Here is a 461,373-nt window from a genome sequence, read left to right on the forward strand (position 1 = left end):
GCTGCCACTTCTTCTTTAGGTTCATCTCGATAATAGCGATGGATCGTACGAACAATATCATCTTTAGCAGCAATGGCTGGATGAATTTTATACCCTGTTGTTAATCGAAGATCATCAATTGTATAGTAATCTAGTGGGTCCGCCATCGCCACGAGGAGATGGTCACCCTCAAGCTTTAAAGGAATGACAAGATTTCTCTTCGCCACTTCCATTGAGATAAATTGCAAAATTGAGGGATTGATTGGATAAGCCGTTAAGTCCACATGAGGAATGCCCAATTGCCATTCGAGCGCTTGAATGAGTTGTTTCTCCGTTATTAATTCGCTTTGTAGTAAGGCATCCCCGAGCTTTTGACTCTTGTTCTTTTCCCGTAATACCTTCTCTAATGCTTCATGGGTGATAACACCGGCATCTATTAATAATTCACCTAATTTTTTGCGCAAGAGATTTCCTCCTTTATTTCTCCATTTTTTCGCCCTCTATCCCCCATAAATCATCCCGCGGTTCACTTTCTTCATTAGAATCCTTTGTTACTTTTTTGTTCTCTTCATCTTCCCTACCGTCACCTCTCCATTCAATTGTAGATATGGGGGGATAATAATCTTTCAATCTAGCAAATGTCTCTATAAACATACCTTTTCGCTTCTGGCGCTCAATGACAACCCGTATACCTACGGCACCCTCTTCAATCATTTTCACACCGTCTTCTAACCCTTCTTGGTTATATACCTTTGTCAGTGGCTCAATTTGCTCCGTCTCTTTTATTACGGCTTCATAATCATAAATAAATGGTGGCCCCATTAAAGTAAAATACATCCTCCCCCTGTTCTCTTCTATTTTGATTGTATAATTGACAGTATTAGGGTTGTAGAATTTGAAATCATGTTGTCTTTTTTTGTCCACGTAAGCCTCATATCCTGCCTCAGTAAAGCTTGGCTGCTTATTTTGAATGTATCTTTCTTCAATGGAAAAATTCGTATGTAAGGTAAGTTGATAAATGCCTGTTGCTATTATATGTAGATCATTTTCCTCACCGAATTGATCTAACACAGAGAAAAGGGAACGATTATCGATAGCAATGGATTGGGTATAGCCACTCCAATCAGCATCTACTTGTAGTACAACTTGAGCGAGTGGTTCTTGTACAAGTGTTACAGGTAAGTATTCCTCTATTTGCACATTATAGGATGTTTCTAATCTACTAACTTTATCTACAATGTCCTCATAGATTTTATTCATTTCTTCTTCATTCAACGTCAATTGTGAAAATAATTCTTCTACACGCTCATAAAACAATTGCTTATCATATTCAACAAAAAGTGGATGATTTGTTCCTTCTGTTATTTCTTTAACAGTACCCTCCACGTTAAAGCGAAATAATTGCGGGTCAAGTATCCATTCTTCATCTAGATAGGTAACCTTTATTTGTGCTTTATTTCGCCATTGTTCAACTTTTTGCAGTAACTTACTTTTTATTTCTCCTTCACTTAAACCTTTAATGACCACATCTGCCACTTTCGTTTTACTTGAATGAATAGAAGGTGGAGTGGCATGAGCAACATACTGCCAAACGATGATGAGCAAAAGAATTAGTACAATACTTGTTAGAATTATTCTTGGTTTCATTTTTCTTCACCTTCATGTACGAACGCCATTGCAGCTCCGCACTTATTTTTATAAATAGGGATGATACCTAACCCTTCTATATCCAATGCATTGTCACAGGTACAAGCACTCGTCTCATCTCCTATCTCAACCCAAGATGTATCTGTAGCGAAAACCACACAGTGATGGTCAGATAGCGCGATCGCCTTGTTCCCTTCTTGGGTAGAAAATAGGGTTACTCCTACTTCAATCAAACGATGATGTTGGATATCAAATTGACTTTGTGTGATTTGTTTGGTTGATTGAAGGACACCTAACAAAAGCGGTGGGATGATAATAAATATCAACAATATAATCAAGAGAACAGTAACAAGTGCATACCCCTTTTCGCCATTTTCCTTTACTCGCACCTTGAACCCTCACCTTCAAGTTGTGATATACCATAGAGTTCCTCTAAAGGCTCATCTCCTTCCTTTCCAGTAGAGACAGTAACCTTCAAAATAGCTTTTTCTTCCACCATCTTTTGAATCACTTTAATAACATATTCTTGTTCGTTTATATCAACAGTTTCTTGACCGCACGTTCCCTCTATTAATGCTTTCTCTGCTAGTTGTATTGCAGTAAAATCAGCCTCCGTTCTTGTTATTTGTCCGTTTGCATTGATAAAGACAGAAATAAACACAGTAAGTACAATTGTAATTAACGAAAGAGAAACAATGACTTCAATTAGCGTTAACCCCTTTTGTTTTTTTAATAGTTTAAAAATTTCTCATTCACCTCCAAATAATTATTATGTAAAATAAAGGTATAAAGGGGGTATAAAGAAATGGGTAAATATAACTATAAAAATAACATAGGTATGACATTAATTGAAGTACTAGCGACCATTGCTATCCTTTCAATTATTAGTTCTGTGATTTATGGTACTTTTATTTCAATAGAGAAAACAAAAAGTAAGACTTTTACTTCTGTCAATTTAAGGCAAGAATCTAACCTCATTATGGCTTATTTAAGAGACTTACATCAAGTAAAATATGCAACAACGCCACAATATTCTTTATCGCTACCTTCTTTACTATTAAGAAATGATATTCACTTCAAAGACATCTCGATTAAACCTGCTAATCAAAGCAGAGCAGATCCTTATTGTAGTTATCATGAAGATGATGTGAAACCTCTTGAGGATTGCCTCATTTCTAGTGATGTAATTGATGTTCAATTCACTCTTGCAGGCGGAGAAGATACTTTCAGTGTTCATACTAAAATAAACAAACTGCTGTTAGGAGATAAAGAGGACGATTCTGGAAACGAGGAGAATCCCGGCGACGGAGGAGGGGGCGATGATAATGGCGAGGACCCTAATGAAGGAGAAAATTCTACTTGCTCTGACAGCTTCTATCAATGTATGATTGAAAGTCAACTATTTATCCATGGTTCCTCATTTGCCTTTCATGGTAACCGAATCAATGGTAGCGATGCAACCATATATATTGGGGATTCATTAAAAACTACCCACATTAATGGCGGGGCCTTAAGTAGTGTTTCTAATCTATTTATAGATGGAGATGTAAATTTACAAGGAGGTAGTGCAGGATTAGGATCAGCCTCAAAGCCAGGGCAAGTTTGTATTAACGGCGACTTTTCAGCCACAGGTGGACGTTCTATATATGGTCATACCGTTGTGAATGGAAGGGCCAATATTAAGGATACGACTTTTTATCAACCTCTAACCATAATGAAGGATGCAGTGTTACCTGGAGGAACATATAAAGATATCGTACATATTGGTGGTGACACTTACATCAAAGATGCTTACTTTGAGAAGGCGCTTTTTTCTCATCAAGACTTGACGGTTGATTGGACTCCATCCTTTTCTCCTTCCGCTTTAGCAACATATGTTGGAGAATTGTATCATCCGAATAATATAAATTTATCCGCTTATCAAAAAGGAACATCTTTAGAAAAGTTAACGAGTTGTAGCATCCCTTCTTACCCTCTTCATAAAACCAAACCAGCAGGATGGTATGAAGCAAATGGCTATGGTTCCTCAGTAAAAAGTGAAAATATGAAATTATTTGGAGGAGATATTACCATTTCTCCATATCTTGACGAAAAATACCGTTATATAAACTCCTTTTCAAAAGCAGTAATTATTGCTACCGGTGATGTATATATCGGTTCACAAAGTCAATGGATTGAACGATTTAGCGGAGTTGTATTTGCTCCATATGGAAGTGTAACCTTTTATGGAGGAGAATTTAATGGTAGTATCATTGCTAAAAATGGCGTTTACCTTATGAGTGGGGGAACAACAGTGAACTATATCCCGATTAGTGATTTTTTTGCTCAAGAAAAGGATTTCCCTCTTGAATAAGACACATAATGATAAAACGCCAATTGCTCTATTCATGTTGGTCAACTAAAAAGTAAAGGGCGATTCTAAAAGCTATTTGACGCCCTTTACTTATACGGCTACGAGCAATATCCATCGTAACCAATCATTATTGATGAGCGAAAAAACGCTTTACTTCAGAAATAAAGTATAGGGAACCTGTAATCACTAAAACATCATTTTCACGCATCATTTCTTTCGTTTCTTTTATTGCTTCTTGCCAATCAGCTGTAACTAAATGATGATTCTTTTGACTGATTGCAGACAGTTCCTCAGCTTTTGCCGCACGAGGGAAATCAAAACCTACAAAAGTAATCGCTTTCGCACAATCCTCCATTCTTTGAATCATGCCTTGCAGTGGTTTGTCCTTTAATGCTGCAAAAATAAAATAAATATCACGATCGTGATAGCGCTTTTCTAATTCGTCACAAACAGCAGCCATTCCTTCTTCATTATGTGCTCCGTCTAAAATCGTTAGTGGACCTGTTGCCACGCGCTCAAAACGACCGGGCCAATACGTTTTCTTCAAGCCTCTCCCTATGCTTTCTTCTGAAATCACAAAGGAAAAATATTGATTCAGAAAATCAATCGCCATCAACGCCAAGCTGGCATTTTCTACTTGATGAACACCTGGCATCGATATTTCTAAATAGTCTCTTTGACTAAATGTATTCTGAAAAGAAAAGGCCTCACCTACTTCTGTCGATACGATATGCTCCGCTTGGAATTGCTTATTTGCTTGATAAAGTTTTGCATGTTTTTCTTTTGCTGTCTTTTCGATAACAGCCACTGCCTCATCTTGCTTAACACCAGTAATAATTGGTGTTCCAGGCTTTATAATCCCAGCTTTTTCAGAGGCAATCTTCTCAATCGTATCACCTAATATCGCTGTGTGATCAAGACCGATATTTGTAATGATAGATAATAGGGGATGAAGGACATTTGTTGAATCTAGTCTGCCACCTAATCCTACTTCAAACAAAGCAATATCAACCGGTTCAATATGGGCAAAATAATGAATCGCCATTGTTGTTATAATTTCAAATTCAGATGGCTCTCCTAGTTCTGATCCTTCGAGCTCTACTGCAAGCGGATAAATATCATTCACTAGCTGGACAATATCTTTATCAGAAATCGGCTTGCCGCCTAATGTAATCCGTTCATTGAATTGCTCTATATATGGAGAAGTAAATGTACCTACCATAATCCCTTCTGCTTCAAGGATTGAGTGGATATAAGCTAGTGTCGAACCTTTACCATTCGTTCCCCCTATATGTATAACCTTCAGTCTTCTTTCTGGATGATTCAACTTTTCCATCATCCATTCCATCCTTTGTAATCCTGGTTTGATCCCAAGACGAAGACGAGAATGAATCCAACCAATTGCTTCTTCATATGTTGTAAACATTTCTATCTGCCACCTTTATTAATATAACCATTATAAGAGGAGACGATATTTCGCCTCCTCTCCTATTATACCTTATTCACCTTTTAATTCGTTCATTCTTGCTTCAACTGCTGAACGTTTTTCGCTATAATCTTGTTCTTTCGCTTTTTCTTCAGCGATCACTTTTTCAGGTGCTTTCTTAATAAAACCTTCATTGCTTAATTTTTTCTGAACACGTTCTACTTCTTTATTTAACTTATCCCATTCTTTTTGTAAACGAGCAATTTCTTCATCAATATTAATTAAACCTGCTAATGGCAGAATAATTTCTGCTCCAGTAACAATCGCTGTCATCGCTTTATCAGGTGCTTTTGCATCAATCGCAATGGTTAATTGCTCAGGGTTACAGAAGCGTTCAATATAACCAACATTTTTACTTAAAACCTTCTGTACTTTTTCATCTTTTGTTTTGATGAGCATATCAATCTTCTTACTCAATGGTGTGTTTACCTCTGCACGAATATTACGTACAGAACGAATAATTTCTACAAGCAGTTTCATTTCTTCTGCTGCTGCCTTATCGGAAAGCTCTTCATTCACAGTCGGCCAAGAGGCAACTGTAATCGATTCTCCTTTATGAGGAAGGTTTTGCCAGATTTCCTCTGTAATAAACGGCATGAATGGATGCAATAATCTCATTGTTTGGTCTAGTACATAAGCGAGAACAGATCTTGTTGTCTGTTTAGCTGCTTCATCTTCACCGTATAATGGCAGTTTTGCCATTTCAATATACCAGTCACAGAAATCATCCCAAATGAAGTTATAGAGGATTCTGCCCACTTCACCAAACTCATAACGATCGGACAACCTTGTTACCGTTTCAATTGTTTCATTTAAGCGAGTTAAAATCCATTTATCTGCAACCGATTTTTCACCGGTTAAATCAATTTCATCATAAGTTAATCCATTCATGTTCATTAAGGCAAATCGAGAAGCGTTCCATATTTTATTGGCAAAATTCCACGTAGATTCTACTTTTTCAAAGCTGAAACGCAGATCCTGGCCTGGTGAGCTTCCTGTTGATAAGAAATAGCGCAAGGAGTCTGCACCGTATTTCTCAATTACATCCATTGGATCAACGCCATTACCTAGTGACTTACTCATCTTACGACCTTCCGCATCGCGAACCAATCCATGAATAAGTACATCTTTAAATGGACGACCACCAGTAAATTCAATACCTTGGAAAATCATTCTAGATACCCAGAAGAAAATGATATCATAGCCGGTTACTAACGCATCAGTCGGATAATAGCGTTTAAAATCAGCACTTTCTTCATTCGGCCAACCTAATGTGGAGAATGGCCATAACGCGGATGAAAACCATGTATCAAGCACATCTTCATCTTGTTTCCAGTTCTCACTATCACTCGGTGCTTCTGTTCCTACATATACTTCACCTGTTTCCTTATGATACCAAGCTGGGATGCGATGACCCCACCATAGTTGACGAGAAATACACCAATCACGAATATTTTCCATCCAGCGTAAATACGTATTTTCAAAACGATCTGGAACGAAGTTGACTTTATCTTCACCCTTTTGCAAATCAACCGACGCATCCGCAAGTGGTTGCATTTTTACAAACCATTGTGTAGATAAATAAGGTTCTACAACCGCCCCACTACGTTCTGAATGACCCACAGAATGAAGATGCTCTTCAATTTCAAAAAGAATACCTTCTTCTTGCAAATCTTTAACGATTTGTTTACGGCATTCAAAACGATCTAACCCTTGATATTTGCCAGCATTCTCATTCATTGACCCGTCTTCATTCATTACTAGAATTCTTGTTAAGTTATGACGATTACCAATTTCAAAGTCATTCGGGTCATGAGCTGGTGTAATTTTCACTGCTCCTGAACCAAATTCCATGTCAACATAATCATCTGCAACAATCGGAATTTCTCTTCCAGTAATAGGCAGTTTCACCGTTTTACCGATCAAATGTTGATAACGCTCATCTTTAGGGTGAACGGCAACCGCTGTATCACCTAACATCGTTTCAGGTCTTGTTGTCGCAATTTCAATATGGCCGCTACCATCTGTTAATGGATAGCGCATATGATAGAACGCACCTTGCACATCTTTATGGATAACTTCTATATCAGATAAAGCTGTTTTAGTAGAAGGGTCCCAGTTAATAATATACTCGCCTCTATAAATCAAGCCTTTATTATATAAAGCAACGAAGACTTCTTGTACAGCATCTGATAACCCTTCATCTAATGTAAAGCGTTCACGGTTATAATCTAGACCGAGACCAAGCTTAGACCATTGTTGTCTAATATGTCCTTTATATTCATTCGTCCATTTCCACGTTTCTTCTACAAACGCTTCTCGACCTAAATCATAACGGCTTTTTCCTTCTTCACGAAGTTTTTGCTCAACCTTTGCTTGAGTAGCAATACCTGCATGGTCCATACCAGGTAACCACAGAACATCATAGCCTTGCATGCGCTTCATTCTCGTCAAAATATCTTGAAGCGTTGTATCCCATGCATGACCAAGATGCAATCTTCCCGTTACATTTGGTGGCGGTATCACAATAGTATAAGGTTTTTTCTCCGGATCATCTTTTGCCTCAAAATATTTTCCTTTTAACCACCAATCATAACGACCTTGTTCAATAGACTGAGGGTCATATTTTGTTGGCATCGTGATATTATTCTCTTCCATCGCCTATTCATCCTTTCTCACATTCGCTTATCGTTAACAATCAAACAAAAGCAAAATAAAAAACTCCACTCGTCACAAAAAGGACGAATGGAGTTGCTTCCGCGGTACCACCTTTTTTTCAATTACCATAAACTTTAGTAATTGACTCTCGAATGGATAACGGCGTTCCCGTCTTTCGCTAATAATAGAACCTACGTTCACGAAAGAAGCTCCAGGGCGACCTTCCAATGGGTTCGCTTAGAAAATCTCACAGCAATTGATTTTCCTCTCTTAAAGCAAAGCGCCAATGTACTCTTCCCTATCAAAGCTTTTCATTTGTTTGAATATAAAGTAATACTACCTAAAAACAGTCACTATAGTCAATAAGGATGACCAATTTTTTTTATTATATACATGATAATGAAAAAAGGGAACAAACCTGTAAAAAAATTGCTCCTATTTTGAGCCTGCCTATGTATGAGGCAATTATGCGCGGGATGAGGATGCAAGAGAAATCCACAACCTAAATGTAAACTTTCGAGGAGAGGTAGAAAGGTATACTCTAAGATATAGACCTTGCTTTTACAGAGGGCGTTTAATTTTCATTTGGATTCTCTTAAAATGAATATAGGAGCCCAGTTTTTATCCATTTTGGGCTCCTTCTTGTTCTGCATTCGCTTTCTCAGCTGCTTCTTGTGCTTGTTTTTTCTGACGCTCAATTTCATCAATTCTCATGGCCACATATTCCGTATTTTTTAATAACCAAAATTGCCTTTGTATATGCTCTACATGCTTTCTTTCATTCTTTTTTGACTTACCATTATGATATTTTTCTGCTGCGCGAATGACAGGCCCTGGATGAGCAAAATAACTTTGAAATAACAGCATTTCATCTTCTCTAAACGGATAATGCTTAAAATAAGTGTAAATCCAATCGACAGCATCGTCGGCACGCTTTGGAAAGGTTTTTAAAGACCTTGATAAGAACGGAAGAAGATCATGCAAAGGTGAACTTCTCTTTGCTTCTTCAAAATTCAAAAAATAGCCATATCCGCGCTCATCATACAAGAAATGTTCGGTAGAAATTTTTCCATGTATAACAGCTGTACGAACTTTTTCCTCTTCCTTCGTTTTTTCGTACCAATCCTTTAACTTCTTGGTTGAGAAAGTTAACGCTTGAGCGATATCATTATAATATTGTGTAAACATCAATTCATAAGGAGATAAATATTCCCTAGATTCACATGTTTCAATAAAACCATCCAAAAATTCACTCTGCTTTTCCCATTCTAGTAACGTATTTTCATAATGCTCTTCACGTTCTTCCTTAGAAACTTCCACTTCTTTCGTACTTAAGACATGCAAGCGAGCAAGTTCTCTAAACATTTGTTGATGCCGTTCAAATTGATCTTCTTTAATCTCATTAGGTAGCCAAGGCATTAAATAATACAGCTTTTGGTTGTGTAAAACGGCATACCTACCATCAACCGTCGGATAAATCGGGACGATCCGGTTGTACCCCATTTGGTATAATTGTTGAATATAACGTATGAAGTCCGCACCATGATTTGCTTTTATTTTTTTCAAAGAAAAAACACCTTTGCTAGAGTAAACTTTTTGAACGCTACCAAAACTTTCGATGAAATTAGGCTCAAGTGCATAGTGTTTTAAGATTGGACCATATTTTTTTAATCTATTTTCCTTTGCCACTTAGACCACTCTCTTTCCTCGCTTACCTAAACTGTGTAAGTAAACAAGTGACACTGATAAAAATGCGAGCAGACCGATGGAGATCTGCTCATAATGTGCCCCCTTACCCGCTAGTTTGTAACAGCTACAGGGATATATAAAACTTGGCCTTCATGCACTTCTTGATTCAATTCTAGTTGATTGGCTCTCATTAATGTTTGTGGTGTCACATCATATCTTTCTGAAATAAGATCAATCGTATCATTAGGCTGGACAATACATACCTTAACCTTCGTCAATTGTTCTTCATCTTCTTTACGAGCAAAAAATTCCGTCAAACTCATGCTTTTCTTGCCTTTTACTTTTTTCTTTTGTGGTTTCACTTCTTCTGAAGAGGATTCAAGCTCATCTGTCACTTCTTCAAGCTCTTGAACTGGTTTTGTTTCTTCTACTTGCTTAACCTCAAAAATCTCTTCTGCTTCCTGCTTTTTCTCTTCATATCGATTAGCTATAAAAGAAACCTCTGGCATATCAATGGGTTCTTCTTCTTGAGGCTCAAGAATAGGTAAGGATCGATTTAATACCGGTTCTTCTTCAACCACTTCTGGCTCCTGCTTCGCTTCAGCAACAAACACATCTTCATCTTTTTCATTCTCCTCTGGTAGGGAGAAGTTAATTTCTGTTTGTTCTTCTTCACGACTGGTGTCTTCTTCTTCTTCTTGATCCTGAACCGTTGAACGTTCTACCGTATCAAGCTCAAGCACGTTATTCTCATCCTCAGTATATGCCACATGCTGTTGGTCACCATACAAACCAGATATCGTCAAATTAGCATGGAGCTTCATGCAACTTCTTTCAGGAAACATATAATCAAATGACTCTACTTGGACATCAATATCATCCAATCTCTCAATACGGTTATTCGGGATCGTAATATCTACAGGAAAGTAGTGTGTAAACTCACATACCCCCTCTTCCCTTTCTTCCACAGATTGGATAAACCTTAATGTAGATGGCGGTTCATTCATACTGTCCTCGGTTGATTCATCACGATGATATTCGCCTGTTAGTTCTAGTGCACCTTGAATCGTTACATACTGCTCACTATCCTGAATCGTTATATTCGGATCAAGTGAAATCGAAAGTAATTGTGATACTTCCTGTCCTTTTTGAAACCAAACGGATTCCTCTAATGAAAACCGCAAGTTCGACGGATTTCCTTGAGACATATTCGACTCCTCCTCCCATATCATCAAAACAATAACATCTTTTCTCTTACACTTTATGAGGAGGAAAAGTGAATTATGATTACTTTACTTAGAAAGGAGCGCGTCTTCGATAGAATAACTATATTGTTAAAGAGAAATAGATTAATTTAGGGGTTGTGAATTTAAAATCTCACATCTTTCCCACTCTCCACTTTGACTATTTTTCGATGTGAGCCATTTCAATGCACCAAACTCTCTTTTTCTCATTCTGTCTACCGTTGCTCTTCTCTTTGCCCTACTCTCTAAAAGATTGACATCTTTCGATTGAGAATAAAAAAGCGAACAATTCCATTCCGGAATTTGTTCGCTAAAAACTTATTTCAATTTCGCAAATGCCTTTTCAGCTGCGGCAATTGTTTGATCAATATCTTTATCCGTTAATGCTGTAGACAGGAATAAACCTTCAAATTGTGATGGTGGAAGGAATACGCCTTGAAGCGCCATTTCACGATAATAAGAGGCAAAGAAGTCAAGATTAGACGTTCTCGCTTGATCATAATTAATGACATCTTCATTTGTAAAAAATAGTCCAATCATCGATCCTGCCCGGTTAATTGTATGTGGAATCTCATATTTTTCTGCTGCTGTTCTCAAGCCTAATTCGAGTTTATCAGCTTTCTTAATAAAGTTAGCATACGTATCCGGTGTTAATTGACTTAATGTTGCATAACCGGCAGCCATCGCAAGCGGGTTCCCTGATAATGTACCTGCCTGATAAATGGGGCCACTTGGTGCAACCTGCTCCATAATTTCTCGTTTACCACCGTAAGCACCAACAGGCAGTCCACCACCTATTACTTTTCCTAAGCAAGTTAAATCAGGTGTAACGCCGAAGAAACCTTGGGCACAGTTATAATCAACACGGAAACCTGTCATTACCTCATCAAAAATAAGAATGGCACCGTATTCAGTTGTCACATCACGTAACCCTTGTAAAAATCCTTCTACTGGTGGGACAACTCCCATATTACCAGCAACAGGTTCAACAATGATGGCAGCGATATCTTCACCAAATTGTTCAAAAGCGTATTTAACACCTTCAAGATCATTGTATGGAACTGTAATCGTATTCTTTGCAATACCTTCAGGCACACCAGGACTATCAGGCAATCCAAGTGTAGCTACACCAGAACCGGCTTTAATTAAGAGAGAATCTCCATGACCGTGATAACAGCCTTCAAATTTAACTATTTTATTGCGTCCTGTGAAACCTCTAGCTAATCTTAATGCACTCATCGTTGCTTCTGTACCTGATGAAACCATACGAATCACATCAATTGAAGGAACACGATCGATGACGAGCTGTGCTAATTCATTTTCAATCAACGTTGGCGCCCCGAAGCTTGTGCCATTTTCGGCAACTTCCTTCACCGCAGAAACAACTTTTTCATTAGCATGTCCTAAAATCAGTGGTCCCCATGAAAGGACATAATCAATATATTCATTACCATCAATATCATAGATTTTTGACCCTTGGCCCTTCTCCATAAAAATCGGATCCATATCAACCGATTTAAAAGCGCGCACTGGGGAGTTTACTCCACCAGGCATCAATTTAACTGCTTCTTTAAATGCGGCTTGTGACTTTTCATATGAACGCATAAACATCCCTCTTTTCTTATTTGTGTGAGTTCATCCATTTGGCAGCATCTTTTGCATGATAAGTAATAATTAAATCACTACCAGCTCTTTTCATCCCTGTTAACATCTCAAGCACGATTCTTTCTTCGTCAATCCAGCCATTTTGTGCAGCGGCCTTTACCATCGAGTATTCGCCACTTACATTATAAGTAACAAGTGGTAAATTAATATTGTTTTTCACATCGCGAACAATATCAAGATAAGGCATCCCAGGCTTTACAATGAGGAAGTCTGCACCTTCCATTAAATCTGATTCTGCCTCTCTCATTGCTTCTAAGCGGTTTGCAGGGTCCATTTGGTATGATTTCCGATCACCAAATTGTGGTGTACTGCCAGCAGCATCCCTAAATGGTCCGTAAAAAGCAGACGCATATTTAACTGCATAAGACATAACAGGTATATGTTCAAAGCCTGCCTCATCAAGGCCCTCACGAATAGCGATTGTAAATCCATCCATCATATTAGAAGGAGCAATAATATCTGCGCCTGCTTTTGCTTGACTAATTGCTGTTTGCACAAGTAATTCTAATGAAGCGTCATTTAATATTTCGCCATTTTCAATCAAACCACAATGACCATGGTCAGTATACTCACAAAGACAAGTATCTGCAACGACCAAAATTTCTGGATACTTTTCCTTGATTAATCTTGTTGCTTCTTGGACAATTCCATGTTCATGATACGCCTGCGTACCACAAGCATCCTTTTCAAGAGGAACACCAAATAATAAAACAGATTGGATACCTAGAGATACAACCTCATCCATCTCTTCAGTTAAATGGTCTAATGATAAATTATAAATGCCTGGCATAGAAGGAATTTCTTTTTTTATGTCTTGTCCTTCTGCAACAAAAATTGGATAAATAAAATCCTCCACATGTAGATGTGTTTCTCTTACCAAATTGCGCATATTAGCTGTCCGACGTAAACGGCGATGACGATTAAATTGACTATCCATTGTACTACCTCCAACTTGATTAAGAAATGACTTTTACTACTTCCTTAATTAAATGTTTAAATGTATATATAGTTGGTACAGCATGTACCTTCAAACCGTAAAATTCTGCTCTTTTTGCAGCTATTGGTCCTATACAACCGATGATACTCTTACTTATTTGATTCTTCAAATCATGACCCTCTACGATTTCCATAAAGTGATCAATCGTTGATGGGCTGGTAAATAATAGTATATCAATGCCATCATTCAATAAGCGACCCGTTAATAATTGTTTACTCTCATCAGGAAAAAAATTTTCATAAACGATTCGTTCAGTCACTCTATGCTTTGCTTCCATAAGCTTTTGCTTAATATAATCTCGGGCCAAGTTGCCCTTAGGCAAGAATATATTTTGTTCATCCCCTAAAATTGCTAAAAATTCAAGGGTAAAAGTTTCAGCCACAAATTCCGTTGGTATGAAATCAGCTTTCAAGTCATATTTTGATAACTTTTCAGCTGTTTTCTTTCCTATAACGGCCAACTTCGGTAAGTTTGTCTTCTGTGACACATATGTAAAAAACACCTCAACTGACACACTGCTTGTGAAAATAATCCATTGGTATTGTGTGAAATCATGGGTTTTTAAAGAATGGGCTTCTGTTGTTTCTCTAAACGAAATTAATGGGATAATTACTGGATGTCCACCAAGGGATCTGACCAAATCACCACTAGCCTCCGATTGATCTTTACTTCGGGGAATAAGGACAGACATTCCATGTAAGGCACTGTCCTCATGAATCATCCTTCGTCTAACTCCTCTTTGACAGCATCAATTAATGCTTTTGCACCTAATTCCGATAAGTTTTCTGCTACTTGATACCCTATTGTCTCAGGATCATCACCAACAACCATATCTTTATAAATCGTACGACCATCTGGAGAACCAACTAAACCAGTCAAACTTACTTCACCATTCTCAGTTAAACGTGCAAAGCCTGCAATCGGCACTTGGCAACCGCCCTCCATTTTATGAAGAAATGCACGCTCGGCAAGCACTGTTCTTTTCGTTTCCTCACAAGTGAATGCATCTAAAAGCCTTCTTAGTTCATGATCATCTTCTCTACATTCAATAGAGAGTGCACCTTGACCAACAGCTGGTAAACAAATATCTGGATCAATAAATTCTGTAACGATCTCCTTCGTCCATCCCATTCTTGATAGGCCGGCAGCAGCAAGAATAATGGCATCATATTCTTCTGTTTCTAGTTTAGCAAGACGTGTATCAATATTCCCTCGTATCCATTTAATTTCCAAATCTGGTCTTTTAGCTAAAATTTGTGAACCTCTTCTTAAACTACTTGTCCCGACAATTGCACCTGGTTTTAAGTCAGCTAATTTCACATGGCCTTTGGAAATAAGTGCATCTCGATAGTCTTCTCTTTCCGGAATACAACCAATGGTCAATCCTTCAGGTAAGACAGCTGGCATGTCCTTCATACTATGTACAGCCATGTCAATTTCCTTATCTAACATCGCTTGTTCTATTTCTTTAACGAATAGGCCTTTTCCTCCTACCTTTGAAAGGGTAACATCCAGGATTTTATCTCCTTTTGTCACAATTTCTTTTACTTCAAAATCAACTGCAGGATTCAAACGGCGTAACTGATCAATCACCCAATTCGTTTGTGTTAACGCAAGCTTACTTCTTCTTGAACCGACAATTATTTTTCTCATGACAGCCTCCCTATTCTTTAAAAACATATTCCTTTTCTTATTCATACCAGAAATGGAAAGACGATAACCTTCCAAATAAGAAAAAATTAATTAATACAACAAGGAAAGCAGCCACATTCCAAGTAGCAAGTGATTTACCACTCATTCCTCTGCCAACCTTTAAATATAAGTAAATACTATACAAAATGAGTACCAATAAGGAACCAAGCACTTTTGAATCCAACCATACCATATTTGGTAATTTCATATAAGCCCATTGTATCCCTAATATTAAACTAATCACTAACATAGGCACCCCTATACTAGCAAATAGATAAGACATTTTTTCTAGTTGTGATAAATTCGCAATTCGAATAAGCCTTGAACCCCACTTTTTCCTCTTCAACAAATCATATTGAATCAAATATAAAAGAGCAAATACAAATGACAATGAAAAAGCACCATATGAGAGAATCGCACCAATAATATGAAAAAAGAGGAGCTCAGACATCAATTGATTCGCCAGCACATCTGATTCAATCTCAATAGGAGCAAATGTATGTAAAGCCATAATAAAAAAACCAAGTACATTTGTGAAGAAAACGATAAAATCGACTTTCATAATGCGATTAATAATTAAAGAAAATGTAATAAGTACCCATGCGTAGAAGTATAAACCTTCAAATATCGTTAATACAGGGAATCTACCCGTATTCCACATATAGAGTAATAAGAATACCGTCTGTAATCCCCATACAAATGCAAGTAACCAGAAGGCGACACGATTGGCCTTCCGGTTACTTGCTAAAAAGTCAATAAAGTAGAGAAGTACACTCGCTGCATAAAGAACGACAGTAAATTCATGCAGGCGTGCCATATAGATATCAAACATGGACAGTACCCCTTTTTATGATTGAAAGGATGTCTGTTGCACCTTTACACGATCTGATTTTGGTTGTTCTTGTTTTTCGATTTGCTGGACAACAAGATCTTCTATATTAAATATTTTCACGAACAATTCTAATGCTTTATCAGCATTTTTATGTCCTGCCAATTCTTTTGCTTGTAATACAGGGTCTTTCAACATTTGGTTCACAATACTCTTCGTGTGCTTGCTAACCACTTTTCTTTCACGTTCTGTTAGGTTAGGAAGCTTTCTTTCCAAACTTTTCATTGTGTCAGCCTGAATAGCAAGAGCTTTCTCTCTTAAAGCAGAGATGACAGGTACAACACCTAGAAGTTTAAGCCATTGTTTAAATTCAACGATTTCTCCTTCGATTAATAATTGAATTTTCGCCGCTGCTTTTTTACGTTCTTGCAAATTCGCTTCAACAATACCTTCTAGATCATCAATATCATATAAGAAAACGCTATCTAAATCAGCGAGTGCTGGATCTAAATCACGTGGGACAGCAATATCGACCATAAATAATGGCTTACCTTTCCGCAATCTTTCTACATCTGCCATCATCTCTTTTGTAATCATATAACTGTTTGCACCTGTAGAAGAAATCACGATATCGGCTTCCACTAATGCACATTGTAATTCTTGCATTAATTTCGCTTGCCCTTCATAGCGGTGTGCTAAATTTTTCGCTTTCTCAAAAGTACGATTAATAACCGTAACATTCGCACCATTTGCATGAAGATGTTGTATCGCTAATTCGCCCATTTTACCTGCTCCAAGAATAAGTACTTGCTTATTCGTAATTAGACCGAATATTTTCTTAGCAAGCTCAACTGCAGCATAACTGACAGATACAGCATTTGCACCAATATCTGTTTCGGAATGTGCTTTTTTAGCAAATGTAATGGACTGCTTAAATAATTGATTGAAAATTGTTCCAGTTGTATGTTCAACTTGCGCTTGCAAAAAGCTAGAGCGAACTTGGCCCAAAATTTGAGTTTCTCCTAGAACCATTGAGTTTAATCCACTACCGACTTTAAATAAATGCTCTATCGCACCATCATGTTCATAAATAAAAAGAAAGGGCGAAAATTCATTTTGATCTATTTGAAACCAATCGGCTAAAAATTCTTTAATATAATATCTTCCTGTATGCAGTTGATCAACAACCGCATAAATTTCGGTCCGATTACATGTGGATAGAATTACATTTTCCAAGATGCTTTTCTTTTGTTGCAATGCTTGCATTGCTTCACCCAATTGAGAAGGATCGAATGTTAATCTCTCTCTAATTTCCACAGGGGCTGTTTTATAATTTAGACCAACGACCACGATATGCATTTTTAGTAGACCCCCCAAAAAAATTGCATAATTACATACATATATTATAACATTATCTTTACAAGCTTTTTCGAAAAAATGTGAACAGAGTATGAACACATATGATATGATATTTGAGTAGTAAATGATTACTTTAGAACTATTATAATTTGATATTTATTATCATAAACACTCCACTATGTACAATACCAAAAATCTGCCTAATATTCAAGTGTACCTAACTGAAAGTGGTGAATAAATGAAAAGTCAACGACTATTTGCCGGTATTATCTTAGTAGGCTACGGCTGTTTCTTTCTCATCCAGCAATTACAGGTTGAGAGTTTACAATCGTTATTGACCTGGCCAGTATTACTAGCTATTACAGGTTTGGCCTTTTTAATCCAAGCATATAGCGGTAAAGAATATAATGCTATATTTCCCGGTGTGATTCTCTTTGGGTTTGGTTTACATTTCATCATTGTTGATCGTTTAAGCATATGGCCTAATCATATTGGTGCCTTTGTCCTTATTATTGCCCTTGCCTTTTTATTATATTACTTAAAAACAGGCAACGGCCTCTTGCAAGGGTTTCTTATGTTAGTATTAGCCATTACTTTATTATTTTATGAAAAAATTTCGCAATATGCAGGTAGCTACGGTGAGATCATTTCATACATAACGAAATTCTGGCCTGCTATTTTTATTATCATTGGCCTCTTTTTCCTCATTAAAAGAAAATAATCTATTAGAAACTTCCATTGAAAAAACGAACATATCTGCAAAGAAAATGTTCGTTTTTTCGTTTTAATTATTAACTCTTTTTAAAGAACAGAATCTAGGAAGCTTTTCGTTCTTTCTTCCTTTGGATGATTAAATAACTCTTCAGGATGACCGACTTCAACGATTTTACCATCATGCATATACACTGCCCAATCTGCTACTTCCCGCGCAAATCCCATTTCATGCGTGACGACAATCATCGTCATTCCTTCTTCAGCAAGTTCTTTCATTGTTGCTAACACTTCACCAACTAATTCTGGGTCTAGTGCAGAAGTTGGTTCATCAAACAGCATTACATCCGGCTTCATCGCTAATGCCCTCGCAATGGCAACACGCTGCTTTTGACCACCCGATAGTTTAGATGGATAAACATCTTTCTTATCCGATAAGCCAACTTTATCTAAGAGTACTAACGCTTGTTCCTCTGCTTCCTTTTTCGATAATTTTTTCACTTGCATCGGTGCTTCCATTATATTTTGTATGACTGTTTTATGAGGGAAAAGATGAAAGTGCTGAAACACCATTCCAACTCTCTGTCTAATTTCATTTAAGTCATGAGAGTCCTTTTCTATTACTTCACCCTCTAATGTAATTGTTCCACTATCTTTTAATTCTAGAAAGTTAAGACATCTTAGTAATGTGCTTTTACCAGAACCACTGGCACCTATTAGACAAACAACATCGCTTTCTTTTACTGTAAAATCAATATCTTTTAATACATGAAGATCACCAAAAGACTTATTTAATTTCTCTATACTAATCATAACTGATTCACTCATCTACATTCATCCCTTTCTATCGCTCACTATTAGACATTTTCTTCTCAACAAGGTTCACAATAACTGTAAATAGAAGAACAAGCACTAAATAATAGACGGCAACAATCAATAAGTAAGTCATATAATCATAATTGATTGATCCTTGTGTTGTGGCAATATTAAAGAGCTCATAGACACCTACAAACGAAGCTAGTGAAGAATCCTTTAACGCGATAATAAATTGGTTCCCGAGTGGTGGCAAAGCACGTCTGCTTGCTTGTGGTAAAATAATTCTTCGCATTGTTAAGCCTGCACTCATCCCTAGGGATCGACCTGCCTCCATTTGACCACTTTCAATAGATTGAATGGCTCCTCTAAAAATCTCTGCAATATAGGCACCATTATGAAAGGCTAAACCTAAAACAACGGACCAAAAACCGGAAATATTTAATGAAGTTAAACCGAAATAAAAGATAAAAATTTGCACAACGAGAGGTGTTCCTCTGACTAAGAAGATATAGAGGTCCGCAACCCACTCTAATACTTTCACTTTAGATATCTTTAACATTGCAAAAAAGAGACCGATAAAAATAGCAATAAAAATTGAGACTATTGTTAATTGAAAAGTTAGGAGCATTCCCTCAAAAAACATTGGGAAGGTGTCAACAAACGTTGTTAGTATGTCCATATTTCCTCCTTAAGGTAAAATGTATTTTCTCTTTAGATAGAAGAGGCGAATGCACACGCAATAAACGGAGATGCATTCGCCAACAGAAAATTATTCTTCTGATTCTACAGTAATATCTTCGCCGATATATTCCTTGCTAATTTCAGTCAAGGTTCCATCTTCATGAAGCTTCTCTAATGCATCGTTAATTTTTTCAAGTAGCTCGTCATTGTCTTTGGCTACAGCAATCGCTTGCTCACTTTTTTCTAAAAGCTGTTTTCCCTCAATATTCATACCCGCACCGATCGCTTCTTTACCTGTAACAAAATCGGTAATTACAGCATCATGCTTTCCACTAGATAAAGCCTCGAGTGCTACGACATCGCTATCATAAAACTTAATATTATCTGTAACTTCTGATACTGTTTTTTGATACGTTGTTCCTTTAGCTACAGCTACTTCAAGACCCTCTAAATCTTCTAATGTTTCTACATCACTATCCGGTCTCACATAAATTTGTGGGCCTGAATAGTAGTAAGGAATCGAGAAATCAACAGCTTGTAATCTTTCCTCTGTTATTGTATGACTAGCAACAGCGGCATCAAAACGTCCTGATTTTACACCTTCAACAATTCCACCGAATTTAAATTTTTGCTGCACTGGTTCTAGTCCTAGCTCTTTTGCAACTGCTTCTGCTACTTCAATGTCGAAACCTGTCATTGAACCATCATCTTGCGTTACACTAAATGGATTAAATTCTCCCGATGAAGCATAAGTGAATTTCCCTTCCTCTGCTAAATCCATTCCTCCACTACTCGCTTCTTCATTTGAGCCACATGCAGCTAATACAGCTACAGATGCAGCAACAATCATTCCTTTAAGTATCTTTTTCACTAGTAAAATATCCCCCTTGTATGTTCTTTTTTCATATACGCTATCAACCTTACCACTCTTACAAATTATTCTCAAAATTCATATTTTATGATATTTTGAGATATAAAACTGTAAGAAAGTCTCACACATCCCTCTTATACTCTATCCTCCTTATTAAACATGTATCCTCCTATATCATCTCTATTACTAAGTATAGCGGGAAAAGGGCTCACTTGATTCACAAGTGAAATTATGTAAACCGAAATTCACGTACATAGTCTAATTTCCCTAAATTCAGAAAAATAAACGTAAACTTCTCAAAAAATGATTAACTTTTAACTTATTTTGATAACCATTAATACTACCAAGATGAAAGATATAGCGAATTAAATCTTTAACAAAAAAAGCGAACAAATCCGGCTTTGTCCGGTTTGTTCGCCTTTTTAAATGTTTGTTTGATTTTAACCTTGAACCCGATTACATCAATCCTTTAATAACAGCCCATGCTTCCTCTTTCCCTTTTCCTGTTTCTGAAGAGAATAAGATAAGGGAGTCACTAGAGTCAACATCAAGGGTTTCTCTCGTCACTTTAATATGTTTCTGCCATTTTGATTTTGGCACTTTATCGGCTTTTGTGGCAATAATGATACAAGGAATCTCATAATGTTTAAGGAATTCATACATCATAACATCATCTTTAGTAGGCTGATGTCTTAAATCCACAATCAGAACAACCGCTCGTAATTGATCTCGAGAAGTGAGGTATGTCTCAATCATTTTCCCCCATGCTTCCCTTTCTTTTTTTGACACTTTTGCATAGCCATATCCTGGTACATCAACAAAATGTAAGATTTCATTAATAAGATAAAAGTTTAATGTTTGCGTTTTACCAGGCTTAGAAGATATTCTTGCTAATCCTTTACGATTCAACATTTTATTAATAAAAGAAGATTTCCCTACATTCGATCGACCTGCTAATGCGAATTCTGGTAATTCTACATCTGGATATTGCTCAGGCTTTACGGCACTGATGACAATATCTGAACTTACAACCTTCATTGTTCCACCCCGTCTACTAACGCTGCTTTAAGCACTTCATCTACATGGGATACAAGCACAAATGAAAGTTCCTCACGAATCGATTCTGGAATATCATCTATATCCTTTTCATTATCTTTCGGTAAGATAATTTTCGTTAATCCCGCCCGATGAGCACTTAGTGATTTCTCCTTTAATCCCCCGATAGGTAAGACACGACCACGCAACGTTACTTCACCTGTCATTCCTACTTCTCTTCTAATTGGTACACCGGTTAATGCTGAAACAAGTGCAGTAGTCATTGTGATTCCTGCAGATGGACCATCTTTAGGGACAGCCCCTTCTGGAACATGAATATGAATATCGAATTTCTCATGAAAATTCTCATCAATCCCTAATTCCTTCGCATTTGAACGCACATAACTAAAAGCTGCTTGAGCGGATTCTTTCATCACATCACCAAGTTTACCAGTTAAGACTAACTTGCCTTTACCTTTTGATAAAGAGACTTCGATTTGAAGTGTATCTCCGCCTACAGTTGTATAAGCAAGTCCTGTAGCGATACCGACTTGATCCTCTAATTCCGCTTGGCCGTATCTAAAACGTTTCTTACCTAAGAAATCTTCAAGGGATTTCGCCGTAACTACAACTCTTTTTTTCGTCTCTGATACAATAATCTTTGCCGTTTTTCTACAAATACCAGCCAGTTGACGTTCTAAACTCCTAACACCAGCTTCTCTTGTATAATAACGGACAACACCTTGAACAGCATCATCTCTCACTTGCAATTGAGATTTCGAAAGACCATGCTCTTTAATTTGTTTTGGCAGAAGATGGTCCTTGGCAATATGAAGCTTCTCATGTTCTGTATAACCAGCAATTGAAATAACTTCCATGCGATCTAATAATGGTCCTGGAATTGTACTTAAATTGTTAGCCGTAGCAATGAACATAACCTTCGATAAATCATACGTCTCTTCAATATAGTGATCACTGAAGTTATGATTTTGCTCAGGATCTAATACTTCAAGCATTGCTGATGAAGGGTCTCCACGAAAATCATTAGACATTTTATCAATCTCATCTAATAAAAATACTGGATTGACTGTTCCTGCTTTTTTCATTCCCTGGATCACTCTACCAGGCATTGCACCAACATATGTTCTTCGATGGCCGCGAATTTCTGATTCATCACGGACACCGCCTAAAGATACCCGGACAAAATTACGGTTGAGTGAGGAGGCGATTGATTTCGCGAGACTTGTTTTCCCTACACCCGGAGGTCCAACGAGACAGAGGATAGGGCCTTTTAAAGAGTTCGTTAACTGTTGCACCGCCAAATACTCAAGCACTCTCTCTTTTACTTTCTCTAAACCATAATGATCTCGATCAAGGATTTTCTCTGCTTTGTTGATGTTTAAATCATCGACCGTTTCTTTAGACCAAGGTATAGCTAATAACCAATCGATATAATTACGAATAACAGAGCTCTCTGCCGAACTAGAAGGAACCTTTTCGTAACGATTTAACTCTTTTAATGCAGTATTTTCTACATTACTAGGCATATTTGCTTCTGTGATTTTCGCTTTTAAATCTGCAATTTCTCCTGTTTTACCTTCTTTATCGCCTAATTCGGTTTGAATGGCTTTCATCTGTTCACGCAAATAATATTCTTTCTGCGTTCTTTCCATCGATTTCTTTACCCGATTACCGATTTTCTTTTCTAAATTAAGCACTTCTTTTTCGTTATGAATAATGCTGATCACACGATTCAAACGATCTTTTATATTAATCGTCTCCAAGATTTCCTGTTTCTCTTTAAGTTTTAAAGGAAGATGAGAAGCAATAATATCAGCTAAACGACCGGGTTCTTCAATATCTGTAACAGATGTAAATGTTTCTGTTGATATTTTTTTAGATACTTTTATGTATTGTTCAAAATGACTTAAAAGAGTACGCATTAATGCTTGGTCTTCTACATCGCGAGATTCAGGCTCTTCGAATGCTTCCACTTTTACTGAAAAATAGTCTTCATCATCTAAAACCTCTGCTATTTTTGCACGTTTAAGTCCTTCTACTAGTACACGAATCGTACCATTTGGCAATTTGAGCATTTGTTTTACCCGAGTAAGAGTACCTAAATGATATAATTCATTGCTGTCAGGCTCATCTATAGAAATGTCCTTTTGTGTTGTTAAAAAGATTAAATGGTCATCTACCATTGCTTTTTCAAGTGCTTGTACTGATTTATCACGACCTACATCTAAGTGCAGGACCATTGTAGGATAAACGAGCAAACCTCGAAGCGGCAGGAGGGGGACGATGATCTCTTTCTTATTCGTCATATACTTGCACCTCCAAAATGCATATGTATCAAGATTTCAATTCATTTTCTTTGTACAATTTTATCTTATTTACTTCACAGTGTCGACTTTTTTAATCTAGTTCCTTTGCTAAAAGAGTTAAAAAGTACAACCGTTTTGTTTGTTTTCTTCATTTCTCGCTTGACAATTACTTATTTCATTCCCTATTTATAGGACTTTAAAACGAAAGGAATAAAAACTCCGGCAGTTGTTGCCGAAGTTATTACCTTACATACTTTCCTTTTTAGCAAGATCAATCGTTGACGCATCTAGTGGTGAAATTAACGGCTTTTCATGTTGATATTCTTTGTGGAGGGCGCACTCGAACACCTCATTCAACGTTTTAACGGTAACAATATGAATTCCTTCCACTTCATTTAATATCGATTGCATATTCTCTTCAGGGATAATAACGGTTTTTGCTCCAGCTTTTTTAGCAGCTTTTACTTTTGGATATACGCCGCCAATAGGCTTAACGGCACCATGAATACTAATTTCTCCTGTCATTGCCACTGTATTGTCTATCGGATGTTTATAAATAGCTGAATATATACCTGTAGCCATTGCAATCCCAGCAGATGGGCCATCAATCGGTACACCACCAGGGAAGTTCACATGAATATCATAATCATCTGCAGGTACGCCCATTGAGCGAAGAACTGTAATCACATTCTCAATTGAGCCACGTGCCATACTCTTTCTTCGAATCGATTTTCCTTGTCCGCCAATACTTTCTTCTTCTACAATTCCTGTAATATTAATTGATCCTTTTTCTTTAGCAGGAATCACAGTAACTTCAATCTCTAATAAAGCACCAGAATTAGGTCCATGAACAGCCAAGCCATTAACTAAACCAACCTTTGCTGTTTCTCCGATTTTTCTTTCCATTCTCGGCACTAACTGACTTGATTGAATCACCCACTCGACATCTTCGTCCTTAATATAATCGCGCTCTTCTTGTATTGCTAGACTCGCTGTCGTTTGTACTAAGTTGACTGATTCACGACCGTTTCTTGCATAAGATGCTAATGTTTTTAAAGCTTGTTCACTTATTTTTAAGTTCACTTTATCGGCTGCTTTTTTAGCAACTTCTGCGATTTCTTCTTCTGTTAATTCCCGGAAAAACACTTCCATACAACGTGAACGAATAGCTGGAGGCAATTCGTTAGGTGTTCTTGTAGTGGCACCCACTAACCGAAAATCTGCCGGTAAACCATTTTTAAAGATATCATGTATATGAGAAGGAATTTGCATATTTTCCTCATTATAATATGCGCTTTCGAGGTATACTTTGCGATCTTCCAACACTTTTAACAACTTATTCATCTGAATAGAATGTAACTCTCCAATTTCATCTATAAACAAGACCCCACCATGGGCATTTGTGACTGCTCCTTGTTTTGGTTGTGGGATTCCTGCCTGCCCCATCGCTCCTGCCCCTTGATAAATGGGATCATGTACAGATCCAATAAGTGGATCTGCAATTCCTCTCTCATCAAAACGAGCGGTTGTCGCATCTAGTTCAATAAAGACGGAGGATGGTTTAAATGGTGATTTTTGATTTTTCTTTGCTTCTTCTAATACTAATCTGGCTGCAGCTGTTTTACCTACTCCAGGAGGCCCATAAATGATGACATGCTGGGGATTTGGTCCACAAAGTGCCGCTTTAAGTGATTTTATGCCATCTTCTTGACCTACAATATCATCAAAGGTCGCTGGCCTAACTTTCTCTGACAGAGGTTCTGACAGTTTAATTGACCTCATCTTCTTTAATTGATCCATTTCTTTACGAGACTCTCTATCAATAGAGACTTTTTGAGTACGTTGGTTTTTAAGTAAGTTCCAAAAATAAAGCCCAATAACAATCCCAAAAAATAGCTGTACAAACAATGCAATTCCCGTCCAACTCATCCTATTCCCTCCTGAACATTTTCTTGCTGTTAATGGATAGTATCTCCTGCGCAAAGTTGGAATAAACAAGAATTTTAAATTCAATAAGAGGAAGCTTATGGTTGTTTTAGCATTTATTATAGACGAATTATTTAGTAAAAAAGGAAATCAATGAAAATAAGTTTTACTTTTTGTTAAGCTGTGATTGAGCTACACAAAAAAGTGGTTGTTTTCATCTTCTACTTTACCTAGAGTAATAAACCTCAATCGTACGATAATTAACAAGTTTTACTATTTTTGATGAATTCCTATTTTACGTTAAAAGAACACACAGCTTATCTTGACTGAAAGGTATTTTTGGGGTCCTCTTTTTCGAGTGAGTTGTTTTTGCTCTGCTAGCTTTGTGGTTTTCACGTTGGATGTACGAGGAAATCGGCTTTGTTCTGCTATCTTTGGTATTTTCTTTTTGGATGTACGAGCTAATTGACTTTGTTTTGCTATCTTTGAACATTTCTACACGAGCTAATCGACTTACCCCTGCTATCTTTGCGATTTCCACTCTACAACTACGAGCAACTACCGTTTACTCCATAATGGGGCGAAATCACTTATCTTTTTTCTCTATCCCTTCAACCTTTTTGCTGGAGGTAATAGAAAAGGAACTAAACCGTAGTTTAGTTCCTTTCAAACTTATGCAGACGTTTTTCTTTCTTCTTTCACAATTGTACCGTCTTCAAGTAATAACTTTGGTGAACCATTCTCAAGGACTGTATCTTTTGTAATGATACATTTTTTAATGTCTTCACGAGAAGGTAAATCAAACATGACATCAAGCATAATTCCTTCAATAATTGAACGTAATCCACGGGCACCTGTTTTTCTTTCAATTGCTTTCTTAGCAATTTCAATTAGTGCTTCATCCTCGAATTCTAACTCAACATCATCTAATTCAAGCATTTTTTGGAATTGTTTTACTAAAGCATTTTTCGGCTTTGTTAAAATTTCAATTAATGCTTCTTCATCTAATGGTGTTAAGCTTGCAATAACCGGTAGACGACCAATAAATTCAGGAATTAAACCGAAACGCAATAAGTCCTCTGGTAAAACCTTAGATAGTAACTCATGTTGTTCAAGTTCTTTCTGCTTATTATCCGAACCGAAACCGATCACTTTTTGACCTAAACGGCGTTTAATGATTTGTTCGATACCGTCGAAGGCACCACCACAAATAAATAAAATGTTCGTCGTATCAATTTGAATAAATTCTTGATGCGGATGTTTTCTTCCACCTTGTGGAGGTACGCTGGCAACAGTGCCTTCAAGAATTTTCAATAATGCTTGTTGCACACCTTCACCAGATACATCTCTTGTAATCGACGGATTTTCTGACTTACGGGCCACTTTATCAATCTCATCGATATAAATAATTCCTTTTTCAGCTTTTTCCACGTCATAGTCAGCAGATTGGATAAGCTTTAGGAGAATGTTCTCAACATCTTCACCAACATAACCTGCTTCTGTTAACGAAGTCGCATCTGCAATTGCGAATGGTACATTTAGAATTCTTGCTAATGTTTGGGCTAGTAATGTTTTACCACTTCCTGTTGGCCCAATCATTGCAATATTACTTTTTGCCAGTTCTACATCATCTACTTTACTGTTCGAATTAATTCGTTTGTAATGATTGTAAACTGCCACAGCTAGGTTTTTCTTTGCTTGGTCTTGACCAATTACATATTCATCGAGAATGTCGCGAATCTCGGACGGCTTTGGCACATCCTTAAATTCAACTTCTTCCTCTGTTCCAAGTTCTTCTTCCACAATCTCGGTGCATAATTCAATACATTCGTCACAAATGTAAACACCAGGACCAGCTACTAGCTTACGAACTTGATCTTGTGTTTTCCCACAGAAGGAACACTTTAATTGACCTTTTTCATCATTAAATTTAAACAAATCCTTCACCCCTTGATCAAACTTCTAAGCGATATATCTTCTGCGAACTTTTGTTTATCATTAGCTAAATATTTGAGCCAATTCACTCGCCAGTTCTTATTAAAAACGCTTGATAAAAACTAACCTATAAGTTATGTATTGCATTGTAACACACTTCAGCAAAAGACAGGAAATAATAACACTTACCTCTAAGTTATGTACGTAATACGTTATTCATGATTCGCAGAAGGAAATCACTCAATAAAACTTGTACTTCCATAAGCATGTCCATTTTTATGCCCATCCATAAGTGGAATTTTTTTCAGGCAGTTATGTATGTGATAAGGTATCCTGCTTTTGCCGTACTGCTATTATGTAATATCTTAAATTGTAGAAAACAAGGCACGATGTGATCGCGCCTTGTTATGTGTAAGTTCCGGGTTGCTACCGTTACTTTGTTATATTCATTTTAAACAGTTTTACTATTTTCTACAAGTAAATCGATTGCTTTTTTCGCTTTAATATCAGATTGTAAACCATCAAGGCTACCACCCAGCGCCATTTGAATATTTTCAGCTGTCATATTATACATTTCAGCCATTTTATTTACTTCTTCGTTTATTTCATCTTCAGAAACTTCGATGTTTTCTGCAGCAGCAATTGCTTCAAGAGTTAAGTTAATGCGCACGCGCTTCTCTGCGTCAACTTTCATTTGCTCACGTAATGCAGACTCATCTTGTCCAGAGAATTGATAATAAAGCTCAAGGTTCATACCTTGCATTTGTAAACGTTGTTCGAATTCTTGCATCATGCGATCTAATTCAGTATCAACCATTGCAGCTGGAATATCAATTGTTGTGTTTTCTGCTGCTTTTTCTACTACAGAATCACGCACATGGTGCTCTGCTTCATGGTTTTTACTATCAACTAGTTGTTTCTTCGTTTTTTCTTTTAGTGCATCTAATGTTTCAACTTCTTCATCTACATCTTTAGCGAATTCATCATCTAATGCAGGAAGTTCTTTTGTTTTGATTTCATGTACAGTCGTTTTGAATACTGCTTTTTTACCCGCAAGCTCAGCAGCATGGTATTCTTCTGGGAACGTAACATTTACTTCTTTAGATTCACCAGCAGAAACACCAATTAATTCTTCTTCAAAACCTGGAATGAATTGTCCAGAACCAAGTTCTAATGAGAAGTTGTCACCTTTTCCACCTTCGAATGCTTCTCCATCAACGAAACCTTCAAAGTCGATAACAACTGTATCACCTTGTTCTGCTGTACCTTCTTCTTTAACAACAAGCTCAGCTTGTTTTTCTTGTAGGCCTTTTAATTCGTTTTCTACATCTTCATCCGTTACTTCTGTATCGAATTTTTCTACTTCAAGGCCTTTATATTCGCCAAGTTCTACTTCAGGTTTTACAGTTACTTTCGCAGTGAAAATAAGCGCTTTACCTTTTTCGATTTGTTCTACATCGATTTCAGGACGATCAACTGGCTCAATGCCTGTTTCATCAATTGCATTTGCATACGCTTCTGGTAAAAGAAAATCTACTGCATCTTGGTATAAAGACTCAACACCAAAGCGTTTTTCAAATAGGCTGCGAGGCATTTTACCTTTTCTGAAGCCAGGAACATTTACTTGTTTAACTACTTTTTTAAATGCAGCGTCTAAACCTTCGTTTAACTTCTCTGCATCTACTTCAATTGTAAGAACCCCTTGGTTCCCTTCTAACTTTTCAAATTTAGCAGACATACTATTATTTCCCTCCAAAATCTATGATCATTTCATTCACAGCAAATAGAATGAATATGTCTAATCGATTATTCATTTATATAAGGTGAATCAGCTTTCTATCCACATAATACAACCATTATATTATAACATAACGTCTCTAGCTTTCAACAATGAGACTATATTTTAGGATAAGAAAATTCTTCTATTGCTTCAATATAAGTAATAGCTGCATGATAATCCTCTTCTTCGACACAATATTTCTCAAGCATCTCATCCACAGCAAGGTCCATCCCTAGGTAATCAATCGCAAGAGTATGATAAGCTGCAGACCATGTTTCAATAGAAAAAGGTTCTAATTCTATCGGATACATGAGAAATAAATGACGGTTCACAAGAGATGCAGCATGTTCAAGTAAAATGGGGTCATCTTGCTCCATTTTCTCTTCTAACACTTTGAGCATTTCAATCCTTTGTTGGAAATGCTCAAAGTCAGGCAAGTGTGCAGGAACAAAACTTTTTATATTACCCATTTTTTCAACAATAACTTCCTTATTATATAGATGCTGTTTTAACACATCGAGAAGTAATGTCTTAAAAAAGGGATGTCCCTCCTCAGATCGTAAATAGGAAAGGATTTCTTTTACATTGTGCACAATATTCTTTTCTGCCAATTCTTTAGCGAGCATCATCTGCTCTTGTTGATCTTTTATTTCAAAAAGCTGTAGGTGATTTTCCGAGCCGTCCTCTACCTCACTGGATTTTATGTCTGCTTCAGCCATTCTACGGCTGAATTCTAATAACCGACTAAAATGTTCAAATTTTTCATGAGGTACTTTGTTCTCTTCAAATAAGTATTCAATAGTGGTCACAATTTCATCGTAGCGATGTAATTGTACTAAAATCATCAAATACATATCTACCACTTGAAGGTAGTCACCTATCCCATTATGGAGCATGTATTCCGCTTGTTTTTGCGCATGTTGTAATTGACCTGATTCAAAAAAGGCAAGCACAAGACCCGTTTGAATATCTTCATCCTTATCATTTAGCTCTGAAGCTTCTGTTAAGAAATCTACTGCCTCTTGAAACTCCCTACGGTGTAAAGCCTCTAACCCTTTCTCTAATAAACGTCTATCTAAAAAGGGAAAGGGAATCACTTTATTTTTTTTGTCATCACGATTATGTTTTGTCATTTTGCCTACGTCCCTTTAATTCCTTATTTAGAGGTAAGTGTAGCATGAAAAGAGAAAAATGCAAAAGGATTGTGCGATTGAGAGGTTCAGCGGAAAAACTTCATAAAAAATGAGCCCTATATACAATGCATACGGGCTCACAAGTAATGATTTATTTACTATCTTAATGCTTGTTCATATGCAGTGATGTGATCATCTAATTGCAAGGTAATTTCAATCTCATCCCACCCATTCATTAGCATCGTTTTCCAATAAGCATCAATTTCAAATGATACTTGGAACCCTGCTTCATCACCAATCGTTTGCTTCTCTAGATTCACTTCTAATTGATAAGGCTGTTGTTTGCCTTTTTCAAGTAATTGCACAATTTGCTCCTTTGGTAACGCAATCGGTAACACACCATTTTTCAGGCAATTTTGATGAAATATATCTGCGAAGGATGGTGCTAATATCACTTTGAACCCATAATCTAGGAGGGCCCATGGTGCATGCTCCCTAGATGACCCACAACCAAAATTCTCATTTGCAATTAAAATCGATGCATGTTGATTTTCATCTTGATTCAATTCAAATGTTGGGTTTAAACTACCATCTGCCATATAACGCCAGTCATAGAACAAAAATTGACCAAAGCCCGTTTTTTCAATTCGTTTTAGAAATTGCTTAGGAATAATCTGATCTGTATCTACATTGGCACGGTCAAAAGCAATCGCTTTATCCTTTAAAGTTTTAAATCCAGTCATCTACTCCGCTCCCTATCTTACTGGTTGTCTTTCAACCATTTTTCTAACATCGACAAAATGACCATGAATAGCTGCTGCTGCAGCCATAATTGGACTGACTAAATGAGTTCTCGCTCCAGATCCTTGCCGACCCTCAAAATTCCGATTAGATGTGGAAGCACAATGTTCACCGCTAGGGACAATATCATTATTCATACTCAAACACATACTGCAACCCGAATCTCTCCATTCAAACCCAGCTTCTCTAAAAATTTCATCCAGACCTTCTTCTTCTGCAAGCGACTTGACCGTTTGTGAACCTGGCACAACTAGTGCACGCACATCAGGATGAACTTTATTGCCTTTGATTACAGAAGCAGCCTCACGTAGATCTTCTAGTCGTGAATTGGTACAAGAACCGATAAATACATGTTGAATCTGAATATCTTCTATTTTCTGTCCTTCCTTTAGTCCCATGTATTTAAGCGCACTCTCAAGTGATTTCTTTTCCACGGCTGTTTCATAATCACTTGATGTAGGAATTGAATCAGTAACTTTAGATGTCATCGCTGGGTTTGTCCCCCAGCTAACCATTGGGGCAATATTAGCTGCATCAATAGTAATCACACGATCATAAGTTGCATCTTCATCCGACACTAATGATCTCCATTTTGTCACTAGCTCTTCAAAGGCATCCCCTGTTGGGACATACTTACGTCCTCTTAAGTAAGAAAATGTTGTTTCATCAGGGTTCACTAATCCCGCCCTCGCGCCACCTTCTATCGACATATTACAAATCGTCATCCGCTCTTCCATTGACATATGAGCAATAACTTCTCCCGTATATTCAATGACATGTCCTGTTCCAAAATCAAACCCATACTGAGAAAGGACATAAAGGATAACATCTTTTGCTGATACACCTTGTTGCCTTTTTCCATTGATTTCGATTTTTAACGTTTTCGGTTTTTGGCGCCAGATGGTTTGTGTGGCTAACACATGCTCCACCTCACTTGTACCGATACCGAATGCAATCGAGCCGAATGCACCGTGTGTGGATGTATGACTATCGCCACATACAATTGTCATCCCTGGTTGCGTTAGGCCTAATTCCGGACCAATGACATGAACAATTCCTTGGTCTGGATGATCAATTCCTGCTAGTGGTACTTGGAACTCTTCACAGTTTTTTTCTAGTGTTGTCATCTGGTTTAATGCAATCTTATCATTGATGACTTTACGATTATCTGTTGGGATATTATGATCCATCGTAGCGAAGGTTTTATCTGGTCTTCTAACCGTTCTTCCTTTCATTCTTAGGCCAGAAAACGCTTGAGGCGATGTCACTTCATGCACTAAATGCAGATCTATATACAATAAGTCCGGTTTTCCCTCTTCTTGATGAACAATATGTTGTTTCCATATTTTCTCTATAATTGATTGCCCCATTAATATTCACACCTTTCTAAAAGAAACACGGACCCACAATAGGGCCGTGTCCCTTCTTCATTATTTAAGCGTACGCACCCATAATATGCATAATGGCTTCATTATCAAGTAGCATCGCTTTTACTTCCGCAATCATTTCTGTTGTCGATGTCACTTGTTGGCCGAACTCCGCAATATCACTCGTTCTAAAGCCTGCATCTAACACTTGCTTTACAGCACGTTCTACTTCATTCGCTTCTGTTTCTAACCCGAACGATTCACGAAGCATCATTGCAGCAGATAAAATCATTGCTAACGGATTGGCCACGTTTTTCCCAGCGATATCAGGTGCCGAACCATGAATCGGTTCAAATAAATATGGACCATTCTCAGATAAACTAGCAGATGGTAGCATACCTAATGAACCGGTTAAAACGGAAGCCTCATCACTTAAAATATCACCAAACATATTCTCGGTTACGACAACATCAAACTGTTTAGGATTTGTCACCATCTGCATCGCCGCATTGTCAACTAACATATGCTCAAGATACACATGGGGATAATCTTTTGCCACTTCCTCTGCTGTTTCCCTCCACATCCTACTTGATTCAAGAACGTTTGCTTTATCAATAGATGTGACTTTTTTTCTTCTCTTATCTGCTAAAATAAACGCTTTTTCGATTACTCGCTTCATTTCTGCTTTTTTATAAAATAATGTATCGACTACCGCAGACTCCCCGTTAGCATCCATGCGTTCACTCGGTTGACCAAAATATAATCCGCCAGTTAATTCGCGTACCATCAATAAGTCTACACCTTGGATTACTTCATCTTTTAGAGGAGAAGATTTCGCCAAACTTTCAAAATAAGTTGTTGGACGAAGATTGGCATATAGATTAAGCTCTTTACGGATTTGTAATAACCCTCTCTCCGGACGGATATCAGGATTTACTTGATCCCATTTAGGACCACCCACTGCTCCTAAAAGAATCGCATCGCTTTCTTTGCAAAGTTGAATGGTTTCTTCCGGAAGTGGTTTGCCTTTTTCATCAATCGCATGGCCGCCAATCATACCATAAGCAAATTCAAATTGGTGATTATAGCGCTCTCCGACTGCTTGGAGAATTTCAACTGCTCCCTTTGCAACTTCTTTCCCGATCCCGTCTCCTGGTAGTACAGCGATACGTTTTTTCATCTTTTATCCCTCCGATTAAAGTGTAAGTTAACTATTCTGCATAGCTGGTTCCGTTTTTTCCTTCATATATATGACTCGGTTAACTGCATTTAAATAGGCTTTTGCTGATGCTTCTAGCACATCTTGAGCGAGCCCTCTACCACTCGTTTCTACCCCTTGGTAAGCTAACTTAACGAACACTTGCGCAAGTGCATCTCTACCGGCACCAACTGATTGAATGCGATAATCGAGTAAATTAATCTCACCATTCACACTTGCTTCTAATGTGTTATATAGTGCCTCAATACTACCTGCACCCGTACCTGCTTCTTGTATCACTTGATTATCGCTACCGGATAATGTAACCGTTGCTGTCGGCACTTGATTCGTACCGTACTGAATTTGGATTTGAATTAATTCATAGAATCTTTGTTCCTTCGACAATTTTTCTTCTAGCACAAGGGCGACTAAGTCTTCATCTGTCATCTCTTTTTTGCGATCGGCTAAATCTTTGAATACGGTAAATAGTGGTTTGATATCTTCATCTGCCACATCTAAACCTAATTCGTCTAAACGATTTTTAAATGCATGTCGTCCTGAATGTTTACCAAGAACAAGAGAGTTAGATTGCACACCGACTAATTGCGGTGAAATAATTTCATAAGTGGTTACTTCTTTTAATACGCCATCTTGATGTATACCAGATTCATGAGCATAAGCGTTTGCTCCAATAACGGCTTTATTTGCTGGGACCGGCATTCCGGAAAGTTTGCTTACAAGGCTACTTGTTCGGCTAATCTCCCCTAGGTTTAACGTTGTTTGGGCATTATAGAAATCTTTTCTGATGTGAAGGGCGACAGCTATTTCCTCAAGCGCTGCATTGCCCGCTCGCTCACCAATTCCGTTAATCGTTCCCTCTATTTGTGTCGCACCATTTTCGATCGCAGCTAAAGAATTCGCTGTCGCCATCCCTAGATCATCATGGCAATGAGCAGATAATGCTACTTTATCGATAGATGGGACATTATTTTTTAAATATTTAAAAATCTCTCCGTATTCCTTCGGTGTTGCATATCCGACTGTGTCCGGGATGTTGATCACCCTCGCTCCTGCTTGGATGACTTTCTCCACGATTTCTGCCAAGAAGGGCAATTCCGTCCTTGAAGCATCCTCTGCTGACCATTGCACAATGGAGAAGCGTTCCGCCGCATACTTAACGGTGTTAACTGCCGTTTCCACTACTTGCTCTTTTGTCATTTTAAGTTTGTAATCACGATGGATAGGGCTAGTTGCTAAGAAGGTATGGAGCCTTGGTTCGGCTCCTCCCTTCAATGAGTCCCATGCTGCATCTATATCCGATAAAACCGTTCTCGCTAAACCTGTTACAGAAGCGTTCTTTACTGTTTCTGCAATAGATTTTACCGATCCAAAGTCTCCTTTAGACGCGGCTGGAAAACCTGCTTCGATGATGTTTACACTCAGTCTTTCTAGCTGTCTAGCAATCTCTAATTTCTCAGAGAAGTTCAAGTTGACTCCTGCTGATTGTTCTCCATCTCTAAGCGTTGTATCGAATATATTAATTTGTTGCACTGCTCACCACTTCTTTCTTTTTATTGTTTTGGACGAATGGCATCATTTTGCGAAGCTCTCTACCAACTCTTTCAATTTCATGTTCACTTTCTTTTGCATTAATAGCTGTAAACACCGGACGATTCACCTGGTTTTCCATAATCCAGCCTTTAGCAAATTTGCCTTCTTGAATATCTTTTAATACTTCTTTCATTTCTGCTTTTACCCGTTCATCTACAACCCGTGGGCCACTGACGAAATCTCCCCATTGTGCTGTATCAGAAATAGAATATCTCATTCCTTCTAATCCACCTTCATACATAAGGTCAACAATTAATTTGAGTTCATGGAGACATTCAAAGTAAGCGAGTTCCGGCTGATAACCTGCTTCCGTTAACGTTTCAAATCCTGCTTTAACAAGAGAAGTCAGTCCGCCACATAATACTGCCTGTTCTCCAAATAAATCTGTTTCTGTCTCTTCTTTAAATGTCGTTTCTAAGCCCCCAGCTCTTAGTGCCCCAATTGCTCTTGCATAAGCTAGTGCTAATTCTCTTGCTTCACCTGATACATCTTGGTGAACGGCGAATAACGCTGGTACACCTGCTCCCTCTTCATATGTTCTTCTTACTAAATGACCTGGTCCTTTTGGTGCGACTAATAAAACATCACTTTCTTTCGGTGGAACGATTTGATTAAAATGGATATTAAATCCGTGAGCAAACATTAATGCTTGATTGGTTAAATTTGGTTCGATTTCTTCTTTATATACTTTCGTTTGCAATTCATCTGGTAATAAAATCATTACGATATCTGCTTTAGCAGTCGCTTCTCCTACTGAGTAAACTTGAAAGCCATCTTCAACTGCTGTCTGCCATGATTTTCCCTGCCTTAAGCCGATTACTACCTCTACACCGCTATCTCTCATATTTTGCGCATGCGCATGACCTTGTGATCCGTATCCAATTACTGCTACTGTTTTCCCGTTTAAGTAGTTCTCATTTGCATCTCCGTTATAGTACATTTTAGCCATTATTCATTCTCCTCTTTTCATCATTTATTTTTTTATACAATTGAAAAATTATGTTTTTGTTGCGGCTGTCTTTGTGTCCCTCTTGGGAATGCTGTTGTACCCGTTCTAGCAATCTCTTTAATACCATAAGGCTTAATTAACTCTAGGAAAGCTTCGATTTTTTCAGATTCTCCTGTGATTTGGATGACTAAACTATCTTTGCTTACGTCAATGACAGAAGCTCTGAAAGGTTCAATTAAAGAATAAATCTCATTTCTTGAGTGCGGATTAGACTGTACCTTTATCAAAGCTAGTTCTCTAGCAACCACTGCTTGATTTGTAATATCCGTCACTTTCAGTATGTCTATCTGTTTATTGAGCTGTTTCGTAATTTGCTCACTTTGTTGGTCGGACTCTACATAAATTACACATGTGATTCTTGACATCCCCTCCTGTTCAGATAAACCCACTGAAATACTTTCGATATTATAATTACGTTTAGAAAATAAATTAGTAATTCGATTAAGTACACCAGGTTTATTTAAAACAAGGAGCGATATGATTCTCTTCATTCTTTCACACCTACCATCTCATGAATCCCTTTACCCGGAGCGATCATTGGAAAGACATTTTCGTCAGCATCGACACGGAAATCTAGCAATACAGGCTCTCTTGTGTGTAATACTTCAGCTAACACTCTCTCTGCTTCTTCTTCTGTCGTTATGGTATAACCTTTAATATCGTAAGCTTCAGCTAGCTTCACAAAATCAGGTTGAACCGGAATCTTGCTATGTGAAAAACGTGATTCATAGAAAAACTCCTGCCATTGTCTAACCATCCCTAAGGATTGATTATTGAATATTGCGATTTTTATCGGTAAGTTCATTTCTTGTATAACTGCTAATTCCTGTGTTGACATTTGAAAGCCTGCATCACCGACAATGGCAAGCACACAACTATCTGGATCAGCAATTTGAGCGCCAATACTAGAAGGTAAACCAAATCCCATCGTTCCAAGCCCACCAGATGTAACCCACCTATCCGCATGTTTAAAGCGATAGTATTGCGCAGCCCACATTTGGTGTTGACCGACATCTGTCGTTACAATCGCTTCGCCCTTCGTGTTTTCATACAAGAGCTCCATTACTCTTTGCGGCTTTAACTTTGGTGATGCTTTATCATAATGGAAAGGATGTGCAACACTCCACTGTTTTAATGTCTCCATCCATTCGCTATGAGCTGGTTCATTACATTCTTCTTGAAGAAGTGCGAGAAGCGCAGCCTTTGCGTCTGCTACAACCGGAATAACTGTCGGTACATTTTTACCAATTTCTGCAGGGTCAATATCGATATGAGCAACCTTAGCATTCGGAGCAAAGTGTTCCAAATTACCTGTTAAACGGTCATCGAACCTTGCACCAATATTAATCAATAAGTCACATTGAGAAAGAGCCATATTTGCTGTGTAACAGCCGTGCATGCCAGCCATGCCTATGAATAATGGATGATCACTTGGAAAACCACCAAGACCAAGTAATGTATGGACAACGGGTATTTTTGTTTTTTTTACATACTGTAAGAGTTCGTTTGCCCCCTTCGAATGAAGAATGCCTGCCCCCGCTAAAATAACTGGTTTCTGTGCTGCTCCTATCGCATCTGAGAGCTTACGAATCTGAAGGCGATTAGGCTTTAATGTCGGTTGATAACCCGGTAACTCCATTTCTACTTCTTCGGGCCTTTCGGTAATCGTCGAAGCTATATCTTTAGGAATATCAATGAGCACTGGACCGGGTCTGCCTGTCTTTGCAATATAGAACGCTTCTTTAATGACTCTTGGAATATCCTCCAATTGGCGAATTTGAAAATTATATTTTGTAATCGGTGTGGTAATTCCTAATATATCTGCTTCTTGGAAAGCATCTGAACCAATCACACTTGTTGCTACTTGACCTGTAAAAGCTACAATTGGTAATGAGTCCATCATCGCATCAGCCAAACCTGTTACGATATTCGTTGCTCCAGGCCCGGATGTTGCAATGACGACACCAGGCTTACCTGAAATTCTTGCGTAACCTTCTGCAGCATGTATGCCGCCTTGTTCATGTCTAGGGAGAACATGAAGGAATTTCGCATCATAAATCTTATCGTAAATCGGCAAAACCGCTCCGCCAGGGTAGCCAAAGACGACTTCTACATTTTCCCTTTCTAACGCATCCATTAATAAGTCTGCGCCTGTAATCGTCTCAAGCTTTGTTTTCACTTCTTCTGTTAAGGCAGCTTCCCGCACCATCGCTCTTTAACCTCCTTAATAAAATTAAATTAAATATAAAAAAGCCTCTCCATCCCTCATTGACCAATCATTGGTCAAGGGATGAAAAGGCTTTGATCACCATTCCACGGTACCACCCTTGTTCGCGTTTTAAATCTCCACGCGCACTCAGTAACAGCATAATAACTGCTAAGCTTAGATAACGGGTTCCTTCGACCCGGAAGACTCTACTTATCATTGTTCAAGTCTCCACTCCGAGGTGAGTTCATTTTAAGACTGGTTTACCGGTTTCCAGCTTGCCCGGCTCTCTGCAAAACCTACATCAAAAAACTACTTATCCTCATCAACGCTTTTAGTTTCTCACTTTAAACCACTAAAATTTCGTTTGTAAAAATAAAAGGAAAATAACGCTGCTTCCAATTTCATTTTCGATTTATTTTATTGTGCTTTGCTTTGTTGAGGACTATCTTACGCCCATTTTTAAAAGTCGTCAACACCTTTTCGAAAAATTATTTGATAATTTAGATTAATCTGTTTTCGTGTATCCGCTTACATCATTGATCTATTAACCTTTTAATTGGACAAAATTTTTTATTGATTTATTCATTCTGTGGCATGCGAGAATAGCAAGTGAAGTACTTTTAGGATGGGGGTATTTGAACAGCTCATGAGCAAAAGAACGCGACTAATTGAAGGCTATTACAAGATAAATCATGTGCGTTCATTTACGATAAATACTATACAAAGAAACTACAACCTTCAGAGACCATTTCATGTTAATCCATTTTTTTAATATTTAATCACATACAAACGTGATAACTTCTACCATATGCTGACTCATCGTTACATCATTCGATAAAAATCACCAGTATTTGAGGATGTTTTTATTCAGTGCATCTTATCACTATTATTTCAATATAGTATTTTTATAGTTGTTTCTTTGGGTTTTTAATTGAGGATGAAAAACAACAAAGGAAGATTACTTATGGAGAAGTCTAATATGAAATCGATCTCTAGCTGAAATAAAAAAAGCGCTAATCCAAGTTTTCACAGGAATCAACGCTAGTGTTGGTAGATAAATATGTAGCTAATGGCGTCCCAGGAGAGATTCGAACTCCCGTTCCGTCATAGTCACGTCATTTCACTCGTTATATAGAACGATTGTTGACACGGACATTGAACGTTCAACTGACCGATTGACTAAATATTAGCATTTTCTTCTATTATATACAAGCATTAGACGGATAATTATGCGCAAAATTAAAAATAATTTCGTCACAGACGCAATCTCAAGCATATGTATCGACCGCCCGAAGGCAGTCCTTGCATTAATTAAGCATCTTATCTAAGTTCGCCAAGTCTTTACTGATATCTTCGCGTGTCACACGTAATCTTGAAGTATTCTCCTCCGACTTTACAATTTCCTTCTTATCAACTAGGCGCCCAGTCAGCTTCAGATAGAGTTCTAAAGCCTTCATACTCGGAATGCCGTTACTTGACCGCCCTTCAATTGATTCCTTCAATTTCGCGACGGCCGTCGGCATAAAGTTATCGAGCTCATGATCCGCTAGATAAGACTGATATAGCGTAAAGTACCTATCTCGGCGCCAATTATAGAGAGTTCGCGTTGAAACTCCGAGCGATTCGGCTAAATCCTCGTAGCTCAGCTTCTTTTTCCCTAAAAACTCGTTCTCAACGATGCCCTGCGCAACTTTCATCTGTTCCGGCGTTAAATTTGCTTTAATTTCGTTCAGTGTAATCATTTATTCATCCTCCTTAATTTTCGCATAATGTCCGCGCCACTTGGCTACCTCCGCCTTGTAAAGCGCTTCATCATCGCGATACATCTGACATTCCTTCTCGATTGTTGCGTCGCTAGTAGGCGGTTTTCCTATCTTCGCTAGTCGGATGCACTTATAAATCGATTGTAGCGCCTGCTCTGGCGATAACTCTTCCTGTCCCTTGCTGAACTTCGCGATTTCCCTTAAGGCGCCGTATATACTCCTCGCCCATATAGACGTTTTGCTTGAATCAGCGCAATCCGTGTAGGCTAATAAATCAAAGTCGCCATAATGACGCTCAAACTTCGCACAATCGACTCCCACAGGGATTACGTTGGTTTCGTCGATGATTTGCGCATATTTCACTATAAAAGCAAAGTAGTCCGGCATTCTTTCGGATGTCACAACCGCTAACGGAAGTGGAAAGAAAGGCGCAGGCGGATCGGCTGGCTTGCCTGCAGCTACGCGGTCACGGCGCATCTGTTCGATTCTTGCTTTCAGTTCTGCGATTGTTGCTTGATGATTACTCATGTTATTCCTCCTTAATAATTCCAACAATTGATGCGTTTTTACTTACGCGTATATCATCTTCCGATACTTTCGCGACAATTCTTTTAATCATCTGCGCCACCTCTTGCGGATTGCATTCTGATAACTTCGCAAACTCTTCCTCGATCATGTCGTTAGGATTCACGTAGGCATAGCTTGATAACCAACGCACTTCTCCCTTGGGAAGGTCCGTTATATGCTGCGCGAAATTATCTCTATGCCCCATTTCTACGATCCGCATATTTCCGTCCTTATCTACGCCGCTCAGTATCATCGTCAGATAAGCGTCCTTTGGCACTAGCTCCTTCAACCTTTGCGCAACATGTTCGATAGTCGCGTCCTTCTCAATATCCGGGATATGTTTGACGAGGTTCATCGTGGCATCTACGTCGCCGGTAAAGCCCGTAATCACTTTACTATTAACGTTATATACCTTGATTGCCGCATCATAATAAACATTATCATCGCGAATGTGCGTACAGCGGTGATCTCCCACCATTAAGGTGAAATCCGTAGTTGCGAAAGCTATTACAAGGCTCATCAGTAGCTTCCCCCTCCGCGTGATTGCATAAAGAATTGCGTTGTTACTTGCGCGTTAATTCGTCCAAGTCCGTTTGGCGTTATCTCTATTTCATGCCAGCCTCGCATAACCTTACCGCTAGTGTCCTTTTTCAAGTAATCTATTAAATCGATGTTAGTTCCGCTTATAGCAGTATGAGGCACCGTGTTACCATCAACTACAATTTTGCAAGCAGTTGGTAGTCGGTCCAGCGTGTATATGGCGTGCTCAATCTCGTGTGTATGATCGGGTAGTTCAATTTCGTGAGAATGATTTGGGATAGTTACGTCATGATGGTGGTTAGGTACATCGAAATTGTGCGTATGTGATGGAATGTTTACAGTGTGTGTGTGGCTCCCTATCGTAATATCATGCGAATGATTAAACCTGTCCCCCGGTATTTGTACCTCATGCACGTGATAACTGCCGCTAACTGTCTCAGGTCCTAACGTCATCAAGTTTAGCTGGGCGAAGCTTCGTGTGCTTGTTGTCGACCGCGTGCCTCCGCCCCCACTCGAAGTCTGAGAACTGCCTCCGCCACTTGCGGTTGATGTACTAACGCCACCGCCTGCTGAACTTGTTGCCGTTGTTCCTCCGCCACTTTTAGTTGTTTTCACGAGTGCGCCGCCGCCTTTTGTTGCGCGACTATACATAAAATAAATCATTTAATCTCCCCCGTATATAAAATTAAAAAGACGCCCAAAATTAGGCGCCTTATTTGTTCCGTATTTTTCCCGCTTGTTTTAATCGTTGGTATAAGCTTCTGCCCGTTTGCTCGTTATCTACTGGCCGAGGCTTGCTTCTAGTTGGATTAGATGGGCTAGGATCAACGCCCTTAACTTCCTTTTGCTTCATTCTTTCTGCTACTTTCTTTTCGAAGTCGCTCATTCTGCTTCCTCCCTTAGTTTTTCAACCGCAAGCATATTCGTATATGCTACCGCAGGATTCTGCGTCTCCTTAATCGTTCCAAGTATCTTAAATTGCAATGCGGCTTCGTCTAGTCCAGTAGATTTTTTTAAGTCGGCCTCAATATCTTGAATTGTTATGCTATTAACGCCGTTTTCTTCGAGCTTCTGCGATAACTTAGACCACTGCGTCAACAAGCCAACCTTTTCAGCATCAGTAGCGCTTGCGATAGCCACTTTCAACATTTCCGCAACATCCTGACCGATGCCAAGGTCGAGCTGCAACGATACTGCTTCGGCAAACTTCACGCCCTCCTCGCTTGTCTCAAACGAAAATGCTTTCGTTGCTGCTTCGCGATAAGTAGCTTCTAACTCGACCGCGTAGTCCTCCCGTTGCGTCGCAACTTCCTCGTCTAACTTTCGTCTTAACTCCTTCAATTGAAACTCGCGCTCAGACTCGTTATCTGCATAACGCGGATTCCCCTTCAATGCATCGCATTGCTCTTTATAGCGCTTCATTAGACTATTTATTTCCGTTTCATAGGACTTCAACTTCGGAAAGTCTACTTTAACGGCTTTCCCTTTTTCGAGTAAAATCTTCGCATCTTGATCGCTATATTCGTAGATATTACCGGCTGCGTTGCCGCCATCTGCGCTGAGCAAATAAAGTTGTTGTTTTTCCATTACGCATCATCTCCTTTGTGTAGGTGTGGTTGATTAGCATAGTCGGCAACTTCATGACCGAACGTATCGTGTAAAGTATCCATTACCAGTCCTCGCGTAAATAGGTCGCGGCTATACTCGTTGTCTATCGTCTGCAATACTTGTTCTGCATGCTTTTGCTCGTCTGTTTTTGCTTTGTCTCGTAGCGATTCCAAAAGTAGGCTTAATTCCGGTTTTATTTCCGCCAAGCCGTCGAACAAGCCGATAATATCGCCATAGTCATCGACTATCCTCTGCGCAAAGTATGGTTGGTCAATTGTAGCCACAAAAGACTTTAGCTTTCCTAAAGAAATCGAATCCGATCGACCCAACTTTATGTCTAACTTCAAACTCGCGAGAATACGTTCGAATGTCTTAAGTGAGGAATCTGACGGAGCTTTCGGGACTTGATTAAGAATGTCTTCGGCGGCAACCTTCGCGGAGATTGATTCCTTTTGATAATCATCCTTTAACTTACGCGCGAAATCCATAAACCCTTCTCCTAGCGCTTTCTTTGCTTCAGTTACCTTTTTAATACGTCCAGTCGGGCTTAGGTCGACGTCGTTCTCTATTGGCATTGTTTGTTCTTCTACTAACTTGCTGTAATCTAATACCGTCTGTGTGATACCGCCTCTAATTTCCTGCATTCTCTCAAGTGATTTAGTCATCTTTTCATATTTACTCATTATTATTTTTCCTCCTTTAGTCTTTTCGCTAGTTCACCGATCGCGTCCGCATCATGATTCGCGACCTTAGTAAATAAATTGATAATATCTGCGTCAATCATTGCGTTGGTTAGTTCGTTTTTTAGCGTTTCTACATATACCTCTTTCTTCGCGTGTGCTACTGCTTCTAGCGTCTCTTTAAATTCCTCCGCTTTAATCATTAAAATCTCTCCTTTATATTCGTTTTCCTTATTAACGCATCGCACGCCAACTCTTTCGCCGGCATCAAATGCCCTTTTGCAACAAACTTCATTAGATTACGCGGATACTTGAGCCTTCGCCTACTCCTAGCGCTGATATCATTCGTTCTAACCAGCGTATGCTCACCGGAGTCTAGTTCGTTGATAACCGCAATATTCCAAGCGTCAAATATCTCCGAACGACTGAGCTTTTTGTCATAGAATAGACTAGCGATAAATAACTGCTTGCTATCATTGCTCCATTCAATAATTCCGATAGCTGACGCGTTTTCTGTTCGTTGTATATTTACCTCGAATACCCTGCGCTTCATTAGCCCACCGCCTTTCTACGACTTGCCTTCGCATCCATAACCAAACGAGGCAGCATATCGGCGATAGCTTGCTCGCTCAAATAATGGCCGAAAAGGTAATCAACGCTAGTGCCGTCGTCAAAGGTTACTCTTGCAAGCTGCGGTTTTCGCGTATCTTTACCGCGAATAATCTCATAAGTAAATGCCATCCAAACCCTCCTCGGAACTACGTGTAATTGACAGATTTTCGAGCCAAACAGCCGATTCTAGCCACGAAAAAAACGTTTGAATAGTACGCCTAGGGTATTCGCCTTAGACGCCTCAAACGGCTTGATTATCTTCATTATATGTCACGTTAAACATTCGCTCTGCTGCACGCCTTTGCTCGATCGGTATGCGAAATTGAACCGCTTCAAGTCGACCAGCGCGAAAGTAGTCGGCCATGATCGTCCAGTCCTTCTTGTAGCGTTTGATACGTCGGATTAGGTCGCGGTCAGTGGTCCAACCGGCGAGCCAACCCGTTTCTAACTTCCATAATTCGTTTGATTCCACATGTTGACATCCTCCCTGTTTTAGTGTAATGTTAAATTAGGAAATACTACGCATTCTTTCATAAAAATCAATAAAACCATCATCGATGTTAATATGAGCAAGCTTCGCCTTTACTCGCGGTGTAATATCCAAGCTTCCCGTCTCAACCCTTCCGACAGTGGCCGAAGATACACCTATTAAATTAGCAAACTCCTGTTGCGTCATACCTAAATAAAACCGTAGAGCTCTGAACTTCTCTGCATTCATAACCTTTATCCTCCTTTTCTTTACTTTTTGCCCTAAAAAATATCAGGGCTAACCGCACCTTTTCCCTAACTATGCACTTTTTTACTACACTTAAATTGTTGCGCCCGCCATCTTTCCATCGCCAAGTGTCTCTCGCCGTATAATTCTTCAAAGTAGCCCGGCTCAAGCTTTGATATAACAACTTCTTCGTATGAGTGTCCGTGTCTCAAACCTCTGACCTCGAACTTATCACTTCCATCAGTCGGCGTGTTTTTCGACTTTGTTTTGTAATTGCGCGACATGAGCTGATGAATAACTTCTAAACTAGCAGGAGCCATTTGTACCTCGTGTCTGGCTGCGCGGCTGAGCATGTATTTTTCATTTGCGTAATAAGGATACTCTAAATGATCCGCATAATAGGTATATGTGTTAACTTTTTTAGTCGGATTGAGCAAAGCTTCGTCAGCTTTCTTCTTTGCCTTGGCTGCGTTACTTTTGCTATATTTACATTGACGGCAGCAAACCTTAGCCGTATTAGGCTTTGTCTTATCGCGAAAATAGTAACCGCACCAATCGCATTTCTTTATACGTTTATCATCGCTATCATGCAAGTTCCCTGCGACTAACTTATCGATAATCGGTCGCGCCAAATCCTCAGACAGTCCATCTACATATTGCAAAGCAAATTCAATCGCGCCACTCCCTGGATTAATTGGTTTTCTCCCCATTTTAAAATGCCCCCATTTTATACGTCTAATTTTTAGCTGTAGTCTTGTATCTCTTATCTATTAGTCTCTAATACCTTTCGCGAAAAGTAATTAATTATATAACCCTCGACGTTACATATGAGCGTTAGCGAATATGTGGCGTAATGTATATCTTTATCGGTAAATCTTAATAAGTAAATCTTAATAACGTCTAATAATTAACTGTATATACGTCTAATTTTTGACTGTATATACGTCTAATTTTTAGCTGTATGAGCAATAATAGCGTCATTCTTTCTTTGCTGCCCACCTTCCTTTGCTCAATTTTTCACTCTTTTTTAACGTATCCCGGTGCTTATCGTAGGCTGCTTTCGCTTCCGGAAACTTTCGCCAAAATTCCTGCTCATCACTTATGGGCGCGAGAGGCACGTAAGTATTATTTCGCGCAACTTCCGACTTTCTAACGACAAGCAGACCGACTTTTTTTAATATGCGCAGCTGTCTTTTTACGCCTGACTCACTCTGCGCGGATTCGAGAGCGATTTGCCATATCGTCGGCCACGCATAGCCCATTTGCGAATTGTAGCGTGCCAACAGTATTTCATAAACAACGATCGTGTTACCGGTAAACTCAGGGTAATACGAGTACAACTTACGTAAACAGTTTGGACTTTTCGTAAAATCATTCGCAATTTCAAACGGATAATTGTCGCTCATTTAAATCCCCCCATTTTTGTTTTGTTCGATAAAAATTCGGCATGTTCTTATATACTCTGCGCCGAAATAGTCGTTAACTGATCGCCTTACCTTATCGCTTATATTCTTTTTGTTTTTCTCTATCTGGCATATTAGCGCAGCACTGACACCAGTAATGCGTGCTAGTTCAGCTTGAGATATGCCCTTTGATTGTCGGATGAATTTCAATAGTATCGCGTCCACATAAACCACTCCCGCATGTTAATTTTCTTAACTCCCATTTAAATAAAAACCTAGTACGCCGCAATGGGGGAGCGACGCACCAGAAACTATTCCCTACTTATACATCTTTTTACTACACTTAAAATAACCCTCATTTACTATAGGCGCGAGGTTTTGGTTCTGCTCAAAAAATTCCACCCTTAGTTAGTATGACGCGATAACTTTCTACTCAGCGCGCCCTTACTTACTAAGAAATAACGGATAACCTCCGCAAAGTGGATAAAATATTTTTTTATAAATACGCTTGACATAATAAACGATAGGTAATATACTAATATCAAGAAATAAAAATAGGATAATTTCGCATATTTATAGGTACACTCCTTTCTTTATTATCGGTTATTTCTATTAAACTTTCAATAGTTTTTTGATATTTTTTTTATTTTTTTTGGCGGCAGATTGTGCGGTCTTTTTTTTATGCGCACAACGTCTATATATAGTTGGAAACCCTCAACAAAATACTACATATTGACAAAACACGCGCATTCTCCGCCTCTTTCAGCGCCTTCTTAACCTCACGTAGCTCACGGACGGTCATTTCATCTGCCGTTTTTGTTTCGCCTGTTGACGGGACTGTGTGCGGTTGGTCTCGTTGGTCGGGTGGAAGTTGAGCGATTTCATATAGAGCTTTTATTCCGTTATTTCGTCCCGTGACGAATTTACTTTCACCTAATTCAACGTATAACTTTATGAGTATAGGCGCCTGCTTCTCATCAATGCTCGCTTCCCGTAAAAAATCGCCCCAAGCACCTCGCGCCACAATCTCGCGCCCTTCCTTGTCTCTTCCGACCGGCAATCTGTATTTTTGGGGGTTATATTTAACATCATGCAACCGTCGCCCAATTTCGAATATTGCCTCGCCAGCTACGCGTTGACTTTTCCGACTCTCCGATTGTTTCTGCGATGTCCGCCGTTGTTTTAGAAACCTGCCCATTATGTCCAAGTTTTTCGGGCCGTCCGTTCTTAACGCCCCAATACTCCTTTAGAAACTGAGCTATCCTCGCCTTTTTAATCGGGTCAGATTCGGCTTGACCTCGTCGCTCTACATTTTCCGCAATAAGGAGATATTCCGCTTGCCATTCGTCAACGTCGAGTATTTCGACTGGAACTTCCTCAACTACTTCCGGAGCTTCGTCCGCCTTCATCTGCGTGTACGCCTTATTAATGGAATACTTTCCGTCTTTTACGAGTTGAAATAAGTCAAGGCGCGATTTGTAGACGGCTAGTAGTTGATACATGTAACGAGATGTGATTCCGACCTTTTTTGATAGAATCTTTGCTGTCTCCCCACTCAGATCACCCTCCTGAAGTTTTTCAGTAGGGTCTATAGCCTTCCCCAAAAGCATCCGCTCCCTCGCTTTCCTCCTCTCTTCTTCGTAATGAAGCAAGATAACTAATGCGGCTTTCTGATTCCTACTTAACTCCGGCAATCCGAGCTTCGAATTTATGATGCGCGATGGAATATCATCCTCGGCAATATCAGATTGCGATTTTTAATTCGGCATTATGCCGATTGCGATTTTAAATGCTCATTATGGGCATTTCTCGTGGTTTTTCGAGTTCTTCGTTTGAGTATACTGTCAACAGACGCAATGCGGATATTGTACCAGGTAACGGGGAACCGTGGTTCTCGAACCTGTCAAATACCTTGATGAAGTCATTAGCGTGCCTCCTCGTTATATTCAAGGACTTATTGCACCACTCTCCCCAATCGCGGAAACCATCGAATCCATATTTTTGCGGATTATCGCGCACACTTTTTAACCGTTTACCAATTTCGAATATTGCTTCGCCAGCTACGCGTTGGTATAGCTTCGGAAAGCGTAAGCGGCAGTCTTTCAAAAACATCACGAGTTTGGTCGTTCAACCGTTGAACTAGCAAAAAACTATTGATATAGTTGCCGACATCGGCAATTCTTCGAACGTCTCTTTCTCTGGTTTTTCGGTATCCCATAGACCGGTACCACTTCTCGAATATCGCTTCGCCAGTTTGACAAAATGTCAAAGCGGTGTACCTGTCGATTAATACCGACCCCCCCTTAAACGAAAATAGGCCGACAACTTGTGACGACCCAGCACACAACTTACTATATTTGCCGCTATAATAAACTCCATTCCGGGTCGCGTGTCATTCAAGCCGCTTGCCGATGCACCCTTGCCATCGATGCACCGACATCACGGATCACCTTTTCGCAAATTTAAACTGCAGACAATAAGTCGATTAGGACTGCTGGATTCTCGCGCATAAACTCTTCTGTATCATTATCCAAATCCACTGTCACAACGTCTTGATTTTCCGTTTCAATTGCGTTGTATAATCCCAGCTCACCGTTACCTGCCACGAATACTTTTCCGTTTGGAAACAAGATGCCAACCTCGTTGTCCATTTCATTTATTACGCCACCAAATAAATACTGCACTGTAACCTTTTTCATCGTTCATTTTCCTCCTAAAATTAGATTAATCAGTAAATCGCGACCATAATCAACCGCTTTGCTTTCCTCAACAACCGCCAGACTGTCGACGTTTACTCCTTGCGCTATAGATTCCTTTGCCACTGTAAAGCTTACGGACCCAGCACCTTCGTTCTCTGCAATGACTCTTTCGCTAATGACGGCGACATTTTGAATTACTGGTTCACTAAGTGAATCAATGAACGTCACATCCTCACGCCTAATCATTGTCGCTCACCACCCATCCGATAAATGCTGCAGATACAATTCCAGCCCATGCAAACCAAAATGTTGCAAAAATTATACCCATTTGAACAACCTCCATAATTACGTTATTTAGTAATTTATATCCTAATTATAATTACGTTATTTAGTAATGTCAATGATAATAATTACGAAATTGCGAAATTCTTATTTTTATCTTATAATACAGGTAGTATTGAAGGGAGGGGCTTAATATTGAGAGTTAAATTGCAAATAAAACTGGACAAGGTATTAAAAGATAGAGGTATGACGCAACTGGATTTAGCTAGGCTTATTGATGAAGATAGGGAAAAGCGAGGTATAGAGAAGCGCGTTAGAACCGCATCAATCAGTGAGTTATATAACAATCAACGCAAATCCCTCAACAAAGAACTAATAGAAGAAATCGCTAGTGTATTAGATATCGCTGATATTGACAAACTTATCGATTTTAAAGATGTAAAAGCCTCCGAATAATCGGGGCTATTTTTGTATTGACAATAAGTATCGGGAGGTTTTATTGTATATACAATAGGATCACGTAATTATTATGTATACACAAAAAGGAGGCTCTTTCATGTCTAAATTCAAAGAGGAAGCAGGCGTTATAAAAAAATTTTTAGATGGCGCTTCTTTAACTACTATTATTCGTTCAACAGAATTATCGCAAAAAGAAGTTATAGATATATTAACCAAAAATAGCACAACACACGAGGTACTTAAAGAGTATATAACCCAACATCGAGCAGGAAAATTTGTGAACTTTTTTTATAAGAGTGAACTTGGAAGGCCTAAATTACCGGAAAACAAGAAAAGAAAAATCAGACAAGTCCGTATATCCGATGAGGAAATGAATTTATTAAACAACCCTTCCACAACAGAAATTAGAAACAGGCTTTTTAAGCTAAAAGATATAGAGGATTTTTGTAAGTTCTTAGATGAAAGTGGAATTCAACTAATTCCTGATGAATGGCTAGAAAAGCACTATAATAAAAACGATCCTTTTTGGCAACGCGTATATTCTAACAATTTTAGTAAATTTAAAATTATTGTTTCTGATAAATCCTGTCGTAATGAAATTAAAGCCCCCGAATAATCGGAGGCTATTTTTATATTGTCGCGCACCTTTTGTATATAATACAGTTCCGCCTAAACGGAAGAGTTGGCGCCTTGTTTGCGCCTTGCTGCGTCGACATTTCGCCTATTCTTTTCGTAATTCTGCGTAGGAATTTTAATTGGTATAGTAAAAGGTATGGCGAACGGAAGCGCGATAGTAAGTGATAAAACCTTGCATCCTTTCAGTCTGCCGAGATTACTAGTGCATATTATTTTCGCGAAAGGTAATAATTAGAAAGAATATTGGCGCCGAGTGAGGGGTGTCTTTTACCCGAATGAAGGCGCAGGGGTTAAAAACTCCCTTATTTTCTTTTAAGGAATAAACGCTGAAACCCTTGGGAGAGTAAGTCTCGTTAAAAATTTTACGCAATTAAAAGCGTAAAAGCGATGTCGGGTAGCAGGAAGCGCCATTACAAATTAATCGACTCGAACACACCATTAACTTGCTCCTGCGTAACTCCGATATAACGCAACGTCTCGCGCTGGCTACTATGATTCAGCACGTTCATCAGTAACGAAATATCTACGCCTGATTTATAAGCGTGATACGCCATTGTTTTGCGTAGCGTATGTGTACCTATTTCAATATCTAGACCTACTCGTTTGGCCGCGTCATTAAGAATCCGCCAAGCCTGAACGCGACTAATCGCTTTTGTTCCCCTGCGCGAAGGAAATAGGGGCGCATTGTCGTCTGCATCATCCGGCACTAGCTCACGTATAGCCTTCTGTATCGCGGGGTTTAATTTGAATCGCTTAGACTTGCGCGTCTTGGTCTCCTTGATTGCAAGCGTATCCTTGCCGCGCACATCGCCTACCGTTAGCGCAAGAATGTCCGATATGCGCAGCGCTGAATTAATGCCGAAGATAAATAGTAGCTTATCGCGTGGATTGCCTAGCGCTTTTTTCATGCGTGCGATGTCCGCCTTGCTGCGGATTGGTTCGACCGTGTTCATACGTAACACACCTCCGATTATTCTCGTTTTGTTACGTAAATTATATAACGGTCGCATTGCATAAATCAACCCTCGAAATTCAAAAATTTTCTAGCGCATTTTTTACCCCCGAGGTTAAAATTTGAATCGTATAAGGTTAATATGCCTGGTGGGAGCGCTGATTCACCGAGTACCCCCGCCCATCAAACGCGTTGCATATAATATTCAACAAAGCGCATATATTATGTAACACAAACGCATTTTGTTACGTTCATTCATACGAATAAATGGCTTTATATCAACGTTTATAGACGTATATCTTACGTATAATATTCGCGTTCATTTATGCAGTATAATAAAGCGCGCTATATCAACGTTTGTAAATTATATCCATCGCTATCACCTTGCATAGAAAGCTGCATAAACGATCAGCCTTGCGCAGCTCAACCCCGATGATTTCGGACCCCTCGTGCGCTAGCGCCTTTCGCCTGATAAATAGCGCAATGCCCTACGGATATTCTTACTATTCGGCAATGCTCGGCAAAACTGCGTACATCAGACCGTCTAGCACGCGGTCTAATACGCCATGATAGTAGCCGGCAATGTTACGTATAGCCTTCCGTTTGGTCGCCTTAAAGGTCGTTATAACAGCCTCAATTCCGCAGTTTAATAGATCGATAGATTCGTGACAATTCCGCAGGAATGAAGTATGTGCGAGATAGATGCCGTATAGCTTATTCGTTAGCTTCGCATCCTTAACGTAGTATTCAACGGATTGCTTGAACGCCCTATACGTATTATTTATAACAGTATTTTGTTTAAAAGAATTAAAAGGTTTATTCTCGCTAGTTGCCGTCTTATCGCTTGCTACGACTGGCTTAACGGCTTCTTCACGGTTGGACGGTTTCGGGTGGTCACTGGCGCGCAGCTCATTGCGAGTAAAACGCAGCTCATCAAACGGCAGTATCTGTATAATATTCGCACCATTACCTCCGGACACTGGGCGCATCATAACTACCTTGCGAATGATTCGTAGCTCACATAGGCGGTTAATTGAACGTCGGACCGTCTTATCGCTTTTACCAACGAGCTTCGCCAATGTAGCCGCCTTCAAATGTGAGGCTCCAGCATATTTGACTGAATAGCAGGCGATGGTATTAAGAACGGTGCGATCAGTTTCGGACAACTCGTAACGGTGCTCTGAAAGGTGCTCAGCTACGGCGTCATTCATTTCGTGCTTTGATTGGAACGTTTTATATTCGATTAAATAGTGCATTGGGTTTCCCTTTCCGCGTAAGCCACACCGTACATATGTTCGATTCCAAAGACATAGTTAACCAACCTTGACTAACTACGTTTTTTTCGATAATATGTAACTAACTGTTTATGTGTGGGCGTTCGACTATTTGGCGTAGTCGGCGCTATTTTTTTTTGTCTATAAAAACTTTCGTAAACTCTCGGCTACTTCGTCTTTGTCTAAATGAAGGTAACGAGTTGTAATCGATAAATCGCTATGACCTAACGCCTTTGAAATCAAAGCCACGTTAGCCCCTTTTTTCAGCAAATTCTTCGCAAAACCCCGGCGGAGCGCGTGCGGATTAATATTTTTCAGTCCGTACTCTTTTGCGTAAGTAGACAACCTTTTCGTTATATTGTTATTACTCGGACTCGTCTGGATGGCACCGCCGTTCTTCGATAAAAACAAGTAGTCATTATTTGTACGTTGGGCTTCTCTAACAAGCGCATTCTGCTCGATCAATGCGGACAATAGACGGGCCAGCGTATCGTCAATTGGCAAATAAATAGACTCGTGGTTTTTAACGATGCCACCGTCCACCATGAGCAGACGACTAGCGACTTTTACGTGGTCTTCTCGTAGTTGTGCAAGTGTACCGACGCGGATTCCCGTCTGATACATTAGTAAAATCGCAGCCGCATCGCGAAGCTCGACGAATTTTGTTAGGTCTAACATCGCAAGCAGTATCTTAACTTCTCGGTCGGTTGCGCCCTCTTTAACTGGCGTGTCCACACGAATTTTAATGTTGTGCCAAAAATTATGCGTAAGCCACCCGTTAATGAAGCACTTAGACAAAAACGCCTTTAGACACTTTAGACGCGTGAGTTTCGTTTGGTTACTGACTTTCATAGACGATAACCAAGCGTAAATTTTCTCGGCGTTTAATTCTTCCATAACGCTAACGCCGGTAATTTGTATAAAATGATTAACGTGAAGTTCATAGTCACTGATTGTTCGTTCACGAAGGCCAGACGCCTCCATTTGGCGAATAACTACGGCTAATGCGTTTTGAATCGGAAAGCCTTCCGGTCGTTGAGGTGTTGTAATTTGAGGCGGCGCGTCAAAAATATCAGATAAATCCTGACGAACCGTTAGCGATGGTTTTCGTTTTGTCATAAAAAATAAGCCTCCTAGTGCGTCCGTTGATCGAATCATTGACCGTATCAACTGACGCCCTAGAAGGCTTATATAACGGGGCTTGCGCCCATTTAGTGGTAGATAAATATGTAGCTAATGGCGTCCCAGGAGAGATTCGAACTCCCGACCGACAGCTTAGAAGGCTGTTGCTCTATCCTGCTGAGCTACTGGGACTTAATATCAAGACAATATTTATTATACGCAGGATAAACTGAAGTGTCAATTAATTTTTAAATAAATTTATAATTGGCAGAGAACTGCTGTAATAATAGCAGTTCTCTGGCTACGCAAACGAAAAGGATTGCTGCCATTCCTCGAGCTCGACACCGTCTCTTGTCCAAATGGAAACGACCACTTTTTCCACTGTCCAATTTACCATCATATATGTTTTTTCTTTCGGCTGCCTTGGAAGCGAGATACTATTTGGATTAAGATAAAGGATTTGATCTACCATTTCAGCCCCCAGTTGATGCGAATGACCAAAGCACACAATACGTGCAGCTACTTCTTTTGCTCTTAAGCTTAAACCTAATAAAGACGATTTTACGCCATATAGATGACCATGTGTAATCCATACTTTGCCGTTATCCGTATCTATTAATTCTTCGTTTTTAAAGCGAGCATCGGCATCGCAATTCCCTCTCACAGCGACATATCCAGTGATTTCAGCTTGGTCACTACTTAATTCAGAGTCCCCACAATGAATCATATAGTCGACATTTTGACTGTGACGTACTTTTAGTTCTTGCAGGATGTCACCATCACCGTGGCTGTCACTAACGATGAGTAACTTCATGTTATCCTCCTCCTTAAAGAATAGTTGGAAGATCTTTTTCTAATTGCTTTAATGCTTGTCCTCTATGGCTAATGGCTGCTTTTTCTTCTGATGTTAACTCTGCCATCGCCTTATTCTTTGCATTCGCCCAAAAGATGGGATCATAACCAAAGCCATTTGTTCCTTTTCGTGCATAAAGAATTTTACCTTCACATGTCCCCGAAACGGTGTATGTTTTCTTTCCAGGGATAGCTACCGCAAGTGCACAATAAAACCGAGCATCCCGCTTCTCTTCCGGTACATGTTTCATTTCTTCAAGTACTTTATCTATATTCGCTTCATCATTTTTATCTTCCCCTGCATAACGAGCGGAAAATATTCCTGGGCGTCCTTCAAGTGCATCAATTGATAATCCGGAATCATCAGCAATCACCGGTCGATTCATTAAGCGCGAAATCTCTTCTGCTTTTAAAACGGCATTTGCTTCAAAAGTCGTACCCGTTTCTTCCACATCTGGCATATCAGGATAATCATGTAATGTTTTCACTTCATAACCGAGTGATGCAAACATTTTTTTAAATTCTTCTGCTTTGCCTTTATTCTTTGTCGCAATAATAATCTCAGACATATAGCGTTTCCTTCCTTTTATGTTCGTCATAAAAAATAAAGAGAAGAGGAGGCCCCTTTCCTCACTCTTCTCATTTTACTATAAAAGGATGGTGATACCAATTAATAGCTACCTGTATTCACACTTTCAGGTCTTGAAACAGGCTCTAGCTTTTCGCCATCTTCATCAAGTAAATCAGCCTCGCCATTCACTGTAACAGCAACAGATTCCACTTCTGCTTGTTCTGTAAGTGATAACGCTAAAACTTTTAATACATTCTCGTTAATGACATTTTCTCCCCCACTAGAGAAAATCGATTCATCGAAATCGAGGGTAATCGTTCCATCCTCTACTTTAGGTTCACCTAATAAAGCGACTTCACTTGGTAAGACGGCAGAAAGTTTAGATCCTAAAGAAGGGTTCCCTAACTCATCAATGATTGCCGTCACGTTATTGTCGACATTATTAGACACTCTTTTTGTTACTGGAACAAAGTATTTAGCATCTTCTTCGCCACCCATGTAATAAACGGTAACTGGTTTTGTATTTGTAATATCTGTGACAACAGAGTTATCATAATTGATACCGATAGAACGACTTACTTCTTCGCCAATCGGTGTACCATTGACTGGCATTTCTTTAATCGCATTCCCATTTATACTCAATTTCACTTGTTCTATTTCATCGAATTGGGTCAATGTCCATGTGACTGATTGCAGGATTCTTGCTTCATCTTCTGGATTATACTCAGCAAATTCCTTAGAAAAATCAACATGAGCCACTTTATCTTTCACATCAACCGTCATTTTTGTATCTGCTGGTAAGACTGCACGGAAATTATTTGGTAAGAGTTCAGTTACTTTTCCATCTACCACTAAATATTCTAACGCTTGTTTAGCAACAGAATTCGTACTTGGTAAATCTAATGTTTGTGATACAACATAACCATTATTGTCAATTAAGTATAATTCTGTTGGAATCGTTGTTGTTTCTGCCGCTTCATCAGCAGCTCCACTTTCCTCACCAGTCGTCTCTTCTGTCTCTACATTGGCATCTTCGTTATTAATGGACATTTCACTCGGTGGGTCAATTTTCTCTTTCTCCTCTCCACCAAATAATCCACAACCTGATAACAAAGCAGATGAAACTAATACAGCGGACACTGCGATGGTCGCTTTTTTATTTAAAGACATAACCTTTCCCTCCTAAGACAGTTTGTACTACATGTATACGAGCCTATTTACAAAATAGACCGCCTTTAGGAAAGAAAGTCTTCTATTCTTTTAGACAAATTTGGACAAAGCGTATTCAAACAAAACGATGTTTCGTTAGAACAGCCTTAATTTGAAAGTAATCAATTGTATCATCATTGATTTCATCTTTAATCGGTCTTAACTTTTCTACACCGACTTTATCTGCAGCTACAAGTACTTCCTCTTCTACCTGCTCATTGAAAACTTGATCCCAGTCAATCGGATGGCCCTCTGCTACCGCTCTAAAAATATGATTTTGAATCGTTATCGGTGAAAAAGAACGCTCTCTAGCAATCTCCGAAATCGTTTTACCTAATAGAAAGGCTTCATATGAATGGATATGACTTCCTGTCCCTTCAGCCGCTTTTTTATTTACTGGTGGTGTCTTCACATAGTGTTGCTCTTTGACCTCGATGTTATTTTTTTCAGTAAAAACTTTTATCTCTTCTAGAAATGCTTCCCCATATTTACTATACTTCATTTCACCAACACCTTTAATCGATAACATCGCTTCTTTAGTAGTAGGGAAATAAGTGCACATTTCTTTTAACGCTGTATCAGCAAAAACGACATAGGGCGGTACACCTTGTTCTTGCGCTAAGTTTTTTCTTAACTCTCTTAAGATAGCAAATAACTCGCTATTTTCTTCACCAGCTGGACGTTCTTCTAGCTCTTTATCATCAGAGATTTTCATAGATACTTGGGCTTCTCTTTTTAAAACCGGGATAGCTTCATCAGCTAAAGTAACGGTCGGATATTGTCCATCTGTCATAGAAAGATAGCCTTCAGCAAGTAAATAATTAATCATATCAACAATTTGCTTTTCCGTTTTTTCTTTCATAAGCCCATAAGTCGTAAGTGTATGAAAAGACAATTGCTTAATCCGCTTATTCGCGGACCCTTTTAACACTTGAGCTGTTAGCTTAACGCCAAAACGCTCTCCCATTCGTTTAATACACGAGAAAATCATCATCGCTTCATTCGTAATGTCAACAGATTGTCTTTCATCTAAACAGTTCGAACATTTATTACATGACGATACATCTTGATTGGCAAAATAAGCGACAATATAGGATTGCAAGCAACTTTCCGTATGACAATAATTCGTCATCTGCCTTAGTTTTTCATATTCTTGCTCGCGAAGGCTTGTTGACAGCTCGCTCTTTTCTATTAAAAATTTTTGTAGGAGAATATCTTGAGGTGAGTAAAGTAAAATACATTCACTTTCTTCCCCATCTCGCCCTGCTCTTCCGGCTTCTTGATAATAAGCTTCGATGTTTCGTGGCATATTATAGTGCACCACATAACGCACATCCGGTTTATCTATCCCCATCCCAAACGCATTGGTAGCAATCATCAACGTCACTTGATCATGGACAAATTTTTCTTGAGAGTGTTTACGATTATCCTCAGAAAGACCAGCATGGTATCTTTCAACTTTATAACCTTTCTTTAGAAAATGTTCATATAATTGATCGGTTTGTTTTCTGCTAGAAGTATAGATAATACCTGATTCTTCTTTTCTACTGGAAACATAGGTTTCTAAATACTTGCGCTTATCTCTTCCTTTTAACACTTGAAAAGAAAGGTTTGTTCGGGCAAAGCCTGTAACAAAAATATGTTCTTTTTCTATATGCAATAAGCGACTTATATCTTCTTCTACATTTTTCGTCGCTGTCGCTGTTAATGCAGCAATTACAGGCGTTTCAGTAAGAGAGAAAATCCTGTCCACTACCGATCGATAACTCGGTCTAAAATCATGCCCCCATTGAGAAATACAATGCGCCTCATCAAAGACAATCATTGATAAATGAATCTTCTCCATAATCGTTAGAAACTCCATTGACTCCAGACGTTCCGGAGCTATGTAGACAAGCTTATATTCCCCTGCCAACAGTCGCTCTTCTGTTTCCGAATATTCCTTGTAAGAAAGACTACTATTCATATAGGCTGCAGGAATTCCTGCTTCAAGAAGGGCATCTACTTGGTCTTTCATTAGTGAAATTAAAGGGGAGATAACGATCGTCACACCGTCATTCATAAGTGCGGGAATTTGGAAGGAGAGTGATTTACCACCGCCAGTTGGTAGAATGCCAAGTACGTTGTGGCCATGATTTAAATTGTAAATAATATCTTTTTGACCTGGTCGAAAACTTGTATAACCGAAATACTTCTGCAAATGCTCCTCTGCTGTTTGCATATCCATCCTCACCTCATTCTTATTGATATATATTTAAAAGCATAACGCATATCGTTTCTTTCTCGCAATCTATTCATTTAAAAAACACCAAATACAACCAATGATTGTTCATTGATTATATTTGGTGCCTCCATATTATCCGAGTTGTATGCGCTCCACATCGTTTATCTCTCTATGCAACCATTTTGTTGCAATGTCTTTGAACATCGCTTCAGAACCTGTTGTGAAAAAACGGTGCTGAGGATCTTCTTCACTCGTGTTTAAAAAGCCGCGATCATAAAGAATCGTGCTTGCTTCTCGAGCGGTTTCATCTCCGGAACTAATCACGTTAACACCTTCACCCATCACTTGCTTAACAAGATTCTCCAACAGCGGATAATGTGTACAGCCTAATATCAATGTGTCTAAACCTTTATTTGTTAATGGCCCTAACGTTTCTAGAACGATTTTTTTCGCAAATACACTCTCGTACTCCCCACTTTCTACTAGTGGGACAAATTTAGGACAAGCTAGGCTATGAACTACCGTACGATTATTGATCCCTTTTAATGCGAGTTCATAAGCACGACTCTTCACCGTTCCCGCTGTACCAATGATGCCAATGATATGATTTTCTGTTACTTTTAGCGCCGTTCTTGCTCCAGGAAAAATAACGCCAATGACCGGAATTGGTAACTCATTCTTAATATCATCTAATGCAACAGCAGTCGCAGTATTACAGGCAATAATGAGCATCTTCACTTCTTTTTCTAATAAAAACTTCGTCATTTGCCATGTGAATTCTTTTACTTCTTCTCCAGACCTCGGACCATATGGACATCGAGCTGTATCTCCTAAGTAAATAATATTTTCATTAGGTAACTGACGCATCACTTCCTTTGCAACAGTTAACCCGCCAACCCCTGAATCAATAATACCTATCGGTTGTTTCACTTTCTTCTCGCCTCAATCTCTTTTCATATCTTGATGCAATTTTCTTAGATTCTCCCTTAAATGAACGACCTCTTCACCGGAAAAATCCTTTAATACTTCTTGCAAATAATCTTGCCTTTTGTCGATCACTTCTTCTATAATTCTTTCGCCTTCCTCCAATAAGTGGATTCTTACAACGCGACGATCATTAGGATCTTTCACTCTTTTTACTAATTCACTCTTTTCCATACGATCGACTAAATCTGTCGTTGTACTAAAGGCTAAGTACATTTTATTCGATAATTCTCCAATTGTCATGTCCCCGTCCTCTAATAACCACTGTAAGGCAATAAATTGCGGGGGAGTAATGGTATAATTGCTTAAAATTTCACGGCCATGTTGCTTAATAATTCCAGAAATATATCGTAAATCCTTTTCTATATCTGCTACAACTTCATTAACATGTTCATTTCTATGTTCTCTTACGTTCATTCACTACACTCCTATATATATCATCGAAATATTCGGTTATTCCGTTACTTTTAATCCTAATTTTATTGTCACCTTTTTCGAAGGAAAATTCAAGCGAGAACTGTAAGCAAACTAAAAAAATATGTCAAGAAAAGAAAAACGAGCATTGCGCCCGCCTAAAATAATAAAATTCTATTACATTGATAACCGGCAATCCAGACGGACTGCCGGTCTAAAATTATAACTCTAGCTCTCCCATACGAAGGAGCTCTACAACAGCTTGTGAACGCCCCTTTACACCAAGCTTTTGCATGGCATTAGATATGTGGTTCCGAACTGTCTTTTCGCTTATAAATAATTCACCAGCGATTTCCCTAGTTGTTTTATCTTGTACTAGCAGCTCGAATACTTCCCTTTCTCGTTTTGTGAGTAACGGCTTGTGAGTATAATCATTCTCCTTCAAGTATTGTAACCCTCCTTGCCTTTCGCCAGCCATGAATCGCGGGGTGGGTGTGTATTAGTCATCATATCATATGTATGTTAAACAATGAGAGTGACTGAAATTCTTGAAGTAGAGAATGTTTATTTTCTAAATGTACGCCTGTCCCTATCTAAGATTGAGGTACATTTATTTTCTCATGAAAAGCAAGCTTCATATCATCAGTCCACTGCGCACCTTTACCAGTTAATTTAGATACCTGAACAATCGTTCCTCTTCCTGTAAAGCAAATGTCACCATTCTCTCTTTTACCCATGTAATGAATATCTACCGATGATTGTCCGATTCTGCCTGCTTTTACATAAATTAAGAGGTTCTCATCGAAGTAAACTTGCTTCATATAGTCACATTGAAGATCTGCAACGACAATAAATGTTTCGTTTTCTTCCTTCACCCAATCGTCCATAAGATTTAAACTTTTAAAATACTCAATGCGAGCCTCTTCAAAGTAAACAAATGGAACCGTATTATTTAAATGACCAAACATATCTGTTTCAGAAAAACGCACCTTAACAGGGTGAGCAAATATAAATTCTTCTTCCCATGTCACGAAATTTTCTATATAATCAGTTTTTTTTACTTTTAGATCCTCCTCGAAAATGAATGAGCATTCAGTCGTTCTTTTTCTTATTATAGCTTTTTTCACACAAATACTAAAGGAGAAATTCATACATAATCTTATGTTACTTTTTCTGATTTTGTAACTATAATTGCTTAATTGAGTCATTCATGTGAAAAAATGTTTAAGGCAGACCGTGTAAAACGTGTTTTTGGGTCATTTGAAAGGATTTCCTTTTCAAATGTAAAAAGCAGATAAAATGACTCAACAAATAATTTACCAACACTTTCTTATAAAAAACGAGAAATCTCAAAGATATGGAGTTAACACTACAATAAAAAACCCCAGCACAAACTTTTTTACGAAGTGTGTGCTAGGGCTTACTTTAAATAGGTTTTATCCTAAAATCCAAACCATTTTTTAATCATTTCCCAAATCCATCTTGTGAATTCTCTTACCTTATCCTTCAAGTGATCAATGATTTCTTGTTTACACTCAGACCAGCTAGTATCAGGGCCAGGAATACAAGCGCTCGGCTCTTCAGGGTTTTCAGGTTCACCTGGCTCTTCCGGATCTGTTGATTTGACTTCTGCAATAATTCTTCCTTCAACTTCCGGAGCTACCGGATTATTGTTTTCCAAATAGGTGGAAAACACATCATAATCCACTTCAAATAGTTCAGTAATTCTGCCCTCATCCTTGGCTTTTTTGAACATATCATATCCATCTCCACCATCGGCCGTGAAAGCGTTGGTCGCAACCGTATAGGTTTCGTCTTCATTGATTGCTATATATTCACCGTCTACTTTCACGTCAACGCCATGGACACGTTCACCCACTGGCTGTGCTTGGTCAAATTTAAAGCGAAGACCTGCCACTTGCATAAACTGGCCAGCACCTTCTTCAATATTTGCTACACTATGTTCTAAAGCTTGTTTTATTTCTTCTCCTGTTAAATCAAGGGTGACTAACATATTACCGAAAGGCAACACAGTAAGAACATCGCCAAGCGTAATTTCACCTTGAGCAATGGATGCACGAATACCGCCACCATTCTGCATCGCAATTTGTGTTGGCACAGATTCATTAGCTTTAGAGAGCATACCATCTGCAATCAAGTTTCCTAAATTGGTCTCTTTCGTACGAACATCAGTACGTTCACCATTCAAGGCAACTTCACTGTACCCGACTACTTCTTGTTTTAATTCCTCCAGCGGTTCACTTAACTCATCAAGTTTATTACGCGCCCATTCATCTTCTTCATAAACATATTCACCGTTCTCATCTTGACTAACGAGATCAAGTAATTCACCATTCCACTCTGACAGTACGCCTTCATCATCGAAAACAATGTCTAAAGAGCCTAAATATTTATGATATTCATTGGCTTGAACGATTAAAGTTGGTTCTCCATCTTCATTTTTTACAACTGGCTCTTCTAATGTCGTATGAGAATGTCCTCCAACAATCACATCGATACCTTGAACAGCTTCAGCTAATTCCTGATCTGGCGTATAACCTAAATGTGAAAGTGCAATAATTTTATTAATCCCTTCTTCTTCAAGCGCTGCTACTGTATTGCTAGCCATTTCAACTGCATCTTCAAAAACAATGGCTTCATCTGGGTTCGCCAAAAATGAAGTGTCCTCTGTTGTTAAGCCAAATAATGCTACTTTTTCGCCATCTACTTCTTTAATAATGGCAGGATAAATCTTACCGTTTTCTCCAGGATATCCAAACTCATTTACTTTTAATTGGCTTAAAATCTCATCATTCTCAACATTCACATTTGCACTAACAAATGGAAAATCCGCATTGGATACAAAGTCAGCCAACACTTGCGAATCTTTGTCAAACTCATGATTTCCAAATGTCATAGCATCATAACCTAAACGATTCATAAATTGTAAGTCCGCTTGTCCTAGGTACATATTGAAAAATAATGTACCTGAGAATACATCCCCAGCATCAACTAATAGTGTATTTTCTTTTTCATCTCTTAGTTGATTCACTGCAGTAAACAATCTTGGAACATTTTCTAAATGAGCATGGGTATCATTTGTATGAAGGATACTCATTGAGAATGGCCCCTCATTTTCCTCTTCTACCGCGATGTCTAACTCAACTAATAACGGATCATGATCACTAGCTCTACCATGCTCCTCCATGTATAGAGAATTGATATTTAAAATATCTACTTTGGCAGCTTCTGCTAAATGATTCGATACTAAAATATGATCAAGTACTTGCATATTTCCTTGGTAATTATACGTATACTGTTCGTTTTCCGGTAAAGTATCAACCATATTCGTTAACTCTTCACCTTTTAATGTTTCTAATGTGGGAGTGAATTGAAAATCATTCATATCCCCTAATACAACAACATTCGCATCTGGGTTTTTAGACTCTATATCTTTCACAAACCCATTTACAGCTTCTGCTAACTGTATTCTTTGTGCTTCACTCACTAATTCCGGAGGTTGATTCTTCCCAAATAGTGGTTCATCACCTGACTTAGAATTAAAGTGATTAGCAACGACAATCACATCTTCTCCATTAAATTCAAACTGTGCTGCTAGCGATTTTCTTGTATCTTGGAAAATTTCATTCGTCGGATCGATGCGACCTGGGTTCAATGTTAATTGACCGTCTTCATACGTAACTGCGTCGTTAGCCCCGCCTTTGGGTGCCTCTTTTAAAGTAACTCTTTCTGGATTATAGAGATATCCTACTCGGATATTCCCACCCGGCTGACCACCATCTTGCTTGTCTTCTGGTGCAATATCTGCCCAGTCATACGTCGGACCACCATTTGCGGCAATGGCTGCAATTAATTTCTCATAACTAGCTTTTGCCGTTGTTATACCATCATCAGTCGGGCCATTATCATCTTGTACCTCTACAAGACCAATAATATCCGGTGAATTTAACTCATTAACCATTGACTGCGCTATTCTATTTGTCTTTTCTTGGCTTGTACCTTCATAATAATTTTCAATATTATAAGAGGCAACTGTTAATTTTCCTTCATCCTTGCCAAGTTCTGTCGTTACTTCTTCTTTTTCCGATTCAATAAGATCTGGTAAAGAATCCATATCCACTAACACTTTAAAGTTGCTATAACCATAACTAATTACACCGGTGACTGTACCATCAAAACGATCACCCGTTTTAGCTACATAATTATCCTCTTCTAATAAAAGATGCAGTCTTTCTGGATTTGCATTATCTTCCGTTAATAAAACCCCACCTTGATCCGTATAGAGTTTATCCTCTTCTTGATTCGCAATGACAGGTATTTCACCATATTTTTGAGGTGCAACAACTTGAGGATTCTCCACTGCGACGCGCATACCCTCTAGACTCTCATAAAAATCGATACCATCTTCCTCAGGGTCAAAAGATTGCATTTCATCATTATCAATAATATCATGAGGTAAAGGAAGATCTTTGCCTAAAACAATTGCTTCTGGCAGGTCATTTCCTGATGATTCAATGCTTACCCTCCCATTTTGGGCATTGATTTCAGTCATGGCTAAATCTGTTTCTAACTTTTCACTATATCCGTCAAGAACCCATTCTTTCACAAGCCCATCCACTGTAACCTTATCTCCAACTTTTACTTGATGCGTAGGCTTGTAGACGAGAATCCCTTCTGATGTATGGGGATTATCATCGGGTGTATCATCTTGCATATAAAAATTACTGTTATCTACTACTTTTGTTACAATACCTTGTACAGCTGTTACGTTCTGATTTACATAAGGAGACTCATGCCCCGCTCCTTGTATATCACCAATGCGCAGACCTTCAACACCATCAGATGGCTCTTCCTCTTCCCCATCATCAGGGTTTCCATCAGCAAATGTAAATGCAGTTGGATTTTTCAAGCCAGGTACGGTAAAATATGCTTCAAGATTGCCTGTTATTTGTACTTTTTCACCTATAATATCAGGGTTAGTCTGTAAGCCAAATGTCGCACGAAAGCTGCTAGACACTTGCACAGGTAAAATTTTTGACGAATCTTGTTCATTCGCATCATCAGCTATCGCAATATTATAGTCATTACTAAAAGGTGGATTAAAATTGTAATTATTCGTCGAAACTGTATGACCTACTATGTAACCTTCTACTGTTGCATTTCCTTCGTTATTTTCAATCGCTTCATTCACCGTCAATACATCTTCTTGTGCTGCTTGTCCCGCTAGAGGGCTGAAGCTAGAAAATATTAACATAAAAATCATCAATAAGGCCAACCATCGATTACTAGCTAATTTCATTCTGTTCCTCCTTCAAATTATTATTAATCTTTCAACAACTGAAATATACCAGTTTTTCTATGATTCGTGTTTATTTATAACAAAAATTCTACATTTTTTGCCAAAAATAAGCTGAAAGTACTTTCTTCATTCATCAATTAATAGGTATTTTGTTTTATTATTATGAATTTTCAGTACGAATTGCTTAATAACTATTAAAATATTGCTCCTTCAAACGAAGATCACACTCTTACCCTTTTACTGGATAAAAAAAACACTGAGGCTATAAGCCTCAGTGTTCTATAAAATCTATTACACACGGTCACTTCCAAAGAAGTTTTTGAAAGATTGTAATGTTGTATCACGGTTAAGCGCGGCAATTGATGTTGTTAAAGGAATACCTTTAGGGCAAGATTGCACACAGTTTTGTGAGTTACCACAGTTAGCAAGACCACCGTCACCCATAATTTCCTCTAAACGATCTGCCTTATTCATTTCACCCGTTGGATGAGAGTTGAATAAACGCACTTGAGAAAGTGGTGCCGGTCCGATAAAATCAGATTTGCTGTTTACATTTGGACACGCTTCTAAACATACACCACAAGTCATACATTTTGATAATTCATAAGCCCATTGGCGTTTTTTCTCTGGCATACGAGGCCCTGGACCTAAATCATATGTTCCATCAATCGGAATCCATGCTTTTACTTTTTTCAATGAATCAAACATGCGGCTACGATCAACTTGTAAATCACGTACTACCGGGAATGTTTTCATTGGTGCTAAACGAATTGGTTGTTCTAATTGGTCGATCAGAGCTGTACAAGATTGACGCGGTTTGCCATTAATGACCATAGAACAAGCTCCACAAACTTCTTCCAAACAGTTCATGTCCCAAGTAATTGGTGTTGTATGCTCCCCTTTTGTATTTACCGGGTTTCTTCGAATTTCCATTAGAGCAGAGATCACATTCATATTTGGACGATAATCAAGTTCAAATTCTTCTACATAAGAATCTGAATCAGGACCATCTTGTCTTGTAATTTGAAATAATACGGTTTTAGACTTTACTGCTGCTTCTGACACGATTAATTACTCCCCTTTCATCGAGTTTTCTCTTAATGTTTCGTTGTATAGTCACGTTTACGTGGCTTAATCAAGCTGATATCCACTTCATCGTAATGGAATTGTGGCGCTGATTTGCCATCAACGAATTTAGCCATAGTTGTTTTTAAGAATTCATCATCATTTCGATCAGGGAATTCTGGTTTATAATGGGCACCGCGGCTTTCGTTACGGTTATATGCACCAATTGTAATAACACGAGCTAATTGAAGCATATTTTGTAATTGACGAGTAAACGCCGCCCCTTGGTTACTCCATTTTGCTGTATCGTTAATGTTGATATTTTCATATCTCTCTAACAATTCAACAATTTTAGCATCTGTTTTTAATAAACGATCGTTATGACGAACAACTGTTACATTATCAGTCATCCATTCACCAAGTTCTTTGTGAAGGATATATGCATTTTCTGTTCCATCAAGAGACATGATTTTATTCCATTTCTCTTGTTCTTGTTGAACTGCACCTTCGAATAATGAAGAAGATAAATCTTCACTTGATTTCTCTAATCCTTCAATATATTCAAGCGCTTTTGGTCCAGCAACCATACCACCATAAATGGCAGAAAGCAATGAGTTAGCTCCAAGACGGTTACCACCATGTTGTGAATAATCACACTCACCTGCAGCAAACAATCCAGGGATATTTGTCATTTGATCATAATCTACCCATAAACCACCCATTGAATAGTGAACAGCTGGGAAGATTTTCATTGGTACTTTACGAGGGTCATCACCTTGGAATTTCTCGTAAATTTCAATAATACCACCCAATTTAATATCTAATTCTTTCGGGTCTTTATGTGAAAGATCAAGGTAAACCATGTTTTCACCATTGATACCTAGTTTTTGGTTTACACAAACATCAAAGATTTCTCGTGTAGCAATATCACGAGGAACTAAGTTACCGTATGCCGGATATTTTTCCTCTAAGAAATACCAAGGTTTCCCGTCTTTATATGTCCAAACACGACCACCTTCACCACGTGCAGATTCACTCATTAGACGTAGTTTGTCATCTCCTGGTATAGCAGTTGGATGGATTTGAATGAACTCACCATTTGCATAATACGCGCCTTGTTGATAAACGATTGATGCAGCAGAGCCTGTATTAATAATAGAGTTAGTTGATTTACCAAAAATAATTCCCGGTCCACCAGAAGCCATAATGACAGCATCTGCTGCGAATGATTGGATTTCCATTGTTTGTAGGTTTTGCGCTACTACCCCGCGACAAACTCCGTCATCATCAATGACAGTTCCCAAGAACTCCCAACCCTCATATTTTGTTACTAACCCTGCTACTTCGTGACGACGCACTTGCTCATCCAATGCATAAAGCAATTGTTGACCTGTTGTCGCACCAGCAAAAGCAGTACGGTGATGCTGTGTTCCGCCAAAGCGTCTAAAATCTAATAACCCTTCAGGTGTACGGTTGAACATAACACCCATACGGTCGAATAAGTGAATAATTCCAGGTGCTGCTTCTGCCATTGCCTTAACTGGAGGTTGGTTAGCTAAGAAGTCACCACCATAAATTGTATCATCAAAGTGAATCCAAGGAGAATCCCCTTCACCTTTTGTATTTACTGCTCCGTTAATACCACCTTGGGCACAAACAGAGTGAGAACGTTTAACCGGCACTAAAGAAAATAATTCTACTTGTCCGCCAGCTTCAGCAATTTTAACAGTTGCCATCAATCCGGCTAATCCGCCACCGACAACAATAACCTTTCCTTTACCCATATCTGACTCACTCCCTTAATACTAATACCTCTAAAAAAAACCGAACAAATTATAGAAAAATGTATGTATTCATTACACGAAAGCAAAAATAGCACGAATACCTACAATTGATAATGCGATAAAAATGACTAAAGTTACATAAGTTGAAATCAATTGTGATCTAGGAGATACGGTAATTCCCCAGCTTACCATGAAGGACCATAAACCATTTGCAAAGTGGAAAATTGCAGATAATACACCAACGATGTAAAATGCTAACATGAATGGGCTAGACAAAATATCAGCCATCATATCATAATTTACTTCGGCACCGAACATTGCTGCAATACGAGTCTCCCAAACATGCCAAACGATGAAAATCAATGTAATTACACCGGTTACACGTTGAACTAAGAACATCCAGTTTCGGAAAAATCCGAATCTTGAAGTGTTATTTTTTGCTGTAAACGCAATGTAAAGACCGTAAATTGCATGATATAACAAAGGTAAGAAAATAATAAATATTTCTAGGAAATATCTAAAAGGAAGACTTTCCATGAAATGTGATGCGCTATTAAATGCCTCTTCTCCCCTAGTTGCAAAATGGTTCACTACTAAGTGTTGGATCAGAAAGACCCCAACAGGTATAACTCCAAGTAATGAATGCAATCTGCGATTTAAAAACTCTCGATTACCCGCCATAAGTTTACCCCCTTGAATTTGTAGCATGACACGCTGAATATGTACATAACAAATCCTTCGCATCACTAAGAAAATGCAAATCATTTTCAAAACATTTATATGACATGTCCATTTTACTCCCATCGCCCATTAGCGTCAAGAAAACGGATACAGATTTTGTCGATATTACGAAAATTTTTTCTATTCTAGTTTCACTCAAAAAACCAATGATATAGTTTTTTCAACCCTATTTGGCGGTATATTAAAATAGCTTAAATCACGCAATAATATTCATATTTTACGCATAAAAATGCATTTACATTAGATTATTATTAGTGTTAAGATTATTCCCATAATTTACACCAGTTTTACAAACTAAAAATTTTTCCCTTTTCACTGTACGTATTCGTTTTTTCCAAGTAAATTGTATATATTAGACTTTATGAAAGAGGGGAGATTTAGCATAATATGCCATCTCAAGAAGCCCAAATAGAACAAACCGAAAACATGGCAGAATCAATTGAACCAAACAAAGAAATGATTTCATCCTTTGGCTATGAATTAATTAGAGAAGAACTTTTACATGATTTACTAGGTAAAGACGCACCAGATATCTTATACTGGGCAGGCAAGAGACTAGCACGTAAATATCCTCTTCAAACAGAAGAAGACTTATTCAGCTTCTTTGTCGAGGCTGGTTGGGGAAAATTAACGAAAAACCTCGAAAACAAAAAAGAAATCGAATACGAGTTAACAAGTGAAGTCATTCAAAAGCGCTGTAAAGAAAATACTCACGCAACATTCCAATTAGAAGCTGGTTTTATTGCTCAACAAATCGAACAGAAAAAAGAAGTGATTTGCGAAACATTCGAGCACCCACGTAAAAAAGGTGGAAAGGTCCTCTTCACAGTCAAATGGGATAAAAAGGACTTTATCCACACCTAATAAATATACCCAACAGTAAAAAAAATCCAAACATCATTCTTTTTAAGGCGTTTAAATGGTGTTTGGATTTTCCTATCTTATACTACTGCTAGCTCATTTAATTTTTTATTAAATCCCCAGCTAAATTAAACGTTTGATGTAAAGCTTGAGCAGCATTTAACATATGCGCTTGGTCGATCACAGCCGAGACCTTTATTTCAGATGTACTGACCATCTTTACAACGATGTTATTAGCAGCTAATACATTAAACATCTCAGCTGCTACTCCAGGATTTGAAATCATTCCTGAACCGACAATCGAGATTTTCGCCAATTGTGATTCCCATTCAATCTGATCATAACTTAATGCTTCTCGATTTTTTTCTAGTATTTTTACAGTCTCTGTAAGATCTTGGTTTTTAATTGAAAAAGATAAGCCTGATGATTTATCATCTGTAATACTTTGTATAATAATATCAACATTTATATGTTCTTTCGCCAAGAGTGAAAAGATGGATGAAAGGCTTATTAAAGGGTCTTTAATCCCTAGTACAGATACCCTTGTAATATCATCTTCAAAAGCAACCCCTCTAACAACTAAGTTCTCTTCCATTTCCGCAACCTCCTCTATAATTGTACCTTCTTCTCGTTCCATACTAGAACGTACTTCAAGCTTTACATTGTAATTTTTTGCAAACTCAACTGCTCTTGGATGTAGAACGCCTGCACCAAGATTAGCTAATTCAAGCATTTCATCGTATGAGATAGATGGAAGCTTTCTTGCATTTTTTATATAGCGTGGATCAGTTGTGAATACACCTGTTACATCGGTGTATATATCACATTTGTCCGCTTTTAATACTGCTGCAAGAGCTACGGCTGTTGTATCAGAGCCACCCCGACCTAATGTCGTTATTTGGCCAGTCTCACTTAAACCTTGAAAACCCGCTACGATAACAATTCTCCCTTTCTTTAACTCTTGTGAAACAGGTTTTGTGTCAATATCAGTGATTCTTGCGTCACCATGTACTGATTCCGTTTTAATCCCTGCTTGCCAGCCCGTATAGGAAGTTGCCTCATAACCTTTTGAATTTAGTGCAATTGTTAATAAAGAGATCGTAACTTGCTCACCTGTAGATAACAACATATCCATTTCTCTCTTACTCGGAGCGGGTGATAATTCTTTTGCCATACCAACTAATTGATCAGTCGTTTTGCCCATAGCCGACACAACAACAACGATATCATTACCATTATTTTTTTCTTCAATGACACGGTTGGCTACATTTTGAATATGATCAACCGAGCCTACGGAGGTTCCACCAAATTTTTGTACAATTAAGCCCACTTTTCTCCCCTACTTTCAAGTCATTCGTTTTTATTCCCTGCCGCCTGTATGTACAACCAACACATTTCTACCCATATTCGGCATAAAAAAAAGCAATGAGATGAAACCCATCCCATTGCTGTGTAGTCAAACGTATGAACAATCTACGTACACACAGTGAGATAGCCCTCCAAGACAGATAGTCTTGACAATCCTGCATTTATTCAATGCAGAACCAGCGAAGAAAATATTGAGTCTTTCTTCACTTCGGCGAATATTCCCTTTCAAAGTCCTTCAAACGAAGCTCAATCTTCTAAGGAACTTTTACTAATGAAACTCGCACCTCTACCTTCACTTTCAAGTTAAAAAGTGATTTGATATAAAGTTAAAAACACTATACCATATTTGTTTTTTTCAGACAATGTCTATTCATGTAACTTTTCATAAAGTTCTTGTGCAACTTTTAATGGTAAGCCAGATTCCCTAAGGTCTTCTACACTAGCTGATTTCATTTTTTTTACAGAACCAAAATCTTTTAATAACTGCTTTTTTCTTTTTTCCCCAATACCATCAATTTCATCAAGAAGTGACTGAAATGCACTCTTTCCACGAACTTGTCTATGAAATGTAATCGCAAATCGATGCACTTCATCTTGAATACGTTGTAATAAATAAAATTCCTGGCTATTTCGAGCGAGGGGAATGATCATTAATGGATTTCCATAAAGAAGTTGAGATGTTTTATGCTTATCATCTTTGACTAATCCTGCTAGTGGAATATCTAAACCGAGTTCATTCTCAAGCACATCTCGAACGACTTCAACATGTCCTTTTCCACCATCAATGATAATTAAATCAGGTAGGGGTAGCCCTTCTTTTAAAACCCGGCTATATCTCCGTCTCGTCACTTCCCTCATAGATTCATAATCATCTGGTCCTTTAACTGACTTAATCTTATATTTCCGATACTCCCTTTTTGCAGGCTTACCATCGATAAAGACAATCATTGCTGAGACAGCATCGGTACCCTGGATATTGGAGTTATCAAAAGCTTCAATGCGATAGGGTGTGTAAATTCCTAGCTCCTCACCTAAGCTTTCTATTGCATTCACCGTTCTTTTCTCATCACGTTCAATAAGCGAGAATTTTTCTTTTAAAGCAATCTTTGCATTTTTATAGGCAAGTTTCACTAGTTCTTTTTTTCTCCCTCTTTGAGGAATAAATATTTTTACATCCAAAAGCTGCTCAGCCATCGTCACATCAACAGAGTCTGGCAAGTAAATTTCCTTTGGTTTAAAATGATTAGCTTGTTCATAAAAACGGCCGAGATAGGTGAGCATCTCTTCTTCAGGCTCATTATAGATTGGAAACATAGATACATCTCTTTCAATAAGTTTCCCTTGCCTAATAAAAAATACTTGTACACACATCCAACCCTTATCAACCGCATAAGCAAACACATCTCGGTCAGTAAAATCCGTCATTGTAATCTTTTGTTTTTCCATCGTCGTTTCTATATGGATAATTTTATCTCTGAAATCTTTTGCTTTCTCAAACTCTAGCGCTGCGGACGCTTCTTCCATTTTCGTTGAGAGTTCTTTTTTGATCTCTTTATAACCACCATTTAAGAAGCGAGTAATCTCATCTGTCATTTGTTTGTATGTGTCAGATTTTACTTCATTTACACAAGGAGCTAGACATTGTCCGATATGGTAGTAGAGACAAACTCTATCTGGTAAGGTGTTACATTTTCTTAAAGGATAAAGGCGATCTAATAATCTCTTTGTTTCATTGGCCGCCTGCACATTTGGATATGGACCAAAATATTTACCTTTGTCTTTTTTTACTTTTCTCGTGGTAATTAATCTCGGATGTCTTTCATTTGTTAATTTAATAAAAGGATAACTCTTATCATCCTTTAACATGACATTATATTTGGGGTCATGCTTTTTAATTAAATTTAACTCTAATAATAATGCTTCCATATCGGAAGAGGTCACGATGTATTCAAAATCTTCAATTTCATTTACCAGCCTTAATGTCTTTCCATCATGCGAACCGGTAAAATAGGACTTAACCCGATTACGAAGCACTTTCGCCTTACCGACATAAATAATTGTCCCTTGGCGATCTTTCATTAAATAACAACCAGGTTGAGCAGGTAATAAAGGTAATTTATTTTTTATATTATCATTCATAATTAGCTGTCACATCCATACCTAAAAAGAATATCATTGCAGGAGGAAACCATACCCTTCTTACTGATTTTGCCATACTTGTACTGTAAAAAAACCCCGATCTTCTAAAAGTAGAAGCCGGGGTTTGTTTTTATGGTACTTCTTATGCACCATGTTTTTGAAGCAATTCAACTAATGCTTCTTTCGGTTGGAAACCAACCACTTTATCTACTTCTGCACCATCTTTAAATACGATGAGAGTCGGGATGCTCATAACACCAAATTTACCAGCAGTTTCTTGGTTATCGTCAACATCAAGTTTAACGATTTTTACTTTTTCTCCCATTTCTCCATCAATTTCCTCAAGAACTGGTCCAATCATTTTACAAGGTCCGCACCATGGTGCCCAGAAGTCTGCAAGTACAAGACCTGAACCAGTTTCAGCAGTAAAGTTTTGATCTGTTGCATGTGTGATAGCCATAATATTTATATCCTCCTAATAAATAACTAAAAAATCTTATCGAAAGTATATCATCGATTAATAATGGATGCTATTATTTTGCTCGTATAGATTACCCATTTTTTTATTGTATCATACTGAACCTTTAAAAAGGATTCAATGTCTATTTTATTCAACATTAATCTTTTTGCCAACATAGTAAAGAAGCGGATAGTATAAGTCTACCCGCTCATATCAGATGTAAACGAAAATTATGCATTTACAAGTAATTCTTTAAACTCTTTTGTTAGTAATGGAAGGACTTCGAATAAGTCGCCCACAATACCATAATCCGCTACTTTAAAGATATTCGCTTCAGGATCTTTGTTGATGGCAACAATAATCTTTGAATTGGACATCCCAGCTAAATGTTGAATCGCACCAGATATACCACAAGCGATATAAAGGTCCGGTGTAACTACTTTACCTGTTTGACCAATTTGAAGTGAGTAATCACAGTAGTCTGCATCGCATGCGCCACGTGAAGCTCCAACAGCACCACCAAGGACATCTGCCAATTCTTTTAACGGCTCAAAACCTTCTTCACTTTTCACACCGCGTCCACCAGCAACAATAACTTTTGCTTCAGAAAGGTCTACACCTTCTGTTGCTTTTCGTACAACTTCCTTGATGACTTGACGCAAGTTTTTAATTTCTACAGATAAAGATGAAACATCTCCATTTCTACTTTCATCTTTTTCAAGTGGTGCAATGTTATTAGGACGAATAGTAGCGAAAAGAAGTCCATCTGTTACAATCTTCTTTTCAAATGCTTTTCCTGAGTAAATCGGACGAGTAAAGACTAAGTTACCACCCTCAACTTCTAGATCTGTTACATCAGAGATAAGACCGGATTCTAACTTTGCCGCAATCTTCGGTGCAAGATCTTTACCTTGGGCAGTATGTCCGAAAATAATTCCTTCAGGATCTTCTTGATCAATAACGGCAAGTAAGGCTTGGGAATAACCGTCAGATGTATATTGTTTTAACAGTTCATCCTCAACTGTTACCACTCGGTCAGCTCCATACTGAATGAATTCAGCTCCTAAAGCGCTTACAGAATCACCAAACAAAACACCTACAACTTCTCCACCTTCAGCAGATGTTTTTGCTGCAGCAACTGCTTCAAAAGAAACATTTCGCAATGAACCTTCTCTTACTTCACCTAATACTAAAACTTTTCTAGCCATTATTATACCCCCAACGTTTTTATTCTTTTATGCTCACTATTAGACAACTTTTGCTTCGTTATGAAGTAGACTGACTAATTCTTTTACTTGACCCTCTAATTCACCTTCAAGCACTTTTCCAGCTTCTTTTTTCGGTGGTAGGGAGATTTCGATTGTCTTTGTTTTCGCTTCTACATCATCTTCGTCTAAATCAAGATCGTCTAATTCAATTTCGTCTAAAGGTTTTTTCTTTGCTTTCATAATCCCTGGTAAAGAAGGGTAGCGCGGTTCATTTAAACCTTGTTGTGCAGTGACAAGTAATGGTAGAGAAGTCTCGATTACTTCAGAATCACCTTCTACATCACGAACAACTGTAGCTGTTGTACCTTCAATATCTAACTTAGTGATGGTTGTGATATAAGGAATAGCTAATAGCTCCGCTACGCGTGGGCCAACTTGACCTGATCCACCATCGATCGCTACATTCCCACCAATAATCAAATCAACCTCTTTATCTTTAAGGAATTCAGCTAAAATTTTAGAAGTCGTAAACTGATCTCCTTCTTCAACGTCATCTTCTGTATTAATCAGTACTGCTTTATCAGCACCCATCGCTAATGCTGTACGAAGTTGCTTCTCAGCTTCTTCTGTCCCTACCGAAACAACCGTTACTTCACCACCATGTTCATCACGAACTTGGATTGCTTCCTCGATTGCATATTCATCGTAAGGGTTGATGATGAATTCTGCTCCATCTTCATTAATTTTACCGCCTGAAATCGTGATCTTTTCTTCTGTATCAAATGTTCTTTTCATTAGTACATAGATGTTCATGGTTTCGCCTCCTAATTTTACAAACATTCCATTGCTTCATAAGATTTTGACAAATAAAACTAAATTGTTGACTGAGCGTATGCTCAGTCTTACAATAACCTATTCCTAAAAATACTTTTCAAATCGATTATTATTTAACAATTTAAATTATTAAATCTATTATAATAGATTATGAACAAAATTGGTAATGAAAACGTTTATATTTAAAAAATTATTTTCCTGAGAAAACTGGATTTCGCTTTTCAACAAATGCAGAAATACCTTCCTTTGCATCCTCACTTATGAAAACTTGACCAAAAAGTTCTGCTTCCTTTTTCACCCCATCATAATAACGGTTGGATTTACTATAATTCAGTAATTCTAATGTTGCACCGACAGATACTGGGCTCTTTTTGGCGATTTTTTGTGCCATTGAATAGGCATTTTCTAACAGCTTTTCTTCAGGGTAAGCATGATTGGCTAAACCGAGTTGTACAGCTTCTAGCCCTGTAATTGGATCACTCGTTAAAATCATTTCAGCTGCTTTTGCCGTTCCAACAAAACGAGGTAATCGTTGTGTACCAGCAAATCCAGGAATTAATCCAAGCTGCAATTCTGGTAGTCCCATTTTTGTATTCTCAGCAACTAAGCGAATATGACAACTCATTGCAAGTTCCAGACCTCCACCTAAAGCTGCACCATGAATGGCTGCAATAATAGGCTTCTTGAAGGTTTCTATTCTCTCAAAGAGCGCTTGTCCATTTTCTGCTAGATGTGAGAAACCTTCACCACTTTCGATTGAAGTAAACTCCTTAATATCTGCTCCAGCAGAGAAGAAGCGGCCTTCTCCATGAATGAGGATCACCCTAATATCTTGGTTTGGCTCAATCTGATCCAGTACTTCACCTAATTCCTCAATCAACCCAGATGATAGTGCATTGGCAGGAGGGCGATTAATGGTAATTGTTGCAACTTCATTATCAATCTTCCAATTTAAGTATTCCACTTTTGCTTACCTCCATTACTTTTAATTACTGGCTTTTGCACCCACTGATTAAAAGGCGATGAACTTCGGGCGCTAACGCAGTTAAATCATATTTTTGATCATTCATCACCCATGTTGTGGCAGTTTCATCCATTGTCCCAAAGATCATCTGTCTAGCTAATCGGACATCGAGATTACTAGCAAACTCACCCGTTTTTTTTCCTTCGAGTAAGATTGAATCGATTAAGCCTAAATAACCTTTTAAGATGGCATTAATTTTTTGCCGTAAATCGATATTCGATTGCCTTAGTTCTAATTGTGTCACGATAGCTAAATGTTTGTCTTGAGATAAAATATGAAAGTGGGTTTCGACCATCATTAATAACTTCTCTGCTGCTCTTACTTTTCCTGCTATTTTCTCCTCAATCATTTCAACAAAGTGACCCATTTTGTTTTCAAAGAGGGAAATTAAGATATCTTCTTTGTTCTTAAAATATAAATAAATCGTCCCATCAGCCACGCCTGCCTGTTTGGCAATCTTTGAAACTTGTGATTGATGGTAGCCATTCTCAGCAATGACTATCACTGCCGCATCAATAATCTGTCTGTATTTTGGTTTGTTCTTCTTCAAAATCATTCTCCCCCTATATTACTCTTGCTCCTATCAAAGAGTATACCGGAATGGAGATACTCGTTTCCACCTAATCAACAGAACAACCATTCCGAATGATAAAAATGAATGAATAGTCATTCATAAAATTATATTATTATCTAATGATTGTTCTGTCAAGAAACTTTGCATAATTATTATGTTTTTAAGGTGGACAAGCTCTAGGTTTCAAAAAGAATGAGCCACTTGGCCCGATTATTTGATCGCCTCATTTTGCTCTTCAGCAAATTTCTTTTTATCTTCCTCAATTAAAGCTCTTCTCAGTATTTTTCCTACTGCTGTTTTAGGTAGTTCCTCACGAAATTCATAAATTCTCGGTACCTTATAAGCAGCTAAGTGTTTTCTAGCAAACTCATTTAATTCATCTTCTGTAATATGGACACCCTCTTTTTTAACAATATAAGCTTTAACTGTTTCTCCTCGGTAAGGGTGGGGCACGCCAGCTGCTACTACTTCCTGGACTGCTTCATGCTCATATAACACTTCTTCTATCTCTCTTGGATAAATATTAAATCCACCGGCGATAATCATATCTTTCTTGCGGTCAACCACATAAAAATAGCCATTTTCATCCATATACCCTAAATCCCCTGTTAATAACCAGCCGTCTTTTAATGTTTGTTCCGTATCATCTGGACGGTTCCAATAGCCTTTCATGACTTGTGGACCTTTTACACAAATCTCTCCAATTTCACCAACAGGTAAAAATTCGCCATTTTCAGTAGACATAATCTTTGCATCAGTGTCTGGCCAAGGAATCCCAATACTTCCCTTTACTCTCGGTTCATCCCAAAGGAAATTAGCATGTGTCACAGGTGAAGACTCTGTTAGCCCATATCCTTCTACTAATTTACCGCCAGTGATTTCTTCAAATTTTTGTTGGACCTCAACAGGTAGTGCCGCTGATCCACTGATACAGGAATCGATGGAAGAAAGGTCAAATTCTTTAATTTTAGGGTGATTCAATAATCCAATATAAATGGTCGGAGCACCTGGGAAAAGTGTTGGCTTTTGCTTCTGAATGGTCTTCAAGGTTGTTTCAACATCAAACTTTGGTAGTAAAACCATTTTGTTAGCTTCCATAATTGTTAAGATCATAACAGTTGTCATACCATATACATGGAAAAATGGCAATATCCCTAGAATAACCTCTTCGCCCTTTTTCGTTTGATATAACCATGCTTTACACATTGCAGCATTGGATACTAAATTTTTGTGGGTAAGCATAACTCCTTTCGGAAATCCAGTCGTCCCACCTGTATATTGTAATAGTGCTAAATCTTCATTGAATTCTATATCATATGTTTGAACTGGTCTTGCTTCACCTTTTAATATTTCTGTTAATAAGTGATAATTGCCTTCATGTCTGACATTGACTGATAAGCCATATTGCTTTTTCTGAATAAATGGATACACAATATTTTTTGGAAATGGTAAAAAGTCCTTGATAGCGGTTACAATTACATGTTTCAATTCTGTTTGAGGTAGTATTTTAGTCACTCTTGGAAAAAGTATATCCATTGTGATAATCGCAATCGCTCCTGAATCCTTCATTTGGAATTCAAGTTCTCTTTCCATATAAAGTGGATTTGTTTGGACCACCACTCCTCCTGCGAATAGAACACCATAATAACTTATGACTGACTGCGGGGTATTAGGTAACATGATAGCGACTCGATCGCCTTTCGTTATTCCGATACTTTGCAGGTAGCCTGCAACTTTTAGAGCGGATTCATAGACATAACGATACGTAAATTCTTTCCCCATAAAGTGAATGGCTTTTTTTTCAGGGAACTCATTTGCGGCAGCAACTAAAAACTCCTGAACAGGCTGTTCTGGATAGGCAAGTGTTGATGGGATTTCATTAGGGTACAGCTTCAGCCACGGTTTTTCTTCAGACATTTACGACCCTCCCCAAATATTATATTTTTAGAACATTTAAAATTGTTCACTTTTTATTATAATATACACTTGTAAGCAAGACAAATGAAATTATATAAATCTGTGCCTTATTTCCTAAAGATGCCTCTTTATCTTATGCTAAATAGCACAAACCATAGCCACCATGAGGGAAGGAGAAAAGTTGTATGAGTAAATAAAGTATGGCGCTCTTTGACTTAAAAAAAACTAGACAACCATTCGTTGTATTCCACATACGAATAATTGTCTAAATCTAATTAATGAATCAATTCCTTTATATCATAAAGATGACGCCCGCTAAGATAAATAATACGCATAATACAAGTAATATTTTTGCTAATCTCTCCATTCAATTACGCTCCCTAAGATATGCTCGCACCAATAATATAAGAAATTCCGATAGATAATATCATAGATATCAGTCCAACAGCAATATTATTATTTTGTATTTCATCATCTACTTTTATTTTCGGACTCATGAATTCAAAAACAAAATAAGCGACTAACAATAAAATAAAACCGAACACACCCCAACCAATCATGACAAGTAAATGATCATTATGCATAATCGAATGACGAAACACATTTGCTATCCCAAAAATCTTACCACCTGTAGCCATTGCCACAGCAACATTTCCTTTTTTAATCTCTTCCCAATTCTTATATTTCGTTACAAGCTCAAATACTGCTAAAAAGACAATCATACATAGAATAACCACACTAAAGTAGGCAGCGGTATGAACAAATTCATTTTCCCAAAACTGATTCATTTTATGTTCTCCCCAAAAATTTTTAATGAATTCTTTTTGTGCTTACATGTTTTTTCATCCATGTGTAAGATAATCGCTATTTAAATTCTACCACAGTCACACCAGTTCCACCTTCACCAGCTTCCCCAAAACGAATAGATTTGACCGAACGGTGATTTCGTAAATACTCTTGCACACCTTGCCTTAGAGCACCCGTGCCTTTTCCGTGAATGATAGACACGCGCGGATAACCTGCTAGAAGAGCATCATCAATATATTTCTCGACTCTCAAAAGAGCGTTTTCATATCTTTCGCCTCTGAGGTCAAGCTCCAAACTAACATGATAATCTTTTCCTTTTACAGTTGCCATTGGTTTTGTTTCCACCGGCTTAGTTGTTTTAATAAACTCTAAATCTTTTTCTTCCACCTTCATTTTTAAAATGCCGATTTGGACACTCCATTCCTTTTCAGCTAGTTTTTCTAATAGCTGGCCTTTTTGACCGAAACTTAATACCTTTACTTCATCTCCAGGCTGGAATTGATGAGTTTGATTTGCACTTTTTTTCTTTTGCTTCTTCACTATTTCAGGTGCGGCGTCAGATAGACGTTTTCTTGCTTCAATCAGTTCATGCTCTTTAACTTCTGCATGCTTTTCTATGCGCATTTGTCTAAGTTCGCTAATAATGCTTTCTGCTTCTTCTTTCGCTTTCTCTACAATAGATGCGGCTTCTTCCTTTGCTTTTTGTTCTAGCACATCTTTTTCTTCATAGTAGGAAACCATTTGTTTTTGCAAATCTTTATGAAGCTTCTCAGCGTTTTTTAATAATGCATATGCTTCTTCACGCTCTGCCTCCGCTTGCTTTTTACTACTTTCCAATGAGGCAATCATATTTTCTACTTTGTTACTATCAGCACTTATATATTCCTTGGCATTGGTAATTACACTTTCATTTAAACCAAGTCGTCCTGAAATTTCAAAAGCATTACTGCGACCAGGAACGCCAATCAATAATTTATAAGTAGGACTCAACGTTTCTACATTAAATTCAACACTGGCATTTACAACCCCCTCACGATTGTAACCATAGGCTTTTAACTCGGGATAATGGGTTGTTGCAATGACTTTAGCTCCTCTGTTATACACTTCATCTAAAATAGAAATGGCTAAAGCTGCCCCTTCTTGCGGGTCTGTTCCTGCACCTAATTCATCAAAAAGGACTAAACTATTACCGTCCACTTTTTCTAAAATATCAACTATATTGACCATATGTGACGAGAAAGTACTTAAACTCTGTTCAATTGACTGTTCATCACCGATATCAGCATAAACAGCGCCAAATACCGCTACTTCTGACCCGTCTAAAGCAGGAATTTGTAGTCCTGCCTGTGCCATCAATGTAGAAAGACCAACTGTTTTTAATGTGACTGTCTTACCACCTGTATTCGGTCCCGTAATAACGATGGAAGAATAGGCTTCTCCCATCGTTATATCGTTCGCTACGACTTCATTGGCTGGAATCAATGGATGACGAGCTTTGAAAAGCCTAATATGACCTTTGTCGTTTACAGATGGTTTACTTGCCTTTATGCTCTTTCCATATCTTGCTTTTGTGAACATAAAATCCATTTCACCTAAAACATAAACAATAGTTTGTAGTTCATTATTATACTCATTCGTTAATAATGATAGCTGAATCAGGATCTTCTCAATTTCTTGCTGCTCTTTTACCCTGATATTTTGTAATTCATTATTTAGTTGGACAATAGACTGTGGTTCTATAAATAATGTCTGCCCAGAAGAACTTTGATCATGAATAATACCACCATAATGACCACGATATTCTTGTTTAACAGGAATAACGAAACGATCATTACGAATAGTAATAATCGCATCAGAAAGCATTTTCTGTGCGCTGGACGAACGAATCATTGATTCTAATTTATTTCGTACCCGACTCTCTCTCGTTCTTAATTGTGTCCTTAATTGGCGTAAGTTTTCACTCGCACTATCAAGTACATCTCCATTTTCGTCAATGCTATTTCTAATCGCCGTTTCTAGCTCAGCTAGAACAATGATTTTTTCGCTATAGCTGAACAAGATTGGTATTTCATTTTCTTCTTCATCAGCAAAATCTTCAATGAAACGCTTCATTTGTCGACTTACATGAATCGTACTGGCTATTTGCATCAGTTCATGGGGACTCAACATTGCACCAATCTTTGTTCGTTTTAAGTGAGGAGTAATGTCAAAAATCCCCCCTAAAGGTACACTACCTCTCATACGTAACACTTGAGCTGCTTCATCCGTTTCGTTTTGCAACTTAATCACTTCGGAAAAATCTGTTGACGGTACTAAATCTTCCGCTTTTTTCTTCCCAAGGCTTGAGGACACATAGGTTAAAAGCTGTTCTTTCACTTTATGAAATTCGAGCATTTTCAAAATTCTATCTTGCATGAAGTAATCCCCCTTCATTTTCCGTATCTATCCGCTCTCTTTACTTACGATTCTTTAAAAACTGTAATAAATCATCGGCTTCAAATGTATTAAGCACCGTATCTTTTAATAACCATGCTTTTTTTGCTGCTGATACACCCACTTCCATATGATCGAGTGTTTCTGTTTTATGAGCATCCGTATTAATGACAATCTTCACATTAGATTCTTGTGCTAATTTTAATGCTTCTGTTGCAAGGTCTAACCGATTCGGGTTAGCATTTAATTCAAGTACCGTATTGGTTTCTTTTGCTAATGCAATTAATTTCTCAATGTTGACTGCATAACCATCCCGTCTCCCAATCAACCGCCCTGTCGGATGAGCAATAATATCAACATGTGGGTTTCTCATCGCATTTTCTAAACGGTGCATGATTTGCTCTTCTGATTGTGAAAAAGCTGAATGAATAGAAGCAATAACAATATCCATCTCTTTCAACACATCATCTTCATAATCTAGGGAACCATCCGGTAAAATATCCATTTCTATCCCCGACAAAACTTGAAAATCATCATATTTTTCATTGATTTCGTGAATGATTTCTTTTTGTTTTAATAACCGTTCTTTTGTTAATCCATTCGCTACTTTTAAATATTGCGAATGATCCGTAATAGCCATATAACGATAACCCTTTGTGCGACAGGCAGCAATCATCTCTTCAATGGAATTAGCACCATCACTCCATGTTGTATGCATATGAAGATCGCCCTTGATATCTTCGTTTTTTATAAGTGGCGTGTTTGCAGTATATGTCTCAACTTCCTTACCATCTTCACGAATTTCAGGAGGAAACAAAGGTAATTTAAAATGAGCATAAAAATCTTCTTCTGTTTGGAACGTTTTAATCGTTCCTTTTTCTATATCTTCTACACCATACTCACTGATTTTTTCTCCCCGTTCCTTCGCCAATTGACGCATACGAACATTATGGTCTTTAGAACCGGTAAAATGGTGAAGTGTAGAAGCAAACTCTTCAGGAGTTACAATTCTAAAATCAACAGAGACATCATATTTTTCTGCAAGCACTACAGAAACTTTTGTTTCTCCTGCCGCAATCACTTCTTTAATCTCACCTATTTGTAAAAGCTGTTCTTTCACTGAAGCAGGAACCGTTGTTGAAATAATAAAGTCCAAATCTTTAATCGTTTCTCTCATTCTTCTAATACTACCTGCTCGAGAAAAACGGTCGATATCTATAAATGAAGATAGAAATCCTTCAATTTTCTCAGCAATCGGTAGCATAAAAGCAAGAGGCAAGCGTTCCGGTCTAGTACCCACATTAGCTAATGCTTCGAGAATTTTTTCTTCTGTTTTCTTTCCAAATCCGGCTAAAGCTTGTACTTGATGATCATTACAAGCTGTCCTTAAATCTTCAGCATTCTTAACCCCAAGCTCTTTATACAATTTAGCAATTTTTTTACCACCTAAACCCGGCAATTGCAAAAGTGGAATCAAACCTGCTGGTACTTCCTTCTTTAATTCATCAAGTGCACTAGTTGTGCCTTCTTCTACAAACTCTGTGATAACTGCAGAAGTACCCTTACCAATACCAGGTAACTTCGTATAATCCTCTATTTCATCCAACGTTAAATCACTTGTCTCTAACGCCGTTGCTGCTTTACGAAAGGCAGCCGTTTTAAAAGGGTTCTCGCCCTTTAACTCCATATAAATAGCAATCGTTTCTAATAAATGAACAACATCCTTTTTATTAATTGTCATAAGTGTATCGCCTCATTTACATTCATATTTTCTTAGTCTTTCCCGTTTTCTTACTACCTATAAAATCATACAATATTTCCACCGTTCCAGACAGTCCGCCTCTTATTGGTGACCTATCAAAAAAAAAAGATTGGCTTTAAATAAAGAAAACTTCTCTTCCTAAGGTAGAGAAGTTAAGAAGCTACATAATCAATCCATAACTCTTTTATCTGCTGGGATAACACTGGTGTGTGCTCAATAATAAAGTTTGCCATAAACGAGCCGTCTAGAGTTGACTGCACACTATCTATTGGTAATAATGCTGCTATGTATAATAAGATAAACATGATAAGATAAACTTCTATAAATCCTAAAATACTTCCAGCCCAACTGTTTAATTGTTTTAATATCGGAAAACTTGCGAGAAAATCTAGCATACTGCCGATAATTTGTAATACAATCTTAACTGCAAAGAAAATGATTGCAAATGCAATTGCGCGATAATAAGCTGTCTCTAAGTCTGTGTTACCTAAAATCGTTTCAAGCTGTGAATTCCCGAAGTTCGGATATGGAATCCATAAGGTTAATTTAGGAGCTAAAGGCTCATAGTATAGTCTTGCCACAACGAAGGCGACAATAAAGCCTAATAGATGGATAGCTTGAAGAATTAATCCTCTTCGTAGACCTATGAAAAACCCGAAGATTAACATGATAATAATGGCAAGATCAAGCATAATTCGTGTCAGTCCTTTACTCTATTTAATTCTTCTTTAAGACGTTCTACTTCGTCTTTAAGTTTCAAATAATCGTTCATTGTGTTCACAGCTGTTAAAACAGCAAGTTTACTAATATCGAGCGAAGGATTCTTTGCACTAATATCTCTCATTGTTTCATCCACCATGGATGCAACTAAACGGATGTGGCTGGAGCTCTCCGTGCCGACAATTGTATACGGGATACCATATATATCAACCCTTGTCCGGTTTTTATCAGTATTTGACAACATACAAGCCCCCATTCTGAAGAATCCTAAACATTATCATAACACGAACCATTTTTTGAGGGAAGTCAAAGCTTGTCAAAAAGACAGAGGAATTGTCAAAATAGGAGGAATCAATTATGAGTCAAATAGTATTAAAAAAATCTACAGCAGAACTTCAACTAATGAAAACACATTACCAAGCTCTACTATCACCGAAACAGCCTCCCGGTAGTATTTTCACTGCCAAAACAAACAATTGTACAATTACTGCCTACAAATCAGGTAAAGTATTATTTCAAGGAGCAGGCTGTCAATCAGAAGCTGATAAATGGGGGGGCTCTAATAGCGAAGTCGCACCGAAAAAGAAAGCCAGCTCGCCAAAAGGATCCAAATTACCGGATCATTTTGCATCCCTATCAGTTGTGGGCTCAGATGAAGTTGGGACAGGAGATTACTTTGGACCAATGACTGTAGTAGCAGCTTATGTAAGTGCAACAAACATCCCACTATTAAAAGAGCTTGGCGTGCAAGACTCTAAGAATTTAAATGATCAGAGAATTATCCAAATCGCTAAACAAATTAAAGATGTCATTCCCTTTAGTTTACTTACACTACATAATGAAAAATATAACAACATGCAACAAAAAGGAATGTCTCAAGGAAAACTAAAAGCTCTCCTTCATAACCAAGCTATTAATAGTGTGCTTGAAAAAATGTCTCCAGAGAAGCCAGACGCCGTCTTAATCGATCAATTTGCTCAAGAAGGAGTATATTATAATTATTTAAAATCTCAAGCCAATATACAAAGAGAAAATGTATATTTCAGTACGAAAGGTGAATCTGTACATATCGCTGTCGCAGCTGCATCAATCCTTGCACGCTATGCGTTTCTCCTTCGTTTCGAGGAATTAAGTAAAAAGGCTGGCTTTCCACTAACAAAAGGTGCCGGCCCTAAGGTTGACGAATGCGGTGCGAAATTAATACATATCCATGGTGAAGATTCTCTAACGCGCTTTGTGAAACTGCATTTTGCTAACACCGATAAAGCAAAAGCTCTTTATATAAAGAAGTATAAAGCATAAAGCAATAGGGCTCCGCTCTTTTATGAAGAGCGGATTTCTACTTTTACTAGCGCCTCTCAAGCTCTCAGCTTGTGTTCTACTTCTAATACAGGGCGCTTCTTCTGGGACCAGTGATTCCTCATCTTACCACTATCTTACTCTTATTTCTTCCTATATTTATAGTCTCTTAAATAGTAATTTTTCTTTTCAACTACACTGTACAAAAAAAGTGATACTACCGAAAAATAACAGTAAGTATCACTTTGATGATTATTTATCCACGAAGGACAGCACCAGTTTTTTCTTCTAATGCTTTTAACACTTTGTCATGGGCTTTTACAACATCTTCATCTGTAAGAGTCCGTTCTGGATCAAAATATTTCAGTGAATAGGCAATTGATTTTTTACCTTCTTCCATTCGATCTCCTTCATATAAATCAAATACATGAACGTCTTTTAGTAATTTGCCGCCTGCTTCACGAATGACAGTACTTAATGCTTGAGCTGTCGTTGTTTGATCGACCACTAAAGCAATATCTCTCGTAATAGATGGGTAACGAGGAATAGCTTCATAGCGTAAAGGTTTAATTTCAGCATGTAATAATTTCTCTAATGATAATTCAAAAACATACGTTTCTTTTAAGTCTAATTCTTTTTCAACATTCGGATGAACTTGACCAATAAACCCTATACTCGTTTCATTTAGAAATACTTCTGCTGAGCGACCTGGATGTAGTCCGTCTTTCTCAAATTTGGCAAACGTGATTTGTTCTAACAAACCAAGTTTACTAAATAATCCTTCTAGAATTCCTTTCAGAACAAAGAAATCAACTGGCTTTTTCTCCCCTTGCCATTGATGTAACTCCCATAAACCTGTAATGGCCGCAGCTAAATGTTCTTTTTCCTCAGGCAACTCATTCTCAGCTGTACGTAAGAAAACAGAGCCTGTTTCGTAAATAGCAGTAGCGTCAATTTGTCTTGCACTATTATATTTAAGGACTTCTAGTAAATGCGGAGTTAAGCTAAGCCGTAACACACTACGCTCTTCACTCATCGGCATCGCAAGCTTAATTGGGTCTCTAGCTTCTAAGGAATAGTTTTGCGCTTTATCTTCACTCGTTAATGAGTAAGTGATGGCTTGATATAATCCCGCCCCTTCCAAGTATTGACGAACGATACGTCGTTTCTTTTGATAAGGCGTTAAACTACCTGCTGAAGCCGTTCCACCGGGCAATGTTGAAGCAAGATTATCGTATCCGTATAGGCGACCCACTTCTTCTACAAGATCCTCTTCTATTGTAATATCACCACGTCTTGTTGGCACTGTTACTGTAATTTCATTCTCTTCAACCACTGTCGTGAATTGCAGTCTTTCTAAAATATCTTTTGCTTCACTCACTAGTAACGATGTTCCAAGGACACGATTGATTTTATCAATGGTAATGGTGATAACAGCAGGTTCTACTTTTAACGTGTCAACCTCTACTGATCCCTCTAATACTTCTCCGCCTGCGTATTGCGTGAGTAATTGCGCTGCTCTTTCTGCTGCTGGACGAACACGCTGTGGATCAACACCTTTTTCATAACGCGCACTCGCTTCACTCCTTAATCCGTGATCTTTCGAGGACTTTCTAATCGCACCTCCAGTGAAATAAGCTGATTCAAGTAGTACGGTCGTTGTTTCATTACCAACTTCTGAATTCGCTCCACCCATTACACCAGCTAAAGCAACTGGTACTTCCCCATTTGTGATAACTAGGTGATCTGTTGTTAATTCTCTCTCAGCATCATCAAGCGTAGTGATTTTTTCACCTTGGTTGGCACGGCGAACAAGAATCTCTTTCGAACCTAGGCGATCATAATCAAACGCGTGTAAAGGCTGACCGTATTCAAGCAAAATATAGTTCGTAATATCAACAACATTATTATGTGGACGAATACCAGCTGCTGTTAAACGAACTTGTAACCATAGTGGTGACGGAGCGATTTTTACATTTTTAATTACTTTAGCGACATATAATGGGTTATCATCTGCTGCTTCTACATTTACAGTGATGTAATCAGCGGCCCTCTCAGAAACAGTCTCTACCTTTGTCTGCGGTAACTTCACATCTTTTTCTAAAATAGCAGCGACTTCATAGGCAACACCAAGCATACTTTGGCAATCTGCACGGTTCGGTGTTAACCCTAGTTCTAATACTTGATCATCTCTGTGCAATTGCTCTAATGCATTGGTTCCAAGCTCTGTATCTGCTGGAAACACATAGATACCTTCACTATAATCTTTAGCGACTAGCTTACTTTCAAAGCCTAGTTCTTGAAGAGAACAAATCATACCATTCGAAGCTTCACCACGTAATTTTGCTTTTTTAATTTTAAAATTCCCCGGTAATACTGCACCTACAGTTGCAACTGCTACCTTTTGTCCTTTATCAACATTAGGAGCCCCACAAATGATTTGCACAAGTTCGCCATCGCCAAGGTCTACTTGACAAATATTTAATTTATCAGCACTTGGATGTTTCTGTTTTTCAGATACATAGCCGACGACGACACCCTTAATTCCTTCATCAAGTGTCTCTACACCTTCAACTTCGATTCCGCTCTTTGTGATCTTCTCTGCTAATTCTTCTGGTGTAATCCCAGATAAGTCAACATATTCTTGTAACCATTTATATGAAACGTACATATCGTTGTCCTCCCCCTTTATTCATGAATTGAGAATTGCTTTAAGAATCTACTATCATTTGTATAGAAATGACGAATATCATCGACACCGTATTTTAACATGGCAATACGCTCAGCTCCCATGCCAAAGGCAAAACCTGTATATTTTTTAGAATCAAATCCTGCCATTTCAAGGACATTTGGGTGTACCATTCCTGCACCTAAGATCTCAATCCAACCGGTTTTTTTACATACATTACAGCCTTTTCCAGAGCAAATCATACAAGAAATATCCATTTCTACAGATGGCTCAGTAAATGGGAAGAAACTTGGACGAAGGCGAATTTCTCTCTCTTCACCAAACATTTTTTTCGCAAATACTTCTAGCGTACCCTTTAAGTCTGTCATTCGAATATTTTCATCTATCACAAGTCCTTCAATTTGCATAAATTGATGAGAGTGAGTCGCATCATCATTATCACGACGGAATACTTTTCCTGGACAAATGATTTTCACTGGACCTTTCCCCTCATGCTTTTCCATCGTTCTAGCTTGCACAGGCGAAGTATGTGTGCGTAATAAAATATCCTCTGTAATATAGAATGAATCTTGCATATCACGTGCAGGGTGACCTTTTGGTAAGTTCAATGCTTCAAAATTATAATAATCCTTCTCCACTTCTGGTCCTTCCGCTACGGTATAGCCCATTCCAATGAATAAGTCCTCAATTTCTTCAACAACCCTTGTTAATGAATGATGATTACCGGTATGTACAGGACGACCTGGTAATGTCACATCAATCGTTTCTGCAGCAAGCTTAGCTTGAATTTGCGCTTCTTCTAACTGCACTTGTTTTGCCGTTATTCCTTGCGTAATTTGATCACGCACTTCATTTGCTAATGCACCCATTTTCGGACGTTCTTCTGCAGAAAGTTTCCCCATTCCTTTTAGTACTTCTGTGATCGGGCCTTTCTTACCTAAATAAGCAACGCGGATATCATTTAATTCTTTTAAATCCATTGCCGCAGAAACCTTCTCTAACGCTTCTGCTTGCAATTCTTTTAAACGCTCTTGCATCTTGAAACTCCTCCTTTTAATACTTTTTTGACAAAATAAAAAACCTTATCCCATGAAAGGGACGAGGTTTGGAATCGCGGTACCACCCTTTTTAATACAACAATAAAAAACATGCTATATTCGCTTCATTTCGATAACGGCAAAAAGCCGGTGCATCTTTACATCGAAAATATTCGATGGTCCCGATGTCTGCTCAAGAGCTGAAATTTCGAGTAAGTCGCTCATAAAAATGCTTTCAGTCTCAGGCATTTTCTCCCTATTATGAACAAAACATACTTTACTTTGTCTCTATCATAGCTTTTAATTATTTCATTTTGCTATTTATTATATTACATTATGAGTCGACATTCAAATTGTTCTCACGATTTTTTTACTCATTATTCGTTTCTCAAATAATATAGCAATATACCTGCTGCTACAGCTACATTTAAGGACTCACTCTTACCGTATAAAGGAATATACAGATTGGCTGTAGTTTGTGTAAGTAACTCTTTATTTACACCGTTCCCTTCATTACCAACGAGCAATGCAAATTCATCCAGTGGAGCAAAGCTTTGATATTCTTTGCCTCCTTCTAATGCTGTACCGTATACAGGAATATTATTTTCCTTTAACTCCTTCATCCATACATCCAACTTGCCATGGATAATTGGTAGATGGAAGTGACTACCTTGAGCAGAACGTAAAACCTTTGGATTATAAGGGTCCACTGTGCCGTGACCGATGATAACCGCATCCATGCCAGCCGCATCAGCTGTACGAATCATTGTTCCTAAGTTTCCGGGATCTTGCACTTCATCTAATAGTAATAATTTCTTCAAACCAAGCGAATCGAAAGACCTCTCTTCTTCTTGATAACATACGGCCACAATTCCTTGCGGTGTTTGTGTATCAGTTAAGTCTCCAATCACATGTGGCGGTAGGATATAAACGGAACAGTTTCCTACATTCCAGCTTTTTGGTATATCCTTTTCCTCACTAATCATTAACTCTTTTACACGATTTTCTTTTAATGCTTCTTCAACAAGATGAAATCCTTCAACAAGAAAAGTACCTGTTATATCTCTTTCTTTCCTTTTGAGAAGCTTTTTCCACTGCTTCACCTGTGGATTTTTTGCTGATTGTATGTACTTCATTTTTTCGCTCCTTCAATAAAACACGTGCCATTAATATTTCATTATACCGAAAAACACATACATAATAAATCTTAAATGAGAAACCCTATAATCGTAACGAATTCTAACGAAGGATGTGTTTACTTTTATGAACTTAAATTTACGTAATGCCATCTTACACAATGTTTCAGGTAATTCACAAGATGAATTAAAAGATACTATTGTTGATGCTATACAAACAGGCGAAGAGAAAATGCTCCCTGGCCTTGGCGTATTATTTGAAGTCATTTGGCAAAATTCATCTGAAACTGAAAAGAAAGAAATGCTAGAGACGTTAGAAAACGGCTTACAATAAGAAAAAAAACAGCCTTTCATCAGGCTGTTTTTTTCTATTCAAAAGTTATTTTTGCAACTGTATCGTTATCTAGTCTTTTAATAACAGCTGTAATCAGTTTTACTGCGTTTTCAAAATCATCACGATGAAGAATACCCGCATGTGAATGAATATATCTTGTTGCAATTGTAATTGAAAGCGCTGGCACACCTTTATATGTTAAATGTATGGAACCTGCATCCGTTCCACCACCTGGTACAGAATCAAACTGATATGGAATATTGAGCTCATCTGCTGTATTTGTTACAAAATCTCTTAAACCTTTATGTGACACCATAGAAGCGTCATAGAGAATAATTTGAGGACCATCACCTAATTTACTTAACGCATCCTTTTCTGTTACACCTGGTGTATCTCCTGGTATCCCAACATCAACAGCGATACCGATATCAGGCTTAATCATTTGTGCAGCTGTTTTTGCCCCACGCAAGCCAACTTCTTCTTGTACCGTTCCAACCGCATATACTGTATTTGGATGGTTCTCATTTTTCAAACCTTCTAGCACTTTAATTGCAATCGCCAAACCGATTCTGTTGTCCCAAGCTTTCGCAAGTAACATTTTCTCATTGTTCATCACAGTGAATTCAAAATATGGAACAACCATATCCCCTGGTTTTACGCCCCAACCTAATGCCTCTTCACGGCTAGAAGCACCGATATCAATGAACATATCCTTGATTTCAATTGTTTTCTTACGCGCTTCTGCTGGCAAAATATGTGGTGGCTTCGAACCAATTACCCCAGTCACATCTCCTTTAGATGTTACAATCGTCACACGTTGGGCTAACATCACTTGAGACCACCAGCCTCCAACTGTTTGAAACCGCAAAAACCCTTTATTATCAATACTTGTCACCATAAAACCTACTTCATCTAAATGACCAGCAACCATAATCTTTGGCCCATCTGCTTGACCAATTTTTTTAGCGATTAAACTACCAAGTCCGTCAGTTGATAATTCATCAGCTAAGGGTTCTATGTATTTTTTCATCACTTCACGCACTTCTCGTTCGTTACCTGGAACCCCTCTTGCATCAGTTAGTTCTTTTAGCATCGTTAATGTTTCATCAAGCTTAGACATATTTCGACTCCCTTAATATTATTTAAGCCCATTATACATGGTTAGTCCTTCTTTTGTAAAAACTTAAACTACTTCTTACTGTACTTCATTTCTATAGAACTTATACATATGTGTTAACAAGCGGGAAGACTTAAAGGTACTTTGAGGTTTAGACGCTCACTTATTTTCCGGATGAACCAAACCCTCCACTGTTTCTTTCTGATTGTGTTAAATCACTTACTTGGGCAAGCTCAACTTGAAAAACTGGTGCGATTACCATTTGGGCAATTCTCATATGTTTTTCTACACGGAATTCTTCTTTTCCATGATTAATCAAGATAATCTTCACTTCGCCTCTATAGCCCTCATCAATCGTCCCTGGACTATTTAAAACCGTTACACTATGTTTAAGAGCTAAACCACTTCTTGGCCTTACTTGTGCTTCCGTTCCTTTTGGTAACTCCATCTGAATACCTGTGCTAATTAAAGCTGACTGTCCTGATGGTATGATTACATCTTCAACTGAAAATAAATCTAGCCCAGCGTCCCCCTCATTTGCACGGTAAGGCATTTTAGCATCATTGCGAATCAATTTAATGTTTAATATATTCGTCATTGTTTATCCCTCATCTTATTATAGAATGATGTTATTATCATGTTGCATAAAATTACTTACTAATGGGTATATAAACCGTAAATGTCCCTCAGTTTTTTCGATTAAAGAGCCAATTATTTTTTACATAACAAAAAAATTATAACAAATTTAAACAAAGTTGAAACCTTTTTCGTTTTTATTCGTAAACACTTAAAAAATGTACAAAGGGGTATTCTTAATGTTATTGATCATTCGCCTATTACTAATCATTTTGATTATTTTGCTCATATATAGTGCTGTTAAGTATGTTACAAATCCGATGCGTAAATTAGAAAAAGCTCATAAACAAAAAAAATATTTTTTTTATGACGACGCAAATAACGCTCAGAAAAATTTCTTCATTACTTATAAAGGGGTTATGTTTGAAGGTGAAAAATATCTAGGTACAACAGATAACTCCTTTGATGTGGTTTCAATTTTCATTTGGCCTCATCAGCCATCAGAGTTACAAGGACTTGTTGGCGAGGACTTTATGTTTATCGAAAGCAAATTAAAAAACCATTATATGAATGCAAAAATCGACTGGAAGAGCCCTGTGAAAGAGCTAATGGATAAAAAGCGTAACCAGTGAAAGATGAGCCCAAACTTTAAGCCCCAACAAACTTTTACAAAGTTTGTTGGGGCTATATTTATATCTCTAAGTAGCATTTGCTAGATTTTTATTACATCAGTATTTTCCTCTTTTTCTGCAATCAAATAATTCCCCTCTCAAAGTCAATAAACAAAAAAAAGCCAGGATACACGACCCTAACCTTTCATTTATGAAACTTTTTTCACCTTTGTTGTTTTAAAAAATTCTTGCCATTTTATCACAGTCACTTTCTCTCTAATGAGATAGAGAAGAATGGACAAAGACAGTAGAATCATAACAATCATTGTTGGTGTAAATCTACTGATAAATTCACCAAAAACAGTATAAAAGATTGCTAATGGTATATTTGTTAACAAAGCACCTTTGCAGAAATCACGAAATTTCGGGTTTTTTTCTAGCAAGCAAAAGTTAAGTAAATGAAAATGAATAAATGGAATCAAACGAAGAATGGAAATTTGACCAATGGTTAAATTACGATATTCTCCAAACCATTTCTTTTTTAAATGAGACAGTTTTTCATGAAAGGTAGGAAGTTGATAAATTAATACATAAAAAAATAAACAAGATAACATTAACCCTACTAGAGATAAAATACTACCAAATAAACTGCCAAACAATACACCACCAGCAATACAAACAAGTGGCACAGGGATAAAAAGGAACTGCCGCAAAATATGAAATAAAATAAATGCGAATGGAGCGAGAATACCTGCTGTCTCAATAATCCCCTTTGCAAGAGCAAGATGTTCATTCACCTGATAAACGCCCACCTTCCATGAACTATAAGATTCTTGGATGTTAGTACATCATATGGCAAGGGCACTAAAATTATGCCCACTCCATGATGAGGTAAACGAGGAATATCAACTGTAACACAGATAAGATAGGAAGACCAAATTTAAAAGAAAAATGCTTTGTCTTATGTCTATAACTCCTCATTCCCCAAGTCATTCCTATAGCTCCAAACAAAAGAGCAACCAGCCACAGATTTTGCTCACTAATGCGGTATTCTCCCTTTTGCGCTTTTCTTTTATCTATTTTCATCATAATTGCCGCAATGCCATTCATTATAAAAAAGACGATTATGATAGCAAAAATCATTCATTACACCCCTATTCTCATTTCGTTATCGAAATTATAGCTGATAAAGTAAATTAATCGAATTTATAAGTTCGTACTCGTGCCAAAGGTCTTTAGTTTAATACGCTTGAGATGCTCACTAACATATACTTGAACTTTGCAGGAGTATATTTCGTTTTCTTCCACTTCAATAGACTAAAATCATAACAAAAAAAGCCACCCCCGAAAGAGCGACTCTTAAACTTTCTTATTTAGAAAGGTTTTGTTTTGCAACATTTGCTAATTCTGCGAATGCATTTGCATCAGAAACAGCTAATTCTGCAAGCATTTTGCGGTTTACTTCGATACCAGCTAGTTTTAATCCGTGCATTAAACGGCTATAAGAAAGACCGTTCATACGAGCAGCTGCGTTAATACGAGTAACCCATAACTTACGGAAGTCGCGTTTTTTCTGACGACGATCACGATAAGCATAGTTGTAAGATTTCATTACTTGTTGGTTAGCAACTTTATATAATGTATGTTTAGAACCGTAATAACCTTTAGCTAATTTTAATACCTTTTTACGACGTTTGCGAGTAACTGTACCGCCTTTTACACGTGGCATAATATTTCCCTCCTATTTTGCGAGTTTACTTAAGACCTACTAACATATTGCGGATACGCTTGAAATCACCAGTAGATACAAGAGTACCTTTACGAAGCTTACGTTTTTGTTTTTGAGATTTATTCGCGAACATATGGCTTCTGTAAGCGTGAGAACGTTTTAATTTTCCAGATCCTGTTCTTTTAAAACGCTTAGCAGAACCACGGTGAGTTTTCATTTTTGGCATGTGGAATTCCTCCTCTTACTTTTCGTTTTTAGGTGCAAGTATCATAAACATGCTTCGGCCATCCATTTTCGGATGAGATTCAACTGTTGCGACTTCAGAGCAAGCCTCTGCAAATCGAACAAGAACACGCTGTCCAATTTCCTTATGCGTAATCGCACGACCTTTAAAACGAATGGAAGCTTTTACTTTATCGCCTTTTTCAAGGAATTTGATTGCGTTACGAAGCTTTGTATTAAAGTCATGTTCCTCTATCGTTGGACTAAGGCGAACTTCTTTAACACTGATAATTTTTTGATTTTTACGTGCTTCTTTGTCTTTCTTCTGTTGCTCGAACTTAAACTTACCGTAGTCCATGATACGGCCTACAGGAGGCTTTGCATTCGGTGCTACAAGAACAAGATCAAGATTTACACGTGCTGCTATTTCTAGCGCTTCATTTTTAGATTTGATTCCTAGTTGCTCGCCATTCTGGTCAATAAGACGAACTTCACGGGCACGGATACCCTCGTTTAACAACATATCTTTGCTAATAGTTAGACACCTCCATGGTTTTATATGAACACAATGTTTGGGTCACTTTTCTAAAAGAAGCTTCCAGCTGCACCGAGTGATACAATTGAGGCAAATAAAAAAGTGCGGGTGAAGACACCCACACATTACGTACAATGTTAAAATTCACGTAAACCTGCTAACTGCCTAAAAGCGTCAATCAGGTGAGAAGCGGGCGCTTCTTCTTTACTCAAACTGTATTCAAATTACCTTAGAAAATATATCACAAAGCATAATATTTGTCAAATGGTATTGTTTTTTCACAACATAGAAAATGATATCAAAAGTTGCGGTGTTTGGCAACAACTTTTGAAATTTTTTTGTACCCACCTTTATCCAGCTTAACAACATGCATAAAGTGACGTTTTGAGTTAAGCATGGATAAAGACTCTGGGATACGATCATACACGTTGTTTGTAATATTTTTATCCTCTTTGAACTTCCTTCTCAATCAATTGTTTAAATTCATTAAAGGAGATGGTTTCTGATTTTTGTTCCCCATATTTACGTACATTAACCGCCTGTTCACTTACTTCATTATCGCCGACAACGAGCATATATGGGATTTTCTGCATTTGTGCTTCACGAATTTTATAACCCATTTTTTCATTACGATCATCGATTTCAACGCGAATTCCTGCAAGCTGTAAATCTTCTTTTACTTTTTTCGCATAATCAAAATGGATATCATTTGAAACTGGAATAACCTGGACTTGAACAGGAGCTAGCCATGTTGGGAATGCACCTTTGTATTCTTCGATAAGGAAAGCAACAAAACGTTCCATCGTTGAAACAACACCACGGTGAATAACAACAGGGCGATGCGGCTTGCCATCTTCCCCAACATAAGATAAGTCAAAACGTTCAGGAAGCAAGAAGTCTAACTGAACAGTTGATAACGTTTCTTCTTTACCTAGAGCTGTTTTTACTTGTACATCAAGCTTAGGACCGTAGAATGCGGCCTCCCCTTCGGCTTCATAGTATGGCAAGCCAATCTCATCCATTGCTTCTTTTAACATCGATTGTGCCTTTTCCCACATTTGATTATCATCAAAATACTTTTCAGTATCCTCAGGATCGCGATAAGATAGGCGGAACGAATAATCATTAATGTCAAAGTCTTTGTATACTTCGAGAATTAAATTAACAACGCGTATAAATTCTTCTTTAATTTGGTCTGGACGAACGAATAGATGGGCATCATTTAATGTCATACCACGTACACGTTGCAATCCTGATAATGCTCCAGACATCTCATAGCGATGCATTGTACCTAATTCAGCGATACGGATTGGTAATTCTCTATAGCTATGGATTCCTTGTTTATAAATCATCATATGATGAGGACAGTTCATTGGACGAAGAACAAGCTCCTCATTATCCATTTTCATTACAGGGAACATATCTTCTTGATAGTGATCCCAGTGTCCTGAAGTTTTGTAAAGTTCCACATTTGCCATAATTGGTGTATATACATGGTCATAGCCTAAACGCACTTCTTTATCCACGATATAACGTTCAATATTACGGCGAATTGTTGCGCCTTTTGGTAACCATAGCGGTAACCCTTGTCCAACCTTTTGGGAGTTCGTAAAGAGGCTTAATTCCTTACCAATTTTACGGTGATCACGCTCTTTTGCTTCTTCAAGCAAACGCAAGTGTTCGTTTAAGTCATCTTTTGTAAAGAATGCAGTACCATATATCCGTTGTAGCATCTTATTGTCGCTATCTCCACGCCAATATGCGCCAGCAATACTTAAAAGCTTAAATTCTTTAATTTTCCCTGTAGAAGGAACATGAACCCCTCGACAAAGATCAAAGAATTCGCCTTGTTCATAAAGGGTAACTGTTTCACCTTCTGGAATGGCGCCAATCAGTTCAACCTTATATTCGTCGCCAATCTCCTCATAGATTTTTAAAGCTTCGTCTCTACTCACTTCTTTACGAACAATCTCAATATTTTCATTGATGATTTTCTTCATTTCTTTCTCGATTTTCGGTAGATCTTCAGGTGTTAATGACTCCTCCATATCGATATCGTAGTAGAAGCCACTCTCAATAACAGGACCTACACCTAATTTAACGTTTTTATATAAACGTTTAATCGCTTGCGCCATTAAATGAGCGGAACTGTGACGCATAATTTCAAGCGCCTCATCACTGCCTTGGGTAATGATCTCCACAGCCGCATCCTCTTCAATTGGACGACGAAGGTCGAATAATTCATTATTCACTTTACCTGCTATGGCTTTCTTTTTTAAGCCAGGGCTGATTGATGATGCGATTTCTTCCGTTGTTGTTCCTTTGGAGAACTCCTTTACTGCTCCATCTGGAAACGAAACTTTAATCATTTCTGACATCATAACTTCCTCCTTGTTTTTGAAAAATAAAAAACTCGCCCCTAATAAAAGGGACGAGTATCATATACACGTGGTTCCACCCTACTTCTCACTTTAAAAAAGTGACTCGTAGCAAGTTAACGGTCTTGTTGCCGCCAATACTTAATCGACGCCTTAGACATCTTTATGTATTGGAGTTCAAAGGTGGTAAGCATTCCATTCGTGTTAGGAAGATTGCAGCCTTGTCTTCCCTCTCTATAAACCGTAAAAGAATACCCATATCCTTATCATTACTGTTCATTGATAATTTCAATATGTAAGTATTATAGTTTTTAATTTACGGAAAATCAAGAGGGTTCACTTATATTTTTACATGCATGCTGTTTACGCATATTAAATTCACTTATATGAAGGATTTCCAATCTCTCTTCAAAAATATTTTTAATTGTACGAACTAAAGGTTGTTCCTCACTTTCACTATATAAACATATTTCCTGAGGAGCGATTGAGAGTAATGGTGCGATTGTAACTGAATCTACATAGACAGGGTGATTAATTAATAATCTTCTATCTATCATCGCCGTTAGGTCCATTCGAGAAAGCTCTTCGAAATGCTGATTAAAAAAGCGAACTTCTTCACCTAAATATAAATGAATCGTGGGTAACTTACTTTCTCTATCCTTAATAAAGTCTCTTAAGGTTTGAATAAACATTTGATATTCCTGTTCCATTTTATATTCATCAATAGACAACTCAACATACTTTGTCATATCGTCTAAAAGCGGTTTAAGACGAAACTTTATAAAAGCATCATAGGAAAAAGAGATATCATCATGCACTAGGCGATCTATAGCCGATCGTAATTGCTCGTGTATATCCACTCTATGTAAAAAAGTAGATAAATCTTCTCTTTGCCCTTCCAATATGGAATGAATGATTTCAAGAATTTGTTGTTGTTCTTCTGAATCTTGATAATAAAACTTTTCGGCCATTATCTTTCTAAACCAACTATCGCATTTACTCTCCATTAAAAAAGCAGAAAATGTTCGTTTTACTTCTTCAATAGATCGTCCACTGCATTGTTCAGGATACATTCTTACTATATATTGACCTTCATTATGAAGAATTGTCGTTTCGCCTTCCGTATAGTTCTGAATCCGGATTGCGTGCTGAAACAGCTCCTCGGCTTCATGCTTATTCCGGAAAATGATCTCTATCAACCAAATCCCCCCTTAACATCTATCTGATTCATATATATGGGAGACTTGGCCAAAATAGAAGTCATGAAGAAAAACTATTGAAAATTATCTTGCCTAAACCCTTCGATTCGGTCCTTCGACAAGCACAGGATCGGTTAAATACTTAATTCTCTCCATTACTCTTCTTGCCTTCATCCGCTCCTCTTCCCCTCGTTGACTATAGGTAAGATGATGTTCAAGTCCTTTATAATCAAAGTTTGAGGTGAAAAAGGTCGGTAACTTTTCAAGCATACGATATTGTAGAATCGGCGACAAAATTTCATCTCTTGTCCAACTTGACATCGTTTCTGCACCCATATCATCAAACATAAGTACAGAAGCTGATCGAATAGCTTCAAGTTTATCATTTAAAGTCGAATCACTAATTGAGCTTTTCAATTCCCTAAATAATTCAGGCACATAGACAATCATTGATGAAACTTGCTTCAGTGCAAGTTCATTGGCAATCGCACCTAATAAATATGATTTACCGACACCAAATTGGCCGTATAAATATAACGCCTTCTGACCATCACCCTTTTTAAAATTCATACAATAGCTAAGAGCTTTATTGACTGCTTCCATTCTTTTTCCATCATCATTGTACACCGTATCAAAGGTTGCATTTAGTATGTCTTTAGGGACATATAAACTTTGAATCAACTTCTCATTTTTTCTTTTTTCATCATGGATTTGCTTTCGTGGGCATTTATCATATTTAATATCAATCAGTCCACGTTCAATGACGAGCTCTGGGTGGTAGCCTTGCATAAAATTGATACAACTATCTAGGCTCGGACAGCGATTACATTCCTTACTTAGCTTGCTATATTCATACAATTTAATTAAGCTTCTTTCAACCATATCTGCTGACAGTTCATCCTTATGTGCCGTCAAAAAGGCACGGACATCTGGATCATTTAAAGTCTCTGCTCGTTGCTTTTCATATCTCGTTTTAAAATCTTGATTTCCAGCAAGTTTTTTAAGCGTATCATTGATTCTTTCCATCTATTGTCCACCCCCGTTTCTTCTCTTCATTAGTTCTTGAAATTCTTTCATATTAAGATCTACATGATCATCTTTCTTATCCTGCTTCTGTTGGACGACAGTCTCATTTTTACTTGTTTCCTCGTCAAACCAATCAGGTAAAAGCTCTGTCCTCGTGACAGCTTTTTTCGTATTAGATTTGGATGAACGTTTCCCTACTTTTTTATTCTCTGCCCATTTCAAATATTGTTGGTGTTCTTTCTTCGCCAAAGCCATGGCATTAGCCGTAGTTTGAATGCTCTTTCTCGCCCAATGACTTGCGATTGTTTCCACATATGCCTTTGTCAGCTTTTTATCTGTTTTACGCATCACATAATCAATCAAAACATTCATCACACCGGGAGGCAACTTTTGGTGAAACATCACATCTTCAAGTATTTTCAATTCCGCTTTTGAAGGTTCCGCCCCCCCAGATAAATCTTTCAAAAATTGAATAGGCGAAGTTGTATCAAAGTATTGAATAAGCTCTTCTTCTTTACTTTTTGGCTTTTCAGTTATTGAGAGACTATGAACAGGCTGAGTTTGCGTAATTAATGATGGCAATTCGTCACGATGATTTATTTGATACCAATCCCTTGCCGATTTCCGCAATTCATCCATCTCAACTTCATCATCTTCGTTCATCGCGCTTATAAGAATATTCTTCATTTCCATAACATCAATATCATATAAAAACGCCAAATTACTAATGGCATCCTTTACTGTTTGCGTAAGTGCTTTTCGGGGAACAAGTGATTCACTAAGGCCAGCTTCCAATAACGAGAAATTAAATGTTTGCCATGGAATTTGAATTTTATCCGCTTCCATTCTATCTACCCATTCACCTTTAGGAGAAACAGATAAGTCATCATTATACTCTTTAGCAAGCTGGTGACCAGATGTATAAACCTCATGAAAGGCTGTTGTTACATCCTTATAATCAAGATGGAGGTTTGAATACTCCTCATCACTAAAAAAACGCTTTAGTCTCGTATATTGAGTTTTACCGATTTTTTTATAAAGAAAGATATTGAGCATACCATCTAAGAAAAATGTACTTGGAGAGAGGGGTGGCTGTAATTGATAAATAAATTCACGATTTTCCCCTTCTTTCACATAAACTTTTAGCAAGCCAATTCCTTCAAGTTTTTTTCTTGCTTCATAAATTTCTTTTAAACTTAAGTCCATCATACTCATCAGACCATGATGGTTACGCGAAGATGAAGACCAAATACGGTTTTCCTCCACTTCCATCCATAAGGTCATATATAAACTGTACGCAATTGTCCCAATAAGTGGCTGATAAAGAAATACTAAGATTTTTCGATCATAGTCATGTAACAGCCCATTTAAAGCCACTGTATAATGATCACTAGGGATGACTTCAGTCCAATGCTGGGCCATGAAAAATACCTTCTTTCTTTCATATCTTGAAAAAAATGAGCAAAGAAGCTAAATTCACTTTAGCCTATTTGCTCACCTTTACGCTTGTTCCTTCTTCATTAACTCTTTTAGCTCTTCTATAAATACATTAATATCTTTGAATTGACGATAAACAGAAGCAAAGCGAACATAGGCGACATCGTCAACTTTCACTAGCCTGTCCATAACCATTTCGCCAACATCATCACTTTTCACTTCTGATACTCCGTTGCTTCTTAATTCCTTTTCAACTTGAAAAGTGATATCCTCTAGTTCTTTTAATGCAACCGGTCGTTTTTCACAAGCTTTTATTAGTCCACGCAATATTTTCTCTCTGCTAAACTCTTCTCTTGTTCCTTCTTTTTTCACAACAATCAAAGGAATTTCCTCTACCTTTTCAAAAGTTGTAAACCGATAACCACATTTTTCACACTCTCTTCGTCTTCGTATCGATTTACCTTCATCAACAGGACGAGAGTCTAGCACACGAGTATTATTATGTTGGCATGAAGGGCATTTCATACAATCAACTCCGTCTCATCTTTACGTTCCTAAAATGTATCTTTACTTACTATCATATAAAAAAGGAGTTGTTAGTACAAGTAGATATGTTTTTTTCATAATAAAAAGAGTGCAATTATTCGCTTGCACTCTTGAAGACTTCTTCTTTATTATAACACATTGGCTTTTGTTGCGTTCTTAACTTGAACAGGACCCATTCCACGAGGAATTTCTATATTCTCACGTGTATCAGCACCTAAAGCTTCTGCTATATAGTCAGCCGCGATGTGAGGATTAAGATCACCGCAAGTATAAACATCGATGCTTGCATAGCCATGCTCCGGAAAACTGTGTATAGTTAAATGCGACTCTGAAATAATGACAACCCCACTTACACCTTGTGGTGCAAATTTATGGAATGCCACCTCTCGCACTTCTGCCCCTGATTTTAGTGCAGCTGCTACAAATGTTTGCTCAATAAATGACATATCATTCAATTTTTCAAAATCGCATCCCCAAAGCTCTGAGATGACGTGACGACCCATTGTTTCCATATTCAAATTTCCCCCTTTACTAATTGACATGAATTTCTACTGGGCAAAGCATATAACTACCACGGGGGAAAGTTAGTCCAAAGAGGTCCTAACCCTTTAAGTAGCCATTTAGCGCCTTACTCGTTGAGAAGTTCACGATTTTTAGTATACTTTGTTTAATGTTCTTTTGCAATAAATCCTAGAAAATTTATTTAAGTGAATTTCAATAATAATTACATTTTCACATAAAGAAAGGGGACTAAACATTGTTATCATCAGTGTTCATCCCCTCCATTAACCAAGGGAAATGTCACAATTTATTCAAATTTTCCAGAGACATCATTCAGAAATACGCAACGAAAAGACAAACAAAAAGCTTTTTTTATTTAAAAGATTGCCCCAACCTGTGATCATCTATGTAGTAATCAGTTTAACATTTCATTTTACCTACATAGTAAAAATGCAAAAAAGGCAATCCCATTAAAGGATTGCCTACATAAAATTATGCGTTCACTGCAGATTTATTTAGTTCTTCAGCTACATATTTCACCAAGTCAACTACACGACAAGAATAACCCCACTCGTTATCATACCAAGCTAAAACTTTTACTTTATTCTCACCAATCATCATTGTGGAAAGCCCATCAATAATAGCAGAGTGTGGATTTGTTGTGAAATCGATTGAAACAAGTGGTTCTTCTGTTATATCTAATATACCTTTTAATTCATTTTGTGCCGCATCTTCAAACGCAGCATTTACCTCATCAATTGTTACATCCCTCTTTAAATCAACAACTAAATCAACAAGTGATACATCTGGCGTCGGCACACGAAGAGCCATCCCATGTAACTTGCCTTTTAATTGTGGTAACACAAGAGACAATGCTTTCGCTGCTCCTGTTGAAGTAGGAATAATTGACTGCGCGCAAGCTCTAGCACGGCGAAGATCCTTATGTGGATTATCAAGGTTCTTTTGGTCATTTGTATACGCATGTACAGTCGTCATTAAACCGTTTTCAATGCCGAACTTATCTTCTAATACTTTTGCAACTGGCGCTAAGCAGTTTGTTGTACAAGAAGCATTAGAAATCACATCATGTTCAGCAATGTTAAGCGCTTCATCATTCACACCCATCACAATGGTTACATCTTCATTTTTCCCTGGAGCCGTTAAAACAACTTTCTTGGCACCTGCATTTAAATGAAGCATCGCTTTATCTTTTGAGTTGAACTTACCTGTAGCTTCAACAACGATATCAATCTCCATTTGTTTCCAAGGAAGTTCCTCAGGGTTACGATTGCTTAGTAATTGAACTCTTTTTCCGTTCACTACAAGCGCATCATCTTCGGGAATCACTTCACCTTGGAATGCACCATGAGTAGAATCATATTTAATTAAATGTGCTAACGTTTCTGGAGGATAACTAGCATTTATTGCTACTACTTCCAATGTATCATCAAGAATGGCCTTTCTAAACACCATTCGTCCTATTCTCCCAAACCCATTAATCGCTATTTTCGCCTTCATCTTACGGCCCCTTCCGTATAAATGTTATACTTTTTTAACCATTTTCATGCTAATAGTATAACATATTAACCACAAAATGTGATGAGCAAATTGCGGATATTTTAAAGTTCCACTATTCAGAAATATTGTGGATGTAAAGAGAGCATAAAACGCGTGACATTACGTGAAAAATGCATCTTTACGCCCTATTTCTTAAGTGAAAAAAAATAATCCACTTATTATTGTGGACGAAAAGGGTTGAAATATTACTAATGAAACGTAGAAGTCTAAGTAGTAATTGTGTTTTACTGTTTATCTTTTAATTGTAACAGTAAATCATCTAGTTGCTTCTCTGTACTAGCGAGATCGCCATTATTATCAATTAAAAAATCCGCTAGCTGTACTTTTTCTTCCAATAGCATTTGTGATCGAATACGCGCATTCGCTTCTTCTGCATCAAAACCATTTCTCTCCATCAACCGCTGAAGCTGATTTTCTTTATTAACATACACTAAAACGGTGTAATCCACCATATATGTGAGTTTACTTTCAAATAAGAGCGGGATATCTAGAACGACCATTTTTTCACCATTAGCAACTGCCTCGTCCTTTTGCTCGTTCATTCTCTTCCTAACAGCCGGGTGGACAATACTGTTGAGCTTCATTCTTTCTTCTTCACTATAAAAAACAATGGAACCCAATCTTTGACGGTTAATCTCCCCATTTTCTAGAAGAATCTCTTGGCCAAAATGAGAGACAATTTCATCATAAGCAGCCGCACCTTTTTCAACTGCTCGTTTCGCTTCAACATCTGCATCTATTACTGTAATTGCTCTTTCTTTAAACATGGTGGAAACTGTGCTTTTACCGCTTGCAATTCCACCAGTGAGTCCGATAATAACTGTCATTCTTACTCTCACACCTTTTTATCAAATTAAATTTTCCAGATTCCAAGTATAATTAAAATTAATCCTGGTATAAACGAACATCGTTGCATCCATTGAGATTTAGAAAATATCGAGCCAATACTCATCCCACCAAAAACAAATAATGAACTCATAACCGCAACACATATAGCTAAATAATATGGTGAAAACCCAAGCATAGCCGCTCCAATACCTGCACCAAACGCATCCAGTGACAAAGCAAACCCTAATAAAAAGGCTTCAATACCAGTAATTGTACCTGACTTATCAATATCGGCTACCATCGGTTTTCTTAAAATGTTAATAACTACACCCAAAGACTTGATTTCAAAATTCAAAAGAATTTTCTCATGTGGAAGAGCATCTTTATCCTTTTCCTTTTCAGGGCGGAAAAACTGATACAGTACCCAAGCACCTAATACAATAAGGATAATACCCCCAATACTGTTTGCAAAAGCAGGTGAAATAAACTTTGCTATTGTATGACCAATCCCCATTGAAATGAGAAGAGTAAAAGCTGAACAACAAGCAATAATTAAAATCGATTTAATTGGAATCTTCATTTTTCTTAATCCATACGTTAAACCTACACTAAAACTATCTAAGCTAACAGCTATAGCTAGTATTATAAGTGTCATCATCTGCGTCATTTAAAAGAGCTCCTTCCATGAAATGGCTAACATATTATATGGAAGAAGCCCATCCAATGTTATCTATAATCTAGGCTAAGATGACAAAAGAAAAATGTGGTTATTTTATTTCGGCTGACATTGTGGACAATAAACAGTCCCACGTCCTCCAGCAATGATTCTCTCAAGCGGTGTAGCACAAACTTTACATTCCTCTCCACGCCGCCCATACACAAATAGCTCTAACTGAAATAATCCTATTTGGCCTTGGGAGTTCACATAAGAACGTATCGTACTGCCTCCTCGTTCCACAGCTTCGGACAATGTTGCTTTAATTTCCGAATAAAGCTTTTCTACTTCCTCTTTTGTTAATGTTTTAGCAGAGCGCTCTGGGTGAATACCTGCTTTAAACAAAGATTCATCGACATATATATTGCCTAAGCCTACAATTAGTTTTTGATCCAAGAGAGCCGCCTTAATGGGCCGTGCTGTCTTATTCAATAAATTTTGTAATATCTTTGGCGAAAAGGCATCTGATAAAGGTTCTACACCTAATTGTGAAAGTGGTAGTTGACCAAGCTCATCTCCACGCTTAAATAAATGCATGGTGCCAAATTTGCGCACATCTTTATACCTTAACTCTGTTCCATCCGTAAAGGAGAAAATCACATGTGTATGTTTATCAATCGTTTCTGATTTCGGATAAACCCCGTATCTCCCTTCCATTCGTAAATGAGAAACAAGGGCAAGATCATCCGTATAAAGAATCAAAAATTTTCCGCGACGGGCAACCGCTTTAAATGTTTCCCCTTCTAGCGCCTTTGTAAATCGAACGACATCGTCCGGTTCTTTCACCATTTTCGGCCAGTGTACCAACACTTGGTCAATCGTCTTTCCGATAATCAACTCTTCTAAAGTTCTTCTTACTGTTTCTACCTCAGGTAATTCAGGCATCCATAATGACTCCTTTTTTCAATCCGATTGTGAACTCACTTACTTCGCATCAAACCATGTTGGGCCGTATGAATAATCTACTTTTAACGGTACTTTTAACTCTACGGCATGCTCCATTACATCTGGAACAATTTCTTTCAGTTTTTCTATTTCTTCTACCGGTGCTTCAAATATCAGTTCATCATGCACTTGTAATAAAAGCTTGGATTGTAATTGTTCATTCTCTAAGCGATCAGCCATGTCTATCATCGCTTTTTTAATAATATCTGCGGCACTTCCTTGAATGGGTGTATTCATAGCCGTTCTTTCCGCAAAGCTGCGAAGATTAAAATTCCGACTTGTGATTTCCGGTAAATATCTACGACGGTGAAGTAAAGTTTCTACGAACCCTTTTTGTTTTGCTTCTTGCACAATATCTTCCATATATTGTTTAACTGCAGGGTAGCTTGTTAAATAGCGATCAATAAATTCTCCAGCTTCTTTTCTTGTGATAGATAGACTTTGTGAAAGGCCGTAATCACTTATCCCGTAAACAATCCCAAAGTTAACTGCCTTTGCATGACGCCGCATATTTGCCGTCACTTCTTCTTTTGAAACATGAAAAACTTCCATAGCTGTCTTCGTATGGATATCTAAATCTTCCTTGAATGCGGAGATTAGCTTTTCGTCACCTGCAATATGAGCGAGAACCCTTAATTCAATCTGTGAATAATCTGCTGCAAAAATAACCCAATCTTTCTTTGAAGGAATAAATGCTTGTCTAATCTTTCTACCTTCTTCTAAGCGAATCGGGATATTTTGTAAGTTAGGGTCTGTAGAACTTAATCTCCCCGTTTGCGTTAACGCTTGATTAAAACGGGTATGCACTTTATCCGTTTCTTTATTGACCACCTTTAGTAAACCTTCAATATAGGTGGATTGTAGTTTCGCTAATTGACGATATTCAAGGATTTCTTTGATAATCTCATGTTTGGATTCTAATTTTTCTAATACATCTGCTGAAGTAGAATAGCCCGTTTTTGTTTTCTTCATAACTGGTAAACGCAGCTTATCAAATAAGATTACCCCTAATTGTTTCGGAGAATTAATATTAAATGCTTCTCCAGCATACGCGTGAATTCGATTCTCAATGGCCGCAAGTTTCTCTAATAGCTCTGTTCCCATTGAACGCAGGCGTTTCAAATCCACTTTAATACCTGCCGATTCCATATCAGCAAGAATCAATGATAAGGGTAATTCTAATTCGTAAAAAAGAGCAGACTGCTGGTTCGTTTGTAGCGACGTATCCAATTTTTCATAAAGCGAATCCATTGCCACTGCTTTCCTTACAATATGAGGAGCAAGCTCTTCTTCCTTTGGAATACTCCTTTTTGCTCCTTTCCCATAAAAAGCTTGATCGGATTGAACTGCAGAGTATCCGTGATTACGCGCAATAGAAGCTAAATCTTCAATTGTTTCAGAAGGGTTGATAATATAAGCTGCTAAAAGGATATCAAAGTGGATACCTTTTAAATGAATACCATGATGTCTTAGCGAGACTTCAGACCTTTTCGCATCATATACGACCTTTGGAGAGGCATCATCTTCTGCCCATTTTTTAAACACATTCGATTGACAAGCGTTTTTTGTTGAAATAAAGAAGTTTCCATTTTTGTTTGTGACTGCAATTCCAAGAATATCTGCGTAATGATAATTATCCTCTAACACCTCGATATATAATGCACTATCTCCATCCAATTGTTCCTCGGTAAAATCAGTAACAATCTCAAAATTAATTTCTTCAAGCTCGGCTGTTCCGTCTTCTGCTAAATCAAAGCTTATCTTTTCTAATAAAGAATTAAAACCGAGGTCTTTAAATAAATGATATAGTTTATCTTCATTCCATCCTTCATAAGCTATTTTATCTAGCTCTACTTCAATCGGCGCTTCTCTTAAAATTGTTGCTAATTCTTTACTCATTAAAGCTTGGTCTTGAAATTCCTCTAACTTCTCTTTTAATTTGTTACCACTCACTTGATCTATCGATTGAACTAATTGTTCTAATGTCCCAAACTCCTTTAATAATTTTAGTGCAGTTTTCTCCCCGACACCTGGCACACCCGGGATATTATCGGAGCTATCTCCCATTAGCCCTTTCATATCAATGATACGTTCAGGTGAGATACCATACTTTTCCTCGATATGCTGAGGGGTGTACTCTTCTATATCAGTAATCCCCTTTTTCGTAATTCCTACTGTTGTCTTTTCCGAACTTAGCTGTGTTAAGTCTTTGTCCCCTGAAATGACCTTTACTTCAAAATCATCTTGTTCAGCTATTAAAGATAACGTGCCAATAATATCATCTGCTTCATAATTCTCTAGCTCATACCGAGCAATTTGATAAGCATCTAGTAACTCTCTAATCACCGGGAACTGTTCTGAAAGTTCTGGCGGCGTTTTTTGCCTTCCACCTTTATATTCAGTAAACGTTTTATGTCTAAACGTAGTTTTACCGGCATCAAATGCAACAAGAATATGAGTAGGTTTTTCATCTTCCAAAATGCGCATAAGCATCATCGTAAATCCATAGACTGCATTCGTATGTATGCCTTTATCGTTATTTAATAATGGAAGAGCAAAAAAAGCTCGATAAGCAATACTATTTCCATCTATTAATACGAGTTTTTTCTTTGTCATCTCGCCACCAACCTCCTTCGCTTCTTACAAAGTCATTTCATTGAATACACTTCGAAAAAGCCATTATCTATTCTATATTTTATCATGTCTAAAAGAATAAAGAAAAATTAGGAATAGAAATTCATAGGGCTATCGTTCTTTAACGAAGAGATTTACAGAATTTGATGAAGTATATGGTATTTGTGGAGGTGGGAACTGTAGAAATTTTTAGGTGATGGCCACTTCTTTAGCGCATAGCAGCACCACTTACAATATTATAAATTGGAGTTGTTTAATATCATTCATTTGATTTAATGTTTATCACAGACTAGAACTTCTTTCTAAAAAAAGAGAGAGCGGGGTAGCTCTCTCTTCTTCACATCATGTGATGAAGGGGTTTTACAATACTAATTGTAACCCCCTATTGTTAATAGCATAAAAAAACAATGTAAACTTTTTGTAAAACTCTTTATTCGCTATCAGGTAACTTCTTATAAAACGTAAGTAAAAAGGCCGTGCCCTTTCCACTCTTGCTTTCAACAGAAATCAATCCTTTATGTGCTTCTAGTAAATGCTTCACAATTGCCAGACCAAGACCTGTACCACCTGAATTTCTACTCCTTGCTTTATCTACTCGATAAAACCTTTCAAAAATTCGCGGAATCTCACTTTCTTTAATGCCTATCCCCGTATCAATTATTTTTATATACACTTTTTGTTGATCTTCTGTTACACGAATAGACACTTTACCTTCATTTGGTGTGTAAGAAATAGCATTGGAAACAATATTAAGGAATATTTGTTTGATTCTGTTAACATCAGCTTCCATTTCGATTATTTCATCTTCACATTTATAATCTATGGTAATTTCTTTTTCCTCCGCACGTCTTTTAACCATCATTACTACTTCATTTAAGACACCAATAATATTCACCTCTTGTATAGAAAGGTGAAATCCTTGTTGCTCAATTTTTGATAAATCAAGCAAATCTTGAATGAGTGTTTGCAATCGTTCACTTTCTTGGAGGATAATCGTTAAAAATTGTTTAAGGGCATCTTGATCATCCATTGCCCCGTCTAAAAGCGTTTCTGAGAACCCTTTTATAGAAGTTATAGGTGTTTTTAATTCATGTGAAACATTCGCAACGAAATCTCTCCGCACCTGCTCCAATTTCTTTATCTCAGTAATATCATGGAAAACCAAAAGTACACCTTTCCATACATCATTCGTGCCGATAATCGGAACACCGTAGACTTCGAAATGTTTTCGATGAATACCAATAAGGATTTGTATTTGCTTTCTTACCTTTTGTTCTGTCATAAATAATTCTTCAATAAGCTCAGTGATTTCTTTATATTCAATGACATTATAATACAGCTCGTCCATGTATTCTGTCACATCAGCATGAAAAACTTCTCTATATGTACGATTCACAAGGTTAATATAACCCTTACTATCTATTAAAATTAATCCACTACCCATGTTTTCAATGAGTGTACTGAGTCTATCTTGATGCATCTCTCTCGATTTCTCCATATCTTGCAAATTACGTGCAAGAATATTAATTGAGCTATTTAACTTACCTGCTTCACCGACATCATTATCATACGTTCTTGCCCGATAATTCCCTTTCGCTAACTCAATAGCGACTCTCGTTGCAGAATCAATCGGTCTTGTATATCTATTCGTAATAGCGGCCCCTAAGAATATAATCAAAATTAATGCTAGGCTAAGACAGATAATTAGGATCCACCAGATTTGCGAGTAACCACTTTTTACTTCATCTATTTCGGCACTTAAAAATAAATAATACGAATTCGTACCTTCATTTAATTCCTTCCAAAAGTAATGATAATCGTCGCCTACGACTTTACCAGCCTGCCCATCAGAGTCAGGTGCACCTAATATTTCACTTATTGTCTTACGGTTTTTCAATTGAATATCTTTATTCACGCTATCAAATATCACTTGATCATTTGCATCGGCAATAGTAACATTAACACCTAACCAGCTAGCAAACTGGTCGACCTTCTCTTGAGTAAGTTGTTCAATTCCACCTATTTCCTCAATCTGGCCTGCTACTAGCTGAATCTCTTTAGATAAGCGTTCATCTATAACATTTATATAATAGGATTTAAATAGCTGACCTAATAACAAGCCTAAACAAAGTAAAACAGCGATAATCAACGTAATGATAGCAAAAAATAGTTTTGAACGAAAAGTTTTCATTCAGGCTTAGGCTCCTCTAGCTTATAACCAAGCCCACGAATCGTTTTAATATATGTTGGTTTTTTTGAATTTTGCTCAATTTTATCTCTTAAGTGACTAATATGAACATCTACAATCCTTGTATCACCCGCAAAATCATAATTCCAAACAGCACTCAGCAATTGATCGCGTGTTAATACTCTACCTTTATTTTTAGCAAGATATAATAGTAGTTCAAACTCTTTTGGTGTCAGCTCAAGTAATTCGTCTAGATAATAGACCTCATATCTATCTGGATAGATTTTCACTCCAGCTATACGTATACTATCATCCTCATCTTCTGAAACAGGTTCGTCAAATTGGGCTTGTGACCTTCTTAAAATGGCCTTTACCCGCGCAACGACTTCTCTCGGACTAAATGGCTTTGTCATATAATCATCTGCACCTAACTCTAGGCCAAGAACTTTATCGAACTCATCGTCTTTTGCAGTTAACATGAGTATTGGTGTATTCACTTTCTTTTGTCTAATTTGTTTACACACTTCAATTCCATCCAGCTTAGGTAACATCAGATCTAACACAATCAAATCTAGCTGTTCACTTAAAGCAAGATTTTTGCCTTCTTCTCCATCAGATGCTGTTAGTACTTCATAACCTGCTTGTTGCAAATTATATTGTAGTAACGTTACAATTGACTGCTCATCATCAACCACTAGAACTTTTTTATCCATAAAAGCCTCCGATAAATAGATTCCCCATTAGTATAAACCAATTACTTTAGTAAAACCCCTTATATAAATGTATTATAATATAAAAAAGAAAAAAAAGCGTGCCCACGACAAAAAACTAAGCAGTATAAATTACTTTTGCTTAGTTTTTTGGTCAACTATCCTTACAATTCATGATTAGAAGTTTTCTAGCACTTTACTGTTGAGACTCTCAAGTGGATAGGGTGGACATACTTTCATTCGGCCATATAATACTGTTTCATTTTCTTCATTCGTTGCTTGTACCTTCATTTCAATACTATGCTTCTCTTCATCCACATGAATTACTTCCATCAAGAATTCAATTGTAGAATAGTGATAAACAGGTTTAACATATTCTAACTCTTGCTTAAGTATGTGGCTACCCGGTCCAGGGAGATATTTTGAAACACTAGATGAGACCATACCATTCAGCATAATATTGGGTACAATTGGTTTTTTATAAGGCGTTTGTGAAGCATAGTCATGCTGTAAGTATATGGGATTGGCATCATCTGTTAACCCTAGATATAATAATAAATCCCTATCTTCTATTTTTTCCGTAAAGGTCAGCTTCTCTCCAACCGAAATTTCCTCAAGTCTTCTACCTATTTTTCTCTTCTTCCCTAACATGGATGCACCTCCGATTTTTGTAACCGCTTGCAAAAGATTAAAATATAAACTAATTTTTCTGTTTATTTATAATTATATTAACATTTTATTTTAATAAGTAAAAGAAAAATAGTAATAATAATTTTCTTTCTATTGTAAAGTTAACAAAAAATAAGCGAAGCTCAGGTAAAAGACGGAACTTCGCCAACAAGTACTTTCTTTATAGATTAGTTTTGTGACAATATCGATATCACCTGACGCACCGACTCAGCTGACTGATCTAATGCAACCTTTTCTTCTTTTGTTAAATCTAATTCGATGACTTTTTCAATCCCATTTGCACCAAGGATTGTTGGCACACCTAAATAAATGCCCTGATAACCAAACTCTCCTTCTAAATAAGCGATTGCAGGAAGTATTCTTTTTTGGTCCTTGATCATAGCCTCTACCATTTCTACTAAGGCTGCTGCAGGTGCATAGTATGCACTACCATTCCCTAATAAACTAACAATTTCTCCTCCACCCTTTCGCGTTCGATCGACAATTTGTTCTAAACGATCTTTGGAGATTAATTTTTCTAAAGGGACACCGCCTGCATATGAATACCTAACAAGTGGAACCATATCATCACCATGACCTCCGAGCACAAACCCTGTTATATCTTTTATGGAGATCTGTAACTCTTGAGCTACAAACGTACGGAACCTGGCACTATCGAGCACACCCGACTGGCCAATAACTCGGTTTTTAGGAAAGCCTGTTTCTTTAAATATTGTATAAGTCATCGCATCCACAGGATTTGATAACACAATAATAAGCGAATCGGGAGAATACTGTGCAATTTCCTTCGCTACATTCTTCATAATCGTTTCATTTGTTTGAACTAGATCTTCCCGGCTCATCCCTGGCTTTCGTGCAATTCCAGCAGTAACCACGACGATATCTGAATCTTTCGTATCTTCATAGTTTGCTGTACCTAAGATATTTGCATCAAATCCTTGAACTGGACTTGCTTCTAACATGTCTAAAGCTTTTCCCTTTGTCGGATTTTCCATTTGGGGAATATCAACTAATACAACATCTGCTAATTCCTTTTGTGCCAATAAAAATGCAGTCGTCGCTCCAGTAAAACCGGCTCCGATAACAGAAACTTTCTTACGCTTGAGTGTAGACACTTGCAACATCTCCTTATGTATTCATTTACAACTATTCAATTTATAACCGCTTCTTGTGAGATTAAAACATGAGGAAACAACTTAATTTCATATATGATGGAATTTATCTTCCACTGAATTTTACATCACAATCAATAAGGATGAGGTTTTTAAATAAAAAGAAAGCAGGCTCAATTTTTAAATTGAACCTGCTAGATCAAGTTAATTAGTCCATGTTTTTGATTAGGACGTCACCGAATTCAGAACATTTCACTTCAGTAGCTCCGTCCATTAGACGAGCAAAGTCATAAGTTACAACTTTAGAAGCAATAGATTTTTCCATAGATTTTTCAATTAAATCAGCCGCTTCATTCCAGCCTAAATGTTTAAGTAAAAGCACACCTGAAAGAATAACAGATGAAGGGTTTACTTTGTCTAAACCTGCATATTTAGGAGCTGTTCCGTGTGTAGCTTCGAAAATCGCATGTCCAGTTTCGTAGTTGATGTTTGCTCCTGGAGCAATACCGATTCCACCAACTTGTGCTGCTAACGCATCAGAAATGTAGTCACCGTTAAGGTTCATTGTTGCTACTACATCAAATTCCGCTGGACGAGTTAAGATTTGTTGTAAGAAGATATCAGCAATTGCATCTTTAACGATGATTTTACCAGCAGCTTCAGCATCAGCTTGCGCTTTGTTTGCTGCATCTACGCCACTTTCATCTTTAATGCGGTCATATTCAGCCCATGTGAATACTTTATCGCCGTATTCTTTTTCAGCTAGTTCGTAACCCCAATTTTTAAATGCACCTTCAGTAAATTTCATGATATTACCTTTGTGTACAAGTGTTACTGATTTACGACCTTCGTTGATTGCATAGTCAATTGCAGAGCGAACTAGACGAGTTGTTCCCTCTTGAGAAACAGGTTTAATACCGATTCCAGATGTTTCTGGGAAACGAATTTTATTGACACCCATTTCATCTTTTAAGAAAGAGATTAATTTGTTTACTTCATCTGTACCTTTAGCATATTCAATACCTGCATAGATATCTTCAGTATTTTCACGGAAAATGACCATGTCAGTATCTTGTGGGCGCTTAACTGGTGAAGGAACACCTTCAAACCAGCGTACTGGACGCAAGCATACGAAAAGATCTAATTCTTGACGCAATGCAACATTTAAAGAACGAATTCCTCCACCAATTGGTGTTGTAAGTGGTCCTTTAATGGCGATTAAGTATTCATTAATTACATCTAAAGTTTCTTTTGGTAACCATTCGCCTGTTTGGTTAAATGCTTTTTCACCAGCTAAAACTTCTTTCCAAGCAATTTTACGCTCACCTTTATATGCTTTTTCAACCGCTGCATCTAAAACACGAGAAGCAGATGCCCAAATATCCGGCCCAGTTCCGTCACCTTCGATAAAAGGAACGATTGGTTCATTTGGTACATTTAAAACACCATTATTTACTGTAATTTTTTCTGCTGCCATAATAATTTCTCCCTCCAATTTCCTTGTGTTAAAAGTAACACATCACAAACTTACCAGAATCAAAGGCTAGAAGGCAAACCCTCTAACCTTTCAGTAGCTTGCTTATCTTTATTTATTATTATCATCTGTTTTGAAAAAACTCAATAAAAAGTTTACCCTCTTTGTTCAACAGGAACGTAAGCTTGCATTCCTGGACCTGTATAATCAGCACGTGGACGGATTAAACGATTATTAGAGTATTGTTCTAAAATATGAGCTAACCAACCAGAAACACGGCTAACTGCAAAGATTGGTGTAAAGAGATCGTGATCGATACCTAAGCTGTGGTATACAGATGCCGAATAAAAATCAACATTAGGAGGAAGATCTTTTTCTCCAGTCACAATTCCTTCAATTTTTGTAGACATTTCATACCAATGTGGTTCGCCTGTCAATTCTGTTAATCTCTTAGACATTTCTCTTAAATGTTTCGCTCTTGGGTCGCCTTTTCTATATACACGATGACCGAAGCCCATTATTTTATCTTTATTCGCTAATTTTTCACGAATAGCAGGTTCAACATTATCTAATGTACCGATTTCTTTAAGCATTTTCATTACAGCTTCGTTAGCACCACCGTGTAGAGGTCCTTTTAATGCACCAATAGCTGCTGTAATACCTGAGTACATATCAGATAATGTCGCAACACAAACGCGAGCTGTAAAAGTAGACGCATTTAATTCATGATCAGCATGTAGGACAAGTGCTTTATTCATTGCTTCAACTGCTACATCTTCTGGTTCTTCCCCATTTAACATAAACAAGAAGTTAGCAGCAAAACTTAATTCCTTTTTAGGAGCAATTGGCTCTAAGCCTTTTCTCACACGCGCAAACGCAGCAACAATAGCTGGCACTTTTGCTTGTAAACGGATGGCTTTTCTATAGTTCGCATCCTCTTCCATTACATCTGCTTCTTCATCATAGAGACCAAGAAGAGATACAGCGGAGCGAAGAGCTGCCATCGGATGAACTTGATCAATTGGATAAGTCTTAAAATGAGCAAGAACCTCTTGTGGCAAATTCATATTTTCTGCCAATTGTGCTTTTAATTCATCTAGTTGTGATTGTGTAGGTAATTTACCATGCCATAATAAATAGATGACTTCCTCAAAACTAGCATTTTCTGCCAAATCATCAATGTTATAGCCTACATATGTTAAAGTATCATCAATGATTGAACTGATAGCAGATGTAGTAGCCACTACACCCTCTAGACCGCGTGTCGCTGTCATAACAAACCATCTCCTTCTTTGAAATATTTTCCCCAAACCCTCTGTCTGCATGAATCTTATTCATTAAGTTGTTATCAGATAAACCTGATAGCTCTATTGGCTATTGTAGCCGATTTAATCCAGCTAATATGTATTAAGCTGGGAGACAGACTAAATGACATTCTTAGTCAGATTTCCATCTGACTGAACAATCTCTGAACGTATGCTCAGTACAAACATGTACAAACATTAATGAAAGAAAATGCTTACATTTTCTTTTTGGTATAAAGTATCTACTATTTTCATAGACTCAACTATCAAACCTATTTGTACATGTATATTATAAACAATTATCTGACTTTTGTGAAACGAAAAATTCATAAAAATACAAGTGATTGATAGCTTTCTACCAATTATTGAATATACTCAAATATCTTCATGAATAAATAGGCGATACCCGCTCCGATTAGCGGACCGACTGCTACTCCTTTAAATAATGTAATAGCTAGAATTGTTCCTAGAACAAGAGCAGTCGTAATATGTGGATCTTCTGATAGGAGGGTAAGCCCACCCTTTGCTAATAATGCAACGATAATGCCTGATATACAAGCAACCCAAGCATAAGGTGATTTAAATGCATCTGCTAGATCTTTGAACCCGATTGCTCCACTTGCAATAGGGGCTAAGACAGCAATCGTAATAATCGTTACACCCCAATTAATACCCTTACTTTGGATAAATGAAAACACTTTTAACTCTGTTCCGACTAATTTTAACAATAGGAGGACAGCAATCGCAAATATAAGAGATTGATTTTTAGCCACAATACTGATAGCTAAAAGCAGTAGTAAAAACAGGAATGACTCCATATTCTATCTCACCTTCCTGTTAATGATGTTATTTTAACATAATTTCGAAAAAAGATAAAATTAATTTCTAATTCGCTCATTTCGCCAGTAAAGATAATGAGGACAAAAGAGCATATTTTAGGTTAAAAGATTAAAATTAGCGTCTAGAAAACAATGTCAGATTATTCAACCTTTTTCACTTAAAATACATTAAGGAGGAGCGCCAAACAATGACAAGTGCCCTACATTACCAAATCATGAGATTCTTTTTTGTCTTAGTCATCATATTTACTTTATTATTTGCTAGTTTTTACTTGTCATCCATTGCTTATCCTTTTCTAATTGGGTTAGGTATTGCATACATCATTAATAGGACAGTCAATTTTTTTCAATATACATGTAAAATACCACGATCTTTTTCTGTTTTCATTTCTTTATCATTACTAATAGGCGTCATTCTGGGCGGCGCAGTTATTTTAATCACTGAATTGGTCTCTGGGGCAGCTCACCTATCAAAAGTTGTGCCAGCACATGTACAAGTGTTTATTACACATATAGAACACTGGATCGCCAATCAATTTATGCCTGTGTTAAATAAACTAACCAGTTTATTTAACCATCTAGGAACAGAACAACAAGCAAGCGTTATGGCCAATATAGAAGAAATAGGTAAGAATATAGGACAATCATTAGGACTTTTTCTACAATCTTTTTTTGAAAAGCTGCCTGCGTTATTCTCATGGATACCTAATGCAGCAACTGTCATTATTTTTTCTCTTTTGGCTTCATTCTTCATTAGTAAAGATTGGGAAAGAATAAAACTATTTTTTCTTAATCTGGCACCTGAATATGTAAGACGCAGTAGCATTACCGTCTTCACTGACCTGAAATCTGCCCTTTTTGGCTTTATAAAGGCACAAGCAACTTTAATTTCAATAACTACTCTTATCATCTTGTTGGGCTTATTAATATTAAACATAGATTATGCGATGACAATCGCCATTATCGCCGGTATGGTTGATATTCTTCCTTATTTAGGAACAGGTATCATCTTTATTCCATGGATTATTTATTCCTTTTTTATTGGTGAAACGACCATTGCAGTTGGACTTTCTATCCTGTACGTGATTATTATCGTTCAAAGACAAGTGATGGAACCAAAGATTTTATCTTCCAATATTGGTTTAGATCCATTGGCGACTTTAATCGCTTTATTTATTGGCTTTAAACTATTTGGATTCCTCGGGCTGATTATTGGTCCAATTATTCTTGTCATCCTTTCTACTTTGTACAGAGCAAAAGTATTCACAGATATTTGGTTTTATATAAAAAATGGAAGAGAGGAGAAATAGAAGTCAGCCATTATAATAGATGCTAAATTTGAGGTACTCCTTTTTGAATCTCGACTACAAACCTACTTCTCGCCAATGTAAAAATCCGAACATAAACGAATTGGAATATGTTCGGATCTCTTTTTGTCTATTCTTTTTTTAATATATGGGATCACCTTTGTCTAAATGCTCACCATTTTATCACTTTGATGTTACCATGGTTAATACGTCTTCTAAGGAAGTGATACAAAATAATTTTTAATTTATTTCTTATAAAAGGAATTAATAAAAGAACACCTATGAAATCTGAAATAAATCCTGGTAACACAAGGAAAATACCTGCTATGAATATACAAAGACCGTCTAGCATGGAATCACCCGGCATTTCCCCACGGCGCGTTTCCATCTGTACCTTTTTCATTACTTCCATCCCTTGCCTTTTTGCTATATAAACGCCAAAAACGCCAGTCAATATAATTAGAAGAAATGTCACGGCCACACCTAAAGCCTTACCGGCAAGAAGCAGTACAACAATTTCAATCGCCGGGATTAAAATTAGCGGTAATAATATATAGCGCATTTAGCCACCTCATTATATTTTATATATATAATGATATCAAAATTATGGGCTCGCGAGAAACATAACACATTTCCATCATTGGAAATTCCCACTTTATAAATTTAAGAACAAATGCTACTTAAACGAATTCGGGAAAGTACCTATATCGATACCCCATGCAATTGGCATATAGAAATAAATCATTACACCAACAAAGATAATTGTAAAAATACTTAACCAAAAACCGGATTTAGCCATATCACCTATCTTTAAATAGCCAGATCCAAAGACAATTGCATTAGGCGGTGTGGCAACAGGGAGCATAAACGCACATGAAGCAGCAATTGCAGCAGCTACCATAAGCGCATACGGATGAAGGTCTAACGCTAATGCTAAAGATGCCATGATAGGGAACATCATTGTAGCTGTTGCCGTATTTGATGTAATCTCAGTTAAAAATGTCACAAGTGCTGTTACGCATAGAATGACAATAACAAGATGCACACCCTCAAGAACGGTTAATTGCTCTCCAATCCATGTGGCTAAACCTGAATCCTTAAAGCCTTTGGCGATTGCTAATCCCCCACCAAATAGTAATAATATCCCCCAAGGAATATTCAATGCATCTTTCCAATTTAAGAGCTGAGCATCCTTACTACTTTTCGATGGTAAAAGAAATAGAATAATCGCTGCAGCAATCGCTATAATCGTGTCGTCGATTCGGCTCATAAAATCAAAAGGAATGAACGATCTTGTAATCCACGCAACCGCAGTAGCAAGAAACACTACTAATACTAATTTTTCCTCAAAAGATATATTTCCTAATCGTTTTCTTTCAGAAGAAATGATTTCTTTACCGCCTGGAAGCTCCTTGATTCTCATAGGAAAAGCCATTTTAACTAAGTAAAACCAGGCTACAAGTAATAAAATAGCCGCAAAAGGAACCCCAAATAGCATCCATGTAGCAAAAGAAATATCAATCCCATAAATTTCTTTTACAACACCTGCAAAAATCATATTTGGAGGTGTCCCAATTAAAGTACCTAAACCACCAATTGAAGCTGCATAGGCAATCCCTAGCATTAGTGACTTACCAAACCGGTTAGCAGATTCTCTTTCCGACTTCATGGAATCGTTTACATGCGTAATAACAGCAATGGCAATCGGCATCATCATCATGGCAGTTGCAGTATTCGATATCCACATTGAAAGGAAACCTGTAGCCACCATAAACCCAAGAACAAGCCTAGATGTACTAGTACCAACCACAGTAATGATACCAAGTGCAATTCTTAAATGGAGATTCCACTTTTCCATCGCAATGGCGATAATAAAGCCACCTAAAAATAAGAAAATGGTATTATCCGCATATGAACTCGTAATTCCTTCTGTCACTGCACCAGTAACGGGAAAGAGAATGATTGGCAATAGTGAAGTTACTGGTATAGGTATGGCCTCTGTAATCCACCAGACAGCAACCCATAGAGTACTTGCTAGCACAGCTTGGGCTTCTCTTGACATTCCTTCAGGTGAAACAAATAGGAGCGTTAAAGCAAAAAGAATGGGCCCTAATAATAATCCTATATTCTGTTTATTCGTTCTTTTTCTCTGTTTCGGATTCTCTCCATTATTTTCACCTGATTGCTTCAATTCATTTGAATGGTTCTTATCAGACTGGTTCTTCACTGAGAATAACCGTAATAAGTCCTTTATTTGATCATGCAACCTCCACATTTCCATCCAAAACCCTTGCATATAATTCAGCATATCCTCACCACTCCCTTTAATTATGTATTTATTTTTTTATTTCAATATTTCTATTCAAAATAATTTAAGAGATATGTTATCATTATAAATGTGATATATTATATTTAATATTATGTTATACTAATATAACGATATTGGCAACAATTATATTCTATTTTGAGTTAAAAATTTAATTAGGTTATCTAAATATCTTTTCAACCTTATTTTTCAATCTTATATAAAAAAAAGAACTGCCGATTAATAATATCCGACAGTTCTTCTATATTTATAAGACACTCGCATGGCCGTTATAAATGACACCTCTTTGTGAGTCTACTGTAATGTCTTGACCGTCCTTAATTAATTTTGTAGCCATATCTAAACCGACAATAACCGGAATACCAAGGTTTAAACCAATTACAGCACCATGGCTCGTTAGACCACCTTCTTCAGTAATTAGAGCACTACATTTTTCAATAGCTGGGACCATTTCACGATCAGACCCAATTGTTACGAGTATTGAGCCTTCTGTAACCTTTTCCATTGCTTCTTTCGCATTGCGGGCAATAACTGCTTTACCAAATGCTGACTTTCTGCCAATACCTTGAGCTTTTGCAATGATATCGCCAACTACATGAATTTTCATTAAGTTTGTTGTTCCTGCTTCTCCAACAGGAACTCCAGCTGTTATAACAACAAGATCCCCCGAATGAACGATTCCTGTTTGTAGACTTTCTTCTACAGCTATATCTAGCATATCATCGGTTGTCTTAGCTTTTTGGCCAACTTGCGAATATACTCCCCATACAAGTGATAAGCGACGAGAAACGTATTCATGTGAAGTGACAGCTACGATTGGATTCACCGGTCTGAACTTAGCAATCATTCTAGCTGTATGTCCACTCTCTGTAGGTGTGATAATGGCGCTGACTCCCAAGTTTAGTGCTGTATGTGCAACAGATTGGCCAATGGCATCGGTCACATTATGTTTATTATTTTTACTTCTTTGAGATAAAATTTCTCTATGATTTAAGGCTGTTTCTGCACGAGAAGCGATATTATGCATCGTTTTAACTGCTTCTACTGGGTAAGAACCCGCTGCTGTTTCCCCTGATAACATGATTGCATCCGTGCCATCAAAAATGGCATTAGCAACATCACTTGCTTCCGCACGAGTTGGGCGAGGGTTTCTTTGCATGGAATCTAACATTTGTGTTGCTGTAATAACCGGCTTTCCAAGCTCGTTGCATTTTTTAATTAATTGCTTTTGTACAAGCGGTACTTCCTCCGCTGGAATTTCAACACCTAAATCTCCACGCGCTACCATTAAACCATCTGACACTTCTAGAATACCTTCAATATTATCAACGCCTTCTTGGTTTTCAATTTTGGGGATAATATGAATATATTCTGCATTATTTTCTTCAAGTAATTGACGAATTTCTAAAACGTCTGATGGTCGTCTAACAAAGGAAGCGGCAATAAAGTCAACTTCTTGCTCAATTCCAAAAAGAATATCCTTGGCATCCTTTTCTGTGATGCCAGGGAGGTTAACTGAAACACCTGGTACATTCACACCTTTTTTATTCTTTAACGTACCGCTATTTAAGATTTTCGCATGAATTTCTTTTTTCTCTTTATTGATAGCATTGACTTCCAAAGCAATCAACCCATCATCTAAAAGAATACTAGAGCCGATGTGAACATCATCAATGAGGCCACTATATGTAACAGAGAATATGTCTGTTGTCCCTTCCACTTCATTCATACTCACAATGATATTGTTACCCGCTTCTAATTCAATCGCACCGTCTTTCATATCATTCGTACGTATTTCTGGACCTTTTGTATCTAATAGGATTGCAACTGTCTTTCCAGTTTGCTTAGATGCTTCACGGATATTAGCAATTCGCTCACCATGTTCTGCAAAATTTCCGTGTGAAAAATTTAATCTTGCTACATTCATGCCAGCATTTATTAATTCAATAATTTTTTCAATACTTTCACTAGCTGGTCCAATTGTACAAACAATTTTCGTTTTACGCATATTAATATATACCTCCTAATTATGTACGCTTAAATTGAAAGCTCTCTTGATAACTCGTATAGGTCTAAATCTAACCTATTATGTTGACTTAAAACATCACGCAAGCTATTAGCTACGACTTGGTTATTATTCAAACCAACTGCTTGTCCACCTTTTTCTTTGGCAAGTAATTCCACTGCATGAGCACCTAAACGACTAGCTAAAACACGATCAAATGCCGTTGGAGATCCGCCTCGTTGGATATGACCAAGAACAGACACTCTCGTTTCAAGTGAGGTTGCACTCTCAACTTGTTTTGCGAATTCTATACCACTACAAACACCTTCAGCCACAATGATAATACTATGCCTTTTTCCTCTATCAAGTCCACTTTTGAGTTTTGTTGCAATTTCATCTATATCGTAATTTACTTCAGGAATAAGGATTGTTTCTGCTCCACCAGCTAAGCCTGCCCATAAGGCAATATCGCCTGCATCTCTACCCATTACTTCTATAATAAAGGTCCTTTCGTGTGAACTCGCTGTATCCCTGATTTTATCTATGGCATCAATGACTGTATTTAATGCTGTATCAAATCCAATAGTATATTGTGTACCTGCAATGTCATTATCAATCGTTCCTGGTACACCTACACATGGAAAACCTGCTTCAGTGAGGGCAAGCGCTCCTCGATAAGATCCGTCTCCACCAATCACAACTAGACCTTCTATTTGATGTGCCTTTAAGTTCTCTATTCCCTTTTGTCTTCCTTCTTCTGTTTTAAACTCTTCACATCTTGCAGAATAAAGAATCGTACCGCCACGATGAATAATATCACCAACAGATCCTAATTCTAGCTTTTCTATATTACCATGAATTAGACCAGTATAACCGCCATAAATACCATATACCTCGATACCATCATGAATGGCTTTTCTAACAACTGCGCGAACGGCCGCATTCATTCCAGGTGAATCTCCTCCACTTGTTAATACACCAATTCTTTTCATTTTCTCTATCACCTCTATTATGGGAAAACAATTTGTATTCTATTAATATGAACGAACCTAGGGGAAAGGAAAAAAGAGGACCTACAAAAGGTTAATAAGCTTCTTCTACTGTTAAAATAGCACGAAAAAATAAACATCACAATTATAATTTATTAAGTTTCGTTAAAGAATTATTACTAAAAGCACATTCAAGCCAAATATGAACAAAGGTATACATTGTATTTTGAAGCATATCAGAGTTTATATAAATTACTTTATAGCTGCTCTCGTTTGGTACAGATTATTATAATCTTTTTTAAAATAACGTGGATAATAGGAAAAACGTGCAATTCGCACGTTTTTATTTTACCCCAATATAATCTCTTAAAAACGAATATTTCCCAATTGATTTATATTTCTCATAACGATGGTCTACTAATTGTTTTTCATCTAGTTGAGATAAATCCTTTAATGACTGATAAAGAATATCTTCAATTGCTAGTGCTTGCTGCTCAACATCCTTATGAGCTCCACCTTTTACTTCAGGTATGATTTCATCGATAACTCCAAGCTCCTTTAAATCTGGAGCAGTAATGCGCATCGACTCAGCTGCTGTTTGAGCTTTCGCCGCATCTTTCCAAAGGATAGAGGCAGCTCCCTCTGGTGAAATAACAGAGTAAGTAGCATTTTCTAACATATGAATATAGTTACCAATGCCCAACGCCAAAGCGCCGCCACTTCCGCCTTCTCCAATTACTATGCATACAACCGGTACTTTCAAACTAGCCATTTCAAAAAGGTTTTTAGCTATCGCTTCACTTTGACCTCTTTCTTCAGCTGCCTTGCCTGGATAAGCACCTTTCGTATCTATAAAACAAACAATTGGACGGCGAAACTTCTCCGCTTGCTTCATTAAACGCAACGCTTTTCGATAACCTTCTGGATGTGGCATACCGAAGTTTCTACGGATATTTTCTTTTGTATCTTTTCCACGTTGATGACCGATCACTGTAACAGGATGTCCTCTAAACTTAGCTATCCCACTAACAATCGCTTCATCATCTCCGAATACACGATCGCCATGACATTCAAAAAAGTCATCAAACAAATACTCTATATAATCTAATGTAGTAGGACGATTAGGATGACGAGCAATTTGCACTCGATCCCATGGTCCTAGATTTTCATATATATCTTTTTCTAACTTGGCTAATCTTGTCTCGAGCTTATTAATTTCAGCTCCTAAATCAACATCTGCTGTCTTCGTAAATTCTTTTAACTCAGCTATTCTTTTTCTTAGTTCAATAATCGGTCTTTCAAACGTTAATTCAGTTACCATTTAAGCTCACCTCCTGGCTGATGAATAGAAAGAATGTTAGCAATCTCCTCTCGCAGCTTAGAACGATGAATAACGGCATCAAGCTGCCCATGTTTCAATAAGAATTCTGCTGTTTGGAAGTCCTCTGGCAACTCTTCACGAATTGTCTGTTCAATAATACGACGACCCGCAAAACCAATTAACGCTTTAGGCTCAGCAAAATTAAAATCTCCTAATGAAGCGAAACTAGCAGAAACACCACCAGTAGTAGGGTGTGTCATTATCGAGATAATTAAGCCACCATTATCACTGAATCGCTTCAGCGCCACACTCGTCTTCGCCATTTGCATCAAACTCAATACACCTTCTTGCATTCTTGCACCACCAGAAGCAGTAAAGATAATGAATGGCACTTTCAATTCATCCGCCTTTTCAATTGCCCTTGTGATTTTCTCTCCGACCACAGAGCCCATGCTTCCCATTCTAAAAGTCGAATCCATTACGGCCAGAACAATTTGAAAACCATCCAATTCTCCAATTCCTGTCATTACCGCTTCATTCATGCCTGTTTTCTTACGGTCTTTTTCAACTTTTTCAAGGTAATCTGGAAAAGCAAGCGGGTTTTCTGATATCATTTCACGATCTAGCTCTTGAAATGTTTCCTTATCTAGAAAGCTCTCAAAACGTTCTGCTGCATTCATTGGGTGATGATGACCACAATTAATACATACCTTCATGTTTTTCATTAGTTCTTTCGTATACATTATCTTCTTACATTCAGGGCATTTAGTCATGATTCCTTCTGGGACATCTTGCTTCGCTGCCTCAGAAGGAATAGTTGCATATTTTTTCTTCTTTGATTTTGTAAAGATGTCTTTTAGCAAGGTGAAACCTCCTTGTAATTACAAAGTAAATAACAAAAGTGAAATTTACCTTTCCTACTTTAGTAATCATTACCATTTCCCTAGGTGGCCAGACCACTGAGAAAAAAACAATTGCCTATCGACGCAAGTGCGAGAATATAGCTTGTCTCATCACTATACAATAATAGGCTTAAAAAAGATGGAAAACATTGTCGTTAAATGCTCGACAAATTTCTTATTAAACAATATTGAATTTTTGCTGCTTGTTCATCTTTCTCTATCATCGCATCTATTAATGACAGATAGGTTTTTTGATCAACAATAGCTGAACCAAAGTCTAACGAATTATAATAATCGGTTAAAATCGTCCATAGACGCTTAAATAAATGGTTATCTGCTATGAGAACGATGCGATAAAAATATTCATTCTCTTGAAACACCTCAGAAGTGACCCAATTTCTAAAAGCTTCAAGTTCTTTTGGAGTTGCTTTTCTCATCGCTAACCATATACAATCCCATTCTACCAAATATTTCGTTTCTTTAATATCAGTTTTTGCTTGTTTGTCTTGCAGAATAAATGTACTCAGTAATTGTACCAGATTATGACCGCGAAAATCTTTAATAAAGGTTCCTTCGCCTCTTCTCGTCTCTATTAAACCTAGTAGCTCTAACGCACGAAAAGCTTCACGAACGGAAGAACGCCCAACATTTAGGCGTTCTGACATTTCACGTTCTGAAGGTAGTTTGTCACCTGTTTGATAACCTTCTTCTTGAATAATATTTCGCAGCTGTTTCACGATTTCTATATATAATTTCGTTGAATTGTCCAGCGAACTCACCGCCAATCGTTATTTATCTTTTCCGATAGCTGCAAGTTGTGCTGTTCTTTGCTTCACTTCTTCTGGGTCAACTTTAATTCTAGCTACGCCAGTTTCCATAGCTGATTTAGCTACTGCAGATGCTACTGCTGGTGCCACTCGTGGATCAAATGGAGCTGGAATGACATAATCAGAATGTAAGTCTTCTTCAGCAATCAATTCAGCAATTGCTTCAACCGCAGCAATTTTCATATGCTCATTAATATGAGTTGCACGAACATCTAAAGCACCCCTAAAGATTCCTGGGAATGCAAGAACATTATTTACTTGGTTAGGGAAATCTGAACGACCTGTACCAACAACAAGCGCTCCAGCAGCTTTTGCCTCTTCTGGCATGATTTCTGGTGTTGGATTAGCCATAGCAAAAATGATTGCCTTGTCGTTCATTGATTGTACCATATCAGCTGTCAAAGCACCCGCCACTGATACACCAATAAATACATCTGCATCTTTAATTGCATCTGTTAAACTACCTTTAACTTGGTTACGGTTTGTGAACCGGGCAACTTCACTCTTAATATCATTCATCCCGTTTGGACGCCCTTCATAGATAGCACCCTTTGTATCACACATAATAATATCTCTTACACCATAACGGTATAGTAATTTAATAATAGCAATACCGGCTGCACCAGCACCGTTTGCAACCACCTTTATTTCGCTCATCTTTTTACCAGCAAGTTTAAGGGCATTGACAAGTCCAGCAACAGTTACAATGGCTGTCCCGTGTTGATCATCATGGAACACTGGAATATTTGTCTCTTTTTTCAAACGTTCTTCAATATAGAAGCAATTCGGTGCTGCAATATCCTCTAAGTTCACACCGCCAAAAGTCGGCTCCATTAACTTCACCGTATCAACGATTTTATCAATATCATTGGTATTCAAGCAAATTGGAAAAGCATCAACACCTGCAAAGCTTTTAAATAACACAGCTTTCCCTTCCATTACTGGTAAGGCTGCTTCTGGTCCGATATTACCAAGTCCAAGAACAGCCGTTCCATCAGAAACAACCGCTACCATATTGCCTTTCATTGTATAATCATAAACCGTTTCTGGTTTATCATAAATTTCTTTACATGGCTCTGCAACGCCGGGAGAATAAGCTAAGCTTAACTCTTTCGCATTTGTAACAGCTACTTTTGATTTAGATTCTAATTTACCTTTATGAACCTTATGCATATTTAATGCTTCATCTCTTAATGACATGACCTACACCCCTTAGTGCTTTTCTTATAATTCTTCACAAACCCAACATACTAGCTGTCTCTTCTTTTCTTAATATGTAAATTTTCTCTCTCTTATTCTTCAATACATATATCAAGAATGTGGCAAAAACAACCAAATACCTAGGACGTTACAAAATAGCAGTCGACCTCACAATAAACATATACTAGAAAAATGATTCAGTATTCATTAATAAGAATTGCTTCAGTACTAGAGAACAATTTACCTATAAATAAGGAAATGAAAGCAGCACTTAATGCAAATTCTTTAAAAATCAACTTCATGGTGGTCTGACCAGTTTATGATAACAATATAACATATCTGAAAAACTTGTAAAGGCTAACGCTTAAAAACAATATTCTCTCCTCCAAATAATTCTTTTAAGCGTTCAGTCAATTTTTCGCTGTATGATACATATTCATCTTGACTAAGTTTGATGGATCTACGATCATTTTCATAGAATAAAACGACAGGTGATTGCCCTACTTCATATTGTAAAATTTCTTTTAACAATGTTAATTTCTCATCTGATTCATTCTCTTTCGTAATCTTAATGTAAAGGGTAGGTGGCTTAGATTCCTCCTTTTCAATCACTTCTTCTACTTTTTCAACACTTCTAATAATCCATTGTTTCTTTCCATTCCTTACCTCTATTTCACCTTTCATAAAGACAATATCGCCAGCTTGCATGATAGAAGAATACTTATTATAGATTTTCGGAAAAGCGACTGCTTCCATATCTCCAGTTTGATCACTAAGAAGTAAAAATGCCATCGCTTCTCCTTTTTTGGTCCTAATCTTCTTCATTTCTGAGATATACACGACTGATTGAACAATTACTTTTCTCTCTTGACTCTCAATGTATTGTAGCGTTTGAGATTTTAACAGTGAAAAAAATGATTCATAGGTTGTTACCGGATGCGCAGAAAGATATAACCCCAAAGCCGCCTTTTCGTTAGCAAGTTTATCTAACAAGGGAATCTCTTCAACAGTTGCGTATTTTGGTTTAGGGAAAAATTCCTCTTCACTAAACATATCAAATTGATCATCATCTGGCTGAACTAACTCGGCATGCTCTAAGGCAATATCTAAGCTAGCAAGTAGTGTCGCTCGGTCCTCACCAAACTCATCAAAACTCCCGGAATGAACAAGCATTTCAAGCATTCGCCTATTGAATACTTTCCCTGACATACGGATACAAAAATCAAATAAATCTTGGAATGATCTACCTGCTCTCACTCGAACAATTTCCTTCCAAGCATTTACCCCAATCGTCTTCACTGCTGCTAAACTATAGCGGATTCCTTGATTTTCCACCTGAAAAGAAAAGATACTTTTATTAATGGAAGGAGGTAAGATCTCAATCCCCAATTGCTTCGCCTCATTTACATATTGGGCTACTTTCGCATCATTACCAATAGCTGATGTTAACAATGCCGCCATGAAATGTAGCGGATAATGGGCTTTTAAATAGGCAAGTTGATAAGAAATCATACTATACGCTACTGCATGACTTCTATTAAATCCGTAATTAGCAAACTTGACGATGTAATTATATATTTGATTGGCAGTTTCTTCTGTATATCCTTGGTTAATCGCACCATGCACAAAATGTGCTCTTTCTTTATTCAGAACTTCTTCTTGCTTTTTACTTACAGCCCTTCTTAATAAGTCAGCTTCCCCTAGTGAAAATCCTGCCATCTTTGCTGCAATCTGCATAATTTGTTCTTGGTAAACAATGACACCATAAGTCGGCTTCAATATATCTTCTAAATCTTGATGAGGATAGGTAATTTCCTCCTCACCATGCTTTCTCGCAATAAATAACGGAATATTTTCCATCGGGCCTGGGCGATATAATGCATTGACTGCAACAATATCCTCAAATGTAGTCGGTTGCAGTTTCTTTAATACATTTCTCATCCCACTTGATTCTAACTGAAAAATTCCTGTTGTTTCTCCCCTAGATAGTAATTCATAAGCTTTTTGGTCTTGAAGTGGCACTTCTTTTATTGGAATAAGTTTTCCTGTTTTCTTTTTAATAGACTGTAAAATATTTTCAATAAGTGACAAATTACGTAAGCCAAGAAAATCCATTTTTAATAGGCCACGATCTTCCAAGTGCTCCATTGAAAATTGTGTTAGAAAAACATCTCCATGTCCCCCGGTAATTGGTACCACTTGAACAAGTGGGCGCTCACTTATGATAACGCCAGCAGCATGTGTAGAAGTATGTCTTGGCAATCCTTCTAACTTTAGTGCTGTATTAAATAATCTTTTATATAACGATGATTGATTAATCAATGTTTGCAAAGAATGTGACTCTTGCCAAGCTGATTTTAAGGTAATACCTAGTCGACTAGGTACCGCACGAGATAGCTGATCTAGTTCCTTTGAGTTTAAGCCAAAGGCCCTACCAACATCTCTAAGTGCCGCCTTAGCTGCTAATGTTCCAAACGTAATAATTTGCGCGACATGTTGCTGACCATACTTGCTTGCCACATATTGGATTACCTCATCTCTGCGATGGTCAGGAAAATCAATATCAATATCAGGCATAGAAATCCGCTCAGGGTTTAAAAACCGTTCAAAAAGCAAATTGTAACGAATCGGATCAACATCTGTTATATAAAGCACATATGCTACAATTGAGCCGGCTGCCGAACCACGTCCAGGTCCAGTGAAAATTTTTTCCCTTCTACAAAACTGCATAAAATCCGCAACAATTAAAAAATAATCACTAAAATTCATTTTCTTCAAAATAGAAAGCTCATACATAAGGCGATTCCTAGCTTTCTCATTTCCATCAGGATATCTCTCACCCCACCCTTTCATACAGAGCTGCTCTAATTGCTGATCGGCTGTCAGATGGCCATCAGTGGGGAATTTCGGCAAGCTTTTTATTCCAAGGTCCATCTCCACATCACATTCACTGGCAATCATATTCGTCTTTATAATCGCCTCTTCCTCTTCTACAAAAAGGTCAACCATTTCTTTCACACATTTTAAAGAATATTGATCAGATTGTAATCTTTCCCAACTCTCGTCTTCTAATTTTTCTCCATTGCGTATAGCAAGTGCACATTGTTGAGCAAAGGCATCTTCTTTATTTAAATAATGAACAGCATTTGTCACAACTAGTGATATATCACTTTGCTCTGATAAATCCTTAAGCAACGGCAATACTTTCTCTTCCTCTGTTAGCCCATGTCTTTGCATAGAAAGATAAAAATCACCAGAAAAAATCTCTTTATACATACGAGCATATTTTTCAGCATCCATAAACCGGTCTTCTAGCAAGTAATTCTCAATTACGCCTTCTAAACCAGGTGTTAAAGCAATTAATCCATTTGAGTAAGCCCTCAACCACTTGAGCGGGAGTCCGCCTTCTGCTGCCGTTTGCAGGCTACTCGTTATTTTGAGTAAGTTTTGATAACCTTGGTTATTTTTTGCTAGTAATACTATTGGGTTCGTCCCTTCTTCTTGTTCCTTTTCAATATCGACAGTCAACCCAATAATAGGTTTAATATTATTTTTTTTACATTCATTATAAAACTGTGCTGTCCCGTACATTACATTTCTATCTGTAAGGGCAATTGCTGGATACCCTTTTACTTTGGCATCTGCTACGAGTTGTTCAACACTAGCTGTGCTCATTAATAAACTATAGGCACTATATACTTGCAAGTGAATAAAAGACAACTTTCTCACACCCTCATTTTTCTTCTTCTTTTATTATAGAACGTTTGTTTCTTAATGAAAACTCTCATTGTACAATCCCATATGAATTCATTGAAGAATAAACATAATTTATGATGTTCGTCCATATGATGGAATAGAGAGAATTCATCACTAAAAGGCGGTTATGTAAATGAATGAGCAACCCTTCTTTTCTTCTCTTTTAGAAAGTTACTTTATTGCTCTTGGTGTTTTGATTGGCGGTTCAATCATCGGTGGCATTGCCGCGTTTTTCACAGGAAAACCTCCCTTAACAGAAATTTTCAATCTATCGAATTCTATTAGAATTTGGGCAATTATCGCTGCTATTGGAGGTACTTTTGATACGGTTTATAGTTTTGAGCGTGGAGTCCTTGATGGGCAAACGAAAGATATTATCAAACAATGTCTCTTAATTCTCTCAGCTTTTGGTGGGGCTCAAACAGGCGCTCAAATCATCATCTGGCTAACTCAGGAGCATTTACCTAAATGAGAATCCCCCCTTATTATCGCAGACCTTCTTGGCAGCGTTTTTTTGCTGGAATGGCTATCGGAGGCGTATTAAGTTGGTGTGTTTTCGTTTACATTTTTGGTGAATGGCAAGAGCGTTATAGTTTAGAAATCCACACACAGGAAGCTGAAATTAAGGAATTAGAAAATGAAAAGGAGATATGGCAGAAGGAATTTAAAAAATTGAATAAAGAAAACGAAGAATTATTAACTGTCCAAGAGATCGTTGTTAAAATCGACCAATCTGCACTCAAGAAATATAATTTAGACGAATACAGCCTCTATCAAACGGAGGATGCGATCAAAGAAGATATCAGTATTTTAATGGCGCGAGATATAAAAAGCGTCGGACAAAGTATCGAACTCGTAAAACGCATAATTGTGAATAAAACCCACCCCATTAATGGGAAGCGCTACCGAGCTGATATTCAATCCATTATTATAGATACAACACTTGTATTAGAGGTTGAGCTGTTATTAAATTAATTGCTCAACCTCTATTAATTATTAAATGGTCCACGATTCACATAAATCATTTAAGTCGGAAATCACTTTTTCAGCTTCATCCCAGCTATATATAGATGCACCTGCTGCAAATGGATGTCCCCCACCTTTATAGCACCGAGCTAGTTGATTAATGATCGGACCTTTCGACCTGAAGCGCACTCTTATTTGATCTTCTTCTTCTATAAAAAACACCCATGCCTTCAATTCTTTAACATGGCCGAGCTCTCCGACTAAAACCGACGCCTCAGCAGGTGTAGCCTCGTATTTTTGCAATAAACTACTGTCCATTTTCACCACTGCCGCTCCGCTATCAAGCATATGAAAATGTTGTAAAATATATCCCTGGAGCTTAATTAGATTGGGTGCTAATTCATACATTCTATCGAAAAGCTCTGTCCTTGAGAACTGATATTTAATTAGTTCTCCTGCATAAGCAAAGGTTTTATTCGTTGTACTTGGATAGATAAACCGCCCTGTATCACCGACAATGCCAGCGAAAATCAGCCTTGCTGCCTCATCTGTCATTATTAAACCATCCTTTTGACCACTTAGAAAAAACTCATAAATCATTTCACTTACAGAGCTCGCCTCAGTATCTACCCAAAGCAAATCTCCATACGGATCCATATTAGGATGGTGGTCAATCTTTATTAATAGATCACCCTTTGTGTACCGTTGATCACTAATGCGCTCCGTATTGGCAGTATCACAAACAATCACTAAAGCTCCTTCGTAGACTTCATTACTTATCTTGTCCATTTTACGCAAATAGAGCAGGGTTTCGTCCTCTTGCCCCACTGTATATACTTGTTTCTGCGGAAAAGAAGCTTTTATTATTTCTGCCAACCCTCCTTGCGACCCGTAGGCATCTGGATCTGGACGAATATGACGATGGATAATGATTTTGTCATACTTTTTGATCGCGGACAGAATTTTACTCTTCATTGTATACTCCTCTCAAATAACACACAAGAAAGAAAAGCATCTTGCAATTATAATAATTATTCTCTCTCTTCTAGCAATTTCCTCTTATAGAAGTTAAAATAAAGACATATGTTCATTTATGGAGGTTTGTACATGCTTGTACTTGCAGTTTTTATTGCACTATCTTTTGCTTTGTACGTATTCTATAAAGTGAAATACGTACGTTCTAGACGTCCTGCAGAAAAAGAATGGATTTCAGCTAAATCACGTATGGCGCTAGGTGCCTTTATATTCTTTTTCGGTGTCAACCAACTATTTCTTTATAGCGGTACGATCACGTATGTTATCTCTGCTCTTTTTATCATTATTGGCGGAATCAGTATTTGGGCTGGTATGAAAGCCTATAAATATTTTCTCCCTCGTGCGATTGAAGAATCCGAATGGATTAAATCGAACCAAAACTAAAACCTTACAATTTCACCTGTGGTGGCTCCAATTGTAAGGTAGTAAGTAAATTCGGTCTAGTTGATGTTTTACTAGCTATTAGAAGATGTATCCATCAACTAGCCGATTTATGCTTATCTTTCTGTTAATTGACACATCATCATCGCTTTTCCAACCAATACCCCGCCATTGAAGACTTCTACATCTACTTTCCCAAACTTTCTTCCAACATCAAGCACTCTTGGAAAAATATCAAGCATACTCTCAATTTGAACTGGTTTTAAAAAGTATATGGTCATATTTTCAACTACAAGGTCACCTTTTTTGTACATTCGTAAAACGCGATTAGCAGCTTCTGTCACTATCGTCGTGAAAACACCGTACGAGATGGAACCAATATGGTTCGTCATTTGCGGTGTAACTTCACAGCGATACATCGCTTCATTCTTCGTTTTTCCATTCGCTAATACCAACTGATTTGTCACCGTATCATCAATTGTTTCACCAACTTGTGGTTGCCGCTGAATGACTTGAAGCGCTTTTAACACATCCTGTCGACTAATGATTCCCTCTAACTTATGCGATTGATCAACAACTGGGAGGAGTTCAATCCCTTCCCAAACCATCATATGTGAAGAAGAAGCCACACTTGTTTTACCACCAACTGTCATCGGGTTTTTCGTCATGACCTTTTCAATAGGTGTATCTGTTTTATGGCCCATAATATCTTTGGAAGTAACCATCCCTTGAACCTTCATATGTTGATCAACAACCGGGAAGCGACTATGACTCGTCTCTCGATTATGTTTTAAATATTCCTCAATCGTATCTGTTGTTTGCAAGCTAATCGTTTGAGTAACAGGTGTAAGTACGTCTTCTACTAAAACAATTTCTTTCTTAATTAACTGATCATATATTGCTCGGTTAATCATCGTTGCTACTGTAAAAGTATCGTAGCTTGTTGAAATCACCGGTAACTCTAATTCGTCAGCAATCCGCTTCACATCTTCTTCCGTATCAAAACCACCCGTAATAAGAACGGCTGCTCCAGCTTTTAACGCTAGTTCATGGGCATTCGTACGGTTTCCGACGATTAATAAGTTTCCAGCCCCAGTATATCTCATCATTGCTTCTAACTTCATCGCACCGATCACAAACTTATTCAATGTTTTATGGAGTCCTGCTCGTCCTCCTAGCACTTGTCCATCAACAATATTGACAACTTCTGCGTAAGTAAGCTTTTCAAAGTTTTCTTTCTTCTTTCTTTCTATTCTAATTGTACCGACTCTTTCAATCGTACTCACATACCCTTTATTTTCAGCATCTTTAATGGCACGGTAAGCTGTTCCTTCACTCACCGATAGTGCCTTTGCAATTTGTCTAACGGAAATTTTTTCTCCGACTGGTAACTCATCAATATAATGTAAAATCTGCTCATGCTTTGTAGCCAAGACATCACCCTCTATTTTCATCCTTCATAGCCTTATTATAGAATGAAAAGTTGTGATGTTCAACGAACGAGCAATATTATTAATGAGACCTCATTCGTTTGCGGTTAGATGTAACCACTTTTCGCCTTGTCCTTACATTTACCTTTGATTTCGGCTCATATAATAAGGCTGTCAAATTTCCGGCAATAACAATCAATGCAAATGCTAACCAAGTAATGGTAAAAACACCCTCAAGACCACTGCTATAAACATCTAATCGAGGAACTGCGTAAAAGAGCATAGCACCTGCAAGCAATAAACAAATAATATAACGATATCTCCTCATCTCATCCTCTCCTCTCATAATCTATATTTATGCAGAGAAGAAAGCGGACATGACCAGTAATCGTCTTCAATACTAGTGTATTTATTATGTGAAAAAGTATTGATATGTACCCAGTTGCCTTTTCAAATCTAATCTCACTATATTAAAGAGGTTTGAGGTTTAATCAATTGTATTAGCTTACGCACTTTTCCATGAAAAAGTGTAACTAGTTGGTTCACAAATTGAAATCAAAAATGCCACAGACAGTCATCTGTGGCATTATCTCAGTTTCTCTCAACAATATTTATTATAATTCAACAACTTCTCCAGCTTCCATTACTTTTACATCAGATCCTTTTACTAATTTAGCGAAAGCGTGTGGATCTTGTTTAATTGGTGGAAATGTATTGTAATGAACGGGAACGACTTGTTTCGGTTGCAGCAACTCTACAGCATAAGCAGCGTCCTCTGGTCCCATTGTAAAGTTATCACCAATCGGGATAAATGCTAAATCAATCGGATGTCTCTCTCCAATTAATTTCATATCCGAAAACAAACCTGTGTCTCCTGCATGATAGATTGTCTTACCATCAATTGTTAGTAAGACACCAGCCGGCATACCTAAATAAACAATTTGGTTATCCTCAGTTACGAGCCCTGTTCCGTGTAAAGCTGGAGTTAATTTCACTTTCCCAAAATCAAAATCATACGCACCACCAATACTCATGCCGTGTGCTTCAATACCATGGAAACCTAGATAATATGAAAGTTCTGCATTACATATCACTAGAGATTGATTCTTCTTAGCCAGTTCAATTGTGTCTCCTAAATGATCACCATGTCCGTGCGTCACGATAATAACATCCGGTTTTTCTTCTTCAACCTTAAGGTCTGTTAATTCATTCCCAGTAATAAATGGATCAAATAAAATTGTTTTATCCTCTGTTTTTACTTTTACGATAGAATGGCCATGAAATGATACTTTCACAAATGATTCTCCTTTCTGTTTTTCCTATGTAATTTTTTCAACATAAATATGAAGTTATCCTGTCTCTTCCCTTATTTCTTTCAATTTAAACAGTTCAAAAAGTTTACTTTTTCATATATAGTTGATACGCTTGCTTATAGCTTACTACATAAAGACCAGGAGGGACTACCATGAAGCAAAGAATGGATATTTTATCATCATGGATGAAAGAAAACAAAATTGATGTATCTTTTATTACATCAACAGAAAATGTATTTTACTTGAGCTCTTTTCATAGTGATCCTAATGAGCGTTTACTAGGATTAGCCGTTTTCCAAGATGCTGACCCTTTCCTTGTCTGTCCAAAAATGGAAATAGAGGATGCCAAAAACGCTGGTTGGAATGGTGATATTATTGGATATACAGATATTGAAAATCCATGGACAATGATTAATGATGCCATTGTTACACGTCTTTCAACAGTTAATAAAATAGCCATCGAAAAAGAACATATGAATGTTGAACGTTATGAAGCGGTGAAAGAACTTTACCCTCATGCAAGTATGGTATCTGCTGAAGAAAAGCTTCGTACATTACGAATGGTAAAAAGTGAAGAAGAGCTTGCGATTATTAAAGAAGCTACTGCTCTTGCAGATTTCGCTATTGAAACAGGCTGTGCTGCCATAGCAGAAGGAAAGACAGAACTGGAAGTTTTAGCTACAATCGAATATGAATTAAAGAAAAAAGGCGTTAATGAAATGTCCTTTTCAACAATGGTTCTAACTGGTAAAAACGGAGCATCTCCGCATGGTACACCAGGTATGACAAAAATTAAAAAAGGCGACCTTGTTCTATTTGACCTTGGCGTTGTTTGGAAAGGCTATTGTTCAGACATTACGAGAACGGTTGCTTATGGTGAAATAAATGAGAAACAAAAAGAAATTTATGACACCGTGCTCAAAGCGCAATTAGCAGCAATAGCAGCATGTAAACCTGGTGCAAAAGCATCAGAAGTTGACTTAGCAGCAAGAAAAATTATTGCAGATGCCGGATATGGCGATTACTTCCCACATCGCCTCGGTCACGGACTTGGTATTTCCGTCCATGAATATCCTTCATTAACAGAAACAAATGATTTGCTTCTACAAGAAGGCATGGTGTATACAATTGAACCAGGTATTTACGTACCAGGAGTAGCCGGTGTTCGTATCGAAGATGATCTTGTTCTAACAAAAGACGGTGCTATACCATTAACACAATTCCCAAAAGAGTTACAAACCATTAAATAACATAGAGAAGACCCCGTCATTATACTGTAGTGACCCCTAAAAGTTAGACACAGTTATTTCATGAGGCAACTTGTTCAAAATGAGTTCGGTATTGTACCGGACTCATTTTCAATTTTCCCTTTAACCGTTTCCTATTATAGTATTCTATATATTTTTCTAATTCTAGTTTAAAGTGGTTCACACTTTCAAATTCCTTAAAATAAAGCAATTCTGACTTCAGTATCCCAAAGAAGTTTTCCATTACAGAGTTATCGTAACAGTTACCTTTACGTGACATACTCTGTTTAACCCCTTTTGCTTGAAGCAAGTTGCGATATTGGTTCATTTGATAATGCCATCCTTGGTCGGAATGCATGAGTAATTGATGCCTTTCTGGTAAGGATTCTAATGCTTTTTCTAACATGTCCGAAACTAATGAATACGTTGGTCGAGAACCGATGGTATACGTAATAATTTCACCATTAAATAAATCTAATACAGGCGATAGATATAGCTTTTCACCAAATAGCTTGAATTCTGTAATATCTGTTACCCATTTTTCATTCGGTGCGTCCGCACTAAATTGACGGTCTAAATGATTTGGCGCTATTTTACCGACTGTGCCTTTATAAGATTTATACCTTTTCATCCGCACTAGGCATCTTAAACCCAGCTCTTTCATGATTCGTTGAACCTTCTTATGATTTACTTTTTTCCCACGATTCACTAGCTCATCCCGAATACGACGGTAACCGTAACGACCTTCATGTTCTTCATAAATGGCTTGGATTTCTCCTTTTATATCGGTGTCTGGATCAAGTCGATTCATTCGTTTTACTAAATTATAATAGGTGCTGCGTGGAATGCCAGCGAGTTTTACGAGTGACTTCACCGAATACTTATGCCTTAACTCATAGACTACTTGTGCTTTGTCTTGTTTGGTGATTTTTCCTTGTTTTGAACTAAGGCATTCAACTTTTTTAAATACTCATTTTCCATTTCCAGTTGTTTTATTCGATTTTCTAGTGCTTCAAAAGAACGGTCAGTAGAACTTTGTTTATTTGAATCTTTTTTCATGGATAGACGCCCCTGTTCCTGTGACTGAAGGGCATCTATCCCTTGTGTTTCAAACTTTCTTTTCCATACAGCTAGAGTGGAATGCGCTGGGATATTAAAAATAGCTGCCGTTTCACATAGAGAAGTACCATTTTCAGTCATATATTGTAGTACTTCTAGTTTAAACATTTGTGTATAACTTGTACAACGTTTCACCAATGCCTCTGCACCATTGTAGTTGTATTGTCTTACCCATTTAACAATCGATTTGTGATCTATTCCAATAGATTCTCCAATTTCTCTGTAACTTTCTTTTCCGCTTAAATAGCGAGTCACGGCTTGTAGCTTCATTTCCGCAGTAAATTTGGACAAAAAAACTGCACCTCCAATAGTTGTAGATAGTGTCTAACAATTGGGGTGCAGTTCATACTCGGGGTCTTCTTTTTATATCGTAATACCAAAGACGATTGGCATCCAGTAATAAACCGCTAATGTAATCACGATTACACTAACTGCGTTTAGCCAAACACCCGCTTTAGCCATATCGGCTACTTCCAGTTCACCCGCACTAAAAACAGCGGTATTCGGTGGAGTTGCAACAGGAAGCATATAACATGATCCCGCTGCTAAGGCAACAGCTGCCATCATAATTAAAGGATCGATCCCAATAGCAACACCTAAACCTGCTGAAATTGGTAAGACGAGGTTGGCAACAGCAGTATTTGACAGTATTTCTGTCATACCTAATACAATGACAACAAGTAGAAGAATAATGATAAACGGTGTATATGCTTCTAATCCTTGTAATGCTACGGCAATAAAGTCATTCACACCCGAATGCTCAAGACTTGACGCTAACGCTAAGCCACCACCGAACAAAATTAATACACCCCATGGTAGTTTCGCTAAATCTCCCCACTCTAAAATTCTCTCACCTTTTGTACTTGGTAAGAAGAATAAGAGGATAGCACCCATCATAGAAATGCTTGCGTCAGGCAATGAACCCAACCTTTCTAAGAATGATAGAAAACTTACTTGATCTGCAATCCAAGAAATAGCCGGCTTGCCGACCCATAAAGAAACCGTTAATAAGAAGACAGCAATAACAACCCACTCTTCGGTTTTTATCTTCCCAAGATTTCTTTTCTCTTCCTTAATAAAAGACACTTCTGTTTGGTTCTCAGCATTTACCTTAAATTTCATTTTTGTTAAATAGAAATATAAGAAAACAAACATGATAATCGCAACCGGACCTGCAAAGATTAACCATTGCAAAAAGGTGACCTCTACATCAAATTGAATCTTAGCAATACCTGCGAGTGCAGCATTTGGAACAGCCGCAACAAGCGTAGCTAAACCGCCAATTGTTGCTGTATAGGCAACAGCAAGTAAGATAGACTTAGCAAAAAAGTCAATATTTTGACCTTCTAAAATTTTCTTATCTCGCATTTCTGAAATTAAAGCTAATGCAACTGGTAACATCATTAATGCCGTCGCAGCATTCGAAATAAACATTGTTAACAATCCTGTGGCAAGCATAATACCGAGAATAATTTTATGGCTTGACGTTCCAATCATGTCAATAATATTGAGTGCAATCCTTCTGTGTAAATTCCATTTTTCAATGGCAATTGCCAAAATAAATCCACCCATATACATAAAAATAACGGATTCTCCGTAAGATCTTGAAACCACATCAATCGGGGCACCGCCAAATAACGGAATAAGAACTAACGGTAATAACGATGCAACCGCCATCGGTACCGCCTCTGTCACCCAATACGTACCAATCATCATAATACTAGCAATAACTACCCTTCCTTCATAACCAATCATATCACTTGGTAATAAAAAGAATACAATTAATGCAAGTATTGGACCGAGAAATAACCCAATCAATTTTCCTTTTGTATACCCTTGTTTTTTCACCTCATTCGCCAACTCATCTCACCTTCATTCCCAAAAAATAAATATTTTAAAATACTTTAACATATATATATTTAGAAAATATAGATATGTAAACGCATTCATATAAATACTATCACACTTTATTGCACCAACGTAATAATAAGATAATTCTAATAATAATTATTTTAGAAAACATTTTTCCTCTTGTGTTTTCATTTAGAATAAAAACACCGCAATGTATACCTTCACTTTTTTATTAAACTTGCTAAGAAAGAAAAAACCTGAACATACACAATTGGTTGTGTTTGTTCAGGTTTTATTTTACTTTGTTTCATTTAGAAAATAACTACTTTGAAACATACCAAAATTTTTCGATAATCTCCTGTTGTTGAGTTGGTTTTTTATATTGTGTGAACAAACTAACAAGGACATAAAGTATAAAAGATAAAAACACTGGGACAACGACCGGGTGCACGCCTAATAAGTCCGGAAATAAACGGTCAATAATAATATAACTACTTACCCCTGTAATCATAGAAGCAAGAGCCCCATAGGCATTTCCTTTTTTCCAATAAAGCCCCATAATAATTGGCCAGATAAACGCTGCTTCTAATCCACCAAAAGCAAATAAATTAAGCCAGATAAGAAGATCAGGTGGCTCTATACTTACAATATACACTAGAATACCAATGATTGCTGTTACAGATAACGTCAACTTTTTAATAAACTGATCTGTTGCTTTACTGTTAATATAATTTATGTAAATATCTTTCACCAACGATGAACTGACAAGAAGTAACAATGCATTGACTGTTGAGATGACCGCTGCAATCGGAGCTGCCAACACAATCCCTGCTAACCATGAAGGTAAAATGGTTAGTGTCAATTGCGGCATCACCGTATCCCCGACTTCAATTCCAGGAATCACCACTCGTGCAAATACACCTGTAAGATGCATACCTAGCATAATAGCGCCTGTAACAAGTGTACCGATAATCATCGCCGTATGCATTGCCTTTGCGTTTTTGTAAGACATTGCTCTGACAGCAATTTGGGGCAAACCAACCACACCAACACCAACCAGAAGCCAAAAACTGGATACGTATAAAGGCGTTAATGAACCGTCCGCACCGAAGGGTGTAATCAAGTTAGGATTTTCTGCTGTTAATTTCTCGATAATATTCGGTACCCCACCACCAGCAATGATTGTTCCTACTAAAATAATAATTGTACCAATTAACATGATCATACCGAGAACTGTATCAGTGATGGCAACTGCACGAAAACCACCAATCACAACAAAAATAAGAACAGATAATGTAAAAATTAAAAGTGCTGATTGATACGACAATCCCATAAACGATTCTAATAATCGGCCACCACCAATCCACTGCGCAGACATAGAAGCGAATAAGAAAACAACTATACAAATTGACGATAAGATGACTACCCATTTACTTTGATAGCGTTCTCTTAAGAAATCATTTAAAGTAACCGCTTTTGTCTTCCTAGAGATAATGGCAAACTTTTTACCTAAGATAGCGAGTGTAAAGTAGCCTGTTACCACTTGTGACATCGACAATAACACCCAGCCAAGACCCATATTATAAGCAATTCCAGGTCCACCGATGAAGCTTGACGCACTCCCATATGTAGCCACCATCGTCATCGCCAATAATAAGCCACCAAGATTTCTTCCACCTAGAAAATATTCTTGTAAAAAATCAGGTCCATGCTTTAAATATTTTGTTGCATAAATCCCAAAAAAGAATAGTGAACATAAAAAAATAATTAATGGTATAGCTACTCCCCAATTCATTGTTCTTCCTCCTCAAAAGGTACATCAGAGAACAAGAACTTAACAACCAACCAAACGATGACTGTAATAATTAGAAACCCTAACACACAGCTATAGAAAAACCACGAAGGTAATCCAAAGATATATTGATACTCTTCAACAGGCTTACTACCTAAGCCGTAGGCAAAAGAATACCATATGAAAAAGTTGATCATCGCAATACCGACACCGATAAGCGCTTCTCGATTAGCAACTTTATATCTTGGATCAAGCTTTTTTTGCTCCATCTTCTTCTCCCCCTTAATAAACCTTTCCCCTATCGTTCTATTCTAATATAAATGGCTATCAATGGACATGACCTAAATTGCTTCCTGTAATCAACCGTTTTTTTACATCTTTTAACATAGTGGGGTAACTACAATATATCCATCACAAAATTATTTTAACAGTAAAGGTGTTTTTGTCTACTCTTATGAAGTTTTTTGAATACAAGCTCAAAAGGCGTTTTGTCATATGACAAAACGCCTTTTATATTACTTTAGCTTAATTCATCTTCATTGGTTTCGTTCGTCAATTGTTGGCGACTGACTGCACCACCGTTATATGCCTCCATTATTGAATCGCTAATAGATTGTTCTGCTTCATTTTCATCATACAATTGATTCCATTCATTTCTTTCTTCTTTTTTCAAGATTGTTCACTCCTTTGTCATTATTTTTTCCTCATTATTGTTTGAAAAATGGCTACATTTATTCATAAAAAGGGTATGTATAATAATAGGTAAAGGAGGAGATTTAAATGAGTAAACATTATGAAAACATTTTAGTCGCAGTAGATGGTTCAGTAGAAGCAGATGAGGCATTTAATCAAGCAATTGAAATGGTGAAGGATAGTGGTGCCAATCTCATTTTAGCTCATGTTGTCGATACTCGTACCAATGCTATTGAAGCTTATGATCACTCTACTTCTGTTAGAGCTACAGAATTTGCTGAGAACTTAATGGCACGTTATAAGGAAGTTTGTACTCAAGCAAACGTTACTAAAGTAGAGTATATAATCGAATATGGATCTCCCAAAATAATCATAACCAAAGATATCGCGAAAACAAAGCCAATCGACCTTATTATATGTGGAGCAACGGGGCTGAATGCTGTCGAACGCTTCTTAATTGGTAGTGTATCAGAATATATTACACGCCACGCACCTTGTGATGTACTTGTGGTCAGACCGAATAAATCCGCAAAGCAACAAAGTGGGGAGGCAAACGTGGCAGAGAAGCACTCCTAAAAAAAAGCGAAGAAGAGCATGCGCATCTAGGCATGCTCTTCTTTATTTAACTTAGCTTTCGCTTTATCTATAGCGATTCTCACCTGGTCGAAGCCTGTTCCACCCGCGCTATTTCTTCTTTCAACAGCGGTATATGGATCAAGCACCTTATAAATATCGGCTTCAAATAAATCATTAACAGCTCTGTATTCCTCAAGTGATAAATCCATTAAGAAACAACCTTTTTGTACGCAAGTAAGCACGAGCTTACCAACGATTTCATGCGCTTCACGGAATGGTACACCTTTACTTGAAAGATAATCAGCTAGTTCAGTCGCATTAGAGAAATCATTCTTTGTCGCCTTCTCCATTTGTGTTGTCTTCACCTTCATTGTTTCAATCATTCCAACAAAGATTTTTAGAGAACCAACGACCGTTTTGACAGTATCAAACATGCCTTCCTTATCTTCTTGCATATCTTTGTTATAAGCAAGTGGTAAGCCTTTTAAAACAGTCAACATCCCCATAAGATTTCCATATACTCGTCCCGTTTTACCGCGTATTAACTCAGCCATATCCGGGTTCTTCTTTTGCGGCATAATACTGCTTCCTGTTGCGAAACTATCATCTAATTCAATGAATTGAAATTCTTGACTTGACCAGAGAATCAATTCTTCACTTAATCGAGATAGATGCATCATCAGTGTTGAACTTGAAGATAAGAATTCCAAAATAAAATCACGATCACTCACAGCATCTAAGCTGTTTTCATAAATCCCTTCAAAACCAAGCAATTCGGCTGTTTGATAGCGATCAATCGGAAAAGTTGTTCCAGCCAATGCACCAGCTCCAAGTGGAGAAATGTTAATGCGTTTGAGGCTTTCTTGATAACGTTGTTTATCACGATCAAGCATCCAGAAGTATGCCATTAGGTGATGCGCGAATGAAATCGGTTGTGCTCTCTGTAAATGGGTATATCCTGGCATCACCGTTTCAACGTTCGCTTCCGCTTGTGTAAGTAATGCATTTTGCAGTTCTTCAACAAGCATAATAATGGTTTGAACCTGCTTCTTTAAATATAAATGCATATCAGTAGCAACTTGATCATTTCGGCTACGAGCTGTATGTAGCTTTCCGCCTACAGGACCGACAAGTTCAGTTAATGCACTTTCTAAGTTAAGGTGAATATCTTCAAGTTTAACTGAATACTCAATTTCTTCATTAGCAGCTTTTTCTTGTAATGTTTGCAAGCCAGATTTAATTTTTTCAGCATCCTCTTCGCTAATAATACCATTTGCAGAAAGCATTGTTACATGAGCAATGCTTCCTTGCAAATCTTCTTGTACTAGCTCCTGATCAAAGGAGATGGATGCGCCAAATTCATCGACCCATTCTTCAGCAGATTTGGTGAATCTGCCTCCCCAAAGCTTTTTCACACTGTCACCTTCTTGTTACCTTGCACCGCACTTTGTACTTTTGTTGGTAGACCCCATAATTTAATGAAACCGATCGCTGCGTTATGATCAAATTCATCATCAGAAGTGTATGTGGCAAGTTTTTCATCATATAGAGTATAAGGAGACTTTCTTCCTTCAACAATCGCATGGCCTTTAAATAATTTCACTCTTACTGTCCCTGTTACGTATTTTTGCGACTCTTTTAAGAATGCTTGGAGTGCTGTTCTTAATTGAGAGAACCAAAGTCCGTTATAGATTAATTCAGCAACCTGCTTCTCAATAATTGGTTTAAAATGCGCTAATTCTTTCACAAGTGTTAAATCTTCCAGCTCTTTATGTGCTTTCATTAAAGTAGTAGCACCTGGCACTTCATAAATTTCACGAGATTTAATCCCTACTAAACGGTTCTCAACATGGTCAATACGTCCCACACCATGTTTTCCAGCAATGTAATTTAACTCTGTAATTAGCTGAGAAAGCATATATGATTTCCCATTTAATGTCACAGGTACGCCTTCCTCAAAACCGATTTCAATGATTTCTGGTGTATCTGGCGTATTTTCGAGACTATTTGTTAAATCATATGCATCTTCTGGTGGTGCAGCCCAAGGATCTTCTAGAATTCCGCACTCATTACTTCTTCCCCATAAGTTCTGGTCAATAGAGTATGGAGAATCTAATTGAATCGGTACAGGAATACCATTTTCTTTTGCATAAGCAATTTCTTCTTCACGAGACCATTTCCAATCACGCACTGGTGCTAATACTTCTAAGTCAGGATTTAATCCCGCAATAGCCACTTCAAAACGGACCTGATCATTCCCTTTACCCGTACATCCGTGTGCAACTGCAACCGCACCTTCTTTTTCAGCTACTTCCACTAATTTTTTTGCAATCAACGGACGAGAAAGCGCTGATACTAATGGATATTTATTTTCATATAATGCATGTGCTTGTAAGGCTACAAGAGCAAATTCTTGCGCGAATTCCTCTCTTGCATCAATCACGTAAGAAGCAACCGCACCAACCTGAAGTGCTTTTTCTTTTACGAAATCAAGGTCTTTTCCTTCACCAACATCTAAACAACAAGCAACAACAGCGTAACCTTGATCTCCTAACCATTTAATTGCAACTGAAGTATCTAAACCGCCTGAATAGGCAAGAACAACTTTTGGATTTGACATTTTTATTTCCTCCTTGAAGTGGATACGTATAAATATTCAATAACTTATATTTTTATTCAACTGATTATGTTAATACTTTAACAACCTTTCCCTAAAATTGCAATAGGTTATCTACAATTTCTATAAAATATCCACAAATGCATAAATCCACATAAATATCCGTCCAACCGAAACAAGTGAAAGTGTAGAAAAGAGCAAAATTTCCAGCATATATTGCAAACCATTATAAAAAAAGATAAAAGCCTTATTGGCTTTTATCTTAGTTTCCTTACTCTTGTTTTTATTTATTTATAGCAATGATTGCTAAGAGATTATCGCCTTATAAATAAGGTCTATCACTTTCCCATAATTACTAATAACTGACTGATCGCCGGCAAAAACATTGGGATTCTTATAAGGGTCGATTACATGTGAGTGTCTTTTATTTGTTAGTAAACATATGCCAAGTTGATTTTCCTTATCAATAACAGTCATCGTTCCTGTCCAGCCTGTATGACCAATGGCAGCGCTCGGTGCACTTTCACTAAAAAATTGATGCATATGATCGTCACTATTTATCCTCCAACCTAATGCAAAAGAAGAGTCAGGCGACGAAGGGGTTGTAAACTGATTGATGGTTGACTGATTAAAAAGTTCAAGATTCCCGTAGCCACCTCCATTTAACATCACTTGTAATAATACAGCCATTTCCCTCCCAGTAGAAAATAGGCCCGCGTGTCCTGATACACCTGCCATGCTATAAAACGCCTTTTCATCATGGACTTCTCCTTGTAATGTATGCTTCCTTATATGGGGAAAGGAAATAGCACCATCTCTTGTATTACCAAATAACTCAGTTGCGGCAAATTCATTTTGACTTTCTCCTTTTTGTAGAGGGTTATACTTAGTATGAATAAGGCCAAGGGGTTTATATATTTCCTTTTCAACATAATCGTCTAATGATACACCTGTCACTTCTTCAATAATTATCCCTAATAACATATAATCAATATCACTATATATTTGTGCTGTATGGGGCGGATGCTTCAGTGGTGTAGCTATGACCATCTTTTTAGTTAACTCTCTATCTTGAGAATATAACACGCCCGCTTTTTTTGGATCGTGATAGTGAATACTGCTCGGTAGTCCAGCAGTATGCTGCAACAGATCGGTTACTGTTATCTTTGCTTTTCCTTTTATCTCGTCGTTATCACGATCTTTAAATGCTGGTAAATAATATTGGACAGATTGCTTCAAGTCAACCTTCCCTTGGGAAACTAACTGTTGCATAGCAAAATTTGTACTGAACATTTTTGTATTTGATGCGAGGTCAAAAATCGTTGTTGTTTTCATTTTTATTGGTTGCGACAATACGGAATGCCCATCATATCGTTTGGCGAATCCATACGCTGAATCCTTAATGATTTTTCCATCCTTAATGATTACTAAAACAGTACCAGGAAAACCACGGGATATTTCCGTTGTTATACATTCATCAACGACTTTTAAACGCTCACTACTGATACCCACATCTTCTGGCAGCCCAATTTGTAATTTTGTATAATAGTTTTTTTTTGCTTGCATGGTGTTTGTATTCGATTTAGCATTAGAGGGGGATGGAGAAAGGCAAAGCAGAATAAATAGAAGAATCCAAACGATATTTTTCAACACTTGCCATTCCTTTCTCATTATAATTACTTTACTATATTCACTTGGCCAAGCAAACGGAAGGGTATATAGCTATGATTTAAAAAAGAAGATACACTTATAAATAATATAAATATTAGCAGGGGGGGCAAACAATGCATCAGCATTTTACGTTTAACCAAAGATTATCTATCGATTTACCGACTATAAAAAAGGATTGGGAGGCATTTTCATCTATTGAGCAACAACAAATTTTAGTTCATTGGGAAACCATTCGTGGGAAAATTCCAGACCGTATAAAAAGTATAGAAGTCTTGATTAATAGCAAACAAGAAGAGCTCTCTAATGAAAGCGACTTTGAAACTTCTTGTAAACTCAATCACGAAATCGCCGAATTAGCCTCACAAATTAATGAATTATGGCTTTGGTTCCGAACAGGTCAAGATGTAACACTTAAAGGTCACTATTAATGAATAGGCCCGAACGTAAATGGTTCGGACTCATTCTCATTAAAATAAATCTTTACGCAATTCTTTCACGACATGACTGATCTCAGGTAATATCAATTTATTCATCGCTAATTTGACAGCACCAGAGGATCCAGGTGTACAAAACACCGCTTTATGCTTAATCACACCTGCTATTGCTCTGGACATAATGGCACTAGAACCGATATCCTCTGTATAACTCAGCATACGAAATAACTCACCGAAGCCATCAATCTCTTTATCAAACAAACGTTGCACCGTTTCAATGGTGACATCACGTAGAGCAATGCCAGTACCACCATTCGTTAATATAATATCAACATCCTCTTGGTTATATCCAGCTCGTACACTTTGTTCAATTGCGACACTTTCGTCTTTGACAATTTCATAGGCATTGACTTTATGACCCGCTCGTTCAAGTAATGCGATCATTAATTGCCCACTTTTATCTGTTTCCTCATCTCTTGTATCACTTACTGTGATAACTTTACAGCCAACAGTTAACGAATCTTTCTTATGTTCCGTTACGCTCATCGTTTACAATCACCCTGACTTATTTAATAGATAGCGATACTGATAATACTTATGAGCAAAGTCCGTTACATTTCTCGTTAATTGGTAATTAGTACCCGCTCCTATTGCCATACTAATGACTGGTATTCCTTGTAACGTTTTTTTTCTAAGTAAAACAATCGCTACTGCTTTAAACATTTGTTTCATCGGTTGTTCTAACCATGTAATATCTGTTAATTCTTCTTTTCCCTCATAAAAATATAAATCGTCATGCTGCTCTAGGTCATTCATTAAGTCCTCCCAAGCTTCTCCTTGGATTCTCCTTGGTAAGGTAGCTGCATGAAAGACTTTTAATGAACTCATCATTTCAAATGGTGTATTGACTTCGACGCCATAAGTCATGGCAATTAACTGCACGACTCTTAAATTAATGACAGCCATTGCCGGAATATCACTCCCTAGCATCATAAGCCCGCCAGTTCCTGTTGCACCACCTTGTGCTAAAGAATACATTCGATGCCTAGCAATTTGCTGTTTAGCTATGTATGATAATTGATCAATCGTCAAAGCATTCATATCATGTAATGTATCAATATCTTTTTGAAAAATCCTCCCTGAAGACAGAATTCTTTCTTTTGCATCAAGCTGTAATTGTGATCCTTGAATGAGTGCATGTAAATGAAACATCCAACTATCCATCATAGAAAACACTTGCTTTTGAACATTCTCTGGTAATAATGCAAAAGAGTATTCTAAATAATGTTCATATGAACGCTCGATATCATTCGCTTCGTAGCTATATAATTGATTTTCCCATTCACGGATTTCGTTAAGTACCATTTGTTCACGTGCAGATAATGGCATCTCCTTATCCTCCATTCGCTACTATATTTTGTTAATAGTATAGCAAATTAACTGATAATAAGCACGTTGCTCTTATGATCAAAACTTACTATTCTTTTTACTAATACCATTATTTGTTTATGACTATAAGATTCTTTAGTGAATGATCGCTGTTAGTCAGACGAATAAGATTTTCTAGGCTAACAAGGCGATTTTCTAATGGTAAATAGAGAATCATCCTGTGCAATCTTTCATCGTTTACTCTCTGTTTATATAAAATGATATTTCCTTACCCATTTGCTTATAAAAAAATAAAAACCGACTCCACCAAAAAGGCGAGTCGGAGCAAATGTTAATTCCATTATGATATTAATTCAATCGTATCTCTTGCAATCATTACTTCTTCGTTTGTAGGAATGATGATGACTTTTACCGGACTATGCGGATAATTTATAAACGCCTCACGACCCCGGACTTTATTAAGAGCAGGGTCCCAATAAACACCCATAAACTCTAGTCCCCTTAATACTCTTTCTCTTACAACGTCACTGTTTTCACCGATACCTGCAGTAAAGATTATAGCATCGACACCATACATTTTCGCTGCATATGAACCGATATATTTGTGAATATGGTTTGCGAATATTTCTAATGCTAATTCAGCTCGATCATTGCCCTCTTCCGCTGCCATCTCAATATCTCTTAAATCACTTGAAAAACCAGTAACACCAAGCATGCCACTTTGTTTATTTAATACATCTAACACTTCATCTGCTGACTTTTCGGTTTTTTGCATGATAAAGGGAATGAGGGCAGGGTCAATATCTCCTGATCTTGTTCCCATAGTTACGCCAGCTAATGGCGTAAAGCCCATGGATGTATCGATAGATTTTCCACCTTCAATCGCTGCAATACTCGCACCATTACCTAAGTGGCAAGAAATTAATCGTAATTGCTCAAGTGGTCTTCCTAACAATTCAGCTGCCCGTTCCGATACATATTTATGTGAAGTTCCGTGGAATCCATACTTTCTTATACCATACTCAGTATAATAACTATACGGCAGACTGTATAAATAAGAGCTTTCCGGCATTGATTGATGGAAGGCTGTATCAAAAACCGCTACTGCTGGAACATCTGGTAAGACACGTTTGAATGCTAAAATCCCCGTTAAATTTGCAGGATTATGTAGCGGAGCTAAATCCGATAGTTTACTGATTTTATCCATCACTTCATCTGTAATCAACACAGATTGCGAAAAATCTTCTCCACCGTGGACCACACGATGACCTACACCAACGATTTCATCAAGTTCAGCAATAATTTCATGTGCTGTTAACTCATTTAAAAGCAATTGCACAGCTACTTCATGATTGGGAATCTCTAGTTCTTTTGTTCTTTTTTCACCTTTCACTACTATTGTAAAAACCGCATGTGCTAATCCAATTCTTTCTACTATTCCTTTTGTAATTACTTTTTCTTCTGGCATATCGAATAATTGAAATTTCAAAGAAGAACTACCTGCATTAATGGCAATAATTTTTGTCAAATGATTCACTTCCTTATATCTAATATCTCCTACCCTATTTATAAAATCATCGTTTATTGATTGAATTATATCTCATCAAAAATTCATTTAAACATGAGATTCATCATATTTCAAGAAATAATAACAGGAAATAGAAAATAGTTAAATTCGGAATATTGTATTACATAAAAATAAGACTTCATTATTACATGTCTGAATAATTATAATCGTATACTAATGAAGTTTATAATCTGCAAAAATGAAAAAGGACCTCGGTATTTTTTACCGAAATCCTTTCATCATCATTAGGAACCTTTGTTTTCTCTAATCCAATTACTCACTTTTGTTAAGACACGATCAACGTCATCTGCTTTTGACAAGGATGGCAAATTAACAAGTAATGATTCTTTTGGAGGTTTGACAGCTTCACCTTTTTTCTGAAGGATAAATATACTTTTAGCTGCTTGTTCATTTTTGAATAAATTCAATGGTAAATGTAATAAACCTTGAATAATTGCGTACTTCTTCAAAAAGTCATGTAACTTTGGTGCTTGTGGACTTTCAAACAGACCGTTAGGAATTAATAAGAACAGAAATCCGCCCTCTTTTACATGTTTAAAGCTTTGTTCTATAAATAAGTGATGGGCATAAGCATGACCTTCATCAGCTTTAAGCTCATAATCTTGCGCGCGTAAATCGTTTGGATAATAGCCAACTGGTAAATCACTTACAACCACATCTACTTCATTAATGAATAATGGCTCTAAGCTATCTTGATTGTAGAAGCGGATAGGATGCTCCTGCCAGTTCGCATTCACATAAGCAAGTTTAATTAAGAGATCATCAATTTCCACACCTGTTGCTTCTACCATTTTACCAGATTGTGCATTCATCACTGTTGTGATGAGGTTACCGGTTCCAACCGCTGGATCTAATAAGGAGAAAGAAGATTGATCAATAAACTTATTAACTAAATAACCCATTAACAATCCAATAGAATCTGGTGTCATTTGATGGTTAGGTTGAACATTTTCTTTCATGCCTTTAAGAATAGCCAGTTGAAATCCCTTTCTTAAATCTTCTTTTTCAAATTTACTTATATGAAAGGATTCATAACTTTTCTCAAGACGCTTAGTTGTCAGTTCGCTTAGTTCCTCTTGAAGTATTGCTCCTTGAAATACATTTTCTCCCGTTTCTGCTAATGCCTCAAGATATGTAACATTTAATTCTTCCTTCAATAACTCAGCCGTTTCATTTAATAATGTAAACACTTCTTCCACCGGCAAAACTTTCATTGTTCATCATCGCTCCCGTTCCTATACTCTATCTCCTTATTGTACCTAGCTTTATAACCATTCACAAGTAATGAAGTTTATTTCATATTTTCTAACAAATTGATTTCAATAAAAAACGAAGTAAAACATATCATGTATAGCTTTTTACTGGGGGAGAGGTGCAAAGAGACAACTGATAGGACAACGAATTGGTGAGAGAAGGATTGTACTAAAAAGCACAAGCGACTTCTGAAAATGATTCAGAAACTGCTCGTGCTTATTATTTATCCTACTTACTTTGCTGATTTTGCTGCTTCAATTGCCGCTTCATAGTTTGGATGATCTGTTCCTTCTCCAACATATTCTACATAAACCACTTGGTCATTAGAATCTACAACAAATACCGAACGAGCTAACAAACGAAGCTCTTGCATTACAACACCATACGCTTCACCAAAAGATAAATCTCTATGATCTGAAAGAGTTTGCACATTTTCTAATCCGGAAGCAGCACACCAGCGTTTTTGAGCAAATGGAAGGTCCACACTAACGGTTAATACCTCTACATTATCTAGTCCAGATGCTTCTTCATTAAACTTTCTTGTTTGTGCATCACAAACGCCTGTATCAACTGAAGGAACCACACTAATTAAACGGATCTTCCCTTTTGTATTAGCTAGAGTAACTTCAGATAAATCATTGGCTAAGACAGAGAACTGAGGCGCCTGATCCCCAACTTTCACTTCACTTCCTAGCAGTGTAACAGGATTCCCTTTAAATGTAACTGATGCCATCATTACTTCCTCCTTTATTTATAAGTATGTACGTTTAAATGATAGCTTTTCAGAATCTTTTTTGCAATTGAAATGAATCCAATGAAAAAAAAGACAGGCACAAAGAAAAATCCGAACGATTCAAACCTCCTACAGTCGAATTTGAATATTGTTCAGATTTTTAATTGAGAAACATATTTGTTTAAAAGTCTAGATTATTTTTCTCATGATGCTCTTTCTCATTAGATGATTCTTCTTTATGGTCCTTTTTATTAAATAAATGTTGGATTTTATCTACTGCTTGAGGTGCTAAATCTAAGATCTTTTCATATAGATGAGTGCTCTCATCTAAGTGAACCATTTTTACTTCATGAGAGTTAACGATAAGAAATGCGATTGGTGTGATAGAAACACCTCCACCGCTACCTCCACCAAAAGGATGACCCTTGGATTCACCATTATTGCTATCTTTTTTGCTTGCATCCATCATAAACTCCGAGCCTCCAGCAGCAAAACCAAAGCCCACTTTTGAAACTGTAATAATCACACTGCCATCGGGTGTTTCTACTGGGTCACCAATTATCGTATTTACATCTACCATTTCTTTCAGGTTTTCCATTGCAGTTGTCATCAAGCCTTGTATTGGATGATCAGACATTCTCAATCGCCCCTTCTCATCTAGTATGTTTTAGGTTTATCACCTGATAAAACAGAAAGCTGACTCGTCTTAAAATGAGCTTTGCCACCTTTCCAAAATTTAATCAGTTTAAATCCTGCAAGCATAGCATGCCCGATACGAAATTGAATCATACATATAAAAGAGGTTTGGGCAACCGCAAATTGAAACTGTGGAGAAATAGCAATATCCGGTCTTGTCTTTAATTTCATATAATGGCTTAACACACCAATTATACTTCCTTTCACAGACCAAAACCCACCAGTTAAGACACCCGTTACCGCTGCATTACCTACACCAATAACTGTATGCCAACGCAGCTGACGAACAATGACCTTACTCATGAAATGACGAATAATATGATACAGAGAAACAACATGCTTTAAGAGCTCATCCATATCCTTAAAACTATTTAACAAATCTTCTGCAGTTATATTCTTCGAGTCCTCTTTCGTCTCTCCTCCTGATGCTGTTTTTTCTTCCTTTATTTTAATTTCAGCATTTTGCGGGTCAACTTCCATCAAAGGTATATCAATTGTATACTTAAGCCATTTCCAAAATTTTAACTTTATACTGAGGTGACTTTGTTTATCATAATGATAAAAGTGAACAGTAATGGAGAGTTTTGAAAATAATATAACTAAAATAAGAAGTAAAAATAAAAGAATAAGACCAGCAATTATGATGAACCAAAACATATAAGCACCCCTGCCTTTCAAGCAATTAGTATGGTCATTTTTACCTTTTGTTAAACTTTAAAACCAATTAATATGGGGTATCATATAAAATTTTTCAAAATAGCATTCCTTAACTTTTAAGCTTGGATAAGAAAATATGATTCTGCATCAATCTCATACACTGATTATTTCACATAACAAAAAAGCCATCCCTTAAAGGAATGACTTTTATATGCCTAGCTATTCAATTATCTCTCATGGACAACTGTTGTATCAGCAAACAGGTCATGTATGCCCTTCTTTTTTGGATGAAAGGCAACGACAAGGTAAGGAAGCATCATCACTGTACCTGAAATGAAGCGACCAATCCACTCTCTAAAAAGAATCGTTCCCCAGGAAAGCTTGCCTCCGTCTATTTGAATGACTCTTAAACCGAATACCATTTTTCCTAAAGTTTGCCCGAGGTATTTCGTCATAAGAACAAAATACAAATAGAAGGTCAACGCGGTTGCAATGGCGACAGCAGAAAAGTAAGATGAGTTATTTAAAGAAACATCTAACGCTCTAAAAACAGGGTAAATAAGGATACCATTAATGCTACCAATAATGATCCAATCTAATAAATACGCCCAAAACCTCATCCAAAACCCCGCTAACCGATATTCTTCAGTCATTGTTATCAATTGCCCAGGTTGTTCGGAAAGCACCGCTTCTTCAGAACCTTCTTGTTGGAACAATTCCTTATTTTTTGGTTCGTCTTGATTATGCATCCTAAAGCGCCTCCTTTCTATTCAGCATATAAATACATTAGGCGTGGGGAATTCGGCTGTGTAAGAAGCTTCATTACACCTTCCATTTGCAGATCATTCCCAGCAACTTTATTTGCTGCTACACTAAGAAATGAGCCAAAACCAACATTATCGCTATATTGAATAACAGCAGCGTCTTCTAAGCCCACATCGTTTTTCATCTCATTAATAACATCTTCTGCATAGCCTAACCCGTCAATCAATTGATTATCTAATGCTTGGCGACCATCATAGATACGACCATCTGCTAGTTCACGGACTTGATTTTCTGACATCTCTCGCCCAGAAGCAATCACTTCTACGAATCCTTGATAAGCATTATCTATCATATCTTGTAAAATATTTTGTTCTTCTTTAGTCATTTCTCTCGTTTGACTCATAATATCTTTAAATTCGCCACTTTTAATTGTATTAAATTCAATGCCTATCTTATCTGCAAGCTCAGTAATATTCACCCCTTGCATGATGACACCTAATGATCCTGTCATTGTATCTGCACTAGCGAAGATTTTTTCCGCCGGAGCTGAAATATAATACCCACCAGACGCAGCCATAGAACCCATAGAAATATACACAGGTTTATTCGCCTCTTCTTGAATTTCAACAATTTTATCGTGAATTTGCGCACTCTCAACAACGCCCCCACCTGGTGTATTCACTTTTATTACAACACCTTTAACAGTGGAATCATCTTTCACATGGTTTAATAATTTCATAAAACGATTGTGGTTATATGTAGAAGTTGCTAATAATGAGCCACTCTCACCCGTATCCTGAATCGTCCCATTTAAATTTAATACAGCAATTTTATTTAAAGAGTCTCCTGTTTCGATCATTTCTTCAGTAAAAGAATCTTCGCCTGTGGCCATCAAGTTTGAAAAGGTATCTTCAAAATTCGTTGACGCCAAGTTAGACATGAAATTAATTCCTACCGAAAAAACAAATAAAACAGCAGCAATTCCCAAAGCAGCCCATCTCTTTGCTGTCATTCCATCATTCCTCCTTTGAATTATACATCATCTTCCCATAGAATAAGAATGGAGAAGAGTAGGTTATCTCTTCTTATGATAGCAAAAAATGTCACTTCTTCAAATCATAAGCACCTTTATTCATTCTATCTTTCCAACACATTTTTTATGAAACATTAAAGGAGGTTTTTTCATGCATCAACGACTTTTATATTTCTACCATAAACAAGACGCCGAAACACTTGTAATTGTTGAAAATTTAAAACAACAAGCAACCCATCATGGATTCACTATAGTAACAGATCCGAGAGAAGCGACCATTATTGTTAGTATTGGAGAAGATGGGGCTTTCTTACAAGCAGTAAGAAAAACGGGATTCCGTGATGATTGTCTATACGCTGGAATTTCGACACATGGGCCATTAGGTATTTACTGTGACTTCCAATTAAATGAGCCTTCGAAAATGCTAGAAGCAGCACAAAACGAAAATATAGAAGTCCGTAAATATCCCACAATCCAAGTTACAGTTGATGGTGAAACCTCATTTCAGTGTTTAAATGAATTCTCCATCCGTTCTAGTATTATCAAAACATTAGTGATGGAAATCTATATTGATGGTCAATTATTTGAAACATTCCGTGGAGATGGAATGATTGTTTCCACTCCTACTGGTAGTACCGCTTATAATAAATCTGTCAACGGTGCAATTGTAGACCCCATGCTACCTTGTCTACAAGTAAGCGAGCTTGCCTCTTTAAATAATAATAAATATCGCACACTAGGTTCTTCATTTATTTTAGGAGAGCAAAGAACCTTAACATTAAAGATTACACACGAGGGAAATGATCACCCTATCATGGGGATGGATAATGAAGCGTTAAGTATCCAGCATGTAGATGAAATAAAAATCACCTTAAGTCCACACAGTATAAAAACCGTTAAGCTAAAAAACAACTCCTTTTGGGAAAAAGTGAAGAGAACCTTTTTATAAGAATTGTCAGGACAACAAATAAACGCTATGTAATAAGTGTTTGAATCGAATGGTAATATCGAAATGAAAAGCCGTTGAAATTTTATAATCTTAAAATTTCAACGGCTTTATTCAAAATGGTATACACAATAGTTAAGTTTGCATCCACCAACTTAAGTGACCTTTATTTAAGAAAATTGCCGATATCTAAGGAAAAGATATTAGACAAAGGTGATATCAGCCGAATCTTCACATTCCTATTTGTTTTCCTCTGGCTATTTTACTTTCCCATAATAAAACCCACTTTGTACGGGATAAAGAATAGATAGTCAGCGAAATCCATATAAACAAAAAGGATAAGAAATGTGCTTTGGAGAAATATTCACCATATACAAACACACCTAAAATAAGCATGATTGTTGGCGCAATGTATTGTAAAAACCCTACCATTGAAAGGGGTATTCTTTGGACCCCGTTAGCAAAAAGGAGTAATGGTACGGCTGTTGCTACTCCAGCACCTATTAACAATAAATCTAAACCTACATTTTCATTAAACAGCATCTGTCGTTGCTGCACAAACAAACTACCCATATATAGTAAAGCAATGGGTGTAATGACCATCGTTTCAAGTGTAAGACCAATGGCTGCATCTACTTTTACCATTTTTTTCGCTAACCCATACAGTGCGAAGGTTAAAGCAAGTAAAAAGGAAATCCAAGGAAATGAACCATACGAAACTGTTAAGATAATCACACCAATGGCTGCTAGGGCAAAAGAAACATATTGAGAAACAGATAACCGCTCTTTGAATACGACCATCCCTAGTAGTACACTAATCAACGGATTAATATAGTATCCCATACTTGTTTCAATAATTTGTCCATTATTTACAGCCCATATAAAGATAAACCAATTCGCACTTACTAATAGAGAAGCTATAATTAATCCGTACAACTGCTTCTTTGTTTGCCATAGTCCTTTTACAACAATCATAAAAGCACGCAACTTACCTAATAATAGCAATAGAATCAGCATGAAAACAAAGCTCCAAATGACCCGGTTAGCAAGTGTTTCTAAAGCACTAACCCCACCTATCAACTTCCAATAAATCGGCAGTATTCCCCATAACACATACGACAAACCTGCATAAATTACACCTTGCTTAACATCTTGCGCCATTTCCCATCCTCAATTCTTTCTATTATCGAAATAAAATGTATTATACGCCTAAAAGAATGGAATAGACAATAGTTTTTCAACTTTTTGTATAAACAATTCCCTCTGCCACCACAGTCATTTCTATAGAGATGTTGGGAATTTCTTGCACAGGAATGTTAAAGATATCTTCTTTTAAAATCGTAAAATCCGCTACAAACCCCTCTACAATCATCCCACGTTCATGCTCATGACTACATGCATAAGCACTTCCTCTCGTGTATAACCATACCGCCTCATAAGATGAAAGTGTTTGGTTGATATCATAAACGGTTTCATTCGGATCATTCACATTTGTTCTGGTAACTGCTGCATGTATACCTAGCAGAGGGCTTAGTGGTTCAATAGGTGCATCCGATCCACCTGCACATATTACACCCTCTTCTATAAGAGTACGCCAAGCATAGCACCATTTCATATACTCTTCTCCTATTCGATCAATTACCCAAGGAAAGTCAGATGAAACAAAACTCGGTTGAATATCAAGAACTAATGGTTGTTTTTTCGCTCGCTCAATCAGCTCTTCCGTTAATATTTGCGCATGGATGATTCGATCTCTATCTTTAGTATGTTGTGGATGTGCCTCTATTGCAGTTAAGGCCATTTCGAATGCTTGATCGCCAATCGCATGTATGGCAACAGGCATAGAATACGAACGAGCTTTCTCTACTAAGTTATTTAACTCCTCTTGTGTAAATATTGCTACTCCACTTGTTTCCTTATCATCTGCATATGGGTGACTTAATAAAGCAGTTCTTCCGCCAAGTGCTCCATCTGCAAATATTTTCATCGCACCAAATTCAATAAATGGATGTGGAGAAACCGCCTTCGCTTGCTGTTCATCGACCACCTCGTGATGAACGAGTAAGTGCGCTCTAAACGGAAGATTGCCCTCTTTTATCACCTTATTAAAAGTTTGATAGGTCTGTTCAAATCCACCGTAATAATTCAGGTCTTCTGTATGTCCCCCTGTAAGACCTAATCGGTGTGCATCACGAATAGCGGCTTTCATAGCCTTCAGCATATAAGCATCAGTTACTGACGGTATGACAGTTGTAATCAGCTCTTGTGCTTGATCCTTTAATAACCCATTCGGTTGTCCACCCTCATCTTTTTCAATTACACCACCTGAGGGACAGACTGTCGTTTTTGAAATGCCTGCAAGCGCCATTGCCATTGTGTTCACACTAATTGCATGCCTACATACTCGTTTAAGCATAACAGGGTGATCATTTACCCATTTGTCTATATCACTAGCAACGATAGGTTCTGCTTCATCCCAGAGATTCTCATTCCAACCCTCTCCAATAATCCACTCCCCAGGGTTGGCATCTTTACTATATTCTTTTAGAGCTTGTAAGCTCGCTTCTTTTGACGTGAATTGCGATAAATCAAGGCGAATAAGTTTTTCCCCATGACCAATTAAGTGCATATGACTATCAACAAAGCCTGGGAGCATTACACTACCTTTTAAATCCACTAATTTTGTCAACTCATGCTGATAGAGATGTCTCAACTCAGCTTCATTCCCTGTTGCAATAATTCGCCCTTCTCTTGTAAAAACAGCTTCAACATAATCATTTACTGCTTGCATTGTATACACTTTTCCGCCAAACCAAAGTGTTCCCATTCCATTTGACTCCTTTTATTATTTTTCTTCAGTATAACAAAAAAAGCACATTCTTCTATATCACTCAATATAAAAAAGACAGAAGATTTTTATTTTCTTCTGTCTCTTTATATTTAGTTTGCGGTCGTTTTTGAAGCCTCTTGTTTTCGTAACTCTCTTCTCATAATTTTTCCTGAAGTTGTTTTTGGTAAATCGCTGACAAATTCAATTTTTCGTGGATATTTATAAGGAGCCGTGAGCTCTTTTACATGATGTTGTAAACTTGGAATTAGATTAGCATCATTTTCATCGACGTCGTCTTTTAAAACGATAAAGGCTTTAACTATCAAACCTCTTACTTCATCTGGACTACCTACAACTGCACACTCTTTGACGGATGGATGCTTCACGAGGGCATCTTCAACTTCAAATGGTCCAATAGTATAACCAGAGCTAATGATAATATCATCACCGCGTCCTTCAAACCAAAAATAACCATCTTTATCCATCTTGGCTTTATCCCCTGTTATATAATAATCTCCACGGAATTGCATGGCCGTTCTTTCAGGGTCTTTATAATAATTTTTAAATAGTGCTGGCGTATCAACATGGACAGCGATATCCCCTACTTCACCTACTGAACATGGCCTGCCGTCTTCATTAATGATCTCTACTCTGTTCCCTGGTGTTGGTTTACCCATTGAACCTGGTCTTAACCCCATACCTTTCGTGACACCTACAAGCAATGTATTTTCCGTCTGTCCATATCCGTCTCTTACTTCAAGCCCGAAATGTTTTTCAAAAATATCAATGACTTCTCGGTTCAAAGGTTCTCCTGCTGAAACAGCACTATGAAGCTTTGATAAATTATATTGACCAATACGATCTACTTTTGCCATTAAACGATATTCTGTCGGTGTACAGCAAAGCACATTCACTTCATAATCCTGCAAGAGCTGTAAATATTTTTCCGGTTCAAATTTTCCGTTATAAACAAAGCCTGTTGCGCCTGATCCTAATACGGAAAGAAATGGGCTCCATATCCATTTTTGCCAACCTGGACCTGCAGTTGCCCATACAGTATCCCCTTCCTCAATACCAAGCCAATGTGTAGCTGCAGTTCTTAAATGAGCAAATGCCCACCCATGGGTATGAACGACACCCTTTGGGTTGCCAGTTGTTCCCGAAGTATAGGAAAGAAAAGCCATATCGTCTTTCTTCGTTTCTACTATTTTAAACGACTCATTCGCTCTTTCCATTTCTTCATCTAAAGAAATCCACCCTTGCGCATTTCCTCCAATAATGAATTTTGGCAGATTTTCCGCTTCTTTTATCTCGTTGAATTCAGATACATAAGGTGCATAACTAATAATTGCTTTGACATCACCATGGTTAATACGATATTTTAAGTCTTTAGTTTTTAACATTTCTGAGCTAGGGATGACAACCATTCCTGCTTTAAGCGCAGCTAAGTATGTTTGGTAAGCTTCTACAAGACGAGGAATGATTACTAGAACAACATCGCCTTTTTCTAAGCCTTTATCCACGAAAACGTTTCCAATTCTGTTCGCTTTGTTCATTAATTGCTTATATGTAATTTCCTTTTTCTCACCCTGCTCATCTTCCCATTGAATCGCCAGTTTATCACTATTTTGCGCATAGTGCTCAACCTCTGAGACTAAGTTATAAACCTCGGGTGCTAATAAATCCTCTCGTTTCATCCAAAAATCTCTCCTTTTTCTCAAGATCTATGCGGAATTCAAGATGTCACTAATAATTATACTAAATTATTTAAATTATTTAAATAATTTATCTTTCTCTATCTCAATAGTTAGTTGATAAACACCAACTTCCCCTCTCTGAAATATGGGTAAATATCCCCCTTAACACTATCTTTTCTTTTTCACTTTAAATTCTCTTAATTACCAATATCTGAGTCCAAATTAAATTTATCAAAAAAAAACCGAGCTATATTCTCATCCCCTGAATGGAATAATTGCTCGGATTCTTCGTACAGTATGTTTGTTTAAGATAATAAATTGATGCTCGTTATGATAATCGGCATAGCAAAGACATCTATGAGAAAAGCCCCTACAATTGGTACAATTAAAAACGCTTTTGGGGATGGTCCATATTTCTCAGTAATGGCAGACATATTCGCCATCGCGTTGGGTGTTGCCCCAAGACCGTGACCCGTAAAACCACCGACCATTACAGCAGCATCGTAATCTTTTCCAAATAGCTTAAATAGAACAAAGATAGAGAACAATACGATAAAGACCACTTGAATAAATACAATGAATAGCATCGGAAGAGCAAGATCAGCAATTTCCCATAGTTTAATGCTCATCAGCGCCATTGAGAGGAATATACCTAATGTAATATCACCAATGAAATTGATTGATTTCATATCAATGATGCGTCCATTTACTTTATCGACAATATTTCTTACGATTACAGCAACAAACATTGCTCCAACATAGCTTGGTAATACAAAACCTGTTGCATTGGAGAATAACTCTCCTAATAATGATCCAACCGTCATACAAAAAGTAATAATGAGAACTTGTACCATAAAATGATTAGTAGAAGTTGGTGAATGATCTTTTTCCTCTTCTAATGTTGGAGCAATTTCACTGGCTGAATCACTTGATTGTTTAGGTGTTAATTTGTATTTATTGATTAAATACTTAACTGTCGGCCCCCCAACTAAACCACCAGCTATTAAACCAAACGTAGCAGCAGCTAATCCAGTGGATAGTGCAGACTCTATTCCTAATTCCTCAATGGTTCCGCCAAATGCCGTTGCAGCACCATGTCCACCTTCCATAGAAACAGCCCCCATCATGACACCTAGTAACGGTTCCAGACCAAGAGCGGTTGCTAGAGAAATACCAATTGCACTCTGACACAAGGCAAGTACGCCACAGGCAATCCAGTAGAAGATAAGTAGCTTGCCACCTAGCTTCACTAATTTAAAACTAGCCCCTAAACCAACCGTCGTAAAAAAGGTAAGCATAAAAATGCTTTGTAGTGATGTATCTAATTCAATGTTCATTAGCCCTGTTTGTTTTAAAATTAAAATAAGTAGAGCAAATAATAATCCGCCCACTACTGGTGCAGGTATACAATAACGATTTAACCATGTCACCTTTTTTATTAATACGCTACCGATTAACAAAAGGGCGACAGCAAGAAACAATGTTGAAATTGAATCTAAAGTGATGTTCATCTCTTTGTCCTCCTGTGAAATGCGCTGATTGCTTCACTCACCAATTGAGCTGCAACTGCTGCTGTTTGTCCATCTCTGTCTAATGAAGGATTAACTTCGGATATATCAAACGAAACCGTCTTATCATTATTTGTAACCAATCGAACAATTTCCCTTACCTCAAATGGAGTTAAGCCAAATGGAGATGGTGCACTTACACCTGGTGCGTAGGCAGAATTAACTGCATCCATGCACAGAGTTAACAGGCACACATCACATTCTTTAATAAAATTATTTATTACTTGTTTTGTTTCTTTTAAACCTTCCGCATGAATGGTTTCTTCTAGAATATAGGTTACACCTAGTTTGGAGGCAGTCTCGAAAAGAGAAGCAGTATTTCCTTGTTTTTGTATACCAAGGCATAAATAATTTGCATTTTCGTCTTGATCTAATATTTGTTTAAACATCGTACCCGATGACGGCGCTTCATCATATGATCGTAAATCAAAATGTGCGTCAATATTAATGATACCTAATTTCTTTTGTTTACCTATCGACTTCCTAACACCTAAATAATGACCGTAAAGTGTCTCATGACCACCACCTAATATGATAGGTGTAGATTTTTTATCGAGAATTAAGCGAACAAAATCCCCTAATTCTACTTGTGCTTCTTCCAACTGCTGACTATCACAAACCACATTACCAAAATCATAAATATTGGTATCAACATCATATGGAAAAGGTAATTTAGCAACTGCTTGTTTTATAGCATTTGGTCCCTCTTTCGCTCCTAGTCTACCGTTGTTTCTTCTTACTCCTTCTTCACATTCGAATCCGATAAGTCCATAGCTAGATATTTGCGTTTTATCACTCGGTGTGAGAAGATTTTCCGTTTTAATAACCTGATGGTATCTAAAACTCTTTCGATCTTCTAAAGAGTCAATTCTGCCTATCCATTGATCTTTCCTTCCTTGACTGTACATTGCGAACTCCCTCATTTTTATTAAATTTCTGAACTTTCTGTGTAGATACATTTAGAAACGTTTCGTATAAAAAAAGTATATAAAGAGTTATGCTATAATGACCAATACCAAATATATATATATCTATAGCTTTTAACTATAAGCAGGTGAAAAAATGGAAATAAGGAAATTAAAGTATTTTATTACAGTAGCTGATGAGCAGAGTTTTTCTAAGGCAGCACAAATTTTACATATATCACAGCCATCATTAAGTAATGCCATTATAAAATTGGAAAATGATTTAAAGATGGCGCTATTTAAACGAGATACAAGAAGCATTTATTTGACAGATATCGGAAAGGTTTTTTATCAAAGAGCTCTACATATAGTAAGACAATTCGAACATTTTCAACTAGAAGTTGCAGAAATGGCCGAAACAGGTGACGGTCATATTAATATTGGCATTATTGAATCTGCCAAGTTTTGGCTATTCAAAGTCATAAAGGAATTTAAAAATACCTATCCTGATATACACTTTCAATTTAATGAAGTACTTGGCCAAAAAGAAGTTATTTCTTCCATATTAGAAGGGGATGTTCATTTTACGATTACCAATCAGCCTATGCATAATCAATTAATAACTTCACACCCGCTTTATCATGAGCCTTTTATGTTAGCAGTTTACGAAACACACCCACTTGCTCGTAAAAATTCTGTAGAGCTCACCGATATTGCTAATCAGGCATTTATTATTAGTCGTGAGGGTTTCCAAACGAGAGGAGATGTGCTGCAAGCTTTTATGAAGGAACAGCTTTATCCAAAAATTGAATATGAAATCGAGCGCTTAGAAACTGCTTGTAAAATGGTTGAAGAAGGTTTAGGCGTGACTATTTTGCCTAAAAGCTATTTAGATTATAATCCTACACCTCATATTATTGGCTTGCCAATCACTTCTATTTTTCTTAATAGAACTGTTTACCTTGCTTATTTGAAAGACAGATCAATGACGCCTGCCATTCAAAAACTTTTAAACAAAATACGTCAATTTGAAGTTTTTTAAATATAAAAAAGGGCGAAGTGAGTACTCCGCCCTTTTGTAGCCATCATATTAAATTATTTTTGGTAACCACCTAATTGTTGTTCAGCCATTTGAACTAAACGTTTAGTGATTTCTCCACCAACTGAACCGTTAGCACGAGAAGTAGTTTCTCCACCAAGGTTTACACCAAATTCAGTTGCGATTTCGTATTTCATTTGATCAAGAGCTTGTTGTACACCAGGTACTACAAGGTTATTTGAGCTGTTGTTTGCCATGTGATTTCACCTCCTTGTGAGTATAGAATGTGTAGAATCACATGGCACTATGCAATAAATATTTGGTAATTGTTTCATTTAAATTTCTTTTTGTAATCTTTTTGTAATAAAGGTCGTTTAAAAAAGATCTTCCATCTCTTTTTCTATGTTTGAATTCGGCATAATAACAAGTTTTTCGGTATTTTCAACTGCTTTTTGAATATACGGCTCGAAGTCTGTATAGCTTTCAAAGTGTTGAACTTTTTCAAGCTTCGGCTTCGTTTTAGGTGATGAAGGTACAAATACGGTACAACAATCCTCAAATGGACGAATAGAAATATCATGCGTATCAATAGTTTGAGCTATGTCGATTATATCCGCTTTATCCATCATAATCAGAGGTCTTAAAATGGGTGTGCTAACCACCTCATTAATAGCATACATACTTTCCATCGTCTGACTGGCAACTTGCCCAAGACTCTCACCAGTAATAATGGATAATCCTTGATATTTTTCTCGTAGCGCGTCTGTTATTCTAAGCATTAACCTTCTTGTCGTTGTCATTGTATAGTTATCAGGAATTTGTTTTTGTATCAGCTGTTGTATTTCAGTAAAAGGAACAATATGAAGCGCCACGCCACCATTAATTCGAGAGAGCTTTTCCGCTAGATCAATGACTTTTTGTTTTGATCTTTCACTTGTAAATGGAGGGCTATAAAAATGAACAGCCTCGACTTCAATTCCTCTTTTCATGGATAAATACCCTGCAACAGGGCTATCAATCCCACCAGATAACATGAGCATACCTTTCCCACTTGAACCAGCTGGTAAGCCAACAGCTCCTTTAATATTCTCACATGAAATATAACTTGCTTCTTTTCTCATTTCAATAACTAAGTTTATACTTGGTTTTTTCACATCAACTGAGATAGAAGGCATATTTGTTAGTATATGTGCACCAAATGCTTGGTTAATACCAAACGTATCTAATGCAAAACTTTTATCTGCTCTTTTCGCAGTGATTTTAAACGTATCGCCTTCTTGATAAACCTTTTGAATTAATTGTAATGCCTTTTCCTTCATTGTATCTAAATCTTTTTCAACCTTCAAAACCGGACTAAAAGACTGGATACCAAAGACACCCTTTAATCTCTCAATAATCTCTTCATGTGGTTGGTCATTAAGCAGAACAAACATGCGATCTCTTTGCCCCTCGACCTTGATTTCAGGAAAATCATGTAGTACTCTCTTTACGCTTTTTCTTAATTTATCTATAAAATTTTTACGATTTCTTCCTTTAGTTGAAATTTCTCCATAACGAATTAATATTCTATCGTATTTCATTACGCTTTCATTACCTTTCTCAGTTGAAATATAGTGTGTTTCACTTCATGAATAAACTTTTCTACCTCATCAGCCGTTGTATGATAACTTAAACTCACTCTAACAGCACTCAAGGCAATTTCTTCTTTTACACCCATAGCAAGTAATGTACTACTCGCTTGAGCATGTTTAGATGAACACGCACTCGTGGTAGAAATATAAATATCATTCTCTTCCAAGGCATGAACAAAAACCTCTGACTTAAAGCCTTTAACAGAGAAATTAAGAATATGTGGGGCTGTCGCCTTTATTGGCGTATGGATAATGACATCTTCTATTTCACTCAATGCTATTCTAATTTCATTCATTAAATGAGAAAGTTTAGAGCTAGAGTTGAAATAATCATTAGTCATCCTCAACGCTTTAGCCATCGCGACAATTCCACCAGTATTTTCTGTGCCGCTCCTTAATTCACTTTCTTGGTTACCACCTGCAAGGAGGGGCATTAGGGTTACTCCTTGTCGTAAATATAAAATACCCGAACCCTTTAGGCCATGAAATTTATGGCTTGACATTGTACATGCATCAATACCAAATTCATATAACTCCAGTGGGACTTTGCCTACTGATTGAACAGCATCGACATGAAAGAAAACCTTAGGATATTCTTTTAATAAAGTTCCAATAGCTTTAATTGGTTGAATGGTCCCTATTTCATTATTGACATGCATAACAGAGACAAGAATCGTTTCTTCCTTTATAGCTACTTGTAAATCATCTAGAGAAATTCTCCCATCCCCATCTACAGGTAGATAAGTCACTTCAAATCCTTCTTTTTCTAACTGCTTCATTGTCTCAATTACAGAAGGGTGTTCAATGGTTGTTGTAATTAAATGATTGCCACGATGCTGATATTGTTTAGCAATTCCTTTAATTGCCATATTATTACCTTCCGTACCACCTGAAGTAAACAGCAATTCTTTTTCTTTTACTTTAAGCAATTGTGCTATCTGTCTCCTCGCTTGTTGCAATAGTTTTTCAGCTTTCTCACCAACTCCATGGAGGGATGATGGATTACCAAAAAAGGTAGAAGAAACTTTTACAAACGCATCAATTACTTCTTTATATGGTTGAGTTGTTGCACTATTATCTAGATAAATCATTACGGCTCCTCCTTGAAGAACACTTATGCAATTTTTAATCATAGCATAATTTTCGCTTAGATAGAAATGTTATTTGTATAAAGACGAAATGTAATTTCACTATTTTGTAAAAACAAATTATTACGATACACAACCGAAAAAAAATTTGTGTATTAATACAGGTTTTGCTTTATAATTTTGGGTTTTTAATTTATAATGAAAATAATTGGTTTAAAAAAACTCCGAAAATCTATTCCTTTCAAAGTTTGCCACCGTTATTTTAATATACCCAAAATTACAACATTTTTATAATTCGACACATTTCGTCAAAACCATGGTACTATAGTTTCTGTTGAAAATTTTATAGTGACTATTGACGAGCGACTTAGGGGGTAAATTGTATGAATAATAACACACTTTCGTTCAAACAAATCTTTTCAATAGGTTTAATGCTCTTTGCTCTATTCTTCGGAGCAGGGAATATGATATTTCCACCATTTTTGGGACAAGAAGCTGGTACTTCTGTATGGGTAGCAATTATTGGTTTCCTAATTACTGGTGTTGGACTACCACTCATTGCTGTTATTGCCATTGCAAAATCTGGTGATGTACAGACAATGGCAAATCGAGTTCATCCATTGTATGGATTAATTTTTACTGTGGCAATGTATTTAGTCATTGGTCCACTATTTGCCATTCCTCGTACAGGAACAGTTTCTTATGAGATTGGAGTATTGCCGTTTTTATCTGAAAACGCTGCCAATTCAATTTGGCCACTTTTAATATTCTCAATTGTTTTCTTCGTGCTTACGACTTTATTAGCTATGAATCCAGGTAAGCTTGTAGATGTAATCGGTAACATTCTAACGCCACTACTATTAATTATTCTAGCTGTAATTGTAATAAAAGCGATTATTTCACCAATAGGAGACCCTCAAGCTCCAACAGGCGCTTATGTAGACAGTGCCTTCTTTAAAGGGTTTATTGAAGGGTACTTGACAATGGATACGATTGCCGCTCTTGTATTTGGTATTATCGTGATCAGTTCAATCAAAGGCTTTGGTGTTACGAAAAAAGCTTCAATTACAAAGATTTGTATTGCCGCTGGACTTATTGCCGCAGCTGGTCTAGCCATTATTTATGTATCACTTGCTTATATTGGTTCTACATCTCCAAATACATTAGGTGTACAACCAAATGGCGGTGCGTTATTATCAGTAGCCGCACAATTTTTATTTGGTTCTGCAGGTGGTTATATTCTCGGATTTGCGATCATTTTCGCTTGTTTAACAACATCTGTGGGATTAATCTCCTCTTGCGCAGCTTACTTTAATAAACTTGTACCAAGTATTTCATATAAAAAGTTCGTTATTATTTTCTCAATTTTTAGTATGGCCATTGCAAACGTCGGCTTGACACAATTAATTAATTTCTCAGTACCAGTGCTAACATTCCTTTATCCATTAGCTATTGTGCTTATCCTTCTCACACTAATAAACAATGTATTTAAAGGAGCATCTATTGTATATATTTGCGCACTCATTCCAACAGGAATCATTAGCATAATTGATGGATTAAATGCAGCTGGTCTTGGGAGCGAAGGACTAAATAACACACTTTCTATCTTGCCGTTATTTAGTGTAGGTATTGGATGGCTTGTACCTGCTATCATTGGTGCAATTGTTGGTTTTATTATCGCTTTCAATACAAACCCGAAAGAACAGTTACAAACTCAAGAAGATTAAAAAAAAAGAAATAGTCACTAAGAAAAGCGAAGGAAAAGGGGCCTTCGCTTTTTTCTTATTGTTATTCATTTCTTTTGAGTTTTGTTCAGACAGTCAGTGCACTAAATTAAGTTCGTAATCACTTATAAACGAATGAAACAACTATAGCAAGCGAATTCAAACTAAAAAAACTGATGTAGCCACATCAGTTTTTTTCCTCTTCATTTATCCAATCTTTAATCTTCTCTAACGCTCCTGGTTCTACTTCTTCAATCGCGGTTGCTGCCAGTTCAAGTGCTGCTTTGTATTCATAATTCCTAAAGGCAAGCTCGGCATTCGTAAATTTTTCCTTTAACTCTAGGTGACGACTGCGATATCTATTACCATATTGAATGACCTTTTCAGTTAACGAAAATGTCTCTATCATATCCTCCGTGTATTCAACTGCTTTCTCTACTGATATTAAGGCTATTTCCATATAATCGTTAACAGAAGCAATATTTAGTGGCTTTTCTTCGAGTCGTAAGATGACCTCTTTAATCTGATCGTTTGCTTCTTTCATTACAAATTTATATTCTTCTGGTAAACCCGGAATATTACTTTTTGATACTAAGCGAGCTACGTCACTAACCTGCTTTTTTAAATCATTAATTTTTTCCCTAGCTACCATTTCGTCTTTACGTAATGCTTCTAATTTTTCACTAAAACGAGTTTGTTCCTCATTTATCATATCTAATTCTTCTTTTACAGTTGTCAATTCTTCTTTTAAAACTGTATGGGGGACTTTTTGTTCCTTGATTTTATCTTCCAATACTTCATATCTTTTGATGGCATTAGTGAGTAGCTTCTGAAGTCTGTCCTGTGTATCACTTTCCGTGTCTGGTACATGATATGTATCGGAAATAACTCGCATTTCTTCTATTAAATCCATATGTCTTTCACTACTATCAATCAAGAGATCTTTCGCCTTGCTTTCTTCTTTAGAAACGAAGTGTTTCGCCATAACTTCCTTTTCTAGCTGTTCATATAAACTATCAATTCGTTCCTTAATTTCATCTTGGAGTTCAGAAGCAGCTTTCACGTTTATCTCTTCAACTAACTCAATTATTTTTTTAACTTCTTCTTCGATTTCAGTTATATTCTTTTCTACTTGGAGGTGTTCGAGTAGGTACCCTTGCTCTTTCATCTCCTCAAACCCATCCTTTAATTCTGCTAACTGATTAGGCAATTTATTATTGACTTCAACTAGTAATACAGGAATTTGATCTATATGATCATTCATTTCTTCCATCTTTTGATTTAAAGCAAGAACTAATTCTCGTGCCTCAAGATAGTTTCCTTCATTTGTTTTTTGAGTATATAACTCGAATTCATTATGCATTTCACCTAGCCTATTTTCGAGTTGTTCCCCCGGCTTGCCATAGGCATGACGTTGTGTTAGTAATCGCTTTTTATAATTGCGGTATGTATCTTTTAACGCTTCCATTTCGAGGCGGTTCTTTTCTTCACTTCCTACTAACTCTTTTAGCTCTATTAAAATCTGGTCGATTTGTTCCTCTACTAGGTTCAATTCCGCTTCAATTTTATTTAAGCTTTCCTTTGCTTTATTGAACCGATATTTATCTATGTATTCTTCCGCATCAAATAATGTCGTTTCAACCTCAGGAAGCTGTGATGTGACGATTTCGTCCCAAGCACTACGCCATTTTTCAAATAATTTTTCTGTTTGACCTGTCATATTTAGTGCCTTCACCTTCGATAATTCATCCAAAACAGGGCGATCTATAATTTCAAGCTTCCATGTCTCTAGTCGATCCACTTCCTTGAAGTATTTCTTCTTAAAAAAATACCCTGTAAAATAAATGCATATGAAAACTATGAGTACACCAATTACATATCCCATCTGTAAAGCCCCCTGTTCTGTTACCGAACCAAATATATATACTTAAATTAATCATTTTCTTGTTCATTTCAATGCTTTTATGATACCATGTAAACGACATTTTTTGACTATTATTTTAAGATTTTATTGAAATAATTGGACAAAATTCGTATAATCAATCTTTTTACATCTTAAATTGACCAGAAAAACTTCTATTTCCCCGTAAAAATAACTGAATAAAGTTAAATCTGCACGTATAAATGATTATTTTTATTTATCTCATATATCGCACGAAATAACAATTATTTCGCTATAAAAAGGAGCTTTCACGTGAAAAAAGATGGTCATATTCATACGCCTTATTGCCCTCATGGAACAAAGGATCATATGAAACATTATATTAATAGAGCGATAGAGCAAGGCTTTACTGATATCACTTTTACTGAGCATGCCCCTTTACCTATTGATTTTATTGACCCGGCGCCAGCCAAAGATAGTGCTATGAAAAATAGTGATATTGCCAATTATTTAGACGAAGTTGAGCAGTTAAAACAACAATATAAAAAGGAACTCAATATCCATATCGGACTAGAAGTGGATTATATTGAAGGGTATGAAGACGAAATAACGGCATTTTTGAATAAAATCGGCCCAAGTATCGATGACGCCATCTTGTCTGTTCATTTCCTAAAAGGGGAAAATGGTTATCATTGTTTAGATTATAGCCCTGATGTCTTCCAAGATATGATTAATGAATACGGGTCTATCGATGCCGTATATCAACATTATTTTCGTACAGTTCAAAAGTCCATCTTAAGCGACCTTGGTCAGTATAAACCAACGAGAATTGGACATATTACTTTAGTTAAAAAATTCCAAAAAAAATTTCCCGTTGAACAGGAATTTGAAAAGGAACTTAGTGATATTTTGAATGCTGTTAAAGACAAGCACTACGAACTGGACTATAATGCCGCTGGGCTCATTAAGCCGCTATGTCTTGAAAGTTATCCTCCTGCATCAGTCGCACAAAAAGCAATGAGTATGGGCATTCCACTTGTATACGGCTCCGACGCTCATCAAGCAAAACTTGTGGGATACGGTTGGAGTAAGTTAAATTCCCAGTTACAAAACATTTAGCAATGTCACCTGCTGCTCTTTTGGCTCTTTTCTACAAACAAAATGATCAATCCAAGCATGAGTCTCACGTACATACTTCTCCACAAAATAACTTTCATGGGGAACAAGGTAAAGCACTTCTGTTAAGTAATGACTATTAAGAAACGGCATAGTAAGCAGACTCTTCCATTGTAGGATTAAATACGCCGTCGTGTTTAAGTAGAATTCTTTCGTCTTGAATCCTTGTTCAAAGATTCTATTTAGATAATACTTTTCCTTTGTTAAATAAGTGGACATAATTTCTCGGACCATTTGCGAATCGATCGACATTTCTCTAATAATCAGTCTCGTTAATTGCACATTTTCAAATTGGAAATAAAGGATATTTTCAGCAACGGCCTTTAGGGAATGTGTCGGTCCTCGGTCTAAGAGATTAAACCCTTTCTCAATTTCTTGAATATATGCTTCATAATATTCCGTTAAACATTGCTCTAACAAACCATTTTTATTACCAAAATAATAGGATATATTAGCAACATTTGTTTTTGCTTTACTGGCGATATCCCTGACAGATGTTCCATTAAACCCTTTATGGTTGAAGAGATAGATAGCTGCATCAATTATTGCCACTTTAGCATTTTCTTTCATGCGCTCTTTCGCCTCCCTATAACAAGATTTTTGTTCAAATATCCTCTGTTCTTGTTATAATAAATCTATTCTTGCATAAAAGAGATTTTCCTTTTATTAATTGTCGACAAAGTCTCCCCTTTTAACCTATTTTATGGCATAATACCTTAAATACTTAAAGAAAGCATGGTGATGTATGATGTTTAACGTCGAAAATTATCAAGGAAATAAAGAAGAAAATTATCAACTAGTAATTAAGCAACTTGCTGCATTATTAGAAGGTGAAAAAAATACAATCGCCAACTTAAGTAATGCTTCTGCCTTATTAAATCAATTTTTAGACCGTACAAATTGGGTTGGCTTTTATTTAATGGAAGACGGAGAACTTGTTCTCGGACCATTTCAAGGATTGCCCGCATGTGTAAGAATCCCAGTTGGTAGAGGTGTTTGCGGCACTGCTGCTTCTAGACAAGAGACGCAAAGAATTGCAGATGTCCATGCTTTTCCTGGCCATATCGCATGTGATGCGGCTTCTCAATCGGAAATTGTCATTCCTATCGTAAAAGATGGAACATTATTAGGTGTCTTAGATATTGATTCTCCTGAAAAAGACCGCTTTGATGAAATAGATGAAAAGATGCTAGAAGCATTTGTAAAAGAATTAGTGAAGTTCTTATAATTTCAAGAAATGCGAACAAATAAGGATATATACATTTGTTCGCATTTTGATTAGATGATGTTATTTGAATTGATTTAACGCTTCAGAGAGATCTGCTTTAATATCTTCGATTGCTTCTAATCCCACTGAAAGCCGTAATAAATTATCTCCAATCCCCATTTTTTCTCTCTCTTCTTTAGGAACGACAGCATGTGTCATCGTTGCCGGATGTTGAATTAAAGTTTCTGCATCACCTAAACTCACAGCCACTTTAATTAGACTTAGATGATTCATCAATGCCTGCGCTTCTTTTTGTCCTCCTTTAATTTTAAAAGAAATAAGCCCCCCGGGTTGCTTCATTTGTTTTGCGATAATCTTAGCTTGTGGGTGATCAGCAAAACCTGGGTAATAAACCTGCTCAATTTTTTCATGATTTCGTAAAAATTCGGCAAGAATAGTAGCTTGTTGACTGTGTCGGTCTAATCGAATAGCTAATGTCTTAATACCTCTTAATAATAACCAAGCATCAAAGGGAGATATAATACCACCTATATCCTTTCTTGTATGTCTCGCAATGTCGTCCATCCACACTTTTTTACCTGCCACAATGCCAGCAATGACGTCTCCATGGCCACATAAATACTTTGTTGCACTATGGATAACAATATCACATCCAAATGAAATTGGATTTTGCAAATAAGGGGAACAAAAGGTGTTATCTACTACAACAGGGATTTGTTTTTCTTTACCTATTGCTGCGACCATTTCAAGATCAACAATATCAAGCGTTGGATTAATCGGTGTTTCAATGTAAATACAAGTGGTTTCTGGTGTAATACAACTCATTAACTCTTCTCTAGAGCTCATAGTAGAAAACTGATGTGAAATCTGGTACTTTTCTTCTAATAAATGCAATAGACCATATGTGCATCCATATACTCCTTGTGAGCATAAAATATGGTCTCCCGCTTTCGTTAATGTCATTAACACAGATGAAACAGCTGCCATTCCAGATCCAAATGCTAATGCCGCTTCTGCCCCTTCTAATTCTGCCATTCGTTTTTCTAAGATCTCAACAGTCGGGTTCCCTAAACGTGAATAGACATACCCTGCTTCTTCAGAGGCAAACCTGCGAGCACCTTCCTCTGCACTTGAAAATGTAAATGTAGCTGTTTGAAATAAAGGTGGTATTAAACTGCCGTTATATAATTGACTATCATAACCAGAATGAATACATTTGGTCTCTATTCTTTTCTCGTTACCTTCCAAGGATATCTCCTCCAGGATTATGATTGAAAACGCTTACAATAATAAAAGTACAAAACATTACCGTTTAAATATAAAAAAAAAGATTCTTATAATTCAGAATATGCTACCACACAAGAATTTTCAACGATTATTATTATTAATCGGTGTCTAATTAAACAAAGAGGCTGGTATAAGTGGCGTTAACTAAATAGGATTGGGCGTTTGTGAACTAAGTGTCCAGTTTGGACATTAAAAGTTCTCATTCTAAACCCCATCTATTTAATTTCTATCCAACTAAACTAATCAACCTCTTAGTCTCTATCTTTTTCTAAAAAAACAACTTTATTTTTCCCTGCATTTTTCGCTTCATATAATGCTACATCAGCACGGTGAAATAAGGTTGCATAGCTCTCCTCTTCATTAGCTTTCCAATGTGACACTCCACAGGAAATACTCACATTTGGACTCGTTAATCGACTCACTTTTTCCTTTAACCTTCTAGCGATAGAAACACCGATCTTCGCATCTACATTTGGAAGATAAATCGCCAGTTCTTCTCCTCCCCATCTCGCGCCCACATCACTCGCTCTAATATGATGAATGATGATATCTGCTACTTGAATAAGAATATCGTCGCCGACTTGATGACCATATTCATCATTAATCATTTTAAAATCATCAATATCGATTAATATTAAAACACCTTTTTCATCACTTTTTAGTGAGTGTTCCACTTGATTATCCAAATAACTTCGTGAAAAAAGTTGCGTTAAGTGATCGGTTACGACTAACTTTTCTAATTCCTCTCTTAATAACGAATTCTTAAATGCAAGTGTTGTATGATGAATTAATGCTTGGAGTAATTTAAATGAATCAAACGGAAAGTAATAAGGCATAGGGTGCAAAATCACGACAAACCCCCACATATCCCCTAAGTTTCCCATTGGTACGGCCATAAGAGAACGGTAACTAGCTTTCATATAGGGAATCGTTAAATCGCCAATAAAGAGCGCATCTTTCTTCTCTAACATCAGTTTTTGCACATATGTTACAAAAGCTTTCGATTTCTTTGCAAAGAAGAAACTTGTGCTACCACTTAATGGAGTCCATTTTTCACCATCTTGAGACAAGAAAAAACCCACTTCTTCTGCATGAAATGATTTCTTTATTTGTTCTGTCATAAAATGAATCGTCTCTGTAAAACGCAAATCAGCATTTAATTGCTGTGATGTTTCATTTATAAATTGCAAATCACCAATTAATTGTTGTGACTGTTGATGTAATTGAATATTTTCAATGATTGCTCCTGTCATTTTCGCAATTAAACCAAAATACTTTTGATCTGCTTTAGGAATGGCATATATCCCTTTAGTAATCACTTGGAGAACACCATACACCCCCTGGCTTCCTAAAAAAGGAGCATATAGGACAATGTCAGTTGATGTTTGTTCTATTGTTACTTCGCCTGATACATACGCTTCAAGTGCGAGACTGTTTTCCTCCTGATAATCTAGATCCCTCACTGGTAATTGATTGATTTCTTCATAATCATGTGTCAACAATAAATAATATTGAAAAGAAGGATATAGCCTATCCAGAATTTTTAACATTTCACTTAATAATACGTCCAATTTTAATATTCTATGAAAACTAAAACGTTCGACAAATGCGAACAATTCCGTGTAATGCAGTTTTTCATCGTATAGCTCATTTATTTTACCTTTAAATAACACATAGGAACTCAAGACTTCTGTAAGCTCATTCATAAATGGTTGGCTCAACATAAATTGCTGATCCTCCCTTAGCAAAACCAAATACTCTGGTAAACCATCTAACCGCTGAAGGAAGAAGATGAGTAAGCATCCATCTTTACTCGAATAAGTTCCCTGTTTTTTATTAATATAGAATGGATGATCTTCACGATAAACCTCATCGATAGGAATAATAGCAGGTAAAGACAATAACTCAGCATGGTATTCTCCTTCAATGAGATATGCCCTTTTCCACTCATTTACGAAATAAAATCCCGCTGCTATACATCCTAAACTAGTAGCAACCTCTTTAACAAAATCATCAAATTGATTCTTAGAAATGTTCCCTTTATATATAAGGTCCAATATTTTACTTTTTATTTCTAGTAACGCTTTTACTTCATTTTCCTTATCCATAGTTATATCACCTATATTCAAAAGTGGTTTGTTTATCACCCACATTTTAGATAGAATATGTACTAAATCCAGATGTATAAAACAGACATAATTAATCGTCTCTTAAATGGTATGAAGATTGTCATTTTTATGACTTAACAAATGACAAAAAAAGATAATCACACTTAAATATATTTATTATTACACTTAGCTATTTTTTTCTATACTATAGTTCTTTTAACCTACTCCAAAACAGATACTTTAGAACTATATTATATCATATATTTTACAATATCAATCATTCTTTATTATAGTTTTTACTATGTTCATAAGGAATTGACTCATTTTCATTAATTGTTTTCAACTTACAACCTCGACATTGAAGATTACTGATTGACTACATATTACACTCAGCAAAACATTGACTTCTAATGAATAAAGATTGTATAATAGTCTTTGTGTAAAATATCGCAGCTTTTGTGTGTACTTTAATGTTTCATTTTGTTCCTCTAACAATCTTTGTTGATGGGGTATTGTGTAACCCTCTGCTGCGAGGGCGAAGATACTTGAAAACAAAATGTGCGTAAAGATGACCACAACTGTTTTTATTTTACCCAAATAAAAACAAAAAGGAGGAGTCATATTATGGCTCGTTATACTGGCCCAAGCTGGAAATTATCTCGTCGTCTTGGTATTTCTCTAAGCGGCACTGGTAAAGAATTAGAAAAGCGTCCTTACGCTCCTGGACAACATGGTCCTAACCAACGTAAAAAATTATCTGAGTACGGATTACAATTACAAGAGAAGCAAAAGCTTCGTCACATGTATGGTGTAAATGAACGCCAATTCCGTAACTTATTCGATAAAGCTGGTAAAATGACTGGTAAACACGGTGAAAACTTCATGATTCTTTTAGAATCTCGTTTAGACAACGTTGTTTATCGTCTAGGTTTATCTCGTACTCGTCGTCAAGCACGTCAACTTGTGAACCACGGTCACATCTTAGTTGATGGCAAGCGTGTAGATATCCCTTCTTACCGCATGCAACCAGGTCAAACAATTACTCTTCGCGAAAAATCTCGTAACCTAGATATCGTGAAAGAAGCAGTTGAAGTTAGCAACTTTGTTCCTGATTTCGTATCTTTCGATGCAGATAAACTTGAAGGTTCTTTCACTCGTTTACCAGAGCGTTCTGAACTTCCAGCAGAAATTAACGAATCTCTTATCGTTGAGTTCTACTCTCGTTAATATTAGCATTAAGCATTTTAATGCTAATAAACCCCTTGAAATGTTGTTAGATCAACATTTCAGGGGTTTTTTCGTTTTTATTTACTTTGCAAAACAGGGTAAGATAATGCTTTTTGGGACCAAGTTGGGGCCAATAAATAATAGGAAGAGTGCCCGTTTGCTTCATATTATTACTCATTCTTCAAATCCCGAACATCGTACTTGACGGTTCACAAGGAATAAAAGAACTTACAGAATGACTTTGTCTTAGAACTATATTTAGTTAAAAGGAATTTCTATTTTATTATTTTTATGAATATCTTCAGTTCCGGAATCCAAAGCTGTTCTGTAATACCAACATTTATGCTTGATGAGTTCCATTGTCTTGTTTAATTCCTCTAGTTGTGATTCCACTATAGCTTTTCGTTCCATGAACATATCAAATCTTTGTTGCAAGGTGGAATCTCCTTCAGAACACCAATCAATAAAATTTTTTATTTCTTTAATAGGCATTCCGGTGGCTTTTAAACATTCAATTATTTTTAAAGCTTCGATATCGGATTCTTTAAACTGTCTTGTTCCCCTAGCAGTACGTTCTATAAATGGCATAAGTCCTTCTTTGTCGTAGTAGCGCAAGGTATATACGGTAAGATTCAATTCTTTAGCAACCTCGCTGATAGAATATGTCTTCATTATTACTCTCCGTTTCTTTATTTACGATATAGATTTCGAGTTAACTCTAGAAATGAAAGAAATTATATCATGGTATTTGTTGATTGGCAAAGGCATCTGTTCATTAGAAATTGGGTAAAAAGAATAAATGGGTCATTTTAGCTAGAGTTAACTGTAATATATAAGAGAAAAAAAGCAAGATTTGATATGAACAGAGGCTATTTTAAGATGAGTTCTTAGTTTAATCTGGTATAAGTGTTATAAAAAATGGATTAGGAATGATAGAGCGTCAGATTCAGAAAAGGTATATTTTGAAGAATACAGTAAATTGATGAAAAGCAAAAATTGGGATTTGTAAAGAAAAATTCAGAACATAGGTCTTAACGAACAAATAAAGACGTCTTTTTAGTTACTAATATTTAATTTTTATAGGGGTACCGCCATTGGCTGTACCCCATAAATATCGGTTACGTCATTCACATTGTACTGATGTCAATTACAAATCTATACTTCACATCGGAAGCTACTACTCGTTCATAAGCTTCGTCAATTTGATCAGCTGAAATCACTTCAATTTCAGGAGTAATATTATGTTTAGCACAAAAATCCAACATTTCCTGTGTCTCCCGGATGCCTCCAATCATAGACCCAGCAAATGAACGACGATGACCGATTAGATTGAACACGTTTAGTGACAGTGGTTCTGCAGGAGCGCCTACGTTTACTAGCGCGCCATCAAGATTGAGTAGTCCTAAATAGGCATCCAGATTAATCTTTGCACTTACCGTATTAATAATTAAGTCATAGCATCCAGCAAGTTTCTCGAATGTTTCTGGGTCACTTGTTGCATAGTAATGATCTGCACCTAACTTCAGACCATCGTCCATTTTCTTCAATGTTCGAGACAGAACAGTGACTTCAGCACCCATTGCATGTGCAATTTGAACAGCCATATGTCCAAGCCCCCCCATACCAACAATTGCTACTTTCTTGTTAGGACCTGCTCCCCAATGATTTAACGGAGAATATGTTGTAATACCCGCACAAAGTAATGGTGCTGCTACGTCAAATTCAATATTATCAGGTATTCTGAGTACGAAATCTTCCGATACGACAATGTGGGTTGAATAGCCACCTTGAGTGGGCTCCCCGTATTTATCAACACCTGCATAAGTATCGACTTTTCCTTTTAAACAATATTGCTCTTCTCCTTTACGGCAGTTCTCACACTCACCACAAGAATCAACCATACATCCGACTCCTACTCGGTCCCCAACCTTATACTTTGTCACCTCGGCTCCAACATCTGTGACGATTCCCGCAATCTCGTGTCCGGGTACAAGTGGATAGTTCACTGGACCCCATTCACCATGAGCAGTATGAATATCAGAATGACATATGCCCGCATATTTAATTTCTATCAGAACATCTTGTGAATCAAGATCACGTCTTTTAATTTCTGCAACTCTAAATGGTTTGTCTGGACCGTCTACTGCCCTTGCTTTAGCTGTTATCATTTGTTTAAACCTCCAATAATTTGATTTTAAAGAGAATTGACCTGTTTGTTTCTTACAAAACTAGAATAACCCCTCTAGTTAACTCTAAGTCAAGGTATAAGTTTATATGCAGAATCAAGCCAGCAAAATTATATAATAGTGATACTCCTTATGTGGAGTGTTTTGTAGGAATATACCTTTCCATTGTGTGAACAAACTAAAAATGTAAATACTTGTAAAAAGAAAGATGAGATGTATTTGATAAACAGAGTTGATGAATTTAGAAAAGGAGCGAGGTTTGAACCAAAGAGATTTCGCTAAAGCAATTCGTTAAGACAAACTGGCTAGAAGCGAATTTACTTAATTAGTAATTAATTTGTGAAAAGATGTTCTTTAAAACAAACAGCTGTTCAGGTAAAAAGCCCCTCTCGATTGAGAAGGGGCTTTTTACTAAAACTCGTCATAACTTACTAAGGAAAAGTCATCCTTATTTAATTTCCTTTTACAAATATCCATATAATCACAAACATTGTTCTTGAAGTTTTTTATAATGTCTACTAAGGCATCCTCAATTTTTAAGCCATATCCTACTGCTCCTTCAAAACCACCTAAAGGATCTTTTAGTTTTAGATTTGTATAACCAATAAAGGTATTAGATTCTTTTTGTTCATAGATTCTCACTTTAAAGGAACCAAAAGGAATTTGGTCACCTTTATATACTTCTTCAAAAAAAGATAAAGCAGATACTTCAAACTCAGCCACTAACTTTTCAATTGTATTAATTTTCTCTATATCTAAATCCTTCCAACTCATTCAATCCCCCCATTTTTTTTGGAGCTTAACATTTTACTTTCATTCTTTTTATATCTAACCATGCCGTAAACTTCACCTAATACATGAGTTCCAGAGTATTTCCCCCAAAGGAAACTGCTTAGGCAATTCACATATGGAGAACTTTTTTGGATTACTATATCAGGTAATGTATTTCAGAAAAGCACGCTACTCATTTGAGAAAATTAAAGGAGAGTAGATCATTCATTATATAAATAAACGCATAAAGAAAAAATGGCAGACATGAGTGGTTCTATACCATGTTCATGCCAGCCAAATCGTTGCTTAATATAAAGCTCTAACTTTTAGGAGTCACTACTATATGTTGGTTTTTCTTTATTTAATAATGATATACCTCCTTGCTTAATACTTAAACAACATGGCAACCATCTCATGCCCCGCACCAATAGTCCAAAATAACACCGTATCGCCTCTTTTAATCCTTCCTGTTTCAATACCTTCATATAAACAAATAAAAGGACTACTTGTAGTGGTATAACCATACTTATCACCTATGTAGATGATCTTTTCCTGTGTGATTTCAAAATGTGATTGTATTTTCTTAATGTTTGATAAAGCAAATTGAGAGAAACAGTAAGCATCTACATCTCCTATTGTTAGGTTATTTCTTTCAAGCAACTCTTCAATCATTTCACAAGCAACTGGAATGGCCATTGCTCCATCAAAAGGTAGGAAAACAATATTTTCTGCTTGTCCTCTCGTTTGAGAAAAACCTGCCTGCGGATAGACAATATTATCTTTATTCGCAGAATCCACTTCGAATATGGCATCAATAAAACCTGTTTCTTCTGTTGTTTTTTCTAAAATAAGAGCTGCTGCTCCATCAGCAAAGTTGGCAAAGGTAATCTCTTGCTGAGGGTGAGATATGATGCTATTCGCATCCGATCCAATCACCAATGCTTTTTGCACACGTGGATTGGCCATCATGTAACGTGACACATTTTCCACTGTTAAAGTCATACCTGCGCAATTTGCATTACTATCATATATCATTGTATGATTCTTGGCACCAATGGCCTCATGTACATACATCGCATGACTTGGAAACGTCCTTTCAGGTACCTGTGTGGAAAAGACGATTAGATCTATATCCCCTCCAGCCATTTCAGCCTTAGTTAATACCCTTTTCGCTGCTTCTATTCCCATTGATAAGCTATTCTCCTTACTGTTATCAATGATGTATCGCTCTTTTCTACCCATGATTTCAAGGAAATGTGTAATATCCCTCCCTTGTTTCTTAAAATGTTCAATATAAAAATCATTTGTCACAACATTCTCAGGATGATAAATAGCTATTGCACGCATTTTAATATTCTGTTCTGTCACTTTCAATTCTCCTCTTGATATGATTTATTTTCCATATAAATAAGTATGAAGAGCTACCCAAATAGAATAGCTCTTCATACTTATTTAAGCCTCTTCAACACTCGCTTGTAAAAGACCCGCGTTTCTCGCCACTCTTGCCAATTGCATTTTGAGGACTACATTTTCCTTAATCGTATAGATGACTTTCTTGAAGCCTGTCTCTTTATACATTTTCATCACTTCTGTCAAATTATCAGACAGCTCTTGAGATAAAAGCTTCATTTCCGTACAATCAACAAAAAGGTCATAATCCGGACCATTGATCGGACCGATTTTTGCCACATATTCCTCAACAAAAAGCTTTGCATCCTCCATCGTCATCTGCCCTGCTACAGACATATTTACTATTTTACTTGCTTCATTCACATGAATCGTTGCTTTTTTCATTTTCCTATAACTCCTTATTATTTTTTACTCGCATATAGGTCTTTACACCCACAAACGAGTTATAAGACTATATAAAACTATTAGTCTACTATAATAATATCGGATGATTAATAAAATTTTTACTAGAATATAGGAAAATAGGCACAAAAAAAAACACCCTATTAGGGTGCAAAATACTTTTATCACTCATATGCTAGCAAAATCTTCTTTGAAAAAATTTCTTGCTACATTCGTAAACAAATGAATGGTTACATTGTTTTTGAACTAGATATATCTTTGCTACTCTTCATATAAGTTTCCCGTTTAAGATAGATTAATAGACCACCTATAACCCACCAGCCTGCAAAGATGACCCATTCATATGGCCAGATTAATGCAGCAGGCATTCCTGGGAAAAAGAGGATAATAAAGCCAATACTTAATAGAACCGCTAACCATCCGACAATATTAGAATTCCCTGCTTTGAATGGTCGAAGCATATCTGGCTCATTTTTACGTAATTGCAAAAAGGCAATAGAGACGATTAAATAGGCAAAGAGAACGGCCAACCCACCAGCGTCTACTAACCATACAAGCATTGGACGACCTAAGAGTGGCGCTAACATTGATAGTCCACCAATAAACAGAATCGCATTCGTTGGCGTTTTATTTTTCGGATGTAAGCGACCAAACCAAGCGGGAATCATTTCCTTCTCTGCCATTGAGCAAAGAATACGACTACCTCCAATAATAAAGGCATTCCAACTCGTCAATATCCCAGCAATTCCTCCAAGAATCAAAATGGTGGCAAAATGATCAGAACCATATATGATTGCCATCGCATCCGCGGTTGGTAAAACCGATGTCGAAAGAGTTGTTTTATCTACTGCTATTCCTACTGCTATGACTACTCCAATATAGAATATAACAGCAAAGGCAACTGACATTATTAAAAGGCGTCCAATCGATTTTGGAGGTATATTCATTTCCTCAGCCGTTTGTGGGATAACGTCAAAACCGACAAACATAAATGGAGTCATCACTAGAACAACAATAATACCTGAAACGCCCCCTACAAAAAGTGGTTCAGCATCTGCTAAGCTTCCAGTCACACCGGCACCTGCAATGAGCATGACACCAATTAAAGCAATCACGATCGTCAATACCATCTGTAAAAAGGCAGCTGATTTCACACCAAAGAAGTTAAAAATGGTAACAAATAGGGCACCTGCGACTCCTACTAAAACCCAGGATAGATAGACATCATAATCATTGATGGTGTACATATAACCAACTTTATAATTAGGAAACAAATATTCTACAACGGTCGGCAGGGCAACTGCTTCAAAAGCGACGACTGATATATAGCAAAGTGCTAACCCCCAGGCAGCAATAAAAGCAGACTTACGTCCAATACCTCTTTCTGCAAAAATCATCGTTCCCCCATTTGTCGGCATTGCTGATGATAATTCTGCATAAGCAAGTCCGACAAAAGAAACTAAAATACCGCCAACAATAAAGGCAATCGTTGCTCCAACAGAACCAGCAGTATGAACCCAGTTGCCTGAAAGCACAACCCACCCCCAGCCAATCATTGCACCAAAAGACAAAAACAACACATCGAATCGAGACAGGACTTTATTCTTGTTAATAAAATTCAACCCTTTCAGATTTAATTGCCATCTAATGTTTCAAAAGTTTGTATAGATACTGTTTTTATCTCTGTAAAAAACTCAATTGCTGCTTGTCCCTGTTCTCTGCTACCTGAGCTTGATGCCTTCATTCCCCCAAATGGTGCTTGGGGTTCTGCACCTCCAGTCTCTCCATTGACTTGAACCATACCTGCTTCAGCATGTTGAATAAAATGAAATGCTTGGTGAAGATTATTCGTGAAAATAGAAGCGCTTAGGCCATATTTAGAGGAATTCGTTGCTTCTAATGCCTCCTTGTAATTCGCTACTTTCCTTAAACAAAGAACTGGGCCAAAGATTTCTTCCTTAACAATCCTCATGTTTTCTTTCACATTTTCAAAAATTGTCGGTTGAATATAGTAACCATTTTGCCAATATGTATCAGCAAGCGACTTCCTACCGCAAACAAGCTCTGCACCTTCTCCCAATCCTTTTTGGATATAGGATTGTACTTTTTCATATTGTCTCTTTGATACCACCGGACCAATATCTGTCATCTCTGATAATGGATCTCCTATTTTCAATTCATTGATTGTATCCTCCAATATCGTTTTAAAAGAATCATAGACTGCCTCCTCAACATAAACGATGCCCGTTGCTGTACAGCGTTGCCCTGATTGTTTCATTGCACCGTCTATACATGATTGCGCAGCAAAAGATAAATCACAATCAGCCATTACAATCGCAGGGTTTTTCCCGCCTAACTCAAGTTGGTACTTCTTTTGCTGAGATGCAGCAGTAACAGCAATTTGATTGCCTACTTGGTTTGACCCTGTAAATGTAACTGCAGTTATTTCTTTATGACGAACTAATGCCTCTCCAATCGTTGCTCCTGAACCATTAACCATTTGTAGCACATCTTTAGGTAACCCTGCTTGCCACAGAATTTCTGCTAGTTTTATTGCTGTTAATGTAGATTCCTCTGATGGTTTCCAAACAACTGTATTTCCGAAAACTAATGCTGGGGCCATTTTCCAGATTGGGATGGCGATTGGAAAATTCCATGGAGAAATAACAGCTATCGGTCCAATCGGCACTCTAGAAGAGTAGAGAGTTTTTCCAATAAACGCAGAAGGAATATGCTCTCCAATTTGTCTCCATCCTTCTTGCCCATAATATCGGAGAATCGCTGCTGCTCTTCCTATTTCACCTCTCGTCTCTCTTATAACCTTTCCTGTTTCTTTTGTCGCAAGTATAGCCAGTTCTTCCATATTTGCTTCTAATAGATCTGCAGCTACTCGTAAAATTTCCCCACGTTCAATTGAAGGCTTGTTTTTCCATTTTAAAAAGGCTTGCCTAGCAGAAGTAGCCGCTAAGTCTACCTCCGCTAGGGATGATTCTTCTACTTCTCCTATTAATTCATCAGTATTAGCAGGGTTGTAGCGCATATACTTTTTTTTATTTGTATCAATCTTCAACCTTTTAACACCTCTCTCTTTACATTCGAAATCGCCTGGTCAAGGATATTAACCATCTGCTCTACTTCTGCTTTGTTTATGATGAGCGGCGGTGAAAAAACAATCGAGTCATGATCATACGTAACTGTTCGCAAAATCAACCCTAGCTTCGCAGCTTCCTTCACAATGAGTGGACTTAAATATTCAGCAAAACGCTCACCAGATTGACTATCTTTGACAATGTCAATGCCACCAAGTAAACCAAACCCTCTTGCATTTGTCACGATTTCATGTTTTTCTTCTAAGTACTTTAGCCCTTTATACAATTCCTCTCCCATTTTTTTCGCGTTCTCAATAAGACCATTTCTCTCAATGATTTCAATATTTTTCAAAGCAACATTACAAGCCACTGGATGACCGCTATACGTATAACCATGCAACAGAGTGCCCTTTGAGAGAGTCTTAAAATCATTGTGTAGGCGATCATTAAATGCAACTCCACCTAATTGGGCATATCCACTTGTTACACCTTTGGCAAAACAAAGCATATCTGGTTGAATCTCTTCATGTTCAATGGCAAAATATTTTCCTGTTCTTCCAAAGCCAGTAATGACTTCATCGATAATCATTAAGATGCCATATTCATCACATATTTTTCTTATCTCTTTAAAGTAGCCTTCTGGTGGGAGGTTGACTCCGCCTGCACCTTGAACAATCTCAGCAATAAAAGCGGCTATTGTCTCAGGTCCTTCCTTCTCTACTAATGTACGGAATTCTTCTACGCTCGAATTTACATAGTGAAAATGGGGCGCATTAGCATTTGTAAAATCACGAAACGGTTTTAACCCTGTAGCACTTGTAGCCCCCATTGCAACACCATGATACGACATTTTCCGGGAAATAATTTTTTGGCGCTCTGGTTGATCCTTTAATATCCAATAATGTCTTGCTAATTTAAATGCCGTATCGTTTGATTCGGAACCCCCTGATGTAAAAAAGACAGCATTCAGATCTCCTGGTAGTATTTTTGACAACTTTTCTGCTAAGCGGATCGCTGGCTCATTACTAAAAGTGCTAAAATTAGATGTAAAGGCGAGTTTAGACATTTGTTCATAAGCTGCTTCAGCCATTTCCTTCACACCATGGCCTATATTGACATTCCAAAGCGAGGACATACCATCAATAACTTTATGTCCGTTTGTATCTGTCAAATATACGCCCTTACCCTCTGTAAATATATGGCTCGGACCTTCCGCCTGTTGCTGGGCAATTGAGCTAGTTGGATGGATAAAATGCTTCTTGTCTAATTCAGATAACTCTGTGGTTAATAATGTCGTCATGTCAATTCCTCCATTATGTGATTATTTAGAATATTACTATTTATAATGCAATTCTTATGCCAAATTTATAAAACTTATTAAATGAAGAAACTTCTTTATCATTAATGAATTTAATAATTCATTTTTGACTTTTTTAATCAATAAATTAATTATTAATTATATTTTGAATTATTGTATAATTAAAGAGAGGTTTATATGCAAAGGAGTTTTTATATGGAAAATTCATCACTTCATCATTTAATAGAAACAATCGTTCTCACATCCAATAATAATATTACAATTACAAATGGCGTAGGCGAAATCTTATATTTCAATCCAAAACATTGGTCTGTTTATGGTGTAAGGCAAGAAGATTGCTTAGGTAAAACAGTTTATGAATTAGAGGCAAAAGGCGTATTTAACCCTTCAATTACAGCACTAGTAATAAAAAAGAAACAACAAGTAGAACTGATGCAGCAAACGCTAACAGGAAAAATCATTATGACTACCGCCTACCCAATATTTGATAATAACAATCAAATACAATTCGTAGTGAGCTATGCTCAAGATCAAACAGAAATAAATAAACTTCATTTACAATATAAAGAGCTAGAGCGACAAATCCAAAATTATCAGCAGGTCGTAAAAGCACTTAGAGAACAAGAAAATGCCCAATATCGTAACAAAAAAATGGAAGAAATCAAACGAACGATTCATCGGGTAGCCAATACAAACGCAACCGTCTTATTATTAGGTGAATCTGGTGTTGGAAAAAGTATGTGGGCAAGAAAAATCCATCAACTAAGTAAAGAAAAAAAAGAACCATTCATTGAGGTTAACTGCAGTACCATTCCAGAAAGTTTATTCGAAACAGAGTTTTTTGGCTATGAACCAGGGAGCTTCACTGGGGCCCATAAGCATGGAAAAAAAGGGTTAATTGAACAAGCACATCATGGCACATTATTTTTAGATGAGATTGGAGAATTGTCGTTATCCTTACAGGTCAAATTATTAAAAGTACTTGTAGAAAAGAAGTTTAAAAGAGTTGGCAGTAATACAGAGCGAACGAGTCACTTCAGACTGATTACAGCCACGAATCGCCCATTAGAGGAAATGGTCAATAAAGGTGATTTCCGCCTTGACCTTTATTATCGTATCAATGTAATTCCCATTGAAATTCCCCCTTTAAAAAAACGGAAAGAAGACATCATCTTTTTAGTAAGTCATTATCTGTCCATCATGAACAATAAATATCATATGGAGAAAGAGATTCATAATGAGACTTACGAATACTTAACAGAGTATCATTGGCCAGGAAATGTGCGCGAGCTTGAGAATTTAATAGAAAGACTTGTCTTAACAGTTGATTCTGTCATTATTTACCCAAGTCACCTACCCCAAGCACTCTTTAAGAACAAGCAAATCGAACCAGACCTTATTGACTTACCACTACAAAAGAATAATGAAAGCTTAAAAGAGAGAATAGAAAGAATTGAAAAACATATTCTCTTACATACGTATAAACAATATCCCTCAAGCTATAAAGTAGCTGAATTACTAGGAATTAGCCAAGCATCTGCTGCTAGGAAGCTAAAGAAATATCGCGCAAATAGAGAGCTATAGCTTCTATTTGCTTTTTTACTATACAAAACAGGTCCACTCAATTTCTTCTACTATTTTTTTATTCAGCAACATATATAGATAAAGAGATAAATATTAAAAATGATATGAGATAAAAGGGAAAAAATCTTAGAATAAATAAATTTTTAAAAAAAGGTTTGAAATAAGACTATTAAGGATATTTATCTATTGTAAAAGGAAAGGTTTTTTTTAACTTAAGTGACATATGTGTCACTTAAATTCTAGACTTTCTCCTTTTCATTAGGTACAGAAAAAAAAGGAGCGAAGCAATGGAAAAGACAAAAAGTGTGGTAGTCATCGGAGCAGGTGTTGCAGGATTAGCTAGTGCGATACGATTACAAAAAGCAGGCTATGATGTAGAAATTTATGAAAGAGATAGTAATCCTGGAGGTAAAATGAATCGTATCGAAAAAGATGGCTTCACATTTGACCTCGGGCCGACTATCGTGATGATGCCCGAACTATACAGAGAGATATTTGAACTTGCCGGAAGAGATCCTGATGATTATATTCCTATGCAAAAACTCGATCCGATGTACGCTGTTTTCTTCAGTGAACAGTCTCAAGATCATTATGAAATATCCTCAAACTTAGTTGAATTAATGAAAACACTTGAAGATATTGATGAGAAAGATGCCCAAGGATTCCTCACCTATTTAGAAAAAATATACAAACGGTTTTTAGTTGCCAAAGAACACTTTCTACAAAAACCTTTTAGGAATGGAAAAGATTTTTACAACCCCAAAGTATTGAGGCAAGCTCTCAAATTAAGAACATTAGATAGTGCAGATTCATTTATTGGAAAGTACATCAAAAATGACAAAATAAAAAGTATGCTGAGCTTCCAAACATTATATATTGGGGTTTCTCCTTATACTGGACCATCTTTATATACGATTATCCCAATGATTGAAATACTTTATGGGGTCTGGTTTATAAAAGGTGGAATGCATACGATGGCAAAATCAATGGAAAAACTTTTCTTAGAACTAGGAGGTAAAATTAATTACAACTGCGACGTGCAACAGATCTTAATAAAAAATGGCAAAGCATATGGTATACAGGCAAACAACCAAGTTGTCCATTCTGATTATGTTATGTGCAACGCAGACTTTCCTCATGCCATGAAACACCTCATTCAAGATCAGCGCACTAAAGGAAAGAAATATACAGATAAAAAGATTGATCAAATGAAATATTCATGTTCCTGCTTTCTCATGTATATAGGGTTGGATAAAAAAGTGGAGCAACTAGACACTGTCCATAATTTTTATATTAGTCAATCTTTAAAGAGAAACATTGACGATATATTCGAAGGTAATCAATTAAATGACCCCTCTTTTTATGTTTATATCGGCTCAAAACTTGATGAAACAATGGCACCTAAAGATAAAGATGGTCTCTATATACTTGTTCCTGTTTCTGAGCTCTCTACAGCTAAGGATGAATGGACGCATGAAACCTCGCAACACTACCGCGAGCAAGTCATGAAAAAATTATCAACCATGCCTGGATTCGAAGATATTGAAGAACACATTATTTCTGAAACACATATCACTCCAATGGATTTCAAACATCGATTTAACGCTTATAATGGAGCGTGTTTTGGATTAAGACCAAATTTGACCCAAAGCAATCACTTACGCCCGCAAAGTAAAGCTACTTATTGTGAAAATCTTTACTTTACCGGTAGTAGTACACATCCTGGCGCAGGCGTACCGATTGTATTATTATCAGCAAAAATTGCCTCAGAGGAGCTTATATTAGATGACGAGAAAGCATACGAGAAAATTTAAGGGGGGCATGTAATGAATCAGCAGCTATTAGCCGATTATTATTATTGTGAAAAAATCATTCAAAACTATTCAAATAGTTTTTACTATACCTTTTCTCATCTACCGAAGGAAAAAGCGAATGCAGTGTATGCCATTTATGCTTTTTGTAGAATGGCAGATAATGCAGTCGACCTTCATGACAGTACGGCGGAAAAAGTTAACCGTCTGGAGCAACTACACGATGAACTTGTCCTGTTTCAACATAATAAGGAGCTAGATTTACCTTTATGGAGAGCATTACGAGATGTATTTAACCGCTATGAAATGAATATTCAACCTTTTTTTGAACAATTAGAAGGACAAGCAATGGATATTTCCTTCAAAGCCCCTCGTACAATAGATGAGTTGTTGAAGTATAGTTATCATGTAGCCGGAACTGTCGGCCTTATGCTGCTACCTATTATCGCTAAGACGCATTACCAACAACTAAGACCAATAGCTATTAAATTAGGAAATGCTATGCAATTAACAAATATTTTACGAGACATTGGTGAAGATTATCGCAATCATCAACGTATATATATCCCAGAAAATTTGCTAGTAAAATATCAATATTCAACTGGAGAACTTTCAAGAGGTGTGATTAACCCTTCATTTATTTCAATATGGGAGGAACTTGCCCAAAAGGCTGAAAGCGAATATGACAGCTTTGAAACGAGCTATCATCTATTTGATCGTGACTCTCAATTCCAAGTATTATCCGCTGCAAGAGTTTATAGAAGCTACTTAGCACAAATTAGAAACAAACAATATAACTGTTTTAAAGAAAAGCATGCGATGATCTATGATGATGTGGCGGATATATTAAATAATACAAGAATGGATTTAGCTAATTAAGGGGGATAATTAATGAAGCGAACAGCCATTGTCATCGGCGGTGGACTCGGCGGACTGTCCACTAGTATTTCCTTAGCACAGAGCGGTTTTCAAGTTTCATTATATGAAAAAAATGCTCACCTCGGTGGAAAATTAAATAGGCTTGAGCAAGATGGGTTTGGTTTTGATCTTGGACCAAGTATTTTAACCATGCCGCATATTTTTGAAAGATTGTTTAACGGCAGTGGCAAACAGATGTCTGAATATATTCCAATAAAGGAAGTAGCACACCAATGGCGTGCTTTCTTTCCAGATGGAAAAATGCTTGATCTCTTCTCAAATTTAGAACAAATGCTCACTGAAAATGATGATTTAACATCCAAGGATATAGAAGAATATGAGCAGTTCCTTCATTATTGTAAAGGGTTATATGAAATGACTAATGAAGGTTACTATAAGCATGGGCTTGATTCAACATTAGAAGTAATCAAACATCACGGAATCATCCGCTCACTTAGAGGGTTTGATTTATTTTCCACGATGTATGATGCCATCGAGCATCATATTAGTCATCATCATCTCAAGAGAATGCTCTCTTATTTTATCAAATATGTTGGCTCTTCACCTTATGATGCACCAGCTATACTTAATATGATGATTTATATGCAGCATAAGCAAGGGGTATGGTATGTGCCTGGTGGTATGCACAAAATTGCAGAAGGTTTAACAAAACTTGCTCAAGAAATTGGTGTTCATATTTACCACGGTCAAGAGGTAACAAAATTATCTACTAGCAAAAATAAAGTCACAGAAGCCATTCTAGCAGATGGTACCACCCTAAAGGCTGATTATTATATTTCCAATATGGAAGTCATTCCAACCTATCAATTTTTATTGAATGAAAACATAGGCTACATTAATAAACTTGAAAAAAAGTTTGAGCCCTCTAGCTCAGGTTTAGTGATTCATCTTGGTGTTAAAAATCAATACCCACAATTACGTCATCATAATTTCTTTTTCTCAAGAGATTTAAAGACGCAGATGAATAAAATATTTCATAAAAAACAACTACCAGATGATCCAACGATCTATTTAGTCAATGTCAATAAAACAGACCCAAGTCAGGCTCCAGTTGGCCATGAAAATCTTAAAGTGCTGCCACATATCCCGTATATCCAAGATCAGCCCTTCACAAAAGAGGATTATTTGCACTTAAGGACGACTGTACTCATTAAATTAGAAGAAATGGGATTGACTAATTTACGCCAATCCATTGTTACAGAGGATTTTTGGACGCCTGAAGATATCAAAGAAAAATACAACTCTCATCGTGGTTCTATCTATGGAACCGTTTCTGATAAGAGCAAAAACAAAGGCTTTAAACACCCTAAACAAAGTGAAAAGTATAAGAATTTATTTTTCACAGGCGGAACCGTAAACCCAGGTGGCGGTATGCCGATGGTCACACTTAGCGGTATGCAAGTGCGTGATAAAATAATGACTGCTGAAAAAGAAAGGGCGTAACATTCATGGTTCTGACCGGTATTCTCACCGTACTTGTCTTGTTCATTATATTTGGCCTCCTTTCTGGGAAGCTAATGTTATGGGAAATTCCCACTGCTGAAAAAAAAAGTACAAAACTGGTTTCACCGCTTATAGAACAGGTATCTATCATTATACCCGCACGAAATGAAGCGAAACGATTGCCGAACTTACTCACTTCATTACAGCAACAAATTATGCAGCCAAGAGAAATTATTGTCATCGATGATGGTTCGGTAGATAGCACAGCTTCTATTGCTATGCATTACGGTGCAAAGGTTTTAAATACCAACACATTAAGAGAAAATTGGAAAGGAAAGTCAGCGGCCTGCTGGCTTGGCGCGAACGAAGCGAATGGTGATTTCTTATTATTCCTTGATGCTGATACATTCTTTGAACATCCTGATAGCTTGCAGAATTTAATGCAAACATATGAACGATACGGAAAAACCGGTATTCTCTCTGTACAGCCTTTTCATCGTATTAAAAAATCCTATGAAAACTTATCCTTACTATTTAATATGATTGTTTTTGCAGGCATGAATGTCTTTACCATTTTTCGTCAAAAAATACCACCTGCAGGTGCATTCGGTCCGTGTATCTTATGTAATACACATGAATATCTACAGACAGGCGGGCATCAAAAAGTCGGGGAAGCGATTATGGATGATCTTGTGTTAGGAGGAATTTTTAGTAAAGAGGGATTCCCAGTCCATTGTATTAGCGGTAAAGACCTTATCAGCTTTCGTATGTACCCAGAGGGGATCAAAGGTTTGATTGAAGGTTGGACTAAAAGCTTTGCTACAGCTTCAAAGGCTACTCATTCTTTTATTACCATACTAATAAGTTTATGGATTGCCGGTGCCTTTTCTTCCGTTGCATTCATCTTATTGTCACTATGGCAAAGCAGTCTTAGCTTATTACTTATTTCATTAGGATTTTATCTTCTTTACATCTATCATCTTATTTTGCAGTCTCAAAAAATCGGTCGTTTTCATATAGCGAGTATTGTCCTTTATCCATTTTTATTTTGTTTCTTTACACTAACATTTGTATATTCTCTTTATTTAACGCGAATTAAAAAAAGGGTGAACTGGCGTGGTAGGAAGGTAAAAGTATGAATATTTTTCCGATTTTCACCCTTACACCACTCGCTCTTTTGACAGTTAATATTCTTGCATGGGGTTTCATTCACATCAGTTTATCTCTTTTACTAGCTTCTCTACCACTCCGTTGGTTTAAAAATGATTCTCATCTTTATCAATCAAAAAAATGGGAGAAAAACGGAGAGCTTTGGCAATGGCTGGTTAAGGTAAGACAGTGGAAACATAAAATTCCAGATGGTAAGCATATTATTTCTAAAGGATACGAAAAACAAAACTTACAGGGTGTTTCTCTGTCAGACCTTGAAGTTTTCTTATATGAATCTAGAAGAGCAGAGCTCACCCACTGGCTATCCATACCACCTGCATGTTTATTTTTCATTTGGAACCCCATTTGGGCAGGTTGGGTAATGATTGCCTATGCATTAATATTTAATTTACCTATTATTATCGTACAACGCTATAATCGGCCACGCTTAATACGCTTAATAGCATTAAAAAAATGCAGAAAAACTGTTTACTAAAGATAAGTAGCCTATCTCTAATTTTTAGAAATAGGCTACTTCATTTTAATATTGAATTAATGTATATTTCTTCTTCCCGCGACGAATAACTGTAAATTGACCCTCTATTTTATCTTGCTCACTCAACTGATAATCAACCTGTTGCATACGATCACCGTTAATGTAGATTGCACCGTTCGTTACGTCTTCTCTCGCTTGTCTTTTAGAAGGCGAAATTTTAGCCTCTACAAGTAAGTCAACAATATTGCCCTCTCCAGTATGTTGATAAGAAGGAACATCCTTAAACCCTTCCTTTACTTCCGCAGCGGTTAACTCTTTAATTTGTCCACTGAATAAGGCTTCAGTAATTTTCAGCGCTTGGTTCAATGCTGCTTCACCATGTATTTGTCTCGTCATTTCTTCTGCTAATGCCTTTTGTGCTTTACGTAAATGAGGCTCTTCTTGGACAGCTACTTCCAAAGCTTCGATGTCTTCACGTGATAGGAATGTGAAGTATTTCAAGTATTTAATGACATCTGCATCTGCTGTATTAATCCAGAACTGATAAAACTCATAAGGTGATGTTTTTTCGGCATCTAACCAAATGGCTCCACCTTCTGTTTTTCCAAACTTCGTACCGTCAGCTTTTGTCACAAGCGGAATGGTCATACCGTATGCTTTTGCACCTTCTCCAACCATTTTACGGATAAGCTCAAGCCCAGTTGTAATATTACCCCACTGATCACTGCCGCCAATTTGAATTTTACATTGATGATTTTCATAAAGATGCTTAAAGTCCATCCCTTGTAAAATCGTATAAGTGAATTCCGTAAAAGAAATACCTGATTCTAATCTTTTAGCAATCGTATCTTTAGCTAACATATAGTTAACCCCAATATGTTTACCGTAATCCCTGAGGAAAGTGACAATATTCATACTCGATGTCCAGTCGTAATTATTGACTAATGTCGCTCCATTATCTCCTTCAAAATCAAAAATACGTTCTAATTGCTGTGATAAAGAAGCAACATTTTCTTGTACTTTCTCAATCGTTTGTAGTGTTCTTTCTTCTGTCGCCTTTGGATCACCAATTAACCCAGTTGCCCCCCCTACTAACACAATCGGACGATGCCCAGCATTTTGAAACCTTCTCAATGTTAAGAAGGGTAATAAATGACCAATATGCATACTATCACCAGTCGGATCCATCCCACAATATAAGGAAATCTTTTCTTTTTCTAAAAGATCCTTCATCCCCTCTTCATCTGTTTGTTGATAAATAATGCCTCTCCACTGTAAATCTTCTAATAAATTCATCCACTTTTCCTCCTTTATTTCATAAAAGATAAATTTTTATCCAAAAAAAATACGCCCCTGCTCATTGCAGGGACGCATTTCTTTGCGCGGTACCACCCAGTTTGAGAACACTATTATTCTCCACTCTTCACTGATAACGGAAATACCGTTTACTACTACTAGATATATTCATTCGCAGTAAAAGCTCCGGGAGGTATTTCGCACTTCTATTTGTATCGACTCACAGCAAACCGTCGACTTTCTGAAAACAGGGATAGAATGACTACTTATGACCCATCAACGCTAATATTAAATTGAATCGTAATAATGCATTTTTATCATAAAAGAATAACCAATGTCAATATGACGTTTTTTTAACTTTTTTTCATCCCAATAGGAAAAATATGAATTTTGTACTTTATGACGAACCTTGTCATATTACCTGTTAGGTTATGCTATAATGTATTTGATTTTAGGAGGGATGAACGAATGAATGAGACCTTCAGCAAGATAAAAGAAAAAGCAAAAGCCGCGTTCGGTTTTTTAACTCATAATAAAACCAAAAAAGGCGCACGTATTACATATCAAGTTATATGGAACTTATTATTAATACTTGCAATTACCGTTATCTTAGGTGGGGCATTTGCAGGTGCCACAGGTATTGGCTATTTTGCTTCTCTTGTTAAAGATGAACCCCTTCGTTCTTATGAAAATATGCAAAAAGATATCTATAATTATGAGGAAACCTCAAAATTATATTTCGCTGGTGATGTATATTTAGGAAATGTAAGAACGGACCTTGAAAGAGAAGAAGTGAAGCTAGAAAATGTTTCACCATATTTGAGAGATGCTGTTATTGCCACAGAGGATGAGTACTTTTATGAGCACGAAGGTGTAGTGCCAAAAGCTATCCTACGTGCACTGTTTCAAGAAGTAACTAACGCCTCTACTCAATCTGGAGGAAGTACATTAACTCAGCAACTGATAAAAAACCAGATCTTAACAAACGAAGTTTCTTTTGATCGAAAAGCAAAAGAAATCTTACTCGCATTAAGGTTAGAGAATTATTTTGATAAAGAGGAGATTCTTGAAGCTTATTTAAATGTCTCTACTTTTGGCCGAAATGCGGAAGGTAGAAATATCGCTGGCGTTCAGGCTGCTGCTCAAGGTTTATTTGGTGTTGATGCTAAAGATGTATCTATTCCGCAAGCAGCTTTTATTGCTGGTATGCCTCAGTCACCTTTTGGTTATACACCATTCCAACAAGGTGGTGGCTTAAAGGATGAAGAGTCTCTACAACCAGGCATTGATCGTATGAAAGTCGTACTTAAGAGAATGTACGATGATGAAAGGATTACTGAAAAAGAATATAAAGAAGCTAGTGAGTATGATATTGTTGCTGACTTTAGAAAACCGAAAAATGATGATGCAATTGAAAAATACCCTTATTTAACTTATGAAATTCAAGACCGCGCCAAGGAGCTTTTAGCATCCATCTTAGCAGAACAAGATGGCTATGAAGAAGCTGATTTAACTGGTGACCTTAAAAACGAATATCTTATTTTAGCTGATCGAGCATTAAGACAGAATGGTTATCATGTTCACTCAACTATTGATAAAGATATTTATGAAGCTTGGCAAAAAGTTGTTAAAGATTATCCTAACTACGGCCCAGCCAAAAGTGCAACCTATGTAATCGATGGTGAAGAAAAAGAAGTAATGGAACCAGTGGAGGTTGGTGGACAACTTATTGAAAACAGTACAGGGAAAATTCTGAGCTTTGTTGGTGGTCGTGGCAAGGGTGTATCCTTAAATGAAGACCTTAACCATGCAACCGATACGTTAAGACCAAACGGCTCAACCATGAAACCATTACTTGTTTATGGTCCTGCATTCGAACTTGGTGCAGCACAACCAGGAAGTATTCTTCCCGATGTGCCACTGCGCTTAAATCCAGGTTCAAGTGACTATTGGCCAAAAAACTATTCTTTTACCTACCATGGTTTAGTTTCAGCAAGGTATGCCGTTGAACAATCTTATAACGTCCCAGCGGTTAAACTTTATACCGATATTTTGAGCCAAAATCCGGCACAATATCTTGAAAAGATGGGTATAACCACATTAACCGCAGAAGATAAAACGAATAGATCAGCTGCATTAGGTTCATTAACAAATGGTGTTTCCGTTGAGGAAAATACGAATGCATTTACTACATTTGCTAATAACGGTAAATTCGTAGATGCTTATATGATTGATAAGATTACTGATAAAGAAGGCAATGTCATCTACGAGCATGAAACGAAGGAAGTAGAAGTCTTTACTCCGCAAACAGCTTACTTAACAATAGATGTGATGCGTGGGGTTATTAATAGTGGGACAGCCACTGCTGTTAAAAACCGTTTAAAATTTAGTGCCGATTGGGCAGGAAAAACAGGGACAGGTAATAACTTTGAAGATGCATGGTTCGTCGCGTCTAACCCAAATGTAACCGCTGGTCTATGGAGTGGCTACGATACGCCTAAGTCTCTAAAAGCAAGTGGTAGTTTATCTTATAGCGCACGTAATAATTACTTATGGGCTGATTTGATGAACGCTGCTTATGATGTAAATCCTGAACTCATGAAGCCAGATAAAACCTTTAAACGACCTGATGGTATAGTCAGTCGCTCATTCTGTGCAATTAGTGGTTTAATCCCTTCTCAAGCTTGCTCTGAAGCAGGACTTGTTGATACTGACATCTTTAATGCAAAATATGTTCCGTCTAAATCAGATGATAGTCTTGGAACAGGTAGAATTGTCTATATAGGGGATAAAAAGTATTTGGCACTTGAATCCACACCAGCGGAATTTTCTGAGCCTGGTATGGTCATAGATGCCGATTATATTGAAAAACTATTTGGCATTAGAGCGAACCCAAGTGATTTATTGCCGAAAAGGGATAAATGGGCTAAAGTACTCGTTGCAGCCGATAAAATGAGTGAAAATGGCAAAAAGCCAGCTGCACCAAATGCTAAAGCATCAGGTAACTCCATCACTTGGGGGCAACATCCTGAAAATGACGTCATTGGTTATCGTGTATATAAAGACGGTAAAAAAGTAGCCAGTATAAAAGCCGGTGACTCCTTAGGCTATAAAGGTGGCAATGGTGAGTACCATGTTACAGCAGTTGATATTGCCGGTAATGAATCTTCACCTTCAAGCAAAGTCCAAGTTGGCAAAGTGAAGGAAGAAGAGAAGCCAAAACAAGAGGACAAAGTAAAAGAAAACGAGCCTAAAGAGGAACAAACAGATAAGGAAACAGAAACGGATAGCAAACCAGAAGAAAAACTGGAAGAGGAAAAGCCTCAAGGTGAAACAGAAAATCCTCCTGCGGAAGAAGATCAACCGGATACGAGTGATGAAGAATAGAATGAATCTGGCCATTTCATTTTCAACTCAAATCAAAAGAGATGTCATTCGCACAAAATTAAACACCTGGTGTAAATTCCGTTTGATTAGTATTAATTGGCGATAGTCTAAAATCAAAGCTGAAGAATACGAAAAGAGACAGATAATCGGGCATGTAAGAAAGAGTTTTTTTATAGAAAAAAACACAATGACATTTGTTACTACCCTAAAATAACTAAACAAAGTAAATCATTCTTGAAGTGGTACTATTAAAGTTTACCAGTTGATTAATGTCCCCTTAAAGTAGATATTCAAAAAAGCCTTCATCTTACCATGAAGGAAGAATGCTACTTGGAGGGGATTTTTTTATTGCAAAGAAAGGATAAAGTTTTAATAGATATTCATAGGAGAGTTTTCACATAACACCGGGTAAAGGATATATGAATAGATGAATTAGGGATTCGTCACTGCAGCCATCAAAAATGTGTGTTATGAAATGGAAAGAGTGAGTATCTTTTGATGTACGGAAGGATTCTCAATATCTTTTAAGAGGAGTGTAATAGCAATTAAGTAGAGTTTTTCTTCTTCATATCAATTAAAAATCAAACTACATTACATCTTATCTTTTCTAAAAAAATTTCTACTTATTCAATTTTTTGTATAAAATATTTAACGAAAATAGTCTAGAAAACGGGCACCATAAATCAATTTATGATCCATTATATAGCGAAAAAAACTTAGTAAGAATATTTCCGAAGTGTTAGGAGAAAATACTGAAAGAATTAATCTTAGGAGGAATAATATGACGAATGCCAAACCAGACAACCGTTCAGATAATGTGAGAAAAATTCAAAATAACATTGACAATACACTTCAGAATATTAATGAAGCTGAGGACTACACTAAAGCTCACTCAGAAGAGTTGAGTACCCAAGAAAAAAATGAAATATTGGATAAAAATGAAAGACGGAGAAAAAGTATCGACGGTTTACGCTCAGAAATTAAAGATGAAGCTTCGCATAATGAATATAATAATGATTTAAATTAATTTCTAAATATGTACTAAATAAAATTGTGAAGCAATTGACTGCCGACCTTGAAAATAACATAAATTTTAAGCGGCCATTGCTCTATATTCTATAGGGCTGTGGCCATTTTGTTTTGCATTCTATTGTGGTTATAAAAAAGAGGTTAGATTAATTTATCAAATATTTACGTATATGTAAATAATAATTCCCACTTTAAACATCTATTAAAACAAGGAGAACATTCATTATAGCTATTAACCACACTTTTATGTGTAGATAGCATAAAATGTTGCTTTCCTAAAAAACTTTCCTCAAATACTAAAAAACGAGTCAATAAGAGAGGAATCCCCTATCATTGACCCGCAATTTCAAAAAACCCAAAAATCTTTCTCACTACTCTATCTATATGACTTGTGTGTGGTTGTTAGATCAGTCTTCCATTGTAGATAAGTCGCCCGTAGGTAAATCTAATTCCCAAGCCTTTAATACACGGCGCATGATTTTACCACTACGTGTTTTTGGCAGTTTGTCGCGGAATTCGATTTCACGAGGTGCAGCGTGTGCAGCTAACCCCTTTTTAACGAATTGACGAATATCTTCTTTCAGTTCATCTGTTGCTTCATAACCATCGATTAGCGCAATAAAGGCTTTTATAATCTCGCCACGAACCGGGTCCGGTTTTCCTATGACACCAGCTTCAGCAACAGCTGGATGTTCGATGAGCTTACTTTCTACCTCAAATGGTCCTACCCGTTCGCCGGACGTCATAATTACATCATCGACTCTCCCTTGGAACCAAAAATATCCATCTTCATCCATATAAGCGGAATCACCTGAAACATACCAGTCACCTGGCATAAAGTAAGAATCATATTTCTCTTTATTATTCCAAATGGTATGCATCATAGATGGCCACCCTTTTTTTATGGCCAGATTACCCATGCGATTTGGTGGTAGTTCATTCCCTTGGTCATCGACAATGGCTGCTTTTACCCCTGGAATTGGTTTACCCATGGAGCCAGGTTTAATTTCTAGGCTTGGGTAGTTACAAATGAGTTGAGCACCCGTTTCAGTCATCCACCACGTATCATGAATACGCTTATTGAATACTTTCACTCCCCATCTCACCACTTCAGGATTCAATGGTTCACCTACACTTAACACATGTCGTAGAGTGCTTAAGTTGAATTTCTTCACTACTTCATCCCCAGCGCCCATTAACATACGAAAAGCTGTTGGTGCACTATACCAAACCGTAACACCATAATCTTCAATCGCCTGATACCATGTTTCTGGGCTAAATCTGCCTCCGACAATAAGGTTTGATGTTCCTGTCAACCAAGGTCCGAAAATACCATAAGAAGTTCCTGTTACCCAACCTGGGTCAGCCGTGCACCAATAAACATCATCTTCTTTTAAGTCCAATACCCATTTCGCCGTTTGATAATGTTGAATCATCGCATTGTGAACGTGCAGCACACCTTTTGGTTTACCAGTGGAACCAGAAGTATAATGTAAAATTAGACCGTCTGTCGGTTCTACCCATTCAATTTCTAATTCTTTACTAGCCTTTTGCATATATTTACGGAAATCTAATAATTTTCCATTTTCTTCTACATTCTCACCAACAACAAAAATATGTTTTAAGTTTGGTAATTTATCAGCGGGTACACGATCTAATAGTTCAGGAGTCGTAATAAGGACTTTTGCTTCGCTATCCTCTAAACGGTCTGTTACTGCTCCCTCCATAAAGGCTTCAAATAGTGGTCCGACTATGGCACCTAGCTTGATTGCGCCAAGAACTGAGAAGTAAAGTTCTGGTGAACGTCCCATAAAAACAAATACGCGATCACCTTTTTCAACGTCTCCATGTGCTTTTAGTACATTAGCCGCTTGGTTTGAAAAGTCCTTCATCTCTTTAAAGGTATACTTCTCTTTATTCTCACCTTCACGATAATAGAGCGCTACCTTGTTTTTCTTATCACTTTCAGCATGGCGGTCAATTGCTTCGTACGCCAAATTCATTTTCCCTGTTTCGTACCAAGAAAATTGCTTTTTCGCTTCTGTCCAATCAAAACTATTATACGCTTCCTCATAATTTTTCAAATTATGGTTACCTTGTATTGCTGGCAGCGCTTCCAATTTCATGTTCATTTATCCCCCTTTAAACTTGTTTAAACTATTATAATATAAATACTTTTTTTTCACAATTTTTTAAATTATAAGGCAGTAAATTATCTATAAAGACTTATTAAATTGTATGTTAAGAAGGGATAACGATTAAAAGCTGATTCCTTCTGTGTTATTGATACGATTTTTTTATAATCAGGGATAGCTCAGGAAAAGGGATTTGCGCGTACATCTGAAGGTAAACGGGCAAGGATAGTTGAGGAAAAAAGGATTTGCTTGTGTAGCCACTTTTTTCAAAAATGTCAACAGTTCGATCAGCTAGCTGTTTTTTTATACTTACCTACTGTGAAGTAAGATTTTACATTCTCCCTTACTTCATCTGGTGTTGAAGCTACTCTGGGTTTTTAATTTTATACTGATAGCTTTAACAAACGTTCTTACTTCTTTTATTGCTATGATTTTCTTCACGGCTACATTGCCTGTTAAGAGTAATCTAAAAAGGCTGACGTAAATATTATGTTAAATCCTCCCTTTCCATTGATCAAATATAGGGCAATTAAAATAAAAAGGTTTCAATTCCCACTAAAATTTTTATATAATCTACATATTATTTTAAATTGTCATTAAATTTATATTTTTTATATGAAAGCGCTTCAGCAGTTTATGTATAATAGATAGTAAGATTACTTGTTTTAGGCGGTGAATGAATTGCAGCATCTGAAAACGTATAATGCGATGAAACTGAATACGGCAAACGGAGAATTAATCATTGAAGGACCGATATCTGCCGACGTTCTAAAAACCTATGACTTTCATCATGATCTTGTTGCTTTCAGACCTCCAGAGCAACAGAGGAAGGCCTTAATTGAGATTGCTGGTTTACCTGAAGGAAGAATCATTATTGCTAGATTTAGAGATACGATCGTAGGCTATGCGACTTATTTATATCCAGATCCGTTAGAAAGATGGTCAGAAGGGAAAATGAATAATCTCATAGAACTAGGGGCAATAGAAGTGATTCCTGCCTTTCGAGGAACGGGAACAGGAAAAAGTATCTTACGCGTATCGATGATGGATGATGCGATGGAAGATTATATTGTTATTACTACCGAATATTATTGGCATTGGGACTTAAAAGGAACTGGTTTAAACGTATGGGAGTATCGCAAAATCATGGAAAAGATGATGAATGCAGGGGGACTTGTTTGGTTTGCTACCGATGATCCAGAAATCAGCTCCCATCCCGCTAATTGTCTAATGGCCCGGATTGGTAATCGGGTAAGCACAGATTCCATTCAACAGTTCGATAAACTTCGATTTATGAATCGCTTTATGTATTAGTTTTTCTTAAAAAGGGGGATTTTAAATGATTGTTGAAGAAATGATGAAGAAGGAAATCTTTACACTTACAGAAAATCACCTCATTGCTGATGCACTCCAACTCATGCGTGATCAAAAAATCCGCCATTTGCCCATTATCGATGAAGCCAATCACCTGATCGGCTTAGTAACAGATCGAGATATACGGGATGCGACGCCTTCTATACTAGATACAGTTCAATTAAAAGAAGGCCTCTCACAACCAATTAAACGAATTATGAAAACGGACATTATTTCTGGACACCCATTAGACTTTGTAGAGGATATCGCTGCGACCCTTTACGAGCACCGCATCGGTTGTATGCCCATTCTCAACGATAACCAATTAGTCGGCATTGTGACTCAGACAGACCTCCTTCATACTTATGTAGAATTAACAGGTGCCCATCAGCCAGGGTCACAAATCGAAGTAAGAGTGCCTAATCGTACAGGTAAGCTATTTGAGGTTACCTCCGTATTTCGTAATTTAAAAGCCAATATTCTTAGTGTCCTCGTCTATCCAGATAAAGAGGATAGTAATTATAAAATTATAGTCCTTAGAGTCCAAACAATGAATCCGCTTTCTCTTGTAGACAAATTACGTGAGGAAGGACATTCTGTACTCTGGCCTATAGATCCAAGGAAGTGAACATCATGGACCGTTCTGTTTTTTTATATTCTGATGCATTACTTAACTATCGCTTTAATGCTGAGCACCCTTTTAATCAGCAACGCTTAAAATTAACTTTAGATTTACTACAATCTATCCATGCGATAAAAGACACGCAAATGATTGCACCTAGAATAGCAACAGAAGAAGAATTATTACTCATTCATGATCCAGGTTATGTTCGTGCTGTAAAGTTAGCAGGTAATGATGAGCTTCCCCAAGAGCAGGCAGAGAGTTACGGGCTTGGAACCGAGGATACACCTATTTTCCCTCAAATGCACGAGGCCAGTAGCTTACTTGTTGGAGGCGCATTGACTGCCGCTGATTATGTCATGCAAGGGAAGGCAGAACACGCCCTTCATTTAGGCGGGGGACTTCATCATGGCTTTAGAGGTAAGGCATCTGGATTTTGTATCTATAATGACAGCTCAGTGGCAATCAAATATTTACGAGAAAAGTACAATGCCCGTGTCCTTTATATTGATACGGATGCTCATCATGGTGATGGTGTACAATGGGCGTTTTATGATGACCCAAATGTATGTACATTATCTATCCATGAAACCGGTAGATACTTATTTCCCGGAACAGGGAATATTAACGAAAGAGGTCATAGTCATGGATATGGCTATTCTTTTAATATACCTTTAGACGCTTTTACAGAGGATGATTCGTGGCTACATGCATACGAAACGTCCTTTAAAGAAGTAGCAGCGTTTTTTAAACCAGATATTATTTTCACCCAAAATGGTGCTGATGCGCATTACTTTGATCCGTTAACACATCTTTCGGCAACAATGAGAATATATAAAGAAATACCAAGGCTCGCTCACCAACTCGCTCATCAATATTGTGAAGGAAGATGGATAGCCGTTGGTGGGGGTGGATATGATATCTGGCGGGTAGTTCCGAGAGCTTGGTCACTTATTTGGTTAGAAATGATTGAAAATTCAAACGGAACAGGACCATTACCTTCTGATTGGATTGAAAAGTGGGAAAAGGAATCTCCATTTAAGTTGCCACAAACTTGGGAAGATTCATCGGATATATATAATCCCATTCCAAGAAAAAATGAAATCACTGAAAAAAACGCTAAAACGGTGGAAAAAGCGCTTTATCCCTTAAGAGGAAAAAATGAATGAAAAATGAAGTAAGGCGCAAAGTTTTGGGACAGAAGTTATTAAGTAATGATAAAGGTTAGGAAACATAACTAACATCACCTATTGATCTATGAGCTAAATTATCAATATAGAAAGCTGAACTATTGTAGCATGTTCCCGATGTGTGAGCTTGTCTAATCATAGTTCGGCCTTTTTAGTTGAGTTGCTGCAAACCTTTTGTCCTAACCTCTTCTCTTTTATGAAGAAGTAGCTAAACATTGTAACAGAGTGTAAGCAGCTTGCTGGGCGCTGACAGTAAGAAACACATATTATGATTCGTATTCTTTTATATTTACTGTTATATTCTTATTTTTCCGGCAGAAAAAAATCCTGCGAAGCATTCAGATCTTGTTTTCCTTTTGAGTAACTTGCTAATCCTTTTTGCGAAGCGCTCAGCTCTGGTTTTGTTCCTGAGTGACTTGCTAACATCTTTTGCGAAGCGCTCAGCTCTGGTTTTTCTTCTGAGTGACTTGCTATTCCCTTTTGCGAAGCGCTCAGCTCTGGTTTTCTTTCTGAGTGACTTGCTAACATCTTTTGCGAAGCGCTCAGCTCTGGTTTTTCTTCTGAGTGACTTGCTATTCCCTTTTGCGAAGCGCTCAACTCTGGTTTTGTTCCTGAGTAATTTGCTATTCCCTTTTCCCAAGCGCTCAACTCTGGTTTTTCTTCTGAGTGACTTGCTAACATCTTTTGCGAAGCGCTCAACTCTGGTTTTGTTCCTGAGTAATTTGCTATTCCCTTTTGCCAAGCGCTCAACTCTGGTTTTCTTTCTGAGTGACTTGCTATTCCCTTTTGCGAAGCGCTCAGCTCTGGTTTCCCTTCTGAGTGACTTGCTAATCCTTTTTGCGAAGCGCTCAGCTCTGGTTTTTCTTCTGAGTGACTTGCTATTCCCTTTTGCGAAGCGCTCAGCTCTGGTTTTCCTTGTGAGTGACTTGCTAATCCTTTTTGCGAAGCGCTCAACTCTGGTTTTGTTCCTGAGTAATTTGCTATTCCCTTTTGCGAAGCGCTCAACTCTGGTTTTCTTTCTGAGTGACTTGCTAATCCCTTTTGCGAAGCGCTCAGCTCTGGTTTTGTTCCTGAGTGACTTGCTATTCCCTTTTGCGAAGCGCTCAGCTCCGGTTTCCCTTCTGAGTGACTTGCTATTCCCTTTTGCGAAGCGCTCAACTCTGTTTTGTCCCAGTCTCTGCTTGTTTTAACTTAATAGGATCACGGGAGTCTATTCTCCAAGATTCTCAATTTCATTGTAAATAGATGTGATGTCATTAATTGTTTGCATAAATTCTTGGTCCTCGATGAATGCCTCAGATAATGTCCCTTTCTCCAAACCTTCCTCAAGCTTAACTAAATGCGTAGATAATGCTTCATTTTGTTGCACCAACTCAGCATGCAGACTATCAATTAATTCTGGTGCTTCAGTGTTTTCAATTGTATCGATGGCATTTTGTAAATCCTCTACATTTTTTTCCAGTGATGCTGCAACATTCTCATCCGTTATCGCTTGCTCTGCTTGTTCCGGAAATTCGTTGGCAAACTGTGTAATCTCATTCATATAATCTTCCACATCATTTACGTAAGCCAACGTATTTTTTGTATCTTCAATTGGCGAACACGCAGACAAGCTTAACAACATACCAAAAGCTGCAAGGTAAACTTTTGTTTTCATCCCTTATCTACCCTTTCTTTTCTTTAACTGTTCTTTTATGATTGGCACTGCTTTTTTCTTCAAAAACTTCACGCCTTCTTTTTGAATGAGTCTCTTTAGTAATTTTTTCACAGCCATTAGTCTTCACTCCTTCATAAATGAGTTAGTGTTTCTTTTTTAAAAGCACGACAAAAACCCTTACCAAAGAAACTTGGTAAAGGTCTCGCAAACAACGAATGTTGCCAATAAAGCCGAGGGAGAGCCCCTGTATTGACGACTTTACTGTAACTGCTACTCCCCTTTAGACAAAAGGTAGTTGTATATTTAAGTTTCACCAATTATACCATGCCCATATTTAACCTGCAACTGATTGCAACCTTCATCTGAAAGAACAAGTCGATGACAGTAGCCCAATCAAGCTTAGCCTTCCACTCCTTGGGATGCATCCCACTTTCCTTGTAATTTGCGCAACAAGATGATTTGACCCGTATGATACGCCGTATGCAAATAAAGATGACTCAATGCCTCACTGGCATTATTCATCACTAAATCATCCGCTGCTTCTAGGTTTTTTTTCCAATCATTATATAATTGATGAATCCTCTCTCTCGTGTGAGAAAAAGTTACCCCTTCAGCCAACTGAAAAGTATTTTCTTTAGCTTCATCAACTGGCTCTTCTTTGAAGCGATGCAAGTATCTTTCATTATAATAAAGAAGATGTGTCGTGATTTCATGGATACTATGAACGTCTTCGTTCGGTTTCCAATTTGCTTCTTCATCACTCAAGTTTGTTATGCTATTCAGCAAACTAACAAACCACCCATTTTCATGATGTGATGCATTTAATTGCTCGTTTAATACCTCCCTTAATTCCATCACTTTGCCCCCTTTTGCATCTTATATCCAAACATCATTTTCAGCCGTCAATGATGATTTCACCTCTCCTGTATTAATCACTCCTTTCGGTTCAATTAATATGACATGGCACTCTTCTTTTGCATATGGACAATGTTCTACTCCCTGAGGGACAACGAATAAATCACCATTCTTTAATACCACATCTTCTTCTCTCATGCGAATCGTTAATTCACCTTTAACTACCAAAAATACTTCGTCTGTATCATCATGCTTGTGCCACACGAACTCCCCTGAGAATTTAGCGACCTTCAATTGATAATTATTCATTTCTGCAACAACTTTTGGAGACCAAAACGTATGAAATTTTGTTAGTTTTTCTTGAATGTTAATGGGTTGATTGTTCATTTTTATGCCTCATTTCCTTGTGAAATAACTTTATTCATTTCTTTTGCTGCACTGATTGCCTTCGTATCTTTTTCGATATCTCTCGGTTTATTTCCTTCACCCAATATATATCCTAAAAACTTCATTCCCATAAAATCAAAGATGTACAGAAATTGTTGAATCATTGGTAATCCCTTGATCGTTGGCTGATCTCCACCAACAGCTATGACATAAGCTTGTTTATTTTCCATGCACTTCTTAAAGTGTTTCATTTCGGGATCCCTGAGTGTTTGGGACCAACGATCGATAAAATTCTTCATCATACCGGACATACTATACCAGTAAATAGGTGTAGCAAATATTAACGTTTCATATGTCATTATTTCTTGAATTAATTGTTGATAATCATCATCCACTAGAGGAAAACCGCCTTCACTATGTCGATGATCCTTTATAGCATCTATTTGATAGTTAGATAAATGAAATTCCTTAACTTTCACCCCATTTATCACTTGTTTCGTCAACCATTCAGTATTCCCGCTTTTACGTGTTCCACCATATATAACTGCTATTTTCATTACGATTCACTCCTCTAGTTTCCTATCATATTAAGTTTAATCTGTTTCTATTAATAGTTACAGATGATAATATAGATATCATCAATCGAAAAATACGATCAATGCAGAAGGTGAAAAAATGGATATGAAGCAATTAAAGACCTTTCAAACAGCGGCCACTACTTTGAATTTTACAAAAACTGCAAAAATGCTTAATTTTGCACAATCAAGTGTAACCGCTCAAATTAAAGCATTAGAAGCAGAACTGCAACACCCACTTTTTGAAAGGTTGGGAAAAAAGCTTGTCTTGACCGCTACCGGTAAAGAATACAAGAAGTATGTTGACCAAATGTTAAGGTTAAATGATGAGGCACTACAAAAAATAAGTGACAAACAGTTTAGAACAGCCTCCTTAACAATTGGCGCACAAGAAAGTCAATGTACTTACCGACTTCCACGAGTTTTACAATTATTTAAATCACAGTTTCCTCATGTAAAATTGACGTTTAAACCTGCCCATTCTGATGATTCAGCAAGAGCACTTATAGATGATGGTACACTCGACCTTGCCTTTATCATGGATGTGAGAAAAACCCCTGAGACCTTACTGACAGAGACATTAATAATTGAAGAGTTAAAAATGGTGGCAGCGCCAGAGTATGCAATTAAATCAAGCGTTACCCTAAAAGATTTACAAAATGAATCATTTCTCTTAACCGAAATCGGATGTGCCTATCGCACTTTATTGGAGCAGACTTTAGCGGGGGAAAATGTCTTTTTGCATAACAGTATTGAGTTTGTGAGTATAGAGGCCCTTAAACAATGTGTAATAGCTGGACTAGGTGTGGCTTTTCTTCCCGCCATGGTCGTCAATAAAGAGCTTCACAACGGTCAATTAAAAGAAGTTATTTGGCCAAACGAACACATTCAACTCTATACACAAATAGCTTGGCATAAAAACAAACAAATGACACCACCACTACAAGCATTTATTGATTTAACTAGAAACGTATTTAAAGAGGAGAGAAAAAAAGCTGTTAGTTCTTATTAATAAGAGTTAATTCTATTATCGATAGCTTGGCAGTTACTATTTAATGATCGTCTCCACTATGTGAAATAATGTCGTAACAAGTTGTAACGCAAACAATCTAAATTTGCGCAAGGAAACAAAATTTACTAATGAAAAGGCTAACACCACCATCGCTCGGCTTTCACTTCTGCTTTTCCACTCTTGTCCATCATTTCCTTATATGAAAAAACCCAATCCGATTTGATCAGATTGGGTTTTTACTATCGCCTATTACTCTCATAAAAATTTTGATTGAGCGCTCAATCATCAATCATTTTTATTTATAAGAATGCCACTGTTGTTTCAACACTACATGGTTTTTTTGCATATATTGTAGACTTGCAACAAGCGCAAATCCTATCATAAGAAAAATGACAACCATGCCGATGACTCCATGCCATTCGTAGCGCGACCAAAAGAAACCAGCAACTGTGCCACCGACACTAGAGCCGAAATAATAAAGAAATAAATAGAGCGAAGAGGCTTGTGCTTTGTCATGTGTTGCTCGTTGGCCAACCCAACTTGAAGCAATGGCGTGTGCCCCGAAAAAGCCAAATATAAAGATAGATAAACCTAAAAGAATGCCGATGATATGAGGTATAGCCGTACAAACTGTACCCACTATGGCCAAGGTGAAATAACTAACTAACATCTTCTCTTTACCGTAAGAACGAACAAGTTTTGCGTTAATTGTAGAACTAACTACACCGATTAAATAAATAAGAAATAACCAGCCAATCGTTGCATGACTATATGAAAATGGCTCGCTCATTAATAAATAACCAACATAGTTAAACAATGCCACATTGCTGCCTAATAGTAAAAAACCGATAAAAAACAAAGCTAACAACATTGGATCTTTAAGATGGTCAATTAAAGAATTGGATAATGAACGAAGGTTTAATAATCTCGGTTTAAAGAATTTTGAATCAGGTAAACTTCGTTGAAAATACATTGTGGCAATAAAGCCAATCAGTCCCACGCCAAGGATAGCAATTTGCCAGCTGAAGTAATCTGTAATAACACCAGTAAACACACGCCCAAAGACAGCGCCTGTGGCATTCCCACTAATATAAAGGCCCATTGCCTTTCCTAAACTTTTCGGATCCATTTCCTCAGATAAATAAGCCATTGCAATAGAAGGCAAGCCTGCAAGTGTCACACCAATGAGCACACGATAAATAAGTAATATCTCAAAAGAAGGACTAAATGCTGTCAAAATACACAGAAATGAGGAAATGAACATGGAATAAACCATAATCGGTTTTCTTCCCCACACCTCTGATATAGACCCAAAAAATAACATACTAATCGCTAAAACTACTGTTGTCAGGGAGAGGGAGAGACTTGCTTCTGCTGGGGTAATAGAAAAAATCTTCGAAAACTCCGGTAGTAATGGTTGCATGCAATAGAGTATGGCAAAAGTATTAAAACCCGCTGCAAAAAATGCGATATTCACTTTTTTAAAAAGGTTGGTACCTTGCTGTATGCCGTTCATCAATTCATGTTCTCTTCTTTCTTTTAGAATAGTTCTTCTAACATATTCTTTAATATTAAACATCGTACCACCTTTGAATCGATATGTATAATGCATTATAATAATAAAAATAATGCATTAATGTAATGGAAAAGAGTGAGTCTATGGATATTCAACAACTGCTTTATTTTCGAACTCTTGCGGAAACAGAACATATGACACAATCAGCAGAGAAACTATTGATTTCTCAGTCTGCATTAAGTCGTTCCATTGCAAGGTTAGAAGATGAATTAGGCGTGCCATTATTTGAAAGACAAGGGCGTGCTATTCACCTTAATGCTTATGGGGTTATTTTTTTGCGAAGAGTAGAGAAAATCATTCAAGAATATGTAGAAGCTAAGCAAGAAATTCAAGACCTTATTCAACCGCATACTGGAACGATTTCTCTTGGCTTTCTCCACACATTAAGTACCAACATTATCCCCGATATGATTTCACAATTCCGTGATTCTTACCCTGAGACACATTTCCGACTTAGTCAAGGAGCTTCACATGTCATGTTAGAGCAACTCTATAATGGGCAAATTGATTTATGTTTTATTGCACCTAATGAAAAAGATGATCAGGTAGGCTGGATGAAGTTATGGGAAGAAGAACTTTTTGCTGTCGTACCTAAAAACCATCGGCTAGCAAAGAAAAAATCTATTACACTCGAAGAACTAAAATATGAACCAATCATCCATTTAAAGAAAGGTTATTCTTTAAGAGAAACCGTTGAGGGGCTCTTTTTAGATGCAGGCCTCACGCCAAAAATTACGTTTGAAGGAGATGAGGCAGATACAGTCGCAGGGTTAGTTGCTGCAGAGCTTGGGGTTTCAGTTTTACCTGATTTGAAAGGTATCAACAAAAGTAAGATTATACAAATTCCAATTAGTCGACCACATTGTTTCCGTATGATTGGTATTGCCTGGTTAGAAAGCCGTTATATGTCACCCATTACTAAAACGTTTAAAAAATTTGTGACAGACCAATATATCTCTTCTGGATGGTAAAATACAAAGCCATCCAGAAAGATATATTCAAAACCGATGTTGATGAAGATTCCCGAACCTTTCAAACCATGCTAATGCCTTCTGTTCAACTTTTTTCACATAAGCATTTTTTCCTTCTATATAGGCATGGATATCTGTCGAGTGCTTGATGGCCAACGATTCTTTTAAGGCACCATATTTTCCAGCTTCTAATGGATGAGTCCGTAAATAATCACGAAAGGCAAGATGTCTAATAATCTCCTTACTGTCTTTTGCAAAAAAATGAAGATGATGCGTACGATTATCATGTCCTTTTTGAAAATATCTTCTTCCTCTTATACCATTCTCTCCTCTTGCCTCATACCCTAATGCATTCATTTCAATTAAGTAATCATCAACCTCTGTAATATCTTTGACAACCGGTAATATATCAATAATCGGCTTGGCTTTAAGACCTGGTACTGAGGTGCTACCGATATGAAAAATGACTATCATTTTATCTTTGAAGACTCGTTTTAACTTCTGTGCCTCTACTTCAAAGGCCGTAGACCATTGTCTATCATAATTAAGTACTTCTACTTTCCTCATGATTACCTCCATTTCCTAGGATTGAATAGTCCCTCTATCTGTTCGAATAACGATTGGCGCTTCTTTAGCGTATTTATTTGAGAAAATCCACCTTCTACCAACAGGAGCAACAATAATATAAACTCCATCATCATATTCTCCGAAAAAGTTTAAATATTTCTCGTGTTTAATTGATTCGTTGTTTCTCACTGGTATTCCTTTATCTTGTAATTGCTGAGCAAGCTCTATTATATGGTTTGTAGCGATACCTACCTCACTTATATTTAAAAAATGAGCCTTATGAAAATGCGATTCACTAGCTACTGCTGACGTTTTTCTTGCAATCAATTCAACGATATTACCGGATGGATCCTCGAAATAGATCGCTTTTGCTTTCGCTTCCTTAAAGTCTGCCTCATCTTCCCCCTCCTCCATTGCCAATTTAACTCTATTACTTAACCAAACTTTCGCTGATTGAAGTAAGTTAGGTGGAATATTAATAGCAAAATGATAAAAAGATGCCTGTTCAATCTCCTCTTGAATGGTTAACAGACTTGTACCGACCTGAAATGTAATCTGTTGTTTAGATTCTTTATATACATTTAAACCCATCACTTCTTCATAAAATTTTCTCGTTTCATTGTAATTACCTACATATATTGTCAGCTCTTTTATTTGCATACGTTTCTCCTCCTTACCGTTTCTTTCATTATACAAAATGACCGCTGTTTAAAAGTCAGTCTATAGGTTGAGAAAAAACAGTTAAATATTATATGGTAAGGAGTAGGCATAGCTTTTTTTGGGACCAAAAAAATGAAAAAAGCTATAGAATCAATTAGATGATTCCATAGCTTCATTGTGTTTATACTCAGGATCAAGAATAATAACTTCTACTCTGCGATTTTTCTCCCAATTTTCTGAGCTATTATTTGCGGCAATCGGCCTTGTTTCACCGTATCCTACTGCAGTAAAACGAGACGGTTCTATTTCATTATTATCCACTAAATAACGAATAACACTACTTGCTCGAGCTGAAGATAATTCCCAATTCGATGGGTAGCGATACGTTTCAATTGGGCGATTATCTGTATGGCCCTCGACTCGGATAAGATTAGGCATTTCTTTGAGCATGACCCCTAAGCTTTCGAGAAAACCAAATGAATCTTCAATAAGATCGGCTTGGCCCGTTTCAAACAATACTTGCTCTTGCAGAATGAGCACAACACCTCTTTCATTTCGATTGGCTGTAATCACATTTTCCAACCCATTAGATTTTAGATAACTCTCAACTTCCTGAACAAGTGAATCAAGTGAATGTGGTGTACCTGTCTCTGTTTCATCTGGCACAGATTCACGTCCATCATCAGGTAATATTGATGAGCTAGATTGGAATATCCCTACTTTATTAAATGAATCTGAGACAGCCTTAAACTTCGTCATATCCACTTGTGACATCGAAAACAGAAGGATGAAAAAAACGAGAACGAGCGTAACAAGATCTGAATAGGTCACCATCCAAAGGGGAGCACCCTTTTTATTGTTCCTATCTCTTTTAGAACGGCGGTTATTGCGCCTCATGTTCAAAGTCCTCCGTTAGCTCTAGTCGCCCCTCGATAGATTTTTTCTCAGTTTCGGACAAGTAAACACTTAATTTCTCTCGTAAAATCGTTGGGTTCTGTCCCGTTTGAACACCAATTACTCCTTCAATCACAACCTGTTTATAAAAAATTTCATCATCCGTTTGTGATTCAAGTTTCGCAGCTAAAGGATTGAAAAAAAGATTTGCTAGTAAAGAGCCATATAAAGTCGTTAAAAGAGCAATTGCCATTCCGGAACCAAGTTCTGAGGGGTCATCCATATTTTTCAACATAAGGACTAGTCCAATTAATGTACCAATCATTCCCCAAGCTGGTGCATAATCCCCTGCTTTTTCAATAATATTCCTCCCTTTTCGATGGCGCTCTTCCATTGCATCAATATCGGCATCAAGTATATCCCTAATCATTTCTGGTTCAATTCCATCAACCGCCAACAACACACCTTTACGGATAAAAGGATTTGGTTCATTTACAACTTCTAACTCTAAAGATAATATACCTTCTCTTCTAGCACGGTCTGCTAACTTAACAAAGGTCTCAATCAGGCTCTCGATTGACCTTTCTTCTTTAGAAAAGCCTTTTTTCATTACTATAAAAGTCTTTCGTAAATCCTTCATTTGGAAGGATATAAAAAGACCTGCAACTATCCCACCAATGACAATAAAGATGGAAGAGAAATCAAAAAAATACTTGACCCCAGTCCACCCACCGGAAGCAACAATTCCAAAGATAATCATGATTACACCGACCATTAAACCAACTGGTGTTAACTTGTCTAACTTTCTCATTCTCTCTCTCCCTAATGACGAAATTAGAAAACTCGCCTATTGGCGAGTCTTGCAAGAGGTGAAGACAAGTTGTTCCTTATTAGCTGCAAAGACACTTATCTTCTCACTTGACCATTTTTTCTTACCTTAACATGTAAAAAGTGAGAATTACCTTGTAAACTCGGTAAACTCACTTTACATGTCTTTCCCTCTTTTTCTCATATCGGTCGGATGATTATTTTGTTGAGTTACGCTGTTCAATTCGGTGCGGAAGTACTACTGTGTGATCTGTGACTTCTTCCTTATTCATATACTTCGTCAATAATCTCATTGCAACTGCACCTATGTCATATAACGGTTGTACAACAGATGTAAGTTGTGGTCTCACCATTAAAGCTAATCTTGTGCTATCAGAGCTAATCACTTCTACATCCTGAGGTACGTGATACCCTTTATCTTGCGCCCCATGAACGATGCCCAATGCCATTTCATCTGAACCAGCAAATATAGCAGTTGGCTTGCTATCTAACTCTAACAACCGTTCAAATGCTTCCAAACCTGAGTCATATGTGTAGTCCCCTTCAATTACCCATTCTTCATGATACGGAATACTCGCGTCTTGAAGAGCTCTCTTATAGCCTTCTAATTTTTTCTCTGCATTGATTGGTTCTCTTAAAGGGCCAATCAGCAAGGCAATTTTTTCGTGACCTTTTTGAATAAAGGCTTCCGTGGCATCATAAGCTGCTTGTTCATAATCGATGTTAACAGAAGGAATGGTTTGCGACTTTTCAATAGAACCAGCAAGTACAATAGGTACAGGAGATTTCTCAAATTCCGTCACATGTGCTTCCTCTATATTACCGCCCATAAAAACAATCCCGTCCACTTGTTTTCCTAACATCGTGTTTAATAGATGTAACTCCTTGTCCATATTTTGATCTGAGTTACTTAAAATAATATTATACTTATACATCGTTGCGATATCTTCGATTCCTCTAGCTAACTCCGCGACAAAAGTACTCGATACATCGGGTAATATCACCCCTACTGTCGTAGTTTTTTTACTAGCAAGTCCCCTTGCAACAGCATTAGGGCGATAGCCTAAACGTTCAATTACCTCTAATACTTTTTTTCTTGTTGTCGGTTTGACATTAGGATTCCCATTGACAACCCTTGAAACAGTAGCCATTGAAACATTTGCTTCGCGTGCTACATCATAAATCGTAATATTCATGTCACACACTCCTTCTACTTTTTCTATATTAATAAAATGTATTTATGTATGTCATTCTTCTACAAACCTTATTTGTTCAGCAAGAATTGTAATTATGTATAATCATACGATACTTTTCTCTTCCCTCGCAACTTCATGCTGAAATATTTATGAAAAAGTCAAAAAATAGTTAGAATCTAACCTACATAACTGATATCCCAAAGTTCTATCCTATTGTTCAATTCCTCACATAATCTTGTAAAAAAATTAGAAACCACAACCAGCTTACTACAAATTTTTTTAAAAAGATATAAAAAAGCCGACTCAAGAGGGACGGCTACCATTCCCCTTAAATCAGCTTTATTATACCATTACACTTGAATTTGTGAAGGAAGTTTAAGTGCGTTCATGAATTGATCAAATTGATTTAAATCCATTTGCTGAGCGGAATCAGATAACGCCACTGCAGGATCTGGATGTACTTCTGCCATAACCCCATCAGCACCAATTGCAAGTGCTGCTTTTGCAGCTGGAAGTAATAAATCTTTTCTTCCAGTTGAATGAGTGACATCAACCATAACTGGTAAATGTGTTTCTTGTTTTAAAATTGGAACAGCCGTAATATCTAACGTATTTCTTGTTGCTTTTTCATATGTTCTTATACCTCGTTCACAAAGAATAATTTGGCCATTTCCTTGTGCCATGATGTATTCAGCTGCATTAATGAATTCTTCAATCGTTGCAGACATACCACGCTTTAAGAGTACAGGCTTATTGATTTGTCCTGCTGCTTTTAGCAATTCAAAATTCTGCATATTTCTAGCTCCAATTTGAATAACGTCTAAGTACTGCACTGCAGTTTCCATATCATTTGGGCTTACGATTTCTGAAATAACAGCTAAACCATATTCATCTGCTACACGTTTTAAGATCTTCAAGCCTTCAACACCCAAACCTTGGAAATCATAAGGAGAAGTTCTAGGCTTAAATGCGCCGCCACGTAACAACTTCAAGCCTTTAGCTTTCACAGCTTCAGCAACTGATGCCACTTGCTCATATGATTCTACTGCACATGGCCCAAAGACAAGATGCGGCTGTCCGTTACCGATCTGCTCTCCATTTATATCAACAATTGTATTTTCAGATTTTTTCTTACGGGATACTAATAATGCTTTGCGATGGTCATCCTTTTGTAATTCTAAACCAGCTTTAAAGATCTCCTTGAACATATGCTCAATTGTTGAGTTCTCAAAAGGTCCATTATTATTCTCTTTGATTAGATCCAACATCGCTCTTTCACGGACAGGATCATAACGATAGACTCCTTGTGTTTCCTTTACCCTTCCGATTTCTTGTACAAGTTCTGCTCTCTCATTAATTAAAGAAAGCAACTGAAGGTTAATTTCATCCACTCGGTTACGCAATTGCTCTAGTTCTTTACCCATAATAGTCCCATCCTCTCAATTGTTATTACATTAAAGCTTAATTCCGAAAAAGCGAAGATGAGTACAATACTTTCTTGCTTCATTCAGATATCACTTATTTGTTTTGGTGATAATTATAATACATTTTTTATAATTGTTGTTATTATATATGAAATATACGCTTCTGTCACTAATTTTATCTTTATTAATTAGACGCTTTTAAGCAATAAAGCAAATTGATTCAAAAGGATGTGATTCTTTTGGGTGAGAAGAAACAATTTTTTGTCTTAGATATAGGAACAAGGTCAGTCATTGGTCTCTTTATTCTTTTTGAAGAAGGTGAGTATAATTGTGTTGATTACTTTGTAAAGGAACATGATGATAGGGCAATGATGGATGGACAAATTCACAATATCCAATCGGTTGCAGAAACAGTTATTGTTATTAAACAATACTTTGAAAAAAAACATGGTCCCCTTCAAAAAGTATTTATTGCTGCAGCTGGTAGATCATTACGAACCGAACGCATAATGGCTAGTATGGATATAAGAAATTACCCTCCTTTAACTGCTGACTATATTCAATATTTAGAATGGCAAGCTCTTCAAAAAGCACAATCTACTATTACAAATAAAACTCATCATACAGAAATCCAAACAGATTATACCTTTGTAGGCTATACACCACTGTATTATTTTATTGACCGACAGCCTATTGGGAGTTTATTACATCAACAAGGTGCTCAAGCGAGTATAGAAATTATTGCCACCTTCTTACCTAAGCTTGTTATCACCTCTCTAGAAGCAACTGTACAAAGAGCAGGGTTAACGATCGATGGACTAACACTCGAGCCTATTGCTTGTGTACAAACTTTAATTCCTCCATCCTTACGACATTTGAATATAGCTGTATTAGATATCGGAGCAGGTACATCTGATATTGCCATTACTAATGAAGGAACAATTACTGCTTATGGGATGGTGCCACAGGCAGGTGATGAAGTGACAGAGTTCATTCAGCAATTAACACTAACCGATTTCCATGAAGCAGAGCGGATCAAGCGGCATTTGGTCGACCATGAATCCTTCACATTTGAAACATTAAATAACACAAAACAACATATCTACTCAAAAGACTTAATGAGTAGGCTTTTTCCCTTTATCGAACAACTTGCTCATTCACTTTCAAAAAAAATACAACAGCTAAATAATAAAAAGTCACCTCTTGCCCTCCTAATAATTGGCGGTGGAAGCTTAACACCAGGCATTCAAGAATTACTTAGAGACCAATTAGATTTGCCTCCTCATCAAGTCATGCTTAAAACTTTAAATAGCTTAAAACATCTATCATTTCCAGAAGAGCTAGCTTCTCACCCGATGTATGTCACACCTTTTGCAATCGCAATTGCAGCCAACGAAACTCCGCTCAGATTTGTTCCTATTACAATCAATGGAGAGACAGAACGATTGCTAAAAATCAAGACTCTCACAGTAAAGGATGTCTTATTAACTGCAAAATATCTCACAAGGAATTGGTATGGAAAAATTGGCTCTCCAAAAGTAATTACCGTTAACAAACAACAAATGACCATTCCAGGAAGTCACGGAAAACCGCCATATATTTATTTGAACGGTAAAAAGGCAAAATTAAATGATGCCGTTCACGCTCATGATGAAATAAGTGTCGTAAGAGGAATGAGTGGGGAGCCAGCGACTATTAGAGTATCTGATTGTGTCGGAGAAACCGAGAATAAAAGTATTTATATTCACGATGCAAAATACACCATTATGCCCTTAATAAAGGTGAATCAAGTAACAGCATCCACTCAACAGCTACTCGAGGACGGTGATCATATTGAATATATGATCCCATCGACAATTACAGAAATCTTTCATTCATTAGATTTGACACATCTATTAGAGAGCGTAAAGCCATATCAACTGATCATCAATGGGAAGCAGACAATCATTCCACCACATAACGGAAAAGTTATTTGCAATGGAAATTCGATATCTTTAACTAGTCATGTCAACCATTTAGATCGTTTAGAGATCATTGAGCCGCGCCCATTAACACTGGTAGAATTCATAAAATATAAATCTTTACAATACAAGGCCAGTATAACGATTAGTGTCAATAATAAAGAAGTTACGCTTTATAAACAACTTTTGCACATAATCAGAGAAAAAGAGAAATTAGTTGAGGAATCACTTATACATTCAGGAGATGTACTAGAAATAATAAAGGAAGATGACCAAGCAAGGTTTTATTTTCATGATGTGATTAAATTTGCAAAAGTTCAAATTCCTTATCATGGTAAACTTCAATGTACATTATTTAAAAACGGCAAGAAGTCCTCTTTATTAGAGGAAATACAAGAGGGGGACAATTTAAAAATTCACTGGTCAACTAAAAATTACACACTCGTGCGGAAAAAACACATAACTCCTTCAACCAATTTAAAAAATGTTCCGAACGACTCACGTCCATATTAGACAAATAAATCGTTCGGGATAGATAACTTCCTTAAGCTTGTACAGCCTCATTTAGGGTATCATATGTAATTTTACGGTGGGATGTATGCCAAGCCACTTCTTTATTAACAAAAAGAAAAGCTTGTGGAGATTCGTGTTTTACTTCAAATATTTCTGCAATCTCGTTTGACAATGGGCGATCTTCTTGAACAACTAAGTAATAAGCTTTCACATCACTATTTTCATTTGTGTATTTTTCATATTGCTCGTAAGCATCTGCGCTGATTGGGCAAGTGTTACTGTGCTTAAGTAATAACATCTTCTCATTCTCTTGCAGTGCTTGTTTAAATGCTTCTTTTGTATTTAATCTTTCCATTTGAATTACCTCTCTTATTATAATTATGGTATACCTCACATTATTTTACTAAAAAAGAAGCACCTATGACAAATCGAGATCATAATAAAGCGGTAAAGAATAGATGGCTCTTTACCGCTTTATTGAATACTATTGATTTACTTTTTCTTCTGTTTGGTCAAAAGCTACTTTCGTTTCTTCTAATCTCTTTTGTGCTTCTGCTTCCGATGTTGGAGCATTTTCTTCAGCTACTGCGTCATCTTTTGCAGTCATTTGTTTAATTTTATCTTTCATATCTGCAGACTGCTTTGAGACTGTTTGTTGTAAGTCACTAGATTTTTCTTTTGCTGATTGGACAATTTCATTGCTTTTTTCTTTAGCAACCTGAACCCATTCAGTACCTTTTACTTTAGCAGTATCAGCGATATGGCTAGATTTTTCCTTTAATTGAGAAGCTTGTGTATTAATATCACTTATTAGTTCCTTACCTGATTTAGGTGCAAGTAATAATGCTGTACCAGCACCTACAATACCACCAATTAGTGCTCCGATGACGAAATCCTTTGTATTGATGCTATCTTCATTTTTGGCCACTTGTTTTGATTCATTTTCTTGACGATCTTGGTTACTCATCATTATCATCCTCCAAATTGAATTTATGACCTTGCTCTTTCTCTTTTCTTGCTAGGAACTGGGATAGGATCCTCAGCTGTATAGGTTTGCGCTGGTGCTTGCTTACGTTGTTTATATTTCTCTCTTAATTCTAAGATGACATTACCCCAGCTAATAGCTTGTGCAACTTTTTCTTTATTCGACTCTAGCTGCTGACTGACTGAAGATGATATATTTTGAATAGAACCATTAAAGGTTCTTACTGAGTCCCCTACTTCTTTTACGGCACCAACAACATTATTCAAGCTTTCAGATTTCTTTTGAATATCTTCTGCTAATGCATTCGTTTTATGTAAGAGTACTGTTGTTTCCTTGGTCACTCCATCAAGCTGTTTTTCTAACCCGTCTAATGTCTTAGATACACTTGTTAACGTTACTTGTAGCGATGAGAGTGTTTTAGAAAGGTAGATGACTAAAACTAAAAAAGCAATGGCAATAACCGCTACACTCAAATACAAGATAATTTCCATTAGGCACACCTCCGTATTTTCAAAATAAGAATGATTCAAAGAAAAGAGCAAAGTATTTAATTTATTATTGCTTTTCCCCAATTATGAGAGAATAAACGCTCTTTCCAAATAATCCTTTTTATTTTATCTGTAAATATTATCATAATATAAACAATTACTTAAATGAAGCGATTAGACCTAACGGGAACCTTACTTATCTATTTTATCCTAAGAAAATCATTTATTCTGTCTTTTTCTCTAGTTATTTTCGAACAAACATCCCACTTTAGGTTACAATAAGAAGGTAGTAATCAATTTTTTATTCGGAGGGATATGTAATGAAAGATCCTCGTATTGAACAATTAGCTAAGAACTTAATTAATTATTCAATTGGTTTACAAAAAGGAGAAAAGGTTCTCATTGAGAACTTCGGTTTACAAAAAGAACTTGTAACTGCTCTTGTAAAAGAAGCCTACGCCGCTGGTGGTCACCCTTTTGTCACGATAAAAGATAATACAGTTGACCGCGCACTTTTATTCGGCGCAAATGAAGAACAATATAATATGATGGCTTCATTTGAAGCAAATGTCATGAGCCAAATGGATGCTTATATTGGTTTACGTTCTGGAAATAACATTAACGAACAAGCAGATGTACCAGATGAAAAAATGCGTATTCACGGATCAACAATCGGCCAAAAGGTACATAGAGAAATTCGCGTGCCAAAAACAAAATGGGTTGTACTCCGCTATCCAAACGCTTCAATGGCTCAATTAGCTAAAATGAGCGTGGAAGCATTCGAAGACTTTTACTTTGATGTATGTAACTTAGACTACAGTAAAATGGATGCAGCCATGGACAATCTCGTTTCATTGATGAATAAAACAGATAAAGTTCGCTTAACAGGACCTGGGACTGATTTAAGTTTTTCAATTAAAGATATCCCAGCTATTAAATGTTCTGGACAAATGAATATACCAGATGGTGAAGTTTATACCGCTCCAGTGCGTGATTCAGTGAATGGAGTTATTTCTTATAACACACCATCTCCATATAACGGTTTTACGTTCGAAAATGTAAAACTAACTTTCGAGAATGGTAAAATCATTGAGGCCACTGCTAATGATACTGAGCGTATTAACAAAATATTCGATACAGATGAGGGAGCTCGCTTTGTTGGAGAATTTGCTATTGGTGTTAACCCTTATATTCTACACCCAATGCAAGATATCCTTTTTGATGAAAAAATTGACGGTAGCTTTCACTTCACACCAGGACAATGCTATGACGAAGCATATAATGGGAACAAATCAAATATCCATTGGGACTTAGTCAATATCCAACGTCCTGATTATGGTGGTGGAGAAATCTACTTCGATGATCAATTAATCCGCAAAGACGGCAAATTTGTAATTGCAGAATTAGAAGCTCTCAATCCAGAAAACTTAAAATAAGCTAACAAATTCGACTTTTTCCATGTACCACGAACAAATTTTTGTTCGTGGTTATTTATGTATTGCCATATTCTTCGGATTTAATTGTTATAATTTTCCTTATTTACTAATTCTGTAATTTCCTTAACAACAGGTACACCCTGTCTTGTAATTGTATTAAACATGACAAATGTCTTCTTACATGTTGTTAATAGCTCTTGATTCTCATTATATATTTCTTGATAAATATAAAAGCTTTTATTACCTACGTTACGCAATTCTGTGAAAATTGTGAGTTCTTCATTCACCCGTGCCTCTTTTTTATAGGTAACATCAAAGTTAACCATTACTGTTCCTAAATGCTGTTGATCTAATTGCTCTCTTCCAATGCCAATTTCTCTATACCAGTTAGATACTCCCTTCTCTAAATAGACAAGATACTTCATATAATTCATATGTCCTAAATGATCAATATCATCTTGTTGAACACATACCTTTAATATATTTTTTCGCATACTCATTCCCCCGTAATTTATCCGTCATTTTTTTATATTATATTTTATCAAAATAGTAAGAAAATGAATACCATCAACTTTCATCATTCAAATTTATTTAGTTCAAAGTAATTGATTAAGGAGAGTATTTGAAGAAAAAATGATTGTTGTGTCGTTTTCGATGGCCTGATGTGAGTGCAACTCAAAAATCACGCAGCTATCTTTGCCGATTTCACTTCAATTGCACGCACAAATTCCTTTTTTACTCTAATGGAATTGAACCACAAATTGATTTATAAAACAAAAAATAGTCCCCCACTCACATGAGGAACTACTCGCTTATAGTTGCATTTCGTATGCTTTCTGGAATTTTTGAATGTCGCCTGCACCCATAAAGATTAAGACACCATCGTGGTGATCTTTTAAGATATTCGTATCGTCTTCGTTTAAAATAACAGCACCATCGACTTTTGCTTGTAAATCTTCAATAGAAAGCTTTCCGTGGATTTCCCTAGCGGATCCAAAGATTTCACATAGATACACTTGGTCTGCCAAGTTTAAACTTGAAGCAAAATCATCTAAGAATGTTTGTGTCCTTGTGAAGGTATGCGGTTGGAAAACACCGATGATTTCTTTATCAGGGTATTTTTGACGCGCTGCTTCAATTGTTGCTTTTATTTCAGTCGGATGGTGAGCGTAATCATCGATAATGACTTGATCACCAATTTGTTTTTCTGTAAATCGTCTCTTTACTCCTCCAAAAGTGAGGAGCTGCTCTTGAACAATCGAAGCATCAATATCTTCGTAATGACACACGGCAATCACGCTTAAAGCATTTAAGATGTTATGATCTCCGTATGATTTGATCGTGAACGTATTATAGAAGGTATTCCTTACAAATACATCAAAGGTTGTACCGCTTGTTGACTTGATGACATTTCTTGCTTGAAAGTCATTTTCTTCACCAAAACCGTAAAAAACAACAGGTACTTTTGCTTGCACTTTTTGTAATTGTTCATCATCACCACAAGCGAAAATCCCTTTTTTCACTTGTAATGACATTTCTTGAAACGCAGAAAAAACATCATCAAGACTTGCAAAATAATCTGGATGATCAAAATCAATATTTGTCATGATGCAATAATCCGGATGGTATGACAAGAAGTGGCGGCGATATTCACATGCTTCAAAAGCAAAATATTCGGCCAGTTTATTTCCTCTCCCAGTACCATCACCAATCAGATAAGCAGTAGGATTCGCACCTGTAAGTACATGTGCAAGCAACCCAGTCGTAGAAGTTTTACCATGTGCTCCTGTAACAGCGATACTTGTAAAATTCTTCATGAAATCACCGAGGAACTTGTGATAGCGAATGATTGGTAAACCAAGTCTTGTCGCTTCTTCTATTTCCTCATGTGTATCAGGGAATGCATTACCGGCAATGATTGTTAAGCCAGGTTGTATATTATTTTTATTAAATGGCAAAATTTTTATTCCAGCTTCCTCAAGTGCCACTTGTGTGAAGAAGTGCTTTTCAACGTCTGATCCTTGAACATTATAATTCATATCATGTAGAATTTGTGCAAGTGCACTCATCCCTGACCCTTTAATACCGACGAAATGGTAAATAGTCATATAAAGAAACCTCCAACCATCGTATATCTGTAAAACAGTATATGACATATATCTATTTTTGCTCATAATCGTTTATTTCAAGTTTCCATAGTTCTTTTTAATTCACATTAAAACATTATATCATTATTCCCTTTGAAAAACTATGTATCACTTGTCCCGATCATTATAATTTTTTTCAACTTATAAAGCATTAGCATTTTCTTACCTACAGTACAGTATAACAGCCTTTTCTACCTAAAAAGGTTGTTTGTTTTTAGGTAATAAGAACGAGGACTATTGACTCACTACTTCCCAATATTGGCTTTCTGGTAATATGTCCAATGCTCTGTGCTTTAAAAAAGATCTCAATGTATCTTTTTTGCCCATTCTTTGATAGTTTGTACGTAATTCACTAAAAGGATGAACATCTTGACATAGTAGGAGAGGGGTGAAAGCGAAATTATTCTTTATACCAGGAATTCTCCTTAAAAAAACAACCGTTCCTCTGACGATAGTTAAAGAAGAATGCTCCACTTTATTTAAAGATACAACTTGTTCTTCCTCATTTAAATCATATCCAACTATAGTCTTTCCATCATAGTTTGTAATTAACAATGGTTCCATAACAGCAGCCATACATAGGGCAGCTTGAATCATTTCATATTCATGCATCTGAGTTCTTTGTCTCTGTAAAAATAGCTGAAACACGCTAACCCCATGAATGGTTTGGTAGTCAAAAATTAACCAATCCGTAAATAGCTGGTACATACTTGATGGAATTTCATCCTCCTCCTTTAATTGGAGGTGTAGTTTAAAAATATGCTTTGCACGGACCATCTCACGAATATTTAAGTGGCGTTCACTGTACCTTTTAACCTTTTCAATTAACTGAAAACTAGCTTCCTCACCTTGCAGTTGCTTTTTATTACGAAACTTGTGCAAATGAACGATGGGTGTATCATTTTCAACCATCATGACCCTTCCTTACCTTTCTTCTAACATCATTCACTATTTTGTTCAATTTCATTTAGTTCCATTTCAGTAATGAGGACATCTCTTGGCTTACTGCCCCGATTTTCAGATACGAAGCCTTGTTCCTCCATCATATCTATTAAGCGTGCTGCTCTGTTATAACCAATTTTAAACCTTCTTTGTAACATAGAAGCCGATGCCGCCTGATGATCAATCACAAAATAACATGCTTCAAAGAATAATTCATCTGTTTCTTCAGTTACTTTCGCTTTCTTTAATAACTCTTCTTGTTCAAATAAATATTGTGGTTTCTGCTCTTTCCTAACATGTGCTACGACATCATCAATTTCTTGATCAGAAACAAAAGTTCCTTGCAAGCGAACTGGCTTTGATGAACCGTTTTCTAAAAAGAGCATATCTCCTCTACCCAATAGCTTTTCAGCACCACTAATATCTATTATTGTCCGCGAATCCACTTGTGAAGAGACAGAAAAAGCAATTCTTGTTGGTACATTTGCCTTAATGAGACCCGTGATAACATCAACTGATGGTCGTTGAGTCGCAATAATTAAGTGAATCCCACAGGCCCTTGCCTTTTGAGCGATACGACAGATGGCTTCCTCAACATCCGCTGGAGACATCATCATTAAATCGGCTAATTCATCTATGACAATGACAATATACGGCAGTTTTTGATGGTATTGCTTATTTGCCTCTGCATAATCATTGTAACGATTAATATCTCGTACGCCCGAATGAGCAAATAATTCATACCTTCTTTCCATTTCTTCTACCGCCCACTTCAGTGAGGCTGTTGCTGCTTTTACATCGGTTATGACCGGACTAACAAGATGTGGTATTTGATTGTATGGTGCTAATTCTACCATTTTAGGATCAATGAGCAAGAGCTTTAACTCCTCAGGATCAGCTTTGTATAAAAGACTAATAAGAATAGAATTAATACAAACACTTTTACCAGATCCTGTTGCACCTGCAATTAAACCATGGGGCATTTTGCGTAAATCTGTGACAATTGGATCACCAGCAATATCTAGACCTAATACAGCAGTTAGTGGTGACTCTGATTGCATAAACTCTTCACTATGAATGATTTCGCTAATTTGTACAGGTCTACTCTTTTGGTTAGGCACTTCTATGCCTATCGCGTGTTTTCCAGGGATAGGTGCTTCTATTCTAATATCCCTTGCAGCAAGACTGAGTTTGATATCATCAGCTAGGTTTGTAATTTTATTTACTTTCACTCCAGGCTCTGGTTGCACTTCAAAACGAGTAACCGCAGGACCTTTCGTTACTTGTATCACATGCGCTCGGACATTGAAGTGATGTAGGGTGGCATTTAATAATTCCTCTTGTTCTAATAACCATTCTTCATCTGTGTCCATATTAACTGGAGGATCTAACAACCTCATAGACGGGAAGACATAATTAGGCAAATTTTCTTCTATTTCCTCATCTCTATAAAAGTCATTTTTTTTTACCTGTGACGATGGATGGAATTCTGGTGTCTCATTGACATTTAACTTTTTCCTATCCGATTGCAACATCATTACATTAAAGGGCAGATGACTCCGTTTCTGTGGTTGATGAGACGACGTTTCAGTTTCTATCTCTTCTTCCACATTAGCGTGAGCATCTTCCATGCTATGTATGTTTGTTTGACCTTCATCCTGTGCCACATCTTCATACATCCGTTTTTCTTCAACTTCTTCATACTGGTTCGAATAAGGAATGGACTTTTCAAGTGCGACAGCAGTTTGATTTTGTGAAACTGTTAGCTCATCTTCGACCTGAAAGGATGCTATCACTTGTTCCGGCTCATTGTTAGTCGCGACAATCGGGGCTTCTTCCACCCTCTCATCCACTTGTTCCGGCTCATTGTTAGTCGTCACTATCGGGTCTTCTTCCACCCTCACATTCACTTGTTCCGGCTCATCGTAAAGAGACAATTGATTGTATTGTTCTTCAAGTGAAGCAGATTCTTTTCTGCCACGAGCAATACCAAGGTCATATTCAGTAGGTTCTATTCTTTCATACTGTTCAAGTTTCGTTTCCTCTTTTATTTGACTTTTTCTTTGACCAAAACCATATATAGGAGAAGGAATTTCTGATGGTTTAAATGGCCCTGCATTCAGCTTAATTTCCGTTTTTTTTATTTGTTTCTTTTCTAATGGACGATGATTTTCTTGCTGATTTTCAATATTTTCTTTTGTTGAATGACTTCTTCTTTGTCTTGTTTGAAGATTTTTGCTATCTTTTGGCTTTTCGTCTGCTAATATATTTTCACGTTCTCTTGGCTTTCTTCTTTCCCGTGTCTCATCTGGGATGAGAGGAAAACGAAATTCACCTTTTGGATATTGATAAATTACTTTTGCTTCTATCTCTCTATGTGTTTCATATGGTTCTTTAGTTTGAATTTTATTAGTGTTATTTGTAGGTTTATCTTCTTGAGTTGTATTCGTTGGATCATATTCCTTGAACTCATCGGCATCATAGCCATTAAAGTAGGCTTTTATTCTTTTAAACCAATTCATTCTATCAACTTCCTTTTCTGTTCTAACTTACATTCTATCAGTAAACCTACTAAGAATGATAGCAATTATGTAATCTGAGTTATCTTTGATAAGTTTTTGATATCATTGAAAAAGATGACACACAAATGAAAAATGGACCGCCTATAGCGACCCATTTCCATGGTTATTGTTTCTTTTTATTCTTGCCTAAAATAAATATTGGTTCTAACTCCCCATCTTCATATAAGAAAGACAGAGCTGTAATTGGTACATGACCACTTGCAAAAAAGCTCATTGTCATTTGTGCCAGGATATCGTATCCTGTTTCATTCATAATATCAGCAATAATTAATACATCTTGATGAGGAACAGCTACAGCCATATTTCCTTTGACCTTTGTCGCCATATTTTTGAGAAAAGACTCGTTTAAGATACGACTAGCATCATACCCATCTTTTTTATTGAGGAAATAAAAATCGTTACCAGCTACTTGATCTATTTTCATTTCTGTAGAAAGCGACCGAACATTAAACTGAGCAACTTCTTTTATTCGCTCTTTTTCCCAGCCTTCTTTTTGAAGCAATTTTTCATCAATTAATCGGTAAGTGCTCCCTAAGTCAAGTGCATAAAAAATTCGCGTTTCTGCGGTATGCTCATCATATACAAAGGGTACTTCATCACCTGTTTCTAGTGGAAAGGAAGTTGAGCGAATAACGGGAAAAATGTTTTTCTCTTTACCGGAAAAACGTTGTTCTCCTGTCATGGCTTCTAAGCCTTCTTCTACATAATAAACAACCTCATCAATTGCTTTTTCCTTTTGCTCTTGATATCTCGCGACAATGCCAGGCAATTCTATCGTAATCCCTTTGCCAGTATGTTTATTTTCTATACGTAATTGATCTTTTTCTCTATCGAAAGTCATTAGGCGATCCTCTTTATGAAGACGCTTTTCTAATTCTTCTTTCATACGCTTACTTGTCATTTTATTCTTCATTCTTATCCCTCCTTACAGGGAAGATTTTCGGTACTTAGTTTACACTAAAATGAGCAGAAACAAAAGTGTCCCGCTTCCATAACCGATGATATGGCTATTATCCATGTAGAACAAATATCTCCATCTATCCTATCAAAACAACCAAACTATTTCGTGGGAAAAACGATATAAAGGAATGAACAAAATACCTTTTATTGATATACAGGGTGGATTCATTTGCCATTCAAACAAGATTGTCATTGATTCGTGGTGTGAACAAGAAATAACACCGATGATCTCCAAATTCGTATTGTAAAAATAAAAAAACGGCCCTTATAAGGAGCCGTGCAAATCTATTTTTAAAGCGCTGCAATAAATTCCTCAATTTCATCTTGTGTTTTACGATCCTTACTGACAAAACGACCAAGCTCTTTACCATTTTCGATAGCTACAAAGCTCGGAATGCCGAAAATATCAAGTTCCACACAAAGATCGATGAACTCATCGCGATCTACATAAATAAATGTAAACTCTTTATACTTATCAGCTACTTCAGGCATAAACGGTTCAATAAACCGGCAATCCCCGCACCACTGTGCTGAAAACATTAAAATATATTTTCCGTTTTCCTTTAATTGCTCATACTCTTCCATTGACGCTAATTTTCTCATTGTTTTTCATCTCCCATATCAAGCTTCATATCGCCGAATTTAATCCAGCCTTTTTTTCTCATATATTCTGATATTATCAAGCTAATGATTGCAGGTCCAATAAAATGTATTACAATCACTTTTAATAGTACAGTAAGATTAAATCCCATTGTTGTAAAAGTCATTATTTGGCCGACTAAGCCACTCGTACCCATTCCCGCACCAGCAGCAATACTTTCCATATTAAAAATAATAATGCCAATTGGCGCAAGTAAAAGCCCTGCAATTGTGGGTGGGATGAGTATGAATGGATTTCTCATAATATTTGGCACCTGCAACATAGAAGTTCCTAGCCCTTGTGCAACAAGGCCACCAAATTTATTCTCCCTATAACTCGAGACAGCAAATCCAACCATTTGAGCAGCACAACCAATTGTTGCTGCTCCTGCAGCTATACCATTTAAATCAAGCATCATCGCAATAGCTGCTGCTGATATAGGGGCTGTTAAAGCTAGACCCATTAGTACAGCTACAATCATTCCCATCACTAGTGGTTGCTGCTCTGTCCCCCACATAATCAATGCTCCAAGATTTTTTATTCCAAGATCTATAAAAGGACCAATTAAAGACGCTACACTATATCCGGAAAACACAACAACAAAAGGTGTCACAATAATATCAAGCTTTGTTTCCTTACTAATTAGTTTGCCTAGTTCAGTAGAGATGATTGCTGCAACAAAACTACCTGCTGGTCCACCTAATACCGCACCAGCTGCCCCACTTAATAAAGAAGCAAACAAGACGAGAGGAGGCGCTTTTAGACTATACGCAATAGCAACCCCGATCGCAGGACCCATTAACCCCATTGCCATTGTACCCATTTCAATCATTACATTAGAAATCATGCCTAGTTGTAATTGTTCACCGATAGTTTTAATAATCAACCCTATAATTAAAGTGGAGAACAATCCTAAAGCCATACTCCCCATAGCGTCTATAAAATATACCTTTAGAGACAGTTTTACTCCCTTCTTATTAAGAAAAGCGTTCATAAGTATAATTCCTCCATCATTATGTTCATTTAACACCATATTATCTTATCACATGTAAAGACATATGTAATATCTTAATTTTTATTTCATTAAGATGTTAATAGAGGGAGTTACAACCTTAAAGTTTTATACCATTCAAAAATAAAATGAATGGGATGACCATTTGTATTTCTTCAAAAACGTTCAGTAGATACTTGTCCACATTCTTTCTTCATCTTCTCATATTCATACTTCATTTGATGAAATAGTTAATACCATTAGAATTAGCCGCCATACAAGCCTTCTAATAATGAAATGAAATAGACTATCTTAATGCGCGATTGTTCGAAAGATCTGTTCTTCAATAGATGAACGACATTAAGTAAAGGGTAACTTTTATTTTTAGAAAGGAGTTAAGCATCGGAACAGAAAATAGCCATTTAGCACATACAGTATCAAACAAAATAAGCAGTGCACATATTTTCACTATCAATCCATTTGATGTTAGAATAAGTAAAAGTGTAGAGGAGGAAGACAATGGAACTGAATGTATATTTAGCTGGGGAAATTCATTCTAACTGGCGTGAAGAACTGAAGGATAAAGCCAAATCACTACAGTTACCGGTTCATTTTTTCGGACCTATGGAGAATCACGATCGCAGTGACTTCATTGGGGAGGAAATCCTTGGTAAGCAGCCTAATGCTATTTTCAAAGACGAAGCAGCTTCAAATATCAATAATTTACGCACTGAGCTTTTATTGAAAAAATCTGATTTAGTGATTGCCTTATTTGGCGAAAAGTATAAGCAATGGAATACTGCTATGGATGCAAGTGCAGCAATCAACCAAAACAAACCGCTTATCCTCATTCGGCCAGAAGAACTCCACCACCCTCTGAAAGAATTATCAAGTAAAGCAAATGTTACAGTGGAAACGGTTAATCAGGCCATTAAAGTACTTTCTTATATTTTTGAGGAAAAATAGTAGACTATTCCCTACCTGCCACCATTCATGTGGTGGGTATATTTTTGAGACTTTTGCAGAAAACACATCATATGCATCTTAAATAAAAACCAGCCCTAAAATGAAATGGGCTGGTTAATTTATTGCAAAAGGCTTTATTCACCTCTATTGCGATATTGCCATTGACCATACAATAGCTTAACAAGATGGGTAAACATTTCTTCGCGGTTGATTTGATTTTCAGTAAATACCCCTATTGCTCCTTCTTGGCTACGGATATTATTTTTATTCGTAAAATCATCCATGACTGGTCCCAGTTCCTCTCCTTCAATCAGACGCTGCGCTATAGAATCTGGTAAAAGAATTCTTGCTCCACCTGCAACAATTGGCGTATGCCCTTCTACTGCAAGTGCACCCCAATTACATAAGAATAGACCATAATCTGTTTGCTGTACACCACCTTCTAGGCCAATGCCAATGACTCCATCGCCTTCATATAAGGCACCCTTCGCCCTGTTAATTGCTCCTTGAATCGTTTCTTGATCAGTCATTGGTTGTTTAGCTACATTAGATGCAACATCAACAGCAATAACATCACTATTTTCAATGAAAATATTTTTAACGGCCTGTACTTTTGTAGGGTTTTTCGATCCAATATAGATCTTCATGATAGCCCCTCCTAAAATAAATATATTAAAAATCATCCTGATATACTCATTGCCAATGCAAAACTTAAAAAGGACCTCTTGTAAAGAAGTCCCATGTTACTTATTTGAAATTCTAACTGTTTTGACGAATGGTTTCAACTGTTGTGCGATCAAGTGATTTTATCAATGTGACAAGTAGTTCTTTCGCAGCAGCATAATCATCTATATGGATAATTGAACCGTGCGTATGAATGTATCTTGAACAAATACCAACAACTGCACTTGGGACACCATTATTTGTTAAGTGAACACTGCCTGCATCCGTTCCACCAGGAGAAACAAAGTATTGATATGGAATCTGATGACTTTCAGCCGTATCTAGAATAAATTCTCTCAAACCGCGATGTGTAACCATTGAGCGATCAAGTATTCTTAATAATGTACCTTTCCCTAACTGTCCGAACTCGTCCTTTTTACCAGTCATATCATTGGCAGGACTTGCATCAAGCGCAAAGAAAAGATCCGGTTTAATCATATTAGCAGCTGTTTTTGCACCTCTTAAGCCTACTTCTTCTTGTACAGTCGCACCAGACCATAAATTAATAGGTAGTTTCTCATCTTTTATCTCCTCAAGTAATTCGATAGCAAGACCACACCCATAGCGATTATCCCAAGCCTTCGCCAAAATTTTCTTCGGATTCGCCATTGGTGTAAATGGACAAATAGGAACAATTTGTTGTCCCGGTTTGATACCGATTTCTCTTGCATCTTCTTTATTGTCAGCCCCGATATCAATCAACATATTCTTTATATCCATCGGCTTATTTTTTGCCGTATCATCTAATAAATGAGGAGGGATAGAACCAATCACCCCAATTACCGGTCCGTTAGCAGTCATAATCTGCACCCTTTGTGCCAATAATACCTGGCTCCACCAGCCACCTAATGTTTGAAATCTGATCATGCCATTATCTGTAATAGCAGTTACCATAAAACCTACTTCATCCATATGACCTGCAACCATAATCGTAGGATCTGTTTCAGCACCTTTTTTCACACCAAAAATACTTCCTAAATGATCTTGAACAATTTCATCTGAATATTTACTAAGCTCTTCTCTCATAAAATTTCTAACTAAGTGTTCGTTACCAGCTGCTCCGGGAAGTTCTGTTAATGTTTTAAATAGTTCTAAAGTCTTCTCATTCATTATTTCCCACTCCTATTATTTGACTATATTGAATCCTATGTATATTACCATTCTACATAACTTTTATGACGGGTGCCACCATTAGGAAAGTTAATTAGTTTTTAAATATTCAATTCTTTGCTAAGATAAAAGTGAAGCAATTAGCATAGCAAAACATCTAAAAGATTATGTAGATACTTTTTAATAATGGAGGTTTAATTATGAGTTGGAAATCATTTGTTTTAGGTGTAGGGATCGGTCTTGTTGGAGGATATATTACGCGCGAGGTAATGACAGAGAAAATAGCAGCGTCACCTGAGAAGGCATTACAAAATGCAAAAGATGCCTTCAAAGAGAATGGGGAAATAAGTGGTTCATGGATTCATATGGAAAAAGAACCTTATCAAAAGGAAGAATTACATTATGAAGTGTATAAAGGCGGCATATCCAGATATACTGGTGAAGACGTAAAACAATATGAATTTGTTGCCGATGCAAAAACAGGTGTCATTATTGACGCTTATCCTATTTAATTTATTCCTAAATGAGCGCTGAGCCTCATCGACGCAGATGCGTTGATGGGCACAGGCATTCATTATTTATTTGGCTCTTTTAATTTCTGCGATGATTTCTTTCCCCTCTTGATTCCATTTAACTGCTCGATAAAAGGCATCATGATAAAAACTAAACCAAGCTTCTTTTTCTAATCCTATCTTCATCCACTTTTGTTTTGCAGAGATAGAATCCATCGGATAATCATCAAACGCCAATACCCATAGCACATTTTGATGCGCATGTGTTGGCATAATATCGGCCATATGTATAAGCAACTCTTCTTTTCCCTCAATGATAATGATGCTATGTCCATCACTATGGCCGCCTGTATGAATCATTTGAACAGGTCCCATACTCCATTCTTTATCAAATGTTATTACTTGTTCTTGTATACTCTGCCAATTTTCCTTCCAATATGTATTACGTGAGCGAATATTCGGATTTCTCATTTCATCCCATTCGATTTGTGAACAAATAATCTTCGCGTTCGGAAATACAGAATGATAGGATTCTCCTTCTAATTTAGTCAAACCACAAGCATGATCAAAATGCATATGAGTCATAAGAACATAATCAATATCCGACGTCGTAAAACCTAGTTGCCTTAAGTCTTCCTCTATAAACGATTCTTCCCATGCACCGTAATTCCGCTTTTGTTTATCTGTAAACTTCCCAATCCCTAAACCGCTTTCAACTAACAGCAATTGATTATTCCATTGTATGAGGATAGGATCTGTTCGTAGCTCAATTTGGTTATTTTCATTACTAGGATACTTTTTGGACCATAATGGTTTCGGAACGACACCGAACATCGCTCCCCCATCTAGATGATTGACACCACCACGAAGCCAAGTTAATTTTATATCGTCTATTTGTAAAGTCTCCATTCTTTTCCCTCCCTTTCACACCATTAGTCTATCATATTTACGCAATATTAAGAAATCTATTATTAAGCAGTATTCCATTAATTAAAGAAAAAATAAGTTCAGTTAAGCCACTGGGTATAGTCACTAAAAAGTTCTGAAATCAGGAGGAGAAATAGAGATTCATCGTTCACATAGAAACTCTCTTTCCGTTGACTTCCGTTACAGGATCGATGTGCTTACAATTCTTCAATTTTTCATATATTCGATTTTGTACGGAACTCGTATTCTCTTCGCTTTTTTGAACACATACTCTTGATATGCAGTCTACTCAAAGAAACATGATTAGAGAAGTGAAAAAGGCCTTTATCACCAACACAACATGACGATAAAGACCTGTTACTATTTTCTGAGCCTTTCTTAAGTGAAGCGGCATTTTCACCTTATCGATATTGCACTTCACATCGGAAAATACGACTACCTTTATTCGAGAACTTTTCTTCGTACTCTGTCATTATATTTCCTTCATAATCACTCTGGTGAAGGTCTAAGCTGACATATTTCAATATCATTCCGTATTGAGAGAAACTCATTAAAGAATATTCGAAAAGACTTTGGTTATCTGTTTTAAAATGAATCTCTCCTTGAGGAGGTAGAATATCTTCATAAAGAGATAAGAATGTTTGATAAGTTAGTCTTCTTTTTGCATGTCGTTTTTTAGGCCACGGATCTGAGAAGTTTAAATAAATCCGATCTACTTCACCTTTCTCAAATACCTCCCGTAACTCTGCTGCATCGATATTCATCAGTTTTACATTTGGTAATTCTTCTTCAATAATATGATCTAGCGCACTTACAATGACGCTCTCCGCTAATTCAATACCAATATAATTAATCTCAGGATTCTGTTTTGCCATTCCAGTAATAAAACGACCTTTTCCCGTACCAATTTCGATATGAAGTGGACGATTATTACCAAAGCACACTTGCCACTTTCCTTTTTGTTCTTTTGGCTCTTGGATAATGTATTGTGGATAATTGGCAAGTTTTTCTCTCGCCCACGGTTTATTTCTTTGTCGCATAATTACACCTCTATATTCAATTCATCTTTCAAAAGATAACATGCAATGTAAAAGTGTGCAAGCTCCTTTAAAAGGATAGCTTACTATGCAGTTTTGCAGACACTCACTACTTCCCATGGTGAAACCTCTTTTGTCATTACGGTTTTTGCATGTATAAAAAACGAAAGGAATCACAATCTAGTTGTGATTCCATAAAAAGAAAAAAGGTGAGTAAAATGCCAATTAGTCAAAAAGACCAATTAACATTGCTGCAGGATCTATTAAGGAACCATCACACAGATACCTGTGGCTCCAAATCAGAATGTGAACAAATTGCTAGGCTTGTACAATCCCTACAAAACCAAGAAACTATTCATCAAGATTTACTTCCTTTATTAAATGATGTTGACCAATATAGTAAAAACGGTATAGAATCATCTGACCTAAACGAGCATATTTCTTCTAGCAAAGATGAACTCGCTCAATGGGTCGACACAATGAATCAACTAATATAATCTAAATGAAGCCTTCTTTCCAACCCTTGGATTAGATTATTCATTTCCTGAAAACGGAATTTACTTTTATGCCATTGAATACTATCCAAGGCTTGGAACAATGCATACCACTTCATGCGCAATCGCAAATCTTCCGTCAACACCATGCCATATAACTGAAGCCACTCACTCCATTGTTCATATGGAATATAGGCATATAATAATGTACCAATATCTATAGCCGGGTCACCGATCATTGCTCCATCCCAATCTATTAAAAACAACTGATTATCCTCGGATAATAGCCAATTATTATGATTCACATCACAATGACACACAGTCGTTACATCCGTTTCAATCGCATTCACTGTGTCTTTTAAAAATGTTAGTGACTCAGCTACTAATGGAATTTCCAATAAGTCTTGATCCAATTCCGTTAATAGTGATTGTAATACTGTCTCTGGATGGATGGCCGATTTCCCTAACCTAGTTAACATGGCAAGCAATGGTTTTGATGAGTGAATCTTCTTTAGCAGCTTGGCTACTCTCTCGCTATTCATTTGCGATTGCCTAAGCTCACTACCACTCATCCATTGCTGAGCAGTAAATACATCTCCATTCTCCATCCTTTTCGTCCAAACAAGCTTCGGGACAATTCCTTCTGCAGAAAGCACGGCTAGAAAAGGAGAAGAATTCCTTTTTAAAAATAATCGCTGTTCATCATGTTGTGCATAATAGGCTTCTCCAGTTGCACCACCAGCCGGGATAATCCGCCAGTCATCCCCGAATAAATTTTCCAAAATAGTTCACCTGCAATTTACTACGCCATTTATGAATAGCTGTATTAAACAATTTCACACTTAAAGTTTCAATTGAAAATAAAAATAGCTATTGATACAAATTCAACAATAGCTATCTTTATAAATTTTATCTCTTTCAAGAGTTTTTAGCAAGTTACTTTTTCCTGAACAAAACAATAGCAGGAAAAGGGAGGCAAAGTAATATTAGAATAGTTCCCTAACGAATGAGGAGAGGCTTGATTTTGAGTGACATATAATTTCCATTGCCCATATGGTAAGGAAATTTCATATTCCTTTTCAGTTGGATTAAAATAACATAATACATCCTCATTAAACTTATGATGTGAAAGTAAATACGCCAGTAGTGGTTTTTCAATATCTAGAAAACTTACCGCTTCATTAATTTGCTTCGTACTGGATAAACGTAAAATCGCATACCTTTTTCTGAAAGCAATTAATCCTTTTACATATTCAACATTCTCTTTATATTTACTCCTAGCCATCCAATCCAATTGATTCACACAATCAGGTGAACGATAACTATTCCCTTCACCGTTTTTTGTTCGAAAGAACTCTTGACCACTGTGCAAGAAAGGAATCCCTTGTGCAAGAAGAACCATCGCTGTTGCTAATCGATGTCTTAGTCTTTTACTTTCATCTGTGTCTTCAGGAAAACATATATGGATTTTATCCCATAATGTATGATTATCATGTACTTCCACATAATTAACCGTCTGAAATGGTTCATTAAATATCCCTTGTTGACCAATGCTCCCCTTCAATACTGTTTTAGCTGTTTGATAATAATAGTGATTACCAAGTGCATATCCACAATCGTATAGATTAAATGTATTCCCTTTTATTCCATCTCTAAACTGATCATTAAATTGTGCAATGGCACCAAGCCTATCTTGATTATGAATATTCGCTTTCTCTTCTTTAGCGAGAGGTGTATTTAAGTCCCAACCTTCACCGATAACAAGGATTGTCGAATCAATGCCATCTAACGTTTTCCGGATAAGTTTCATCGTTGTCACATCTAAAATACCCATTAAGTCAAATCGAAAACCATCAACCTTAAAAGTGTTGGTCCAATAAGTAATCGAATCAACAATAAACTTTCTTGCCATATGCCTTTCAGATGCGATATCATTTCCGACACCTGTACCATTTGATGGAGTACCATTTAGATCATGTCTAAAATAATAACCTGGTACAATTTTTTCAAAAGAGGAAGTTTCTCTTTCATACACATGATTATAGACAACATCTAAAATGACCCTTATACCTTTTTGATGAATGACATCAATGAGTCCGATTAATTCATTTATTCTTGTATAAGGAGTGGCAGGATTAGAGGCATAGCTTCCTTGTGGCACATTAAAATGAAGAGGATTATATCCCCAATTATAACAATCGTCTGGTCTAGTCTCATCAACTCCAGCAAAATGATTCAATGGTAAAAATTCGATATGTGTTATACCTAATTCTTTCATATAATTGAGCGCTGTAGAGTCTCCTTTTACGTTAGCAGTGTTCTCTTCAGCTATGCCTTTATATAAACCTTTGTGGCGGACACCGCTATTTGGATGAATGGTCAAATCCCGAATATGCGTTTCGTAAATAATAGCATCTGTCATCATTGAGAAGGATGGGCGTGCTGTTTTTGGATGTTTATATCGATTCTCATCAATAATGACACCTAATTGCCCATTTGGAGTAATTGCTTTTACATATGGGTCTACAGCTTCTCTCCAAACCCCGTTCACACATATGTGGTAGCAATAACACCATTCATGTACATCCATTGATACAGTAACCTGCCAAACACCTTTTTGCTTCCTACTCAGTTCAATCATTTCTGAATCATTGCCATGATGTAACTCTAATCGTAGGGCAGTTGCCGTTGGTGCCCATACTTTAAAAGTCGTTGCATGCGGTTGATATTCATATCCAAGAGGCCCTTCATATTTGAAGAGCTCATCAAATTCAGGTGTTCTTGTCACCGACCCAATATCGACCTCAATCACATCTCCGTGTTCACTTTCTATATAACATATCGCCCCAAATGGAAAAGGATGAGGAAAAGAACAATAGTATTTGCGAAAATCATTAATTTCTTCTATTCCTTCTATCACAAGCTCGTAACTTTCATCACGATGGATATAAGTAAAATACTTTGAATGACCCTGGTGATAATCATAAGGAAGTAATAATGTGACTAAATCTAATCGATCTAAATACGCATAAAATGCTTTCTTACTATCATTCATATTACTCCCCCATCCCTTCATTTAATTATTGTCCTCTTTGCTAGATTGGAAATATCTCTTAGGCGAAATGATAAGCCATTCTCCCCTCTATCCTGCACATCAAATGAACGGGAAGCCGCATTGAGATAGAAAGTCCAAGAAGTGACATCACTTCTTTATACTTCCCTACTTTCCTTTGCAATGTGAGCATACTAATCAATTATAATAATGTCCATCCCTGTACTCGCCACAGTTCCTACGACATTTGCGGAAATCATATGTAACGCCAACAAAAAGTCTCAGGTTCTATTCCTATCGGTTTATAAACCGATTCACCTTATAGGCAACTTAAGCATCAAACCACAGCCCATTATTTTTACAAATAGCAAATAGAGTTATTTAATCCGCAAATTCACCCGATATCAAAACTCTTCTTCATTATCTATATTATTCACCAGTGATTTAAGTGCTTGTTTAGCTGAATAGACTTTCAAAATACCTCTTATCAAATCATTACCCGATCTATATGGAAAAAGGCCAGTTTAACAGCCGAGCTCTTATTCCATCCATGCAGTTCATGAATGGTACAAACACTGCCTTACAAACCAATAACACTTTTTATTCGGACCTGTTACTGGACAAGAGTATTTGACTTGGCTGTCTTAAATTTGCCTGAACGAGAGACACACTTATTTCATTTTTTTCGTATGGATAGCCATAATGATTAATCGCCTATTCGTTACCCTTCCCCTATGTCACTCCATTCCGATCTTTCGAATGATATACTTTCCGCATAAGTCAACAAGGCTTGTGCTGCTAATAACTGCTGACTTTTTAACGGTGCTTTTGTTTGTCTTTTATTTATGAACCAAGACGGATACTCTTTCCGATCAATTAAAGTAACATCAAAGGGTACTGAAGGATAATCAATATATCCTTCTCGGCAAAGAACAACCTTTTGAACAGGTAAAGTGACATCATGTTTGTCCAAAATTTTCTTGACTACTGTGACTGTTCTGTTTAATGAGATCAATGGGTTTAAAATTTTCTGTTCATTTTCTTTTTTAGCTAACCAAAATCGGCCAGCACTTCCGGTATAAGCCGTTAATTCAGCACCGTCTAAAAAATGGAGACAGATTACTTCCGTCGGTGTGAGAATAATTGTATCAAGAGAAACCGGTGCTTGACCTAGCTTTAGTATCGGCTGGAATAGGACAAGGAATGTATCTGGAAACCTTTGTAACAAGTATTTTAACTGTTCATTATAATAGTAACTTCTTGGTAGAGATGATTCAGAAAACAAGGTTGAGCTTGCCCACTTTAATTGTGTACGAAATAATTGATCGAGGTACATTTGCTTAAGTTCCTTTGTTGAGGTAGGTCTCACATGATAGTCCGCGGTAAACGAAAATGAATCTTCATTATGATTCGTTTCCTCTTCAGCCACCTCTTCAATCATTGTCTCCTTGTTTCTTTTTACAATATTGAGCAGCTTATCCTTCAAGCGTGGTTTATGATATTGAGCTGGTTCTTCCTCTATGAGTTGGTACTCTTTTCCTTCTTCTTCAAAACGGGTCAATAACAGTTCCCATTGTTGTTTTTTTAATTTTACAAATCTAGATGGATATAAATAAATATTCTGCTCATATCGTGAAATACAATCGACAATTTTTATTAACTGCCCCACCCTACTACCCCCTTAACTTTTTAATGAGAATGTTGCTATTCTTTTATATTTCGGCTTACTCTCTGTATTTACTTCATAAAGACCCACTTCAGTAGCTTCAAATGATAACGGTGTTTCCATAATAGGCGGAAAATGTGTGAACTGATTTTTACCTTGCCATTTTTTAGCTAATGTAATATGTGGTGTGAAATTTCTTCTATCACGTGAGAAACCATACTTTCCACAGACTTGATTAACAATGGATTGAATTTCATGTAATTGCTTTTCTTTATGTATATCACACCATAGAATACGAGGACGTTCCTTAAGTCCAAAAGTTTGAACACCTTCAAGATACAGCGTAAATGGGGAAGTATTTTTTAAATCATTAACTATCAGTTGGTTCATTTCGTCCAATACTTCTAAAGAAGCACTCCCTAAGAAAGCAAGAGTAATGTGATAATCACATTCATGTACCCAATCTTTAAACGGATAATCAGCCTCTACTGCCAGACATTTTTGTTTTATGATTAATTGTATATTTCTTGGTATACTAATCGCATAAAAGTAATGAGGATTTCTCTTTTCCATCATCTTTATCCTCCCAATTCCTTTTGATTATCTATATCTATTTTATCAGAACAGATAAGAATTTCAGTATTTTTCCATAGGTATGATGTCATGTTTGCCTTTAAGCAATTCCTTTATAACTGATAAGTTAAATATGATATAACTATAATAAAGAGTAAAGCATTGAAGAAAGGATGCGACTTGAATGAAGGTTGTTGAAAACTTAGCGCAACTAATAGGAGACACCCCTCTATTGAAATTAAATAAAATTGGGCCTAAAAATGGGGCTACTATTTATGGAAAACTAGAGTTTTTTAACCCTAGCAAAAGCGTAAAGGACAGAGCAGCATATAATATGATTCTAAAAGCTGAAAAAGCGGGGTTATTAAAACCAGGGGCTACAATTATTGAACCCACAAGCGGAAATACAGGCATAGGTCTTGCTATGAATGCTGCCGCTAGAGGATATAAAAGTATACTCGTAATGCCCGATACGATGACGAAAGAAAGAATCAATTTATTAAAAGCGTACGGTGCAGAAGTTGTTCTCACACCAGGAGATGAAAAAATGCCTGGTTCAATCAGAAAAGCAAAAGAATTAGCTAAACAAATTCCTAATAGCTTTATCCCTATGCAATTTGAAAATAATGCTAACCCAGATGCCCATAGGCATTCAACTGCTATTGAAATTATTGATGGGATGAAACAAATAGGTAAGGATTTGTCTGCATTCGTTGCTACTGCAGGGACAGGGGGAACCATTACAGGTACCGGGGAAGTATTGAAAGATTATTATGAGGGACTCCAAGTCCATGTTGTAGAACCAAAAGGTTCGCCTGTGCTTTCCGGTGGAGAACCAGGAAAACATAAATTAGTAGGGACAAGTCCTGGCTTTATACCAGAAATCTTAAATACAAATGTCTATGATGAAATACATCAAATCACAGACGAAGACGCCTATCAAACAACAAGAGACCTCGCACGAAAAGAGGGCATCCTTGTCGGTCCATCATCTGGAGCAGCTTGTTTCGCAGCGATACAGGTCGCTAAAGGTTTAACATCAGATGATGTCGTTGTATTCATTGTTTGTGACACAGGTGAGAGATATTTATCAAGTGATTTATTTAAAATTTGAATATAGAGCTAGAAAGCCGGACGAATGCTATCGTAGATTTGTCAGGCTTTTTTATTATTACACTCCTAAATTAAAAACCGATCCCCCGTTAACCAAGTTTACCAAGCTTTCACACCTCGTGTGTACCCAATTTAATTCCATAATTTCCTATTTTAGTTTTCATTTGTGTCTTTCCTGCTAAATGACTTGCAAGTTCGCATTGCTCGGCTTTCATTTCCATTCTCGCTTCGGAGTAATATGCAAACCACACATTTAATAAGTACCTTTTGCTTCCAATATGCCCTAAAGAAACCCTCCCATATTTCTTTCGCGTGTTCCCCGCTCATATGCGTTATGTTTAGAACAACAAAAAAAAGGCCACTCGATTTATCGAATGGCCTTTCTCTTATACTTCAGCACTCACTTGTTTTGAATGCCTATTGTCTTCCTCTTCTTCTAACTTACGTACTGCTTCCTCACTTGTATCCACTCGTTTTATAAATAATACGAGTATAAGTGCAACAATATTAATTGCAAGTGATACATAGAAGGCATATTGTATACCTGCTAGTAACGCCTGTTGAGTAACTGCAGCAGTTGTTGCTTCTGTCATTGTTGTAGGGTCTACACCTGTCATTAAGCTTTCTGCTTTAGATTGTGTGACACTATTCATAATCGTTACTAATATAGCTGTACCGATTGAACCCGAAACTTGTTGAGCTGTGTTATTTATTGCTGTTCCATGTGGATTTAAGCGATTTGGAATTTGGTTCATACCATTTGTCATAATTGGCATCATTACCATTGACATACCAAACATTCTCAACGCATAGATAATCACAATATGACTATAGGATGTATCGATTTGTAAATTAGCTAACATATAAGTTGAAATAGCTGTCACTATTAAACCAACAGCAGCTAACATACGCGGTCCAAATTTATCAAATAACTTACCAGTGATTGGTGACATAATTCCCATCACAATTGCTCCTGGAAGCATTAACAGACCAGAATCGAGCGGCGATATTCCACGAACACTCTGTACATATGCTGGAGTTAAGATCATACCTGAAAACATGGCGACCGCATTAACAATTGCAATCACTGATCCCAGTGCAAACATCGGATATTTATATACACGTAAATCTAATAGTGGTTTTTCCATTGTCATTTGACGAATAATAAAGAGAATAAGTGAAATGCCACCAACAATTAAAGTCGTTAGTACCCATGTATCTGTCCAACCATCAGCACTTGCAGAACTAAAACCATAAAGCAAGCCGCCGAAACCTAAACAAGATAGCACGACTGAAAAATAATCAAGTTGCACATTTTTATTTTGAGGCATAACGTTCTCTAATTTCCAAATAGATAGTAATAAGCTGATGATTGCTAATGGCAAAATCATCTCAAAAAGAACACGCCAATCATGATATTGAACAATATACCCAGACAAAGTCGGACCAATGGCTGGTGCAGTAATCATAACTAATCCAAACACACCCATTGCAGTACCGCGTTTTTCACGAGGAAAACTAACAAGCATGACGTTCATTAATAAAGGCCCCATAACGGATGCACCTGCAGCCTGAACCATACGACCTGCTAATAACATACCAAAGTTTGGTGCAAATGCAGCCATAGCTGTACCAATTGTAAATACAGACATACAGAAAATATATAAGCTACGATTTTTAAAACGTGTTAGTAAGAATGCTGAAGCAGGAACAAGCACGCCACTAACTAGCATATACCCAGTTGCCAGCCACTGTACTGTAGAATAATTTTCTACATTTAAATCGACCATAATACTAGGCAACGCCACATTTAATAATGAATTATTTAAGAAAGACACAAACGCACCGACAAATAATATTGCAAGCATTAAATACGGAGGTTTTTGAGGTTGTAAACTTGAATCCATACTTTCTCATCCTTTTTATTTTTTATTTCGAGTACTGAACCATTTTAAACCCAAAGTATAAATCGGTCAACATATTTATACTAAAAGTTCAATTACATTGTATTTCTCTTCTTAAGAATTTATAATTAAAGCCATAAGGGTGGGGAATACACGATGAATAACAAGAAGAAGAAAGTGGCAGATGCAGCATTGAAACTGTTTCAAGAAAAGGGAATTCAACAAACATCTGTACAAGATATTATTGATTCAGCAAATATTTCCAAAGGGACATTTTACAATTATTTCGCCACAAAAAATGATTGTATCGCTGAGATATTAGAGGATTTGCGCTATGAAGCAAGTCAAAGAAGAATTGCACTACAAGTGGGGAAAGATACAAAAGATAGAGATGTCTTTATAGATCAAATCTCCCTATTATACACACTACAAGAAGCCAGTAATCTTCATCGATTATTTGAAGCGATATTGCATTCCAATGAAAAGGATTTAAAGAAACTCGTTTTACAACATAGAGTGTACGATATGGAATGGTTAACATTTAGAGTTATTGAGGTATTCGGAGAAGACACTAGAGATTATGCGTTTGAAGGAGTTGTCTTATTTACTGGAATGCTCCAACACCTTCTCTTTGTGAAAAGAATTACGAATAATGTTTATGATTTAAAACAACTTATTGATGTGACACTATCTTATTTAGAGATGATTTTACAAACGATGAAATCTAGTGGCGTTTCTCTTCTCAATTATTCAGCTATTAATCAGCTAAGAACTCATATAAATAAACGGATTATCAAAATTGAAGAAATTTTTGAGTTTGCTCAGCAATTGCAAGAACAGCACCAATTTGATGAAGATCAACAAGATTTATTTGATGCGATATTAACAGAATTAAAAGCAGACCGAATTCGTAAACCTGTTCTGTTACCTTTACTCAAACCTTTCCAAACCTCACTAGACAAGACAGAGATCGAACTACAAGCTCATACGTTTACAAATTTGATTTGGTACTATTTACAAACAAAATAAAAACAGCTTGGACAGTTTTGCTTTTATCTAAAATAACCACGAGCCAAATGAATTTGGTTCGTGGTTATTTATTTCCCATTAGCTATTTGCTTTTGCTAACTTTGGCCAGAAGACAATTGGTACTAAAATGAATGAAATCAATCCACCAACTATACTTAAAGTAGCATAACTAGAATGAGCAACAACCATGCCCGAAAGCAACCCACCTGTCGCACCAGATAGGGCAATAAACACATCGACTTTTCCCTGAATGTGAGCTCTGTTTTCATTGGTTGTTCCATCAACAATTAATGTCGTTCCACTGATTAAACCGAAGTTCCAGCCTAACCCTAATAAAGCTAAAGCTAAGATTAATCCAAATAAAGAATCCTCAGGCACACTAGCAGCGGTAATTCCAGATAACAATAATGTAACACCTGCAGCAATTGCAATAAAATATCTACCTAATCTATCAACTAGAACACCTGTAAATAGAGATGGTAAATACATCGCACCAATATGAACGCCAATTACCACTCCGATTGCTTGTAGTGTATGACCATGATGAAGCATACGAACAGGGGTCATCGTCATAATCGCTACCATAATTAACTGTGTTAAAATCATTACTGTTGCCCCAACAACGATATGATATTTATTTACATTTTTGGTAGCAATAACAGAATTACTCATTTGATTTTCTTCTTCAGCGACCCATTGCTTCGCTAAGATAAATGGGTCTGGACGTAATAAAATAAACAATACAATCCCAGCAGCTATGTATGCAAGAGCAGATAATAAAAACGGGCCAGCTAAAGGAGGAATGGTTAATCGGCCTGCCACCTCCCCCATAATATTAACTAGATTGGGCCCTAATACTGCTCCAAATGTGGTCATAACCATTGTTAAACTTACTGCTTTTCCCCTTTGATTCTCATTAGCCAAATCACTGCCGGCATATCTCGCTTGTAAATTGGTTGCCGTACCTGCGCCGTAAAGGAATAAAAAAAAGAATAATAGAAAAATATTCTGTAATATAGCTGCCAAAACAACCCCTAATGCTCCTAGTCCACCTACAATAAAACCTATAGTAAGTCCAATTCTTCTGCCATAATGTTGAGAAGTTTTCCCTACTATAAAAGCAGTAACTGCTGATCCAATCGTGAATAAAGCTGTTGGCAAGCCTGCATATGAAGCCGTTCCTAATATATCCTCTGCTAATAACGCTCCTACCGTAATGCCTGCAGCCAAACCTGCTCCACCAAACAACTGAGAAATACTCACAACCGTTAAAGTTCTTTTATATAATCTCTCTCTCTCACTCTCACTATAACTCGATTGAATCGGTTCTCCCATTTCTTCCCCTCACTTTGTTAAATCTTATATTTCTTGATTTTGAAGTTTTATTAGTATTGTATCCTTAATAAACTTTCGGCAGCTTTCAGATAAAAGTGACTTATTCGGATGAATCATATCACCATATATGTTATTCCCTAGAATTCTCACTTCTCCTGCAAATGGTTTATCGGATTGTGCATCGTACCCTTGTAGGACAATATAAATAGATTGTCCCCTCCTCGCAAAATCAATGATAGACATTTGATGTTTACTCAATTTTATTCCATCCCCTCTGGTTATAACCGTTATTGACTAGTTTACTCTATTTTTGGTAAATGGGAGCAATGATTTGATTATCATTCAGTTAGTAAAAGCTTTCATAACACCTTAGTTTAAGGTATTCAACCATTTATTAATCTTCAAGCATAATAAGTAATACATGAGAGGAGTTGATTTTATAAAGGAGTTTTTATAATTGACCCTATTACGACGTTTAGATGGCACTAATCGTCTTTACTGGATCTAACAGACAAGAGAAGATAACGGATGATTTGATTAATAAAATTGAGGGTACAACTATTTCAAAAACAATACATCATAATCATTGAAGAAATTCTCTATAAAACAACTATGTATGATAGAAAAGATGATACATGTAGTTAAATTTACTATTGAACGCAAAAAACAGAGACACCATTAGATGACGTCTCTGTTTTCCTTCTTAGTCATTATACTTGCGACCGATTCCAAAATCTGTGAGCGGACAAAGCATCAATTATTTGTTTCGCAAAATCATTACCTGATTGTTCTTCTAGTAAAATGCCTTCTTCACTAGGATAATCTAAATCTTTAATCCAATAGATGGCATCACCAGTAGCAGCGATTGGTTTGAAGTGTTGGTATGCTTCATCTATAAACAGCAATGCATCATGCTTAAAGGTTGCATCAACTTCATCACTACCAATGAGATACACACCATCAAATACCACTGAACTGTCACTAGCAAATGTATGTTTTGCTTGTAACTCTACTCCCCCACTCCCTCTAATTGTGCCAAGACGGTCACTTATAATACATGGGTTCACACCAGCTTCTTGCAAATCATTGATGATTGACTTTGCTTTTTCACCTTCAAACCCATCTGTAACAATGATTGCTAGTTTACGTGTAGCTGCGGAAAAGATTGTGTTTTGTTGACTTAGTGCAGGTGATGATTTCGCTGTAGTTGTCTCATTTTTATTCTCAACTGCATCTACACCCACTTTTTCAGCAATGCGATTAGCAAGATCACTATTTACGTGACTAAACATTTCGACTACACGCTCTTTTACAGCTTGGCTTTCCACTTTACTCAATTCGAATTGAAAAGCACTAATCGTATGTTCTTTTTCTATATCGCTCAAGCTATTCCAGTACAGTGTAGCTTGACTAAAGTGATCTTCAAAACTATCACTTCGTTCTCTAATTTTCCTACCTTCTACTTTTTCTTGATAGTGAGCATAACCACCTTCAGATTCTTCAACCGTATTCGGCGAACCATTTGCTAGGGTATTATTATGATAAGCAGCTTGTCCTGTATTAATCGTTTGGCGACCATAACCATCTCTTTGATTATTGTGGAAAGGGCAAACAGGTCTATTAATAGGTAGCTCATGGAAATTTGGACCACCTAAACGAATGAGTTGGGTATCTGTATAGGAAAACAATCTTGCTTGTAATAATGGATCATTCGTAAAATCAATACCAGGTACTACATTTCCAACTTGGAAGGCCACTTGTTCTGTTTCAGCAAACACATTGTCTACATTGCGATTCAGTGTCATTTTACCAATTTTACGAACAGGAATTTCTTCTTCTGGCCAAATCTTCGTTGGATCCAGAATATCGAAATCAAACGAAAATTCATCCTTCTCTTCTAAAATTTGCACACCAAGTTCGTATTCAGCATAGTCGCCTGCTTCGATAGACTCCCATAAATCACGGCGATTGAAATCAGGGTCTTTCCCTCCTAACTTTTGTGCCTCGTCCCAAACAAGGGAATGTGTGCCTAATACTGGTTTCCAGTGAAACTTAACAAAGTGACCTTCCCCTTTATCATTAACCAATCTAAATGTATGAACACCGAATCCTTCCATTGTTCGATAACTTCGCGGAATACCACGGTCACTCATCACCCACATCACCATATGGGCAGATTCCTGATTTTGCGAAACCCAATCCCAAAAAGTATCATGTGCAGAAGCCGCTTGTGGCATTTCGTTATGCGGTTCAGGTTTCACTGCGTGAATTAAATCAGGAAATTTAATACCATCTTGGATAAAAAATACAGGAATATTATTACCTACTAGATCATAATTTCCTTCTTCTGTATAAAATTTTGTAGCAAATCCCCTGGCATCTCTCGGCGTATCAAGTGAACCACGCGAACCAACAACTGTTGAAAACCGGACAAAAACAGGCGTTGTCGTATGAGGATTAGTTAAAAATTTCGCTTTCGTGAATGCCTTCATTGAATCATCATAAACTTGAAACTCACCGTGAGCCCCAAATCCCCTAGCATGAACAACACGCTCAGGAATTCTTTCATGGTCAAAATGCGTTAACTTCTCACGTAAATGGAAATCCTCTAGTAATGTTGGACCTCTTGTACCAGCTTTTAAAGAATGTTCATCTTCTGAAAGTTTTACTCCTCCGTTTGTTGTTAAGTCTTTATCCTTATTGTCATTACTTCTAAAATTTTCAAGTTGTTTGTCTTTATCATTTTTAGACATAGTAATTCTCTCCTTTTATTATGTAATTATTTTTAAGGAATAGTTGTTTTTATTTACCCTCCATATTTTTTCTAAAACAAAAATAATCATTTTTTTTAAATAATAATTATAAAAAAGATGGAATCAACACATTGATTATTTTAAGCCAACGCCTATTTACAGGTTTCTTTTATGACATACTAGCGTTTTATCATAAAAAAAAAGCACCCTATGATGGATGCTTTTCTTCGTGCATTTGTAATGATCTTTGAAGATGAATCATGTCATTTTTCAAGTTAGATAAACCTTGCATTTTAGGAAAGGACAAATTTGCTGGAGCGTGCTCTCTGTAAGCTGCATTAGCTAAAGATTCATAAGAATACAAGAGTTGCGCTAAAGCCTCATCAGATAATTTCACTTGGTGCGCTTTCTCTTCTGCTGTTTTTTCAAGAAAATAGGTGATTTGCTCTAACCAAAAAACAACTGGCCAATAATAGGTTAATGCGCTGCGATCGATCGGGATCTCACCAGCTGCTGTATTATATACAGTCTTTAAGCCTTGAATATTTGTTTTCAATTTAGATAGTTCTCTTTCTGATTCATGACCATCTTTTGTATGGGTTGAAAACATTGTAAACATGAGCTGAGCTTGGCTACGAATTGTTTTTGAAATGAGGTGGGGTAGCCTACTAGAGGCTGAGCTTCTCCCAATAATTAAAACACCTAATAAACCAATGATACTGCCTATAAAAACATCAATTATTCTTGCTTGTGCGAAATAAGTAAAAGCAAAATCACCTGGCGTTACTGTTTCTGCCATCAACAGCGCATTAGGTGTAAAAAAGATTGCCGCTAATCCATAGTTTTTCACAATAAATAATTCTGTAATAAAGGTAAGTAAAAAGATTAATAAGGCAATGACAAGTCCAGTAGGGTGAAAACTAAGTATAAAGCTAGCGATTAAGATTCCCACTATTGTTCCAATTCCACGTTGAATTGCACGATGATAAGTGGCAACGACTGTTGCTCCAGACATGACAGCTACACAAGAAAGAGGTACCCAAAATGAACGTTCAAAATGAAATTGGTAAGCGATAATCCCTGCAATGATTGTCATAATTCCAATTCTCAAAGCAGACAGTAATACAATCGAGTTCTTATCAAATGAATGAAGTAAAGCTTTTCTAACAGTGGGCTTAGAAAGCTCTATTTCTTCTTTCACATGCGAAGATATATCTTCTGTATCCCAATCGAGGCGTTTAATAATTGCATATAATTGCTTATACTTGGCGTGCCAGCCTCTTACTTCATCTTCTTCGATTTCAATTATATCCAATCTATTTTTATCAACTGAATTCGATAAAACTTGAAGCTGTTCTATTAATTTTTGTGGTGGCGCTGTTCTTTCATTTAAAAAGTTTTTAATCACCTCTAGAAAAATGCGATTCAAATGATCATTTAACACATATAAACGATCATATCTCTTCTTCCTTCTAAGAGGTAGGTAGCCAGCAATTAAGATATCCTCGACATCATTTAAGGAGGACATGACTTTATATCTCTGTTCATCAAACTGCTCTGTACCAATGCTTTTTATCAAAATGGTTAATTCATTATAAGCCCTTTTAACGACATCTGTTTCAGGTCCAAAAGGATTCACAAACCAGCCTGCCATCGCAATCAACCATGACAGTGCACCACCTAAAAACACAAACCCAGCACGCTGAAACGCTAGCTCAGGCTCTGTAGGCATTCCAGAAGTCATTGCGAACACTAATACAAAAAAGATCGCACTTGGCCCGGTAAAGCGTAACGCTCCAAAGACAAACGTGGCCATTGCAGCAATTATACCCATAATGATTGCAACAGCAAGTGGAAACGGTGCAGCAATTGTCCCTAAGAAGGATGATAAAGTAATTCCTATGGCAACGAAAAATAGTTTTTTTGCTCTTTGGGCATAAGGGATATTAAATACATAAAGATAGGTAAACCCACCCATACCTGTTAATAAACCATACTCTAGCTCTCCAAAAAGGATACCAATAATAACTGGAAGACCTGCAGCTAATCCAGCTAGAAAAGCCTTTACCCATGGAAAAGGTTTTTTGTTCACCTTTAGAGCTTGTTGAAGAAGGGATGCATTTCCTTTATCTGTATTTCCACTCATTTATAAAACCTCACTTAAAACCTTAAAATAAAAACAATAAAGAGCATCTATTCACACTAGATGCCCATGTTCTATAGAACGTAAATAAATCCCTTTAAAAGGGAATTTCCTGACATATATATTAGTATAACATATTGCCAAAATACTTATGTGGCAATCCTCATGGTACATTTTCACTTTACTACTTGTATGAATATTTCGTATACTTTTATTGATTGTAGAAAAAGTAAGGAGTGTGGTTGCTGTTGAAAGTACACCAAGCGTTGTTAGCTGATGTAGATGATATTCTTACTTTGCAGAAAGGGATCGTTGAAGAAAATCGATTTTTCATTACTACAAACGAAGAATTTTTAGCAAATATAGATGAAGAAAGAAAAAGATTATCTGCAATCATCACAAATAGCAAAAAACACTCGGTTGTCTTTGTCGCTAAGTCTGATCAAAGAGTCGTTGGATGTATTATATTTCGCTCATCATCCATAGCCCGACTAGCTCATCATGGTAGTTTTAGTATATATGTTGACTCAAGCTATCGTAAAAAAGGCATTGGTATGCAATTATTGCAAACACTGATTAAATGGGCTGAAGAACATCCTGTCATTGAAAAATTATCTTTAGGAGTGTTTTCTACTAATTACCCTGCTATCCATCTTTATGAAAAAATGGGCTTTGTGGAAGAAGGACGAAAAATAAAAGATATTAAACTTAGTCATGATGTGTATGTTGACGATGTTTTAATGTACAAGATGGTTTAAAAATATTACGAGGTGATTCCGTTGATAAGACGTCATACTGTTCTTATGAATCAATTACACACGTATCGTGAGGAAGTGCTATTAATCCTCAAGAATGTATCTGCATAGCAAGCAGAAATCATTCCTGCCGGTTTCCGCAATAACATCAGATGGCATATGGGGCATATTTACCTTGATCAGTTTTTATGGATACAATCGTTAACAAGAGAGGTTAGCATAGACTTATCAGCCTATCATTCATTCTTTGGTTTCGGTACAACACCAACTGATTTCAATGAATGCACCCCTTCTTATGAAGATCTTATCAGATTACTTCGTGACCAACCGACAGTTATTGAACAGCATTATGGTGATATCTTAAATCGCGAATATCAACCTATTGATATGGGTATGTGCACCATTGAGGATGTCCTCATCAGAACCATCTGTCCTGAGGGAATCCACATGCAAACAATCAATATAATTATCCGTTTAATTAAGGAAGGTTCCTATGACCAATATTCGAAAAATTAAGCAGAAAGATAACTTAAAGATTGCAGCAATTATAAAAGAAGCATTAGAGTCAGCCAATTTAGCTATTCCAGGAACGGCTTATTACGATCCTCAATTAGATTCGCTCCATCAATACTATGAAGAAACCCTAGGCTCAGCCTATTGGATTGTTGAAATGGAAAAAGAAATCATTGGAGGTATCGGCATTGCTCCTTTTGACTTAGACGAAGGAATATGTGAATTACAAAAACTATATGTATCACCTAAAGCTAAAGGACTGGGCTTATCCAAAAAGTTAATGGATACTGCGCTGACATTCGCAAAACAACATTATCAATATTGTTATTTAGAAACACACAATACACTAACAATTGCGGATCGCCTATACCAATCATATGGGTTTGAATTACTTCATGAGCCACTAAAAGGGTCAGAACATTCAGCTATGGATCGTTGGTACATAAAGCCACTGTAAATGAAAAAACGAACAAATTGTTCGTTTTTTCTATTTCACCAAACTAACCAGCTTTTTCATTCTGAAACCCATCTCTTATAAAGTAATAAATACTATGTGTAATCTTTATATCGTGAAGAATGATAAGCAATACAAGTGTGACTGGACCAATAAATAAGCCAAATGCTCCGAATAATTGGAGACCAACAAAAAGAGAGATTAACACAGCAACCGGATTTAAATCCATGCTGCTCGATAAAACTTTGGGCTCTAACAATTGTCTTACGACTAATGTCACACCATAAACAATGGCAATGCCAACCCCAAGTCTGACATCTCCTGTAATGAGAAGATAAACACTCCAAGGAATGAGGATTGTCCCTGTGCCTAAATAAGGTAGAAGTTCTGCGATACCTATAATAACCGCTAGTGTAAATATATTTTCTACTCGCAAAATAGCTAGACCAATGAAGACAATAATTCCTGTTGCGATCATTAGAATAAACTGCGCTCGTATAAAACCAAACAGTCGGTTTCTTATGGCAAAGTTAAACTCTTTTGCCTTCACTCTCACACGAAAAGGGAGGATTCTCCTGAAAAAACTTCTATATTGTCCCCAATCTTTTCCCATAAAGTAAATGCTTAATAAGAAAAAAATAAAGGCAACAAAAAAAGTAGGCAAGCTGAGTAGCAACTGAGATAACCAATCAACAACCCCTTGACCAATATCTCCTAAAATAGAACCAACCTGTGAACCAAGTTCCATTATTCCTTGCTTCATGGCCTGATTATTACCCGAACCAATTGAGTTAAATAACCCTGACGCATCTTGCCAAAAAGGTAAAATAACCGTATTAAAAAAGTGTTGCACATTAATAGAAGCGCCCTCTATCCAGTTAGGGATTTGCAAGAAAAAGGTTTTAAAATTGGCAATTAGTAAGAACAGTAGGCCAGTAATCATACCGCATATAACAAGAACACCGCCTAACAAGCCAACGAAGCTTGCCCATCCTGAAGAAAAGCGTAATTTACTTTGTAATAACCGAACAAGGGGCTGTAAAAACCAGGCAAATAAGGCAGCCAACCAGAAAGGATAGGTAAGGGTGAATGTTTTTATGACGAACCAGCCGACCAACACCAAAGTGAGTATAAGCACGCCAGCTCGTACAATCATCCAAGCATGACTTCTTTTCATAAAACATCCTCTTTTCATTCAATTCTACTGTTTATTTCATGTCATAATTATATACTAGTCCTCTGAAAGAACAAAAAGTCTACACTCGAAAACCATGAAAAATTTGGTGCGTTTTTTTGAAAAGTGCTGGATATTTAGAGATATTAAAGTTAGTAACTTTACAATAATGTCCTTGAAAGTGAAAAATTCCTTGAGCATCTCTATGCAGCTAAAGAAACAGCCCCACGCCCATTCTTCATATTCATGAAGACGATTAATGATTTGTGTGCAATCAAGAAAGGTATTAGCTGACTTTATTCATGAAAAGGCCCTGCTAGCAATAAAAAAGCACCTCCACTTGTAGATACCGTCTAACAAGTGGGGTGCAGTTTTTGATATTACTTATGGTTAGAAAGAATTCTACTTCCCTTTATATTGATATCCCTTACACTGTCGTTGTTAAGCTTCCGCATTCGCTTTCAATCGCTGCATCAAATAATCCTTGAATTCTCTTTGTTAACACGCCAGGTACACCTTCACCTACTTGTTTTTCGTTTATTTGAATGATAGGTGTAATTTCTGAAGTTGTGCTAGATAAAAATACTTCATCCGCTGTATTTAAATCATTTAACGAGAACGGCTCTTCCACTACCGGAATACCATCCTTTTCACAAACCTCAATCATTTTACGACGAGTGATGCCATTTAAAATCAGATTGGAAGCAGGATGTGTGTAAAGTGTTCCATCTTTAATAATAGAAATGTTAGATGAGCTACCTTCTGTTACAACTTCGCCACGATGTTGAATCGCTTCATAACATCCTTTTGACACAGCCTCTTGTTTAGCCATGACATTACCAAGTAAATTTAAGCTTTTAATATCGCAAAGTAACCAGCGAATATCTTCTTTTAATATGGCTTTGACACCATTTTCTAAATTCGCAAGCGGACGCGCTACTTCCTTCGTATAAGCCACAAATGAATGAGCTACATCAGAAGAGGGGTATGGATGATTACGTGGAGCTACTCCTCTTGAGAATTGCATATAAATCGTTCCATGCTCTAATGAATTTTTTGTTATTAATTGTGTTAACAGCTCTTTCATTTCTTTAACAGTATAAGTTAACTCCATGCCAATTTTTTTTGCGCTTAAAATAATTCGCTCCAAATGTTCTGTCGCTGTAAACATTTTGCTATTATAGACGCGAATGACTTCATACACTCCGTCACCAAATTGGTAACCACGGTCTTCAATATCAACATTTGCTTCCGATCTTTCAATGATATTGCCATTAAAAATGACATAATTCATGATAGAGCATCTCCTTCAACGATTTCATTTTTCCTTTAAAGTGCTAAACTTCAACGCTATCTTATCAAGGAAAACAGCATTTATCAATAGATTATTTTGTTAATTCGTATATTGCTTCTGCATAGATGGCTGTTGCTTTCAATAAATCTTCAATATACATATATTCATCTTTCTGATGGGCTACATCTTCTCTCCCAGGGAATAACGCACCAAAAGCTACTCCAGCTTTTAATGAACGCGCATAGGTTCCTCCACCTATCGAAAGTAATTCAGCTTCTTCCCCAGTCTGTTCTGTATACACTTTTTTTAATGTTTGAATGAGGAAAGAGTCACCATCTACGTGATGTGGTCTTGAATCATCTAGGTTTTCAAATAGCATCCCCAATGTTTGAGCTTTTTGTTCAATTTTCTTCAATGTAGATTCAATATCAGTAGTAACTGGATATCTCATATTTAAACCCAATCTACCTCCAGTTTGTTGTTTGTAATAGATTTTACCTACATTGATTGTCAAGTCTCCCGTGATATCGTCCGAGAAGGCAATACCTAACTGATTACCTCTAGAATCATTAGCAAAATGCTTCGCTATGAAACCGATAAATTGGTCTGCTTGTTGATCTAGCTTTAAACTTGAGAGAAAATCTGCTAATAATAGTCCGGCGTTTTTACCCAAATTCGGCTCCATCCCATGTGCAGATACACCTTCAAGCTCAAGAATAAGTTCACCATTGTCCATATAATATTTACCTTGAAGTTCTTTTTCCTTTAAAAAGTCAACATACATTTGTACAACTTCAGTTGGCTCATATTGAACCATAAGTGATGCTTTAGCAAAGTCAGGAACCATATTGTATCTTTTACCTGACTGGAGTGAGAGCACTTTTACTTGTGAGGAAGCGACACCGCGAATAATTTCTTTTTGCACAAGGTCAAAGTCAGCAATGCCCTTTTCTGCATAAATAATAGGAAAATCCGCATCTGGGGCAAAACCTAAAGTTGGCATTTCTTCTACTTCAAAGTATCGATCCACACAACGCCAATCACTCTCTTCATCCGTACCAATAATCATCCTTACTCGCTTGTTCATATCCAGGCCTAACTCTTTGACAATTTTCATTGCATAATACGCAGCCATTGTTGGTCCTTTATCATCAATCGCTCCACGAGCAAAGATTTTACCATCTCTTATTTCGGCACCATAAGGATCACTGGACCAGCCATCTCCCTCAGGAACAACATCGACATGACAAAGAATACCGAGTAACTCTTCACCTTGTCCAAACTCTAGGTGACCAGCAAGATTCTCAACATTTTTTGCTATAAATCCATCGGATTCACCTAAATTCAATAGATAGGTTAACGCTTCTTTTACCTCTTTACCGAGCGGTGCATCAGATGTGGCATTTTCCTCATCTAGCACACTTTTAATTTGCAATAACTTTTGTGTATCTTTAATTAAGTCGTCCTTTCTTTTCATAACTTCTTCTTGCCAATTAATATCACCCAATGTAAAAACCTCCTGCTATATGTAATCAACATCCTTCTCTTTTAAAAGGATTAATAAAGTAAGTGCTTTCATGGTTATTATAACACTACCCTTAAAAATATAACGATAAGTACGGTGTTCTTATATTCATTATTGATTATTTCTTTAATAAACGTTAAAAGTCCGAACAATACATCACATTGTTCGGACTTTCTTATCTTTCTTGTTCGCTACTGGATAAGACCTTTCTCTTTTAAATATTCTTCTGCTACTTCTTTGGCACTTTTCCCATCAACATTCACTGCATAGTTCATTTTTCGCATCTCATCGTCTGTTATCTTCCCTGCCAACTGGTTGAGAGGATCAACAATTTCCGGATATTTCTCAATTGTTTCTTGTCTCAATAACGGTGCACCTTGATAAGGAGGAAATAGTGATTGATCATCTTCTAGAACAGTTAGTCCATACTCTTCTAACTCAGAATCAGTTGAGTAGGCATCAACAAGATTGATTTCACCATTTTCCAAAGCGGTATACCTTAATTTAGGCTCCATTGTCACCACTTCAGAAAAACTTAAGCCATACAACTCCTGAATACCGATGTAACCATCTTCTCGATCAGAGAATTCGAGTGTAAATCCTGGTTTCATCATGCTTTCAATTGCTTTTAAGTCGGATATTGTATGAAGTTCATGTTCTTCGGCAAATTCATTAAGCACAGCTAATGCATAGGTATTATTATATTCCATTGGTTCTAATAGAACTAAATCGAATTCCTCTTGAATTCCTTCTTTCGCTTGTTCATAGACGGCTGTTTGGTCTGTGCTTACTGCTTCTTCCTTTAAAAACTCAGCAATCACTGTACCAGTGAATTCAGGATAAATATCAATACTACCGGAAGTTAAAGCTTTAAATACAAAAGAAGTCTTACCCAGTCCTGGCTGGAGCTCAACCGTTAAGTCTGTTTCTTCTTCAATCAATAATTTATACATATTGATAAGAATCTCAGGTTCTGATCCAAGTTTTCCGGCAATCTTCAAGTCTTTCTCTTGTTGAAAGATATAAGGAGACACCGTTACAAACAAGGCAATTATAGCTCCAATACTGACACCGACCATCGCTTTCTTAAATGATAATTTCTGGAACCTTCTTAAAATAAAATCAAATAAAATAGCTAAAAGGGCCGCTGGAATAGCGCCAATCACAATTAGTGTAGAATCATTGCGGTCAATCCCTAGTAAAATAATATCTCCTAGGCCTCCTGCACCTATAAGTGCTGCTAGAGTTGCCGTTCCTATAATTAGAACCATACCTGTACGGATTCCAGCCATAATGACAGGTATCGCTAGAGGGAGTTCGACTTTCATCAACCGTTGTGCAGATTTCATTCCCATCGCACTGGCCGCCTCTTTTAAGGCTGGATCAACTTCTTTAATTCCTGTATATGTATTTCGTAAGATTGGTAAAAGAGCATAGGCAACTAAAGCAATAATAGCTGGGATCTTACCAATACCTAATAAGGGAATTAATAAGCCAAGTAAGGCTAAAGAAGGGATTGTTTGAATAACTGCCGCAATGCCAAGAATGGGTTCTGCTACCTTTTCATTCCTCGTTAAGATAACCCCTAATGGGATTGCAATAATCACGGCAAATAATAAACTAATAAACGAAATTTGCATATGCTCAATTAATGCACTGAGCAATTGGTCTTGTCTCTCTGATAAAACGTTAATAAGTTCATTCATACTCTCCACCCACATCTTTCGCTTGAGTGGCTAAAAACTGAATGACACTCTCCCTTGTAATCATCCCAACGATAACACCATTTTCTTCCACTGCTATTTTTTCATGTGTGACCAGTTGATCTAGCACTTGCTCTTTACTTATGTTTGACGTTACTGTTTCAGTGATTGATACATCGCTCGTATCAAAAGGAATCATCACATGATTAATGGCAAATCGATCAACTGTTTGGTCAGTTGAAGTGATGAACTCTTCAACAAATTGACTTTCAGGTTGATACCTCAGCTCTTCTGGTGTACCAATTTGGACCATTTTTCCTTCATTCATAATAGCAATGCGATCACCTAGCTTTAGCGCTTCTTTCATATCATGTGTCACAAAGACAATTGTTTTATTTATATTTCTCTTCATTAACAATAAATCATCTTGTAGCTTCACTCTCGTAATCGGATCAAGCGCACTAAATGGTTCGTCCATTAATATCACTTCAGGATTGGCAGCTAAAGCACGGGCGACACCTACTCTTTGTTGCTGACCACCAGATAGCTCAGCTGGCTTTCGGTTCCGATACGTACCTGCATCCAGTCCCACTAAGTCTAATAATTCTGTCACACGTTGATGAATTTTGCTTTTTTTCCATTTTTTTAATTCTGGTACAATGGCTATATTCTCTTCTACTGTCATATGCGGAAAGAGAGCTATCTGTTGCAACACATAGCCGATGTCATAACGTAAATCATGAAGAGCATAATCACTAATATTCCTTTCATTTATTGTAATTGATCCACCACTTGTTTCTTCTAAGCGGTTAATCATCTTTAGTGTTGTTGTTTTACCACAGCCGCTTGGACCTATTAATACAAATAGTTCGCCTTTTTCTATGGAGAAATCCAAAGAAGTGACGACTTCTTTTTCTCCAAAAGCCTTAGACACACCAGCAAATGTAATCATGAGTTTCCTCCAACTAGATAATTTCAATCTATAATAACTTCCCTAACATTTCATTCTTTAAACCAATAAAAAAGTTTTTTCTTTTATTTTTTTGAATATTTAGAACATAAAACAGGCTCCTTTAGCCATATATATGATGTTAAAAAGAATGGAGGATGCTTTTGTATATTTAGGAGGAAAAAGAGAAAAATAATGTAAAATCATGCAAGTGACTAGAAATTATCTGAAAATAGGTTTACAATATTAATAATTAGTATGACATCTTGATTATTTCTTCTGTTAAACCAAAAAAGGAGTTGTCTCGGGAAAAAGAAGACTACATATAACTGAAAGGACATGTTTCTTAACTGAAACTGTCGGTTGCAGGCACTTGCCATGGGTTTATAAATTGGATAGGGAGTGGTTTTTTGAAACCTTCGACTAACCGGATGTTAAACCGTATCAAATCCGTTTATATGTTTATTCGGAAAAACGGAACTGTAACAACTCAGGAGCTTGTAGAGGAATTCGGTATCACTCCTCGTACGATACAGCGAGATTTAAATGTTTTAGCTTATAATGACTTGGTGAAAAGTCCAAGCCGAGGAAAATGGACTATTACACAAAAGAAAGTGAAGATGTCATCATAAGAAAATGACAAGCGAAAAAAAGAAGCTCTTATTCAGGCTTCTTTTTTTGTTACAAAGTATATTTTAGTACTTACATTTCATTACTTGGATCATAAGATAATAATTCTTCTAATTCTTCATCCGTTAATTCTCGATATTCTCCTAACGCAAGAGAATCATCAAGTTGAAGCGGACCCATTGTAAGCCTTTTTAAATAAATCACCTTTTTATTTACTGCCTCAAACATGCGTTTGACTTGATGAAACTTCCCTTCTGTAATCGTTAAATAAATTTCAGAGTTTGTCTCACTTTTTAATATTTCTAGTTTTGCTGGCTTCGTTTCATAACCATCATCAAGCTTCACACCTTTAGCAAAGGAATGAATATCAGCCTCTGTTACTCTATCATTAATAATGGCATAATATGTTTTTGGCACATGTTTTTTTGGTGACAATAACTGATGACTAAGCTTCCCATCATTCGTTATTAGTAATAGTCCCTCTGTATCCTTATCCAGTCTACCTACAGGAAATGGAGAATAAACGATATCTTCCAGCTCTAATAGATCAATGACAGTTTGATGCATCGTATCTTCTGTGGCAGAAATTACCCCGTTAGGCTTATTCATCATTAAATATATGTATTCTTTATACTCAATTATCTCCCCATGAATACCCACTTCGTCCTGTTTTGGATCAATATGTTGTTTAGCATCTTTAATCTGCGCCCCATTTACCTTTACTGCTCCTTGCTTTAATAATTGCTTTACTTCTTTTCTACTTCCATAACCTAAGTTTGCTAACATTTTATCTATTCTCATCTTACTTACTCCTTTTATATCATCGTTCCTACGCACATATTGCTCTTATCAACATAGACTAACATCATAGTTTATCGATAAAGGAGTGCAAGAAACATGTATTACTATCGTCAACAACCAACGTTTTTCCCTATTCCAGGCTTCCCGCCGAGCAACACCAACCGTAGAATAGAGCGTTTAGAAAATCAAGTACAACGCTTAGAGCAACAATTCGATCGTTTAGAAAGAAGATTAGAAAGAGTGGAACGACGCATTGGTATTAGTCATCCGCCACCCTCTCCTCGCCCTTATTAAGGAAGGAGGAAAGACCAAGAGGAAGTTTTTCCTCTTTCTACATATCCTCTTTATGTCAGTTACTCCTAGTATATCATCTACCTAACATAATGTAACTTACACATACATCCTGGCTCATACACTCTTACTATTTGTTAGAGGACCTTTCTCTATTTCTTTGTTATCTCCATGCTTTTGTCTGTTTTCATTTAAATGACAAAGGGAACCTAATTTCTGTTGCCCATAGTGATGTGACATGTGTTTTTTCCTGTTAACTAACATTTTCCTCACCTCTTCATTCAGTTTTATTAAATATTCTATGTAAGTCCTTCAATAAGTGATTAAAACAATAGAAAATGAAACAAGACTGCATGGTTTCATCATGCAATCTTATGCTTATTTTACTTCCTCCAAATAAATGATAATGTCTTCTTTATCAACAGAAGGTGAATCCTTTAAGGTCTTAAAAGCAATCGATCCATCCTTTTTACGAACACATAAAGGATAACCGCCCACTTGTGCTTCCTCTATTTTTTCATAATTGTCGTTAGCTTGCTTACTTTCTATCGAATAAGTTGTATTTATCTTCTTATTTAACTCTGTGAACACATGCTCTTCGTCAAAAAGCATATGAGCTTTCACAGTTGTGGGAAACCCTCCATCCTTTTCCTCATCCATCCGCTCAGTCGCAATGGTAAACGTTTTATTATAGCCAAACTCCGGAAGAAATGACTGTGTAACCAGGGCATTATAATTAGGGTCATCAGACAATACCAGGATGAATTCGTAAGGAGTTAAGTCGATTTCGAATTGACTATGCTCATCTAGAATTTGTCCCGAGTAAGTTTCAATCCCCTTTTTTCGGATAAGCTTTAACTTGCCACTTGATGTGTCACTAATCAGTACAGGATTACCCAACTCTTTTAACTTGTATGCTAAAGCAATTGAAAAACTACTTGCTCCAACAATCAGTACACCTGGCTCTGATTCAGATGCTAATTTTAATTTTTTTGCCAGCGGTGCTAACGTAAAACCATGAGCACAAACCGTAATAAAAACGAGAGCAAAAGTTAATGTTGTAAGTAATCCTGCTTCTCGATAACCATCATCCATTAATATAGTTGCGAAATAACCAGAGACCGTTAATGCCACAATTCCTCTTGGGGCAATCCATCCAATTAAAGTTTTCTCTCGGTTGGTTAGCTCTGACCCTATTGTTGATATCCAAATCGATAGTGGACGAACAACAAATAACATCACGATTACAAAGCCAATAATTTGGATACTAAACACTTCTGCAATCGTCTCTCTTGTTAAAGAAGCTGTTAATAGAATAAATATTGTAGATGTTAAGATTACAGAGACATTTTCAATGAAGTGACTAATATTCCCAAGGGCAGATACTCTTTTCTTCTCTCTAGCTAGCACAAGTCCCATCACTGTCACAGCAAGCATGCCTGTTTCATGCATAATCACTTCACTTATGCCAAAACAAATGAACACAAGAGATAAAGTAATAGGGGATTTCAAGTATTCTGGAAACAACCCTTTGTTAGCCATCCAGCTCAAAACCTTTGCAAATATGTAACCGATCACTATCGCTAATAATGAAGCTAACAAGAATTTTCCGAGTTCCATCATGCCTAATGTATCACTTACTAATACTTTAATAACCTCATAAGCAAATAAGGCTAGAAGTGGTCCTGCTGGGTCGACAATAATACCTTCCCATTTTAATAAAGCACTCACTCGTGGTTTAAGTTTGGACTGCCTTAATAAAGGGATTATAACAGTTGGCCCTGTAACGATAAATAATCCACCGATGATAAAAGCCACCTCTAAACTCAAGCCTGCGATATAGTGAGCTGCCAAAGATCCAAGTATCCAAGCAAGAAAAGCCCCAACAGTAACTACCCGAAAAACAGATTTGGAAATACTACGAACTTCACGAATATCAAGCGTTGTACTACCTTCAAATAATATGACAGCTACAGCTAAAGAAATAATAGGGCTATAAAGACTTCCTAGATCTTGTTCTGGGTTCAATAGTCCGAGCGCTGGACCGATTACTAATCCAGCAATCGACATAATCACAATTGAAGGCCATTGAATTTTCCATGATAACCACTGAGAAAAGACCCCTAAGGCAATAACGAGAATAATTCCTAATAATCCAAATGATTCCATTTTATTCACTTCTTTCAACGAAATACGCGAAGGATACACTTCTCTCCCTTTTTAGTAATTACAATTCATTTTGTTTTTCATTCACATTATCAATAAAAAGTAGGAAGAATGCTTTAGTTAGAAAATATTAAATATACTGAAAATTTACTGTTGACAGTATACATTTATATTCTTATGATAAGTACATATTGAATACGCTTACATTTTTTTGTTGAAAGGAGTGGTTTACTTGATTTCCATTATGAGAGAAACATTAACTGTACAAGTGTATCAGCATTTAAAAAAGAGATTATTAGACGGATATTATCCTGGAGGGGAAAGATTAATAGAAGTAAAAATCGCTGAAGAATTTAACGTTAGCCGAGGGCCAGTACGTGAAGCATTAAAAATGCTCATCCAAGAAGAATTAGTTGTACAAAACGGAAACACCCTTAAAGTATTTAGCCCTTCCCTTACGGATATGATACAAATTTATCAAATTAGACAGCAATTGGAGTCGTTCGCAGCAAAATTATCTGCTAAAAATATTGAAAATTCCGACTTATAACTTTTAGAAAGCATTATTGATCAAACGAAACAAGCATGGTTATCTCAGGCGAAAGAGGATGTCGTAAGACTTAGTATACAGTTTCATGAAATCATCTTAAGCTCATCTGGAAATGATCATTTAGTTTCATTAACTAATACCATTCGTGATAAAGTAACCTATTTCAGAAATAGTGGGATTAAAATCGGCATACGAGACGAGAGTTGTATCGAGGAACACGCTCAAATTCTAGCCGCACTTAAAGAACGAGATAGCTTAAAAGCAGCCAATGAAATGTACAATCATATTGAACAAGATTTACTCTCTTTACAAGCAATCTATAAGTAAATTTATTTATTAATCATAGAGGTGAAAAAAATGTCCAATAAAGCGTTATCTGGTTTAAAAGTTCTTGAACTGGGACAGTTAATCGCTGGACCCTTCGCATCGAAATTATTAGCTGAATTCGGTGCAGATGTCATTAAAATTGAACCTCCTACAAAAGGAGACCCTCTTAGAACTTGGAGAGTAATAGAAGATGAGACTAGCCTTTGGTGGTATGTGCAATCTAGGAATAAGAAATCAATTACACTGGATTTAAAAAAAGAGGAAGGTCAAAAAGTTCTCCGCGCATTAGTAAAAGAAATTGATATTCTAATTGAGAACTTTCGTCCAGGTACCCTAGAGAAATGGGGTATTGGATATGAGGAATTAAAAAAAATTAATCCACGATTGGTTATGGTACGAGTGTCTGGTTATGGACAAGATGGACCCTACAAAGATAAACCTGGGTTTGGATCAATTGGAGAAGCAATGGGTGGACTTCGCTTTATAACGGGCTATCCCGACCTCCCTCCAGTGAGGGTAGGCATAAGTATAGGTGATTCCCTATCTGCTCTATATGCAGTAATTGGTGCACTAATGGCGGTTTATCACCGTGACGTAACTCATTCAAAAGAAGGACAAGTCATTGATGTAGCCCTTTATGAATCAGTGTTTAGTTTAATGGAAAGCATCCTACCTGAATACGGGAGAAATGGGGTAATCAGAGAGCGTATGGGTAGCACACTACCAGGTATTACTCCTTCCAATACATACCTTTGTTCGGATGGCAAATATATCGTCATTGGTGCGAATGGGGATACGATTTTCAAAAGGTTAATGAAAACCATTGGCAGAGAAGAGCTTTCAAAAGATTCTCGCTTTGAAAATAATATCGGTCGCTCTAAACATGCAAAGTATTTAGATCAGCTGATTGAAGCTTGGACGAGTCAGCACCCACTACTTGTAGTCAAAGAGCTCTTAGATGAGGCTGGTGTACCAGCTGGGTCGATTTATTCAATTGAAGATATTGTAAATGATCCACATTATCAAAACAGAAATATGATACAAGAAGTACCTATTGATGGAATCGGAACTTTGAAAATGCCAGGAATCGTACCGAAAATGAGTAAAACACCTGGTGAGATTAAGTGGGCCGGTCCAAACTTAGGGTCGCATACAGAAGATGTTTTAATGTCAGAATTATCGCTCACAAAAGAACAAATCGCAAAATTAAGAGAAAAAGGGATTATATAGAAGTAAAACACATCAACTTATAAATAAAAAAGGAGTGAATGTAAACGTGCTATCTCTATTAGGCTTCTGCATGATGATATCTTTTCTTCTTCTAGTTCTGACTAAAAAACTTTCACCTGTTGTTGCTTTTGTCTTTGTTGCAGTTGCTTTTGCCATTATCGGAGGATTCAGCAACGAAATGGGCCAACTGATGATGGATGGGATTATCCAAGTAACCCCTACAGCGATAATGATTGTTTTTGCGATCCTATATTTTGGATTAATGATTGATGTAGGGCTATTTGACCCAATGATTTCACGTATTTTAAAGTATGTCAAAGGGGATCCATTAAAAATAGTGATAGCTACAGCTCTTATTACAATGATTGTTGGTTTAGACGGGGATGGTTCATCAACTTTCATGATTACCATATCAGCGATGCTACCTCTTTATAAGAAGTTAGGCATGAACCGCCTTATTTTGTCATGTGTTGTTGCCTTAGCTGCAGGGGTAATGAATATGATACCTTGGGGAGGTCCTTTAGTTAGAGCCGCTGCTAGTTTAAATGTGGAAATGAGTGATTTATTTATCCCTCTCATCCCAGCGATGATCGCCGGACTAGTCTGGACATTTTTCTCTGCTTATATTCTAGGTAAAAAGGAAAGAGAAAGAATCGGTGTCATTCAAATATACACTGAGAGTTTCACAGAACAATCGAGTACAATAGAACAGAAAAAAACGTCCCCCACATTATTCTGGTTTAATTTACTTTTGACAATCGCATTAATGATCATGCTTATTATGGACGTATTGCCATTACAAATTTTATTTGCCATTGCTTTTTCTATCGCACTTTTTGTCAACTTCCGGGATCCAAAAGCGCAACAAGAGCAAATTTTAAGTCATGCAAATAACTTTGTATTAATCAGTACATTAATCTTTGCTGCAGGGATATTCTTAGGTGTCCTAAATGGAACGCAAATGATGGACGCGATGGCTGTTTCCATTGTTTCTGTCATACCTGAAGGCCTTGGCCCTTACCTCCCTGTCCTCGTTGCGATAACGAGTTTACCGTTAGTATTTGTTTTCCCACCTGATGCTTATTACTTTGGCATTTTACCAATTATAAGTGAAACAGCAGCCAACTTTGGCATCGACCCAGTGGAAATAGGTAGAGCAGCATTACTCGGTCATTCAACAACAGGCTTCCCTCTGTCTCCTTTAGTTCCTGCGACCTTTATTCTCATCGGGCTATCTGGTGTAGACTTTGGTGAGCATCAGAAGTTCCTATTTAAGTGGGCGTTTGGGACCACGATTGTGATGACGATTATTGCCGTACTTACGGGTGCCATTTCCTTTTAGTAAAGATTTTCAGTATTTCCCAACTCCTATGAAACTTCCATCTCATCATTCCGTCTACTCATAAAAAGGGGAATGAACTTGATGAAAAAAACATCTCGTCTACTGCTATTTCTATTACTACTCTTCTTAAGTAGCTGTTCAGCAGCACCAGAACCTAAAATTTCCGAACAACAAGCCAAGTCCATCGTTATTGAAAAAAACACAAGAACAATTGGGAGTGTAACTATCGTTTCAATTGAACAGAAAGGGAATAAATATATAATCAAATGGGAGAATCCAGAGAATTGTGAAAGCGGGGTTGAACATATGAACCACCAAAGCGGTAAAATCATTACAAGTGAAGTTACTATCTGTTAACTGAAGCCGTAAAAAGCTAAGGATATATTGATTGGACCTACTCAAAGTCTGCGACAATTATACCCCTATTCGCTTATCTTTTTGTCAAAAGGCTACATCAACAAACACAATGGCACCCAGTATACATACGCCGGGTGCCTAAAAAAATTACTATTTCTTCAACTTCAATTTAATTAAAATCCGCTCGATTCTGTCTCCGAATAATAAGGGCAATAGACGAATCCTATTTGCAAGATAGAAGTATACACTTGCACCTACTCCTCCACAAATAAAAACAATCATTATTGCATGCCATCCGGATGTTGGATCTAAGAAAATCATTAGCATTTGATACAATAGCCAAGTAATAACCGTCATAACCAACGTAAGAATGACAATTAATAAACTGCGTCTGAATACTAATCTAAATTGATAGCCTGAGAATATTTTAATGACAATTAAGTTAATCAAGATCGCCACAGCATAACCAAGTGCTGTTGCTAGAACTGCTCCCTCTGTTTCTAACCACTTAATCAGGGGTATATTTAATGCAAGCTTAACTAAAATTCCTACTAATAAACTAAGAATGGTAAAGCGCTGCTCATTGATCCCTTGTAGAATAGCAGCTGTCACTGCATAAAGGGCAAATAACATCGCCACTGGGGCATAAGCTCGAAGTACAGCGGTACCTAACTCACTATGCTCATAGAACAATGTGTATACTGGTTCTGCCAGTAGTGCAAGACCAACAACTGCCGGTAAAATTAAAAACAAGATCACTTGAAACGTTTGATTCAACTGACGATTCATCGTCAAGCGATCATTTTTCATAAAGGAATTCGTAATCGTTGGCACAAGTGTTAATGAAAATGCTGTTGCTAACGTAACAGGAATCATCACTAATTTATGCGTTTGATAGTTCAATACGGAAAGGGCTTCTCCTGCTTCTTTACCAGAGTATCCTATCGATTGCATCGCTTTATTAAATGTTGATAAATCAATCATTTGGAATAACGGATTAACCAATGCGACAAGGACAAACGGAATCGAATAAAGAATGATTTCTTTATACATATCTGTAAGAGAGATATCCATTGTACCTTTATCTTTAGCTAATAATTGATCTAAATAAGGCTTTCTTTTGTACCAATAAATAAACAAAACAGCTAAACTACCGATACCACCTATGAAGGCTGCAAAAGTAGCTACACTGACTGCTGTAACTAAATCGCCATCCATTACATAAAGGACGACAAATGCCCCAGCAAGTAGAAAGGCAATTCGTACAATTTGTTCAACGACCTGAGATACGGCTGAAGGTCCCATGGATTGATGACCTTGGAAGAATCCGCGAATTAAGCTCATAAACGGAATAATGATTAAGGCAAAGCTGACCGCTCGAATAACGGAGACAATATCTTGTAGCATTGCTACATCTTCTGGGTCCACAAAAATCTTTGCTAGAGTAGGCGCTCCCATATACATGATTAAGAAACAGACAATTCCGCTACAAAGCATAATAATTAAACCGGATTTGAATAGCTTCCTACCAACTGCATACTCCTCTAATGCGTTATACTTTGAAATAAACTTTGAGACGGCAAGCGGTACACCCGCAGTCGCCACACTGATAAAGATTGTGTATGGTACATAAGAATAGTTATAAAGGATTGTTCCTTCGTTTCCAACGATTTGATAAAATGGAATCACATAAAATAATCCAAGAAACTTAGATATGAATGTACCAAGAGTTAAAATAAATGTTCCTCGTAAAAGCTTAGACGACATATAATCCCTTCCTCTATTGTCCAAGCGCTACCAAAAGCGTGGTGTTTTCTATCATTCGCAAAATTAAACTATACAACTTCTCATTCTACCATATGTTACGACAATAATAGACATATTTTTATCTCAGAAGACCCTTTTCATTCTTGATGATTTTTTAAGAAGATGTTTAGATGTTTTATCTTTTGCTTTATAATAGCAAAGGTATGCTATTTTCATTGAAAGGGAAAAAGTTGGTGAAGAAAATGAAACAAACACAATATGATGTCATTGTCATTGGCGGTGGACCATCTGGACTAATGGCTGCCATTGGTGCTGCAGAGAATAAAGCAAAAGTATTACTTATTGATAAAGGCAATAAATTAGGTAGAAAACTGGCGATTTCAGGTGGTGGTCGTTGTAACGTGACTAATCGACTCCCAATCGATGAAATCATTAAACATATTCCTGGTAACGGTCGCTTTCTACATAGCGCCTTTTCTATTTTTAGTAATGAAGATATCATCCGTTTTTTCGAGGACCTAGGCATTGCTTTGAAAGAAGAAGACCACGGTAGAATGTTCCCAGTAAGTAATAAAGCACAATCCGTTGTCGATGCACTACTTATGCGACTAGACGAATTGAAAGTAACGATAAAAACAAATAGTCCTGCTGCTGATATTCAATTCCAACCGGAGAAAAGCCATACAGTCCAATTACATTCCGGTGAACAGTTTCATGCAAAAGCAGTTGTGCTAGCAGTGGGAGGCAAATCTGTTCCTCATACAGGATCTACAGGAGATGGCTATGGTTGGGCAGATAAAGCTGGACATACGATTACAGACTTATTCCCTACAGAAGTCCCGTTAACGTCAAGTGAATTATTTATTAAGAACAAAGCGCTACAAGGACTCTCTTTACGCGATGTAGAAGTAAGTGTATTGAACCCTAAAGACAAGCCGTTGATTACACATCAAATGGATATGATATTCACCCATTTCGGACTGAGTGGTCCTGCGATTTTAAGATGTAGTCAATTCGTTGTCAAAGCCATGAAAAAATGGAAGCTAAAAAAGGTAAACGTACGCATCAATGCCTTACCTGGGCAAAATGGCGAGAAAACCTTCCAAGAGATCATATCACTAAAAAAATCAGAGCCAAAAAAGAGTATCAAAAACTTGCTAAAAGGGATCGTTCCAGAGAGATATCTTCTCTTCCATTTAGAAGAAGTGGGTATTGATCCGACGGCACAAGCAGTGAGTATCACGAATGAACTGCTACGTTTATTCGTTAGCCGTCTACATGATTTCCGTGTTGAAATCGATGGGACATTACCATTAGAAAAGGCCTTTGTAACTGGTGGCGGCGTTTCTGTTAAAGAAATTGAACCACAAACAATGGCGTCAAAAAAAATGGCTGGTTTATATTTCTGCGGAGAAATTCTTGATATTCATGGCTATACCGGTGGCTACAATATTACCTCAGCCCTTGTAACTGGACGTTTAGCTGGCAGTAATGCGGCTCTATGTAAAAGCGTAACTACTTGATAAGTAAAAGTAGTTACGCTCTATAAATGACCATCGCCGAAAAACAGTAAATTTGCTCTTCATCCTCTTCTTGCATCGCAGCAATATTATACTTAATATCAACAAGCTTTTGTTCTTCCACCTTTTCTAAAAAACGGTTCATCGCAACCTCTAAATCTTTTTCATGCTCTTGGTCGAATAACTTTACCTTGATCATTTGATGAAAACTCCCTTCATGGGAATAAGTATTTTTATTTATTATTAACAGAAAATTCATAATATATACATAGGTAGGAGGTGATGAAATGAGCTTCGTTAAACGAATACTTTTAACTACCATTTGTCTTTATGGCTTGTGGGTAATTGGAGATATCAGTAATTCAATTACTAAATACAATGGTGCTGGTTTTATCGACGCCATTTTGATAAAAGAAAAAGGCATGATTTACTTTATCGACGAAGAAAAACGGCCCACTGTCCAGATAAATGAAGAGGCATCATCTAACACGACCTATCAACCTGACTATATACCAAATGGACCGACATTTTTGCTTGATTACCACTCATTCGATTCAGGGGATCAAGTTCGCATTTGGTATACAAGCATTTTAGAGTCTTATCCTGGGAGAATAAATATCGTAGACGTAGAAAAAATTGATTAATCTCCGTCATTTTTTTCTCTTAACATGGTAAGAATCTTTTTTGTATCTGCGATTGCTTCTTTTAAAGACATTAATAAGCGATCAGTAACATATACAATATCCTCCTGATTTTCTGATATGTTCAATACCTTTCTGACATGAATTGGATGAGCCATTTTTGCTTGTTGGACTAGGCGTAAAATAGATGCATAAGAATAATGAGCCATCCTTAATACTCGAATCACCTTTAGCATATTAATTTCCTTTTCTGTAAAAACACGATACCCCTTTTCATTACGAGGAATAGTAATTAATCCGTTTCTTTCCCAATTTCTTATTAGCTCTGGATGAAGTTGAATTTTTTCAGCTACTTGTTGTCTGGACAATCCTTCACTTTGTATTTCCTTAGGTGAATATAACCAACTCTCTGCAATCTCAGCTGCTTCAACCGCTCTTTCATATTCCTTGGTTAAATGCAGTAAATGCTTTTCAGCCTGCTCGTACGCTTTCAGAAATTGCTTCTGACCACTAAGGAGCACAATCTCTCTTGCATTTTTACGAATACTGCCTTGAATGATTTCACACCGAAAAGCGAACCTCGCTATTTTTAATTGAAAAAGATGTATGTCATCATATTGTCTGTATCCATTATCAGCACGAGGAGCAGGGGAAAGATATCCCCATTCCTCGTAAACTCTCACAGTATTAGGATGAACGCCCATACTATCAGCGATTTCTTTAGTTGAATAAACCAAGATATCTCACTACTTCCATCTAAAATATTTAATCGAAAGGAATCCACTAATGAATACACAAGCCATCATTGTCACTATTGGAAAAATCATGTCGCTTAGAACTCCGCCTAAACTTACTTCCTTAAGCAACTGAATACCTTGTGATAAAGGAAGGAATGCAAAGACATTCTGTAAAATTTGTGGAAAAATCTCAAAAGGTATAGTAGCACCTGAAAAAAGAAGCATGCCGAAATAGGCTAACGACCCCCATAAATTCGCTGCTTTTTGATCTGGAACAATACTCCCGATGAGTATGCCAATGCTATACATAGCCATTAAAACAAATAAATAACTACAAAGAAACAAACCAAAGGAACCAGCCATTTCATAATTGAAAACAAAAAGATATACCGCAGTCACCCCTAGGAAAGACAACATAGAGGCAATAAACTGAACCAATGCCTGCGCACAAAGCAAAGTTAAAGGCGAAGCTGGGGTCACCTGAAACCTTTTTAAAATATGGCGATGACGGTAATCAGCAATGGTAAGGGGCAGTCCCATTACACCTGTAGCTAATATACTAATAGTTACAACTGCCGGATAAGAATGGAGGAACATAGTATTTCCTTGGGTAAACAGTTCATTATTCATAATATAACCAAATAATAAGGCAACAATGATTGGAAAAATGATACCGAAGATCAGTATATCTAAACCTCTCCAAACGAGTTTCGCTTCTATTTTTGTTAAAGTATAGAATGTCATCATCCTTCCCCCTCTTCATCTGTTAAAGTTAAATAGGCAGCTTCCAACGAAGCTTGTCCTGAATAATTGATCACTTCTGCTATCGTTCCTTCGCATATGATATGTCCGCCCTTTAAAATCATAATGCGGTCGCAAAGTGCTTCAACTTCATCCATATAGTGAGAGGTAAGGATAATAGATAATCCCTCACGCTTATAATTTCTTAGCGTTTGCCACAATTTTTTTCTTGCTTTCGTATCTAAACCTGTAGTCAATTCGTCTAGAAAGACTAATTCTGGGTTGGGTAACAATGCTAATAACACCGCTAATCTTTGCTTTTCACCGCCTGACAATGATTTAACTAATGATTTCTCCTTATCTTGTAGGCCAAATTTGGTCAATAAAAATTGATATGGCGCGGTTGCCTTGTATAACACACTCCATTGCTGACATGCTTCAGAAACGGTCATTTTATCTGGAAAATGCGATTCCTGAAATTGCACACCCACTTTCTCAAAAACTTGCTTTCTATTATGAATTGGAGATTGTCCTAATATAGCGACTTCCTTATAAACAGCAGGCCTAATTCCTAGCACAGCTTCTATCAACGATGTCTTTCCTGCGCCATTTTCTCCTAGTATTCCGAGTACCTCTCCTTTTTGAAGGGAGAAACTAATCTTATCAACTACCGTTTTCTCTCCATAACTAACGGACAATTCTTTTACCTTCAGAACCATCAACTCACTCCCTTTTCTAAGAATAGATTCACATCATAGCAAAAGAAATGAAGGGTGGTGGTATATTGGAGGGTTTTTAAAACTCTTTTATTTATTTTCTGATAATAGGATATCGATGATTTGTGTGAGTGGTTCTTTATTTAGGACTCTATAAAAAGTAGGTTTTTTGTTTTTGTAGTGAATGGCGATTGCTTCATCATATACGCTAACACTTTTTCCAGCTGTTTTCGTTACAAAACCAATTCTATACAGTTCTTTAGATGCTGTGCGATGATATCTTTTTAATTCAATATCTGCCAAAAGTGAGCGAATTTCTTTTAGTTGCTTATCATAATCGTCCTTATTTAAAGATACAGTTTCTGTTGTTTCACTAGTTGCTATAATGATGGACTGTAGATTTTCCTCCGATATCAGTACGATCTCATTAAACTCCAGCTTTTTCTGAGAAAGATAAAATTGATATACACCCATGGACAAAAATAATAGAACAATTACCGATAAAAAAGGAATGATTTTTTTACTCATTCTTTCTCCTTTCGCATCCATTTGAACGATCGTCTGAAGTAAATAAATTGAATTTTTATAATATTATACCTATAATAGAGTAAATTGTTAACAGGTGGTGTAAATATGCAATACGCAATTTATGGTGGCACAAGCGTAAGCAAGGAAGCGATAATCGCTCTTCCACCTCTTGGTGAAAGAAAGGAAATTTTCTCCTCTCTTGGCAGTGTGTTAAGTGGCCATCGTATCATTTCATTTGATTTGCCTGGACACAACGGTGAAGTTGATATGTCTCTTACTAATTATCTATAAGGCATTCATCAAGTATTAAATCAACTGGAAATAAGTGAAGCCCATTTTATCGGGAACTCTATTGGTGCATGGATTATTCAAAAATATTACGGTACATATCCAAAGGAGGTATTAAGTCTTACCTTATTAGATGGCGGTTACTATCCAATAAATGAAAGGCCCAGCGAAGACATTCAGCATCCCATCATCCATAAGGATGATTTTATCCCTGCGATAAAAGAACATTGCCAACAAATGAGCAGGTTAACGTACGAAACAAGTGAAGTGCTATTTTCTTATTTGAAGAACAATTTTATCCTAACAGGGGATGAGTATAGGCATCATAGTGATGAAAAGGCCGTAAATCGTCTCATACAACAAATCCATACGGATTCATCCTATTATTTAAGTAAATGTGATATTCCCTTGCAATTATTAATAGCTGATTTAAACCTCGATGAAATTAGTAAGACCAAACTGACAGCCTTTATAAAAGAGCACCCTAAAACAGAAGTCCACCACATTAATAATGGCTATCATTTCTTACCAATCACAAATACAAGAGAAGTTGCTGAGAAAATCAATCATCTAATGATCATTACTAAAGCCTGAAAACAAGCTCAGCTCAAAAAATTTGGTGAGAGCTAAACAAAAATGCCCACACAACTCTGAGAAACCCACCGTGTTAGATAATATTCAATTGATCAACACATTTCATGACAAATTTGGCATATTGTAAAAGCAAACTGAAAGTTATGTAAACAACTCGTGATTCTTACATACTAATGGTTATACGATAACAATCGAGTAGGAGGGGGTGATTAACCCCCGACCTCTCACACCACCGTACGTACCGTTCGGTATACGGCGGTTCGAAAGTTTATGTAATAATGTTTGTTAATTGTTTTAATCCTTGTTGAAGCCAATATCTATTGTTCATGGCTTGGTCCAAGGCAGGACTCTTGGAATTTCTCCAGTATCCCTTACGGGAGTTTGCATATTGCCACGCCTTACCTTTCTTGATTCCCAATCTCGTCAGGTTCCTAAATTTGGTCCTGACTTTCTTCCACTCTTTCCAACGGCAGGCACGTAGCCTTCTCCTAATATGCCCGTCTATCTTTCCAGCATATTTCTTGATGTCAGCTATTTTGAAGTAGTTGCCCCACCCTTGGATTAATTGATTGATTTTAAGAATTCGGTATTCCATGGCTATTCCCCAGTTGCGGTTCGTTAACTTTTTAAGCTTTTCCTCGAGTCTCTTTTTCGATTTCTTTGGCACGTATACTCGGGTGGTGTTGCTCGAAGAGTAAAAACTCATCCCTAAGAATATACGTGCCACTGGCTTTTCCACTGCACTTTTCCCCTCATTCACCTTCAGTTTTAATTTCTTCTCAATAAAGTCCATAATACCTTGTTTCACTCGTTCTCCCGCTTTATGGCTCTTGACGTATATGTTGCAATCATCCGCATAGCGAACAAACTTATGTCCACGCTTCTCCAATTCTTTATCAAGCTCATTTAACATAATGTTACTAAGAAGAGGGCTTAATGGACCTCCTTGTGGAGTCCCTTCTCTATTTACTGTAACTAGCCCATTCTCCATAATACCCGCTTGTAAGTATCGTCGGATTAGCTTTAAGGTCGGTTTATCCTCAATTGTTTTTGAAATTAGGGACATGAGTTTATCATGGTGAACTTTATCAAAGAATTTCTCAAGGTCAATGTCCACAACGAATTGATATCCATCTTCGATGTATGTCCTTGCCTGTTCAATAGCTTGATGTGCACTTTTGTTCGGTCTGAAACCATAGCTGTTCGGATTGAATAGTCTATCAAAAATGGGTGTCAAGACTTGGACCATGGCTTGTTGGATGACTCGATCCGCTACCGTAGGAATTCCTAGTTTTCTTTTCCCTCCATCTGGTTTAGGGATTTCGACTCTTCGTACTGGTTGGGGCTTGTACTTTCCGTCCTGTATAAGCCTTATAATTTCTTGTCCCTGTTCTTTAAGGTGAAGACGGGTCGCTTCTATATCTTTCGCATCGACTCCTGCTGCCCCTTTATTCCTTTTCACCTTCACAAAAGCTAGGTTTAGATTATCTGGGCTTATAATTCTTCGAATTAAATTATCATTAGTTTCCATATTGGTCCCATGTCGTCAAGTTTGTACAAAGGTAACTCTACATTTCAAAAGAATCTCCTGGATTCCGTCCAAGGCTCCCCTTGAAACCCAATCGGTTTCTGTTTCATCGTCCCTTTGTAAATAGCTCTAACATGTTCTCTCCTTTCGTTCAGTCCTTCTCAACCGTTAGGTTGGTACTATGACTTCTGCTGACTTCTCTTAATTCAGTTATTTATCGCTAAATAGATTCCTATTAAGGGGATTAAGAGATCTCCCAGGGTAAGTTCATTCACTTTCTCCTCATATATCTGTCACATTTATTCCCATCCCATCCGGGGATATTTTGGACTTTGTTTTGTTTTGCAAACTCATCCAGGAATGGAAACCTCAAATGTGATTCGTGTACCTCAGACCAAGGATTTGCCTAGGGCTTCCTTCAGATTCCACGTCGCCATGGACACCCTTGCCTTCAGCTAATGGTTCGCATATCCCAACGCCCATAGCGGACTTTCACCGCCAAGTTAATGAACATGCCTGGCACACAAAAAAAGAAGACCTCCTAAAAAGAGGTCTTCTTCATAAGTACCAATTATTTTGTTTCGCCTTCCCACTCAAGCATACCCCCGACCATATTGGTCACTTGATAGCCTTGTTCTTGCATAAAACGACAAACTTGTCCACTACGATTCCCTGAACGGCAAATCATAATATACTCTTTGTCTTTATCAAACTTATCTAGGTTTTCAGGAATTGTGCCCATTCTAATATGCTTCGCACCAGGAATAATTCCTTGAGCTACTTCGTCATCTTCCCTTACATCTACAAGTTCAAGCTGTTCTCCAGCTTCTATCTTTTTCAGTAATTCTTCTGTTGTGATTTCTTTCATTTCAGTCATCATCAACCACCCTTTCCATTATCATTATCTTTATTCTAAAGAAGTGTTGATCGAAATGCGAATATTACAGTCTCATAGGGAAAGGATAGCTCTTTTCATTAAGCTACCTCTTTTCCTAAATAATCTTAATTAGCGACAATATTCACTAGCTTCCCAGGAACAGCAATTACTTTTCTTACTGTTTTGCCATCAATTTGTTCTTTGATTTTATCATCTTCCATGGCAATTTGTTCTAGCACATCCTTTTGTACATCAACGGGTACCATTAATTTAGCCTTCACTTTACCATTGATTTGGATAACGATCTCCACTTCATCATCTGTCATTTTCGCTTCGTCATATGCTGGCCAAGCTTCATAAGAAATGGTTCCTGTGTGACCAAGTATCTCCCATAGTTCTTCAGCAATATGTGGAGCAATTGGAGCCAACATTTTTACGAACCCTTCTGCATAAGCCTTTGGAAGAATATCAGCTTTGTAGGCTTCATTGACGAAAACCATCATTTGTGAAATTGCTGTATTGAAGCGCAAACCTTCAAAGTCCTCTGTTACTTTTTTGACTGTCTGATGATACACTTTTTCCAGTTGAGACACTTCTACATCCTGCACTTTGTTGCTTAATGTATGATCTTCTTCAGCAATTAAACGCCAAATACGGTCTAAGAATCGTCTAGAGCCATCTAATCCATTTGTAGACCAGGCAATTGAGGCATCAAGTGGTCCCATAAACATTTCATATAAACGAAGCGTATCCGCTCCATGGCTTTCTACAACGGCATCAGGATTAACAACATTCCCTTTTGACTTACTCATTTTTTCATTATTTTCCCCAAGAATCATGCCTTGGTTAAATAATTTTTGGAATGGTTCTTTCGTATCAACTACACCTATATCGTATAATACTTTATGCCAGAAACGAGCATATAATAAGTGAAGAACCGCATGTTCAGCGCCACCAATATAAATATCAACCGGTAACCACTCTTTTAATTTTTCGGCATCAGCTAATGCCTCACTGTTTTTCGGATCAATATAACGTAAATAGTACCAGCAGCTACCTGCCCATTGTGGCATCGTGTTGGTTTCACGGCGACCTTTTTTACCTGTTTCAGGGTCAATAACATTAACCCACTCTTCAATATTAGCTAACGGTGATTCACCTGTACCAGATGGCTTAATCTCCGTTGTTGTTGGTAAAATTAACGGTAACTCTTCGTAAGGAACTCCCGTCATTGTACCATCTTCCCAATGAATAACAGGAATCGGTTCACCCCAATATCTTTGACGACTAAATAACCAATCACGTAAGCGATACGTCACTTTTTTCGTCCCAATCTCTTTCTCTTCTAGCCAAGCGATCATTTTTGTAATTGCTTCTTCTTTACCTAAGCCATTTAAGAAATCAGAATTAATATGTTCTCCTTCACCCGCATAAGCTTCTTTAGAAATATCTCCACCAGCTACGACTTCTTTAATAGTCAAGTTAAATTCTTTCGCGAAATCATAATCACGCTCGTCATGAGCTGGAACAGCCATAATGGCACCTGTACCATATGAAGCAAGCACATAATCAGCAATCCAGATTGGCATTTTTTCACCGTTAGCAGGGTTAATTGCATAAGCACCTGTGAATACACCTGTTTTTTCTTTGGCTAAATCTGTTCTTTCTAAATCACTCTTTGTTTTAACTTTTTCAATATAAGTCTCAACTGCATTACGTTGCTCTTCTGTTGTAATTACATCAACTAGTTTATGCTCTGGGGCAAGGACAGCATATGTCGCACCAAATAATGTGTCTGGGCGTGTCGTAAACACTTCAAACGTACCTTTGTCACCTTCGATATGGAAAGTCACTTCAGCACCTTCAGAACGACCAATCCAGTTGCGCTGCATATCCTTCAAGCTTTCTGGCCAATCAAGTAAATCAAGATCTTCTAGTAAACGGTCAGCATAAGCTGTTATTTTTAACATCCATTGGCGCATCGGTCTTCTTTCAACAGGATGGCCTCCACGTTCACTTTTCCCATCAATTACCTCTTCATTAGCTAGCACAGTTCCAAGTGCAGGACACCAGTTCACTGCTACTTCATCGATATAAGCAAGACCTTTTTCATAAAGCTTTAAGAAAATCCATTGCGTCCATTTATAATATTCCGGATCTGTTGTGTTAATTTCACGATCCCAGTCATAAGAAAATCCTAATGATTTAATTTGACGGCGGAATGTATTAATGTTTTTCTCGGTAAATTCAGCTGGGTCATTCCCTGTATCAAGGGCATATTGTTCAGCAGGTAAACCAAATGCATCCCATCCCATTGGGTGAAGAACATTATACCCTTGCATTCTTTTCATACGGGCAAGAATATCTGTTGCTGTATATCCTTCAGGGTGTCCTACGTGTAAACCTACACCAGACGGATAAGGAAACATATCTAACGCATAGAACTTTCTCTTCCCTTTTTCTTCACCCGTTTTAAATGTTTTTTGTTCTTCCCAATAGTGTTGCCACTTACCTTCAATTTGCTGATGATTAAAGCTCATCTTCTTTCCTCCTAAAAATGCTACGTTTTTAAGTATAAAAAAACCCCTCATCCCTCAAAAAGGGACGAGAGGATTATGTATATCTCCCGCGGTACCACCCACATTAACAGTTTACGGTTAACTGTTCACTTCATTCATCCTTAACGCGGAGTACGGCAAGCATTACTGTCATTTTCACACTTGCTGCTCAGTAGGTGAGTTCATGAAAGGAGCTGACTAGCTTACACCAACCGCTAGCTCTCTAATATCAGGCTTCCTAGCATTACTATTCCTCATCATTGCAGTTATAAAATATTCATATTGACATTGTAATCAATTTCAATGGTTGATGCAAGTAGGCTTTCACAAGTTACTATAGATAAGTATAAGCTATTCAAGAAAAATGAAAACGTGTCAATTTTTTAATCCATGTATTACTCTTCCTTATTTTGCCCATAACTATAGTAAAAAATAAGGAAAGGTGATTTCATATTATGAAAGGTATCGCTTTTATTAATGAAAAGTGGATTATGAATGATTATAAAACGCTAGATGAAAGCCTTGAAGTTCAGAAGCAATCCATCCAGACGTTCATTGAAAATAACCAAATGAAAACCATTAAATTAAATCCTTATCAATTACATGATTACTACACCATTCCACATGCCTTATATTATGATTTAAAACAAACCAAACCGAAGTTAGATTGCCTGATACTCTACTCCGAAAAAGTCATTGAAAGTTTTATCGAGGCCTATCCCGCTCGTTGGTTGATCTTGAAAAGTTTCTTTCATAAAGTCATTTTTCTAGATGAAGTTCAATCACATCATTACCAGGATATTATCTGAATGGTTAAGTAGAGAGCCCCTGGATTTTTTATCTATGGGGCTCGCTTTTTATGAAGGTATAGCTGGCAAAACTTTTTTCTTTTTAAGCTTCTTATCATAAACAACTGTTGTATATACGGAGATGAGCAGTAATGCCATTAATATACCGAAAAGCATCTTCACACCGTATACATCCACGAGTACGCCCCCAAGTAATGGCCCAATCATTCTTCCTCCTGTAGAGACACTGTTAACAATCCCTTGATAGAACCCTTCTTTACCTTTAGGTGCTAAGTCATTAGCAATTGTAGGTACCGCTGGCCATACGAGCATTTCCCCAATGGTTAAAATAATCATTGCTGTGACAAAGCCGGAAAAGGCAACTGCATTTCCTACAACAGCAAAAGAAATAGCAAAAATAAAAATACCAATAATAATTTGTACTTTTAATGATTTTATTCTTTTAACTAGAAGACTAATTAATGGTTGCGCAAGTACAATCATGGCGCCATTTATTGTCCATAGCATACTGTATTGTTTTAAAGAAATCCCAATTTGTTGAGTATATGCTGAGATAGTCGATTGCCATTGCACATAGCCAATACAACATAATAGATAACCGATTAATAAAACGAATAAAGCGTTTAATTTAGGATTACCGCGAAATTTTTGTGCTGTTTTTATATCATTTGGTTGACTAACAGACTTTACTTCCATTTTTCGATAGCTAGTAATAGCTATCAAGAAAAACAGGATATACATTAGACAATTAGCGATAAAGATATAATTGAAAGAAAATGAAGCTATATACCCTGCCATTGCTGCACCTAATGCTACACCTAGATTTGTCGCTACATACATCGCATTAAACGCTTTTCTGCCGCCCTCTTTCCATACACTTCCTGCCAATGCATACATAGAAGGAAACACGATCCCTGAGCCAAAACCTAAAATCGTCAATAATACAATGTATTCCGGCCATCCATGTTTAAAGACCATAATAATGAGTGAAGATAACGAAATGACTATGCCTAATAAGATCGAACGATAGCCACCTAATTTATCAAAGAGCACACCACCAACTAGATTGCCTATGACTGTTGCTGCTGAATTGATCATTAAAACAATGCCGGCAATCGATAAAGACTTTCCTAATTCTTCATGCATATAAATGGTGTTTAAAGGCCATAAAAAAGAGGAACCTGTTACATTAACAGCCATTCCAATTACTAATAACCACAAAGCTCGAGGCATCATCCATACCCCTTTCAAATTCTATTCATTTCATTCCATTTCGAATTCCAAAATAAATTCTATTCGTTTTTTATGATGGATTCAATACTAATTTTGTGACAGATTTAGACATCTATCTAATCTATACATATAAATGAATAATTACTCTTGAATCTAAGCATAAACGGAAGGAATGGATGAATTTATGTATGAAATATACAGAAATATTTTTAAATTTATCATAACCATACACAAGCAAACTCCACGAGAATTGCTTGTGTACAGATCATTTACTAAATACATATTATTTATTCTGGATGAAATTTAGATTTAACGGGTTGCCCACCTGTTTCCTCATATTTCTTTTTAGATCGTGGGATCACATTGGCACTACCGAATTCTACCTCTTGGTTATTGATACCATTTCTTGTTTTTTGCTCTGGATTGTTTTGTTTTGACTTTTTTCTAACCAATTGTTATTCACCTCTTAATGGGGAGTAATGATCATTTGATTTTGTAACTGCTGTAGCTGTAATCTCATTCGATGAAGTTCTTCCCTCTGCGCATCTGTAGCACTATGAGACATCGTCATCAAATCATTGTAGGCTTGTTCGATATGAGCAAGCGCTTTAGCATAGTCTTGATCGTTATAATGTTCTTGCATTTGCCCATCTTTAAACTGCATGTTAGCAAATTCAATGACTTCTTCACATTGTTGCATTAATTGTTGTACGGAATCACGGGTTGCCATAAAAGCCTTCCCCCTCTTTTTTAATGAAATGTACGAAGCAAATACGCCTCAATGATAGTATTTACCGAGTGTTCGATTTCTACTAATTGAAATGTTATCAATGTGTAATTGAGTTGATGATTTCTTTCATGATAATATTGAATTTGTCACAGTGGTGACTTTAGGAGGGCTGACTTTGGATTTACTGACTCAATTTCCATATACAAATGATCAAAAACGTTATCATACATGGAACTTTCATTTAAAAAAACATTTCGGGCACAAGGTCTTTAAAGTTGCTTTGGATGGAGGCTTCGATTGTCCTAATCGGGATGGTACTGTCGCTCATGGTGGCTGTACATTTTGCAGCGCAGCAGGATCAGGTGATTTTGCCGGTAATCGTGCAGAACCATTAGACGTACAATTTATTAAAATCAAGGATAGTATGCATAAGAAATGGAAAAACGGAAAATACATCGCCTATTTTCAGGCATTCACAAATACCCATGCACCTGTTGAAGTACTAAAAGAAAAGTATGAATTTGTTTTAAAACAAGAAGGGGTTGTTGGCTTATCTATTGCCACAAGGCCTGATTGTTTACCAGATGATGTCATAGATTATTTAGCTGACCTTAATAAAAGAACATACTTATGGGTTGAATTAGGCCTACAAACCGTTCATGAAAAAACAGCCCAATTAATTAATCGTGCACATGATTATGATTGCTATAAAGAAGGAGTAAAGAAACTTCGTCAACATGATATACGTGTCTGTTCTCATATCATTAATGGTTTACCTGAAGAGTCACCTGAAATGATGATGGAAACAGCACAAGAGGTTGCAAAATTAGATGTACAAGGAATTAAAATACACTTATTACATCTATTAAAAGGAACACCGATGGTTAAGCAATATGAAAAGGGAATGGTTTCATTCCTTAGCCGAGATGAATACATTCAGTTAGTTTGTGACCAATTAGAGATTTTACCTAAAGAGATGATTGTTCATCGCATCACTGGCGATGGTCCCATCGACCTTATGATTGGTCCTATGTGGAGTGTGAATAAATGGGATGTGCTAAATGGCATTGATCATGAACTGAAGCAAAGAGATAGCTGGCAAGGTAAATATTATCAACCATTTACCGAGGAGGTGAGCTCTTGAAGCTAGAACGTATTCTACCATTTGCGAGAGAACTACTACAGAAAGCAATTGCACCAGGAGACGTCGTGGTTGATGCTACACTTGGAAATGGACATGACACATTATTTTTAGCTCAGCTCGTTGGCGAACATGGCAGAGTATATGGATTCGATATCCAAGATGAAGCCATACAGTCTACCCAAATAAAACTTGATGAACATGAACTTTCTAATCGTACTGTTCTATTCAATCGTGGTCATGAGCATGTGACTGCTTGCATTCCACCAATCCATTTCGGCCGTATCACTGGCGCTGTTTTTAATCTCGGGTACTTACCTGGTGGAGACAAAACGATTGTCACAAGACCGAGAACAACCATTTCCGCGATTGAACAGTTAATTGATATGATGGCACCTGAAGGCATCATTATTTTGGTGATTTATCACGGCCATCCAGAAGGTGCTGTTGAGCGTGACTATATTTTGCGTTACTTGAAAACCATTGATCAAAATACTGCTCATATTTTGCAATATCAATTCATTAACCAAGCTAACCGTCCACCTTTTATTGTTGCGATTGAGAAAAGGTAAGTTAAGACAAAGAAACACTCCCGAACAGACAAGAACAAATTTGTTCTTGTTTTTTTTATTCTCGTTTACTTTTGTTTGAATCGAATCTGAGTTATCCTAGTCTACTTGTAGCCTTTTCTTAATGGTTGAATCGATGCATTGCTTACGAATCAGAGTTTGCCGAGTTAGAGTATCCTGTTCCTGCTTTTCTTTTGTTTTCTGGATTGATTCCGATTTATTGAGCTAGAAGCCCCTTACTAATGTTCCACGATGATGACAAGTTTTATGGGCTGGAGAACTTTATTCTGCAAATTTTATCGTTAGACATGATTTTAAGCTATTAACCGTGCGATTCATGAACGCACAACCCCCTGCCTACTTTTTAATGCGCGATAGGCACGACCATTAATATAAAAAAAGAGGCTTGAGAATCCACCAGATTTAATCATCTTTCTTGCTAGTTTTTTCATTTGTTGTCCTCTCCCGACTTTTTCATCCGATAAGTATAACCCTAATAATCCTCGATTAATTAAAAGGTGAAATCGTTTATGAGGAAGCTTGTCCGTATGCTCATCTGCACACTTTACAAAATAACGTATGCGCTCAAATAATTCTTTTTCATCTTCATAATAAAAGCAAAAGTTTAAATCTCCTGCTTCCTTATCTTCCTCTTGATCAATGTAATAGTCTAATAAAATGTGCAGACCTTGTATATATGGAAAATACCCATTACGTATAATCTCCCCGTAACTTTCCTTATAGTCCCTTCTCGTTGCATAAGCAACTAAGCAAAAAATACCGAGTGTAGAACCCGAACAAGCAGAAAATTCATACCAGCTCATAGGTGGGATGATATCTTGATGTTCTTTATGCCAACTTTGCAGGCGAGAAACTCTTTCCTCAATTGCCACATGTTTATGTATTTGCAAATCACAATAATAACGACAAAGCTCTGTCAAATAAGTTTTAATCAATGAATAATTTTCCATAGAAGCTAAAACTTTACGGCAAGTCATCACTAATGCTAACAGATAGCCACCATCCTCCTGGTCATCCCGATAACGATAATAATTCACCTTAGGTAACTGCTCATCGATTAACAATGAGTGACGCATCGCTTCATGTATTGCCGTAAAATCTTTAGGGTCCATCGATGTACTTCTATCACATAAATTATCTAAGTAATCACTAATGGTTTGATAGGCAACAATAAACGTTATGACTTGACGATAGTCATCAACGGCCAAAAGTGACATGATGGCCCCACCCTCACAATGAAAGGTTTTATTTTTTATGCTAGAAAGTGCTTGTGACTTTAATTCATCATTGGGGATTGATTCCGCCAATTTGCGCCATTTGTTTAACTCCTCATTCACAGCAGGCATCACTTTTTTATATGCATTTGTCATTAAGCTGATCGGCATTGTTGGAACATTCATTACATGGACTCCCTTTACTCTTTACTATACAATATACCCGATAGACCGCAAACTACTCATTACAAAATCCTTTGCGTAATCAAATACATCTTCCCTCTCCGGCTCATTAAAGATTTCATGATAGCATTTTGGCCATTCTTTAAAACGTTTCTCAGTAAACGGAGCTTTATTGAACCATTGTTTAACAGGAACTTTATTAACGATTTTGTCATCCCCACCTTGCATAACCAGTAAAGGAACATCTTGCACCTTTTTTATATCTTCAAATGCCAAATTGATTGTTTGGTGTAGTTCACGAAACCATCGTACAGACACTTTAGTAATATACAGTGTGTCATTTACATCCATTTCTCTTACATCAGCATTCCTTGTTGCCATATCAATAGTTAACCCCGAATTGACTCTCAATGTAGGAGCAATTTTATTTAAAGGATACGACGCAAGCTCGAGTAGCTTTGGTGGATTTTTCATAAGCCCTAAACATGGAGATGAAAGAATGACGCCCGCAAGCTTTAATCTTTCTTCTTGTAACAAGCGTATTGTTATTAAACCACCCATACTATGACCTAAAAGAAAAACAGGTAAATCAAAGGTGTAAGCAGCTTGTATCCAATCCTTTACTTCAATAAGATACTCTTGAAAAGAATCAATATGCCCTCTTCGTGATCTAGTCGTCATTCCTTGACCCGGAAGGTCACCCATAACAACGTGAAATCCTGATACTCTCCACATTTCTATTAACCAACCATACCTGCCGTGATGTTCCATTGCCCCATGAACCATCACAATCACACCTTTTGCCTCACCCTCAGCTTCCCATTTCCACATCGTCTGATCCTCCTAAAAACAATTCTGTTTCGTTCAAGTTTGTTACCCTTTATTATATCCTACCTTTTGAAAATCTTCACGATTTCTCATGATTTCTCCATGATATAATATTAAAAAAGAACAGAATGGCTAGAAAACAGTCATTCTAAATTGACTAAGGTAAAAAGGAGCTATGATAACAATGATTTATCCTTTTCATGACAAACAACCCAAAATTGCTGATGATGTATTTATTGCTGATTATACAACTATTACGGGTGATGTAGAAATTGGCGAAGAATCAAGCGTTTGGTTCAATACAGTCATCCGCGGTGATGTTGCACCCACTTATATTGGAAAAAGAGTGAATATACAAGACAATTCAGTTCTTCACCAAAGCCCTAATAACCCACTCATCCTGGAAGATGAAGTAACAATTGGACACCAAGTTATCTTACATAGTTGTAAAATAAGAAAAAAAGCATTAATTGGCATGGGTTCTATCGTCTTAGATGGAGCAGAAATTGGTGAAGGTTCATTTATCGGAGCAGGTAGTCTTGTTCCTCAAGGTAAAATCATCCCTCCAAACACTTTAGCATTTGGTCGTCCAGCAAAAGTAGTGCGTGAATTAAATGACGATGATAAAAAGGATATGGAACGGATTATACGAGAATATGCTGAGAAAGGGCAGTATTACAAAGCACTAAAAAAAGAAAGGCAATAACTTCTGATAAATTCTGCTCAATCGCCGATAATAAGTGGAAGACATTTTTTAGGTGGTGTAATTGTTGAAATTTATTATTGGAATGGCATTAATTTTGTTAGTTTATTTATTTATTAAACTGCTAAAAAATGGTGCTAAACAACTGCTTATCCTTCTTCTTATTTTAATCTTCCTTCTTCCTTCTCCGAAAGCAACAACGGAACACGCTGATGCTGCCCTTTTCCGAGAGAACAAATGGGCGGAAGGAACAAACAATGAAGAATTTATCGTAAAAATAAAACAACAAGTATTATTAGACATTCCGGTCATATCACAATTTCCAGAACTCCCTCGCGGATGTGAGGTTACAAGCCTTGCGATGTTACTCAACCACGCAGGCGTAACTGTGGATAAAATGACTTTAGCTAAAGAAATTAGGAAAAACCCTGCAACCTTTGAAAAAAAAGATGGCAAGATTTATTATGGTCACCCCAATGACGGTTTTATTGGCGATATGTACTCTTTTAACAATCGAGGTCTCGGTGTTTACCATACGCCTATTAAAGAGCTGGCAGAAAACTATTTACCAGAGAAGATTCATGATTTTACTGGTGATGACTTTTCGTCAATCAAAACACATCTCTCTAATGAGAAGCCTGTCTGGGTGATCATTAATACGAAATACAATGAACTGCCTGATGCTTATTTTCAGACATGGCACACACCAAGCGGCGTAATTGACATTACGTATAAAGAACATTCCGTTTTAGTGACTGGATACGATGAACAATATATATACTTTAATGACCCCTTCTCTAATATAAAAAATAAGAAAGCACCTATCAAAGAGTTCCAGGCCGGTTGGGAACAAATGGGCAGGCAGGCAATTACTTATTTAAATTAGTAAAGTACAGTTAAGACATTTAGAATTTTTTTACTTTAACAACAAGAAAACCCGAACTCAGTTCGGGTTTTCATTCTTTTTCACAGTTGTTGACTTAAAGGTGTGCTGTTGTTGCTGAAATAAATTGCTTTTCAAAATCATATTTCTTTTCAATAAACACATCATGCCACACAATAAACATAAGTACCGTCCAGATTTTCCTACTATAATCTGCTTTTCCTTGTGCATGCATTTCAAGTAAGTTTACTACATACTCTTTATTAATTAAATAATCTGTATGACTTTCTTTAATTAACGTTTTCGCCCAATCATACATCTCATCTTTTAACCAATGACGGATAGGGACCGGGAAGCCTAACTTTTTACGATTCAACACATGTTCTGGCACAATACCTTCCGCTGCCTTACGAAGGATATATTTCGTTGTTTGATGAGACGTTTTTAAATGAGTTGGGATGGTTGAAGCCACATTAAAGACCTCTTTATCAAGGAATGGTACCCTCAATTCTAATGAATGTGCCATCGTCATTTTATCTGCTTTTAAAAGAATATCTCCGCGCATCCAAGTATGAATATCAATATACTGCATTTGATTAACCGCATCATAGGCTGCACTTTCAGCATATAATGGACGGGTAATATCTTTAAAATCATTCTTCTCATTATAAACCTGCAATAATTCTCTTTTTTCATGTTCTAAGAACATTTTCGCATTGCCAATGTAGCGTTCTTCCATTGGCGTCGTTCCTCGTTCAATAAAGCTCTTACCCCTCATCCCCTCTGGCATGATTCGAGAAAGGGTACGCAATAACTTTCTTCCTGCCGAAGGCATTTTACTAAAAATTTCCAAACCCTGTGGTTCACGATATATATTATATCCACCAAACAATTCATCAGCACCTTCGCCTGATAATACCACCGTTACATGTTTTCTTGCTTCCCTTGCGACAAAGTAAAGTGGAACGCAAGCAGGGTCCGCTAATGGATCATCCGTGTGCCACATAATTTTTGGAACTTCTTGCATATATTCTTCTGGAGAGATGATATAGCTTATATTTTCAACACCTAGTTTTTCAGCTGTTTCTTTAGCCACATCCACTTCACTAAAACCATCTCTTTCAAAACCTACTGAAAACGTTTTAATATTAGGGTGAAACTGTTTTGCTATGGATGCAATAATAGAAGAATCAATCCCGCCGGATAAAAACGAACCTACGGGTACATCACTGCGCATATGCATTTTAACTGAGTCAGTTAAAACATCTTGAATCTCTTTAATAAACTGAGATTCTTCTTTTTGTACAGGTTGGAAATGTGCTTTCCAATAACGCTGGATATGCATAGATCCACCGATTTTCTTCTTGAAATAATGACCTGGCTCAAGTTTCTTTATACCCACCGACATTGTCATCGGTTCAGGTACAAATTGATAAGTCATATAATACTGCAAAGCATCATAATTAATGACATCGTTTTTTAATGCCAACAGAATACTTTTCTTTTCAGAGGCAAAATAAGTGGTTTCACCATCTTCAAAATAATAGAATGGTTTGATTCCAAAAGGATCTCTCGCTCCAAAAACTTCTTGCTTTTCTTTATCCCAAATAACGAAGGAAAACATACCTCTCAGCTTTTCTGCCGCCTTCTCCTTGTAATAACTGTACAAAGCAATAATCACTTCAGTATCCGAATTAGTTTCAAAAGTTAGTCCTTTATTGATTAATTCCTCACGTAGTTCAACATAGTTATAAACTTCTCCATTAAAAATAATCCAGTATTTACCATTGTCATAAGTCAGTGGTTGATGACCACTTTCAATGTCTATAATACTTAATCGACGGAAGCCAAATTGGATATGGTCTGCACGATAATATCCTGAATCATCTGGTCCACGATGAGTAATAATGTTATTCATATTCTCAAATTGCTTATCTGCTTCTTGTACTTTTTGTGCTTGATCATGTATACAACCAATAAAACCACACATTATGTACGTCACCTACTTTTTATTTCATCTAGTTTGTATTTTTTCCCATACCTTGTATAGACGATAAGTTATTTTAAAAAGTTTCACCTTTCGAAAAAAAAATGGAATGTTTTATGCTAGGCAGTATGTTCATGTTTACTTCTTCATATACTTAAGGATGTTTATTCTTTACCCTCAATTTAAGACGAAAAGATGACAATTATTTTAATTTTATATGAAATCGTTTCCTTAAGGGTTTTTGTCCATTATTAGGGGGCTTAAAATATTATATTTATTTGCTACTGTAATATCTAAAAAAACGACTTTTACTCTTCTATCTTTGGCTATTCCACTTCTTGATGTACGAGCTAATCGCTTTGGCTCAATTGTACGTTTATTAAAATTTAACGATAGCCCCTTTTCCACATAAAAAAACTGTAGAAAACTCATTAAAGGAGTTTTCTACAGCCATAATTTTCTAATTTATTTTAAAGCTTCCTTACGCAATTCTTCCGCTTTATCTGTGCGCTCCCAAGGTAAATCAATATCTGTACGACCAAAATGTCCATAAGCAGCTGTTTGCTTGTAAATCGGACGGCGTAAATCAAGCATTTTGATAATACCAGCAGGACGGAGGTCAAAATTGTTTCTAACAACTTCAACTAAAACATCCTCAGATACTACTCCAGTTCCAAATGTATCAATACTGATGGATACCGGCTGAGCAACACCAATTGCATATGCTAATTGTACTTCCGCTTTGTCAGCTAGTCCAGCAGCAACGATATTCTTTGCTACATAGCGAGCTGCGTAAGCAGCTGAACGGTCAACTTTCGTTGCATCCTTACCAGAGAATGCACCACCACCGTGACGTGCATAACCGCCGTATGTGTCAACGATAATTTTTCTACCAGTTAAGCCAGCATCACCTTGAGGTCCACCAATAACGAAGCGACCTGTTGGGTTGATGAAGTATTTTGTGTTTTCATCAATTAATTCAGTAGGAACAACTGGGTTAATTACATGCTCTTTTAAATTGCGTTGAATTTGCTCTAAACTAATTTCTGGATGGTGCTGCGTAGAGATAACAATTGTATCAATACGTACAGGTTTGTTGTTTTCATCATATTCTACTGTTACTTGTGTTTTACCATCTGGGCGAAGGTAAGGTAAGATTTCCTCTTTTCTTACTTCAGCTAAACGGCGAGAAAGTTTATGAGCTAATGAAATAGGTAATGGCATAAGCTCTTTTGTTTCATTACATGCAAAGCCAAACATTAAACCTTGATCTCCAGCACCAATGGCTTCAATTTCTGCATCAGTCATCTGTCCTTCACGCGCTTCTAATGCTTGGTCTACACCCATAGCAATATCAGCTGACTGTTCATCAATAGAAGTTAATACAGCACATGTTTCAGAGTCAAAGCCATATTTTGCACGTGTATAACCAATTTCCTTAATGGTTTCACGAACGATTTTTGGAATATCTACATATGTGGATGTAGTGATTTCTCCTGCAACCAATACAAGACCTGTAGTAACAGACGTTTCCGCAGCAACCCTCGCATTTGGGTCCTGTGATAAAATAGCATCTAATATTGCATCAGATATTTGGTCACTGATCTTATCCGGATGACCTTCAGTTACTGATTCAGAAGTAAACAATCTACGTTTTGTTGACATCTGACTTCCTCCTTATTTATCGAATCAATAAGACTTTATTATAGTCTTTATTTTTGATACGGAACTCATTCCCTTATTTGAATCTTCATTATTTATGGGCCAATGTTTATCTCATACCCTTAATAACCTATGCGCTAACTTGGAATATTGAGAATAAAATGGTTGGTCTTTTTCCCATACATAAATAGTACATTCCAAAAGCCGCTCCTCGTATTCGCCAACATCATGTTAAAAAGCATGAAAAAAAACCTCTTCTCTGATTTAGTGAAAAGGTTGAAGCAAAATGATTCGCGCCTTTCACTCTTATCGTTCAAGGATAGTGAGTAATAAATCCTTGCATCAGGTTAGCACCTTTGCTCATGAAAATGTAGTTGGCAGGTTGCTGGGTTTCATAGGGCCTGTCCCTCCACCAGCTCGGGATAAGAGAGTATCCGTTCAAGGATTCATCATAACTTACACATGGAATATAGTCAAATGTTTTTCATTAACAATTCAATGTAAAAATTGTCATATCCGACTCTATAAACTTTAGTTTTGATAACGGATAATTTTAGTTAAGATCATACCGTTCTTTTTCCTTAATATATATAAAAATTACATTAAATTTGCTGATTATCCTTTTTAAATTTGCAAAAGCTATTTATAATGAATACTGCCTGTATTTGTGACAATTTCATTAATTATATAAAAATGATTTATATAGTATAGACTGAATGAATAAATGTGTTATACTATTTTTGAAGAAATAATCACAAATAGCGACTGAGATGCATATCTCTTAAATAATATTATATAAAGGAAGGTATTCATCAGATGAATTCTGTATCGATAACTGAGTTAAATGATTTACTAAAAGGCGAAAACATCCAAGTTCAATTATCTGTGCCGCAACTAGTTGAAAAAGTATTAAACAGAAACGAAGGTGTTCTTACATCTACCGGTGCAATTCGCGCGACAACAGGTAAGTATACAGGTCGTTCACCTAAAGACAAATATACTGTTGAAGAAGCAAGCTCTAAAGATAAAATTGACTGGGGAAGTGTGAACCAACCAATTTCTGAAGCAGTCTTCAATAACTTATACAACAAGGTGATTGCTTTCTTAAAAGAGAAAGAAGAAGTTTTCGTATTCAAAGGATTTGCTGGTGCGGATAAAAAACACCGTATGCCAATCCAAGTAATTAATGAATATGCTTGGCATAACCTTTTTGCACACCAATTGTTTATTCGTCCTACAGAAGAAGATTTATTAGATCACGAATCTGAATTTACAGTTATTTCAGCACCTAATTTCAAAGCAGACCCAGCAGTTGACGGTACAGCTTCAGAAACTTTTATCATCGTTTCATTCGAACGCCGTATTGTACTTATTGGTGGTACTGAGTATGCTGGTGAGATGAAAAAATCTATTTTCTCTGTTATGAACTACATGCTTCCTGAAAATGGAATTCTCCCTATGCACTGTTCAGCCAATGTTGGCCGCGAAGGTGATGTTGCTTTATTCTTTGGCCTTTCCGGAACTGGTAAAACAACATTATCAGCTGATCCCAACCGTCGTTTAATCGGTGATGATGAGCATGGCTGGTCTCCAAATGGAGTATTCAACATTGAAGGTGGCTGCTATGCGAAGTGTATCGACCTTACACGTGAAAAAGAACCACAAATTTTCGATGCCATCCGTTTTGGCGCTGTACTTGAGAATGTTGTATTAGACAAAGAAACACGCGTAGCAGATTATGCGGACAATACGCTAACGGAAAACACGCGTGCGGCTTACCAATTACAAGCAATTGACAATATTGTTGACCCGAGTATTGCAGGTCACCCGAATACTATTATCTTCTTAACAGCTGATGCTTCTGGTGTATTACCTCCAATCTCTAAATTGAATAAAGAACAAGCAATGTATCACTTCCTAAGTGGATACACTTCTAAGCTGGCTGGTACTGAGCGTGGTATTACTTCACCACAAGCGACTTTCTCCACTTGTTTTGGATCACCATTCTTACCATTACCAGCTCAACAGTATGCAGAAATGCTTGGTAAAAAAATTGACGAGCATAACGCGAAAGTATTCCTAGTAAACACTGGTTGGACTGGTGGAGAATATGGTGTAGGAAGCCGTATGAAGCTTGCTTATACACGAGCAATGGTTGAAGCTGCTCTAGAAGGCGAACTAAATTCTGTTGAGACAGTAACTGACCAAGTATTCGGTTTAGAAATTCCTCAACATGTAACTGGTGTTCCAGATGAAGTACTATTGCCTAACAAAACTTGGCCAGACCAAGATGCATATAATGTAAAAGCAAAAGAACTTGCTAATGAATTCCGTGAAAACTTCAAGAAATTCGGTAATATCTCTAGTGAAATCGCTGAAAAAGGCGGTCCTATCGCTTAATTAAAAAAACCTTCGAGCATCCGACTCGAAGGTTTTTTGTTTCAATAATTTCACTTCACTCATCACTCACTGTTTATTTTTGAGGGTCAAAATACCGGTTCAACCGGCTTCGATTTCTAATAAGTGCGATTAACTTAAGTCAATCGATTAGCTAATCTCACCAAGTTGCAATCGACGGCTTGTTTCATATAGCCACCACTCACTATCTTTCCTATGTATCCAATATTCGCCCTTTATGAGTCTACAAATTAGCTGCTAACTTAAGAAACGATGATCTTTTGTTGATGGTCACCGCTTAATAAATACTTATATTCATGCAAAGTTTCAATAGACATTTGTATACAAAATAAGCACAACACTGCAAAAGCAGTCGGGCCAATTTTTAATTTGTAGTTTTTAGCGAAATCAGTTGATAAAAGATTTTCGTACAATCATTTTCCATTTCTAACTTTTGGATGCTTCCCATTCCACTGATTTCACCGTCTCTTGTTTTCTTTACTTCAAGTGGAATATTTAGTGGGTAGAGGCGGTATCCTTCTTTTGTTAATGTAAAAAGGTTTTCATTTAGCCTCTCTTCTCTTCCTTTCGTAACGATCATTGTATTTAATTCTAAAGGCATACCCATAATTGTTTTGCTCCTTGTTCATCGAGTTTTATATTACTATTGTATCTTACAATCTCTATACAATAAAGCTTATTGTTCTTTCATCCACCGCCCAAGATCACGGACAATTTGTCTATTAATAGCTGGCGGAAAATAATGCGTATATTCTTTGAAATACCATGTATCTACAGGTTTACCTAACTCTTTTAATCGCTTCTCTAAGCGGAAGGCATGCTCGACAGAAACATTATGATCTAAGACACCATGAATAATTAATACATTTGCTTGCAGTTGATTAAGTTCATATAATGGTGTGCGATATTCATATCTTTCTGGGTATTTATGAGGCGTTCCACCGATGACTCGTTTCATCATTTTACGCAAGTCCACTCTTTCTTCATATGTGAGGAACATATCGCTAACACCACCCCACGTAACAACTGAAGCCGCTTTAGGCATATGTAAGGCTGTTAATAACGCCATTACACCTCCTCTAGAAAACCCAAAGACATGTACCCTTTTAACCCGAGGGTGTTCTGCTAAAAGTTGAAAAGCTGAAAAAGCGTCATAACGATCATCACCTGCAAAATCTTCATTTCCCTCCCCTCCTTGATTGCCCTGATAAAAAGGCGCAAATACAATGAAACCTTGGAGGGCAAACTGTACAATCCGACTAGGGCGCACTTTACCGACGTTCTTAATCCCACCTCTTAAATATAGAAAACCTTCTGATACGTTTTTATTTTCTGGTTCAGCTAATAGACCTTTGATTTTTAGATCATTAGATAAGTATGTAATGATTGATAATTTCACTTGAGGATGCGGAGATGGAAACCGCCATTTATCGATTATCAATGCTTTTCCCTCCTTTACATATAGTAAAAATTTCACATGGGCAATCACACAAATTTGTCACCCTCATAAGATAGTTTAGATGCAAAAATCTAAGAAACATTGAATGAGGAGGTTCTCAAATGAAAAAATGGCTTAAATGGAGCTTCATGCTTCTCTGTATTTCTGTTCTACTCATTCCTCTTGCAGCTTGTGGAAAAGAGGATGTGACAAAAATACGTATCGGTGAGGTCACAAGATCTCTTTTTTATGCTCCCCAATATGTTGCAATTGAAAAAGGTTTTTTTAAAGAGGAAGGTTTGGATGTTACGTTAACCACCACTGCCGGCGGCGATAAAACGATGACTGCGCTATTATCCGATAGTATTGATATTGCTCTTGTTGGCTCTGAAACATCCATTTATGTTCAGGCGCAAGGAGCAAATGATCCTGTCATAAATTTTGCCCATGTAAAGCTAAACATAGTACAGGGGGAATAAAAGATAAATCATAGCCGTAAAAATTACAAAATAAAAGAGCACAACGTGTATAAGTGATGTACCACCATCCTTACACCGTCCGCCTACTCTGAATAGGCAAACACTTGCTGTACCCTTAGATGTATTTTATTACACCTTGGGTTAATTAGCAACGGTTTGCTAGAATGGCCGTTGCTTTTTATATCCAAGGGAGCCAGGGAAATGAAAAACCGTATTGATGTAATTGCACAAGAAGAATCATATAGTAACTTATCTTCATTTGATGATATCGAACTAATGAACAAGGCAGTACGTAATTATAGAGACGTCATAACTGCGTCTATTAAGCGTGCAGATGTAAGGAATAGACTAATTGCATTATTGGAGATTTTAAAGCGTCATAGCTGCAAGCAAATTGGCGTGAGCTATATGTGTAAGAATACAATTGCTAAAAAGCTAGAAGTATCTTATAAAACTGTACAAAGATTAATGAAAAAATTAGTCGACCTTGGTATGATCCGCCAGGTAGAAATGAAGCGTAAAAAGAACATGTTACAAACTGCTAATGCTGTTATTATTTTGCCTATAAAAGAAGAAGTGACCAACAAGCAACCTACTAAAAAGTCCAAGAAGTGTCCTACCATTAAAACAACTTCTAGTTCTTTAAAACAAAATATTAAAAGATTAAATAAACGTAATAATAGCGTTAAATTGTCATCTGCAAATTTTATTGCTCATTGGGTACCAAAAAGCTTTGCTGAGTTAACAAGTTATTTTTATTCTGAAGCTAAAGCCATTCAAGAATTTTGGAAAGTAGTTAAACAATGTAATAGAGTCGTAGACCATTTGAAAGGAACAAGAGCCTTTACTGAAGATCAAGAGCTTAAAATTGGTGTCCAAGCACTTAAGGAATTTGTGATGAAAATAAAGTCTGGTGTAAAAATGATTAAAGGTGAATTTGCTTATTTTAATGGCATTGTCAATAATCTTATGGACAAGCTTTATTTTGATGACGCATTTATGTCTCGTTAAAGGTGCAATGTTCATGTGCACCACTGGAAAAAAGTGTTTAGAATACTTTAAATTTCAATTAATTTATCCGATAATATAATTTGTAAAATACAACTATGGGGGAATTTGTGAATGAAGAAACTTTTGTTATTTTCATTAATTGCGGGATCGTTGACATTAGCAGCATGTAGCAATGATGACACAGTAAGTGCTGACAAAGAAAAAGAAACTAGTCAAAGTGAATCCACTCAAACTAATCAAGATGAAAAAGAAGATGGAAGCTTTTACGAAGAAGGTTTTGGTCAAGTAAAAGTAATTGCCAATGGTCCAAAAGAAGCAAAAAAAATTGATATGGATCCCATGAAGCTTGAATTAAATAATATTCGTGTTGTTGATGTTGAACTAGATAAAGAAATGGTTGAGTACCTTAACGATGGTAGAGAGACTTCACGAGGAATAATCATTGATATAACCGCAGAGAACACAACTGAAGATGATATAACCTTTGACCCCAACCAGGCAATTATAGTAACCGATACCGGTGAACAAATTGAGAGTGATCTAGGTTTAATGGGTGAAGCTGGCGGAGATTTCTTAGGTAAAGTAACCAAAGAAGGTTCAACATGGTGGTTTCTAGATAACATTGATAAAGACGTAAAAAGAATTACTGTTATAATCTCAGCACCTTATGACACGCAAACTGGTGAAAGTATTGGAGAAGAAAAGCGAATTGAATTTGAAATTGAATAATTAAATAAAGACGGTCTCACAAATCATGAGACTGTCTTTATTATTCTTAAAGTCCTTGGTTGTCCTTCTTCCCAATTTACATATCCATTCTCTCGTAATTTATTTAAAAGTCCGCTTATAGTTGATGGAGATGCTATTCCAACCATAGTTCCTAACTCTCTATATGAAGGCGGATAATTATTTATTGAAACATATTCCTCTATTGTTTCTAACACTTCTTTTTGTCTAGATGTTAGTTTATGCATAATTGACCCCTCTTTGCCTTTTTGGTTTTGCTACTGATAAGATTCCATCAATGCTAAATGTCCTCATCTGTTGCTTTTGCAAGTCATAAACCATCACATTATCTACTTTAATTCTCCGTATGATGACCAGCCTATATGAAATTTCTCCAGAATTATTTAAATAAATCAGTTCAATTGGTTTACGCTCGTTTAATGAGTATTTAAACAAGTGGTTCATTCTTATCAGCTCCTTTAAGCATAATTTTACAGGAACATTCGTTCTATTTCAACTTGTTTTCGAACAAATGTTTGTATAAAATTAATCCATAAGGAGTGAATGGATATGTTAAAGGACCGTGGCAAAATGAAATGGCAAGGATTTTTCATGAGCGAACACACCGAACTACTAAAACAGATACCACGTGAATATGAAAAGATAAAGAAGCCACAACTAGATGAGCAAGAACTTCAGGAAATACAGATAATAACGATGGAGTCATTAAACTACACCCTTACAATCCAAATGACAATTTGGGTTGATGGGTTCACGAAAACTTACGAGGGTATAGTCGATAAAATCGATCATATTAATATGTACATTCACTTGGAAACGAAAAATTTAAAAATCTTAAAATTTCACATTGATGAAGTGATATCAGTCGAAAGGGTTTAACAACATGACTAGGATTAATGAAGCTGATCGTGATGTTCTGGAGCAAGCAATATACTTGCCGATGATTATTATCATTCTTGAAAGAGATTTAAAGATTATTGAGAAATCCCCGTTTAAGATTAAACAGCCCTATATTACCTTGATGGAAAATACAATAAGGAGAGTCCGAAGTGACCTAAAAGAAGTTAAAGATAAAATGCGAAAAGGGAATATGAGAGTAAACCAGATTGGACATGACGAATCGTTTACTATGTATGAGTTTCACTATAAAGGATATGATGAGCAGCATAATTATTTTAATCCAAGGATTAGGAATAAATGTGAGGAATTGTTGAATTTTTATATTAACAGGCAGGAAAATTGACCTATAAAATGAATTATTATGTAAAAAGGAATGATGTCATGAAATCTGAGGACATGTATGTTTTTGTTACAGGTGGAAAAGGTCGTAAATACTATATTTTTGCCCAAAGCAATCCAGTAACTATTGTTGGAACCTCTAACAATGGAGGGGTAAAGGTTGAAGGTAATACAATAAAAGAAGCCTTACAGAAGGCATTTAAAGGAATGAAAAGTCCAAATAAAATTGATTAATCGAAAAGGTGCCCCTTTAATATGGACACCTTTTTATTATTTTTCATTTAATTAAAAATATAAACCGATAAAATAAAATAAAGGCTTATATATACAACATATACAATGACTAAGTTTAACTTATACTTTACAAACATTTTTTTAACTTTATCTGCTAAATCAAGTTTCTCGACAATAGTTATTACTACTAAACCCAACAATACTATCCAAATTAAATAAGTATTAGCGAATGCGTTCTCAAAAAAAGATAATGCCCTTACTAATAGAGTAATTACCACAAAATTTACAAACGTGGTGTATTTCTTTTTTTCCTGAGAATCTGATGTATTATTGATAGATTGTTGCATTTTACATAACTCCTTTAAAAAATATTACTTCCAATGCAAAGTAACATCATAATATTGTACTGATGAAGGGGAAGTGTAATTACTATTTTTATAACGTGTCATAGTTTCATAGTATCTTCTCTCACCATTCACATATGAACTTGAAACCCAACCACCAACATAAGTTTTATTAATTGAGCTCGCCCATGATTGAACTCTTCCCAAAGTCCAAGTATAAATTACTGACTTTGTTAATTTGCCACCAGACTTTGCTACGATAGCTGATACAAGTAATTCTGCAGCTGCTTTTGCTCCTGCATTATTATAAGTTTTATAAGTTGGTGCAATAACAGAAACATAGCTACCGCCAGAATCATTTGCAAATGGTGTGATTTTTGGTTCTGGTGATACTACATTACTATACATGCCTGCTAACTGTTCCTCAGTTAATTCAGTATTCCCAGTAAACTCAACCCCATTATACACATATGTAAATTGGTTTTCTACAGATTCTTCATAATTAACTTGATTTTCTGTCTGTTGATTTTCTACCCCATTTGCAAAAGCTGGTGTTACTGCTGATAAACCTAAGATAAATGCTGCTGATGTTAATAAAGTCTTCTTCAAGTCTATTTCCCCCATTTATAGTAATAATTATACAAAAAGTAATAATTGTACAATAATTAAAATAACAGAAAAATTCAATTTTTGTCAATATATTATTTTTATAAAATTTAAAATCTAATAAAACCGCTATATATCACAGAGATTCAAACAACTATAAGTATCCTATTAAAATCTTATTCTTATCTAATCTTTTTCTTAGTATAATAAGAAGCCCCTCGATTAAGAAGGGCTTTTATTATTACTTAACTCTTAAACTCTCGCCAACATAAATCGTGTAATTTTTATCTAGATCGTTCCAGCTTTTAATTTGCTTAATCGTGCTACCATATTTTTTAGCTAGTTCAGATACAGTTTCACCTTTTTTTACAGTGTGATAAGTAGCACCAGAAGTAATATTTAATTTACTTCCTATTTGTAATGCATCCACATTAATGCCAGGATTAAGCTTTTTAAGATTGTTAACAGTTGTGCCGTATTTTTGGGATAATGACCAAAGAGTATCACCTTTAACTACCGTATGACGATAACCTTTGCTCGGTTTTGACGTTTCCTTTTTCCTAAGGTTAAATGCTTTAACAATTCCATTAACATGACCTCTTGCAACATCATCTATAAAAGAATCTTGCTTAAGTTTAGCAGCATCCCCACTATTATCGATAAACCCATTTTCGGTTAAAATTGCAGGCATATGCGATTCTCTAAGAACATGTAGGTTTTTTTGTTTTTGCCCACGGTCATTGAAACCTGTAGCTTTTATCACTTCGTTATGAATAGCATCTTGAATGGCCAATGTAGTTTGTCCTACTCCTGGATAAACAAAATCCTCATAACCTTCACCGCCACCAGCATTAATATGTGGTGATACATATACATCGGCACCCCACGCATTTGCATCATCAGTCCGATAAGTTAATGAGCGAGTTTGGTCACCTGTTCGGCTCATCTTGATTTGGACGTCTTCATACTCTTCAAGATACTCTTTGATTTTCAACGCAATTTTTAATGTTAATATTTTTTCATACAAACTATTACCTACTGCACCTGGATCAATACCACCATGACCTGGATCAATATAAGCTTTAACCATTTTATATAACACTCCTTTTTTAATTTTAAAAAAGACCGTCCGATTGGACAGCCTTATAACTTATTTGCTTTTTCTAGCCAAGCCTTTTGTTGTTTAGCTTTTTTGGTAAATCCAAAATGATTCTTATAAATTGTATATAAAGTGATTCCTAGAGCAATTCCTGCTGTAAGGACAATGCCAAATGCGTCAATGCTCTCGGCAGTTAGCCACTCAAACTTAACATTAAGAGTGCCTAGAAACATCATGATGGCTGATAAAAAACCAACTACTTGAGCAACAACATCTTTATTCATGCCTATCACCTCCCTTCAATTGAATTTCAAGACCATGCACCCTTTTATCTAATCTGTTAATTCTCATGTGGATGGCTTTACGATCATCATCACTCTCTTTCATTTGCTCGCGAAACTCATCTATAGATTTTTGTAGATTGGCAATGGCATCACTTAACGGCTTTACAATAATTCCTTTAAAAATAAAAGAGATACCCCCAAAGAGAGTACCTAGTATGGCAAGCAACGCCGCCCATTCTTGTAATGTTAATCCGATGAAAGTCAAAATCTCTCCCCCTCATGCAAAATAAAAAAGCCTTACTTGGCTTTATTTAATCAAATCTTCTCTTCCCTCTGCCACTAACAATGCTCTAACATCTTCCTTCCAAAGAGTAGGTACTCTTTCATATGTCCAGTTCCCTTGAATAATTTGAGTAGTAAATAAAATAGCCAACATTTACTCACCTCCCTTCATTGAAATTGTAGCCATTTGTGAAATAATCTCAGCTAACTCCAATATTGCTACCGCATTTATCTCTTCCTGGTTAGGCGTATTACTTTCTTTTTCAGCTTCAGCTATTAATTGATTTTGATACTCTGTATCTTTTATAAACTCACCATTTTCATATTTATATATAAATGGATTAACCAAAACATCATGATCATCCGATACCTCTGCTTCTAAATTATTTCCTCTTTGAGTTGAGGACCACCCATCTAATCGGCCATCTATAAGATTAAAATAAATTTTCATTATATCCTCCTAAAATTCATAAACAGTACTTAAAACCAGTGTATTATTAGGTGACGTGCCATTTACATCATTACCTACAATTCGATCATTATGAATATAAATATATTTCTCTATCATATTCACCCCTCTTGCTAGATTTAGACGATGTCCATTACCTAAGTTATTGCTTTTTGGAATATAGCTATACTGAAAGTTACTATTCTCTGCTCCTTGACCTGGAGTGTACGACTTAAACTCCAATATCCACCCATTTCGGCAGTCCGCCAAAGGCTTTAATGGAACAACTGTATGTGAACCCAAGGGGTATATTGCACCCGACCATAATCTATTTTGTTTGAAATTAATTTCATACCCGCCATCTGCCATTAAAAAAGTAGCATCTTCTGACTGATAAACTGAGGGGATGTCTCCCTCTACCATTTGCACACCATCACACTGTACCCACTCACTGTTACCAGAAGATATTTTCACTTTTAGTGAGTCCTCAGGCGAGTAATTGGTTGGCACAGTGAAAGAAGCAGCGTGACGTTTAATTGAATAATCATTACCTACCGCTGGAAAAGTCTTATCAAGAATTTTTCCCACTTCATTCCCCATACCGTCAATGTGCCACACCTCAAACCTAGGACTACCACCTCCCACGACATTCCATTGTCGCTTAAAGTGTCCAGATAGAGTATATTCACCACTTGCACCAATTCCATTCCAAACAATTTGATAAACATAGTCTGTATTCCTAACTGATATAGCCTGTTCTCCAAAAACAGGAATGGCATCTACAGAATCAGGTGCGAACATAATTGAAACTTTTGGACTTCCCTCGGCTTTCACCCAATGGTTTTCCCCTTGTACGGAAGAACTTCTCATATCAATCCAGTTATATCTAACAGAACTAGAATTAAAGCTATCAGGGTCTGTTTTAACTAATTCAAAAGAATGATCTCGTATTAAATTACGTTTGGGAGTTGTACTATACTTCATATTTGTAATATCGTCTTCAAGTTTAAAATCCCCATTTTTCACAGTCACCTCACCAAAGGTTCCTGAAGCACCGACAAGATCACCCGCAAAACTAACATTTCCATCTGCATCAACAACAAACTGTCCTTGACCAACAATCAAACCGTTTAAAGACTCGATATGACTAGCTAATAACCATTTATCCCCGAATGTGGTATCTTTATCAACTCTATTGGGTCCTTGTGGTCCTTCTATTTTGCTCCATTCATAATCTAACGGATTAGTTGATTCATTAGGAGATTGTTTATTATAAGCGATTCCCATATAGGGCTTACCATCTGGACTATCTGACATGCCATTGCCTTCTGCATCATCAGCATATTTAAGCCATGTGTATAATGGCTCACCCTTGTCCCCTGGTGGTCCTTGAATACCCTGTGGACCACTTGGACCCGCAACCCAATCAGAACCGTTCCACACCTTCCAAATGATATTATTGGGATTAGATGTATCAATCCAAATTACTTCTGTATCAGATGGTGCTGTCTTACTTTCCACACGTTTCTTCTCAGCATATTCCTTTGTATAACTAAGCGCTATTTCTAGGTTTCCCATCGCCTGTTCAATACGTTTTTTCTCTTCCTCGGACAATTTTTCATCACTATATTGAATAGCCTGTTTCATTTGCTCTACAGCAACCTTGACTGGAAATTCTTGCTTTTCCACACCTTCAATATCATCAAATTTATTCTTAATTTTTGTAATCAGTGTGGGCTGCGCTTCTCCAAACGTGGCTTCTAATAAAAAGCCATTTGCTTCATATATCTCGGTAAACTCAGTAATAGGCGCATCCATTGTAATGTTCCAATTCTTATTAAACACTTCTACTACATCACCAAGACGGAAATCAACTTCATATTCAAAAGGACTTCTTAATGCAAAGCGCCCAGAATGGTCATTGATGGTGGGCGTTAATATCTGTGCTTCAAGATAGAAGTTTGTAAGAAACTCCCTCATCTTCTCTTCCCCACGTTGAACCAATAACTCTTCCATTTCTTCTTCCGTGAGTTCTTCTTCGTCTTCTGGGTTCCCTACGTCCCTTGCATCAATAAAGGTTTCTTTTCTTTGTAACCCCACGCCTTGACCAACTTTTACAACTTTTCTTTCTGTCCCCTCACCTTGTCCACCAACATACCCTACATTTTTTAAATTTAGGTCACTATCAACAAACAATTGATTTTTAATGGTTTGAAAATCAGGACTAAAAAAAACAGGCGGCAAGCCACCTGGATTATCTTTCGTTAAATTTCTCGGTTCAACTACATCAAATATCCACTTCTTTAATGTCATATCTGCATAAATGACAAATCCTAAGTTAGCCTGTTTACTTATACTAACGATTTCATCAGCAACATTCTTATATCTCGATTCCCAACTAATTTCTATTCCCCTATTTAAATTAGGGGCAATCTCTATATGATCAATGCGTCTAGTAGAATCAGTTGGATTGACAAAGTGATTATAAACATAATGTTTCATGACCGTTTCAGCGTTTCCCTTTTTACGGTCATATCCTGTATCTGAAGGTGGCACAGTTATTCTTTGATCTAATAAGCCATCTAATGTCACACCTGTTATTTTCCAATTCTCAGACGCCTTGCCACTCTCATCTAAGGCAATTTCACGGTGACGAATAAGCATTGCCTTATCCCCACGTTTGTTAGGGATAATCACATTCCCTTTTTGGAAGTATTCTGCTCCCTCGATATACTGACTTACATGTAATTCAAACTCACCAATCTCATAGAATTTTGGTACTATTCTTAGACTGATATATTTGTCAGTTTCATGTAATAGATTCATAAATGAATTATAAATTCTAATAGGTTGTTTCATAAAATCACCTGACTATGCCATTTTTGCAATGCGAATTCTAATAAAGTTTGTCCCTTGTAATGATTCAGACCCATATGCTAATGCACGAACAGTTACCTCATCACCCTTTTTTAACTCGTCTACTCCAGATTGAATAACAAAGTTATCACTACTTGAATTTAGTACATTTGCTGCTAATGGAAATGATTCTGTCCCATTAACAAAAAGGTAAATTTGCACGTCTACCCCTGTTAAACCTGAGTTTTGAACCCAAGCAAACTCTACCCAAAAATGATAAATGCCATCTGACTTAGTTTTAAATACGGTTTGGCTAACCATTTCACCTTGTTTATCTATTTCAATAGTACCAAAAGGAATAGGTTGTAGCTCTGTTGTTAACTGTATAGGATTCCGATTTATAGCTTTCATAAATGATTGATTAGGCATGGAGACCATACCCACTTCATTAATCTGTAGTCCACGGTAAATATTGTGCAAAGGAATATAACCGCAAACGGCATCATTTGTTCTTTCATCTGTAATTTGATTTTGCTCAATGAATGACTTACCAGCAGTAATTCTTACCCGTGCCACACTCATTTCAAAAATATATCCATCACGTATGATAGCTGGTGCTACTGGATTACTTGCAGGAACACCTTTCTTTACATATGCATATATTCTTCTTTCCGCTGGGTTTCCATCAAAACAAATAACTATCCTATCAATACGATCTTGCGTTGTGTGAGCCACATCATGAACCAAATCCAACGCAGCAGTATTTTCATACATGTAACCATTCGCAAACATATATCCTGCACCTAAAGTGACTGTCATGTTTTGTTTGGCTTCTACAGTCAAATCAGGAAGATTAACTGTATTTGATACACCGTTGCCAATAATTTGAGCGTGAAATCTCGCGAAATCTGCTGCCTGGTAAATCCTTTGATCTTCCTGTGTACTATCGAAAAAATAAGAGCGTTCCATATCTTCACCCCTTGTAAAATAGAAAAAAGCACTGTTTTAAAGTGCTTTTAAACGCCTAAATAATAGCTATGCCATGCAATTGCCACAATTCCATTAGCTGTACCAGCATCAGCTATATATTTTATTTCATTTTGACCAGGCTCTAGTTTCCAAAAATCGCTATAGTGATCTAGGTAACCTATTGCCTTTTCGATTGTTGCTCCATTCCTGTATATCTCAACTCTTTTATTTTGATCATCTGTATTAATGTGTAAAACTTCATTATCTGATAAAGAGCGATTCACACGAATATATTGACCAGTTGTGACATTTATAATTTGAGGGTTTGTAATTGGTCCCTGAATATCTATCGTTACAGGTGACTCAACATCACCTTCATTTACAATGATTGTTGAATCACCACTAAAACCTAATTCAAAAGGAAACGTATTTGGTAACTTAAATAAGCCTTCATATGCTCGTAATGCTCTTGAAACTTCTTTCGGATCACGCCAATAAGGATTAGGACATTTCCAATTAATCATGAACGTTTGGAAAAGGTTTTCCCCTCTTTCGGGGAAAGTAGGCCCACCATCTAATACACCGTATATTTCTTTTGTATCCCCATCAAGGTTTAATGTTAATTTTCCTAAACCTAATTTAGGGTTGCACACACGCAAAATTTGCTTTCTTAATTGTTTCATTCGCATTAAGTCACCCTCAATAATTGTTCCTTCTAATGAGGGAAATCTAGGCTGTAAAATCGTATCTATAAAGGTATCCCCATCTTGATACGGTGCTCTCTGACTTTGTATTTCAGCCGATACTTCTCCAATACCTGTTAAACTATCTATAAAATAAGGGTCCGTATCAAATAAAATACTTTCACCTCTACTATTCGTGTAAGTTAATCTTCTCATCTCACCACTCCATTGCCAATTGGCGTGCAGCTTGTTTCATTTTCCTAGCATTCTCTGAAGGTGAAGATGGTTCTGGACTTACTATGGTTATATGTTGAGTCACTCCATTACCCTTCATTGTAGCAGCAATCCCCTTGCCGATATCACCTAACGTTTGTTCATTAAGTGGAAGCACAGCTTCATTTTCTCCTGGTACTTCACCAGCCCCTTGTAAAACGCCATTATTCATTCCAAAAATCGTTGGGCGTGTGAAAATGCCACCTTTGGCATTCCATTTAATACCGATGCCAGACGGATAAGTGATTTTCTTATCAAATATAGTTTTAGTTGACGTTTCCAATGAGAATTTAGGCATTTTTGGCATTTCTGGCTTAGGAATTTTAAGTTTAAGATTTTCAAAGAATCCCTTTATATCCTCGATAACACCTGAGATTTTTTCTTTGGCAGTTTCAATTGGCGACAGAATATTTTCCTTTGCCTCTTCCATGGCATCACCAGCTTTATCTTTTAGTTCATTTAGCTTATTAATGGCGCCATCTTTCAAACCCTTAACAAGCCCTTCGCCACGATTTTTTAACTCGTTGAATTTTCCAATGGTATTGTCTTTCAATTGTGTTGCTCTATTGACAAATCCATCTTTTAACTCAGTTGCCTTATTAACAACATTCGTTTTAAATTTTTGAATCGTCTCTTCACCAAGAGTTTTCAATTCAGAAACTTTTGCAGATCCCTGATCTTTAAGCTCGTTGAATTTATTGACGGCTCCATCTTTCATGTCATTAAACCAATTAACAAAATTAGTTGCTAAATTCGAGGTGGTTTCTGACAGCCATGAAGTAAATTGGTCCCATTTTTCGCCTATCCACTCCGTTATCGCTCCCCAATTTTTAACAACAAGAATAATGCCGACTATTGCTGCGGCAACAGCTGCAATTATACCGATCAACGGTGCTAAACCTATACCAAGTAATCCAGCAAGCGATATAAGCGATGAAATGACTGGTACTGCCACTGCTATTCCAGCAACCAAGCCACCAATAACTACAGTCGTCAATCCTATTCCTTCAACTAATTTTGGATTTTCATTGGCCCATTCAATCACCTTTGTTGTAAAATCAGTTAATTGTGTGACTAACGGTGTCAATGTAACAGACAATTCACTCAAAGCATCTTGAAACTCTTTTTGTTGCTCTGCATTTTTGGATATTTCTGGATTCATTTCTACATATTTCTGATACATACCAGTTAACCCTTGTTCAGTGAAAATTTCACTAATATAATTAGCACGCTCTGTTTCACTACCCATGCCAGCTAACTTTTCATTAAATTTCTCAACATTGATTCCCTCTTTTTCAAGAAGATCAGTCAATTGTCCTGTGACTTCGCTAAGTTGCGCAGTAGTATTGATAGACTCAGCAAGCCCCTCTGATGTAAATGTCTCGCCATATTTCACAATGGCACCTGAAATGCCTTCAGCAATACCTTCAAGATCTTCCTTTGTTCTAAATCCAGCTTGGACAAGGTTACCCATCGCTTCGGTGGTCTGCCTAACATCTTGACCGACTGACGCAAATGCATCACGAGCACTGTCAAAATCATTCATTGCCAAATTTGCATTTATCGCTTGCATTTCTAACATTGCAAGTTGTTGATTTGTTTCCTCCATGCCAGAAACTAAGCCACCAATTGCAGCTGGACCAGCCGCACCTGCAAGACCTGCCAGTCCACCTTTTAAACCATCAATAGATCGTTCAGTTTCATCGGTAGTGTCCTGTACTCTCTCCATAGACTGCCTAAACCTCGCCATGGATGTTCTAGCTTCATTTAAACGTGTTTCCATCTGCATAACTTCAATTGAATTATCTCCGTATGCACGCTTCGCTTCGTCTAATTGCTTTTCTAAGTTCTGCACTGCTCGTTCCGCAAGATTCATTTGTTGAGCTAAATGCCGTTGCTCTAGGGCATTTTTCTCAGCTTCGGATGCGTTTTCTCCTAACTCCGCTGTTTGTTGATTGAAGGCGGAAGTTAATTTCTTTTGTTCAGCATCTAAAAGCTTTGCTTCGGCATTTAATTTGTCTAAAGCCATCTCCGCATCCCTTGTTTCTTGCGACTGTTCAGACAAACCCTCATTTACTTTATCAATTGCATTTTGCAAGGAGAGTTCGGCACGCTCTGCATCAAGTAACTTGCCATACATTTTATTAAGCTGTTCGGAAGTGGTATTTGTATCATTGGCCATTGCTTCATACTCAGCTCGTAACATGCTTGTACGCTTTTTGGCTGCATCCATTTGTATGTCTAGTTTCTGCTTTTGCGCTCTTAATTTGTCAGTTGCAGAAGCATCTTTCCCCATTGCAGCAATATGATTTCTATACTCTTTTGCCGCATTATTCATCACCATATTGATTTGTTTAAGTGTTTGGGCATACTGTACTTGCCCATTCATCTTAAAATTAAGAACTACGTCACGCTCTCTATTATTCGCCATGTTCTCACCTCACTTTATAAGAACGGTGTTTGATCTAACGTGTGGATCACTTTTTCTTTTTTGAGAGCATCAGGGTTGGTGTATCTTAAATGCATAATAAATTGTTTGAGGAAATGATTAGGTGTAATATTCCAGAAGTCATCCATACTCAAGCCCAATACCGTATTACCAACATAAAAATAAAAATCCCAATCCAGTTCGGATTGAGACTCATCATTTTTAGTCAGTATGTTTTGGACTTTTTTTCGGATTTGATTTTCTCCGCATCAGCCTTTTGGAAATTTTGGTTATTAAACAGATCAAAAGCGACACCAAAAATGCCAGGTAAATCTGCAATTGGAATAGACCCCTCTAATTCATGCGGTGTGCAATCTGTGCCAGCACTCCTTACCATGCCATATATAAGAGCAATCATTAAGCGTACTTCATTCTTCCCAAGCTTAAATTCCCTTTTCAACATATTGTGTACATCTTTCTCAAAAATGTGATACGGCTTTCCATAAGCTTCTTCGACAAACGGGAAAGATTTAAATGTGAATTTAACAGGTATATCGACACCTTGAATTCTAATGACATCTTTATTGATATTTACATTTACTAAATCATTTAATCTAGCCATCTATTAAGCCCCACCTTCTCCGCTTCCTCCATCTGAAGGAAATAAGGTTGCAAGTTGTGATTCATCGCAGACGACTTGTTTTAGAAAATCATTTGCGGTAATGCCAGCTGCTTCTAATGCTCCTGTATCTAATTCTGCTTTAGTCACATTATTAAAGAGCAACGGATCCGCAGTTATTGTATAAGCACTATCATTTATTGTCATTTCTTCGTTTTGAGTCACCCAAGATTCTTCACTTGGTGTGATTGAACAACGAGGATACCACCTAACAACCTTAGTACCATCATTTAATGGGAAAACAGTTCCTACCGCAAATTTAGGATATTCGATTACATCAGCACGCTCAAAAGAAATGCCCTTTGTCCTTTTTCGCCCAAAAAGCTTATCTTTCACTTCTCTATTCAACCCAGCCAAATTAAAAGCTAACCCATAGTTTGTGTTCTTAGTAAAATTGATAATCTTTTTATTCGATGCCCATTTTGTGACATTTGTTGCAGTAGTTGAAATGGTTAAATCCGATATATTGGATTGTTGATAAATGGTTGGCTCATATGTTGGTAAGGAATCTTCTGGCTCTGGGCCATCCATAAAACAAATAAATAAGTCTTCAATACCAACTGGATACTGAATTTGTTTTCTCTCGATTGTCAATTCAATTCACTCCTAATCTATTAATTGTCCCATCATAATATCTTTAATTTTCTCAATCTCTTGATCTACTGTATTACGGACAAAGTGCTGCCCTTTTACACGACCTTTACCATTTGATTTGCGGTGACCATGTTCTACCATATACCAATAAAACTTATCGCTTTCAAACTGGACAGACACATGATCGTCTTTGATGACCACTTTTAAGCTATCTCTCAAGTGCTTAGTGTTTCTATCAGATTTTTTTATTTTACCTTCAAGCTTACGAACAAAATATTTTGCTGCTTTATCAAGATTCCTCTGGCTAACATTGGTATCCACACGAGCCAAGGTATTAATATCTTCTAAGGCTTGGGCAAAACCGTTGTTATTGTTCATTAGCGCACCTCACATTTGTAATAAATTGTGTGATGGTAGAATCATTCTCATCATATGGATATCCTTCAAACTGATCATAAGTAACACCATATTTATTGAACACCTCTTTTAACGGCTTACAAGCCGTTTCTGTGCCGTTTGTGATAATTGCTATCTGATACAAGGGCATATCTATTAAAACTCGATTTGAGGCACGTTTGTGCGTCTCATTAACAAATTCGTAAACAATATACGGATAAGTTGCATTGTTAGGCTCACTATCACGATAGACTGGCAAACCCGACTCTTTCATAATGGTTCGTAATTGTTGAAAATTAATCTGCATAAGATAAACTCAACTCCATAATGCGCTCTTCTTCACGGACATAAAGGCGCTCTATGTCATAGATACGCTCATTAATTTTGACTCGAAAATCATCCTGGTTGTTTTCTACAGCACGATCAAGACGAGTCTCTATTTTTTTCATAATCTCCTGTGAATCTTTAAAAGTAAATTTATCCGCTGCGGTAATGCCAAGGTTGTTATACTTTAGTACCCTTACTTTGACATATCCCGTCACTGGTCTATCTGTTTCAGGATCAATGTATTCCTCTAAACGCATAAGTTCAGCAGTCCACTTTAAATTATTCGTCTGTCTCTTCGGCATCATAAACCTCCTGGACAAAGAAAGGAGTCATGGCATCTAATGCTTCGTATAATTCCTTCTCAGATACACGATATTCATACATTATTCCAGCAATCATTATGATTAAATACTCGGTTTGCTTTCCTGTAGCATTTTTCACATATCGTTTTGCATTATCAATGTAAAAAGAGAGCATGGAATCATCCATACCCTCTTCCCAATGAATATGCGATTTTAATTTAGTGACAAGCTCGTCATTCATTAAGCACCACCAGCATTAGGGTCCGCTTGTCCAACTTCGTAACGATATACCGCAGGCTCGAATGGAGAATAAACAAGTTGGCCGTCTAATAGGTTGTAAATTTGGAAGCCTACTTTGTTTGTACCTGCATATTTCTCAATCAATTTTTGAAGCTCCATTGCACCAATAACATCTTGGATATGGAATGCTTTAAAATCACCAAAATAGAATACTGGTTTAGTTGGATCGGTTCCGTTAGCTGCATCAGTAAAATCTAGTTTATGGCCAAGTAGTTTGTAACCTACACCATCTGTCGCATCTTGATGCAATAGGGGACGACCCGTTGTATCGGTCATATCCTCTAAAATTGTTAATGCTGCACGATTGACAATCCACATTGATTTTTTAAGCACTTCCGTTACTGGTTGCCCTTTTAATTTTACAAGCTGAGAATATAGTGATTGAGAATAACCAGCAGCATTTACATCTACAGGTGTAGACTCATAATATTTCACTGCTTTTTTCGCAAGTGCACCAGGGTTTTCATTTCCTGAATCATCACCATTAAACATGTAATTTGTTTCTTTACGGACATAAGCTTTCTTTAATTCTTCGATTACAATATCTTCAACATTAACACCTGACATTTTAATTAATTTCTTTGTCACGGTTGCCAATGCATCGAACTCAGCTGGATCAAGCAAGATTTCATCGAATTCAATAGACGTTTCTGGAATCTCATTCCCGTTTCCACGCTCTTTCTTATTAACATTAGCGTCTGCCTTTTTAACAAGGACAGGATATTTCACATTCCCATTTGTTCTATGACGAGATCCATATTTACGAAGTAAGTTTTCTTCTTGGGCATAAGTAATGATTTCTGAAGCAATGACTTCTGGAATTGTTACGGAACCATTCCCAGCTTCTACGCCTAATGAGCGGGCTTCAGCTTCTGTAATTTTACCAACAACAAAATTAGCAAATGCTGAACGAACTTCTTTTTCCTTTGCTTTGGTTGATTTATGCCCACGTGTCGATAAGCCTTGACCGATCGCACTCATAATTCCATCACGTTGCTCGGCAGAAATGGAGGCACGTTCCTCACCTTGTCCTTGTTCCCCGCCACCACGTTCTTCTCCACCTTCATCACCTTCCCCTTGATCATCGTCACGGTTTTCACCATCACCCGAATCAGAGCCTTCGCCCTCTCCCTCTTCACCTTCTCCACCGTCACCTAACTCGGCTAATGAGTCGGCAATGTCCTGAGCAGCAGTCGCTAACTCTTGAACCTCTACTTGTACACTTTCTAAATCCTCAGCACGAACCTCATTTTTCTCTAACTTAGTTCGCAGCTCCGTTAAACGCTGCTTATTTCTTTTTTGCATTTCAAGTAATAGTTTTCTAGTTTTCATTCTCCAAAACTCCCTTAATTTGATTTAATAGTTTTATTCTTTTTTCAACAAATTCATCAATCTCTTTACTTCTAACAAGTGCGGCTTCAGTATTTTCATATGCTGGTATGCTCACTATACTAATTTCAAATAGCTCAGCTTCATTAACTGTCCTAAGTGCTGGTTCTATAGAGTAATCCCAACTTTCTTCAGTGGCATAAAATCCAAAAGAACATTGATTAATGTCACCTCTCTCCATACTCACAGCTAAATCTGTTGCATAAGTGGTATTAGGTAAATCAATCTCAAACTTTAAGCCACGTTCATCTTCAGATAAAATTAACGTGCCGCTTTTAGTACGACCAATTAACTTGTCAAAATTATGGTTAATTAGCGCCCTAATATCACCATTCTCAGAAAGTGTACGTGAGAAAGCGCCTGGGCTAATCATTTCGTCAAAGTATTCACCAATAGATGTTTTAGAATTAAATACAGCTGCATAACCGCTTACTCTTAGGGATTGGTTTTCACCATCACGCTTCTCAACGTTGGTGATGTCAAATGTCCTCGTTTCCTTTTTCTTTGTCATTTCCATCACCTCCCTTCAAGCTGTCAGCTGTGGCTTTTCCTAAATCCTCACTGGCAATTAAATCTTTAGAAATATAAAGCTTGCTAGATTCAGGTGTGTTCAACTTATCTTTACCTAATATGTCTCTAGCATCATCTGGTGAAGCTATCATTGTGCGAACTAAGTTATAAGCAATATTTGTCTTGGTGCTGTATGGAACAAAGTCCAAAATATTAATCTTAAATTTTATTTTTTTATTTGAATTTGAGCCAAAAAAAAGAAGAGTCAAATGCTCTTCAAATACTTTCATGATTGGCTTGGCCGCTTTGTTATGGAGATACATCATCGCCTTTTCTAAGTCCGCTTTGATTAGAGACGTGTATGTGTCCACGTTTATGCCCAAATACTTACCTAAATCCTTTTTATAGACATTTAGGTATGCCAATGTCTGCTCGTCATCTATGGCGCTTTTTAGCGTATCTATCTCGTACCCTTTCCCTAAAGGAATCATTTTTACTGATCTAGATTCATCTATTTGTTCTAATTGGTCCAAGATGGCTTTTATTAATTTTGATTGTGCGCCATTCTGCGGGTTAATATGAGCGTCTAATTTCAAAAGGAAGGCTAAGAGTCCACCTTTTTTATATTTGTCTGTAAGGACCTTTTCTGCGCTCATGACACCCTCAAGCGTATCCTTACCTAACTGCATCAAGCCAACACCTTGCAAATGATTAGTGCCGATATTTTTAATATGACGAATCATAAAACCTGGTATCTGCACACCATTAATGGAAAATTGCTCGATTAGTCTATTATCTAGTTCAGTATGAACACTGGACGCCAGGTGTAACTTGTCACCGTCAAGCACAGGGAAAACTTCTCCTTGTAATAAATAAGTATTAGTCATGAGTTTAATAAACTCTGAACCAGTTAAATAATTGTTAGGGTTTTTCAAAACATTAAGAGCAGAATCATTTTTAATCTCATTGCCATTGTCATCCTCAACAACGATCTCGGCCAACATTAACTGATTACTTATATCTTGCAGCAGCTCATAAACATCAGACGACTCGAGAATATTATCATCATTAACGTATCTACCACCGTAACGAATAGTATTAGAGAATATATCCTCTGCCCATCCTCGCTTTTCAATTTGCTTGTAAATAAAATTAGATGCCCAATTACGTAATCCCAATTAATCACCCCCTATCTATAAATTGATGCTAAGTAATCATCCATTTCTTCAGGCTCTACTAAAGGCTCCATCATGTTCATAGTTTCTTTATGAGCAATTAAAAAAGCGACAAACCCATCAATATGTTCGGGGCTTTTTCGCTTTGAAGGTACTTTCAAATTATTCATATTGGTTACTATCTTGGCATTCGATGCGCAAAATAAAAATAAAGGGTTATCTGTAAACACCCTTTCTTGTAATAGCAATGTTTCAAAATCATCAAATGGTTCATTCATTACAGTTGGAATTTGTGGTACTTCAATGCAATCAATACCTAACATACGCCATCGCTCAACTAATTTTTCAGCAAGGGCAGGATCATAATTAATCTGACGTAAATCATAATTATCAAACACCCATTGAACATACTCATCCACCATATCTTCATCAATCGTTTTGCCAGGACATAGTGTGACAAATCCCCTATTAGCTAATTCACGATATGGGACATTTCGTTGCTGCTCTTTCTCTTCAATACCAAACTCAGGGATGAAATACATTTGTTTAAATTTTAATACTGGTTTTCCTTCCTCATCATAAGTTGGAAAATTAATATCTACGCATGTTAAATCGGTTCGCCTAGATAAATCAATACCCACCACACAAGTAAGTCCTTCCAATTCTCCTAAATCATCCACTTCTACTTTTTCCAATTGGTCCAGTTCAAAATAAGTTTCTGCATAATTGACGAAAACATTTAAATGCTTGGAAAGAAACTCGGCACGATTAAAGCTATTGTTTTGTGCTTCTTTAAAGGCATTCTCCAAGAATTCCATATTTACAGAAACACCAATGTTAGGGTTAACCATCATCCATACTTTGCGATCTTCCCAATCGTACCCTTTGTTTGGTTCATATATCATAACAAACCATGAATCATCGTTATTTTTCTTCAATACTTCCTTACCGTATGCATGAATTTGCGAACCAAGTGAACCCGTTTGTTTACCAGCTGTAGATGTAATAATATTTAGTGGTTCTTCTTGTGCAATTTGAGCAGAACGCAAGTTATCATATTGCTCACGGTCCATTTGAGCGTGGACCTCATCGAAATAGTTAATGTACGGGTTTTTACCCTCATTTCCAGCATTATCTTTCGAAAGTACTTTTAATGTATTTGCATATTTAATACCATCTTCCACAAAAGAATATTTGATTGACCTTATCGTATCTTCTTTTCCTTTATAAATTCGTGTTCCTGGTCTTAAATCTGGACTATTTTCAATTGTAAGTCCAATTGGAATGGCTGCATTTTGACATTGTTCAAATGTATTTGCTGAAATGTAAATATCGGCACCTTTAACACCTTCACCATACATGCCATAAATAACAGGGGAACCCCCCATAATTGTTTTTCCGTTTTTCTTCGGTACTTGGAGGTAAGCTGTTCTAATTACTCTTACCGCATTTCCATCTTTGTTGTATTTTTGCCATCCATAAATGTTAGCAAAAAAGAACTTTTGCCAGGATTCCAATAATAAAGGCTGTCCAGCCCATTTTCCCTTGGCATGCTTTAGAAATGTTTCTGTAAAATAAAGCATGTCATTGGCTTTGTCATTATCAAACCAAATATCCTTCCTCTTTTTCCATTTCTTATATCTTTTAATGGCTAGTTTAAGAGACTTCGGATATTTATTAGGATCCGCATCAAACTCTTTAACAAATTCATCTGCATAATTCACACTGAAATCTATCATTGGCCGCGCATCCTTCGTTGTCTAAACTGAATTAATTTATTGTTTTCTTCCTGTTCTTCTTTTTCTTTAGGTTCTTCGCTCTCTTTTGCAAGGAGAACGCCATTTTTCTTAATTAATTCCTTGTTCTTACCATCCAAACCAAGTTGCCCAAGAAGCTTCGCTAATTCTTTACGCAATTTCTCTGTTCTTTCTTCCTGGTATTCTTCGTATGCATCCAAATAAAGCTCAATCAATAATTCCAAAGCAGGGGAATAGGTGCCAGCTTCAACTAATGCATTGACAACTTGTTCACGTATAACGGAACGGCTAGAACTTTCTTTTGCTTTTGTCGTACTACGTTTCTTCTTTTTTGTAGTACTACGAACAACACCGCCTATTTTTTCATTCCATTTATCACGGCTCTTCCAGGCGGAAATAGTCTTTTCCAAAACATCTAATTGTTTCGCTATTTCACGATTGGTAATGTTTCCAGCGTTTTTGTTAAATAATTCAAATGCTTTATCTCTGTTAGGATCTCTTTTCCTCGGCAACCCATTCCCCCCTCTCTTTGCAGTAATAAAAATTTTTAAAAAATCAATTTGAGGTGCACGCTTGCCCCCACTCTACCTATCCTCCCAAATTGGGCCATTTTTCTTTTTTGGTGGGGGGGCTAATTAGCAGCTACTTCTTGCGACAAACATTGTCGGCTTTCTATCGAGCACCTGGCTTTTCAATATAATTGATTTAGGTATAGCGTAATTAAATTTAGGTAACTCAGTGTATTCAACCTTATTGCATAGTCTGTCCCATCTTGTTTGGAAAGATTGAACCAACTCTATTAACCTCTGCTTAATAGCTTCAAAGCATTGTACTATTATTAATCTCAATTGTTAACATCCCTTTCATCACAGCTTCCACTCAAACTTATTCTTCTTTCCATCCAATTCATTCTCTATAATCATGTGGCACTTCGGACAAAGGAGCATGAGATTGTCATCAGCTAACTTTAATGATGGATTAACTTTAATTGGTACAATATGATGAACATGAGCCTGTCTACCGAACACAAACTTACCGCACTCTTGGCAGCAACCTTTCTCTCTCTGGTATACTTCAGAACGTTTGAACTTCCATTCATCAGTAGCATAAAATGATTTGTTGTGTGAATAGACAACCTTCTTCTTTTTCCTGCGCTTGTGTGCTTCACAATATCTACCTGATGAAACGTATGTCCTACACCCTTGCTCACTGCAATACTTCATTGATCGCCTTTAGAATATCCTCATGCTTCTTTGCGTCAGCTGGTATTTCGATATTGTTATCAGCTGCATATTTCTTTAGTTGCTTTACGTTCATAGACTCTAAGGATGGAGGAACAGTTAAATCCTTTTCTTTCGCCAGGTCAACACCTACGATCATACTTTTAGGATTCTCTGTAACTTCAAAACTTGGTTTAACTCCTACTGGAACAAATACAATCTTCTTCTCCTTAGTATCCCAGTACTCATTACCTTGTGCGGTCTTTCTCATGAATACGTGCATATTAGTCATCTCCTTTAAAATAACCCTTCTATATATACATCATTTGTATGACAAAAAAGAGCCTATTCACATAAGGCTCTTAGGAATAGACTCTCATTCTTTCTTTGCTCTATTTTCATTTCTGCTCGTTTTAAGTGTGTTTGAATTGTACTTTTCTTTATACCGAGTAAGTCAGCAGCATAATCAAACGTGATACCCTCCACTTTAATTAATAAGAAAATCTCTTTCTCTCTATCACTCAATGTACATAAAGCATCTTCAACTATTTCTTTTTCATATTGAGTGAAGTTCTTTTCAATTGGTCCTTGCTGATTTATAGGAAGGACATCTAATAAAGATGGATCTGTAAGGTACACACCATTCTTATCAATGCCACGCCTTGCATCTGGATTATGTCCTCTTCTTAACCACTCTATAGTAAAAACTAAGTCTGAAATAATACTAGAAAGTACTTTTTCATCTTCTTCATCTTTTAATGATTTATGATTTACATGCTTTATTTTCCGTCTCATTGTCCTGGCAAGGCGTAATGATCTCTTATATTCAGCAATTAACACCCTCATTTACACATGCACCTGCCTTTTACTGGTTAACATTAACAGAACGTAACGCATTTTAAAATGTTCTGTTACGCACTTCACACCTTGATACTACTGCATTTCCTATACCGTTATAGGGTATTATGTAACGCATTTACCCCCTTATTTTCTTTATATATTTTTATATTTTATTTATATATATTTATATATAAGAAAGTGATTTCATCTGTTACATCTGTTACGCACCGATTCAACCTTGATATATCAACGTTTTAAGCGTAACTACTTTCTGTAACGCATAACGCATTTAGGTATATTTTTAATAGAAATGGTCAAAAATCAGCCTAATTTTAGCTATTTTCGTGACCGTTTTTGTCTACTCCATTTTGACCACCCATTGATATGACTAGGTTTAAAAAATATAAATGACTAAAAACGGTCACTGATTTATTTATTTTTGTGACTTTTTATTGGAGGAGCGCAAAAATTAATCTTTCAAAACGAATAATCTCTTGTTTTTACCGTCAATTCTTTGCACCTTCGTATCATATCCAAATATGTGCTTAACCATCTTACTGAAGCTGATATTGCTAACAGCTTGAAAGCCATTTTCGGAACAATAAACTTTATACTGCATGTATACATCTCCAACTACACTACGCTCTAATTCGATATCTTCATTGTTAATGAATGAAAGAATAGGGTTGTTTTCTTCCTGGTATTTCTCCATTTCCGATTCAACCAGTTTAGATTTAGTAAACTTATTGTTCTTCAATAATCGTTTTAATGCATGGAGAGCGATATTTAAAATGTATTGCATCGATTCTTCAGATAAAAGCTTGTCTGTAATGAATGGATCGTAATCCTCATCATCAGGTGAAAATTTCGCTTTAAATGGTACGATTTGCAATCGCCTACCTAACCCATCACTATAATCATTAATCCTGGGCATTTCATTGGCCGAGAAAATTAACTTTGCATAATTGGTGAAGTCAAAGGGATCCTTACCCTTTCTTTCAACGTTCAATGTCTCACCTGTAGAAAGTTTTTTGAAAACGGATGATTCTTTGATATACCCTTTAGAAATATCATCACCAATGTTTACTAGCTTTCCAAACAATTCAGCTGTTTTAAATCGTTGGTCTAACTCCTTTAAATCTAAAGATGCGGTATTCTCAGGACCAACTAACTTACGGATAATTTTAAGATAAGATGATTTACCATTAGACCCATCACCAGTGAGAATAAATGTGGCAGCAAATTCATTTCTTCTAAATAAAATGTAACCCAATATTTCTTCCAAAATGGCACGGATATTCTTATCATTAACGGCCATCTTATTTAATGTGTTATCCGTCACATCATAATGAGCATCTTTCACATAAGCAACTGGCACTTTATTACGAGTGATGATATTTGGATCAAAGTCCTGTAGCTGCCATTTCTCTAAATTGAAAATACCGTTTTTCACTGGTACATATTTTGTAGAAGCAAAGGTTTTAATTGGCGCTTTCAACTGTAAATATGCTAATGTCTCCTGACGTTGCATTCTCTTTAATGATGGGATATGACCAATCATTGCACTTTCTATATCATCTTGCTTATCTGAATAAACACCATCCTGGTATATATGCAGCAAGTTAGCAATCTTACATATGTGATGCTCGTTAATTAAGAAATTGCCAAACTTCTCATGCTGGAAAGCATTCTTAACAAAAAATGATTCCTTCAAAAATGCTTCATCACGCAAGATAATATTTAATTCACTCTTATCGACGGGATCATCCAGGATATATGAATTAATGATTGATATAGTTTCTTTAATGTCATTCTTAGCCATACCTTGTGACTGCATTTTTAATATATAGGTGAAAAGCTTATCATTGCGCCCATCACCTTCAGATAATTTATTTAAGTTGGGATTCTTTTTATTGTATGGATATAACCATGCTGGCAGTGGTTCATGTTCATTTACCTTGCGGATCCACTTCCGAGTTACACCATCTATTTTTAGAGGATCTCCAGTATTTCTAATGCCTAATTTGTAATCACAAAGAATACCTATATTTGAATACCATTTAATCTTGTTGGCAGTTATGTCATATCCTTTAAAATAGAAATGCATACCGTTATTTGTTTCAAGAACTGAACATTTTATATCTTTATCTTCCACGATATCGAAAAGCGTTTCTGCTTCATCCATATCATCTACATCAACCATTATGAACTCATCATCTAAAATCCCTACAAACGAATCTTCTTTTCTTGCTGTATGATAAGAAAGTAATTTACCACCATCTTTGAAGGAGGTTGCCGCATGCTTACCGTTCCCTTTTAAGTATCCTTTGTACATATTCACTCACCTCCAAGAAAAGCATTTATCCTATCTATTGCTAAATCAAGATACCACCAATAATCTAACTTACCTGGCACTTCCATTTTTGTTATGTCTCCATTCTCTATAAAACAACGTTCGGGTACATAAGGGATTTTTTCAGAGGAACCATTCTTAACTTTCGTCAAGTTATGGTCATTTTTATCAACTGAAGCAAATACACGAAAAACACGCTCGTTCATTCTCTTTCTGCCATATCTGGCATAATCATATTTGCTACTCACCTTTACTATCTTTTGAAATTTAATCAGGTCCTTACAATTGAAAATGGTTTCTTCTGGTTCAATATTTTTCACAAAAAAGTTGGTTATTGCTTCGTTAACAATAGGCAAATCATTGTCTAAGTTATTAAGCTTTTTTACATAGGACCCTTTGGATTTATAGTTCCCCTCGGCATCAACGAGAATATAATTGTTAACGTCCTTTTGAATGACCTTTGAAAATTCCTCAAACTCTAATTCCATATGCGTGCGCTGCTCCCATTCATAGCAGATATCATCAATCAATTCGTAATCGTCATAACTACGCAACTTAACGAGAACACCATCCGTATTAGATTGAATAATGTCACAGTGTGGCTCTAACTTCTCAATCAAATCTAACAACAAAGTCATGCCACCTATACAAACATTGTTTGCCATTAACGGATCATAAAGGCCATTATATTGGTCTTTCATCGCACCGTATGTACCATTAATTACGATTTTTAATGGTGCCTGACGCTTATCTTTCACGGCTTTGTATTTAAGTCGTGTGTCACGGATTTCTCTGAACTTATCAGGATTTTTCACATTGCGGCTTAAATATCCGTATTCAATCATTAATGCAGGGTAATAACTGGCTACATCAATATTAAGAAAGCAACCTGTCCCATAATAATTACTCCTAGCCCCATGTAAACCACCCCATGCAAAGATGTGATGAACACCAGCAATTTCTGTTTCAAATACCTTTTTATAATCTTTGTTTTCCATATAGAAATTCAGTACTTCTTTATATTTATCAATTCGTAAGGTGTGGGGAAAAGAGAAATCAAACTCATCATTTCGTGGCACCTTCGGTTGTTTAGCATCCAGGATAAAAGCAGATAACTGCGCCTTCGTTTTAGATATATTCTTTAATGGTAAATTGAACATTTTCAGTAGTTCAATTTGGGATTCAAACTCCGTTATTGTCTCCATAAAAATATGCATGGTTTCATGTACATCGTGTCGACAATACTTTATAACTTCGTCAATTTCTGAACTTGTCAATTCTCTTTCAATAGTAAAGTCAACTGATGACTCACGAATATCATGACCTTGGAAGCCCTCCAGCTGCTTTAATGAACGGAATTTATTTGTCATTACATCAAAGTTAAAAAGCTGTATTTTCCAAAAGTCTTTGTAAAATTTCCAACCAGGCTCTTTTTTCACAATAATCCATTCATTAACTTCTTGAGGTGTAAAACCACATATGATTGCTTTTAAAATGTACTGATCATAATGACGGGAATTATAACCCACCCATATGTCAGTCTTATGCTCATTGTAAAAATCAATTAAGGCTTGTTCATTATTAACAATGACTTCTTCCGAGTGATCTTCAGTGTTGGTTATAACAACAAGCCAATCATATTTAAATACCTCAAAGTCATAAAAGAGCATGTGCTCACTCCTTTATTAAAAGTTCCTTTTATAGTTTAAAAACTTCAATAAATCCTCTTGGGTTTTAGATGTTGGTATTACAATAGATGCGGATTTTTTAACTAATAAATCAATAACTTCTAGCTTTTCTTCGTCCATTCCAACCAAATGAACTTTCCCGTCAATTGACAATAACAAGTTTAATTGTGCATTTTTAATATCAATATCCATTTAATTTGCTCCTTCTTAATAATTCAAAAGTTAATCAAAACGTCCACTCATTTTTCCGAAAATCACATAACTTATAGAGATTACAATGGATTAGCCAAATGTATCTCCTGGAAGAGCCACCGCATGGGCTCTTCTTTTATTTTTCCATTTAACTATCTCCCCTTAATTTTCATCACAAATTCTTCTTTTAAAGTGAACTGACAACCACACGTACACTTAAATTTAATAGGTGCTTTCGCCCCTCTACTCCTTGTTGTTGAATAGAGAGTAAATTTACATTTTGGACAATATGCCTTGTACATCATTTCCATCACCCCATAATAAAAGGGAAGGATTACCCTCCCCTTATTCAATTATTCAACTTCAAATACTTCTAAAATCTCGAATGTGTCAAAGCCACCTTTGTTTGTTCCCTTTTCAAGCAGATATTCAAATTGCCCGTCAATATCCTCATGAATATCTAGAACTAAATCTGCGTAATCTTTGAAGCCTGTGAACTTAACGTCATCTTTCTCACAATCCCATAGGGCACGAAGCATTTCGTTATTCTGATGCACCTGAAGACCAAATGCTTTATCATTCTGTGGCTGCATTACTTTGTTATAGAAAATACGTTGATTCTCGTAATCCCCTTCAATGATTTTGAACCAAATTGTTAGCATCGGATCTCCCTTTGATGATTCCTTTAACTCCAACTTCTCCACTTCAACCTCATATTGTCCATCTGGTACAGAATCAAAATCTCCACCACCATTTTCTTCCACTTCTTTTACATCTTCAGCGAGTGCATCTAAATCTACTTGTTTATCAAATTTATCCCAATTGAATGCTGTCATTATTATTCAACCTCCATTAAGCCTTTTGGCGTATTAAATGTGAATTGCAAATCAACGATGAAGTACTCACCATATTTATTGTGCTTCTCGCTGATCTTCCATGATGTTAAATGCTTATCTTCTTTTGCTTCCTCCACAATTACCTCTGCTTCTTTACGAGTTGTAGCAAAATGCTGCTCCTTAGTATTCAAATCATATTTAGCCATTTCCATTACCTCCAAATAGTTTTATAGTTTACTTGCGTGATCTGCGTCTACGAGTTTTTGGCTTTTCTTCTTCCTCAGCTTCATCTTCGTTGTCATCTCCCTCACCTGGTGGCGTATCATCTTCAACAGGTTTGCGAGACTTGCGCTGGCGCTTCGGTTTTTCTTCCTCAACTTCATCCTCTTTTTCATCATCTGGCTCAGGTTCACGCTTTTTACGGCTGCGCTTTGGTTTCTCTTCTTTAGCTTCTTCTCGAACCTCTTCAGCAGCTTGACTTACTTTTTCATTTTCTTCTTCAGATGAATCTTCCTTCTTTGTACGCCCTGTGCGTTTAGGCTTCTCTTTCTTCTTCTTTTTCTTACCTTCTTGGGCAGCAATCAACTCTTCAATAAACTCATCCATATCTAATGAAATAACATCAACTTGGAAGTCAAAACGACCGCCACCGAAAACATTTTGTTTCTTAGTTAATTGTAGGAATCGCTCATCATCTGAATTTACGAACGCTCTAAGAGTGAGGTCTACAGTACCAGTAAGGAAATTTGCTACTTTGTCATTAATGTTAGGCTTGAACGTGGTCCGTTTTGCTCCACCTTTAAGCGTAATTTCCTCAACCTTCTCTTTACTGATGTAAATTACTTGGTATCCTAAAGCTTTCAATCGCTTCATTGCATTGTTAAACTCAGTAGTTACCTTTGACCACCCTTTACCATATGACCCATCAGATTCATGCTCCCAATCATTTTTATAAAAGACATAGTAACGGCAATGTTCGTAAATATCCTCAACTAGATCGAGTGCAACGGCTTCATAATCGTTTGCTTCCGTTTCTAAATCACTGATAGTATCTAAGAATACATCCCAGGCTAATTTTCGATTGGTAACACGTCCAGTTTTAGTTACTTCATCTTTAATTGGTACAACTGGTGCTGTCGTGTTGTCAGTGTTTCCGTCAGTGTTGAGGAATAGAACATTATCCACACTGTCAACGAAAGTTGACTTACCAACATACGAATCTGCGTAAATCCAAAAGTCAGGTCTTTCATCAATTTTTCTTTCTCTGCGTTCATTTTTAGGCAATGCCATAATAATCTCTCCCTTTTCATTTTGTAGAGCTTCCAAGTAAATTGGAGCGAATCGTGGATTACAGCTAAAGCAGTTTCCACTAGCATTCTTTTCTGAAAAATCCTTTGTTTCTTCAATTTTCGCTATAGAATTTTTAAAATAAATGCTTTCCATTTCATCAAATTCTATCGGAACAAACGTGACATCTGATTCTTCAACTGTTTTGACTAGCCTTTTTCTAAAATGGAACAAGTCCTCATTATCTTTTTGTTTAATGCTTGTCTTGGGTACAAACAAGTAAGCGAGCTTTCTAACATCAAATCCATCCTGTTTCAAATAGTCCCTATATATGTGCAACTGACCTGAAGTGAGGTAGTTTTTAATATGATTGGAATACTTAAAATCAATTACCATGCATTGTCCATCTGGTGCCTTTGCTATCAGATCTACGAAGCCTATATAATCCTCATGATCAATCTTATATTCATGAATAAACTCGAAGCCTGGGAAAGTACTTTGTAAGAACTCTTTAACTTTTGGGATTAATATTTCTAGCTTCATAGATTCCTCAATGATTGAATCTGTTAGTACAGGAAAAGAATTAAAGTATTCCTTCTCTGCGGTTTTATAATCATGTTCAATGCCAGTATGCAGAGCATGTCCAATGATTAATGGGTTAGCCGCATCATATTTTGTTAACTCGGTTAATTTATCAATATACCGAAGCTTAAAATGGTAAGGGCAGTCATTGAAAAGTGACACACGGCTATAAGAGTATTGAGTCACTTGAACCACCTTTCTTTCCAGGACTCAAAATCTTTTGGGCGAAGTATGTATGCTTCTCCACCTGAATCCTTGATTTTACGAATATTGTAGAGTTGTAGCTTACTAGGTTGTCCCGTATCCGTTTTTAGTTCAATCCCATGGAATGTACCATCAATACAGGTTAAAATATCTGGAATACCTTCTTTGGTGTACTGACTACCAGCCCAATATTTCACATGCCAGGTATCATTATCTTTTAAGAACTTAATGACTTTTTTCTGAAAGGCTGATTCACGCATCACTTCACCGTAAATTTCACATATGCTTTTTTATTTGTTACCTTTGGATAGTCCGCAATTAAATCACCATATAAATCTGGCTCTTTTTCTTTAAGTTCTTTTAAATCAACTGAAGTGGAAGAACTCACTGCCACTCTGGTAATCTTTAAAAGCTGATTATCAATCGATTTAATGTCGTATTCATCCATAGCTCTTTCTAGATCAGCTTTCAATTCCTTATTTTTTGCAACAATTTCCTTTTCTTGTTGAGCAGTAAAAGCGATTGCTGACATAAGAGGTAAGTATTTGTTTTCAAAAGGCGTTAAATGGTTTGTCATGATATTTCCTCCTTCTCGAATCCCTTGCTAATTTCTAATTCAATCATGAGCAGCGTTTTTTCTATGCTAGGCGTTACGTTTAATGGATCACCCTCAAAATAAGCCTTGGTTAATAATTCTAAGTATCTGAATAGGTAGGCAAGAATGATATTGTTCACGTTTCCTCCTTCTCGAATAAGGCATCTGTATAATCTTTTCGTTCTTTTAATACATCAAGCATTCGCCATTCAATAGACCCATCTGTAAGTAAGTAATAGTAAAAGCAAGGTCTTTCTTGACCAATTCGGTGGATACGCTTCTTGCTTTGTTCAAACAACTCACTTTTATCAGTGAGTGTAAAATAAACAATCTTGTTAGCCTTTTGAAGATTAAGACCCATAGCGCCCGCCTGGTACTGAATAAGCGTGATGCTGTTATCTTGCTGTTCATATGCTGTTAAATCCTTTAATGAACCATTTACAGTGCTGTAAGGTTTATCAATCATGCTTACCAATGCTTCATATTCTCGTTTAAAGTTATAAAATATGATGATGCGATCATTGGTACTGTCTATAAGGTCTTTCACATAATTCAGTTTGTGCTGATTGTAGAAGCCTGCCAATTGGCGTAAATATAGCTTCTTTGCTGCGGCAGTATCTCCAATCAGTTCATCATCACCAATCTGGATAATATGATGCTTTTTAAATTCCTGATAATCTTTCGTGCAGGGTATCTTCACATGTTGCTCATTCACCATTGGAAGATTAAAAACTTCTTCTGTTTTCATAAAGATGGCTCCGTGGATTCTTAACTTGTGCTTTAATCGGTCCACATTTTTATAGCCTGTTATTTTAAATTGTTGGTTGCGATCATCCCACTCCTGATTAACAAATTGCTTCAGGAAAAGCTTTTTATTAATCTTCCAACCTAACAAATACAATTGACTCCATAGTTCCTCATACTTCCCACCAGTGGGCGTACCTGATAGTAAAATGACGTTTTCAGCTGCCAGATTAAGAATGAATTTACTTCTATTAGACTTCTCATTCTTAATCATGGACGACTCGTCCAACATTAAAGTGAAATCCTTTAATTTTAATAGCTCGGGTCGTCTCCATACCTTGTCATAATTAACAATCAGAACACTTTCAGGAGGGATAATATCTAACTTTTGCTTATCGAAAACAATAACCTTGTAATCATAGTGAGATTCAAAATGCTCTTTCCAATCTGATATTTTGGATTTTTGGCAGATTACAAGATTGTAGGCAGTATTAAGCTCCCACATCTTTTCACTACCAACAAATGTCTTTCCCAATCCCATATCTAAGTAATACGCAACACGATTGTATTCATAAGTATCATCAAGCGCTTTGTCCTGGTGCGGGAAAAGTTTCATTTACATCACTTCGTTTCCTTGCTATACTTTCATTGGAAATTTGTTTTTGCGGACCACTTGGCAGAGTGGTCTTTTTATTCCATTGCACGGAAGCACTCCATATTGTGCTCTTCTATTAAGTAAGTTTTAAGATTCAAATCACTGACAACTGTCTTGCCAAACATCCAATAAACATCGCCTTCCTGAATTTCCAACCCATATGCATCTTCAACTGGATGATCAGTAACTTTCTTTACAGTAGGCACTTTTATGTCTCCTTTCTTTTAATTTTGCTATGGCAGCACGCTTCTTCTTATTGACCCAAGTCGTACTTCTCCCAATCTTTTCGCCGATTTCACGTTCCGAATATCCTTCTGCGATGTGGATAAAAATGAATTTTTCTAAATCGGATAAGTATATTAGTAAATCTTTCATAGCAAGTCTGTTCGTCACTTCATACTCAATGTCAGTAGTATAATCATTAGCGAAGTAATCATTTATTACTTTTGATTCCTTATCCACGTAGAGATCAATAGAATGAAACTGTAGCTTATTTCTATCTTCTACTGAAACTCTTAGATTAGTTTTAATAGGAAGTCCTCTAATTCGCAGTTCGTTGAAGATCATCCAGCGAATGGATTTATAGGCATAACCTTTAAATTTTTCCTTCATCGTTTTATCTTCTTTTAAGCACAACTTCCACAATGTTTCCTGTCCGACTTGAATAAGATCATCTAGTTCCATATTGTTAATACCAGCAATTCTATGGGCTTTTCCAAAATCCTTAAAGTTAACTCTGATAGCTGTATATATAAGCTCTTGATTCTCCTCAAACAACTGAACAGCAGCGCTACTCAATTTTTATTCCTCCTCAATGCAATTTTCTAGCATGTAACCAACGGTGACGATTTCACGAATATTAGTGGAATACTCAATTCCACCTTGGGTAGTATGAAGATCTCCATCTACAACCGAACCTATTAATGCTTTGTGAATGCTCATTGCTTGTCCTCCATTTCAAAGTCTGGCATATACCCTTCTGTAATTAAGAATTCAAGAAATTTCTTCATGAACAAATCGTACTTCTGTGGTGAATAATCCTCACTTACAAAGGCTAAATTTAAAATCATTTTCCCTTTACCTACATCTTCAGCAAAACTCTCAAATGCAGTTTTATTTTCGATTGTGTAACCTTCAATCCAAATGAATTCTCTTGGTTTCTCGGGTCTTATTGGCAAATGATATTCCACTACTTACAGCTCCTTTTAGCTTTTTTCCAAATGGCCATGTAACGATCAACTGGCGTCATTGCTAACCATTGCTTTGGGCAAATTTTCAATATGCTCACCTCCTTTAAGGTAGAATCATTATTTTTCTACAAATTTCGCAAAAAGGGCAAAAGAAAAAGTAAATTTACTTTCGTGTTAATTGACTTCAATTATTAACCTTTATCGTGCTCTTTCTCTTTTTGGCAATCTCAAGATAAATTTTGATAAACTTATCAATCGCACCATTTGATGGCTCTTTACAATGTCCAACATTGATAGCTTTATCCATGCCCACCATCTCCTTTAATGAATGTATATGATTGATGGGCGGTAGGACTGCCCTACTCATTTGAAACCTCCTTTACGCAGTTTTTAATTTCCGAAAAAAATCGGATTGCGGACCAAAAAAAATATTTTCAACCGGAACTTTGTAGTACTCTTCAATCTTTACAAAAAAGGAACGGGGGACGTTTGTTGAATCTCTTTCATACTTAGAAAGCGTATCTTTGTTGATTCCAAAAAGTTCAGCTGCTTCAACTAACTTCAATCCCGCATTCACTCTCGCTGCCTTAAGTGTGATTTTCATTTTGCACTCACCTCCTGTTATCGCTTGGTTATACAATATCCGATTATTTTCGGAATGTCAACCGATTTTTCTCGGATTATTTATTTTTATTATATATTCTTATGAAATATTATTTCGATTTTTTTCGGAATTATTCTTTACATTCCGTATATTTTCGGATATCATTAAGATATCGAAAGGAGGTGGAACAATTGATAGATAGAGATTTACCTTTAAAAAAAGAAATATCAGAAAGAGTTAAGAAATTGATGAAAGCAAAAAGTTGGACACAATTAAAACTTAGTGAAGAATCTGGGATTTCAAAGAGTACACTTTCGGACTACATAAATTGTAAAACTCTTATTAACCCAGGGAACGTTGAAAAACTTGCTGCAGCATTCAATGTTTCTAAATCTGATATTGACCCTAGCTTTAAAAGAACAGATGTTTTAAAAGAAGAAAAGATAACTTATATTTTTGATGATAGTTTACAACTCCCGCTTTATGGAGACATTGCAGCTGGAGCTCTTGCTACAGTAGAAGGTGTTACTGAAGATAGGGTTGAATATATAAATATTCCTGAAGTTCTTCTTGGTAAACATGCCTTTTGCGATGGTCTTTTTGTAATGAAAGTAAATGGAGACAGCATGAATAAAATCATTAAAAATGGTTCTTATGTTGTAGCTAAACCTGTTGATACTCACAGCTTTAAAGATGATGATATTGTAATTTTTAGTTACGATCGAGAGTATAGTATGAAAAGAGTTAGAAGAGATGAAGAAGATCAGGTTTTAATTTTCAGTCCCGAATCACATGACAGAAAGTTTCGAGACATAGAAGTACCGTATAATACTAATTCGGAATTAAAAATTTATGCAAAAGTAGTATGGTACTCAACAACATTAGATTAAATTTCTAGCGCTAGCAATTTAAACAGTTAGGGAGGGCGACGGCTCTCCCTATTTTATAAGGTTGGTGAATATTTGTGAGAGTTGCTATTTATGTTCGAGTCTCCACCCAAGAACAAGCAAAAGAAGGGTTTTCAATTCCTGCTCAAATAGAAAGTTTACGTGCATTTTGTAAAAGTCAGGGATGGGAAATTGTTGAAGAATACAAAGAAGAAGGGAAATCTGCGAAAGATTTAGACCGTCCTAAAATGCAGGAAATGATGAAGGATCTAAAAAAGCGAAAGTTTGATTTAGTTTTAGTTCATAAATTGGATCGACTAACCAGATCAGTATTAGACTTATACAAACTACTAGAGTACTTTGAAAAATACGATGTTAAATTTAAATCATCTACAGAACAATATGATACATCAACAGCGTTGGGAAAATTATTTATAACTCTTGTAGCCTCTCTTGCACAATGGGAACGAGAGAACCTTGGTGAACGTGTTAAGTTTGGTATCCACCAAATGATTGAGGAAGGTAAACGCCCAGGTGGACATTCTCCTTATGGTTATAAATTTGATTTATCTTTTAATTGCATTGTAATTGAAGATGAATCAAAATGGGTTATAAAAATTTTCGAATGGTACGCTGATGGATACGGATACAGAAAAATATCAGATAGATTAAACGAACTTGGAATTAAACCTCGAATTGCGAATAAATGGAACCACAATACAATATACGGAATGTTGCGTAATGATATTTACACAGGGGTATACAGATGGGGAAACAAAGTAGTATTCAATAATCACCCTGCAATAATCTCAAACTCATTATTCTTAAAAGTACAACAAAAACTTAAGAATAATCATAAAAATTTAGTGAGAAAAGGGAAATTCCCGTTAACTGGCATATTGAAATGCGGTCATTGTGATGAGCCTATGAATGGTTTTTTCGATAAACGTGATAATAAAACATACTACCGTTGTTTTGGCTGCAATCGTTTAACGTACGGCAAAAGAATTACCGACCTACTTTTAGATGAAATTGAAAAACTAATTACTTCAAAGGAATATTTTATAAAGCAAATAGATAAAAACTATCAACTATCAAGTATTAACGTTGATGAAATAAGAAAAGACCTAGATAAAATAGAAAAGCAAAAGGAAAAATGGTACGCCACCTTTTTAGATGCTGACAATCCAATTCCAAAACAAACTCTATACGATAAGATTAATCAATTGAATGAACAAGAAGAAGATTTAAAAACTTTACTTCAGGAAGCAGAAATTGATGAGGAATCTCCAGAAGAAAAATTCAAAAAGCTTTCAAAAGTAAAGGATATCCATTATATATATAACGAAGCAGACCCTTTCGAACAAAAAGAACTACTCAATAGCATATTTGAAACGTTGTTCATTCTAAGGGATAAAGGCAGAAACAAACCAATAACTTTAAAGTATAAATTAAAGTAATATCTACATGCAATTTCCCCTGTATTATGTTTTACTTCACACAACTGACGCAAACAGATGGCACCTTCCTTGTTGCAAGGGAAGATATCCAAGATTTCACTTGGGATATGGTAAAGAAGAGTACCTTCCTCGGGCAAAGAAAAGGTGGCATGCCGCAAATGGCTGGTGAGTATACGTTAAAAAAACATGATATTGATCCACATGCTGACTTAGAGCTAATTCAAAATATTGATTTTGCCAATATCGCTCCTGCCTTTTCATCTGGTACTGGTGAGTTTGTACAATTATTCGAACCGACTGCGAGTGTGTTTGAAAAAGAAGGCATTGGACATATCGTCGCTTCCTTCGGTGAAGAATCTGGCCACCTTCCTTATACAGCATATATGACAAAGGATAGCTTCATCAATGGTAACGAAGAAACAGTAGAGAAATTTACACGTGCCATCTATAAAGCGCAACAATGGGTAGATGAACATTCAGCAGAAGAAACAGCTAAAATCATTACAAAATACTTTGATAATACAGATTTAGAAATTTTAACCATGTCAATTGATCGTTATAAAAGTCAAGGGTCCTTTGCGACCGATCCTATTTTAGAAAAAGAAGAATGGGAGAACTTGCAAAATATTATGGATGAAGCAGGTGAACTGCCTGCTCGAGTGGATTATGAAACTCTTGTCAACACATCCATTGCTGAGAAAGTGATTAAAGAATAGTACTATGTGGAGCGGATAGAATGATTCTGTTCGCTCAACCATCCAGAAAAAAAAGAGGAGACTGCAAGATGACATTCTTAAAAGTGCAAGATATTCATCATACTTACTTTACGAAATCAAATGCAGTGACGGCTCTCTCTAATATCTCACTTCAAGTGAATGAAGGAGAATTCATTTCATTTTTAGGACCGAGCGGATGTGGCAAAACAACCTTGTTATCTATCATTGCTGGTCTTTTCCAACCAACGGAGGGCCGTGTAGAATTAGAAGGAAAACAAGTAGCTACATTGAAAAGTGAAATTGGATATATGTTGCAACAAGATTATCTATTCCCTTGGAAAACCATTGAGGAAAATATTCTTTTGGGTCTAAAGATCAATCATCACTTAGATGAAGAAAGAAAAGCTTATGCAAAAGATTTATTATTACAAATGGGCTTATCAGATGTCGAGTCATTGTATCCAAAACAATTATCAGGCGGCATGCGACAAAGGGTAGCACTTGTAAGGACGCTGGCAACCGAACCTAAACTTCTCATGTTAGATGAACCATTTTCCGCTCTCGATTATCAAACAAAATTGCATTTAGAAAATCTTGTATCTGACACATTAAAATCATTTGGAAAAACAGCTATTCTTGTGACACATGATATCGGCGAAGCAATTGCGATGAGCGATCGCATCTATTTATTCGCACCAAGCCCTGGTAAGATTCATAAAGTATTTGAAATACCTGAAGAATTAAGAGAATGCTCTCCATTCGATACAAGAAACCACCCAATGAATGCAGAAATTTTTCAAACGATTTGGAAGGAGATGGAGTCCCTTGGATCACAAGAGTCACACAAAAGCACTCCATAATGCGTATATCCGCTCCCTTAAGAAAGAAAAGTATTGGGTACGATTTTATCAACTCGTTATTTTTCTTATTTTCTTCTCAGGCTGGGAGATTGCCAGTAGAAACAAGTGGATTGATCCTCTCATTTTCAGTTCACCTTCAAAAGTATGGGAGCTCTTTTTAATTAAAGTTCAAGATGGTACGCTGTTTTTTGATTTAGGTTTTACTTTATCAGAAACCATACTCGGTTTTATTTTAGGGACATTATTGGGAACGATATTGGCGGCGATTCTATGGTGGTCACCGTTTCTCTCTAAGATTCTAGATCCTTATCTCGTCATTTTAAACAGTATGCCTAAAGTGGCTTTAGGACCGATTTTAATTGTCGCTCTTGGACCTAGCTTCACGTCGATTGTAGCAATGGGAACAATTATTTCCGTTATTATCACAACCATCGTCGTTTATACATCTTTTAGAGAGGTAGATCCAAATTATATAAAAGTGCTTCAAACCTTTGGTGGAACCCGCTTCCAAATATTTAAGGAAGCCATTCTTCCGTCATCCTTTCCTGTAATTATTTCCACACTTAAAGTCAATGTCGGCTTATCTTGGGTCGGGGTGATTGTCGGGGAGTTTCTCGTCGCCTCTAAAGGGTTAGGTTATATGATTATTTACGGATTCCAAGTATTTAACTTTACTTTAGTTATGCTCTCTCTGCTTGTCATAGCTGTATTAGCTACCATTATGTATCAAGCAGTAGAATTTTTAGAGAAGAAATTAATAAAAAACAACTAAGGGCTTGCATGAGCGTGCAGCCCTTTATTTCAAGCGATTTTGTAGATAAGCTACACTTCTCTCGACTACTCGATCTTTCATTATAAAACTATAATTGGGTTGATGAATCTCCCTCATGAGCTGATTAATCGCTACCCATTTTGGACCATCCGTTTCGAAATAATGGTCTACTTTTTGTAAATAATCAACCTCTGCAAACATGATAGCCTTTATAAAGGAACGATGTTTTTCCATTACTTGATATGTACCAATATGTTCAATAGAAGACAAGACTGCTCCGGTTTCTTCCTTTACTTCTCTCTTTGCAGCTGTATATATATCTTCTCCTTCCTCCGCCTTTCCACCTGGAAACTCCCACCCTCTTTCTTTATGGTTCGTTAATAACCAGTCATCGCCTTTTTTACATAACACCAACACATGACGCGGCTCCATTTCAAATCCTTCTTCATTAAATGAGAGTGCTACACGATTCCCGTTTTGATCGATAAAATATTCCATTTAATCCTCTCACTTTACATATACTTATTGGTATATTTTACTTGGAAAGAAACGTAACGTACAGGAAAAGGTGAAAACACCGTCAATATTTATAACGGTGTTTAGAGCACAGCTTTATTGTTGTTCAGGGGGAAGAATCCCCATATTGACAATATGATTTTTAGCTTCTTCATCGCCTAATCGATAAATGGCGCTATATATTTGCGTCAAACCATCATCATACTTATCATTTTGCCTGTCGAAATGATACTGTAAATAAGGAACATGAGCCCGGAAAAAACCTTCCCATTCTGTTGAGTAATTTTGATCAAACAACTCTCTCAATTCGATAATTTCATCATCAGTTGCCTCTATTTTAAAATTCCATGATGAGGAAGTAGAACTTTGTGAGATTTCACCATCATTCACCGTAATATAATAAGTTTTCTTCTGATCCACACTTTCAGCCCCTTTCTTCTTATTATTTGTTTCCCTCATTATGAATGAATTTATACGAAAAATGAGCAAAACCATGAACTTAACATATACTAAACGTAAAATAAGAAGAAAATGGGCAGGTGCAAATAATGAAAATTATTGATGAACTGTACGACTATTATCGTAATAAGCTTACAGGTGACGAAGAAGATATTGATATGCTTACGTTTGCTTTCTTAGAGGAAATGTCCCGAGAAGATATCCTTACATTAATTGAAGAACTGGATAACCAAGAACTATATAATTTAATGGGGCTTTATGTTATTGAATCCCTTAAAGGAAAATTTGCAGAAAGTGATTTTACAAAGCCTCAAAATTATCATTGAGTCTACATAGGCTTCTGATAAAAAAGTGGCATGTTACAGAAAGTGGTGGATTGGGGAAATAAGGATAAACTTGGTGGCATGTTTAAAAGTGAAGCTGAATATTCACCCATTTAACTTGCTATATTTGCCAAATTAATTAGTGGCATGTTAGAAGCATCTTGGTCTTCTCTCACTTGATATTGATTCAAATAAATGATGGAATTACGACTCATCAGGTTGGGAATGCAGAGTTGAGTCGGGCAGATGATGGAATCGCTACTCATCTGGACGGCGAAACAAAGTTTAGTCGGGCAACTGCTTGTATCGCTACTCATCTCGACGGAAAAACATAGTTTAGTCGGGCAACTGCTTGTATCGCTACTCATCTCAACGGAAAAACATAGTTTAGTCGGGCAACTGCTTGTATCGCTACTCATCTCGACGGAGATCCACAGATTAGTCGGGCATTTGCCCGAATCCCTACTCATCTCGACGAAAATCTACAGTTTAGTCGGGCATTTCAACGAATCTCTACTTATCTCGACGGTGAAACAAAGATTAGTCGGGCAACTACTCATATCACTACTCATCTCAACGGAAAAACAAAGATTAGTCGGGCAACTACTCATATCACTACTCATCTCAACGGAAAAACAAAGATTAGTCGGGCAACTACTCATATCACTACTCATCTCAACGGAAAAACAAAGATTAGTCGGGCAACTCCTCGTTTCCCTACTTATCTCGACAGAGAAACAAAGATTAGTCGGGCAACTACTCATATCCCTACTCATCTCGACGGAAAAACATAGTTTAGTCGGGCAACTGCTTGTATCGCTACTCATCTCGACGGAAAAACATAGTTTAGTCGGGCAACTGCTTGTATCGCTACTCATCTCAACGGAAAAACATAGTTTAGTCGGGCAACTGCTTGTATCGCTACTCATCTCGACGGAGATCCACATTAGTCGGGCATTTCAACGAATCCCTACTCATCTCGACAGAAATCCACAGTTTAGTCGGATCAATGCTGGAGTTCTCAGTTCTTTACACTTTCTTGTGTTCGTATTCCAGTTTAACAACTATTCTCGGCTCTTTTCAGCCCACTAAAGTTCGCAATTTCAGATTTCCTTTTCATTCGGCTCTTTTCATATTCCACATTCTTTCATATCGTCTCTCCCTGCACATTTTATATTTCCCAAAATTAAAAAAGACCTCTTAAAAGAGATCTTTTTCCGCTTATCCTAAAAATGCTTTAAGCATCCAGTTATGTTTTTTCACACTCTGTTTAACTGCAATCAGCATATCACCAGTGGCTTCATCTTTCGCTTCATCAGCTAGTTCAATACCTTCTTGTAGTTCATCTAACATTTTATCGAAGTCACTCCATACAGATTGTACCATGTCTCTTGCGTCTTCTTTACCTGTTGCTTCTTCAATAGAAGCCGTATCCAAGCAATCCTTCATTGTTGCTACAGGATTTCCACCTAAAGCAAGTATTCTTTCCGCTAATTCGTCAATATGGTCATTAGCTTCGTTATATAGTTCTTCAAATTTTTCATGTAATACGAAGAAGTTGCTTCCTTTAACATACCAATGGTAGTTATGTAACTTCACATACATTACAGTCCAGTTTGCTACTTGTTTGTTTACTGATTGGATTAATTTTTCGCTCATATTTATCAACCTCCACTTATAAGATACCCGCTTATCCAATTTTCAAACACATAACTATCGGATAAGGAAAGATATTTTAGTTCAGATTAAAAGAGAGAAATGGTAAAATAGCTTTTGTAAAGGGGGAGACTATTTATGACTTATATTATTGTCATTATGATATCAATTATTATTGTCTTTACAATCCTTATTTTAAGTGTAATGACAACATCCAAAGCTTACACATTCAAACATACCGTAGATCCTCTACCGAAACCTCTTTCAGAAGAGGATAAGGCACCCAATCAAGAGGACAAGGATATAAAGTAACACTAATACTTTTTGAGAGGAATCTGCACTTCTATGGATATTTACTCCATATTTATTGGACTCATTTACCTTTTAAATATGATTCTTGCCATTGTCGTTATTTTTCTTGAACGAAAAGACGCCGCATCCACATGGGCGTGGTTACTAGTTTTGTTCTTTATCCCGCTACTCGGGTTTGCCATTTACTTATTATTCGGACAAAACTTCTCCAAAAAGAAGAAAATGTTTCAATGGGAAGATCGTAAGAAAATTGGCATTGATGAAATGCTCAAAATGCAAATATCAGCGCTTCATAATCGCAGTTTGCCTGCAGAGAATGAGCAAGTTCAAAATCATTATGACCTCATTCATATGCAATTAGTAAATAATGATGCTGTACTTACGCAAGATAATGCTATACAAATGTATACAGATGGCAAAGACAAGTTCGATGCCCTATTTAAAGATATAGAAGGCGCTACTGACCATATCCATCTTCAATACTATATCTTAAGAAGGGATGCATTAAGCAAAAGGCTAATCACACTTCTGAATAAAAAAGCCCGTGAAGGTGTGAAGGTCCGCATTTTATATGATGATTTAGGATCAAGAAGTTTAACCAAACGGTTTTTTAAGAGCTTACGTGAGGCTGGTGGAGAGGTTGAGGCGTTCTTTCCTTCTAAATTCCACTTTATTAATTTACGGTTAAATTATCGTAATCATCGCAAGCTAGTAATTATTGATGGCAAAATTGGCTATGTTGGTGGCTTTAATGTTGGAGATGAATACTTAGGTTTAAATAAGAAATTCGGTTATTGGCGAGATACACATTTAAGGATAGAAGGAAGCGCAGTTTATGCGATACAAACACGCTTTATACTTGACTGGAATCAAGCTTCACATCGTCATGATATTCACTATTTACCGGAGTATTATCCCCCTATCACTACAAAGGGACGTATCCCTATGCAAATTGTAGCAAGTGGACCAGATAACGAACTCGAACAAATCAAACTTGGTTATATAAAAATGATTATGTCCGCAAAAGAAACTATCCTTATTCAAACTCCTTATTTTATACCTGATGCTAGTGTTGTTGATGCGCTTAGGATAGCTGTTTTGTCAGGTGTGAATGTGAAAATTATGATTCCTAACAAACCTGACCATATGTTTGTTTATTGGGCTACCTATTCGTACATTGGCGAATTATTAAAACTTGGAGCAAAAGTGCTAATTTATGATAATGGTTTTATTCATGCGAAAACAATCGTAATTGATGATGAAATTGCATCTGTTGGGACAGCCAACATCGATGTTCGAAGCTTTAGGCTCAACTTTGAGGTCAATGCCTTTATTTATGACCGCAAGATAGCTGAGGAAGTAGCAGCTAGCTTCTATAATGATGTAAGAGTATCACGTAACCTTACATTAGATGATTACAATAACCGTTCCTTTTATATTAAGTTCAAGGAATCTATATCGCGCCTACTATCACCGATTCTGTGAGTCGGTGGTTTTTTGTATAGATTTATGGTGATCAATAACATGAAATAGGAATATATGGATAAAAAAGGAGTCTTGTTGATGAAGATAAAGTTTTGGACTATTTTCCTCATTACCTTTGCCATCGAAACAGGTATCACTTATTTTCTCTCTTCTCAGTTTTCTGTGCGCTTTATTGAAGTCATATTCTTTACGGGCATTGTATTTCTTATCACAAGCATTTACTTTTCTGGAGGGCTCCCTTACATCAAGGAGCAACAAGATGCTAAAACTCGTGCAGAAACGGGCTTTACACCATTTGTAGAACCACCAACTATATTTAGACGAGGACCATTCTTTTTCGCTTCCCTCACTTTTTGCCTTATCGGACTTATATTTTTCATCTTGCTGTTAACTGAAATTATTTCTCCAGTATCTCTATAAAATATAGATTAATTTTCAATAGAAAAAATGAGTTTTTTCATAGAATTTTTTTAAGAATAAGCTATGTTAAATAACTCTATTGATATCTGAATAAAAAGAACTCTTGTTCTATAATGAACGTAAAATAAGACGAGAGCGAGTTGTTTAGAATGGCATTGAAGGACATCATGCTAGAAATCCAAAAGTTTAGTACAGCAGACCAATACCGCCGGAAAGAGTTCATTGTTACATCCTTAGCTTCCTATACTGCTAGTGAGACTAAATATAAAGAGGTTTCAGAGCGGAAGCATAAAGACGGATTCACTTGTTCTCATTGCGATTCCAATAACGCATTTCGGTTCGGAAAATACAACGTGAAAATGGGTACTCGCACAATTGTACGCCAACGATACCGCTGCAAGGTTGTGCTAAGATATTTACTAACCTAACGAATACTCCTCTTCACGGTACTCACCATCCTCACAAATGGTTGGAGTTCGTTCAGTGTATGATAGAGGATTACTCACTTCGGAAATCGTCAGAACTCTTAGGGGTTCACTATGTAACTTTGTTCTATAGACACAAGCTCCTTTCAGCTATTAAACAAATGATTTTGACAGATTTGAAAGTATCGTGGAGATGGATGAGACTTATTTTCTGTACTCAGAAAAAGGGAAACGCAAAATTGATGGTCGAAATGCACGTAAACGAGGTGGTTCGTCTTCACAACGAGATATTAGTAAAGAACAAGTTTGTGTATTGGTTGCAAGAGCACGTCAGAAGGCAACGTATTCGAAGGTCGTTGGTCAGGGTCGAATTGTAAAACCCCGACTGGAAGAGGCAATTGGCACTATACTGTCTCCTGCAAATGTTCTATGTACCTATGCTTGGCGGGTATTTATGACTTACGCAAAAGAAAAAGACGTTTGAGCACTATAGGTTTAAATCTGATGGAAAAGAACGTGTCCGAGGCGTTTATCATATCGAAAATGTGAATAGTTATCATAGTCGTTTGAAGGGCTGGATAAATCGGTTTAATGGCGTGGCAACGCAATAACTCGACCATTATTGGAGTTGGTTTCAATTTCTAGACCAAATTAAACATCGAAATGACGACACGACGGTTAGCAAGATAATTGTTGAAAGTTGTCTGTTTTTAACGGATGCTGCCTATGATAAAATTAGTTTATCAGAATTTTCCAAATGGGTAACGAAGCGTATTTAGTTATAGGACATATTAATTAAACAAAGAGGTGGAGGGATTATATGATTTTACATACAAATATTACAGGTGAAGGTGAACCCTTAGTTCTCATTCACTCTGGAGGAATGACTGGCTTGACCGAGTATCAGGAACAAAGTGAATACTTTTCAGCTAGGAACTTTAAAGTAATTAGACCTGATTTAAGAGGACACGGAAAGTCTGTTGGAGAAATCGATAATTACTTTAATCGTTGTGTCAAAGATTTAAATGATACCTTGGAATTTCTGAATATTGAACAATGTCATATTGCAGGAGTTTCAATAGGTGGAATCGCTGCTTTGCTTTTTGCTAAAGTATATCCTAATAAGGTTAAGTCTCTCAGCTTTTCTGGGATATTTCCAGTAGAGCCTGATAACTGGACAGAACTTTCAAGAGAAGAAGCTGCATCCTATGAACAATTGTTTAATAACGAAGAAGCCGTAGCATTCTTAAACGAAATTCACGGAGAAAGTGATTGGAAATTGTTACTTCAATCTTTCAATGATGAAGATTTCTACCCCTTTGATAAAACAGGTGATGTATCTGATATCAAAATCCCAACATTATGTATTGTTGGCGAAAAGCAAGAAATAGAAGTTTCCGCCGCTATAACCTACAAGCAATTAAATTATAATATTAATATATCTGTTATTCCTTTTTCTGGTCACTTGGTACATAGGGAACAACCAGATTTATATACTAAAACTTTACATACATTTCTTAACAAGATTATCAGTCTGTAAAAGTAATATAATTTACATTCTGGTTAGAAAGTTGATGAGTTATTTAATCTTCTTGAACTTATACGGAATAAGGGAACTCCTAGCGAATATAGAGTTCCCTTGTATATTTTATAATATCAACATTATCATTTAACATAGCTTAAGAATAAAAATAAGAGTTGAAAAGGAAATGACCTGTAAGAACTGAAGTGGATATTCATTTATACGAGCGACAGATTTAATTCCTCTTCGTCTTTTAGATTTAAAATGGCTCTTGGTTCAGAGAAGGTTTATACTTTCTGTTTGCGTGGGTGAAGTAACAAATCACTTCAGTAAAAATAAAAAACCTTCCATCAAATATGATGGAAGGAGAACCACTTAAGCAAATACTTGCTTTAATTCTTCTTTTGATTGAGAAAGCCAATATTTCATTAACTTCTTTGCACCTTCTAGGTCGTGTAGCTTCGCTTGACCACATTGTTTTTCATTTGCTGCTGGTATTTCTACAATTTCAACAGCATCTTTCATTGTTGCATCTAAAAGGTCGATAATTTCTTCTACTGTTGGCTCACCACTTACAACTAAATAATAGCCTGTTTGACAACCCATTGGCGAAATATCAATAATATCAAAATGATCATATTTCTCTGCGTGTGTTCTAATGTTAAACGCAAGTAAATGTTCAAGTGTGTGAATAGAATCTGGCTTCATAGCCGCTTTGTTTGGCTGACAGAAACGAATGTCATATTTGTTGATCTTTCCGTCTGTTCCTACTTTATGCACGCCACAATGTCTCACATATGGAGCCTTGACAGCGTTATGGTCTAATTCAAAACTTTCAACTGATGGCATAAAATACACTCCTTTATCATCATTGCCTTTATTATACTATAAAATCCGACTAATTTCATCAACTTTAAATATATAGTCAATGATTTGGACTTTTCACCCTATTATATGATATCTTGGTGCTAAAAGAGCAACTTTTTTCAAAGGAAGGTCCATATGTTACAAAAAATCATGCTTGGATTTTTTAAATTCTATCAAGTAGCCATTTCACCCATCAAGCCACCTACTTGTCGTTTTTACCCTACTTGTTCCAATTACGGATTAGAGGCAGTTAAACGATTTGGTGCAATAAAGGGCGGATATTTAACTATTAAAAGAATCTTAAAATGTCACCCATTCCATCCTGGTGGGGTTGATTTCGTGCCCGAAGAATGGCCAACTCGCAAACAAAGCAAATAACTTATTTCTTCTCATATCCATCCACGACTAAGTCCAGTTTGCCCGTACTAGGATCGATGACAAGACCATGTACTGGTACTGCTGGAATCAGCGGGTGGTTCTTAATCATATCTACACTATGTGCGACACTGTCCTCTACTTTATTAAAGCCTTCTAACCAGCTCTCAATATCAATACCGGAATAATTCAAAGTAGAAATTGTTTCTTCTGAAATGCCTCTTTCCTTCATATTTTCAATCATTGCATTGGCATTCATGCCACTCATCCCACAATCATGGTGACCGATAACTAACACCTCGTCTGCTTTTAATTGATACAGCGCAACGAGAATACTTCTCATAATACTGCCAAATGGATGACTCACAAGTGCCCCTGCTGTTTTGACGATTTTTATATCACCATTTTTTACATTTAATGCTTTCGGTAATAGTTCCACCAATCTTGTATCCATACATGTTAAAATAACCATTCGTTTGTTTGGATATTTCGTTGTGGCATATTCACGATATTGCTCTGTTTCCACAAACTCCTTATTAAATGCTAATACCTCTTGTAAAAGACTCATTATTTTCATCTCCACTACGTATATTGTTAAATATGTGTTAAATCGCTTGCTCTTCTTTTATGATACAAAATAGTATCCATTTTAACAAATTTTATACTTGATTTTTCGATTTAGTTTTTGTATGATTACATATGTGAATCGGAACGGTTACGTATTAATATGAAAAATAAATCGTAATAAATACGATTTGATACATTAAGGGGAGAAACATATGAAGAAATTATCTATTTTACTTATTCCTTTTATTTTCATCCTTGCTGCATGCTCAAATTCAACAGCGAGTGACAAGGAGACAACACAATCATCAGAAGAAGTTTTAACTGTTTATACTACAGTCTACCCATTACAATATTTCACAGAAAGAATCGGTGGAGACCTTGTTGATGTAAAAACTGTTTACCCTCCCGGTTCTGATGAACATACTTACGAACCTTCACAAAAGGACATGATTAAAATGGCCGATTCTGATTTATTTATCTATTTGGGCCTTGGTTTAGAAGGATTTGTTGATCAAGCGAAAGATATCTTAAGTAATGAGGGCGTTAAAATGGTTGCCGCTGGGGAACATCTTGCAATAGAAAAAACAGAGCAGCACGAACACGATGATCATGATCATGAACATGATCACGACCATGATGGTCATAGTCATGATGGTCACGATCATGGCGATGTTGACCCCCATGTTTGGATTGATCCAGTATACGGACAGCAATTAGCAGAGGAAATCCAAACACAATTAATTACTGCCCTTCCAGAGCATGAAGAAGAATTTACTGCAAACTTTGATAAACTAAATGAAGAACTTAATGAATTAAATGATAACTTTACTTCAATGGTTGAAAATGCAGATAAAAACAAATTCATCGTTTCTCATGCAGCCTATGGTTATTGGGAATCGCGTTATGGATTAGAACAAATAAGTGTGGCCGGGCTTAGCACATCTAGTGAACCCTCCCAAAAACAATTGCAAAATATTATTCAAACAGCAAATGAAAATACCTTAGACACGATTTATTTCGAACAAAATGTTAGCTCTAAATTAACTGAAATCGTTCAATCTGAAATCGGTGCCGAGAGCTTACAGCTTCATAATCTTGCTGTCTTAACTGAAGCAGATATTAATGAAGGAGAAAACTATTTTACATTAATGGAAAGAAATATTGATAACCTGGAAAAAGGTTTAAACTAACTAATAGTAGGACCAGAGCAAATAAATGCTTTGGTTCTTATTTTTTCTTTAAGAGGAAATTGTATTAGGTTTCGGACTAATAAAGCATGTAACTACCTATATCTGAGTTAGCGATAATTAGTTTACTCTCCCTTTTTTTGAAAAAACTTATGATTATATCATCAGCCAATTATGGTAAGAATAGTGATGATGGTGAAACCCATCTGAAGATTTTTCTAAAAGGAAGTGAAAATGATGGCAAAAGATGTATTGTGTGAAGTCAATAATTGTACTTTCTGGGAAAAAGGCAATCTATGTGGTGCTGATCAAATTTATGTAGTCAGCCATCGAGACCAGGCATCTACGAGCAAGGAAACTGACTGTAAAACATTTGAACCTCAATAAGAAATAGCCTATAGACGCTTTTATATGTAATTTTCGTACATATAAAGGCGCCTTCCTTTTTCTAAAAAAAATAATTATTGCTATTTTTCAAATAGCATTATATACTAAAGCTACTAAATATTGAAAGTAGGTGAGCATGATGAATCTAATTGACTTTTTCATACCGAAGCAATTAAAGTTTTCATATTTATCATGCTCATTGGAAATAGGTTAATACCCTATTATTCATTTCTTTCATTTATGTGCGGATAAACCTTATGATCCTTTAATTGCGGGTCATAAGGTTTTTTATTTATCACAAAAATGGAGGAAAAGAATTTGAAAAAAAAGCATGAAAAACAACTCATCGGGCGAATTGCTATCGCCTATAACCATATGTACAAAATATTGACAAAAGAGCAAACCTTTTTACCCGCTAGCCTCCCTGGCAACTATCACTTTCAAGTTCAACATGAGGCAGACTATCCAGCGGTTGGTGATTGGGTTGTGTTTCACCAATTACCAAATGAAGATAAAGCAATGATCAAAGAAGTTTTACCACGAAAGAGCAAGTTTTCAAGAAAAACTGCCGGAGTTGCTGTGAAGGAACAAATTATCGCTACTAACATTGATTATTTATTCATTGTTACAAGCATGAACGAAGATTTTAATATAGCAAGAATCGAGCGCTATTTAGTTGCAGCACAACATTCTGGAGCTTTACCTATTATTGTCTTAACAAAAGCTGATCTTTGTGAAGATAAAGGATGGATTTTGGATCAATTATTACTACTTGGCGTCGACTTCACAATGGTTAGTATGTTTCAACCTGAATCTGTAGAGGTCATTAAAGATTACTTAATTGGAGGCAAAACTGGTACATTTGTGGGATCATCTGGTGTGGGGAAATCTACACTTATTAACTTACTAACGAATGAGGAACGGATGAAGGTGGGCAATATTCGTGAAGATGATCAGAAAGGTCGTCACACCACAACCCATAGGGAATTAATTCAATTAGGTGACGGATATATCGTCGATACACCAGGTATGCGTGAATTTCAACTTTGGGAAGATGATATAAATATAGGGGAGAGCTTTACAGATATTCAAGCACTAAGTGAGCAATGTAAATTTAGAAACTGCTCTCATCATAAAGAAGTGGGATGTGCCGTACAACAAGCAATTGATGAAGGAAAAATAACTGAGAAGAGGCTTAGCAGCTACTTTAAACTAGAACGAGAGTTAATCATGCTCGAGAAACGCCGTGCGAAACAAGAAAAGAAACGTATGAAAACAACGAATAAGAAAAAGAGTGCACGTTATGAGTGAAATTCATTTAACTGCAATCACAAAAGAGAATTGGTACGAAGTTGCATCATTACATGTTACAACAGAGCAGAGTAAATTTGTGGAAAGTAATGCTACCTCTATCATTCAACAACAGTTTGAACCAACTTTACAAACCTATGCGATTACAGTAAATCAGCAAATCATTGGCTTTGTTATGTATAATCGTCAGCTAGAAGAACTGAATGGGTATTGGATTTATCGTATTATGATTTGTGATAGTCATCAACAAAAGGGATATGCCAAGCAAGCATTAAAACTTATCGTGACAGAAATGAAACAGTTAGCTAGAAAACCACTTATTATTGCAGGTATTCATCGTGAAAATCATGCTAGTATTGCTCTGTTTAAAGCGGTGGGCTTCATTAATAGTGGACATCATTTTGGCAAAGAAACGGCTTATATTTTGTCCATAAACGAATAATAGCTTTTGCATAAAGTGAAAATTCATTAGGAGGAAGATGAATGGCTGAGGCGAGAGAAGTATTATTAGATCAGTTAGCCGCAAATGCAGACGATCCTAGTTGGTATACCCCCTTCTTGCAAACGGTTGATGAAATTAGTGAAGAAGAAGCGTTTATGAAGCCAAACGATAAAAGTCATAGCATAGCCGAAATTACACAACATCTCATTTACTGGAATGAAGTTTGGCATATTCGCTTTAAAGAAAATAATGTTGGGGCAGTTCAACGAATCGAAAATAACGATTGGAGCTTTTTCGTTCCTAAGGGAAAAAACTTTTCAGATTTAAAAGCTTCACTCTTAGTTAAGTTACAACACTGGCAAAAACTCCTAACAACCAATGAATTATTGGATCAATATGTCGAAGGATTTCCTGTTACAGCCCATTGGTGGGCAATCATTGCCAATGTCACTTCACACAACGCTTACCATATAGGACAGATAGCTTATTTGAAGAAATTAATAAAGTCATCTCATTAGAAAATCCGAACATTCGTTCGGATTTTCTCCTTTAAAATGCTTGTACCATTTTTCTTAGTTCTCTTCGCAAGATTTTTTTAGCAGCGTTTCTTGGAATTTGATCGACAATAAAGAATCTCTTCGGAATTTTGTACTTCGCTAATTTTTCTTGGCAATATTCCTCGAGCTCTTTATGAGAAACTTCTGCGTCTTTCTTAATTACAACAAATGCTACCGGCACTTCTCCCCATGTGGAATCTTTCATACCTATCACACCTGTATCATCAACAGCTGGATGTGCTGCAACAATTCCTTCTACTTCAGCAGGATACACATTTTCTCCACCTGAAATAATCAAATCAGAGCGACGGTCAAGCACATAAAGAAAGCCATCTTCATCTAGAAGGCCTATATCCCCTGTTGCTAACCAACCTTGTTGAATTTTTTCAGCAGTTGCCTCATCTTTTCCTAAATAACCACTTGTTACATTCGGCCCTTTAACAAAAATTTCACCAGATTCATTCGCCTCTGCCACTTCACCAGTCTCTCGACATATCTTTACTTGAGAAGGAAATAAGGCTTTACCAGCCGAACCTAACTTTTTAATACTATCCTCAGGTGATAATGTTACGATTTGTGAGGATGTCTCTGTCATCCCATATGTTTGATAAACCGGAATACCACAAGAAACGGAATCTTCTAATAGTGCACGCGATGCCGGTCCCCCTCCAAGTAACATACAGCGAAATGAATCGTGCAACGGCTGCTGTTGCAAACGTTCTACCATTTTTTTCAACATCGTACTGACTGCAGACATAATGGTCACTTTTTGCTCACGAATCAGTGTTATCGTTTTATCCGCATCAAAACTATCAAGTAGTACAATCTTATGACCATATATGAGTCCTCTCATAAGAATGGAGAAACCGCTTATATGAAATAACGGGACAGCACATAACCATACATCATCATCCCTTAATCCAAGGTTCAAACTTGAGCCAACAGCACTCCATAAGTGATTACCGTAAGTTTGCATCACACCTTTTGGATGACCTGTCGTGCCTGACGTGTACATAATTGTGCAAATATGATCTAATTGGACTTCACTTACTATCATAGGCTCCTCGAAATCATCATCCATGATTTCCTCTTTCACAAGTAAACGAAGGGATGATACTTCCATTTCAACATCAGCTCTAACTTTTTTAAAAGCATCTTCAGTTATAAAAAAAACAGACCCTGAATCCTGTAGTTGCCAAATGATTTCTTTACTCGTTAATCTACTATTCAATATTACCGCTTTAACGCCAAGAAGTTGCAAAGCGAATAAAACGAAAACCGATTGAAGATTATTCTTAAGCAGTACACCCACGAATTGTGATTGCTTTACTCCTTTAGCTGATAAGATACCAGCCCACCGATATGCCTCATGATAAACGGTTTCAAAAGTATAACTTTTTCCTTCGTAATAAAATGCTTCTCTTTTCGGTGTAGATAGAAACCTTTTATAAATAAAATTTTGCATCTCTTGATTAGACAAAACAGACACCTTCTTTAATATAGTCACAACGAATCCTAAAAAGAAACAATGGCAAAACAGCTTGATGGTTATCCCATCAAGCTGCTCATTTTATCATTTCATTAAGGGAAACGTGGGAATTGTCCAAAGTCCGGATCACGTTTTTCTTTAAATGCGTCTCTTCCTTCTTTTGCTTCATCAGAAGTATAGTAAAGAAGTGTTGCATCTCCAGCAAACTGTTGAAGGCCTGCTAGACCATCAGTATCTGCATTAAATGCAGCTTTTAAGAAACGAATCGCAGTTGGACTTTTTGATAGAATTTCTTCACACCATTGAATCGTTTCCTCTTCTACTTTTTCAAGTGGCACTACTGTATTAACTAGTCCCATATCTAAAGCTTCTTGTGCGTTATATTGACGGCATAAGAACCAAATCTCACGCGCTTTCTTGTGGCCTACAAGACGTGCCAAGTAACCAGAACCGTAACCAGCATCAAAGCTTCCAACTTTAGGACCTGTTTGACCAAATACAGCATTATCTGCAGCAATTGTTAAATCACAAACAACGTGAAGAACATGTCCACCACCAATAGCATAACCTTTTACCATTGCAATAACAGGTTTAGGAATGACACGAATTAATCGTTGTAAGTCCAGTACGTTCAAACGAGGAATCTGGTCATCTCCAACATATCCGCCATGTCCTCGGACTTTTTGGTCCCCACCAGAACAGAAAGCTTTATCCCCTGCTCCTGTAAGAACGATTACACCTACATTAGAATCATCTCGTGCGTATGCAAATGCATCCATTAATTCCATTACAGTTTTCGGAGTGAATGCATTATGTACGTGCGGACGGTTAATTGTAATTTTAGCAATACCGTTATATGTTTCATATAGAATTTCTTCATATTTACGGCCTGCTACCCATTCTACTGCTGACATTTCGAAGTCCTCCTTCTATATTACTAACTCATTTTGTAATTTTAATAGTGCTTCCTATCATATTTTAGCAATAATTGACGAAAAACACACCTTTTTTCATCATTTTCTTCTAATAGGTTGATGTTTCCAATAAAAATTTCTCTATTTCATCTACATACTGTAAAGGTTTTTCAAGGTGAACGGTATGGCCTGATTTTTCAATCGTTTGATGTGTAGCACGTTGAATACGCATAGACATTTCTTCACCAATCGTACAAAACTTTTGATCGATTGAACCGGTCAAAATAAGGACTGGCATCTGAAGCTCAGCTATCGCTGTCCACCAATTAGGTTGCGCACCAGTACCCATCCCAATAAGACTGTTTATTAACCCTTGGGGGCTATTTCTCAGACGTTGCGTACGTACCAGCTCTCTCTTATGTGCTGTTAATTTCTTTTGACTTGCGAACAAAGGAATGTTTTCCCAATAATTCACAAATCCCTCTATTTCTTTATCTTTAATCAATTGACAGATTTTCTTATCATTTTTAATACGTATTTCTCTATCTTCAATAGATTCAATTCCTGGTGTTGTACTCTCAAGGATCAGGCGATGGACCTTTTCTGGAAAAAGCAGAGCAAAGGTAATGGCTAATCGCCCACCCATTGAATAACCAATTACATCAACTTTACTTATTTTCATAAGGTTTATTAAATGTGCTAGCATAGCCGCTTGCTCTTCAATTTGATAATGAGAAATATCATCCGGTGATTCTGACTGTCCGTGACCAATAATATCCGGTGCAATGATTGTTCGATCAGATATTATTTCTGAATAAAATTGCCAACCGCTGCTATTACCTGTAAATCCATGAAGTGCCATGATTGGTTCTCCATGACCGAAAGTTTCGACATGATATTTCACGTTTTTGTAGAAAAAGTCCATTACTCTTCGTCCTTTATTCTCTTATCTATTTCCCGGGAAACAGATTCCCACAAATTCCGATGCTCTTTTACATTATTTTCTCTATTGGTCATAACCTCAATTACCTTTAAATGAGATGTCTCCGTCGCAATTGCTTCCGAGAACTGCTGCCAGTCTTCCACCTTTATATAATCTCCACCAAACATTGTTACACTGTGTGAGAAATCTATGTTCAATGGCGTACCAAATAATAATTCAAAATGCTTCGGGTGTTCTGATTGTGGTAAGAAAGAGAAAATCCCTCCGCCATTATTATTAATAACAATAATCGTAATAGGAATATGGTATAGTTTACTAACAATCAACCCATTCAAGTCGTGGAAAAAGGTTAAATCTCCAACAATTAGATAAAGTGGTTGTGTATACATTGCCACGCCTAGCGCTGTGGAAATTGTACCGTCAATACCATTTGCTCCTCTATTACCTAAAATCCTCATAGATTTGTTATTAATAAAATAAAAGCTATCTAAATCCCGAATGGGCATGCTATTCCCAACGAAAATCGTAGACTCTTCAGGCAGTAACTGACCTAATTGGGCAAATATCTTTCCCTCATTGAGTTGTTCAATCTCCAATACTTTTACCATTTCTTTTTTTGCCACTTCATTAACGTCCTGCCATAAAGTAAGATAGCCATTCTCTTTAATAGCAAAAGTATTGGCACGAAGAATCAGTTCTTCACAAAATTGTTTCTCATCACAATATATCATATCTGTTGATAACAATGAGGGATCTCTAAAGCCTCCTCCACCATCGACAATTAATTGACGCGTTTCTGGATACTGCTTCATAAACAGTAGCAACGGTTTCGATACTGGCATCGCGCCAAAACGAATGATTAACTCAGGTTGCAACTCAACTTTCGCTGTCTCACTTTTCAAAATGGCATCATATGCATCAATGATTTGGCTTTGTTCATGGCATCCACTGCGTAATTGTGAAAGTGGATCAGCAATAATCGGAAATTGTAGTGCCTTTCCAAGTTCAACAATCTTATGTGAAAGGTCCGCATCATCCATAGGTCCGCAGATAATCATTCCTTTATTATGTGTTGAAACAGTTTGTGCAATAGTATCAAATTGGGCATCATCCACTGTTAAAATAGATGGTGACACTGTCATATACTTTTGTTCTCTAGAAGAGCTAAGGAAAATCTCCGGATCGTTTAGGTCAGGGATAAGCGGTTCCCTAAACGGAAAGTTCATATGAACAGGACCTTCTGGATTCCTCTTCGCAGTAGCAACTGCTCTTACAGCAGCCGTACGGACATAATTAATCATCGAAGGTCCATTTTCAGGTGGTGCCATTTCTGCAAACCATTTGACATGTTTTCCGTACATTTGAATTTGATCGATAGCTTGTGGCGCGCCTATATCTCTTAGTTCATGAGGGCGGTCTGCAGTAAAGACAAGTAGAGGTACTCGAGAGTAAAACGCTTCGATTATCGCAGGATAGTAATTTGCTGCTGCTGTACCCGAAGTACATAAAATGGCGACTGGACGTTTTGTCCCTTTGGCTATTCCAAGAGCAAAGAAAGCTGCCGAACGTTCATCAACATGGATATGGACTTGAAGATCTGGGTGCTCAGCCATTACCATAGCCATGGGCGTAGAACGAGATCCAGGACTGACGACCACATCTTCTACGCCATTTTTTACTAGTTCAGAAATGAAAGCCGCAATGTATTTAGTTAAAGCCTGTTGATGGCTCATTTCAGTTCCCCTCCAAGCGCTGATAACATTGGTCTAAACTTAATTTTTGTTTCCTGAAATTCACTTTCAACTTCAGAATCTTTCACAACACCACATCCAGCAAAGATCGAAGCCTCATTACCTTGTATTAATCCTGATCGCAATGCCACTGCAAAATCGCCATTGCCTTGGTAATCAAGCCAGCCAATTGGACTACCATATAACCCTCTGTCCAAAATCTCTAAACCCCTAATGACTTCTATAGCTTTTTCTGTCGGAACTCCACCTAGAGCTGGTGTTGGGTGCAGTTTTTCTATAATTGCCAAGAGCGACCCTTCCTTACTAGCTGCTGCAATAACTGGTGTATAAAGATGTTGAATATCTCTTAATTTTAAAAGTTGCGGACCCTCAGGTAATTCGACTTCTGTACCTACCATTTCCATCGCTTGACGAATCATATCTACAACGTATTGATGCTCTTGGAGATTTTTTTCATCTTGTAATAATTCTTTCCCGAGAACATCATCCTCTTCCTTTGTCTCTCCTCTTTTCATTGAGCCCGCTAAACAAGTCGTATAAAGCGTATGACCTTGTTTTTTCACTAACCGTTCTGGTGTCGCTCCAATAAAACAATCGGACCCCGACTCAAAGGCAAAGATAAAGCTGTTTTTTTGCTTGTCTAAAAGATTTTGTAGGACGCTTTCAATTTGTACAGGATGAGCAAAAGTAAGTCTCGTTTCTCTCGCCAAAACAACTTTTTGTATAACGTTTTTTTTCATCTCATCTACTACTTGTGCGACAGCTTTCTTCCATTCTCTAGACGCCACCTCATGTTGGGCAATCACCTTGTTATTTATCCCCGTAGGTAATACTTTAGCATTTTGTAATAATTGCCTACGTTCCTCTAACATATACTCAATACGTTCTTCTCTATCGTGTGGATGAACAAGCATATTCGTTGTTAAAAAAGCACGACCACCAGTAATAGTACACATATATTGCGGTAGATGAAAATCTGTATGCTTATATTGACTCCATAATTTGGTCTTTTCTTTCAGAGGATCGAAAGTGAATCCACCAAATAATGTTGGACCAATCGCGTCGATTGAGTATGAATTATGGATTATTGCATCATCAAGCAATGACTGCCACTTTTTTTGCACATAAAAAAAGCGGTCAGTAGTCTGATCCGATTGAAATAAATAGTTAATACCAACACCAGTTATTACAACCTCATTATCAGAACCTGTCCAAAAAAACCGATCACCTAGTTCTGTCTTTTTTCCTGCTCCAAAAAAAGCTAAAGGGTCTATGCAATCTATCTCACAAACCTCACTAAATAAAATATCATGGTTCGTTCGTTGTGCTTTCGATAACGCTTTAATAAACCCTTCTTTAAATTCTGTGTGCTGTAAAGTAAACAAAAAAATCCCTCCAATAACAGCTACAGTCAGCTGCTATTCTTCATTCATTAAAGATACACCTCTTGCTTAAATGCTGTCAATCATTCCAATCAATACACTTCCTTATTATATATTATTTTGAGTAAAATAAGCACTGTTCGTTCTTTAGTAGGAAATATCCTCCTTCGCTTCTTTCAAAATTCAATTGACACTTAATAGGACATTACCTAAACTTAAGAAAGTGATTTGTTTTATTTGAATTAATTGGAGGTACTAAAAAGTGCAAACACAACCTAATATAAACACGCCACATTCTACGAAGAAGAAATGGCAAATCTGGTGGCAATTAACACGTCCACATACATTAACAGCTGCCTTTGTTCCTGTACTACTAGGTAGCGCATTGGCTATTTATGAAACGTCGTTAGATGCCGGACTTTTTATCGCCATGATGGTTGCTAGTCTTTTCCTTCAAATTGCAACGAATATGTTCAATGAATATTATGACTTCAAACGCGGCAATGACACAGCTGAGTCTGTAGGGATTGGTGGAGCAATTGTTAGAGAAGGGATTAAACCACATGTAGTGCTTAACTCCGCTTTAGGGTTATACGGCGCTTCCATCTTGATAGGGATTTATATTTGCATGAATAGCAGTTGGTGGTTAGCAGCTGTTGGACTTCTAGGTATGGCTATTGGCTATTTATACACAGGTGGGCCATTACCAATTGCCTATACACCTTTTGGTGAAATTATTTCTGGTTTTGTTATGGGTATGTTACTTATTTTGATCTCATTTTTTATTCAAACTGGCACAGTAACTACGACAAGTGTTCTTGTCGCCATTCCTAGTCTTTTATTAGTTGGAGGTATTATGCTCTCTAATAATATTCGAGACTTAGATGGGGACAAGGAATTTGGTCGAAAAACATTAGCTATTTTAATCGGACGTCCAAAAGCCGTAAAATTATTAGCAACCATGTTTATCGTTTCTTATATATGGGTATTTATTTTAATTGTAATGCAAGTTGTTTCACCATGGCTTGCACTCGTGGTACTAAGTGCACCAAAACCAATCAATGCCATTAAAGGCTTTAAAGGCAAGACGATTGCATATGAGATGGTCCCAGCAATGAAAAATACTGCCCAAACAAACACTGTATTTGGATTACTACTTTCTATAGGATTATTAATCGGATATATTCTATAAAATCAGTAGCACTTTGCTAAGCGCCTTTTACTTATAAGGCGCTTTTTCCTACTTTTTTAGCATTCAATCTCTGCTTAGCGTACCATAAGATGATAAAATAAATGAATAATTATCGCAATTTTTCACTTATTTTAACCAACAACGGCACATCTAGAAAGCGACTAAAGTATTTGAACTAGGTCATATTATAAGAAAAGCTGCAGTGAAACTACCTAATAATCAAGATGTAAACTTAATACATCCTGAATTCACCCATGTAAGATGCTAAATAGGAATAGATACAAAGGACGAAATCTCACTAAAGATTGTAAGGAGGATGAAAGATGCTGGATAGTCAGTATAAAGCACAATGTAGTACCGAGTATGGTCGTTTAAAAACTGTCGTATTATGCGAACCAACCTACATGAATATTGAGAATCAAATCAATGAAACACAAAGAAGGTATTCTGATAAAGGCTTTAATGTGGAGCAAGCCATCATTCAGCATCAACAATTCGTTGCAAAATTAAAAGATTTAGGGATTGAGGTCGTACTTTTACCTCCAGGTAAAAACTATCCTGAACAAGTGTTTACGCGTGACATTGGTTTCACCCTTGGGGACACTGTATTTATCGCTGCGATGGCAACAAAAATAAGACATGGTGAAGAAGATATTTTACAAGAGTGGTTAAAATCCCATAATGTATCTTATAACAATATAAAACATGGTCATGTTGAAGGTGGAGATGTCATTATCGATCAAGATACCGTTTATATTGGACAAAGTGACCGTTCCGATACGATTGGTATTCAATATTTACAATCTAAATTACCACATATGAAAGTATTACCAGTACCATTTACTAAATCCTTTTTACATTTAGACTGTATCTTTAACGTGCTATCTCCTACAGAAGCACTCCTATATCCAGGACAAATGGATAAAAAAGTAGAAGAATATTTATATTCAAGATATGACATTATTGAGGTCTCTAAGGAAGAACAGTTCACACTAGGAACAAATGTCCTTTCTGTAGGTAATAGACAAGTATTCTCACAACCAATCAATACACAAGTAAATCGAGCTCTAAGTCAAAGAGGCTTCGAAGTAATCGAAGTAGATATTTCTGAAATCATAAAATCCGGTGGTGCCTTCCGCTGTTGCACAATGCCCCTATTACGTTTAACAGACCCAGCTTATTTTGATTGAGGAACAAATGCGGTTGATTGAATAAATATAGAGACTCCCTCCGTTTTCTCTAGCATTTATAATATAGTGCTTATACGTTCCAACATAAATAAAAAGCAGAAGTGTGTATGAACTGCACCCCTGCTTTTTTTATCTATTTAATCCCCCATATCCCTTGAGCATATTCATTAATTGTTCGGTCGCTGGAAAAGAAACCCGATTTAGCGATATTGTTAAGGCTCATTTTCCGCCATTTCTCCTGTTTTTCATAAGCGTACCCCGCTTTTTCCTGAATATGAACATAGCTAGAGAAATCACGTAAAACAAAATATTGGTCATTTTCCATAATTAGAGAATCATAAATGGGTTCAAATTCATCAAATACATCAGGAAAGAAACCATTTCTTAACTGGTCCATTACTTGCCGAATTCGATGATCATGATGATAATATTCAGTCGCTTGATAGCCACCATGAGCATAATAATGATTGACCTCATCAGAGCGTAAACCGAAGATAAAAATATTCTCATCACCTACGCGCTCATGAATTTCAACATTAGCACCATCCATCGTTCCAACAGTAATCGCACCATTCATCATGAATTTCATATTTCCAGTTCCAGACGCCTCTTTACTTGCCGTCGAAATTTGCTCACTAATGTCTGCTGCAGGAAAAACATCCTCTGCCAGTGATACCCGATAGTTCTCAAGGAAAATCACCTTAAGGTATTCATTTGTTTTAGGATCATGATTTACCTTTTTAGCAACAGTATTAATAAGCTTTATTACCTTCTTAGCAAAATAATATCCTGGAGAAGCTTTCGCACCAAAAATGAATGTACGGGGGTGCATTTTAAAACTCTCATCTTCTTTGATTCGATTATATAAATACATGACATGAAAAATATTTAATAGTTGTCTCTTATATGCATGTAGTCTCTTTACTTGAATATCGAATATGGAATGGGTATCAATTTTTATTCCTGTTTGGGTAAAAATACGATGGGCAAGATTTTCTTTATTTGCGTGTTTAATATCAGCAAGTCTCGTTAACAAGTCTGTATCATTTTCATATTTTAATAATAATGCCATTTGCTCTGGATCACGAATCCATTCCGCTCCCAACTTTTCTGTTATTAAATCAGCAAGCGACTGATTAGATTTAAGTAACCAGCTACGATGCGTAATGCCATTTGTTTTATTATTAAACTTCTTAGGAAAAAACTGATAAAATGAATGCATTTCTCGATATTTTAATATCTCGGTATGGAGTGCAGCCACTCCGTTTACACTATGGCTACCTACAATAGCCAAATGAGCCATTTTTACTTGGTCATGAGCAATAATCGCCATGTTTTCGATATGCTGCCATTTGCCAGGATACTTTTCCCAAAGCTTGGCACAGAACCGTTCATTGATCTCATTGACAATCATATACATTCTTGGTAATAACGGTTGGAAAATGCGAACTGGCCATTTTTCCAGTGCTTCAGATAAGGTCGTATGATTAGTGTAAGAGATTGTTTGTGTAGTTACTTCCCAGGCATCATCCCAACCAAGCTTTTCTTCATCAATTAATATCCTCATTAATTCTGGAATCGCTAATACTGGATGCGTATCATTAATATGAATACTAATATATTGATGGAATTCCTTCATATCCTTATGCTGTCGTTTAAATGAGCGTATGATCGACTGAAGACTTGCACGAACTAAAAAATATTGTTGTTTTAACCTCAGTATCTTGCCTTCATCTTGCGTATCATCAGGATATAAAAACTCAGATATTGCTTCAGTCTCTTTTTTATATTTTAAGACATCTTGATTGGTAGGATAACGGACTGGCTCTGCACTCCATAACCTAAGTGTATTAATCGTTTCAGTATGATACCCGACGACTGGCATATCATATGGTACTGCAGTTACTCTTTCAGCATGGATGTGTTGAAACACTTGTCTGCCATTTTCTTCACGTATATCTACTTCTCCCCAAAACGGAATTTCAACTGATAAATCTGCCTTTCTCACTTCCCAGACATGACCATTCCTTAACCATTGATCGGGTAGTTCTACTTGATATCCATCAACCACTTTTTGTTCGAATAACCCGTGCTTGTATCTAATCCCACAACCATGGCCAGGCAAATTAAGAGAAGCTAATGAGTCAAGGAAACAGGCTGCTAATCGACCTAAACCTCCATTACCTAATCCTGCATCTGATTCTACTTCCTCTAAAGAGCTTAATTCGATACCTAAATCTTGCAACCCAGCAGACACCACTTGCTCTATCCCTAAATTTAATAAGTTGTTTCGAAGTAGTCGACCTAATAAAAACTCTATCGACAAATAATAAACCTGCTTTACTTGGTCTATCCTGTAACGCTCATTGGTATTAATCCATTCCGTACTTACATACTCACGTATTAATAAGCCCAATGTATAGTAATGATCTTTTTCTGTGCTATCAGCAAAGCTTTTTCCGCATGTCATCTCTAGCTTCTTTAAAAATGCCTCTTTAAATTCTTCTGTATTAGAAAACATGGCTCTCACTCCTAGAGATCACATCTGAATATAATTGATTATATTTAAAAGCGGATTGTGCCCAACTATAATCTTTTTCCATAGCAGTTATAACTAATTGACTCCACAGTGGTTGGTTCCGATAATATGCTAGTGCTCGACGATAAGTATAGAGCATATCATGTGCGTTAAAGTTTTTAAAAGTGAACCCCCAGCCCTCACCTGTCTTCTCATTATAAGACTGTACGGTATCATTCAACCCTCCTGTTTCTCTTACTATAGGAATGGCACCATATTTCATCGCAATGAGTTGACCTAATCCACAAGGCTCGAACTTAGACGGCATCAAAAATAGATCAGCACCCGCATATACTTGATGCGCAACTTCTTCATTGAACCCAATATAACATTTACATTTTTCCCCGTAATTAGCTTCCATTCTTCTGAAGAAATTTTCAAACGCTACATCGCCTGTGCCAATAAGAATAAATTGCACATTTTCTTGCATCATTTCATGGAATACTCTCTCTATTAAGTCCATACCTTTTTGTGTTGTTAACCTTGTGATCATAGCCACAATGGGGGTATTCCGATCTATCTTTAAATCGAATATTTTTTGTAAATATGCCTTGTTTTCCTTCTTTAATAGCCATTGCTCTGGATGAAATGCTTGATAAATCGTCGCATCTTTCTCTGGGTGATAGACGTCTTCATCAATTCCATTCAATATCCCAATTAAACGGTCCTTTCTTTCCTGTAACAAACCATTTAATCCCTCACCAAAATAATCTGTTAGAATCTCATCTCTATACGTAGGACTTACAGTTGTTATTTGATCAGCTGCTACTATGGCACCTTTCATAAAATTAATACAATCATAATACTTTAATTGATCTTCACGATAATACTCAAACCCCAACCCAAACAAATCATGAATGGCCTCTTTAGGGAAGACACCTTGAAAGTGTAGATTATGAATCGTAAAGACTGTTTTAATCAATTCATACCCACTTCTTTTTTGATAATGAACTCTTAATAAAAAAGGAATCATGCCTGTATGCCAATCATGGCAATGAATAATATCAGGATAATAGTCGAGCTGTGCCAGTGCTTCTAATACAGCTCTATTAAAATAAGCAAATCGCTCACCATCATCATCGTAACCATATAATTGTTCTCTCTTAAAATAGTATTCATTATCTACAAAATAAAAAGTAATATCATTTAACTCGAGCACTTCAATTCCACAATATTGATTGCGCCAGCCAACAGCGACTACGAATTCGGCTATCTTTTTTGTCTTATTCTTATATAAGGCAGGGATGTTCCCATACTTCGGTAATATTATTCTTACTTCCGTCCCTTGTTTCGTTAATTCCTTCGGTAACGAACCTGCGACATCTGCTAATCCACCTGATTTAATAAAAGGGACACATTCTGAGACGGCAAATAATACTTTCACGAATTCATCAACGCTCCTTGAATTGACCCTTTTTTAACAACAAAAGGGACCGATTGTGTGCCTGTTAAGTAGGTTCCTTCTTCTACTTTCACATCTTTATCTAAAATAACAGAATCTAATACACATCCCTCTTGAATCTCACATTTCTGCATAATCACACAGTTTCTTACTATCGTATTTTTACCGACTTTTACACCCCTAGCAATAATACTATTTTCTACTTTTCCTTCTATTTGGCAACCGTTGGCCACAATAGAATTCTTTACTTCACAACCATTTAGATATCTTGTTGGCGGTTCATCTTTTACTTTTGTATAAATTGGAAAATCTCTTAAAAATAAATTTCTCCAGACATCGGGGGTTAGTAGTTCCATGCTCGCTTGAAAATAAGATTGGACAGAATCGATAGTTACTGCCTCCCCCTTATATTCATAATGACAAATTGTGTAAGGCTGATGGATATCAGCCATAATATCACTTATACATGTATAACCTGTTTGTCTCCGAGTTTGAATCATATCTATTAGAAGATCTTTTTTGACCAAATACATTTCTAAAGGTTGATTTAGCTGTTGAATTGACGTAATATCACAGCCAGATTGAATATGTCGCTGTAAAACTGGTGAGAAATCAATATTACAAACGGTATAGCAATTAGCAATTAATGCATAATCTTGTGAACTACGATAAAAATAATCAATGTTAGCGACAAAATGATTAAATGAACCAATCCCACTATTTGAACTATCAATCATCGGTGATGGGAAGAAGAAAAGACCATCTCTTTTTCTATCTAGATCCCAGTTCTTCCCCGATCCTAGATGATCCATCAAAGATCGGTATTGATATTTCGGAAAAATCGCCACACTCTCTATTCCTGAATTGACCATATTAGAGAGAATAAAATCTATTAGTCTATATCTTCCAGCAAAAGGAACAGCAGCTAAAGAACGATGAAGGGTTAACTCATCCAGTCCCTTATGATAAGTTGTCGCATCAATGACTCCTAATAAACGATTATTCAATCAATATCCCCCCAGTAAAAATCATACAGTTCTACATTTATGCAAAATGACAAATACTTTCTGGCGTGATTAACAATGCTTCACTTGTTTCTTTTCTTTCTTTAATTACTGTCCCATCTGGTATAACTATATTAGATGGGACAATGACTTTTTCTAATATGACATTCTTACCAATCCTTGTATTTGGCATAACTACTGACTCTTTAATAACAGACCCTTTATCAATCGCTACACCTTGAAAGAGAACTGATTTGATTACCTCGCCTTCAATCGTACATCCTTCATTTACTAAAGATTGTTTGACCTTTGCTTGTGGAGAAATATATTGTGGAGGATGGTTAGGATTAACTGAGTAAATTCTCCAGTCTTGATCAAAAAGATTTAACTCACAATTGTCATCTAATAAATCCATATTAGCTTCCCATAGACTTTGAACTGTACCAACGTCTTTCCAATAACCATTAAAAGGATAGGCATAAAGTTTCTTATTTAACTTCAACATCTCAGGAATAATATCTTTTCCAAAATCATGGCTTGAGTCCTTATTTTGATTATCCTTTTGTAAAAACTCATTTAGTACTGACCATTTAAAGATATAAATGCCCATTGATGCTAAATTATTCTTTGCTTGCTCAGGTTTTTCTTCAAAATCTTCTATTCTCATATCTAAAGAAGTATTCATAATACCAAAACGATTTGTTTCATGCCACGGGACCTCTATAACAGAGATTGTCGCATCAGCTCCTTTACTAATATGGTAATCTAGCATTAAGTCATAGTTCATTTTGTAAATATGGTCACCTGATAAAATTAATACATATTCGGGGTTATGTTGCTCTAAATAATTGATATTCTGATAGATAGCACTTGCCGTACCTGTATACCATTTGACTTCAGAAGATTCACTGTATGGGGGAAGTACTGTCACACCGCCATTTCTTCTATCCAAATCCCAAGCGCTTCCTATGCCAATATATGAATTGAGTATTAGCGGTTGATATTGTGTTAGTACACCGACTGTATCGATGCCTGAATTTGTACAATTACTAAGTGTAAAATCGATGATGCGGTATTTACCTCCAAAAGGTACAGCTGGTTTAGCAAGCTCCTTCGTCAAAGAATTAAGGCGGCTTCCTTTGCCTCCAGCAAGCAACATCGCTACACATTTCTTGTTAGCCATTTACAACATCACTCCTTTTTCTTTTTCTAACAGGACGTAAAACTGAAATACCGAATGGTGGTATCGTCATTTCGATGCTGTATGGTTTTCCATGATAGGATAGTTTTTTTGTATTTAATACACGTTTATTAATACAATGGGAGCCACCAAATTCATTATTATCACTATTAAACACTTCTCTATAACTCCCATTTTTAGGAACACCCATTCGAAAATTCATATATACTTGAGGGGAAAAGTTACATACAACAATTAATATTTCTTGTTCTTCTACTCCTTTACGAATAAATGAAAAAATGGATTGCTGATGGTTATTAGCATCAATCCACTCAAAACCTTCTGATCTGTGGTCCCATTCATATAATGATTTAGATCTCTTATATAACTTTATTAACTTCTTCACATAATGATTCGTTTTTGCATGCATTTCATACTGAAGTAAGTGCCAATCCAACTCAGCTTCATCTTTCCACTCGGCAAATTGTCCTAGCTCAAACCCCATAAATAACAGCTTTTTACCTGGATGTGTCATCATAAAACCTAAGAGCAAACGATATTGGGCAAATTTTTGCCAATAATCTCCTGGCATCTTGTCTAGCAGGGATTTCTTCCCATGGACAACCTCATCATGTGATAACGGTAAGAGAAAATTTTCGGAGTATGCATACATTAATGAAAAAGTCATTTTATTATGGTGGTATTGCCGTTCATGTGGGGCTTTCTCCATATAAGATAATACATCATTCATCCACCCCATATTCCATTTATAACTGAAACCTAATCCGCCATAGTGAACAGGAGCCGTTACTTGGGGCCAATCTGTAGAATCCTCTGCCATCATCAAGATAGAAGGATCATAAGCAAAAACAGCCTTATTTAATTTCTGTAAAAATTGAATACCAAATGGATTTTCCCTATTCTCGTTATTAGGCCAAAAAATGATATTTGATACTGCATCAATTCTAAATCCATCGACATGGTATTTTTCCATCCAAAAAATAGCATTGGATATGAGGAAACTATGAACCTCTGTTTTACTTAAATTAAAATTAGCTGTACCCCAAACAAAATTTTCCCTATCAGCTTCTGTTTCGTATTCATAAACATATTCACCATCTAAACAATATAGCCCATGTTGATCTCTACAGAAATGTCCTGGTACCCAATCTAAAATAACACCAATATTATTTTGATGACATTGATCAATAAAAAACATTAAATCTTTTGGTTCACCATATCTACTAGTAGCCGAATAATAGCCTGTTCCTTGATACCCCCATGAACGATCATAAGGGTGTTCAATTATAGGCATCAATTCAATATGTGTAAAACCATGCTCCTTTACGTAAGGAATGATTTCTTCTGCTAGTTCACTGTATGTCAATAAAAGGCCATTCCTCTTTTTCCATGTACCTAAGTGCATCTCATATATCATCATAGGTTCTGAAAATGCTTTCCTTTGTTGTTTTTCCTTTTGCCAGCCTTGGTCCTTCCATTTGTAACCTTCTAAGGAATAAACAATCGAAGCAGTACTAGGCCGTAATTCTGAACAAAAAGCAAAAGGATCAGCCTTTAAAAAAGTTTGTTCATCCTTGTTCTTAATTGCATATTTATAAAGTTCTCCTGTTAAATCTCCATCTAGCTGAATTCTCCATATCCCCTCTTTATTTACTTTATCTAATGAAAAACCTTCGCCATTCCAATGATTAAAAGAACCAACTAATGATATTGAGGTGGCATGTGGAGCATAGATAGTAAAGGAAGTAACCCAATTATCTCCTTCTTTATGACGGTGTGATCCAAACAGTTCGTATGCCTTAAATAAGCTTCCTTCATGAAACAAGTGCATTTCGAATTCAGTGGGGTATGCAGTTGTATTCATCTTAATTCATTCCACTCCTTGTATTACATTACTCTTTCTTAAATAATTCGTCTTAAGTATAAAAATCCCTTGTTATTTTTCAAATTATTTTGACATCTAATGACAGATAATATAACATCCAAAAAGTGTTAGCCACATAAAAAAGAAACTGTCAACTTATGTTGACAGCTTCTTTTTTATGACCCCTACGGGATTCGAACCCGTGTTACCGCCGTGAAAGGGCGGTGTCTTAACCGCTTGACCAAGGGGCCAACTGGCGGAGAAGGAGGGATTTGAACCCTCGCGCCGGTTGCCCGACCTACACCCTTAGCAGGGGCGCCTCTTCAGCCACTTGAGTACTTCTCCATATGGCTCCGCAGGTAGGATTCGAACCTACGACCGTTCGGTTAACAGCCGAATGCTCTACCACTGAGCTACTGCGGAATAATATAAATGGTGGGCCTAAATGGACTCGAACCATCGACCTCACGCTTATCAGGCGTGCGCTCTAACCAGCTGAGCTATAGGCCCCTATTTAAGCGGGTGAAGGGAATCGAACCCTCATCATCAGCTTGGAAGGCTGAGGTTTTACCACTAAACTACACCCGCAATGGGGCGGCTGATGGGAATCGAACCCACGAATGTCGGAACCACAATCCGATGCGTTAACCACTTCGCCACAACCGCCATAAAAGATGGCTCAGGACGGAATCGAACCGCCGACACAAGGATTTTCAGTCCTTTGCTCTACCGACTGAGCTACTGAGCCAAAATAATAAATATGTAAATGGCGGTCCGGACGGGACTCGAACCCGCGACCTCCTGCGTGACAGGCAGGCATTCTAACCAACTGAACTACCGGACCAGATTGCGGGGGCAGGATTTGAACCTGCGACCTTCGGGTTATGAGCCCGACGAGCTACCGGACTGCTCCACCCCGCGATAATAATATGAATGGCGGAGGAAGAGGGATTCGAACCCCCGCGGGCTTTAACACCCCTGTCGGTTTTCAAGACCGATCCCTTCAGCCAGACTTGGGTATTCCTCCGAATAATGGTGGACCTTGTAGGACTCGAACCTACGACCGGACGGTTATGAGCCGTCTGCTCTAACCAGCTGAGCTAAAGGTCCATCATTCTATCTATGGTAGCGGCGGAGGGGATCGAACCCCCGACCTCACGGGTATGAACCGTACGCTCTAGCCAGCTGAGCTACACCGCCATAGAATATATTGTATAAAATTAATTGGTGGAGCCTAGCGGGATCGAACCGCTGACCTCCTGCGTGCAAAGCAGGCGCTCTCCCAGCTGAGCTAAGGCCCCTAAAAATATATATGTATATCTAGTGGTCGGGAAGACAGGATTCGAACCTGCGACCCCTTGGTCCCAAACCAAGTGCTCTACCAAGCTGAGCTACTTCCCGATACAAAACGCGCCCGAGAGGAGTCGAACCCCTAACCTTTTGATCCGTAGTCAAACGCTCTATCCAATTGAGCTACGGGCGCTTAATTTTAAAAAGAATGGTGCCGAGGACCGGAATCGAACCGGTACGGTAGTCACCTACCGCAGGATTTTAAGTCCTGTGCGTCTGCCAGTTCCGCCACCCCGGCACATATTGGAGCGGAAGACGGGATTCGAACCCGCGACCCTCACCTTGGCAAGGTGATGTTCTACCACTGAACTACTTCCGCAAATATTTAAAATGAAAAATGGTGCGGGTGAAGGGAGTCGAACCCCCACGCCTTGCGGCGCCAGATCCTAAGTCTGGTGCGTCTGCCAATTCCGCCACACCCGCATATTAAAATGATCAAATGGTGAGCCATGAAGGACTCGAACCTTCGACCCTCTGATTAAAAGTCAGATGCTCTACCAACTGAGCTAATGGCTCGTACAAAGCACGAGTGGTGCCGGCCAGAGGACTTGAACCCCCAACCTACTGATTACAAGTCAGTTGCTCTACCAATTGAGCTAGGCCGGCAAATACACACAAAAAATGGTGGAGGATGACGGGATCGAACCGCCGACCCTCTGCTTGTAAGGCAGATGCTCTCCCAGCTGAGCTAATCCTCCAATATGTATGCCCGGCAACGTCCTACTCTCACAAGGGGACAGCCCCTAACTACCATCGGCGCTTTAGAAGCTTAACTTCCGTGTTCGGTATGGGAACGGGTGTGACCTTCTCGCTATCGCCACCGGACTTTTTAAAGACATATATTATTATAACGTCTTTAATAATATTTTCAAGAGAAATTTTAAATCATTCTCTGAAAACTAGGTAATGTTGAAGAAGATATTTATGAGTAATCGCCTATGCGTTGCTGATGCGACTACTTACGTAGTGCTGTCTAGCTGCGGCGGCTTGGAGCCGCCCGCATTTCGTATTGTCCAGCCACAGCGCCTAGGTGCTCGAGGTCATAAGTCAAATTTGTCATGAGGTTAAAGAACAACCTCCTGTCAAATCTGTCTTATGCTTGTCGCACCTGTGCAAGGCGCTTTCGCTTTTCGTTTTTGGTTAAGTCCTCGATCGATTAGTATTAGTCAGCTACATGTGTCGCCACACTTCCACCTCTAACCTATCAACCTGATCATCTTTCAGGGATCTTACTAGCTTGCGCTATGGGAAATCTCATCTCGAGGGGGGCTTCATGCTTAGATGCTTTCAGCACTTATCCCTTCCGCACATAGCTACCCAGCGATGCCTTTGGCAAGACAACTGGTACACCAGCGGTGCGTCCATCCCGGTCCTCTCGTACTAAGGACAGCTCCTCTCAAATTTCCTGCGCCCACGACGGATAGGGACCGAACTGTCTCACGACGTTCTGAACCCAGCTCGCGTACCGCTTTAATGGGCGAACAGCCCAACCCTTGGGACCGACTACAGCCCCAGGATGCGATGAGCCGACATCGAGGTGCCAAACCTCCCCGTCGATGTGGACTCTTGGGGGAGATAAGCCTGTTATCCCCGGGGTAGCTTTTATCCGTTGAGCGATGGCCCTTCCATGCGGAACCACCGGATCACTAAGCCCGACTTTCGTCCCTGCTCGACTTGTAGGTCTCGCAGTCAAGCTCCCTTGTGCCTTTACACTCTACGAATGATTTCCAACCATTCTGAGGGAACCTTTGGGCGCCTCCGTTACTCTTTAGGAGGCGACCGCCCCAGTCAAACTGCCCACCTGACACTGTCTCCCATCCCGATAAGGGATGTGGGTTAGAATTTCAATACAGCCAGGGTAGTATCCCACCGACGCCTCCACCGAAGCTAGCGCTCCGGCTTCTAAGGCTCCTACCTATCCTGTACAAGCTGTACCAAAATTCAATATCAGGCTACAGTAAAGCTCCACGGGGTCTTTCCGTCCTGTCGCGGGTAACCTGCATCTTCACAGGTACTATAATTTCACCGAGTCTCTCGTTGAGACAGTGCCCAGATCGTTACGCCTTTCGTGCGGGTCGGAACTTACCCGACAAGGAATTTCGCTACCTTAGGACCGTTATAGTTACGGCCGCCGTTTACTGGGGCTTCGATTCAAAGCTTCGCGTGAGCTAACCTCTCCTCTTAACCTTCCAGCACCGGGCAGGCGTCAGCCCCTATACTTCGCCTTGCGGCTTCGCAGAGACCTGTGTTTTTGCTAAACAGTCGCCTGGGCCTATTCACTGCGGCTCATCAAGGCTTTAACACCCTAATGAGCACCCCTTCTCCCGAAGTTACGGGGTCATTTTGCCGAGTTCCTTAACGAGAGTTCTCTCGCTCACCTTAGGATTCTCTCCTCGCCTACCTGTGTCGGTTTGCGGTACGGGCACCTTATTCCTCGCTAGAGGCTTTTCTTGGCAGTGTGGAATCAAGAACTTCGGTACTAAATTTCCCTCGCTATCACAGCTCAAGGTATATGACCATGGGATTTGCCTCATGGTCCCTCTAACTGCTTAGACGCACATCCAATAGTGCGCTTACCCTATCCTCCTGCGTCCCCCCATCACTCAAACAGAATACGGTGGTACAGGAATATCAACCTGTTGTCCATCGCCTACGCTTTTCAGCCTCGGCTTAGGTCCCGACTAACCCTGAGCGGACGAGCCTTCCTCAGGAAACCTTAGGCATTCGGTGGATGGGATTCTCACCCATCTTTCGCTACTCATACCGGCATTCTCACTTCTAAGCGCTCCACCAGTCCTTACGGTCTAGCTTCAACGCCCTTAGAACGCTCTCCTACCACTGAACATCAACGATGTTCAATCCACAGCTTCGGTGATACGTTTAGCCCCGGTACATTTTCGGCGCGGAGTCACTCGACCAGTGAGCTATTACGCACTCTTTAAATGGTGGCTGCTTCTAAGCCAACATCCTGGTTGTCTAAGCAACTCCACATCCTTTTCCACTTAACGTATACTTTGGGACCTTAGCTGGTGGTCTGGGCTGTTTCCCTCTTGACTACGGATCTTATCACTCGCAGTCTGACTCCCATGGATAAATCTTTGGCATTCGGAGTTTGTCTGAATTCGGTAACCCGATGAGGGCCCCTAGTCCAAACAGTGCTCTACCTCCAAGATTCTTACGCATGAGGCTAGCCCTAAAGCTATTTCGGAGAGAACCAGCTATCTCCAAGTTCGATTGGAATTTCTCCGCTACCCACACCTCATCCCCGCACTTTTCAACGTACGTGGGTTCGGGCCTCCATCCAGTGTTACCTGGACTTCACCCTGGACATGGGTAGATCACCTGGTTTCGGGTCTACGACCACATACTCATTCGCCCTATTCAGACTCGCTTTCGCTACGGCTCCGTCTGTCCAACTTAACCTCGCATGTAATCGTAACTCGCCGGTTCATTCTACAAAAGGCACGCTATCACCCATTAACGGGCTCTAACTACTTGTAGGCACACGGTTTCAGGATCTCTTTCACTCCCCTTCCGGGGTGCTTTTCACCTTTCCCTCACGGTACTGGTTCACTATCGGTCACTAGGGAGTATTTAGCCTTGGGAGATGGTCCTCCCTGCTTCCGACGGGATTTCTCGTGTCCCGCCGTACTCAGGATCCACTCTGGAGGGAACGAAGTTTCAACTACAGGGCTTTTACCTCCTATGGCGGGCCTTTCCAGACCTCTTCGTCTATCTCGTTCCTTTGTAACTCCGTATAGAATGTCCTACAACCCCAAGAGGCAAGCCTCTTGGTTTGGGCTAATCCCGTTTCGCTCGCCGCTACTCAGGGAATCGCGTTTGCTTTCTCTTCCTCCGGGTACTTAGATGTTTCAGTTCCCCGGGTCTGCCTTCCATACCCTATGTATTCAGGTATGGATCCTATCCCATAACGGATAGGGGGTTTCCCCATTCGGAAATCTCCGGATCAAAGCTTACTTACAGCTCCCCGAAGCATATCGGTGTTAGTCCCGTCCTTCATCGGCTCCTAGTGCCAAGGCATTCACCGTGCGCCCTTATTAACTTAACCATTGTTCGGCTTGCGATAAGCTACGCATTTCGGCGTCAGCTCACTCGTCAACATCCTCATGTGCACAAGACGCACACTCCGGTGTTTCCTCGCTCGCTTCCTTGAACTGCTTGCTTCTCACAAGCCTCTCGGTTGTGTTTATTAAAAAAGTTTAGTATTTTAAATCAATCTATAATATATAGAGAGAAAAAATAACTAAGGTGGCGATTACTCGGTAATCTTCTTCATTACATTATCTAGTTTTCAAAGAACGATTGAATTGAGAGATTATACTCTCAAAACTGAACGAACAGTCTAACATCAAGTTAATTCCGTATATTCCTTAGAAAGGAGGTGATCCAGCCGCACCTTCCGATACGGCTACCTTGTTACGACTTCACCCCAATCATCTGTCCCACCTTAGGCGGCTGGCTCCAAAAGGTTACCCCACCGACTTCGGGTGTTACAAACTCTCGTGGTGTGACGGGCGGTGTGTACAAGGCCCGGGAACGTATTCACCGCGGCATGCTGATCCGCGATTACTAGCGATTCCGGCTTCATGTAGGCGAGTTGCAGCCTACAATCCGAACTGAGAATGGTTTTATGGGATTGGCTAAACCTCGCGGTCTTGCAGCCCTTTGTACCATCCATTGTAGCACGTGTGTAGCCCAGGTCATAAGGGGCATGATGATTTGACGTCATCCCCACCTTCCTCCGGTTTGTCACCGGCAGTCACCTTAGAGTGCCCAACTAAATGCTGGCAACTAAGATCAAGGGTTGCGCTCGTTGCGGGACTTAACCCAACATCTCACGACACGAGCTGACGACAACCATGCACCACCTGTCACTCTGTCCCCCGAAGGGGAAAGTCCTATCTCTAGGATTGTCAGAGGATGTCAAGACCTGGTAAGGTTCTTCGCGTTGCTTCGAATTAAACCACATGCTCCACCGCTTGTGCGGGCCCCCGTCAATTCCTTTGAGTTTCAACCTTGCGGTCGTACTCCCCAGGCGGAGTGCTTAATGCGTTTGCTGCAGCACTAAAGGGCGGAAACCCTCTAACACTTAGCACTCATCGTTTACGGCGTGGACTACCAGGGTATCTAATCCTGTTTGCTCCCCACGCTTTCGCGCCTCAGCGTCAGTTACAGACCAGAAAGTCGCCTTCGCCACTGGTGTTCCTCCAAATCTCTACGCATTTCACCGCTACACTTGGAATTCCACTTTCCTCTTCTGCACTCAAGTTCCCCAGTTTCCAATGACCCTCCACGGTTGAGCCGTGGGCTTTCACATCAGACTTAAGGAACCGCCTGCGCGCGCTTTACGCCCAATAATTCCGGACAACGCTTGCCACCTACGTATTACCGCGGCTGCTGGCACGTAGTTAGCCGTGGCTTTCTGGTTAGGTACCGTCAAGGTACCGGCAGTTACTCCGATACTTGTTCTTCCCTAACAACAGAGTTTTACGATCCGAAAACCTTCATCACTCACGCGGCGTTGCTCCGTCAGACTTTCGTCCATTGCGGAAGATTCCCTACTGCTGCCTCCCGTAGGAGTCTGGGCCGTGTCTCAGTCCCAGTGTGGCCGATCACCCTCTCAGGTCGGCTACGCATCGTCGCCTTGGTGAGCCGTTACCTCACCAACTAGCTAATGCGCCGCGGGCCCATCTGTAAGTGATAGCAGAACCATCTTTCAATCTAATTATATGTATAAATAGATATTATCCGGTATTAGCCCCGGTTTCCCGGAGTTATCCCAGTCTTACAGGCAGGTTGCCCACGTGTTACTCACCCGTCCGCCGCTAATCTTTGGGAGCAAGCTCCCTCAGATTCGCTCGACTTGCATGTATTAGGCACGCCGCCAGCGTTCGTCCTGAGCCAGGATCAAACTCTCCAATAAAGTGTTTGATTAGCTCATTTGCACCTATGGTGCTTTGTTGCTGATAAATCAGCTTTTTAGAATTACGCTTGACGTTTTATGTTCGTTCAGTTTTCAAAGAACAATCTCGTTCGCTTTAAAAGCGACTTTATTATCATAACATCCCGTCTTCATCACGTCAACTATTTTTTTAAAATAATTTAAGTGATTAAATTAGTAAATTTTTCTTTTATCGGGAACAAAAATAACTATATCATGATTAAAAAGTGTTTGCAATATAATTTTAAAAGTTTTAATCAAGTTTTTCATATTTTTATTAAGTATCGTAACTATCATATAGTTAAGCGTTTCCATTAATTGATAACCACAAGAAACTATTAATTATCTTTTGCTTTACTTATATATAGATACTCTTCAGATACTCTTCAATCATTCTTCCCTTCTTCTAAGCTCCCGTCTTAACTCAATAAGTAATCTCTCTTTCTCTTCATCCTTATCATAAATATTTGTCATAAAGTTGAGAATGGGTCATATAATCTACTAATCTCATTCTATTATATATGAAAGGTGTGAATAGAGCTGGAAGATGTAGCACTATACGTATCAGTAATTATGGCCCTTTTTTTATTTTCATTCGCTTATGTGGAAGGTATTCGCATCGCTAATTCACCAGGTAAAGTTTATGGAGGAACTTTCATCTTCACCGTAACAGCTGCATTTATTTTTAGTAGATTATCCTATTTATTTATATAAAAAAGGTGAGCTCATTCTTGGCTCACCTTTTGCTTCATTTTCTAAACTTGATCTTCATTATTTGCCTATAATCGTTTCTTTCTTCTTCTTCTTTCATCTATTAAAAAGGAAGATAGCCCTACTATAACAAATAGCCCACCCAAAATTTGTGACCAAGCTATTCTTTCTTGTAGTACAAAATAAGCTAAAATGGCTGCACCCACAGGTTCAAACAAAGTAGCCATCGAAATAACAGAAGTACTTAAATACTTTACAGACCAATTAAATAATGTATGGCCTAATAATGTTGGAAAAAGTGCTAAGAGAATTAAAAAAATCCAGTCATTTACTTGATAAGGATACAAAGGTTGTTTGTTAAGCATGACATAGATAAAAAGTGTCAATGTGCTAATACTGTATACAATAAATGTATAAGTAATCAGGGATACTCTTTGACGGACGGTCTGCCCAAACAGTAAATACCCTGTTACTAGCCCACAGGCGATGAGTGCTAACAAATCTCCATAGAGCGCCTTTTCACTTAGTAGAAAATCACCCCAGCTAATAATGATACAACCGCCTATCGCAGTTATAGTTGACAAAATGGATTTCCAAGAAGTTTTTTCTTTAAAGAAGAGATAAGTACCTATAAATGCAAAAATCGGTTGTAAGGCAACTAACACAGTCGAGCTAGCAACCGATGTGTATTGAAGAGACTCAAACCATAAAATAAAATGGAAAGCTAAAAAAATACCCGCAATGATAGAAAACAGCCAATCCTTGCTTGTAATATGACGAATTTCATGAACATATTTTAAAAGAAAGATTGGCATCATAAGCACGACTGAAAAAAGGAGACGATAAAAAGCAATAATACCAGGGGGAGCTGAAATCAACTTTACAAAAATGGCTGAAGTTGAAACTGAAACAACTCCTATAGCTAATACAAAAAGCGGATTCATCTTAACTACCCCATGCTATCACCTTGTCTCTATATATTGATATTTAGGTATAGACTATTTTACACCTTAAACCTATAGTAAAGGTAACTTATTTAAAATTTATTAAATGATAAAGCAGGCGATATTATGTACGGATTAGAAATGGATGTCCTAATGAAGTTAGGGATTTCAGCTGTGCTTGGTCTTATTATAGGACTAGAAAGAGAACTAAAACGTAAACCAGTTGGCTTAAAAACAAGCCTAGTCATTTCAATCGTTAGCTGTCTTCTCACTATTGTGTCAATAGAATCAGCATACATATTTCCAGGTAATGACGATATTAATATTACAATGGATCCTTTACGTTTAGCAGCTCAAATTGTATCAGGAATTGGCTTTCTTGGTGCAGGGGTCATATTGAGGAGAGGGAATGATAGTATTTCCGGCCTTACAACCGCCGCCTTAATTTGGGGCGCAGCTGGAATTGGTATCGCTGTTGGAGCTGGATATTATATGGAGGCTGTTGCAGGCGTCGTATTACTTATTATTTCAGTTGAAGTTGTTCCCTACTTATTAGGGCTTATTGGCCCAAGACAACTACGAGAAAAAGAGATTACGATGAAAATGGCAGTTGAAACGAAGGAACAGATCACGACTATTATTCATACCATTAAAGAGCAGCAAGCGGCTATTCGCAGGATGAGAATTAAAGATACTGAAGAGGGCTACCCACAAGTTTATTTAACTATTGCAGTAGATTATCGTAAAAAAACAACTGACTTTTATCATACAATTTCTCAAGTGCCGGGAGTAAAGTCGATGGAAATAGAAAGCTTGCACTAATTTTTTATTTTTGACTATTGAAAAATATTCATTCTCCCGCTATAATTTCAATATATCTAGCGGGGGATTAGCTCAGCTGGGAGAGCGCATCGCTGGCAGCGATGAGGTCAGGGGTTCGATCCCCCTATTCTCCATACCAAGAAGCCTTGATTTATCAGGGCTTCTTTTATTTTTGTCTAATTATCCTCCCCCACTACAAACCTCATTCAACACCTTTAGAAGCATCACATAAATTGTATAAGCACATAATCAAGTGCAAACATTCTGAAAACAGGGGTTGCCATTAAAGTACATGCTGTAAACCCAGAAGATGAAGATGTTATTAGAGAGGAGCAGGGTTGGACAGAAAATGAATCGGTTCCATAAGTTACTAACTCGATTATAAAGATCCTGAATATACTCACCTTAACAATTGTTTCTCCTGCTTCTGCTGCAGGTGAAGTAAAACCACAAGAATGCACTAAATGGTATTGTCATATTCCATGGTAATTCTGTACCTCATTTGACTGAATAAGGCTAGTAAGTCCGTTGTTAAATGCAGCTCCTGTGCCTTATTCTCTTATTCTTCCACTTACTTCTACATCACTCCTCTAATCTTGTTTTTTAAATGCTCAACTAATCCTCTTTAACACGAACGTTTATTCGTGTATATTAAAGATATAATTTTCAAGGAGGATATTATGAACTCAGTTAATTTAATTATTTTAAACTTCAACGAAATTAGAAGAAGAAGTATTAAGGTCTGGACATCTATTCCTCAAGATAAGCTAGAATGGAAGCCTGATGATGAAGCCTTGACATGCCTAGAAATGATTAGGCATGTGTTAGAAAGCGAACATTATTATCACCTAGCAATTAAAAATAGAAGGAGTTTGTCCAAATTCAATTCTCCATTCGAAAATCGTCCTTTCACTTCTGTAAATGCAGAATTGGATTTTGCTGAACCATATAGACAGCAATTTATAAATACAATTAAATCATTTTCAGAAGAAGACCTATTTAATATAAAAATTGACCGTTCCGATGCAGGTTACATACGAGATTTAGGTGACATGCTATTACGAATTGCTTATCATGAATCTGTTCATACCGGTCAGTTATTGGATTACTTAAGATCAGCAGGAATACCTAGAATCCATATATGGGATTAAGTCTCATTGGTGTTATCAACAACTCGCTGATACGTATGGTGTAGAGAATGAATACAAATTGATGGCTACAAAGTCTTTGAAAATTGGCTGAAATGATAACTTCTTGATATCCTGCTTTCATTCTGACGTTCTCAAGAAAAAGTATCGAGATTTAACCATTGATGGTTTTGTAATATTATCCAATATTGGTTATACTATTTTTTTGAAAGGCCACTTTCGTATATAAGAGCAACGTTTCAAGTAGTAAAGACGTAAGAATGAATCAAAAGAATAATAATCGTTGAGAGGATGGTTCAGATGGCAAAAACATCAATAACAACCCTTAATATGAAACGCAAATTTAATGTTCCAGCAGAAAAAGTATTTGACGCGTGGACTAAAGCAGACACGATTAAGAAATGGATGTTCACCATGGAAAATACAAATAAAGTGGCAAAGAGTAATCCTCGTGTAGGTGGAACATGGGAAGTTGTGGATCATCGGGATGGGAAAGATTATCGAGCTATTGGAGAATACAAATTGGTTGAACCACCAGCGAAACTTGTTTTCACATTCAAAATGCCTCAATTTAGTGATTTAGAAGACGACATTACAGTGGAAATCGAATCGCTTGAATCTGGCTGTGAAATGATTTTCACACAAGAAATTAACGTAATCCATGAAAAAGATTGGACTACTGCAGATATTCAAAAAGCACATGAAGATTGGAAAAAAGAGACCGAACAAGGTTGGCATTATATGTTCTTAGGTTTGAAGGAATTAGTAGAAACAGGAAAAATTACATATCCATCATTTTAATAAAAATAAAAGCTAACAGAGGTTTTACTTAATCTAAAAGAACTGTAAAAGGTGTCTAGAATTACGGAGTAGCAATTTTGGGGTCATAAGGTTGTAAAAAGAGCAGGAAATTTCCATTTGTAAAATAAGGTATTAAAAGTCCCAACTGTATAATTGGTGTTGGGACTTTCATTTATTGAGCCAGTTTCAATGGCTAGAGGTGCTTTAGTTAAAAAGCCCCCTCCATTAAGAAGGGCTTATTTTTATTCAGAAACTTCTTCCTCATTGCATCTTTTTAAATTTCTTGTTTCTAAACATTAGTATTTTTATCGATGTAAACAATAATTGATGCAACAATATAATTACATCTTAAAGATGAGAATGTATCCCAACATCTTTTAAGCACTCCTATTATAAATGTACTTATTTAAGGAGTTAATGAAGGGTTTTCCTTAAAGAAACGGAGAATTTAGGTGAAGAGGCTATTCATTTACTATGGTGAAATATGTATTTAAGGTAACATATAAAAGGAGGCTAGATACTATAAGAAATGTTTGTAGAATAAAAGCAAGGGGGAAGAACTAACTTGAATATCACAACAGAAAGACTACTAATCAGACCTTTTAAGCGTAATGATTTACAGGATGTATTTGCTATTTATAATAATGATGATACTTGTAAGTTCTTATTACATGAGAAGTGGACTGACGAAGATATGAATAAAAGGTTTGATAAAAAGTTAGCAAACTGTGCACTCACTAAAGAATCCATGTTAAGTTTGGCAGTTATATACAAGAATATAGTAGTTGGTGATTTATCCGTATGGTATACAGAAATGAAAGATACTGTTGAGATTGGTTATAGTTTTTCAAATGAAGTTGCTGGTAGAGGTTTGGCAACAGAAGCAGTAAGTAGTTTGGTCTATAAATTATTTGATGAATTTAATGTACATCGTATACAGGCTAATCTAGATGCACGAAATATAGCTTCACAAAAATTATGTGAAAGAATTGGTATGAGAAAGGAAGCACATTTCATACAAGATTTTTGGAATAAAAATGAATGGACAGATAGTATTGTGTATGGCATGTTAACTTCCGATTTGAAGTAACTGACTTATAATGGTGACTTATGTTAAAAAGCCCTTCCAACTGGAAAGGCTTTTTAACATAAGTGCAAGTTCATTTAGTGGTATAAAATTTTTGTTTGTTTTTGCAGAAAATTTAATTGACCTATTTAGTAGTTATTAATAATTTTAAAAGAGCTTGCCTCAATGATGTAGCAGGACGTTTTAATAAGAATTCCAAATCGGAATGTGTGGATTCTAAGCCACCTTCACGTATCCCTTTTTGAGTCATTACCAACATAGGGTGGTAAGCTTCTGGTACTCCGGCATCTTTTAACATTTTTTCAAAAGAAGCATCGTCTACTGCTACTAAAGGAACTTCCTTACCTGTTACTTGATTTAATATATCAACAAATTGCTGGTGTGTTAAATTTTCACCAGAAAGTTCATAAATGTTATTTTCATGACCATCTTCTACTAAAATATTTGCAGCTGCTTCAGCTAAATCTGGTCGGTATACCCAACCGATTTTCCCCTCACCTGCAGAAGTTACCCAAGGGGCACCATCCATACAACCTTGGATTGTATTAAGCTCATTTTCTATATACCAGTTGTTACGTAGAATTACATAAGGGATACCTGATTCAATAATAGCTATTTCACGTGCTCTATGAAGAACTGCTAGGAAGAAATCATTTTCTTCTGATCTAGTAACACTTGGATAAATAATTTGTTTTACGTTTGTTTCTTTGGCAGCTTCAACTGCATTTAAATGTTGTCGCATAACCGTTTCATAATCACCAAATGTTGATATAACAAATACTCGATCTATATCTTTAAATGCAGTAATTAGGGTATCTTTCTTTTCAAAATCCGCCACTCGCACTTCCAAGCCTTTTTTATTATAACCCATTGCTTTTTGAGACTTGTCGTCACGTACACCAACAACTACTTCTTCTACTGATAATTTGGCAAGTAAATATTCTACAACTTTAGAACCTAAATTTCCAGTTGCCCCAGTTATTAAAACTTTCATAGAAACTCCTCCACTATGGTGTATTTTTGATTTTTAATTCTAATATCTATACTATTTGTTATATAGGATTTATGTAAGTAGGCACATTTTAATAACATAGTCATAAAAATAGCACCTAGAGAAAAAGGAGGTTTTATTATGGCACGTTTTAGTTATCAAGATGAATCAATCACTGAGGAAATACAACAAGAAATCTGTCCATTAACAGTCACCCAAAATGCAATTGCGGGCAGATGGAAAATCGTGATTTTATGGCATTTAAGCCAAAATAATATCATTAGGTTTAATGAATTATTGAGAATGTTACCTGGAATATCAAAAGGAATCTTAACAAGACAATTGAGAGAACTTGAAGAGGACAACCTAGTACACAGAGAAGTTTATAAAGTTGTACCACCAAAAGTAGAATATTCATTAACCGAACAGGGGCGAAAATTTATACCTATTTTAGAAGCAATGCAAACCTGGGGTAAAGATTTGCTAAATAAAAAAATAGAGATGAATGAAAAATCTAAGTATTAATGAACTCTTACTAACTTACGAAAGAACTAAACCAGGCTACCATATAAAAAAAACAGCACCTAGTATTGTTTATTTAAAAAAATCTAAATACTACTTAAAGGTGTTTAAAATTTGTATAGCCCTCAATATCAAGAGGGCTCTCTTTAATATTCACTCATAAGCGCTAATCAAACCGATTTCTTCGGTTTTTTTCATACATTTAAGATTCTTAACATCTATTAAAAACATCCTCCTATATAAGATTAATAAGCACCAACCAATTAAATCTCTAAATTATTCACCTTCTATCAACTACGTATTTAGAAATGGATTTTTAAAATTCAGAAGATAACCCTTAAAAGGATGCTTCATTGATTTTCATCTGGTCAAAACGTTATAAATGATTGGAGCTTCTGTGTTTTTTCTAACATTCCATATTCTCTTGCTCCCTCTCGGAGAACGTATTTGATTGGAGAAGTTACAGCTATACCCCTTCCGGCAATCTTCAATTCAATAAGGATTACTCCAACAAAGGGAAACAAGATTCCTAAACGACTAGAGCTATACGTTTTGTCTTCAAGCAATTAGAGAATAAAGCAGCACCATAAAATTGTGTATCCTCTTTTCAAAACTTTTCATCTTATAGTAAAATATACCCACGATGTATATAAGGAGGATCCATATGGATATTTTTAAGGGGATAGAATTTAACTACATGCAATTTATTGGACCATTGCTAATTCTGTTTATTACAATGTTTGGTGTAGCTTTCATTTATCGATTTTTGCTTTTTAAACTATTGCCAGTTAAACTCTACAATTTTTTTATCGGGCCAATAGCCTTATTAGGTTTTTTTATTTGGTTAATACCTATGGAATTAGGTTTCCATCAATTTTTTAAGTAGGCACCTTCATTTGGGTGCTTTTTTAAATAAACTTAATAATTCTTTAATACAGCTCATACATGCACCCAATCCCTTCAAAATCATAAGATGCTTTGAAGGAGTGATATCACCATGCCATGGCAACATAAAATTAATTATTTAATTGGCCAACCAATTGGTATCTCATTCACCAATGGTCAAGGGACATCAGGGAAACTTTGTGGTACATCTCAAAGAAAATTATTAGTGATTGAATATTTATATCAATCCCAATTCGCATTAAAACAATATGATTTTCATATGATTCAAGATATAAGTGGGTTTCCATCCTGTCATAACCAACAACCATTATATTGAAGCACAGCCCACATCAGTGGGCTGTTTTTTAAGAGACATTATACATAATCTGTAATTCATCCTGTGCTCGCAGATACATTGGTTAATTAAAATATACATCTACTTCGAAGCACATAATTCTGAGATTAAATACAAAAGCATACCTGGTAAAGAGCATGAAATATGTAAATGACTTTATAATTTATGAATACTTAAGTCCATTTAACGTCACTCTAAGTTAAGATAGTATACCTTAAAGGGGAGAGTTAAAATTAAGAGGATCCTCATTACCATGATTATGTTTCTTTTGTTAAGTGGATGTCAAAAGCCTGTAGAAATTCAATATCAAGCATACGCCATTGGTTTTGGTGTTGACTTTATTGACGAAGAATATGTGGTATATGTTCAATTCTTGGATTTTTCAAATGTAGCTAAGACCGAGAGCAGCTCTATTAATCAAGATAAACCTGTATGGTTGGGTGTAGGAACAGGCAATACAATAAATAAAGCATTAACTAATATTTATAAAACCATGCAAATAAAAATTAATTTTGATCATATCAATAGCTTTATTTTTTCAGAAAATATAATCAAGTATAAACTAAAGGAAACGACTGATTCACTATCTTCGAATTACAACATACGTGTCCATGGGTGGATTTATGGCACTAGTGAAGATTTAGAGGAAATATTGACACTTAAAATGCCTTTTTATTATCCCATTACAAGCAGTATTATTAATCAACCTCTAGACACACAAACACAAGTTTCAGAAGTACCTGCTATTGATGCAACTAAATTTCTTATTGGTTTAGGTGAAGCGACAAAGACTATCTTACTACCACGAATTGAAATAACTAATAATAATGTGAGAAAAAATGAATTGAAATTTTTAGTACCCTATTTTAATGGAGGATATTTTATTAAAGGCGGGAACTACAAAGGTTTTTTAAACTCATCTCAATTAAGTGGTTATATCAAAGCTAATAAGCAGGCAGATGTTGAAAGAAGTTTAATTCAGGTCAATATGGAAAATAAAAACGATCCTGTTGAAGTCGAACTTAGAGATCCTAAAACGAAATTAACGTTGGAGGAAGACAACTTTCATTCTAAATTCAAGTTAAACATAAAATCCACAATCATTTTAAGGGAGGGAGCCTCCGAAGTAAATCAAGATGCACTTAAACATAAAGTTGAAGATAAAATCAGAGATGAAGCCTTCTTATCTTTAAAATCTGGGAGGGAAAAAGGTATAGATGTATACCTTTTTGAAGATTACCTCTTTAGGCATCATAATAAAATTTGGAAGCAACACAAATTTCAAGACATGTTTAAGAATATTACTGCCGAAGATATAAATGTAGAAATTAAATATTCTCATAGTCCAAATAAAGTATTTAAATCAAGAAGCAAGTAAAAGTGAGTAATTATTCGCTTAAAAAGACTCTTACCTATTCATAGGACTTCAATTAAAAGTAATATAAGGGCATAAAGTAAAATAAAGAGAGGCAAAGGTCCTTTGAATGACAAATTTGTATTTTTTTCATCAGTTTCCTTTGCCATTTTCTCCTATGCCAAGTTTCAACTACCTCTCTATATCAAGCACCTAGGAATCCTTTTGTTACACATTGAGCTATTCATTCTTCACTTTCTAGCTTTCAAATAGCCCCTTAAAGTTTTAATTGAGTTTTTCCTATAACGGTGTCCGGTAGCAATAGCCTGACTGAGACAAACTATTCATCTGGTACTCATACATTTAATGATGGCCACCCCTTTAGAAATAAAACGGTACATGACCTCCAATGTCTGCTACAAGATTATTACAAAAAAACTAATATAAGTTGGCAAACACTTTAATACAATGTAAAATTTTACATATTAACGAAGTCTATTGGGAGGATGAGGAGATGAAAGACAAACCATCATCAAAGAAAAGTAACTTCAAAAGTATCATTGGGTCAACTACCGCGATAAGCATCATTGTTCTGTTGGTCTTATCATTCGTTCTTGCTCTTTACTTTTTTAGTACTCTAGGAATCTTTCATTTACTTAACATCAAATTTGAATCCTTCCCATCCATCATTTCATTTATTTTGCTTTATTTTCTCATTGGAATCGTATCTGATATTTTTATAGGAGCACTCATTTTATTGATGAATCATTCGGGGAAATATACCCTGAAGCAACAGCAGGTTACATCTTTAGTGTTTTCTTTTTTGACAAACTGGGCGATTGTGTCTTTTTTGGATTATGTCATGCATTCCATCCAAATCGGATTGTTCGCTACAATTATTTTAGCTTTGATTTTTTCTTTAATAGAGTATGCATGTGAAGACTTAGGGAAGGATGAGGAAAAAGAATAGACTATAACAACTACCCATTTACTGCTTGCAATCATGAATACTCCCATAATGTAACAGCATTTTTTAGAATGGATGTACTAGAAAAAGATGCTTGTACTATCTACTTAATATTTAAATATAATAGTCACAAAAAGGTTATCCATAGCCTGTAAGTCTTGCTTCATTTACTTTTCCTTCTGATTCCGTTATGATTATGATGAAAATATGAAAAAGAATTGAAAGGAGGGGAGCAGTCTAATGAGACATTTATCATTCAATCATACCATTCTCTTTGGGATGATATTTGCTGGTCTTTTTGAACTTGATTATCAAACGATTCATGACTTAACCTTAGCTGGTATTGTCTTAACAATCCTACTCCCCGCCTTAACGATATATTTCTTACAACGAAATACAGGCATGCTTTTTTATCGTCTTCAAGAAGCAGACGCTGATTTAATTAACCACTACGCATCTGTTCTTTCTAATGTGCTTAATTGGGCATGTAAACAAAACCGTTTACTTACAGTTCGTCGCAAAGAAAGTCCAGACGATAGCGATGAAGCATTTCTTTCTCTAATGACTAATTAAAACAATCATTAGAGGAGGAAATATTTTTGAAGAAAATGATATGGTTAGTAATTACAATTTCATTGGTTTTAGCTGGCTGTCAAGCAAATGGTGGTACAGACACAGGGTTTTTCCATCATTATTTTGTGCAGCCATTGATCTCTATCATCGACTTTTTTGCAGGCATATTCCATGGAAATTATGGTTGGAGTATTGTGCTAGTGACTTTATTATTAAGGTTGATCTTGCTACCTTTAACCGTTAAACAAGTAAAAAGCTCTCAATCGATGAAGGTCAAAATGGAAGCGTTACAACCTGAAATGAAGGCTATACAAGAGCAAATGAACAAAACAAAAGATGAAGCTAAGAAGCAAAAATTACAACAAGAGCTTATTGGTTTATATGCGAAACATGGGGTCAATCCAATGAATATGGGATGTTTGCCCTTGCTGATACAAATGCCGATTTTGATGGCTATTTATTATGCAATTAGAACATCTCCTGAAATCGCTACCCATGGCTTTTTATGGTTTAGCTTAGGACACGCCAATATTCCCATGGCTATTATCGCTGGTGTCATTTATTATTTGCAATTCAGAGTTTCCCTTATGCAATTACCAAAGGATCAACAACAAGGACCAATGAAAATCATGGGATACCTTTCACCGGCAATGATCTTGTTTATTTCCCTATCTGCACCAGCTGCACTGCCTTTATATTGGTCAGTGAGTGGATTATTCCTTATTATCCAGACATATGTCATCCAGAAAAAATATAAGAAATCACCCGTCGTACAACCTAGTCTTTAATAATAGGTTAAAAAAAGTCCAATGATTAAATTAATCATTGGACTTTACTATCTGCTGAGGAAAAAAATTTAATCTCTGCCTTTTAACTCACCACTTATCGCATTAATAATATAATCGATATCTTCACTACCATCTCTGACTTCGATTTCATACTGCTCTGTTCCATTCTCTACTTCTAATGTCCAACCGCCAATTTCATTACTCGTTTCTGCTTGAACTATTTTCATCGCTTCTGAAGGTGAAAGAATCTCATTTAAAGAAATACCTTGTTCTTCATCCCCTTTTTCAATTGCCTCTTCACTTTGATCTAAAATATCTCCAGTATGTGCATCAATCACAAGCTCATACTCTTTTTCATTAGAAGCTCCAGCCACATCATATTTCCATTGATCCATATCACTATCTAATTCAACTTTTGTAATATAATCCACTTCATATTCTCGCAGAAAGATATCTACGGCATTTTGAAGACTCACTTCAATTTCTTCATCTGCTAGATTAGGTTTATCAATGTTTCCACTCTGAGAATCGCCCTCACCATCGCCACATGCAGTCAAACAAAAAATCGTCATTATCGATAATATAAGTAAAAATCTCTTCATCTTTAATCGTTCTCCTTTAACTATTATGTACTTATGTTTTATATTCCCTCTTCTTTCAAATAAAAAACAAGTATTAGATTGTATTCACTTAAAGTTAACCTTTAAGAGTAGGTGAATCAAGTTATTTGTTAAGTTTACTGCTAATAATTGGAGCTAAGATAATGGGATGAACAATAAATTTACGATTACTACTGGTGATATCTCTAGTATGAGCGCTACAGTTCTACTATATTTGCTAAAAAGGGGCAGAAGTAATTGTAACAGATATAGATGATCAAGTAAGAAAAATGCTTAAAAAAATTGAATGTTGCAAATGAGGGAAAGCTAAATGAATCAGACTTAACAGAATCCGATTCTTGTACAAAAGAGTTCCTGAGGATAAAACAAATGATGAATAAAAAAAGTCAATGTTGATTAGATGTGAAATTCTTAAAAGTTCAAGCATTAAAGGAGACACAATCGACTGGCTACACTTCATGTTGCAAAAGAGAAGAAGATTCGTATGAATAGAGTCCAGCCAGGTTTCATTGCGATGGTCTGGCAACAAACAATTTTAAAAAGATGAACTAATTGCCAAAAAACCGTTAGTCGATGAGGTTATGCTGATGTACCTAGCTTCTAATGAGTCGACTCTTACTACGGGTCGTGTACTAGTTAATAAATGGTCTTTATTTGGAAGAAGTAACCGGTAAATGTACATCTTTCATTTTTATCTCCTTAAGTACAAACCCACTTCCTTCACCACATACATATAATGAAGCGAGTATGGGAGGGATTAGGCCTGAATAGTCAACTAAAGGAGATTTTTGGCTCTGTATTGTCAACTATCGGTACAATTGAAGCAGCTTTAGGAAGTACTCCTCAACTCCCTATCAATGAACAGCTAAAAATTGATTTGCGTTTGCAAGGAAATATACTTCAAGCTACAGGCGAAGCACTTTCCGCTGATGGCCAAGGAACCTATTCACTTGAGCTTATTGGTGATGAAGTCCAAGCTGTTGGCAATTCTCTCGTTATCATTGGCATCCTTTTTGACCCAAATAAGGACTTGAACCAAAGAATAATCATTACTGGTAATTGGTTCCAGGCTTTAGGAAGTTTTGTTGCATTAAGTGATGAGTTTTTTGATTTAACACCCTCGGGTAGATCTTTAAATATAGTTGGTGGCTTCCTTCAAGGAATTGGCAATAGTATGCAAGCAAAAGGAGGGATTGAATCATTAAGAGACAAGAGTAGTGAGAGCGGTGAAGCATTGGGGTTTTATGGTAGTTGGATTCAAGCGATCGGGTCTGTTTTATCACTTATTGGCCAAATGAAAGAAGAGCTTCAAGAAATTGCACTTCATATTAATGAGTAAGTTTATAAGCTTCGTACAAGTAATCATGTTTACCTCTCTTTTTACATATACCTTTAAAGAAAGGATGTGTAAATTAATGAGTGAATTTGTACTTTGCAATAAATGTCAAGAGCTTGTTTATTATCATGAAATACTAATCGTAAAAAGAAAGACCATTTGTATGACTTGTTTAACTAAAAGAGTTGTTCACAAATCAAAATAAGCGGTGTCCCATATTTGATTATTACAAATATGGGATCCGCTTATTTTTTTCTTAAATCTTAAAACCACGCCTTATTTTCAGTTTACGAGAATAACATTGGTCACAAACACCATCATTATCGATATATTCATTCTTGTCTTCTATTACTTTCTCACATTTAGAGCAAATCCACTGTTGTTGTTTCACTTGTTTCATTACTCTCAGCTCCTTTTCACCTATCATTCGACAAATCTAGGTAAGTTCCTTTTCGTTTTTATATTTTTCGGAAAATAAATGTATCTTTCTTTGAAAAATAACAGAAGCTAATCCTATCACTCTTCTTAGGAGGGTTTTTTAATGGTATTTTTCATTGTATTGATGATTATAATGATTCCTATTTTAATGGTTTTTGCTAATAAAAATTGGGCACCTACACATATTGTGCTAATTTCTTTAGCTACCATTTCCCTCATCGTTTTTGAAAGTATAACAGCTACAACAGTTTATGAAATCATTAGCGAAAACTTAGTATTTATGACAACCGTCCATGTCGTCTTTCTCAACCCTTTATTTTTAATTACAGGGGGATATCTAGGGGTTTTCTTACTTTATTTACTATTTTTAAGACTTGCAATGAAATAACTAATTAGGTTTGAACCCATTTCTTTCACCATTCATATAGTATAAGGATTCTTTATTTGGTGGTGAACGGGATGATAACAATTAGCCTTTGTATGATTGTAAGAAATGAAGAGGAAGTACTTGCTGAATGCTTAAAAAGTGTGTCTGATTTATGTGATGAAATTATAATTGTAGACACGGGCTCAACAGATGAAACAGAGAAAATCGCTAAAGAGTTTACTGAACATCTTTTTCACTATGAATGGACAGATGATTTTGCCGCAGCAAGGAATTATGCTTTTGAGCAAGCTACACAAGATTATATTCTCTGGTTAGATGCAGACGATATACTTTTACCAGATGACAGACAAAAAATGAAAGACTTAAAAGGAGCGTTATCTTTTGACGTAGATGCTGTCGCAATGCTCTACCATTTAGCCTTTGATGAGGAAAATAAACCAACCTTTAGTTCTCGTAGACATCGGTTAGTTAAAAGAGACCGACATTTCAAGTGGCATGGTCCTGTCCATGAATATTTGGAAGTCGGGGGCCATATTATTGAGTCAGATATTGCCATTAAGCATAATAAAAGTAGTAAACAAACACATCATGAACAAAGTGACCGCAATATTAAAATATACGAGAAAAGGTTAGAAAAGGGTGAGGAGTTTTCACCAAGGGATTTGTTTTATTTTGCAAATGAACTAAAAGACCATGCTAGATTCGAAAATGCAATTGCCTATTATGCACAATTTTTACAGAGTAAAAAGGGATGGGTCGAGGATGAAATTAGGGCATGCTTATCTATAGCTGAATGTTATAAACATTTAAATATAGAAGAAAGTGAGCTTGAGGCACTCATTTTAACCATGAAGTTTGATACACCAAGACCCGAAGCCGCTTGTAAAATTGGTGATATTTATAAAGAAAAAAATGACTTTAATAAGGCCATTTTTTGGTATCAATTAGCAACTACGCTCGAGGAACCGACTCATTTTAATTTTAAAGATGAATCTTATACTACCTGGTACCCACATATTCAACTATGTTATTGTTACTGGCAAAATGGTAATGAAAATCAATCATATTTCCATCACTGTAAAGCAAAAGAGTACCGACCCAATGATTCAAGAGTCAATCATAACGAGCTTTTTTTCAAAGAATATTACATCAAATAAGCAATGTGAGGATAATGATTCCCACATTGCTCTTTTTATCCAATTTGGTGAATGGACCAAACAATGGGTAAAGTCCCTGATCCCAGATTCAAGCTAATTGTAAGCCCATTTGCATTATAGAATAAACCCACAGTATCTCCCGCATTTAAAGTCATATCACCTGAGAGAGTAACTGTTCCAGAACCCAATATAGTTCTCAGACTCAATAATAAAACAATATTCACATCTAGAATAGGAAATACACCAGTAATTAAATCAGTTGAAGTAGATATTCTTCTAACACTAAAAGTCGGACTAACTCCTGCACCGATAGCTATAGAAATAGTGGTAGTTGTTTGATAATTAATTGTTGCCTTAATAGAATATCTCCCTGTATTTGGTACTGTAAAAGTACCTGTAGTAGCATTAAAACTTGCACTACTATAGCTAGGCGAAGCAATATTCCAATTAGCAATTTGTTGCGAAGCACTAATCCCACTTAAGTTTGTTCTAGCCGAAAAACCGACAATAGGTACTGAAATGCCTGATGGACCAGTTACACCTGTGATTCCTGTCACTCCTGTTGGACCCGTGATCCCGGTAGATCCTGTTAGGCCAGTCAGACCTGTTACTCCCGTTGGGCCGGTTGTTCCTGTGAACCCTGAGGATCCTGTTAAACCCGTTAATCCCGTTAGACCGGTTGGTCCGATTGAGCCTGTTGAACCGGTTGGGCCCGTTAGTCCCGTAGGTCCTGTTGTTCCTGTTAAGCCGGTTGTTCCCGTTAAACCGATAGCTCCTGTGACCCCTGTTACTCCCGTTAGACCGGTTGGGCCTGCACTCCCCGTGATTCCTGTCGCTCCAGTACCACCCGATACTCCGGTACTTCCCGTGATACCGGTCACCCCTGTTGAACCCGTGACCCCCGTGGCTCCAGTTAGACCTGTTGCTCCAATCAAGCCTGTTGGACCCGCTGTTCCTGTGATTCCTGTTGGTCCTGTTAAACCGGTGACTCCCGTCAAGCCGGATGGGCCTGTGGTCCCCGTCGCTCCTGTTAGCCCAGTAGTTCCTGTCGCCCCAGTCAAACCGGTTACCCCTGTTAGGCCAGTTGATCCACTCAAGCCTGTTGGACCCGTTGTTCCTGTGATTCCTGTTGGACCTGTTGAACCAGTTACTCCTGTCAAACCGGTTGTTCCTGTTACTCCTGTTGTTCCAGTTAAACCAGTTACTCCTGTCAAGCCGATTGAACCCGTAATTCCTGTTGTTCCTGTTATGCCCGTTGCTCCAGTAATTCCGGTGATACCGGTCACTCCTGTTGAACCTGTTACTCCGGTTAAACCTATTGCTCCTGTGATTCCCGTTAGCCCTGTAGTTCCTGTCGCCCCTGTTAGACCCGTTACTCCCGCTATGCCTGTTGATCCAGTCGAACCTGTTACTCCAGTTACCCCTGTTAGACCCGTCGTACCGGATGAACCGGTGATTCCTGTTGAACCTGTAGCTCCTGTCAAACCGGTTGTTCCTGTTACTCCTGTTGATCCAGTTAAACCCGTTAATCCTGTCGAGCCTATTGACCCCGTAATTCCTGTTGTTCCTGTTATGCCCGTTGCTCCAGTACTTCCGGTGATACCGGTCACTCCTGTTGAACCCGTGGCTCCAATTAAACCAGTAGCTCCTGTCAAACCGGTTGATCCAGTTAAACCAGTTACTCCAGTCGAGCCGACTGACCCAGTAATTCCTGTGGTTCCTGTTAAGCCCGTTGAGCCAGTTAGACCTGGGATTCCCGTTAGCCCTGTGGTTCCTGTGACACCGGTTGAACCCGTATTTCCGGTCGTCCCTGTTAGACCTGTTACTCCGGTTAAACCTATTGCTCCGGTGATTCCGGTCGCTCCTGTTGAACCCGTAGCTCCTGTCAAGCCGGTTGTTCCTGTGATTCCTGCTGATCCTGTTATTCCTGTCGCTCCTGTTGAACCTGGTGCTCCAGTCAAGCCGATTGAACCCGTAATTCCTGTTGTTCCTGTTATGCCCGTTGCACCAGTACTTCCGGTGATTCCGGTCGCTCCTGTTGAACCCGTGATTCCGGTCGAACCTGTTATACCCGTGGCTCCAATTAAACCTGTTGTTCCTGTTAATCCAGTTGCTCCAGTTGGACCAGCGATTCCTGTTGATCCGGTGATACCGGTCTCTCCTGTTGAACCAGTAGCTCCAATTAAACCAGTAGCTCCTGTCAAACCGGTTGATCCAGTTAAACCAGTTACTCCAGTCGAGCCGACTGACCCAGTAATTCCTGTGGTTCCTGTTAAGCCCGTTGAGCCAGTTGGACCTGTGATTCCCGTTATCCCTGTGGTTCCTGTGACACCGGTTGAACCCGTATTTCCGGTCGTCCCTGTTAGACCTGTTACTCCGGTTAAACCTATTGCTCCGGTGATTCCGGTCGCTCCTGTTGAACCCGTAGCTCCAATTAAACCTGTAGCTCCTGTCAAACCGGTTGTTCCTGTGACTCCTGTTGGTCCTGTTAAACCCGTTACTCCAGTCAAGCCGATTGAACCCGTAATTCCTGTTGTTCCTGTTAAGCCCGTTGCTCCAGTTGGACCTGTATTTCCCATTAGCCCTGTAGTTCCTGTGGCTCCAGTCAAACCGGTTACCCCTGTTGGACCTGTTAAACCGGTCGAACCTGCTGATCCTGTTATACCCGTGGCTCCAGTACTTCCGGGGATACCGGTCACTCCTGTTGAACCCGTAATGCCGGTCGATCCTGTTATACCCGTGGCTCCTGTTGGACCGGTGATTCCCGTTAGACCAGTTGAACCTGTGGCTCCAATTAAACCTGTAGCTCCTGTCAAACCGTTTACACCGGTTAGTCCAGTTGATCCGGTCAAGCCAGTTGGACCAGTTGTTCCTGTGAATCCTGTTAGACCTGTTACTCCAGTCAAGCCGATTGACCCTGTATTTCCTGTTACTCCGGTTAAACCTATTCCTCCTGTGACACCAGTTGGACCGGTTGTTCCCGTTACTCCTGTTGATCCAGTACTACCAGTAACTCCCGTATTTCCTATTATGCCGGTCACTCCTGTTGAACCCGTGACTCCCGTGGCTCCTGTCAAACCGGTTGTTCCTGTTAAACCTGTTACTCCAGTCAAGCCGATTGACCCCGTAATTCCTGTTAAGCCCGTTGATCCAGTTGCACCTGTCACTCCTGTTGATCCAGTGATTCCGGTCGATCCTGTTAGACCTATTACTCCCGTTGCGCCAGTTGAACCCGTGATTCCGGTCGTCCCTGTTAGACCTGTCACTCCGGTTAAACCTATTGCTCCGGTAATTCCTGTTACTCCCGTTAGACCTGTATTTCCTGTACTACCCGTTACTCCGGTATTCCCTGTGAGTCCTGTCAATCCTGTTAAACCTGTGATACCCGTTAGACCGGTGATTCCAGTTGCACCTGTTAACCCCGTTGATCCGGTTGGACCCGTTAGACCTGTTGAACCCGAGTTTCCAGTCGTTCCGGTTAGACCTGTGACTCCGGTTAAACCTATTGCACCAGTGATTCCGGTTGACCCTGTTAAACCCGTTACTCCTGTCAAACCAGTTGGGCCTGTGATCCCCGTCGCTCCTGTTAGCCCAGTGGTTCCCGTAGTCCCAGTAAAACCGTTTACACCGGTTAGACCAGTTGTTCCTGTCAAGCCGGTTGGTCCCGTTATCCCTGTTAATCCTGTTGTACCAGTTGGACCTGTGATTCCGGCCGCCCCTGTTAGACCTGTTACTCCCGTCAAGCCGGTTGAACCGGTGACTCCGGTGGATCCTGTTAAACCCGTTACTCCTGTCAAACCGCTTGGCCCCGTAATTCCTGTTGCTCCTGTTAAGCCTATTGAGCCAGTTGGACCCGTTAGACCTGTATTTCCTGTGTTACCAGTTGAACCAGTAGTTCCAATGATTCCTGTCGGTCCAGTACCTCCTGGGATACCTGTCACTCCTGTTGAACCCGTAGGCCCCGTCAAGCCAATTGCTCCGGTGATTCCTATTGCGCCCGTTGAACCTGTGGCTCCCGTTAGACCCGTCGAACCGATTGAACCTGTCACTCCGGTTACACCCGCCAAGCCTGTTGGACCCGTGACCCCTGTCACTCCTGTTGAACCAGTAGTTCCCGTTATTCCTGTTGTTCCTGGTAAGCCCATTGAACCGGTGATTCCGGTTGATCCTGTTACTCCCGTCAAACCGATTGAACCTGTGACTCCTGTTGCTCCTGTTAAACCCGTTATTCCTGTTACTCCGGTGTTGCCAGTGGTTCCGGTACTCCCTGTAAGACCCATTAAACCAATTGGGCCTGTGATTCCAGTAGGTCCAGTCATTCCCGTTGAACCTGTGACTCCTGTCAAACCAGTAGGACCGGTTGAACCCATTATTCCAGTCTCGCCTATTGGCCCAGTGTTGCCTGTTGCACCAGTACTTCCCGTCACACCTGAAACGCCCGTAGCCCCTGTCAAGCCTGCGACTCCTGTTGCACCTGTTAATCCTATTTCTCCAGTTAGACCCGTGACACCGGTATTTCCTGTGCTCCCAGTGATACCTGGCATGCCTGTGGGACCAGTAACGCCTGTGACTCCTGTTTCTCCAGTTGTTCCCGTCACCCCTGCGCTACCTGTTAAGCCAGTAGGTCCAGTCATTCCCGTTACTCCTGTCACACCATTAGGGCCGGTGGTTCCTATTGAACCAGTTACGCCAGTGGCTCCGGTTAATCCCATCACTCCAGTAGGACCGGTGATACCTGGCGCTCCAGTTAAACCATCTACCCCTGTTAGACCTGTCACTCCAGTAGCTCCAGTTAGACCGGTGGCCCCCGTTATACCAGTGATTCCCGTACTTCCAGTTAAGCCTATCGCACCAGTCATACCCGTTGGTCCAGTTGCACCTGTTATTCCTGTCTCACTGCCTGGTGGACCTGTTGGACCTGTTGCCCCTGTAGGACCCGTTATTGTTAATCCGCTTCTCCCAGGTATTCCTGGATAACCCCTCGGACCCATTGCACCTGTCGACCCTGTTGCGCCAGTCATACCTGTTACTCCGGTAACTCCTGTTGCACCCGTTACCCCTCTTCTGCACCATCTACACATCCGACAATTACATCTTTGATTACAAGCATGAGGGATATTTATTTCACCAGCTGCTCCTTCACTTACTTCTCTCAAGATTGGAACTAATATGGGATCTTGTAAAATCTCAGCCAAGAGTCTAAGAGACTCACTAGGAATCTCATGAATTTCCGGTGAAAATTCACCTATTCTATCCGGAAACAGCAATTGAAAAAGATATGTGAGCCTCTCTTCTACCTCTTCAACATCGAATAGGCCTTGGTCATACATATTACTTAACAATAGCCTCAATTGATTGATTTCCTCGATGATTCTCACATATCTCAAATTTCCTCTCTCCCTTATAGATTTTAATAAACTTTTTATCTATTTATTTTATATTCGTTTCATATTCAATTACCTATATGCTATTCCCATTAAAGTATTCTGTTTGTGTATTCGCCTGTAAAATAGACATTTGTAACAAAATAAACGGAATAAAGAAGCTTTAATTGAAGAGAAGAAATGGACACTGCAATTCACCACTTATACCTTTTCTTAACAATATAATAAACAATGAAAATACCGATAAAGTTCTTAAAAATATCAACAAAAGAGAAAGAACGATAAGGAATATATAATTGATGAATTTCATCAATCAGACTATAAAGTAAAGACAAAATGAAACAAACAATCATTTTCTTTTTTGTAAACTCTCCATTAGGATTGGCCTTAAAGGTAAAGATAAGGAAAATAAATAAAATGCCAAACTCGATAAGATGCAATAATTCAAAAACAGTGCCGAGAATTACTAATATAGGAAAATCTAGTCTATAAGCATATATTTCAATTAATTGGGGGTTAAAATATTCAGATTGAAGCCAAATGAAAACCATATAACCAATCGTCATGAGCATCCAACTAACCTGTTTTCCGTATCTCCAAAGTACCAATGATTTACCCCCTAAGAATACGCACAGCTTTATTTTTCAATCGGTTTAATCCTGATCTGAAGAAATATTTCCACAACAATAATTTATTTCTCCGCAAGAAAAGTGATTGTATGATTGTATCATCCTTCATTATTTGTTCTATCTGTATTACAACTGGAATAAGTGATGCTTCTGATCTGACAGTTTGTTTATCGACCCGTATCATTCGTCGACCAACAGACATTTTTAAAAGTCTATATAACTTTTTCTCTAATATAGCTATATAATATTTCGGCTGATGAAGAAGGGCATGATCATAAATGATTTCAAAAAAATGAAAGAAATACCCTTGTCTATGATAATCTTTATGTAAGCATAGTTTATCTATCTCCCATACCCGATTCTGTTGTTGAAAAATAGATGGGATTTTAGAAAAGCGAAAATACCTTTCTACTTCCGCTTCTTCATGATAAGGAATAAATTCAATCGTACCGATAACGGTCGGGTCTCTTTTAGATAACAATATTTGATACCTCTCGCCTGTTTGTGCATAAGGGTCTTTATGCCAACCATTTCTCTCACAAAAATATTCCCATGTAGCAGCAAAAGCCTCTTGTTCCTTCTGACTAGTTACTTTTTTAAACATATTCTCACCACCTAAATAAAAAACGCAGAGCGCCCTGAAATAAACAAGTTAATCTCTTTTCTAGTAAAAAATCCTTATGTACAAAAGTACATAAGGACATTTCCTCAACTGTAGATATCTGTTTCCGGCTCTGGATCAGCAGGATCCTTAGGATCCTTTCCTCCCCCATGTCCTCCACCTTTCATGGTCATTTTTACATCTAGTACTTCCAGTTTTACTTCTCCCCACGGCTTTTTCATAAAATCACGAATCCTTTCTATTTTTTCTTTAGGAAAAGGAAATATTTACATTGCCTCCACCTGCCTCTGTAACAGTTGACTAAATAACTGGTTCTTATCTTTAGATAATTGAACAAATTCTCCGACTTGAACAACTTTACCTGCATCTAACACAATTACTTGATCGGCATCTCTAATGGTGGAGAGGCGATGAGCAATTACTATGATTGTCATTTTTCCTTTTAATTGTTCAATACTCTCTTGAATGTTCTTTTCATTTTCGGTATCTAAACTACTCGTTGCTTCATCAAGTATAAGAATTAAAGGATCTTTCAAAATAACTCTTGCTAAAACAAGCCTTTGTTTCTCACCACCAGATAACTTTATTCCTCGATCGCCAATATAAGTTTCTAAAGATTCAGGTAATTTTTTCACAAAATCAGCTGCTGAAGCAAAGGACAAGGCTTGCCATAGTTCTTGATCTGTCGCATTCGGGCGAAGTAGTAGCAAGTTTTCTCTAATCGTACCGTTAAATAAGAAAGGCTCTTGAGAGACATAACCAATGCTCTGTCTTAATAGGGCAAGAGAATGATTGCTAATCTTTTGTCCATCAATATACAATGCGCCTTCCTGTGGTTGATTTAAGCCCATCAGTAAATCCACGAATGTACTTTTACCCGCACCTGATTTGCCGACAATTGCTGTCATCTTTTTTGATGGGATTATTACATTAATATCCTTTAAGGCATATTTCTCTTTAACGTAGCGAAAAGACACCTGTTGATAAGTAATACTGTTCTCTAATTTGAGTTTTTCATCTGATGAAATAAGTTCCTCGCGAACTTGTTTACATTCACTTTGTAATAATTTTACCGCTTTAAAAGATGGGATAGCTGTTGTTATTTGTTCTAAAGAGGATTGAATACCTGCAACTCTCGGCCAAAGGCGAGAAAATATAACAACAATTAGTAATAGTGTTGCTGATTGAGCTTGAAATAATTGAATAGATAGATAAACAAAGACCGCGATGAATACAGCTAATGAAATTTTATAATTCAACTGTGAACGTAATCTCGTATTCATATAATTCACTTGCTCTTCTTGCATTTGAGCCGTCATTTCACCAGCCCAGCGTAGTTGTGCTTCTTCTAAATGGTTAGATTTAATTTCCTTGATTCCCCCTAATTGGTCTGTTATTCCGGCTAGGAATTTTTTACCTAACGTATAATTTTGTTTACCAAAAGCTTGTGTCAGCTTCAAATATTTCCTGTTCATATAAATGGCCACCATGCCAAGCAAAAGAACAAAGCTTGTAATATATGGAGACAGAATAAACGCCATGCCAATTTGCACGCAAGCGAAAATCAGATTCGTACATAATTGTAAAATAGACCTCGTACCACCACTTGTTTTAGCAATCTCGGTTAGCACGGTATGGATTAAATCGGAACTGCTCTTTTTCAGGAAAAAAGACCAATTACTCAACAATATGTCCTGATAGATACTCATCCGTAAATGTGTCAAAAAACCCATTTGTATGCGCGTATGCTTTATCATCACAGCTTTTTCAATAAGATGATGAACAGCTACAATGACAACAAAAATCAGTAAGATCAACGGCAGTACTACACTAGATGGTACATACTCGAATAAGGAAAAAGAGGATAAAAAGGAGTTTTCTAAGCCGAAATCGACCATACCGGTAAAATGAATCAATGGGATTAGTAAAAGGATAGCTAATCCATCTAAAAGACTGACAATTGTAACTGCTATTAAGCTAGCGAATAGTCTCCAACCAGCGTATTGGTAAACTTGTTTTAAAAAATAGATAATATCCTTCAAGTAACCACCCCTTATTCCTAAAAAGAACATTTATATTCTATATAACGAACTCCCATTATCAATTTACCATGATTCACCACTAGACGTCAATAAAAATTAGGTTAAACGAACTATGTTTAATTACATTCATAATGGTTTACACTGATTTCCTCATCTAAAGTACTATTAAACACAAATATATAGTAAAAAAGCGACAGTACGCGCATAAGATAACCTATCTAGAAAAGGAGGCGAGAAAAAGTGATTTTTATTATCAAAGATTATTTCGAGAATAATGCACCAACGATTAAGAATTACGATACCGCGATGATTCGTTTAAAAATAACAAATTTACATCCAACCACTTCGTTGTCATTTAACATTCACAACATCACGATTACCGTTAGGGCAAATGAAACATTCGAGGGAAACTTTGCTCCGTTTAACACGCTCTCTGTGCAATCATCTGTCCCTTTTAGATGTTATGTAAGTTCTTGGTTAAATAATGACGAACTCAAACCTGAGCCTGAATCACCTCCAAGAAATGTAGAAAACTTAATGATTCATCAAGTAACTGCTACTAGCGTTACGTTACAATGGGACCCACCTCTTTATCATGATGGAATTACCTCTTATGACATTTCTCAAAATGACCAATTTAGAGAGAATGTCGTCAATCCTTCTGTCACTTTAGCAAACTTGTCCCCATCCACCTTTTATACTTTTACCGTACAAGCAAAAAATGAAGCAGGTCAAACCTCTACAGGGGTTAGCATTACCGTTACTACCTTAGAATTAGACGAAACACCACCTACTTTAACGGTGACACCTAGTGGCTTTTTTTCACAATCACACGAAATTACTATTACTTCAAGTGAACCAGCGACGATCTATTATACTTTAAATGGAGACGAACCCACTTCAACAAGCCCGGTTTATTCAGGTCCATTTATAATTACTGAAACCACAACCTTACAGGCTTACGCAATAGATAATACTGGAAACAAGAGTGCGCTACAATCTGCCTTATATCAAAAAATTGGCATTCAAACTGAGGGTATTATTCTTCATTATGACTTTACCAACCGTTCCGGGGAAACGAATAATTCTATTAGTGATACGATTCATGGGGTCGTTGCTTCCTTAATAGGTCTTTCACATGATGGAGTGAGCGATGGTTATGTGACAGATCAAGGTTTATTAGTCAATCGCGAGGATTATGTAGAAATACCGACAAATGCCTCCCCACTGAATCAACTCATTACTTTTGAAAATGGATTAACTATCCAAATGGCCAGCTTCAACACAAATGGATCGCACTGGAAAACAGTAGATGGGAAATTCACAGCTGCACGCTCAGATGTATTTATTCCGTATTTGACTACAACGGGACAGCAAAACACAAGAGCAATTAATTCATATTGGTTTAAAGATGAACAAGGACAAAAGAAAAGTTATCAAGATTGGCTAAACCCTATTGATTCACATGCGATTAATCTCTTTACACTCAGATTTAATACCGATCAAACAGCCAGTCTCTTTATCAATGATGCAATCAATGATAATGGTCCAAAACCTGTACCTAATGATTTTGCTAGTACCGTAAATGCGCTTATTCAATCACCACTTCAATTAAGAAAGGACTTTGTCGCACACAATCAAGCACCTGAAATCATTGTGGCTTTTGCAATTTATAATCGCGCATTAACGGATGAGGAAGTAAAAAACAATTATGACTATTATCAGCAAACAGAACAATTAATTGGCATTTCTGCGTTACCACAAACCATCTCTTTAGCCATTGGTGAAAGCCAAAAGTTATTTATTGAAGCCATTCCAAGTCAATACACTTCAGACCTCACCCTTGATTTCCAAAGTAATAATGAACAAATAGTAGAAGTAGATAACAGAGGCCGTATAAAGGCATTAACCGCAGGGACGACGTCCGTAAATGTAATGGCTGCCTACGAAGAACAGAGCTTTACGACAACTATTCCTATAGATGTGCAATTATCTCCCTCTCTCCCCCCATCTAATCGGACGATCACCGAGATTGTTATTAATAAGAAGAAGGAAACGATGGTTGTTGGTGAAGCGACTGTATTGATGGCGACTGCATTATCAGAAGGATTACCTTTTGATGTGCTAAATGATAATATTGTCTTCTGGGAAAGTGAAAATATTCATATCGCCACAGTACAATATGGAGTGGTTGAAGCACTTACGAGCGGTACAACGACTATTACTGCTTATGATAGTAGTAAAACAATTGCTGCAAGCTTTACTTTGACTGTATCTGAACGAGCGGAGCAACCGATTGAGGAAGCCGACATTTTGTATGTGAATGCAGAACAATATGATATACATTTGGATGAAACAAACGCTCTTGCAACTACTAACGGGATTCAAGCAGCATTTGATGATGCCTTACTAGGCCCATATAAAAAAGTCATTTTCCCCTACGGCCATTATTTAATTAATCCAACTGTTAGAACATTGTTTCCTCCGACTAATATCATCATTGATTTCAGTGATAGTAAGATTCAAATTGAAGCAAGTGAAAAGACAAAAACTGGGTACAGAATGTTCTATTTTACTAATCTTGAAAATACCAAACTCTTAAACGCCCATATTTATGGCGAAAGAAACGATACAACTGTTGCAGAATCTACTGAAGGTTGCCTGAGTGTGCTCATTGATGATTGTAAAAATGTCTCCTTTGAGTCATGTACGTTTAATCAATCACCAGGATTTAATTTCATCACTGGAACAATTCATAACCGTGAGCTCGGAGAAGTGAAAAGTGATACGGTTGTTAGCTGGTCACATTTTGAACCAGGAGATATAGATGATCAAGGGAATGCGCGTGCAGAAATAAACAATCATCGTTTTCGCTCATCTACCTATTTAAATATTTCAGGACTGGGTAGTTATTATTTGTTAGGTTACACTCAAGGTTATCAAGGGTTCCGTTATTTACGATCCAGACTGTATTCTATATACTTTTACGATGAAAATCACCTATTCATTTCTTCCCAAACTTATAATCTACAATTTTACAATTATGATAAGCCACAAGCGGCAAAATGGGTCAAAATTGTCATTTATCAAGAAGCCCCCCCTGCAGATGGCGATACCGACTTTAATGGCGCAGTCGCTTTTCTTCGTACCATTGGCATGCCAAGACAATGTAAAATTAAAAACTGTCATTTTGAAGAAAACACCAGCACAGGACTTGCGATGTGTGGTGGTCAAGAATGGTTAATTGAAGGAAATACATTTGTTAATAATAAAGGACGAACACCAGGCTGTGACATTGATTGGGAAGATGGCTGGGATGCAATGGCGTTGGATGTTGTTAGGTATAACCGTTTTACTTCGCCTCTAGGTATTATCTTAAGTGCTGGTAGCAGTTTAGCTATTTATGAAAACGAATTTACTATGTCAACAATGAAGGCATGGGGAAGAACACAAAACTTTAGAATTTATAATAATATTTTTATGGGTAAAGGCGCAATCACCAATGACTTTAGTACGCAGGCAGAATCCATTCTCGCCAGAAATATATTTACCGATGGTGCCGGTTTTACCACTGGTAAAGAACATGAGAATGGATCCTATCAAGTTCACACTTACCAGAATACTACTATTTAAAAAAGCCAATATCACGTCTAGGACTAGACAAGAATCACCTAAAATATTGCTGCTAAGAAGAGAGCATTCTATCTCTTCTCTTCGCTTGCAAGCGTCTTAGTATAGTCAAAACCATTTTTAAAATATATTGGAATTCGTCCGTTCGGTAAAATACGATTATATATAATAAATTAGGCAGCACTAAACTTACAAATAAGTAAATAAGAAAAGTAGAAAAACTGACAGGAGAAAACTGCATAAGAATGATTTTCGTTAATAAATAAGCTACCAATCCTATCAACATAAGAGACAAATAAGAAGTAAAATATTGTCTTACTGGTAGCTTAAACAATTTTTTATAGACCACATAGGGGGTAAACCAAAAAGGAACGAAAAGAGCACTAAGGAAATGCCCTAAAAATATGCCAGTAATCCCTAGAAATTGTACAAGGACAAGTGCAAATATTAAGCTGATTCCTGCTTGTAATAGCGGTGCATATTGATCTTCTCGAAATAAACCCGCTGTTGTTTTTATTGCTGATATAGAATTTCGCATGCCACGTTCATAGAACGTCAATAATAGAATGACGAGTAACGCTTCTTGATAAAACAAGAAGTCGCTTCCTAACCAGATTCTTATAAACGGCTCCAATGTAAATGCCAATACAATGGTTAACGAAGAATACAGCCAAAAATTTACTAAACGATAACATTTATAAATCGCTATGATCTTCACCATTGATTCATTAGCCACGAGATTGCCAACACTATGATACACATTACTAAATACCTGGTTAATAAACGTACGAGCAATATCAATGACCATTTTATAATTCGAATAAATTCCAACAGCCACTAAGCTAACAAAGGATGCAATCAGAAGATGCTCTGTCCCGAATAATAAATAATTCCCTATGTTTTGAATAACAATCGCCTTCACGTTGGTAGTGATTTGTCCCTTTGTTATTTCATCTAATTTACCCTCCACCTTCTCGCGCAAATATGGGTACATTCGATTGACCATCACAGCAAGGATAATGGAATTGGCAATTGTAATAACACTATCAATTATTAAATAAAGTAAATAATTTTGAGTATAAGATAAAATAGCTATTTTCATTACGGCCGTTACTATCGATGAAACTGTGTAAACAGCTGTAACAATATAACCACGCTGTGCGACATTCAGAAATGAATTTTTATGAATGTAAAAATAGGGAGCAACTGTATTAAGCAAAAAGATAAAGTAAATGAGTTCTACATCCTCAATATTCGCCCCTTTTACAAAAAAATCAAGGAACGGAAAAAGCAATAAACCGAGTACGAAGACAATTGCTGCAATAACCATATACGCTTGACGATAAAATTTCATAAGAATGCGGATCTTCATATAATCATTGTCCGCAACAGGCTTATATAAACTGTACATAATGCTAGCACCTAGTCCTGCTTCAGCGAGCGTAAGCATCGCTAAAAGATTCGTAAACAAACCATTAATCCCTAAATATTCTACACCTAATGTTTGGATAAAAATTGTTCTTGATAAGAAGCTTAACATGGTAATAATCAACTGATTGGTTAAACCTGCTGTTATATTAATTAGAGAGTAGCGTGATCTCATTTTGTCCCCTTCTCACTTTCTTTGTTCACACCCATTAGCTCACAGCTTGTCTATCTTTCTTTGACTCCTGATATCTTCTTTTCTCTGCCAATAACCTTAGCGACATCCCTTGCGTAAACGGAAGGATATCAAACAATTGGGAATAAACGCCAATATCCTTTGTGTCTCCTTGTGAGAAGTCAATCGCTCCCGTCCTTCTCGTTACCTTCATCAAATAATGAATAGCTTTATCTCTACCTTGGCAACACTGATCCTCAATCTCCTCGATATAAGCAGCATGAGCTAAGAAATATCCTAATGTCGACGTTGTCGAAGAGTCCGCTCTCGCTTCTTTTCTAGTCATTAACCAACTCCAGGAACCAGAGTCTTGCTGTAGACTCAAAATGACTTTTGCCAATTGTGTTATCCTTAACTCTAATTCATGTTTATAATGATGATGATTCGGTAACTCCTTCCACGAATCAATCACGCCTAGCGCTAACCATGCCATTCCTCGTCCCCATCCATATAGTCCAGTCCCCACCTTTGATTTTATATGATAAGCATGAGCGGGTACTGCCATCTGACTACTCATCCCATAAGTAAAAAAGGATTCTATTTGATGAATCGCAAGGTCAATGCATTCCGGCTTATTATTTTTCACACCGTAAGTAATCAGAAAAGGGCAAATAAAACCAATCGTATCGACGTACCGATAGTCTACCATTGACTTTCTATACATGACGGTTCCATCCTTCCCAATATGTGCTTGAATCACTTGCCACATTTCATCCATTGCTTGCTGATAACACTCACCATTTAACCGATTATTTTTAAGGATTGCATAAGCTAAGATTGCACCATCTATCTGTTGTGGACATGTTTTCCATTCACCAGAGGGAGTGATTTTCTTATTGATAAAACGATCGACTTCTGAAATAAACTGGGGTGATGGTAATGCCAATAACAAAGCTGCCTCTTGCCAATATTGGATCTCGCCTCTTGTATATTGTCCTTTGATGATATCTAAAGCCACCCAACGCCTTTGGTCGGTTAAAGGTACTTTAGGTGTTCGCTTTAACCAACGAGCGACTGTAGTGATGATAGGTTTCTCCCAATCGCGTTCATTTTCATATTTGCCAAAATGAATCCGTGAAAACCAAGTTTTAAATATAAGAAATAAATCCAAACCGATTGCTCCAACCAAAATCAGTATGAAAAAGGCTAACAGCCATATAATCATTAAAGATTCGCCTACCCTACTTTTATATATTGGTAAAAACGCTTGATTTCGTCTTCTGTTCCAAGTTTCTCTTTCCCTAGTCCCTCCATTAACTGATGCTGTAAAGATTCATCTGCAAATAATTTTACAATCGTTTCTGCAAGTGATTCTGCTGTCATATTTGCGATTAGCCCCGTCTGTCCATGATTAATTTGATCGCCTGCTGTGCTATAGTTTGTGACAATCACTGGCTTGTACAATATTTTGGCTTCCTCAACAGCAACTGACTTTCCTTCAAAGCGCGAAGGCTGAATATATATATCTGCCCACCGAATATATGGATAAGGATTCTCCTTTATTCCGATAAATTTCACTTCTTCTTCTAATTGATACTTTGTAGATAACTGGATTAAATTCTCCCTTTCGCTACCTTCTCCTAAGATGAGCCATTTAAATGGTACACCTTTTTTCTTCAGTAACGCAGCTGTCTCTAAAGCTAAGTCAAAACCTTTTTGTCGATGTAATCGTCCAATAGATAAAAGCTTCAATCCTGGAAATGGTAAAGGCATCTCATTCATAGACAACGTTTGAATAGTCGATTTAGATAAGATATTTTGTATGACTTTTATTTTCTGTTGATATTCTGGAAATTGTTGACGTAATACTTCGGCACAGGAATCTGACACTGTCATAATACCGTCCAACTGCTGAAAGTATGGAGAGTCCAACGTTTTATCCATGCCCATTTGTTTATAATCATTATGAATAAACCCTATTTTCCTCTTTGCTTTTACTTTTTCTAGACAAAAATAAATAGGATTCTTTTCTAAGAATCCTATGGCAACATCATATTCTTTTTTTACACTAGATAAGCATGGGGATATATATTTCCACACTTTTTGTTCACAAACAGCTCCATTATTTTCCGTTCTAAAAATACGGGCTGCCCTTATACGAGAAATGGCGAGATCAAACCTTCGAGATGAAATAGCTTTTAACACATTATCGATGACTCTGCCATCAAAGTAACGAAATTCCTCTTGTTCATTTAAAATGGTTACTTCATTTGGCACGATATTCAAAAATACACCTTCCTTTTTAAATAACAGCAAGTCCACCTCATATCTTTTATAGTCAATGGCATGTAATAATGAGATAAGTGCCTTTTCTGCACCGCCACATTGGAGGTTATTCATCACAAAGAGTAGTTTTGTTTTCATGCTTATACCCCTCTATACGATTTGATAAAACTTGTCTATTTCAGATTCTGTTCCATAAGAGTGCCCGCTTAAATTGACTGTTAACTGTTCTCTTAAAGCATCATCTTTCATTAATAAGCTAATTCCCTTTTCGATCCCATCCACGTTTAAATCTACGATGAGTCCCGTAACTCTATCTATAATTTGATCTTTTGCTGTCGTATAGTTTGTTACGACAATCGGTTTGTGCAGTATTTTTGCCTCGTCTATAGCAATTGCCTTACCTTCAAACCTTGATGGCTGTACATAAATATCAGCTACATCGAGCCAAGGATAGGGGTTCGCTTGTTGTCCAAGCAAAATGAAGTGTTCCTCTAGTTGATGAATTCTAATCAATCTTTCCAATTTGGTTCTTTCTTGCCCCTCGCCAATAATGTACCATTTCAGTTTCATTCCTTTTCGTACTAAACGGCTACAAGCCTCAATTGCCATATCTAGACCTTTTTGCGGATGCAAACGGCCAATGGTTAGTAACGTAAACATTTGCTTTTGTAACGGTATGGACTGACGTGACATTTCGTAAATGATTGTTGGTGACACAATGTTATGAATCACCTTTACTTTATATTTCAATGAAGGAAACTGTTCGATAAACACGCGTGCACATTCATGAGAGACTGTGACAATAGTGGACATTTCTTTAAAATAAGTATGATCGTATGTTGCATCCATACCCATTTCATTGTAATCAATATGTACCCACCCAATTTTCTGTTTCGCATTTACTTTCTCCACACAAAAATAGGTTGAAGATTTCTCTAAAAATCCGATCGCTGCATCGTACGTTTTGACTAGTTGTGGACATGCTTGTTTTAAATATTTCCAGGCATACTGTTCTTTTTGAGCTGTATTTCCCATTCTTCTATTAGCTAAAAAGTATAATAGACGGTTATACACGAGCTTCCATCTGCGTCTCTTGGCTAGAGCCCATATAGCTGAATGGACTGGTAAAGAGAAATGTTCAAAATCTACGGAGTGATTTAGCACAGACACTTGAGGAGGTAGAAACGATAGAAATACACCTTTTTTGGCAAAAAGAAAAACATCCACCTCATACTGGTCATAATCGATTTGTGATAGAAGATTGATCAAGCTTTTTTCTCCTCCACCTGCTGCTAAACTAGGGATAATAAATAATAGTTGTTTTTTCATTATCCTAGCAATTCCTTTAAAGAATGCACGGCTTCATACGAACGGTTTTGTATAATGGGGATGACTTTTAGCAATTGTTCTTTAATCTGGGCTTCTTGATCTACCATTTCACCAAAATATTGAATCAGTTTATTACTATTTGACACTTCCTCAATCGAAACTACAAATCTTTCACTATTGAATAAGTCATAGGCGATACCTCTTGACTTCACACTATAGCCTAAAACGAGGGTCGGGACAAAACTGGAATAGGCTGCAATCGTTGCATGTGTTCTTGCGCCAATGAAAAAACGCATTTTTGCAATATACCCTTTATACTGTAATGCGTTTAAATCCGCTGGTAGCAATATGACTCTTCGTGAACTTTTATATTTTTGATAGTACTCTTGTAATAAATCATAATCATTATTCCCCTTTTGCATGACATGTGGTGTGAGCGCGATGACAGATTCGGTATTTTCTAAAATATATTCAATTAAATGAGAGACAGCTTGTTTACTACCTTGATTCTTGCTAACTAAAAGTGGACTGATATTTAAGCCAATCGTATCCCCATCTTTCCAACCAATGGGCAGGTCTACTTCTTCTTTCTCTAGTGTAAATGCAGGATCACCACAAAGTGTCACATGATGAATGCCTCTCTTTTTTAACATTTGGTACGTATATGTCTCTCGAGCCAAAATTAAATCAAATGTTTTGAGATCTGCTAGCTTTCTTGCCGACATATCTTCCTCTCCGATCGAACACCCCCATAATACTAATTTTTTCCCTTTCTTTTTGACCATTTTATCAACTTCATACCAACCGGGCTGTTCACCATAACAGTAATTATCTCCGCCAATTGAAAGACAAATGTCAGCCACATCAATTTGATTAATCGTTTTTTGTTGCGTTTTTTGCAAGGCGTATGTTTCGTCTTGAAAGAGTTTATTCCGAATCGCAGCTCTCCACCAATCTGTTGAATATTTTCTTATAATTGTTTCTGAACCATCAAAGATTCCATCTAGCTGTTGTATATGTTGATCTGTTTCAGGTTGATAAGATGAAAGAAAAACAGCCACATCTTCCACTTTTTCTTTGAGCATAGTTGACGTTGATCGTACAATCGCCTCACAACCGCGATTCTCACTTCCTCCATGGGCAAACATCAGTATTTTCATGAATGAACCTCCCCTTTTTTTCTATTTCGCCACCTACTATATGCAGTTGCACTATATAAACCAAGAAGCGATTGATGCTTTATACACTTCATTAAGAAGCGGTCATATCTGCCGAGCATTCTTACCTTTTCTACCGGGTAGAGTCGTAAAGCTTCTTGAACAACTGGATGATGAATCATTGTTTGTACATATTGCCTTCTTTCTTTTTTACTTAATTCATTTGTAGGTAAAATATAGATGTGAATATAAGCTAACACTTGATGAAGCAGCTTCATAGCCTTTAGTGTCTTGATTTGAGGGCTACTCATTTCAATCCGATCTGGTATACTACGCTGATAAGAGCGTAACGCATGAGAAAAGTAATCTTTTTCTTGGAGATTTCTTGTCGCACTGCCTGCTACTTCACGATAATAATAACCAGGAAAATCGCTATAAATCGCTGAATTCGCACATAAAAAAAAGGACCAATTAAATTGTCCATCTTCCCCAAGCACCTCGTTTATCGGAAATTGCAGCCGAAGTTTATTCAATGTTTCTCTTCTATATAACTTGTTACACACACTATTAAAATCTTCTTTTTGTAACATGTGTGGAATGATAAACTCATGAATGTCATTTTTATGTAATTTTACCCGCCTTGGAAAGGGATAGCTAATCACTCTTTGAATGCCATTGACCTCTTCAACTAAGTGAAATATAACGACCTCACTATCGAATTGATTAGCAAGCTGATATACGTGCTGATAAGTATTTTCTGTTATTGTATCATCAGCATCTATAAATCCGATGTATTCACCTTTAGCTATTTCAACCCCCTTATTCCTCGCATAGCTGACCCCGTGGTTTTCTTGATTCAAAAGTTTAATGCGATAATCTTTTTCTTGATAAGCTTCAATGAGTTGTTGACTGTGGTCACTAGACCCGTCATTGACGAAGATAAATTCACATTGTTGTAAACTTTGCGTAAGTAAAGATTGAATACATTCTTCCAAATAATCGGCTGCGTTATAAACGGGGATGACGACACTTACTTTCGGTTGTTCCAATGGCCCTATCCCCCTTTTTCATTCACAAATAGCATGTAATTTTTCGAGCTCGGCTTCATTACTAAAGTTCGTTCGTTGACAATTCTTGCTCAACCTCTCCCTTTCCTCCGGATGTTCATATAGCTGAATAATGCTTGAAGCTAATTCTTCTGGATTGTTGCCAGCGATATAACCATCCACTCCAACACGAATTTGGCTTTTTGCTGTAGGATAATTCATAAGTAGTACTGGCTTTGCTAGTATTTGCGCTTCACTTACTGTAACGGCTTTCCCTTCATAACGAGAGGGTTGAACATAGAGGTCACATGCCTTCATAAATGGATAAGGGTTGACCTTTTTACCAAGTAATATAAACTGACTTTCTAAATTACAAGCTTGAATGAGTTGTGTCAGTTCTTTTTCATCTCCACCAAAACCAATCACATACCACACAATGTCGTGATAACCTTTTTCTTTAACTATTTTCATCGCCTGTATGGCAATATCTATTCCTTTTGCTTTTGAGAGTCTAGCAACTGTAACAATAGTAAAACGATGATCTAAGAGAATAGGATTTTCGACTATTTCCTCAGACAATTCTTGTATAAATGTCGGCGATATCAGATTTTCCATCACCATCACCTTATTGGCTAACTGTGGATAAACGGTAAGAAATGCTTCTCTACAAGCATCAGAAACTGCGATAATATGATCAAATAACCGCCAAACTTTTTCATCTTCATTCGTATCAATATGAAGAGAGGAAAAGTCAGTATGAATCCAAGCAATCTTCTTTTTAGCCTTTACTTTATAGGCTACAAAATGGTGGGGCCATAAATAACTAATAGCCACATCGTAAGTTTTATCCATTGTAGGAAGGAAGGGTGATGAATATTTACCGATTTGCTGCATCTGATAGTAACCCCACTCTTCATCACGTGCGTGCAGGCTTTTCCATTGTGTTTGCCATTTGGCTAGTAGTCTTACAGAAGCCAATAGCATATGCTTCTTTTGGATTGTTTCAATAATGGACTGACGAAATGTAGCCATACTTGAAAACTCTTGCAACAAATGCACTTGTTTAGGAAGCAGATGAAAAAAATCGCCTTGATGACGATATAATAATAGATCCACCTCATACTTTTCGTAGTTAAGTTGTTTCAATAATTGTAATAAACTTCTTTCTACCCCGCCAATTTCCATATCATATGTAGCAATGAATATTCGGCTCATGACCTCACTCCCGAAAACTTCTTACGTAAATTAGCTAATTTTTCTCCGCCAATCAATTTGACTATATTCCTTTTCACGATTCGTTTAACTAATACATGAGGAGGCAACCAACTCTGATAAAAATGATGCTTCGTTACTGTTTCATCTGATTGCAGGTCGCGACAATTAATATAATCATATGGGGAGAAAATTGTTTGCTCGAATATTACTCCCATTTCTTCTATCACTTGCTTTTGTCCGTTACATATAACCCCTTTTTTCTTCATTTCTTCTGTTATGGCGGCAACATTTGTCCATTCGTTAAAAGTCCCGTCATCATTGATAAAATGATTAGATTGATAGGATTCTAAAAAATACTGGATAAGCGGATGCCCCTTACTGGCACCAATCGTGCTTGTTGCAATATAATTGCCTTCTTCAAATCCCCAAAAGGATGGATAATGAAGGAAACGATCAAAAGATTGATAAACCTCGACATCTGTATCAAGATAAACCCCACCTTCTGTATACAAAGCATACATTCTAAAATAATCACTCACAAAAGCATATTTTTTCGCTTGATACGCTTCGTGTACATAAGCATTACATGTTACATCAACATTGCTTTCATCCCATTGTTTTAGCTCATAATGAGGGAGATGTTCTTCCCAGGACCTTATACACTGTTTCATTAACTCTGGCTTTTCCCCGCCACCAAACCAACAATAATGAATAATTCTTGGTATCTTCTCCATCATTTCAGCGCTCTCTTCCTTTTCTTAAAACTGAGTTATTTATTCTTTACTTCATAAATTCTTTGTTTAACTGTCTCCATCTGATCTTTTTCAATGCCTAACTCTCGCATTTCCTTAATAAGTATTTGCCATTGTCTATTTTGCTCCGTGATATAGACGCCTCTGATGACTTCTTCTATTTCAACACCGAGTACGAAAATAATTTTTTCAATGACTTGAATAGAAGGGTTTTGATGGACCTCCCTTTCAATATTACTAAGATATGACTTCGCTACGCCCGCTCGTTCGGCTAGTTCTGTTAATGTTAATCCTTTTTGTTTACGTAGTTTTGCAATATTTTTTCCTATCATTCTCTGCCACCTATCCTAATAAATATGGATGCAGATGAAGATTTGAGGTAATGGTTGTTTGAATACAGTGTATCACTCTGTTTTGTTGCTCAATTGTTAAATCAGATCCTGAAGGTAAACAAATTCCTTTTTCGAATATCATTTCCGATATAGCTTCGTGCTCGACATCATGTGGATAAAAACTATAACCTTGAAATAACGGTTGTAGATGTAATGGTTTCCATACTGGACGAGCCTCTATATTCTCATTCCTAAGAGCGAAAATTAGCTCCTCGACAGTTACACCAATTGTCTCACTATCAATCAATATAGTAGTTAGCCATCTATTGGAATAGGTTCCCGGAAGCTCAGGTAAAAATGAAATGCCTTCCAATCCTTGAAGCCCTTCTTCATAACGCTGAAAAATTTTCCGACGTGCATTTATTCTCTTTTCCAGATAGGTCAATTGGGCTCTACCAATACCGGCAGCGATATTACTCATACGATAATTAAACCCGATTTGGCTATGCTGGTAATGTAGTGCTGTATCTTTTGCCTGTGTGGCTAAAAACGAAGCATACTCCACACCTTCTTTATGATTGGAAACGAGCATCCCCCCTCCAGAAGTAGTAATGATTTTATTACCATTAAATGAGTAAATACCATAACTGCCGATTGTGCCGGTTGGCTTCTCCTTGTATGTAGAACCGAGAGATTCAGCAGCATCTTCAATTAAAGGCACACCATAACGTTGACAAATCATTAGCAATTCATCCATTTTGGCAGGTTGCCCATATAAATGAACGACAATTACCGCTTTTGGTAAATTTCCATTTGCACTCGCTTCCTTTAGAGCTCTTTCTAACGCATCAGGAGACATATTCCAAGTTTCGGGTTCTGAATCAATGAATACCGGTTTTGCCCCAATATAAAGAATAGGATTAGCCGTAGCTACAAATGTAAATGTAGAACAAAAAACGGTGTCTAGAGAGCTAATACCAAGTGCTAATAATGAAAGGTGAATGGCAGCAGTACCCGAGTTCACCGCTAAGCAAGATTGGACATTCACAAGTGTTGACATTTCTTGTTCGAACAAATCGATATGAGGACCGACGGGTGCCACCCAATTATCCGTAAATGCGGATTGTACATAATGAATTTCTTCACCAGTCAAATGGGGAGGCGATAAATAAATACGCTCAGTCAATGTCATCACTCCATTTCAATATTTTCTTTGCTTGTGCGGGTAATCCCACTGCCATTACTCGCTCTGGTATTGAATGAATCACTGTCGAGCCTGCCCCTATGACAGACCATTTTCCTAATGTTACTTGTGGAATGACAACAGAAGCAGAACCGAGATGCACCCCCTCTTCAACTTTTACTGATCCAGTTAAAGTTGAACGCGGGGAGATGTGCACATAATCACCAATTTCATTATCATGTTCAATCACTGCTCCTGTATTAATGATTGTATGATGACCAATCACCGCATCCGCATTAATAACCGTCTGCGGCATGATGACGGTTCCTTTACCAATTATTGCGCTCGGACTAATACAAGCAGAAGGATGGATACAAGTGGTATAGTATTCTATTGGTAAAGCTAGCCTTTCGAACATTTGCTTGCGGATTTTATTATTGCCTATAGAGATAACAAACCTAATATTAGGGTTGATTTTTAGGACATCATGTACATAATCAATCGGTGCTAAAAATACATTCCCTTTCATTTTTAATGAGCGATGCTTATCATCAAAAATACCAACCACTTTATTTTTTTGCATTGTAATAATGTCAAAGATTACTTTGCTATGCCCGCCATAACCAATTAATGCAATATCCATTTATGTCACTCTTTCATTTTTATTTGGCTTCCCTTAAACACTTCAGTTGTGGCAGCACCTGGCTGATTAATTCCTTCTGAACGGATGACCTTACTAATCGTAAGAAAAAGAATTTTTAAGTCTAGTAAAAAATGTTGATGATCGACATACCATACATCCATTTTTAATTTTTCTTCCCAACTAATCGCATTCCGGCCATTTACTTGTGCCCAGCCTGTGATTCCAGGTTTGACACAATGTCTTCTTGCTTGTTCTGGTGAATATAATGGTAAATAATCTATTAGTAACGGACGCGGTCCAACCAAACTCATTTCACCTTTTAAGACATTAAGCAGTTGTGGTAATTCATCCAAACTATATTTTCTTAACTTGCTACCGATTTTGGTCAATCTTTTCTCATCTGGTAACAGATGACCTTGCTCATTTGTTTCATCAGTCATTGTACAAAATTTATATAAGCGAAAGGATGATCCATTAAGTCCAGGTCTTTCTTGTCTGAAAAAAATGCACGATCCATTGATAAGCAAAACGGTAGATATAATTGCCATTACAGGTGCAAATAAAAGAAGCAGTATACATGCGCTAATAAAATCAAATAATCTTTTCATATCCTTCCTCTTCTTATACGGGATTCGGCATCTTATTAAGAAAAAGAAAAATCCCCACTTTGCATTAAGTGCGGATTTTTCTTATCACTATATCCAGTGGGGTTATTTTTCTGCCAACGCCAGGCGTCTATACACATTTCCTCTAATCCTCTTTGAGCCTTCCAACCTAACCCCGTCGCTGCAGCTGTTGGATCAGCATAACTAATAGGGATATCACCCATACGGGCATCCGTAATGATATACGGTATATTCACATGATTTACTCTCTCAAAAGTATGGACAATTTCTAAAACACTATAGCCTTTCCCTGTACCTAAATTATAAAAATTAAAACCGGTCACCTTTTTTAATTGTTCTAGTGCACAGATATGTCCCTCAGCTAAATCCATTACATGGATATAATCTCTTACTCCTGTACCATCTTTAGTAGAAAAACCATCGCCGAATATTTGTAATACCGGCCGTTTACCAATAGCTACTTGGGTAATATAAGGCATGAGGTTATTAGGGATACCTCGTGGATCTTCACCTAAATTTCCACTTGGATGGGCACCGATTGGATTAAAATAACGTAAGCATGTAATCGCCCACTCATTATCGGATTCATAAATATCTCTCAACATATCTTCGATTATTAGTTTTGTTCTGCCATATGGATTAGTGGCCGATAGATGAGCATTCTCCGCAATCGGTACCTGCTTTGGTCTACCATAAACAGTCGCTGAAGAGCTAAACACCAGTTTTTTTACGTTAAACTGTTTCATTACTTGCAATAAGTAAATCGTGGAAATGAGATTATTATCATAATAGGAAAGTGGATTAACAACTGATTCTCCAACTGCTTTATACCCGGCAAAATGAATCACTGCCTCGATTTCATTATCAGCAAAGACAGAATGAACTGCGTCTTTATCCTTTAAATCAATCGAATAGTACTTTACCTCTTTCTTCGTCATATGCTCAATCCGCTGCACCACTTTTTGATTACTGTTGGAAAAGTCATCAAGAATAATGACATCCATACCACGGTTTAATAAAGAGACACATGTGTGACTGCCAATATACCCTGCTCCACCGGTGACGAGAACACTCATTTTTTCTCCCCTCTTTCTCTCGTTATCCTAACCAATCACTTTGGTACTGAATATTTAAACTAATGACTGTTTCATAAAAATAATAGAAAAAATATAGCACAAGGATACAATAATAAATAAAGCGTTGATCCTTTGGTTGAAATAATTTGACTATCCAAGCAACAAGAATCAATTGATAAAGACTAAAATAGATAGAAAATCGCGCAAAAATCCAGTTTTGTGTAGAAATAATCATAAATACTAAACCAACTAGTGCCATATTCACAATAAAATCACTTTTAGGAAAGATATTCCTTAACTTCTCTCGCCCAAGATAAGCAATGAATAAAGGGGTTGCTTCCACAGCCACGCGTAAAATATTGGCTCCTCCTTCTTGGAATTCTGCATATTGCCCATATTGTGTATCTTCTATCGCTGAAAAAAGGAGTGTCGAAAACTCATTAAAGCCGACAACAATAAGAACGGCTATCAGAAGTAATATCAACGTCGCTTTCGACCAAGCCTTATAACGTACAAAAAAGTAAATAGGTAATAAAATGAGCGCACTTTGATGAATTGAAGAAGCAAGGATAACAAATAAAAAGTACACAGGCCAATTCCCATTTATAAGGAACTTTGTTGCCGCAAATACTATCGCCGCTGCTAAGCATTGGCGAATACCATTCATCGTAACTAAAAATAAACCACCAGTTATATAAATATAAATACTCAACTCAAATAATCTTGCATAGTGTGCGAGAACAAATACTATTAAACTGTTCGTCATTAACGAGACAACGAAAATTAACACTTGCGGGTCATCAGTATAAAACTTCAGAACCATTTGTAATAATCCGAAGCCAATATCCTTTCCCTCAACTATTGTTGCCCAGCTAAAATCATTGACTTCATATGCATGCATATAAAAAAAAGTATCGCCAATATTGGTTCTTGCCCCTGAAACAGCAATAAGAATGAAAGCAACAAAAGTAATCATCAGTTTATTAGGATAAACAGTCTGGACTGAATCCCCTACAAGTACAGGTCTAGAAAAGTATCTAGCTATTAAAGCAACACTAAAACTTGCGAATAAACACATCCAAAAAACAGTCATGATTACTGTTCACTTCCCATGACATTCCTCTTTCGTTGCTCATAGCGTACATAAAATGAAAGTAGATACCCAAATGGTAGCGCAACAAGTGTCATACCTTTTAAAGGTGACTCTTTAATAAAGTGTTTCTTTCGACTTAATAAACAACTAGAAACGTAATGTATACATTCTCTTAATTTTTCTTTCAATGATGGAGCATGGATCATTGCTGTTTGACGAAAGAATGCAAATCCTTTCGGGTTTTTATAATATTGATTAAGCATATTTAAACTCGATCCGTCTGGTAAATATTCGACATGGCATAATACTTCATTCAGAAGTAATAACGGTTTTAACTGATCAATAAAAATATACTTATAGCTTAATGGGCAATACTTTTCTCCTGAGAAAATAGGATAAGCAGGGGTCGTTTTTGTCAATGCTGTTCGATAGACAAGCTTCTTATCACCCTTCACTTTATGAACACCATACAATTCCCCTAGAGTACAAGTAGACAAATCAGCGGGTAATTCGGTCCCTATGATATCCCCATTTTGATAGGCATCAAGCCCGACAATTCCAGCTACCTCCTCACTACCAAATTGGTTCCAATAAGTAATGATTTTCTGTACCGCATCCACTGGCATATAATCATCAGAATCAATGCACACATTCAATTCTGTTTCGATTAACTCATAGGCTGTATTATGTGCCCCATGCATACCTGAATTTTCCTGGTAATGGTAGTGAATAGAAATGATTCCCTCTTCTATCCACCCTTGAACCAATGACCTTGTTCCATCATTCGAACCATCATCAATGATTAACCACACAAAAGATTGACATGTTTGTTTTTTTAAACTTTCATAGCCTAAATGTAGGGTGTAAGCACGGTTATAGGTAGGGGTAAAGATTGTTAATATAGGTTTCATCTTATCTCGTCCCGCTTGCATGATTTTTAGTATCGTTATATTCGTTATAAAAGGTAGATAACCACTGACTCGTGGTCTCGATATCATAACCAGCTACTTTTAACTCCGTAGAGGTATCCTTATGTTGGTTATCTAATTGCAACAGTTTATCTGCCCACTCAGAAGCCTTTCTAGATAAGCTCATAAATGTTACCCTATTCGTCAGATTCACTTCTGCCGTTATCGTATCAGAGACAAGGCAACTGAGACCTGCAGCCTGTGCTTCAATTAAAACTACAGGTAAACCTTCAAAATGAGAAGGGAATAAAAAGACGTCCAAGGATTGCAAAAGCGAAGGAATATCTTCTCTAACACCTAAAAATTTCACTTGTTGTTCTAGCCCTAGCTTGTGAACTTTTTTCTTTATTTGTGGCATTAAGTCACCATCTCCAGCAAAAATTAAAACAGCGTCTTTTCTTTTATCAGATATAGATTGGAAAATATCTATGATGAAATCATGATTTTTCTGATAATTAAAGCGCCCAATATGACCAATTACAAAAGAATCATCCACGCCCAATTCTCTTCTTATCCGCTTTCGCTCTGGCAAATGATAAAGATATTGACTCACATTTACTGCGTTAGGTAAAACGGTTACCTTGTTCTTAGATGATGTAAACAACCATTCCCCAGCACGTTCAGAACATGCAAAATAATAATTAGGATAATCCTTCATGCATGACCTTGCATACTTGCGAAACGGCCATTTAAAATCTATATGTAAATCGCTCAAATGGCTATGTGCAATCCGACACGGCACTCCAGCATCATATGCTGCACGCATAACAAAACTACTGTTTTCGTTTAAATGAGCATGTACAATTCGATAATATGGGTGTTCGGCAAAAAAGGTGTCCAATTGTTTAAAGTATTTTTGGTAATTGCCTGGGCGAATGGATGGCATATGAAATATACGACCACCTAGCCTCTTAATTTCCTTGTCATAATGACCTTCTTCCTGCCGATGGACAATGAAGTCAAATTGAATGCCAACATGCCTAAGCCGACGATAATAATTCATTAACATGGTCTCTAACCCACCACGATTCATAATCGTTACCACTTGCAACACTCTTAATTCCATTATGACCTACTCCCCCAGCGCTTTTTTCTTAATTTATCAATCATCATAAGCATATAGTAGACACTGCTAGCTGAACGTGAACGGGCACAAACAAAAAATACCCTCCAAACGAATGGAAAGTAGTTGAGATCCAACGTTTTAAAAGCCTCTCTAACAATAGGTTCACTTAATATGTTATCTATTTCATTGATTTTTTCTCGTACTGTTAGTTGGCTTTTAGAAGCAAGGATATTTAAGCCTAAACCAATCATATTTAAGCAAATACGATTATTTAAAGCTGATTGAGCATGACGACTGAATGAATATTCCTTTATGCAATGATTCATTTCATCATAAAGTTGCTGCCAAAGCTGAAATAAATCCGATTTATATTCACTCGTTTGTGAATGTTCATTTTCCTTCCAGTAATGATATAAAGGCCGATCGACATAGACAAAAGAGTCAGCTAGGCTCATCACTTTCATATTGAAAAGGGTATCCTCATTTGATCCAATATGATGTAAATCTGTAAAAAAGATAGGTTGTTTTGTTAATAAATTTGTACGGTATAGCTTTGACCAAACGGTTCCCATAGCATCAAGCATACTAGGATCAGATACTTCTTCCTTAATTGGACCTACTAATCGCCTGACAATTTGTTCTTTATAGGCTTGACCTCTATAGGTTTTTTCTTTCAAGTGATGGAAGTATCTTTCCTTAGAAAAGTGTTGATACGCTCGTGTGTATCGACACATAGCGATATCTGCCTGCTCTCGTTGAAGCGCTTCATATAATGCCTCATACATCTCTTGGTGAACCCAGTCATCAGGATCGACAAAACCAATATACTCTCCTTCCGCGTGCTTTAGTCCAAAATTACGGGCCTGGGAGACACCTTTATTCTCCTGGTAGAAGACCTTCAGCCTTTTATCCTTCTCTTGATATTTTGAAAGAATGTCACCCGTTTGATCGGTTGAACCATCATTGACGGCAATAATTTCAATTCTTTTAAATGTTTGTGTGAGTAAACTATGTAGACATCTTTCAATATACATTTCCATATTATATATAGGCACGATAATGCTGATGATTGCTTTCATCTTTCTTCTCCTGCGTGTATTTAGCGTAAAGGATCATTAATTCTTCCATGACGACTTCAGTTGAATACTTGCTAACAAGTTGCCTATTTGCTTTAGCGAACCTCTCTCTCTCTTGTTCAGAAAGTATAAGACTCTCCATTTTTTCGGCGAAACGATGCACATCAGTCGCTGCTATCAGATATCCATTATGCCTGTCCCTGATCAATTCATGATGCCCTCGATTCATAGTAGCTACAATGGGTAGGCCACAAGCCATAGCTTCCAAAATATTCACTGGGAGGCCCTCCCTTAAACTAGAAGCCACAGCCACATCACTCATTTGTAACCATTCCTTCACTTCATTTGTAAAGCCGAGAAATACTACCTGACGATCAATTCCAAGCTCAGTAGCAAGTCTTTGACAATCTGATAACAGCGGTCCTTCTCCTGCTAATAGTAATTGGCTAGATGGGTGTTGTTTCGCTATTTTCTTAAACGCTTGTAGTAAAAGCCTTTGGTTTTTGTTTCGATTAAACTCTGCTGCATAAAAAAATAAAAAAGCCTCTTTTTCAATCAGATGCTTTTCTCTTAGTTTTTCCTTTATTTCCTTATCAATTGGCTGATATTGCGCTACATTGACGCCCACTCCATGGATAAAAGCTATTTCCTTCGCTTTCAATGCCTTAGTGGCTAAGGCATAATCTTCTTGATTAATCGTAATTAAACAATCCGTTTTCCGCGCCAAGGTTTTTTCAATAGGATAATAGATAAGCCAATTAAGTAGTGGTGCACCTTTGCAAAAATGAAATCCATGGGCAGTATAAAATAGTAATGGCTTCTTCTTCAAACTAAAAGTTGCCAATCTACCAAGTAATCCACCAGTGGGTGTATGGCAATGAACAATATCGTATTGATGAATCTCCATTAAGCTTTTCAACTGCTTGTACGCATATAGATTGGCTTTTTTCAACGGATGTCTTTCAATTGGGAGGCGATGCTGTTTGGATACAAAAGGTAAGGTTAAGTCACCTTTAGCCGCTATATGTATTTCCCAACCTTGTTCGTATAGTTGTCGCATAAAGGGGAGATGAAATGCCTTGAAATGATAGTCGACTGTGGCAACTAATAGCAGTTTTTTTGCCGTCATTTGATTGGATATCTTTCTGTTATCGTTTGTAGAAAACCTAACAGCTCCTCTTGTAAATCCTTACGTTTTAAAGCAAATTCAATGGATGTTTGAATATAACCAAGTCTCTCACCAACATCATAGCGCTCTCCTTGAAATTCGAATGCAAATATCGGTTCACTATGATTCAAAGTGGCTAACGCATCTGTTAGTTGAATTTCATTCCCCCTCCCTGGCTCTTGATATGAAAGAATATCAAAAATACTCGGTGGTAGGATGTATCGCCCCATGATTGCTAAATTAGATGGTGCTTGATTAAGGTCTGGCTTTTCAATTAAAGAACGAACCGTATGAAGTCTTTCCGTCACTATTTCACCATCAATGATGCCATATCTTGATACTTCTTCGTCTTTCACTTTTTTCACCCCAAGAATCGTACCTTTATGCTCTTCATACTGTTCTATCATTTGAGCTATGCATGGCGTAAATCCTTCAATAATATCGTCACCTAACAAGACCGCAAACGGCTCATCGCCAATAAACTTCCGTGCACACCATATGGCATGCCCTAACCCAAGCGGTTCTTTTTGTCTGATATAATGAAGGTTGGCCAGTTGAGATGACTTTTTCACTTCTGATAGTAATTCAAATTTACCTTTGCTCATTAAATTTTGTTCTAGTTCAAAAGAATAATCAAAGTGATCCTCTATTGCCCTTTTCCCTTTACCTGTAACAATAATAATATCTTCAATACCAGCAGCAACTGCTTCTTCTACAATGTATTGAATTGCCGGTTTATCGACAAGTGGTAGCATTTCTTTTGGCATTGCTTTTGTTGCAGGAAGAAATCTAGTTCCTAAACCGGCAGCTGGAATAATCGCTTTTCTTACTTGCCTCATACTTACTCACTCCTTCTTCCTTAAGATAGTGATAACATATTAGCAACTTCCTGCTTTTTCTCTGGCGTTTCTTTTCGGTTTGCAAGGGTTAACAATCGTTCTCTTAATTCCTCTTTACTCATCACAGGATATAAATCAATTAAACTTTCAATCTCTTCAATATAAAGGGTGGCGCTTTTCCCAATATAAATATGTGGGTGAATTTGCTGATCGTCCATTTCTTCCTTATTCAATAGTTCTTCAAATAACTTCTCCCCTTGGCGAATACCGGTGAATTTAATACTTATTTCCTGAGTTGTATAGCCGGAAAGTTTAATTAAATTTTTTGCTAAATCATATATTCTTACCGGTTTACCCATATCTAAAATAAATATCTCACCACCTAATGCTAGTGCACCTGCCTGTAGCACAAGCCTTGACGCCTCAGGAATGGTCATAAAATATCTCACCATATCAGGGTGCGTGACAGTAATTGGTCCCCCTTTTTCGATTTGCTTTTTAAAAAGGGGAATAACACTCCCTCTACTACCTAATACATTGCCAAACCTTACCGCAACAAAACGAGTTGTACTTACTTTATTCATTTGTTGAACAAGCATTTCTGCAAGACGCTTCGATGAGCCCATTACACTTGTTGGATTTACTGCTTTATCTGTTGACACCATTACAAATACATTGACTTGTGACTGATGAGCTGCCTCTGCCATATTCCTTGTACCAATTATATTATTTTTTACTGCTTCCTCTGGATGTTCTTCCATTAATGGTACATGCTTGTGGGCGGCTGCATGATAAACAACTGCCGGTTGATATTTTTTCATGACTTGAATCATGCGTTCTTTATCTTGAATATCAGCAATAACAGGAATCAGTTCGCTATCACTTTTCATATCTACCAGTTCTAATAATATGGAATAAATGCTGTTTTCTCCATGACCGAGAAGAATCAAACGCTTCGGTGAAAAATTTAAAATCTGTCGACAAATCTCTGAACCAATTGAACCACCTGCACCAGAGACAAGTACCGTTTGATTGGCAATATACTCCGAAATACTATTGTCCTCTAAGAGAATCGGCTCTCTTCCGAGTAAATCTTCCACCTTTACATCTCGTATATGATTGACTTTTACTTCTCCCATGACAATATCTTCAATAAAGGGTAGTGTTTGTGTCTTACTATTCGTTTTGGTACATTCATTAAAAATGATTTCGAGCTCTTCTTTTTTAAGTGAAGGGATAGCAATGATTAAATGCTCTATACCCATTTCCTGAACAATCTCTCTTAATTGTTCTACCTTCCCTAAAACCTTTAAGCCTGCTAAATACAAGCCTTGCTTCCTATAGTCATCATCAATAAATCCGACTGGAATTAATTGATCATGTCCTTGCATCAATTGTTTGGCAAGCATTCCTCCTGCTGAACCAGCACCAATAATTAATGTTTTTTTCTTATTAATAGCTAGCTCTTGCATTTGTTCTCGATAGACTCTTACGCCATATCTCGAACTTGTTAATATAATAAGCAACACTAAACTATAAATGATTGTAAATTGTGGAAGAAACGCTTTTAATAACATGTAGTATGTAATCATTGTTAAACAGACTGTCGTTCCTACAAGCCTGAGAATAATGAGAAATTCTCGAATACTAGCATAGGACCATAATTGCTCATAGAATTGCTCTTTATAAGCAAAGATATAATAAAATAGAAGTGATAAACTATAAATTATAATAGCTTGATTGTATGAGATAGAAGTTGGGAGTAATAGATACGTAAATATAAAAGAACTCAATAGTAATACTGCATCCATCAATAACGAAAATATAAGCTTTAGTCTGTATGACACAGTATCATCCCTCCCTTGCTTCAGGATTTCAAATGACTTATACCATCAGTAAATGATTAGAACTAATACAATTCTCAACTCATGTAAAGACATTTAATCTAAAAGTAAAACAGGGCATCTAACCCCCCCTCTCACCACACTCTTGACGACAGGGCGTCTAAGGTTTCTTTCAACCCACAGCATGACCGAGTATCTCTCTTAGATAAAGGCAAGGAGACATCACCTTAAATATTCTTTATAACGAACAATCATAAAAAAATTAATGGCTTCCATTCAAGATGGTGCCAATAATGTTCGACTTTGCATATTGTAGTGTTTTTTTAGCATTGTAGACATGTTCTGCTTTTGTTTGCCCTTGTTTTACGACGAGTATCACACCATCACTAACATTCGCTAACACCTTTGTATCAGTAACATCTAATAAACAAGGGGAATCAATTAAAATTACATCATATAATGGGCTAACTTTAGCTATGAGCTTCTTCATGACACTAGAACCAAGTAGTTCTGAGGGATTGGATGGAATCTTCCCACTAGGCAATAGTTTTAGGCCAGGAATTTGCGTAGAAATAGTCACTTCTTCCTGTATTGCATCGCCTTTCAATACATCTGTTAAACCAGGCTCTTGAGCTGCCATAAACATTTGATGCAATGCTGGATTTCTTAAATTAGCATCAATCAAGAGTACTTTCTCTTTTTGGTTCGCAATTGATACAGCAATATTGCCTATCATTGTCGTTTTACCTTCATAACGATCTGGTGAAGTAATAAGCAAGACCATATGCTTTTTCTCACCATTGATAAATTGGATATTTGTTCTTATCGTGCGGAATTGTTCAGAAATGATTGAATGAGGGTACAAATAAGTGACTAAGTTTCGTCCCTTATTGCTCGTACCGATTTTCCATTTCCGCATATTGACCATTAGTCTTCCTCCTTTCTTTCATTGTTTGTTTTTGTTTCTTTTGTTTCAAATTTTTTGTATGTATGATTGAAACAGTACCAATTGTTGGCACATCGATTAATCTCTCAAGCTGGCTTTCTGACTTTACAGAATCATTTAATGAGTCTAATAGAAAAATAAAGCCTATTCCCGCAACTAAACCTAATACCCCTGCAATTACTATTATATTCAGCCCATTACTTTCATTAATAGGGGTCGGGTTTGTTCTTGCCTCCGACAAAATGCTGACTTCATCAAAATCCATAATTGTCGGGATTTTTTCAATAAACACTTTTGCTGTAGTATTAGCAATTAAAGCGGCTCTTTCTGGATGTGAATCAACTACGGTTATATTCACCACCTGCGTATCATCAACACTCGTAACAGCAATCTTATTCGCTAATTGATCACTTGTTTCCGCTAATCTCAATTCTTTAATTACTTCCTCTAACACCACTGTGTCTCTAATGATGACCTGTAGAGTATTTCGATACCCTACTTCTGCCCCAATAATAATATTCGTATCACTTTGATAGAGTAACGTTGGTTTATTTAATAAGTGATAAATAAAAGCAATCCCACAAGCAAGCAACGTAAAAAGAAGCACCAGCCAAAACCTTTTCTTAATGACTTTAAATAGTTCAGGTAATTGTATTTCTTTAGCCTCAGGTTCATTCAAATATCTGTTCATTTGTAATCCACCTTTTGTATTTTCTTTATAAAGAACAAAAAGAGTAAAAAAATAGAATTAGATTAGATTTATTTCATTTTAGTTCTTTATAAAGAACAAGTCAACAAGTTTTCTTTCTTGCATTTTGTAGTATTTGCCGTTTCCTATTTAGCCATAGAAAAGGTTTTATCACATAATAGAGTGGGAACCATTTTTTCGGTAACGGGAATGCTTGATAATCTTCGGACAAAGGATAGAACCATTGCAAATAATGAATGAACTTCTGCTTCAAAGTAAATAAACTACGTAAATATTGCGCATGATAATGAGCAATTTCCTTTGGTACATGATGATCATGTAACGAAACCAATTGGTGAAAATAAAACGATGCCCCTCTTGCTAATTTTATTGATGCACGCTTATCCATGCATGTTGATTTTACATTTGAATTAAATAGTTTCACTGATAATAATAATGCCTGCCCAGCGATTTTATCGTATTGGTATTGGGTTAAATGATGTGACCAGTCCTTATCATTCACAAAACTTCCCTGTAACAAGATCTGATGAATGTCGAACAGCCATCTTAACCTTGACCAACCGTGCCTAGCACCGTGAGTACTTAAGAAATAGAATAAATCTTTTTCACCTAAATAAGGAAAGCTAATTTGACTACTCCATTGGCTTTCTCTTCTTCTCTCCCATAACTCGGTAAAATGGGGCTCTGTGCTTGGTGCAGGGTGAAGGCGCCAGTGAACTTCTACCTTCGTTCGATGTTGCTTATGAAAATAGGTAAAGTGGTGATGTCGCCATTTCCAATCATCCATCACCGATTCAATATATTCATCTTTTTCATAACCTTGTAGGAGCATTAATTGTTCTGCTTGTTCAATACGTTCAATCGGCACCAGCAAATCAATATCAGCACAAGTACGCAAAGACAGATCACCGTAAAGCTCTTTAGCTAGTATCGGACCTTTGAGAAAAAGAAGCGGTAGAGATGCTTGTTGAAACTGCAAATAGAGTGTGTGCATTTCCGCAGTCAAATGCAGCATACGATAGATATTCTGCTCATAATCTTTCTTTATTTTTGTAAATATATATGCTGGCATCTTATCAGCTACCCTTTGTTCATTTATTGCATGATATATTTGCGGGAATATTCGATGATGCTTTACTGCTAGCAGGAACTGATCCCAATCTACCTTGGTACATAATGAAAGTACTAATTGCTTTTCATTTTTCATCAATGATACGATCAGCTGCATTTCTAAAGGTAAATTTTGATTATCCAATGACGTTCTTACCATCTCTCCTTCTCCTTTTTCGGTATACATGCAAACATACTAACAATTGTAAACTTATCTTTTTCATGCGCCCCGCTCAGAAAGAAAGTACCACTTCTTAACCATGCATGAGCGACAAACTCACCGTAATCATCCCTTGCAGTCCCTAAATATAAAGTACTTTCTATTCCTCTTCTTTCAAGCATTTTCATACAAGCAACAGCCTTCACTAAGCATTCACTCTCCCAAAACGTATATCGACTCATATGATGTACTGCTTCAGAAATTTGTTGAATAGGATTCTCTCTATGAAGGTCCTGTGTTTGTTCTGTCTCTTTCATATGCTTACCTAATAGATGTGAAACTTTAGAAAATGGTAACTGCTTATAGATTCTTGCATAAGCTAGATAAATTAGGGCCTCTATTAATAATTGTTTTTTCTCCCAGGGAAGAGCAAGAAAATGTTTAAGTTTATGAAAAATTATGCTATTCATGTTGATGTACTTCAATAAGCCCTTCTTTTAAAAGCTGATCAAGAAAGGAAAACACCTCTTCTTCACACTTGATTTGCTCCACTTCGTATTCTGCTTGCATTTGCACAATGAGAGAAGAGATTAACACGCCTTCTTGCATCTTTCCCCAGATTTCACCACCAATGACACCTAAATTATAATACTTACCGTTTTCAATATTCAGCATCACTTTCTCACCGTTCATATCGCTTACCATATTTCCACTTACTTGTTTCACGATATCATTGATTGACAATGGCTTCTTTGTTATCATTCTGCTCCTCCTCAAACAAGTTATGAATCGTATCTGCCAGCTCATATGCTGAAAATAAGTTCGACCGCTCGATCGCATACATAGGAATTTGACTAGCAATCTTAACCGATAAGTCAAAATGCCAAGCTAATAGTCCTAACCGCCCGATCATAAAAGGACGATATGTATGAGCATCCAAAACTTCAATTTTTTGCAACCCATTTAAAGGGTGTATTTCTTTTGGCCTTTCATTCACCTGATGTAGGACGAAAATACCTGCAAGTGGAACCGAGTGATGTGTGAATACATTCTGTACAGGTATCGCATATTTATTTTCTCTATCAAAAAGAGGATGATAACTTGTAACTGATAAACCTAACTTTATAATACTTTCATCCCATAGTTTTTGTTGTGGGTAGCTCGGTACTACATAGGCTGTGCCGTTTACTAATTGAATAGGTATGACATCATCACTTAATAACGACCATCCTTTAAGAATAAGCGTCGAAGCTAGTGTCGACTTTCCTGCCCCTGAATCTCCGACAATTAAATAGGCTTTGCCATCCTTCATTACTGCACTTCCATGAAGGGGTAATATCCGCCTTTGCATTAACAGTACACCCATACACGATCCTAATATAAACAAACGGACCTTATCTATTGAACTACTAGGATGAGGGTCAAAATAAATACTCCTGCCCCCCTCAATATAGAAAGTTGCCGTTTCATTAACTGTAAATAGAACGGATTGATCTGTTAATACTTTAAATTTTCTTTTCTCTCCATAATTATCCCATATAGATGATAAATCTCTTTGTTTAATACTAATCATCTCAATAAGATTAGAGGGCTCAGATTCTTCACTAGCAACAAGTTCTTTAAATGGAATATCACTTAATACATATAAACCGAATGCCCGATATTTATGTGTCTTCTTATCCAAAACGATCCTCCTTTCTTAGAAAAGCGCCAGACACCACTGCCTATAAGCGTAAAAGAAAGGACTCTGCCTATCCTGTTTTTTTAAGCTATACCTAAGAGCAATAGCGTCCATATTTAGCGCACGAAATGTCAATTAAACTTATTATCTCTCCAACTCTTTTCTAAGAAGCCCTTATACATAAGCACAAGGGCCGGTTCCTTTAATGTGCTTACGAATGATGAATGGTTTCATCTTCATCTGGTTGGACAGCATCCGGGATTTTTAATCCTGGTCCTCCCATTGTTCTTTTTATTTCAAGTTCTTGCAAAATGGGTGTTTGCCAAATTTTTGTCACTTGTTTCACCTCCTTTAATAAGAAAACGGTAAAGAATGAGTGTCCGCATCGCTATGCGAAAATCATCATCAAACACCTGGTTTGCTTGTGGTTGCTGAATACGCTTTAGATGGTCCCGGATGACTGACACATCGATAAAGTGCTGAATGCGCTGATCGTTTAGTGCTTTTTCCATTTCATTTAGAAAAGACGACCAATTTGGTAGGAGACGCAGCAGCCCATCTGCACCTTGCACACCCTTACTTTTCACATTTAATCGGTTAAGATTCGGTAAATATCCTTTTGTTGCTCTACGAATAAAGGCACGATTGAATCCATTTTTCACAAATTGATCCTCCGGAAGCGATAAACAAAAACGGACCACTCGTAAATCATCTGTAGGATCTCTAGGAATTACTCCATATTTCAAGGCCATTTTTGCGCCATATACCCCTGTTGTATGCCAATAATAGAGGTCATTGAATTGTTTTTCTCTCACTTGATATGCATTAGTTAGCCCGTTCCCCGCTTGGTCAATGCCGTTATCTCTTAATTTTTCATACACCTTTGTTTGCCTTGCAAATGCAGGATGAATAAATTGTGGAAAGGGATGCCCCCGATTCACATGGGATGCTCTTATTTTTTTATTTATAATAGTCGACCAAACTTTTTTTCGATCAACACCTAAAGCGATACTATAGGAATTAGTCTCTTTTAAAAAATGTAATAATCGATACTTTTTAAGAAGACTTGCATAGTAATCAAGCGCTGGACCCCAAGAAATGGTCCAATTGCCACGTTGGCCATTGAGGAGAATACCTATATCCAAAGCTGATGCTTGTTCGTAAATCCCTCGTAACCAATACGTATTATCGAAATATTTATAAGGTGATTCAATCACATTCAACCACTCATCCATTTCTGTATAAGCATTACGGTCAGAGAAAGATAAGAAATGCGGAACGAGAGTAGGGTATAGCTTAAGCATCTCTTCAATCCATGGTCTTTCGTTCGCTTGTCTACTTTTGGGTGTCCAATCTTCAAACTTGGGAATAGGGATGTAACTGAAAGTATGTAACGGTTCCCCTTGTAATGATTTGGCCGCAAATGCAGTGACTGTACCTGAATCCAACCCCCCACTTAAATGAGCGCCTTTTCCCTTAAATGTTCTTAATTTTGAATCAACTACTTTTTGAAATAATTCTTGAAATGCTTCAATATATTGTTCATCATTCTTTAGTTTAAGCGGTTCTCTTTCTTCTAGTAGGTGACAGTATTGTTTAATCTGCATATGATGTTTCGTTATCGTGATTGAGTGTGAAGGTGGTATTTGATAAATAGATTGATAGACCGTTGAGGTTAAATCTACTGATTCTATCGTTAATGGATTAGCAAGATATTCAGCGATCCAGTTCTCATTATATGTATCTTCTACTTCTGGTAAAGTCAGTAGTGCACCCATAGTCGATGCGAATGAGAAGAACAAAGCATTTTTAGTAAAATATAATGTTCTCGTGCCTGAGAAATCTCTAGCTCCAAACCATGTTTGTTTTTTGTCATTCCAAATCATAAATACAAAATCACCGACTAAAAACCTAGGACAATCTTCTTCCCATTTTTCATAGGCATATAAAATCAGTTGACTATCGGTAATCATACATCTCTCATACTTCCGAATATTTAATAGCTGGTATAAGTCTTCGCGATTATCAATAATACTATTGCATATAATTGCTAACCCTTTTTCCCGATTATAATAGGGAATTTCCTCACCCCTAGATTGTGGTGTAATCCAATTTAAAGAACAACTTAAGAATAGGCGGCGCTCTCTTATTGTTTGCACTTGATCATAACGGAACCCTTGAAACTGTTGCAACATCCTATCCCCGTAATGAACGGGAATTTCCCACTCATTGAAGCTCCATATACCAGCAATTGCTGTCATGCGCTACCTCCCTCTTTGTTAGTTCTTTATAAAGAACATATAAGTACTTTTAAACTAACATCATACAAATCAACTGTCAATATTGTTTTTGATACAAATGGCTTATTTTTTTAAAATTGAAGTTATTTTGTTTATTGCTAAAATGAGCCTGCCTTTCATTCTCGTGAAGTAAAAAAAGTCTGGTTGAAATGTAAAAAAATTTACAATTATACCAGACTTACTCTATTCCACTTTTACTGTTCATCATCCCAAATAGCAAATGCCCATTCAGGATTATCAATGAAGGGATTGCGGTTATTTTGAAATTCTTCATAGATGAATTGATTTCTACGTTGTTCATTCTCATCTACAGGGTCCTCTTTATGCCACGTTAACAAAACGGATAATTTTCCATGCAAAGGCGTGCGTCCATTATTGACTCTATCGTTCAATTCTAAATCTAACTCGCCATCATCTCCCTCATAACGTACCGCCATATAGAAAAGCATTCTGGCAATATCACCCTTCACTTCATCACGAGGTTCAAAAGAATCATGATCATAATAATTACCCTTTGCTTCCTGATGTTCTTTTCCACCATTATCAAAATCTAAGTTTCCTCTAGAAGCATTTACACTTACATCCGTCGGCCTTAAATGATGCAGGTCTGTTCCTACACCTGGATCAGTATCAAATCCACCATGGGATTTTGCCCAAATATGTTCACGGTTCCAGTCATCTGCATCTGGACCTTTTAAGTCCTTGTCTTGCGATCTTCCACTATAGAATAAAATTACATTGTCTCTATTTTGTGGATCTTCATCTGTCACCATTAACGCTTCCCATACCTCACGATAAGTCAGTTCATTATGATCATCTATAATCTCATGAAGTGCTGCTTTTAATTCATCTCCCGTTTTCCCTTTTGCCTCTTTATAATAGTCACTATCAACCTGATAATCATTTGTTTGTCTTCCCTCTGTAAATGGGGATTCCCCTTCTGGCGTACAACTAACTAACAAGCTCAATAAAACTAATAATGGGATAAAAGAACGTATACCCATTGTTTCCTCTCCTTCATAAAGTACTTAAAAGAATATTATCTACGAAAAATAAATATTTGAACAGCACCAACAGTAGGGTTTTATTTAATAGAATTTTTCCTCCCCTCATATGACTATTTTTTATGCAATGAATGCTGAAAGTAATATCTATCTAAAAACTGCAGCAATGAATTGGAAATATCATTTTAGGCAGCTGAGTACTCTTCGTCGTTTTTTAATTTGAATTGGAGGGATTCCTTATATGAAGAAAAATGCATGAGTATGTCGGCAACGAAATTATAAACAGATTGTTTCCAAATGAAACTAGAGCAAATTCTCTATTAGAATTTGCTCTAGTTTCTTTCTATTTATTTCCATGTCTCTGTATTTTTTTTACTAAATCCCTTTTAGCGCCTCACCTATCGTTTCCTCCCCTGTAACGAGGTCGAATGATTTATGAATGGTCTGATCATTATGAAGCACCTCAACGATTGTTGCAGCCACATCTTCACGTGGAATTGTATTTCTTTCAAGAGAAGCAGAAGCCTTCACTTTCCCTATTCCTGGTTCATTTAATAAGCCACCAGGACGTACGATCGTGTAGTCTAATGAGCTATTCATCAGCATTTTATCAGCATAATGTTTAGCTGCCATATATGGCTCAATCGCTGACCATTTTTCTCGGTCATTCGCATGTATGGCACTAACCATCACAAATCTAGAAACGTCGGCTTTTTCCGCTGCTTCGATTGCTTTACCTGCGCCGTCTAAATCGATGAGCAATGTTTGGTCATATCCTGTATGGCCTCCTGATCCTGCTGTGAAGACAACAGCATCACATCCTTGCATAGCCTTAGCCAAATCTTCAACCGTACCAGTTAATGATGCATGGACCGCTTCCATCCCACGGTTTTTAAAATCAGTTAATTGTTCTTCTTTTCTTACCATTGCTACAGGTATATCACCGGTTGTTTCACTTAATTTATCCATCACTTGTTTACCAATTTGCCCGTTCGCTCCTATTACTAATACTTTCATTCTCTTTCTCCTCTCTTCCTTTTCATTTATCGGTAAAAATCGTTTATGAAAATGGATTTTCACCTATACTAAATAATACTATTTCTAGGGGAGTTTATAAAATGCCACATTATCTGTATTCTTATTTCACTCGCTTACCATTGGTCTTTCGTATACTCATCATGGCACTGATGACAATTATCCTATTTGGCGGTTTTGTTCACTTATTAGAGCCAAATAGTTTTCCTACTTGGTTTGATGGTATCTGGTGGGCTGTCATAACTGCTTCAACTGTCGGGTATGGTGACTTTGTGCCTCACTCTGTTGTCGGAAGACTAGCAGGAATTGTCCTTGTTTTGACAGGAGCAGGTTTTATTGCTTCTTATTTCGTTGCATTGTCTACTGCCGCTGTCGCTAAGCAAAATGACTATATTCAAGGAAATTTCAAGTTTAAAGACCGTGATCATATTATTGTCATCGGTTGGAATGCTCGTTCGAGAGAAATTTTGAAAACGATATGTAGCTATGTTAATAGCGTACCCGTCACATTAATTGATGAAACATTGGAGGAAAATCCATTGCCCCACCAAAACCTTCATTTCGTCAAAGGCAATCCACAAAGAGATGATGTGCTCATGAAAGCAAGTGTAATGGACGCTAGACAATTGATTATTACCGCTGATCAAAACAAAGACGAACACCAAGCAGATATGCACAGTATCTTGACGTTAATTGCTGTTAAAGGAATGAATCCATCCTTACCTTGTATTGTAGAAATCCTAACAACTGAACAGATGAAAAATGCGAAGCGAGCAGGCGCAGATGAAATCGTGCAAACGAACTTATTAACAAGCTTTGTCATGATTAGTAGCCTTACTTCAAGAGAAATGGTTACGGCATTTCTCAGTTTACTAAGGCAAATTGATCAAAGAAGACTAGGTATTGAGCCCATATTGACTGACCATATTGGGGCTAATTTTCGTGATGTAAGTATTAGCTTAATGAATGAAGATATATTGATTCTTGGCATCAAACGAGGAGAAGAGATGATTATTCATCCCCCTCACCCGTTTTCACTTCAAGCAGAGGATTTGCTTATCACGATAAAAAATTAATATTGCAAAATCCCCTCTAGTTCTTTAACAAGCTCGTGACCTATAGCTACATATCTTTCGGTAACTTCTCCGTCCTTATCAACTGGTGCCTGAAATTGATTAAATGAAGCAGAGAAATTACCGATATTTGCGTTATTTTCATCAATATTGCTCTCGTAAATATGTGACAAGAGGTAAGGTGTTCCCAGTTCTACTGTACAATTGCTTGTATCTAATTGACCATCTATGGATTTGAAGGGTATACGTAAGAAATGATAACCATTGTTCGTATCAATCTTGTAATCAAACGCACCATGGTCATAATCCCAATTCCCTCCAATTGTATAACCCATTGGTTTTAATAACTGCTCCAGTTTAAACAAGTGATATTGCTTTCCCTCGATATTAGAATGAATTTCTCTCATTGCTTTCATTCCTTTCAACATCATATTTTGCTTAGTTTTACCCTATTCCCTCTCACTAATACTAGCGCTTTTCACTTCTCTTTAGGCTTCTTCGCATAAATAGCTAACCTTAATGGACAAACATACAATCGTGATAAGTGCTCAACTCATAAGTTATAGCAGATGAAGGGTAAATGTATACAGAGTGCCTTCAGTTAACCTCTTTTAAAAATACATCTATATAATTTTATTAACCCGTATGAAAGGAGAGAATTATGTAATGGCAGAATGTAATCGCAATGCGAATGGTGCCTGTTCTGATGCAGGTGGAATAAATACAAATGCAAACGGTGAAGCTGCTCACGCGGAGGGGACTTCAACGACTGCTGATGGTAATGCTTCTCATGCGGAGGGGTTTGAAACATTAGCTACTGGAGTCGCTTCTCATGTGGAAGGGAGCCAAACAAATGCTATTGGCACAGCTGCTCACACAGAGGGGTTTCAAACCACTTCTGTTAGTGACGCTTCTCATGCGGAAGGGAGTTTAACAACTGCTGAAGGTGAGTCAGCTCATGCGGAAGGGCATAAGACTTTAGCAAGTGGAGCTGCCTCTCATGCGGAAGGTTCTAGTAGTTCTGCAACTGGTAATGATGCACATGCGGAAGGGTTCAAAACTGTTGCTTCTGGTACAGCTAGTCATGCGGAAGGCGATAATACGATTGCGACTGAATTAGCCTCGCATGCAGAAGGTCTCAACACTATATCCATTGGAGAAGCTAGCCATTCTGAGGGAATTGACACGCAAGCTTCAGCAACTGCAAGTCACGCACAAGGGCTGACTACTTCTGCGCTCGGCATTGCTTCTCATGCTGAAGGGAGCTCCTCACAGGCAAATGGCATTGCTTCTCATGCTGAAGGCTTTAGTACAATCACCACAGGGGATGCTTCACATGCAGAGGGGAACTCAACTAGAGCGATCGGATTAGCTTCTCATACAGAAGGATTTGAAACTGTTGTCAGTGGTGATACTGCTCACGCGGAAGGGAATACAACCGAAGCCTCAGGATATGCTGCTCATGCAGAAGGTCACCAAACTGTTGCCAGTGGAAATGAAGCACATGCGGAAGGAACACTCACCTTAGCCAGTGGTCTTAGTGCCCATTCAGAAGGGAATACAACAACAGCAAGTGGTGACTACACGCATGCGGAAGGATTAAGGAATACCGCCTCTGGCGAAAGCGCTCATGCGGAAGGAATGGACACTGAAGCAAGTGGTTTTGTTGCTCATACAGAAGGAAGAAGTACAGTTGCAAATAATTCTTATGCTCATGCGGAAGGCTTTCAGACAAATGCTTCTGGGAGTATTTCTCATGCAGAAGGGCAAGGGTCTATTGCTTCTGGTACTAACTCTCATGCAGAAGGATATTTAACGACTGCATCTGGCTCCACTTCACATGCAGAAGGTGGTAGCAGCGTAGCATCTGATAGCTTTGCTCATGCAGAAGGTCTTTTCACCCAAGCAAGCGGTTATGTTTCTCACGCTGAAGGAAGTTCAACTGTTGCTTCAAATGCCTTTACCCATGCCGAGGGAATAGAAACGACAGCAGCAGGATACGCGTCGCACACCGAAGGATCTCGTACAAGAACAGAAGGTATAAACGCTCACGCTGAAGGAAATACAACACTAGCAAGTGGGGATTATTCTCATGCAGAAGGAAGAGGAACCACCGCTAGTGGAAACTATGCACATGCAGAAGGGTTCAATAATATCGCCTCTGGATATGGGGCCCATGTGGAAGGGGGAGTGAATGCAAATAACGCTTCTTTACCCAATACTGCTTCTGGTAATAGTTCGCATGCTGAAGGTTACGGAACCACCGCAAGCGGCACAGGTGCTCATGCAGAAGGTTTAAATACCCTATCTACAGCGAATGCCTCACATGCGGAGGGTGTCAACAATAACGCGACTGGTCAAGCCGCTCATGTAGAAGGACAAAATAATGTAGCCCAAGGTGTTTTTTCTCATGCTGAAGGATTTCAAAACATAGCCACAAATATCGGTTCACATATAATGGGAATATATGGAGAAACAACAGACAATTATTCTTGGCATGTCGGTAATGGAACAAGTGCTAGCAACAGAGGTTTAGCTGCGCTACTCCAAGGATCTACAGGAGATTTATTTATCGATGGCACACTTCATGAAAATGGCGCTGACTATGCTGAAATGTTTGAAACGATTGATGGAAACAGCATTACACCAGGTAGATTTATCACATTACAAGGTAAAAAGGTGAAAATAGCAACCAGCGCAGACAGCTATATTTTAGGCATTACAAGTGCTGCCTCCGCCATTAAGGGGAATGCCGCTGAACTGCATTGGCATCATAAGTATCTAAAGGATCAATGGGGCCGTACTCAATATGAACAAATTCCAAGTGACCCTAATGATGAGTACCTCGCAAAGTTAACGCGAGTGGCACCAAAAATAAACCCCGCCTACGATTCACAGCAATCTTATATACCAAGAAGTAAACGTAAAGAGTGGGTAACAGTTGGATTACTCGGTCAATTGCTAGTGACTGATGATGGTAGTTGCTCAATTAATGGTTACTGTTTACCGAATGATGAAGGAATCGCCACATATTCAGAAACAGGTTACCGTGTGATGGATAGAATAAGTTCTGATCAGATACTAGTCATGTTTAAATAGAGTTGGCAAGTACTATGGAAGGATCAAAGTTAACTAAGCACAGAGACGTTTCTCATAGCGATTATCGAGAGCTGGTTAACTTATAATTACCACTCTTAAGCCGGTTCTCCTATTTTTCGATTATCATTTCCACCTTTTGGCTCCTCTCAAGAATCTCCAAGGAATTATAATAGGCTACTTTTATGGAAAGAATGAAGTAGGATTACCCTAATTATAAAAGAGAGGATGGATGGATATGAAAGAAAAAATCATCTATATATATCACGATTTTGGAGGTACCCATACCACCTCTTTAGCCGCTGCCTATCACCTAAATATTTTGAGTGATACTAATTTAATACCAAGTAAAGAAGAGATTTTATCTGTTCCGTACTTTAACAAGCTAAAAAAGAAGGACGCTGGGGAGTTTATTTATCATGGAATTGATAGTGATGGTAATACGGTTTATACTATCGGGAGGAGATCATCCAAACTAACTGTAAAATCACTATATAATTTTAGTGAACTATTATCTCTACAGCATCAAACTATGAATAAAAAAATAATATTTTCTAATACCTCTCCTGTTGTACCGTTAGCTATGACACTCGGAGGCTTTTTTTCACGAGGTCTTGGAATTGATTCCATAGGGGTGCCACTTTTAATTAAAGGGGCACAGCGTTGTAGCGAAAACATCTTTCAACTTGTAATGGAGACAAAAAAAGTGGCTAAAGAATCGAATCAATTAATCGTTAAAATCGAAAACAAAAAATACCAGGCTTAATGTTCTTTAAGCCTAATCACTTCTTCTTTGGAAGCTCTTCGCAAAAAAACAGCGGCCTTCCACCCTCTGTTTAGAGCATGGGTGAAACCGTTGAGTTTGTTCATCACCATTATTTTTAGTACTAGTAGTCTTAATAATTCTTGTGTACAAATTCCTTAATTTTTCAAATTGCATATTCTAAACTGATTTAGATTAAGGAGTTGATTAAATGTACTATATGAGTAAGCCAATACAATTTAGAGACAATCACGAACTTATAATGGATATTTCTAAAGCCATTAATGGTGAGTACTCTGCAATTACTTGTTATAAGAAACTTCAGCAATTAGCACCTAATGAGAAAACTAGGACTATTATTAAAGAAATAAGACAAGATGAGAAAAAACATTTTAGGATTTTTAACGAAATATACAGACAACTAACAGGGCATGAGCATTCGCCTCAATTAACTGATCAATGTCCAAATTCTTATCAAACTGGTTTAGATTATTCATTTAACGATGAGCAACAAACTGTGGACTTCTATTTAGAAATTGCCGATAAAACCAGTGACCCATATATTAAAGAACAATTTAATAGAGCAGCTAAAGATGAGCAAAATCATGCTGTTTGGTTTGTCTATTTAATGAATAGAGGATATTAATTTTCATTATTCTTCAAAACATAACAAATAAGTAGTAATATAAACCCTTCACGCTTTAAATAGCGATACCGGGATAAACAAACCCATAGCCAATATGTATTTCATTTACTGATCTTATGTTTCGGTACGTTTATCTAGTAAACGAAAACAACCTAGGGTAGTTCTCTATCTATGACCTATTCGAACTTTCAGTATCGAAACATGGAAGTGCTCGGTGGATGGAAAGTAGCATCTAAGACCAACCAGGTCTTATTTTTTTACAATAAGAGCATATATTTTAGAGAAGAATGTAAGAATTGTTGATTAACATACCTAAAAGGAGATATCGAAAGTTATATGATAAGAAGCTGGGTACCATTTGAAAAAATACAAGTTAATCTTGGACATAGAAACCTTATGATGTTTGGTAAAATCTCAAAATATATGGCTGATCTATAGACTTTATGCATGAATTGTGGTCAATCAGCCATATACAATTGTTTTATGTTTACTTATTAGACCGTTAAGAGTTGAAGACTTTTATTTCAAGCGTTCTTCAAGCTCTTTTTTCTTCTCTTCATAACCTGGTTTACCTAGCAATGCAAACATATTCACTTTATATTCTTCCACACCAGGTTGATCAAATGGATTCACACCAAGTAAATACCCGCTAATAGCGCAAGCTTTTTCAAAGAAATAGACAAGATAACCAAAAGTGAATGCATCCATTGCTGGAATCGTTACAATGAGGTTAGGTACACCGCCATCTGTATGGGCAAGCATTGTTCCTTCGAATGCTTTATGATTCACAAAATCAATCGATTGATTAGCTAAATAGTTTAAACCATCTAAGTCATTTTCAAGGTTTTCAATTTTCACTTCATGTCGTGGTTTCTTCACTTTAATAACTGTTTCAAATAAATCTCTTCTACCTTCTTGCACATATTGACCAAGTGAATGAAGATCAGTAGAAAAATTGACAGATGAAGGATAAATTCCTTTTTGATCTTTTCCTTCACTTTCACCAAATAATTGCTTCCACCATTCTGAAAAGTATTGTAACCCCGGCTCATAATTAACAAGCATTTCAATTGTTTTACCCTTATTATAAAGGACATTCCTTACTGCTGCATATTGATATGCGATATTCTCTTCTATATCGGCAGAACTTAACTCTTTACGAGCGGCTTCAGCCCCTTCCATTACTTGGTTAATATCAATATTCGCAACGGCAACTGGTAATAATCCAACGGCTGTTAGCACAGAGTATCTTCCACCAATATCATCCGGAATAATAAATGACTCATAGCCTTCTTCATTCGCTAATGTTTTTAACGCGCCCTTTTCTTTATCAGTGGTAGCGTAAATTCGTTTTCTCGCTTCCTCTACACCATATTTCTCTTCTAATATTTTTCGGAATAAACGAAAGGCAATTGCTGGTTCTGTCGTTGTTCCAGATTTAGAAATGACATTAATAGAAAAGTCTTTACCTTCCAATAAATCGATGACATCATGAATATAACTAGAGCTAATATTATTGCCTACAAAAACGATTTGAGGTGTTTTCCTTTTTTCTTTTGAAAGAGCATTATAAAAACTATGTTGTAACATCTCAATAGCAGCTCTTGCGCCAAGGTAAGAACCACCAATTCCGATTACTAAAAGAACATCAGAATCTTGCTTGACTTTTGATGCTGCCTGTTGAATTCTTGCAAATTCCTCGCGATTATAATTTTTCGGTAAATCTACCCACCCTAAGAATTCATGACCTGCTCCTGTTTTATTTTCTATAGCGGTATGCGCTGCTGTTACCGCTCCTTTTAAGTATGATAGTTCATGCTCACTAAAAAAGCTAAACGCTTTCGTATAATCAAACTGTATATGAGTCATCGTTATTCCTCCGCTTATGTATTTCATGAATCAATAGTCCTCTATCACTTTATCGAAAGACAAGGAATTTTTCAAGAATCAGTCTTCGCCACCGACGGTTTGCACAACCCCGTTATATAGTTCATGATTACATCATCTCCAAAAATAAGGTTTATAACCCATCACTCGTGCATAAGCCAAATTAGCCTTCACATTTTTTACTATGCTTGTATAAGCAAACTCATACCAGGTGACCACAATTCCATTAAACCCAAATATGACAAGAACCTATAAAGAAAGCTCCCGTTTCACACGAGAGCTTCTTCCTTATAATGCTGAACGATAGATTGAAAGAACATCCTCTTTATCTAATACTTGAAAACGACCAAAAGGACCATTATGAACGGCTTTATTTGCCATATCTTCTAGCCTGCTATCGTCTATACCATAATCTGATAATTGTTCTGGTGCATCAATACTGTTCCAAAACAGTCTTAAACGAGCAATCCCTTCTAATGCAACTTCCTCATCTGTTTTACCTGTTGGATCGACTTCAAACACTCTTATTGCTAATTGTTTCATTCTCTCAGGCTTGGCATGTAATGTATGCTTAATCCAATGAGGGAATAAAATGGCCAAACCGCCACCATGAGGGATATCATAGACTGCCGATACAGCATGTTCAATATTATGCGTTGCCCAGTCTCCTTTATAACCCATATTTAGAATACCGTTTAACGCCATTGTACCGCTATATAAAATGGTCGCACGATGCTCATAATTTTCTAAGTCATCTATTAGTTTTGGAGCCGTATCCATTATCGTTGTTAAGAGAGATTCGCACATACGATCTTGAAAGTCCGTATTTTCTTCCAAATGGAAATAATGCTCAAGTACATGAGACATCATATCGACTATGCCATAAATCGTTTGGTCTCTTGGCACTGAATATGTATGTTCTGGATCTAAAATTGAAAATTGAGGGAATACAGCCGGGCTTCCCCAAGACAATTTTTCATGTGTCTCCCAATTAGTAATGACCGCTCCAGAATTCATTTCAGAACCCGTTGCAGCTAATGTAAGGACGGTACCAAAGGGAATCGCTTCTTCCATTCTTACTTTATTTGTCACCATATCCCAAGCATCACCAGCAAATTTCGTTGCTCCCGCAATAGCTTTTGTACAATCGATGACACTCCCGCCACCAACAGCTAGAATGAAATCAACTTCTTTCTCGCGGCAAATATTCACACCTTCACGAACGGAAGAGACACGAGGATTTGGATCAACCCCACCTAGTTCATACACTTCTGCATTCATTTTCTCAAGCTCATTCATTACCTTATCGTATAGACCATTCCTTTTAATACTTCCACCACCATAAACTACCAGCACCTTACGGCCAAAAGGAGAAATCTCTTCACTTAATTTACTAAGTTCACCTTTACCAAAAATCAATCTCGTTGGATTCCAAAATGTAAAATTCTCCATTCTATCACCTTCCTTTTTTGTTATTATCATTTTTTTTACTAAGGATTGCAAAGAATACATCTTTTTTTATTTATTTTAAAAAATAAAACAAATGCCTCTCTGTAATTGTTTCTCCCAGGGAACTAAATGATTCTTTCATTCGACAAAAAAAAGACACCGAGATTTTCCGGTGTCTTTTATGAAGCTGAACTAGCTTATTTTTTAATTAAATCTTCACGCTCAGATTGTGCAATCCACTCTTGCAACTTATCTTTTAGTGTATTGAAACCTTGGCTACCATTATCCTCTACTTTTTGAGCTACAGGATTATTTGGACGTTTACGAGGTTTTTTCTCTTTTACTGTTGGAGCTGGTGCTTCTTGTGTTGCACGAATAGAAAGACCGATTTTTCCAGCATTTTCATCAATAGAAAGTACTTTTACTTGTACTTCATCTCCAACACTTAAATGTTCATTAATATCTTTAACGAAGCCATGAGTAACTTCTGAAATGTGAACAAGTCCTTGTGTATTTTCATCTAATGCAACAAAGGCACCATAAGGTTGAATACCTGTTACTTTACCAGTAATCACGCTGCCTACTTCAATTTTCTCTGACATGGGAACACTCCTAATTATTAATATTTTATCGTTTATATACGCAATAAAAAATTATATCATACTCTATAGCTAATATCAAAAGTAAAATGGATAGTCAATAAATAGTCACAATTAATTAACGAAATGTTCATACAATTACCCATTCAAGTTGACCTTCAAAATCAGAACGAGTTGAACCATCCTATGCTTCATCAACAGGATATGAATGAAACTATTTCCAATTTTTACGTATAAACATGTAGGTATTCGGAAAGGCTTGTATTGTAAGTCTTTCTAGAATTCCCCCTTTGTTGAAGGCAATCTGTTATAGGATTGCCTATTTTTTATTTTATGCCGAAAATACAATGTTTCTTCTTGTAAGCAATGGCCACGAATGATATGACTTATAGTAACACCTTACATCACTGTAAAGAAATGAGGACAACCATTGCTAAACGATAAAATGCTTCTAAATGGAAATGACTTTTATTATGAATATTACCCACACCCAACCCCTAAACAATCATTTGTATTATTGCATGGGTTTCTTTCTTCCAGCTTTAGTTTTCGAAAACTCATACCATTGCTACAAAAAGAAAATACAGTACTCACAATTGACCTCCCACCATTTGGGAAGAGCGGAAAAGCAAAAAAGTTTATCTACTCTTATGAAAATATTGCTTCAACTATTATTTTACTTCTTGAAAAATTATCTATTCAACAAATCGTGATGGTTGGGCATTCAATGGGAGGACAAATTTGCCTAAACATTGCTCATCAAAGACCAGACTTGCTCGAGGCTGTAGTCTTATTATGTAGCTCTTCTTATCTACCGAAAATGCCAGCAAAGTATGTTTACGCAAGTCACCTACCTTTCTTTTCTCATTTTGTAAAAAGATATCTTGAGAAATCAGGTGTAGAAAAAAACTTAAACAACGTTGTATATGAAAAAGAAATGATTGATGATGCCATGAGGGATGGTTATCTAGAACCATTTTTAAACAAAGATATCTTCTATTCCTTAGCGAGAATGATACGTGACCGGGAGGGAGATTTGGATGAGACCTTATTAAAAACAATTAACACTCCTTGTTTACTCATATGGGGGGAGGCAGACAAGGTGGTCCCTCTCTCTATCGGTCAAAGGTTACAGGGAGACCTACCGCATAGCGAATTACATATCCTTAAGCAGGCAGGACATCTTATACCCGAAGAAAAGCCTGAGGAGATTGTAGCAATTATCGAACAATATTTACAGAAAAAAGAGAATGGTGGGGTGGGATAATTTTTATTCCTTCACCCATTCATTCAATCTCGCAAGAACTATTATTTTTTATCACCAAGAGTTTCTGCGCATATTTTTTACATTGAGCAAGAGGAATTACTTCATCAAAAGAGAATTCATATATAGCTTGGATGTTATGGGCCAATTCATTAGTATCGTCAATAGTTTGTACTATTTGGATTATATCAGCTATTTCCGTATCGTAATTGCCTGTACCGATATGAAATGGGTCCCAATCATTTAAACAATCTACTAACAATAGATTCATTTGTTGTGTATTCATTATACATTCACCTTATTATTTTTCATTTATGTTTACATATCTTATCATATAGATAGAAATCGATAAATAAAGAAATGGTGGGATAGAAGTGGAAAATCAATATTTTCATGAAATTTTTGATCGTAAAAATACGTCATCAGTGAAGTGGGAATTGACCAAAACGGTTTTTGGAGAAGAAGATGTCCTTCCAATGTGGGTTGCAGATATGGATTTCAAACCGCCTAAAGAGGTAACAAATGCACTACAAAAACGTTTAGATCACGGAATTTATGGTTATACATTTGCGTCCCCATCCTTACCAAAAGCAATCAAGGATTGGGTAAGTGTTCATCACGGCTGGGATATTCCCCTGCAGTCCATATTATACAATACTGGTGTGGTTCCATCTTTGGCAGCGGTCGTACAGACCTATACAGAAGAAGGGGACAATATATTAATACATACCCCTGTTTATCCGCCATTCACAAATGTCATTGAAAGTAATCATCGTAAAGTTTTACGTTCTCCACTTAAGCTTGTTAATGGACATTACAAAATTGATTTTGATGACTTTGAACAGCAACTCAAAAAAGGGGCGAAAATGTTTATTCTCTGTAATCCTCATAATCCAGGAGGAAATGTGTGGTCAAAAGAGGATTTACAGAAGATCGGTGACTTATGTATCGCTTATGATTGCTTAATCCTATCAGATGAAATTCATGCAGACCTCGTCTATAAGCCGAAAAAACATGTCGCTATCGCTAGCTTAAGCGAGGAACTGAGAGGCCAGACGATTACATGCATTGCACCAACGAAAACTTTTAATATTGCTGGGTTGCAAGCATCTGCCCTTATTATTCCAAATGAGACATTAAGGAAAAAATTTGAAGATTTTCAAGCTAGACAAGGCTTCCATCAATTATCCATCTTTGGAATGGTCGGCATGGAAGCGGCTTATACCCATGGAACAGAATGGTTAGAAGCTTTACTCTCATATTTACAACAAAATATCCAGAGTGTAAAAAGTTTTATAGAAAAAGAATTGCCTGATATTGATGTCGTTGATCCAGAAGGGACGTATTTAATCTGGCTAGATTGTCGTAAACTCGGCTTAACTGATGATGACATTCAGCAAAAGCTTGTAAAGAAAGGAAAACTTGGATTAGAGCCAGGACCAAAATATGGCCCAGGTGGTGAAGGGTTTGTCCGTATGAACATCGCCTGCCCTCATGATATACTTATGGATGGACTTCATCGTTTAAAAACAGCATTTTCATAAGGATTCTGTAAAAACATGTCGGAAAAACTATTTCCGACATGTTTTTTATTTCAATAAATTCTCTTCTATATGCTTTTTTATTTCTAGCCACTCTTCTATTGTCACACTATACATCACTGTGTGACGAATTTCTCCATTCCTACGAATCATATGATTACGTAATATCCCCTCCTTCTTAGCACCTATTCTCTCAATTGCCTTTTGTGATTGGAGGTTCTCATGGCCTGTTTTTATTTGTACTCGATTAAATTTCAGTTCTTCAAAACAATAAGACAATAAAAGGTGTTTACAATTTGTATTGATTGCACTGCGCCAATAATGAGGATGAATCCATGTTGAACCGATTTCTAACCTTTTATGGGTAAGGTCCACATCTAAAAACCAGGTACAGCCAATAATTTGCTGCTCCTTTTTATTAAAAATAACAAAAGGGAACTCTCTTCCTTCTTCACGCTTTTTGATACCCGCTTCAACATATGTAACGACGTCACTATATTGGGTTAAATCCACTGACATATGTGTCCAAATTGACTCGTCTTTCGCTGCCTTGCTTATCCCTTCAATATGACAAGTTTCCATTGGAATCAGTTGTACTACACTATTTTCTAGTAGCTTCATAAAGTCCCCTCCCTTTAACCTATTAAAGCATATTTACTATAAAATAAATACGCTTTTTACATAATATTCTTACTTTTATTCACGCAATGATTTTCATAAATTTTATTTTAAAAAACTTATGACTCACTTCGCTCACTTAATGGTTTACTCTCTTCCATCGATAAACCAGCCTAGTTTTTATCGTTTCCTAAGCAATAAAAAAGAACAAATTCCTTCCAGAATTTGTTCTTTCTTCCATTCATATAATATTGGTTAACTCTTACTATTTTGTGCTTCTTTCTGCTTTGGTTCTTTGTCTTTCGAAATCACTCCACAGGCAATTCTTTCCCCGGAGTCGCCAGAAGGCTGTGTCATTCCATCATCTGTTTTTTCATCAATGACAATAGATGTACCATCTTTTGTTAATAATGAAGACTTTTCATCTTTCATTGTAACTTCAGCTGCAACTAAGTCTGTCTTCACTTTCCCATCATCTTCCACAATAATATTAGGTAAATCACCCGCATGATGACCATCTTGATTCAGTAAACCATGATCTTTATCTTCGGGATTAAAGTGATTACCAGCCGATTTAAAGTCAGGAGCCTCACACTCACCTTTCTCATGGATATGAATAGCATGATCCCCAGGTGGCAGACCTTTTAAATCTAACCCTAACTTGACCCCACTGGCTTGCTCTTCTAATTTAACCTTACCAAGAGAATCCCCAACTGCGTTAAACATCTCTACGTCTACCTTTTTTACTTCCTGTTCTGTACAACCCATTAATAAAACAGATAGACTAAATAATAAATAAACTATCTTCTTATTCATAAAGAAAGCCTCCAAAAAGAAAATCATGCACTTAGCTTTTCCCAATCCAAAAAAAATACAACCACTACTCAAAGTGGTTGTCGAAAAGTTTACAAACATGAAAGTTGTCTTCAATCAACAGAAGAGTTTTTACTTTTTTGTTTTAATTGGTCTTCGAGTTCGCGTGTTTTTTCACTCTCTTTTTTTGAGTGGTGAATAAACCATCTCATTACAAATGCTGCGAGAATCATAAAGGCAACTAACCATATAACGGCCGGAATATATTCTGTCTTGTCTTCTGGAAAATAAAGAAATAAAGAAAACACATAAGTTTGAAGCACGGCTATGTTCCTTTCTTACTTTCGTTGATATCCTTATTATAACAGTCGATGTAATCTATACCAACCTTTATTCGATGACTTGTATTTTCTCAATAATCACGTCTTCTACTGGTTTATCGTTTTCATTTACTTCTACTTGTGCAATATCATCAACAATATCCATTCCATCTATCACCTGTCCAAAAACAGTATGACGCCCATCTAGCCATGGCGTTCCACCACTTTCCACATATTTCTCAATAATTTCAGCTGGATATTCATTATCTTTCATCTGTTGTTCTAGGCCATCCCCTAATGTTGTATTCTGAACAATGAAAAATTGACTACCATTTGTATCAGCACCTTTGTTAGCCATCGATAAGGCACCGCGAATATTAAATAATTGATTAGAGAACTCATCCTCAAAGTATTCCCCGTAAATACTTTCTCCACCAAGTCCTGTGCCTTCAGGGTCTCCACCTTGGACCATAAACTCTTTCATAACACGATGAAAGATAACGCCATCATAATAGCCTTCTTTACTATGAGTGATAAAGTTTTCTACTGTCTTTGGTGCAATATCGGGAAAAAGTTTAACCGTAATTTCGCCTAATGATGTTACCAACTTAACGACTTGCTCATTTTCCCCTACTTCATTGGAAAGCTGTGGGAAACCTTTTACTTTAGCAGCTTCGCCTGTATCATCTTCTTGTGTTTTTTCCTCTGCTGTTGACTTGTCCTCTTTGTCTGCATCAGTTGTATCGTTATTCTCACCACAACCAGCAAGTAATAAAAGAAGCGTGGCAAATAAAACAAACCATTTTTTTCTCATTTTCTCACTCCCAAGCATATGTATTATACTACCATTATTTTAATATTGTACCGCTTTGTAAAGAGCCTATCTATCTGTTTTATGGATTGTCTTTCATTTCTTTCTCATTCATAATATAGGCAAGATCAATTGTTAGGAGGTACATCAATGAGTGAATTAAATATTGGAGATAAAGTTACCGGGATATACAAAACAGGGAAATATATTGGAGAAATCACAGACATCCGTCCGCAAAGTTATTTGGTAAGGGTCTTAGCAGTGCTGAAGCATCCTACACAAGGTGATCTTCACCATCCTAAAGAAGTAGACGGCGTTTTCTTTCAAGAAAGAAGAGCCTTGGCATATAGGGAACAAACGAATGTCCCTTTAAAAATGGTGAAACCTTTTACCGAAGATATTCCCGACTATCAAGATTCACTTCAAGAAGCCATTGAAAAAATGCGTGCAGAATTACTTAGCAAAAACACGCAATGGGCAGAAAAAAGCTTAATGAACTTAAAATCATTAGAAAAAGACTATTTTAAATAATTGTTTTTAAACGAACTGTCACAGATTGAGTCCTAAATCACATTGAGTAATTTAGGACTTAAACACCCCATAACAGTCCATCTCTTTTGCCTACAGTTCTGGCTGTTTTTGAAATCATTTATGTGGGCATTTCTTTGTACTCCATATTTCTAGTTAGCTCCTTTGCTTTTCTGATATTTGCTTTCTCAATAGTATGTGTGCGCTTCGGCTTGCTAACCGTCATTCCTTCTCTCACACCATGAATCCAATGCAAGCTAGTACTGGATTAAGTGGAGTAGATTAGCAACAGTACTGTAAAAACATCGACTTTTTTCATTCGTAGTTTAGCAGCACCTTGACCACTTTTTTTGCATAAGGTTTGATATTAAAAACAGGTTTACATGCAAAAAAATAAGACCCAATTTCACTTTGAGTCCTTACACATGTTGCTTCAACAGCTTAGAAAAATCTATGACGTCCCCGATTGTAGCAGGCTTTGGTTTCTTTAGATAGCGCTTATCTTTTTCCACAAGCTTAAAGATCTGATAAGTCGTTAAGGCATCATCCAATGCTTTATGGTGCTTCCCCGTGCCTTCTTTTCCATACTCTTGCACAGCTCTCCATAAACCTGTCTGATTCTGATTACCGAAGAATCGTTTATATTCCATTGATAAATCTATTTCTTTACCATCAAAGGGAAACGGTAACTCCGTATGTAAACAATTATTTCGCAGCACCTTCATATCCATATTTCCCCATGTAACGATTTTTAAGGAGGAGACAGTTGGTATTTTCGAAAACTGGTCTAGCATTTGTTTAAAAGTGATGCCTGTATCAACCTGTTGTTGAGAAATTTTCAAAAACGAGCTACACCTTTTAGATAAATGAGGGTACTTAATTGGTTTCACATAAGATGAAAACTGGTCAACGATGTTTCCACCCTCTACCAAAATATAGCCTACTTCAATGATTTCAGGATAAAACCCTTTCCAATTCCGTTCTGGCATTGTAAATTCAAAATCAATAAATAAATACCTTGCTCCTTCCATCAGCTGAGATCCCCCTTTTTACGTAAATAATAAGAAAAGATCCTTTCTTTAAACGGATTTTTCCGTGTACTCTTTATTGTTATTATAGCATGCTATTTTTTTATTTTTCAGTTATTTGAATTAAAACCTAAATATACTCCATCATATTCCTGACTGTCCCAAATATGTACCTTTTTATTTCTCATGTGATGTACGCTCATTTCAGAAAAACCCCAAAACCCCTTACCTAAATAAACCAAAGAAGTTATGCATCGTATTAGGATTGCATTATTCATTATAATCTCATAATCATTTCAAATAAAAAAGATCCGAGCAAAGTCAAATTTGCCCGGACCTTCCAAGTCTCATTAGTCATATTTACCACGTATTTTTGAAAATTTTCTCAAGACACTTCTCTAATTTTCACGTACTCTCTCGGAGCAAAATCAGATACATCCGCTTCTATTTCCAGATTACTCCATTCACTTTCATACTTTTTAGATTGATCTGCCTTCAGTTTATTTGACATTTCCTGAGATTCAACGAACCAAGCACTGCAGAAAATAATGGCAAATATGCCTATAGCAGTTATTATTTTCCCAAACATTTACAAACCACCACCTAAAAATAGTTTGTATAATTATTCGTTTTTTTATTCATTTAAAAAATTTTTGCCAAAAATCGACGTGTTTCTACTTATTTATAAAGTTTATGGGGAAACCTACTGCTAGAGGATTTCTTCAATGCAACTGATAACTTTTTACGTTATAATTACTACCGTAGCTGTTGAACTTTAGTATGAATAGCATATTTCTCTGCATTATCTTGCAATTCACAGATTTTTTCTTCAAAAGGGGGTAATTTCTTGTCACTGTTACATTTGGCGATTATTGCGCCATTTATTATCGCAGTGTTTGTACCGCTAATATATAAAAATATTAAGTCAGTACACACAGGGTGGTTTATACTACCACTTCCTATTCTGCTGTTCATTTATTTCAGTAGTTTTATTTCTAAAACAACAAATAAACAAGTAACAATGGAATCGTTTTCATGGATCTCTTCTTTAGGAATTGACTTCACAGTTAAAGTGGATGGACTAGGTTTATTATTCGCTTTATTAATTACTGGGATTGGTTCGTTAGTTATTCTGTATTCTATTTACTATCTTTCTAAACAGAAAGAGAAATTAAATACATTCTATGTTTATTTATTGCTGTTCATGGGGGCAATGCTTGGTGTTGTTTTATCAGACAATTTAATTGTCCTTTATGCGTTTTGGGAATTAACTAGCTTTTCATCTTTTCTCTTAATTGGCTATTGGTACAATCGAGAGAAATCACGTTATGGTGCACAAAAATCAATGATTATCACCGTTTTAGGTGGACTAGCTATGTTGGGAGGAATCATCCTTCTCTATAACATGACCGGAACGTTCAGTATTACCGAAATTGTCGCACAGGCTGACACAATTATTGATCACCCACTTTTTGTTGCCGCTCTTTTATGTATTCTATTAGGTGCATTCACGAAATCGGCACAATTTCCATTCCATATCTGGTTACCAGATGCGATGGAAGCACCAACCCCTGTTAGTGCTTACCTTCACTCAGCTACAATGGTTAAAGCGGGGATCTATCTAGTAGCTAGAATGAGTCCAGTTTTTGCCGAAGACACTTTATGGATGGGGCTCATCATTGCTTTTGGATTGTTCACATTATTCTGGGGATCCTTCTCAGCGGTCAAACAAACAGATCTAAAATCTATCCTAGCCTTTTCGACCATAAGTCAACTTGGATTAATTATGTCTTTATTAGGCGTAGGAGCAGCTGCGCTGCATTACGAACAACCTGAATATTTTATGGTAGCAACTACTGCTGCAATTTTCCATTTGATGAACCATGCTACCTTTAAAGGAAGTTTATTTATGGTCGTAGGGATAGTCGACCATGAAACAGGTACAAGGGATATTCGTAAGCTAGGTGGTTTGATGAACCTCATGCCAATTACATTTACGATTGCTATAATTGGCACCTTTGCTATGGCTGGGTTACCACCATTCAATGGCTTCCTTAGCAAAGAAATGTTCTTTACTGGTATGATTAATGCACTTCATATGGATTTTGATTGGAGCATTATTATTCCAGTTATTGCTTGGATTGCGAGTGTGTTTACTTTCATATACAGTATGATCCTTGTTTTCAAAACATTTACAGGGAAATATCAACCAGAGAAATTAGAGAAAAAACCGCATGAAGCCCCTATTGGTATGCTTATTTCTCCAATTATTTTAGCATCATTAGTTATTGTAATCGGCTTTTTCCCTAATCTCGTAAAACCTTTGTTAGTACCTGCTATAGAAACGATTATGCCTATGTATGAGTTTGATGTTCATATTTCTATGTGGCACGGTTTTAATACAGAATTATTTATGACAATCGGTGTTATTATTGTTGGGATTCTAATGTACCTTGGATTAAATAAATGGCGTGGCATTTATGGTATTTTCCCGGAGAAAATTACACTTAACCGCTTCTATGATGGGTTACTTGATTCAATGTATAAAGGCTCTTACAGCTTAAATCGCAATGTAATGTCAGGATCCATTAACCATTATTTAAGCTATATGTTTATTTTCATGGTTGTGCTTATTATTGGTTCATTATTTGGGCTAGACGCTTTCGCCTTTAGCACTGATAATTTAGCGCCAATTGAATTCTACGAAGTAATACTAACATTTATTGTGGCTGCTGCATCTATCGCTCTATTGTTTACTAAGTCTCGTATTGTTTCTATTCTACTAACTGGAACAATAGGATATATGGTTGCCTTGCTATTCATCGTTTTTAGAGCGCCAGATTTAGCGCTCACTCAATTGGTGATTGAGACAATTTCTGTATCACTATTCTTACTTTGCTTCTATCACTTACCGAAGAAATTGACAGACGATCCTGTACCAGTGAAAGTGCGAAATGCCATTATTTCAGTAGGGGTTGGCTTATTCGTCATTTTAGTTGGATTAACAGCGCATAGTACGAAACTATTTGATTCTATTTCACAATATTATATTGAGAATACGTATAGTGAAGCTGCTGGGAAGAACATGGTTAATGTAATCTTAGTTGACTTTAGGGGCTTTGATACGATGTTTGAAATCGCCGTGTTAGGTATTGCTGCATTAGCTATTTTCGGTCTGATTAAGCTAAGGAGAAATGGAGGAAAGAAAATTGAAAACAAGTAACGTTATCTTGCAATCGATGACGAAAGTGTTATTATTTCTCATCATGATTTTCTCCATTTATATCTTTTTTGCTGGACATTATACACCTGGAGGCGGATTTGTAGGCGGCTTATTAACGTCAGGCGCCATCCTGCTTCTACTCTTAGCCTATGACCTTCAAACAGTAAGAAATATTTTACCATTCAACTTCTTATATATGGTTGCACTTGGTTTAGTTTTTGCTATTGGAACAGGTGCAGGTGCATTTATTTACAACAAACCTTTTTTAACACATGCATTTGGAGACCTTCATGTACCTATTTTAGGTGAGCTTCACTTGCATACAGCGACATTGTTTGATCTAGGGGTATATCTTGTTGTTGTAGGTGTAACGATGTCCATTATTCAAACGATAGGAGGAGATGATGAATAATGGAAATACTAATGATTTTTATTGCCGGCATTCTTTTCATGTCTGCAACCTATTTGATGCTTTCACGAAGTGTTGTGCGAATCATTTTAGGGACAACTGTATTAAGTCATGGCGTACATCTTCTCTTATTAACTATGGGAGGCTTGAAGAGAGGTGCACCACCTTTAGTGGGTGAAGAAGCAAGCGCATATACAGACCCTCTTCCTCAAGCACTCATTTTGACAGCAATCGTTATTGCTTTTGGAGTTACTGCTCTATTCCTCGTATTAGGGTATCGCTCATACAAAGAACTTGGCACAGATAATATGGAGAAATTGAGAGGAAATGATGGCAATGATTAATTTTTTGATACTCCCTATTCTAGTTCCGTTAATTACCGCCGTCATTCTGATCTTTTTAAATAAATCAGTTATTGCTCAAAGGTGGGTTGCTGGTCTATCAGCCTTTGCTACAGTCATTCTATCTGCACTATTAGTGAATCAGGTAAAAAATGACGGTATACAAACATTAAACTTATCGAACTGGGATGCCCCTTTTGGTATAACCCTTGTTTCTGATATGTTATCATCTTTACTTGTATTAACAACGAGTATCGTCGCATTTGCATGTATTATTTATTCATTTAAAGGAATTGGCGAAGATCGTGAAAAATATCATTTTTATGCCGCTTTACAATTTTTAATTGTTGGTGTAAATGGTGCTTTTACGACAGGCGATATTTTTAACCTTTTTGTATTTTTTGAAGTCATGTTAATGTCTTCTTATGCTTTAATTCTACTCGGTGGAACGAAAATTCAATTAAGAGAATCCATCAAGTATATTTTAGTTAACGTTATTTCTTCCGGTTTATTCGTCATTGCAGTTGGTTACCTTTATTCGGTCGTAGGAACTTTGAATATGGCGCATATTGCTGAGAGAGTGAGTGAAATAAGCGGGGTTTCTCAACCTGGTGTGATTACGATTATTGGAATCATATTCCTCATCGTCTTTGGTTTGAAAGGGGCAATATTCCCGTTATATTTCTGGTTACCGGGCTCTTATTATGCACCTCCAGCACCTGTAATGGCTATTTTTGGAGCACTCCTCACAAAAGTCGGTGTATATTCTATTATTAGAACTTACTCCCTATTCTTTTACGAAGAAGGTGGATATGTTCAACAAGTGATCATGATCTTAGCGATTTTAACTATTATTACTGGGATTATCGGTGCACTGGCTTATTGGGATGTTAAAAAGATTATCATATACAACATTATTGTTGCTGTCGGTATCATTCTGTTCGGAGTAAGTACAATGAATGAAAATGCCTTAACAGGATCAATATTCTATCTTATTCATGACATGATTATCAAAGCAGGGTTATTCTTACTTGTTGGGTTAATGGCAACCATTACAGGTACAAATAACTTAAAGCAAATGGGCGGATTAATAAAGAATTATCCAGGGTTCAGCTGGACATTCTTCCTTGCAGCACTTGCATTAGCTGGTATTCCACCATTAAGTGGTTTCGTTGGAAAAGTCCTTATTGTTCAAGGTGGATTTTCATCTGAACACTTCATTGGCGCTGCAATTGTGTTAGCATCTAGCTTATTCGTGCTCATCTCTATTATGAAAATCTTTATTAATGGCATTTGGGGCGAACCAAAAACATTTGCAAATGAAAAGACAGTTCCTTATAAGCAGTTATTAATCGCTCCAGTGATCTTAGTCATTCTTTCTATCTGCTATGGTGTAGGTGCAGATTTTGTTTATCCGTATATCTCTCAAGCTGCTGAAAGTTTAATCAACACCAATTTATATATCGATGCAGTTCTAAAGGAGTAGTGAGTATGGCAGTTCAAATTTTATTAAATGTTTGTCTTGGGTTTATGTGGATGTTTCTAACAACAACGTATGATCTAGTGGCATTTATCAAAGGATACTTTTTTGGCCTACTCATTTTGTTTGTATTTAGAAATTTCTTCAGCAGCCGTTTTTATTTGTACCGTGTTTATGCAGTGGTTAAATTGCTCTTTATCTTTATACGAGAGCTAATTCTAGCCAACATTGCTGTCGTTAAGATTGTGTTAACACCTAAGCTACACAACACGCCTGGGATATTTGCCTATCCAACAAGTTTAGAAAAGGACTGGGAAATTACCACACTATCTAACTTAATTACCCTAACACCAGGTACGTTAGTAGTAGATATTTCAGAAGATAAGAAAATCCTTTTTGTACATGCTGTAGATATGAATGATGTCCAGGATGAAATAGAAGCGATTCAAACAAGCTTCGAAAAGGCGATTATGGAGGTGAGCCGAAAATGATACAAACTGCCGTTACAATTGCAATCATTTGTTTAGCTCTATCCATGCTTGCATTAGTCTACCGAATCATTAAAGGCCCAACATTGCCGGATCGTATCGTTGCTTTAGACGCCGTTGGTGTAAACATTGTTGGTATTGTCGCGTTAATATGTATCAAAGTAGATACAACTGCCTATGTAGAGTTCATTTTACTATTTGGGATATTAGCGTTTATCGGGACAGTAGCCTTCTCCAAATATCTAGAGAAGGGAGTCATCATTGATCATGATAGAGATCGCTAATATTATCATCGTCATATTTATTATTCTCGGAGCGTTCTTTCACTTAATAGCTGCGCTAGGTGTAATCAGATTACCTGATGTATATACGAGAAACCATGCTGCTTCAAAAGCTGCTACACTTGGTGTCCTTTGTATATTATTAGCTGCATTCTTTTACTTTTATTTTCATGAGAGTGAGTTTAATACAAGAGTACTTCTCTGCATCGTCTTTATGTTTTTAACAGCTCCAGTTGCTGGCCATTTACTTGGAAGAGCAGCCTATCATCATGGCGTAAAAATGGAAGGTAGTAAGGTTGATGATTACCAAGAATACCTCGAGATAAAGAAATCTAATGAACAACAAAAATATGAAGAATTTAAAAAGAAATTAGGGAAGAATCTATAAAAAAAAACGCTACCATATGCAATCTAAACTGCATGTAGGTGGCGTTTTTTTTATTTTAATAAACAAATTTTCCAATCGTGACTAATCAAATGAATGAAACGTAACTAAGTGCGGTTTATTAAAAATGATTGTTGTGTGGATACTGGACACCATGCGAAGGTTTAACTTTCATATCATACAATGCCACATATAAAACCAAAAAAAAAACAGGGTAGAAATTACCTTTCCACCCGCATTTCATTAAGACTTTTTCAATTTTAAAACAGCCATTGTACACCTTGATGCACATATTAATTTTTCTTGTTCATCGACGATTTTTATTTCCCAAACCATCGTTGTTTTTCCTTGATGTAGAACTGTTGCAATTGCTGTCACAACGCCGTCTTTCTTTGACTTAATATGGTTAGCATTAATCTCTAGTCCTGCTACACCTTCTGTTTCTTTATCAACTAGTTCATAAGCACCTAAGCTCGCTACAGTTTCAGCAAGCGCTACAGAAGCCCCTCCATGAAGGATACCAAATGGCTGTCTCGTTCTGCCGTCTACAGGCATAGTGGCAACAACCTTTCCCTTTTCAAGGCTTGTAATTTCAATACCTAACGTTTCTATCATTGTTTTTGGATACATATGTACGCCTCCCCTCAACTACCATTATAACCGAACATATATTTTATGGGAATATTCTGTTTAATCATAGAATAAGCCTTAGGCACATATATTTATGCTAATGCGATATTGAAAGGAGACCTATGATGTATCCTACACGTTTTAATCCCTCTCCTATTTGTCCGTATCCTTATACCTATCCTATATATTGCCACCCTTATCCACCAATACCTATACGTTCATTCCCTCCAGTTAATCCGGATCAGTTCATTCAATCTGCAAAAGCAATGGAAGTATTAATGAATAGTGCTAGTAAATTACTTGATAAAATGGCGAAGTCCAGAGAATACTCCTATAATATTATGACTGCTGCCCAGGAATCAAATCAAACAAAAGTTAATCAATTAATTGATTCTGCTAATCTGAACAATCATCCGAAAGTTACTTATACACCAGATGGATTAACATTAAATTTTCAATCTGCCGGTGATCAAAGTGCGAATTTGTCATTAAAATTAAAATGGACTACGATGCAAATGTAGGGTTAAGCCATATTTTCATACCTAATATAGAAGAGCAGTCAATTTACGACTGCTTTTTATTTTTATAATCTTGGTTATGATTTTGCTGTACTATCCTTCAATATATAAATTTAAGCTTACAAAAAAATACCACAGCATCTCTCCGTGGTATCATTTTTATCTAGTTAATCTCATTATTTATATTAATATTTGGTCCATAAAGATTGGGATTGCCAGCATAGGGATTTTGGTAGCCACCAAAACCTTGATTGCCATATGGAACAGGGCCGGGGCCGTAACCGTATCCATATGGTGGACAAGGTCCTCCAAAACACGGCCTAGGTCTAAAGAACAGCGGTGCGGCTAACGCCCCTCCCGCTAATCCTCCAAGAAAACCGCCAACAAATGGCGCCGCCAAAAAGGGAAAAAAGCGTTCATCCGCAACACCAGGATGTCGATAATAATAATGCACTAGGGATTACCTCCTTTAATTAAAAGCTGGGTACCTTCCCTATTACATATGCATCTATCATCAATTAAGCGTGGGCTTAATGTGAGTTATTATCATTCACTCTTCGTTAAAATAGCATCCGCGATTCCATAATCCACCGCTTCTTGTGCGCTCATAAAATAATCACGTTCTGTATCCAACTTCACCTTGTCTAATGGTTGATTTGTTTTCTCGGCAATCATTTGGTTGGTTACGTCTTTTAGCTTTAATATCCTTCTTGCAGAGATCTCAATATCTGTCGCTTGCCCTCTTGCACCACCTAAGGGCTGATGAATCATTACTTCGCTATGAGGAAGCACAAATCGTTTTCCTTTCGTGCCAGATAGAAGCAGTAGTGCACCAAATGAGGCAGCCATCCCTGTACAGATAGTGCGAATATCACACCTAACATAGTCGAGTGTATCTAAAATAGCAAAGCCCGCTGTTGTTGATCCTCCAGGACTATTAATATAGAGTGAAATATCTTTTTTCTCATCTTCTGCAGCTAAAAATAATATTTGAGCAACAATATTATTCGCCATATGATCATTGATTTCTTCACCAATCATAATAATCCGATCTCTCAATAGTCTTGAATAAATGTCATAGGACCGTTCACCTTTAGCCGTTTGTTCAATTACATAAGGTATTGTACTCATTAGGAAACCTCCAAAAGGCAAGCATTAAGCTGCCATCATATTGAAAGCATTTGAAGGGGTGCTTTGCTTGGAAGTACTATAATGATTAATTATTGGCAGTAATTTGATAAGCTCAGTGGGATGTTGATGCTCAAGTGCACGATGGAAAACTTGAAAGATTTTTCTCTCGACCGGCTCATCCCATTGCTGATTTAATTCTTTCATATCTGTTCCTAAACGTCTTCTTGCTCGATGCAATAAACTCTTAACAGAGGCTTCTTTCATATTTAACATCTCTGCAATTTCACTATTCTTAAATAAAAACGCTTCTTTTAATGAAAAAGCTAGCGCCTGTTGCACAGTTAATTTCTCTAATAATAATTCAATTGTTTCTGTCAAATGATGATTTCTTGTTTCGATATCAACATGATTTTCTGTTAATTGCTCTTTTTTCTTTTTTCTAACCACATCGATCCATTGATGATAAGCAATTTTCTTTAACAAAGCTCGTGTTATTTTAGCCTCGTTATACTTCATTGCCTTCAAGATGGTTTCTTGCGCTATGTCCTCTCCATCCCACTCATTTTGGCAAAGAAAGGTGCAATAGCTTACTAAGTCTCGATAATACTTTTTCGCAATCAAATCTAACGTTGCTGACCGGCTTACCATCTGCTCCTTCTGCATTGTTTCCTTCACCCCTTCACACTTTCTATTACTTAAACGGCTATAAGTGAAAAAAAGATATGG

General features: G+C 37.1%; 441 protein-coding genes, 23 tRNA genes, 3 rRNA genes, 4 pseudogenes, 2 riboswitches and 7 other annotated features (1 of these 480 running past the window's edge). Of the genes and pseudogenes, 118 read left to right on the forward strand and 353 right to left on the reverse strand.

The annotated features are described in order from the left end of the window. The 5 genes and pseudogenes from MKX83_RS17135 to MKX83_RS24675 form a co-directional block, all read right to left on the reverse strand. On the reverse strand, positions 1–443 hold the start of the coding sequence (locus MKX83_RS17135; protein ID WP_341056620.1) for a GspE/PulE family protein. Its footprint begins 1,246 nt before the window's first position; 443 of the gene's 1,689 nt are visible here — the first part of the coding sequence; its start codon is at positions 441–443; the stop codon falls past the left edge of the window. 13 nt (positions 444–456) lie between these two features. Continuing rightward, a complete protein-coding gene (locus tag MKX83_RS17140) occupies positions 457–1,626 on the reverse strand; it encodes a hypothetical protein (protein WP_341056622.1) in 1,170 nt (389 codons plus the stop codon). After that, entirely contained in the window at positions 1,623–2,015 is a 393-nt protein-coding gene (locus MKX83_RS17145) for a hypothetical protein (RefSeq protein ID WP_341056624.1), read from the reverse strand. Before MKX83_RS17145 ends, MKX83_RS17140 begins: the two co-directional genes overlap by 4 nt. Further along, a complete protein-coding gene (locus MKX83_RS17150; protein WP_263624127.1) occupies positions 2,006–2,287 on the reverse strand; it encodes a hypothetical protein in 282 nt (93 codons plus the stop codon). Before MKX83_RS17150 ends, MKX83_RS17145 begins: the two co-directional genes overlap by 10 nt. A gap of 3 nt (positions 2,288–2,290) precedes the next feature. After that, positions 2,291–2,371 (reverse strand): annotated as a pseudogene (locus tag MKX83_RS24675) (prepilin-type N-terminal cleavage/methylation domain-containing protein); the annotation flags it as partial. Positions 2,372–2,431: 60 nt separating this feature from the next. Between MKX83_RS24675 and MKX83_RS17155 the strand changes: the two are divergent. After that, positions 2,432–3,979, forward strand: a complete 1,548-nt coding sequence (locus tag MKX83_RS17155; RefSeq protein ID WP_341056626.1) for a PilW family protein — start codon at positions 2,432–2,434, stop codon at positions 3,977–3,979. 127 nt (positions 3,980–4,106) lie between these two features. Here the strand turns inward: MKX83_RS17155 and MKX83_RS17160 are convergent, their stop codons facing one another. The 10 genes from MKX83_RS17160 to hemA form a co-directional block, all read right to left on the reverse strand. Further along, positions 4,107–5,405 (reverse strand): bifunctional folylpolyglutamate synthase/dihydrofolate synthase, encoded by a 1,299-nt coding sequence (locus tag MKX83_RS17160; RefSeq protein WP_341056627.1) that lies wholly within the window; start codon positions 5,403–5,405, stop codon positions 4,107–4,109. Between the two features lie 72 nt (positions 5,406–5,477). Continuing rightward, positions 5,478–8,123 (reverse strand): valine--tRNA ligase, encoded by a 2,646-nt coding sequence (locus tag MKX83_RS17165; RefSeq protein ID WP_224935835.1) that lies wholly within the window; start codon positions 8,121–8,123, stop codon positions 5,478–5,480. A gap of 76 nt (positions 8,124–8,199) precedes the next feature. Next, positions 8,200–8,437, reverse strand: a binding site (T-box leader). A gap of 307 nt (positions 8,438–8,744) precedes the next feature. Beyond that, positions 8,745–9,812, reverse strand: a complete 1,068-nt coding sequence (gene ysxE, locus MKX83_RS17170) for a spore coat protein YsxE (protein ID WP_341056628.1) — start codon at positions 9,810–9,812, stop codon at positions 8,745–8,747. A 110-nt stretch (positions 9,813–9,922) separates the two neighbouring features. Continuing rightward, a complete protein-coding gene (spoVID, locus tag MKX83_RS17175; RefSeq protein ID WP_251162613.1) occupies positions 9,923–11,020 on the reverse strand; it encodes a stage VI sporulation protein D in 1,098 nt (365 codons plus the stop codon). A gap of 354 nt (positions 11,021–11,374) precedes the next feature. After that, positions 11,375–12,661 (reverse strand): glutamate-1-semialdehyde 2,1-aminomutase, encoded by a 1,287-nt coding sequence (hemL, locus tag MKX83_RS17180; RefSeq protein WP_307312711.1) that lies wholly within the window; start codon positions 12,659–12,661, stop codon positions 11,375–11,377. Between the two features lie 16 nt (positions 12,662–12,677). Beyond that, positions 12,678–13,658, reverse strand: coding sequence for a porphobilinogen synthase (gene hemB, locus MKX83_RS17185; RefSeq protein WP_095372380.1), 981 nt, complete (start codon positions 13,656–13,658; stop codon positions 12,678–12,680). A 19-nt stretch (positions 13,659–13,677) separates the two neighbouring features. Further along, positions 13,678–14,439, reverse strand: a complete 762-nt coding sequence (locus MKX83_RS17190) for a uroporphyrinogen-III synthase (protein WP_307312709.1) — start codon at positions 14,437–14,439, stop codon at positions 13,678–13,680. After that, the gene (gene hemC / locus MKX83_RS17195; protein ID WP_095372378.1) at positions 14,436–15,371 is read right to left on the reverse strand and encodes a hydroxymethylbilane synthase; all 936 of its coding nucleotides are present in this window, start codon (positions 15,369–15,371) and stop codon (positions 14,436–14,438) included. Before hemC ends, MKX83_RS17190 begins: the two co-directional genes overlap by 4 nt. Positions 15,372–15,408: 37 nt before the next feature. After that, entirely contained in the window at positions 15,409–16,242 is an 834-nt protein-coding gene (locus tag MKX83_RS17200; RefSeq protein WP_095372377.1) for a cytochrome C assembly family protein, read from the reverse strand. Between the two features lie 15 nt (positions 16,243–16,257). Then, positions 16,258–17,598, reverse strand: a complete 1,341-nt coding sequence (gene hemA / locus MKX83_RS17205; RefSeq protein WP_322909645.1) for a glutamyl-tRNA reductase — start codon at positions 17,596–17,598, stop codon at positions 16,258–16,260. 238 nt (positions 17,599–17,836) lie between these two features. On the opposite strand from hemA, the gene MKX83_RS17210 reads away from it, so the two are divergent. Further along, entirely contained in the window at positions 17,837–18,319 is a 483-nt protein-coding gene (locus MKX83_RS17210; protein ID WP_095372375.1) for a LiaI-LiaF-like domain-containing protein, read from the forward strand. 80 nt (positions 18,320–18,399) lie between these two features. Here the strand turns inward: MKX83_RS17210 and MKX83_RS17215 are convergent, their stop codons facing one another. The 34 genes from MKX83_RS17215 to MKX83_RS17380 all read right to left on the reverse strand — a co-directional run bounded on the left by MKX83_RS17215 (position 18,400) and on the right by MKX83_RS17380 (position 49,841). Further along, positions 18,400–19,137, reverse strand: a complete 738-nt coding sequence (locus MKX83_RS17215; RefSeq protein WP_307312704.1) for an amino acid ABC transporter ATP-binding protein — start codon at positions 19,135–19,137, stop codon at positions 18,400–18,402. A 16-nt stretch (positions 19,138–19,153) separates the two neighbouring features. Then, positions 19,154–19,804 carry an amino acid ABC transporter permease gene (locus tag MKX83_RS17220; RefSeq protein ID WP_095372373.1) on the reverse strand — a complete coding sequence of 217 codons (651 nt, stop codon included), beginning with the start codon at positions 19,802–19,804 and terminating at the stop codon, positions 19,154–19,156. Positions 19,805–19,894: 90 nt separating this feature from the next. After that, positions 19,895–20,677, reverse strand: coding sequence for a transporter substrate-binding domain-containing protein (locus MKX83_RS17225; RefSeq protein ID WP_095372372.1), 783 nt, complete (start codon positions 20,675–20,677; stop codon positions 19,895–19,897). A 456-nt stretch (positions 20,678–21,133) separates the two neighbouring features. Further along, positions 21,134–21,715, reverse strand: coding sequence for a ribosome biogenesis GTP-binding protein YihA/YsxC (gene yihA, locus MKX83_RS17230; RefSeq protein ID WP_095372371.1), 582 nt, complete (start codon positions 21,713–21,715; stop codon positions 21,134–21,136). Next, a complete protein-coding gene (gene lon / locus MKX83_RS17235; protein WP_095372370.1) occupies positions 21,712–24,039 on the reverse strand; it encodes an endopeptidase La in 2,328 nt (775 codons plus the stop codon). The genes yihA and lon overlap by 4 nt, the downstream gene beginning before the upstream one ends. Positions 24,040–24,285: 246 nt before the next feature. Beyond that, complete coding sequence (gene lonB / locus MKX83_RS17240) at positions 24,286–25,968, reverse strand: ATP-dependent protease LonB (protein WP_341056636.1); 1,683 nt, start codon at positions 25,966–25,968, stop codon at positions 24,286–24,288. A 669-nt stretch (positions 25,969–26,637) separates the two neighbouring features. Continuing rightward, on the reverse strand, positions 26,638–27,903 hold the full coding sequence (gene clpX, locus MKX83_RS17245) for an ATP-dependent protease ATP-binding subunit ClpX (protein ID WP_095372368.1): 1,266 nt from the start codon (positions 27,901–27,903) through the stop codon (positions 26,638–26,640). Positions 27,904–28,351: 448 nt separating this feature from the next. Beyond that, the gene (gene tig, locus MKX83_RS17250; protein ID WP_095372367.1) at positions 28,352–29,638 is read right to left on the reverse strand and encodes a trigger factor; all 1,287 of its coding nucleotides are present in this window, start codon (positions 29,636–29,638) and stop codon (positions 28,352–28,354) included. Between the two features lie 158 nt (positions 29,639–29,796). Then, positions 29,797–30,813, reverse strand: a complete 1,017-nt coding sequence (locus MKX83_RS17255) for a tetratricopeptide repeat protein (RefSeq protein ID WP_307312702.1) — start codon at positions 30,811–30,813, stop codon at positions 29,797–29,799. A 158-nt stretch (positions 30,814–30,971) separates the two neighbouring features. Next, positions 30,972–31,556 carry a 3-isopropylmalate dehydratase small subunit gene (leuD, locus tag MKX83_RS17260; protein WP_307312701.1) on the reverse strand — a complete coding sequence of 195 codons (585 nt, stop codon included), beginning with the start codon at positions 31,554–31,556 and terminating at the stop codon, positions 30,972–30,974. A gap of 12 nt (positions 31,557–31,568) precedes the next feature. Beyond that, positions 31,569–32,984, reverse strand: coding sequence for a 3-isopropylmalate dehydratase large subunit (leuC, locus tag MKX83_RS17265; RefSeq protein ID WP_095372364.1), 1,416 nt, complete (start codon positions 32,982–32,984; stop codon positions 31,569–31,571). Between the two features lie 64 nt (positions 32,985–33,048). Beyond that, entirely contained in the window at positions 33,049–34,161 is a 1,113-nt protein-coding gene (gene leuB, locus MKX83_RS17270; protein WP_307312699.1) for a 3-isopropylmalate dehydrogenase, read from the reverse strand. Positions 34,162–34,188: 27 nt separating this feature from the next. Beyond that, a complete protein-coding gene (locus MKX83_RS17275; protein ID WP_341056641.1) occupies positions 34,189–35,730 on the reverse strand; it encodes a 2-isopropylmalate synthase in 1,542 nt (513 codons plus the stop codon). Continuing rightward, positions 35,717–36,739 carry a ketol-acid reductoisomerase gene (ilvC, locus tag MKX83_RS17280; RefSeq protein ID WP_095372361.1) on the reverse strand — a complete coding sequence of 341 codons (1,023 nt, stop codon included), beginning with the start codon at positions 36,737–36,739 and terminating at the stop codon, positions 35,717–35,719. The genes MKX83_RS17275 and ilvC overlap by 14 nt, the downstream gene beginning before the upstream one ends. A 32-nt stretch (positions 36,740–36,771) precedes the next feature. Then, entirely contained in the window at positions 36,772–37,290 is a 519-nt protein-coding gene (gene ilvN / locus MKX83_RS17285) for an acetolactate synthase small subunit (RefSeq protein ID WP_341056642.1), read from the reverse strand. Continuing rightward, positions 37,287–39,008, reverse strand: coding sequence for an acetolactate synthase large subunit (gene ilvB / locus MKX83_RS17290; protein WP_341056644.1), 1,722 nt, complete (start codon positions 39,006–39,008; stop codon positions 37,287–37,289). Before ilvB ends, ilvN begins: the two co-directional genes overlap by 4 nt. Before the next feature lie 74 nt (positions 39,009–39,082). Continuing rightward, positions 39,083–39,343 (reverse strand) — a binding site (T-box leader). A 972-nt stretch (positions 39,344–40,315) separates the two neighbouring features. Next, entirely contained in the window at positions 40,316–40,750 is a 435-nt protein-coding gene (locus tag MKX83_RS17295; RefSeq protein WP_341056645.1) for a phBC6A51 family helix-turn-helix protein, read from the reverse strand. Then, positions 40,751–41,299 (reverse strand): hypothetical protein, encoded by a 549-nt coding sequence (locus tag MKX83_RS17300; RefSeq protein ID WP_341056647.1) that lies wholly within the window; start codon positions 41,297–41,299, stop codon positions 40,751–40,753. Position 41,300: 1 nt separating this feature from the next. Beyond that, a complete protein-coding gene (locus MKX83_RS17305; RefSeq protein ID WP_341056648.1) occupies positions 41,301–41,858 on the reverse strand; it encodes a hypothetical protein in 558 nt (185 codons plus the stop codon). Positions 41,859–42,590: 732 nt separating this feature from the next. Further along, positions 42,591–42,764 carry a hypothetical protein gene (locus tag MKX83_RS17310; RefSeq protein ID WP_341056650.1) on the reverse strand — a complete coding sequence of 58 codons (174 nt, stop codon included), beginning with the start codon at positions 42,762–42,764 and terminating at the stop codon, positions 42,591–42,593. After that, a complete protein-coding gene (locus MKX83_RS17315) occupies positions 42,761–43,465 on the reverse strand; it encodes a hypothetical protein (RefSeq protein WP_341056651.1) in 705 nt (234 codons plus the stop codon). Before MKX83_RS17315 ends, MKX83_RS17310 begins: the two co-directional genes overlap by 4 nt. Then, positions 43,465–44,169, reverse strand: coding sequence for a hypothetical protein (locus MKX83_RS17320; RefSeq protein ID WP_341056652.1), 705 nt, complete (start codon positions 44,167–44,169; stop codon positions 43,465–43,467). The genes MKX83_RS17315 and MKX83_RS17320 overlap by 1 nt, the downstream gene beginning before the upstream one ends. A gap of 2 nt (positions 44,170–44,171) precedes the next feature. Continuing rightward, entirely contained in the window at positions 44,172–44,369 is a 198-nt protein-coding gene (locus MKX83_RS17325) for a hypothetical protein (RefSeq protein WP_341056654.1), read from the reverse strand. Further along, on the reverse strand, positions 44,369–44,719 hold the full coding sequence (locus MKX83_RS17330) for a hypothetical protein (protein ID WP_341056656.1): 351 nt from the start codon (positions 44,717–44,719) through the stop codon (positions 44,369–44,371). The genes MKX83_RS17325 and MKX83_RS17330 overlap by 1 nt, the downstream gene beginning before the upstream one ends. Next, positions 44,719–44,907: a hypothetical protein gene (locus MKX83_RS17335; RefSeq protein ID WP_341056658.1), complete on the reverse strand. Its 189-nt coding sequence runs from the start codon at positions 44,905–44,907 to the stop codon at positions 44,719–44,721. Before MKX83_RS17335 ends, MKX83_RS17330 begins: the two co-directional genes overlap by 1 nt. 112 nt (positions 44,908–45,019) lie before the next feature. Then, the gene (locus MKX83_RS17340) at positions 45,020–45,142 is read right to left on the reverse strand and encodes a hypothetical protein (RefSeq protein WP_341056659.1); all 123 of its coding nucleotides are present in this window, start codon (positions 45,140–45,142) and stop codon (positions 45,020–45,022) included. A 144-nt stretch (positions 45,143–45,286) separates the two neighbouring features. Further along, complete coding sequence (locus MKX83_RS17345; protein ID WP_341056662.1) at positions 45,287–45,496, reverse strand: helix-turn-helix transcriptional regulator; 210 nt, start codon at positions 45,494–45,496, stop codon at positions 45,287–45,289. A gap of 65 nt (positions 45,497–45,561) precedes the next feature. Continuing rightward, on the reverse strand, positions 45,562–46,203 hold the full coding sequence (locus MKX83_RS17350) for a hypothetical protein (protein WP_341056663.1): 642 nt from the start codon (positions 46,201–46,203) through the stop codon (positions 45,562–45,564). A gap of 267 nt (positions 46,204–46,470) precedes the next feature. Further along, a complete protein-coding gene (locus MKX83_RS17355; protein ID WP_341056664.1) occupies positions 46,471–46,899 on the reverse strand; it encodes a hypothetical protein in 429 nt (142 codons plus the stop codon). Continuing rightward, positions 46,900–47,121, reverse strand: coding sequence for a helix-turn-helix domain-containing protein (locus MKX83_RS17360; RefSeq protein ID WP_341056666.1), 222 nt, complete (start codon positions 47,119–47,121; stop codon positions 46,900–46,902). 469 nt (positions 47,122–47,590) lie between these two features. Then, positions 47,591–47,992, reverse strand: a complete 402-nt coding sequence (locus MKX83_RS17365) for a pathogenicity island protein (RefSeq protein ID WP_341056667.1) — start codon at positions 47,990–47,992, stop codon at positions 47,591–47,593. Beyond that, positions 47,985–48,590 (reverse strand): hypothetical protein, encoded by a 606-nt coding sequence (locus MKX83_RS17370; RefSeq protein WP_341056668.1) that lies wholly within the window; start codon positions 48,588–48,590, stop codon positions 47,985–47,987. Before MKX83_RS17370 ends, MKX83_RS17365 begins: the two co-directional genes overlap by 8 nt. Positions 48,591–49,358: 768 nt before the next feature. Beyond that, positions 49,359–49,595, reverse strand: a complete 237-nt coding sequence (locus MKX83_RS17375) for a hypothetical protein (protein WP_341056669.1) — start codon at positions 49,593–49,595, stop codon at positions 49,359–49,361. Positions 49,596–49,598: 3 nt separating this feature from the next. Continuing rightward, positions 49,599–49,841, reverse strand: coding sequence for a hypothetical protein (locus MKX83_RS17380; RefSeq protein ID WP_341056670.1), 243 nt, complete (start codon positions 49,839–49,841; stop codon positions 49,599–49,601). A 231-nt stretch (positions 49,842–50,072) separates the two neighbouring features. Here MKX83_RS17380 and MKX83_RS17385 point away from each other — a divergent pair, with 231 nt between their 5' ends. Together MKX83_RS17385 and MKX83_RS17390 are read left to right on the forward strand one after the other, a co-directional pair. Beyond that, on the forward strand, positions 50,073–50,333 hold the full coding sequence (locus MKX83_RS17385) for a helix-turn-helix domain-containing protein (protein ID WP_341056671.1): 261 nt from the start codon (positions 50,073–50,075) through the stop codon (positions 50,331–50,333). Positions 50,334–50,433: 100 nt separating this feature from the next. Continuing rightward, complete coding sequence (locus MKX83_RS17390) at positions 50,434–50,952, forward strand: hypothetical protein (protein ID WP_341056673.1); 519 nt, start codon at positions 50,434–50,436, stop codon at positions 50,950–50,952. Between the two features lie 430 nt (positions 50,953–51,382). On the opposite strand, the gene MKX83_RS17395 is transcribed toward MKX83_RS17390, so the two are convergent. From MKX83_RS17395 to MKX83_RS17470, 16 genes are all read right to left on the reverse strand, one after another. Next, a complete protein-coding gene (locus MKX83_RS17395; protein WP_341056675.1) occupies positions 51,383–51,925 on the reverse strand; it encodes a site-specific integrase in 543 nt (180 codons plus the stop codon). A 502-nt stretch (positions 51,926–52,427) separates the two neighbouring features. Further along, complete coding sequence (locus tag MKX83_RS17400; RefSeq protein WP_341056683.1) at positions 52,428–53,180, reverse strand: helix-turn-helix domain-containing protein; 753 nt, start codon at positions 53,178–53,180, stop codon at positions 52,428–52,430. Positions 53,181–53,339: 159 nt separating this feature from the next. Next, positions 53,340–54,317, reverse strand: a complete 978-nt coding sequence (locus tag MKX83_RS17405; protein WP_341056688.1) for a tyrosine-type recombinase/integrase — start codon at positions 54,315–54,317, stop codon at positions 53,340–53,342. A gap of 118 nt (positions 54,318–54,435) precedes the next feature. Beyond that, positions 54,436–54,512, reverse strand: a tRNA-Arg gene (locus MKX83_RS17410). A 109-nt stretch (positions 54,513–54,621) separates the two neighbouring features. Continuing rightward, entirely contained in the window at positions 54,622–55,134 is a 513-nt protein-coding gene (locus tag MKX83_RS17415) for a metallophosphoesterase (protein WP_095372358.1), read from the reverse strand. Positions 55,135–55,147: 13 nt separating this feature from the next. After that, on the reverse strand, positions 55,148–55,741 hold the full coding sequence (locus MKX83_RS17420; RefSeq protein WP_095372357.1) for an XTP/dITP diphosphatase: 594 nt from the start codon (positions 55,739–55,741) through the stop codon (positions 55,148–55,150). 101 nt (positions 55,742–55,842) lie between these two features. Then, positions 55,843–56,913 carry a GerMN domain-containing protein gene (locus tag MKX83_RS17425; protein WP_340975813.1) on the reverse strand — a complete coding sequence of 357 codons (1,071 nt, stop codon included), beginning with the start codon at positions 56,911–56,913 and terminating at the stop codon, positions 55,843–55,845. Positions 56,914–57,028: 115 nt separating this feature from the next. Continuing rightward, entirely contained in the window at positions 57,029–59,173 is a 2,145-nt protein-coding gene (gene recQ, locus MKX83_RS17430; RefSeq protein ID WP_341056698.1) for a DNA helicase RecQ, read from the reverse strand. A 135-nt stretch (positions 59,174–59,308) separates the two neighbouring features. Further along, positions 59,309–60,106, reverse strand: coding sequence for a glutamate racemase (racE, locus tag MKX83_RS17435; RefSeq protein ID WP_095372355.1), 798 nt, complete (start codon positions 60,104–60,106; stop codon positions 59,309–59,311). A gap of 12 nt (positions 60,107–60,118) precedes the next feature. Continuing rightward, on the reverse strand, positions 60,119–60,577 hold the full coding sequence (locus MKX83_RS17440) for a MarR family winged helix-turn-helix transcriptional regulator (RefSeq protein ID WP_095372354.1): 459 nt from the start codon (positions 60,575–60,577) through the stop codon (positions 60,119–60,121). Positions 60,578–60,794: 217 nt separating this feature from the next. Further along, positions 60,795–61,019, reverse strand: a complete 225-nt coding sequence (locus MKX83_RS17445) for a helix-turn-helix domain-containing protein (RefSeq protein WP_066191568.1) — start codon at positions 61,017–61,019, stop codon at positions 60,795–60,797. A gap of 148 nt (positions 61,020–61,167) precedes the next feature. Further along, the gene (locus tag MKX83_RS17450; RefSeq protein WP_341056705.1) at positions 61,168–61,605 is read right to left on the reverse strand and encodes an acyl-CoA thioesterase; all 438 of its coding nucleotides are present in this window, start codon (positions 61,603–61,605) and stop codon (positions 61,168–61,170) included. Positions 61,606–62,015: 410 nt separating this feature from the next. After that, positions 62,016–65,894, reverse strand: a complete 3,879-nt coding sequence (locus tag MKX83_RS17455) for a 5'-nucleotidase C-terminal domain-containing protein (RefSeq protein ID WP_095372352.1) — start codon at positions 65,892–65,894, stop codon at positions 62,016–62,018. 291 nt (positions 65,895–66,185) lie between these two features. Further along, positions 66,186–66,959: a succinate dehydrogenase iron-sulfur subunit gene (sdhB, locus tag MKX83_RS17460; RefSeq protein ID WP_095372351.1), complete on the reverse strand. Its 774-nt coding sequence runs from the start codon at positions 66,957–66,959 to the stop codon at positions 66,186–66,188. Between the two features lie 32 nt (positions 66,960–66,991). Continuing rightward, positions 66,992–68,743, reverse strand: a complete 1,752-nt coding sequence (gene sdhA / locus MKX83_RS17465; protein ID WP_095372350.1) for a succinate dehydrogenase flavoprotein subunit — start codon at positions 68,741–68,743, stop codon at positions 66,992–66,994. A gap of 72 nt (positions 68,744–68,815) precedes the next feature. Continuing rightward, on the reverse strand, positions 68,816–69,424 hold the full coding sequence (locus MKX83_RS17470; RefSeq protein ID WP_095372349.1) for a succinate dehydrogenase cytochrome b558 subunit: 609 nt from the start codon (positions 69,422–69,424) through the stop codon (positions 68,816–68,818). A 447-nt stretch (positions 69,425–69,871) separates the two neighbouring features. Between MKX83_RS17470 and MKX83_RS17475 the strand changes: the two genes are divergently transcribed. Continuing rightward, complete coding sequence (locus tag MKX83_RS17475; protein WP_341056714.1) at positions 69,872–70,348, forward strand: YslB family protein; 477 nt, start codon at positions 69,872–69,874, stop codon at positions 70,346–70,348. Between the two features lie 97 nt (positions 70,349–70,445). Here the strand turns inward: MKX83_RS17475 and MKX83_RS17480 are convergent, their stop codons facing one another. The 13 genes from MKX83_RS17480 to zapA form a co-directional block, all read right to left on the reverse strand. Beyond that, complete coding sequence (locus MKX83_RS17480; protein WP_095372348.1) at positions 70,446–71,675, reverse strand: aspartate kinase; 1,230 nt, start codon at positions 71,673–71,675, stop codon at positions 70,446–70,448. A 154-nt stretch (positions 71,676–71,829) separates the two neighbouring features. Next, positions 71,830–72,010: riboswitch (Lysine riboswitch) on the reverse strand. 69 nt (positions 72,011–72,079) lie between these two features. Continuing rightward, positions 72,080–73,852, reverse strand: a complete 1,773-nt coding sequence (gene uvrC / locus MKX83_RS17485) for an excinuclease ABC subunit UvrC (protein ID WP_251162600.1) — start codon at positions 73,850–73,852, stop codon at positions 72,080–72,082. 142 nt (positions 73,853–73,994) lie between these two features. Further along, positions 73,995–74,312: a thioredoxin gene (gene trxA, locus MKX83_RS17490; RefSeq protein ID WP_341056718.1), complete on the reverse strand. Its 318-nt coding sequence runs from the start codon at positions 74,310–74,312 to the stop codon at positions 73,995–73,997. 230 nt (positions 74,313–74,542) lie between these two features. Beyond that, positions 74,543–75,520, reverse strand: coding sequence for an electron transfer flavoprotein subunit alpha/FixB family protein (locus tag MKX83_RS17495; protein WP_095372345.1), 978 nt, complete (start codon positions 75,518–75,520; stop codon positions 74,543–74,545). A 39-nt stretch (positions 75,521–75,559) separates the two neighbouring features. Beyond that, positions 75,560–76,333: an electron transfer flavoprotein subunit beta/FixA family protein gene (locus MKX83_RS17500; RefSeq protein ID WP_224935805.1), complete on the reverse strand. Its 774-nt coding sequence runs from the start codon at positions 76,331–76,333 to the stop codon at positions 75,560–75,562. Positions 76,334–76,544: 211 nt separating this feature from the next. Then, a complete protein-coding gene (locus MKX83_RS17505; RefSeq protein WP_322909655.1) occupies positions 76,545–77,318 on the reverse strand; it encodes an enoyl-CoA hydratase in 774 nt (257 codons plus the stop codon). Between the two features lie 25 nt (positions 77,319–77,343). Beyond that, complete coding sequence (locus tag MKX83_RS17510) at positions 77,344–77,928, reverse strand: TetR/AcrR family transcriptional regulator (protein WP_095372342.1); 585 nt, start codon at positions 77,926–77,928, stop codon at positions 77,344–77,346. 234 nt (positions 77,929–78,162) lie between these two features. Continuing rightward, positions 78,163–79,869, reverse strand: coding sequence for an AMP-binding protein (locus MKX83_RS17515; RefSeq protein ID WP_322909656.1), 1,707 nt, complete (start codon positions 79,867–79,869; stop codon positions 78,163–78,165). A 380-nt stretch (positions 79,870–80,249) separates the two neighbouring features. Next, entirely contained in the window at positions 80,250–80,657 is a 408-nt protein-coding gene (locus tag MKX83_RS17520; RefSeq protein WP_095372340.1) for a DUF350 domain-containing protein, read from the reverse strand. A gap of 76 nt (positions 80,658–80,733) precedes the next feature. Continuing rightward, a complete protein-coding gene (locus MKX83_RS17525; RefSeq protein ID WP_341056734.1) occupies positions 80,734–83,091 on the reverse strand; it encodes an endonuclease MutS2 in 2,358 nt (785 codons plus the stop codon). A 40-nt stretch (positions 83,092–83,131) separates the two neighbouring features. After that, on the reverse strand, positions 83,132–84,850 hold the full coding sequence (polX, locus tag MKX83_RS17530) for a DNA polymerase/3'-5' exonuclease PolX (protein ID WP_095372339.1): 1,719 nt from the start codon (positions 84,848–84,850) through the stop codon (positions 83,132–83,134). A gap of 173 nt (positions 84,851–85,023) precedes the next feature. Then, positions 85,024–85,563: a CvpA family protein gene (locus MKX83_RS17535; protein WP_322909658.1), complete on the reverse strand. Its 540-nt coding sequence runs from the start codon at positions 85,561–85,563 to the stop codon at positions 85,024–85,026. An 8-nt stretch (positions 85,564–85,571) separates the two neighbouring features. Next, the gene (gene zapA, locus MKX83_RS17540) at positions 85,572–85,832 is read right to left on the reverse strand and encodes a cell division protein ZapA (protein ID WP_095373635.1); all 261 of its coding nucleotides are present in this window, start codon (positions 85,830–85,832) and stop codon (positions 85,572–85,574) included. A gap of 116 nt (positions 85,833–85,948) precedes the next feature. Here zapA and rnhC point away from each other — a divergent pair, with 116 nt between their 5' ends. Further along, the gene (gene rnhC, locus MKX83_RS17545) at positions 85,949–86,893 is read left to right on the forward strand and encodes a ribonuclease HIII (RefSeq protein ID WP_322909659.1); all 945 of its coding nucleotides are present in this window, start codon (positions 85,949–85,951) and stop codon (positions 86,891–86,893) included. 253 nt (positions 86,894–87,146) lie between these two features. On the opposite strand, the gene pheT is transcribed toward rnhC, so the two are convergent. The 3 genes from pheT to MKX83_RS17560 form a co-directional block, all read right to left on the reverse strand. Beyond that, the gene (pheT, locus tag MKX83_RS17550; RefSeq protein ID WP_341056746.1) at positions 87,147–89,561 is read right to left on the reverse strand and encodes a phenylalanine--tRNA ligase subunit beta; all 2,415 of its coding nucleotides are present in this window, start codon (positions 89,559–89,561) and stop codon (positions 87,147–87,149) included. A gap of 17 nt (positions 89,562–89,578) precedes the next feature. Next, the gene (pheS, locus tag MKX83_RS17555; protein ID WP_307312687.1) at positions 89,579–90,616 is read right to left on the reverse strand and encodes a phenylalanine--tRNA ligase subunit alpha; all 1,038 of its coding nucleotides are present in this window, start codon (positions 90,614–90,616) and stop codon (positions 89,579–89,581) included. A gap of 54 nt (positions 90,617–90,670) precedes the next feature. Next, positions 90,671–90,920, reverse strand: a binding site (T-box leader). A 73-nt stretch (positions 90,921–90,993) separates the two neighbouring features. Next, a complete protein-coding gene (locus tag MKX83_RS17560; protein WP_341056750.1) occupies positions 90,994–91,752 on the reverse strand; it encodes a TrmH family RNA methyltransferase in 759 nt (252 codons plus the stop codon). Positions 91,753–91,879: 127 nt separating this feature from the next. On the opposite strand from MKX83_RS17560, the gene sspI reads away from it, so the two are divergent. Further along, entirely contained in the window at positions 91,880–92,086 is a 207-nt protein-coding gene (sspI, locus tag MKX83_RS17565) for a small acid-soluble spore protein SspI (RefSeq protein ID WP_095372333.1), read from the forward strand. 34 nt (positions 92,087–92,120) lie between these two features. Here sspI and MKX83_RS17570 read toward each other — a convergent pair whose 3' ends face one another. Both MKX83_RS17570 and dut read right to left on the reverse strand, forming a co-directional pair. After that, entirely contained in the window at positions 92,121–93,206 is a 1,086-nt protein-coding gene (locus MKX83_RS17570; RefSeq protein ID WP_095372332.1) for a M42 family metallopeptidase, read from the reverse strand. Positions 93,207–93,366: 160 nt separating this feature from the next. Next, positions 93,367–93,801, reverse strand: a complete 435-nt coding sequence (dut, locus tag MKX83_RS17575) for a dUTP diphosphatase (RefSeq protein ID WP_341056756.1) — start codon at positions 93,799–93,801, stop codon at positions 93,367–93,369. A 217-nt stretch (positions 93,802–94,018) separates the two neighbouring features. Here dut and MKX83_RS17580 point away from each other — a divergent pair, with 217 nt between their 5' ends. Further along, positions 94,019–94,411: a sigma-w pathway protein ysdB gene (locus MKX83_RS17580; RefSeq protein ID WP_095372330.1), complete on the forward strand. Its 393-nt coding sequence runs from the start codon at positions 94,019–94,021 to the stop codon at positions 94,409–94,411. Positions 94,412–94,599: 188 nt separating this feature from the next. Here MKX83_RS17580 and MKX83_RS17585 read toward each other — a convergent pair whose 3' ends face one another. From MKX83_RS17585 to MKX83_RS17695, 23 genes are all read right to left on the reverse strand, one after another. After that, on the reverse strand, positions 94,600–95,187 hold the full coding sequence (locus tag MKX83_RS17585) for a TVP38/TMEM64 family protein (protein ID WP_095372329.1): 588 nt from the start codon (positions 95,185–95,187) through the stop codon (positions 94,600–94,602). Positions 95,188–95,260: 73 nt separating this feature from the next. Then, positions 95,261–95,533, reverse strand: coding sequence for a DUF1294 domain-containing protein (locus tag MKX83_RS17590; RefSeq protein WP_341056763.1), 273 nt, complete (start codon positions 95,531–95,533; stop codon positions 95,261–95,263). Between the two features lie 226 nt (positions 95,534–95,759). Further along, positions 95,760–96,119, reverse strand: a complete 360-nt coding sequence (gene rplT / locus MKX83_RS17595; protein ID WP_095372327.1) for a 50S ribosomal protein L20 — start codon at positions 96,117–96,119, stop codon at positions 95,760–95,762. 25 nt (positions 96,120–96,144) lie between these two features. Continuing rightward, on the reverse strand, positions 96,145–96,345 hold the full coding sequence (gene rpmI / locus MKX83_RS17600) for a 50S ribosomal protein L35 (RefSeq protein ID WP_095372326.1): 201 nt from the start codon (positions 96,343–96,345) through the stop codon (positions 96,145–96,147). Between the two features lie 15 nt (positions 96,346–96,360). After that, positions 96,361–96,864 carry a translation initiation factor IF-3 gene (gene infC, locus MKX83_RS17605; protein WP_095372325.1) on the reverse strand — a complete coding sequence of 168 codons (504 nt, stop codon included), beginning with the start codon at positions 96,862–96,864 and terminating at the stop codon, positions 96,361–96,363. 102 nt (positions 96,865–96,966) lie between these two features. Beyond that, positions 96,967–97,087: a sequence feature (ribosomal protein L20 leader region), on the reverse strand. A gap of 232 nt (positions 97,088–97,319) precedes the next feature. Beyond that, positions 97,320–99,254, reverse strand: a complete 1,935-nt coding sequence (gene thrS, locus MKX83_RS17610; RefSeq protein WP_095372324.1) for a threonine--tRNA ligase — start codon at positions 99,252–99,254, stop codon at positions 97,320–97,322. A gap of 46 nt (positions 99,255–99,300) precedes the next feature. Next, positions 99,301–99,533: a binding site (T-box leader), on the reverse strand. Between the two features lie 47 nt (positions 99,534–99,580). Then, positions 99,581–100,453 (reverse strand): putative sporulation protein YtxC, encoded by an 873-nt coding sequence (gene ytxC, locus MKX83_RS17615; RefSeq protein ID WP_157733922.1) that lies wholly within the window; start codon positions 100,451–100,453, stop codon positions 99,581–99,583. A 93-nt stretch (positions 100,454–100,546) separates the two neighbouring features. Next, positions 100,547–101,479 (reverse strand): primosomal protein DnaI, encoded by a 933-nt coding sequence (gene dnaI, locus MKX83_RS17620; RefSeq protein WP_095372322.1) that lies wholly within the window; start codon positions 101,477–101,479, stop codon positions 100,547–100,549. Beyond that, positions 101,480–102,901 carry a replication initiation and membrane attachment family protein gene (locus tag MKX83_RS17625; protein ID WP_341056771.1) on the reverse strand — a complete coding sequence of 474 codons (1,422 nt, stop codon included), beginning with the start codon at positions 102,899–102,901 and terminating at the stop codon, positions 101,480–101,482. A 78-nt stretch (positions 102,902–102,979) separates the two neighbouring features. Further along, positions 102,980–103,441, reverse strand: a complete 462-nt coding sequence (gene nrdR, locus MKX83_RS17630; RefSeq protein ID WP_095372321.1) for a transcriptional regulator NrdR — start codon at positions 103,439–103,441, stop codon at positions 102,980–102,982. A 149-nt stretch (positions 103,442–103,590) separates the two neighbouring features. After that, positions 103,591–103,974 carry an adenosylmethionine decarboxylase gene (gene speD / locus MKX83_RS17635; protein WP_095372320.1) on the reverse strand — a complete coding sequence of 128 codons (384 nt, stop codon included), beginning with the start codon at positions 103,972–103,974 and terminating at the stop codon, positions 103,591–103,593. Positions 103,975–104,455: 481 nt separating this feature from the next. Beyond that, positions 104,456–105,481 carry a glyceraldehyde-3-phosphate dehydrogenase gene (locus MKX83_RS17640; protein WP_095372319.1) on the reverse strand — a complete coding sequence of 342 codons (1,026 nt, stop codon included), beginning with the start codon at positions 105,479–105,481 and terminating at the stop codon, positions 104,456–104,458. 284 nt (positions 105,482–105,765) lie between these two features. After that, entirely contained in the window at positions 105,766–106,368 is a 603-nt protein-coding gene (gene coaE, locus MKX83_RS17645) for a dephospho-CoA kinase (RefSeq protein ID WP_095372318.1), read from the reverse strand. A gap of 26 nt (positions 106,369–106,394) precedes the next feature. Further along, on the reverse strand, positions 106,395–107,036 hold the full coding sequence (ytaF, locus tag MKX83_RS17650; RefSeq protein ID WP_095372317.1) for a sporulation membrane protein YtaF: 642 nt from the start codon (positions 107,034–107,036) through the stop codon (positions 106,395–106,397). 105 nt (positions 107,037–107,141) lie between these two features. Continuing rightward, positions 107,142–107,969 carry a DNA-formamidopyrimidine glycosylase gene (gene mutM / locus MKX83_RS17655; RefSeq protein ID WP_341056777.1) on the reverse strand — a complete coding sequence of 276 codons (828 nt, stop codon included), beginning with the start codon at positions 107,967–107,969 and terminating at the stop codon, positions 107,142–107,144. A 39-nt stretch (positions 107,970–108,008) separates the two neighbouring features. Beyond that, positions 108,009–110,645: a DNA polymerase I gene (gene polA / locus MKX83_RS17660; RefSeq protein ID WP_095372315.1), complete on the reverse strand. Its 2,637-nt coding sequence runs from the start codon at positions 110,643–110,645 to the stop codon at positions 108,009–108,011. 448 nt (positions 110,646–111,093) lie between these two features. Next, complete coding sequence (gene pnpS, locus MKX83_RS17665; protein ID WP_095372314.1) at positions 111,094–112,854, reverse strand: two-component system histidine kinase PnpS; 1,761 nt, start codon at positions 112,852–112,854, stop codon at positions 111,094–111,096. After that, positions 112,851–113,564 (reverse strand): response regulator transcription factor, encoded by a 714-nt coding sequence (locus tag MKX83_RS17670; RefSeq protein WP_307312682.1) that lies wholly within the window; start codon positions 113,562–113,564, stop codon positions 112,851–112,853. The genes pnpS and MKX83_RS17670 overlap by 4 nt, the downstream gene beginning before the upstream one ends. Positions 113,565–113,738: 174 nt before the next feature. After that, on the reverse strand, positions 113,739–114,212 hold the full coding sequence (locus MKX83_RS17675; RefSeq protein WP_095372313.1) for a MaoC/PaaZ C-terminal domain-containing protein: 474 nt from the start codon (positions 114,210–114,212) through the stop codon (positions 113,739–113,741). 206 nt (positions 114,213–114,418) lie between these two features. Further along, positions 114,419–115,366, reverse strand: a complete 948-nt coding sequence (gene mdh, locus MKX83_RS17680) for a malate dehydrogenase (protein ID WP_233435212.1) — start codon at positions 115,364–115,366, stop codon at positions 114,419–114,421. A gap of 205 nt (positions 115,367–115,571) precedes the next feature. Further along, positions 115,572–116,843 carry an NADP-dependent isocitrate dehydrogenase gene (gene icd, locus MKX83_RS17685; RefSeq protein WP_180317068.1) on the reverse strand — a complete coding sequence of 424 codons (1,272 nt, stop codon included), beginning with the start codon at positions 116,841–116,843 and terminating at the stop codon, positions 115,572–115,574. Positions 116,844–116,992: 149 nt separating this feature from the next. After that, positions 116,993–118,111 (reverse strand): citrate synthase, encoded by a 1,119-nt coding sequence (gene citZ / locus MKX83_RS17690; protein WP_307312681.1) that lies wholly within the window; start codon positions 118,109–118,111, stop codon positions 116,993–116,995. 392 nt (positions 118,112–118,503) lie between these two features. Then, the gene (locus MKX83_RS17695; RefSeq protein ID WP_095372309.1) at positions 118,504–118,959 is read right to left on the reverse strand and encodes a DUF441 domain-containing protein; all 456 of its coding nucleotides are present in this window, start codon (positions 118,957–118,959) and stop codon (positions 118,504–118,506) included. Between the two features lie 209 nt (positions 118,960–119,168). Here MKX83_RS17695 and ytvI (MKX83_RS17700) point away from each other — a divergent pair, with 209 nt between their 5' ends. Then, positions 119,169–120,290, forward strand: coding sequence for a sporulation integral membrane protein YtvI (gene ytvI, locus MKX83_RS17700; protein ID WP_341056781.1), 1,122 nt, complete (start codon positions 119,169–119,171; stop codon positions 120,288–120,290). Positions 120,291–120,459: 169 nt separating this feature from the next. Here the strand turns inward: ytvI (MKX83_RS17700) and MKX83_RS17705 are convergent, their stop codons facing one another. The 9 genes from MKX83_RS17705 to dnaE form a co-directional block, all read right to left on the reverse strand. Next, a complete protein-coding gene (locus MKX83_RS17705; RefSeq protein WP_095372307.1) occupies positions 120,460–120,849 on the reverse strand; it encodes an FxsA family protein in 390 nt (129 codons plus the stop codon). A 114-nt stretch (positions 120,850–120,963) separates the two neighbouring features. Continuing rightward, positions 120,964–122,595 carry an SLC13 family permease gene (locus MKX83_RS17710; protein ID WP_095372306.1) on the reverse strand — a complete coding sequence of 544 codons (1,632 nt, stop codon included), beginning with the start codon at positions 122,593–122,595 and terminating at the stop codon, positions 120,964–120,966. 265 nt (positions 122,596–122,860) lie between these two features. After that, entirely contained in the window at positions 122,861–124,621 is a 1,761-nt protein-coding gene (gene pyk, locus MKX83_RS17715) for a pyruvate kinase (protein ID WP_095372305.1), read from the reverse strand. Positions 124,622–124,650: 29 nt separating this feature from the next. Next, entirely contained in the window at positions 124,651–125,610 is a 960-nt protein-coding gene (gene pfkA / locus MKX83_RS17720) for a 6-phosphofructokinase (RefSeq protein ID WP_095372304.1), read from the reverse strand. Positions 125,611–125,950: 340 nt separating this feature from the next. Then, on the reverse strand, positions 125,951–126,928 hold the full coding sequence (gene accA, locus MKX83_RS17725; RefSeq protein ID WP_095372303.1) for an acetyl-CoA carboxylase carboxyl transferase subunit alpha: 978 nt from the start codon (positions 126,926–126,928) through the stop codon (positions 125,951–125,953). After that, positions 126,922–127,791, reverse strand: coding sequence for an acetyl-CoA carboxylase, carboxyltransferase subunit beta (gene accD / locus MKX83_RS17730; RefSeq protein WP_341056790.1), 870 nt, complete (start codon positions 127,789–127,791; stop codon positions 126,922–126,924). Before accD ends, accA begins: the two co-directional genes overlap by 7 nt. Before the next feature lie 194 nt (positions 127,792–127,985). After that, complete coding sequence (locus MKX83_RS17735; protein ID WP_095372301.1) at positions 127,986–128,609, reverse strand: FadR/GntR family transcriptional regulator; 624 nt, start codon at positions 128,607–128,609, stop codon at positions 127,986–127,988. Between the two features lie 9 nt (positions 128,610–128,618). Next, positions 128,619–129,857 carry an NAD(P)-dependent malic enzyme gene (locus tag MKX83_RS17740; protein WP_224935775.1) on the reverse strand — a complete coding sequence of 413 codons (1,239 nt, stop codon included), beginning with the start codon at positions 129,855–129,857 and terminating at the stop codon, positions 128,619–128,621. Between the two features lie 357 nt (positions 129,858–130,214). After that, positions 130,215–133,586, reverse strand: a complete 3,372-nt coding sequence (gene dnaE, locus MKX83_RS17745) for a DNA polymerase III subunit alpha (protein WP_341056798.1) — start codon at positions 133,584–133,586, stop codon at positions 130,215–130,217. A 160-nt stretch (positions 133,587–133,746) separates the two neighbouring features. On the opposite strand from dnaE, the gene MKX83_RS17750 reads away from it, so the two are divergent. Next, positions 133,747–134,085 carry a YtrH family sporulation protein gene (locus MKX83_RS17750; protein WP_095372298.1) on the forward strand — a complete coding sequence of 113 codons (339 nt, stop codon included), beginning with the start codon at positions 133,747–133,749 and terminating at the stop codon, positions 134,083–134,085. Further along, positions 134,082–134,588, forward strand: a complete 507-nt coding sequence (gene ytrI / locus MKX83_RS17755; RefSeq protein ID WP_095372297.1) for a sporulation membrane protein YtrI — start codon at positions 134,082–134,084, stop codon at positions 134,586–134,588. The genes MKX83_RS17750 and ytrI overlap by 4 nt, the downstream gene beginning before the upstream one ends. Positions 134,589–134,609: 21 nt before the next feature. Here ytrI and MKX83_RS17760 read toward each other — a convergent pair whose 3' ends face one another. Next, positions 134,610–135,554 carry a DHH family phosphoesterase gene (locus MKX83_RS17760; RefSeq protein ID WP_307319265.1) on the reverse strand — a complete coding sequence of 315 codons (945 nt, stop codon included), beginning with the start codon at positions 135,552–135,554 and terminating at the stop codon, positions 134,610–134,612. Between the two features lie 132 nt (positions 135,555–135,686). Here MKX83_RS17760 and MKX83_RS17765 point away from each other — a divergent pair, with 132 nt between their 5' ends. Continuing rightward, a complete protein-coding gene (locus MKX83_RS17765; RefSeq protein ID WP_095372295.1) occupies positions 135,687–135,998 on the forward strand; it encodes a YtpI family protein in 312 nt (103 codons plus the stop codon). Positions 135,999–136,111: 113 nt separating this feature from the next. Here the strand turns inward: MKX83_RS17765 and MKX83_RS17770 are convergent, their stop codons facing one another. The 3 genes from MKX83_RS17770 to MKX83_RS17780 form a co-directional block, all read right to left on the reverse strand. Next, complete coding sequence (locus tag MKX83_RS17770; protein ID WP_095373634.1) at positions 136,112–137,428, reverse strand: CBS domain-containing protein; 1,317 nt, start codon at positions 137,426–137,428, stop codon at positions 136,112–136,114. A gap of 79 nt (positions 137,429–137,507) precedes the next feature. Next, positions 137,508–137,753: a hypothetical protein gene (locus MKX83_RS17775; RefSeq protein WP_095372294.1), complete on the reverse strand. Its 246-nt coding sequence runs from the start codon at positions 137,751–137,753 to the stop codon at positions 137,508–137,510. A gap of 286 nt (positions 137,754–138,039) precedes the next feature. Further along, positions 138,040–138,720, reverse strand: coding sequence for a metal-dependent hydrolase (locus MKX83_RS17780; RefSeq protein WP_224935770.1), 681 nt, complete (start codon positions 138,718–138,720; stop codon positions 138,040–138,042). Between the two features lie 170 nt (positions 138,721–138,890). Between MKX83_RS17780 and MKX83_RS17785 the strand changes: the two genes are divergently transcribed. Next, the gene (locus MKX83_RS17785) at positions 138,891–139,988 is read left to right on the forward strand and encodes a M24 family metallopeptidase (protein ID WP_095372292.1); all 1,098 of its coding nucleotides are present in this window, start codon (positions 138,891–138,893) and stop codon (positions 139,986–139,988) included. A gap of 58 nt (positions 139,989–140,046) precedes the next feature. Here MKX83_RS17785 and MKX83_RS17790 read toward each other — a convergent pair. From MKX83_RS17790 to MKX83_RS17810, 5 genes are all read right to left on the reverse strand, one after another. After that, positions 140,047–141,395, reverse strand: a protein-coding gene (locus MKX83_RS17790; protein WP_224935613.1) for an IS3 family transposase whose coding sequence is annotated in 2 segments (ribosomal slippage) — positions 140,047–140,951 and positions 140,951–141,395 — 1,350 coding nt in all. Because the reading frame shifts where the segments join, the coding sequence is not laid out codon by codon here. A gap of 72 nt (positions 141,396–141,467) precedes the next feature. Continuing rightward, positions 141,468–142,964, reverse strand: coding sequence for an SLC13 family permease (locus tag MKX83_RS17795; protein WP_233435211.1), 1,497 nt, complete (start codon positions 142,962–142,964; stop codon positions 141,468–141,470). A gap of 313 nt (positions 142,965–143,277) precedes the next feature. Beyond that, positions 143,278–144,750, reverse strand: coding sequence for a sodium/pantothenate symporter (gene panF, locus MKX83_RS17800; protein ID WP_341051742.1), 1,473 nt, complete (start codon positions 144,748–144,750; stop codon positions 143,278–143,280). Beyond that, positions 144,747–145,016, reverse strand: coding sequence for a YhdT family protein (locus MKX83_RS17805; protein ID WP_095372290.1), 270 nt, complete (start codon positions 145,014–145,016; stop codon positions 144,747–144,749). The genes panF and MKX83_RS17805 overlap by 4 nt, the downstream gene beginning before the upstream one ends. Before the next feature lie 251 nt (positions 145,017–145,267). After that, positions 145,268–145,420: a hypothetical protein gene (locus tag MKX83_RS17810; RefSeq protein WP_157733921.1), complete on the reverse strand. Its 153-nt coding sequence runs from the start codon at positions 145,418–145,420 to the stop codon at positions 145,268–145,270. A gap of 107 nt (positions 145,421–145,527) precedes the next feature. On the opposite strand from MKX83_RS17810, the gene MKX83_RS17815 reads away from it, so the two are divergent. Further along, positions 145,528–146,016, forward strand: coding sequence for a universal stress protein (locus MKX83_RS17815; protein ID WP_341056806.1), 489 nt, complete (start codon positions 145,528–145,530; stop codon positions 146,014–146,016). 26 nt (positions 146,017–146,042) lie between these two features. Here MKX83_RS17815 and argH read toward each other — a convergent pair whose 3' ends face one another. The 3 genes from argH to pbp4b form a co-directional block, all read right to left on the reverse strand. Next, the gene (gene argH / locus MKX83_RS17820; protein WP_307319277.1) at positions 146,043–147,431 is read right to left on the reverse strand and encodes an argininosuccinate lyase; all 1,389 of its coding nucleotides are present in this window, start codon (positions 147,429–147,431) and stop codon (positions 146,043–146,045) included. Continuing rightward, a complete protein-coding gene (locus MKX83_RS17825) occupies positions 147,428–148,636 on the reverse strand; it encodes an argininosuccinate synthase (RefSeq protein ID WP_095372287.1) in 1,209 nt (402 codons plus the stop codon). Before MKX83_RS17825 ends, argH begins: the two co-directional genes overlap by 4 nt. 303 nt (positions 148,637–148,939) lie before the next feature. Beyond that, a complete protein-coding gene (gene pbp4b, locus MKX83_RS17830) occupies positions 148,940–150,283 on the reverse strand; it encodes a penicillin binding protein PBP4B (RefSeq protein ID WP_445293166.1) in 1,344 nt (447 codons plus the stop codon). A 134-nt stretch (positions 150,284–150,417) separates the two neighbouring features. On the opposite strand from pbp4b, the gene MKX83_RS17835 reads away from it, so the two are divergent. Further along, a complete protein-coding gene (locus tag MKX83_RS17835) occupies positions 150,418–150,732 on the forward strand; it encodes a hypothetical protein (RefSeq protein WP_322910339.1) in 315 nt (104 codons plus the stop codon). A 39-nt stretch (positions 150,733–150,771) separates the two neighbouring features. Here the strand turns inward: MKX83_RS17835 and MKX83_RS17840 are convergent, their stop codons facing one another. From MKX83_RS17840 to sppA, 9 genes are all read right to left on the reverse strand, one after another. Beyond that, the gene (locus MKX83_RS17840) at positions 150,772–151,284 is read right to left on the reverse strand and encodes a MogA/MoaB family molybdenum cofactor biosynthesis protein (RefSeq protein WP_095372284.1); all 513 of its coding nucleotides are present in this window, start codon (positions 151,282–151,284) and stop codon (positions 150,772–150,774) included. A gap of 9 nt (positions 151,285–151,293) precedes the next feature. Further along, on the reverse strand, positions 151,294–152,127 hold the full coding sequence (locus tag MKX83_RS17845) for an EcsC family protein (RefSeq protein ID WP_095372283.1): 834 nt from the start codon (positions 152,125–152,127) through the stop codon (positions 151,294–151,296). Positions 152,128–152,467: 340 nt separating this feature from the next. Beyond that, positions 152,468–153,655, reverse strand: coding sequence for an acetate kinase (locus MKX83_RS17850; RefSeq protein ID WP_095372282.1), 1,188 nt, complete (start codon positions 153,653–153,655; stop codon positions 152,468–152,470). A gap of 284 nt (positions 153,656–153,939) precedes the next feature. Then, the gene (locus MKX83_RS17855; protein ID WP_095372281.1) at positions 153,940–154,929 is read right to left on the reverse strand and encodes a class I SAM-dependent methyltransferase; all 990 of its coding nucleotides are present in this window, start codon (positions 154,927–154,929) and stop codon (positions 153,940–153,942) included. Between the two features lie 272 nt (positions 154,930–155,201). Then, entirely contained in the window at positions 155,202–155,702 is a 501-nt protein-coding gene (tpx, locus tag MKX83_RS17860; RefSeq protein WP_095372280.1) for a thiol peroxidase, read from the reverse strand. A gap of 181 nt (positions 155,703–155,883) precedes the next feature. Further along, positions 155,884–156,339: a GerW family sporulation protein gene (ytfJ, locus tag MKX83_RS17865; RefSeq protein ID WP_095372279.1), complete on the reverse strand. Its 456-nt coding sequence runs from the start codon at positions 156,337–156,339 to the stop codon at positions 155,884–155,886. 20 nt (positions 156,340–156,359) lie between these two features. Next, positions 156,360–157,055 (reverse strand): DUF2953 domain-containing protein, encoded by a 696-nt coding sequence (locus MKX83_RS17870; RefSeq protein WP_341056814.1) that lies wholly within the window; start codon positions 157,053–157,055, stop codon positions 156,360–156,362. 227 nt (positions 157,056–157,282) lie between these two features. Continuing rightward, on the reverse strand, positions 157,283–157,804 hold the full coding sequence (locus tag MKX83_RS17875) for an RDD family protein (protein ID WP_095372277.1): 522 nt from the start codon (positions 157,802–157,804) through the stop codon (positions 157,283–157,285). 17 nt (positions 157,805–157,821) lie between these two features. Beyond that, positions 157,822–158,832: a signal peptide peptidase SppA gene (sppA, locus tag MKX83_RS17880; protein ID WP_307316836.1), complete on the reverse strand. Its 1,011-nt coding sequence runs from the start codon at positions 158,830–158,832 to the stop codon at positions 157,822–157,824. Positions 158,833–159,004: 172 nt separating this feature from the next. On the opposite strand from sppA, the gene MKX83_RS17885 reads away from it, so the two are divergent. After that, positions 159,005–159,802 (forward strand): NAD kinase, encoded by a 798-nt coding sequence (locus tag MKX83_RS17885; protein ID WP_095372276.1) that lies wholly within the window; start codon positions 159,005–159,007, stop codon positions 159,800–159,802. A 228-nt stretch (positions 159,803–160,030) separates the two neighbouring features. Here the strand turns inward: MKX83_RS17885 and rarD are convergent, their stop codons facing one another. The 5 genes from rarD to hutG form a co-directional block, all read right to left on the reverse strand. Further along, complete coding sequence (rarD, locus tag MKX83_RS17890; protein ID WP_095372275.1) at positions 160,031–160,960, reverse strand: EamA family transporter RarD; 930 nt, start codon at positions 160,958–160,960, stop codon at positions 160,031–160,033. 76 nt (positions 160,961–161,036) lie between these two features. After that, positions 161,037–162,626 carry an amidohydrolase gene (locus MKX83_RS17895; protein WP_341056820.1) on the reverse strand — a complete coding sequence of 530 codons (1,590 nt, stop codon included), beginning with the start codon at positions 162,624–162,626 and terminating at the stop codon, positions 161,037–161,039. 113 nt (positions 162,627–162,739) lie between these two features. After that, complete coding sequence (gene mbcS, locus MKX83_RS17900; protein WP_322910342.1) at positions 162,740–164,326, reverse strand: acyl-CoA synthetase MbcS; 1,587 nt, start codon at positions 164,324–164,326, stop codon at positions 162,740–162,742. Between the two features lie 305 nt (positions 164,327–164,631). Then, positions 164,632–165,837, reverse strand: coding sequence for a sodium/glutamate symporter (gltS, locus tag MKX83_RS17905; protein ID WP_095372272.1), 1,206 nt, complete (start codon positions 165,835–165,837; stop codon positions 164,632–164,634). Next, positions 165,834–166,802: a formimidoylglutamase gene (hutG, locus tag MKX83_RS17910; protein WP_340975917.1), complete on the reverse strand. Its 969-nt coding sequence runs from the start codon at positions 166,800–166,802 to the stop codon at positions 165,834–165,836. The genes gltS and hutG overlap by 4 nt, the downstream gene beginning before the upstream one ends. A gap of 154 nt (positions 166,803–166,956) precedes the next feature. Here hutG and MKX83_RS17915 point away from each other — a divergent pair, with 154 nt between their 5' ends. Next, positions 166,957–167,841, forward strand: coding sequence for a LysR family transcriptional regulator (locus tag MKX83_RS17915; protein WP_307316827.1), 885 nt, complete (start codon positions 166,957–166,959; stop codon positions 167,839–167,841). 53 nt (positions 167,842–167,894) lie between these two features. Here the strand turns inward: MKX83_RS17915 and MKX83_RS17920 are convergent, their stop codons facing one another. The 3 genes from MKX83_RS17920 to MKX83_RS17930 form a co-directional block, all read right to left on the reverse strand. After that, complete coding sequence (locus MKX83_RS17920; protein WP_066191274.1) at positions 167,895–168,095, reverse strand: alpha/beta-type small acid-soluble spore protein; 201 nt, start codon at positions 168,093–168,095, stop codon at positions 167,895–167,897. Positions 168,096–168,212: 117 nt separating this feature from the next. Continuing rightward, entirely contained in the window at positions 168,213–169,418 is a 1,206-nt protein-coding gene (gene thiI, locus MKX83_RS17925; protein WP_340975920.1) for a tRNA uracil 4-sulfurtransferase ThiI, read from the reverse strand. Continuing rightward, entirely contained in the window at positions 169,418–170,560 is a 1,143-nt protein-coding gene (locus MKX83_RS17930) for a cysteine desulfurase family protein (RefSeq protein ID WP_307316820.1), read from the reverse strand. The genes thiI and MKX83_RS17930 overlap by 1 nt, the downstream gene beginning before the upstream one ends. A 380-nt stretch (positions 170,561–170,940) precedes the next feature. On the opposite strand from MKX83_RS17930, the gene brnQ reads away from it, so the two are divergent. Then, positions 170,941–172,284 (forward strand): branched-chain amino acid transport system II carrier protein, encoded by a 1,344-nt coding sequence (gene brnQ, locus MKX83_RS17935; protein ID WP_095372267.1) that lies wholly within the window; start codon positions 170,941–170,943, stop codon positions 172,282–172,284. 184 nt (positions 172,285–172,468) lie between these two features. Here brnQ and ezrA read toward each other — a convergent pair whose 3' ends face one another. Further along, positions 172,469–174,166 carry a septation ring formation regulator EzrA gene (ezrA, locus tag MKX83_RS17940; RefSeq protein ID WP_340975923.1) on the reverse strand — a complete coding sequence of 566 codons (1,698 nt, stop codon included), beginning with the start codon at positions 174,164–174,166 and terminating at the stop codon, positions 172,469–172,471. A gap of 309 nt (positions 174,167–174,475) precedes the next feature. Between ezrA and hisJ the strand changes: the two genes are divergently transcribed. Next, complete coding sequence (hisJ, locus tag MKX83_RS17945) at positions 174,476–175,282, forward strand: histidinol-phosphatase HisJ (protein WP_322910344.1); 807 nt, start codon at positions 174,476–174,478, stop codon at positions 175,280–175,282. Here the strand turns inward: hisJ and refZ are convergent. Then, positions 175,268–175,909: a forespore capture DNA-binding protein RefZ gene (gene refZ, locus MKX83_RS17950; RefSeq protein ID WP_095372264.1), complete on the reverse strand. Its 642-nt coding sequence runs from the start codon at positions 175,907–175,909 to the stop codon at positions 175,268–175,270. The genes hisJ and refZ overlap by 15 nt on opposite strands. 178 nt (positions 175,910–176,087) lie before the next feature. Here refZ and MKX83_RS17955 point away from each other — a divergent pair, with 178 nt between their 5' ends. Continuing rightward, positions 176,088–176,567 (forward strand): GAF domain-containing protein, encoded by a 480-nt coding sequence (locus MKX83_RS17955; RefSeq protein WP_095372263.1) that lies wholly within the window; start codon positions 176,088–176,090, stop codon positions 176,565–176,567. Between the two features lie 60 nt (positions 176,568–176,627). Here the strand turns inward: MKX83_RS17955 and megL are convergent, their stop codons facing one another. Further along, complete coding sequence (megL, locus tag MKX83_RS17960) at positions 176,628–177,815, reverse strand: methionine gamma-lyase (protein ID WP_095372262.1); 1,188 nt, start codon at positions 177,813–177,815, stop codon at positions 176,628–176,630. Positions 177,816–178,105: 290 nt separating this feature from the next. Then, positions 178,106–179,962 (reverse strand): sensor domain-containing diguanylate cyclase, encoded by a 1,857-nt coding sequence (locus MKX83_RS17965; RefSeq protein ID WP_233435210.1) that lies wholly within the window; start codon positions 179,960–179,962, stop codon positions 178,106–178,108. Positions 179,963–180,586: 624 nt separating this feature from the next. Here MKX83_RS17965 and rpsD point away from each other — a divergent pair. Further along, positions 180,587–181,189 carry a 30S ribosomal protein S4 gene (rpsD, locus tag MKX83_RS17970; protein ID WP_095372261.1) on the forward strand — a complete coding sequence of 201 codons (603 nt, stop codon included), beginning with the start codon at positions 180,587–180,589 and terminating at the stop codon, positions 181,187–181,189. Positions 181,190–181,447: 258 nt separating this feature from the next. Here the strand turns inward: rpsD and MKX83_RS17975 are convergent, their stop codons facing one another. The 8 genes from MKX83_RS17975 to MKX83_RS18010 all read right to left on the reverse strand — a co-directional run bounded on the left by MKX83_RS17975 (position 181,448) and on the right by MKX83_RS18010 (position 190,347). Next, entirely contained in the window at positions 181,448–181,861 is a 414-nt protein-coding gene (locus tag MKX83_RS17975) for a MerR family transcriptional regulator (RefSeq protein WP_095372259.1), read from the reverse strand. A 455-nt stretch (positions 181,862–182,316) separates the two neighbouring features. Further along, positions 182,317–183,357 carry an NAD(P)-dependent alcohol dehydrogenase gene (locus MKX83_RS17980; RefSeq protein WP_095372258.1) on the reverse strand — a complete coding sequence of 347 codons (1,041 nt, stop codon included), beginning with the start codon at positions 183,355–183,357 and terminating at the stop codon, positions 182,317–182,319. Positions 183,358–183,786: 429 nt separating this feature from the next. Next, a complete protein-coding gene (locus tag MKX83_RS17985) occupies positions 183,787–184,149 on the reverse strand; it encodes a hypothetical protein (RefSeq protein ID WP_341056842.1) in 363 nt (120 codons plus the stop codon). A gap of 381 nt (positions 184,150–184,530) precedes the next feature. Beyond that, on the reverse strand, positions 184,531–185,493 hold the full coding sequence (locus tag MKX83_RS17990) for a ketoacyl-ACP synthase III (RefSeq protein ID WP_341058645.1): 963 nt from the start codon (positions 185,491–185,493) through the stop codon (positions 184,531–184,533). A 105-nt stretch (positions 185,494–185,598) separates the two neighbouring features. Further along, positions 185,599–185,940 (reverse strand): hypothetical protein, encoded by a 342-nt coding sequence (locus MKX83_RS17995; protein ID WP_095372256.1) that lies wholly within the window; start codon positions 185,938–185,940, stop codon positions 185,599–185,601. A gap of 248 nt (positions 185,941–186,188) precedes the next feature. After that, positions 186,189–187,580 (reverse strand): APC family permease, encoded by a 1,392-nt coding sequence (locus MKX83_RS18000; protein WP_370873355.1) that lies wholly within the window; start codon positions 187,578–187,580, stop codon positions 186,189–186,191. A gap of 11 nt (positions 187,581–187,591) precedes the next feature. Continuing rightward, a complete protein-coding gene (locus tag MKX83_RS18005) occupies positions 187,592–189,028 on the reverse strand; it encodes an aldehyde dehydrogenase family protein (RefSeq protein WP_341056845.1) in 1,437 nt (478 codons plus the stop codon). Continuing rightward, positions 189,025–190,347 (reverse strand): aminotransferase family protein, encoded by a 1,323-nt coding sequence (locus MKX83_RS18010; RefSeq protein WP_307316798.1) that lies wholly within the window; start codon positions 190,345–190,347, stop codon positions 189,025–189,027. Before MKX83_RS18010 ends, MKX83_RS18005 begins: the two co-directional genes overlap by 4 nt. 213 nt (positions 190,348–190,560) lie before the next feature. On the opposite strand from MKX83_RS18010, the gene MKX83_RS18015 reads away from it, so the two are divergent. From MKX83_RS18015 to MKX83_RS18040, 6 genes are all read left to right on the forward strand, one after another. Further along, on the forward strand, positions 190,561–191,949 hold the full coding sequence (locus MKX83_RS18015) for a sigma-54 interaction domain-containing protein (RefSeq protein ID WP_095372254.1): 1,389 nt from the start codon (positions 190,561–190,563) through the stop codon (positions 191,947–191,949). Positions 191,950–192,236: 287 nt separating this feature from the next. Next, on the forward strand, positions 192,237–193,763 hold the full coding sequence (locus MKX83_RS18020; RefSeq protein WP_095372253.1) for a phytoene desaturase family protein: 1,527 nt from the start codon (positions 192,237–192,239) through the stop codon (positions 193,761–193,763). A gap of 12 nt (positions 193,764–193,775) precedes the next feature. Continuing rightward, on the forward strand, positions 193,776–194,639 hold the full coding sequence (locus MKX83_RS18025) for a phytoene/squalene synthase family protein (RefSeq protein WP_307316792.1): 864 nt from the start codon (positions 193,776–193,778) through the stop codon (positions 194,637–194,639). Positions 194,640–194,651: 12 nt separating this feature from the next. Then, the gene (locus MKX83_RS18030) at positions 194,652–196,142 is read left to right on the forward strand and encodes a phytoene desaturase family protein (RefSeq protein WP_307316789.1); all 1,491 of its coding nucleotides are present in this window, start codon (positions 194,652–194,654) and stop codon (positions 196,140–196,142) included. 5 nt (positions 196,143–196,147) lie between these two features. Beyond that, a complete protein-coding gene (locus MKX83_RS18035) occupies positions 196,148–197,281 on the forward strand; it encodes a glycosyltransferase family 2 protein (protein ID WP_095372250.1) in 1,134 nt (377 codons plus the stop codon). Beyond that, on the forward strand, positions 197,278–197,787 hold the full coding sequence (locus MKX83_RS18040) for a glycosyl-4,4'-diaponeurosporenoate acyltransferase CrtO family protein (RefSeq protein ID WP_095372249.1): 510 nt from the start codon (positions 197,278–197,280) through the stop codon (positions 197,785–197,787). Before MKX83_RS18035 ends, MKX83_RS18040 begins: the two co-directional genes overlap by 4 nt. A gap of 45 nt (positions 197,788–197,832) precedes the next feature. On the opposite strand, the gene tyrS is transcribed toward MKX83_RS18040, so the two are convergent. Beyond that, a complete protein-coding gene (tyrS, locus tag MKX83_RS18045) occupies positions 197,833–199,083 on the reverse strand; it encodes a tyrosine--tRNA ligase (RefSeq protein ID WP_095372248.1) in 1,251 nt (416 codons plus the stop codon). 65 nt (positions 199,084–199,148) lie between these two features. Next, positions 199,149–199,372, reverse strand: a binding site (T-box leader). A gap of 179 nt (positions 199,373–199,551) precedes the next feature. On the opposite strand from tyrS, the gene MKX83_RS18050 reads away from it, so the two are divergent. Then, positions 199,552–202,470 (forward strand): transglycosylase domain-containing protein, encoded by a 2,919-nt coding sequence (locus MKX83_RS18050; protein WP_341056857.1) that lies wholly within the window; start codon positions 199,552–199,554, stop codon positions 202,468–202,470. Positions 202,471–203,251: 781 nt separating this feature from the next. After that, entirely contained in the window at positions 203,252–203,497 is a 246-nt protein-coding gene (gene tlp / locus MKX83_RS18055; RefSeq protein WP_341056859.1) for a small acid-soluble spore protein Tlp, read from the forward strand. Positions 203,498–203,906: 409 nt separating this feature from the next. Here the strand turns inward: tlp and acsA are convergent, their stop codons facing one another. Beyond that, positions 203,907–205,625 carry an acetate--CoA ligase gene (acsA, locus tag MKX83_RS18060; RefSeq protein WP_095372244.1) on the reverse strand — a complete coding sequence of 573 codons (1,719 nt, stop codon included), beginning with the start codon at positions 205,623–205,625 and terminating at the stop codon, positions 203,907–203,909. Between the two features lie 690 nt (positions 205,626–206,315). On the opposite strand from acsA, the gene MKX83_RS18065 reads away from it, so the two are divergent. The 3 genes from MKX83_RS18065 to MKX83_RS18075 are packed head-to-tail and all read left to right on the forward strand — an operon-like array spanning position 206,316 to position 208,778. After that, positions 206,316–206,948 (forward strand): GNAT family N-acetyltransferase, encoded by a 633-nt coding sequence (locus MKX83_RS18065; RefSeq protein WP_095372243.1) that lies wholly within the window; start codon positions 206,316–206,318, stop codon positions 206,946–206,948. Positions 206,949–206,973: 25 nt separating this feature from the next. Beyond that, the gene (locus MKX83_RS18070) at positions 206,974–207,615 is read left to right on the forward strand and encodes an acetoin utilization AcuB family protein (protein ID WP_307316775.1); all 642 of its coding nucleotides are present in this window, start codon (positions 206,974–206,976) and stop codon (positions 207,613–207,615) included. 5 nt (positions 207,616–207,620) lie between these two features. Beyond that, positions 207,621–208,778 carry an acetoin utilization protein AcuC gene (locus MKX83_RS18075; protein ID WP_341056863.1) on the forward strand — a complete coding sequence of 386 codons (1,158 nt, stop codon included), beginning with the start codon at positions 207,621–207,623 and terminating at the stop codon, positions 208,776–208,778. Between the two features lie 324 nt (positions 208,779–209,102). Here MKX83_RS18075 and MKX83_RS18080 read toward each other — a convergent pair whose 3' ends face one another. The 5 genes from MKX83_RS18080 to MKX83_RS18100 form a co-directional block, all read right to left on the reverse strand. Next, the gene (locus tag MKX83_RS18080; RefSeq protein ID WP_341056865.1) at positions 209,103–209,957 is read right to left on the reverse strand and encodes a hypothetical protein; all 855 of its coding nucleotides are present in this window, start codon (positions 209,955–209,957) and stop codon (positions 209,103–209,105) included. Positions 209,958–210,009: 52 nt separating this feature from the next. After that, positions 210,010–210,456, reverse strand: a complete 447-nt coding sequence (locus MKX83_RS18085) for a DUF6376 family protein (protein ID WP_307316769.1) — start codon at positions 210,454–210,456, stop codon at positions 210,010–210,012. Between the two features lie 399 nt (positions 210,457–210,855). Further along, positions 210,856–211,311, reverse strand: a complete 456-nt coding sequence (locus tag MKX83_RS18090; RefSeq protein WP_095372239.1) for a DinB family protein — start codon at positions 211,309–211,311, stop codon at positions 210,856–210,858. A gap of 21 nt (positions 211,312–211,332) precedes the next feature. Next, entirely contained in the window at positions 211,333–211,698 is a 366-nt protein-coding gene (locus tag MKX83_RS18095) for a cupin domain-containing protein (protein WP_095372238.1), read from the reverse strand. Positions 211,699–211,700: 2 nt separating this feature from the next. Next, the gene (locus MKX83_RS18100) at positions 211,701–212,255 is read right to left on the reverse strand and encodes a flavodoxin family protein (protein ID WP_341056871.1); all 555 of its coding nucleotides are present in this window, start codon (positions 212,253–212,255) and stop codon (positions 211,701–211,703) included. 118 nt (positions 212,256–212,373) lie between these two features. Between MKX83_RS18100 and MKX83_RS18105 the strand changes: the two genes are divergently transcribed. Further along, positions 212,374–213,285: a LysR family transcriptional regulator gene (locus MKX83_RS18105; RefSeq protein ID WP_307316763.1), complete on the forward strand. Its 912-nt coding sequence runs from the start codon at positions 212,374–212,376 to the stop codon at positions 213,283–213,285. A 295-nt stretch (positions 213,286–213,580) separates the two neighbouring features. Here MKX83_RS18105 and MKX83_RS18110 read toward each other — a convergent pair whose 3' ends face one another. Then, positions 213,581–214,801, reverse strand: a complete 1,221-nt coding sequence (locus MKX83_RS18110) for an MFS transporter (protein WP_095373627.1) — start codon at positions 214,799–214,801, stop codon at positions 213,581–213,583. Between the two features lie 143 nt (positions 214,802–214,944). Between MKX83_RS18110 and MKX83_RS18115 the strand changes: the two genes are divergently transcribed. Then, positions 214,945–215,832 (forward strand): LysR family transcriptional regulator, encoded by an 888-nt coding sequence (locus MKX83_RS18115; RefSeq protein WP_095372235.1) that lies wholly within the window; start codon positions 214,945–214,947, stop codon positions 215,830–215,832. Positions 215,833–215,859: 27 nt separating this feature from the next. Here the strand turns inward: MKX83_RS18115 and MKX83_RS18120 are convergent, their stop codons facing one another. The 6 genes from MKX83_RS18120 to MKX83_RS18145 all read right to left on the reverse strand — a co-directional run bounded on the left by MKX83_RS18120 (position 215,860) and on the right by MKX83_RS18145 (position 221,401). Further along, positions 215,860–216,399, reverse strand: a complete 540-nt coding sequence (locus MKX83_RS18120) for a GrpB family protein (RefSeq protein ID WP_307316759.1) — start codon at positions 216,397–216,399, stop codon at positions 215,860–215,862. Positions 216,400–216,414: 15 nt separating this feature from the next. Continuing rightward, positions 216,415–217,059 carry a hypothetical protein gene (locus tag MKX83_RS18125; RefSeq protein ID WP_307316757.1) on the reverse strand — a complete coding sequence of 215 codons (645 nt, stop codon included), beginning with the start codon at positions 217,057–217,059 and terminating at the stop codon, positions 216,415–216,417. A 150-nt stretch (positions 217,060–217,209) separates the two neighbouring features. Further along, entirely contained in the window at positions 217,210–217,956 is a 747-nt protein-coding gene (gene motS, locus MKX83_RS18130; RefSeq protein ID WP_322910355.1) for a flagellar motor protein MotS, read from the reverse strand. Further along, on the reverse strand, positions 217,943–218,764 hold the full coding sequence (gene motP, locus MKX83_RS18135) for a flagellar motor protein MotP (protein WP_322910356.1): 822 nt from the start codon (positions 218,762–218,764) through the stop codon (positions 217,943–217,945). The genes motS and motP overlap by 14 nt, the downstream gene beginning before the upstream one ends. Before the next feature lie 214 nt (positions 218,765–218,978). Continuing rightward, positions 218,979–219,977, reverse strand: a complete 999-nt coding sequence (ccpA, locus tag MKX83_RS18140; protein WP_224938773.1) for a catabolite control protein A — start codon at positions 219,975–219,977, stop codon at positions 218,979–218,981. Between the two features lie 350 nt (positions 219,978–220,327). Beyond that, positions 220,328–221,401, reverse strand: coding sequence for a bifunctional 3-deoxy-7-phosphoheptulonate synthase/chorismate mutase (locus MKX83_RS18145; RefSeq protein ID WP_285840908.1), 1,074 nt, complete (start codon positions 221,399–221,401; stop codon positions 220,328–220,330). 239 nt (positions 221,402–221,640) lie between these two features. On the opposite strand from MKX83_RS18145, the gene MKX83_RS18150 reads away from it, so the two are divergent. Further along, entirely contained in the window at positions 221,641–223,875 is a 2,235-nt protein-coding gene (locus MKX83_RS18150; RefSeq protein WP_328198801.1) for a cell division protein FtsA, read from the forward strand. Positions 223,876–223,906: 31 nt separating this feature from the next. Here the strand turns inward: MKX83_RS18150 and ytxJ are convergent, their stop codons facing one another. The 3 genes from ytxJ to MKX83_RS18165 form a co-directional block, all read right to left on the reverse strand. After that, positions 223,907–224,230, reverse strand: coding sequence for a bacillithiol system redox-active protein YtxJ (ytxJ, locus tag MKX83_RS18155; RefSeq protein WP_095372227.1), 324 nt, complete (start codon positions 224,228–224,230; stop codon positions 223,907–223,909). Positions 224,231–224,359: 129 nt separating this feature from the next. Continuing rightward, positions 224,360–224,842 (reverse strand): YtxH domain-containing protein, encoded by a 483-nt coding sequence (locus MKX83_RS18160; RefSeq protein ID WP_095373626.1) that lies wholly within the window; start codon positions 224,840–224,842, stop codon positions 224,360–224,362. Between the two features lie 23 nt (positions 224,843–224,865). Continuing rightward, positions 224,866–225,351, reverse strand: coding sequence for a DUF948 domain-containing protein (locus MKX83_RS18165; protein ID WP_095372226.1), 486 nt, complete (start codon positions 225,349–225,351; stop codon positions 224,866–224,868). A 317-nt stretch (positions 225,352–225,668) separates the two neighbouring features. Between MKX83_RS18165 and MKX83_RS18170 the strand changes: the two genes are divergently transcribed. After that, positions 225,669–226,784 (forward strand): aminopeptidase, encoded by a 1,116-nt coding sequence (locus MKX83_RS18170; protein WP_095372225.1) that lies wholly within the window; start codon positions 225,669–225,671, stop codon positions 226,782–226,784. A gap of 80 nt (positions 226,785–226,864) precedes the next feature. On the opposite strand, the gene MKX83_RS18175 is transcribed toward MKX83_RS18170, so the two are convergent. The 7 genes from MKX83_RS18175 to MKX83_RS18205 form a co-directional block, all read right to left on the reverse strand. Beyond that, positions 226,865–227,278: an acyl-CoA thioesterase gene (locus MKX83_RS18175; protein ID WP_322910358.1), complete on the reverse strand. Its 414-nt coding sequence runs from the start codon at positions 227,276–227,278 to the stop codon at positions 226,865–226,867. 318 nt (positions 227,279–227,596) lie between these two features. After that, positions 227,597–228,892: a UDP-N-acetylmuramate--L-alanine ligase gene (murC, locus tag MKX83_RS18180; RefSeq protein ID WP_095372223.1), complete on the reverse strand. Its 1,296-nt coding sequence runs from the start codon at positions 228,890–228,892 to the stop codon at positions 227,597–227,599. Between the two features lie 273 nt (positions 228,893–229,165). Next, positions 229,166–229,843 (reverse strand): hypothetical protein, encoded by a 678-nt coding sequence (locus MKX83_RS18185; protein ID WP_341056894.1) that lies wholly within the window; start codon positions 229,841–229,843, stop codon positions 229,166–229,168. A 29-nt stretch (positions 229,844–229,872) separates the two neighbouring features. Next, positions 229,873–232,395, reverse strand: a complete 2,523-nt coding sequence (locus tag MKX83_RS18190) for a DNA translocase FtsK (protein WP_341056895.1) — start codon at positions 232,393–232,395, stop codon at positions 229,873–229,875. A gap of 163 nt (positions 232,396–232,558) precedes the next feature. Beyond that, on the reverse strand, positions 232,559–233,368 hold the full coding sequence (locus MKX83_RS18195; RefSeq protein WP_224938783.1) for a DUF1444 domain-containing protein: 810 nt from the start codon (positions 233,366–233,368) through the stop codon (positions 232,559–232,561). Between the two features lie 338 nt (positions 233,369–233,706). Beyond that, positions 233,707–234,018: a thioredoxin family protein gene (locus MKX83_RS18200; protein WP_095372220.1), complete on the reverse strand. Its 312-nt coding sequence runs from the start codon at positions 234,016–234,018 to the stop codon at positions 233,707–233,709. Continuing rightward, positions 234,015–235,049 carry a PTS transporter subunit IIC gene (locus MKX83_RS18205; protein ID WP_095372219.1) on the reverse strand — a complete coding sequence of 345 codons (1,035 nt, stop codon included), beginning with the start codon at positions 235,047–235,049 and terminating at the stop codon, positions 234,015–234,017. The genes MKX83_RS18200 and MKX83_RS18205 overlap by 4 nt, the downstream gene beginning before the upstream one ends. A 516-nt stretch (positions 235,050–235,565) precedes the next feature. Between MKX83_RS18205 and MKX83_RS18210 the strand changes: the two genes are divergently transcribed. Further along, positions 235,566–236,012: a YtoQ family protein gene (locus MKX83_RS18210; RefSeq protein ID WP_095372218.1), complete on the forward strand. Its 447-nt coding sequence runs from the start codon at positions 235,566–235,568 to the stop codon at positions 236,010–236,012. A gap of 134 nt (positions 236,013–236,146) precedes the next feature. Here the strand turns inward: MKX83_RS18210 and MKX83_RS18215 are convergent, their stop codons facing one another. Both MKX83_RS18215 and MKX83_RS18220 read right to left on the reverse strand, forming a co-directional pair. Continuing rightward, positions 236,147–236,659, reverse strand: a complete 513-nt coding sequence (locus tag MKX83_RS18215; protein WP_095372217.1) for a DUF84 family protein — start codon at positions 236,657–236,659, stop codon at positions 236,147–236,149. 112 nt (positions 236,660–236,771) lie between these two features. Continuing rightward, positions 236,772–237,845, reverse strand: a complete 1,074-nt coding sequence (locus MKX83_RS18220) for a M42 family metallopeptidase (protein WP_095372216.1) — start codon at positions 237,843–237,845, stop codon at positions 236,772–236,774. 200 nt (positions 237,846–238,045) lie between these two features. On the opposite strand from MKX83_RS18220, the gene MKX83_RS18225 reads away from it, so the two are divergent. Then, positions 238,046–238,357, forward strand: coding sequence for a PepSY domain-containing protein (locus MKX83_RS18225; protein WP_341056903.1), 312 nt, complete (start codon positions 238,046–238,048; stop codon positions 238,355–238,357). A gap of 66 nt (positions 238,358–238,423) precedes the next feature. Here the strand turns inward: MKX83_RS18225 and MKX83_RS18230 are convergent, their stop codons facing one another. Beyond that, the gene (locus tag MKX83_RS18230; RefSeq protein ID WP_095372214.1) at positions 238,424–239,266 is read right to left on the reverse strand and encodes a YtnP family quorum-quenching lactonase; all 843 of its coding nucleotides are present in this window, start codon (positions 239,264–239,266) and stop codon (positions 238,424–238,426) included. Positions 239,267–239,685: 419 nt separating this feature from the next. Beyond that, positions 239,686–240,324: a tRNA (guanosine(46)-N7)-methyltransferase TrmB gene (gene trmB, locus MKX83_RS18235; RefSeq protein WP_341056907.1), complete on the reverse strand. Its 639-nt coding sequence runs from the start codon at positions 240,322–240,324 to the stop codon at positions 239,686–239,688. Between the two features lie 215 nt (positions 240,325–240,539). Between trmB and MKX83_RS18240 the strand changes: the two genes are divergently transcribed. After that, positions 240,540–240,818, forward strand: a complete 279-nt coding sequence (locus MKX83_RS18240; RefSeq protein WP_307316725.1) for a YtzH-like family protein — start codon at positions 240,540–240,542, stop codon at positions 240,816–240,818. Here MKX83_RS18240 and MKX83_RS18245 read toward each other — a convergent pair. The 4 genes from MKX83_RS18245 to thpR all read right to left on the reverse strand — a co-directional run bounded on the left by MKX83_RS18245 (position 240,806) and on the right by thpR (position 246,109). Next, a complete protein-coding gene (locus tag MKX83_RS18245) occupies positions 240,806–241,597 on the reverse strand; it encodes a phosphotransferase family protein (protein WP_095372211.1) in 792 nt (263 codons plus the stop codon). The genes MKX83_RS18240 and MKX83_RS18245 overlap by 13 nt on opposite strands. 146 nt (positions 241,598–241,743) lie before the next feature. Continuing rightward, positions 241,744–243,870: a type I pullulanase gene (gene pulA, locus MKX83_RS18250; protein ID WP_341056912.1), complete on the reverse strand. Its 2,127-nt coding sequence runs from the start codon at positions 243,868–243,870 to the stop codon at positions 241,744–241,746. A gap of 718 nt (positions 243,871–244,588) precedes the next feature. Next, complete coding sequence (locus MKX83_RS18255) at positions 244,589–245,536, reverse strand: nuclease-related domain-containing protein (protein WP_095372209.1); 948 nt, start codon at positions 245,534–245,536, stop codon at positions 244,589–244,591. A 12-nt stretch (positions 245,537–245,548) separates the two neighbouring features. Continuing rightward, the gene (thpR, locus tag MKX83_RS18260) at positions 245,549–246,109 is read right to left on the reverse strand and encodes an RNA 2',3'-cyclic phosphodiesterase (protein ID WP_307316718.1); all 561 of its coding nucleotides are present in this window, start codon (positions 246,107–246,109) and stop codon (positions 245,549–245,551) included. Positions 246,110–246,290: 181 nt separating this feature from the next. Between thpR and cysK the strand changes: the two genes are divergently transcribed. Beyond that, positions 246,291–247,220 carry a cysteine synthase A gene (gene cysK, locus MKX83_RS18265; RefSeq protein ID WP_095372207.1) on the forward strand — a complete coding sequence of 310 codons (930 nt, stop codon included), beginning with the start codon at positions 246,291–246,293 and terminating at the stop codon, positions 247,218–247,220. Positions 247,221–247,605: 385 nt separating this feature from the next. Here cysK and MKX83_RS18270 read toward each other — a convergent pair whose 3' ends face one another. Next, on the reverse strand, positions 247,606–249,126 hold the full coding sequence (locus MKX83_RS18270; protein WP_095372206.1) for an MDR family MFS transporter: 1,521 nt from the start codon (positions 249,124–249,126) through the stop codon (positions 247,606–247,608). Between the two features lie 153 nt (positions 249,127–249,279). On the opposite strand from MKX83_RS18270, the gene MKX83_RS18275 reads away from it, so the two are divergent. Further along, positions 249,280–250,152, forward strand: a complete 873-nt coding sequence (locus MKX83_RS18275; protein WP_095372205.1) for a TetR/AcrR family transcriptional regulator — start codon at positions 249,280–249,282, stop codon at positions 250,150–250,152. Between the two features lie 78 nt (positions 250,153–250,230). Here MKX83_RS18275 and MKX83_RS18280 read toward each other — a convergent pair whose 3' ends face one another. The 4 genes from MKX83_RS18280 to MKX83_RS18295 form a co-directional block, all read right to left on the reverse strand. Next, positions 250,231–251,487, reverse strand: coding sequence for an MFS transporter (locus MKX83_RS18280; protein ID WP_341056922.1), 1,257 nt, complete (start codon positions 251,485–251,487; stop codon positions 250,231–250,233). 24 nt (positions 251,488–251,511) lie between these two features. Beyond that, the gene (locus tag MKX83_RS18285; RefSeq protein WP_307316713.1) at positions 251,512–251,745 is read right to left on the reverse strand and encodes a hypothetical protein; all 234 of its coding nucleotides are present in this window, start codon (positions 251,743–251,745) and stop codon (positions 251,512–251,514) included. A 452-nt stretch (positions 251,746–252,197) separates the two neighbouring features. Beyond that, entirely contained in the window at positions 252,198–254,240 is a 2,043-nt protein-coding gene (locus MKX83_RS18290; RefSeq protein ID WP_307316711.1) for a catalase, read from the reverse strand. 208 nt (positions 254,241–254,448) lie between these two features. Further along, complete coding sequence (locus tag MKX83_RS18295; RefSeq protein ID WP_307316708.1) at positions 254,449–256,386, reverse strand: FUSC family protein; 1,938 nt, start codon at positions 256,384–256,386, stop codon at positions 254,449–254,451. Positions 256,387–256,631: 245 nt separating this feature from the next. On the opposite strand from MKX83_RS18295, the gene MKX83_RS18300 reads away from it, so the two are divergent. The 3 genes from MKX83_RS18300 to MKX83_RS18310 all read left to right on the forward strand — a co-directional run bounded on the left by MKX83_RS18300 (position 256,632) and on the right by MKX83_RS18310 (position 258,108). Continuing rightward, entirely contained in the window at positions 256,632–257,141 is a 510-nt protein-coding gene (locus MKX83_RS18300) for a GNAT family N-acetyltransferase (RefSeq protein WP_307316704.1), read from the forward strand. Positions 257,142–257,297: 156 nt separating this feature from the next. Continuing rightward, positions 257,298–257,654 carry a DinB family protein gene (locus tag MKX83_RS18305; protein WP_307316702.1) on the forward strand — a complete coding sequence of 119 codons (357 nt, stop codon included), beginning with the start codon at positions 257,298–257,300 and terminating at the stop codon, positions 257,652–257,654. Continuing rightward, positions 257,632–258,108, forward strand: a complete 477-nt coding sequence (locus tag MKX83_RS18310; RefSeq protein ID WP_341056931.1) for a GNAT family N-acetyltransferase — start codon at positions 257,632–257,634, stop codon at positions 258,106–258,108. Before MKX83_RS18305 ends, MKX83_RS18310 begins: the two co-directional genes overlap by 23 nt. Before the next feature lie 43 nt (positions 258,109–258,151). Here MKX83_RS18310 and ytvI (MKX83_RS18315) read toward each other — a convergent pair whose 3' ends face one another. The 5 genes from ytvI (MKX83_RS18315) to MKX83_RS18335 form a co-directional block, all read right to left on the reverse strand. Then, positions 258,152–259,282, reverse strand: a complete 1,131-nt coding sequence (gene ytvI, locus MKX83_RS18315) for a sporulation integral membrane protein YtvI (protein ID WP_095372198.1) — start codon at positions 259,280–259,282, stop codon at positions 258,152–258,154. A 424-nt stretch (positions 259,283–259,706) separates the two neighbouring features. Continuing rightward, entirely contained in the window at positions 259,707–260,573 is an 867-nt protein-coding gene (dat, locus tag MKX83_RS18320; protein WP_341056935.1) for a D-amino-acid transaminase, read from the reverse strand. A gap of 91 nt (positions 260,574–260,664) precedes the next feature. Further along, positions 260,665–262,080, reverse strand: a complete 1,416-nt coding sequence (gene pepV / locus MKX83_RS18325) for a dipeptidase PepV (protein WP_095372196.1) — start codon at positions 262,078–262,080, stop codon at positions 260,665–260,667. A 209-nt stretch (positions 262,081–262,289) separates the two neighbouring features. Beyond that, on the reverse strand, positions 262,290–263,804 hold the full coding sequence (gene opuFB / locus MKX83_RS18330; protein ID WP_341056939.1) for an osmoprotectant update ABC transporter permease/substrate-binding subunit OpuFB: 1,515 nt from the start codon (positions 263,802–263,804) through the stop codon (positions 262,290–262,292). Next, positions 263,797–264,753, reverse strand: coding sequence for an ABC transporter ATP-binding protein (locus tag MKX83_RS18335; RefSeq protein ID WP_095372194.1), 957 nt, complete (start codon positions 264,751–264,753; stop codon positions 263,797–263,799). Before MKX83_RS18335 ends, opuFB begins: the two co-directional genes overlap by 8 nt. A gap of 407 nt (positions 264,754–265,160) precedes the next feature. On the opposite strand from MKX83_RS18335, the gene MKX83_RS18340 reads away from it, so the two are divergent. Next, positions 265,161–265,382, forward strand: a complete 222-nt coding sequence (locus tag MKX83_RS18340; RefSeq protein ID WP_095372193.1) for a DeoR family transcriptional regulator — start codon at positions 265,161–265,163, stop codon at positions 265,380–265,382. 70 nt (positions 265,383–265,452) lie between these two features. On the opposite strand, the gene MKX83_RS18345 is transcribed toward MKX83_RS18340, so the two are convergent. Further along, the gene (locus tag MKX83_RS18345; protein WP_095372192.1) at positions 265,453–266,181 is read right to left on the reverse strand and encodes a pseudouridine synthase; all 729 of its coding nucleotides are present in this window, start codon (positions 266,179–266,181) and stop codon (positions 265,453–265,455) included. 96 nt (positions 266,182–266,277) lie between these two features. Between MKX83_RS18345 and MKX83_RS18350 the strand changes: the two genes are divergently transcribed. Next, a complete protein-coding gene (locus MKX83_RS18350) occupies positions 266,278–266,475 on the forward strand; it encodes a hypothetical protein (protein ID WP_095372191.1) in 198 nt (65 codons plus the stop codon). A gap of 375 nt (positions 266,476–266,850) precedes the next feature. Here MKX83_RS18350 and MKX83_RS18355 read toward each other — a convergent pair whose 3' ends face one another. Further along, positions 266,851–268,641 (reverse strand): cation:proton antiporter, encoded by a 1,791-nt coding sequence (locus MKX83_RS18355; protein WP_341056942.1) that lies wholly within the window; start codon positions 268,639–268,641, stop codon positions 266,851–266,853. A 229-nt stretch (positions 268,642–268,870) separates the two neighbouring features. Here MKX83_RS18355 and MKX83_RS18360 point away from each other — a divergent pair, with 229 nt between their 5' ends. The 5 genes from MKX83_RS18360 (at position 268,871) to MKX83_RS18375 (ending at position 272,444) form a co-directional block, all read left to right on the forward strand. After that, a complete protein-coding gene (locus tag MKX83_RS18360; RefSeq protein WP_341056945.1) occupies positions 268,871–269,188 on the forward strand; it encodes a GntR family transcriptional regulator in 318 nt (105 codons plus the stop codon). Between the two features lie 15 nt (positions 269,189–269,203). After that, positions 269,204–269,515 carry an FCD domain-containing protein gene (locus MKX83_RS24680; RefSeq protein ID WP_445293188.1) on the forward strand — a complete coding sequence of 104 codons (312 nt, stop codon included), beginning with the start codon at positions 269,204–269,206 and terminating at the stop codon, positions 269,513–269,515. A 30-nt stretch (positions 269,516–269,545) separates the two neighbouring features. Then, on the forward strand, positions 269,546–270,745 hold the full coding sequence (locus MKX83_RS18365; RefSeq protein ID WP_341056946.1) for a CaiB/BaiF CoA transferase family protein: 1,200 nt from the start codon (positions 269,546–269,548) through the stop codon (positions 270,743–270,745). Positions 270,746–270,791: 46 nt separating this feature from the next. Further along, positions 270,792–272,087, forward strand: a complete 1,296-nt coding sequence (locus tag MKX83_RS18370; protein ID WP_341056948.1) for a CitMHS family transporter — start codon at positions 270,792–270,794, stop codon at positions 272,085–272,087. Positions 272,088–272,168: 81 nt separating this feature from the next. Next, positions 272,169–272,444, forward strand: coding sequence for a hypothetical protein (locus MKX83_RS18375; RefSeq protein ID WP_095372186.1), 276 nt, complete (start codon positions 272,169–272,171; stop codon positions 272,442–272,444). A gap of 150 nt (positions 272,445–272,594) precedes the next feature. On the opposite strand, the gene MKX83_RS18380 is transcribed toward MKX83_RS18375, so the two are convergent. Beyond that, complete coding sequence (locus tag MKX83_RS18380) at positions 272,595–274,211, reverse strand: putative polysaccharide biosynthesis protein (RefSeq protein ID WP_095372185.1); 1,617 nt, start codon at positions 274,209–274,211, stop codon at positions 272,595–272,597. Between the two features lie 242 nt (positions 274,212–274,453). On the opposite strand from MKX83_RS18380, the gene MKX83_RS18385 reads away from it, so the two are divergent. After that, positions 274,454–275,734, forward strand: coding sequence for an NAD(P)/FAD-dependent oxidoreductase (locus MKX83_RS18385; protein WP_341058646.1), 1,281 nt, complete (start codon positions 274,454–274,456; stop codon positions 275,732–275,734). A gap of 13 nt (positions 275,735–275,747) precedes the next feature. On the opposite strand, the gene MKX83_RS18390 is transcribed toward MKX83_RS18385, so the two are convergent. Continuing rightward, a complete protein-coding gene (locus MKX83_RS18390; RefSeq protein WP_095372184.1) occupies positions 275,748–275,930 on the reverse strand; it encodes a sporulation protein Cse60 in 183 nt (60 codons plus the stop codon). An 88-nt stretch (positions 275,931–276,018) separates the two neighbouring features. On the opposite strand from MKX83_RS18390, the gene MKX83_RS18395 reads away from it, so the two are divergent. Further along, on the forward strand, positions 276,019–276,375 hold the full coding sequence (locus tag MKX83_RS18395) for a DUF3221 domain-containing protein (RefSeq protein WP_095372183.1): 357 nt from the start codon (positions 276,019–276,021) through the stop codon (positions 276,373–276,375). Here MKX83_RS18395 and MKX83_RS18400 read toward each other — a convergent pair. The 4 genes from MKX83_RS18400 to MKX83_RS18415 form a co-directional block, all read right to left on the reverse strand. Beyond that, positions 276,372–277,109 carry a MerR family transcriptional regulator gene (locus MKX83_RS18400; RefSeq protein ID WP_340975993.1) on the reverse strand — a complete coding sequence of 246 codons (738 nt, stop codon included), beginning with the start codon at positions 277,107–277,109 and terminating at the stop codon, positions 276,372–276,374. The two genes, MKX83_RS18395 and MKX83_RS18400, sit on opposite strands and share 4 nt — an antisense overlap. Before the next feature lie 9 nt (positions 277,110–277,118). Continuing rightward, on the reverse strand, positions 277,119–277,853 hold the full coding sequence (locus MKX83_RS18405; RefSeq protein WP_233435207.1) for an ABC transporter permease: 735 nt from the start codon (positions 277,851–277,853) through the stop codon (positions 277,119–277,121). After that, positions 277,853–278,569 carry an ABC transporter ATP-binding protein gene (locus MKX83_RS18410; protein WP_307316675.1) on the reverse strand — a complete coding sequence of 239 codons (717 nt, stop codon included), beginning with the start codon at positions 278,567–278,569 and terminating at the stop codon, positions 277,853–277,855. Before MKX83_RS18410 ends, MKX83_RS18405 begins: the two co-directional genes overlap by 1 nt. Before the next feature lie 87 nt (positions 278,570–278,656). Beyond that, on the reverse strand, positions 278,657–279,094 hold the full coding sequence (locus tag MKX83_RS18415) for a hypothetical protein (protein WP_341051827.1): 438 nt from the start codon (positions 279,092–279,094) through the stop codon (positions 278,657–278,659). A gap of 105 nt (positions 279,095–279,199) precedes the next feature. Here MKX83_RS18415 and MKX83_RS18420 point away from each other — a divergent pair, with 105 nt between their 5' ends. Both MKX83_RS18420 and MKX83_RS18425 read left to right on the forward strand, forming a co-directional pair. Then, entirely contained in the window at positions 279,200–279,385 is a 186-nt protein-coding gene (locus MKX83_RS18420) for a hypothetical protein (protein ID WP_095372179.1), read from the forward strand. Between the two features lie 234 nt (positions 279,386–279,619). Next, the gene (locus MKX83_RS18425; protein WP_095372178.1) at positions 279,620–279,976 is read left to right on the forward strand and encodes a hypothetical protein; all 357 of its coding nucleotides are present in this window, start codon (positions 279,620–279,622) and stop codon (positions 279,974–279,976) included. Between the two features lie 268 nt (positions 279,977–280,244). Here MKX83_RS18425 and ltrA read toward each other — a convergent pair whose 3' ends face one another. From ltrA to leuS, 3 genes are all read right to left on the reverse strand, one after another. After that, a complete protein-coding gene (gene ltrA, locus MKX83_RS18430) occupies positions 280,245–281,507 on the reverse strand; it encodes a group II intron reverse transcriptase/maturase (RefSeq protein ID WP_341054110.1) in 1,263 nt (420 codons plus the stop codon). A 568-nt stretch (positions 281,508–282,075) separates the two neighbouring features. Next, complete coding sequence (locus MKX83_RS18435) at positions 282,076–282,381, reverse strand: rhodanese-like domain-containing protein (RefSeq protein WP_095372177.1); 306 nt, start codon at positions 282,379–282,381, stop codon at positions 282,076–282,078. Between the two features lie 125 nt (positions 282,382–282,506). After that, complete coding sequence (leuS, locus tag MKX83_RS18440; protein WP_341056957.1) at positions 282,507–284,921, reverse strand: leucine--tRNA ligase; 2,415 nt, start codon at positions 284,919–284,921, stop codon at positions 282,507–282,509. Positions 284,922–284,978: 57 nt separating this feature from the next. Further along, positions 284,979–285,209 (reverse strand) — a binding site (T-box leader). A gap of 185 nt (positions 285,210–285,394) precedes the next feature. Here leuS and MKX83_RS18445 point away from each other — a divergent pair. Then, entirely contained in the window at positions 285,395–285,748 is a 354-nt protein-coding gene (locus MKX83_RS18445; RefSeq protein ID WP_191809793.1) for a hypothetical protein, read from the forward strand. 48 nt (positions 285,749–285,796) lie between these two features. On the opposite strand, the gene MKX83_RS18450 is transcribed toward MKX83_RS18445, so the two are convergent. The 3 genes from MKX83_RS18450 to MKX83_RS18460 form a co-directional block, all read right to left on the reverse strand. Beyond that, complete coding sequence (locus MKX83_RS18450; protein ID WP_341056959.1) at positions 285,797–286,981, reverse strand: MDR family MFS transporter; 1,185 nt, start codon at positions 286,979–286,981, stop codon at positions 285,797–285,799. Positions 286,982–287,268: 287 nt separating this feature from the next. Continuing rightward, a complete protein-coding gene (locus MKX83_RS18455) occupies positions 287,269–287,433 on the reverse strand; it encodes a glycogen biosynthesis protein GlgD (protein WP_095372173.1) in 165 nt (54 codons plus the stop codon). Between the two features lie 14 nt (positions 287,434–287,447). Then, a complete protein-coding gene (locus tag MKX83_RS18460; RefSeq protein ID WP_095372172.1) occupies positions 287,448–287,711 on the reverse strand; it encodes a YtzC family protein in 264 nt (87 codons plus the stop codon). Between the two features lie 175 nt (positions 287,712–287,886). Between MKX83_RS18460 and MKX83_RS18465 the strand changes: the two genes are divergently transcribed. Then, positions 287,887–288,855, forward strand: a complete 969-nt coding sequence (locus MKX83_RS18465; protein WP_095372171.1) for a TIGR01212 family radical SAM protein — start codon at positions 287,887–287,889, stop codon at positions 288,853–288,855. Then, entirely contained in the window at positions 288,852–289,424 is a 573-nt protein-coding gene (locus tag MKX83_RS18470; protein WP_095372170.1) for a class I SAM-dependent methyltransferase, read from the forward strand. Before MKX83_RS18465 ends, MKX83_RS18470 begins: the two co-directional genes overlap by 4 nt. A 332-nt stretch (positions 289,425–289,756) precedes the next feature. On the opposite strand, the gene MKX83_RS18475 is transcribed toward MKX83_RS18470, so the two are convergent. Further along, complete coding sequence (locus MKX83_RS18475; protein ID WP_095372169.1) at positions 289,757–290,842, reverse strand: tetraprenyl-beta-curcumene synthase family protein; 1,086 nt, start codon at positions 290,840–290,842, stop codon at positions 289,757–289,759. A 24-nt stretch (positions 290,843–290,866) separates the two neighbouring features. Further along, positions 290,867–291,670 (reverse strand): alpha/beta hydrolase, encoded by an 804-nt coding sequence (locus tag MKX83_RS18480; protein ID WP_095372168.1) that lies wholly within the window; start codon positions 291,668–291,670, stop codon positions 290,867–290,869. Positions 291,671–291,851: 181 nt separating this feature from the next. On the opposite strand from MKX83_RS18480, the gene MKX83_RS18485 reads away from it, so the two are divergent. Together MKX83_RS18485 and MKX83_RS18490 are read left to right on the forward strand one after the other, a co-directional pair. After that, positions 291,852–292,373, forward strand: coding sequence for a gamma carbonic anhydrase (locus MKX83_RS18485; RefSeq protein WP_307316660.1), 522 nt, complete (start codon positions 291,852–291,854; stop codon positions 292,371–292,373). A gap of 64 nt (positions 292,374–292,437) precedes the next feature. After that, positions 292,438–293,256: a C39 family peptidase gene (locus MKX83_RS18490; protein WP_233435206.1), complete on the forward strand. Its 819-nt coding sequence runs from the start codon at positions 292,438–292,440 to the stop codon at positions 293,254–293,256. Positions 293,257–293,350: 94 nt separating this feature from the next. Here MKX83_RS18490 and asnB read toward each other — a convergent pair whose 3' ends face one another. Further along, positions 293,351–295,243 (reverse strand): asparagine synthase (glutamine-hydrolyzing), encoded by a 1,893-nt coding sequence (gene asnB / locus MKX83_RS18495; RefSeq protein WP_341056968.1) that lies wholly within the window; start codon positions 295,241–295,243, stop codon positions 293,351–293,353. 462 nt (positions 295,244–295,705) lie between these two features. Further along, positions 295,706–296,905, reverse strand: a complete 1,200-nt coding sequence (gene metK / locus MKX83_RS18500; protein WP_095372165.1) for a methionine adenosyltransferase — start codon at positions 296,903–296,905, stop codon at positions 295,706–295,708. A 300-nt stretch (positions 296,906–297,205) separates the two neighbouring features. Beyond that, a riboswitch (SAM riboswitch) is annotated at positions 297,206–297,331 on the reverse strand. A 387-nt stretch (positions 297,332–297,718) separates the two neighbouring features. On the opposite strand from metK, the gene pckA reads away from it, so the two are divergent. Continuing rightward, entirely contained in the window at positions 297,719–299,302 is a 1,584-nt protein-coding gene (gene pckA / locus MKX83_RS18505; protein ID WP_095372164.1) for a phosphoenolpyruvate carboxykinase (ATP), read from the forward strand. 382 nt (positions 299,303–299,684) lie between these two features. On the opposite strand, the gene MKX83_RS18510 is transcribed toward pckA, so the two are convergent. Both MKX83_RS18510 and MKX83_RS18515 read right to left on the reverse strand, forming a co-directional pair. Then, positions 299,685–299,927, reverse strand: a complete 243-nt coding sequence (locus tag MKX83_RS18510) for a DUF2584 domain-containing protein (protein WP_095372163.1) — start codon at positions 299,925–299,927, stop codon at positions 299,685–299,687. A 69-nt stretch (positions 299,928–299,996) separates the two neighbouring features. Continuing rightward, complete coding sequence (locus MKX83_RS18515; RefSeq protein WP_095373622.1) at positions 299,997–300,761, reverse strand: alpha/beta hydrolase family protein; 765 nt, start codon at positions 300,759–300,761, stop codon at positions 299,997–299,999. A 119-nt stretch (positions 300,762–300,880) separates the two neighbouring features. Between MKX83_RS18515 and MKX83_RS18520 the strand changes: the two are divergent. The 3 genes and pseudogenes from MKX83_RS18520 to MKX83_RS18530 form a co-directional block, all read left to right on the forward strand. After that, positions 300,881–301,210: pseudogene (locus MKX83_RS18520) on the forward strand (ABC transporter substrate-binding protein); the annotation flags it as partial. A 228-nt stretch (positions 301,211–301,438) separates the two neighbouring features. After that, entirely contained in the window at positions 301,439–302,248 is an 810-nt protein-coding gene (locus tag MKX83_RS18525; RefSeq protein ID WP_341056973.1) for a helix-turn-helix domain-containing protein, read from the forward strand. A 111-nt stretch (positions 302,249–302,359) separates the two neighbouring features. Beyond that, on the forward strand, positions 302,360–302,977 hold the full coding sequence (locus MKX83_RS18530; protein ID WP_341056976.1) for a hypothetical protein: 618 nt from the start codon (positions 302,360–302,362) through the stop codon (positions 302,975–302,977). Positions 302,978–303,000: 23 nt separating this feature from the next. Here the strand turns inward: MKX83_RS18530 and MKX83_RS18535 are convergent, their stop codons facing one another. Both MKX83_RS18535 and MKX83_RS18540 read right to left on the reverse strand, forming a co-directional pair. Beyond that, on the reverse strand, positions 303,001–303,222 hold the full coding sequence (locus MKX83_RS18535) for a transcriptional regulator (RefSeq protein WP_341056977.1): 222 nt from the start codon (positions 303,220–303,222) through the stop codon (positions 303,001–303,003). Further along, positions 303,215–303,439, reverse strand: coding sequence for a hypothetical protein (locus tag MKX83_RS18540; RefSeq protein WP_341051977.1), 225 nt, complete (start codon positions 303,437–303,439; stop codon positions 303,215–303,217). Before MKX83_RS18540 ends, MKX83_RS18535 begins: the two co-directional genes overlap by 8 nt. 105 nt (positions 303,440–303,544) lie before the next feature. On the opposite strand from MKX83_RS18540, the gene MKX83_RS18545 reads away from it, so the two are divergent. The 3 genes from MKX83_RS18545 to MKX83_RS18555 are packed head-to-tail and all read left to right on the forward strand — an operon-like array spanning position 303,545 to position 304,468. Beyond that, positions 303,545–303,874: a YolD-like family protein gene (locus MKX83_RS18545; RefSeq protein ID WP_341056983.1), complete on the forward strand. Its 330-nt coding sequence runs from the start codon at positions 303,545–303,547 to the stop codon at positions 303,872–303,874. A 4-nt stretch (positions 303,875–303,878) separates the two neighbouring features. Next, the gene (locus MKX83_RS18550; RefSeq protein WP_341056986.1) at positions 303,879–304,238 is read left to right on the forward strand and encodes a hypothetical protein; all 360 of its coding nucleotides are present in this window, start codon (positions 303,879–303,881) and stop codon (positions 304,236–304,238) included. Positions 304,239–304,276: 38 nt separating this feature from the next. Then, positions 304,277–304,468, forward strand: coding sequence for a hypothetical protein (locus tag MKX83_RS18555; RefSeq protein ID WP_341056988.1), 192 nt, complete (start codon positions 304,277–304,279; stop codon positions 304,466–304,468). A 47-nt stretch (positions 304,469–304,515) separates the two neighbouring features. Here MKX83_RS18555 and MKX83_RS18560 read toward each other — a convergent pair whose 3' ends face one another. The 40 genes from MKX83_RS18560 to MKX83_RS18755 all read right to left on the reverse strand — a co-directional run bounded on the left by MKX83_RS18560 (position 304,516) and on the right by MKX83_RS18755 (position 335,159). Further along, complete coding sequence (locus MKX83_RS18560) at positions 304,516–304,815, reverse strand: hypothetical protein (protein WP_340976029.1); 300 nt, start codon at positions 304,813–304,815, stop codon at positions 304,516–304,518. A 24-nt stretch (positions 304,816–304,839) separates the two neighbouring features. Then, the gene (locus MKX83_RS18565; protein WP_340976030.1) at positions 304,840–305,421 is read right to left on the reverse strand and encodes a hypothetical protein; all 582 of its coding nucleotides are present in this window, start codon (positions 305,419–305,421) and stop codon (positions 304,840–304,842) included. A gap of 238 nt (positions 305,422–305,659) precedes the next feature. After that, on the reverse strand, positions 305,660–306,508 hold the full coding sequence (locus MKX83_RS18570) for an N-acetylmuramoyl-L-alanine amidase (RefSeq protein ID WP_341056990.1): 849 nt from the start codon (positions 306,506–306,508) through the stop codon (positions 305,660–305,662). A gap of 53 nt (positions 306,509–306,561) precedes the next feature. Beyond that, positions 306,562–306,801 (reverse strand): phage holin, encoded by a 240-nt coding sequence (locus MKX83_RS18575; protein ID WP_322910532.1) that lies wholly within the window; start codon positions 306,799–306,801, stop codon positions 306,562–306,564. Next, complete coding sequence (locus MKX83_RS18580) at positions 306,794–307,066, reverse strand: hypothetical protein (protein ID WP_191813058.1); 273 nt, start codon at positions 307,064–307,066, stop codon at positions 306,794–306,796. Before MKX83_RS18580 ends, MKX83_RS18575 begins: the two co-directional genes overlap by 8 nt. Positions 307,067–307,108: 42 nt before the next feature. After that, the gene (locus MKX83_RS18585; RefSeq protein WP_341056995.1) at positions 307,109–307,237 is read right to left on the reverse strand and encodes a hypothetical protein; all 129 of its coding nucleotides are present in this window, start codon (positions 307,235–307,237) and stop codon (positions 307,109–307,111) included. Further along, positions 307,238–307,534 carry a hypothetical protein gene (locus MKX83_RS18590; RefSeq protein WP_341056997.1) on the reverse strand — a complete coding sequence of 99 codons (297 nt, stop codon included), beginning with the start codon at positions 307,532–307,534 and terminating at the stop codon, positions 307,238–307,240. A gap of 9 nt (positions 307,535–307,543) precedes the next feature. Next, on the reverse strand, positions 307,544–310,390 hold the full coding sequence (locus MKX83_RS18595) for a Gp37-like protein (protein ID WP_341056998.1): 2,847 nt from the start codon (positions 310,388–310,390) through the stop codon (positions 307,544–307,546). A gap of 12 nt (positions 310,391–310,402) precedes the next feature. Then, the gene (locus MKX83_RS18600) at positions 310,403–311,356 is read right to left on the reverse strand and encodes a hypothetical protein (RefSeq protein ID WP_341057001.1); all 954 of its coding nucleotides are present in this window, start codon (positions 311,354–311,356) and stop codon (positions 310,403–310,405) included. A gap of 47 nt (positions 311,357–311,403) precedes the next feature. Next, positions 311,404–312,255, reverse strand: a complete 852-nt coding sequence (locus MKX83_RS18605) for a phage tail family protein (RefSeq protein ID WP_341057003.1) — start codon at positions 312,253–312,255, stop codon at positions 311,404–311,406. 1 nt (position 312,256) lies between these two features. Then, positions 312,257–314,743, reverse strand: a complete 2,487-nt coding sequence (locus MKX83_RS18610; RefSeq protein ID WP_341057005.1) for a hypothetical protein — start codon at positions 314,741–314,743, stop codon at positions 312,257–312,259. A 223-nt stretch (positions 314,744–314,966) separates the two neighbouring features. After that, positions 314,967–315,362, reverse strand: coding sequence for a hypothetical protein (locus tag MKX83_RS18615; protein WP_341057008.1), 396 nt, complete (start codon positions 315,360–315,362; stop codon positions 314,967–314,969). 3 nt (positions 315,363–315,365) lie between these two features. Next, positions 315,366–316,013, reverse strand: coding sequence for a phage tail protein (locus tag MKX83_RS18620; protein WP_341057010.1), 648 nt, complete (start codon positions 316,011–316,013; stop codon positions 315,366–315,368). A gap of 12 nt (positions 316,014–316,025) precedes the next feature. Then, entirely contained in the window at positions 316,026–316,391 is a 366-nt protein-coding gene (locus MKX83_RS18625; protein ID WP_341057011.1) for an HK97-gp10 family putative phage morphogenesis protein, read from the reverse strand. Beyond that, a complete protein-coding gene (locus tag MKX83_RS18630) occupies positions 316,381–316,716 on the reverse strand; it encodes a hypothetical protein (RefSeq protein WP_341057013.1) in 336 nt (111 codons plus the stop codon). The genes MKX83_RS18625 and MKX83_RS18630 overlap by 11 nt, the downstream gene beginning before the upstream one ends. Next, positions 316,706–317,038 (reverse strand): hypothetical protein, encoded by a 333-nt coding sequence (locus MKX83_RS18635; protein ID WP_341057014.1) that lies wholly within the window; start codon positions 317,036–317,038, stop codon positions 316,706–316,708. The genes MKX83_RS18630 and MKX83_RS18635 overlap by 11 nt, the downstream gene beginning before the upstream one ends. Further along, a complete protein-coding gene (locus MKX83_RS18640) occupies positions 317,016–317,279 on the reverse strand; it encodes a head-tail connector protein (protein ID WP_341057016.1) in 264 nt (87 codons plus the stop codon). Before MKX83_RS18640 ends, MKX83_RS18635 begins: the two co-directional genes overlap by 23 nt. Continuing rightward, the gene (locus MKX83_RS18645; protein ID WP_341057017.1) at positions 317,279–318,670 is read right to left on the reverse strand and encodes a phage major capsid protein; all 1,392 of its coding nucleotides are present in this window, start codon (positions 318,668–318,670) and stop codon (positions 317,279–317,281) included. The genes MKX83_RS18640 and MKX83_RS18645 overlap by 1 nt, the downstream gene beginning before the upstream one ends. Further along, positions 318,660–319,238 (reverse strand): HK97 family phage prohead protease, encoded by a 579-nt coding sequence (locus tag MKX83_RS18650; protein WP_341057019.1) that lies wholly within the window; start codon positions 319,236–319,238, stop codon positions 318,660–318,662. The genes MKX83_RS18645 and MKX83_RS18650 overlap by 11 nt, the downstream gene beginning before the upstream one ends. Then, complete coding sequence (locus tag MKX83_RS18655; RefSeq protein WP_341057020.1) at positions 319,207–320,415, reverse strand: phage portal protein; 1,209 nt, start codon at positions 320,413–320,415, stop codon at positions 319,207–319,209. Before MKX83_RS18655 ends, MKX83_RS18650 begins: the two co-directional genes overlap by 32 nt. An 11-nt stretch (positions 320,416–320,426) precedes the next feature. Next, on the reverse strand, positions 320,427–322,151 hold the full coding sequence (locus MKX83_RS18660) for a terminase large subunit (RefSeq protein ID WP_341057023.1): 1,725 nt from the start codon (positions 322,149–322,151) through the stop codon (positions 320,427–320,429). Beyond that, positions 322,148–322,681, reverse strand: a complete 534-nt coding sequence (locus MKX83_RS18665; RefSeq protein ID WP_341057026.1) for a phage terminase small subunit-related protein — start codon at positions 322,679–322,681, stop codon at positions 322,148–322,150. The genes MKX83_RS18660 and MKX83_RS18665 overlap by 4 nt, the downstream gene beginning before the upstream one ends. A 354-nt stretch (positions 322,682–323,035) precedes the next feature. Next, positions 323,036–323,392 carry an HNH endonuclease gene (locus MKX83_RS18670; RefSeq protein ID WP_341057029.1) on the reverse strand — a complete coding sequence of 119 codons (357 nt, stop codon included), beginning with the start codon at positions 323,390–323,392 and terminating at the stop codon, positions 323,036–323,038. Beyond that, positions 323,376–323,672: a hypothetical protein gene (locus MKX83_RS18675; protein ID WP_341057032.1), complete on the reverse strand. Its 297-nt coding sequence runs from the start codon at positions 323,670–323,672 to the stop codon at positions 323,376–323,378. The genes MKX83_RS18670 and MKX83_RS18675 overlap by 17 nt, the downstream gene beginning before the upstream one ends. 62 nt (positions 323,673–323,734) lie before the next feature. Continuing rightward, a complete protein-coding gene (locus MKX83_RS18680) occupies positions 323,735–324,235 on the reverse strand; it encodes a sigma-70 family RNA polymerase sigma factor (protein ID WP_341057033.1) in 501 nt (166 codons plus the stop codon). A 463-nt stretch (positions 324,236–324,698) separates the two neighbouring features. Further along, a complete protein-coding gene (locus MKX83_RS18685; protein ID WP_341057036.1) occupies positions 324,699–326,564 on the reverse strand; it encodes a DNA primase family protein in 1,866 nt (621 codons plus the stop codon). Positions 326,565–326,566: 2 nt separating this feature from the next. Next, positions 326,567–328,252, reverse strand: coding sequence for a hypothetical protein (locus MKX83_RS18690; RefSeq protein ID WP_341057038.1), 1,686 nt, complete (start codon positions 328,250–328,252; stop codon positions 326,567–326,569). Between the two features lie 15 nt (positions 328,253–328,267). Further along, entirely contained in the window at positions 328,268–328,462 is a 195-nt protein-coding gene (locus MKX83_RS18695) for a hypothetical protein (protein WP_341057042.1), read from the reverse strand. A 353-nt stretch (positions 328,463–328,815) separates the two neighbouring features. After that, positions 328,816–329,298, reverse strand: coding sequence for a DUF669 domain-containing protein (locus MKX83_RS18700; RefSeq protein ID WP_341057044.1), 483 nt, complete (start codon positions 329,296–329,298; stop codon positions 328,816–328,818). Positions 329,299–329,300: 2 nt separating this feature from the next. Next, complete coding sequence (locus MKX83_RS18705) at positions 329,301–329,504, reverse strand: hypothetical protein (RefSeq protein WP_340975560.1); 204 nt, start codon at positions 329,502–329,504, stop codon at positions 329,301–329,303. A gap of 28 nt (positions 329,505–329,532) precedes the next feature. Next, complete coding sequence (locus tag MKX83_RS18710) at positions 329,533–331,353, reverse strand: AAA family ATPase (RefSeq protein ID WP_341057047.1); 1,821 nt, start codon at positions 331,351–331,353, stop codon at positions 329,533–329,535. After that, positions 331,350–331,631 carry a VRR-NUC domain-containing protein gene (locus MKX83_RS18715; protein ID WP_341057050.1) on the reverse strand — a complete coding sequence of 94 codons (282 nt, stop codon included), beginning with the start codon at positions 331,629–331,631 and terminating at the stop codon, positions 331,350–331,352. The genes MKX83_RS18710 and MKX83_RS18715 overlap by 4 nt, the downstream gene beginning before the upstream one ends. After that, entirely contained in the window at positions 331,631–331,948 is a 318-nt protein-coding gene (locus tag MKX83_RS18720) for a hypothetical protein (protein ID WP_341057052.1), read from the reverse strand. The genes MKX83_RS18715 and MKX83_RS18720 overlap by 1 nt, the downstream gene beginning before the upstream one ends. Positions 331,949–332,102: 154 nt before the next feature. Further along, complete coding sequence (locus MKX83_RS18725) at positions 332,103–333,326, reverse strand: SNF2-related protein (protein WP_341057058.1); 1,224 nt, start codon at positions 333,324–333,326, stop codon at positions 332,103–332,105. A gap of 74 nt (positions 333,327–333,400) precedes the next feature. Next, complete coding sequence (locus MKX83_RS18730; protein ID WP_341057059.1) at positions 333,401–333,571, reverse strand: YqaI family protein; 171 nt, start codon at positions 333,569–333,571, stop codon at positions 333,401–333,403. Beyond that, a complete protein-coding gene (locus tag MKX83_RS18735; RefSeq protein ID WP_341057063.1) occupies positions 333,546–334,163 on the reverse strand; it encodes a sigma-70 family RNA polymerase sigma factor in 618 nt (205 codons plus the stop codon). Before MKX83_RS18735 ends, MKX83_RS18730 begins: the two co-directional genes overlap by 26 nt. A gap of 3 nt (positions 334,164–334,166) precedes the next feature. Beyond that, on the reverse strand, positions 334,167–334,307 hold the full coding sequence (locus MKX83_RS18740) for a hypothetical protein (RefSeq protein WP_341057066.1): 141 nt from the start codon (positions 334,305–334,307) through the stop codon (positions 334,167–334,169). Further along, complete coding sequence (locus MKX83_RS18745; protein WP_341057069.1) at positions 334,304–334,555, reverse strand: hypothetical protein; 252 nt, start codon at positions 334,553–334,555, stop codon at positions 334,304–334,306. Before MKX83_RS18745 ends, MKX83_RS18740 begins: the two co-directional genes overlap by 4 nt. A 184-nt stretch (positions 334,556–334,739) precedes the next feature. Continuing rightward, positions 334,740–334,922, reverse strand: a complete 183-nt coding sequence (locus MKX83_RS18750; RefSeq protein ID WP_341057070.1) for a hypothetical protein — start codon at positions 334,920–334,922, stop codon at positions 334,740–334,742. A gap of 12 nt (positions 334,923–334,934) precedes the next feature. After that, positions 334,935–335,159: a helix-turn-helix domain-containing protein gene (locus MKX83_RS18755; RefSeq protein WP_341057072.1), complete on the reverse strand. Its 225-nt coding sequence runs from the start codon at positions 335,157–335,159 to the stop codon at positions 334,935–334,937. A gap of 191 nt (positions 335,160–335,350) precedes the next feature. Here MKX83_RS18755 and MKX83_RS18760 point away from each other — a divergent pair, with 191 nt between their 5' ends. From MKX83_RS18760 to MKX83_RS18780, 5 genes and pseudogenes are all read left to right on the forward strand, one after another. Then, positions 335,351–336,049, forward strand: a complete 699-nt coding sequence (locus tag MKX83_RS18760) for an XRE family transcriptional regulator (RefSeq protein WP_340976096.1) — start codon at positions 335,351–335,353, stop codon at positions 336,047–336,049. Between the two features lie 74 nt (positions 336,050–336,123). Further along, positions 336,124–337,506, forward strand: coding sequence for a recombinase family protein (locus MKX83_RS18765; RefSeq protein WP_341057074.1), 1,383 nt, complete (start codon positions 336,124–336,126; stop codon positions 337,504–337,506). A gap of 35 nt (positions 337,507–337,541) precedes the next feature. Continuing rightward, positions 337,542–338,222, forward strand: a pseudogene (locus MKX83_RS18770) (ABC transporter substrate-binding protein); the annotation flags it as partial. Between the two features lie 68 nt (positions 338,223–338,290). Continuing rightward, on the forward strand, positions 338,291–339,082 hold the full coding sequence (locus tag MKX83_RS18775; protein ID WP_095372161.1) for an ABC transporter ATP-binding protein: 792 nt from the start codon (positions 338,291–338,293) through the stop codon (positions 339,080–339,082). Continuing rightward, entirely contained in the window at positions 339,048–339,854 is an 807-nt protein-coding gene (locus MKX83_RS18780) for an ABC transporter permease (RefSeq protein WP_224938834.1), read from the forward strand. The genes MKX83_RS18775 and MKX83_RS18780 overlap by 35 nt, the downstream gene beginning before the upstream one ends. 24 nt (positions 339,855–339,878) lie before the next feature. On the opposite strand, the gene ytkD is transcribed toward MKX83_RS18780, so the two are convergent. Beyond that, complete coding sequence (gene ytkD, locus MKX83_RS18785; RefSeq protein WP_095372159.1) at positions 339,879–340,352, reverse strand: RNA deprotection pyrophosphohydrolase; 474 nt, start codon at positions 340,350–340,352, stop codon at positions 339,879–339,881. A 114-nt stretch (positions 340,353–340,466) separates the two neighbouring features. Beyond that, a complete protein-coding gene (locus MKX83_RS18790) occupies positions 340,467–340,829 on the reverse strand; it encodes a hydrolase (RefSeq protein ID WP_095373621.1) in 363 nt (120 codons plus the stop codon). An 89-nt stretch (positions 340,830–340,918) separates the two neighbouring features. Between MKX83_RS18790 and MKX83_RS18795 the strand changes: the two genes are divergently transcribed. Beyond that, positions 340,919–341,155: a DUF6154 family protein gene (locus MKX83_RS18795; RefSeq protein WP_095372158.1), complete on the forward strand. Its 237-nt coding sequence runs from the start codon at positions 340,919–340,921 to the stop codon at positions 341,153–341,155. 243 nt (positions 341,156–341,398) lie between these two features. Next, the gene (locus MKX83_RS18800; RefSeq protein WP_341057082.1) at positions 341,399–342,244 is read left to right on the forward strand and encodes a hypothetical protein; all 846 of its coding nucleotides are present in this window, start codon (positions 341,399–341,401) and stop codon (positions 342,242–342,244) included. 129 nt (positions 342,245–342,373) lie between these two features. Here MKX83_RS18800 and MKX83_RS18805 read toward each other — a convergent pair whose 3' ends face one another. Then, positions 342,374–342,811, reverse strand: a complete 438-nt coding sequence (locus MKX83_RS18805; protein ID WP_095372157.1) for a Dps family protein — start codon at positions 342,809–342,811, stop codon at positions 342,374–342,376. A gap of 135 nt (positions 342,812–342,946) precedes the next feature. Between MKX83_RS18805 and ytzI the strand changes: the two genes are divergently transcribed. The 5 genes and pseudogenes from ytzI to MKX83_RS18830 all read left to right on the forward strand — a co-directional run bounded on the left by ytzI (position 342,947) and on the right by MKX83_RS18830 (position 346,990). Continuing rightward, positions 342,947–343,120 carry a YtzI protein gene (gene ytzI / locus MKX83_RS18810; protein WP_095372156.1) on the forward strand — a complete coding sequence of 58 codons (174 nt, stop codon included), beginning with the start codon at positions 342,947–342,949 and terminating at the stop codon, positions 343,118–343,120. 33 nt (positions 343,121–343,153) lie between these two features. Further along, the gene (gene cls / locus MKX83_RS18815) at positions 343,154–344,605 is read left to right on the forward strand and encodes a cardiolipin synthase (protein WP_095372155.1); all 1,452 of its coding nucleotides are present in this window, start codon (positions 343,154–343,156) and stop codon (positions 344,603–344,605) included. 78 nt (positions 344,606–344,683) lie between these two features. Next, positions 344,684–345,025 carry a hypothetical protein gene (locus tag MKX83_RS18820; RefSeq protein ID WP_340976109.1) on the forward strand — a complete coding sequence of 114 codons (342 nt, stop codon included), beginning with the start codon at positions 344,684–344,686 and terminating at the stop codon, positions 345,023–345,025. 149 nt (positions 345,026–345,174) lie between these two features. Then, positions 345,175–346,229, forward strand: a pseudogene (locus MKX83_RS18825) (IS1595 family transposase). A 41-nt stretch (positions 346,230–346,270) separates the two neighbouring features. Beyond that, positions 346,271–346,990, forward strand: a complete 720-nt coding sequence (locus MKX83_RS18830; protein WP_322910379.1) for an alpha/beta fold hydrolase — start codon at positions 346,271–346,273, stop codon at positions 346,988–346,990. A 357-nt stretch (positions 346,991–347,347) separates the two neighbouring features. Here MKX83_RS18830 and MKX83_RS18835 read toward each other — a convergent pair whose 3' ends face one another. Then, positions 347,348–347,821 carry an S-ribosylhomocysteine lyase gene (locus tag MKX83_RS18835; protein ID WP_095372153.1) on the reverse strand — a complete coding sequence of 158 codons (474 nt, stop codon included), beginning with the start codon at positions 347,819–347,821 and terminating at the stop codon, positions 347,348–347,350. A gap of 153 nt (positions 347,822–347,974) precedes the next feature. On the opposite strand from MKX83_RS18835, the gene yidD reads away from it, so the two are divergent. Further along, positions 347,975–348,217, forward strand: a complete 243-nt coding sequence (gene yidD / locus MKX83_RS18840; RefSeq protein WP_095372152.1) for a membrane protein insertion efficiency factor YidD — start codon at positions 347,975–347,977, stop codon at positions 348,215–348,217. A gap of 1 nt (position 348,218) precedes the next feature. On the opposite strand, the gene MKX83_RS18845 is transcribed toward yidD, so the two are convergent. Next, positions 348,219–348,782 (reverse strand): beta-class carbonic anhydrase, encoded by a 564-nt coding sequence (locus MKX83_RS18845; protein ID WP_095372151.1) that lies wholly within the window; start codon positions 348,780–348,782, stop codon positions 348,219–348,221. Positions 348,783–348,993: 211 nt separating this feature from the next. On the opposite strand from MKX83_RS18845, the gene MKX83_RS18850 reads away from it, so the two are divergent. The 5 genes from MKX83_RS18850 (at position 348,994) to MKX83_RS18870 (ending at position 352,626) form a co-directional block, all read left to right on the forward strand. Then, complete coding sequence (locus MKX83_RS18850) at positions 348,994–349,971, forward strand: metal ABC transporter solute-binding protein, Zn/Mn family (protein WP_341057093.1); 978 nt, start codon at positions 348,994–348,996, stop codon at positions 349,969–349,971. A gap of 234 nt (positions 349,972–350,205) precedes the next feature. Then, positions 350,206–350,355 (forward strand): DUF1540 domain-containing protein, encoded by a 150-nt coding sequence (locus MKX83_RS18855; RefSeq protein ID WP_095372149.1) that lies wholly within the window; start codon positions 350,206–350,208, stop codon positions 350,353–350,355. Positions 350,356–350,673: 318 nt separating this feature from the next. Next, the gene (rsgA, locus tag MKX83_RS18860; RefSeq protein ID WP_341057102.1) at positions 350,674–351,666 is read left to right on the forward strand and encodes a ribosome small subunit-dependent GTPase A; all 993 of its coding nucleotides are present in this window, start codon (positions 350,674–350,676) and stop codon (positions 351,664–351,666) included. After that, positions 351,659–352,108, forward strand: coding sequence for a GNAT family N-acetyltransferase (locus MKX83_RS18865; RefSeq protein WP_095372147.1), 450 nt, complete (start codon positions 351,659–351,661; stop codon positions 352,106–352,108). Before rsgA ends, MKX83_RS18865 begins: the two co-directional genes overlap by 8 nt. A 41-nt stretch (positions 352,109–352,149) precedes the next feature. Then, positions 352,150–352,626 carry a DinB family protein gene (locus MKX83_RS18870; protein ID WP_095372146.1) on the forward strand — a complete coding sequence of 159 codons (477 nt, stop codon included), beginning with the start codon at positions 352,150–352,152 and terminating at the stop codon, positions 352,624–352,626. A 31-nt stretch (positions 352,627–352,657) separates the two neighbouring features. On the opposite strand, the gene MKX83_RS18875 is transcribed toward MKX83_RS18870, so the two are convergent. The 5 genes from MKX83_RS18875 to MKX83_RS18895 form a co-directional block, all read right to left on the reverse strand. Then, positions 352,658–354,145, reverse strand: coding sequence for an o-succinylbenzoate--CoA ligase (locus tag MKX83_RS18875; RefSeq protein WP_095372145.1), 1,488 nt, complete (start codon positions 354,143–354,145; stop codon positions 352,658–352,660). Positions 354,146–354,246: 101 nt separating this feature from the next. Then, positions 354,247–355,068, reverse strand: coding sequence for a 1,4-dihydroxy-2-naphthoyl-CoA synthase (menB, locus tag MKX83_RS18880; RefSeq protein WP_095372144.1), 822 nt, complete (start codon positions 355,066–355,068; stop codon positions 354,247–354,249). Between the two features lie 109 nt (positions 355,069–355,177). Further along, positions 355,178–355,993, reverse strand: a complete 816-nt coding sequence (menH, locus tag MKX83_RS18885; RefSeq protein WP_095372143.1) for a 2-succinyl-6-hydroxy-2,4-cyclohexadiene-1-carboxylate synthase — start codon at positions 355,991–355,993, stop codon at positions 355,178–355,180. Continuing rightward, positions 355,993–357,744: a 2-succinyl-5-enolpyruvyl-6-hydroxy-3-cyclohexene-1-carboxylic-acid synthase gene (gene menD, locus MKX83_RS18890; RefSeq protein ID WP_095372142.1), complete on the reverse strand. Its 1,752-nt coding sequence runs from the start codon at positions 357,742–357,744 to the stop codon at positions 355,993–355,995. The genes menH and menD overlap by 1 nt, the downstream gene beginning before the upstream one ends. Beyond that, on the reverse strand, positions 357,741–359,147 hold the full coding sequence (locus MKX83_RS18895) for an isochorismate synthase (protein ID WP_095372141.1): 1,407 nt from the start codon (positions 359,145–359,147) through the stop codon (positions 357,741–357,743). The genes menD and MKX83_RS18895 overlap by 4 nt, the downstream gene beginning before the upstream one ends. A 259-nt stretch (positions 359,148–359,406) precedes the next feature. On the opposite strand from MKX83_RS18895, the gene MKX83_RS18900 reads away from it, so the two are divergent. Both MKX83_RS18900 and MKX83_RS18905 read left to right on the forward strand, forming a co-directional pair. Next, positions 359,407–360,336, forward strand: a complete 930-nt coding sequence (locus tag MKX83_RS18900) for a 1,4-dihydroxy-2-naphthoate polyprenyltransferase (RefSeq protein WP_095372140.1) — start codon at positions 359,407–359,409, stop codon at positions 360,334–360,336. A gap of 323 nt (positions 360,337–360,659) precedes the next feature. After that, positions 360,660–361,526, forward strand: a complete 867-nt coding sequence (locus MKX83_RS18905; protein WP_180316942.1) for a dimethylarginine dimethylaminohydrolase family protein — start codon at positions 360,660–360,662, stop codon at positions 361,524–361,526. A 133-nt stretch (positions 361,527–361,659) separates the two neighbouring features. On the opposite strand, the gene MKX83_RS18910 is transcribed toward MKX83_RS18905, so the two are convergent. The 30 genes from MKX83_RS18910 to MKX83_RS19055 form a co-directional block, all read right to left on the reverse strand. Next, entirely contained in the window at positions 361,660–364,047 is a 2,388-nt protein-coding gene (locus MKX83_RS18910) for a glycogen/starch/alpha-glucan phosphorylase (RefSeq protein WP_322910389.1), read from the reverse strand. Next, on the reverse strand, positions 364,037–365,488 hold the full coding sequence (glgA, locus tag MKX83_RS18915) for a glycogen synthase GlgA (protein ID WP_307316614.1): 1,452 nt from the start codon (positions 365,486–365,488) through the stop codon (positions 364,037–364,039). Before glgA ends, MKX83_RS18910 begins: the two co-directional genes overlap by 11 nt. Next, entirely contained in the window at positions 365,485–366,513 is a 1,029-nt protein-coding gene (locus tag MKX83_RS18920; protein WP_095372137.1) for a sugar phosphate nucleotidyltransferase, read from the reverse strand. The genes glgA and MKX83_RS18920 overlap by 4 nt, the downstream gene beginning before the upstream one ends. A gap of 37 nt (positions 366,514–366,550) precedes the next feature. Next, the gene (locus MKX83_RS18925; RefSeq protein ID WP_095372136.1) at positions 366,551–367,693 is read right to left on the reverse strand and encodes a glucose-1-phosphate adenylyltransferase; all 1,143 of its coding nucleotides are present in this window, start codon (positions 367,691–367,693) and stop codon (positions 366,551–366,553) included. Beyond that, complete coding sequence (gene glgB / locus MKX83_RS18930; RefSeq protein ID WP_341057118.1) at positions 367,686–369,575, reverse strand: 1,4-alpha-glucan branching enzyme; 1,890 nt, start codon at positions 369,573–369,575, stop codon at positions 367,686–367,688. The genes MKX83_RS18925 and glgB overlap by 8 nt, the downstream gene beginning before the upstream one ends. Before the next feature lie 179 nt (positions 369,576–369,754). Next, positions 369,755–369,826 (reverse strand) — tRNA-Glu (locus MKX83_RS18935). Positions 369,827–369,829: 3 nt separating this feature from the next. Then, positions 369,830–369,920 (reverse strand) — tRNA-Ser (locus MKX83_RS18940). A gap of 3 nt (positions 369,921–369,923) precedes the next feature. Further along, positions 369,924–369,998, reverse strand: a tRNA-Asn gene (locus tag MKX83_RS18945). A 10-nt stretch (positions 369,999–370,008) separates the two neighbouring features. Next, a tRNA-Ile gene (locus tag MKX83_RS18950) sits at positions 370,009–370,085 on the reverse strand. Between the two features lie 7 nt (positions 370,086–370,092). Continuing rightward, positions 370,093–370,163, reverse strand: a tRNA-Gly gene (locus tag MKX83_RS18955). 2 nt (positions 370,164–370,165) lie between these two features. Next, positions 370,166–370,241, reverse strand: a tRNA-His gene (locus MKX83_RS18960). A gap of 9 nt (positions 370,242–370,250) precedes the next feature. Further along, positions 370,251–370,323 (reverse strand) — tRNA-Phe (locus MKX83_RS18965). 19 nt (positions 370,324–370,342) lie between these two features. Then, positions 370,343–370,419, reverse strand: a tRNA-Asp gene (locus tag MKX83_RS18970). A 3-nt stretch (positions 370,420–370,422) separates the two neighbouring features. After that, positions 370,423–370,496, reverse strand: a tRNA-Met gene (locus tag MKX83_RS18975). A gap of 13 nt (positions 370,497–370,509) precedes the next feature. Then, positions 370,510–370,602, reverse strand: a tRNA-Ser gene (locus MKX83_RS18980). Positions 370,603–370,608: 6 nt separating this feature from the next. After that, a tRNA-Ile gene (locus MKX83_RS18985) sits at positions 370,609–370,685 on the reverse strand. A gap of 13 nt (positions 370,686–370,698) precedes the next feature. After that, a tRNA-Met gene (locus MKX83_RS18990) sits at positions 370,699–370,775 on the reverse strand. 25 nt (positions 370,776–370,800) lie between these two features. Further along, positions 370,801–370,876: transfer RNA gene (locus MKX83_RS18995), tRNA-Ala, on the reverse strand. Positions 370,877–370,899: 23 nt separating this feature from the next. Further along, positions 370,900–370,976, reverse strand: a tRNA-Pro gene (locus MKX83_RS19000). A gap of 8 nt (positions 370,977–370,984) precedes the next feature. Next, positions 370,985–371,058, reverse strand: a tRNA-Arg gene (locus tag MKX83_RS19005). A 16-nt stretch (positions 371,059–371,074) separates the two neighbouring features. After that, positions 371,075–371,163 (reverse strand) — tRNA-Leu (locus MKX83_RS19010). Positions 371,164–371,169: 6 nt separating this feature from the next. Beyond that, positions 371,170–371,244 (reverse strand) — tRNA-Gly (locus tag MKX83_RS19015). Between the two features lie 19 nt (positions 371,245–371,263). Continuing rightward, positions 371,264–371,348: transfer RNA gene (locus tag MKX83_RS19020), tRNA-Leu, on the reverse strand. A 17-nt stretch (positions 371,349–371,365) separates the two neighbouring features. Continuing rightward, a tRNA-Lys gene (locus tag MKX83_RS19025) sits at positions 371,366–371,441 on the reverse strand. 14 nt (positions 371,442–371,455) lie between these two features. Further along, positions 371,456–371,531, reverse strand: a tRNA-Thr gene (locus MKX83_RS19030). Positions 371,532–371,547: 16 nt separating this feature from the next. Next, positions 371,548–371,623: transfer RNA gene (locus tag MKX83_RS19035), tRNA-Val, on the reverse strand. A gap of 9 nt (positions 371,624–371,632) precedes the next feature. Further along, positions 371,633–371,750, reverse strand: a 5S ribosomal RNA gene (rrf, locus tag MKX83_RS19040). Positions 371,751–372,061: 311 nt separating this feature from the next. Next, a 23S ribosomal RNA gene (locus MKX83_RS19045) occupies positions 372,062–374,994 on the reverse strand. 326 nt (positions 374,995–375,320) lie between these two features. Further along, a 16S ribosomal RNA gene (locus tag MKX83_RS19050) occupies positions 375,321–376,869 on the reverse strand. The 16S, 23S and 5S rRNA genes sit together here with 21 tRNA genes alongside, the layout of an rRNA operon. A gap of 797 nt (positions 376,870–377,666) precedes the next feature. Next, positions 377,667–378,542, reverse strand: a complete 876-nt coding sequence (locus MKX83_RS19055; RefSeq protein WP_322910393.1) for a DMT family transporter — start codon at positions 378,540–378,542, stop codon at positions 377,667–377,669. 126 nt (positions 378,543–378,668) lie between these two features. Here MKX83_RS19055 and MKX83_RS19060 point away from each other — a divergent pair, with 126 nt between their 5' ends. From MKX83_RS19060 to MKX83_RS19080, 5 genes are all read left to right on the forward strand, one after another. Then, the gene (locus MKX83_RS19060; protein WP_095372133.1) at positions 378,669–379,364 is read left to right on the forward strand and encodes an MgtC/SapB family protein; all 696 of its coding nucleotides are present in this window, start codon (positions 378,669–378,671) and stop codon (positions 379,362–379,364) included. Positions 379,365–379,425: 61 nt separating this feature from the next. After that, positions 379,426–379,498: transfer RNA gene (locus tag MKX83_RS19065), tRNA-Ala, on the forward strand. Positions 379,499–380,044: 546 nt separating this feature from the next. Beyond that, positions 380,045–380,515 carry a DinB family protein gene (locus MKX83_RS19070; protein ID WP_307318072.1) on the forward strand — a complete coding sequence of 157 codons (471 nt, stop codon included), beginning with the start codon at positions 380,045–380,047 and terminating at the stop codon, positions 380,513–380,515. A 297-nt stretch (positions 380,516–380,812) separates the two neighbouring features. Beyond that, positions 380,813–381,313, forward strand: a complete 501-nt coding sequence (locus MKX83_RS19075) for an SRPBCC family protein (RefSeq protein ID WP_340976148.1) — start codon at positions 380,813–380,815, stop codon at positions 381,311–381,313. Positions 381,314–381,878: 565 nt separating this feature from the next. After that, positions 381,879–382,403 carry a GNAT family N-acetyltransferase gene (locus tag MKX83_RS19080; protein WP_340976150.1) on the forward strand — a complete coding sequence of 175 codons (525 nt, stop codon included), beginning with the start codon at positions 381,879–381,881 and terminating at the stop codon, positions 382,401–382,403. Positions 382,404–382,524: 121 nt separating this feature from the next. Here the strand turns inward: MKX83_RS19080 and MKX83_RS19085 are convergent, their stop codons facing one another. Then, positions 382,525–383,394: an SDR family oxidoreductase gene (locus MKX83_RS19085; RefSeq protein WP_341057128.1), complete on the reverse strand. Its 870-nt coding sequence runs from the start codon at positions 383,392–383,394 to the stop codon at positions 382,525–382,527. A gap of 138 nt (positions 383,395–383,532) precedes the next feature. Between MKX83_RS19085 and MKX83_RS19090 the strand changes: the two genes are divergently transcribed. The 7 genes from MKX83_RS19090 to yidC all read left to right on the forward strand — a co-directional run bounded on the left by MKX83_RS19090 (position 383,533) and on the right by yidC (position 388,835). Further along, positions 383,533–383,916 (forward strand): winged helix-turn-helix transcriptional regulator, encoded by a 384-nt coding sequence (locus MKX83_RS19090; RefSeq protein WP_307318079.1) that lies wholly within the window; start codon positions 383,533–383,535, stop codon positions 383,914–383,916. Positions 383,917–384,577: 661 nt separating this feature from the next. Then, positions 384,578–384,799 (forward strand): hypothetical protein, encoded by a 222-nt coding sequence (locus MKX83_RS19095; protein ID WP_095372125.1) that lies wholly within the window; start codon positions 384,578–384,580, stop codon positions 384,797–384,799. Positions 384,800–384,910: 111 nt separating this feature from the next. Further along, complete coding sequence (locus MKX83_RS19100) at positions 384,911–385,135, forward strand: hypothetical protein (RefSeq protein WP_095372124.1); 225 nt, start codon at positions 384,911–384,913, stop codon at positions 385,133–385,135. Positions 385,136–385,394: 259 nt separating this feature from the next. After that, complete coding sequence (locus MKX83_RS19105) at positions 385,395–386,531, forward strand: Ger(x)C family spore germination protein (protein WP_341058648.1); 1,137 nt, start codon at positions 385,395–385,397, stop codon at positions 386,529–386,531. 490 nt (positions 386,532–387,021) lie between these two features. Continuing rightward, the gene (locus tag MKX83_RS19110) at positions 387,022–387,477 is read left to right on the forward strand and encodes a YrvL family regulatory protein (protein ID WP_341057133.1); all 456 of its coding nucleotides are present in this window, start codon (positions 387,022–387,024) and stop codon (positions 387,475–387,477) included. A gap of 237 nt (positions 387,478–387,714) precedes the next feature. Beyond that, positions 387,715–388,047, forward strand: coding sequence for a hypothetical protein (locus MKX83_RS19115; RefSeq protein ID WP_095372121.1), 333 nt, complete (start codon positions 387,715–387,717; stop codon positions 388,045–388,047). Positions 388,048–388,082: 35 nt separating this feature from the next. Beyond that, positions 388,083–388,835: a membrane protein insertase YidC gene (yidC, locus tag MKX83_RS19120; protein WP_341058649.1), complete on the forward strand. Its 753-nt coding sequence runs from the start codon at positions 388,083–388,085 to the stop codon at positions 388,833–388,835. 68 nt (positions 388,836–388,903) lie between these two features. Here yidC and MKX83_RS19125 read toward each other — a convergent pair whose 3' ends face one another. Then, the gene (locus tag MKX83_RS19125) at positions 388,904–389,437 is read right to left on the reverse strand and encodes a PepSY domain-containing protein (RefSeq protein WP_341057138.1); all 534 of its coding nucleotides are present in this window, start codon (positions 389,435–389,437) and stop codon (positions 388,904–388,906) included. A 754-nt stretch (positions 389,438–390,191) separates the two neighbouring features. Here MKX83_RS19125 and MKX83_RS19130 point away from each other — a divergent pair. Further along, positions 390,192–390,794, forward strand: coding sequence for a DUF6944 family repetitive protein (locus MKX83_RS19130; RefSeq protein WP_380043682.1), 603 nt, complete (start codon positions 390,192–390,194; stop codon positions 390,792–390,794). A gap of 253 nt (positions 390,795–391,047) precedes the next feature. Here MKX83_RS19130 and MKX83_RS19135 read toward each other — a convergent pair whose 3' ends face one another. Next, the gene (locus MKX83_RS19135) at positions 391,048–391,191 is read right to left on the reverse strand and encodes a hypothetical protein (RefSeq protein ID WP_180316941.1); all 144 of its coding nucleotides are present in this window, start codon (positions 391,189–391,191) and stop codon (positions 391,048–391,050) included. Positions 391,192–391,332: 141 nt separating this feature from the next. On the opposite strand from MKX83_RS19135, the gene MKX83_RS19140 reads away from it, so the two are divergent. Together MKX83_RS19140 and MKX83_RS19145 are read left to right on the forward strand one after the other, a co-directional pair. Then, positions 391,333–391,617: a transposase gene (locus tag MKX83_RS19140; protein ID WP_341057142.1), complete on the forward strand. Its 285-nt coding sequence runs from the start codon at positions 391,333–391,335 to the stop codon at positions 391,615–391,617. 71 nt (positions 391,618–391,688) lie between these two features. Next, entirely contained in the window at positions 391,689–392,774 is a 1,086-nt protein-coding gene (locus MKX83_RS19145) for a glycosyltransferase family 2 protein (RefSeq protein ID WP_341057146.1), read from the forward strand. Between the two features lie 35 nt (positions 392,775–392,809). Here the strand turns inward: MKX83_RS19145 and MKX83_RS19150 are convergent, their stop codons facing one another. The 5 genes from MKX83_RS19150 to MKX83_RS19170 all read right to left on the reverse strand — a co-directional run bounded on the left by MKX83_RS19150 (position 392,810) and on the right by MKX83_RS19170 (position 401,451). Continuing rightward, the gene (locus MKX83_RS19150; protein WP_445293189.1) at positions 392,810–397,486 is read right to left on the reverse strand and encodes a beta strand repeat-containing protein; all 4,677 of its coding nucleotides are present in this window, start codon (positions 397,484–397,486) and stop codon (positions 392,810–392,812) included. 866 nt (positions 397,487–398,352) lie between these two features. Then, positions 398,353–398,766 (reverse strand): VanZ family protein, encoded by a 414-nt coding sequence (locus MKX83_RS19155; RefSeq protein ID WP_341051882.1) that lies wholly within the window; start codon positions 398,764–398,766, stop codon positions 398,353–398,355. A gap of 4 nt (positions 398,767–398,770) precedes the next feature. Continuing rightward, positions 398,771–399,391 carry a hypothetical protein gene (locus MKX83_RS19160; RefSeq protein WP_341057149.1) on the reverse strand — a complete coding sequence of 207 codons (621 nt, stop codon included), beginning with the start codon at positions 399,389–399,391 and terminating at the stop codon, positions 398,771–398,773. Positions 399,392–399,495: 104 nt separating this feature from the next. Further along, positions 399,496–399,630 carry a paeninodin family lasso peptide gene (locus MKX83_RS19165; RefSeq protein WP_157733909.1) on the reverse strand — a complete coding sequence of 45 codons (135 nt, stop codon included), beginning with the start codon at positions 399,628–399,630 and terminating at the stop codon, positions 399,496–399,498. 45 nt (positions 399,631–399,675) lie between these two features. Further along, on the reverse strand, positions 399,676–401,451 hold the full coding sequence (locus MKX83_RS19170) for an ABC transporter ATP-binding protein (protein WP_341057158.1): 1,776 nt from the start codon (positions 401,449–401,451) through the stop codon (positions 399,676–399,678). A 240-nt stretch (positions 401,452–401,691) separates the two neighbouring features. Between MKX83_RS19170 and MKX83_RS19175 the strand changes: the two genes are divergently transcribed. Next, positions 401,692–405,084, forward strand: a complete 3,393-nt coding sequence (locus MKX83_RS19175; protein ID WP_341057164.1) for a chitobiase/beta-hexosaminidase C-terminal domain-containing protein — start codon at positions 401,692–401,694, stop codon at positions 405,082–405,084. 52 nt (positions 405,085–405,136) lie between these two features. Here MKX83_RS19175 and MKX83_RS19180 read toward each other — a convergent pair whose 3' ends face one another. The 30 genes from MKX83_RS19180 to MKX83_RS19325 form a co-directional block, all read right to left on the reverse strand. After that, positions 405,137–406,684 carry a lipopolysaccharide biosynthesis protein gene (locus MKX83_RS19180; RefSeq protein ID WP_095372113.1) on the reverse strand — a complete coding sequence of 516 codons (1,548 nt, stop codon included), beginning with the start codon at positions 406,682–406,684 and terminating at the stop codon, positions 405,137–405,139. A gap of 34 nt (positions 406,685–406,718) precedes the next feature. Beyond that, on the reverse strand, positions 406,719–407,906 hold the full coding sequence (locus tag MKX83_RS19185) for a glycoside hydrolase family 88 protein (RefSeq protein ID WP_341057168.1): 1,188 nt from the start codon (positions 407,904–407,906) through the stop codon (positions 406,719–406,721). An 11-nt stretch (positions 407,907–407,917) separates the two neighbouring features. Next, positions 407,918–409,105 carry a glycosyltransferase gene (locus tag MKX83_RS19190; protein WP_341057172.1) on the reverse strand — a complete coding sequence of 396 codons (1,188 nt, stop codon included), beginning with the start codon at positions 409,103–409,105 and terminating at the stop codon, positions 407,918–407,920. A gap of 12 nt (positions 409,106–409,117) precedes the next feature. Further along, positions 409,118–410,296, reverse strand: coding sequence for a glycosyltransferase (locus tag MKX83_RS19195; protein WP_341057175.1), 1,179 nt, complete (start codon positions 410,294–410,296; stop codon positions 409,118–409,120). Continuing rightward, the gene (locus tag MKX83_RS19200; RefSeq protein WP_095372109.1) at positions 410,296–411,456 is read right to left on the reverse strand and encodes a polysaccharide pyruvyl transferase family protein; all 1,161 of its coding nucleotides are present in this window, start codon (positions 411,454–411,456) and stop codon (positions 410,296–410,298) included. The genes MKX83_RS19195 and MKX83_RS19200 overlap by 1 nt, the downstream gene beginning before the upstream one ends. Continuing rightward, positions 411,453–412,502, reverse strand: a complete 1,050-nt coding sequence (locus MKX83_RS19205) for a glycosyltransferase family 2 protein (protein ID WP_340976190.1) — start codon at positions 412,500–412,502, stop codon at positions 411,453–411,455. The genes MKX83_RS19200 and MKX83_RS19205 overlap by 4 nt, the downstream gene beginning before the upstream one ends. Positions 412,503–412,520: 18 nt before the next feature. Next, positions 412,521–413,714, reverse strand: coding sequence for a glycosyltransferase (locus MKX83_RS19210; protein ID WP_328197434.1), 1,194 nt, complete (start codon positions 413,712–413,714; stop codon positions 412,521–412,523). Then, a complete protein-coding gene (locus tag MKX83_RS19215) occupies positions 413,711–414,451 on the reverse strand; it encodes a glycosyltransferase family 32 protein (protein WP_340976196.1) in 741 nt (246 codons plus the stop codon). Before MKX83_RS19215 ends, MKX83_RS19210 begins: the two co-directional genes overlap by 4 nt. 32 nt (positions 414,452–414,483) lie before the next feature. Beyond that, positions 414,484–414,798: a helix-turn-helix domain-containing protein gene (locus MKX83_RS19220; protein ID WP_095372106.1), complete on the reverse strand. Its 315-nt coding sequence runs from the start codon at positions 414,796–414,798 to the stop codon at positions 414,484–414,486. 10 nt (positions 414,799–414,808) lie between these two features. Continuing rightward, positions 414,809–415,990 (reverse strand): DegT/DnrJ/EryC1/StrS family aminotransferase, encoded by a 1,182-nt coding sequence (locus MKX83_RS19225; RefSeq protein ID WP_095372105.1) that lies wholly within the window; start codon positions 415,988–415,990, stop codon positions 414,809–414,811. Further along, positions 415,977–416,624, reverse strand: coding sequence for an acetyltransferase (locus tag MKX83_RS19230; protein WP_328197430.1), 648 nt, complete (start codon positions 416,622–416,624; stop codon positions 415,977–415,979). Before MKX83_RS19230 ends, MKX83_RS19225 begins: the two co-directional genes overlap by 14 nt. Before the next feature lie 5 nt (positions 416,625–416,629). Beyond that, positions 416,630–417,232, reverse strand: a complete 603-nt coding sequence (locus tag MKX83_RS19235; RefSeq protein WP_095372104.1) for a sugar transferase — start codon at positions 417,230–417,232, stop codon at positions 416,630–416,632. Between the two features lie 35 nt (positions 417,233–417,267). After that, on the reverse strand, positions 417,268–418,326 hold the full coding sequence (gene galE / locus MKX83_RS19240) for a UDP-glucose 4-epimerase GalE (RefSeq protein ID WP_340976201.1): 1,059 nt from the start codon (positions 418,324–418,326) through the stop codon (positions 417,268–417,270). Between the two features lie 22 nt (positions 418,327–418,348). Beyond that, entirely contained in the window at positions 418,349–419,419 is a 1,071-nt protein-coding gene (locus MKX83_RS19245) for an EpsG family protein (RefSeq protein ID WP_341057189.1), read from the reverse strand. Positions 419,420–419,421: 2 nt separating this feature from the next. Beyond that, positions 419,422–420,330: a glycosyltransferase family 2 protein gene (locus tag MKX83_RS19250; RefSeq protein WP_341057193.1), complete on the reverse strand. Its 909-nt coding sequence runs from the start codon at positions 420,328–420,330 to the stop codon at positions 419,422–419,424. Between the two features lies 1 nt (position 420,331). Further along, positions 420,332–421,453: a glycosyltransferase family 1 protein gene (locus MKX83_RS19255; RefSeq protein ID WP_328197423.1), complete on the reverse strand. Its 1,122-nt coding sequence runs from the start codon at positions 421,451–421,453 to the stop codon at positions 420,332–420,334. Beyond that, positions 421,453–422,532: a glycosyltransferase family 2 protein gene (locus MKX83_RS19260; protein WP_340976210.1), complete on the reverse strand. Its 1,080-nt coding sequence runs from the start codon at positions 422,530–422,532 to the stop codon at positions 421,453–421,455. The genes MKX83_RS19255 and MKX83_RS19260 overlap by 1 nt, the downstream gene beginning before the upstream one ends. Continuing rightward, complete coding sequence (locus MKX83_RS19265) at positions 422,495–423,658, reverse strand: glycosyltransferase family 4 protein (RefSeq protein WP_328197420.1); 1,164 nt, start codon at positions 423,656–423,658, stop codon at positions 422,495–422,497. Before MKX83_RS19265 ends, MKX83_RS19260 begins: the two co-directional genes overlap by 38 nt. Beyond that, positions 423,655–424,536, reverse strand: coding sequence for a UTP--glucose-1-phosphate uridylyltransferase GalU (galU, locus tag MKX83_RS19270; protein WP_251163335.1), 882 nt, complete (start codon positions 424,534–424,536; stop codon positions 423,655–423,657). Before galU ends, MKX83_RS19265 begins: the two co-directional genes overlap by 4 nt. Before the next feature lie 20 nt (positions 424,537–424,556). After that, positions 424,557–426,383 (reverse strand): polysaccharide biosynthesis protein, encoded by a 1,827-nt coding sequence (locus tag MKX83_RS19275; RefSeq protein ID WP_341057203.1) that lies wholly within the window; start codon positions 426,381–426,383, stop codon positions 424,557–424,559. A gap of 259 nt (positions 426,384–426,642) precedes the next feature. Further along, complete coding sequence (locus tag MKX83_RS19280; RefSeq protein ID WP_095372095.1) at positions 426,643–427,308, reverse strand: CpsD/CapB family tyrosine-protein kinase; 666 nt, start codon at positions 427,306–427,308, stop codon at positions 426,643–426,645. Then, on the reverse strand, positions 427,268–428,017 hold the full coding sequence (locus MKX83_RS19285; protein WP_095372094.1) for a YveK family protein: 750 nt from the start codon (positions 428,015–428,017) through the stop codon (positions 427,268–427,270). Before MKX83_RS19285 ends, MKX83_RS19280 begins: the two co-directional genes overlap by 41 nt. Positions 428,018–428,117: 100 nt before the next feature. Continuing rightward, positions 428,118–429,305: a nucleotidyltransferase domain-containing protein gene (locus MKX83_RS19290; protein ID WP_307318127.1), complete on the reverse strand. Its 1,188-nt coding sequence runs from the start codon at positions 429,303–429,305 to the stop codon at positions 428,118–428,120. Then, positions 429,299–429,775 (reverse strand): lasso peptide biosynthesis B2 protein, encoded by a 477-nt coding sequence (locus MKX83_RS19295; protein WP_307318129.1) that lies wholly within the window; start codon positions 429,773–429,775, stop codon positions 429,299–429,301. The genes MKX83_RS19290 and MKX83_RS19295 overlap by 7 nt, the downstream gene beginning before the upstream one ends. After that, positions 429,768–430,067 (reverse strand): lasso peptide biosynthesis PqqD family chaperone, encoded by a 300-nt coding sequence (locus tag MKX83_RS19300; RefSeq protein WP_095372091.1) that lies wholly within the window; start codon positions 430,065–430,067, stop codon positions 429,768–429,770. Before MKX83_RS19300 ends, MKX83_RS19295 begins: the two co-directional genes overlap by 8 nt. Continuing rightward, positions 430,036–430,989 (reverse strand): aldolase, encoded by a 954-nt coding sequence (locus tag MKX83_RS19305; protein ID WP_307318131.1) that lies wholly within the window; start codon positions 430,987–430,989, stop codon positions 430,036–430,038. The genes MKX83_RS19300 and MKX83_RS19305 overlap by 32 nt, the downstream gene beginning before the upstream one ends. A gap of 208 nt (positions 430,990–431,197) precedes the next feature. Beyond that, positions 431,198–431,323 carry a paeninodin family lasso peptide gene (locus tag MKX83_RS19310; protein ID WP_224937966.1) on the reverse strand — a complete coding sequence of 42 codons (126 nt, stop codon included), beginning with the start codon at positions 431,321–431,323 and terminating at the stop codon, positions 431,198–431,200. Then, on the reverse strand, positions 431,283–433,247 hold the full coding sequence (locus MKX83_RS19315) for an asparagine synthetase B family protein (protein ID WP_341057213.1): 1,965 nt from the start codon (positions 433,245–433,247) through the stop codon (positions 431,283–431,285). Before MKX83_RS19315 ends, MKX83_RS19310 begins: the two co-directional genes overlap by 41 nt. Before the next feature lie 233 nt (positions 433,248–433,480). Continuing rightward, positions 433,481–434,290: an endonuclease I family protein gene (locus tag MKX83_RS19320; RefSeq protein ID WP_445293167.1), complete on the reverse strand. Its 810-nt coding sequence runs from the start codon at positions 434,288–434,290 to the stop codon at positions 433,481–433,483. A 375-nt stretch (positions 434,291–434,665) separates the two neighbouring features. After that, positions 434,666–435,307: an SDR family oxidoreductase gene (locus tag MKX83_RS19325; protein ID WP_328197406.1), complete on the reverse strand. Its 642-nt coding sequence runs from the start codon at positions 435,305–435,307 to the stop codon at positions 434,666–434,668. A 101-nt stretch (positions 435,308–435,408) separates the two neighbouring features. Here MKX83_RS19325 and MKX83_RS19330 point away from each other — a divergent pair, with 101 nt between their 5' ends. Beyond that, positions 435,409–436,401, forward strand: coding sequence for a potassium channel family protein (locus MKX83_RS19330; RefSeq protein ID WP_095372086.1), 993 nt, complete (start codon positions 435,409–435,411; stop codon positions 436,399–436,401). On the opposite strand, the gene MKX83_RS19335 is transcribed toward MKX83_RS19330, so the two are convergent. Continuing rightward, the gene (locus MKX83_RS19335) at positions 436,398–436,805 is read right to left on the reverse strand and encodes a YugN-like family protein (protein WP_095373616.1); all 408 of its coding nucleotides are present in this window, start codon (positions 436,803–436,805) and stop codon (positions 436,398–436,400) included. The two genes, MKX83_RS19330 and MKX83_RS19335, sit on opposite strands and share 4 nt — an antisense overlap. Before the next feature lie 259 nt (positions 436,806–437,064). Between MKX83_RS19335 and MKX83_RS19340 the strand changes: the two genes are divergently transcribed. The 3 genes from MKX83_RS19340 to MKX83_RS19350 all read left to right on the forward strand — a co-directional run bounded on the left by MKX83_RS19340 (position 437,065) and on the right by MKX83_RS19350 (position 440,903). After that, positions 437,065–439,497, forward strand: a complete 2,433-nt coding sequence (locus MKX83_RS19340; RefSeq protein ID WP_341057216.1) for a peptidase G2 autoproteolytic cleavage domain-containing protein — start codon at positions 437,065–437,067, stop codon at positions 439,495–439,497. Between the two features lie 247 nt (positions 439,498–439,744). Further along, positions 439,745–440,260: a DUF3189 family protein gene (locus MKX83_RS19345; protein WP_180317064.1), complete on the forward strand. Its 516-nt coding sequence runs from the start codon at positions 439,745–439,747 to the stop codon at positions 440,258–440,260. Between the two features lie 208 nt (positions 440,261–440,468). Further along, entirely contained in the window at positions 440,469–440,903 is a 435-nt protein-coding gene (locus tag MKX83_RS19350; protein ID WP_341057218.1) for a ferritin-like domain-containing protein, read from the forward strand. 519 nt (positions 440,904–441,422) lie between these two features. On the opposite strand, the gene MKX83_RS19355 is transcribed toward MKX83_RS19350, so the two are convergent. The 3 genes from MKX83_RS19355 to yugI form a co-directional block, all read right to left on the reverse strand. Further along, complete coding sequence (locus MKX83_RS19355; protein WP_341057220.1) at positions 441,423–442,772, reverse strand: glucose-6-phosphate isomerase; 1,350 nt, start codon at positions 442,770–442,772, stop codon at positions 441,423–441,425. Between the two features lie 306 nt (positions 442,773–443,078). Beyond that, entirely contained in the window at positions 443,079–444,242 is a 1,164-nt protein-coding gene (locus MKX83_RS19360; RefSeq protein WP_341057223.1) for an iron-containing alcohol dehydrogenase, read from the reverse strand. Between the two features lie 194 nt (positions 444,243–444,436). Next, positions 444,437–444,841 (reverse strand): S1 domain-containing post-transcriptional regulator GSP13, encoded by a 405-nt coding sequence (gene yugI, locus MKX83_RS19365; RefSeq protein ID WP_341057225.1) that lies wholly within the window; start codon positions 444,839–444,841, stop codon positions 444,437–444,439. Between the two features lie 427 nt (positions 444,842–445,268). On the opposite strand from yugI, the gene MKX83_RS19370 reads away from it, so the two are divergent. Further along, on the forward strand, positions 445,269–446,105 hold the full coding sequence (locus MKX83_RS19370) for an alpha/beta fold hydrolase (protein WP_341057231.1): 837 nt from the start codon (positions 445,269–445,271) through the stop codon (positions 446,103–446,105). Positions 446,106–446,124: 19 nt separating this feature from the next. Here the strand turns inward: MKX83_RS19370 and MKX83_RS19375 are convergent, their stop codons facing one another. After that, a complete protein-coding gene (locus MKX83_RS19375; protein ID WP_341057234.1) occupies positions 446,125–446,388 on the reverse strand; it encodes a DUF1871 family protein in 264 nt (87 codons plus the stop codon). Between the two features lie 88 nt (positions 446,389–446,476). On the opposite strand from MKX83_RS19375, the gene MKX83_RS19380 reads away from it, so the two are divergent. Further along, positions 446,477–447,646, forward strand: coding sequence for a MalY/PatB family protein (locus MKX83_RS19380; RefSeq protein ID WP_341057237.1), 1,170 nt, complete (start codon positions 446,477–446,479; stop codon positions 447,644–447,646). A gap of 45 nt (positions 447,647–447,691) precedes the next feature. Here the strand turns inward: MKX83_RS19380 and MKX83_RS19385 are convergent, their stop codons facing one another. The 4 genes from MKX83_RS19385 to MKX83_RS19400 all read right to left on the reverse strand — a co-directional run bounded on the left by MKX83_RS19385 (position 447,692) and on the right by MKX83_RS19400 (position 450,208). Next, on the reverse strand, positions 447,692–448,264 hold the full coding sequence (locus MKX83_RS19385; protein ID WP_307318151.1) for a GNAT family N-acetyltransferase: 573 nt from the start codon (positions 448,262–448,264) through the stop codon (positions 447,692–447,694). Between the two features lie 252 nt (positions 448,265–448,516). Next, the gene (locus MKX83_RS19390) at positions 448,517–449,077 is read right to left on the reverse strand and encodes a superoxide dismutase family protein (RefSeq protein ID WP_095372072.1); all 561 of its coding nucleotides are present in this window, start codon (positions 449,075–449,077) and stop codon (positions 448,517–448,519) included. Positions 449,078–449,187: 110 nt separating this feature from the next. After that, positions 449,188–449,397, reverse strand: coding sequence for a hypothetical protein (locus tag MKX83_RS19395; protein ID WP_095372071.1), 210 nt, complete (start codon positions 449,395–449,397; stop codon positions 449,188–449,190). Between the two features lie 67 nt (positions 449,398–449,464). Then, entirely contained in the window at positions 449,465–450,208 is a 744-nt protein-coding gene (locus MKX83_RS19400) for a peptidylprolyl isomerase (protein ID WP_341057242.1), read from the reverse strand. Between the two features lie 147 nt (positions 450,209–450,355). On the opposite strand from MKX83_RS19400, the gene MKX83_RS19405 reads away from it, so the two are divergent. Next, positions 450,356–450,736, forward strand: coding sequence for a kinase-associated lipoprotein B (locus MKX83_RS19405; protein ID WP_095372069.1), 381 nt, complete (start codon positions 450,356–450,358; stop codon positions 450,734–450,736). Between the two features lie 416 nt (positions 450,737–451,152). Here the strand turns inward: MKX83_RS19405 and kapD are convergent, their stop codons facing one another. Continuing rightward, entirely contained in the window at positions 451,153–451,767 is a 615-nt protein-coding gene (gene kapD, locus MKX83_RS19410) for a 3'-5' exonuclease KapD (protein WP_095372068.1), read from the reverse strand. A gap of 379 nt (positions 451,768–452,146) precedes the next feature. Next, entirely contained in the window at positions 452,147–452,350 is a 204-nt protein-coding gene (locus tag MKX83_RS19415; RefSeq protein ID WP_095372067.1) for a hypothetical protein, read from the reverse strand. A gap of 258 nt (positions 452,351–452,608) precedes the next feature. On the opposite strand from MKX83_RS19415, the gene MKX83_RS19420 reads away from it, so the two are divergent. Genes MKX83_RS19420 through mnhG form a run of 7 tightly spaced genes read left to right on the forward strand, consistent with a single transcriptional unit; the run spans position 452,609 to position 458,371 of the window. Continuing rightward, a complete protein-coding gene (locus tag MKX83_RS19420) occupies positions 452,609–454,984 on the forward strand; it encodes a Na+/H+ antiporter subunit A (protein WP_095372066.1) in 2,376 nt (791 codons plus the stop codon). Further along, positions 454,956–455,396 carry a Na(+)/H(+) antiporter subunit B gene (locus MKX83_RS19425; RefSeq protein ID WP_180316937.1) on the forward strand — a complete coding sequence of 147 codons (441 nt, stop codon included), beginning with the start codon at positions 454,956–454,958 and terminating at the stop codon, positions 455,394–455,396. Before MKX83_RS19420 ends, MKX83_RS19425 begins: the two co-directional genes overlap by 29 nt. Then, positions 455,396–455,737: a Na(+)/H(+) antiporter subunit C gene (locus tag MKX83_RS19430; RefSeq protein WP_095372064.1), complete on the forward strand. Its 342-nt coding sequence runs from the start codon at positions 455,396–455,398 to the stop codon at positions 455,735–455,737. The genes MKX83_RS19425 and MKX83_RS19430 overlap by 1 nt, the downstream gene beginning before the upstream one ends. Next, a complete protein-coding gene (locus MKX83_RS19435; protein WP_095373614.1) occupies positions 455,730–457,220 on the forward strand; it encodes a Na+/H+ antiporter subunit D in 1,491 nt (496 codons plus the stop codon). The genes MKX83_RS19430 and MKX83_RS19435 overlap by 8 nt, the downstream gene beginning before the upstream one ends. 5 nt (positions 457,221–457,225) lie before the next feature. After that, positions 457,226–457,705: a Na+/H+ antiporter subunit E gene (locus tag MKX83_RS19440; protein ID WP_095372063.1), complete on the forward strand. Its 480-nt coding sequence runs from the start codon at positions 457,226–457,228 to the stop codon at positions 457,703–457,705. After that, positions 457,702–457,986, forward strand: a complete 285-nt coding sequence (locus MKX83_RS19445) for a Na(+)/H(+) antiporter subunit F1 (RefSeq protein ID WP_095372062.1) — start codon at positions 457,702–457,704, stop codon at positions 457,984–457,986. The genes MKX83_RS19440 and MKX83_RS19445 overlap by 4 nt, the downstream gene beginning before the upstream one ends. Further along, the gene (mnhG, locus tag MKX83_RS19450) at positions 457,970–458,371 is read left to right on the forward strand and encodes a monovalent cation/H(+) antiporter subunit G (RefSeq protein ID WP_095372061.1); all 402 of its coding nucleotides are present in this window, start codon (positions 457,970–457,972) and stop codon (positions 458,369–458,371) included. The genes MKX83_RS19445 and mnhG overlap by 17 nt, the downstream gene beginning before the upstream one ends. A 240-nt stretch (positions 458,372–458,611) precedes the next feature. Here mnhG and MKX83_RS19455 read toward each other — a convergent pair whose 3' ends face one another. Beyond that, complete coding sequence (locus MKX83_RS19455) at positions 458,612–458,998, reverse strand: hotdog fold thioesterase (protein WP_095372060.1); 387 nt, start codon at positions 458,996–458,998, stop codon at positions 458,612–458,614. A gap of 125 nt (positions 458,999–459,123) precedes the next feature. Between MKX83_RS19455 and MKX83_RS19460 the strand changes: the two genes are divergently transcribed. Continuing rightward, positions 459,124–459,519: a hypothetical protein gene (locus MKX83_RS19460; RefSeq protein ID WP_095372059.1), complete on the forward strand. Its 396-nt coding sequence runs from the start codon at positions 459,124–459,126 to the stop codon at positions 459,517–459,519. Between the two features lie 160 nt (positions 459,520–459,679). Here the strand turns inward: MKX83_RS19460 and MKX83_RS19465 are convergent, their stop codons facing one another. The 3 genes from MKX83_RS19465 to MKX83_RS19475 all read right to left on the reverse strand — a co-directional run bounded on the left by MKX83_RS19465 (position 459,680) and on the right by MKX83_RS19475 (position 461,310). Further along, on the reverse strand, positions 459,680–459,970 hold the full coding sequence (locus MKX83_RS19465) for a hypothetical protein (protein WP_180316908.1): 291 nt from the start codon (positions 459,968–459,970) through the stop codon (positions 459,680–459,682). A gap of 92 nt (positions 459,971–460,062) precedes the next feature. Then, on the reverse strand, positions 460,063–460,647 hold the full coding sequence (locus tag MKX83_RS19470) for an ATP-dependent Clp protease proteolytic subunit (protein WP_095372058.1): 585 nt from the start codon (positions 460,645–460,647) through the stop codon (positions 460,063–460,065). A gap of 24 nt (positions 460,648–460,671) precedes the next feature. Then, positions 460,672–461,310 carry a sigma-70 family RNA polymerase sigma factor gene (locus MKX83_RS19475; protein WP_095372057.1) on the reverse strand — a complete coding sequence of 213 codons (639 nt, stop codon included), beginning with the start codon at positions 461,308–461,310 and terminating at the stop codon, positions 460,672–460,674. Positions 461,311–461,373 lie beyond the last annotated feature (63 nt).

Origin of the sequence: Cytobacillus sp. FSL M8-0252, assembly GCF_038007345.1 — a bacterium.
Taxonomy (GTDB): domain Bacteria; phylum Bacillota; class Bacilli; order Bacillales; family Cytobacillaceae; genus Cytobacillus; species Cytobacillus kochii.

Excerpts from the sequence above, each read along its gene's own strand:
- MKX83_RS17140 (WP_341056622.1), bottom strand. The coding sequence starts at position 1,626 with ATGAAACCAAGAATAATTCTAACAAGTATTGTACTAATTCTTTTGCTC.
- MKX83_RS17155 (WP_341056626.1), top strand. The coding sequence starts at position 2,432 with ATGGGTAAATATAACTATAAAAATAACATAGGTATGACATTAATTGAA.
- MKX83_RS17160 (WP_341056627.1), bottom strand. The coding sequence starts at position 5,405 with ATGTTTACAACATATGAAGAAGCAATTGGTTGGATTCATTCTCGTCTT.
- MKX83_RS17165 (WP_224935835.1), bottom strand. The coding sequence starts at position 8,123 with ATGGAAGAGAATAATATCACGATGCCAACAAAATATGACCCTCAGTCT.
- spoVID (WP_251162613.1), bottom strand. The coding sequence starts at position 11,020 with ATGTCTCAAGGAAATCCGTCGAACTTGCGGTTTTCATTAGAGGAATCC.
- hemL (WP_307312711.1), bottom strand. The coding sequence starts at position 12,661 with ATGCGTTCATATGAAAAGTCACAAGCCGCATTTAAAGAAGCAGTTAAA.
- hemB (WP_095372380.1), bottom strand. The coding sequence starts at position 13,658 with ATGGATAGTCAATTTAATCGTCATCGCCGTTTACGTCGGACAGCTAAT.
- MKX83_RS17190 (WP_307312709.1), bottom strand. The coding sequence starts at position 14,439 with ATGATTCATGAGGACAGTGCCTTACATGGAATGTCTGTCCTTATTCCC.
- hemC (WP_095372378.1), bottom strand. The coding sequence starts at position 15,371 with ATGAGAAAAATAATTGTCGGTTCAAGAAGAAGTAAGCTTGCGTTAACA.
- MKX83_RS17200 (WP_095372377.1), bottom strand. The coding sequence starts at position 16,242 with ATGTTTGATATCTATATGGCACGCCTGCATGAATTTACTGTCGTTCTT.
- hemA (WP_322909645.1), bottom strand. The coding sequence starts at position 17,598 with ATGCATATCGTGGTCGTTGGTCTAAATTATAAAACAGCCCCTGTGGAA.
- MKX83_RS17210 (WP_095372375.1), top strand. The coding sequence starts at position 17,837 with ATGAAAAGTCAACGACTATTTGCCGGTATTATCTTAGTAGGCTACGGC.
- MKX83_RS17215 (WP_307312704.1), bottom strand. The coding sequence starts at position 19,137 with ATGAGTGAATCAGTTATGATTAGTATAGAGAAATTAAATAAGTCTTTT.
- MKX83_RS17220 (WP_095372373.1), bottom strand. The coding sequence starts at position 19,804 with ATGGACATACTAACAACGTTTGTTGACACCTTCCCAATGTTTTTTGAG.
- yihA (WP_095372371.1), bottom strand. The coding sequence starts at position 21,715 with ATGAAGGTTGTAAGTTCAGATATTGTCATCAGTGCCGTAAAGCCTGAG.
- lon (WP_095372370.1), bottom strand. The coding sequence starts at position 24,039 with ATGACGAATAAGAAAGAGATCATCGTCCCCCTCCTGCCGCTTCGAGGT.
- lonB (WP_341056636.1), bottom strand. The coding sequence starts at position 25,968 with ATGAGTTGGACGGGAATTGCATTGTTTGTACAGCTATTTTTTGGGATT.
- tig (WP_095372367.1), bottom strand. The coding sequence starts at position 29,638 with ATGTCTGCTAAATTTGAAAAGTTAGAAGGGAACCAAGGGGTTCTTACA.
- MKX83_RS17255 (WP_307312702.1), bottom strand. The coding sequence starts at position 30,813 with ATGACAAAACATAATCGTGATGACAAAAAAAATAAAGTGATTCCCTTT.
- leuD (WP_307312701.1), bottom strand. The coding sequence starts at position 31,556 with ATGACTGGATTTAAAACTTTAAAGGATAAAGCGATTGCTTTTGACCGT.
- leuC (WP_095372364.1), bottom strand. The coding sequence starts at position 32,984 with ATGGGGCAATCAATTATAGAGAAAATATGGAAACAACATATTGTTCAT.
- leuB (WP_307312699.1), bottom strand. The coding sequence starts at position 34,161 with ATGAAAAAACGTATCGCTGTACTACCAGGAGACGGGATCGGGAAAGAA.
- ilvC (WP_095372361.1), bottom strand. The coding sequence starts at position 36,739 with ATGGCTAAAATGTACTATAACGGAGATGCAAATGAGAACTACTTAAAC.
- ilvN (WP_341056642.1), bottom strand. The coding sequence starts at position 37,290 with ATGAAGAGAATCATATCGCTCCTTGTTTTAAATAAACCTGGTGTACTT.
- ilvB (WP_341056644.1), bottom strand. The coding sequence starts at position 39,008 with ATGGTGCGGGAAGCTGCCTTAACAGAAGAAGTGAAAACAAAGCTTGAG.
- MKX83_RS17295 (WP_341056645.1), bottom strand. The coding sequence starts at position 40,750 with ATGATTACACTGAACGAAATTAAAGCAAATTTAACGCCGGAACAGATG.
- MKX83_RS17300 (WP_341056647.1), bottom strand. The coding sequence starts at position 41,299 with ATGAGTAATCATCAAGCAACAATCGCAGAACTGAAAGCAAGAATCGAA.
- MKX83_RS17305 (WP_341056648.1), bottom strand. The coding sequence starts at position 41,858 with ATGAGCCTTGTAATAGCTTTCGCAACTACGGATTTCACCTTAATGGTG.
- MKX83_RS17310 (WP_341056650.1), bottom strand. The coding sequence starts at position 42,764 with ATGAGCGACTTCGAAAAGAAAGTAGCAGAAAGAATGAAGCAAAAGGAA.
- MKX83_RS17315 (WP_341056651.1), bottom strand. The coding sequence starts at position 43,465 with ATGGAAAAACAACAACTTTATTTGCTCAGCGCAGATGGCGGCAACGCA.
- MKX83_RS17320 (WP_341056652.1), bottom strand. The coding sequence starts at position 44,169 with ATGAGTAAATATGAAAAGATGACTAAATCACTTGAGAGAATGCAGGAA.
- MKX83_RS17325 (WP_341056654.1), bottom strand. The coding sequence starts at position 44,369 with ATGATTAAAGCGGAGGAATTTAAAGAGACGCTAGAAGCAGTAGCACAC.
- MKX83_RS17330 (WP_341056656.1), bottom strand. The coding sequence starts at position 44,719 with ATGAAGCGCAGGGTATTCGAGGTAAATATACAACGAACAGAAAACGCG.
- MKX83_RS17335 (WP_341056658.1), bottom strand. The coding sequence starts at position 44,907 with ATGGCATTTACTTATGAGATTATTCGCGGTAAAGATACGCGAAAACCG.
- MKX83_RS17340 (WP_341056659.1), bottom strand. The coding sequence starts at position 45,142 with ATGGCCGACTACTTTCGCGCTGGTCGACTTGAAGCGGTTCAATTTCGC.
- MKX83_RS17345 (WP_341056662.1), bottom strand. The coding sequence starts at position 45,496 with ATGAATGCAGAGAAGTTCAGAGCTCTACGGTTTTATTTAGGTATGACG.
- MKX83_RS17350 (WP_341056663.1), bottom strand. The coding sequence starts at position 46,203 with ATGGGGAGAAAACCAATTAATCCAGGGAGTGGCGCGATTGAATTTGCT.
- MKX83_RS17355 (WP_341056664.1), bottom strand. The coding sequence starts at position 46,899 with ATGAGCGACAATTATCCGTTTGAAATTGCGAATGATTTTACGAAAAGT.
- MKX83_RS17375 (WP_341056669.1), bottom strand. The coding sequence starts at position 49,595 with ATGAAAAAGGTTACAGTGCAGTATTTATTTGGTGGCGTAATAAATGAA.
- MKX83_RS17380 (WP_341056670.1), bottom strand. The coding sequence starts at position 49,841 with ATGATTAGGCGTGAGGATGTGACGTTCATTGATTCACTTAGTGAACCA.
- MKX83_RS17390 (WP_341056673.1), top strand. The coding sequence starts at position 50,434 with ATGTCTAAATTCAAAGAGGAAGCAGGCGTTATAAAAAAATTTTTAGAT.
- MKX83_RS17395 (WP_341056675.1), bottom strand. The coding sequence starts at position 51,925 with ATGAACACGGTCGAACCAATCCGCAGCAAGGCGGACATCGCACGCATG.
- MKX83_RS17400 (WP_341056683.1), bottom strand. The coding sequence starts at position 53,180 with ATGCACTATTTAATCGAATATAAAACGTTCCAATCAAAGCACGAAATG.
- MKX83_RS17405 (WP_341056688.1), bottom strand. The coding sequence starts at position 54,317 with ATGACAAAACGAAAACCATCGCTAACGGTTCGTCAGGATTTATCTGAT.
- MKX83_RS17415 (WP_095372358.1), bottom strand. The coding sequence starts at position 55,134 with ATGAAGTTACTCATCGTTAGTGACAGCCACGGTGATGGTGACATCCTG.
- MKX83_RS17420 (WP_095372357.1), bottom strand. The coding sequence starts at position 55,741 with ATGTCTGAGATTATTATTGCGACAAAGAATAAAGGCAAAGCAGAAGAA.
- MKX83_RS17425 (WP_340975813.1), bottom strand. The coding sequence starts at position 56,913 with ATGTCTTTAAATAAAAAAGCGACCATCGCAGTGTCCGCTGTATTAGTT.
- recQ (WP_341056698.1), bottom strand. The coding sequence starts at position 59,173 with ATGCAAACAGCAGAGGAGCATTTGCAGAAGTATTTCGGTTATACAAGT.
- MKX83_RS17440 (WP_095372354.1), bottom strand. The coding sequence starts at position 60,577 with ATGAACGTAAGAGAACATAGAAATGAACATGTTAATGAAGTTGTAGCA.
- MKX83_RS17455 (WP_095372352.1), bottom strand. The coding sequence starts at position 65,894 with ATGAAATTAGCTAGTAATCGATGGTTGGCCTTATTGATGATTTTTATG.
- sdhA (WP_095372350.1), bottom strand. The coding sequence starts at position 68,743 with ATGGGTAAAGGAAAGGTTATTGTTGTCGGTGGCGGATTAGCCGGATTG.
- MKX83_RS17470 (WP_095372349.1), bottom strand. The coding sequence starts at position 69,424 with ATGGCGGGTAATCGAGAGTTTTTAAATCGCAGATTGCATTCATTACTT.
- MKX83_RS17475 (WP_341056714.1), top strand. The coding sequence starts at position 69,872 with ATGCCATCTCAAGAAGCCCAAATAGAACAAACCGAAAACATGGCAGAA.
- uvrC (WP_251162600.1), bottom strand. The coding sequence starts at position 73,852 with ATGAATGATAATATAAAAAATAAATTACCTTTATTACCTGCTCAACCT.
- trxA (WP_341056718.1), bottom strand. The coding sequence starts at position 74,312 with ATGGCTATCACACATGCAACAGATCAAAACTTTACTGCTGAAACTGGT.
- MKX83_RS17495 (WP_095372345.1), bottom strand. The coding sequence starts at position 75,520 with ATGGCTAGAAAAGTTTTAGTATTAGGTGAAGTAAGAGAAGGTTCATTG.
- MKX83_RS17500 (WP_224935805.1), bottom strand. The coding sequence starts at position 76,333 with ATGAACATCTATGTACTAATGAAAAGAACATTTGATACAGAAGAAAAG.
- MKX83_RS17515 (WP_322909656.1), bottom strand. The coding sequence starts at position 79,869 with ATGTCTGAAGAAAAACCGTGGCTGAAGCTGTACCCTAATGAAATCCCA.
- MKX83_RS17520 (WP_095372340.1), bottom strand. The coding sequence starts at position 80,657 with ATGAATCAGTTTTGGGAAAATGAATTTGTTCATACCGCTGCCTACTTT.
- MKX83_RS17525 (WP_341056734.1), bottom strand. The coding sequence starts at position 83,091 with ATGCAAGATAGAATTTTGAAAATGCTCGAATTTCATAAAGTGAAAGAA.
- polX (WP_095372339.1), bottom strand. The coding sequence starts at position 84,850 with ATGACAATTAATAAAAAGGATGTTGTTCATTTATTAGAAACGATTGCT.
- MKX83_RS17535 (WP_322909658.1), bottom strand. The coding sequence starts at position 85,563 with ATGCTTGATCTTGCCATTATTATCATGTTAATCTTCGGGTTTTTCATA.
- rnhC (WP_322909659.1), top strand. The coding sequence starts at position 85,949 with ATGAGTCAAATAGTATTAAAAAAATCTACAGCAGAACTTCAACTAATG.
- pheT (WP_341056746.1), bottom strand. The coding sequence starts at position 89,561 with ATGTACGTTTCATATAAATGGTTACAAGAATATGTTGACTTATCTGGG.
- pheS (WP_307312687.1), bottom strand. The coding sequence starts at position 90,616 with ATGCAAGAGCGTTTAAAAGAATTGCAAGCAGAAGCGTTAGAGAAGGTT.
- MKX83_RS17560 (WP_341056750.1), bottom strand. The coding sequence starts at position 91,752 with ATGAAGTACATACAATCAGCAAAAAATCCACAGGTGAAGCAGTGGAAA.
- sspI (WP_095372333.1), top strand. The coding sequence starts at position 91,880 with ATGAACTTAAATTTACGTAATGCCATCTTACACAATGTTTCAGGTAAT.
- MKX83_RS17570 (WP_095372332.1), bottom strand. The coding sequence starts at position 93,206 with ATGTCTAAGCTTGATGAAACATTAACGATGCTAAAAGAACTAACTGAT.
- dut (WP_341056756.1), bottom strand. The coding sequence starts at position 93,801 with ATGACGAATATATTAAACATTAAATTGATTCGCAATGATGCTAAAATG.
- MKX83_RS17580 (WP_095372330.1), top strand. The coding sequence starts at position 94,019 with ATGTTATTGATCATTCGCCTATTACTAATCATTTTGATTATTTTGCTC.
- MKX83_RS17590 (WP_341056763.1), bottom strand. The coding sequence starts at position 95,533 with ATGATTTTTGCTATCATAATCGTCTTTTTTATAATGAATGGCATTGCG.
- rplT (WP_095372327.1), bottom strand. The coding sequence starts at position 96,119 with ATGCCACGTGTAAAAGGCGGTACAGTTACTCGCAAACGTCGTAAAAAG.
- rpmI (WP_095372326.1), bottom strand. The coding sequence starts at position 96,345 with ATGCCAAAAATGAAAACTCACCGTGGTTCTGCTAAGCGTTTTAAAAGA.
- infC (WP_095372325.1), bottom strand. The coding sequence starts at position 96,864 with ATGTTGTTAAACGAGGGTATCCGTGCCCGTGAAGTTCGTCTTATTGAC.
- thrS (WP_095372324.1), bottom strand. The coding sequence starts at position 99,254 with ATGTCAGAAATGATTAAAGTTTCGTTTCCAGATGGAGCAGTAAAGGAG.
- dnaI (WP_095372322.1), bottom strand. The coding sequence starts at position 101,479 with ATGGAAAGAATCAATGATACGCTTAAAAAACTTGCTGGAAATCAAGAT.
- MKX83_RS17625 (WP_341056771.1), bottom strand. The coding sequence starts at position 102,901 with ATGGCCCAGCATTGGACTGAAGTCATCCCTAGTGATCATTATACAGTG.
- nrdR (WP_095372321.1), bottom strand. The coding sequence starts at position 103,441 with ATGAAATGCCCTTCATGCCAACATAATAATACTCGTGTGCTAGACTCT.
- speD (WP_095372320.1), bottom strand. The coding sequence starts at position 103,974 with ATGGAAACAATGGGTCGTCACGTCATCTCAGAGCTTTGGGGATGCGAT.
- MKX83_RS17640 (WP_095372319.1), bottom strand. The coding sequence starts at position 105,481 with ATGAAGGCGAAAATAGCGATTAATGGGTTTGGGAGAATAGGACGAATG.
- coaE (WP_095372318.1), bottom strand. The coding sequence starts at position 106,368 with ATGACAGTTATTATCGGACTCACTGGTGGAATTGCAAGCGGTAAAAGC.
- ytaF (WP_095372317.1), bottom strand. The coding sequence starts at position 107,036 with ATGACGCAGATGATGACACTTATAATACTAGCTATAGCTGTTAGCTTA.
- mutM (WP_341056777.1), bottom strand. The coding sequence starts at position 107,969 with ATGCCTGAATTACCTGAGGTAGAAACAGTAAGAAGAACTTTAGAAGAG.
- polA (WP_095372315.1), bottom strand. The coding sequence starts at position 110,645 with ATGACAAAGAAAAAACTCGTATTAATAGATGGAAATAGTATTGCTTAT.
- pnpS (WP_095372314.1), bottom strand. The coding sequence starts at position 112,854 with ATGAAAACTTTTCGTTCAAAACTATTTTTTGCTATCATTACGTTGATT.
- MKX83_RS17670 (WP_307312682.1), bottom strand. The coding sequence starts at position 113,564 with ATGGATAAAAAAGTTCTAGTGGTTGATGATGAGCAGTCAATTGTAACG.
- MKX83_RS17675 (WP_095372313.1), bottom strand. The coding sequence starts at position 114,212 with ATGTTAGGGAAGAAGAGAAAAATAGGTAGAAGACTTGAGGAAATTTCG.
- citZ (WP_307312681.1), bottom strand. The coding sequence starts at position 118,111 with ATGACAGCGACACGCGGTCTAGAGGGTGTAGTGGCTACTACATCTGCT.
- MKX83_RS17695 (WP_095372309.1), bottom strand. The coding sequence starts at position 118,959 with ATGGAGTCATTCCTGTTTTTACTACTGCTTTTAGCTATCAGTATTGTG.
- ytvI (WP_341056781.1), top strand. The coding sequence starts at position 119,169 with ATGACAAGTGCCCTACATTACCAAATCATGAGATTCTTTTTTGTCTTA.
- MKX83_RS17705 (WP_095372307.1), bottom strand. The coding sequence starts at position 120,849 with ATGCGCTATATATTATTACCGCTAATTTTAATCCCGGCGATTGAAATT.
- MKX83_RS17710 (WP_095372306.1), bottom strand. The coding sequence starts at position 122,595 with ATGCTGAATTATATGCAAGGGTTTTGGATGGAAATGTGGAGGTTGCAT.
- pyk (WP_095372305.1), bottom strand. The coding sequence starts at position 124,621 with ATGCGTAAAACGAAAATTGTTTGTACAATTGGACCAGCTAGTGAAAGT.
- pfkA (WP_095372304.1), bottom strand. The coding sequence starts at position 125,610 with ATGAAAAGAATTGGTGTATTAACAAGTGGAGGAGATTCACCTGGAATG.
- accA (WP_095372303.1), bottom strand. The coding sequence starts at position 126,928 with ATGGTAACTGAATTAACGTTTGAAAGACCGATTATTGAACTAAGAAAA.
- MKX83_RS17740 (WP_224935775.1), bottom strand. The coding sequence starts at position 129,857 with ATGTCATTAAGAGATGAAGCATTAAATATGCATAAGGTTCATAAAGGT.
- MKX83_RS17750 (WP_095372298.1), top strand. The coding sequence starts at position 133,747 with ATGAATGAGCAACCCTTCTTTTCTTCTCTTTTAGAAAGTTACTTTATT.
- ytrI (WP_095372297.1), top strand. The coding sequence starts at position 134,082 with ATGAGAATCCCCCCTTATTATCGCAGACCTTCTTGGCAGCGTTTTTTT.
- MKX83_RS17760 (WP_307319265.1), bottom strand. The coding sequence starts at position 135,554 with ATGAAGAGTAAAATTCTGTCCGCGATCAAAAAGTATGACAAAATCATT.
- MKX83_RS17765 (WP_095372295.1), top strand. The coding sequence starts at position 135,687 with ATGCTTGTACTTGCAGTTTTTATTGCACTATCTTTTGCTTTGTACGTA.
- MKX83_RS17775 (WP_095372294.1), bottom strand. The coding sequence starts at position 137,753 with ATGAGGAGATATCGTTATATTATTTGTTTATTGCTTGCAGGTGCTATG.
- MKX83_RS17785 (WP_095372292.1), top strand. The coding sequence starts at position 138,891 with ATGAAGCAAAGAATGGATATTTTATCATCATGGATGAAAGAAAACAAA.
- panF (WP_341051742.1), bottom strand. The coding sequence starts at position 144,750 with ATGAATTGGGGAGTAGCTATACCATTAATTATTTTTTTATGTTCACTA.
- MKX83_RS17805 (WP_095372290.1), bottom strand. The coding sequence starts at position 145,016 with ATGGAGCAAAAAAAGCTTGATCCAAGATATAAAGTTGCTAATCGAGAA.
- MKX83_RS17815 (WP_341056806.1), top strand. The coding sequence starts at position 145,528 with ATGAGTAAACATTATGAAAACATTTTAGTCGCAGTAGATGGTTCAGTA.
- MKX83_RS17825 (WP_095372287.1), bottom strand. The coding sequence starts at position 148,636 with ATGTCAAATCCAAAAGTTGTTCTTGCCTATTCAGGCGGTTTAGATACT.
- MKX83_RS17835 (WP_322910339.1), top strand. The coding sequence starts at position 150,418 with ATGCATCAGCATTTTACGTTTAACCAAAGATTATCTATCGATTTACCG.
- MKX83_RS17840 (WP_095372284.1), bottom strand. The coding sequence starts at position 151,284 with ATGAGCGTAACGGAACATAAGAAAGATTCGTTAACTGTTGGCTGTAAA.
- MKX83_RS17845 (WP_095372283.1), bottom strand. The coding sequence starts at position 152,127 with ATGCCATTATCTGCACGTGAACAAATGGTACTTAACGAAATCCGTGAA.
- MKX83_RS17855 (WP_095372281.1), bottom strand. The coding sequence starts at position 154,929 with ATGAAAGTTTTGCCGGTGGAAGAAGTGTTTACATTATTAAATGAAACG.
- tpx (WP_095372280.1), bottom strand. The coding sequence starts at position 155,702 with ATGGCATCAGTTACATTTAAAGGGAATCCTGTTACACTGCTAGGAAGT.
- ytfJ (WP_095372279.1), bottom strand. The coding sequence starts at position 156,339 with ATGTCTGATCATCCAATACAAGGCTTGATGACAACTGCAATGGAAAAC.
- MKX83_RS17870 (WP_341056814.1), bottom strand. The coding sequence starts at position 157,055 with ATGTTTTGGTTCATCATAATTGCTGGTCTTATTCTTTTATTTTTACTT.
- MKX83_RS17875 (WP_095372277.1), bottom strand. The coding sequence starts at position 157,804 with ATGCATAATCAAGACGAACCAAAAAATAAGGAATTGTTCCAACAAGAA.
- sppA (WP_307316836.1), bottom strand. The coding sequence starts at position 158,832 with ATGACAGCAAAGAGATGGGCTGCTTTGGGAATTGCTGCTGTTTTATTT.
- MKX83_RS17885 (WP_095372276.1), top strand. The coding sequence starts at position 159,005 with ATGCATCAACGACTTTTATATTTCTACCATAAACAAGACGCCGAAACA.
- rarD (WP_095372275.1), bottom strand. The coding sequence starts at position 160,960 with ATGGCGCAAGATGTTAAGCAAGGTGTAATTTATGCAGGTTTGTCGTAT.
- MKX83_RS17895 (WP_341056820.1), bottom strand. The coding sequence starts at position 162,626 with ATGGGAACACTTTGGTTTGGCGGAAAAGTGTATACAATGCAAGCAGTA.
- mbcS (WP_322910342.1), bottom strand. The coding sequence starts at position 164,326 with ATGAAACGAGAGGATTTATTAGCACCCGAGGTTTATAACTTAGTCTCA.
- gltS (WP_095372272.1), bottom strand. The coding sequence starts at position 165,837 with ATGAACATCACTTTAGATTCAATTTCAACATTGTTTCTTGCTGTCGCC.
- hutG (WP_340975917.1), bottom strand. The coding sequence starts at position 166,802 with ATGTACAGTCAAGGAAGGAAAGATCAATGGATAGGCAGAATTGACTCT.
- MKX83_RS17915 (WP_307316827.1), top strand. The coding sequence starts at position 166,957 with ATGGAAATAAGGAAATTAAAGTATTTTATTACAGTAGCTGATGAGCAG.
- MKX83_RS17920 (WP_066191274.1), bottom strand. The coding sequence starts at position 168,095 with ATGGCAAACAACAGCTCAAATAACCTTGTAGTACCTGGTGTACAACAA.
- thiI (WP_340975920.1), bottom strand. The coding sequence starts at position 169,418 with ATGAAATACGATAGAATATTAATTCGTTATGGAGAAATTTCAACTAAA.
- MKX83_RS17930 (WP_307316820.1), bottom strand. The coding sequence starts at position 170,560 with ATGATTTATCTAGATAATAGTGCAACAACTCAACCATATAAAGAAGTA.
- brnQ (WP_095372267.1), top strand. The coding sequence starts at position 170,941 with ATGAATAATAACACACTTTCGTTCAAACAAATCTTTTCAATAGGTTTA.
- ezrA (WP_340975923.1), bottom strand. The coding sequence starts at position 174,166 with ATGGGATATGTAATTGGTGTACTCATAGTTTTCATATGCATTTATTTT.
- refZ (WP_095372264.1), bottom strand. The coding sequence starts at position 175,909 with ATGAAAGAAAATGCTAAAGTGGCAATAATTGATGCAGCTATCTATCTC.
- MKX83_RS17955 (WP_095372263.1), top strand. The coding sequence starts at position 176,088 with ATGTTTAACGTCGAAAATTATCAAGGAAATAAAGAAGAAAATTATCAA.
- MKX83_RS17965 (WP_233435210.1), bottom strand. The coding sequence starts at position 179,962 with ATGGATAAGGAAAATGAAGTAAAAGCGTTACTAGAAATAAAAAGTAAA.
- rpsD (WP_095372261.1), top strand. The coding sequence starts at position 180,587 with ATGGCTCGTTATACTGGCCCAAGCTGGAAATTATCTCGTCGTCTTGGT.
- MKX83_RS17975 (WP_095372259.1), bottom strand. The coding sequence starts at position 181,861 with ATGAAGACATATTCTATCAGCGAGGTTGCTAAAGAATTGAATCTTACC.
- MKX83_RS17980 (WP_095372258.1), bottom strand. The coding sequence starts at position 183,357 with ATGATAACAGCTAAAGCAAGGGCAGTAGACGGTCCAGACAAACCATTT.
- MKX83_RS17985 (WP_341056842.1), bottom strand. The coding sequence starts at position 184,149 with ATGAGTTGGAAGGATTTAGATATAGAGAAAATTAATACAATTGAAAAG.
- MKX83_RS17990 (WP_341058645.1), bottom strand. The coding sequence starts at position 185,493 with ATGCGTGCAATAGCTATTTATCATCCTGAGAATGTTGTGACAAATGAT.
- MKX83_RS17995 (WP_095372256.1), bottom strand. The coding sequence starts at position 185,940 with ATGAAAAAAGCAACGATTCATGTGAATGAAGCAAGTAAAATAGTAAAT.
- MKX83_RS18010 (WP_307316798.1), bottom strand. The coding sequence starts at position 190,347 with ATGACGACATTATTAACCACAGAGTTATCTGAATTAGACAAGAAGCAT.
- MKX83_RS18015 (WP_095372254.1), top strand. The coding sequence starts at position 190,561 with ATGGAAAATTCATCACTTCATCATTTAATAGAAACAATCGTTCTCACA.
- MKX83_RS18020 (WP_095372253.1), top strand. The coding sequence starts at position 192,237 with ATGGAAAAGACAAAAAGTGTGGTAGTCATCGGAGCAGGTGTTGCAGGA.
- MKX83_RS18025 (WP_307316792.1), top strand. The coding sequence starts at position 193,776 with ATGAATCAGCAGCTATTAGCCGATTATTATTATTGTGAAAAAATCATT.
- MKX83_RS18030 (WP_307316789.1), top strand. The coding sequence starts at position 194,652 with ATGAAGCGAACAGCCATTGTCATCGGCGGTGGACTCGGCGGACTGTCC.
- MKX83_RS18035 (WP_095372250.1), top strand. The coding sequence starts at position 196,148 with ATGGTTCTGACCGGTATTCTCACCGTACTTGTCTTGTTCATTATATTT.
- MKX83_RS18040 (WP_095372249.1), top strand. The coding sequence starts at position 197,278 with ATGAATATTTTTCCGATTTTCACCCTTACACCACTCGCTCTTTTGACA.
- tyrS (WP_095372248.1), bottom strand. The coding sequence starts at position 199,083 with ATGAATTTATTAGAAGATTTACAGTGGAGAGGCATTATTTATCAACAA.
- MKX83_RS18050 (WP_341056857.1), top strand. The coding sequence starts at position 199,552 with ATGAATGAGACCTTCAGCAAGATAAAAGAAAAAGCAAAAGCCGCGTTC.
- tlp (WP_341056859.1), top strand. The coding sequence starts at position 203,252 with ATGACGAATGCCAAACCAGACAACCGTTCAGATAATGTGAGAAAAATT.
- acsA (WP_095372244.1), bottom strand. The coding sequence starts at position 205,625 with ATGAAATTGGAAGCGCTGCCAGCAATACAAGGTAACCATAATTTGAAA.
- MKX83_RS18070 (WP_307316775.1), top strand. The coding sequence starts at position 206,974 with ATGATTGTTGAAGAAATGATGAAGAAGGAAATCTTTACACTTACAGAA.
- MKX83_RS18075 (WP_341056863.1), top strand. The coding sequence starts at position 207,621 with ATGGACCGTTCTGTTTTTTTATATTCTGATGCATTACTTAACTATCGC.
- MKX83_RS18085 (WP_307316769.1), bottom strand. The coding sequence starts at position 210,456 with ATGAAAACAAAAGTTTACCTTGCAGCTTTTGGTATGTTGTTAAGCTTG.
- MKX83_RS18090 (WP_095372239.1), bottom strand. The coding sequence starts at position 211,311 with ATGGAATTAAGGGAGGTATTAAACGAGCAATTAAATGCATCACATCAT.
- MKX83_RS18095 (WP_095372238.1), bottom strand. The coding sequence starts at position 211,698 with ATGAACAATCAACCCATTAACATTCAAGAAAAACTAACAAAATTTCAT.
- MKX83_RS18100 (WP_341056871.1), bottom strand. The coding sequence starts at position 212,255 with ATGAAAATAGCAGTTATATATGGTGGAACACGTAAAAGCGGGAATACT.
- MKX83_RS18105 (WP_307316763.1), top strand. The coding sequence starts at position 212,374 with ATGGATATGAAGCAATTAAAGACCTTTCAAACAGCGGCCACTACTTTG.
- MKX83_RS18110 (WP_095373627.1), bottom strand. The coding sequence starts at position 214,801 with ATGAACGGCATACAGCAAGGTACCAACCTTTTTAAAAAAGTGAATATC.
- MKX83_RS18115 (WP_095372235.1), top strand. The coding sequence starts at position 214,945 with ATGGATATTCAACAACTGCTTTATTTTCGAACTCTTGCGGAAACAGAA.
- MKX83_RS18120 (WP_307316759.1), bottom strand. The coding sequence starts at position 216,399 with ATGAGGAAAGTAGAAGTACTTAATTATGATAGACAATGGTCTACGGCC.
- MKX83_RS18125 (WP_307316757.1), bottom strand. The coding sequence starts at position 217,059 with ATGCAAATAAAAGAGCTGACAATATATGTAGGTAATTACAATGAAACG.
- motS (WP_322910355.1), bottom strand. The coding sequence starts at position 217,956 with ATGAGGCGCAATAACCGCCGTTCTAAAAGAGATAGGAACAATAAAAAG.
- motP (WP_322910356.1), bottom strand. The coding sequence starts at position 218,764 with ATGAGAAAGTTAGACAAGTTAACACCAGTTGGTTTAATGGTCGGTGTA.
- ccpA (WP_224938773.1), bottom strand. The coding sequence starts at position 219,977 with ATGAATATTACGATTTATGATGTAGCACGCGAAGCAAATGTTTCAATG.
- MKX83_RS18145 (WP_285840908.1), bottom strand. The coding sequence starts at position 221,401 with ATGGGTAAAGAACTAGAGCAATTGCGTAACCGAGTGGATGAAATTAAC.
- ytxJ (WP_095372227.1), bottom strand. The coding sequence starts at position 224,230 with ATGGAAAGATTAAATACAAAAGAAGCATTTAAACAAGCACTGCAAGAG.
- MKX83_RS18160 (WP_095373626.1), bottom strand. The coding sequence starts at position 224,842 with ATGAGTAACCAAGATCGTCAAGAAAATGAATCAAAACAAGTGGCCAAA.
- MKX83_RS18165 (WP_095372226.1), bottom strand. The coding sequence starts at position 225,351 with ATGGAAATTATCTTGTATTTGAGTGTAGCGGTTATTGCCATTGCTTTT.
- MKX83_RS18170 (WP_095372225.1), top strand. The coding sequence starts at position 225,669 with ATGAAAGATCCTCGTATTGAACAATTAGCTAAGAACTTAATTAATTAT.
- MKX83_RS18175 (WP_322910358.1), bottom strand. The coding sequence starts at position 227,278 with ATGCGAAAAAATATATTAAAGGTATGTGTTCAACAAGATGATATTGAT.
- murC (WP_095372223.1), bottom strand. The coding sequence starts at position 228,892 with ATGACTATTTACCATTTCGTCGGTATTAAAGGGTCAGGGATGAGTGCA.
- MKX83_RS18185 (WP_341056894.1), bottom strand. The coding sequence starts at position 229,843 with ATGGTTGAAAATGATACACCCATCGTTCATTTGCACAAGTTTCGTAAT.
- MKX83_RS18190 (WP_341056895.1), bottom strand. The coding sequence starts at position 232,395 with ATGAATTGGTTTAAAAGAATAAAAGCCTACTTTAATGGCTATGATGCC.
- MKX83_RS18195 (WP_224938783.1), bottom strand. The coding sequence starts at position 233,368 with ATGAAGAATAAAATGACAAGTAAGCGTATGAAAGAAGAATTAGAAAAG.
- MKX83_RS18200 (WP_095372220.1), bottom strand. The coding sequence starts at position 234,018 with ATGAGAAAATTAGCGTCAATGGAAGAGTATGAGCAATTAAAGGAAAAC.
- MKX83_RS18205 (WP_095372219.1), bottom strand. The coding sequence starts at position 235,049 with ATGAACGCTTTTCTTAATAAGAAGGGAGTAAAACTGTCTCTAAAGGTA.
- MKX83_RS18210 (WP_095372218.1), top strand. The coding sequence starts at position 235,566 with ATGGAACTGAATGTATATTTAGCTGGGGAAATTCATTCTAACTGGCGT.
- MKX83_RS18215 (WP_095372217.1), bottom strand. The coding sequence starts at position 236,659 with ATGAAGATCTATATTGGATCGAAAAACCCTACAAAAGTACAGGCCGTT.
- MKX83_RS18220 (WP_095372216.1), bottom strand. The coding sequence starts at position 237,845 with ATGAATGAGAAGACTTTAGAACTATTTAAAACATTAACAGAACTTCCC.
- MKX83_RS18225 (WP_341056903.1), top strand. The coding sequence starts at position 238,046 with ATGAGTTGGAAATCATTTGTTTTAGGTGTAGGGATCGGTCTTGTTGGA.
- MKX83_RS18230 (WP_095372214.1), bottom strand. The coding sequence starts at position 239,266 with ATGGAGACTTTACAAATAGACGATATAAAATTAACTTGGCTTCGTGGT.
- trmB (WP_341056907.1), bottom strand. The coding sequence starts at position 240,324 with ATGCGACAAAGAAATAAACCGTGGGCGAGAGAAAAACTTGCCAATTAT.
- MKX83_RS18240 (WP_307316725.1), top strand. The coding sequence starts at position 240,540 with ATGCCAATTAGTCAAAAAGACCAATTAACATTGCTGCAGGATCTATTA.
- pulA (WP_341056912.1), bottom strand. The coding sequence starts at position 243,870 with ATGAATGATAGTAAGAAAGCATTTTATGCGTATTTAGATCGATTAGAT.
- thpR (WP_307316718.1), bottom strand. The coding sequence starts at position 246,109 with ATGATGGAAAAGAGAAATCCTCATTACTTTTATGCGATTAGTATACCA.
- cysK (WP_095372207.1), top strand. The coding sequence starts at position 246,291 with ATGAAGGTTGTTGAAAACTTAGCGCAACTAATAGGAGACACCCCTCTA.
- MKX83_RS18270 (WP_095372206.1), bottom strand. The coding sequence starts at position 249,126 with ATGGATTCAAGTTTACAACCTCAAAAACCTCCGTATTTAATGCTTGCA.
- MKX83_RS18275 (WP_095372205.1), top strand. The coding sequence starts at position 249,280 with ATGAATAACAAGAAGAAGAAAGTGGCAGATGCAGCATTGAAACTGTTT.
- MKX83_RS18280 (WP_341056922.1), bottom strand. The coding sequence starts at position 251,487 with ATGGGAGAACCGATTCAATCGAGTTATAGTGAGAGTGAGAGAGAGAGA.
- MKX83_RS18290 (WP_307316711.1), bottom strand. The coding sequence starts at position 254,240 with ATGTCTAAAAATGATAAAGACAAACAACTTGAAAATTTTAGAAGTAAT.
- MKX83_RS18295 (WP_307316708.1), bottom strand. The coding sequence starts at position 256,386 with ATGAGTGGAAATACAGATAAAGGAAATGCATCCCTTCTTCAACAAGCT.
- MKX83_RS18305 (WP_307316702.1), top strand. The coding sequence starts at position 257,298 with ATGGGGCATATTTACCTTGATCAGTTTTTATGGATACAATCGTTAACA.
- MKX83_RS18310 (WP_341056931.1), top strand. The coding sequence starts at position 257,632 with ATGACCAATATTCGAAAAATTAAGCAGAAAGATAACTTAAAGATTGCA.
- ytvI (WP_095372198.1), bottom strand. The coding sequence starts at position 259,282 with ATGAAAAGAAGTCATGCTTGGATGATTGTACGAGCTGGCGTGCTTATA.
- dat (WP_341056935.1), bottom strand. The coding sequence starts at position 260,573 with ATGAATTATGTCATTTTTAATGGCAATATCATTGAAAGATCGGAAGCA.
- opuFB (WP_341056939.1), bottom strand. The coding sequence starts at position 263,804 with ATGAATGAACTTATTAACGTTTTATCAGAGAGACAAGACCAATTGCTC.
- MKX83_RS18335 (WP_095372194.1), bottom strand. The coding sequence starts at position 264,753 with ATGATTACATTTGCTGGTGTGTCTAAGGCTTTTGGAGAAAAAGAAGTC.
- MKX83_RS18345 (WP_095372192.1), bottom strand. The coding sequence starts at position 266,181 with ATGAGAATAGATAAAATGTTAGCAAACTTAGGTTATGGAAGTAGAAAA.
- MKX83_RS18350 (WP_095372191.1), top strand. The coding sequence starts at position 266,278 with ATGTATTACTATCGTCAACAACCAACGTTTTTCCCTATTCCAGGCTTC.
- MKX83_RS18355 (WP_341056942.1), bottom strand. The coding sequence starts at position 268,641 with ATGGAATCATTTGGATTATTAGGAATTATTCTCGTTATTGCCTTAGGG.
- MKX83_RS18365 (WP_341056946.1), top strand. The coding sequence starts at position 269,546 with ATGTCCAATAAAGCGTTATCTGGTTTAAAAGTTCTTGAACTGGGACAG.
- MKX83_RS18375 (WP_095372186.1), top strand. The coding sequence starts at position 272,169 with ATGAAAAAAACATCTCGTCTACTGCTATTTCTATTACTACTCTTCTTA.
- MKX83_RS18380 (WP_095372185.1), bottom strand. The coding sequence starts at position 274,211 with ATGTCGTCTAAGCTTTTACGAGGAACATTTATTTTAACTCTTGGTACA.
- MKX83_RS18385 (WP_341058646.1), top strand. The coding sequence starts at position 274,454 with ATGAAACAAACACAATATGATGTCATTGTCATTGGCGGTGGACCATCT.
- MKX83_RS18390 (WP_095372184.1), bottom strand. The coding sequence starts at position 275,930 with ATGATCAAGGTAAAGTTATTCGACCAAGAGCATGAAAAAGATTTAGAG.
- MKX83_RS18395 (WP_095372183.1), top strand. The coding sequence starts at position 276,019 with ATGAGCTTCGTTAAACGAATACTTTTAACTACCATTTGTCTTTATGGC.
- MKX83_RS18405 (WP_233435207.1), bottom strand. The coding sequence starts at position 277,853 with ATGACATTCTATACTTTAACAAAAATAGAAGCGAAACTCGTTTGGAGA.
- MKX83_RS18410 (WP_307316675.1), bottom strand. The coding sequence starts at position 278,569 with ATGGTTCTGAAGGTAAAAGAATTGTCCGTTAGTTATGGAGAGAAAACG.
- MKX83_RS18415 (WP_341051827.1), bottom strand. The coding sequence starts at position 279,094 with ATGAGTAAAAAAATCATTCCTTTTTTATCGGTAATTGTTCTATTATTT.
- MKX83_RS18420 (WP_095372179.1), top strand. The coding sequence starts at position 279,200 with ATGCAATACGCAATTTATGGTGGCACAAGCGTAAGCAAGGAAGCGATA.
- MKX83_RS18425 (WP_095372178.1), top strand. The coding sequence starts at position 279,620 with ATGAGCAGGTTAACGTACGAAACAAGTGAAGTGCTATTTTCTTATTTG.
- ltrA (WP_341054110.1), bottom strand. The coding sequence starts at position 281,507 with ATGGAAACTAATGATAATTTAATTCGAAGAATTATAAGCCCAGATAAT.
- MKX83_RS18435 (WP_095372177.1), bottom strand. The coding sequence starts at position 282,381 with ATGACTGAAATGAAAGAAATCACAACAGAAGAATTACTGAAAAAGATA.
- leuS (WP_341056957.1), bottom strand. The coding sequence starts at position 284,921 with ATGAGCTTTAATCATCAGCAAATTGAAGGTAAGTGGCAACACTATTGG.
- MKX83_RS18445 (WP_191809793.1), top strand. The coding sequence starts at position 285,395 with ATGAAAGGTATCGCTTTTATTAATGAAAAGTGGATTATGAATGATTAT.
- MKX83_RS18450 (WP_341056959.1), bottom strand. The coding sequence starts at position 286,981 with ATGCCTCGAGCTTTGTGGTTATTAGTAATTGGAATGGCTGTTAATGTA.
- MKX83_RS18460 (WP_095372172.1), bottom strand. The coding sequence starts at position 287,711 with ATGGCAACCCGTGATTCCGTACAACAATTAATGCAACAATGTGAAGAA.
- MKX83_RS18475 (WP_095372169.1), bottom strand. The coding sequence starts at position 290,842 with ATGAATGTTCCAACAATGCCGATCAGCTTAATGACAAATGCATATAAA.
- MKX83_RS18480 (WP_095372168.1), bottom strand. The coding sequence starts at position 291,670 with ATGTGGAAATGGGAAGCTGAGGGTGAGGCAAAAGGTGTGATTGTGATG.
- MKX83_RS18485 (WP_307316660.1), top strand. The coding sequence starts at position 291,852 with ATGATTTATCCTTTTCATGACAAACAACCCAAAATTGCTGATGATGTA.
- asnB (WP_341056968.1), bottom strand. The coding sequence starts at position 295,243 with ATGTGTGGTTTTATTGGTTGTATACATGATCAAGCACAAAAAGTACAA.
- metK (WP_095372165.1), bottom strand. The coding sequence starts at position 296,905 with ATGTCAACAAAACGTAGATTGTTTACTTCTGAATCAGTAACTGAAGGT.
- pckA (WP_095372164.1), top strand. The coding sequence starts at position 297,719 with ATGAATTCTGTATCGATAACTGAGTTAAATGATTTACTAAAAGGCGAA.
- MKX83_RS18510 (WP_095372163.1), bottom strand. The coding sequence starts at position 299,927 with ATGGGTATGCCTTTAGAATTAAATACAATGATCGTTACGAAAGGAAGA.
- MKX83_RS18525 (WP_341056973.1), top strand. The coding sequence starts at position 301,439 with ATGAAAAACCGTATTGATGTAATTGCACAAGAAGAATCATATAGTAAC.
- MKX83_RS18530 (WP_341056976.1), top strand. The coding sequence starts at position 302,360 with ATGAAGAAACTTTTGTTATTTTCATTAATTGCGGGATCGTTGACATTA.
- MKX83_RS18535 (WP_341056977.1), bottom strand. The coding sequence starts at position 303,222 with ATGCATAAACTAACATCTAGACAAAAAGAAGTGTTAGAAACAATAGAG.
- MKX83_RS18540 (WP_341051977.1), bottom strand. The coding sequence starts at position 303,439 with ATGAACCACTTGTTTAAATACTCATTAAACGAGCGTAAACCAATTGAA.
- MKX83_RS18545 (WP_341056983.1), top strand. The coding sequence starts at position 303,545 with ATGTTAAAGGACCGTGGCAAAATGAAATGGCAAGGATTTTTCATGAGC.
- MKX83_RS18550 (WP_341056986.1), top strand. The coding sequence starts at position 303,879 with ATGACTAGGATTAATGAAGCTGATCGTGATGTTCTGGAGCAAGCAATA.
- MKX83_RS18555 (WP_341056988.1), top strand. The coding sequence starts at position 304,277 with ATGAAATCTGAGGACATGTATGTTTTTGTTACAGGTGGAAAAGGTCGT.
- MKX83_RS18560 (WP_340976029.1), bottom strand. The coding sequence starts at position 304,815 with ATGCAACAATCTATCAATAATACATCAGATTCTCAGGAAAAAAAGAAA.
- MKX83_RS18570 (WP_341056990.1), bottom strand. The coding sequence starts at position 306,508 with ATGGTTAAAGCTTATATTGATCCAGGTCATGGTGGTATTGATCCAGGT.
- MKX83_RS18575 (WP_322910532.1), bottom strand. The coding sequence starts at position 306,801 with ATGAATAAAGATGTTGTTGCTCAAGTAGTTGGTTTTTTATCAGCCATC.
- MKX83_RS18585 (WP_341056995.1), bottom strand. The coding sequence starts at position 307,237 with ATGTTGGCTATTTTATTTACTACTCAAATTATTCAAGGGAACTGGACA.
- MKX83_RS18590 (WP_341056997.1), bottom strand. The coding sequence starts at position 307,534 with ATGAAAATTTATTTTAATCTTATAGATGGCCGATTAGATGGGTGGTCC.
- MKX83_RS18595 (WP_341056998.1), bottom strand. The coding sequence starts at position 310,390 with ATGAAACAACCTATTAGAATTTATAATTCATTTATGAATCTATTACAT.
- MKX83_RS18600 (WP_341057001.1), bottom strand. The coding sequence starts at position 311,356 with ATGGAACGCTCTTATTTTTTCGATAGTACACAGGAAGATCAAAGGATT.
- MKX83_RS18605 (WP_341057003.1), bottom strand. The coding sequence starts at position 312,255 with ATGAGAAGATTAACTTACACGAATAGTAGAGGTGAAAGTATTTTATTT.
- MKX83_RS18610 (WP_341057005.1), bottom strand. The coding sequence starts at position 314,743 with ATGGCGAATAATAGAGAGCGTGACGTAGTTCTTAATTTTAAGATGAAT.
- MKX83_RS18615 (WP_341057008.1), bottom strand. The coding sequence starts at position 315,362 with ATGGCTAGATTAAATGATTTAGTAAATGTAAATATCAATAAAGATGTC.
- MKX83_RS18625 (WP_341057011.1), bottom strand. The coding sequence starts at position 316,391 with ATGAACAATAACAACGGTTTTGCCCAAGCCTTAGAAGATATTAATACC.
- MKX83_RS18630 (WP_341057013.1), bottom strand. The coding sequence starts at position 316,716 with ATGCAGATTAATTTTCAACAATTACGAACCATTATGAAAGAGTCGGGT.
- MKX83_RS18635 (WP_341057014.1), bottom strand. The coding sequence starts at position 317,038 with ATGCCGAAGAGACAGACGAATAATTTAAAGTGGACTGCTGAACTTATG.
- MKX83_RS18640 (WP_341057016.1), bottom strand. The coding sequence starts at position 317,279 with ATGAATGACGAGCTTGTCACTAAATTAAAATCGCATATTCATTGGGAA.
- MKX83_RS18645 (WP_341057017.1), bottom strand. The coding sequence starts at position 318,670 with ATGAAAACTAGAAAACTATTACTTGAAATGCAAAAAAGAAATAAGCAG.
- MKX83_RS18650 (WP_341057019.1), bottom strand. The coding sequence starts at position 319,238 with ATGACAAAGAAAAAGGAAACGAGGACATTTGACATCACCAACGTTGAG.
- MKX83_RS18660 (WP_341057023.1), bottom strand. The coding sequence starts at position 322,151 with ATGATAGATTTCAGTGTGAATTATGCAGATGAATTTGTTAAAGAGTTT.
- MKX83_RS18670 (WP_341057029.1), bottom strand. The coding sequence starts at position 323,392 with ATGAAGTATTGCAGTGAGCAAGGGTGTAGGACATACGTTTCATCAGGT.
- MKX83_RS18675 (WP_341057032.1), bottom strand. The coding sequence starts at position 323,672 with ATGCACGTATTCATGAGAAAGACCGCACAAGGTAATGAGTACTGGGAT.
- MKX83_RS18680 (WP_341057033.1), bottom strand. The coding sequence starts at position 324,235 with ATGAGGGTGTTAATTGCTGAATATAAGAGATCATTACGCCTTGCCAGG.
- MKX83_RS18685 (WP_341057036.1), bottom strand. The coding sequence starts at position 326,564 with ATGTACAAAGGATACTTAAAAGGGAACGGTAAGCATGCGGCAACCTCC.
- MKX83_RS18690 (WP_341057038.1), bottom strand. The coding sequence starts at position 328,252 with ATGCTCTTTTATGACTTTGAGGTATTTAAATATGATTGGCTTGTTGTT.
- MKX83_RS18695 (WP_341057042.1), bottom strand. The coding sequence starts at position 328,462 with ATGGATATTGATATTAAAAATGCACAATTAAACTTGTTATTGTCAATT.
- MKX83_RS18700 (WP_341057044.1), bottom strand. The coding sequence starts at position 329,298 with ATGACAGCATTCAATTGGGATAAATTTGATAAACAAGTAGATTTAGAT.
- MKX83_RS18705 (WP_340975560.1), bottom strand. The coding sequence starts at position 329,504 with ATGGCTAAATATGATTTGAATACTAAGGAGCAGCATTTTGCTACAACT.
- MKX83_RS18715 (WP_341057050.1), bottom strand. The coding sequence starts at position 331,631 with ATGCGTGAATCAGCCTTTCAGAAAAAAGTCATTAAGTTCTTAAAAGAT.
- MKX83_RS18720 (WP_341057052.1), bottom strand. The coding sequence starts at position 331,948 with ATGACAAACCATTTAACGCCTTTTGAAAACAAATACTTACCTCTTATG.
- MKX83_RS18725 (WP_341057058.1), bottom strand. The coding sequence starts at position 333,326 with ATGAAACTTTTCCCGCACCAGGACAAAGCGCTTGATGATACTTATGAA.
- MKX83_RS18740 (WP_341057066.1), bottom strand. The coding sequence starts at position 334,307 with ATGAGCATTCACAAAGCATTAATAGGTTCGGTTGTAGATGGAGATCTT.
- MKX83_RS18750 (WP_341057070.1), bottom strand. The coding sequence starts at position 334,922 with ATGAGTAGGGCAGTCCTACCGCCCATCAATCATATACATTCATTAAAG.
- MKX83_RS18755 (WP_341057072.1), bottom strand. The coding sequence starts at position 335,159 with ATGAAAATCACACTTAAGGCAGCGAGAGTGAATGCGGGATTGAAGTTA.
- MKX83_RS18775 (WP_095372161.1), top strand. The coding sequence starts at position 338,291 with ATGACATTCTTAAAAGTGCAAGATATTCATCATACTTACTTTACGAAA.
- ytkD (WP_095372159.1), bottom strand. The coding sequence starts at position 340,352 with ATGGAATATTTTATCGATCAAAACGGGAATCGTGTAGCACTCTCATTT.
- MKX83_RS18790 (WP_095373621.1), bottom strand. The coding sequence starts at position 340,829 with ATGAGGGAAACAAATAATAAGAAGAAAGGGGCTGAAAGTGTGGATCAG.
- MKX83_RS18795 (WP_095372158.1), top strand. The coding sequence starts at position 340,919 with ATGAAAATTATTGATGAACTGTACGACTATTATCGTAATAAGCTTACA.
- MKX83_RS18800 (WP_341057082.1), top strand. The coding sequence starts at position 341,399 with ATGATGGAATCGCTACTCATCTGGACGGCGAAACAAAGTTTAGTCGGG.
- MKX83_RS18805 (WP_095372157.1), bottom strand. The coding sequence starts at position 342,811 with ATGAGCGAAAAATTAATCCAATCAGTAAACAAACAAGTAGCAAACTGG.
- ytzI (WP_095372156.1), top strand. The coding sequence starts at position 342,947 with ATGACTTATATTATTGTCATTATGATATCAATTATTATTGTCTTTACA.
- cls (WP_095372155.1), top strand. The coding sequence starts at position 343,154 with ATGGATATTTACTCCATATTTATTGGACTCATTTACCTTTTAAATATG.
- MKX83_RS18820 (WP_340976109.1), top strand. The coding sequence starts at position 344,684 with ATGAAGATAAAGTTTTGGACTATTTTCCTCATTACCTTTGCCATCGAA.
- MKX83_RS18830 (WP_322910379.1), top strand. The coding sequence starts at position 346,271 with ATGATTTTACATACAAATATTACAGGTGAAGGTGAACCCTTAGTTCTC.
- MKX83_RS18835 (WP_095372153.1), bottom strand. The coding sequence starts at position 347,821 with ATGCCATCAGTTGAAAGTTTTGAATTAGACCATAACGCTGTCAAGGCT.
- yidD (WP_095372152.1), top strand. The coding sequence starts at position 347,975 with ATGTTACAAAAAATCATGCTTGGATTTTTTAAATTCTATCAAGTAGCC.
- MKX83_RS18845 (WP_095372151.1), bottom strand. The coding sequence starts at position 348,782 with ATGAGTCTTTTACAAGAGGTATTAGCATTTAATAAGGAGTTTGTGGAA.
- MKX83_RS18850 (WP_341057093.1), top strand. The coding sequence starts at position 348,994 with ATGAAGAAATTATCTATTTTACTTATTCCTTTTATTTTCATCCTTGCT.
- MKX83_RS18855 (WP_095372149.1), top strand. The coding sequence starts at position 350,206 with ATGGCAAAAGATGTATTGTGTGAAGTCAATAATTGTACTTTCTGGGAA.
- MKX83_RS18865 (WP_095372147.1), top strand. The coding sequence starts at position 351,659 with ATGAGTGAAATTCATTTAACTGCAATCACAAAAGAGAATTGGTACGAA.
- MKX83_RS18870 (WP_095372146.1), top strand. The coding sequence starts at position 352,150 with ATGGCTGAGGCGAGAGAAGTATTATTAGATCAGTTAGCCGCAAATGCA.
- menB (WP_095372144.1), bottom strand. The coding sequence starts at position 355,068 with ATGTCAGCAGTAGAATGGGTAGCAGGCCGTAAATATGAAGAAATTCTA.
- menH (WP_095372143.1), bottom strand. The coding sequence starts at position 355,993 with ATGGACTTTTTCTACAAAAACGTGAAATATCATGTCGAAACTTTCGGT.
- menD (WP_095372142.1), bottom strand. The coding sequence starts at position 357,744 with ATGAGCCATCAACAGGCTTTAACTAAATACATTGCGGCTTTCATTTCT.
- MKX83_RS18905 (WP_180316942.1), top strand. The coding sequence starts at position 360,660 with ATGCTGGATAGTCAGTATAAAGCACAATGTAGTACCGAGTATGGTCGT.
- MKX83_RS18910 (WP_322910389.1), bottom strand. The coding sequence starts at position 364,047 with ATGTTTTCTAATACAGAAGAATTTAAAGAGGCATTTTTAAAGAAGCTA.
- MKX83_RS18925 (WP_095372136.1), bottom strand. The coding sequence starts at position 367,693 with ATGGCTAACAAGAAATGTGTAGCGATGTTGCTTGCTGGAGGCAAAGGA.
- glgB (WP_341057118.1), bottom strand. The coding sequence starts at position 369,575 with ATGAATACAACTGCATACCCCACTGAATTCGAAATGCACTTGTTTCAT.
- MKX83_RS19055 (WP_322910393.1), bottom strand. The coding sequence starts at position 378,542 with ATGAATCCGCTTTTTGTATTAGCTATAGGAGTTGTTTCAGTTTCAACT.
- MKX83_RS19060 (WP_095372133.1), top strand. The coding sequence starts at position 378,669 with ATGTACGGATTAGAAATGGATGTCCTAATGAAGTTAGGGATTTCAGCT.
- MKX83_RS19070 (WP_307318072.1), top strand. The coding sequence starts at position 380,045 with ATGAACTCAGTTAATTTAATTATTTTAAACTTCAACGAAATTAGAAGA.
- MKX83_RS19075 (WP_340976148.1), top strand. The coding sequence starts at position 380,813 with ATGGCAAAAACATCAATAACAACCCTTAATATGAAACGCAAATTTAAT.
- MKX83_RS19085 (WP_341057128.1), bottom strand. The coding sequence starts at position 383,394 with ATGAAAGTTTTAATAACTGGGGCAACTGGAAATTTAGGTTCTAAAGTT.
- MKX83_RS19090 (WP_307318079.1), top strand. The coding sequence starts at position 383,533 with ATGGCACGTTTTAGTTATCAAGATGAATCAATCACTGAGGAAATACAA.
- MKX83_RS19095 (WP_095372125.1), top strand. The coding sequence starts at position 384,578 with ATGGATATTTTTAAGGGGATAGAATTTAACTACATGCAATTTATTGGA.
- MKX83_RS19100 (WP_095372124.1), top strand. The coding sequence starts at position 384,911 with ATGCCATGGCAACATAAAATTAATTATTTAATTGGCCAACCAATTGGT.
- MKX83_RS19110 (WP_341057133.1), top strand. The coding sequence starts at position 387,022 with ATGAAAGACAAACCATCATCAAAGAAAAGTAACTTCAAAAGTATCATT.
- MKX83_RS19115 (WP_095372121.1), top strand. The coding sequence starts at position 387,715 with ATGAGACATTTATCATTCAATCATACCATTCTCTTTGGGATGATATTT.
- yidC (WP_341058649.1), top strand. The coding sequence starts at position 388,083 with ATGATATGGTTAGTAATTACAATTTCATTGGTTTTAGCTGGCTGTCAA.
- MKX83_RS19125 (WP_341057138.1), bottom strand. The coding sequence starts at position 389,437 with ATGAAGAGATTTTTACTTATATTATCGATAATGACGATTTTTTGTTTG.
- MKX83_RS19130 (WP_380043682.1), top strand. The coding sequence starts at position 390,192 with ATGAAGCGAGTATGGGAGGGATTAGGCCTGAATAGTCAACTAAAGGAG.
- MKX83_RS19135 (WP_180316941.1), bottom strand. The coding sequence starts at position 391,191 with ATGAAACAAGTGAAACAACAACAGTGGATTTGCTCTAAATGTGAGAAA.
- MKX83_RS19140 (WP_341057142.1), top strand. The coding sequence starts at position 391,333 with ATGGTATTTTTCATTGTATTGATGATTATAATGATTCCTATTTTAATG.
- MKX83_RS19145 (WP_341057146.1), top strand. The coding sequence starts at position 391,689 with ATGATAACAATTAGCCTTTGTATGATTGTAAGAAATGAAGAGGAAGTA.
- MKX83_RS19150 (WP_445293189.1), bottom strand. The coding sequence starts at position 397,486 with ATGGGATTAACCGGAGCCACTGGCGTAACTGGTTCAATAGGAACCACC.
- MKX83_RS19160 (WP_341057149.1), bottom strand. The coding sequence starts at position 399,391 with ATGTTTAAAAAAGTAACTAGTCAGAAGGAACAAGAGGCTTTTGCTGCT.
- MKX83_RS19165 (WP_157733909.1), bottom strand. The coding sequence starts at position 399,630 with ATGAAAAAGCCGTGGGGAGAAGTAAAACTGGAAGTACTAGATGTAAAA.
- MKX83_RS19180 (WP_095372113.1), bottom strand. The coding sequence starts at position 406,684 with ATGAGATCACGCTACTCTCTAATTAATATAACAGCAGGTTTAACCAAT.
- MKX83_RS19185 (WP_341057168.1), bottom strand. The coding sequence starts at position 407,906 with ATGATTATATGGCTGTTAGCCTTTTTCATACTGATTTTGGTTGGAGCA.
- MKX83_RS19190 (WP_341057172.1), bottom strand. The coding sequence starts at position 409,105 with ATGAAAACAAAACTACTCTTTGTGATGAATAACCTCCAATGTGGCGGT.
- MKX83_RS19195 (WP_341057175.1), bottom strand. The coding sequence starts at position 410,296 with ATGAAAAAACAACTATTATTTATTATCCCTAGTTTAGCAGCAGGTGGA.
- MKX83_RS19200 (WP_095372109.1), bottom strand. The coding sequence starts at position 411,456 with ATGAAAATACTGATGTTTGCCCATGGAGGAAGTGAGAATCGCGGTTGT.
- MKX83_RS19210 (WP_328197434.1), bottom strand. The coding sequence starts at position 413,714 with ATGAGCCGAATATTCATTGCTACATATGATATGGAAATTGGCGGGGTA.
- MKX83_RS19215 (WP_340976196.1), bottom strand. The coding sequence starts at position 414,451 with ATGATGGAGAAGATACCAAGAATTATTCATTATTGTTGGTTTGGTGGC.
- MKX83_RS19220 (WP_095372106.1), bottom strand. The coding sequence starts at position 414,798 with ATGATAGGAAAAAATATTGCAAAACTACGTAAACAAAAAGGATTAACA.
- MKX83_RS19225 (WP_095372105.1), bottom strand. The coding sequence starts at position 415,990 with ATGACATTGACTGAGCGTATTTATTTATCGCCTCCCCATTTGACTGGT.
- MKX83_RS19230 (WP_328197430.1), bottom strand. The coding sequence starts at position 416,624 with ATGGATATTGCATTAATTGGTTATGGCGGGCATAGCAAAGTAATCTTT.
- MKX83_RS19235 (WP_095372104.1), bottom strand. The coding sequence starts at position 417,232 with ATGAAAAGATTATTTGATTTTATTAGCGCATGTATACTGCTTCTTTTA.
- galE (WP_340976201.1), bottom strand. The coding sequence starts at position 418,326 with ATGAGTGTTCTCGTCACCGGTGGAGCAGGGTATATTGGCAGTCACACA.
- MKX83_RS19245 (WP_341057189.1), bottom strand. The coding sequence starts at position 419,419 with ATGACTGTTTTTTGGATGTGTTTATTCGCAAGTTTTAGTGTTGCTTTA.
- MKX83_RS19250 (WP_341057193.1), bottom strand. The coding sequence starts at position 420,330 with ATGAAACCTATATTAACAATCTTTACCCCTACCTATAACCGTGCTTAC.
- MKX83_RS19255 (WP_328197423.1), bottom strand. The coding sequence starts at position 421,453 with ATGGAATTAAGAGTGTTGCAAGTGGTAACGATTATGAATCGTGGTGGG.
- MKX83_RS19260 (WP_340976210.1), bottom strand. The coding sequence starts at position 422,532 with ATGAAAGCAATCATCAGCATTATCGTGCCTATATATAATATGGAAATG.
- MKX83_RS19265 (WP_328197420.1), bottom strand. The coding sequence starts at position 423,658 with ATGACGGCAAAAAAACTGCTATTAGTTGCCACAGTCGACTATCATTTC.
- galU (WP_251163335.1), bottom strand. The coding sequence starts at position 424,536 with ATGAGGCAAGTAAGAAAAGCGATTATTCCAGCTGCCGGTTTAGGAACT.
- MKX83_RS19280 (WP_095372095.1), bottom strand. The coding sequence starts at position 427,308 with ATGGTCAATATGCGGAAATGGAAAATCGGTACGAGCAATAAGGGACGA.
- MKX83_RS19285 (WP_095372094.1), bottom strand. The coding sequence starts at position 428,017 with ATGAACAGATATTTGAATGAACCTGAGGCTAAAGAAATACAATTACCT.
- MKX83_RS19290 (WP_307318127.1), bottom strand. The coding sequence starts at position 429,305 with ATGGTAAGAACGTCATTGGATAATCAAAATTTACCTTTAGAAATGCAG.
- MKX83_RS19295 (WP_307318129.1), bottom strand. The coding sequence starts at position 429,775 with ATGAATAGCATAATTTTTCATAAACTTAAACATTTTCTTGCTCTTCCC.
- MKX83_RS19300 (WP_095372091.1), bottom strand. The coding sequence starts at position 430,067 with ATGATAACAAAGAAGCCATTGTCAATCAATGATATCGTGAAACAAGTA.
- MKX83_RS19315 (WP_341057213.1), bottom strand. The coding sequence starts at position 433,247 with ATGACAGCAATTGCTGGTATATGGAGCTTCAATGAGTGGGAAATTCCC.
- MKX83_RS19320 (WP_445293167.1), bottom strand. The coding sequence starts at position 434,290 with ATGGGTATACGTTCTTTTATCCCATTATTAGTTTTATTGAGCTTGTTA.
- MKX83_RS19325 (WP_328197406.1), bottom strand. The coding sequence starts at position 435,307 with ATGAAAGTATTAGTAATAGGAGCGAACGGGCAAATTGGTAAACAAGTG.
- MKX83_RS19330 (WP_095372086.1), top strand. The coding sequence starts at position 435,409 with ATGCCACATTATCTGTATTCTTATTTCACTCGCTTACCATTGGTCTTT.
- MKX83_RS19335 (WP_095373616.1), bottom strand. The coding sequence starts at position 436,805 with ATGAGAGAAATTCATTCTAATATCGAGGGAAAGCAATATCACTTGTTT.
- MKX83_RS19340 (WP_341057216.1), top strand. The coding sequence starts at position 437,065 with ATGGCAGAATGTAATCGCAATGCGAATGGTGCCTGTTCTGATGCAGGT.
- MKX83_RS19350 (WP_341057218.1), top strand. The coding sequence starts at position 440,469 with ATGTACTATATGAGTAAGCCAATACAATTTAGAGACAATCACGAACTT.
- MKX83_RS19355 (WP_341057220.1), bottom strand. The coding sequence starts at position 442,772 with ATGACTCATATACAGTTTGATTATACGAAAGCGTTTAGCTTTTTTAGT.
- MKX83_RS19360 (WP_341057223.1), bottom strand. The coding sequence starts at position 444,242 with ATGGAGAATTTTACATTTTGGAATCCAACGAGATTGATTTTTGGTAAA.
- yugI (WP_341057225.1), bottom strand. The coding sequence starts at position 444,841 with ATGTCAGAGAAAATTGAAGTAGGCAGCGTGATTACTGGTAAAGTAACA.
- MKX83_RS19375 (WP_341057234.1), bottom strand. The coding sequence starts at position 446,388 with ATGAATACACAACAAATGAATCTATTGTTAGTAGATTGTTTAAATGAT.
- MKX83_RS19385 (WP_307318151.1), bottom strand. The coding sequence starts at position 448,264 with ATGAAGCTACTAGAAAATAGTGTAGTACAACTGATTCCAATGGAAACT.
- MKX83_RS19390 (WP_095372072.1), bottom strand. The coding sequence starts at position 449,077 with ATGAATAAGAAGATAGTTTATTTATTATTTAGTCTATCTGTTTTATTA.
- MKX83_RS19400 (WP_341057242.1), bottom strand. The coding sequence starts at position 450,208 with ATGAGAAAAAAATGGTTTGTTTTATTTGCCACGCTTCTTTTATTACTT.
- MKX83_RS19405 (WP_095372069.1), top strand. The coding sequence starts at position 450,356 with ATGAGTGAATTAAATATTGGAGATAAAGTTACCGGGATATACAAAACA.
- MKX83_RS19415 (WP_095372067.1), bottom strand. The coding sequence starts at position 452,350 with ATGTTTGGGAAAATAATAACTGCTATAGGCATATTTGCCATTATTTTC.
- MKX83_RS19425 (WP_180316937.1), top strand. The coding sequence starts at position 454,956 with ATGGAGGAAAGAAAATTGAAAACAAGTAACGTTATCTTGCAATCGATG.
- MKX83_RS19430 (WP_095372064.1), top strand. The coding sequence starts at position 455,396 with ATGGAAATACTAATGATTTTTATTGCCGGCATTCTTTTCATGTCTGCA.
- MKX83_RS19435 (WP_095373614.1), top strand. The coding sequence starts at position 455,730 with ATGATTAATTTTTTGATACTCCCTATTCTAGTTCCGTTAATTACCGCC.
- MKX83_RS19440 (WP_095372063.1), top strand. The coding sequence starts at position 457,226 with ATGGCAGTTCAAATTTTATTAAATGTTTGTCTTGGGTTTATGTGGATG.
- MKX83_RS19445 (WP_095372062.1), top strand. The coding sequence starts at position 457,702 with ATGATACAAACTGCCGTTACAATTGCAATCATTTGTTTAGCTCTATCC.
- mnhG (WP_095372061.1), top strand. The coding sequence starts at position 457,970 with ATGATAGAGATCGCTAATATTATCATCGTCATATTTATTATTCTCGGA.
- MKX83_RS19455 (WP_095372060.1), bottom strand. The coding sequence starts at position 458,998 with ATGTATCCAAAAACAATGATAGAAACGTTAGGTATTGAAATTACAAGC.
- MKX83_RS19460 (WP_095372059.1), top strand. The coding sequence starts at position 459,124 with ATGTATCCTACACGTTTTAATCCCTCTCCTATTTGTCCGTATCCTTAT.
- MKX83_RS19470 (WP_095372058.1), bottom strand. The coding sequence starts at position 460,647 with ATGAGTACAATACCTTATGTAATTGAACAAACGGCTAAAGGTGAACGG.
- MKX83_RS19475 (WP_095372057.1), bottom strand. The coding sequence starts at position 461,310 with ATGCAGAAGGAGCAGATGGTAAGCCGGTCAGCAACGTTAGATTTGATT.